The sequence below is a fragment of the Mycobacterium sp. MOTT36Y genome (assembly GCF_000262165.1).
In the GTDB taxonomy this organism is placed as follows: domain Bacteria; phylum Actinomycetota; class Actinomycetes; order Mycobacteriales; family Mycobacteriaceae; genus Mycobacterium; species Mycobacterium intracellulare.
Window position 1 is genome coordinate 963,014 of record NC_017904.1, and the last position, 461,373, is coordinate 1,424,386.

The 461,373-nt window shown below is 68.1% G+C and carries 413 protein-coding genes, 5 tRNA genes, 3 rRNA genes, 2 pseudogenes and 2 riboswitches (2 of these 425 only partly in view); of the genes and pseudogenes, 248 read left to right on the forward strand and 175 right to left on the reverse strand.

Annotation, left to right across the window (positions count from 1 at the left end):
* The 3 genes from W7S_RS04805 to W7S_RS04815 all read right to left on the reverse strand — a co-directional run.
* On the reverse strand, positions 1-85 hold the beginning of the coding sequence (locus W7S_RS04805; RefSeq protein ID WP_008254088.1) for an SAF domain-containing protein. Its footprint begins 596 nt before the window's first position; only the first 85 of its 681 coding nucleotides appear in the window; it begins with the start codon at positions 83-85; its stop codon lies off the left edge, out of view.
* A 64-nt stretch (positions 86-149) separates the two neighbouring features.
* Positions 150-488: an FmdB family zinc ribbon protein gene (locus W7S_RS25870; RefSeq protein WP_008254090.1), complete on the reverse strand. Its 339-nt coding sequence runs from the start codon at positions 486-488 to the stop codon at positions 150-152.
* Positions 489-576: 88 nt separating this feature from the next.
* Complete coding sequence (locus tag W7S_RS04815; protein WP_008254092.1) at positions 577-1,176, reverse strand: 5-formyltetrahydrofolate cyclo-ligase; 600 nt, start codon at positions 1,174-1,176, stop codon at positions 577-579.
* A 76-nt stretch (positions 1,177-1,252) separates the two neighbouring features.
* Between W7S_RS04815 and W7S_RS04820 the strand changes: the two genes are divergently transcribed.
* The 5 genes from W7S_RS04820 (at position 1,253) to W7S_RS04840 (ending at position 5,556) form a co-directional block, all read left to right on the forward strand.
* Positions 1,253-2,164 (forward strand): UTP--glucose-1-phosphate uridylyltransferase, encoded by a 912-nt coding sequence (locus tag W7S_RS04820; RefSeq protein WP_008254094.1) that lies wholly within the window; start codon positions 1,253-1,255, stop codon positions 2,162-2,164.
* A gap of 59 nt (positions 2,165-2,223) precedes the next feature.
* Positions 2,224-3,513: a gephyrin-like molybdotransferase Glp gene (glp, locus tag W7S_RS04825; protein ID WP_008254095.1), complete on the forward strand. Its 1,290-nt coding sequence runs from the start codon at positions 2,224-2,226 to the stop codon at positions 3,511-3,513.
* A 20-nt stretch (positions 3,514-3,533) separates the two neighbouring features.
* On the forward strand, positions 3,534-4,187 hold the full coding sequence (locus W7S_RS04830; protein WP_179300127.1) for a GNAT family N-acetyltransferase: 654 nt from the start codon (positions 3,534-3,536) through the stop codon (positions 4,185-4,187).
* A 202-nt stretch (positions 4,188-4,389) separates the two neighbouring features.
* Positions 4,390-5,433, forward strand: coding sequence for a gephyrin-like molybdotransferase receptor GlpR (gene glpR, locus W7S_RS04835; protein ID WP_050989408.1), 1,044 nt, complete (start codon positions 4,390-4,392; stop codon positions 5,431-5,433).
* Between the two features lie 50 nt (positions 5,434-5,483).
* A tRNA-Ala gene (locus tag W7S_RS04840) sits at positions 5,484-5,556 on the forward strand.
* Here the strand turns inward: W7S_RS04840 and W7S_RS27405 are convergent.
* Positions 5,548-6,123, reverse strand: a complete 576-nt coding sequence (locus W7S_RS27405; protein ID WP_014711037.1) for a tyrosine-type recombinase/integrase — start codon at positions 6,121-6,123, stop codon at positions 5,548-5,550. The two genes, W7S_RS04840 and W7S_RS27405, sit on opposite strands and share 9 nt — an antisense overlap.
* 793 nt (positions 6,124-6,916) lie before the next feature.
* Between W7S_RS27405 and W7S_RS25875 the strand changes: the two genes are divergently transcribed.
* From W7S_RS25875 to W7S_RS04885, 9 genes are all read left to right on the forward strand, one after another.
* Entirely contained in the window at positions 6,917-7,117 is a 201-nt protein-coding gene (locus tag W7S_RS25875; protein ID WP_232518780.1) for a helix-turn-helix domain-containing protein, read from the forward strand.
* A 156-nt stretch (positions 7,118-7,273) separates the two neighbouring features.
* A complete protein-coding gene (locus W7S_RS04850) occupies positions 7,274-7,705 on the forward strand; it encodes a hypothetical protein (protein ID WP_232518747.1) in 432 nt (143 codons plus the stop codon).
* Positions 7,706-7,839: 134 nt separating this feature from the next.
* Complete coding sequence (locus tag W7S_RS04855) at positions 7,840-8,118, forward strand: capsid cement protein (RefSeq protein ID WP_014711039.1); 279 nt, start codon at positions 7,840-7,842, stop codon at positions 8,116-8,118.
* 17 nt (positions 8,119-8,135) lie between these two features.
* On the forward strand, positions 8,136-9,032 hold the full coding sequence (locus W7S_RS04860; protein ID WP_014711040.1) for a major capsid protein: 897 nt from the start codon (positions 8,136-8,138) through the stop codon (positions 9,030-9,032).
* Positions 9,033-9,051: 19 nt separating this feature from the next.
* Entirely contained in the window at positions 9,052-9,534 is a 483-nt protein-coding gene (locus W7S_RS04865) for a hypothetical protein (RefSeq protein WP_014711041.1), read from the forward strand.
* A gap of 48 nt (positions 9,535-9,582) precedes the next feature.
* On the forward strand, positions 9,583-10,047 hold the full coding sequence (locus tag W7S_RS04870) for a hypothetical protein (protein WP_014711042.1): 465 nt from the start codon (positions 9,583-9,585) through the stop codon (positions 10,045-10,047).
* Between the two features lie 145 nt (positions 10,048-10,192).
* The gene (locus W7S_RS04875) at positions 10,193-11,425 is read left to right on the forward strand and encodes an IS256-like element ISMysp7 family transposase (protein WP_008258297.1); all 1,233 of its coding nucleotides are present in this window, start codon (positions 10,193-10,195) and stop codon (positions 11,423-11,425) included.
* 380 nt (positions 11,426-11,805) lie between these two features.
* Positions 11,806-13,356 carry an IS21 family transposase gene (istA, locus tag W7S_RS04880; RefSeq protein ID WP_008262926.1) on the forward strand — a complete coding sequence of 517 codons (1,551 nt, stop codon included), beginning with the start codon at positions 11,806-11,808 and terminating at the stop codon, positions 13,354-13,356.
* On the forward strand, positions 13,353-14,171 hold the full coding sequence (locus W7S_RS04885; protein WP_008256165.1) for an ATP-binding protein: 819 nt from the start codon (positions 13,353-13,355) through the stop codon (positions 14,169-14,171). Before istA ends, W7S_RS04885 begins: the two co-directional genes overlap by 4 nt.
* A 496-nt stretch (positions 14,172-14,667) precedes the next feature.
* Here W7S_RS04885 and W7S_RS26760 read toward each other — a convergent pair whose 3' ends face one another.
* From W7S_RS26760 to W7S_RS04905, 4 genes are all read right to left on the reverse strand, one after another.
* Positions 14,668-15,654 carry a hypothetical protein gene (locus W7S_RS26760; RefSeq protein ID WP_141244900.1) on the reverse strand — a complete coding sequence of 329 codons (987 nt, stop codon included), beginning with the start codon at positions 15,652-15,654 and terminating at the stop codon, positions 14,668-14,670.
* Entirely contained in the window at positions 15,641-16,177 is a 537-nt protein-coding gene (locus W7S_RS04895) for a hypothetical protein (RefSeq protein WP_232518748.1), read from the reverse strand. The genes W7S_RS26760 and W7S_RS04895 overlap by 14 nt, the downstream gene beginning before the upstream one ends.
* Positions 16,178-16,501: 324 nt before the next feature.
* Positions 16,502-17,101 carry a hypothetical protein gene (locus W7S_RS04900; protein WP_041297785.1) on the reverse strand — a complete coding sequence of 200 codons (600 nt, stop codon included), beginning with the start codon at positions 17,099-17,101 and terminating at the stop codon, positions 16,502-16,504.
* Between the two features lie 508 nt (positions 17,102-17,609).
* Positions 17,610-18,089 carry a MarR family winged helix-turn-helix transcriptional regulator gene (locus tag W7S_RS04905; protein WP_008254102.1) on the reverse strand — a complete coding sequence of 160 codons (480 nt, stop codon included), beginning with the start codon at positions 18,087-18,089 and terminating at the stop codon, positions 17,610-17,612.
* A gap of 102 nt (positions 18,090-18,191) precedes the next feature.
* On the opposite strand from W7S_RS04905, the gene W7S_RS04910 reads away from it, so the two are divergent.
* Positions 18,192-18,815: an NADPH-dependent F420 reductase gene (locus tag W7S_RS04910; RefSeq protein ID WP_008254104.1), complete on the forward strand. Its 624-nt coding sequence runs from the start codon at positions 18,192-18,194 to the stop codon at positions 18,813-18,815.
* A gap of 85 nt (positions 18,816-18,900) precedes the next feature.
* The gene (locus tag W7S_RS04915) at positions 18,901-19,830 is read left to right on the forward strand and encodes a TIGR03619 family F420-dependent LLM class oxidoreductase (RefSeq protein ID WP_008254108.1); all 930 of its coding nucleotides are present in this window, start codon (positions 18,901-18,903) and stop codon (positions 19,828-19,830) included.
* 197 nt (positions 19,831-20,027) lie between these two features.
* Here the strand turns inward: W7S_RS04915 and W7S_RS04920 are convergent, their stop codons facing one another.
* Together W7S_RS04920 and W7S_RS04925 are read right to left on the reverse strand one after the other, a co-directional pair.
* Positions 20,028-20,726 carry a sterol desaturase family protein gene (locus W7S_RS04920; RefSeq protein WP_008254110.1) on the reverse strand — a complete coding sequence of 233 codons (699 nt, stop codon included), beginning with the start codon at positions 20,724-20,726 and terminating at the stop codon, positions 20,028-20,030.
* Positions 20,723-21,457, reverse strand: coding sequence for a FadR/GntR family transcriptional regulator (locus W7S_RS04925; RefSeq protein ID WP_008254112.1), 735 nt, complete (start codon positions 21,455-21,457; stop codon positions 20,723-20,725). The genes W7S_RS04920 and W7S_RS04925 overlap by 4 nt, the downstream gene beginning before the upstream one ends.
* Positions 21,458-21,646: 189 nt before the next feature.
* Here W7S_RS04925 and W7S_RS04930 point away from each other — a divergent pair, with 189 nt between their 5' ends.
* The 10 genes from W7S_RS04930 to W7S_RS04975 all read left to right on the forward strand — a co-directional run bounded on the left by W7S_RS04930 (position 21,647) and on the right by W7S_RS04975 (position 31,995).
* Positions 21,647-22,945 carry a cytochrome P450 gene (locus W7S_RS04930; protein ID WP_081490068.1) on the forward strand — a complete coding sequence of 433 codons (1,299 nt, stop codon included), beginning with the start codon at positions 21,647-21,649 and terminating at the stop codon, positions 22,943-22,945.
* 159 nt (positions 22,946-23,104) lie between these two features.
* The gene (locus tag W7S_RS04935) at positions 23,105-23,569 is read left to right on the forward strand and encodes a hypothetical protein (RefSeq protein WP_009957794.1); all 465 of its coding nucleotides are present in this window, start codon (positions 23,105-23,107) and stop codon (positions 23,567-23,569) included.
* A gap of 475 nt (positions 23,570-24,044) precedes the next feature.
* Positions 24,045-25,838: a CocE/NonD family hydrolase gene (locus W7S_RS04940; RefSeq protein ID WP_008254117.1), complete on the forward strand. Its 1,794-nt coding sequence runs from the start codon at positions 24,045-24,047 to the stop codon at positions 25,836-25,838.
* An 89-nt stretch (positions 25,839-25,927) separates the two neighbouring features.
* Positions 25,928-27,061 carry a M42 family metallopeptidase gene (locus W7S_RS04945; RefSeq protein WP_008254118.1) on the forward strand — a complete coding sequence of 378 codons (1,134 nt, stop codon included), beginning with the start codon at positions 25,928-25,930 and terminating at the stop codon, positions 27,059-27,061.
* Positions 27,062-27,207: 146 nt separating this feature from the next.
* Positions 27,208-28,224, forward strand: a complete 1,017-nt coding sequence (locus W7S_RS04950) for a GHMP kinase (RefSeq protein ID WP_008254119.1) — start codon at positions 27,208-27,210, stop codon at positions 28,222-28,224.
* Positions 28,212-28,829: an SIS domain-containing protein gene (locus W7S_RS04955; protein WP_170320552.1), complete on the forward strand. Its 618-nt coding sequence runs from the start codon at positions 28,212-28,214 to the stop codon at positions 28,827-28,829. Before W7S_RS04950 ends, W7S_RS04955 begins: the two co-directional genes overlap by 13 nt.
* A gap of 8 nt (positions 28,830-28,837) precedes the next feature.
* On the forward strand, positions 28,838-29,392 hold the full coding sequence (locus tag W7S_RS04960) for an HAD-IIIA family hydrolase (protein ID WP_008254121.1): 555 nt from the start codon (positions 28,838-28,840) through the stop codon (positions 29,390-29,392).
* A gap of 228 nt (positions 29,393-29,620) precedes the next feature.
* Positions 29,621-30,571, forward strand: a complete 951-nt coding sequence (locus W7S_RS04965) for a GNAT family N-acetyltransferase (protein WP_085976476.1) — start codon at positions 29,621-29,623, stop codon at positions 30,569-30,571.
* 56 nt (positions 30,572-30,627) lie between these two features.
* Positions 30,628-31,317 carry a DUF5642 family protein gene (locus W7S_RS04970; RefSeq protein WP_014711046.1) on the forward strand — a complete coding sequence of 230 codons (690 nt, stop codon included), beginning with the start codon at positions 30,628-30,630 and terminating at the stop codon, positions 31,315-31,317.
* Positions 31,318-31,344: 27 nt separating this feature from the next.
* Positions 31,345-31,995, forward strand: a complete 651-nt coding sequence (locus W7S_RS04975; protein WP_008254124.1) for a DUF5642 family protein — start codon at positions 31,345-31,347, stop codon at positions 31,993-31,995.
* A gap of 4 nt (positions 31,996-31,999) precedes the next feature.
* Here W7S_RS04975 and W7S_RS04980 read toward each other — a convergent pair whose 3' ends face one another.
* A complete protein-coding gene (locus W7S_RS04980; RefSeq protein WP_009954975.1) occupies positions 32,000-32,596 on the reverse strand; it encodes an alpha-ketoglutarate-dependent dioxygenase AlkB in 597 nt (198 codons plus the stop codon).
* Between the two features lie 97 nt (positions 32,597-32,693).
* On the opposite strand from W7S_RS04980, the gene arcA reads away from it, so the two are divergent.
* Complete coding sequence (gene arcA, locus W7S_RS04985) at positions 32,694-33,905, forward strand: arginine deiminase (protein WP_008254126.1); 1,212 nt, start codon at positions 32,694-32,696, stop codon at positions 33,903-33,905.
* A gap of 75 nt (positions 33,906-33,980) precedes the next feature.
* On the opposite strand, the gene W7S_RS04990 is transcribed toward arcA, so the two are convergent.
* Positions 33,981-35,513, reverse strand: coding sequence for a dolichyl-phosphate-mannose--protein mannosyltransferase (locus W7S_RS04990; protein WP_008254127.1), 1,533 nt, complete (start codon positions 35,511-35,513; stop codon positions 33,981-33,983).
* A gap of 82 nt (positions 35,514-35,595) precedes the next feature.
* Between W7S_RS04990 and rsmI the strand changes: the two genes are divergently transcribed.
* Complete coding sequence (gene rsmI / locus W7S_RS04995) at positions 35,596-36,432, forward strand: 16S rRNA (cytidine(1402)-2'-O)-methyltransferase (RefSeq protein WP_008254128.1); 837 nt, start codon at positions 35,596-35,598, stop codon at positions 36,430-36,432.
* Between the two features lie 52 nt (positions 36,433-36,484).
* Here the strand turns inward: rsmI and W7S_RS05000 are convergent, their stop codons facing one another.
* The 3 genes from W7S_RS05000 to W7S_RS05010 are packed head-to-tail and all read right to left on the reverse strand — an operon-like array spanning position 36,485 to position 39,853.
* Positions 36,485-37,741, reverse strand: coding sequence for an aminodeoxychorismate synthase component I (locus W7S_RS05000; RefSeq protein ID WP_008254129.1), 1,257 nt, complete (start codon positions 37,739-37,741; stop codon positions 36,485-36,487).
* A gap of 16 nt (positions 37,742-37,757) precedes the next feature.
* Positions 37,758-38,669, reverse strand: a complete 912-nt coding sequence (locus tag W7S_RS05005; RefSeq protein WP_008254130.1) for an RNA polymerase sigma-70 factor — start codon at positions 38,667-38,669, stop codon at positions 37,758-37,760.
* Positions 38,666-39,853, reverse strand: coding sequence for an NAD(P)/FAD-dependent oxidoreductase (locus W7S_RS05010; RefSeq protein WP_008254131.1), 1,188 nt, complete (start codon positions 39,851-39,853; stop codon positions 38,666-38,668). Before W7S_RS05010 ends, W7S_RS05005 begins: the two co-directional genes overlap by 4 nt.
* 368 nt (positions 39,854-40,221) lie before the next feature.
* Between W7S_RS05010 and W7S_RS05015 the strand changes: the two genes are divergently transcribed.
* Together W7S_RS05015 and W7S_RS05020 are read left to right on the forward strand one after the other, a co-directional pair.
* Complete coding sequence (locus W7S_RS05015; protein WP_008254133.1) at positions 40,222-41,895, forward strand: hypothetical protein; 1,674 nt, start codon at positions 40,222-40,224, stop codon at positions 41,893-41,895.
* 139 nt (positions 41,896-42,034) lie between these two features.
* Entirely contained in the window at positions 42,035-43,900 is a 1,866-nt protein-coding gene (locus tag W7S_RS05020) for a bifunctional diguanylate cyclase/phosphodiesterase (RefSeq protein ID WP_008254134.1), read from the forward strand.
* 22 nt (positions 43,901-43,922) lie between these two features.
* Here W7S_RS05020 and W7S_RS05025 read toward each other — a convergent pair whose 3' ends face one another.
* On the reverse strand, positions 43,923-44,717 hold the full coding sequence (locus W7S_RS05025) for an FkbM family methyltransferase (RefSeq protein WP_008254136.1): 795 nt from the start codon (positions 44,715-44,717) through the stop codon (positions 43,923-43,925).
* A gap of 250 nt (positions 44,718-44,967) precedes the next feature.
* Here W7S_RS05025 and W7S_RS05030 point away from each other — a divergent pair, with 250 nt between their 5' ends.
* The 6 genes from W7S_RS05030 (at position 44,968) to W7S_RS05055 (ending at position 53,453) form a co-directional block, all read left to right on the forward strand.
* Positions 44,968-46,644, forward strand: a complete 1,677-nt coding sequence (locus W7S_RS05030) for a hypothetical protein (protein WP_050989367.1) — start codon at positions 44,968-44,970, stop codon at positions 46,642-46,644.
* Between the two features lie 177 nt (positions 46,645-46,821).
* On the forward strand, positions 46,822-48,288 hold the full coding sequence (locus tag W7S_RS05035; RefSeq protein WP_008254140.1) for a polysaccharide biosynthesis tyrosine autokinase: 1,467 nt from the start codon (positions 46,822-46,824) through the stop codon (positions 48,286-48,288).
* Entirely contained in the window at positions 48,285-49,787 is a 1,503-nt protein-coding gene (locus W7S_RS05040; protein WP_008254142.1) for an O-antigen ligase, read from the forward strand. The genes W7S_RS05035 and W7S_RS05040 overlap by 4 nt, the downstream gene beginning before the upstream one ends.
* Before the next feature lie 15 nt (positions 49,788-49,802).
* Positions 49,803-50,816 carry a glycosyltransferase family 4 protein gene (locus tag W7S_RS05045; RefSeq protein WP_008254144.1) on the forward strand — a complete coding sequence of 338 codons (1,014 nt, stop codon included), beginning with the start codon at positions 49,803-49,805 and terminating at the stop codon, positions 50,814-50,816.
* A gap of 16 nt (positions 50,817-50,832) precedes the next feature.
* Entirely contained in the window at positions 50,833-51,759 is a 927-nt protein-coding gene (locus W7S_RS05050) for an aldo/keto reductase (protein ID WP_008254146.1), read from the forward strand.
* Positions 51,760-51,767: 8 nt separating this feature from the next.
* Positions 51,768-53,453, forward strand: a complete 1,686-nt coding sequence (locus W7S_RS05055; protein ID WP_369751745.1) for a GMC oxidoreductase — start codon at positions 51,768-51,770, stop codon at positions 53,451-53,453.
* 14 nt (positions 53,454-53,467) lie between these two features.
* On the opposite strand, the gene W7S_RS05060 is transcribed toward W7S_RS05055, so the two are convergent.
* Together W7S_RS05060 and W7S_RS05065 are read right to left on the reverse strand one after the other, a co-directional pair.
* On the reverse strand, positions 53,468-54,343 hold the full coding sequence (locus W7S_RS05060) for a hypothetical protein (protein ID WP_008254150.1): 876 nt from the start codon (positions 54,341-54,343) through the stop codon (positions 53,468-53,470).
* Positions 54,340-55,458 (reverse strand): Gfo/Idh/MocA family protein, encoded by a 1,119-nt coding sequence (locus W7S_RS05065; protein ID WP_008254151.1) that lies wholly within the window; start codon positions 55,456-55,458, stop codon positions 54,340-54,342. The genes W7S_RS05060 and W7S_RS05065 overlap by 4 nt, the downstream gene beginning before the upstream one ends.
* Positions 55,459-55,671: 213 nt before the next feature.
* On the opposite strand from W7S_RS05065, the gene W7S_RS05070 reads away from it, so the two are divergent.
* Both W7S_RS05070 and W7S_RS05075 read left to right on the forward strand, forming a co-directional pair.
* A complete protein-coding gene (locus tag W7S_RS05070) occupies positions 55,672-56,127 on the forward strand; it encodes a polysaccharide biosynthesis protein (RefSeq protein ID WP_008254160.1) in 456 nt (151 codons plus the stop codon).
* Positions 56,124-56,609, forward strand: a complete 486-nt coding sequence (locus tag W7S_RS05075; protein ID WP_008254162.1) for a glycosyltransferase — start codon at positions 56,124-56,126, stop codon at positions 56,607-56,609. The genes W7S_RS05070 and W7S_RS05075 overlap by 4 nt, the downstream gene beginning before the upstream one ends.
* An 8-nt stretch (positions 56,610-56,617) precedes the next feature.
* Here the strand turns inward: W7S_RS05075 and W7S_RS05080 are convergent, their stop codons facing one another.
* The 6 genes from W7S_RS05080 to W7S_RS05105 are packed head-to-tail and all read right to left on the reverse strand — an operon-like array spanning position 56,618 to position 64,547.
* Positions 56,618-57,661 (reverse strand): glycosyltransferase family 4 protein, encoded by a 1,044-nt coding sequence (locus W7S_RS05080; RefSeq protein ID WP_014711048.1) that lies wholly within the window; start codon positions 57,659-57,661, stop codon positions 56,618-56,620.
* 11 nt (positions 57,662-57,672) lie between these two features.
* Positions 57,673-59,625: a glycosyltransferase gene (locus W7S_RS05085; protein WP_008254166.1), complete on the reverse strand. Its 1,953-nt coding sequence runs from the start codon at positions 59,623-59,625 to the stop codon at positions 57,673-57,675.
* The gene (locus tag W7S_RS05090; protein WP_008254168.1) at positions 59,622-61,097 is read right to left on the reverse strand and encodes a flippase; all 1,476 of its coding nucleotides are present in this window, start codon (positions 61,095-61,097) and stop codon (positions 59,622-59,624) included. Before W7S_RS05090 ends, W7S_RS05085 begins: the two co-directional genes overlap by 4 nt.
* 11 nt (positions 61,098-61,108) lie before the next feature.
* Positions 61,109-62,695 carry a sugar transferase gene (locus W7S_RS05095; protein ID WP_008254169.1) on the reverse strand — a complete coding sequence of 529 codons (1,587 nt, stop codon included), beginning with the start codon at positions 62,693-62,695 and terminating at the stop codon, positions 61,109-61,111.
* Positions 62,680-63,252, reverse strand: coding sequence for a dTDP-4-dehydrorhamnose 3,5-epimerase family protein (locus W7S_RS05100; RefSeq protein WP_008254170.1), 573 nt, complete (start codon positions 63,250-63,252; stop codon positions 62,680-62,682). Before W7S_RS05100 ends, W7S_RS05095 begins: the two co-directional genes overlap by 16 nt.
* Before the next feature lie 59 nt (positions 63,253-63,311).
* Positions 63,312-64,547: a PPE family protein gene (locus W7S_RS05105; protein ID WP_008254171.1), complete on the reverse strand. Its 1,236-nt coding sequence runs from the start codon at positions 64,545-64,547 to the stop codon at positions 63,312-63,314.
* 629 nt (positions 64,548-65,176) lie between these two features.
* On the opposite strand from W7S_RS05105, the gene W7S_RS05110 reads away from it, so the two are divergent.
* From W7S_RS05110 to W7S_RS05120, 3 genes are all read left to right on the forward strand, one after another.
* On the forward strand, positions 65,177-65,854 hold the full coding sequence (locus W7S_RS05110; protein ID WP_008254172.1) for a TetR/AcrR family transcriptional regulator: 678 nt from the start codon (positions 65,177-65,179) through the stop codon (positions 65,852-65,854).
* A 53-nt stretch (positions 65,855-65,907) separates the two neighbouring features.
* A complete protein-coding gene (locus W7S_RS05115; protein WP_008254173.1) occupies positions 65,908-66,618 on the forward strand; it encodes a TetR/AcrR family transcriptional regulator in 711 nt (236 codons plus the stop codon).
* 83 nt (positions 66,619-66,701) lie between these two features.
* Entirely contained in the window at positions 66,702-68,711 is a 2,010-nt protein-coding gene (locus tag W7S_RS05120; protein WP_036428558.1) for a hypothetical protein, read from the forward strand.
* Positions 68,712-68,770: 59 nt separating this feature from the next.
* On the opposite strand, the gene W7S_RS05125 is transcribed toward W7S_RS05120, so the two are convergent.
* Both W7S_RS05125 and W7S_RS05130 read right to left on the reverse strand, forming a co-directional pair.
* A complete protein-coding gene (locus W7S_RS05125; protein ID WP_008254177.1) occupies positions 68,771-69,133 on the reverse strand; it encodes a PAS domain S-box protein in 363 nt (120 codons plus the stop codon).
* Between the two features lie 152 nt (positions 69,134-69,285).
* A complete protein-coding gene (locus W7S_RS05130; RefSeq protein ID WP_008254179.1) occupies positions 69,286-69,876 on the reverse strand; it encodes a TetR/AcrR family transcriptional regulator in 591 nt (196 codons plus the stop codon).
* A gap of 90 nt (positions 69,877-69,966) precedes the next feature.
* On the opposite strand from W7S_RS05130, the gene W7S_RS05135 reads away from it, so the two are divergent.
* Complete coding sequence (locus W7S_RS05135; RefSeq protein ID WP_008254182.1) at positions 69,967-70,440, forward strand: DUF1772 domain-containing protein; 474 nt, start codon at positions 69,967-69,969, stop codon at positions 70,438-70,440.
* Between the two features lie 22 nt (positions 70,441-70,462).
* Positions 70,463-70,822, forward strand: a complete 360-nt coding sequence (locus W7S_RS05140; protein ID WP_036428561.1) for a nitroreductase/quinone reductase family protein — start codon at positions 70,463-70,465, stop codon at positions 70,820-70,822.
* Here W7S_RS05140 and metG read toward each other — a convergent pair.
* Positions 70,819-72,363 carry a methionine--tRNA ligase gene (gene metG / locus W7S_RS05145; protein ID WP_008254187.1) on the reverse strand — a complete coding sequence of 515 codons (1,545 nt, stop codon included), beginning with the start codon at positions 72,361-72,363 and terminating at the stop codon, positions 70,819-70,821. The two genes, W7S_RS05140 and metG, sit on opposite strands and share 4 nt — an antisense overlap.
* An 18-nt stretch (positions 72,364-72,381) precedes the next feature.
* Here metG and W7S_RS05150 point away from each other — a divergent pair, with 18 nt between their 5' ends.
* The 5 genes from W7S_RS05150 (at position 72,382) to W7S_RS05170 (ending at position 78,411) form a co-directional block, all read left to right on the forward strand.
* Positions 72,382-73,224: a TatD family hydrolase gene (locus W7S_RS05150; RefSeq protein ID WP_080587983.1), complete on the forward strand. Its 843-nt coding sequence runs from the start codon at positions 72,382-72,384 to the stop codon at positions 73,222-73,224.
* Between the two features lie 167 nt (positions 73,225-73,391).
* Positions 73,392-74,519: a resuscitation-promoting factor gene (locus W7S_RS05155; protein ID WP_008254190.1), complete on the forward strand. Its 1,128-nt coding sequence runs from the start codon at positions 73,392-73,394 to the stop codon at positions 74,517-74,519.
* Entirely contained in the window at positions 74,483-75,424 is a 942-nt protein-coding gene (rsmA, locus tag W7S_RS05160) for a 16S rRNA (adenine(1518)-N(6)/adenine(1519)-N(6))-dimethyltransferase RsmA (RefSeq protein WP_036428565.1), read from the forward strand. The genes W7S_RS05155 and rsmA overlap by 37 nt, the downstream gene beginning before the upstream one ends.
* A gap of 58 nt (positions 75,425-75,482) precedes the next feature.
* Positions 75,483-76,439, forward strand: a complete 957-nt coding sequence (locus W7S_RS05165; protein ID WP_044059200.1) for a 4-(cytidine 5'-diphospho)-2-C-methyl-D-erythritol kinase — start codon at positions 75,483-75,485, stop codon at positions 76,437-76,439.
* 337 nt (positions 76,440-76,776) lie between these two features.
* Positions 76,777-78,411 carry a fatty acyl-AMP ligase gene (locus W7S_RS05170; RefSeq protein ID WP_008254197.1) on the forward strand — a complete coding sequence of 545 codons (1,635 nt, stop codon included), beginning with the start codon at positions 76,777-76,779 and terminating at the stop codon, positions 78,409-78,411.
* 10 nt (positions 78,412-78,421) lie between these two features.
* On the opposite strand, the gene pth is transcribed toward W7S_RS05170, so the two are convergent.
* The 4 genes from pth to W7S_RS05190 form a co-directional block, all read right to left on the reverse strand.
* The gene (pth, locus tag W7S_RS05175; RefSeq protein ID WP_008254198.1) at positions 78,422-78,997 is read right to left on the reverse strand and encodes an aminoacyl-tRNA hydrolase; all 576 of its coding nucleotides are present in this window, start codon (positions 78,995-78,997) and stop codon (positions 78,422-78,424) included.
* A 12-nt stretch (positions 78,998-79,009) separates the two neighbouring features.
* The gene (locus W7S_RS05180) at positions 79,010-79,675 is read right to left on the reverse strand and encodes a 50S ribosomal protein L25/general stress protein Ctc (protein WP_008254200.1); all 666 of its coding nucleotides are present in this window, start codon (positions 79,673-79,675) and stop codon (positions 79,010-79,012) included.
* A gap of 409 nt (positions 79,676-80,084) precedes the next feature.
* Entirely contained in the window at positions 80,085-80,954 is an 870-nt protein-coding gene (locus tag W7S_RS05185) for an oxidoreductase (protein ID WP_008254202.1), read from the reverse strand.
* The gene (locus W7S_RS05190; protein ID WP_008254204.1) at positions 80,951-82,192 is read right to left on the reverse strand and encodes a cytochrome P450; all 1,242 of its coding nucleotides are present in this window, start codon (positions 82,190-82,192) and stop codon (positions 80,951-80,953) included. Before W7S_RS05190 ends, W7S_RS05185 begins: the two co-directional genes overlap by 4 nt.
* Positions 82,193-82,344: 152 nt before the next feature.
* On the opposite strand from W7S_RS05190, the gene W7S_RS05195 reads away from it, so the two are divergent.
* Positions 82,345-85,641 carry a LuxR C-terminal-related transcriptional regulator gene (locus W7S_RS05195; protein ID WP_081490149.1) on the forward strand — a complete coding sequence of 1,099 codons (3,297 nt, stop codon included), beginning with the start codon at positions 82,345-82,347 and terminating at the stop codon, positions 85,639-85,641.
* Positions 85,642-85,643: 2 nt separating this feature from the next.
* Here the strand turns inward: W7S_RS05195 and W7S_RS05200 are convergent, their stop codons facing one another.
* The 5 genes from W7S_RS05200 to W7S_RS05220 all read right to left on the reverse strand — a co-directional run bounded on the left by W7S_RS05200 (position 85,644) and on the right by W7S_RS05220 (position 89,399).
* Positions 85,644-86,300: an LpqN/LpqT family lipoprotein gene (locus W7S_RS05200; protein ID WP_008254207.1), complete on the reverse strand. Its 657-nt coding sequence runs from the start codon at positions 86,298-86,300 to the stop codon at positions 85,644-85,646.
* A complete protein-coding gene (gene arsC / locus W7S_RS05205) occupies positions 86,297-86,641 on the reverse strand; it encodes an arsenate reductase (glutaredoxin) (protein ID WP_008254208.1) in 345 nt (114 codons plus the stop codon). Before arsC ends, W7S_RS05200 begins: the two co-directional genes overlap by 4 nt.
* Positions 86,642-87,622 carry a ribose-phosphate diphosphokinase gene (locus W7S_RS05210; RefSeq protein WP_008254209.1) on the reverse strand — a complete coding sequence of 327 codons (981 nt, stop codon included), beginning with the start codon at positions 87,620-87,622 and terminating at the stop codon, positions 86,642-86,644.
* Positions 87,623-87,713: 91 nt separating this feature from the next.
* Positions 87,714-89,195 (reverse strand): bifunctional UDP-N-acetylglucosamine diphosphorylase/glucosamine-1-phosphate N-acetyltransferase GlmU, encoded by a 1,482-nt coding sequence (gene glmU, locus W7S_RS05215; protein WP_008254210.1) that lies wholly within the window; start codon positions 89,193-89,195, stop codon positions 87,714-87,716.
* A gap of 132 nt (positions 89,196-89,327) precedes the next feature.
* Positions 89,328-89,399, reverse strand: a tRNA-Gln gene (locus W7S_RS05220).
* Positions 89,400-89,556: 157 nt separating this feature from the next.
* Here W7S_RS05220 and W7S_RS05225 point away from each other — a divergent pair.
* Positions 89,557-90,150, forward strand: a complete 594-nt coding sequence (locus W7S_RS05225) for a TetR/AcrR family transcriptional regulator (protein ID WP_008254212.1) — start codon at positions 89,557-89,559, stop codon at positions 90,148-90,150.
* Between the two features lie 84 nt (positions 90,151-90,234).
* Here the strand turns inward: W7S_RS05225 and lysA (W7S_RS05230) are convergent, their stop codons facing one another.
* Positions 90,235-91,584 carry a diaminopimelate decarboxylase gene (lysA, locus tag W7S_RS05230; protein ID WP_008254214.1) on the reverse strand — a complete coding sequence of 450 codons (1,350 nt, stop codon included), beginning with the start codon at positions 91,582-91,584 and terminating at the stop codon, positions 90,235-90,237.
* 176 nt (positions 91,585-91,760) lie between these two features.
* Between lysA (W7S_RS05230) and mfd the strand changes: the two genes are divergently transcribed.
* The 8 genes from mfd (at position 91,761) to W7S_RS05270 (ending at position 101,343) form a co-directional block, all read left to right on the forward strand.
* On the forward strand, positions 91,761-95,432 hold the full coding sequence (gene mfd, locus W7S_RS05235) for a transcription-repair coupling factor (RefSeq protein ID WP_168160310.1): 3,672 nt from the start codon (positions 91,761-91,763) through the stop codon (positions 95,430-95,432).
* The gene (locus tag W7S_RS05240) at positions 95,432-96,412 is read left to right on the forward strand and encodes a nucleoside triphosphate pyrophosphohydrolase (protein ID WP_008254218.1); all 981 of its coding nucleotides are present in this window, start codon (positions 95,432-95,434) and stop codon (positions 96,410-96,412) included. Before mfd ends, W7S_RS05240 begins: the two co-directional genes overlap by 1 nt.
* Positions 96,413-96,729: 317 nt before the next feature.
* The gene (locus W7S_RS05245; RefSeq protein ID WP_008254220.1) at positions 96,730-97,458 is read left to right on the forward strand and encodes a lytic transglycosylase domain-containing protein; all 729 of its coding nucleotides are present in this window, start codon (positions 96,730-96,732) and stop codon (positions 97,456-97,458) included.
* Positions 97,459-97,505: 47 nt separating this feature from the next.
* Positions 97,506-98,798 (forward strand): phosphopyruvate hydratase, encoded by a 1,293-nt coding sequence (gene eno, locus W7S_RS05250; protein ID WP_008254221.1) that lies wholly within the window; start codon positions 97,506-97,508, stop codon positions 98,796-98,798.
* 1 nt (position 98,799) lies between these two features.
* Positions 98,800-99,501, forward strand: a complete 702-nt coding sequence (locus tag W7S_RS05255) for a septum formation initiator family protein (protein WP_008254224.1) — start codon at positions 98,800-98,802, stop codon at positions 99,499-99,501.
* Complete coding sequence (locus W7S_RS05260; protein WP_008254226.1) at positions 99,494-99,982, forward strand: DUF501 domain-containing protein; 489 nt, start codon at positions 99,494-99,496, stop codon at positions 99,980-99,982. Before W7S_RS05255 ends, W7S_RS05260 begins: the two co-directional genes overlap by 8 nt.
* Complete coding sequence (locus W7S_RS05265; RefSeq protein WP_008254229.1) at positions 99,976-100,926, forward strand: Ppx/GppA phosphatase family protein; 951 nt, start codon at positions 99,976-99,978, stop codon at positions 100,924-100,926. Before W7S_RS05260 ends, W7S_RS05265 begins: the two co-directional genes overlap by 7 nt.
* A 111-nt stretch (positions 100,927-101,037) precedes the next feature.
* On the forward strand, positions 101,038-101,343 hold the full coding sequence (locus tag W7S_RS05270) for a hypothetical protein (RefSeq protein WP_008254232.1): 306 nt from the start codon (positions 101,038-101,040) through the stop codon (positions 101,341-101,343).
* 59 nt (positions 101,344-101,402) lie between these two features.
* Here the strand turns inward: W7S_RS05270 and W7S_RS05275 are convergent, their stop codons facing one another.
* From W7S_RS05275 to W7S_RS05335, 13 genes are all read right to left on the reverse strand, one after another.
* Positions 101,403-102,083 (reverse strand): response regulator, encoded by a 681-nt coding sequence (locus W7S_RS05275; RefSeq protein ID WP_008254234.1) that lies wholly within the window; start codon positions 102,081-102,083, stop codon positions 101,403-101,405.
* A 49-nt stretch (positions 102,084-102,132) separates the two neighbouring features.
* On the reverse strand, positions 102,133-104,688 hold the full coding sequence (locus W7S_RS05280; RefSeq protein WP_036428573.1) for a sensor histidine kinase KdpD: 2,556 nt from the start codon (positions 104,686-104,688) through the stop codon (positions 102,133-102,135).
* A gap of 11 nt (positions 104,689-104,699) precedes the next feature.
* Entirely contained in the window at positions 104,700-105,569 is an 870-nt protein-coding gene (locus W7S_RS05285) for a potassium-transporting ATPase subunit C (protein ID WP_008254244.1), read from the reverse strand.
* Position 105,570: 1 nt separating this feature from the next.
* Positions 105,571-107,730, reverse strand: coding sequence for a potassium-transporting ATPase subunit KdpB (gene kdpB / locus W7S_RS05290; RefSeq protein WP_008254245.1), 2,160 nt, complete (start codon positions 107,728-107,730; stop codon positions 105,571-105,573).
* A complete protein-coding gene (kdpA, locus tag W7S_RS05295; RefSeq protein ID WP_008254246.1) occupies positions 107,730-109,400 on the reverse strand; it encodes a potassium-transporting ATPase subunit KdpA in 1,671 nt (556 codons plus the stop codon). The genes kdpB and kdpA overlap by 1 nt, the downstream gene beginning before the upstream one ends.
* A complete protein-coding gene (locus W7S_RS05300; protein ID WP_036428576.1) occupies positions 109,401-109,490 on the reverse strand; it encodes a potassium-transporting ATPase subunit F in 90 nt (29 codons plus the stop codon). It lies immediately after the preceding gene.
* Positions 109,487-109,570: a hypothetical protein gene (locus W7S_RS05305; protein WP_008254247.1), complete on the reverse strand. Its 84-nt coding sequence runs from the start codon at positions 109,568-109,570 to the stop codon at positions 109,487-109,489. Before W7S_RS05305 ends, W7S_RS05300 begins: the two co-directional genes overlap by 4 nt.
* 159 nt (positions 109,571-109,729) lie before the next feature.
* Positions 109,730-111,265: a cell wall metabolism sensor histidine kinase WalK gene (locus W7S_RS05310; RefSeq protein ID WP_014711052.1), complete on the reverse strand. Its 1,536-nt coding sequence runs from the start codon at positions 111,263-111,265 to the stop codon at positions 109,730-109,732.
* Complete coding sequence (locus W7S_RS05315; protein WP_008254249.1) at positions 111,262-112,035, reverse strand: response regulator transcription factor; 774 nt, start codon at positions 112,033-112,035, stop codon at positions 111,262-111,264. The genes W7S_RS05310 and W7S_RS05315 overlap by 4 nt, the downstream gene beginning before the upstream one ends.
* 227 nt (positions 112,036-112,262) lie before the next feature.
* On the reverse strand, positions 112,263-112,547 hold the full coding sequence (locus W7S_RS05320) for a WXG100 family type VII secretion target (protein WP_008254256.1): 285 nt from the start codon (positions 112,545-112,547) through the stop codon (positions 112,263-112,265).
* A 41-nt stretch (positions 112,548-112,588) separates the two neighbouring features.
* Positions 112,589-112,885: a WXG100 family type VII secretion target gene (locus W7S_RS05325; RefSeq protein WP_003874404.1), complete on the reverse strand. Its 297-nt coding sequence runs from the start codon at positions 112,883-112,885 to the stop codon at positions 112,589-112,591.
* 161 nt (positions 112,886-113,046) lie between these two features.
* Positions 113,047-114,201, reverse strand: coding sequence for a PPE family protein (locus W7S_RS05330; protein WP_008254257.1), 1,155 nt, complete (start codon positions 114,199-114,201; stop codon positions 113,047-113,049).
* 58 nt (positions 114,202-114,259) lie between these two features.
* Positions 114,260-115,144, reverse strand: a complete 885-nt coding sequence (locus tag W7S_RS05335; RefSeq protein WP_008254258.1) for a PE domain-containing protein — start codon at positions 115,142-115,144, stop codon at positions 114,260-114,262.
* Between the two features lie 350 nt (positions 115,145-115,494).
* Between W7S_RS05335 and W7S_RS05340 the strand changes: the two genes are divergently transcribed.
* The 10 genes from W7S_RS05340 to W7S_RS05385 all read left to right on the forward strand — a co-directional run bounded on the left by W7S_RS05340 (position 115,495) and on the right by W7S_RS05385 (position 124,853).
* Positions 115,495-115,568, forward strand: a tRNA-Leu gene (locus W7S_RS05340).
* Between the two features lie 96 nt (positions 115,569-115,664).
* Entirely contained in the window at positions 115,665-116,078 is a 414-nt protein-coding gene (locus W7S_RS05345) for a hypothetical protein (RefSeq protein ID WP_232525819.1), read from the forward strand.
* Between the two features lie 69 nt (positions 116,079-116,147).
* Positions 116,148-117,365 carry a bifunctional 2-polyprenyl-6-hydroxyphenol methylase/3-demethylubiquinol 3-O-methyltransferase UbiG gene (locus tag W7S_RS05350; protein WP_008254260.1) on the forward strand — a complete coding sequence of 406 codons (1,218 nt, stop codon included), beginning with the start codon at positions 116,148-116,150 and terminating at the stop codon, positions 117,363-117,365.
* Positions 117,366-117,450: 85 nt separating this feature from the next.
* Positions 117,451-118,242: a hypothetical protein gene (locus tag W7S_RS05355; protein ID WP_008254261.1), complete on the forward strand. Its 792-nt coding sequence runs from the start codon at positions 117,451-117,453 to the stop codon at positions 118,240-118,242.
* An 83-nt stretch (positions 118,243-118,325) separates the two neighbouring features.
* The gene (locus W7S_RS05360) at positions 118,326-119,087 is read left to right on the forward strand and encodes a DUF427 domain-containing protein (RefSeq protein WP_008254262.1); all 762 of its coding nucleotides are present in this window, start codon (positions 118,326-118,328) and stop codon (positions 119,085-119,087) included.
* Between the two features lie 397 nt (positions 119,088-119,484).
* Positions 119,485-120,576, forward strand: coding sequence for a YncE family protein (locus W7S_RS05365; protein ID WP_232525820.1), 1,092 nt, complete (start codon positions 119,485-119,487; stop codon positions 120,574-120,576).
* Between the two features lie 323 nt (positions 120,577-120,899).
* Complete coding sequence (locus W7S_RS05370; RefSeq protein WP_008254264.1) at positions 120,900-122,531, forward strand: fatty acid--CoA ligase; 1,632 nt, start codon at positions 120,900-120,902, stop codon at positions 122,529-122,531.
* A 35-nt stretch (positions 122,532-122,566) separates the two neighbouring features.
* The gene (locus tag W7S_RS05375; protein ID WP_008254265.1) at positions 122,567-123,040 is read left to right on the forward strand and encodes an SRPBCC family protein; all 474 of its coding nucleotides are present in this window, start codon (positions 122,567-122,569) and stop codon (positions 123,038-123,040) included.
* A 28-nt stretch (positions 123,041-123,068) separates the two neighbouring features.
* On the forward strand, positions 123,069-123,959 hold the full coding sequence (locus W7S_RS05380) for a class II glutamine amidotransferase (RefSeq protein ID WP_008254266.1): 891 nt from the start codon (positions 123,069-123,071) through the stop codon (positions 123,957-123,959).
* Between the two features lie 24 nt (positions 123,960-123,983).
* Entirely contained in the window at positions 123,984-124,853 is an 870-nt protein-coding gene (locus tag W7S_RS05385; RefSeq protein ID WP_008254267.1) for a patatin-like phospholipase family protein, read from the forward strand.
* Between the two features lie 25 nt (positions 124,854-124,878).
* Here the strand turns inward: W7S_RS05385 and W7S_RS05390 are convergent, their stop codons facing one another.
* Both W7S_RS05390 and W7S_RS05395 read right to left on the reverse strand, forming a co-directional pair.
* The gene (locus W7S_RS05390; RefSeq protein WP_170320553.1) at positions 124,879-125,949 is read right to left on the reverse strand and encodes a patatin-like phospholipase family protein; all 1,071 of its coding nucleotides are present in this window, start codon (positions 125,947-125,949) and stop codon (positions 124,879-124,881) included.
* Between the two features lie 100 nt (positions 125,950-126,049).
* The gene (locus tag W7S_RS05395; RefSeq protein ID WP_008254276.1) at positions 126,050-126,445 is read right to left on the reverse strand and encodes a lipoprotein LpqV; all 396 of its coding nucleotides are present in this window, start codon (positions 126,443-126,445) and stop codon (positions 126,050-126,052) included.
* 175 nt (positions 126,446-126,620) lie between these two features.
* Here W7S_RS05395 and W7S_RS05400 point away from each other — a divergent pair, with 175 nt between their 5' ends.
* Positions 126,621-127,235: a cysteine dioxygenase gene (locus W7S_RS05400; RefSeq protein WP_008254278.1), complete on the forward strand. Its 615-nt coding sequence runs from the start codon at positions 126,621-126,623 to the stop codon at positions 127,233-127,235.
* Positions 127,232-127,669, forward strand: coding sequence for a rhodanese-like domain-containing protein (locus W7S_RS05405; RefSeq protein WP_008254281.1), 438 nt, complete (start codon positions 127,232-127,234; stop codon positions 127,667-127,669). Before W7S_RS05400 ends, W7S_RS05405 begins: the two co-directional genes overlap by 4 nt.
* A 196-nt stretch (positions 127,670-127,865) precedes the next feature.
* On the opposite strand, the gene W7S_RS05410 is transcribed toward W7S_RS05405, so the two are convergent.
* From W7S_RS05410 to W7S_RS05425, 4 genes are read right to left on the reverse strand one after another with little or no spacing between them, the layout of a single operon-like run.
* Positions 127,866-128,519 (reverse strand): TetR family transcriptional regulator, encoded by a 654-nt coding sequence (locus W7S_RS05410; protein WP_008254283.1) that lies wholly within the window; start codon positions 128,517-128,519, stop codon positions 127,866-127,868.
* 4 nt (positions 128,520-128,523) lie between these two features.
* On the reverse strand, positions 128,524-130,296 hold the full coding sequence (locus W7S_RS05415; protein ID WP_008254285.1) for an alpha/beta-hydrolase family protein: 1,773 nt from the start codon (positions 130,294-130,296) through the stop codon (positions 128,524-128,526).
* An 8-nt stretch (positions 130,297-130,304) separates the two neighbouring features.
* A complete protein-coding gene (locus W7S_RS05420; protein ID WP_008254287.1) occupies positions 130,305-131,087 on the reverse strand; it encodes an enoyl-CoA hydratase in 783 nt (260 codons plus the stop codon).
* A 13-nt stretch (positions 131,088-131,100) separates the two neighbouring features.
* The gene (locus W7S_RS05425; RefSeq protein WP_008254290.1) at positions 131,101-132,138 is read right to left on the reverse strand and encodes an enoyl-CoA hydratase/isomerase family protein; all 1,038 of its coding nucleotides are present in this window, start codon (positions 132,136-132,138) and stop codon (positions 131,101-131,103) included.
* 226 nt (positions 132,139-132,364) lie between these two features.
* Between W7S_RS05425 and W7S_RS05430 the strand changes: the two genes are divergently transcribed.
* Entirely contained in the window at positions 132,365-133,216 is an 852-nt protein-coding gene (locus tag W7S_RS05430) for a Bax inhibitor-1/YccA family protein (RefSeq protein WP_026071427.1), read from the forward strand.
* A 197-nt stretch (positions 133,217-133,413) separates the two neighbouring features.
* Here the strand turns inward: W7S_RS05430 and W7S_RS05435 are convergent, their stop codons facing one another.
* Positions 133,414-134,631: an acetyl-CoA C-acetyltransferase gene (locus W7S_RS05435; RefSeq protein ID WP_008254309.1), complete on the reverse strand. Its 1,218-nt coding sequence runs from the start codon at positions 134,629-134,631 to the stop codon at positions 133,414-133,416.
* Between the two features lie 93 nt (positions 134,632-134,724).
* Entirely contained in the window at positions 134,725-135,687 is a 963-nt protein-coding gene (locus W7S_RS05440) for an SGNH/GDSL hydrolase family protein (protein ID WP_085976477.1), read from the reverse strand.
* Between the two features lie 245 nt (positions 135,688-135,932).
* Between W7S_RS05440 and W7S_RS05445 the strand changes: the two genes are divergently transcribed.
* From W7S_RS05445 to W7S_RS05460, 4 genes are all read left to right on the forward strand, one after another.
* Positions 135,933-137,000 carry an alpha/beta hydrolase gene (locus tag W7S_RS05445; RefSeq protein ID WP_008254313.1) on the forward strand — a complete coding sequence of 356 codons (1,068 nt, stop codon included), beginning with the start codon at positions 135,933-135,935 and terminating at the stop codon, positions 136,998-137,000.
* Positions 137,001-137,035: 35 nt separating this feature from the next.
* Complete coding sequence (locus tag W7S_RS05450) at positions 137,036-138,442, forward strand: cystathionine beta-synthase (RefSeq protein ID WP_008254315.1); 1,407 nt, start codon at positions 137,036-137,038, stop codon at positions 138,440-138,442.
* Between the two features lie 111 nt (positions 138,443-138,553).
* Positions 138,554-139,288 carry an RDD family protein gene (locus W7S_RS05455; RefSeq protein ID WP_008254318.1) on the forward strand — a complete coding sequence of 245 codons (735 nt, stop codon included), beginning with the start codon at positions 138,554-138,556 and terminating at the stop codon, positions 139,286-139,288.
* Between the two features lie 11 nt (positions 139,289-139,299).
* Positions 139,300-140,478, forward strand: a complete 1,179-nt coding sequence (locus W7S_RS05460) for a cystathionine gamma-synthase (RefSeq protein ID WP_008254321.1) — start codon at positions 139,300-139,302, stop codon at positions 140,476-140,478.
* An 86-nt stretch (positions 140,479-140,564) separates the two neighbouring features.
* Here W7S_RS05460 and greA read toward each other — a convergent pair whose 3' ends face one another.
* Together greA and W7S_RS05470 are read right to left on the reverse strand one after the other, a co-directional pair.
* Positions 140,565-141,059 carry a transcription elongation factor GreA gene (gene greA, locus W7S_RS05465; protein ID WP_007168983.1) on the reverse strand — a complete coding sequence of 165 codons (495 nt, stop codon included), beginning with the start codon at positions 141,057-141,059 and terminating at the stop codon, positions 140,565-140,567.
* A 219-nt stretch (positions 141,060-141,278) separates the two neighbouring features.
* Positions 141,279-141,713, reverse strand: coding sequence for a DUF4307 domain-containing protein (locus W7S_RS05470; RefSeq protein WP_008254327.1), 435 nt, complete (start codon positions 141,711-141,713; stop codon positions 141,279-141,281).
* A 112-nt stretch (positions 141,714-141,825) separates the two neighbouring features.
* On the opposite strand from W7S_RS05470, the gene mca reads away from it, so the two are divergent.
* The 4 genes from mca to W7S_RS05490 all read left to right on the forward strand — a co-directional run bounded on the left by mca (position 141,826) and on the right by W7S_RS05490 (position 145,876).
* Positions 141,826-142,698: a mycothiol conjugate amidase Mca gene (gene mca, locus W7S_RS05475; protein WP_008254328.1), complete on the forward strand. Its 873-nt coding sequence runs from the start codon at positions 141,826-141,828 to the stop codon at positions 142,696-142,698.
* The gene (locus W7S_RS05480; RefSeq protein WP_008254329.1) at positions 142,695-143,012 is read left to right on the forward strand and encodes a hypothetical protein; all 318 of its coding nucleotides are present in this window, start codon (positions 142,695-142,697) and stop codon (positions 143,010-143,012) included. Before mca ends, W7S_RS05480 begins: the two co-directional genes overlap by 4 nt.
* Positions 142,999-145,014, forward strand: a complete 2,016-nt coding sequence (locus W7S_RS05485) for a thioredoxin domain-containing protein (RefSeq protein WP_008254331.1) — start codon at positions 142,999-143,001, stop codon at positions 145,012-145,014. Before W7S_RS05480 ends, W7S_RS05485 begins: the two co-directional genes overlap by 14 nt.
* Before the next feature lie 478 nt (positions 145,015-145,492).
* The gene (locus tag W7S_RS05490) at positions 145,493-145,876 is read left to right on the forward strand and encodes a nuclear transport factor 2 family protein (protein WP_008254332.1); all 384 of its coding nucleotides are present in this window, start codon (positions 145,493-145,495) and stop codon (positions 145,874-145,876) included.
* Positions 145,877-145,884: 8 nt separating this feature from the next.
* Here the strand turns inward: W7S_RS05490 and W7S_RS05495 are convergent, their stop codons facing one another.
* Positions 145,885-146,658 (reverse strand): hemolysin III family protein, encoded by a 774-nt coding sequence (locus tag W7S_RS05495; protein WP_008254333.1) that lies wholly within the window; start codon positions 146,656-146,658, stop codon positions 145,885-145,887.
* A gap of 181 nt (positions 146,659-146,839) precedes the next feature.
* On the opposite strand from W7S_RS05495, the gene W7S_RS05500 reads away from it, so the two are divergent.
* Positions 146,840-147,628 (forward strand): (2Z,6E)-farnesyl diphosphate synthase, encoded by a 789-nt coding sequence (locus W7S_RS05500; RefSeq protein ID WP_008254334.1) that lies wholly within the window; start codon positions 146,840-146,842, stop codon positions 147,626-147,628.
* A 148-nt stretch (positions 147,629-147,776) separates the two neighbouring features.
* A complete protein-coding gene (locus tag W7S_RS05505; protein ID WP_008254335.1) occupies positions 147,777-148,202 on the forward strand; it encodes a hypothetical protein in 426 nt (141 codons plus the stop codon).
* A gap of 6 nt (positions 148,203-148,208) precedes the next feature.
* Here the strand turns inward: W7S_RS05505 and coaA are convergent, their stop codons facing one another.
* Entirely contained in the window at positions 148,209-149,147 is a 939-nt protein-coding gene (gene coaA / locus W7S_RS05510; protein ID WP_008254336.1) for a type I pantothenate kinase, read from the reverse strand.
* Positions 149,148-149,262: 115 nt separating this feature from the next.
* Here coaA and glyA point away from each other — a divergent pair, with 115 nt between their 5' ends.
* The 5 genes from glyA to W7S_RS05535 all read left to right on the forward strand — a co-directional run bounded on the left by glyA (position 149,263) and on the right by W7S_RS05535 (position 155,481).
* Positions 149,263-150,543, forward strand: a complete 1,281-nt coding sequence (glyA, locus tag W7S_RS05515) for a serine hydroxymethyltransferase (protein ID WP_008254337.1) — start codon at positions 149,263-149,265, stop codon at positions 150,541-150,543.
* Between the two features lie 96 nt (positions 150,544-150,639).
* A complete protein-coding gene (locus W7S_RS05520; protein ID WP_008254339.1) occupies positions 150,640-151,467 on the forward strand; it encodes an acyl-ACP desaturase in 828 nt (275 codons plus the stop codon).
* A 244-nt stretch (positions 151,468-151,711) separates the two neighbouring features.
* On the forward strand, positions 151,712-153,013 hold the full coding sequence (locus W7S_RS05525; protein ID WP_008254341.1) for a PhoH family protein: 1,302 nt from the start codon (positions 151,712-151,714) through the stop codon (positions 153,011-153,013).
* 88 nt (positions 153,014-153,101) lie between these two features.
* Positions 153,102-153,977 carry a polysaccharide deacetylase family protein gene (locus tag W7S_RS05530; protein ID WP_008254353.1) on the forward strand — a complete coding sequence of 292 codons (876 nt, stop codon included), beginning with the start codon at positions 153,102-153,104 and terminating at the stop codon, positions 153,975-153,977.
* Positions 153,978-154,026: 49 nt separating this feature from the next.
* Complete coding sequence (locus tag W7S_RS05535; RefSeq protein ID WP_008254355.1) at positions 154,027-155,481, forward strand: adenylate/guanylate cyclase domain-containing protein; 1,455 nt, start codon at positions 154,027-154,029, stop codon at positions 155,479-155,481.
* A 13-nt stretch (positions 155,482-155,494) separates the two neighbouring features.
* Here W7S_RS05535 and W7S_RS05540 read toward each other — a convergent pair whose 3' ends face one another.
* The 3 genes from W7S_RS05540 to glpX are packed head-to-tail and all read right to left on the reverse strand — an operon-like array spanning position 155,495 to position 159,053.
* Positions 155,495-156,481, reverse strand: a complete 987-nt coding sequence (locus tag W7S_RS05540) for a hypothetical protein (protein ID WP_014379382.1) — start codon at positions 156,479-156,481, stop codon at positions 155,495-155,497.
* Between the two features lie 51 nt (positions 156,482-156,532).
* Positions 156,533-157,939, reverse strand: a complete 1,407-nt coding sequence (locus W7S_RS05545) for a class II fumarate hydratase (RefSeq protein ID WP_008254358.1) — start codon at positions 157,937-157,939, stop codon at positions 156,533-156,535.
* 34 nt (positions 157,940-157,973) lie between these two features.
* Entirely contained in the window at positions 157,974-159,053 is a 1,080-nt protein-coding gene (gene glpX / locus W7S_RS05550) for a class II fructose-bisphosphatase (protein WP_026071430.1), read from the reverse strand.
* Between the two features lie 55 nt (positions 159,054-159,108).
* On the opposite strand from glpX, the gene W7S_RS05555 reads away from it, so the two are divergent.
* Positions 159,109-159,810, forward strand: coding sequence for a DUF4245 domain-containing protein (locus W7S_RS05555; RefSeq protein WP_008254364.1), 702 nt, complete (start codon positions 159,109-159,111; stop codon positions 159,808-159,810).
* A 12-nt stretch (positions 159,811-159,822) separates the two neighbouring features.
* Positions 159,823-160,620, forward strand: a complete 798-nt coding sequence (locus W7S_RS05560) for a dienelactone hydrolase family protein (RefSeq protein ID WP_008254365.1) — start codon at positions 159,823-159,825, stop codon at positions 160,618-160,620.
* Between the two features lie 7 nt (positions 160,621-160,627).
* Here the strand turns inward: W7S_RS05560 and W7S_RS05565 are convergent, their stop codons facing one another.
* Positions 160,628-161,899 (reverse strand): glycosyltransferase, encoded by a 1,272-nt coding sequence (locus tag W7S_RS05565; protein WP_014381969.1) that lies wholly within the window; start codon positions 161,897-161,899, stop codon positions 160,628-160,630.
* A 220-nt stretch (positions 161,900-162,119) separates the two neighbouring features.
* On the opposite strand from W7S_RS05565, the gene W7S_RS05570 reads away from it, so the two are divergent.
* Positions 162,120-165,341 (forward strand): amino acid adenylation domain-containing protein, encoded by a 3,222-nt coding sequence (locus W7S_RS05570; RefSeq protein ID WP_369751746.1) that lies wholly within the window; start codon positions 162,120-162,122, stop codon positions 165,339-165,341.
* A 58-nt stretch (positions 165,342-165,399) separates the two neighbouring features.
* Entirely contained in the window at positions 165,400-166,944 is a 1,545-nt protein-coding gene (locus W7S_RS05575; protein ID WP_008254370.1) for a carboxylesterase/lipase family protein, read from the forward strand.
* Here W7S_RS05575 and W7S_RS05580 read toward each other — a convergent pair.
* The 4 genes from W7S_RS05580 to W7S_RS05595 all read right to left on the reverse strand — a co-directional run bounded on the left by W7S_RS05580 (position 166,941) and on the right by W7S_RS05595 (position 170,205).
* Positions 166,941-168,041 carry an NAD-dependent epimerase/dehydratase family protein gene (locus W7S_RS05580; RefSeq protein ID WP_036428590.1) on the reverse strand — a complete coding sequence of 367 codons (1,101 nt, stop codon included), beginning with the start codon at positions 168,039-168,041 and terminating at the stop codon, positions 166,941-166,943. The two genes, W7S_RS05575 and W7S_RS05580, sit on opposite strands and share 4 nt — an antisense overlap.
* 61 nt (positions 168,042-168,102) lie before the next feature.
* The gene (locus W7S_RS05585; protein ID WP_008254374.1) at positions 168,103-168,372 is read right to left on the reverse strand and encodes an exodeoxyribonuclease VII small subunit; all 270 of its coding nucleotides are present in this window, start codon (positions 168,370-168,372) and stop codon (positions 168,103-168,105) included.
* On the reverse strand, positions 168,362-169,609 hold the full coding sequence (gene xseA, locus W7S_RS05590; RefSeq protein ID WP_009953445.1) for an exodeoxyribonuclease VII large subunit: 1,248 nt from the start codon (positions 169,607-169,609) through the stop codon (positions 168,362-168,364). Before xseA ends, W7S_RS05585 begins: the two co-directional genes overlap by 11 nt.
* A complete protein-coding gene (locus tag W7S_RS05595; RefSeq protein ID WP_008254377.1) occupies positions 169,606-170,205 on the reverse strand; it encodes a lipid droplet-associated protein in 600 nt (199 codons plus the stop codon). The genes xseA and W7S_RS05595 overlap by 4 nt, the downstream gene beginning before the upstream one ends.
* 89 nt (positions 170,206-170,294) lie before the next feature.
* Here W7S_RS05595 and W7S_RS05600 point away from each other — a divergent pair, with 89 nt between their 5' ends.
* Positions 170,295-171,293 carry a 4-hydroxy-3-methylbut-2-enyl diphosphate reductase gene (locus W7S_RS05600; RefSeq protein ID WP_008254378.1) on the forward strand — a complete coding sequence of 333 codons (999 nt, stop codon included), beginning with the start codon at positions 170,295-170,297 and terminating at the stop codon, positions 171,291-171,293.
* 46 nt (positions 171,294-171,339) lie between these two features.
* Here W7S_RS05600 and W7S_RS05605 read toward each other — a convergent pair whose 3' ends face one another.
* Positions 171,340-172,485, reverse strand: a complete 1,146-nt coding sequence (locus tag W7S_RS05605; RefSeq protein WP_193375016.1) for a DUF6542 domain-containing protein — start codon at positions 172,483-172,485, stop codon at positions 171,340-171,342.
* A 129-nt stretch (positions 172,486-172,614) separates the two neighbouring features.
* Here W7S_RS05605 and ychF point away from each other — a divergent pair, with 129 nt between their 5' ends.
* The 10 genes from ychF to W7S_RS05640 all read left to right on the forward strand — a co-directional run bounded on the left by ychF (position 172,615) and on the right by W7S_RS05640 (position 178,143).
* Positions 172,615-173,688, forward strand: a complete 1,074-nt coding sequence (gene ychF, locus W7S_RS05610) for a redox-regulated ATPase YchF (protein ID WP_008254380.1) — start codon at positions 172,615-172,617, stop codon at positions 173,686-173,688.
* Between the two features lie 147 nt (positions 173,689-173,835).
* Positions 173,836-174,117, forward strand: coding sequence for a type II toxin-antitoxin system Phd/YefM family antitoxin (locus W7S_RS05615; RefSeq protein ID WP_008254382.1), 282 nt, complete (start codon positions 173,836-173,838; stop codon positions 174,115-174,117).
* 101 nt (positions 174,118-174,218) lie between these two features.
* Positions 174,219-174,380 (forward strand): type II toxin-antitoxin system RelE/ParE family toxin, encoded by a 162-nt coding sequence (locus tag W7S_RS27415; protein ID WP_332479044.1) that lies wholly within the window; start codon positions 174,219-174,221, stop codon positions 174,378-174,380.
* Between the two features lie 162 nt (positions 174,381-174,542).
* Complete coding sequence (locus W7S_RS25900; protein ID WP_008254383.1) at positions 174,543-174,749, forward strand: type II toxin-antitoxin system VapB family antitoxin; 207 nt, start codon at positions 174,543-174,545, stop codon at positions 174,747-174,749.
* A gap of 60 nt (positions 174,750-174,809) precedes the next feature.
* Positions 174,810-175,361: a VOC family protein gene (locus W7S_RS05620; protein ID WP_008254384.1), complete on the forward strand. Its 552-nt coding sequence runs from the start codon at positions 174,810-174,812 to the stop codon at positions 175,359-175,361.
* A 78-nt stretch (positions 175,362-175,439) separates the two neighbouring features.
* Positions 175,440-175,838, forward strand: coding sequence for a VOC family protein (locus W7S_RS05625; protein ID WP_014711055.1), 399 nt, complete (start codon positions 175,440-175,442; stop codon positions 175,836-175,838).
* A 71-nt stretch (positions 175,839-175,909) separates the two neighbouring features.
* Positions 175,910-176,293 carry a hypothetical protein gene (locus tag W7S_RS25905; protein WP_170320554.1) on the forward strand — a complete coding sequence of 128 codons (384 nt, stop codon included), beginning with the start codon at positions 175,910-175,912 and terminating at the stop codon, positions 176,291-176,293.
* An 85-nt stretch (positions 176,294-176,378) separates the two neighbouring features.
* Positions 176,379-176,738, forward strand: a complete 360-nt coding sequence (locus tag W7S_RS27280) for a hypothetical protein (RefSeq protein WP_170320555.1) — start codon at positions 176,379-176,381, stop codon at positions 176,736-176,738.
* A gap of 184 nt (positions 176,739-176,922) precedes the next feature.
* Positions 176,923-177,456: a C40 family peptidase gene (locus W7S_RS05635; RefSeq protein WP_168160311.1), complete on the forward strand. Its 534-nt coding sequence runs from the start codon at positions 176,923-176,925 to the stop codon at positions 177,454-177,456.
* 363 nt (positions 177,457-177,819) lie between these two features.
* A complete protein-coding gene (locus tag W7S_RS05640) occupies positions 177,820-178,143 on the forward strand; it encodes a putative quinol monooxygenase (RefSeq protein WP_008254389.1) in 324 nt (107 codons plus the stop codon).
* A gap of 37 nt (positions 178,144-178,180) precedes the next feature.
* Here W7S_RS05640 and W7S_RS05645 read toward each other — a convergent pair whose 3' ends face one another.
* On the reverse strand, positions 178,181-179,014 hold the full coding sequence (locus tag W7S_RS05645) for an SAM-dependent methyltransferase (RefSeq protein ID WP_008254390.1): 834 nt from the start codon (positions 179,012-179,014) through the stop codon (positions 178,181-178,183).
* Positions 179,015-179,048: 34 nt separating this feature from the next.
* Complete coding sequence (locus W7S_RS05650; protein WP_036429152.1) at positions 179,049-179,732, reverse strand: hypothetical protein; 684 nt, start codon at positions 179,730-179,732, stop codon at positions 179,049-179,051.
* A gap of 146 nt (positions 179,733-179,878) precedes the next feature.
* Between W7S_RS05650 and W7S_RS25910 the strand changes: the two genes are divergently transcribed.
* The gene (locus W7S_RS25910; RefSeq protein WP_072501223.1) at positions 179,879-180,088 is read left to right on the forward strand and encodes a hypothetical protein; all 210 of its coding nucleotides are present in this window, start codon (positions 179,879-179,881) and stop codon (positions 180,086-180,088) included.
* Here the strand turns inward: W7S_RS25910 and W7S_RS05655 are convergent.
* The gene (locus W7S_RS05655; RefSeq protein WP_036428593.1) at positions 180,040-180,873 is read right to left on the reverse strand and encodes an adenylate/guanylate cyclase domain-containing protein; all 834 of its coding nucleotides are present in this window, start codon (positions 180,871-180,873) and stop codon (positions 180,040-180,042) included. The genes W7S_RS25910 and W7S_RS05655 overlap by 49 nt on opposite strands.
* A gap of 122 nt (positions 180,874-180,995) precedes the next feature.
* Here W7S_RS05655 and W7S_RS05660 point away from each other — a divergent pair, with 122 nt between their 5' ends.
* The gene (locus tag W7S_RS05660; RefSeq protein ID WP_008254396.1) at positions 180,996-182,405 is read left to right on the forward strand and encodes a glucose-6-phosphate dehydrogenase; all 1,410 of its coding nucleotides are present in this window, start codon (positions 180,996-180,998) and stop codon (positions 182,403-182,405) included.
* A complete protein-coding gene (gene gnd / locus W7S_RS05665) occupies positions 182,347-183,444 on the forward strand; it encodes a phosphogluconate dehydrogenase (NAD(+)-dependent, decarboxylating) (protein ID WP_332481264.1) in 1,098 nt (365 codons plus the stop codon). Before W7S_RS05660 ends, gnd begins: the two co-directional genes overlap by 59 nt.
* A gap of 9 nt (positions 183,445-183,453) precedes the next feature.
* Here the strand turns inward: gnd and W7S_RS05670 are convergent, their stop codons facing one another.
* Positions 183,454-184,317, reverse strand: a complete 864-nt coding sequence (locus W7S_RS05670; protein WP_008254400.1) for an alpha/beta fold hydrolase — start codon at positions 184,315-184,317, stop codon at positions 183,454-183,456.
* A 120-nt stretch (positions 184,318-184,437) separates the two neighbouring features.
* On the opposite strand from W7S_RS05670, the gene W7S_RS05675 reads away from it, so the two are divergent.
* From W7S_RS05675 to W7S_RS05685, 3 genes are all read left to right on the forward strand, one after another.
* Entirely contained in the window at positions 184,438-184,926 is a 489-nt protein-coding gene (locus W7S_RS05675) for a VOC family protein (RefSeq protein ID WP_036429154.1), read from the forward strand.
* A 143-nt stretch (positions 184,927-185,069) separates the two neighbouring features.
* The gene (locus tag W7S_RS05680; protein WP_008254405.1) at positions 185,070-185,972 is read left to right on the forward strand and encodes an alpha/beta fold hydrolase; all 903 of its coding nucleotides are present in this window, start codon (positions 185,070-185,072) and stop codon (positions 185,970-185,972) included.
* Positions 185,973-185,976: 4 nt separating this feature from the next.
* Entirely contained in the window at positions 185,977-187,218 is a 1,242-nt protein-coding gene (locus W7S_RS05685) for a WS/DGAT domain-containing protein (protein ID WP_008254407.1), read from the forward strand.
* On the opposite strand, the gene W7S_RS05690 is transcribed toward W7S_RS05685, so the two are convergent.
* Together W7S_RS05690 and W7S_RS05695 are read right to left on the reverse strand one after the other, a co-directional pair.
* Entirely contained in the window at positions 187,219-187,833 is a 615-nt protein-coding gene (locus W7S_RS05690; RefSeq protein WP_008254409.1) for a hypothetical protein, read from the reverse strand.
* Entirely contained in the window at positions 187,830-189,407 is a 1,578-nt protein-coding gene (locus W7S_RS05695; RefSeq protein ID WP_008254411.1) for a pyruvate, phosphate dikinase, read from the reverse strand. The genes W7S_RS05690 and W7S_RS05695 overlap by 4 nt, the downstream gene beginning before the upstream one ends.
* 213 nt (positions 189,408-189,620) lie before the next feature.
* Here W7S_RS05695 and W7S_RS05700 point away from each other — a divergent pair, with 213 nt between their 5' ends.
* On the forward strand, positions 189,621-190,142 hold the full coding sequence (locus W7S_RS05700; protein WP_008254413.1) for a DoxX family protein: 522 nt from the start codon (positions 189,621-189,623) through the stop codon (positions 190,140-190,142).
* Between the two features lie 61 nt (positions 190,143-190,203).
* Here W7S_RS05700 and W7S_RS05705 read toward each other — a convergent pair whose 3' ends face one another.
* Complete coding sequence (locus W7S_RS05705; protein WP_008254415.1) at positions 190,204-191,583, reverse strand: FAD-dependent oxidoreductase; 1,380 nt, start codon at positions 191,581-191,583, stop codon at positions 190,204-190,206.
* 1,102 nt (positions 191,584-192,685) lie between these two features.
* Positions 192,686-194,182 (reverse strand): potassium/proton antiporter, encoded by a 1,497-nt coding sequence (locus tag W7S_RS05710; RefSeq protein WP_008254417.1) that lies wholly within the window; start codon positions 194,180-194,182, stop codon positions 192,686-192,688.
* A 121-nt stretch (positions 194,183-194,303) separates the two neighbouring features.
* On the opposite strand from W7S_RS05710, the gene W7S_RS05715 reads away from it, so the two are divergent.
* Both W7S_RS05715 and W7S_RS05720 read left to right on the forward strand, forming a co-directional pair.
* Positions 194,304-195,026 carry a TrkA family potassium uptake protein gene (locus W7S_RS05715; RefSeq protein WP_008254418.1) on the forward strand — a complete coding sequence of 241 codons (723 nt, stop codon included), beginning with the start codon at positions 194,304-194,306 and terminating at the stop codon, positions 195,024-195,026.
* Positions 195,027-195,078: 52 nt separating this feature from the next.
* The gene (locus W7S_RS05720) at positions 195,079-196,803 is read left to right on the forward strand and encodes a DUF3556 domain-containing protein (RefSeq protein WP_008254420.1); all 1,725 of its coding nucleotides are present in this window, start codon (positions 195,079-195,081) and stop codon (positions 196,801-196,803) included.
* 62 nt (positions 196,804-196,865) lie between these two features.
* Here W7S_RS05720 and W7S_RS05725 read toward each other — a convergent pair whose 3' ends face one another.
* The 10 genes and pseudogenes from W7S_RS05725 to W7S_RS05770 form a co-directional block, all read right to left on the reverse strand.
* A complete protein-coding gene (locus tag W7S_RS05725; RefSeq protein WP_369751691.1) occupies positions 196,866-198,059 on the reverse strand; it encodes an IS30 family transposase in 1,194 nt (397 codons plus the stop codon).
* A gap of 78 nt (positions 198,060-198,137) precedes the next feature.
* The gene (metE, locus tag W7S_RS05730; protein WP_008254423.1) at positions 198,138-200,408 is read right to left on the reverse strand and encodes a 5-methyltetrahydropteroyltriglutamate--homocysteine S-methyltransferase; all 2,271 of its coding nucleotides are present in this window, start codon (positions 200,406-200,408) and stop codon (positions 198,138-198,140) included.
* A gap of 150 nt (positions 200,409-200,558) precedes the next feature.
* Positions 200,559-200,805: riboswitch (cobalamin riboswitch) on the reverse strand.
* A gap of 47 nt (positions 200,806-200,852) precedes the next feature.
* Positions 200,853-201,493: pseudogene (locus tag W7S_RS05735) on the reverse strand (SDR family oxidoreductase).
* 86 nt (positions 201,494-201,579) lie between these two features.
* On the reverse strand, positions 201,580-202,422 hold the full coding sequence (locus tag W7S_RS05740; protein ID WP_008254428.1) for an SDR family oxidoreductase: 843 nt from the start codon (positions 202,420-202,422) through the stop codon (positions 201,580-201,582).
* Between the two features lie 96 nt (positions 202,423-202,518).
* Complete coding sequence (locus W7S_RS05745; RefSeq protein ID WP_008254431.1) at positions 202,519-203,799, reverse strand: TetR/AcrR family transcriptional regulator; 1,281 nt, start codon at positions 203,797-203,799, stop codon at positions 202,519-202,521.
* A 137-nt stretch (positions 203,800-203,936) separates the two neighbouring features.
* On the reverse strand, positions 203,937-204,584 hold the full coding sequence (locus tag W7S_RS05750) for a nitroreductase family protein (RefSeq protein WP_008254433.1): 648 nt from the start codon (positions 204,582-204,584) through the stop codon (positions 203,937-203,939).
* Complete coding sequence (locus W7S_RS05755) at positions 204,584-205,696, reverse strand: acyl-CoA dehydrogenase family protein (RefSeq protein ID WP_008254435.1); 1,113 nt, start codon at positions 205,694-205,696, stop codon at positions 204,584-204,586. The genes W7S_RS05750 and W7S_RS05755 overlap by 1 nt, the downstream gene beginning before the upstream one ends.
* Positions 205,693-206,850 (reverse strand): acyl-CoA dehydrogenase family protein, encoded by a 1,158-nt coding sequence (locus W7S_RS05760; RefSeq protein WP_008254436.1) that lies wholly within the window; start codon positions 206,848-206,850, stop codon positions 205,693-205,695. Before W7S_RS05760 ends, W7S_RS05755 begins: the two co-directional genes overlap by 4 nt.
* A 50-nt stretch (positions 206,851-206,900) precedes the next feature.
* Positions 206,901-207,470 (reverse strand): nuclear transport factor 2 family protein, encoded by a 570-nt coding sequence (locus W7S_RS05765; protein ID WP_008254437.1) that lies wholly within the window; start codon positions 207,468-207,470, stop codon positions 206,901-206,903.
* Positions 207,471-207,472: 2 nt separating this feature from the next.
* Positions 207,473-208,462, reverse strand: coding sequence for an SDR family NAD(P)-dependent oxidoreductase (locus W7S_RS05770; RefSeq protein ID WP_008254438.1), 990 nt, complete (start codon positions 208,460-208,462; stop codon positions 207,473-207,475).
* 152 nt (positions 208,463-208,614) lie between these two features.
* On the opposite strand from W7S_RS05770, the gene W7S_RS05775 reads away from it, so the two are divergent.
* The 9 genes from W7S_RS05775 to W7S_RS05815 all read left to right on the forward strand — a co-directional run bounded on the left by W7S_RS05775 (position 208,615) and on the right by W7S_RS05815 (position 219,539).
* Positions 208,615-210,330: a nitric oxide reductase activation protein NorD gene (locus W7S_RS05775; protein ID WP_231504877.1), complete on the forward strand. Its 1,716-nt coding sequence runs from the start codon at positions 208,615-208,617 to the stop codon at positions 210,328-210,330.
* Between the two features lie 55 nt (positions 210,331-210,385).
* Positions 210,386-211,246: a CbbQ/NirQ/NorQ/GpvN family protein gene (locus W7S_RS05780; protein WP_008254440.1), complete on the forward strand. Its 861-nt coding sequence runs from the start codon at positions 210,386-210,388 to the stop codon at positions 211,244-211,246.
* A gap of 86 nt (positions 211,247-211,332) precedes the next feature.
* Positions 211,333-212,451, forward strand: coding sequence for an ABC transporter substrate-binding protein (locus W7S_RS05785; RefSeq protein ID WP_008254441.1), 1,119 nt, complete (start codon positions 211,333-211,335; stop codon positions 212,449-212,451).
* Between the two features lie 5 nt (positions 212,452-212,456).
* Positions 212,457-213,605 (forward strand): spirocyclase AveC family protein, encoded by a 1,149-nt coding sequence (locus tag W7S_RS05790; RefSeq protein ID WP_008254443.1) that lies wholly within the window; start codon positions 212,457-212,459, stop codon positions 213,603-213,605.
* Complete coding sequence (locus W7S_RS05795) at positions 213,598-214,587, forward strand: SDR family oxidoreductase (RefSeq protein WP_008254445.1); 990 nt, start codon at positions 213,598-213,600, stop codon at positions 214,585-214,587. The genes W7S_RS05790 and W7S_RS05795 overlap by 8 nt, the downstream gene beginning before the upstream one ends.
* A complete protein-coding gene (locus W7S_RS05800; protein ID WP_008254447.1) occupies positions 214,587-215,801 on the forward strand; it encodes a cytochrome P450 in 1,215 nt (404 codons plus the stop codon). Before W7S_RS05795 ends, W7S_RS05800 begins: the two co-directional genes overlap by 1 nt.
* A 91-nt stretch (positions 215,802-215,892) precedes the next feature.
* Positions 215,893-217,377: an aldehyde dehydrogenase family protein gene (locus W7S_RS05805; protein ID WP_008254448.1), complete on the forward strand. Its 1,485-nt coding sequence runs from the start codon at positions 215,893-215,895 to the stop codon at positions 217,375-217,377.
* A gap of 225 nt (positions 217,378-217,602) precedes the next feature.
* Complete coding sequence (locus W7S_RS05810; protein WP_008254449.1) at positions 217,603-218,751, forward strand: thiolase family protein; 1,149 nt, start codon at positions 217,603-217,605, stop codon at positions 218,749-218,751.
* Positions 218,748-219,539, forward strand: a complete 792-nt coding sequence (locus tag W7S_RS05815) for a crotonase/enoyl-CoA hydratase family protein (RefSeq protein WP_008254450.1) — start codon at positions 218,748-218,750, stop codon at positions 219,537-219,539. The genes W7S_RS05810 and W7S_RS05815 overlap by 4 nt, the downstream gene beginning before the upstream one ends.
* Before the next feature lie 109 nt (positions 219,540-219,648).
* On the opposite strand, the gene W7S_RS05820 is transcribed toward W7S_RS05815, so the two are convergent.
* From W7S_RS05820 to W7S_RS05830, 3 genes are read right to left on the reverse strand one after another with little or no spacing between them, the layout of a single operon-like run.
* Complete coding sequence (locus W7S_RS05820) at positions 219,649-220,665, reverse strand: NAD(P)/FAD-dependent oxidoreductase (protein WP_008254451.1); 1,017 nt, start codon at positions 220,663-220,665, stop codon at positions 219,649-219,651.
* Positions 220,662-221,162: an isoprenylcysteine carboxyl methyltransferase family protein gene (locus tag W7S_RS05825; RefSeq protein ID WP_008254452.1), complete on the reverse strand. Its 501-nt coding sequence runs from the start codon at positions 221,160-221,162 to the stop codon at positions 220,662-220,664. Before W7S_RS05825 ends, W7S_RS05820 begins: the two co-directional genes overlap by 4 nt.
* 20 nt (positions 221,163-221,182) lie before the next feature.
* Complete coding sequence (locus tag W7S_RS05830; RefSeq protein ID WP_050989409.1) at positions 221,183-222,265, reverse strand: type III polyketide synthase; 1,083 nt, start codon at positions 222,263-222,265, stop codon at positions 221,183-221,185.
* Between the two features lie 91 nt (positions 222,266-222,356).
* Here W7S_RS05830 and W7S_RS05835 point away from each other — a divergent pair, with 91 nt between their 5' ends.
* Together W7S_RS05835 and W7S_RS05840 are read left to right on the forward strand one after the other, a co-directional pair.
* On the forward strand, positions 222,357-223,505 hold the full coding sequence (locus tag W7S_RS05835) for an NAD(P)H-binding protein (RefSeq protein ID WP_008254454.1): 1,149 nt from the start codon (positions 222,357-222,359) through the stop codon (positions 223,503-223,505).
* Positions 223,502-224,224 carry a CPBP family intramembrane glutamic endopeptidase gene (locus W7S_RS05840; protein WP_008254455.1) on the forward strand — a complete coding sequence of 241 codons (723 nt, stop codon included), beginning with the start codon at positions 223,502-223,504 and terminating at the stop codon, positions 224,222-224,224. Before W7S_RS05835 ends, W7S_RS05840 begins: the two co-directional genes overlap by 4 nt.
* 1 nt (position 224,225) lies before the next feature.
* On the opposite strand, the gene W7S_RS05845 is transcribed toward W7S_RS05840, so the two are convergent.
* Together W7S_RS05845 and W7S_RS05850 are read right to left on the reverse strand one after the other, a co-directional pair.
* Positions 224,226-225,584: an NAD(P)H-binding protein gene (locus W7S_RS05845; protein WP_008254456.1), complete on the reverse strand. Its 1,359-nt coding sequence runs from the start codon at positions 225,582-225,584 to the stop codon at positions 224,226-224,228.
* Positions 225,585-225,677: 93 nt separating this feature from the next.
* Positions 225,678-226,490, reverse strand: coding sequence for an enoyl-CoA hydratase (locus W7S_RS05850; protein ID WP_008254457.1), 813 nt, complete (start codon positions 226,488-226,490; stop codon positions 225,678-225,680).
* Positions 226,491-226,610: 120 nt separating this feature from the next.
* Here W7S_RS05850 and W7S_RS05855 point away from each other — a divergent pair, with 120 nt between their 5' ends.
* Positions 226,611-227,693 (forward strand): CaiB/BaiF CoA-transferase family protein, encoded by a 1,083-nt coding sequence (locus W7S_RS05855; protein WP_008254458.1) that lies wholly within the window; start codon positions 226,611-226,613, stop codon positions 227,691-227,693.
* 49 nt (positions 227,694-227,742) lie between these two features.
* A complete protein-coding gene (locus W7S_RS05860; protein ID WP_008254459.1) occupies positions 227,743-228,507 on the forward strand; it encodes a 3-hydroxyacyl-CoA dehydrogenase in 765 nt (254 codons plus the stop codon).
* 138 nt (positions 228,508-228,645) lie between these two features.
* Here the strand turns inward: W7S_RS05860 and W7S_RS27680 are convergent, their stop codons facing one another.
* Positions 228,646-228,768 (reverse strand): hypothetical protein, encoded by a 123-nt coding sequence (locus W7S_RS27680; RefSeq protein WP_003878506.1) that lies wholly within the window; start codon positions 228,766-228,768, stop codon positions 228,646-228,648.
* Positions 228,769-229,080: 312 nt separating this feature from the next.
* Between W7S_RS27680 and W7S_RS05865 the strand changes: the two genes are divergently transcribed.
* Both W7S_RS05865 and W7S_RS05870 read left to right on the forward strand, forming a co-directional pair.
* Positions 229,081-231,396 carry an MMPL family transporter gene (locus W7S_RS05865; protein ID WP_008254461.1) on the forward strand — a complete coding sequence of 772 codons (2,316 nt, stop codon included), beginning with the start codon at positions 229,081-229,083 and terminating at the stop codon, positions 231,394-231,396.
* Positions 231,397-231,462: 66 nt separating this feature from the next.
* Positions 231,463-232,095, forward strand: coding sequence for a class I SAM-dependent methyltransferase (locus W7S_RS05870; protein WP_008254462.1), 633 nt, complete (start codon positions 231,463-231,465; stop codon positions 232,093-232,095).
* Here the strand turns inward: W7S_RS05870 and W7S_RS05875 are convergent.
* Positions 232,092-232,805: an NAD-dependent deacylase gene (locus W7S_RS05875; protein ID WP_008254463.1), complete on the reverse strand. Its 714-nt coding sequence runs from the start codon at positions 232,803-232,805 to the stop codon at positions 232,092-232,094. The genes W7S_RS05870 and W7S_RS05875 overlap by 4 nt on opposite strands.
* 37 nt (positions 232,806-232,842) lie before the next feature.
* Between W7S_RS05875 and W7S_RS05880 the strand changes: the two genes are divergently transcribed.
* Positions 232,843-233,208: a GntR family transcriptional regulator gene (locus W7S_RS05880; protein WP_008254464.1), complete on the forward strand. Its 366-nt coding sequence runs from the start codon at positions 232,843-232,845 to the stop codon at positions 233,206-233,208.
* A gap of 50 nt (positions 233,209-233,258) precedes the next feature.
* Here the strand turns inward: W7S_RS05880 and W7S_RS05885 are convergent, their stop codons facing one another.
* On the reverse strand, positions 233,259-233,780 hold the full coding sequence (locus tag W7S_RS05885; protein WP_008254465.1) for a DUF1697 domain-containing protein: 522 nt from the start codon (positions 233,778-233,780) through the stop codon (positions 233,259-233,261).
* 75 nt (positions 233,781-233,855) lie between these two features.
* Here W7S_RS05885 and W7S_RS05890 point away from each other — a divergent pair, with 75 nt between their 5' ends.
* Both W7S_RS05890 and W7S_RS05895 read left to right on the forward strand, forming a co-directional pair.
* Positions 233,856-234,299 (forward strand): PPOX class F420-dependent oxidoreductase, encoded by a 444-nt coding sequence (locus tag W7S_RS05890; RefSeq protein ID WP_008254475.1) that lies wholly within the window; start codon positions 233,856-233,858, stop codon positions 234,297-234,299.
* Between the two features lie 48 nt (positions 234,300-234,347).
* Positions 234,348-234,572: a DUF5302 domain-containing protein gene (locus W7S_RS05895; protein WP_008254477.1), complete on the forward strand. Its 225-nt coding sequence runs from the start codon at positions 234,348-234,350 to the stop codon at positions 234,570-234,572.
* A 34-nt stretch (positions 234,573-234,606) separates the two neighbouring features.
* Here the strand turns inward: W7S_RS05895 and W7S_RS05900 are convergent, their stop codons facing one another.
* Positions 234,607-235,140, reverse strand: a complete 534-nt coding sequence (locus W7S_RS05900; RefSeq protein WP_008254478.1) for a nuclear transport factor 2 family protein — start codon at positions 235,138-235,140, stop codon at positions 234,607-234,609.
* Positions 235,141-235,251: 111 nt separating this feature from the next.
* Here W7S_RS05900 and W7S_RS05905 point away from each other — a divergent pair, with 111 nt between their 5' ends.
* A complete protein-coding gene (locus W7S_RS05905; protein ID WP_008254480.1) occupies positions 235,252-235,824 on the forward strand; it encodes an HhH-GPD-type base excision DNA repair protein in 573 nt (190 codons plus the stop codon).
* Between the two features lie 28 nt (positions 235,825-235,852).
* Complete coding sequence (locus tag W7S_RS25920) at positions 235,853-235,999, forward strand: hypothetical protein (RefSeq protein WP_003875447.1); 147 nt, start codon at positions 235,853-235,855, stop codon at positions 235,997-235,999.
* 72 nt (positions 236,000-236,071) lie between these two features.
* Here W7S_RS25920 and W7S_RS05910 read toward each other — a convergent pair whose 3' ends face one another.
* The gene (locus W7S_RS05910; protein ID WP_014711058.1) at positions 236,072-237,133 is read right to left on the reverse strand and encodes a hypothetical protein; all 1,062 of its coding nucleotides are present in this window, start codon (positions 237,131-237,133) and stop codon (positions 236,072-236,074) included.
* 47 nt (positions 237,134-237,180) lie between these two features.
* A complete protein-coding gene (locus W7S_RS05915) occupies positions 237,181-237,936 on the reverse strand; it encodes a hypothetical protein (protein ID WP_008254489.1) in 756 nt (251 codons plus the stop codon).
* 159 nt (positions 237,937-238,095) lie between these two features.
* Between W7S_RS05915 and W7S_RS05920 the strand changes: the two genes are divergently transcribed.
* The gene (locus tag W7S_RS05920; RefSeq protein WP_036429156.1) at positions 238,096-239,394 is read left to right on the forward strand and encodes a mannosyltransferase; all 1,299 of its coding nucleotides are present in this window, start codon (positions 238,096-238,098) and stop codon (positions 239,392-239,394) included.
* On the opposite strand, the gene W7S_RS05925 is transcribed toward W7S_RS05920, so the two are convergent.
* Positions 239,391-239,675: a 4a-hydroxytetrahydrobiopterin dehydratase gene (locus W7S_RS05925; RefSeq protein ID WP_008254493.1), complete on the reverse strand. Its 285-nt coding sequence runs from the start codon at positions 239,673-239,675 to the stop codon at positions 239,391-239,393. The two genes, W7S_RS05920 and W7S_RS05925, sit on opposite strands and share 4 nt — an antisense overlap.
* A gap of 70 nt (positions 239,676-239,745) precedes the next feature.
* Complete coding sequence (locus W7S_RS05930; RefSeq protein WP_008254496.1) at positions 239,746-239,961, reverse strand: hypothetical protein; 216 nt, start codon at positions 239,959-239,961, stop codon at positions 239,746-239,748.
* 157 nt (positions 239,962-240,118) lie between these two features.
* Between W7S_RS05930 and W7S_RS05935 the strand changes: the two genes are divergently transcribed.
* The 7 genes from W7S_RS05935 (at position 240,119) to W7S_RS05965 (ending at position 251,731) form a co-directional block, all read left to right on the forward strand.
* Positions 240,119-240,511 (forward strand): (deoxy)nucleoside triphosphate pyrophosphohydrolase, encoded by a 393-nt coding sequence (locus W7S_RS05935; RefSeq protein WP_008254498.1) that lies wholly within the window; start codon positions 240,119-240,121, stop codon positions 240,509-240,511.
* Positions 240,512-240,967: 456 nt separating this feature from the next.
* Positions 240,968-244,666 carry a nitrate reductase subunit alpha gene (locus W7S_RS05940; RefSeq protein WP_014711059.1) on the forward strand — a complete coding sequence of 1,233 codons (3,699 nt, stop codon included), beginning with the start codon at positions 240,968-240,970 and terminating at the stop codon, positions 244,664-244,666.
* 25 nt (positions 244,667-244,691) lie between these two features.
* Positions 244,692-246,311, forward strand: a complete 1,620-nt coding sequence (gene narH / locus W7S_RS05945) for a nitrate reductase subunit beta (RefSeq protein WP_008254502.1) — start codon at positions 244,692-244,694, stop codon at positions 246,309-246,311.
* Positions 246,308-246,976 carry a nitrate reductase molybdenum cofactor assembly chaperone gene (gene narJ / locus W7S_RS05950; protein WP_008254504.1) on the forward strand — a complete coding sequence of 223 codons (669 nt, stop codon included), beginning with the start codon at positions 246,308-246,310 and terminating at the stop codon, positions 246,974-246,976. Before narH ends, narJ begins: the two co-directional genes overlap by 4 nt.
* A complete protein-coding gene (gene narI / locus W7S_RS05955; RefSeq protein WP_008254506.1) occupies positions 246,969-247,703 on the forward strand; it encodes a respiratory nitrate reductase subunit gamma in 735 nt (244 codons plus the stop codon). The genes narJ and narI overlap by 8 nt, the downstream gene beginning before the upstream one ends.
* A gap of 197 nt (positions 247,704-247,900) precedes the next feature.
* Entirely contained in the window at positions 247,901-249,790 is a 1,890-nt protein-coding gene (typA, locus tag W7S_RS05960; RefSeq protein WP_008254509.1) for a translational GTPase TypA, read from the forward strand.
* A gap of 45 nt (positions 249,791-249,835) precedes the next feature.
* Positions 249,836-251,731 carry an ABC transporter family substrate-binding protein gene (locus W7S_RS05965; protein ID WP_162143689.1) on the forward strand — a complete coding sequence of 632 codons (1,896 nt, stop codon included), beginning with the start codon at positions 249,836-249,838 and terminating at the stop codon, positions 251,729-251,731.
* Between the two features lie 6 nt (positions 251,732-251,737).
* Here W7S_RS05965 and W7S_RS05970 read toward each other — a convergent pair whose 3' ends face one another.
* A complete protein-coding gene (locus W7S_RS05970) occupies positions 251,738-252,352 on the reverse strand; it encodes a TetR/AcrR family transcriptional regulator (RefSeq protein ID WP_008254512.1) in 615 nt (204 codons plus the stop codon).
* 56 nt (positions 252,353-252,408) lie between these two features.
* Between W7S_RS05970 and mshB the strand changes: the two genes are divergently transcribed.
* The 4 genes from mshB (at position 252,409) to W7S_RS05990 (ending at position 257,440) form a co-directional block, all read left to right on the forward strand.
* Positions 252,409-253,323 carry an N-acetyl-1-D-myo-inositol-2-amino-2-deoxy-alpha-D-glucopyranoside deacetylase gene (mshB, locus tag W7S_RS05975; RefSeq protein WP_008254515.1) on the forward strand — a complete coding sequence of 305 codons (915 nt, stop codon included), beginning with the start codon at positions 252,409-252,411 and terminating at the stop codon, positions 253,321-253,323.
* A 92-nt stretch (positions 253,324-253,415) separates the two neighbouring features.
* Positions 253,416-253,877, forward strand: a complete 462-nt coding sequence (locus W7S_RS05980) for a hypothetical protein (protein WP_008254516.1) — start codon at positions 253,416-253,418, stop codon at positions 253,875-253,877.
* 117 nt (positions 253,878-253,994) lie between these two features.
* A complete protein-coding gene (locus tag W7S_RS05985; protein ID WP_014384042.1) occupies positions 253,995-256,637 on the forward strand; it encodes a bifunctional FO biosynthesis protein CofGH in 2,643 nt (880 codons plus the stop codon).
* Between the two features lie 38 nt (positions 256,638-256,675).
* Complete coding sequence (locus W7S_RS05990; RefSeq protein WP_014941440.1) at positions 256,676-257,440, forward strand: maleylpyruvate isomerase N-terminal domain-containing protein; 765 nt, start codon at positions 256,676-256,678, stop codon at positions 257,438-257,440.
* A gap of 24 nt (positions 257,441-257,464) precedes the next feature.
* Here the strand turns inward: W7S_RS05990 and W7S_RS05995 are convergent, their stop codons facing one another.
* Positions 257,465-257,797 (reverse strand): hemophore-related protein, encoded by a 333-nt coding sequence (locus W7S_RS05995; RefSeq protein WP_008254522.1) that lies wholly within the window; start codon positions 257,795-257,797, stop codon positions 257,465-257,467.
* 373 nt (positions 257,798-258,170) lie between these two features.
* Here W7S_RS05995 and fdxA point away from each other — a divergent pair, with 373 nt between their 5' ends.
* From fdxA to pks2, 4 genes are all read left to right on the forward strand, one after another.
* Positions 258,171-258,497: a ferredoxin gene (fdxA, locus tag W7S_RS06000; protein ID WP_007773662.1), complete on the forward strand. Its 327-nt coding sequence runs from the start codon at positions 258,171-258,173 to the stop codon at positions 258,495-258,497.
* Positions 258,498-258,538: 41 nt separating this feature from the next.
* Complete coding sequence (gene dapC / locus W7S_RS06005; protein WP_008254535.1) at positions 258,539-259,624, forward strand: succinyldiaminopimelate transaminase; 1,086 nt, start codon at positions 258,539-258,541, stop codon at positions 259,622-259,624.
* A gap of 95 nt (positions 259,625-259,719) precedes the next feature.
* Complete coding sequence (locus W7S_RS06010; RefSeq protein WP_008254538.1) at positions 259,720-262,083, forward strand: APC family permease; 2,364 nt, start codon at positions 259,720-259,722, stop codon at positions 262,081-262,083.
* Between the two features lie 225 nt (positions 262,084-262,308).
* On the forward strand, positions 262,309-268,695 hold the full coding sequence (pks2, locus tag W7S_RS06015; RefSeq protein ID WP_008254540.1) for a type I polyketide synthase: 6,387 nt from the start codon (positions 262,309-262,311) through the stop codon (positions 268,693-268,695).
* A 12-nt stretch (positions 268,696-268,707) separates the two neighbouring features.
* Here the strand turns inward: pks2 and W7S_RS06020 are convergent, their stop codons facing one another.
* Both W7S_RS06020 and W7S_RS06025 read right to left on the reverse strand, forming a co-directional pair.
* The gene (locus tag W7S_RS06020; protein WP_008254542.1) at positions 268,708-269,865 is read right to left on the reverse strand and encodes a PPE family protein; all 1,158 of its coding nucleotides are present in this window, start codon (positions 269,863-269,865) and stop codon (positions 268,708-268,710) included.
* A gap of 74 nt (positions 269,866-269,939) precedes the next feature.
* Positions 269,940-271,127 (reverse strand): PPE family protein, encoded by a 1,188-nt coding sequence (locus tag W7S_RS06025; protein ID WP_008254546.1) that lies wholly within the window; start codon positions 271,125-271,127, stop codon positions 269,940-269,942.
* Positions 271,128-271,889: 762 nt separating this feature from the next.
* Between W7S_RS06025 and cysC (W7S_RS06030) the strand changes: the two genes are divergently transcribed.
* The 3 genes from cysC (W7S_RS06030) to W7S_RS06040 are packed head-to-tail and all read left to right on the forward strand — an operon-like array spanning position 271,890 to position 274,155.
* The gene (cysC, locus tag W7S_RS06030; protein WP_008254549.1) at positions 271,890-272,585 is read left to right on the forward strand and encodes an adenylyl-sulfate kinase; all 696 of its coding nucleotides are present in this window, start codon (positions 271,890-271,892) and stop codon (positions 272,583-272,585) included.
* Positions 272,582-273,841: a sulfate adenylyltransferase gene (gene sat, locus W7S_RS06035; RefSeq protein WP_008254551.1), complete on the forward strand. Its 1,260-nt coding sequence runs from the start codon at positions 272,582-272,584 to the stop codon at positions 273,839-273,841. The genes cysC (W7S_RS06030) and sat overlap by 4 nt, the downstream gene beginning before the upstream one ends.
* On the forward strand, positions 273,838-274,155 hold the full coding sequence (locus W7S_RS06040) for a hypothetical protein (RefSeq protein ID WP_008254554.1): 318 nt from the start codon (positions 273,838-273,840) through the stop codon (positions 274,153-274,155). Before sat ends, W7S_RS06040 begins: the two co-directional genes overlap by 4 nt.
* Before the next feature lie 25 nt (positions 274,156-274,180).
* On the opposite strand, the gene W7S_RS06045 is transcribed toward W7S_RS06040, so the two are convergent.
* The 4 genes from W7S_RS06045 to W7S_RS06060 form a co-directional block, all read right to left on the reverse strand.
* Positions 274,181-274,867 carry a GAP family protein gene (locus tag W7S_RS06045; protein WP_008254555.1) on the reverse strand — a complete coding sequence of 229 codons (687 nt, stop codon included), beginning with the start codon at positions 274,865-274,867 and terminating at the stop codon, positions 274,181-274,183.
* Between the two features lie 17 nt (positions 274,868-274,884).
* Complete coding sequence (fadD21, locus tag W7S_RS06050) at positions 274,885-276,621, reverse strand: fatty-acid--AMP ligase FAAL21/FadD21 (protein WP_008254558.1); 1,737 nt, start codon at positions 276,619-276,621, stop codon at positions 274,885-274,887.
* A 94-nt stretch (positions 276,622-276,715) separates the two neighbouring features.
* Positions 276,716-278,392 (reverse strand): PPE family protein, encoded by a 1,677-nt coding sequence (locus W7S_RS06055; protein WP_008254559.1) that lies wholly within the window; start codon positions 278,390-278,392, stop codon positions 276,716-276,718.
* A 134-nt stretch (positions 278,393-278,526) separates the two neighbouring features.
* Positions 278,527-278,709, reverse strand: a riboswitch (cobalamin riboswitch).
* Between the two features lie 10 nt (positions 278,710-278,719).
* On the reverse strand, positions 278,720-280,360 hold the full coding sequence (locus W7S_RS06060) for a CdaR family transcriptional regulator (protein ID WP_008254561.1): 1,641 nt from the start codon (positions 280,358-280,360) through the stop codon (positions 278,720-278,722).
* 83 nt (positions 280,361-280,443) lie between these two features.
* On the opposite strand from W7S_RS06060, the gene pruA reads away from it, so the two are divergent.
* Both pruA and W7S_RS06070 read left to right on the forward strand, forming a co-directional pair.
* On the forward strand, positions 280,444-282,075 hold the full coding sequence (gene pruA, locus W7S_RS06065; protein ID WP_008254563.1) for an L-glutamate gamma-semialdehyde dehydrogenase: 1,632 nt from the start codon (positions 280,444-280,446) through the stop codon (positions 282,073-282,075).
* Positions 282,075-283,034, forward strand: coding sequence for a proline dehydrogenase family protein (locus W7S_RS06070; protein ID WP_008254565.1), 960 nt, complete (start codon positions 282,075-282,077; stop codon positions 283,032-283,034). The genes pruA and W7S_RS06070 overlap by 1 nt, the downstream gene beginning before the upstream one ends.
* A 116-nt stretch (positions 283,035-283,150) precedes the next feature.
* On the opposite strand, the gene W7S_RS06075 is transcribed toward W7S_RS06070, so the two are convergent.
* The 5 genes from W7S_RS06075 to W7S_RS06095 are packed head-to-tail and all read right to left on the reverse strand — an operon-like array spanning position 283,151 to position 286,366.
* Positions 283,151-283,762: a TetR/AcrR family transcriptional regulator gene (locus W7S_RS06075; RefSeq protein ID WP_008254567.1), complete on the reverse strand. Its 612-nt coding sequence runs from the start codon at positions 283,760-283,762 to the stop codon at positions 283,151-283,153.
* Between the two features lie 15 nt (positions 283,763-283,777).
* Positions 283,778-284,959, reverse strand: a complete 1,182-nt coding sequence (locus tag W7S_RS06080) for a lipid-transfer protein (protein WP_008254570.1) — start codon at positions 284,957-284,959, stop codon at positions 283,778-283,780.
* Positions 284,956-285,405 (reverse strand): MaoC family dehydratase, encoded by a 450-nt coding sequence (locus W7S_RS06085; RefSeq protein WP_008254573.1) that lies wholly within the window; start codon positions 285,403-285,405, stop codon positions 284,956-284,958. Before W7S_RS06085 ends, W7S_RS06080 begins: the two co-directional genes overlap by 4 nt.
* Positions 285,402-285,821: a Zn-ribbon domain-containing OB-fold protein gene (locus W7S_RS06090; RefSeq protein WP_008254575.1), complete on the reverse strand. Its 420-nt coding sequence runs from the start codon at positions 285,819-285,821 to the stop codon at positions 285,402-285,404. The genes W7S_RS06085 and W7S_RS06090 overlap by 4 nt, the downstream gene beginning before the upstream one ends.
* The gene (locus tag W7S_RS06095; protein WP_008254577.1) at positions 285,821-286,366 is read right to left on the reverse strand and encodes a MaoC family dehydratase N-terminal domain-containing protein; all 546 of its coding nucleotides are present in this window, start codon (positions 286,364-286,366) and stop codon (positions 285,821-285,823) included. Before W7S_RS06095 ends, W7S_RS06090 begins: the two co-directional genes overlap by 1 nt.
* A 198-nt stretch (positions 286,367-286,564) precedes the next feature.
* Between W7S_RS06095 and W7S_RS06100 the strand changes: the two genes are divergently transcribed.
* From W7S_RS06100 to W7S_RS06115, 4 genes are all read left to right on the forward strand, one after another.
* Positions 286,565-288,025, forward strand: coding sequence for an aldehyde dehydrogenase family protein (locus W7S_RS06100; RefSeq protein WP_008254580.1), 1,461 nt, complete (start codon positions 286,565-286,567; stop codon positions 288,023-288,025).
* A 132-nt stretch (positions 288,026-288,157) separates the two neighbouring features.
* Entirely contained in the window at positions 288,158-289,066 is a 909-nt protein-coding gene (locus W7S_RS06105; protein WP_008254583.1) for an alpha/beta fold hydrolase, read from the forward strand.
* 29 nt (positions 289,067-289,095) lie between these two features.
* Complete coding sequence (locus W7S_RS06110) at positions 289,096-290,511, forward strand: acyl-CoA synthetase (RefSeq protein WP_008254584.1); 1,416 nt, start codon at positions 289,096-289,098, stop codon at positions 290,509-290,511.
* A gap of 163 nt (positions 290,512-290,674) precedes the next feature.
* Positions 290,675-291,940: an MFS transporter gene (locus W7S_RS06115; protein WP_008254586.1), complete on the forward strand. Its 1,266-nt coding sequence runs from the start codon at positions 290,675-290,677 to the stop codon at positions 291,938-291,940.
* Here W7S_RS06115 and dapD read toward each other — a convergent pair.
* Positions 291,937-292,890, reverse strand: a complete 954-nt coding sequence (gene dapD, locus W7S_RS06120) for a 2,3,4,5-tetrahydropyridine-2,6-dicarboxylate N-succinyltransferase (RefSeq protein ID WP_085976480.1) — start codon at positions 292,888-292,890, stop codon at positions 291,937-291,939. The two genes, W7S_RS06115 and dapD, sit on opposite strands and share 4 nt — an antisense overlap.
* Before the next feature lie 307 nt (positions 292,891-293,197).
* On the opposite strand from dapD, the gene W7S_RS06125 reads away from it, so the two are divergent.
* The 3 genes from W7S_RS06125 (at position 293,198) to dapE (ending at position 296,434) form a co-directional block, all read left to right on the forward strand.
* Entirely contained in the window at positions 293,198-294,010 is an 813-nt protein-coding gene (locus W7S_RS06125; protein WP_008254590.1) for a PE domain-containing protein, read from the forward strand.
* 37 nt (positions 294,011-294,047) lie between these two features.
* Positions 294,048-295,208, forward strand: a complete 1,161-nt coding sequence (locus tag W7S_RS06130; RefSeq protein ID WP_008254594.1) for a PPE family protein — start codon at positions 294,048-294,050, stop codon at positions 295,206-295,208.
* Between the two features lie 161 nt (positions 295,209-295,369).
* Complete coding sequence (gene dapE / locus W7S_RS06135) at positions 295,370-296,434, forward strand: succinyl-diaminopimelate desuccinylase (protein WP_008254596.1); 1,065 nt, start codon at positions 295,370-295,372, stop codon at positions 296,432-296,434.
* Here dapE and W7S_RS06140 read toward each other — a convergent pair.
* Positions 296,431-298,548, reverse strand: coding sequence for an ATPase AAA (locus W7S_RS06140; protein ID WP_041297786.1), 2,118 nt, complete (start codon positions 298,546-298,548; stop codon positions 296,431-296,433). The genes dapE and W7S_RS06140 overlap by 4 nt on opposite strands.
* A gap of 87 nt (positions 298,549-298,635) precedes the next feature.
* Between W7S_RS06140 and W7S_RS06145 the strand changes: the two genes are divergently transcribed.
* The 7 genes from W7S_RS06145 (at position 298,636) to W7S_RS25925 (ending at position 304,397) form a co-directional block, all read left to right on the forward strand.
* Positions 298,636-299,199 carry a TIGR00730 family Rossman fold protein gene (locus W7S_RS06145; RefSeq protein WP_008254600.1) on the forward strand — a complete coding sequence of 188 codons (564 nt, stop codon included), beginning with the start codon at positions 298,636-298,638 and terminating at the stop codon, positions 299,197-299,199.
* Positions 299,200-299,274: 75 nt separating this feature from the next.
* Entirely contained in the window at positions 299,275-301,053 is a 1,779-nt protein-coding gene (fadD6, locus tag W7S_RS06150) for a long-chain-acyl-CoA synthetase FadD6 (protein ID WP_008254603.1), read from the forward strand.
* Between the two features lie 127 nt (positions 301,054-301,180).
* Positions 301,181-302,056, forward strand: coding sequence for a dihydropteroate synthase (gene folP, locus W7S_RS06155; protein ID WP_008254605.1), 876 nt, complete (start codon positions 301,181-301,183; stop codon positions 302,054-302,056).
* On the forward strand, positions 302,053-303,051 hold the full coding sequence (locus W7S_RS06160; protein ID WP_008254606.1) for a glucosyl-3-phosphoglycerate synthase: 999 nt from the start codon (positions 302,053-302,055) through the stop codon (positions 303,049-303,051). The genes folP and W7S_RS06160 overlap by 4 nt, the downstream gene beginning before the upstream one ends.
* 59 nt (positions 303,052-303,110) lie before the next feature.
* Complete coding sequence (locus W7S_RS06165) at positions 303,111-303,473, forward strand: DivIVA domain-containing protein (RefSeq protein ID WP_008254608.1); 363 nt, start codon at positions 303,111-303,113, stop codon at positions 303,471-303,473.
* A 2-nt stretch (positions 303,474-303,475) separates the two neighbouring features.
* The gene (locus W7S_RS06170) at positions 303,476-304,057 is read left to right on the forward strand and encodes a DNA-3-methyladenine glycosylase I (protein WP_008254610.1); all 582 of its coding nucleotides are present in this window, start codon (positions 303,476-303,478) and stop codon (positions 304,055-304,057) included.
* A 166-nt stretch (positions 304,058-304,223) separates the two neighbouring features.
* The gene (locus tag W7S_RS25925) at positions 304,224-304,397 is read left to right on the forward strand and encodes a DUF3117 domain-containing protein (RefSeq protein WP_003878471.1); all 174 of its coding nucleotides are present in this window, start codon (positions 304,224-304,226) and stop codon (positions 304,395-304,397) included.
* A 27-nt stretch (positions 304,398-304,424) separates the two neighbouring features.
* Here the strand turns inward: W7S_RS25925 and glgA are convergent, their stop codons facing one another.
* A complete protein-coding gene (gene glgA, locus W7S_RS06175) occupies positions 304,425-305,597 on the reverse strand; it encodes a glycogen synthase (RefSeq protein WP_014711062.1) in 1,173 nt (390 codons plus the stop codon).
* Positions 305,598-305,751: 154 nt separating this feature from the next.
* Between glgA and glgC the strand changes: the two genes are divergently transcribed.
* Entirely contained in the window at positions 305,752-306,966 is a 1,215-nt protein-coding gene (gene glgC, locus W7S_RS06180) for a glucose-1-phosphate adenylyltransferase (protein WP_008254617.1), read from the forward strand.
* A 117-nt stretch (positions 306,967-307,083) separates the two neighbouring features.
* On the opposite strand, the gene W7S_RS06185 is transcribed toward glgC, so the two are convergent.
* From W7S_RS06185 to W7S_RS06205, 5 genes are all read right to left on the reverse strand, one after another.
* On the reverse strand, positions 307,084-307,758 hold the full coding sequence (locus W7S_RS06185; protein WP_008254618.1) for an isoprenylcysteine carboxylmethyltransferase family protein: 675 nt from the start codon (positions 307,756-307,758) through the stop codon (positions 307,084-307,086).
* Between the two features lie 7 nt (positions 307,759-307,765).
* Positions 307,766-309,409, reverse strand: a complete 1,644-nt coding sequence (locus W7S_RS06190) for an ABC transporter permease (protein ID WP_085976430.1) — start codon at positions 309,407-309,409, stop codon at positions 307,766-307,768.
* Positions 309,406-310,371: an ABC transporter ATP-binding protein gene (locus W7S_RS06195; RefSeq protein ID WP_014711064.1), complete on the reverse strand. Its 966-nt coding sequence runs from the start codon at positions 310,369-310,371 to the stop codon at positions 309,406-309,408. The genes W7S_RS06190 and W7S_RS06195 overlap by 4 nt, the downstream gene beginning before the upstream one ends.
* On the reverse strand, positions 310,361-310,999 hold the full coding sequence (locus W7S_RS06200) for a TetR/AcrR family transcriptional regulator (RefSeq protein WP_008254623.1): 639 nt from the start codon (positions 310,997-310,999) through the stop codon (positions 310,361-310,363). The genes W7S_RS06195 and W7S_RS06200 overlap by 11 nt, the downstream gene beginning before the upstream one ends.
* Before the next feature lie 72 nt (positions 311,000-311,071).
* A complete protein-coding gene (locus W7S_RS06205; RefSeq protein WP_008254624.1) occupies positions 311,072-311,740 on the reverse strand; it encodes an O-methyltransferase in 669 nt (222 codons plus the stop codon).
* A 201-nt stretch (positions 311,741-311,941) separates the two neighbouring features.
* On the opposite strand from W7S_RS06205, the gene sigE reads away from it, so the two are divergent.
* From sigE to tatB, 4 genes are all read left to right on the forward strand, one after another.
* Positions 311,942-312,697, forward strand: a complete 756-nt coding sequence (gene sigE, locus W7S_RS06210; RefSeq protein ID WP_036428615.1) for an RNA polymerase sigma factor SigE — start codon at positions 311,942-311,944, stop codon at positions 312,695-312,697.
* A 142-nt stretch (positions 312,698-312,839) separates the two neighbouring features.
* Entirely contained in the window at positions 312,840-313,235 is a 396-nt protein-coding gene (gene rseA, locus W7S_RS06215; RefSeq protein ID WP_014711065.1) for an anti-sigma E factor RseA, read from the forward strand.
* Positions 313,236-313,389: 154 nt separating this feature from the next.
* Positions 313,390-314,904 (forward strand): S1C family serine protease, encoded by a 1,515-nt coding sequence (locus tag W7S_RS06220; protein WP_008254629.1) that lies wholly within the window; start codon positions 313,390-313,392, stop codon positions 314,902-314,904.
* The gene (tatB, locus tag W7S_RS06225) at positions 314,905-315,324 is read left to right on the forward strand and encodes a Sec-independent protein translocase protein TatB (protein WP_014711066.1); all 420 of its coding nucleotides are present in this window, start codon (positions 314,905-314,907) and stop codon (positions 315,322-315,324) included. It abuts the gene before it with no gap.
* Positions 315,325-315,331: 7 nt separating this feature from the next.
* On the opposite strand, the gene W7S_RS06230 is transcribed toward tatB, so the two are convergent.
* The 5 genes from W7S_RS06230 to W7S_RS06250 all read right to left on the reverse strand — a co-directional run bounded on the left by W7S_RS06230 (position 315,332) and on the right by W7S_RS06250 (position 320,532).
* Positions 315,332-316,486 carry an Mrp/NBP35 family ATP-binding protein gene (locus W7S_RS06230; protein WP_008254633.1) on the reverse strand — a complete coding sequence of 385 codons (1,155 nt, stop codon included), beginning with the start codon at positions 316,484-316,486 and terminating at the stop codon, positions 315,332-315,334.
* A 142-nt stretch (positions 316,487-316,628) separates the two neighbouring features.
* Positions 316,629-317,972, reverse strand: coding sequence for a lytic transglycosylase domain-containing protein (locus W7S_RS06235; RefSeq protein WP_176476788.1), 1,344 nt, complete (start codon positions 317,970-317,972; stop codon positions 316,629-316,631).
* Positions 317,973-318,076: 104 nt separating this feature from the next.
* Positions 318,077-318,619 carry a DUF1003 domain-containing protein gene (locus W7S_RS06240; RefSeq protein ID WP_008254638.1) on the reverse strand — a complete coding sequence of 181 codons (543 nt, stop codon included), beginning with the start codon at positions 318,617-318,619 and terminating at the stop codon, positions 318,077-318,079.
* Positions 318,616-319,923 (reverse strand): magnesium transporter MgtE N-terminal domain-containing protein, encoded by a 1,308-nt coding sequence (locus W7S_RS06245; RefSeq protein WP_014711068.1) that lies wholly within the window; start codon positions 319,921-319,923, stop codon positions 318,616-318,618. Before W7S_RS06245 ends, W7S_RS06240 begins: the two co-directional genes overlap by 4 nt.
* 60 nt (positions 319,924-319,983) lie before the next feature.
* On the reverse strand, positions 319,984-320,532 hold the full coding sequence (locus W7S_RS06250) for a DUF4190 domain-containing protein (RefSeq protein ID WP_014711069.1): 549 nt from the start codon (positions 320,530-320,532) through the stop codon (positions 319,984-319,986).
* Positions 320,533-320,715: 183 nt separating this feature from the next.
* On the opposite strand from W7S_RS06250, the gene W7S_RS06255 reads away from it, so the two are divergent.
* The 6 genes from W7S_RS06255 to W7S_RS06280 are packed head-to-tail and all read left to right on the forward strand — an operon-like array spanning position 320,716 to position 326,216.
* Positions 320,716-321,243, forward strand: a complete 528-nt coding sequence (locus W7S_RS06255) for a general stress protein (protein WP_008254647.1) — start codon at positions 320,716-320,718, stop codon at positions 321,241-321,243.
* Between the two features lie 23 nt (positions 321,244-321,266).
* Positions 321,267-322,679, forward strand: coding sequence for an extracellular solute-binding protein (locus W7S_RS06260; RefSeq protein ID WP_014711070.1), 1,413 nt, complete (start codon positions 321,267-321,269; stop codon positions 322,677-322,679).
* 50 nt (positions 322,680-322,729) lie between these two features.
* The gene (locus W7S_RS06265) at positions 322,730-323,614 is read left to right on the forward strand and encodes a carbohydrate ABC transporter permease (protein ID WP_041298172.1); all 885 of its coding nucleotides are present in this window, start codon (positions 322,730-322,732) and stop codon (positions 323,612-323,614) included.
* Positions 323,604-324,443: a carbohydrate ABC transporter permease gene (locus W7S_RS06270; RefSeq protein WP_014711072.1), complete on the forward strand. Its 840-nt coding sequence runs from the start codon at positions 323,604-323,606 to the stop codon at positions 324,441-324,443. The genes W7S_RS06265 and W7S_RS06270 overlap by 11 nt, the downstream gene beginning before the upstream one ends.
* A 4-nt stretch (positions 324,444-324,447) precedes the next feature.
* A complete protein-coding gene (locus tag W7S_RS06275; protein ID WP_014711073.1) occupies positions 324,448-325,626 on the forward strand; it encodes an ABC transporter ATP-binding protein in 1,179 nt (392 codons plus the stop codon).
* Positions 325,623-326,216 (forward strand): suppressor of fused domain protein, encoded by a 594-nt coding sequence (locus W7S_RS06280; RefSeq protein ID WP_014711074.1) that lies wholly within the window; start codon positions 325,623-325,625, stop codon positions 326,214-326,216. The genes W7S_RS06275 and W7S_RS06280 overlap by 4 nt, the downstream gene beginning before the upstream one ends.
* A gap of 82 nt (positions 326,217-326,298) precedes the next feature.
* Here W7S_RS06280 and W7S_RS06285 read toward each other — a convergent pair whose 3' ends face one another.
* Positions 326,299-327,192 (reverse strand): type IV toxin-antitoxin system AbiEi family antitoxin domain-containing protein, encoded by an 894-nt coding sequence (locus W7S_RS06285; protein ID WP_014711075.1) that lies wholly within the window; start codon positions 327,190-327,192, stop codon positions 326,299-326,301.
* Positions 327,193-327,328: 136 nt separating this feature from the next.
* Positions 327,329-328,423, reverse strand: coding sequence for a magnesium/cobalt transporter CorA (gene corA / locus W7S_RS06290; RefSeq protein WP_014711076.1), 1,095 nt, complete (start codon positions 328,421-328,423; stop codon positions 327,329-327,331).
* Between the two features lie 180 nt (positions 328,424-328,603).
* Here corA and W7S_RS06295 point away from each other — a divergent pair, with 180 nt between their 5' ends.
* From W7S_RS06295 to W7S_RS06305, 3 genes are all read left to right on the forward strand, one after another.
* Positions 328,604-329,593, forward strand: coding sequence for a malate dehydrogenase (locus tag W7S_RS06295; RefSeq protein WP_014711077.1), 990 nt, complete (start codon positions 328,604-328,606; stop codon positions 329,591-329,593).
* Between the two features lie 74 nt (positions 329,594-329,667).
* Entirely contained in the window at positions 329,668-330,867 is a 1,200-nt protein-coding gene (locus W7S_RS06300; protein ID WP_014711078.1) for an NADP-dependent malic enzyme, read from the forward strand.
* Complete coding sequence (locus W7S_RS06305) at positions 330,864-331,736, forward strand: glycine betaine ABC transporter substrate-binding protein (RefSeq protein ID WP_014711079.1); 873 nt, start codon at positions 330,864-330,866, stop codon at positions 331,734-331,736. Before W7S_RS06300 ends, W7S_RS06305 begins: the two co-directional genes overlap by 4 nt.
* A gap of 5 nt (positions 331,737-331,741) precedes the next feature.
* Here the strand turns inward: W7S_RS06305 and W7S_RS06310 are convergent, their stop codons facing one another.
* The 5 genes and pseudogenes from W7S_RS06310 to W7S_RS06325 form a co-directional block, all read right to left on the reverse strand.
* Positions 331,742-332,593, reverse strand: coding sequence for an SDR family oxidoreductase (locus tag W7S_RS06310; protein ID WP_014711080.1), 852 nt, complete (start codon positions 332,591-332,593; stop codon positions 331,742-331,744).
* Positions 332,594-332,704: 111 nt separating this feature from the next.
* Positions 332,705-333,532: an SDR family oxidoreductase gene (locus tag W7S_RS06315; protein ID WP_014711081.1), complete on the reverse strand. Its 828-nt coding sequence runs from the start codon at positions 333,530-333,532 to the stop codon at positions 332,705-332,707.
* An 81-nt stretch (positions 333,533-333,613) separates the two neighbouring features.
* A complete protein-coding gene (locus W7S_RS06320) occupies positions 333,614-337,267 on the reverse strand; it encodes a multifunctional oxoglutarate decarboxylase/oxoglutarate dehydrogenase thiamine pyrophosphate-binding subunit/dihydrolipoyllysine-residue succinyltransferase subunit (RefSeq protein ID WP_369751723.1) in 3,654 nt (1,217 codons plus the stop codon).
* Positions 337,203-337,337 (reverse strand): annotated as a pseudogene (locus W7S_RS27760) (hypothetical protein); the annotation flags it as partial. The pseudogene W7S_RS27760 and the gene W7S_RS06320, both read right to left, overlap by 65 nt.
* A 292-nt stretch (positions 337,338-337,629) precedes the next feature.
* Complete coding sequence (locus tag W7S_RS06325) at positions 337,630-338,409, reverse strand: hypothetical protein (protein ID WP_029385054.1); 780 nt, start codon at positions 338,407-338,409, stop codon at positions 337,630-337,632.
* Between the two features lie 273 nt (positions 338,410-338,682).
* Between W7S_RS06325 and W7S_RS06330 the strand changes: the two genes are divergently transcribed.
* A complete protein-coding gene (locus tag W7S_RS06330) occupies positions 338,683-340,695 on the forward strand; it encodes an MFS transporter (RefSeq protein ID WP_170320557.1) in 2,013 nt (670 codons plus the stop codon).
* 5 nt (positions 340,696-340,700) lie between these two features.
* On the opposite strand, the gene W7S_RS06335 is transcribed toward W7S_RS06330, so the two are convergent.
* Positions 340,701-344,123 (reverse strand): TM0106 family RecB-like putative nuclease, encoded by a 3,423-nt coding sequence (locus tag W7S_RS06335; RefSeq protein WP_008254681.1) that lies wholly within the window; start codon positions 344,121-344,123, stop codon positions 340,701-340,703.
* 60 nt (positions 344,124-344,183) lie between these two features.
* On the reverse strand, positions 344,184-344,786 hold the full coding sequence (locus W7S_RS06340; protein WP_036429163.1) for an LppP/LprE family lipoprotein: 603 nt from the start codon (positions 344,784-344,786) through the stop codon (positions 344,184-344,186).
* Between the two features lie 99 nt (positions 344,787-344,885).
* Here W7S_RS06340 and W7S_RS06345 point away from each other — a divergent pair, with 99 nt between their 5' ends.
* Positions 344,886-346,589, forward strand: coding sequence for a DEAD/DEAH box helicase (locus W7S_RS06345; protein WP_008254685.1), 1,704 nt, complete (start codon positions 344,886-344,888; stop codon positions 346,587-346,589).
* Positions 346,586-347,725: an acyltransferase gene (locus W7S_RS06350; protein ID WP_008254687.1), complete on the forward strand. Its 1,140-nt coding sequence runs from the start codon at positions 346,586-346,588 to the stop codon at positions 347,723-347,725. The genes W7S_RS06345 and W7S_RS06350 overlap by 4 nt, the downstream gene beginning before the upstream one ends.
* A 117-nt stretch (positions 347,726-347,842) precedes the next feature.
* Here W7S_RS06350 and W7S_RS06355 read toward each other — a convergent pair whose 3' ends face one another.
* From W7S_RS06355 to W7S_RS06365, 3 genes are all read right to left on the reverse strand, one after another.
* Positions 347,843-348,424 carry a TetR/AcrR family transcriptional regulator gene (locus tag W7S_RS06355; RefSeq protein ID WP_008254688.1) on the reverse strand — a complete coding sequence of 194 codons (582 nt, stop codon included), beginning with the start codon at positions 348,422-348,424 and terminating at the stop codon, positions 347,843-347,845.
* Positions 348,424-349,665 carry a cytochrome P450 gene (locus W7S_RS06360; RefSeq protein ID WP_014711083.1) on the reverse strand — a complete coding sequence of 414 codons (1,242 nt, stop codon included), beginning with the start codon at positions 349,663-349,665 and terminating at the stop codon, positions 348,424-348,426. The genes W7S_RS06355 and W7S_RS06360 overlap by 1 nt, the downstream gene beginning before the upstream one ends.
* Before the next feature lie 114 nt (positions 349,666-349,779).
* Positions 349,780-351,147, reverse strand: a complete 1,368-nt coding sequence (locus tag W7S_RS06365; RefSeq protein WP_008254690.1) for an FAD-binding oxidoreductase — start codon at positions 351,145-351,147, stop codon at positions 349,780-349,782.
* 65 nt (positions 351,148-351,212) lie between these two features.
* Here W7S_RS06365 and W7S_RS06370 point away from each other — a divergent pair, with 65 nt between their 5' ends.
* From W7S_RS06370 to W7S_RS06380, 3 genes are read left to right on the forward strand one after another with little or no spacing between them, the layout of a single operon-like run.
* Complete coding sequence (locus W7S_RS06370) at positions 351,213-352,049, forward strand: uracil-DNA glycosylase (protein WP_014379570.1); 837 nt, start codon at positions 351,213-351,215, stop codon at positions 352,047-352,049.
* On the forward strand, positions 352,046-353,176 hold the full coding sequence (locus W7S_RS06375) for an FAD-binding protein (RefSeq protein ID WP_008254693.1): 1,131 nt from the start codon (positions 352,046-352,048) through the stop codon (positions 353,174-353,176). Before W7S_RS06370 ends, W7S_RS06375 begins: the two co-directional genes overlap by 4 nt.
* Positions 353,177-353,223: 47 nt before the next feature.
* A complete protein-coding gene (locus tag W7S_RS06380) occupies positions 353,224-354,255 on the forward strand; it encodes an LLM class flavin-dependent oxidoreductase (RefSeq protein WP_008254695.1) in 1,032 nt (343 codons plus the stop codon).
* 7 nt (positions 354,256-354,262) lie between these two features.
* Here the strand turns inward: W7S_RS06380 and W7S_RS06385 are convergent, their stop codons facing one another.
* Positions 354,263-358,129: a bifunctional diguanylate cyclase/phosphodiesterase gene (locus tag W7S_RS06385; protein ID WP_036429165.1), complete on the reverse strand. Its 3,867-nt coding sequence runs from the start codon at positions 358,127-358,129 to the stop codon at positions 354,263-354,265.
* A 220-nt stretch (positions 358,130-358,349) separates the two neighbouring features.
* The gene (locus W7S_RS06390; RefSeq protein WP_008254699.1) at positions 358,350-358,784 is read right to left on the reverse strand and encodes an HIT family protein; all 435 of its coding nucleotides are present in this window, start codon (positions 358,782-358,784) and stop codon (positions 358,350-358,352) included.
* Between the two features lie 83 nt (positions 358,785-358,867).
* Between W7S_RS06390 and W7S_RS06395 the strand changes: the two genes are divergently transcribed.
* On the forward strand, positions 358,868-360,256 hold the full coding sequence (locus W7S_RS06395) for an amidase (RefSeq protein ID WP_008254701.1): 1,389 nt from the start codon (positions 358,868-358,870) through the stop codon (positions 360,254-360,256).
* Positions 360,257-360,334: 78 nt separating this feature from the next.
* Here W7S_RS06395 and W7S_RS06400 read toward each other — a convergent pair whose 3' ends face one another.
* A complete protein-coding gene (locus W7S_RS06400; RefSeq protein WP_008254704.1) occupies positions 360,335-360,859 on the reverse strand; it encodes a DNA-deoxyinosine glycosylase in 525 nt (174 codons plus the stop codon).
* Positions 360,860-360,899: 40 nt separating this feature from the next.
* On the opposite strand from W7S_RS06400, the gene W7S_RS06405 reads away from it, so the two are divergent.
* Both W7S_RS06405 and W7S_RS06410 read left to right on the forward strand, forming a co-directional pair.
* The gene (locus tag W7S_RS06405; protein ID WP_014382055.1) at positions 360,900-362,024 is read left to right on the forward strand and encodes an adenylate/guanylate cyclase domain-containing protein; all 1,125 of its coding nucleotides are present in this window, start codon (positions 360,900-360,902) and stop codon (positions 362,022-362,024) included.
* A 279-nt stretch (positions 362,025-362,303) separates the two neighbouring features.
* Positions 362,304-362,876 carry a hypothetical protein gene (locus tag W7S_RS06410; RefSeq protein ID WP_008254711.1) on the forward strand — a complete coding sequence of 191 codons (573 nt, stop codon included), beginning with the start codon at positions 362,304-362,306 and terminating at the stop codon, positions 362,874-362,876.
* Between the two features lie 43 nt (positions 362,877-362,919).
* Here W7S_RS06410 and W7S_RS06415 read toward each other — a convergent pair whose 3' ends face one another.
* The 3 genes from W7S_RS06415 to W7S_RS06425 form a co-directional block, all read right to left on the reverse strand.
* Positions 362,920-364,686: a serine/threonine-protein kinase PknH/PknJ gene (locus W7S_RS06415; RefSeq protein WP_014711084.1), complete on the reverse strand. Its 1,767-nt coding sequence runs from the start codon at positions 364,684-364,686 to the stop codon at positions 362,920-362,922.
* 178 nt (positions 364,687-364,864) lie between these two features.
* Positions 364,865-366,781 carry an ABC transporter ATP-binding protein gene (locus tag W7S_RS06420; protein ID WP_008254718.1) on the reverse strand — a complete coding sequence of 639 codons (1,917 nt, stop codon included), beginning with the start codon at positions 366,779-366,781 and terminating at the stop codon, positions 364,865-364,867.
* Positions 366,778-368,544 (reverse strand): ABC transporter ATP-binding protein, encoded by a 1,767-nt coding sequence (locus W7S_RS06425; protein WP_008254721.1) that lies wholly within the window; start codon positions 368,542-368,544, stop codon positions 366,778-366,780. The genes W7S_RS06420 and W7S_RS06425 overlap by 4 nt, the downstream gene beginning before the upstream one ends.
* Positions 368,545-368,725: 181 nt before the next feature.
* Between W7S_RS06425 and W7S_RS06430 the strand changes: the two genes are divergently transcribed.
* Positions 368,726-369,283 (forward strand): DUF3558 domain-containing protein, encoded by a 558-nt coding sequence (locus tag W7S_RS06430; RefSeq protein ID WP_008254722.1) that lies wholly within the window; start codon positions 368,726-368,728, stop codon positions 369,281-369,283.
* A gap of 8 nt (positions 369,284-369,291) precedes the next feature.
* Complete coding sequence (locus W7S_RS06435) at positions 369,292-369,822, forward strand: DUF3558 domain-containing protein (RefSeq protein WP_008254724.1); 531 nt, start codon at positions 369,292-369,294, stop codon at positions 369,820-369,822.
* 94 nt (positions 369,823-369,916) lie between these two features.
* Here W7S_RS06435 and W7S_RS06440 read toward each other — a convergent pair whose 3' ends face one another.
* Positions 369,917-370,420 (reverse strand): histidine phosphatase family protein, encoded by a 504-nt coding sequence (locus W7S_RS06440; RefSeq protein WP_036428625.1) that lies wholly within the window; start codon positions 370,418-370,420, stop codon positions 369,917-369,919.
* Positions 370,421-370,583: 163 nt separating this feature from the next.
* Here W7S_RS06440 and W7S_RS06445 point away from each other — a divergent pair, with 163 nt between their 5' ends.
* The 3 genes from W7S_RS06445 (at position 370,584) to W7S_RS06455 (ending at position 375,693) form a co-directional block, all read left to right on the forward strand.
* On the forward strand, positions 370,584-371,735 hold the full coding sequence (locus W7S_RS06445) for an exonuclease SbcCD subunit D (protein ID WP_008254730.1): 1,152 nt from the start codon (positions 370,584-370,586) through the stop codon (positions 371,733-371,735).
* Positions 371,732-374,353, forward strand: coding sequence for an ATP-binding protein (locus W7S_RS06450; protein WP_008254732.1), 2,622 nt, complete (start codon positions 371,732-371,734; stop codon positions 374,351-374,353). The genes W7S_RS06445 and W7S_RS06450 overlap by 4 nt, the downstream gene beginning before the upstream one ends.
* A 95-nt stretch (positions 374,354-374,448) precedes the next feature.
* Positions 374,449-375,693 carry an alpha/beta hydrolase gene (locus W7S_RS06455; protein ID WP_009955263.1) on the forward strand — a complete coding sequence of 415 codons (1,245 nt, stop codon included), beginning with the start codon at positions 374,449-374,451 and terminating at the stop codon, positions 375,691-375,693.
* Here the strand turns inward: W7S_RS06455 and W7S_RS06460 are convergent.
* The 4 genes from W7S_RS06460 to W7S_RS06475 all read right to left on the reverse strand — a co-directional run bounded on the left by W7S_RS06460 (position 375,680) and on the right by W7S_RS06475 (position 381,135).
* Positions 375,680-377,314 carry an ABC transporter family substrate-binding protein gene (locus W7S_RS06460; RefSeq protein ID WP_050989410.1) on the reverse strand — a complete coding sequence of 545 codons (1,635 nt, stop codon included), beginning with the start codon at positions 377,312-377,314 and terminating at the stop codon, positions 375,680-375,682. The genes W7S_RS06455 and W7S_RS06460 overlap by 14 nt on opposite strands.
* A 34-nt stretch (positions 377,315-377,348) precedes the next feature.
* Entirely contained in the window at positions 377,349-379,184 is a 1,836-nt protein-coding gene (locus tag W7S_RS06465; RefSeq protein ID WP_008254738.1) for an ABC transporter ATP-binding protein, read from the reverse strand.
* Positions 379,181-380,056, reverse strand: coding sequence for an ABC transporter permease (locus tag W7S_RS06470; protein WP_008254741.1), 876 nt, complete (start codon positions 380,054-380,056; stop codon positions 379,181-379,183). Before W7S_RS06470 ends, W7S_RS06465 begins: the two co-directional genes overlap by 4 nt.
* A gap of 101 nt (positions 380,057-380,157) precedes the next feature.
* Positions 380,158-381,135: an ABC transporter permease gene (locus W7S_RS06475; RefSeq protein WP_008254743.1), complete on the reverse strand. Its 978-nt coding sequence runs from the start codon at positions 381,133-381,135 to the stop codon at positions 380,158-380,160.
* A 212-nt stretch (positions 381,136-381,347) separates the two neighbouring features.
* Between W7S_RS06475 and W7S_RS06480 the strand changes: the two genes are divergently transcribed.
* Positions 381,348-381,839, forward strand: a complete 492-nt coding sequence (locus W7S_RS06480) for a carbonic anhydrase (protein ID WP_008254746.1) — start codon at positions 381,348-381,350, stop codon at positions 381,837-381,839.
* 74 nt (positions 381,840-381,913) lie between these two features.
* Here W7S_RS06480 and W7S_RS06485 read toward each other — a convergent pair whose 3' ends face one another.
* Positions 381,914-382,354, reverse strand: a complete 441-nt coding sequence (locus W7S_RS06485; protein ID WP_008254748.1) for a PaaI family thioesterase — start codon at positions 382,352-382,354, stop codon at positions 381,914-381,916.
* 112 nt (positions 382,355-382,466) lie between these two features.
* On the opposite strand from W7S_RS06485, the gene cysD reads away from it, so the two are divergent.
* The 3 genes from cysD to W7S_RS06500 are packed head-to-tail and all read left to right on the forward strand — an operon-like array spanning position 382,467 to position 385,781.
* Positions 382,467-383,396, forward strand: coding sequence for a sulfate adenylyltransferase subunit CysD (gene cysD, locus W7S_RS06490; RefSeq protein WP_008254750.1), 930 nt, complete (start codon positions 382,467-382,469; stop codon positions 383,394-383,396).
* Positions 383,396-385,237, forward strand: a complete 1,842-nt coding sequence (gene cysC, locus W7S_RS06495) for an adenylyl-sulfate kinase (protein ID WP_008254752.1) — start codon at positions 383,396-383,398, stop codon at positions 385,235-385,237. The genes cysD and cysC (W7S_RS06495) overlap by 1 nt, the downstream gene beginning before the upstream one ends.
* A gap of 58 nt (positions 385,238-385,295) precedes the next feature.
* The gene (locus W7S_RS06500) at positions 385,296-385,781 is read left to right on the forward strand and encodes an RrF2 family transcriptional regulator (RefSeq protein WP_008254753.1); all 486 of its coding nucleotides are present in this window, start codon (positions 385,296-385,298) and stop codon (positions 385,779-385,781) included.
* A gap of 17 nt (positions 385,782-385,798) precedes the next feature.
* Here the strand turns inward: W7S_RS06500 and W7S_RS06505 are convergent, their stop codons facing one another.
* Both W7S_RS06505 and W7S_RS06510 read right to left on the reverse strand, forming a co-directional pair.
* Complete coding sequence (locus W7S_RS06505) at positions 385,799-386,188, reverse strand: VOC family protein (protein ID WP_008254755.1); 390 nt, start codon at positions 386,186-386,188, stop codon at positions 385,799-385,801.
* 43 nt (positions 386,189-386,231) lie between these two features.
* On the reverse strand, positions 386,232-386,645 hold the full coding sequence (locus W7S_RS06510; RefSeq protein WP_008254757.1) for a VOC family protein: 414 nt from the start codon (positions 386,643-386,645) through the stop codon (positions 386,232-386,234).
* Positions 386,646-386,711: 66 nt separating this feature from the next.
* On the opposite strand from W7S_RS06510, the gene W7S_RS06515 reads away from it, so the two are divergent.
* Both W7S_RS06515 and W7S_RS06520 read left to right on the forward strand, forming a co-directional pair.
* Entirely contained in the window at positions 386,712-387,590 is an 879-nt protein-coding gene (locus W7S_RS06515; protein WP_008254760.1) for an LLM class flavin-dependent oxidoreductase, read from the forward strand.
* A 69-nt stretch (positions 387,591-387,659) separates the two neighbouring features.
* Positions 387,660-388,526: a tetratricopeptide repeat protein gene (locus tag W7S_RS06520; protein WP_008254762.1), complete on the forward strand. Its 867-nt coding sequence runs from the start codon at positions 387,660-387,662 to the stop codon at positions 388,524-388,526.
* A 16-nt stretch (positions 388,527-388,542) separates the two neighbouring features.
* Here W7S_RS06520 and W7S_RS06525 read toward each other — a convergent pair whose 3' ends face one another.
* Together W7S_RS06525 and W7S_RS06530 are read right to left on the reverse strand one after the other, a co-directional pair.
* Complete coding sequence (locus W7S_RS06525; protein ID WP_008254764.1) at positions 388,543-390,261, reverse strand: TrkA family potassium uptake protein; 1,719 nt, start codon at positions 390,259-390,261, stop codon at positions 388,543-388,545.
* Between the two features lie 196 nt (positions 390,262-390,457).
* Positions 390,458-390,829 carry a nuclear transport factor 2 family protein gene (locus tag W7S_RS06530; RefSeq protein ID WP_008254766.1) on the reverse strand — a complete coding sequence of 124 codons (372 nt, stop codon included), beginning with the start codon at positions 390,827-390,829 and terminating at the stop codon, positions 390,458-390,460.
* A 68-nt stretch (positions 390,830-390,897) separates the two neighbouring features.
* On the opposite strand from W7S_RS06530, the gene W7S_RS06535 reads away from it, so the two are divergent.
* Positions 390,898-391,428, forward strand: a complete 531-nt coding sequence (locus tag W7S_RS06535; RefSeq protein ID WP_008254768.1) for an NUDIX hydrolase — start codon at positions 390,898-390,900, stop codon at positions 391,426-391,428.
* A gap of 99 nt (positions 391,429-391,527) precedes the next feature.
* Positions 391,528-391,998 (forward strand): hypothetical protein, encoded by a 471-nt coding sequence (locus tag W7S_RS06540; RefSeq protein ID WP_008254770.1) that lies wholly within the window; start codon positions 391,528-391,530, stop codon positions 391,996-391,998.
* Between the two features lie 15 nt (positions 391,999-392,013).
* Here W7S_RS06540 and W7S_RS06545 read toward each other — a convergent pair whose 3' ends face one another.
* Positions 392,014-392,697 carry a hypothetical protein gene (locus tag W7S_RS06545; RefSeq protein ID WP_026071516.1) on the reverse strand — a complete coding sequence of 228 codons (684 nt, stop codon included), beginning with the start codon at positions 392,695-392,697 and terminating at the stop codon, positions 392,014-392,016.
* 175 nt (positions 392,698-392,872) lie between these two features.
* Between W7S_RS06545 and W7S_RS06550 the strand changes: the two genes are divergently transcribed.
* The gene (locus W7S_RS06550; protein WP_008254773.1) at positions 392,873-393,196 is read left to right on the forward strand and encodes a hypothetical protein; all 324 of its coding nucleotides are present in this window, start codon (positions 392,873-392,875) and stop codon (positions 393,194-393,196) included.
* A 35-nt stretch (positions 393,197-393,231) separates the two neighbouring features.
* Here W7S_RS06550 and W7S_RS06555 read toward each other — a convergent pair.
* Positions 393,232-393,304, reverse strand: a tRNA-Arg gene (locus tag W7S_RS06555).
* Positions 393,305-393,419: 115 nt separating this feature from the next.
* Between W7S_RS06555 and argS the strand changes: the two genes are divergently transcribed.
* From argS to W7S_RS06660, 21 genes are all read left to right on the forward strand, one after another.
* On the forward strand, positions 393,420-395,072 hold the full coding sequence (gene argS, locus W7S_RS06560; protein ID WP_008254775.1) for an arginine--tRNA ligase: 1,653 nt from the start codon (positions 393,420-393,422) through the stop codon (positions 395,070-395,072).
* Entirely contained in the window at positions 395,069-396,487 is a 1,419-nt protein-coding gene (gene lysA, locus W7S_RS06565; protein ID WP_008254777.1) for a diaminopimelate decarboxylase, read from the forward strand. The genes argS and lysA (W7S_RS06565) overlap by 4 nt, the downstream gene beginning before the upstream one ends.
* Before the next feature lie 4 nt (positions 396,488-396,491).
* Positions 396,492-397,817: a homoserine dehydrogenase gene (locus tag W7S_RS06570; protein ID WP_008254778.1), complete on the forward strand. Its 1,326-nt coding sequence runs from the start codon at positions 396,492-396,494 to the stop codon at positions 397,815-397,817.
* The gene (gene thrC, locus W7S_RS06575) at positions 397,814-398,896 is read left to right on the forward strand and encodes a threonine synthase (RefSeq protein ID WP_008254781.1); all 1,083 of its coding nucleotides are present in this window, start codon (positions 397,814-397,816) and stop codon (positions 398,894-398,896) included. The genes W7S_RS06570 and thrC overlap by 4 nt, the downstream gene beginning before the upstream one ends.
* Positions 398,897-398,972: 76 nt before the next feature.
* On the forward strand, positions 398,973-399,920 hold the full coding sequence (thrB, locus tag W7S_RS06580; protein ID WP_168160313.1) for a homoserine kinase: 948 nt from the start codon (positions 398,973-398,975) through the stop codon (positions 399,918-399,920).
* 267 nt (positions 399,921-400,187) lie between these two features.
* Positions 400,188-402,056 carry a transcription termination factor Rho gene (gene rho, locus W7S_RS06585; RefSeq protein ID WP_008254784.1) on the forward strand — a complete coding sequence of 623 codons (1,869 nt, stop codon included), beginning with the start codon at positions 400,188-400,190 and terminating at the stop codon, positions 402,054-402,056.
* Positions 402,057-402,221: 165 nt separating this feature from the next.
* A complete protein-coding gene (gene rpmE / locus W7S_RS06590; RefSeq protein WP_008254787.1) occupies positions 402,222-402,452 on the forward strand; it encodes a 50S ribosomal protein L31 in 231 nt (76 codons plus the stop codon).
* 99 nt (positions 402,453-402,551) lie between these two features.
* Positions 402,552-403,625: a peptide chain release factor 1 gene (gene prfA / locus W7S_RS06595; RefSeq protein ID WP_008254789.1), complete on the forward strand. Its 1,074-nt coding sequence runs from the start codon at positions 402,552-402,554 to the stop codon at positions 403,623-403,625.
* Positions 403,626-403,653: 28 nt separating this feature from the next.
* Entirely contained in the window at positions 403,654-404,580 is a 927-nt protein-coding gene (gene prmC / locus W7S_RS06600) for a peptide chain release factor N(5)-glutamine methyltransferase (protein ID WP_008254791.1), read from the forward strand.
* A 48-nt stretch (positions 404,581-404,628) separates the two neighbouring features.
* Positions 404,629-405,288: an L-threonylcarbamoyladenylate synthase gene (locus W7S_RS06605; protein ID WP_008254793.1), complete on the forward strand. Its 660-nt coding sequence runs from the start codon at positions 404,629-404,631 to the stop codon at positions 405,286-405,288.
* A gap of 61 nt (positions 405,289-405,349) precedes the next feature.
* Positions 405,350-406,528 (forward strand): UDP-N-acetylglucosamine--decaprenyl-phosphate N-acetylglucosaminephosphotransferase, encoded by a 1,179-nt coding sequence (gene rfe / locus W7S_RS06610; RefSeq protein ID WP_008254794.1) that lies wholly within the window; start codon positions 405,350-405,352, stop codon positions 406,526-406,528.
* A gap of 216 nt (positions 406,529-406,744) precedes the next feature.
* Entirely contained in the window at positions 406,745-407,239 is a 495-nt protein-coding gene (locus tag W7S_RS06615) for an ATP synthase subunit I (RefSeq protein WP_008254797.1), read from the forward strand.
* On the forward strand, positions 407,232-407,990 hold the full coding sequence (atpB, locus tag W7S_RS06620) for a F0F1 ATP synthase subunit A (protein WP_008254800.1): 759 nt from the start codon (positions 407,232-407,234) through the stop codon (positions 407,988-407,990). The genes W7S_RS06615 and atpB overlap by 8 nt, the downstream gene beginning before the upstream one ends.
* A gap of 84 nt (positions 407,991-408,074) precedes the next feature.
* The gene (locus W7S_RS06625) at positions 408,075-408,323 is read left to right on the forward strand and encodes a F0F1 ATP synthase subunit C (protein ID WP_024636915.1); all 249 of its coding nucleotides are present in this window, start codon (positions 408,075-408,077) and stop codon (positions 408,321-408,323) included.
* A gap of 9 nt (positions 408,324-408,332) precedes the next feature.
* On the forward strand, positions 408,333-408,866 hold the full coding sequence (locus W7S_RS06630; protein ID WP_008254811.1) for a F0F1 ATP synthase subunit B: 534 nt from the start codon (positions 408,333-408,335) through the stop codon (positions 408,864-408,866).
* A gap of 7 nt (positions 408,867-408,873) precedes the next feature.
* A complete protein-coding gene (locus W7S_RS06635) occupies positions 408,874-410,214 on the forward strand; it encodes a F0F1 ATP synthase subunit B/delta (protein WP_008254814.1) in 1,341 nt (446 codons plus the stop codon).
* Positions 410,215-410,284: 70 nt separating this feature from the next.
* Positions 410,285-411,940: a F0F1 ATP synthase subunit alpha gene (gene atpA, locus W7S_RS06640; protein WP_008254816.1), complete on the forward strand. Its 1,656-nt coding sequence runs from the start codon at positions 410,285-410,287 to the stop codon at positions 411,938-411,940.
* A gap of 6 nt (positions 411,941-411,946) precedes the next feature.
* On the forward strand, positions 411,947-412,861 hold the full coding sequence (locus W7S_RS06645; RefSeq protein WP_008254818.1) for a F0F1 ATP synthase subunit gamma: 915 nt from the start codon (positions 411,947-411,949) through the stop codon (positions 412,859-412,861).
* Positions 412,862-412,889: 28 nt separating this feature from the next.
* Positions 412,890-414,350, forward strand: coding sequence for a F0F1 ATP synthase subunit beta (gene atpD / locus W7S_RS06650; protein ID WP_008254823.1), 1,461 nt, complete (start codon positions 412,890-412,892; stop codon positions 414,348-414,350).
* 50 nt (positions 414,351-414,400) lie between these two features.
* Positions 414,401-414,766 carry a F0F1 ATP synthase subunit epsilon gene (locus W7S_RS06655; RefSeq protein ID WP_008254826.1) on the forward strand — a complete coding sequence of 122 codons (366 nt, stop codon included), beginning with the start codon at positions 414,401-414,403 and terminating at the stop codon, positions 414,764-414,766.
* 6 nt (positions 414,767-414,772) lie between these two features.
* Complete coding sequence (locus W7S_RS06660; RefSeq protein WP_009955321.1) at positions 414,773-415,216, forward strand: DUF2550 domain-containing protein; 444 nt, start codon at positions 414,773-414,775, stop codon at positions 415,214-415,216.
* A gap of 27 nt (positions 415,217-415,243) precedes the next feature.
* On the opposite strand, the gene W7S_RS06665 is transcribed toward W7S_RS06660, so the two are convergent.
* A complete protein-coding gene (locus tag W7S_RS06665; RefSeq protein ID WP_008254830.1) occupies positions 415,244-415,828 on the reverse strand; it encodes a cob(I)yrinic acid a,c-diamide adenosyltransferase in 585 nt (194 codons plus the stop codon).
* 94 nt (positions 415,829-415,922) lie between these two features.
* Here W7S_RS06665 and murA point away from each other — a divergent pair, with 94 nt between their 5' ends.
* From murA to rrf, 4 genes are all read left to right on the forward strand, one after another.
* The gene (gene murA, locus W7S_RS06670; RefSeq protein ID WP_008254832.1) at positions 415,923-417,176 is read left to right on the forward strand and encodes a UDP-N-acetylglucosamine 1-carboxyvinyltransferase; all 1,254 of its coding nucleotides are present in this window, start codon (positions 415,923-415,925) and stop codon (positions 417,174-417,176) included.
* A 360-nt stretch (positions 417,177-417,536) separates the two neighbouring features.
* A 16S ribosomal RNA gene (locus W7S_RS06675) occupies positions 417,537-419,067 on the forward strand.
* A gap of 282 nt (positions 419,068-419,349) precedes the next feature.
* Positions 419,350-422,458: ribosomal RNA gene (locus W7S_RS06680) — 23S ribosomal RNA — on the forward strand.
* A gap of 89 nt (positions 422,459-422,547) precedes the next feature.
* Positions 422,548-422,660: ribosomal RNA gene (rrf, locus tag W7S_RS06685) — 5S ribosomal RNA — on the forward strand.
* The 16S, 23S and 5S rRNA genes sit together here, the layout of an rRNA operon.
* Before the next feature lie 235 nt (positions 422,661-422,895).
* Here the strand turns inward: rrf and W7S_RS06690 are convergent.
* Positions 422,896-423,258: a PE/PPE C-terminal domain-containing protein gene (locus W7S_RS06690; RefSeq protein ID WP_014711086.1), complete on the reverse strand. Its 363-nt coding sequence runs from the start codon at positions 423,256-423,258 to the stop codon at positions 422,896-422,898.
* Positions 423,259-423,425: 167 nt separating this feature from the next.
* On the opposite strand from W7S_RS06690, the gene W7S_RS06695 reads away from it, so the two are divergent.
* Positions 423,426-424,895 carry an IS1634 family transposase gene (locus W7S_RS06695; RefSeq protein ID WP_014711087.1) on the forward strand — a complete coding sequence of 490 codons (1,470 nt, stop codon included), beginning with the start codon at positions 423,426-423,428 and terminating at the stop codon, positions 424,893-424,895.
* Here the strand turns inward: W7S_RS06695 and W7S_RS06700 are convergent.
* Both W7S_RS06700 and W7S_RS06705 read right to left on the reverse strand, forming a co-directional pair.
* On the reverse strand, positions 424,873-425,757 hold the full coding sequence (locus tag W7S_RS06700) for a PPE family protein (RefSeq protein ID WP_014711088.1): 885 nt from the start codon (positions 425,755-425,757) through the stop codon (positions 424,873-424,875). The two genes, W7S_RS06695 and W7S_RS06700, sit on opposite strands and share 23 nt — an antisense overlap.
* A gap of 12 nt (positions 425,758-425,769) precedes the next feature.
* Positions 425,770-426,069 carry a PE family protein gene (locus W7S_RS06705; protein WP_008254840.1) on the reverse strand — a complete coding sequence of 100 codons (300 nt, stop codon included), beginning with the start codon at positions 426,067-426,069 and terminating at the stop codon, positions 425,770-425,772.
* Positions 426,070-426,435: 366 nt separating this feature from the next.
* On the opposite strand from W7S_RS06705, the gene W7S_RS06710 reads away from it, so the two are divergent.
* A complete protein-coding gene (locus tag W7S_RS06710) occupies positions 426,436-427,590 on the forward strand; it encodes a PPE family protein (RefSeq protein ID WP_008254843.1) in 1,155 nt (384 codons plus the stop codon).
* Between the two features lie 30 nt (positions 427,591-427,620).
* On the opposite strand, the gene W7S_RS06715 is transcribed toward W7S_RS06710, so the two are convergent.
* From W7S_RS06715 to W7S_RS06730, 4 genes are all read right to left on the reverse strand, one after another.
* Positions 427,621-428,334 carry a hypothetical protein gene (locus W7S_RS06715; protein ID WP_008254846.1) on the reverse strand — a complete coding sequence of 238 codons (714 nt, stop codon included), beginning with the start codon at positions 428,332-428,334 and terminating at the stop codon, positions 427,621-427,623.
* Between the two features lie 22 nt (positions 428,335-428,356).
* A complete protein-coding gene (locus W7S_RS06720) occupies positions 428,357-428,665 on the reverse strand; it encodes a hypothetical protein (protein ID WP_008254847.1) in 309 nt (102 codons plus the stop codon).
* Positions 428,666-428,726: 61 nt separating this feature from the next.
* Positions 428,727-429,218 carry a methylated-DNA--[protein]-cysteine S-methyltransferase gene (locus W7S_RS06725; RefSeq protein WP_008254850.1) on the reverse strand — a complete coding sequence of 164 codons (492 nt, stop codon included), beginning with the start codon at positions 429,216-429,218 and terminating at the stop codon, positions 428,727-428,729.
* 49 nt (positions 429,219-429,267) lie between these two features.
* Entirely contained in the window at positions 429,268-430,755 is a 1,488-nt protein-coding gene (locus W7S_RS06730) for a DNA-3-methyladenine glycosylase 2 family protein (protein WP_008254852.1), read from the reverse strand.
* A gap of 202 nt (positions 430,756-430,957) precedes the next feature.
* Between W7S_RS06730 and W7S_RS06735 the strand changes: the two genes are divergently transcribed.
* A complete protein-coding gene (locus tag W7S_RS06735; protein ID WP_008254855.1) occupies positions 430,958-432,031 on the forward strand; it encodes a GGDEF domain-containing protein in 1,074 nt (357 codons plus the stop codon).
* A gap of 13 nt (positions 432,032-432,044) precedes the next feature.
* On the opposite strand, the gene W7S_RS06740 is transcribed toward W7S_RS06735, so the two are convergent.
* Positions 432,045-433,670: an adenylate/guanylate cyclase domain-containing protein gene (locus W7S_RS06740; RefSeq protein ID WP_036428635.1), complete on the reverse strand. Its 1,626-nt coding sequence runs from the start codon at positions 433,668-433,670 to the stop codon at positions 432,045-432,047.
* 45 nt (positions 433,671-433,715) lie between these two features.
* Here W7S_RS06740 and nucS point away from each other — a divergent pair, with 45 nt between their 5' ends.
* Together nucS and W7S_RS25945 are read left to right on the forward strand one after the other, a co-directional pair.
* Positions 433,716-434,384 carry an endonuclease NucS gene (gene nucS, locus W7S_RS06745; protein ID WP_008254859.1) on the forward strand — a complete coding sequence of 223 codons (669 nt, stop codon included), beginning with the start codon at positions 433,716-433,718 and terminating at the stop codon, positions 434,382-434,384.
* Between the two features lie 22 nt (positions 434,385-434,406).
* Complete coding sequence (locus W7S_RS25945) at positions 434,407-434,709, forward strand: hypothetical protein (RefSeq protein WP_080552542.1); 303 nt, start codon at positions 434,407-434,409, stop codon at positions 434,707-434,709.
* Positions 434,710-434,719: 10 nt separating this feature from the next.
* Here W7S_RS25945 and mce read toward each other — a convergent pair whose 3' ends face one another.
* Entirely contained in the window at positions 434,720-435,187 is a 468-nt protein-coding gene (gene mce, locus W7S_RS06750) for a methylmalonyl-CoA epimerase (protein WP_014379600.1), read from the reverse strand.
* Between the two features lie 89 nt (positions 435,188-435,276).
* Between mce and W7S_RS06755 the strand changes: the two genes are divergently transcribed.
* Entirely contained in the window at positions 435,277-436,470 is a 1,194-nt protein-coding gene (locus tag W7S_RS06755; protein ID WP_014711089.1) for an acetyl-CoA C-acetyltransferase, read from the forward strand.
* A gap of 181 nt (positions 436,471-436,651) precedes the next feature.
* Positions 436,652-437,566 carry a tetratricopeptide repeat protein gene (locus W7S_RS06760; RefSeq protein WP_014711090.1) on the forward strand — a complete coding sequence of 305 codons (915 nt, stop codon included), beginning with the start codon at positions 436,652-436,654 and terminating at the stop codon, positions 437,564-437,566.
* A gap of 91 nt (positions 437,567-437,657) precedes the next feature.
* Here the strand turns inward: W7S_RS06760 and glgB are convergent, their stop codons facing one another.
* On the reverse strand, positions 437,658-439,853 hold the full coding sequence (gene glgB / locus W7S_RS06765; RefSeq protein ID WP_014711091.1) for a 1,4-alpha-glucan branching protein GlgB: 2,196 nt from the start codon (positions 439,851-439,853) through the stop codon (positions 437,658-437,660).
* A gap of 35 nt (positions 439,854-439,888) precedes the next feature.
* Positions 439,889-441,982 (reverse strand): alpha-1,4-glucan--maltose-1-phosphate maltosyltransferase, encoded by a 2,094-nt coding sequence (locus W7S_RS06770; protein WP_201767264.1) that lies wholly within the window; start codon positions 441,980-441,982, stop codon positions 439,889-439,891.
* A 295-nt stretch (positions 441,983-442,277) separates the two neighbouring features.
* Here W7S_RS06770 and glgP point away from each other — a divergent pair, with 295 nt between their 5' ends.
* Positions 442,278-444,920 carry an alpha-glucan family phosphorylase gene (gene glgP / locus W7S_RS06775; protein ID WP_014711093.1) on the forward strand — a complete coding sequence of 881 codons (2,643 nt, stop codon included), beginning with the start codon at positions 442,278-442,280 and terminating at the stop codon, positions 444,918-444,920.
* 9 nt (positions 444,921-444,929) lie between these two features.
* Here glgP and W7S_RS06780 read toward each other — a convergent pair whose 3' ends face one another.
* Positions 444,930-446,957, reverse strand: coding sequence for an ATP-dependent DNA helicase (locus tag W7S_RS06780; protein WP_014711094.1), 2,028 nt, complete (start codon positions 446,955-446,957; stop codon positions 444,930-444,932).
* A gap of 8 nt (positions 446,958-446,965) precedes the next feature.
* The gene (locus tag W7S_RS06785) at positions 446,966-448,273 is read right to left on the reverse strand and encodes a nicotinate phosphoribosyltransferase (protein WP_014711095.1); all 1,308 of its coding nucleotides are present in this window, start codon (positions 448,271-448,273) and stop codon (positions 446,966-446,968) included.
* Positions 448,274-448,339: 66 nt separating this feature from the next.
* Between W7S_RS06785 and clpS the strand changes: the two genes are divergently transcribed.
* From clpS to rdgB, 8 genes are all read left to right on the forward strand, one after another.
* Positions 448,340-448,657: an ATP-dependent Clp protease adapter ClpS gene (gene clpS / locus W7S_RS06790; protein WP_036428642.1), complete on the forward strand. Its 318-nt coding sequence runs from the start codon at positions 448,340-448,342 to the stop codon at positions 448,655-448,657.
* A gap of 24 nt (positions 448,658-448,681) precedes the next feature.
* Entirely contained in the window at positions 448,682-449,263 is a 582-nt protein-coding gene (locus W7S_RS06795; protein ID WP_009952845.1) for a DUF2017 domain-containing protein, read from the forward strand.
* Positions 449,264-449,268: 5 nt separating this feature from the next.
* Positions 449,269-450,324: a P1 family peptidase gene (locus W7S_RS06800; protein WP_014711096.1), complete on the forward strand. Its 1,056-nt coding sequence runs from the start codon at positions 449,269-449,271 to the stop codon at positions 450,322-450,324.
* A 60-nt stretch (positions 450,325-450,384) separates the two neighbouring features.
* Entirely contained in the window at positions 450,385-451,056 is a 672-nt protein-coding gene (locus W7S_RS06805) for a rhomboid family intramembrane serine protease (protein ID WP_041297790.1), read from the forward strand.
* The gene (gene murI, locus W7S_RS06810; RefSeq protein WP_014711098.1) at positions 451,053-451,892 is read left to right on the forward strand and encodes a glutamate racemase; all 840 of its coding nucleotides are present in this window, start codon (positions 451,053-451,055) and stop codon (positions 451,890-451,892) included. The genes W7S_RS06805 and murI overlap by 4 nt, the downstream gene beginning before the upstream one ends.
* Before the next feature lie 72 nt (positions 451,893-451,964).
* Positions 451,965-452,747, forward strand: a complete 783-nt coding sequence (locus W7S_RS06815) for a cyclic nucleotide-degrading phosphodiesterase (RefSeq protein WP_008254889.1) — start codon at positions 451,965-451,967, stop codon at positions 452,745-452,747.
* Positions 452,748-452,769: 22 nt separating this feature from the next.
* On the forward strand, positions 452,770-453,549 hold the full coding sequence (gene rph, locus W7S_RS06820) for a ribonuclease PH (protein WP_008254891.1): 780 nt from the start codon (positions 452,770-452,772) through the stop codon (positions 453,547-453,549).
* Between the two features lie 2 nt (positions 453,550-453,551).
* A complete protein-coding gene (gene rdgB / locus W7S_RS06825; RefSeq protein ID WP_008254893.1) occupies positions 453,552-454,163 on the forward strand; it encodes an RdgB/HAM1 family non-canonical purine NTP pyrophosphatase in 612 nt (203 codons plus the stop codon).
* A 167-nt stretch (positions 454,164-454,330) separates the two neighbouring features.
* Here the strand turns inward: rdgB and W7S_RS06830 are convergent, their stop codons facing one another.
* Positions 454,331-454,681, reverse strand: a complete 351-nt coding sequence (locus W7S_RS06830) for a DUF3817 domain-containing protein (protein WP_008254894.1) — start codon at positions 454,679-454,681, stop codon at positions 454,331-454,333.
* Positions 454,678-455,058, reverse strand: coding sequence for a hypothetical protein (locus W7S_RS06835; RefSeq protein WP_014711099.1), 381 nt, complete (start codon positions 455,056-455,058; stop codon positions 454,678-454,680). The genes W7S_RS06830 and W7S_RS06835 overlap by 4 nt, the downstream gene beginning before the upstream one ends.
* Before the next feature lie 79 nt (positions 455,059-455,137).
* Here W7S_RS06835 and W7S_RS06840 point away from each other — a divergent pair.
* Together W7S_RS06840 and W7S_RS06845 are read left to right on the forward strand one after the other, a co-directional pair.
* Positions 455,138-455,221, forward strand: a tRNA-Leu gene (locus tag W7S_RS06840).
* A gap of 92 nt (positions 455,222-455,313) precedes the next feature.
* The gene (locus W7S_RS06845; protein ID WP_008254899.1) at positions 455,314-455,643 is read left to right on the forward strand and encodes a hypothetical protein; all 330 of its coding nucleotides are present in this window, start codon (positions 455,314-455,316) and stop codon (positions 455,641-455,643) included.
* Positions 455,644-455,650: 7 nt separating this feature from the next.
* Here W7S_RS06845 and W7S_RS06850 read toward each other — a convergent pair whose 3' ends face one another.
* Positions 455,651-456,076, reverse strand: a complete 426-nt coding sequence (locus W7S_RS06850; protein ID WP_014711100.1) for a thiol-disulfide oxidoreductase DCC family protein — start codon at positions 456,074-456,076, stop codon at positions 455,651-455,653.
* Positions 456,077-456,347: 271 nt separating this feature from the next.
* Between W7S_RS06850 and W7S_RS06855 the strand changes: the two genes are divergently transcribed.
* From W7S_RS06855 to W7S_RS06865, 3 genes are all read left to right on the forward strand, one after another.
* Complete coding sequence (locus W7S_RS06855) at positions 456,348-458,972, forward strand: ABC transporter ATP-binding protein/permease (RefSeq protein ID WP_014711101.1); 2,625 nt, start codon at positions 456,348-456,350, stop codon at positions 458,970-458,972.
* Positions 458,969-460,714, forward strand: a complete 1,746-nt coding sequence (locus W7S_RS06860; RefSeq protein ID WP_014711102.1) for an ABC transporter ATP-binding protein — start codon at positions 458,969-458,971, stop codon at positions 460,712-460,714. The genes W7S_RS06855 and W7S_RS06860 overlap by 4 nt, the downstream gene beginning before the upstream one ends.
* An 87-nt stretch (positions 460,715-460,801) precedes the next feature.
* Positions 460,802-461,373: the 5' portion of a phosphotransferase family protein gene (locus W7S_RS06865; protein WP_036428650.1), read on the forward strand. It continues 508 nt past the right edge of the window; only the first 572 of its 1,080 coding nucleotides appear in the window; its start codon is at positions 460,802-460,804; its stop codon lies off the right edge, out of view.

Sequence of the window (461,373 nt, forward strand, 5' to 3'; positions counted from 1 at the left end):
GCGCCAGCACGGTGCGGGTCCAGTCCGGTCGCAACCACAGCGACAGCCGGCTCAATACGCTTGGGTTCAGCGATGATTCGCCCACGGGGCAACGGTAGGCGCAACGCGGTGCCCGGGTCGCCGGTCAGCGACGCGCGTGTGGATAACGCTCAGTTGGTGGCCGCGGCGGCGGGGGAGGGTGTGGAGCTGCTGCTCGACTTCTCGCTCGAGGCGGACTTGTCATTGGAACCGGACTTCTCGCTGGAACCCGAGCTCGAACCCGAGTCGCTCGACGAGGAGCCGTTGGTGGAGGCGCTCGACTTCTTGCCGGACTCGCGGCTGTCGGTGCGGTAGAAGCCGCTGCCCTTGAACACCACTCCGACGGAGTTGAAGCGCTTGCGAAGCCGACCGGAGCAGCGTTTGCACGTGGTCAGCGCATCGTCGGTGAAGGCCTGCACGATGTCGAAGCGATCGTCGCACTCGGTGCATTGATAGCTGTAAGTCGGCACGAAAACCTCCGGATGATTGCAAACCTGGTTAGCACTCTAGCGTCTCAAGTGCTAGAACCGCCACGTGACATGTCTCATTCCCGACATGTCAGTGCGAATCGAGGGCGATCAGCCCTCGTTGCGGCGTGAGCGCGTGGGTCATCGGGACGTCGTGCGGACCGGCCGGGATCTCGTCCAGCAATTCCGCGTCGCGGACGAGCGCCACCAGCGGCGCGTGGGGGTCACGGCCGCCCAGCGAGCGGTCGTAGAACCCCCGCCCCCGGCCCAGCCGCACGCCGGCGCGGTCGACGGCCAGCGCCGGCACCAGCACCAGGGCGGCCTCCGCCAGGGCCGCCGCCGGCAGCCACGGCTGCGGGGGCTCGAGCAATCCCCACCGGCCGGTGGTCAGGGTGCCGGGCCGGTATTCGCCCCACGACAGCGGCAGCGGCGTGTTGTCGGCGGTGGTACGCGCAACCGGCAGCAGCACCCGGCCGGCGCGGCGCAGCAACATGTCCAGCAGCTCAATCGACCCCGGCTCGGTGCCCACCGGCACATAGGCGCAGACCGTGCTGTCGCTGGCCACAATGCTTTCCGGGGCTTCCAACTTTTCCCGCAGTAGGTCCGCCTCGGCGGCCCGAACGTCGTCGGCAACGCGGCGCCGGGCCGCGAGTAGCTGTTCGCGCAACGCGGCCTTGCCCGTGGTTGCCATGCGTCAACCATGACAGCCAGGACTTTGCCCGCGCCACATCGACTCGGCAAAGCGGATGCGGGTTATCGTGTGAACGATGTCATGCCCAAACGTGGTGGTGCCACGCACGGCTGTTGTGCCCGCCGCCGGTCTCGGTACCCGCTTCTTGCCGGCAACCAAAACGGTTCCCAAGGAACTGCTACCGGTGGTCGATACCCCGGGCATAGAGCTGGTGGCCGCCGAGGCGGCCGAAGCCGGTGCCGAGCGGCTGGTGATCATCACCTCCGAGGGCAAGGACGGCGTCGTCGCGCATTTCGTCGAAGACCTCGTACTGGAAAGCACGCTGGAGGAGCGCGGCAAAACCGCGATGCTCGACAAGGTCCGCCGCGCGCCGCGACTGATCAAGGTCGAGTCCGTGGTGCAGAGCGAACCGCTGGGGCTCGGCCACGCGATCGGGTGCGTGGAATCGCGGCTGTCCGACGACGAGGACGCGATCGCTGTGCTGCTGCCGGACGACCTGGTGTTGCCGACCGGCGTGCTGGGCACGATGTCGAAGGTGCGTGCCCACCACGGCGGCACCGTGTTGTGCGCGATCGAGGTCACCCCCGAAGAGATCAGCGCCTACGGCGTTTTCGACGTCGAGCCGGTGCCCGACGATGAGAACCCCGACGTGCTCCGGGTCAAGAGCATGGTCGAGAAGCCCAAGGCCGAGGACGCGCCGTCGCTGTTCGCCGCGGCGGGCCGATATGTGCTCGACCGCGCCATCTTTGACGCGTTGCGCCGCACCGAGCGCGGGGCCGGTGGCGAAGTGCAACTCACCGACGGCATCGCCCTGCTGATCGCGGAGGGCCACCCGGTGCATGTGGTCGTGCACCGCGGATCTCGACACGACTTGGGAAATCCTGGCGGCTACCTCAAGGCTGCGGTTGACTTTGCATTGGATCGTGACGACTACGGCCCGGATTTGCGGCAATGGTTGGTGGCGCGATTGGGCCTGGCCGAGCAGTAGCCCGGCGGTAACCCGGCCGGCGGGCCGCCCGTCAGGCAGCGAGGGCAGAGAGGCGCGCTGTGCGTTCGGTGGAAGAGCAGCAGGCTCGGATCACGGCTGCCGCGGTGGCCCCGCGGCCGATACGTGTGGCGATCGCCGAGGCGCAGGGATTGATGTGCGCCGAGGAGGTGGTGACCGAACGCCCGATGCCCGGTTTCGATCAGGCCGCGATCGACGGCTACGCGGTGCGCAGCGTCGACGTCCTCGGCGTCGGCGAGGTGGGCCACGACAGCCTGCCCGAGCCCGTCGACGACTCACCTGAGAGCGACGGGCGCGACGGGCTGGTGCTGCCGGTGATGGGCACGGTCGAGGCGGGTACGCGCACGCCCAGCCGCTTGCAGCCACGCCAGGCCGTCCGCGTGCAGACCGGGGCCCCGCTGCCCACCCTGGCCGACGCGGTCCTGCCGATGCGGTGGACCGACGGCGGGACGTCGCGCGTGCGGATCTACCGCGGGGCGCCGTCGGGCGCCTACGTGCGCCGCGCCGGCGACGACGTCCAGCCCGGTGACGTTGCGGTGCGCGCCGGAACGGTCATCGGCGCGGCCCAGGTCGGGCTGCTGGCCGCGGTCGGCCGCGAACGGGTGCTGGTTCATCCCCGGCCGCGGGTCACGATCATGGCGCTGGGTGGGGAACTGGTCGACATTTCCCGCACCCCGGGGAACGGCCAGGTTTACGACGTCAACTCCTACGCGCTTGCGGCCGCGGCCCGCGACGCCGGTGCCGAGGTCAACCGCGTCGGGATCGTCGGCGGCGGCGCCAAGGAGCTTCGCGACATCGTCGAGGGGCAGATCAATCGCGCCGAGGTCATCGTCATCGCCGGGGGCGTTGGCGGTGCGGCGGCCGAAGTGGTGCGTTCGGTGCTCTCCGAGCTCGGCGAGCTCGAGGTCGTCCGGGTCGCGATGCATCCCGGCTCCGTCCAGGGCTTTGGTCAGCTGGGCCGCGAGGGCGTCCCGACGTTCCTGTTGCCGGCCAATCCGGTGAGCGCGCTGGTGGTTTTCGAGGTGATGGTGCGCCCGCTGATCCGGCTGTCGCTGGGCAAGCGCCAGCCGATGCGCCGCATCGTGCAGGCTCGCACGCTGTCGCCCATCACGTCGGTGGCCGGGCGCAAGGGTTACCTGCGCGGCCAGCTGATGCGCGACCAGGAGAGTGGGGAGTATCTGGTGCAGGCGCTCGGCGGCGCCCCGGGCGCGTCGTCGCACCTGCTGGCCACCCTCGCCGAAGCCAACTGTCTGGTGGTGGTGCCCAGCGGCGCCGAGCAGATTCGGACCGGCGAGATCGTCGACGTCGCCTTCTTGGCTCAGCGCGGCTGAGCGGAACGACTGCGTCCACGGTGAACCTCTTGCGCTCCAATTCCCGTCATCCGGGTTGGCCCATGAGCGTTGGGCCGCTTCGGGTTCCGGCGGGCGTGGTCCGCCTGCGGGCGGTGCGGCTGCGCGATGGCGCGCAGTGGAGCCGGATCCGGCTGAGCGATCGCGCGCATCTGGAGCCGTGGGAGCCCAGCGCCGAGGGTGATTGGACGGCCCGGCATGCCGTGGCCGCGTGGCCGGCGCTGTGCTCCGGCCTGCGGGCGGAGGCGCGCCAGGGACGGATGCTGCCCTACGTCATCGAACTCGACGGGCAGTTCTGCGGCCAGCTGACCATCGGCAACGTCACCCACGGCGCGTTGCGGTCGGCGTGGATCGGCTACTGGGTGCCGCGGTCGGCCACCGGCGGCGGGGTGGCGACCGCGGCCCTGGCTCTGGGGCTCGATCACTGCTTCGGGCCGGTGATGCTGCACCGGGTGGAGGCCACCGTCCGCCCGGAAAACGCCGCGAGCCGGGCCGTGCTGGCAAAGGTGGGGTTCCGCCAGGAGGGCGTGTTGCAGCGCTACCTGGAAGTCGACAAGGCGTGGCGCGATCACCTGTTGATGGCCATCACCGTCGAAGAGGTCACCGGATCGGTGGCATCGGCGCTGGTCCGCGCCGGTAACGCCAGCTGGGTCTGACCGCCACCTATTAATTGGGACGGCCGGCGACGCTCCGACCGTGACCGGATTTTCGCCGATTTGGGACTGGCGCGACACGAGTGACTCGTGGTGCTTGTGGGAAGCAAATTACAGGTGTGTAATTGTCCTGGTCGTCATGACCCGGCCGCGGTGGCCACCGATGGGCTTCGCGGGGGATGAGAACCACAGAGAGCAGGTCATCATGCCAAGCATCCCGCAGTCATTGTTGTGGATATCGCTCGTGGTGCTGTGGCTGTTTGTCTTGGTGCCGATGCTCGTCAGCAAACGCGACGCGGTGCGCCGCACCAGCGACGTGGCGTTGGCGACGCGAGTCCTCAACGGCGGGGCCAACTCCCGGCTGATCAAGCGCAGCGGTCCGGCCGCCGGTCACCGCAGCGATCCCGACTGGCAACCGCCGGAAGACTCGGCCGACACCGACCTCGACGAGGAGCACGACCTTGCCGAGGACGACGACCACGACCGCGAAACGGACGACGACGCCGACACCGACGAGCTGAGCCGCCGGCGCCCGGTGGTCATGAAGATGGCCCTGGCCGAGCCCGCCGAGCCCGACTACCTCGACGTCGATGTCGTCGAGGATTCGGCCGCGCTTCCGGTGGGGGCCAGCGATTCTGCGGCCGAGGACCTCGGCGAGGAACCGGCCGAGGACGACGTCGACACCGAGGCCGTCGCCAAGCACGACGACGAGGACCGCTACGAGTACGTCGAGGACTCGTCCGGATTGGAGCCCCCCGCCGAAGACGCCGACGACGACGACGTTCCGGCCCCGACGCCGCGCAGCGCTGCCCGCCGGCGCCGGCTCGACGCCAAGACGGCCGCCGCGGTCAGCGCCCGCAAGTACGCGTTCCGCAAGAAGGTCTTGATGGTGCTGGCCCTCGTCCTGATCGGCTCGGCCACCGCGGCGTTCAAGATCTCGCCGAGCGCCTGGTGGGTGTGCGGCAGCGCGATCGGCATCACCCTGCTGTACCTGGGTTATCTGCGCCGCCAGACGCGCATCGAGGAGAAGGTGCGCCGCCGCCGGGCGCAGCGGATGGCGCGGGCGCGCCTCGGCGTCGAGAACGCCTACGACCGGGAGTACGACGTGGTCCCGTCGCGGCTGCGCCGCCCGGGCGCGGTGGTGCTGGAAATCGACGACGAGGACCCGGTCTTCGAGCACCTGGACTACGCGATGGCGATGCGGACCTACGGGTGGCCCCGGGACTTGCCGCGCGCCGTCGGCGAGTAGTGCTCGCGTTTCGGCGGTTGGTGCCGCGGCTGGTAGCCTGCTAGCGGTCAGGGGCTATGGCGCAGTTGGTAGCGCGACTCGTTCGCATCGAGTAGGTCAGGGGTTCGATTCCCCTTAGCTCCACACATTTACCAGGGGTTTTAATGCCCCAATGGATTGCGACACAGGCGCGTGCCGCAGGCGTGCCGCAGCAGATTCGATCGCCGCATCCAAATTTGCAGCCACAGCGTCGAGGTCTTCGTCGAATAGGTCGGCGTACACATCGAGCGTCATGCTGGCCTTCGCGTGCCCCAACATGCGCTGCACCGCCTTCACGTTCGCGCCGGCACTGACCGCCAGGCTTGCCGCAGTGTGCCGCAAATCGTGCGGCGTGATCGTCGGGAACTCCGGTGTGCTCGCCTCGCCGGCAGTCGCCACCTCCCGCGCCCGCTGTGCTGCTGCGGCCGCTTGCACCGCGCGCACCGCTGGCTCAAACACCCGGGACCGGTAGTTGGAGTTCCGCAGCACGGCGCCCCGCTGGTCGGTGAACGCCGTGTCCTCGCGGCCCTTGCCCACCATGAGCGCCGCCAGCCCGGGTGCCAGCGCGGCCGGGAATGGCACCGACCGCCGCTCCCATGTCTTGGGTGTCGACCACACCAGGCCGCCCGATTCGGTGACGGAGCGGCTGACGTTCACTCGCTGGCGCAGCATGTCGAAGTCGCACGCGCAGCGCCGCCATCTCCCCCCAACGCAATCCCGTGTAGGCCAGGAACCGGATCACTTCGGGGTGGCGGTTTACTGCGGCGGCCAGCGCGCCAACCTGAGCATGGCTTAGGTACCCACGGTCGGCGTGCTTGCGTTTGGGCAACTTGATGCCCTCGCACGGGTTGCGCGGTATGCGGCGGTCTTCCACTGCGGCACTTAGCACCTGGCGCAGCAGCCCGTAAGCGTTCTCGATGGTCGGCACGCCGACGCCATCGGTGACCATTGCTGCTACCCATGCCCGCACGGCGGCGGTCCGCACATCAACCACCGGGGCGTCACCCCACTGCGGCTCCACGCGGCTGCCCCACGTGCTGCGCCGGGACGCGGCCGTCTTGGCGCTAACGTGCCCCTGCGTAACCACCCACGATTGATAGACCTGCGCCACCGTCACCCGCCCCGCCGAGGGCGCTACATGTGTGCCCGTCGCCAGCGCCGGCACGATGTCATTGGCAAGCCACGTCTCCGCATCGGTCTTGCGGCCGAACAGCTTGGTGTACTCGCGGCCTGTGTCGTCGACATACCGGGCCCGCCAACGCTTTCCCTTGCCGTAGGCGGCGCTCGGGACCGTGCGCGCCGTTCCGTCGGCGTCGTAAACGGTTTTGTGCCAGCGGTCTGCGACGCCGGCGCGGCGGTTGCGTTTCATAGTCATTGCGGTAGTGCCCCTTTCGGATGGGTTGGCGGGTTGCTCCCATAATGCCAACGCTTGTCAACCGCTCAAATAAGTTCTGGCACAGAGCCGTTGATCTTTGGGTGGCTTCAACCCCGTTTTGCGCCACTCGCCGCAACAGAGGCAGCCCGCATCATTGGCTGCAGCACGGCGAATGTCCGCTACCTACGCGCCCGGGGCGTCTTGCCCGCGCACCGCGCCGGGTCGCGCTGGCTCTACCCGGCCGCCCCGGTCGTCGACTACGCCGAGCGCCGGGCCTCACGGATGGGGTGACCATGCCGCCTAACCTGCGGACCATCCGCAACATGGAGCTGATTCGCGTTGGCACGTGGTCGATTTCGTCTGGAGAGTGGACGGTGGCCGCCGACGATTTGACTGCGGCTGTTGCCGCGCACCGGGCCGGGGTGCTGCGCAAGCCGGTGCTCAAGATTGGGCACACCGACCCGCGCTTTGATGGCGGGCCTGCGCTGGGCCGCATCGACAACCTCGCGGCTCACCAACGGCGGGGCCACCCTGGTGGGCGATTTCGTGGACGTGCCGGCCGCCGTCGCAAGCCTCCTGCCGCACTCCTACCCCTCCCGCTCGGTCGAGGCGCTGATCGACTACACCGCGCCGGACGGGACCGTTTGGCCGCTGGTGCTGACGGCGGTGGCGCTGCTGGGCCAGACCGCGCCGGGCATCGAGACGCTGGCCGACCTCACCGATTTGTACGGCGTGGCAGCATCATCGGCCCGCCGCGTGGTGGTCGCAGCGACGCCCGCCCACCCCGAGCACGCCATGCGGGCCCGCGCCGTAGCGGTAGCACGCGCGAGGCGCACCCGCGCCCAACGACTTACAACCATCGCCGCCACACCGGCCTGACAAGGAAGAAGGGCAGACCCCCATGTCAACCACCCTCACAACGCCATTCGTCTATGCGCCGGGAGCAGACCTGCCCGGCCTGGCCACGGCGCCCGTCACCGGCCGCCAGTTCGTCGCGATCAGCGGAGACCGGAGTGCCGGCACCGGCAAACATCAGCGTGGCGCCGGCCGCCGCCGGTGGCCGCCCCATCGGCGTGGCCGCGTGGGATGCCGCGACCGGGCAGATTGTGCGGGTAGCCCGTGGCGGTGTGGTGAAAGTCCTTGCCGGCGGCGCCATCAACGCGGGCGACGCGATTCAGGTGGGTGCCGGTGGGACCGCTGTAACCGCAACGACCGGCATCGTCGTGGGCCAAGCCATCGCATCCGCCCCGAACGGCGGAATCGCGCAGGTCGCTTTCCCCGTAACCGCCTGAGAGGAACTGGGTACGCCATGACCAATCCTGTGACCAGCCCGCTGATTCCGTCGCTCACGGGGCGGACGCTGACCGTTGATGCCGCGCTGAACCAGCCGACGATCATCCGCAACCAAATCGCTAAGCTCGCCGACCCACAAATCCTGCTGCCCAAGTTCCTGCGCCAGTACGGCGCCAAGGTGCAAGGCGGCGGCATCCTGTACAGCAGCGTGCAGGCCAGCGATTTCTTCATGGCCGGCGGCCTTGAGCAGCGCATCCCGGGCGCCGAGTACGGCATCGTGGAGGGCGTCGATCCGGACCCGAAGCTGGCGGTGGTTGAGGACTGGGGCGGCAAGTTCCAGGTCCCCGAAGAGGCCATCCTGCGCAATAACATCAACTTCCTGGACCAGCAGACCACGCAGCTGGCCAACACCATCACACGCAAGCTCGACACCCGCACCGTTGACGCTTTGACGGCAGCCGACATCGGCAGCATCGCAGTCGGAACGACATGGGACAACTTGGTTTTCGTGGGCCCGCTGGACCAGATCACCGCTTCGGCCGACCGCCCGACCGCGCACTTCGCCGAGGCCCAGGAGTTGGCCGACCTCGAAGAGCGCGGCGTCACCCACGACCTGCTAGTAGTGCACCCCGAACAGGCCAAGCAGCTGCGTACCGCCTACGCCGACCGCCTCGACGACATGCTGGCCAGCGCCGGCTTCACCGAAGGCATGTTTGTCAACCCCCGCCTGCCCGCCGGCACCGTGTACGTGTGCCAGGCCGGCAACGTCGGCACCGTGGGCTTCGAGGTGCCGCTGACCGTGGAGACGTGGCGCGACCCCGGCACCCGCTCCTGGTGGGTCCAGGCATTCGCCGTGCCCGCGTTCGCCGTCGACCGGCCATTCGCAGCCAAGAAAATCATCGGTCTGTCATAACGAAAGGTGCTGACACACAATGGCTCTCACATTCGGCGACACGCAGGCGGCGGTCCTGCTCGCCCTCCTTGGCCTGCCGGAAGACACCGACGACCTCGGCCTGGTCATAGACACCGTCAAGGACGTCACCCGCGACCCGCTGCTGCCGGTGCCCGACGACGCCTCGGCCTCCCAGGTCGCCGCAGCCGCCAAGAAGCACGGCCTCGAACTGCTAGACGCCGACAGCCTCGCAGCGCTGAGGCGCGATGCGCAGGAGGGCCGGCGGATTGCCGCCGCAGCCGCCAAGGCGCAGGTCGAGGCTGCGGTGGATGATGCGGTGAACAGGGGCAAGATCACCGCCGCGCGCCGCAAGCACTGGGTCTCCCTTATCGAGGCCGACCCGGGGATGGCCGACGTACTCGCAGGTGTTCCCGACGAGACGGCCGTGCCCCTGTCCGAGCTGGGCCACAGCACCGACACCAGCCGCGACACCGCAGACGACAGCGCCGGCTGGTTCTACTGAGCGGCGTGCCGTCGTCCGAAGCACACCGCTGCGTCGTAGGTTCGCTTCATGGGTGGTTGGATTGCTCTCGTCACTGCGATCAGTCAGCTTCTTGCTGGGGTGGCGGGCAAGGTGTACCTGAGCTCTGACGCGCGGCTTTTGCGCAAGATTGAGCGCGACGCAAATCTCTTCGAGAAATTGCCCCCACGGGCGAAAGATCTGATGGAAGACCTGCTCACCTGGGAAGTTGGCCAGCACGGACTACGTCGCATGCGGCGGGCGTCGCGAAAAATCAGCGGGTCTACGGCGGCCGCGATCATAATTGTCGCCATCCTCACCGCGCTCATCGATTGGCCACTCGCCTACTGGGCCATGAAATATGCGTGGGGGTGGTGGATTCCGTTTGGCATCGTCACGCTGTTTGGTCTGCTACTAATCCTGGTCGGCATAGGTCAGCTATTCGTTTACCCCGATGAGATTGGTGAAGTGGGCGAGGGGCAACCAACCGATCAGGTTGACAACGCCGGGGGATGACCACCGGAGGGATGTGTTATCGGACGTTGGGGGCGTGTCTTATTGACTGTGTAAGGGGTTCGGCCTGAATGGTGGTGGCTGACCACCGGACAGGAGAGTTCCATTGCCGCAATCTGATTCGTCAAGAGATGATGCTGCCGCCCAGTTGGCCGAGTTGTTGCCGCCGGCGGCAGTCGATGCCTTGTTGGCCGACGCTGAAGCGTCTGGCACCCCGATTGATGGCCCCGAGGGGTTGCTCGCGCAGATGACCAAGGCGGTGCTCGAACGCGCTTTGGACGTCGAAATCGCCGATCACCTGGGCTATGAGCACGGCGATCCGGCAGGGCATGGCTCGGGCAATTCCCGTAACGGCCATGGCCGCAAAACCGTGTTGACCACGGCCGGGCCGGTCGAGCTGGAAGTGCCCCGTGACCGCAACGCCACGTTTAGCCCGGCGATCGTGCCCAAGCGCAAACGCCGCCTGGGCCAGGTTGAGGACATGATCTTGTCGCTGTATGCCCGGGGCATGTCGACGCGCGATATCACCGAGCACCTCGGCGAGGTCTATGGCGCCCGCGTGTCGGCGGCCACGATTTCGCGGGTCACCGACGTGGTCACCGAGGAGATCGCCGCCTGGCAATCCCGGCCGGTCGATCCGGTGTATCCGATCTTGTATATCGACGCGATCCGCATCAAGATCCGCGACGGCGGCGTGGTGGCCAACAAGGCCGCCCACGTGGTCATCGGCGTCGATGTCGAGGGAATCAAGCAGGTCCTGGGCATCTGGATCCAGCAGAGCGAGGGCGCCAAATTCTGGCACGGGGTGCTCACCGAACTGCGCAATCGCGGGTGCCGCGATGCGCTGTTCGTGTGTTGCGACGGGTTGGCCGGCCTGCCCGAATCGATCGCAGCGGTCTGGCCGGCCGCGGTGATCCAGACCTGCGTGGTGCATCTGCTGCGCTCCTCGATGCGTTATGCCTCCTACGCCGACCGCCGCAAGATGGCCACCGCGCTGCGTCCGATCTACACCGCACCCACCGAAGAGGCCGCCAAACTGGCCCTCGAGGAGTTCCGCGCCCAGTGGCGCACCAAATCCCCCGGAGCCATCGCTGTCTGGGATCGGGCCTGGGCTGAGTTCGTGCCTTTCCTGGCATTCCCGGTCGAGATCCGCAAGATCATCTACACCACCAACGCCATCGAATCGCTGAACTACCAGCTGCGCAAAGTCACCAAGGCCCGCGGCTCGTTCCCCTCAGACGCCGCAGCAATGAAGCTGCTGTATTTGGCCATCCGCAACATCAACCAGAAACGAGGATCAACACACGGACCAGGCACCTACCGCTGGACCGAAGCACTGAACACCTTCGCCATCCAATTCCCCGACCGACTCCCACTATGACCCAAAGATAAACGGCTGCAACACCTTACACAGTTATCTTGACAAGCCCGACGTTGGCCTGAACCACCCCACCTACGGCCGACCTCCGTGGCGCCACCACCTATCGCCCGTGGCCGACGGGTTGGCCGATTGAGCGGCCAGCCGCACCTAGCGGGCTGCATCGGCGCGGACGCAACCCGTCAACAGCCACCACCCCCAAAGCTGGCTATACCGCCGTGTCGGCTGCCAGGAGTAAGGGACCAGCTCGACGCCGGTTTTGCCATGAGCATGGGACCACCTGATTGCCAGTGATGGGACCGCCTGGGTAGGGGTTTTGCCAGTTATGGGACCACCCGGCGTGGCGTGGGGGTTTCCGGTTGCTCGGCCGCTGTATTGGCCAGATGAGCTACCGGGAGGTGTCGATGATCGAAGTCAGGGAGATGCTGCGGCTGTGGCTGGCGGGTCGGGGGTTGCGGGAGGTGGCTCGGCTGTCGGGCATGGACCGCAAAACGGTGCGCCGGTATGTGGATCGGGCCCGCGCGTGCGGGCTCGATCGTGACGGCGACGCCAGCCAGCTGACCGATGAGCTGTTGGGGGCGGTGATCGCCGAGGTGCGACCGAGTCGGCCCAATGGCAAGAGCCAGGCCTGGGAGACCATCGATGCCGAGGCCGAGCAGATCAAGGCGTGGCTGAAACAGGACTTGACTTTGACGAAGGTGCACACGTTGTTGGGGCGTCGGGGTGTGGTGGTGTCGTATCGAACCTTGCATCGTTATGCCACAACGGAATTGGGGTTCGGGCAGCGTCAGGCCACGGTGCCGGTGGCTGACTGTGAGCCCGGTGCTGAACTGCAGGTCGATTTCGGTCGCCTCGGGATGCTCACCGATGTCGAAGATGGTCGCCGGCGGGTGGTGCAGGGGTTGATCTTCACCGCGGTGTATTCGCGACATATGTTCGTCTATCCCACTTACCGCCAGACGCTTCACGAGGTGATCGCCGGGTTCGAGGCGGCGTGGGCATTCTTTGGTGGGGTGTTCGCGGTGGTGATTCCCGACAACATGAAGGCCATCGTCGACAAGGCTGATGCGATCGATTCGAAACTCAACGACGCATTCCGGGAATACGCGCAGGCGCGGGGCTTCGTGGTGGATCCGGCTCGCATCCGCAGCCCCCGGGATAAGCCGCGCGTCGAGCGTTGCGTGCCGTATGCGCGGTCGAATTTCTTTGCCGGAGAAGACTTTCGAAACCTGGGCGACTGCCGGGCGCGAGCCGAGCAATGGTGTGAGCAGGTGGCGGGGATGCGGATACATGGCACCACCCGGTGCCGCCCGGCCGAGGTGTTCGCCGCCGACGAGCTACCCCACCTCAAGCCAGTGCCCGACGAGGTGTTCGACATCCCGACCTGGTGCCGGCCCAAGGTGGCCCCGGATCGGCACGTGGCTGTCGCCAAGGGGCTCTACAGCGTTCCCGGTGAGCTGATCGGGCGCCGGCTGGATGCCCGGGTCGATGCGCGCACGGTGAAGCTGTATTGGCGCGGTGAGCTGATCAAGGTCCACCCGGTGGTGGCGCCGGGACGCCGGCGCACCGACCCCGCCGATCTCCCGGCCGAGGTGTCGGTCTATGCGATGCGCGACCTGAACACCTTGCAGCGCAAGGCAGCCGCCCACGGCACCCATGTCGGCGCGTATGCGGCGGCGGTGCTGGAACATCCGCTGCCGTGGACCAAGATGCGCCAGGTCTATCGCCTCCTCGGGTTGGTGCGCCGCCACGGCCCGGACGCGGTCGATGACGCCTGCCAGCGCGCGTTGGATGCCGAGGTCATCGACGTCGGACTGATCGAGCGCATGCTCACCCGCGGTGCCGGTGCCCAGTTGCCGCTAATCCCGACCCCGCCTGCCGCGTCGCGGTTCGTCCGCGCGGCCACCGACTTCTCAGTGCGGAGGCCGTCATGAGCCCCACCACCCGACGACCCGATGTCACCCCGGCGGTCAAGCCGATCGAGGTGTCCTCGGAGCTCAAGTCGTTGATGCGCCGCCTCAAGCTCGGCCAGCTACTCGACACCCTGCCCGAGCGGCTGGCCCTGGCACGATCCAACAGGCTGCCGCACCACGATTTCCTGGAGATGCTGCTGGCCGATGAGGTCACCCGCCGCGACCGCGAGTCCGCCGCCCGCCGCGCCAAGGCCGCGCATCTGGATCCGCAGATGCAGCTACCGGCCTGGGACGACACCGCCGCGGTCACCTTCGATCAGCAACTGTGGGCCGAGTTGACCTCGCTGCGGTTTCTGGCCGACGCCTACAACGTTCTCATCATGGGTCCGGTCGGGGTCGGAAAAACCTTCCTGGCCAACGCATTAGGACACATCGCCGTGCGCCGTCATCACAGCGTGCACACCGAACGCGCCGACAAACTCTTCAAACGCCTCCGTGGCGCACGGCTCGACGGAAGCTACGAAGACGAGATGCGCAAGCTGCACCGCGTCGAACTGCTCGTCATCGATGATCTCGCGTTGCACCGGCTCGAGGCCACCGAGACCAGCGACTTCTACGAGCTGATCGTCGAACGCCACCGCCAGACCTCCACGGTCATCACCAGCAACCGCGAACCCCCCGAGATCCTGACCATGATGGCCGACCCACTGCTGGCCCAATCGGCGATGGACCGCCTGCAATCGGCGGCCTACGAACTCGTCGTCGAAGGCGAGTCCTACAGGCAACGCCAGAAACCCCGTCCCGGAAAGCCGGTCAATTCGGACCAGCCGAATTGACCGGAAGGCCCGTCATCGGCCACCATCACCACACGGCCAACAACCGGAAACACCCGGTCCCATGCTCATGGCAAAACGGTGGTCCCATCACCCTGGCAAGCGACAGCCGCGACTGCGCCCGCACTGGCCGCCTACCACCCCAACGCGGAGCCAAGCGTGCGCGTTACAGCAGCCAGGGCATGGCGGACAAACGGACAACGAACACCACGGTCGCCGACACGCACGCGTAGCTAGGGCGCAGCGGCAGACGCAGGGACGCTGCGCGCGCCCTGCCACTGCTGGCCACCTGTGGCGCCACGACCCCTACGCCGATTTTCTTCGGGGGCCCCCGGCCTGGCTCCGCGCCAGAGGTAGTCAGGATTTTTTTAAGGCGCCCATTTTTGCCGTCCGAGTTGGGGCGGCACACCAACTGGTTGCCGTAGAAACAGTCTGGTTCGGGAGGAATGCGTATCAGTAACGAGCGCTGCGGTGTCGGTTGAGCGCTGTCGGTTTCGCTCTATTCTCCGTCGAGCCTCTCGACCGCCGTCGCTTCGTAGGTGACCTTGGTCACGCCCGCATTCGACACAGAGGTCTTCATTCGTGCACTAAGCCGAACGTGCGCGTCTGTGGCTATGCCCACTGTCTGGTCGTACGGAAGATCTGAGTGCTTAATCGACACCCGGGTGCCGTCGCTTTGCTCAATCAGCCATTCCTGGTTTTGTACAGTGCTGACGGTTAGGACACGGCCTTCGATCGTGACTGGGTCAACGTCGAGGCGTGCCAACTCAATCACCCCAGCAATTCGATCAGCCGACGCAGTTGCAAGATGGACGCGGTGGGTTGGCCGGCGTGGTTGTTTCCACTCCAAGTCGAGGTCGAAGCCGAAACGGTGTAGGCCTCTGGCGAAGTCGCGGATCGATGAAGCCACCCGTGGTCCTAGTTCGGCGATGCCATCGAGAAAGGCCGACCCATCCGGTATTGGGGGCAGGTCGATGCCAGCGCTTATGACGTCGATCGCACGGGTCATTGCTTTGTCGATCTGTTGGTCGTCGTCCTTTTCCTCTCGAAACATCGATACCGATCCTTCTGGGTCACGGACCTCGCTAGTTGCCGGCGTCTCGGGGGCCAAATTGAAGACAAGCGAGCCAGGAAGGGGGGATCCGGCAATAAGAAGTCGGGTTCGATTGGTGATGGCGGTACTCGCTTGCTTGCCAAGCTCCGTGTCACCCACTTCCGCGGCCGCGACCGCAGTTGCTACCCGCTGCAGGCCTTGAAGTACGCGCGTGACCTCAGACAATGGCGCGGCGTGAACGGTGACGCCAGGACCGCTGAGACGCAGCATCCCCAGAGATGGCAGAGTGCGTGCAATCTCGTCCTGAGTTACCAACGCCTCGAAACTGATACGGGCGACGTCGTCAGCAGTCTCCCAGGCAGGTTGGCGACCTGCATAAGCGCCCACAATGAGGTCTTCGATGCCTTTGATGTTGCGTTCACCGGAAGCCATCGAGAATCACCTCCAAGTAGCCACGTCGAGGAAGTGCATCCGCTCGAACTGCCTGCGCGCCCTTTGCGCCTGACCTCATTCTCTGCCAGAAGTCGTCCCAATGCCCACGGTTCTGGAAGTAGCTCGCGGTAGCGATGGTTGCCACCGCAGGATCAGGACTGCAGTGCCAGGGCACTATGAAAGTGTCTACCCGAAGACCGACAAGATTCCTCAAGGCGTCTTTTTGCGCAAATATGTCGATAACTGCGGCGCTCACACGGTTGAGCCGCGCGCGGCTGATCTCCGTGTCCTCCACCCAGTACACGCAGTCCACGTCGTCGGGCTCGTCTTTCTGCGTGAGGAAGCTTCCGCTCAGCCAAACGGCGCAGACGGGAACGTGGCTCCTTAGCAAAGCTGTGGCTTTATTCCAGTCGTCCCAGACTTCCTGCCGTCGCGCAGCCTTGTTATCAACGAATGTCTGGCGGATTTCGTCAACGGTGGCAGGGTATCTGCCCAGAGGTAACACGCCCGTTGGGTTGGTCAAGGGTGGTATCACTCGTCCACCGCATGTACCGATGCCGTTTCGACCGTACGCATGGGCCACCATTGTGGGGTGTTGCACCGGCCTCTGTCATCGATTTCCGTATCTCAAGTCGGACACGATCATCGAGGAAGGCGCGCTTGTCTGCCGGGCCGTCGCCCGGCAGACTTGACCTGCACAACGCGCAAGCCGACCGGATCGCGCATCCGGTACCCCCAACGGGGCTGCCAGGGTTGAGTCAGGCTGAATCTGGCTCAACCCCGGGTAGGGCCCACACCACCCGCGTCCGGGCAGATCAAGGGCTGGGCCCTGGTCTTTTCTTGGGCATCAGTCAACCTTCAGCTTGACTCTCTGTCGCCTGTGGGCGTCGACGACGCGAAACCCGCCGATGTAGACCTCGCCCCCGTTGGGGTATTCAACTCGGTTGATCATGTCCCGCTCGACGGCGCGCTGGAGTGCGCTGAGAAATGCCTTTTCCGGTCGCGTCCAGTATGGGGCGAGTTGCTCGTGCCCAAAGTAATCAAAGAACGCGCGCTGCAGTACATCACGGGTAACGGGTTCGGCAATCGCATCCACGACCGCCGCCACCATGTACGTCGACTGCAAGTTCTTGCCGGCTCCGCTGGACTTAATAAACGGTTCAAGGCGTCCAGGCCCGGGCGGAACTGCGGGTAGAGGCGGAACGTCGTATGGGTCGCCGCTATCCGCGACAATCTCGTCGTCAGCCGACTCGCCGCTCAGGTTTGCCTCTGCACCTACCCGCACTTCCTTGAGGGAAGCGATCGCGGCGTCTACTCGGCTCAGCTGCCCTGCGGCTTCATCGCGTTTGCGCTGGAAATCTTGGACCTGCGTTACCAAAGAGGAGCGCTCGGCCTGTAGTTGCTGAAGCGCGACGTCAACTGCTGCCCTAACTGGATCCTCGGCCATGCTGGAGATGCTATCCCGAACGAGATCCCAAAGACAACCGCAGTACATTCGTGGCGCTAGCCGCAATCAGGCTGCGGAATATGCGGCGACAGCCGCCGAGTGGCGTGTCGAAACGGGAAGCCCGTCGATTTTGAGATGTTTGGCGTGAGGCGACGCGAGTACCGAGCTCTTCTGCCTGGCGTAGCCGGCGTTTGCTAGCCCGGCCGCTGCGCTGGGGGTGTGCCGCAGGCGTGCCGCAGCAGAAGCAAAAAAGGTTGGCGTGGACCAACGCGAGTAACCTTGCGACCAGTGGCTATGTGAGACCGCCAACAGCAGCCAACGCCACAAACGGCCAAGTGGTTTAGTTCGCATCGAGTAGGTCAGGGGTTCGATTCCCCTTAGCTCCACAAAGTTTGAGCACGTAACAGCGCATTTCCCGGTTATTTGCGTTCACCGAACGGTGTCCGGCGCGCAGTGAGTACGCAGCGGATTCGATCGCGGCACCAAGTATGCGACGCCGCCGTCTCACCTACGAGGGCTCGTCGTCAGCTGGAGAGTCGTCTTTGGTCAGGTGGCGCAGGACTCGTTCGTTGAGGGCGGCGAGCATGTCGAGCTCAGCAGGGGTAAGCAGTTCGATGAAGTTCCGGCGGACGTCCTCCACGTGCCGGGGCGCCGCCTTCTCGATCGCGGCGCGGCCAGCCGGCAGCAGGCAGACCATGGTGCTCCGGGCGTCGTCGGGGTTGGGCTCACGACAGATCAGCCCGCCCTTCTCCATGCGTCGCACCTGGTGGGAGACACGGCTCTTTTCCCAGCCCAGTGTGTTGCACAGGTCGCGGGCGGGCATGCGGTCCCGGTCGTGCTCCGAGAGCACCGCCAAGATCTGGTAGTCGGCCCCCGACAGGCCCATTTCCTGCAGCCCCCGGTTCAGGTGCACGTCGAGCTGATGATGCGCGTGCTGGAACGCCCGCCAGGCGCGGTCTTCACGGGGGTTCAGCCAGTTCGCATCCATTAGCCACTCATGCTACCCCGATTTGGTTGACGCGTCATCAAACCTCCCTTAAGGTAGACACATCAACCTTTTCGTTCATCTATTCGAGACAGGACTCACCTCATGAGCAGCATCAGCATCATCGGCACCGGGAACATGGCCCGAGCCATCGGCGAGCTGGCGGTAGCCGGTGGCAACACCGTCGAGGTCATCGGCCGCGATCAGTCCAAGGCAGCTGACCTGGCCAAGACGCTCGGCCGCAACGCCACGACCGGCGAGTTCGGCGCCGTTCCGGCCGGGGACATCGTCATCGTCGCCCTCTTGTACGCCCATGTCGTTCCGGTCGTCGCCCAATACGGAGACGCCCTCGCTGGCAAGGTCATCGTCGACATCAGCAACCCCTTCAATGCCGCGGCCGACGGGCTGGCCATCCCCGATGGCACCTCGGTCGCGCAGCAAGTTGCCAAGGCCGCGCCGGCCAGCGCCAGCGTGGTGAAGGCGTTCAACACCATCTTCGGCGTTGTCCTGGGCCAGGGCCGGCCGCTCGACGTCTTCCTCGCCGGCGACGACGTGCGCGCCAAGGCGGACGTGGCGGCGTTCATCGAGAGCCTCGACCTGCGCCCGCTGGACGTCGGCGCGTTGCACATGGCGCACTGGCTGGAAGGAATGGGCCTGGTCGTGATGGGCCTCGCCCGCCACGGCGTGGGGAATTTCAACTTTGCCCTCGGCGCCACCGTTCCCGCCTGAGGCGCACCGCCCCGGTCCGAGCCGTGGACGGACCGGGGCGCCGGGAGCCCAAACAATGGTTGATGGATCACCGAAAGGAATCCCAATGAAACTTGGTTTCGCACTTCCCATCGTCGGGCCCGCTGTCAGCAGCGCCGTTGGCTTGAGCGCGTTCTGCCGCGGACTCGAGGACCTTGGCTACGACACGCTGTGGGTCGGCGATCGCCTGGTCACGCCGGTCGATATGCACAGCACCTACCCGGGCAAAGAGCAGCCGTACCCGCCCCAGATGACCCGGTACCTCGATCCGGTGCTGCTGTGGACCGTTGCCGCGACGGCGACCAGCCGGGTGCGGCTGAACTCCAGCACGCTCAGCACGTTCTACTACGAGCCGGTGCACCTGGCCCGACTGCTGACCACGCTCGACGTGCTCAGCGACGGCCGTCTTGACGTAGGCGTGGGGGTCGGGTGGATGAAGGACGAACACGACATCGCCCGCGGCGCGGACTGGCACCGGCGCGGGCGGATGCTCGATGATCTGCTGGCGTTTCTGCACCAATGGTGGACGACCACCCCGGTGTCCTGGGAAAGCGAGTTCTTCTCGCTTCCGCCGGTCCATGCCGAACTGCGCCCGGTCCAGGCCGGCGGTCCACCCATCTGGATCGGCGGTGCCAGCGAGGCCGCGATGCGCCGGGTCGGCCGCAGCGGCACCGGCTGGCTCGGGGTCGAGGGGCTGCAGGACGAGGTCACCGACCACCTGTGGTCGATCGCGCGCGGCGCGGCCCAGGACGCCGGCCGCGATCCTGACGCGCTGAAGACGGCCATGCGGATCAACCTCGAACCGGGCACGCCCGTTGACTTCGTTGCCGACAAGCTCGAGCGCCTCGCCGAGTCAGGCGCCGACGAGGCGATCGTGGATGCCTTCGCAATGTTCCCCACCCTTGAGGAGTTGCTTGACTTCGCCGGTCAGGTAATTGCACGCACCACGCGAAAACTTGACGACAAGGTAGCGGTATCACGCGTGATCAACCGGTAGCGCCCTTGCGCAGGTGAAGCCCACGAAAGACGATGCAGCACATTGAAATTCAGACTACGTCCGACCGGGGCAAAGTGGGCCCGGGTTCAATGCTGCCAGTCCGATTAAGACAGAACTAGGTCAGAGGGGCGCGTGCAGTCGTTTTGACCACCGTCCGGTACACAGTGGTTGATCAGTAGATTCAGCAATAGTTTTCGTTATCGAGGTACAAACCGTCCGGATGCCGCAGCGTTGGTCGAGCTCGCACTCACACCGTGCAGATTCTTGGCTGTCGGGGAGGTCGGTACCGTCGACTGGTCCGGGTACGTGCCGAGCAGCCGGTCGGCGGTTCCGGTGGTGGTGACGGTGAACCAGTAGTGTTCGTTTTTGAAGTGATGCCGTCGATGGTTACGCCAAACCGACCGATACACACTGCTTTTGGGCTTGTAGTCGGTGTGGATGAGGTAATGCGTCCACTCGTAGGCCAGCCCGACGGCGGTCAAGACGACCAGGTACGTCAGCCCGAGGCCGAGCCGAGGAAAGGCCACGAACGCTACGGCGACGGCCGTCGGGATCACCCAGGGCAACGTCTGCCACGGGATGAAGATGAGCTCGACTTTCCGCGGCTCGCAGTGATGTTCGCGATGTTTGCGCGCCAGCAAGGGGTCCACGACGAAGCGACCGACACTGCGCGGCCGCCAGTGCAGGATGGCGACGTGGATGATCCACTCGAAGACCGGGAAGGCCGCGATCATGAGCGCCGGCAGCACGACGTCGGTGAGCCGCCAGTCACCGACGACGATCCGGGCCGTCAGCGCCCCGGCGAACGTCAGTGCGAGGCCCCAGGGAGAAGGGTGGCGCCAAAACTCCCGGCCCGCCGCGGACAGGGTGAGGTTGCTGCGTACGGGTGTTCTCATTGCTCGTCATCCAGGCTGGATAGGGCGGTGAGCAGGCCGCGGGTGGCCGGCTCGAGGAGTTCGGTCGCGGCACGTTTGGCCCCGACCGGATCGCCGGCGGTGATCGCCTGTGCCACTTGGCGGTACAGCTCCGGGCGATTGACCTCGGCGGCCATCGCGGTGTCGAGCGCCGGGAGTGCGGGTTCGTAGGTGGCCCGCAGGGTGTTGAACATCAGCCGGAACACGATGGAGTCCGCGGCGTCGACGACGTGGTCCCAGAACGTCAGCGCCGCGCGTTGACGTTCCGTCGGATCCTCTTCGGCGGCGAGCGCGTCCACGGCGGCCTCGAGCACGCCGGCCGCCTGCGGGCCGCCCCGTTCGGCGGCCAGTTCGGCGACTTTGGGACCGTTGTGCAGCCGGGTCTCCAGAATGCTGCGCACGACCGCCACGTCCAGCTCGTCGCCACGATCCCCACCGCGAAGCAGCAACTGGGGCAACAGGTCCAGGCCCGCGTGACGCTTGTAGTCCCGCACGGTGGTGGCGTCACCCTGCCGAACCTCGACCAGGCCGGCAGCGGTGAGGCGCTTGAGCGCCTCGCGAACCACCGGCCGGGACACCCCCAGCACCTCCGCGAGTCTTCGCTCACTGGGCAGCAGCTCCCCGGGCGCGAGTTCGCCACTGAGCACGTCGGACATGATCTGCTCGAAGACGTGGTCGGGTATCGACTGTCGGGTCACGGGGCGCAGGGCCATGCCCCCACCATGCCGGAGCCATTGGCCAGACGTCAAGTGGTCAGACCAGTGCGATAGGCGTATTACGCGTTTCGAGGCGCCGCTCGCGCCGCAGAGGCATGCCGTCGGCGAGTCTCTGGTGGCCGGCAGCCTCAGCACATAAAGTTGCCCAAGCTACCTAGCACGCGCCGTCCCCGTCGGGGGTGATCGATGGCTGCCGACACGCTGCCACCCGGTCCTCGAGCACCGGTGGCAGTACAAACTGCTGAATGGATCGCTCGTCCATGGGAGTTCATGGACCGCGCCGCCGCCCGATACGGCGACACGTTCACCATGAAGCTGGTCGGCGAGGGACCGATCGTGATGGTCTCGCATCCCGATGCGGTGCGGCAGATCTTCACCTCGCCTCCCGAATTGGTGCTCGCCGGGGAAGCAAACCGCATCCTGCAGCCCGTGGTGGGCCAGAACTCGGTGCTACTGCTCGACCGCGACGCACACAGAGAACAGCGTCGACTCCTCATGCCCGCGTTTCGCGGCAATCAGTTGCAGAGCTACATGAGCACGATGAGCGCCATTGCCGAGGCCGAGATTGCCCGCTGGCCCCGCGGTGTGCCGGTGCGGCTGCATCCCCGGATGCAAGCGTTGACGCTCGAAGTCATCCTGCACCTTGTGTTCGGACTCGAGCGCGGGCAGAGCATGGACCGGTTGCGCCAGGCGCTACAGCGGACGCTCGTTCTCACAACCAACGGCGCGGCGCAATTTTTCCTCTTGCTCGTAGGGCCCCAGAAGATGAGGACTGCGCTCACTCACAAGTTGCTGGCCGACGTAGATCGCCTGCTTCATGAAGAGATCGCCACGCGCCGTCGGCAAGCCGACCTCGATACCCGCACCGACGTCCTCTCGATGCTGTTGAAGGCCAGGCACGAAGACGGTAATCCGATGAGCGATCAAGAGATTCGCGACGAACTCATCACGTTGCTATTGGCAGGCCACGAAACAACGGCATCGGGACTGGCGTGGGCGGTCGAGCGGATCATCCGTCACCCGGACGCGCATTCGCGCCTTATCGAAGAGGCGCACGCCGACGACGGCCAGAGGTACGTCGATGCCGTGGTGAAGGAGACACTCCGGATGCGGCCCGTGCTCGCCCTGGTGAGCAGACGACTCACCGAACCCATGGAGGTCGACGGGTTTTCACTGCCCGCCGGCGTCAAGGTCGCGCCCTCGATCTATCTCATGCACCGCCGTCCCGACATCTACCCCGACCCGAAACAGTTTCGTCCCGAGCGGTTTCTCGACAACCGCGCGGGAACGTACACGTGGATTCCATTCGGAGGAGGCGTGCGCCGTTGCCTTGGAGCGACTTTCGCCGAATGCGAGATGCGGATTGTGCTCGGCGCGATGTTCACCACCATGCGGGTGCGCCCCGTCGACGCTAAATCCGAGCCGATACACCGCCGGTCGATCACCCAGGTGCCGGGTCGCGGAACCACCGTAGTGCTCGAATAACTCAGTCAAACGCATGTCCACGAAACCGCCACTCGGCACGCTTCGGCGTGTCGCGGTTTCACCGCCAGCCGGGTCTGAGACCGTTGGACGTACTCGCGGTGGAAGCAAGGGGGCGGGGTGAGTCCGGCTCAGATTTTTTTCGTGTCAGCTCTCGTCGTCATGCTGGTAGTCGGGATCGTGACGATCAAGTTCTCCGGGAAGCTGTTCCGCCCTGAAGCGACCCTGGCGGTTGTGTTGACGGTGGTTACCGTGGCGGGCTGGATCTGGCGGATGCCACGGGGGTGGTTCACGATTTCGCAAATCGCTTGGCGCTACCGGCTGAAGACTTGTCAGGTCCGGGAGGTCGCGGACAAGCTTGGTATGAGGCCCTTCAACCGCGGTGCGCTGGTCCCTCCCGCACAGCGGAAGAAGATGCATCCCGAGCTGATGCGTTTGAAGAAGCGCAAGGCGGTGCGCGAGCCGAGCGTAGCGAAAGGCGCGGGATTGGTCTACGAATCCTCGGCCGCACAGTCTGCTTTCCTGGATGAGGCCGAGCGCATGCAGTTCTCCGGTGAGGAGCTGTTGCGACATCTGCATCCGAGCGTCACCCATTTCGTGTCCGACGCCCAGGACGAGGCGGTATGACGAAATCGGCTGGGGGCCCGTGGTTTTCAGCGGGCCCCGCCTCGGACGAAGTCAGAGGCCGCGGGACTGTTTATGGCAATGACAAGCTGGGGTCACGGGTGGAATCGGCGATCTGTCAGCGCGAGTCGCCGGTCGCCGCCTGCGAGCGCCTTGCGAAATCAGTGGCCGATCCGCATCGCGAGGCCGCCGAAACCGTTAGGCGTCGAAGGCAATCGGCGGGGTCGCTGGACCGCTGCGTCCGACGACCGGCGGAAGCGGCCGCGCCATCGTGACACCCCCTCAGTTCCGCTGAGGACGGTGCTCTAAATTCGCTGATGATTCGCGGCGATGGCGCCGCGGGGCCTCAGGGGGAGCTCTACCGATGGTGAGATCAAGGACGACTCTGCGATCCAGGCGCAAACCTGCGCGACGCGTCCGCAAGACCAGTCCATCGCCGTTCGCGCCGGAGTGGACGCCGCCCCCGGCGACCTACGGCGTGGGCGTGCGACACAACGTCGCCGTGCCGATGAGCGACGGCGTCGAACTGCGCGCCGACATCCACTACCCGACGGTGCCCGAGACGGGGCAGGCCGCCGAAGGCCCGTTTCCCGTCTTGCTGTCGATCACGCCCTACGGCAAGAAAGCCCCGCCGCCGGCCGCACAAATCGGCGGCGGCGCGGCGCCCTACCTCATCAAGCGCGGCTACATCGAGGTGATGGTCGACGTCCGCGGCACCGGTTCGTCGGGCGGTTCGTTCGAGATGTGCGGCGACCGGCAGACGCAGGACGGCGTGGAGTTGGTGCAGTGGGCGACCACGCTGCCCAACGCCGACGGCCGCGTCGGCATGGTGGGGCTGTCCTACCTGGCGATCAACCAACTCTTCACCGCGGCCGCCGTCGGCCCGGACTCGCCCCTGAAGGCGATCTTCCCGGTGATGGCGGCCCGCGATTTCTATCGCGACGCCGCCACCATGGGCGGCGTGCCGCACCTGCACGCGGTCCGCGGATACGGGTCGGTCTACACGCTGCTCAACGTGGTCAATCCGACGCTGGAGTGGCTCGCCCGCGGCGGTCACGAGCGGCCGCGCTCGGGCGGTCTCGCCGCGGTTCGCCAGCGCGGACGCGATCAGCGGCGCTACTTCCGGCCACTGATCGCCGAGGTTGTCGCCGGCGGCGAGACCGCCTATGACGGCCCGTTTTGGGACGCGATGAGTCCGGGGCTGGTCCTGTCCAAGATCGCCGCCAACGGCGTCGCGACCTTCCTCGTCGGCGGATGGCACGACGCGTTTCAGCGCGGGGCGCCCCTGAACTACGCCGCGCTGCAGAACGCGGCCGCCGGCCGGCCCGACGACGCACCGATGGAACCCGGCCAACCCGTCTCGGACCGGATCCGATTGATGATGGGCCCGTGGTATCACGTGTCGGACCACGGCGGGCTGCACCTTCAGGCGCTGCAGTTGCGCTGGTTCGAGCACTGGCTCAAAGACGATGCGCGCGCGGCGATTGCGGGGAAGCCGCTGACGTTCCAGGCGATCGGAAGCTCGAACTGGTATCGCGCCGACGACTATCCGCTCGCCGAGGCGACGCCCACTCGTTTCTACCTGTCCGACGCGGGCCGGCTGAGTTCGGATGCCTCGCCCCACACCACTGTTGCGCCGCTGACCTATGTCCCGCGCGGACCCCTGTCGGGCCGCAGCCTGGAGCAGTGGTCGCTGGGGCTGAGCAGCTTTCTGTTCTCCCAACGCGGCCGCACCATCCGCTACGACCAGGACAACCGGCGCCTGCAGCGCGGCGCGCTGTCCTACACCACCGAGCCATTCGGGCACGCGAAGCTGGTGGCCGGACCGATCGCGCTGACCATCCACGCGACGGCCACCACCACCGAGACGGTGTGGGTCGCCCACCTTGATGCCGTCGCCCCCGACGGTGCCAGCCGTCCGCTGACCCAGGGCGCGCTACTCGGTTCGCACCGGAAGCTGGATCCCGACCGCACCTGGTACCTGCCCGACGGCACCGTTCTGCGCCCGCAGCACCTCAGCACCCGAGCGGCCGCGCAGCCCGTCGTGCCCGGCGAGCTCACCCGCTACGACATCGAAATCTTTCCGACGGCCGCGCTGATCGCCGCGGGCCACCGGCTGCGCCTGACGATCACCACCTATGACTTTCCGCATCTGGTGCCCAGCAAGCCGGCTCGCCGAGCCTTGGCCGGCGGGCGCTACCAACTGCATCAGGGCGGGCCGACGCCGTCGCACCTCCTTGTTTCGTTGGCAGACCCGGACGCCGTGAGCTGAACCAGGCATCGGAACCCCTGACGGCGTTGGCGTAGCCGCAGGACATCGCGGGTACTGGTCCTCTGAACCCGATGACGGAAGAGGATCCCATGGCGCACCCCGACCGCGATGCCACCGACCACCTGCTGCAAGAACTCCTGTGGACCTATGGGCCGTGCGGGCAGGAGGACGAGGTCCGCGCCGTCATCGCCCGCGAACTGCAACCCCTCGTCGACGACATGTGGACCGACGACGCCGGAAACCTGATCGGCTACGTCGCCGCCAATGCGTCGGCCAATAACACCGGGGCGCCCGACCACCGCCAGCGCACACAGGCCATCCCCGGCACCGCGACCCGGGTGATGGCACACATGGACGAGCTGTCGATGATCGTCAAACGCGTGGAATCCGACGGCACGCTGCATTTGACGCAGCTGGGAACGATGTACCCGGGCAACTTCGGACTCGGCCCGGTCGCGGTGCTCGGCGACAACGAAACCCTCACCGCCGTACTGGCTCTCGGCTCCGAGCACACCACCCAGGAAAGCTCGCGGATCTGGGAGACCAAGCCCGACAAGGGCGACCGCGCACTGGACTGGCATCACGTGTACGTCTTCACCGGCCGCAGCACCGAGGAGCTGGCCGCGGCGGGCGTGCACGCCGGCACCCGGGTGTGCGTCGACCGCAGCAAGCGATCCGTGGTCGAGATCGGAGACTACGTCGGCGCCTACTTCCTCGACGACCGCGCCGCGGTGACCGCGCTGCTGAACGCCGCCCGCCTGTTGCGCGAGCGCGACCAACGCCCGGCCGACGACGTCTACCTGGTCTTCACCACCAACGAGGAGATCGGCGGGGTGGGGGGCACCTACGCCAGCGCGACGCTGCCCGGCCACCTCACGCTCGCCCTGGAAGTCGGCCCCACCGAAGTCGAATACAACACCACGGTCAGTGGCGGCCCGATCGTCGGCTACAGCGACGCGTTGTGCATTTACGACAAGGAGGTCGCCGACCGGCTGCTGAAAATCGCCACCGACCAGGGGTTGTCCCCACAGCCGGCCGCGCTGGGCGCATTCGAATCCGACGCGTCGCACGCCAAGGCCACCGGGCAGACTGCGCGCGCCGGCCTGCTGTGCCTGCCCACGCTGAGCACCCACGGCTATGAGGTCATCCCGCGCCGCGCCATCGACGATATGGCCGCCATCATCGTCGATTTCGTGCTGCAGCCAAGCCAGCAGATCGCCTGAGCCGGGCTTAGAGCAGTCGGGCGAAAACCCGACAATCGTGCTGGTCAGCCTGTTAGTCTGGCGGCGCTTCCGGACGCAGAACGATGGGGTTGGCACGTGGCACGCGTGGTCTCGCAGCTGGGCGATCCGCTCGACAGAGAATCCCCATGACGCGTCCACGAATCCGCGCGCGAGCGCCGTTGCGGATCTCGTTCGCCGGCGGCGGCACCGACGTGCCCCCGTTCCCGACGACCGAAGGCGGCTGCGTCCTGTCGGCGACCATCGACCGCTACGCCCAGGGATCCCTTACCCCGCGCACCGACCGCCGGGTCAGCATCGAGTCGGTGGACTTCAAGACCACGCACGAGATGACGCTCGACAGCGAGATTCTCTACGACGGCAGCCTCGATCTGATCAAGGCCGCGGTGCGCCGGTTCGGCCGCGACGGCACGGACGGCTATGACCTGGTACTGCGCTCCAGCGCCCCGCCGGGATCGGGGCTGGGCTCGTCGTCGACGATGATGGTCGCGCTCACCGGCCTGCTCGCCGAGCACTACCGGGTGCCCATGGGCGAATACGAGACGGCCCAACTGGCGTGTGCCATCGAACGCGACGACCTGGGCATCGCGGGCGGCATGCAGGACATGTACGCCGCGACGTTCGGCGGCTTCAACTTCATCGAGTTCACCGACCGCGTGATCGTCAATCCGCTGCGAATCCGCGACGAGACCGCCTTCGAGCTCGAGCTCAGCCTGCTGCTGTGCTACACGGGCATCACCCGCGACTCGGCGCGGGTGATCGAGGACCAAACCCGCCGCGCCACAACAGGTTCGGATGACACGCTGGAGGGCCTGCGGGCCCAGAAGGACTTGGCGGTCGCGATGAAAGCGGCGTTGCTGACAGGCAAGCTGAACGACTTCGGTGTGCTGCTGGGCGAGGCGTGGACCCAGAAGAAGCGCATGTCGCCCTACATCACCAACGAGCGTATCGACGACCTATACGAGCTGGCCCTGAAGAACGGGGCGCTGGGCGGCAAGCTCACCGGGGCCGGCGGTGGGGGATACATCCTGTTGTTCTGTGACTTCGCCAAGAAGCACCGGCTCATCGAAGCGCTCGAGGGCGCGGAGGCCAACGTCACCGAATTCGCGTTCGAGAGCAAGGGATTGACGACATGGCTGGCATGAGCGGCTCGGACGCGGTCTCGCCGAGCGTGCGGCTGGTTCAGCAGCGCTTGGCCGACACGATCGCGGTCAAGCAACAGATGCAGCAGGGCGATGTCGCCGCGCAGACCGTCGAGGTCGCGCGCGCGATCATCGACTCGCTGCGCGCCGGGGGGAAGGTGATCTTCTTCGGCAACGGGGGATCGGCGCAAGACGCTGGGCACCTGGCGGCAGAACTCATGGGGCGCTACGCCTTTGACCGTCCCGGTCTGGCGGCGATCAGCCTACCCGACGCGACGGCCGCGATCACGGCGATCTCCAACGACTACTCCTACGACGAGGTGTTCGCCCGCCAGGTTCTCGCCACCGGGCGCTCCGGGGACGTGGTGATCGGGCTGACCACGTCGGGCAACTCTCCCAACGTCGTTCGCGCGCTCGAGGTCGCCGGCCAGGCGGGAATGACGACCGTCACGCTCACGGGCGCACTCGGCGGCAAGGTGGCCGATGTGGCGAAAATCTGCATCCGGGTTCCCAGCGAGGACACGGCCCGGGTTCAGGAGGCATGCCTGCACCTGGGCCATTCCATTTGCGAAATGGTCGAGGCGGCACTGTTTCCCGGGCCGTCCTGACGTCGACGATGGCGGTAGCCGATCTGCGCAATGTGCGCACCGTCTTTCTGGACCGAGACGGCACCATCAATGTCAAGGCGGCCGAGGGTGAGTACATCCGGTCACCCGGGGACCTGGTGCTGCTGCCGGGCGCCGCCGCGGCGCTGGCCGCCCTGAACGCCGCGGGACTGCGGACCGTGCTGGTGACCAACCAGCGGTGGCTCTCCGAACCCGCTTCCGTTCCAACACATTTCACTGCCGTCCAGAACCGTCTGCAACAACTGCTCGCGGACGAAGGCGCCCGGATCGACGCCGCCTATCATTGCCCGCACGCGGCGAACAGTTGCGACTGCCGCAAACCCGGCACCGGCATGTTGTTGCGCGCCGCGGCCGAACACGGCATCGATCTGACCGCATCGGTGATGATCGGCGACAGCGACATCGACATGAGGGCGGGCCGGGCGGCGGGAGCGGCGACCATCCTGCTCCGCTCCGGCGGCGAGCCGTCCCCTGACGCCGACATCGTGGTGGACGACCTCGCCGCCGCGGTCGAGCTCATCCTGGCCGCCCGGGCCGCGCACTAGTTTCGGCTCATGAGACGCCGGCATCCTTGCCGCGGCCGCAACCTGCTCATAACCTGGGCAACATCCGACCGCGTCCAGGAGGCTCGGGCCTGGCGCACCAGACGACGGCAAGCAGGCGGGGCAGGTCATGGCACCATCGCGACGCGCACAGCGGTGTCGCGATGCTGCGGGCGGCGGTCGGTAGCGGTGGCCGGACTGACCGGCGCCCGGGTGGACGAGCTGGCGACGATGGACATCTTCAAGGGATGTCCCCCCGAAGACCTTGCGCCGTTGGCGGGCCGCCTGCAGCCCCTGCGCGCCACGGCCGGCGAGGTGCTGATGCGCCAGGGGGAGCAAGCCGTGTCGTTCCTGCTGATCTCCTCGGGTACCGCCGAGATCAAACACGTCGGTGACGACGGCGTGGTGATCGTCGAGCATGCGTCCCCCGGCATGATCGTCGGCGAGATCGCCCTGCTGCGCGACATTCCCCGGACCGCGACGGTCAGCGCCGCCGAACCGCTGACCGGATGGGTCGGTGACACCAGATCCTTCGCCAGCATGGTGCACATCCCGGGCATCACGCCGCGGCTGTTGCGCACCGCGCGCCAGCGGCTCGCCGCATTCATCACGCCGATCCCGATTCGCGTGCGCGACGGCACGCTCCTGTTGCTGCGCCCGGTGCTGCCCGGCGACAGCGAGCGCACCGTGCACGGACACATCTACTTCTCCGGTGACACGCTGTATCGGCGCTTCATGACCCCGCGTCTTCCCACGCCTGCGTTGATGCACTACCTGTCGGAGGTCGACTACGTCGACCACTTCGTGTGGGTGGTCACCGACGGCAGCGACCCGGTGGCCGACGCGCGGTTCGTCCGCGACGAAAACGACCCGACGGTCGCCGAGATCGCGTTCACCGTCGCCGACGCCTATCAGGGCCGGGGCATCGGCACCTATTTGATCAGCGCACTGTCCATCGCCGCCGACGTCGACGGTGTCGAAAGGTTTTCCGCGCGAATGCTTTCCGACAATGGGCCGATGCGCGCGATCATGGACCGCTACAGCGCCGTGTGGCAGCGTGAAGACATCGGTGTGATCACCACCGTGATCGACGTGCCGCACCCGCGTCACCTGCCGTTCGGCCCCGACGAGGCCGAGCAGATCAGGCGCGTGGCCCGGCAGGTGATCGAGGCGGTCGGCTGAGACCGGCGCTGGCGTGGGGGCGCCGCTACGGCGGCGTCCTGTGCTATCAACGCCTCATGCGGCCGTTCGGGATTGGCCCGGCGCTGACTACCGCGCTCACGCTGGCCGTCGCCGGGTGCGCTCATCAACCCGCGCCCAAACCGCCGGCGGTTCCGGCGAAATCGCCGCCGAGCAACACCGCCGCCGTCAACCCCGCCAACATCAAACGGATCATTCGCGACATGCCGCCCGGTTACGAGGTGAGCACCGGAATCCCCAGCGCCGCCTCGCCGAGGGTGATCTGGGGCCTGGGCGACGACCCACACTCCAAGCCCGCCAAATGCGGGACGCTCGCCGACCCAGGGAACGGGCGCGACCAATCGGCGCAGGGCGTGTCGGGCTCGGGGAGCGGCGGCATCGTCAACGCGGTGGTGGTGGCTTTGCCGGGACCGGTGGATTTCCCGGAGGACCTGCTCACCGCGTGTGCCCACTGGTCGGAGACCGCCGGGAACACCGGGGCACACGTCCACCTCACCGATGCGCCGCACGTCGATGGTGTCCAGACCATCGGCATGGTCGCCGACGTCAGGTCATCGGTCGAGTCGGGCACCGAAATAGATTCCCGCGTCTACACATTCACCGCGTATCTGGGCGACTTTTACGCGTTCACCACGCTGACCACCGATCCAGGTTCAGCGCTTCCGGTCCTGCCACCGCGATTCGCCGCGGATCTGCTCGCCAAAACGGTGTCCACGTTGCGCAGCTGAACTATCCGCTTGGGTAGATTGGCCACGATGTCCAAGATGTTGCTCGCGCTCGCGGCCGCCTGCGTCCTGGCCGGGTGCTCATCGGTCACTCCCGAGGCGAAGGTCGACATCAACAAGGTCGCCGACGTCAAGTCCAGCTTCGGACCCGATTTCAAGGTCAGCGACATCAGCGAACGGGGAATCGATCCCAAGCTGCTGGCCGGCCGAAAACTGCCCGACGGATTGACGTTCGACCCGGCGAACTGCGCGAAAGTGGCGGCCGGGCCGGACATGCCGGCGGACCTGCAGGGCAACATGTCCGCGGTCACCGCCGAGGGCCGCGGCAACCGGTTCGTGGTGATCGCGCTGGAGACCTCAAAAGCGTTGCCCCTCAACGATCCCGGGAAAGACTGCCAAAAGGTGACCTTCGCCGGCCCGCAGCTGCGCGGGGGCGTCCAGGTGGTCGAGGCACCGCAGATCGACAGCACCCGCACGCTGGGCGTGCATCGCGTCATGCAGGCGCTGACCCCGGGCGGGCCACGCACCGGCGAGTTGTTCGACTATTCGGCCTCATTCGGCGACTACCAGGTGATCGTCATCGCCAACCCGCTGGTGATTCCCGATCAGCCCGTCGCGCCGGTCGACACCCAACGCGCGCGCGACCTGCTCGTCAAAGCGGTGGCGTCGGTGCGTGCCTAAACCTTCAACGCACGCCGCGCGGCCGGAACTGGATGCTCACCCGAGGACCGACCGGTGCCGCCGTCTTGGGCACGGCGTGCTCCCACGTCCGCTGGCATGACCCGCCCATCACCAGCAGATCTCCGTGCGCCTGCGGCAGCCGCAGCGACGGGCCCCCGCCGCGGCGCCGCATCGCGAACGCGCGGGTGGCGCCCAGGCTGACGATCGCCACCATGGTGTCCTCGGAACTGCTCCGGCCGATCGTGTCGCCGTGCCAGGCCACGCTGTCGGAGCCGTCGCGGTAGCAGCACAGCCCCACCGTGGTGAACGGCTCACCGAGCTCGCCGGCGTAGATGTCGTTGAGCCGCCGCCGCAGCCGCGTCAGCATCGGGTGCGGCGGATCGTCGACCGTGAGGTCGTGGAAGCTGACCAGCCGAGGGACGTCGACCACCCGGTCGTACATCTGGCGGCGTTCCTCGCGCCACGGCACCGTCGACAACAAGGCGTCCAGCAGGTCGTCCGCGTCGGTCAGCCAGCCGGCGCGGATTTCGATGAACGCGCCGTCACCGAGCTGTCGGCGCTCGGTGTGCTGGAACAGGGAGCCTTGAACCGCAACCTCCACGCGACCCAGTTTATCGCACATCCGTTCGATGGCGGGTGGGCCGCGCGACGGGCGTGTGACGCGCCCGTCCGGCCCCCGCCGCCGCTACGGTTGAGTCGTGGGTGAGGTTGAGCTGGGCACCAAGTCCGAGGTCGGCGCGCTGCGCACGGTCATCGTGCACCGCCCGGGCGCCGAGTTGCTCCGCCTCAACCCGCGCAACGTCGACCAGCTGCTGTTCGACGGCCTCCCGTGGGTGGCCCGCGCGCAGGACGAGCACGACCAGTTCGCCGAGGTGCTGCGTTCCCGCGGGGTCGAAGTGCTGTTGCTGTCGGACCTGCTCACCGAAGCGCTGACGCACAGCGGGGCCGCGCGGATGCAGGGCGTGGCGGCCGCCGTGGACGCGCGGAGGCTCGGAGTGCCACTGGCGCAAGAGCTTTCGGCGTACCTGCGGGGACTGGAGCCCGCCCGACTGGCGCAGGTCCTGATGGCGGGCATGACGTTCAACGAGTTGCCCGCGGACACCCGCACCGACGTGTCGTTGGTGCTGCGCATGCACCACGGCGGCGATTTCGTCATCGAACCGCTGCCCAACCTGGTGTTCACCCGGGACTCGTCGATCTGGATCGGCCCGCGGGTGGTGATCCCGACGCTGGCGCTGCGGGCCCGGGTCCGCGAGGCGTCGTTGACCGATCTCATCTATGCCCATCACCCGCGGTTCACCGGGGTGCGACGCGCCTACGAGTCGCGTACCGCGCCCGTCGAGGGTGGTGACGTGCTGCTGCTCGCGCCCGGCGTGGTCGCGGTCGGCGTGGGGGAGCGCACCACCCCCGCCGGCGCGGAAGCGTTGGCCCGCAGCCTGTTTGACGACGATCTCGCGCACACGGTGCTCGCAGTGCCGATTGCGCAGCGGCGCGCGCAGATGCATCTGGACACGGTGTGCACGATGGTCGACACGGACACGGTGGTGATGTACGCCAACATCGTCGACACGCTGTCGGCGTTCACCATCCAGCGCACCCCCGACGGGGTCGCCATCAGCGACGAGGTTCCCTTCCTGGAGGGCGCGGCCAAGGCGATGGAGATCGACAAGCTGCGGGTCATCGACACCGGTCTGGATCCCGTCATCGCCGAACGCGAGCAATGGGATGACGGCAACAACACGCTGGCCCTGGCGCCCGGCGTCGTCGTCGCCTACGAACGCAACGCGCAGACCAACATTCGCCTGCAGGACGCCGGCATCGAAGTGCTGACCATCGCGGGATCCGAATTGGGCACCGGCCGCGGCGGGCCGCGCTGCATGTCGTGCCCCGTGAGCCGCGATGCGGTCTGAAGCGCAACACCGCGAGCAGACACAAAAGCACCCGACACGCCGGAATTTTAGGTGCTTTTGCGTCTGCTCGCGGTACTAACGCCAGCTGGGCAGCCAGATCTCCATGTTCCACGTCTGCTGCGAAATCGGCAGACCGGTGAGCACCGGGAACAGCCAGGCGAAGTTGGTCACCACCAACGCCACATAGGCGCAGACGGCGATCAACCCCAGCGTGCGTCGCTCCGAGTTCACCCCGGGCCCCCGGGCGGGCGCCCCCGGGGTGTAGAGGATGTCGCCGCAAATCAGCGCGATGGCCATCACCAAAAACGGCGCCATCGTCGCCGCGTAGAAGAAGTACATCTGCCGATCGATGTTGGCGAACCACGGCAGCCAGCCCGCGCAATAGCCCACCAGCACAGCGGCGTAACGCCAATCGCGGCGCACCAGCATGCGCCACAGCGCGAAAATCAACACCGGCACCGCCACCCACCACATGGCCGGCGTACCCACCAGCATCTCGGCCTTGACGCAGGACTGCGCGCCACAGCCCGGCACGTTCTGCTCGTCGATCGCATAGAGCACCGGCCGCAACGACATCGGCCAGCTCCACGGTTTCGATTCCCACGGGTGATAGTTGCCCGCCGCATTCGTCAGGCTCGCGTGGAATTGAAAAGCCTTGGCCGAGTAGTGCCACAGCGACCGGATCGCATCGGGTAGCGGGATCAACGAATGCGGGCCGATCGTCTGGCCCACCTCGTGCCGATCGATGGCCGTCTCGGAGGCGAACCACGGGGCGTAGCTGGCCAGGTACACCAGCACCGGAATCAGGCCCAGCGCATAGCCGGTGGGGATGAGGTCGCGTGGCAGCGTCCCCATCCAGGGCCGGTCGACCTGGTACTGGCGGCGCGCGGCCACGTCGAACGCGAGCGACATCACGCCGAAAAACACCACGAAGTACAGGCCCGACCACTTTGTGCCGCATGCCAATCCGAGCAGCACCCCGGCGCCGAAGCGCCACCACCGCACACCCAGGCGTGGGCCCCACACCGTGTCGGCATTGCGGCCCTGCAGCAGCGCGACGTGCATTCGTTGCCGCACCTCGTCGCGGTCGACGATCAACGCGCCGAACGCGGCGACCACGAAAAACGTCAGAATGCCGTCGAGCAGCGCGGTCCGCGAGGCGACGAAGCTGACGCCGTCGCAGATGACCAGCACCCCGGCGATCGCGCCGACCAGCGTCGACCGGCTGATCCGCCGGACGATCCGCATCACCAGCGCGACCATGACCACGCCGAGCAATGCGCCGGTGAACCGCCAGCCGACGCCGCTGTAGCCGAAGATCGCCTCGCCGATCGCGATGAGCTGCTTGCCCACCGGCGGGTGGACAACCAGACCGAACCCCGGATTGTCCTCCACCCCGTGGTTGTGCAGCGCCTGCCAAGCCTGCGGGGCGTAGTGCTTCTCGTCGAAGACCGGCGTGCCGGCATCGGTGGGCGAGCCCAGGTTCAGGAAGCGGGTCACCGCGGCCGCCACGGTGATCACGCCGGTCACCACCCAGCCGCGGACGTGATCGGTCGGACCGAAATCGGCCACCGGAACCCGCGGGCCCGGGCTGACGACCGGGACCACGCGCTCCTTTTCGACACCCTGGGCGTTCAAGGGGGATTCGCGGGGCGGGGCAGTCATCGGTGTCGATCGTAGGCTGTCGACCATGACCACCGGCCGCCTGTTGCTGGGCGCGACCCCCTTGGGTCAGCCCTCGGACGCCTCGCCCCGCCTCCTGGACGCGCTGGCCACGGCCGACGTGGTGGCCGCCGAGGACACCCGCAGGGTCCGGACGTTGGCCGCCGCCCTCGAGGTGAAGATCACCGGCCGGGTGATCAGCATGTTCGACCGGGTCGAGGCCACCCGGGTGGACCCGGTGCTCGAGGCGATCAGGGCGGGCGCGACCGTGCTGGTGGTCAGCGACGCCGGGATGCCGCTGATCAACGACCCCGGCTTCCGGCTGGTGACGGCGTGCGTGGAAGCCGGCCTGCCGGTGGGATGCCTGCCGGGACCCTCGGCGGTGACCACCGCGCTGGCCGTGTCCGGCCTGCCGGCGGACAAATTCTGCTTCGAGGGGTTCGCGCCGCGCAAGAAGGCGGCCCGACGCACCTGGCTGGATTCGCTGGCCGACGAGCGACGCACCTGTGTGTTCTTCGAGTCGCCGCGCCGGTTGTCCGCCTGTTTGCAGGACGCGGTCGAGCGGCTCGGCGGCGCGCGGCGGGCCGCGGTCTGCCGGGAACTGACCAAGGTGCACGAAGAGGTGGTGCGCGGATCGCTCGACGAGTTGGCGAAGTGGGCGGCCGACGGTGTGCTCGGCGAGATCACCGTGGTGCTGGCCGGCGCGACGCCGCGCGCCGATCTGCCGTCGCTGGTCGTCGAGGTCGAGGAGCTGGTCGCGGGCGGTGCTCGCGTCAAGGACGCCTGCGGCGAGGTGGCGGCCGCGTATCCCGAGGTGCGGTCCCGCCAGCTCTACGACGCGGTGCTGCGGGCTCGCCGGGTTTAGCGGCCGTGGCGGTCGCAAGCGCGGCGAAGCCGGGCGCAGCGGGTCGCCGCCATCAGGACAAGCCGGCGGGGCCGGCGGCCGCGATCGACGGCAGCCCTACGATGGGCGAGGCCTTGTGCAGGCATTCGGCCCACTCGGCGTCGGGGTCGGAATCGGCGGTGATCCCGCCACCCACACCCAGCACGGCCCCTCCCGCGGCGTCGAATTCGACGGTGCGGATCGCGACGTTGAGTTCGCAGCCGGCTACGGGGGAGGCCAATCCGATTGTTCCGCAATAGATTCCGCGGCGGTGCGGTTCCCATTGCGAAAGCAGTTGGCGGGCACGCTGTTTGGGTGTCCCGGTGACCGAGGCCGGCGGAAAGGTGGCGTCCAGCAGCGCCGACGTCGGCAATTCGACCGGAACCTGGGCGGCCACCGTGGACACCAGGTGCCACACGCCCGGCGCGCGCCGCACCACCAACAGCTCCGGGACCGTCACCGAGCCGACGACCGCCACGCGGCCGAGATCGTTGCGGACCAGGTCGACGATCATGATGTTTTCGGCCACCTCCTTGGCAGAGGCGCGCAGCGCCGACGGCCAGGCGTCCAGCGGCAAGGTGCCCTTGATCGGGCTGGACATGACGGCCGTCCCGCGCCGGCGTAGGAAGAGCTCCGGCGACAGCGACGCCACCGCGCCCCACGCACCCGCGACGTAGGCCGCCCGGGCCGGGGAGGTGCGGGCGACGCCATCGACGAAGAAGTCCAGCGGGAAACCGGCGACCGTGCCGGTGAATTGGGTGCACACGCACGCCTGGTAGACCTCGCCGGCGCGGATGGCTTCCAGGCAGGCGAGCACCCCGTCGCGGTGCGCGGACCGGTCGGCGATGCCCCAGTCGATCCGGCTCTCGCGCGGCGGTGGCGCAGGCGCGGCCAGCGCGGCGGCGAGCCAGCCCGGCATCGGCGCGCCGGAGAGGCTTTCGTACCACCAGCGCCCGTCGCGGTCGCGGCGCAGCACGCAGTCCGTCCAGCCGCCCGCGGCCTCGGGGATCCGGTTCGGATGCGCGTCGGCGCCGGGGTCGGGGTACGACAGGTACCCGATCCACCCGCCGCCCACCGCGTGCTGCTCGGGAGTCCGCGGGGCGTCGACGGCGAACACGCCGTCGACAGCCACCGGCCCCAGCGACACGCTCGGCGCGATCACCGCCAGGGCCCCGAACCACTCGCCGGTCAGCGCGGCCGGGGGCGGGAGACCCAATCGGGTCGTGGCGTCACCGAGGGCGCGCAGCACCTGGGGTGCGGCGCCGAGATCGCCGAGCCGGTCGATGCGCACCGACCCAGTGTGCCGCTCAGCCGCGGCTGATGTCGCGAGCGGTGGCCAGCGCCGCCAGTTTGCGCGGGTTGCGCATGACGTAGAAGTTCGTGATCTTGTCGTCGGCGATCTCCACCGTGATCACCCCTTCGAGCTGATCGCCCAGGTAGAGCAGCACCGCCGGCGCGCCGTTGCATGTCACCGTCTCCACCCGCAGCGCGGCCATCTCCGCGGCCCGACGCATCAGCCCGGCGATCGCCCGGGCCACCTTGTCGGCGCCGACCACCGGCCGTCGGGCGGCGCTCACCACGCCGCCGCTGTCGGCTGTCCAGGTGGCGTCCGGGGCCAGCATGGTCATCAGCGCTTCCACGTCGCCCCCCGCCGCCGCGGCCAGGAACTGGGCGGTGATCTCCGCGGTGCGCTCCGGGTCGGCCGCCTCGAACCGCTTGCGCCGGGCCCGCACGTGTTCACGGGCCCGGTGCGCCACCTGTCGCACCGTGGGCGCCGGCTTGCCCACCGCCTGGGCGATCTCGCCGTAGTCGAAGCCGAACACCTCGCGCAGCACGAACACGGCCCGCTCGTCGGGACTCAGCGTCTCCAACAGGACCAGCATCGCCATCGAAATCGACTCTGCGAGAACGACATCCGCGGACGGATCCTGGTCTTCGAGGAGCAGCGGCTCGGGCAGCCACGGGCCCACGTACTCCTCGCGCCGGCGGGCGTCGGCCCGCAGCGCGTTGAGCGCCTGCCGGGTGACCAGCTGGGCCAGGTAGGACTTGGTGTCGCGCACCGTCGCCAAGTCGACGGCCGACCACCGCAGATAACTGTCCTGCAGCACGTCGTCGGCCTCGGTCGCCGAGCCCAGCATCTCGTAGGCGATGGTGAACAGCAGCGGCCGCAGCAGGGTGAAGCGTTCGGCGTGCTCGCTGCCGGTCGGTGCGCGTGTCATCGCAGCGCGACCCGCTCGCCGGTCGGTGACTGCGCGGGCCGCTTGCCGCCCTTGAGCCAGAAATACGAGCCGGGTTTGGCGGCCTCGCGGCGGATCGCCCACAGCGTGGCCTTGCAGATCGTCTCCTTGAGCGAAGCCGCGGCCCGGCCACCGAGGTACAGGTTCACCGGGGTGTCGTCGGTGCGCGCCAGCTGGAAGGTGGCGTGCGCGCGACCGAGGCTGATGCACTGTCCGACGAACGCCTGGTTCAGCGCCGCGGGCGCGTCCCCGGCGATGCGGCTGAGCACGGTGTTGGCGGCCTGGGCGCCCATGGGTCCGGCGGCCTGGCAACTCATCCGCAACGGCTGACCGGACGGCGCGGCTGCGTCACCGGCGGCGACGATGCGGTCGTCGTCGATGCTGGTCAGCGTTTCGTCGGTGAGCAGCCGGCCCATCGGGTCGGTGCGCAGCCCGCTGCGCGCGGCCAGATCGGGCACGGTGAATCCGGCCGTCCACACGGTGGCCGCGCTGGGCAACACGGTGCCGTCGTTGAGCACCACCTCATCCCAGCGCACCTCGGCCACGGCGACGGATTCCAGCACGGTGACACCGAGGCGGCGCAGCCGCTTGGCCACCGAGCGCCGGCCCCGCTTGCTCAGCGACGGGCCGAGAACGGGGGCGCAGACCAGGGTGACCGGGCGTCGTCGCTCGGCGAGCTCGGAGGCCACCTCGATGCCCGTGAGCCCGCCGCCGACCACGGTGACGGGTGCGGGCAGCGGCAGGTCGGTGAGCGCGTAGTGCAGTCGCTGCGCGCTCTCCAGGTCGGCGACCGAGTGGGCGAACTCGGCGAAGCCCGGCACCGTCGAAGGCGTCGCGCCGGTGCTGCCGACGGCGTAGACCAGGTAGTCGTAGTCCAGCTCGAATCCCGAGCCCAGCAGCAGGCGCCGGCCCGGGGCGTCGATGCCGTCGACCGTGTCGACGATCAGCTCTATCCCGTCGCCCAGCAGCGTCGCGTAATCGGCGGTCGCGGCGCCGGTGTCGGCGACCAGCTGATGCAACCGGATGCGCTCCACGAAGACCGGCCGGGGGTTCACCAGCGTGATGTCGATGTCCGGGCGCTGCCGCAAATGGTTGGCCGCGAGCGTCCCGGCGTATCCGCCGCCGACGACGACGACATGAGTTCTCTGAGGCGCCACCTCGGTCATGGCTATCTCCTACCTGTTCGTGAGGACCTGTGCCCTTGAGACACCGCAGACCGGCCGAGCGTGACATCGACACCGCTATTGTGACCCGTCTCACTGCGCGCCGGCGGGCGGAAGGGCGCCGCCAACGGACCGCACCCCCGCTGAACTGCGGCGGAGCGTCGCCGGAACGCGCGTGATACGCTGCGCTACGCCAATTCGTGGCCCGCCCCGGTCGGATACACGCACCAGACAAACCGCGAAATATGGGGCCACTTGCACGCGCCATCGGTGTGTATTGGGAGAAGCAACCTTGACGACGACCATCTGCGCGAGCGGCCGCGGGCCCTCGCCGTCGGACGTGTCGTCGGGTGCGATCTGACGCGGTGACGATGTTGTACTCATGGAGGACGCGCGCGCTTGCCGCTGTCGTGTGCGCGGCGCTGGTGTTGAGCGCGTGCGGCGGTAAAAGCGACCCCGGGCCGCTGTCCGCGATGGTCAGCCCGGCCATCCCACCCAGCGCGCAGGAGATCCCGAACCCGCTGCGCGGCCAGTACGAGGAAATGCTGAATCCGCTTTTCCCGCAAGGCAATTCGGCGCAGCAGCGGTACTCCTCCTGGCCCGCGTCGTATGACGCCAGCCTGCGTGTCTCGTGGCGGCAGTTGCAGCCGGTCGATCCGCGCACACTGCCCCCCGACGCGCCCGACGACCGCAAGTTCGATTTCAGCGCGATCGACGACGCGCTGAACAAGCTCGGGGCCCGGAACATGCGCCTGGTCCTTGGCGTATTCGTCTACAAATCCTGTTGCAACGACACCTCTTCCGACAACACGAACATCGCGATCCCGGACTGGGTGCGGCCGTACGCCGCCAGTTATCCCGCGCCGGCGAAGAGTTCGGCCGCGGGGGTCACCCAGGTGGTGCCGAATTTCAACGACCCCGACTACCTCAACGGGATCAGTCAACTGCTGGCCGCCCTCGGCCGTCGCTATGACGGCGACGAGCGCCTGTCCGTGTTCGAATTCTCCGGTTACGGCGACTTCGGCGAGAACCACGTCGCGTATCTGCGCGATTCGCTGAGCGCGCCTGGGCCCGCGCCGGACGACAGCGTGGCAAAGCTGGGCTATTACAGCCAGTTCCGCGACCAGAGCATCACTAAGGCCTCCATCGCGCAGTTGGTCGCGGCGAACACGAATGCCTTCCCGCACACGCAATTGGTGGTGGCCCCCCAGAATCCGGAGATCGTCCGCGAATTGTTCGCCGACGACGTGACGAAGAAACTGGCCGCGCCCGTCGGCATCCGCGCGGACTGCCTGGGGGTGCAGGCGCCGTTGCCGGAATGGGCCGACGCCAGCGACTCGCACTACGTGCGCTCCAACGATGCCGTCGTCAACGCGATCAAGCAGCGGCTCACCTCGGCCCTGGTGATCAGCCAGTGGTGCCGGTTGCCCAGCGGCGCCGACCCCCGGTCGTACTACGAGAAGGGGCTGCACGACGTCATCAGGTACCACGTGTCGATGACCTCGAGTGCCGACTTCCCCGACCGGGATGCTGCCTCGGCGATGGATCCCAAGCTGTTTTTGCTGTGGGGCAAGGCCAATACCTCCGCGGGATACCGGTACTCGGTCGAGGCGCAGCCGGGATCGCAGTCGATCCAGGGCAAGGTGGCGACGATCTCGGTGGCCTGGACCAACTACGGTTCGGCGGCGGCCACCGAGCACTGGGAGCCCGGTTACAAGCTGGTCGACTTCTCGGGGGCGGTGGTTCGCAGCCTGCCGGCGACGGTGAACCTGGCGAAGCTGGTCCATGACGAGACCAGCCAATCGCGCGAGGAGCCGGTTCCCGAATCGTCGAGCGAGTCGGTCCACGTCGACGTGACGGGCCTGGCGCCCGGCCACTACACGCTGCGGGCGTCCGTCGAATGGCGGCAACACAAGCCGGGCGCCTCGCACGTCGTCAATTACGCACCCATGGCCCTGGCCCGGGACGGCCGCGACGGCTCGGGGCTGTACCCGATTGCCACGCTTGACATCCCGAGCGACTCGGCCTCGGCAAACGGCCAGTGACATCGTCCGGCCGCGGCGCTGCTTCGTTGGCTGCGAGCTTTTCGTAACCCCGGATGGGCGGGGCCGTGCGTGATACCGTTCTCGGACATATTTTGACTTCGGGACCCAGACGGGATAGTGCCCCGTATCGGAGGATTCCGTGCCGCGCAGCCTGAACCTGGTGGTCACCTCCGTCGCCACCGCGCTGATGGAGGCCACGGCGCCCACCGCGACCTCGGTCAGCGAAAAGGTACTCGCGCGGCTCGTCGAGCAGTTCGATGTGGACGCCAGCTTCCTGCGCCACCACGACAACGATGCCGCGGCGTCGACGTTGGTCGCCGAATGGCCGCGACGAACCGACAGCCCGGATCCGGATCTGGTGGCGGCGTTGCAGTTGGACGGCGTCGAGTCGGTGCTCGCTCAGTGTGAGCGCGACCGCAAGCCGGTGGTGACCCGTCCGGATCGGTCCGCCGGGTGGGTCCGCCGCGCGCTGAGGCCGGGCAAGGCGACGGCGTCGCCGTCGGTGGCGGCCGCGCCGCTGATGTCCAGCGACGCGTGCACCGGCGTGCTCGGCTTCGTGAAGTTCGGTGCCCGCAGGTGGAAGCAGGAGGAGATCAACACGCTCGAGGCGGTCGCCGCGCTGTTTGCCCAGCTTCAAGCGCGCATCGCCGCCGAAGAGCGGCTCCGCTACCTCGCCGAGCACGACGACCTGACCGGTGTGTACAACCGGCGGGCGCTGGTCGCGCACCTGTCCGGACGCCTCGCGCCCGGCAGCCCCGGACCCGTCGCGGTGTTCTACCTCGATCTCGACCGGCTCAAGCCGATCAACGACTACCTCGGCCACAGCGCGGGCGACTGGTTCATCCGCGTCTTCGCGCAGCGCATCGAGGAGTGCGCGGGAACGCCGAGCATGATCGCCCGGCTCGGCGGCGACGAGTTCGTCGTCATCCCGGACGAGCCGATGTCGCCGGAGGTCGCCGAGGCGTTCGCGCGTCGCCTGTCGACGATGCTGTGCGATCGCCTGACCATCGGTGGCCACGTGGTCAGCCGGACCGTCAGCATCGGGCTGGCGGTGGGCACGCCCGGGGCGGACAACTGCGCCGATCTGCTCCGCCGGGCGGACGAGGCGGTGCTGACGGCCAAGCGTGCCGGCGGCAATCAGACGGCGGTGTCCACCGACGACATGTCGCTCAAGCGGGCCTTCCGCAACGACATCGAGTTGCACCTGCAGGGCGACATCGACAGCGAAGGCCTGCTCCTGCATTACCTGCCCGAGGTCGACTTGTGGACCGGGGCCATCGTGGGCGCGGAGGCCCTGGTGCGCTGGCGGCACCCGGTCTGGGGTCTGCTGCTGCCCGACTCGTTCATCGGGGTGGCCGAATCCACCAACCTCGCCGCGGAGCTGGGCGGGTGGGTGATGCGCAGCGCCTGCGCCGAGTTCAGCCAGTGGCGCGCCAATGGGGTCGGGCACGGCGCCATGCTGCGCATCAACGTGTCGCCCATCCAGCTGATCAGTCGCGGCTTCGTCGAAAGCGTCGCCGACACGATCGGCGAGTTCGGAATCGATGCCGCATCGGTGTGCCTCGAGATCACCGAACGCGCCGTGGTGCACGACATCGACACCACGCGAAAAACCTTGTCGGAGCTCAAGGAAGTCGGCGTGCAGGTCGCCATCGACGACTTCGGCACCGGCTATGCCGTTCTGTCCCACCTGAAATCCCTGCCGGTCGACATGCTCAAGATCGACGCCGGGTTCGTGCGCGATGTCGGCACCGACGCCGGCGACCTGGCCATCGTCCGCGCCATCATCGGGCTCGCCGAGGCGTTCGGGCTGGAAGTGGTCGCCGAAGGCGTCGAAACCCCCGCTGCCGCACTGACTTTGATGCAACACGGCTGCCACCGCGCGCAAGGCTTCCTGCTGTCGCGTCCCCTGCCCGGCGACGCGATGGAAGCGCTGCTGTCCGCGCGCTGGATGCCGATGCCGTTTCTCGCCGACCGCGAGTCATCGTCGCTGGGCTCGACGTAGCGGCGACGATCGCGGAGGCCGCTCAGCCTTCGGTGGGCAAGAAGACGAAGTTGTTGACGTAGGTGCCGTGGGCGGCCCAGCCGTCCTCCCGCCTGCCGACGTTGGCCGGGTCCTGATGCTGTGCCGGATCGAACTCGGCGATGGGCCGACGAGCGCCACCGAGATCGAAGTGACCCGCGTAACCGAGACCGGCCAGCAACGCCGTGATCTCGGCGACGGCGTCGGCGTGATGGCGTTCCTCGGCTTCCACCACAATCGCCGGCCGATTGCGGGTGAGCGTCTGCGTGGCGCCCCGTAACACTGCGAGTTCGTGGCCCTCGACGTCGATCTTGATCAGGCCGATGTCGTCAAGATGCAGGTCGTCGAGCCGCTTGACCGGCACGTCGATGCGGCGAATGTCATCCCCATTGACGTCGGTGAGTTCGTTGTCGGTGTCGATTGTGCTTCGGCCCGGCTCGGATTCGACCACCCGCATGGCGATCGTGCCGGGCCGGTCGGACAGCGCCACCGCCTCCACCCGGACGGGGGCGCCGACGGCGGCGAACATCGCTGCCAGATCGCGGGCCTGCGCCGGCCGGGGCTCGAACGCGGTCACCGAGCGCGAGGACGCCGCCATCGCAATCGTGAATTCGCCGAGGTCCGCTCCGATGTCCAGGGAGATCCGGTTCGGATCGCACAATGACGCCACCAGCTGGATGTCCGCGCGGCTCTGCCCCAAGCGGTGCAGGATTCGAAACTTCCGCCGCCAGAACAGGCGCGGTGCGAGTTTTTTTGCCGCCGGCGCGAGCCAAGTTTTGGCCGAGCGTGCGACCGACATCTGCTGTGACTCCTGTCCGATTTGCGGAGCCCCAGCTTAGTCGACGCGGCGATTTGACAATGGCCAAAGCGCGCCGGGAGGCCCCGCCAAGCCGGCGGGCTTTTCACCGGGCGCCCCGATTTCAGCCATCTGTCACGGGCCCGGGCTGTACCCTGTTGTCACCCTTGATATCCCGCGCATGTGACTAGTCGCGACCGCCAGAGAGGTAGCAGTAGATGCATTTGTCGGACACGGTTTAGCGCGAGCAATCATGGTCCGGACAATTAGGAACATTCTCCTTGTCGTCACCGTGTGCGTGACGTTGGTGCTCGACGGATGTGACGGCCGCAGCGACCTTGATCCGCTCGCCCTGATCAGCAGTCCGGCCATACCGTTGTCCGTGCAGGACGTGCCGAACCCCCTGCGCGGCCAGTACGAAGATCTCCTGCAACCGCTGTTCCCGCAGGGCAATCCGGCGCAGCGGCGCTACCCGGCGTGGCCGGCGTCCTACGACGCCAGTTTGCGTGTCCCCTGGCGCCAGTTGCAGCCCACCGATCCGAGCACACTGCCGCCGGACGCTCCCGACGATCGCAAATTCGATTTCACCGTGATCGATGACGCCCTGACGAAATTGGCCGGTCGAAACATGCGCCTGACGCTTCGCGTGGTCGCCTACAACTCGTGTTGCGACACCGTCTATCCGAACAACACCAACATCGCGATGCCCGACTGGATGCGCGCCGCGGCCACCAACTACTCCGGTCCGCAACGATATTGGTGGATGCCCGGCGTCACGCAGGTCGTTCCGAACTGGAATGATCCGAACTACCTGAACGCGTTCGGCCAGCTGTTGGCCGCGTTGGGCCGCCGTTACGACGGCGACGAGCGGCTGAGCGTCTTCGAATTCTCCGGCTACGGCGATTTCAGCGAGAACCACATCTCGTATCTGCGTGACACACTCGGCGCGCCGGGCCCCGCACCCGACGAGAGCGTCGCGAAGCTGGGGTATTACAGCCAGTTTCGTGACCAGAACATCACCGCCGAGTCCATTCGGCAGCTGGTCGCGGCGACCGTAAACGCTTTTCCCCACACGCAATTGGTGACAACCGCACTGAACCCGGAGATCGTGCGCCAGTTGATCGCCGACGACGTGACGAAGAAACTGTCCGCGCCGGTGGGCATCCGCGCGGACTGCCTGGGCGTACAGGATCCGCTGCCCGCGTGGGCGGAAAGGGATGGTTCCCACTATGTGCAGTCCAAGGACCCGCTGGTCGGAGCGCTGAGGAACCGGCTGGCGTCGGCGCCGATGATCACCGAATGGTGCCAGCTGCCCGAGAAAACCGATCCGCGGACCTACTACGAAAAAGGCCTGCAGGACGTCGTCAAGTACCACGTGTCGATGACATCGAGTTTCAACTTCCCGGCTGTGGATTCGTCGACACCGATGGACCCGGCGCTGTACTTGCTGTGGGCGCGGGCAAACGTCGCCGCAGGCTACCGGTATTCGGTGGAGGCGCGGCAGGAATCGCAATCGGTGAAAGACGGCAAGGCGACCCTGGCTGTCGCGTGGACCAATTACGGCGCGGCCGCCGCGACCGAAAACTGGGTCCCGGGCTACCGGCTCGTCGATTTCTCGGGGGCCGTGGTCCGCACGCTTCCCGCGACCGTGGCGCTGAAAACCCTGGTCCAAAGCCCATCCGGGGACGGCTCCAGCAAGGAGCCGTTGCCGGCGTCGACGACGGAGTCCATTCACATCGACTTGGCGGGCTTGGCGCCAGGGCACTACACGTTGTGTGCCTCGGTCGATTGGCAACAGCACAAGCCGGGCGCGAACCACGTGGTGAACTATCCGCCCATGCGGCTCGCGCGCGACGGGCGCGACGGCACCGGATGCTATCCGATCGCGACGTTGAATCTGTCCCGCGACGCGTTGACTCACGCCGCGTGACGATGACGGCGGGCGCCGCGTCGCCAATTACGCGGTAAATCAACCGGGGCAGCGGGACCGCGATTCCGCCAATGCCCGCCTGATGATGCTGCATAATCTGCAGTGGTATGCGCGGCTGGTAGGACGAAACCGCAGAGTTTTCTTCCCGCCGAAGGCTTTTAGAAAGGTTAATAGCCGATGGATTTCCGTACCTTCGTCCGGATTCTCGGCGCGCACTGGAAACTCGCCTTGACCGCGCTGCTGGCGTGTACCGTCGGCGCCGCGTTCGTGACCGCATTGCAGACCAAGCACTACCAGTCGTCGGCCACGGTCCTCATCTCGTTTTCCGGTGCGACCGACCTCAACGAGGTGTACAGCGGCACGCAGGCCGCCCAGGAACGGCTGTCGTCGTACGCGCAAATCGCCGGTGGACACATCGTGGCCGAGCGCGCCATCCGTCAGCTCCAACTTCCCATGCGCGCCGATGATCTGCTGAGCCAAACCCAAGTGAAATACACCCCGAAATCGGTGCTGTTCACGATCAGCGTCAAAGACACCGACCCGGCGCGCGCCGCCGCGCTGGCGGGCGCCATGGCCGGTCAGTTCAGCGCGATGCTGCCGACGCTTGCCCCGAACCCGGCGTCGAACGGCGTGGCCACGCCGGTCACCGCGGGACCGCGACCCGAGGTGGTCGAGACGACGCCGCCGCCATCGGGTCAACCGTCCGACGTGCCGGCATCGGCGGGACCGACTGGCAAGCCGTGGCCCTTGGCGCGGGCGACGATGGTCGAGCCGCCCCGCGTTCCGAAGATTCCGGTGTCGCCGGTGCCGCTGCGAAACATGGCGATCGGCTTCATCGCCGGTGTGCTGTTGGCCATCGCGGTGGCACTGACCCGCGAGGCCGGCGACCGCACCGTGCGCACCCGCGCCAAGCTCGAGGAACTCTCGGGCCTGCCGACCTTGGCGGAACTGCCGGGAAAGCGCGGCGGGACTCCGCGGTTCGGCACCGACACCGCATTCGACGACGCGGTGCGCGGCATGCGCACCCGGCTGCTCAGGGCGATGGGACCCAACGCCCGTCAGGTGTTGGTGGCGGGCCCGTTCGGTGGCGAGGGAACGACGACGACGGCGATGAACCTGGCGCTCGCGCTCGCCGAGATGGGCGAAGACGCGTTGCTGGTCGAGGGCGACAGCCGCCGGCACGTGATCGCCGGTCTGCTCAGGGTCGAATCGGGGGAGGGGCTGGCCAACGCGCTCGCCGACCCCGCCGCGGCCGCCCAGGTGGTGAAGCCGACGCCGATTTCGAAGCTGCACATCCTCGCGTCGCGGTCCGCCCGGCGCGAGAGTCTGCCCCCCAGCGCGTACCTGCCGGAAGTGATCGACCGGGTGGTGCAGGAATTGTCCTCACGGTTTGACCGCATCGTCATCGACGGTCCGCCGGTGCTGGCGACCGCCGACACCGGCCTGCTGGCCGGTGCCGTCCCCGCCACCGTGCTGGTGGTTCGGGCGAAGCGCACGACCGCGGACGAACTCAAGGACGCGTTGACCGCCCTGCGCGCGGCCGGCGCACAGGTGGTCGGCACGGTGTTGACCGACGCCCGCCAGTCGCTGCACATCAGGGCCGCCGACCGCGCCTACCGGTCAAAGGTCAGCAGGCCGGCGTGATCCCGTACCTGCGGGCCCGTCACCGCCTGGCCGTGGATGGAGCCCTGCTGGCGATCTTCGTGTTCGGATGCTTCGCGTTCGGCGTGCTCTCGGTTCGCCGGACCACCGAGGGTGTGCTGCTGACCGCCGCGTTGTTCTGCGTGGTCGTGTACTGGGTGAAACCCGAAGGGATGGTGGGGGTTACGCTGTTCGGTGCGTTCGCGGCACTGCCCGAAGGCTTACACGTGGGGAAAGTCTTTGGCCCGCTGACGATTTACGCGTACCACCTGGCGGCCATCCTCGCGATCTGCTACCTGATCCCCACCGCGAAACCGCGGTCGTCCGACTTCGTGCTGCCCGGGATCCTGGTGGCGGCGGTGCTGTGGTCCACGGCCACCGGATTCGCCACGGGAAACCCCGACCTCACGGTGACCCGTGAAGCGACCACCATGATCGAGATGGCGATCGGCTTCGTCCTTGCGATGTTCGTCGTCTACAGCGGACACGTCCGATGGTCGATCCGGGTGATGATCGTGATCCTGTGGTTTTCGGCGGCGATGGCGATCATCAGCTCGCTGTACGCCATCCGGTTGGCCGGTCGGGCGGAAAGCCTGGAGGGGACGACGGGTGCCGGTCAGGCCGTGCGCATCATCCTGTCCACCCAGACGCCGGCCACCGCGGTGCTGAGCGCACTGGTCGCCGCCCCGATCGTCGGACGTGTCAGGCCCAGGGCGTATCTCGCGTTGGGCCTTCCGGCGCTGAGCATTTCGCTGCTGTCCTTCTCCCGCAACACGCTGATCTCCATGGGGGTGGCGGCCGCGGTCGCATTGCTGGGCAGCCTGAGTTGGGCGGCCGTGCGGCGGGCGGTCGTGGCCGCCACGGTCGGCCTGGCCGTCGTCGCGGTGGCCGTGCCCGGGTCGCTGTTCTTGCTGCAGCGTTCGAAGACCGGGGCGTGGCTGGCCGATCAGTACGTTGCGTTCAATCAGCGGGTGCTGGGCGGGGTTACGTCGAGCGCGCTCGCGGTCGACGATTCGGCGCTGGAACGACTGCGGGAAATCAACCTCCTCAAGGAGACCATCGCCCAGGCCCCGTTGTTCGGGCACGGCCTGGGCTACGTGTACCAGCCGCCGACCGGCGACGACGAATTCCATCGGTACCTCTATCCCGCCTACTCCCACAACTTCTACCTGTGGTGGCTGGCCAAGGCCGGGGCGGTGGGGATGGCCGCGTTCGTGCTGTTCGCGCTCACGCCGGTGATCCTCGCGCTGCGGTGCGCCCCGGCGCCCGCGAAAATCAGTGCGGCGGTCGCCGCGGGCCTGTTGGCGATATCCGCCGTGTGGCCGTTGCCGGAGATGCCGATGGACGCCTTGGGCCTGGGCATGGCGCTGGGGGCGGCGATGGGCTACGCCGGGTTGCGGCGCCGGGGCGCGGAGGGCAGCCGGACCGAGGACAATCCGGCGCCGGCCGCCACGCCCGACCCGCCCCTCGATGCCACTGTCGGCGCGGTTACTTTCCCGTAGACGAGCCAGGCCGACATGATCTCAGTGACACACGTGGGGCCCGACATGTACAGCATCGGCGGGACCCAGTCCGTGATCCGGGTGTTGCGCGACAACAAGATCGGCGCCGACGACATCCGGGTCCTGTCGACGTGGAACGGGGACCGCCATCTGAGGAACCTGTTTCTCACCGCACGCGCGGGGATTTCACTGGCCCGGTCCCCTCGTGGCACCATCGTGCACTTCCATATCTCCAACGGCGGGGCCTGGCTGCGCGAAGGACCGTTGATCCGCTTGGCCAGGGCCAAGGGTTTCCGGGTGATCGTCACCCTCCATGGCCCCGACTTTCCCGAGTTCGCCAGGTCGCGCCCCCGCTTCGTGGGTGCGACGTTGAAGCGGGCGGACCATGTGATCCTGTTGTCGGAGGAAGCGCGCGCCGCGGTCGCCGAGGTGGCGCCGACGGTGCGGACCGCCGTGGTGCCGAACCCGATCGTGGTCGACCGTGATGCGCCCGGGGCGGCCTCCACGCCGCCCGTGGCGCTGTTCGCGGGCACCGTTGGGCTTCGAAAAGGTGTCGACAGACTTGTGGCGGCCTGGCGGCTTCTTCTCGCCGAGGGCATCGAAGGCCGTTGTCGGATAATCGGTCCCATCGACGACTATGCCCCGCCGGAGACGGAGCGGCTGACCGTCGAAGGTTCGATGCACCCCGACGCGGTCCGTGGGCTGCTCCGCTCGGTCCGGGTGGTGGTGCTCCCGTCGTTTGCGGAGGGCATGCCGATGATCCTGACCGAGGCCCTGGCCGGCGCGCGGCCGTTCGTGGCGACGCCCGTCGGTGGGACGGCGGAGATCGCCCCCGACCCGGGCATGCTGGTCCCGGTCGGCGATGTGCCCGCGTTGGCCAACGCGATCGGCCGGTACCTGCGCGACCCCGAGCTGGCCGAGCGTGACGGGCTGCGGGGTCAAGCGCACGTCGCGGCGACACGGAGCCCCGACGTCATCGACGCCGAACTCCGCCGTATCTACCTGGGCTGCGACATTGCGACGGGTTGAACTTCAGGGACCGCGATTGGTGGTCAGCGCAATCGGTTTCGGATGCGGCGCACTGATGCAGTCGCCGTCGAAGAAGGAACGGATGGCCGTGCTCGCCGGCGCCGTGGACAGCGGCATCACCCACTTCGACACCGCGCGGATGTACGGGCTGGGAATGGCGGAGGCGGAGCTCGGGGCCTTTTTGCGCACGGTCGACCGCGACAGCGTGACCATCGCCACCAAGTTCGGCATCGATGTCGGGGGCGCGGCGCGGCGGCTCGGCCGATTCCAGGCCCCGACCCGGGCGCTGCTGAAAAAGGCTCCCGCGCTGCGCCGTATCGTCAAGCGGCAGCAGGCCCCGTCGGCGGGCGGCCGGGTGTACGACGCGGCCGTCGCGAGACGCAGCCTCGACGAGAGCCTGGCGGCGCTCGGCGTCGACCATGTCGACATCCTCTTCGTCCACGCGCCGAGGCCTCAGGACACCGTTGCGGGCGACGAACTTCGCGAATTCTTTGAGCGGGCGCGCCAACAGGGAAAGATTCGCGCCTGGGGCGTCTCGCAGGACGAGGGGCTCGAGCTGGACTTCGTCCGCGCATTCGGGCCGCGGGCAGTCAGCCAACTCCGCAGCGACGTGCTCGATCCTTCGCCGAGACCGGCCGATATCGCATTCGGCGTACTCGAGCGGCCGCACCGCAAGCTCTCGGGCGCCTTGCTTGCCGACCCCGGAATGGCAAGCCGCTGGCGCGAAGCCCTGCAGGCCGACCCGCTGGCCCCCGGAGTGCTGGCCCGGCTGATTCTCGCCTCGTCGATCACCGCAACGGGCTGCCGCGCAATCCTTTACAGCACCACCAGGCCGCAGCGGGTCACCGAAGCCGCCGACGCGGTCTCGTCGCCACCCGACGCAGAGACCGTGGCGCGGTTCCTCGCTCTCGTCAAGGAGTTCCGAGAGGGTGCGGCCGCGTGATTCGCGACATGGAGGACTTCGCCCACGGCATGACGATCGAAACGGATGTGGTGGTCGTCGGGGCCGGCCCGATCGGCATCGCGACCGCGCTGGAACTCGCCGGGGCGGGCGTGCAGGTGGTCCTCGTCGAAAGCGGCCTCGAACGCAACGACCGTGCGGCCCAAGCGCTGTCGAGGTTCGATTCCCGGCACGACGACTACTTCCATTCGCGTAGCGAGCTGACGGTCCGCCGGCAGGTCGGTGGAACCTCGGCGCTCTGGGGGGGACGCTGCCTCGAGTTCGACCCCATCGATTTCGAGGACCGGCCCATCACAGCGCAGGCGCCGTGGCCCATCGGATACGACGACGTCGAGCCCTACCTTCAACGCGCCTGCGACTGGGCGGTATGCGGCCGGGCGGCGTTCAATGCGCGCGAGATCCCCGAGATCGCGGAGCGCGACTTGGTCGCGGGGCTCCCCGACGGCGACGTGCGCACGACCGACCTCGAGCGCTGGGCGCTACCAACCCGTTTCGGGCGCCGCTACCGGGCGGCGTTGCGAGACTCGCCCCATCTCACGCTGTGGACCGGCCTCACCTGCACCGAGATCGTGACGACGGCGGCCGGCGACACCGTCGACCACCTGGTCGTCAAGTCCTTGAACGGCGGTGCGGGGCGAGTGGTCGCGACGGACTACGTCATCGCGACCGGCGGTTTGGAGGCCACCCGCCTGCTGCTGGCGTCGGATCGCCATCACCCCGGGGGGCTGGGGAACGCGGGCGGGCACCTGGGACGCTGGTACATGGCGCACGTCGAGGCCCGGGTCGCGCGCGTGCAATTCACCACCGATGAGGTCATCCACGGATACGAGCGGGACGGGGAGGGGGTGTATGTTCGCCGGCGCTTCACCTTCGACCCGCAGCTGCTGCACCAGAACGAAATGCCAAACGCCGCAATCTTCTTGGTGAATCCGCCGATCAGCGACCCGAGTCACGGAAGCGGGATCCTGTCCGGGGTGTACCTGACACTGATCTCGCCGATCGGACGATTCCTGCTCGCCGAGGCGATCCGTGAGGCCCACACCAAGACCGACGGTTCGCCACGAATCCTTGCGCATCTGGGCAACGTCGCGCGAGACCTGTTCGGTACCCTCCGGTTCGCCGTCGCCTTCTGCTACGCACGGTTCCTCCGCCGGGGCCGCAAGGCGCCCGGCTTCTTCGTGAAGAGCGCCGACAATCGCTACCTGCTGCAGTACCACGGCGAGCACCTTCCGCACTGGGAGAGCCGGGTCGAGCTGATTGACGAACGAGACGCCCTCGGCATGAGGAGGATTCGCACCAGCATGCACTTCTCCGACGCCGATTACGCAAGCGTGCGCAAGGCCGTCGCCGCCATCGATGACCACCTTCGCCGCCACGGCGTGGGATACGTGGAGTGGCTGACCGACGATGTCGAGGCCGCGGTCCGTGCGTACATGAAGAAGCGGACCGGCTACCACCAGGCGGGAACCACCCGGATGTCGACATCGCCGGAAGGCGGCGTCGTAGATCCACACCTGCAAGTCCATGGGGTTCGCGGACTCTACGTCGCGAGCACCTCGGTGTTGCCGACATCGAGCCAGGCTAACCCGACGCTTCTCGGGATCGCGCTGGGCGTGCGGCTCGCGGAGCGTCTGGCGAAAGCCCGAATCACCTGCTCTTCAACGGATTCGAGCTAACCGGGGTCCGGGGATCACGTCGGGACCTGCCACAGCTCGTCGATCAGCGACTTCGTCTGCCGAATGTTCGCACGGCTGGATGCGCCGAAGACGATCGAATGGATCTGCGGCTGGCCGCAGACGTAATCGATGGCCTCGCGGGGCGGGATCGCGCCCGAGGCGAGCACCGACATCGCGATCAGACGGCAGCGGCGCTCGCGGATTGTCCTCTCGTAGAGCTCGATTCCGCCACACATCCGGAAGCCGATCTTGTTGAAATTGGCGCACACGATGGGATTCTCGATTCCCTGGCCGTCGAGGGCGTCGAGGAGGCGCGGGAGATTCATGGTGATGAAGCCCGGCTCGGCGCCATACTTGAGCCTGACGTGGTCGGAGAAAAACCGGAACCCCTCGTCCATGCCCAGGCCGAGAAGCAAGTCGGTGACGACGTTTTGAATGAAGATGACGGGCGTGGACAGTTCGGCGAACATCTTCATCTCCGCGTCGACCAATAGCTGCATGATCGGCTCGATGTCCTTGCCCGCGAGGGCGACACCGCCCTTGAACATCGACTTGACGGCCCCATCGTCGGGCAGGAACCTGCGCAGCGCCTCCAGCATCCCGAACTCGGTCACGGCGTTGGCGTACTTGTGCGCGTACGGCATGCACGGGTAGAAGACGTAGTCGGGGTATCGGGTCCGGTTGGCGCGGAAATGATCGCAGATTTCGCCGACCCGGTCGTGCGTCGTGCACACGAACGTACGGATGCCTTCCTGGTACGCGGCGTCCAGCGTCGCCAGCACGGGCGGTAGGTGCTGAAAGCGTATCGCCTGGGCGCGCGCTTTCTCCTCGGACATGTGGTTGACGCCGAAGAACTGGTTGTCGCCGAACAGCACACGGTCCATGGTCATGATGCCCTCGGCGACGTGAGTTTTCTGATGCGCGCGACGATCTCGCGGCGCCGCGAGCCGCGCGGGGAGCCATTCGCGGCCGCCTGGGGCAGGGGGGCCGCGCCGGCTCCGGCGCCGGTGATCATGTCGACCACACGATCGACGTCGAGCGCCGAGCGAAAAGTGTTCTCGCCGTTCAACCGGTTGTTCTTGATGCTCTGCGCGAAATAGTCGATCTGCGCCGAATACTCTTCACCCCGAAGGTAATACCAGACCTCGTCGGTGAGATCGGTCGTGTACCGGATCGTCCATCCCGCCCCCAGGTCGGGGACCTCGGGGTGCGTCTCGCGGAGATAGATCTGGCATTCCTGCCGATCGGCGACGACGCGGCCGTTGGTTCCCCACACCGAAACCTTCGTCGACATCTTGCGAAAGCTCTCGTCGCTCCAGTTCACGCACAGTTGGCCGCTGGCGCCGTTGCCGTAGCGCATCGTGCAGTAGACCTCGTCGTCGACGTCGCGCGAGAAAACGCTGTGGCGGACGACTCCGTCGACCGCTAGGGGCACGCCGGCGATGAAGTTCATCAAATCGATGGCGTGGCAGGCGTAGTCGTAGAGGGCGCCACCGCCTTCGGCTTTGACGCCGCGCCACGTGCTTCCCTTCTGTCGAAGGACGACGGGGCCGTATGCCTCGGCACGCACGTGGTGTACCTGCCCGAGAGCCCCCGCCGCGACGATTCGTGCCGCCTCTTGGAAGGCGCCGATGAAGCGGCAGTGATAGCCGACCTGCGTGACGAGCCGATTGCTCTCGGCGAGCGCCACCAGGCGCTCGCCGTCGCGGACATCGAGGACGAACGGTTTCTCGCAGAAGACGTGTGTGCCTCGGGCAAGGGCCTTTTCGACCATCGGCGCGTGCAGCCGCGACGGAACGGCGACGACAACCGCGTCCGCCTTCGTCTGCGCCAGCATCCGATCGAAATCGTCGTAGCAGTCCAGACCGGTGTATTTGGCCAGGATGTCGCGTAGATAGCCGGCGGAGTCACACACGCCGACCACGTCGAGGTCCGGGTGCGTGCGAAGGATCGCGAGGTGCGAAAGACCCATCTTGCCCAGGCCGACTATGGCCGTTCGAATCATGGTCCGCGCCTCTACTCACTCCGAGTGCCGCATCGGCAACGTGTACGGCCCGCCAACAAGGTGGACGTTAGCACCCGGTCAACGCATCATCGCGAAATCCGCTCGATCTGTTTGCCGTCGCAACCCGGCCGCGGCCACGACGGGAGTTAGTCTTTGACATCGGGATCGCCGCGCCGCCGCCAGAAGATCGGTGCGCCTCAACCGAGGGGAGACATGGGTCGGCTGCTCCTCATCGCGTCCTCCGGTGGGCACATCTACGAGATGTTCTGCCTGCGCGAGTTCTGGCAGGACAAGGATCGGTTTTGGGTGAGTTTCGGGACCGCCGACGCCCGTTACCTGTTGCGCGACGAGCGCGAGGTGTACTGGGCCGCGCACCCGACGGTCCGTAACGTGCCCAACCTGCTGCGCAATCTGGTGCTGGCCCTACGCCTTTTGATCCGCCACCGCCCCGCCATGATCTTGACGACCGGATCGGGCGTGGCCGCACCCTTCCTGTGGCTGGCCTGGCTGCTGCGGATTCCCACCGTGTTCGTCGAATCCATCACCCGCATCACCGAACTCTCGCTCACCGCCCGCATGGTGAAGCCGTTCGCCTCCCGCTTTCTGGTGCAGTGGCCCGAGTTGGCCGACCGGATTCCCCGCACCGAGTATCACGGGAGGATCGTGTGATCTTCGTGATCATGGGGATGGAGGTCCATCCCTTCGACCGGCTGGCGCGCGCGGTGGACGAGCTGGCGAGCACCGACGCGGTGGGGGAGGACTTTTTCGTACAGCTCGGCACCTGCAAATTCGAGCCGCGCCACGCCGCGTTCGAGCGCTTCCTGTCCTTCGGGGACGTCTGCACGCACATCCGGCGGGCCTCTGTCGCCGTGACCCACGCGGGCGCCGGATCGACGCTGCTGTGCGTCGAGCAAGGGAAACATCCCGTGCTGGTGCCGCGTCGCTCGTCGCGCGGGGAGCACGTCGATGAGCACCAGTTGCCGTTCGCCGAGAAGATGGCGGGTGCCGGGCTGGCGACCGTGGTCCGGGAAACAGAGGAGCTCCCGGCGGCCATCGCGGCGACGCGGTCCCGATCGGCGCCACCCGATGCGCTGGGCCGGGCCCGCGAACTCACCGGGTGGCTGGAGACGTTCTGGCGGGGCCTGGCCTGAGCCTCACGTCACCGCCGGCGATCCAGCACCTGGGCGATGACGTCCAAAATGCGCACGGCGACAAGGTCAACCGCGCATCGGTGCGCGTAGTGGCGCGCCGCGTCGGCCCCCAGGCGGGCCGCGGTCACCGGATCGGCCAGGAGGTCGAAAGCGGCGGCGAGCCCGGCGACGTCGTCGACCCCGATCGGGGCCACACCCGGCGGCTGGTATTCGGGCAACGCGCCGGCGGTCGACACGATCGGCATGACGCCCAGCTGCATCGAGAGCGACTGCACGCCACTCTGTGAGGCGCGCCGATAGTGGGCGAGCGACCCTTTGGCGGCGGCCAGCGTGGGGATGACATCGGCGTAGCGGAAGCTGCCGTTGCGCCAGAGCGTGTGTTTGGGCAGCGCTTCGGCGTCCAGCGGCCCGTCGCCGACGAGCACCAGGTTGTCGCCTCGCCAGCCGCCGCCGACCACATGCCGCTGCCAGGCCGCCAGCACGACATCGACGTTCTTGTACGGGTTGAGCCGGCCGAACATGACGAAATCGCGGCGCCGTTCGGGCCCCACGAACGGCGGAACGCGGTCGAGATCGAGGTCGCTGGCCAGCGGCACGACATGCACCGGCGTACCGGCGACATCGCGGCGCGCGGACACCGCGGCCGCGACATAGTCGCTGTAGGTGATGGTGGCTGCCGAGCGCGCGGCCCAGCGGTCGAACACGGCGCGCTCGTAGGCCGGCGTCAGTTCGTCGGGGCCGTGCGGCCGATCGTCGTGTACCACCTGAATGCGCGGGGCTCGCCCGGCCAACGCGATCCAGCGCGGATCCCGCACCAGTTCGGCGATCACGATGTCGGGCCGGAAGCGGCGGACGCGGCGCCAGGCTTTCAGGGTCGGCAGCCAGGTCGCGGCCGTGCGAAAGCGCGGATCGAGCACCAACTCGTAATCGCGCGCGGCGTCCGACTCCGGATGCTGATCGGAGGTGACCAACAGCACGTCGGCACCGTGGCGCAGCAGCGCCTCGGCTTGCACCCGAACCGCCGGTCGCGTCCACGGCGAAAGCCACAGCACCCGAGGCGAATTCACAGCACAGCCCCGATCGCGCCCAGGTACGCGTCGGCCATCGCCTCCACCGTGTAATGCTTGCGCATGCGCTCATAGCCGCGTCGTCCGACCGACGGCAGCGCGTCGGGCTCCGCCATGATCCGGGCCAGGTGTTCTCGCCACCCCGACGCGGAGACGGGCTCGACCAGGAACCCCGCCCCTCCGAAATCCAACATTTCCGGGACAGCGCAAACCGCCGACGCCGCGACCGGCACCGCCCTGGCCATCGCCTCGAGGATCACCACCGGGAAGGCCTCGGAGCGGCTGGGAACACACAGCAGGTCCGCGTCGGCCAGCCCGGGGCCCGGCCCGGCCGACCATCCCCGCCACTCGACGCGATCGCCCAACCCGGCGGGTGTGCGTGCCTGCAGCCTCTCTCGATCGGGCCCGTCGCCGAAAATCGACAATCGCCAGGGCATCTCAGCGAGGCCGCTCAGCGCCTCGATCAGCAGATGCGGGTTCTTGTGCTCGACGATGCGCGAGAGCATGACCAGGTGTAGCGGTCGGCCGGCGCCGCGCTGCCGGGGGCTCGGCTCCCCGAGGTCGGCGACGCCGTTGGGCGCGACGAAGTACCGTCCCCGAAGCCGATGCTGTTTGGCCAGCATGTCCCAATGGCGTTGTGCCAAAACGATGAATCCGTCCGCGCGGCACATCGCCGCGGTCAGTGGCCGCGAGTAGATCGGCCGGTCCTCCTCGGGAGGGACGTGCGGTGCGACCAGCCATCGACGGCTCCGGCCGGCCGCGCGCCACAACGTGCCGAATCCCACCTCGGTATTGGTGTCGCCGGTGATCAGCACCGCCGGGCCCTCGGCCATGTCGACCATCGGCGCCCACCACGGCTGGCGGATCACCCGCACCGTGTCCGGAATTTCGGCGATCAGCGGGCCGAACCGCTGCACGCAGACGACAGTGACCGCGTAACCGCGGCGGTCCAATTCCGTTGCCAAGAGCGCCTTTTGCCGCTCGGCGCCCCCGTAGACCAGGCGGTTGGTGACGATGACTATCGACGGCAGGCCGGTTTGCCGGCGCGCGCGTTTGCCCCGCCGTAACCGCTGCAAGGCGGCTGTGCCGGCCAGGTATACGTCCGCGCGGTGAACGCTGTTGTGATGTTCGAGCAACAGCGCGGTGTTGGTTCGCGCCAGGTCCCGATCGCGGCGCTGTCGGGGGCCCTCGTCGACCTCGTCGCTCACCGGGTCGCGGCGCTCGACGCCGAGCTCGTCGGCGAGCAGGATGCGCCAGCCGGCGGCGCGGGCCCGGGCCTGCCAGTCGGCCGCCTCGCCGTAGCCGAAGTACTCCTCGTCGAAGGAGCCGACGGTGTTCCAGGCCGCTCTGCTGATCGCCAGGCAGACCGGAGCCAAATCGCCGTCGATGGTTCGCGATTCGGGAGGCTGGCAAGAGTACCGCCGTGCGGGCGTCGTGCGACGGTGCGGGCCGGGACGCCCGCCCGCCGCGCGCAGCTCGCGGCTGACGGTGTGGCGTCGGGCGGCGACGTCCCACGGCGCCCGGTCCGGCGCGGCGGCGTCGCGTGCGAGCGGCGAAACCGCCGCCACCCTGGGCCGACGAAGTAACTCCCGGGTCCGATTCAGCGGCCCCAGCAGGCGGGCATGGGGGTCCAGCAGCAGGAGGTCCGTATCGGCGGGCATGTGCTCCACCAGCGTGTTGCAGGCCGCGGCGAAACCGACGTTCGCCTGGCCCGAAAACCACCGGACCGCAGGGTATTTCGCGGCGAGTTCCGCATGCCCCGAGCCGCTGCGGTCGTAGACGTGAACCGGCAGCTCGGGTAAATGCTCGGCGACGCTGTCGAGGCAGACCTCGAGGGGCTGCCGGCCGGATTCGCTCACGATCAGCACGGCCAGCGAGCGCGTGGGCGGCAGGCCGGCGGTGTCGCCGACTGGGCGCTTCAGATATGCCCGGTCCGTTTCACGGGTCATGCCGTCGGCTGCTCCTCGCGCAGCGTGGCCCGTAGAGAGGTCAGGGTCGACCAGCTGATCGGGCCGAAGGTCGCGCTGGTGGCCAGGTAGGCGGCGGCTGCGGCGGTCAGTACCAGGATTACGTGGTGACCCGAAAGCAGCAGTGTCACAACCACGCTCGTCCCCGTCGGAATCAGCAAGCGCAGCACGAACGTCACGGGGGTGCGGTAGCCGCAGCGTCGGCGCAGCCACCAGCTGGAGATCGTCATGTTGAACAGTTCCGTGCACACCAGCGCCACGCCGGGTCCGACGGCGCCGAAGCGCCCCGCCAGGGCGAGGTTGAGCGCGACGTTGAGCGCGAGGGTCGCCACCGTCAGCCACAGCAGGACCTGTTGATGATGGGAAGCCACCAACCCCTGGCCCAGGGTGCCCCCGACGAACCGCAGGGCCGCGGCGACGAACAGCAACGCCAGTGTGGGCGTCCCGCGTTCGATGAACGCGCTCTTGCCGAACAACCCGATCAGCGGCCCGGCCAGCAGCACGCCCACAACGGCGATCGGAATCGCCACGAAGTACATCAATTCGACGCTGCGGCGCAGAAATCGGGCGAACGCCGCGACGTCGCGCGAGAACAGCTCGGTGGCCGTCGCCAGCGTCGACTTGTGGAAGATCAGCGAGACCACGATCGTGTTGAACGAGATCGTCAGGGCCAGCCCGTACACGCCCACCTCGGAGTGGGTGCTCAGCAGGGACAGGATCACGCCATCGGCGCGGCAGTACAGGAGCCCGACGATCATAAATCCGATCAGCGGCAAGCTTTCCCGTAACAGGTCGGCGGCTTCCCGCGGGGCGAACAGTGGCCGTACCGAGATGTGCCGCATCGCGGCGGCGCCCTGGATCAGTAGCTGCACCGCCGGTGGGATCAGCTGTGCGACCGCGAACCAGATGACGTCCGAGTGCGCCGCGACCAGCCCGGCGACCATGGCCAGCGTGCTCACCCGGGCGGCGACGTCGGAGATGGCCACCGCGGAGAACCGGACGGTGGCAAGGAATACCGGTTCGAACCGTGTCGTCATGGTCTGCAGCAGCAGCCCGCCCGCCAGCACGACGAGCATCACCCGCACCTGGGTGTCGTGATAGATGAGCAGCCCCGACCCGGCCGCCAGCACCGCGAGGGGACCGCAGTAGAGAAGGGCCAGGCCGCTGTTGATGCGCACCAGGCGTTCGAGTTCGCCGCGCCCGGAGGTCACCCGCCGCACGATGACGGTGGCGATGCCCAGATCGGCGAAGCTGGTCCACATCGCGACGAACGCCACCGCGATGGTGAGCTGGCCGTAGCGTCCGGGACCCAGATAGCGGGCGGTCATCGCCACCGAAACCACGGACGCGAGCATCCCCAGCGCCCGGCAGATCAGCTGGATCGAGAACGCGTGAGCCATCCGCGCGAGCGGCACCGTGGGCACCACCGCGGCGGGTGCCGTTGGCTCGGTCATGGCTCGCGAGCCTAGTAGGCTCCGTGGCTTGTCAGGACTGCTTTCACCGTCTTGGCGACGATCATCAGATCACCCGACATCGACCAGTTGTCGACGTAGGACAGATCCAGGCGCACCGACTCGTCCCAGGACAGGTCCGACCGGCCGCTCACCTGCCACAGCCCGCTGACGCCCGGCTTCACCAGCAAGCGCCTCTTGACCTCGCCGTCGTAGTTGTCGACTTCGCGGCGCAACGGGGGCCGGGGCCCGACGACGCTCATGTCCCCCCTGAGGACGTTGATGAATTGCGGGAGCTCATCGATGCTGTACCGGCGGAGAATTCTGCCAATGGGGGTGACCCGGGGGTCCTGGCGCATCTTGAACAGCATGCCGCCGGCGCCCTCGTTGACGGCCAGCAGGTGCTCGAGCTGAGTGTCCGCCCCGTCGACCATCGTGCGGAACTTCAGCATCGTAAAGGGCTTTCCGTCGGTGCCGATGCGTTCCGACGGGTAGAAGACGGGGCCCTTGCTGGTCAGTTTGATGGCGATGGCAGCGGCGACGAGCACCGGTGCTGTGGCGACCAGCGCCGCCAGCGAGAACACGAAGTCGAAGGCCTGCTTCTGAAAGCGGTGCGCCCCTTCGTATTGCGGCTTGTCGACATGCAGCAGCGGCAGCCCGCCGGTCAGGCGCAGGGTCAACCGAGCCTCGGTGACGTCCATGACGCCGGGCGACACCACCAGGTCGACGTCGCGGGTCTCCAGCTGCCACAGCAGTTCCCTGATCCCGTGCATCCCAAAGTGATCCGTTTGGGTCACCGCGACGGTGTCCGCGCCGCAGCTGTCGATCGCCGTCGCCACCTGGGTTTGGTCGCCCAGGATCGGGACCTGGCGGCCGCCGATCGTCAGGGTGTTGCCGCGCGCCGGCCCGTAACCGGGGATGCAGACGCCGACCACGACGCACCCGGCCACCGGGTTACGGTCCAGTTCGTGCGCGAGGTGCGTGACCGATTGCCGGTCTCCGATCGCCAAGACGCGGGTCTGGCACTCGCCCTGGACGCGCTTGTGGCAGATGTGCTTTCGCCACACGCTGCGGCTGGCCAGCAATCCCACGGTGCCGACGGGAAGCGCGATCGCCAGATAGCCGCGGGCCAGATCGACCTTGGCGAGCAACGTCACCATGGCGATGATCCCGAACGTCCAGAAGGACGCGGTGCCGATCCGGCGGTACTCCTCGATCCCCGCGCCGATGATTCGCGTTGAGCGCGTTTGGAATACCGCGAGGGCCGACAGCCACAGCGCCGCGAACAGGAAGGAGAACAGCGTCATGGTCGGGTCCGAGTAACCCGAGGTGTTCGCGATCTCCCCGAAGCGGACGTACTGGGCGAGCAGCACCGACGCGAAGACGATCACCGAGTCACTGATGCGCAGACCCTGCGAGTAGCGGTCCTGCCAGCGCTGTGCGGTATTCGCAGCAGCCGGAGCCGCGGCGGGGGCGATCACGGGCGGACCCGCGGCCTCGCCGAGGTGCGACGCCGTCGTGCCCGCCGGCCAGGCCTTGAGCTGCCGCCAGCTGGGCGCCACGACATCCACCGTGTTGGGAACGATCACCGACTGACGCATGATGCCACCTGTTCGACTGGTGCCAATCTGGATTTGCGCGAGGGCCAGCTCGCGTCTTGCTCGGAGATGACGGTGACCGGTATCGGCCACGAGATTCCGAATTCGGGGTCGTCCCAGCGGATCCCCTGCTCGTCGGCCATCGCGTACTGGCCGCTGACGTGAAAGGTGACCTCGGTGTCGTCGACCTGCGTCTGGAAGCCATAAGCGACATACGGGGGCAAGAACAGCGTGCGTTGGTCGTCGGCGCTCAACTGCACCATCACGTGGTCGCCGTAGGTCAGCGAGTCGGGGCGGACGTCGACCGCGACGGCGGCGATGGCACCGCGCGTGCAACGGACCAGTTTCGCCTCGGCGTGCGGCGGCACCCGGCGGTACAGGCCACGCACGGTGCCGCGGGTGTAGTTGAAGTAGATATTCGTCTGCGCGACTTCGAAATCCAGCCCATGGTTGGCGAAGTCGCGGGCGGAGAACGAACGTGAGGAGAACCCGCGATGGTCGTGGTTGAGTTCGAAGTCGATGATTGTCACCCCGGCGACCTTGGTGGGCGTGTACTTCACTTACCGCTCCTTCTCCTGCACCGGGCCTTTTAAAAAAACCTGTCCGCTCATGACATGGCCTACGCGTATCCGGCGGACAGCGGGCGGGTCATCACGGTCGGGATCACGCCGTATCGGGGCCCGAGGTTCTTGCCCGAGGCGGCCGCGAGGCGGGGCAGCGAGCCCATCACGCTGGGCGGCACGTTGGCGCCCGCGAGGTTGATCGCGGGCAGCGCCGACACGGCGCTGTGGGCGGCGGGAATCACGCTGGTCCAGCTCGCCGGCACCGCCAACGGACCCAGCATGGCCGCCTTGCCGAGGCTGCCGAAGATGCCGGATCCGAGCGATCCGATCGATCCGAGCGCTCCGGCACCCGAACTGGCCGCACTCGCCGCTCCCGAGGCAGCGGCCATGACGCCGTCGCCGGCGGCTTTTGCCAAGCCCTGCGCGGTCTGGGCGATGCCGAGGATGGAGGACATGCCGTACAGGGGGGTCGCCGCCGCCGAGAATGCGCTGGGGATGGCGCCGGGGATGCCCGACGCGAGGCCCGTCATGATCGACGAATTGGCCGCGTCGCCCGCGCCGGCCCCAGCGCCGGTAATGGCATCCCCGGCGCCAGAACTGGTATCGGTGGCGACGTCGCTGAGGAGGGTGGTCCCGGTTTTCATCGGCGAGGACAGCTGGTGCAGCGAGTTGGGCACCTTGGACACCACATTCGCCAGGTTCGCCTGCTCCGTCTCCGAGGTGGCCTTCCCGACCGCGGCGGCCTGCTGGGCCACCCCACTCTCGTTGGTCACGTTCGGCGCCGGGGTGAACGGTGTCACCTCGCACGCGGCCGCCGAACCCGCGGCGTACGCATACATCGCCGCGGCGTCCTGCGCCCACATCTCGCCGTATTCGGCCTCGGTGGCCGCGATGGCCGCGGTGTTCTGCCCGAAGAAGTTGGTCGCGACAAGCGTCGCGAGCTGCGCCCGGTTGGCCGCGACCGCGGGCGGCGGGACGGTCATCGCGAAGGCGGCCTCGAAAACCTCCACGGCGAGCCTGGCTTGACCGGCCGTCTCCGCGGCTCGCGCTCCGGCGCCGGCCATCCACGCCATGTATGGCGCGTACGCCGACGCCATGGTCAGCGACGACGGGCCCAGCCAGCGCCCGGTGGTCAACCCGGCGATCACCGAGCGGTAGCAACTCGCCGCGGCGTGCAGTTCGGCGGCCAAAGCGTCCCAGGCCACCGCCGCGGTCATCAGCGAGAAGGGGCCGGGACCGGCGTACATCCGCGCGGAGTTGACCTCCGGGGGAAGCGCTCCGAAATCGATCACTTGACGGCCCTCCCGTCAGCGGATCGCGTCGCGGATCCGGCGAAAGCGCTCACGTCGCATGCTCTGAGACCAATAAAGCCGCCAAGTACATACCTCAAGTATGGAAATAGGCCCGTTCGAGGGCTATGGGTCATTGGTCCCTCGCTAAAGGCCGTAAGTCCCCGGTCGCGCACGCTGTTGGGGCCCAGGGCCGACGAGGGCGTGGGCGCGGCGTCCATGCCCCCTCCCACCACGCGGCCCGAATAAGGCGTGGTGAGAGGGGGCATGTGCGTTCTCCTTCGTGCGATACGGACGGTCGAGACGGTCCGCGGGTCAAATCAGACTGACGTACGCACAATAGCGTATAAAACATACTATAGGTTTGACAACACGCTGTGACATAAACCTCAAGTATTTACAGGAGCGTCAACCGGGACAGCCGTATGACTGCTAACCTCAGAAGTGGGCTAGAAATCTTGAGCGACGCGGGCGCGTGTTGGCTCCCAATCTGTGAAGAACCGAGGTGTGTGTGCCCTGCTTGAGCAAGGCGTCGGTCGACGCAAGGGCGGGCGATGCCGCCCGCGGCGTCAGCCTCGGTGCCACGGCTTGCCGCGCGATCCTGGCCTCGAAGAACTGATTTCTCGATTGCGATGACGACACATTCGACTGACGGACGCGCCGACGCGACCCGGCAACAGATTCTGCGGGCCGCGTCGCACCAGTTCGCCCGTAGGCCCTACCACGACGTCGGGCTCGACGACATTCTCGCCGAGGCCGAACTGACCAAGGGCGCAATGTATTTCCACTTCAAGTCGAAGCACGCGTTGGCGGTCGCCATCATCGAAAGCCAGGTCGAGGACGGCGCGGCCGGCGTGCGTGACCTGCTGACGCGCGGGCTCTCGGGCCTCGAGACGCTCATCGACTTCTCGTATCTGATCGCCGTCCGCGACATCAAGATGGACCTCGTCAGGTCGGGACTGAACCTGATGGAGTCGGTCGGCCTGCCCGACGGGATGCAGGAAAAGCTGTTCGACCGCTGGATCAGAAACCTGGGCAAAGTCGCCGAACAGGCCATGGCCGAGGGCGACATCCATGAACATTGCGACCCGCAGGACATCGGCCGCATGATGGTGTCCCTGCACATGGGACTGCGAAAGACCAGCAACCTGGACGACCCGGAACGGTTCCTGGGCGACTTGGAAAAGTGCTGGTCCTTGCTGCTCACCGGGATACTTCAACCGGACCGAATCGATTACTTCCGCCAATTCCTCAGGCGGCGTGCGACGCTCGCCATCAACACCAGTTCCACCGATGACGACGCGCAGTAAAAACGACGGCGAGCGATCTGCGGATCCGGCGAGACTGCGGAGGTGCAGCGGCGATGCCGCGCCAGGTTCGGTCTGAAGCCACTCGGCAAAAAATCCTCGACGCCGCGATCGAAGTGTTCGGCGAGGTCGGGTATGCGGCCGCCGGATGGAGCACGATCATCGAGCGGACGGGCATGACCAAAGGCGCCCTCTATCACCACTTTGATTCGAAAGAATCGTTGGCGTCGAACATCATCGAGGAAGGGTCCGACGCGATCCTCAGCGCGTACCGAAATGTCTGCAAGTCGTCGTCGCCGGGGCTGGAAAACATTGTGCACGGCTCATTCACGATCGTCGACGTGTTGGGCTCCGACAAAATGGCCCGGGCGGCCGCGCAATTGGCCACGGCGTTAAGCGGATTCAACGGGGCCGCCTCGCGCTTCTACGCCAACTTGGTGCTGGAGACGGCCCAGGAGGCGCGCCGCGCGGCCAAGGAAGGCGACCTTCGGAGCGACATCGACCCCGACGTGCTCAGCGCGTCGATCGTGGGCGCCATATCCGGGACGCGGTTGATCGCGACCGCGATATCCAGCCACGGCAGGATCGGGGACGTCACCGGTGACCCCTTCGCGCGGTTGCATCAGCTCTGGGAACTCTTGCTGCCCGGCGTTGTCGCGGACGCGTCGCTGCCCTATTTCCAGCAATTTCTGCGTCGCGAAGTGATGCGCCATACCGCCGCCGGCGCTTCGGACGACGACGCCGCCGGGGCAACCGAAGCCGATTAGCTTTAGGCGAGAGCCGTTGCGGGACATGTTTTCGCGTTCGCCGAAACGGCGTTTCCGTTATTGGGGTTGAAGCGCTTTCAACAATGCATACTGTTCCGGTGATGTTCCGGAAAGCTCTCGGCCGTGCAATTGCACTCGCCGGTGTCGTCGGTTTCCTGGTGATAAATGCTCCGGCGGCGTCGTGGGGTACACCCGCCGATCCGGTCACCGCCACGGACTCGACGACGACGCTGACGCTGGCGGACCTTGGGTCTTCCTCCACCCTGGAGTTCTGGGGCCTGACCAACAACGTGCCGCTGACTCTGCCGGTGCTGCACGGGCTGACCCCGACAGCTCTGAACGCGACCGTCGAACTGCCGATCAATCTGCGGTCGGGGTTGATCACCGTGACGCAAGGCGATCGCACCATCGCTCGGGTGAACCTACCGACCACCGATCAAGCGCCGATCGTCATTCCGCTCACCGGAGCGGAGGTCATCGACAACTTTCTGAGCGTGACGGTGCGTACGTACCTGGTGCCGCTGGACGGATTTTGCTTGTACCCGGAGAGCCCGCTTCGGCTCGCCAACGGAACGGTCACCTACACCGGGGCCGAGCTGCCGCCCACCACCGTGGCTCATTTCTTGCCGCCGGTGCTGCGAAAGCTGACCATCTATCTGCCGCAATCGCCGTCAACTGCCGAGTCCGACACGGCAATCCGACTGGCCACCTCCACGGCGTCGCATTACGGCAAACAGGCTCCCGAGATCGTCGTGGTCCCGCTACAGGAAGGACAGGCGGCTCCGCCGACGCCGCCGGCGCCGCTGGAACGCCAGGTCGTCGTCAAAGAGGGCCCGGATAACGGCCTTTCGCTGCAGGGCGCGACCGGTGTGCCGTGGCTTCTCGTCTCCGGGCCGCTGGGCCAAACGGACGAATCGAACACGGCCGTGCTGTTCAGCGACCTATCGGAGCTGGCGTTTTCCTCCAGGGCCGCGGTGGAATCGCTGAAGCCCAAGGTGCAACTACCCGCGGACGCCGCCACGCTCCGCGAACTGGGGCGCCCCTTCATCAACGCGACTTCCCTGCAGCCGCGGGTGTCGATCGGAGTGGACCAGACCCGATTTGGCAGGTCGATCCGCGGGGTGCGCGTGCATCTGCTGGGTTCCTATACGCCGACGCCGAACAACATCGCCGGCCGGATTGCGGTCACGATCGGTCCCGAGACCATCGATCACTGGCCCACCGATGGGCAGGGCAGCATCGACCGCTGGATCGACGTGCCGGATCGGCTGTTGCAGCGCTACACCAACATCGAATTGGTGCTCGACGTCGCGAGCAACGTCGGGCATTGCGGCGACTTTTACACCGCCGGGCCGGGCAACCAGTTATTGACGTTGAACATCAACGGCGACAGCACCATTCAGAGCAGTGGCGCCGCGCCGCCGACCCCGGACGGCCTTCAGTCGGTGCCGCAGACACTGATGCCCCGCGTGCAGGTGGGCATCGCGGAGCACTCGTTGATCGACACGGTGCGCGCGCTCGACATCCTGGTGGGTCTGCAGCGAATAAGCGCGTTACCGATCGACACCACCGTCACCGGCGTCAAGCAAGCGGTGGATTCCTCGAATCCCGCCTTGCTGATTTCCGCCGACGGCTGGAATCAGTCCGACGTGACGCTCCCCGTGGCCGCCGGGCCCAGCGGGCCGATCACCGTCAACGCGGTCGGGTCCGGCGACAAGCCCACCAAGCTCACGCTGGACCCGATGCTGCGATTCGCCTCTCTCCAAACGGTTTTCAACCGCGGGCGCACACTGCTGATCGCGACGTCCAACGGGGCGCCCGGACAGCTTGACGAGCTGATCCGGTGGCTCAAGGGCGACGACAACAAGCACTGGCAGCGACTCAAAGGCGTTGCGGTGGTGTCGGTACCCGGACAAGACCCGGTGACCGTCGATCATCCGCCATTGCCCGCCGGCGCGGCCGCCGCGGGATCCGGAAGCCATTCGGATCTCGACTGGCTATGGTGGTTCGGCGCGGGTTGGGTCGCCGTGGCCATCGTCGGGGCAGGGGTGATCCTGTGGCGCGTCAGGCGCGAATCATGGCGGCGCCGATAGCGTTTGACTCTGCCGCGCCGATAGCGATTGACTCCGCTTCGCGCCGCTGAGGGCACCCGCTAGCGCGCTTCCTCCCAGAGCTGCTCGGTGAGGTCCTGGAACGCGGCGAGGGCGAACTGGTCATCCACCCGTCGCACCGCGGACTTGCTCATCATGGCGCGCACGACCGAGCCGTCCTTGTGTGCCAGCTCGACGACCATGTTCGCGAGAGCATGGACGGTCGCCAGCAGCGATTCCGACGCCGGGGCCTGATGGAAGATCTGTTCGAAACGCAGCGACAGCGTTTCCTCCGGCTCGTAACCCATCATGTCGGCAAACGCGGTGTTGGCGAACAAGATACTGCCGTCGTCGCCGATGGCCAGCACCGGAACCGGGATCCGCTCCAGCACCACCAGTGCGGGCAGCTCCTTCAAGGTCGTCATCGGCGATTGGCTCTGTTGCCGGTTCTGGCGTCGTTCCACAGCCCGATTATGGGCTATAGCAGAGGATATGTTGGGGGCTTTCCCCGAAAGGGATTCGGCGGCGTGGTTGAAGTCGCTTGATCCGCAACCGAATTGTTCGGCTCTTTGAACGCTCACGTCGCCGGGGAGGCGGCGTCGCAGAACCCGCTGATCAGGATCTCGAGTCGGGCGCCGTGGTGGTTCGGACGTAACCGGCCGCTGCGGTCGAGGGTGACCAGCCCGTGCAGGGCCGCCCACAGCACCTCCGTCAGCGTGTCGGCGTCCCGGGTGCCCGCGACCATGTCCACCGCGGTGCGCAGCTCGGCGAAGGCCGCCGTCAGCTCGGCGGGCGTTTCCGCGGCGGCGAACGGCAGCGTTGTCGCGCGGGTGAACATCGCATCGAAGAGCGCGGGGTTGTCACGAGCGAACGCGACGAAGGCCTGGGCGACCCGCGCCAGGGCGTCCCGGCCGTCGGTGGCGCCGCGGCGCGCGGTGCGCAGCGCGTCCGCGAGTTCGCCGAAACCCTCGACCGCCACCGATGCGGTGATGTCCTCCATGCCCGAGAAGTGTTTGTAGAGCACCGGCTGGCTGTATTCGATCTCGGCGGACAGCCGCCGGGTGGTGACGGCGTCCCAACCCTCTTCCTCGGCCAGCTTGCGCGCGGTGGCGGTGATCAGCCGGCGCCGGGCGGCGCGTTCGCGTGCCCGGCGGTCTTCGATGGCCATCCACTAATGCTAGCGCCGATATGGAAGTTAGCGCCGCTATTGACACGATCCCCTCATAGGGTTAGCATCGCTAACACCTGCAGACGAGGAGTGCGCATCATGATCGCCACGCTGTTCGCGGTCATCGCGGTGCTGGGTACCGCGGTGGTCTACGGCACCGACGTGTTCTGCGCGGTGGTGCAGCGGCCCGCGCTGGCCCGCGTCGACGACCGAGCCATGCTCGCGGTGATGGGCAACATCCATCGCTATGGAGACCGCCGGATGCCGGTGCCCGGGGTCCTCGGCCTGGTGGCCGCGGCGCTCAGTGCGGTATTCGCCGCGGTGTCCGGCCACTGGACGCAAGCCGGTGCCGCCGGCGCCTCCGTCGGCATGCTGCTGGTTTGGCTGTTGCTCTACCTACGAGTGAGCGCGCCGATCAACCACCAACTCATCGCCGCGGTCGATCGGCCCGAGCTGTCGACGAATGTTCGAGCGCTGCAACGTAACTGGGACAAGCTGATCACAATCAGGGCCACCCTGCAGGGCCTGGCGGTCGCCGGATTGTGCCTGGCGCTAGTGATCTGAACTCCGAAGGGATATCGAGACAATGACGATGGGCAAGAACATCGGACGGCTGTTGATGCGCGCGGCACCAGTGTTGAACAAACCGGTCGCGGCCATGGCGGCCTCGCCGCGCTTCGGCGCCGGCCTCAGGCGCAGCATCACGCTCGTCACCTACACGGGTCGACGTTCCGGGCGCACGTTTTCGATTCCGGTGGCCTACCGCCGCCGCGGCGACGATATCGAGATCGCCGCCAACATGCCCGAAGCCAAGACGTGGTGGCGCAACTTTGTCGGCGACGGCGCCCCGATGTCGCTGACGCTCGACGGCGCCGAACGGGCCGGACATGCGATCGCACACCGGGACGCCAAGGGGCGCGTCACCGTTCGCGTTCGCCTCGCCTAGTCGTTCTGGTAGCGGGGGAACACGCCCGTCGGGGGCGGCAGCGCCGTGCCGGGAGTCAGCCGCGCGTCGAGGGCGGCAAACGTTCGCTGGTCTGGCGCCTGCCCCAGCAGATCCAGCAGCGTGCCGGCCGATTCGGGCATGACGGGCTGAACCAGCAGCGCCGCGATGCGAACCGCCTCGCAGGTGACGTACAAGACCGTGCGGAACCGCTGCTGATCGGCCTCCGACTCGCTCTTGCGCAAGACCCACGGCTGCTGCGCCGAAAAGTATCTGTTGGCCTCGCCGAGCATCAGCCAGATCGCTTCCAGCGCCAGGTGCATCGCCTGTGATTCGAAGCTGGCCCGCAGCCGCTCCAACAGGCCGTCGGCCGTCGCCAGCAGTTCGGTGTCGGCGGCGGTGAACTCACCGGGTTCGGGCAGCACGCCGCCCAGGTTCTTGGCGATCATCGACAGCGACCGCTGGGCCAGGTTGCCCAGTTCGTTGGCCAGGTCGGTGTTGATCCGGGTGATGATGGCCTCTTCGCTGAAGCTGCCGTCCTGGCCGAACGGGACCTCCCGCAACAGGAAATAACGCACCTGGTCCACGCCGAACTCCTCGATCAGGGCGACCGGGTCGACGACGTTGCCCACCGACTTGCTCATCTTCTCGCCGCGGTTGAGCAGGAAGCCGTGCGCGAAAACCCTTCGCGGCAACTCGATTCCGGCCGACATCAGAAACGCCGGCCAGTACACGGTGTGAAACCGGATGATGTCCTTGCCGATCATGTGCAGGTCGGCCGGCCAGTAGCGGCGGAACATCTCCGAGTCGGTGTCCGGGTAGCCCACCCCGGTCAGGTAGTTGGTCAGCGCGTCGACCCAGACGTACATCACGTGGTCGGGATGCTCGGGCACCTGCACGCCCCAGTCGAACGAGGTGCGCGAGATGGACAGGTCGCGCAAGCCGCCCGCCACGAAACTGACGACCTCGTTGCGGCGCACCTCGGGCGCGATGAAGTCCGGGTTCGCCTCGTAGTGGGCCAGCAGCTTGTCGGCATACGCCGAGAGCCGGAAGAAGTAGGTCTGTTCCTCGGTCCAGGTCACCGGGGCGCCGGTTTCCACCGCCACCCGGGTCCCGTCGTCGAGGAGTCTGGTTTCCGATTCGACGAAAAACCGTTCGTCGCGCACCGAGTACCAGCCCGAGTAGGTGTCCAGGTAGATGTCGCCGGCGGCGGCCATCCGGCGCCAGATCTCTTTGGACGCCTCGTGGTGGTCGGGGTCAGTGGTCCGAATGAAGCGGTCGAAGGAGATGTTCAACCGCTCCTGCAGGCGCTGGAACATATCCGAATTGCGGCGGGCCAGCTCGGCCGTGCCGATGCCCTCGGCGGCCGCCGTCTCCACCATCTTGAGGCCGTGCTCGTCGGTGCCGGTCAGAAACCGCACGTCGAACCCGTCAAGCCGCTTGAACCGGGCGATCGCGTCGGTCGCGACGTATTCGTACGCGTGCCCGATGTGCGGATCGCCGTTCGGATAGGTGATTGCGGTGGTGACGTAATACGGCCTCATCGCAGTTCACCCTATTGTGTGCGCGTGAGTTCCAAACGCCAGCCGCCCCCGGCTCCCGAGCCCTTGAGCCCGCTCGTGGATGCGCACACCCACCTCGACGCGTGCGGCGCCACCGACGCCGAGGGAGTGCGGGCCATCGTCGACCGCGCGGCGGCGGTCGGGGTCGGTGCGGTCGTCACCATCGCCGACGACCTGGAGTCGGCGGGCTGGGTCACCCGCGCCGCCGAATGGGACCGGCGGGTTTATGCCGCAGCGGCCTTGCACCCGACCCGCGCCGACGCGCTCACCGAGGCCGCCCGCGCCGAGATCGAGCGCCTGGTGGCCCACCCCCGGGTGGTGGCGGTCGGCGAGACCGGCATGGACATGTATTGGCCCGGGCGGCTGGACGGCTGTGCCGAGCCCGCCGTGCAGCGGGAGGCCTTCGCCTGGCACATCGATCTGGCGAAGCGGTGCGGCAAACCGCTGATGATCCACAATCGGGAGGCCGACGCCGAGGTGCTCGACGTGCTCGCCGCCGAGGGCGCCCCGGACGTCGTGATCTTCCACTGCTTTTCCTCGGACGCCGCCATGGCGCGGCGCTGCGTGGACGCCGGATGGCTGCTGAGTCTGTCGGGCACCGCCAGCTTCCGCAACGCGCGCGCCCTGCGCGAGGCCGTCCCGTTGATTCCGCCGGAGCAGCTGCTGGTGGAAACCGATGCCCCTTTTTTGACACCGCATCCTTACCGAGGGGCGGCCAATGAGCCGTATTGCCTTCCTTATACTGTTCGGGCGATCGCCGAACTGGTGGATCGTCGCCCCGAGGAGCTGGCTCACGTCACGACGAGTAACGCTCGACGGGTGTACGGATTGGCCGCCGATTGAGGCGACTGACCTGGCGATTCCGTTGACACGCCGTGTCGCAGCCGCGCCAGAGTTGCCCAACATTGGCCAGTTCGTTACCGTCTTGTGATCGAACGGTATGGGCCTGCGGGCCCTTAATTTATGACCTGCTGCTAAATGAGTGGTTGCTGAGGGTTGGGTAGCGCGCGTTGAGTGTATTGACAAAACTTCATCAGAATCCTTCGCCGATGTTGCGTCTCGTGGTCGGAGGGCTGCTGGTAGTCCTGGCATTCGCGGGCGGATATGCGATCTCGGTGTGCAAGACGGTGACGTTGACCGTCGACGGTGTCGCCATGCAGGTGAAGACCATGAAGTCGCGGGTCATCGACGTCGTCGAGGAGAACGGCTTCGTCATCGACGACCGTGACGATTTGTACCCCGCCGCCGATGTCGCGGTTCACGACGCCGGCAAGATCGTGCTCCGGCGCAGCCGCCCGTTGCAGATCTCGCTGGACGGCCATGACACCAAGCAGGTGTGGACCACGGCGTCCACCGTCGACGAGGCGCTGGCCCAGTTGGCGATGACCGACACCGCCCCCGCCGCGGCCAACCGCGGTAGCCGCGTCCCGCTGGCCGGGATGGCGCTGCCTGTCGTCAGCGCGAAGACGGTCCGCATCAACGACGGCGGCGCCGTGCGCACGGTACATCTGGCGGCCCCGAACGTCGCCGGTCTGCTCAGCGCCGCCGGCGCGCCGCTGCTCGAGAGCGACCAGGTGGTGCCCGCCGCGACGACGCCGATCGTCGACGGAATGGAAGTCCAGGTGACCCGCAACCGGATCCAGCAGGTCACCGAGCGGATCCCGTTGCCGCCCAACGCGCGCCGGATCGAAGATCCGGAAATGAACATGAGCCGCCAGGTGGTCGAGGACCCGGGCAGCCCCGGCACTCAGGACGTCACCTTCTCGGTGGCCACCGTCAACGGGGTCGAGACCGGCCGCCTGCCGATCGCCAACACGGTGATCACGCCCGCCCGCGAATCGGTGGTGCGAGTCGGCACCAAGCCCGGCACCGAGGTGCCGCCGATCAGCGACGGCTCCATCTGGGATGCGATCGCCGGTTGTGAGGCCGGCGGAAACTGGGCGATCAACACCGGCAACGGGTATTACGGCGGTGTGCAGTTCGACCAGGGCACGTGGGAGCGCAACGGCGGGTTGCGGTTCGCCGCCCGCGCCGACCTCGCCACCCGCGAGGAGCAGATCACCGTCGCCGAGGTGACCCGAGAGCGCCAGGGTTGGGGTGCGTGGCCAGTGTGCAGCGGAAGAGCTGGTGCGCGCTGACCATCCGGCTACTCGGGCGCACGGAGATCAGGCGGCTGGCCAAAGAACTTGAGTTTCGGCCACGGAAATCGCTCGGCCAGAATTTCGTCCACGACGCCAACACGGTGCGCCGAGTGGTATCGACCTCCGGGATCGGTCGGTCCGACCACGTCCTGGAAGTGGGCCCCGGCCTCGGTTCGTTGACGCTCGCACTGCTGGACCGGGGCGCCCCCGTCACCGCCGTCGAAATCGATCCGGTGCTGGCCGAACGATTGCCGGACACCGTCGCCGAACACTCGCACAGCGAAATCCAGCGCCTGAGCGTGCTCAACCGCGATGTCTTGACCCTTCGCCGTGACGAACTGGACGTCCAGCCGACCGCCGTGGTCGCGAACCTGCCCTACAACGTCGCGGTCCCGGCGCTGTTGCACCTGCTCGCCGAGTTCCCGTCCATTCGGGTCGTAACGGTCATGGTGCAGGCCGAGGTCGCCGAACGCCTTGCCGCCGAACCCGGCGGCAAGGAGTACGGCGTGCCCAGCGTGAAGGTTCGCTTCTTCGGCACGGTTCGCCGTTGCGGCACGGTCTCGCCGACCGTGTTCTGGCCGATTCCCCGCGTCTACTCCGGACTGGTTCGCATCGACCGGTACGCGACCTCGCCGTGGCCCACCGCCGACGCGGTCCGGCGTCAGGTGTTCGAGCTGGTGGACATCGCCTTCGCTCAGCGCCGCAAGACCTGTCGCAACGCGTTCCTGGACTGGGCCGGCTCGGGCAACGAGTCGGCGGATCGGTTGCTGGCCGCCAGCATCGATCCCGCGCGCCGCGGCGAGACGCTCTCCATCGACGACTTCGTGCGGTTGTTGCAGCGCTCCGCCGATCGCTCCCACAGCGCCGCCGCGACGAGCCCCCACACCACCTCGGCCGGCTGAACGCCGAAAGTCCGGGCGCCGCTACGTGGTCGGCCGGTCGCAGCGATAGTCTGCTGCGGTGTCCGCGTCTGACGGCAATACCGCTGCGGCTTGGGTGCCCACCGGGTCGGTCACCGTTCGGGTGCCCGGAAAAGTCAACCTCTACCTGGCGGTCGGTGACCGCCGCGAGGACGGCTATCACGAGCTGACGACGATATTCCAGGCCGTCTCGCTGCTCGACGAGGTGACCGTGCGCAATGCCGATGTGCTCTCACTCCAGATCGTCGGCGAGGGCGCCGACAAACTACCCACCGATGAACGCAACCTCGCCTGGCAGGCGGCGGAACTGATGGCCGAACACGTCGGCCGGGCACCGGACGTGTCGATCATGATCGACAAGTCGATACCGGTGGCCGGCGGCATGGCCGGCGGCAGCGCCGACGCGGCGGCGGTGCTGGTCGCCATGAACTCCCTGTGGGAACTCAACGTGCCCCGCCGCGACCTGCGCATGCTCGCCGCGCGGCTGGGCAGCGACGTGCCGTTCGCGCTGCACGGCGGCACCGCGTTGGGCACCGGGCGGGGTGAGGAGCTGGCGACGGTGTTGTCGCGCAACACCTTCCACTGGGTTTTGGCGTTCGCCGACAGCGAGCTGCTCACGCCGGCGGTCTTCACCGAACTGGACCGGCTCCGGGAGGCGGGGGATCCGCCGCGGCTGCCCGCGCCCGGGCCGGTGCTGGCCGCCCTGGCCGCCGGCGATGCCGAGCAGCTCGCCCCGCTGCTGGGCAACGAGATGCAGGCGGCCGCGGTGAGCCTGAATCCCGGTCTGCGGCGCACGTTGCGGGCCGGCGTGGACGCCGGCGCGCTGGCGGGCATCGTCTCCGGCTCGGGCCCGACGTGTGCCTTCTTGTGCCCCTCGGCCGCCGCGGCGGTCGATGTCGGCACCGAGGTGTCCGGAGCGGGGGTGTGCCGCACGGTGCGGGTCGCCAGCGGGCCGGTGGTCGGGGCGCGGGTGGTCCCCGCGCCCACCGAGGTGTGAATATTTTCCCATTTTGCGCATTGGTTTTGCGCTTCCCTAAGAGGAGCTTAAGATAATGCGCGGTGACGGGAAGCGTTGAGCAAGATCACTTAATTCCATCGTCCGCCGGGCGCGCCGGCGGGCGATTAATGCATACGGCCCGACAAGGTTTGTCGGGCCTGTTTCACGCTTGCCGGGCGACCGCCCGTCGCCCTGGTGCGGCGGGCGGGGGCGCATCACCGATCCGAGACCTAACCGCCGCCCAACCGTGTTTGCGTGCTTGCGGCGAAGTGTTACCCAGCGGGCGGAATATGAGATTTCGGGCGTTGGGACGAGGGCTGGAACCGAGGAGGTTTTTGTGAGCAGGTTTACCGAGAAGATGTACCGCAATGCCCGGTCCGTGACGACGGGCATGGTTACCGGTGAACCTCACGAACCGGTCCGCCACACCTGGGGCGAGGTCCACGAGCGCGCGCGTCGTATCGCGGGCGGCCTGGCCGCCGCGGGCATCGGGCCCGGCGACGCGGTCGGCGTGCTCGCCGGCTTCCCGGTGGAGATCGCGCCGACGGCTCAGGGCCTGTGGATGCGCGGCGCCAGCCTGACCATGCTGCACCAGCCCACACCGCGCACCGACCTGGCCGTGTGGGCTGAGGACACCATGAACGTCATCGGCATGATCGAGGCGAAGGCCGTCGTCGTGTCGGAGCCGTTCCTGGTGGCCATCCCGGTGCTCGAGGAGAAGGGCATCAAGGTCGTCACGGTGGCCGACCTGCTCACCGCGGAGCCGATCGACCCCGTCGAGGTCGGCGAGGACGCGCTGGCGCTGATGCAGCTGACGTCCGGCTCGACCGGTTCCCCCAAGGCGGTGCAGATCACCCACCGCAACATCTACTCCAACGCCGAGGCGATGTTCATCGGCGCCCAGTACGACGTCGACAAGGACGTCATGGTGAGCTGGCTGCCCTGCTTCCACGACATGGGCATGGTCGGCTTCCTCACCATCCCGATGTACTTCGGCGCCGAGCTGGTCAAGGTCACCCCGATGGACTTCCTGCGCGACACGCTGCTGTGGGCCAAGCTCATCGACAAGTACAAGGGCACCATGACCGCGGCGCCCAACTTCGCCTACGCGCTGCTGGCCAAGCGGCTGCGCCGGCAGGCCAAGCCCGGCGATTTCGACCTGTCGACGCTGCGCTTCGCGCTGTCCGGCGCCGAGCCCGTCGAACCCGCCGACGTCGAGGACCTGCTCGATGCCGGCAAGCCGTTCGGCCTGAATGCGTCGGCGATCCTGCCGGCCTACGGCATGGCCGAAACCACGCTGGCCGTGTCGTTCTCGGAGTGCAACGCCGGTCTGGTCGTCGACGAGGTCGACGCCGACCTGCTGGCCGCCCTGCGTCGTGCCGTGCCCGCCACCAAGGGCAACACCCGCAGGCTGGCCACGCTCGGCCCGCTGCTGCAGGATCTCGAGGCGCGCATCATCGACGAGAACGGCGATGTGATGCCGCCCCGCGGGGTCGGCGTGATCGAGCTGCGCGGCGAGTCGCTGACGCCCGGCTACCTGACCATGGGCGGCTTCATCTCGGCCCAGGACGAGAACGGCTGGTATGACACCGGCGACCTCGGCTACCTGACCGAAGAGGGCCACGTGGTGGTGTGCGGCCGCGTCAAGGACGTCATCATCATGGCCGGCCGCAACATCTATCCGACCGACATCGAGCGCGCCGCCTGCCGCGTCGAGGGGGTGCGGCCCGGCTGCGCCGTCGCGGTGCGCCTGGACGCCGGCCACTCCCGCGAGACGTTCGCCGTGGCCGTGGAGTCCAACGCTTTTCAGGACCAGGCCGAGGTGCGTCGCATCGAGCACCAGGTCGCCCGCGAGGTGGTGGCGGAGGTCGACGTGCGGCCGCGCAACGTGGTGGTGCTCGGTCCCGGGACCATTCCGAAGACGCCGTCGGGCAAGTTGCGCCGATCCAACTCGGTCACCCTGGTCACCTAGGGTTTTGCCCTTACCAGGCGTGGACGCGGTTCTGCGCGGGCTCTAACCCCAGTTCGATCAGCAATTCGGTTGCGTCCGCGGCCTGTTCGCAGATCGTGGGGACTTCGGTGCGCTCGGCGGCATTGAAGTTTTCCAGCACGAACGCCGCCGGGTCTTTGCGTCCCGGCGGACGGCCGATGCCGATGCGGACCCGTTGAAAGTCTTTGCTGCCCAGGGCGTTAGCCAACGAACGCAGCCCGTTGTGGCCGCCTTCGCCGCCGCCGATCTTGAGCCGGATGCGGCCAAAGTCCAAGTCGAGATCGTCGTGGATGACGATGATGTCGCCCGGCGTCACCGAGTAGAACTTCGCCAGCGGGCCGACCTGGCGGCCGGATTCGTTCATGTAGCAGCGCGGCTTGGCCACGACCACCGAGTGCCCGACGAGGCGGCCGCTGACGATTTCGGCGCCGGAACGCTTGTGCGCCTTGAACTTCGAACCCATCCGCGCCGCGAGCAGGTCGGCAACCATGAACCCGACATTGTGTCGGGTGCGGGCGTAGTTGTCTCCGGGATTGCCCAGGCCGACGACCAGCAACGGCTCGGCCATGTTGCGATCCGCCTACTCGGACTCGGCTTCGGAGGCCTCTTCTTCGCCGGCCTCTTCGGCTTCGCCCTCGGCCGGCGCGGCCTCCTCGGTGACCTCGCCCGCGCCCTCTTCGGCCAGCTCCTCGGCCGTCGGCGCGTTAACCACGTTGACCACAAGCATTTCCGGGTCGGAGATCAGGTTGACACCCTTGGGCAGGGAGATCTGTCCGGCGGTGAACTGGGTGCCGGGCTCGGTGTCCTCGACCGACACCGTCAGCTGCTCGGGGATCGACATGGCGTCGGCCTCGACCTCGATGGTGCTGGTTTCCTGGGTCACCAGCGTGCCGGGCGCGGCGTCGCCCTCGATGACGACGCGGACCTCGACGACGACCTTCTCGCCGCGCCGCACGACCAACAGGTCGGCGTGCTGAATGGTGCGGCGGATGGGGTGAATGTCGAGCGACTTGGTCAGCGCCAGCTGCTCCTTGCCCTCGATGTCGAGGGTCAGCACCGCGTTCGTGCCGGCGTGCCGCAACACGGCCGCAAAGTCATGGCCGGGCAGTTCTAGGTGCTGAGGGTCGGCGCCGTGGCCGTAGAGGACGGCCGGGATCTTGCCGTCGCGGCGTGCTCGCCGGGACGCACCCTTGCCGGTCTCGGCGCGCACCGTGACCTTGAGCTGGTTGAGGGTTTTGGCAGCCATCGTGTCGCTCCTGTGTGTGCTCTGTGGTTCGGGGCACGGCCAGGGTCACGACAGATCGTCGGTCTCCGTCGATAACGGTGCTGGCCAGCCAGCCACCCTCGCCGTGACGCCCGGTCAGGTTAGCGCATGTGCACCTCAGAGGGGAAATTCGGCGCGGGCGTGGTCTCGGCGCCCGGCGCGGAGCGCGTGGTCGGGCCGCGGACGCCACGCTTGTCACTTCTGTCACTCCCGTCGCTCTTCCGGGAGATGTTGCAAGTGCCCACCTCCGAGCGACAAAGGGGCGCCGCGCGGAAGGCGAGGCGAGGTGCGGCGGGCGCCCGCGGTTGTCGCTCGGAGGTGGGCAAAAGGCCCACCCCCTCGGCCAGGACACCTGGGGCCAGCGTGGCCCATGTGACTGCAGGGGGGGACTTCAGAGGGGGAACTGCGTCTTCGTGAGCTGCTCGGACAGCGCCCACAGTTCGGCGGCGGTGGCCGCGTCCTTGGCCCGCCGGCTACGCCCCACCGGTTGGGTGCGGCCCAGATAGCCGAATCGCGGGCCGACGAAGGTGTCACCGGGCAAATCCTGTGACGCCGCGTACAGCGTTTGCCGCGCGCCAAAATCGGCGTCGGTGGCGACCACCCGGGTCGCGGCCGACATCAGCGCGTCACCCAACTTGCGGCCGGAGGCGCCCTGCAGGTTGGTGTGCGAGTAGCCGGGATGGACCGCGATCGCGCGCAGCGGGGATCCGGCCGCGGCCAGGCGTCGCTGCAACTCACTGGTGAACAGCAGGTTGGCGAGCTTGGACTGGCTGTAGGCCAGCCACGGCGAGTACCGGCGCGCCTGCCAGTTCAGGTCGTCGAGCCTGATGCGTCCCGGCCAGTGCGCCATCGACGACACGGTCACCACCCGGTCGCTCAGCTTGGGCAGCAGCAGGTTCGTGAGCGCGAAATGGCCCAGGTGGTTGGTGCCGATCTGGCTCTCGAAGCCGTCGACGGTCAAGGAGAACGGGGCCGCCATGATGCCGGCGTTGTTGATCAGCACGTCGGCCGTGCCCACCCCGTCGGCGAACCGGCGCACCGACGACAGGTCCTGCAGGTCGAGTTCACGCACCTCGACCCGGCCGGCCATGGTCCGGGCGGCGGTCTCGCCCTTGCGGATGTCGCGCACGGCCATGACGATCGTGGCCCCGCGGCGCGCCAGTTCGCGTGCGGTCACGGCGCCCAACCCGCTGTTGGCGCCGGTGATGATGACGGTTCGTTCGGCGAACGACGGAAGGTCTGCGGCGGTCCAGTTCGTCATGGCTGAACAGTACCGACATCGGAGGCCAGCGGCAGGGTCGTCGGTCCGGTGATGCCGCTGATGGCTTTCCACGGTGCGGGTCCGGTGCGGCGGGGGGTGGGCATGCGTCGGGTGATCACCCGCAGCGCCTCGGTCAATTCGAGGCGCGCGAGGTGGGCGCCGAGGCAAAAGTGCACGCCGCCACCGAAGGTGAGCATCGCCGGCGGGTCTTCACGCGTGATGTCGACGCGGTCGGGCCGGTCGTACACGCTCGCGTCGCGATTGGCCGCGGCGGTATTGGCGAGCACCAGGGTGCCGGCGGGAATGCACACCCCGGCCAGCTCGACGCCTTCGACGGTTTCCCGGATGGTGCCGAAAACGATTGGGTAGTAACGCATCAGCTCGTGAACCGCGTTGGCGGCCAGCTCGGGGTGCTGGGCGAGCAGCGCCCACTGGTCGGGCTGGTCGGCCAACACCTGCACCGCCGCGGCGAGCTGGTTGCGGGTGGTGTCGGTACCGGCGCCGAGCAGCGTCGCGCACAGCATGAGCAGTTCGTCGTGGGTGAGCCGGTCTCCATCATCTTCGGTCCGGATGAGCTCCGAGATCAGGTCGTCGGACAGCGACGCGCGCCGCCGCGCGATCAACTCCTCGAGGTAGGCGTCGAGTTGATCCCATGCGGCCAGGATCGCCGGACCGTCTTCGGCGACGTTCCAATCGAAGATCTTCTTGATGTCATCGGTCCAGTCGCTGAACAGGTGCCAATCCTCCGGCGGCGCACCCAGCAACGCGCAGATGACCGGCGTCGGGTAGCGGCGAGCGATGTCGGCGACGACGTCGCAGTGCCCCGCGTTGGTGAGCGGGTCGACCAGGCCGTCGATGATCTCGATGACGAGGGCGCGCAGCCGCTCCGCGCCCCGCGGTGCGAAGGCCTTCGACACCAGGCGGCGCAGCCGGTGATGCGCGGCGCCGTCGAGTCCGAGGATGTTGCTGATGGCCCTGTCCCACAGCGGGCCGGAGGTAACGCCTTGCAGGCCGAGCCCGAGGCCGTGCGCGGTGACGAATCGGCTGTCACGCAACACCGTCCGGACCAGCTCGTAACTCAACACCTCCGGTCCGTGGGGGCCGACCGCGATCGGGGAGAGCTCGCGGGCGTCGTCGATGACGCGGTGCGCCGCGTCGGGGTCGGTGAGGTGGTCGTAGGCGATGACGGGAAGGCCGGCGTCGAAAACGTTCGGGCATCCGCTGATGAGAGTGGTCATGGCAGTCGACTATCCGGCGCCGCGCGGCCGAGACCATCCGCCCTGGCGCGTAGATCTACGGCCCGAGGGTCGTAGATCCGCGCGCCGCGCGAAGGCGATCTGCGCGTATTGGCCGATGTTTTGCCTAGTCGGCGGAGGCGATGCTGACTAACATGAGCCAACATGCGGAAATACCGTCGCTAACCTGGGACGATTTGGGCGTGGTCGAGTTGCTGCCGACCGGAACGGTGACGTTGCTGCTGGCCGATGTCGAGGGCTCGACGCGGCTGTGGGAAACGCGGCCCGAGGAGATGACGGCCGCGCTGGTCCAGCTGAACAAGACGGTGAACGAGGCGATCGCCTCGCACGACGGGGTGCGCCCGCTCGAACAGGGTGAGGGCGACAGCTTTGTGGCCGCCTTCGCGCGGGCGTCCGACGCGGTGGCCTGTGCGGTGGAGTTGCAGCGGGCCCCGCTGGCCCCGATCCGGCTGCGCATCGGAATCCACACCGGCGAGATCCAGCTGCGCGACGACGCCAACTACGCCGGCCCGACGATCAATCGCACCGCGCGGCTACGCGACTTGGCGCATGGTGGTCAGACGGTGTTGTCGGGGGTGACCGAATCGCTGGTCGTCGACCGCCTTCCCGAGGACGTCTGGCTGGCCGATCTGGGCAGCCATCCCTTGCGAGACCTCCCGCGTCCCGAACGGGTCGTGCAGGTGTGTCATCCCGATCTGCGCAACGAGTTCCCGCCGCTGCGCGTCCGCACAGCTGTTGTGGCGCAGAACCTTCCCGCCCAGTTGACGAGCTTTGTCGGCCGCCAAGCGCAACTGGGCGAGTTGCGGGACATCGTCACCGCCAACCGGCTGGTGACGCTGACCGGAGCCGGCGGCGCGGGAAAGACCAGGCTGGCCGTCGAAAGCGGCGCACGAGTGGCCGCGGACTTCTCCGATGGGGTCTGGTACGTCGACCTCGCGCCGATCACCATCCCCGAAGTGGCGCCGGTGACCGTGGCCCGCACGCTCGGACTGCCCGATCAACCGGGCCGCTCCACCATGGATCTGCTCGTTCGGTTCTTCGGCGACAAGAAGGTATTGCTGTTGCTCGACAATTGTGAGCACCTGCTTGACGCGTGCGGCGCGATGGTCGTCGAATTGCTGGCGGCCTGCCCACGATTGACGATCCTGGCCACCAGCCGCGAGCCGCTGGGCTTGCCCGGGGAGTTGAGCTGGCGGGTTCCGTCGTTGTCCCTTGCCGACGAGGCCATCGAATTGTTCATCGACCGGGCGCGGCGTGCTCGCCCCGAATTCGTTGTGACAGAGGAAAACCGGGCACTGCTCGAGCAGATCTGCGAGCGTCTGGACGGCATGCCATTGGCGATCGAGCTCGCCGCCGCGCGGGTTCGGGCGCTGTCGTTGCATCAGATCGTGGACAGCCTGCATGACCGGTTCCGGTTGCTCACCGGGGGTGCGCGCACCGCGGTGCGCCGCCAGCAGACGCTGCGAGCCTCGGTGGATTGGTCGCACGCGCTACTGACGGAACCGGAGCAGGTGCTGTTTCGGCGGCTGGCCGCGTTCGCCGGCGGTTTCGACCTGGATGCTGCCCAAGCCGTCGGCGCCGACAGCGATGTCGAAAGCTACCAGCTGCTGGATCAATTGAGCTTGCTGGTCGACAAATCTCTCGTCGTCGCCGACGACACCGCCGACGGGATGCGCTACCGCTTGCTGGAGACGGTGCGCCAGTACGCCCAGGAAAAGCTTGGTGAGTCCGGTGAGGCCGACGAGGTTCGCACGCGCCACCGCGACTACTACACGGCCAGGGCCATTGACTTAGAGTCACATGGGTTGAGCGGCCTTGAGGCGCTGTTGAATTGGGCGCAAAGCGAAATCGACAACCTGCGAGCCGCCTACAGCTGGAGCCTGGAGAAATCCGAGCCGGAGATTGCGCTGGAGCTGGTGTCCGCGGTACAGCAGGTCTGGATCCGCTGCGGGCGGTTCCGGGAAGGACTGGCGGGGTTCGACGCGCTATTGACCGACGAAACGCGATCGCACGTCACGCCCGCGGCCTGGGTGCGCGGGGTCGCCTATCACGGTGTGCTGTGCGCGTGGGCGGGGGCCCGCGGGGATGTGGACCGTTCCCGCGAGGCGTTGGCGATCGCTCGTGAGCTCGACGTCCCGGCGTTGCTCGCCCTGGCCCTGGTGGGGCGGGGCGCGTTGGCACTCTACGAGGTCGACAAACTCGAATCCTACGTTGACGAGGCCATCGACCTGGTTCGTGCGATCGATGATCGGTGGAGTCTGTGTCAGACTCTTGCCTATCTGGCGGTGACGAATTGCTATGCAGGTGAACCTATTCCGATGCGGGCGGCGGCGGAAGAAGGACGTGACCTTGCTGACGCGCTCGGCGATCGGTTCTTCTCCCGGAACTGTCGGACGTGGTTGGGCCTGGCGCTGTGCATGCAGGGCAATCTCACCGAGGCGCAAGAGGTCCTGCATGCGTTGGCCGAGGAAGCAGAGGCTGCCCGCGATCTCCCGATGACGGTCTTCGGTCAAGTGGGCTATGGACAGGTGCTCGCCTTCCAGGGGCGGGCGGCCACCCTGCTAACGTCTGCGCAATCCGCACTCAATGCCGCCGAGGCCATGGGTGGACTCTACGGAGACACCATGTATGCGATGTTTGCGTATGCGGCCCTGATTACCGGCGATGCCGCGGGCGCACGGCAGGCCGCCGAAGAGGCGTGGCGGCATACGGTTCCGGCGCGCGAGCTCTACGCGAGGTGTTTCAATCCGATGGCTGAGGCCGCGCTGGCATGCGGTGACGTCGCCGCCGCCCGCCGTTGGGTCGATGACACCGTCGCGGTGGTCCCGGGTTGGCACCAAATGGGTGCGCGAACGGTGCGGGCGCACATCGCGTTAGCCCAGGGCGATCTCGACCAGGCCGAGCGCGACGCACACGAAGCCCTCGTGATCGCCGCCCGCACCCAGGGATATCTGCGGGTGGCCGACGCGTTGGAATGCCTCGTCCGATTGGCGGCCGACGTCGGCACCCATTCATACGGGGCCCGCCTGCTCGGCGCGTCCGCCGCGATCCGCGAGCGCATGGGTCATGCCCGCTTTGCGTTGTATCAGGAGGGCTACGACTCGGCGGTAGCGGCCATACGAGAAGGATTGGGGCAGAATGTCTTTGACGCCGCATGGGACGAGGGCGCCGCACTGTCCACCAAAGAGGCGATCGCCTACGCGCAACGCGGGCATGGCGAACGCAAACGCCCGAGTAGCGGCTGGGAATCGCTGACGCCCATGGAAAACGATGTTGTACGCCTGGTCCGTGAAGGACTGGGCAACAAGGACATCGGCGCGCGGCTTTTCATCTCGCCGCGCACCGTTCAGACGCACCTCACCCACGTCTACTCGAAGCTCGGCCTGACATCCCGGGTCCAGTTGGTGCAGGAAGCGGGCCGTCGCTCCTGAATCTATTTCGCCGCGACGACGAATCCGCGGATGATCGCGTCGATGTCCGTCGACTCCGCGGCGGCCTGGTTGGCCATGCTGGTGATGGTCAGCTGCACCAGGTAGCGCTTGCGGTCCGGCGGCGGCCCGGTGGGGATGACGATTCGGTTCCAGCTGTGTAGCCGCATACCGTCGAGGTCGTAGCTGCCCTGGATCATCGACGACGGGAAGCCGTTGTACGGCGCGCCCGAGGCGTCCAGCTGCTTGAAGTTCTCGAATAGGTGCGCATCGTCGTTGCCGTGCTTGATGACTTCGGCCGGGTCGAAATCCCCGTTCAGCTGGAAGACCACCAGCCGCGCCGTCGGAAATTTACCGCCCTTGGAGATGATCAAGGTTTGCGGTGTGATGTTGGGACTGGTGAACGGCGCCCAGCCCTGCGGCGTCGGGATCGAGATCGTCAGGCCGGGAACGGATCCCGGTGCCACGGGTTGGCCGGTAACCCCGATGCTTTGCAGATACTGCGACAGGGGGACCGGCTTTGCCGTCGGGGTGGTGGTAGAGGTCGTCGGCGTCTTCGACAAGATCGATTGATAGTCAGGAGCTTTCGGGGCGCACCCGGCGGCCGACACGGCCAGTGCAACTATCGCGGCACCGGCCGCGCAGCTGCCGAACCGATTCACAGAATCTCGCGGACCGCGTCGATCGGGCGGGCCAGCCGAGTGCCCTTCGTCGTGACGACGAAGGGCCGTTCGATCAGGATCGGGTGTTCGACCATGGCGTCGAGCAATTGTTCATCGGTCGCGTCGGCGAGATTGAGCTCCTCATACAGCGATTCACGCTTGCGCACCGCCGTACGCACGTCGATGCCGGCGTCGCGAATCATCTTCACCAGCTCGGCACGCGACGGTGGGTTCTTCAGGTACTCGACGACTTCGGGCTCAAGGCCGCTGTCGCGCAACAGGTCCAGTGTCTTGCGGGAGGTGCTGCAGCGGGGGTTGTGGTAGATGACGGTGTCGGCCATTTAGGCGTCCCCGTCGAACAGCCCTGTGACCGAGCCGTTTTCGAACACAGCACGGATGGTGCTGGCCAGCAGTGGCGCGATGGACAGGACCGTCAGCTGCGGGAAACGCTTCTCCTCACCGATCGGCAAGGTGTTCGTCACGATCACCTCCCGGGCGCCGCAGCCGGCCAGCCGCTCGGCCGCCGGGTCGGAGAGCACACCGTGCGTCGCGGCGATCACCACGTCGGCCGCGCCGTCGTCGTGCAGCAGCTTGACCGCGCCGGCGATGGTGCCACCCGTGTCGATCATGTCGTCGATCAAAACGCAGGTGCGTCCCGCCACCTCACCGACGACGCGGTTGGACACCACCTGGTTGGGCACCCGCGGGTCGCGGGTCTTGTGGATGAACGCCAGCGGGACACCGCCCAGGGCGTCGGCCCATTTTTCGGCGATGCGCACCCGGCCGGAGTCGGGGGAGACGACCACCATGTTGCCGTCGGGGTAGTTGTCCCGGATGTAGCCGGTGAGCAGGTTCTGCCCGCGCATGTGATCGACGGGCCCGTCGAAGAAGCCCTGGATCTGATCGGTGTGCAGGTCGACGGTCACGATCCGGTCGGCGCCGGCGGTCTTGAGCAGGTCGGCGACCAGGCGCGCCGAGATCGGTTCGCGGCCGCGGTGCTTCTTGTCTTGGCGGGCGTAGGGGTAGAACGGCATGACGGCGGTGATCCGCTTGGCGCTGCCCCGCTTGAGCGCGTCGATCATGATGAGCTGTTCCATCAGCCAGTTGTTCACCGGCGCCGGCGCCGACTGCAACACGAAGGCGTCGCACCCGCGGACCGATTCGTGGAACCGGACGAAGATCTCGCCGTTGGCGAACTCGCGCGCGGTCTGCGCGGTGACGTGGACGTCGAGCTCCTTGGCCACCTGCTCGGCCAGCTCGGGGTGCGCCCGACCGGAGAAGAGCATCAAATTTTTGCGGTTATCGGTCCAGTCGTGGCTCACCGTGCTGCCCTTGCCGTTCGGATCCCAATGGAAGTGCCCATCGTACGAAGCGAATCGTACGGAAATGTGGCCGGGTTGCCAGCTACCGACGTCACGATGTCTGTTCGGTTTCTGCGGCGGGCGGCTGGCCGGTGGCCTTTTCGGCGGCCTCGGCCGCTTGCGCGGCGGCGCTGCCGGGGCGCTTGCGGTGCACCCAGCCCTCGATGTTGCGTTGCGGACCTGCGGAGACCGCCAGCGTTCCCGGCGGGACGTCGTTGCGCACCACGGTGCCCGCGCCGGTGTAGGCGCCGTCGCCGACCGTCACCGGAGCCACGAACATGGTGTCCGACCCGGTGCGGACGTGCGAACCGATGGTGGTCCGCCGCTTGGATTCGCCGTCGTAGTTGACGAACACGCTGGACGCGCCGATGTTGCTGTGCTCGCCGATGTCGGCGTCCCCGACATAGGTCAGGTGCGGCACTTTGGAGCCGGTGCCGATGGTGGAGTTCTTGGTCTCGACGAACGCGCCCAGCTTGCCGTCGTCGCCCAGCACGGTGCCGGGCCGCAGGTAGGTGAACGGGCCGACGGTGGCCCCGGCGCCGATGGACGACGAGGTGCCGTGGGTCCGCACCACCGAGGCGCCGTCGCCGACGCTGACGTCGGTCAGGGTGGTGTCCGGGCCAACGACGCAGTGCCCGCCGACCTGGGTGCGGCCCAGCAGCTGAGTCCCGGGGTGGATCACGGTGTCGCGGCCGATCGTCACGTCGACGTCGATCCAGGTGGTGGCCGGGTCGACGATGGTGACGCCGGCCATCTGGTGGGCGGCGACGATGCGCCGGTTGAGCTCGGCGCCCAGCTGCGCGAGCTGGACCCGGTTGTTGACGCCGGCCACCAGCGCGCTGTCGTCGACGTGGCGGGCGTGGATCGCCAGGCCGTCGCCGCGCAGGATGGCGATGACGTCGGTCAGATACAGCTCCTGCTGGGCGTTGTTGGAGCTCAACCGGTTCAGCGCCGAGCGCAACGCCGCGATGTCGAAGGCGTAGACGCCGGCGTTGACCTCGCGGATCTCGCGCTGGGATTCGGTGGCGTCGGCGTGCTCCACGATCGCCGTGACCTGGTTGTCCTGGGTGCGCAGGATGCGGCCGTAGCCGCTGGGGTCGCTCAACGTCGTGGTCAGCACCGTGGCCGCGGCCGGCGCCGCGCTATGGGCGGCGATGAGGTCGGCGAGGGTGTCGGCGTCCAGCAGCGGGGTGTCGCCCGAGGTGACGACGACCACCCCGGCGTAGTCCTCGGGCAGCGCGGACAGGCCGCACAGGACGGCGTCGCCGGTGCCCCGCGGCCGGTCCTGCAGGGCCACGTCGATGGGGCGTCCGAGGGCGTCGGCCCAGTCGGCGACGAGCGGGGCGATGCGCTCGTGATCGTGGCCCAGCACCACGGCCAGGTGCTGCGGCGCCACCTTGGCGATCGCGTGCAGGAGGTGGGACAGCATGCTGCGCCCGCCGATGGTGTGCAGCACCTTCGGGGTGTCCGACCGCATCCGGGTGCCGGGCCCGGCCGCGAGCACCACGACCGCGGTATCACCAGGAGACGACATCAACCCTCCTTTTCGGGTTCGTCCCGCGCGGGCTGCGCGCGGAAGCGCCGACACGCCGTCAAGCGTGTCACCTCATCTGCGGTGAAGGCAAAAAATCGAGCCGCGGGAGACCCGCGCCCGATTCGGAGGAAGCTCCGTCGCCAGGACTCGAACCTGAACTATCTGAACCAAAATCAGAGGTGCTGCCGATTACACCACGACGGATCGCCAAGAAGACTTTAGTCGGCTTAGTCGGATGACGATGCGGGGCGCTTGCGGCCCACCGAACCGCCCACCGCCCGATACGCTGATTGACGTGGCCGTGCTGGACCCCCAAACGCAAAAAGGACCCGACAAAGAGGTGCGGGCGCCGCGCGCGCGGATGACCGGCACCGAACGCCGCCAACAACTCATCGGCATCGCGCGTTCGCTGTTCGCCGAGCGCGGGTATGAAGGCACCTCGATCGAGGAGATCGCGCTGCGGGCCAACGTGTCCAAGCCGGTCGTCTACGAGCATTTCGGGGGCAAAGAGGGCCTCTATGCCGTGGTCGTCGACCGGGAGATGTCGGCGCTGCTGGACGGCATCACCTCGTCGCTGACCAACAACCGCTCCCGGGTGCGGGTCGAGCGGGTCGCCCTTGCCCTGCTCACCTACGTCGAAGAGCGCACCGACGGCTTCCGGATCATGATCCGCGACTCGCCGGCCGCGATCAGCTCGGGCACCTACTCGAGCCTGCTCAACGACGCCGTCAACCAGGTCAGCTCCATCCTGGCCGGTGATTTCTCCCGTCGCGGCCTGGATCCGGGCCTGGCTCCTCTCTACGCCCAGGCGCTGGTGGGCTCGGTGTCCATGACCGCGCAGTGGTGGCTCGACACCCGCGAGCCCAAGAAGGAAGTGGTGGCCGCGCACCTGGTCAACCTCATGTGGAACGGGCTGATCGGGCTGGAGGCCGACCCCCGCCTGCAGGACGAGTAGACCGCTTCGCGCGCGTAACGGCACGGCGATAATCGGTCGGAATTTTCGCCGTGGCGTTACGCCCGACGAGTAGACCGCGACGGGCTACCCGCAGTCACGCGCCATCAGGTCGGCGACGGTCTCGCGGCGAACCAGTTCGCGGGCCCGGCCATCCTTGACGGCCACCAGCGACGGCCTGCCGACCATGTTGTAGTTGGACGCCATGCTGTGGTGGTAGGCGCCGGTGCACGCCACGGCCAGCAGGTCGCCGGGGCGCAGATCCGCCGGCAACTCGATGTCGCGGGCGATCTCGTCGCCCGATTCACAGTGCCGGCCGGCCACGGTGACGGTTTGCTTGAGCCCCAGCGGATGCCGGTTGGCCAGCGCGACGGCGTACTGCGCGCCGTACAGCGCCACCCGCGGGTTGTCGCTCATGCCGCCGTCGACGGCGACGAAGGTGCGACCGCCGCATTGCGTCTTCACCGAGCGCACCCGATACAGGGTCACGCCGGCGCGGCCGCTGATGGCCCGGCCCGGTTCCACCACGATCTGCGGGCGGGGGAACTGCTCGGCGGCGCAGGCCTCGTCGAGGGCGTCCTCGATCGCCGCGGCCAGCTCGTCGAGATCCAGCTCGCGGTCGCCGGGGACGTATGGGATCGCATGTCCGCCACCGATGTTCAGCTCGGTGAGGATGACGCCGTGCCGGGCCCGGATGTCGGCCATTGCGGCGATCATCCGCCGAATGGCCTCGCCGTACAGGGCGGCGTCGCTGACCTGCGAGCCGATGTGGCAGTGCAGGCCGACCAGGTCGAGCATGGGGTGCGCCAGCACGCGGGCCACGGCGTCGGCGGCGTGGTCGCCGGCGAGCGTGAAGCCGAACTTCTGGTCGCTGACGCCGGTGGTGACGGCGCGGTGCCCGTGGATGTCTATGTCGGGCGTCACCCGGATGAGCACCCGCTGGCGCCGCCGCGCCAGCCCGGCGAGGTAGGCGATCTCCATGCAGGAGTCCACCACGATGCGCCCCACCCCGGCGCCCACGGCGTCGCGCAGCTCGTCGGGCGATTTCGCGTTGCCGTGCATGACGATGCGGGCCGGGTCCACGCCGCCGGCCAGGGCCGTGGCCAGTTCACCGGCCGAGCAGACGTCGACGCCGAGGCCCTCGTCGCGGGCCCAGCGGGCCACCGCGGTGGTCAGCAGCGACTTGCCGGCGTAGACGACCACTGTGTTCCCAGCGCCGCCTAGCGTCTTGCGATAGCGGCGGGCGCGATGCCGGAAGTCGGCTTCGTCGATCACGTAGGCCGGGGTGTTGAATTCGTCGGCGATATCGGCCAGCGCCACACCGCCGACGCACAGCCTGCCCTCCTCGTCGGGATGGGCGGTCAGCGGCCAGATCGCCGGGTCGAAGCGCGGCGGAGCCGCGTGGCCGAGCGACGGCAGAATGTCCAGCAATGTCATGAATCCAACGTGCGCCCGCGGGCGCACGCGTAGAGCTTTCTTGACGATCCCTTGACGACGCCGAGCCCGATATTGACGCGGATCGGCGTGTCCGGCGGTCCCCCCGCCCGGCGACGGCGAGCGCCGCGTCGGCGGGAGGAAGGAGCCGGGCAAGCCGCCCTAGAATGGAATCCATCATGACCGCACCGGGGGCTGCTCGCCCAGAAACCCCGATCGCGGGGCTCGTTGAATTGGCGCTCACCGCGCCGACCTTCCAGCAGCTGATCGACAGCGCGGCCGCGTCGCCGGCCGAGCTGCACCTGGTGGGTCCAGCCAGCGCACGGTTGTTCGTGGCCAGCGCGCTGGCGCGGTTGGGTCCTTTGCTGGTAGTCACCGCGACCGGGCGCGAAGCCGACGACCTGACCGCTGAACTGCGCGGCGTCTTCGGCGATGCCGTCGCGGTCTTCCCGTCCTGGGAGACGCTGCCGCACGAGCGCCTCTCGCCGGGCGTCGACACCGTCGGCGCCCGGCTGACCGTGCTGCGCCGCCTGGCCCACCCCGACGACGCGCGGCTGGGCCCTCCCCTTCAGGTCGTGGTCACCGCGGCCCGCTCGCTGCTGCAGCCGATGACACCGCAGCTCGGCCTGATCGAGCCGGTCACGTTGAGCGTCGGTGCGGAAGTCGAATTCGAGGACGTGATCGCCCGGCTGGTCGAGCTGGCCTACACCCGGGTCGACATGGTGGGCCGGCGCGGCGAGTTCGCCGTGCGCGGCGGGATTCTCGACGTCTTCCCGCCGACGGCCGAGCACCCGGTGCGCATCGAGTTCTGGGGTGACGAGGTCAGCGAGATGCGGATGTTCTCCGTCGCCGATCAGCGTTCGATCCCGGAGATCGAGGTCGACACCCTGATCGCGGTGCCCTGCCGCGAGCTGCTGCTCACGGTGGAGGTGCGGCAACGGGCCGCCGAGCTGTCCGCGCGGCACCCGGCGACCGAGCCCGCGATCACCGGCAGCGTCACCGACATGCTGGCCAAGCTCGCCGAGGGCATCGCGGTCGACGGCATGGAGGCCCTGCTGCCCGTGCTGCGGCCCGGCGAGCACGTGCTGCTGACCGACCAACTGGCGCAGGGCACCCCGATCCTGTTGTGCGACCCCGAGAAGATCCGCACCCGCGCCGCCGACCTGATCAAGACCGGCAGCGAATTCCTCGAAGCCTCGTGGTCGGCGGCCGCCATGGGCACGGACGCCCCCGTCGACGTCGCGCAATTCGGCGGATCGGGATTCGCCGAGCTGGACGACGTGCGGGCCGCGGCCGCCAAGGGCGGGCATCCGTGGTGGACGTTGAGCCAGTTGTCCGACGAGTCGGCCGTCGAGCTGGACATCCGGGCGGCGCCCTCGGCGCGCGGCCATCAGCACGACATCGACGGCATCTTCGCGATGCTGCGCGCGCACGTCAGCACCGGCGGCTACGCCGTCGTCGTCGCCCCGGGCGCCGGCACCGCGCACCGCGTGGTGGAACGGCTGGCCGAATGCGACACGCCCGCCGCCATGCTGGAATCCGGGGCCGCAGGCCAAGTTCGGCCGAAAAAGGGGATAGTCGGCGTGCTCAAGGGCCCGCTGCACGACGGCGTCATCATCCCCGGCGCCACGCTGGTGGTGATCACCGAGACCGACCTCACCGGCAGCCGGGTCGCCGCCGTCGAGGGCAAGCGCCTGGCGGCCAAGCGGCGCAACACCGTTGACCCGTTGGCGCTGACCGCCGGTGATCTCGTCGTGCACGATCAGCACGGCATCGGCCGGTTCGTGGAGATGGTCGAGCGCACCGTCGGCGGCGCCCGGCGCGAGTATTTGGTGCTGGAGTACGCGTCCAGCAAGAACCGTGGTGGCGCGGCCAAAAATACAGACAAGCTTTATGTCCCAATGGATTCGCTGGATCAGCTGTCGCGGTACGTCGGCGGGCAGGCGCCGGCGCTGAGCAAGCTCGGGGGCAGCGACTGGGTCAACACCAAGACCAAGGCGCGCCGCGCGGTGCGCGAGATCGCCGGCGAGCTGGTGTCCCTGTACGCCAAGCGACAGGCCAGCCCCGGGCACGCGTTCGGCCCGGACACCCCGTGGCAGGCCGAGATGGAAGACGCGTTCGGGTACACCGAGACGGTCGACCAGCTGACCGCGATCACCGAGGTCAAGGGGGACATGGAAAAGCCGATCCCCATGGACCGGGTGATCTGTGGCGACGTGGGCTACGGCAAGACCGAGATCGCGGTGCGGGCGGCGTTCAAGGCGGTCCAGGACGGCAAGCAGGTGGCCGTGCTGGTGCCCACCACGCTGCTGGCAGACCAGCACCTGCAGACCTTCACCGACCGGATGACCGGGTTCCCGGTGACCGTCAAGGGCCTGTCCCGGTTCACCGACCCCGCCGAGTCCAAGGCCGTGATCGAGGGCCTGGCCGACGGGTCGGTGGACGTGGTGATCGGCACGCACCGGCTGTTGCAGACGGGGGTGCGCTGGAAGGACCTCGGCCTCGTGGTCGTCGACGAGGAGCAGCGGTTCGGCGTCGAGCACAAGGAGCACATCAAGTCGCTGCGCACCCACGTCGACGTGCTGACCATGAGCGCCACCCCGATCCCGCGCACGCTGGAGATGAGCCTGGCCGGGATCCGCGAGATGTCGACGATCCTGACCCCGCCCGAGGAGCGCTACCCGGTGCTGACCTACGTCGGCCCGCACGACGACAAGCAGGTCGCGGCCGCCTTGCGGCGCGAGCTGCTGCGCGACGGGCAGGTCTTCTACGTGCACAACCGGGTCAGCTCCATCGACCGGACGGCGGCGAAGATCCGGGAGCTGGTGCCCGAGGCGCGGGTGGTCGTCGCGCACGGGCAGATGCCCGAAGAACGGCTGGAACGCACGGTGCAGGGGTTCTGGAACCGCGAATACGACATCCTGGTGTGCACCACGATCGTGGAGACCGGGCTGGACATCTCCAACGCCAACACGCTGATTGTCGAGCGCGCCGACACCTTCGGCCTGTCGCAGCTGCACCAGCTGCGCGGCCGGGTCGGCCGCAGCCGGGAGCGCGGCTACGCCTACTTCCTGTATCCGCCGCATGCGCCGCTGACGGAGACCGCCTACGACCGGCTGGCCACCATCGCGCAGAACAACGAGCTCGGCGCTGGCATGGCGGTCGCGATGAAGGACCTCGAGATCCGCGGCGCCGGAAACGTGTTGGGCGTCGAGCAGTCCGGGCACGTCGCCGGCGTCGGCTTCGACCTGTACGTCCGCCTGGTGGGCGAGGCCGTGGAGGCCTACCGCGCGGCCGCCGACGGCCACACCGTCACGACGGCCGAGGAGCCGAAGGACGTGCGCATCGACCTGCCGGTCGATGCGCACCTGCCGCCGGACTACATCGCCAGCGACCGGCTGCGGCTCGAGGCGTACCGCCGGCTGGCCGCGGCGGCCTCCGACGGCGAGATCGACGCGGTCGTGGAGGAACTCGTCGACCGTTACGGAGCGCTGCCCGAGCCGGCCCTGCGGCTGGTGGCGGTGGCCCGGCTGCGGCTGCTGTGCCGCGCCGCGGGCATCACCGAGGTGTCGGCGCCGTCGGCGGCCACCGTGCGGCTCTCGCCGATGACGCTGCCGGATTCGGCGCAGGTGCGGCTCAAGCGGATGTATCCGGCGGCGAGTTACCGCGCCACGACCTCCACCGTGCAGGTCCCCATCCCGCGCGCCGGCGGGGTGGGCGCGCCGCGGCTGCGCGACGTCGAGCTGGTGCAGATGGTGGCAAACCTGGTGACCGCACTGCAGGGCAAAGCTCAGACGGATATTGGTATAACGAGTGAACTGCCTGCATCGATGACGAGTGAGGGGCGGTAATGATCGTCGTGTTGTTCGACCCCCGCCGCCCGTCGCTGGTCCCCATCGAAGCCATCGAGCATCTCGCCGGTGAGGTGCAGTACACCGAGGAGATGCCCGTCGCGGTGCCCTGGTCGTTGTCGGCGGCGCGTCCGGTGCACTCCGGTGCGGACGCGCCGGTGCTGCTGTCGTCCGACCCCGACCACCCGGCCGTGACCGCCCGCCTGGCGGCCGGGGCCCGGCTGATCTCGGCGCCCGAGACGCCGCGCGGCGAACGGCTGGTCGACGCCGTGGCCATGATGGACAAACTGCGCACCGCCGGGCCCTGGGAGAGTGAGCAAACCCACGATTCGCTGCGCAGGTTTTTGTTGGAGGAAACCTACGAGCTGCTGGACGCGGTGGGCAGCGGCAACGCCGATGCGCTGCGCGACGAGCTCGGCGACGTGCTGCTGCAAGTCCTCTTCCACGCCCGCATCGCCGAGGAGGCGCCGCAGTCCGCCTTCACCATCGATGACGTCGCCGGCGCCCTGATGCGCAAACTGGGCAATCGGGTCCCGGGAGTGCTTGCCGGGCAATCGATTTCGCTCGAAGAGCAGTTGGCCCAGTGGGAAGAGCGCAAGGCGTCCGAAAAGCCGCGCAAATCGGTGATGGACGATGTGCACACGGGGCAGCCCGCGCTGGCGCTCGCCCAGAAGGTGATTCAGCGCGCCGGCAAAGCCGGTGTGCCCGCCGACCTGATCCCCGACGAAATCACCTCGATCCGCGTGTCGGCCGATGTCGATGCCGAAAGCGCTCTGCGCACAGCGGTTCTGGACTTCGTCGACACGGTTCGTGGTGCGGAACGGGCGATCGCCACGGCGCGCCGCGGGGGAGACGTCCCCGACGAGTTCGACGTGGCCCCGCTCGGTGAAGTCTCCGAAAAGGAGTGGCGCGAGCACTGGCCGACGGGTGACTCGGCCCCCAAGGAGGCCGCCACCGACGCCGTTGCCGACGAGGCCTGAGCGCGCGACGACGCCTCGCGGGCGGGCGCGCCACGGATATTTCCCGCCCGCCGTCATCGGAGAGAGCGATCGCCGCGGTGTTTGCCGGATTTGTCCTCGGCCCGTCGGTAATATCGCGGATGAGGTTGCGAATCCCCGTGGTCGGCGTTGGTCTGACCGCGCTAGCCAAGGCGGCCAGCAGCTAATCGGTAATTAGCTGAACCCGGCACGACGCCGGTGCGCCGAGGCCCGACGCGACCGAGCAGTCCCCGAACGCATGGGACGATGGTGTGGCGGAAGTTGGTGCAGGCGAGTTTAGGGGAGCTCAGGAAAGCATGGTGTCGCCGAGGCGTTGGATGCGCGCGGCCGCCGTGATCGGCGCGACCGCGATCGTTCTGGCCTCCAGTTGCACGTGGCAACTCAGCCTGTTCATCCCCGACGGCGTGCCGCCCCCCGCGGGCGACCCGGTGCCGCCGGTGGACACGCACGCCAGCGGTCGGCCCGCGGAACAGTTGCGCGACTGGGCCCAACCACGGTCGGCGGCCTTGGAGATCCCGCTGATCGCGCTCGAGGCCTACGCGTACGCGGCCCGGGTCGCCGAAGTCGAGAACCCGAAGTGCCACATCGCCTGGACCACGCTGGCGGGCATCGGACAGGTCGAGAGCCACCACGGCACCTACCGCGGCGCCACGCTGGCCCCCAACGGGGACGTCAGCCCGCCGATCCGCGGTGTCCGGCTCGACGGCAGCGGCGGGACGCTGCGCATCGTCGACACCGACGAGGACCTCACCGACGGCGACGGCGTGACGCGTGCCATGGGGCCGATGCAGTTCATCCCCGAGACGTGGCGGCTCTATGGTGTCGACGCTCACAACGACGGCCGCGTCAGCCCCGACAACATCGACGACGCGGCGCTCGCCGCGGCGGGCTACCTGTGTTGGCGCGGAAAGGATCTCGCGACGCCGCGGGGCTGGATCACCGCGCTGCGGGCCTACAACAATTCCGGGGTCTACGCCCGGGCGGTCCGGGATTGGGCGACCGCTTACGCGAAAGGTCACCCGCTATAGCAGGATGTATCGCTGACCCAGGCCTTACGCGAACAAGGAGAACCCCAGTGCCGATTATCGAGCAGGTCGGGGCCCGCGAGATCCTCGATTCCCGCGGCAACCCGACAGTCGAGGTCGAGATTGCCCTGATCGACGGGACCTTTGCCCGCGCGGCGGTGCCGTCGGGCGCGTCGACGGGTGAGCACGAGGCCGTCGAGTTGCGCGACGGTGGCGAGCGCTACGCCGGCAAGGGTGTGCAGAAGGCCGTGCAGGCCGTGCTGGACGAGATCGGCCCGGCGGTGATCGGCCTCAACGCCGACGATCAGCGGCTGGTCGACCAGGCGCTGCTGGACCTGGACGGCACGCCCGACAAGTCGAGGCTGGGCGGCAACGCGATCCTGGGTGTGTCGCTGGCCGTGGCCAAGGCGGCCGCCGATTCCGCCGAGTTGCCGCTTTTCCGCTACCTCGGCGGCCCGAACGCGCACATCCTGCCGGTGCCGATGATGAACATTCTCAACGGCGGCGCGCACGCCGACACCGCCGTCGACATCCAGGAGTTCATGGTGGCGCCGATCGGCGCGCCCAGCTTCGCCGAGGCGCTGCGCTGGGGCGCCGAGGTGTATCACTCGCTGAAATCGGTGCTCAAGAAGGAGGGCTTGAGCACGGGCCTGGGCGACGAGGGCGGCTTCGCCCCCGACGTGGCGGGCACCACCGCGGCACTGGACCTGATCAGCCGGGCCATCGACTCGGCCGGCTTCAAACTCGGCGCCGACGTGGCGCTGGCCCTCGACGCGGCGGCCACCGAGTTCTTCACCGACGGGACGGGTTACAAATTCGAGGGCAGCACCCGCACCGCGGAGCAGATGACGGAGTTCTACGCCGGGCTGCTCGGGTCTTATCCGCTGGTGTCCATCGAAGACCCACTGTCGGAAGACGATTGGGATGGCTGGGCGACCCTGACCGCGGCCATCGGTGACCGGCTGCAGATCGTCGGCGACGACATCTTCGTCACCAATCCCGAACGCCTGGAAGAGGGTATCGACAAGGGTGTGGCAAACGCGTTGCTGGTCAAGGTGAATCAGATCGGCACGCTGACCGAGACGCTCGACGCCGTCGCGCTGGCCCATCACAGCGGCTACCGCACGATGATGAGCCATCGCAGCGGCGAGACCGAGGACACCACGATCGCCGACCTGGCGGTGGCCGTCGGCAGCGGGCAGATCAAGACCGGTGCGCCCGCCCGCAGCGAGCGCGTCGCCAAATACAACCAGCTGCTGCGGATCGAGGAGGCGCTCGGCGATGCCGCCCGCTACGCCGGCGATCTCGCCTTCCCGCGGTATACGCCGCCGGAGGCCAAATAGCTTGCCCAGCAAGCCGGATCCGAAGCGGCGTTCCCCGGCATCGCGTCCGGGGAAGGCCGGCGCTTCGGTTCGGCGCCCTCGGTCGGCCAAGCCGTCGTCGAAGCCGTCCGCGCGGACATCGCCCACGGCCAACCACGGCGGCCGCAACACCGCGCAGCAAGAGCATGTCGTCGAACCCATCGCCCGGCAGGCCGCCGAATCGGTTGAGCAGCGCTCCGAGCAACGGCTCGGTTTCACCGCGCGACGCGCGGCGGTGCTGGCCGCGGTGATCTGCGTGCTGACGCTGACGATCGCCGGACCGGTGCGCACCTATTTCGCGCAGCGCACCGAGATGAATCAGCTGGCCGCCAGCGAGGCGGCGCTGCGCCGTCAGATCGCGGATTTGGAGCAGCGAAAGACCAAACTCGGTGACCCGGCCTACATTGCGGCGCAGGCCCGCGAGCGGCTCGGCTTCGTAAAGCCCGGCGACATCCCGTTCCAGGTTCAGCTTCCCCCGTCGGCGGCCGAGCCGACCCAGCCGGGGTCCCCGTCGGCGAAACCGGTCAACAACGACCCGTGGTACACGTCGCTGTGGCACACCATCGCCGACGCCCCGCACCTGCCGCCGGCCGCGCCGCCTCCCGCGCCGCCGCCCGCCGAAGCCCCGGCCCCGCCGGCCGAACCGGGTCCGTCCGCGCCGAATTCCCCCGGTCCCGGTGGTTGATCGTGCCGACCTGGACGCGGTGGCCCGCCAGCTCGGGCGGGAGCCGCGCGGGGTGCTCGAAATCGCCTACCGGTGTCCCAACGGCGAACCCGGCGTGGTGAAGACCGCGCCGAAATTGCCTGACGGAACGCCGTTTCCGACGCTGTACTACCTGACACATCCGGCGCTGACGGCGGCGGCGAGCAGGCTCGAGACGACGGGATTGATGCGCGAGATGACCGAGCGGCTGGGCCGCGACGAGGACCTGGCGGCCGCGTACCGGCGCGCGCACGAGTCCTATCTGGCCGAGCGTGACGCGATCGAATCGTTGGGGACGACCTTCACCGGCGGCGGGATGCCCGACCGGGTCAAGTGTCTGCACGTGCTGATCGCGCATTCGCTGGCCAAGGGGCCGGGCGTGAATCCGTTCGGCGACGAGGCGCTGGCGATGCTGGCCGGCGAGCCCGCGATGGCGGGCATCTTGGTGGAGGGCCAATGGTGAACGGCAGGCTCGCGGGAATCGACTGCGGTACCAACTCAATTCGCTTGTTGATCGCCGATGTTGAAGGGTCGGGGCGGCTGCGTGACGTGCATCGGGAGACGCGGATCGTGCGGCTCGGCCAGGGTGTCGACGCGACCGGCGAGTTCGCGGCCGAGGCCATAGCCCGCACCCGGGCCGCGTTGGCGGACTACGCCGCGCTGCTGAAAACGCATGGGGTGGAGCGCGTGCGGATGGTGGCGACCTCGGCGGCCCGCGATGTCGCCAACCGCGACGACTTCTTCGCGATGACGGCCGACGTGTTGGGCGCGGTGCTGCCCGGTGCGGTGGCCGAGGTCATCAGCGGCGCCGAGGAGGCCGAGCTGTCGTTCCGCGGCGCGGTCGGCGAATTGGACGGTGGGGCCGGACCTTTCGTCGTCGTCGACCTCGGTGGGGGCTCCACCGAAATCGTCGGGGGGGGCGAGGCGGTGGTGGCCAGCTACTCGGCCGACATCGGCTGCGTCCGGCTGACCGAGCGTTGCCTGCATTCGGACCCGCCGACGCCCGCGGAAGTGGCGGCGGCCCGGCAGGTGGTGCGCGAGCGGCTCGAGGTCGCGCTGGGCGTGGTGCCCGTCGAGGGCGCGCGGACGTGGGTCGGATTGGCCGGGACGATGACCACCCTGTCCGCGCTGGCGCACGACTTGCCGGCGTATGACTCTGCGGCCATTCATCTTTCACGCGTCGCCGGTGCGGATCTGTTGGCGGTGTGTGAACGGCTGATCGGGATGACGCGCTCCGAGCGCGCTGCGCTGCCGCCGATGCACGAGGGGCGGGCCGACGTGATCGGCGGTGGTGCGATTGTGGTGGAGGAGTTGGCCCGCGAGTTGCGCGCCCGTGCGGGTATCGAGGAGTTGACGGTGAGCGAGCACGACATTTTGGACGGCATCGTGCTGTCGATCGCCGAATAGGCCGGGTTTAGTCACACCCGCCACATGCGCCCCTCCGGAGGAGGACATGTCAATTGCCCACCTCCGAGCGACAACTTCGGCGGTGTCGTACCCCTGTGCGACCGTCCCGGAATGAACCATGCACTCAAAGGCATCGAGCTGCGTTACGTGCTCACGATGCAGCTGGCCGTTCACGGGCCGGCAACCATCGACGAATTGATCGAAGCCTTGAACTGGCACCGCTTCTCGGTGCACGGCAGGCCGTCGAAGGCGATTTCGGACGCGCTGCGGTGGGAGATCGGTCGTGGGCGGGTACGGCGACTAGGGCGAGGAAGGTACGGCCCCGGCTACCTGCCGCGCAGCACCGAGCATCGAATTCATCAGCGCGTGCTGGCGTTGCGCGAGGCCGCGGGTTGTCGCTCGGAGGTGGGCAATTGACATGTCCTGCTCCGGAGGGACGCGTGTGGCGGATGGGACTATGTCGACGACCGCGGGCGTCATACCTCGAAGCGGTAGCCCATGCCCGACTCGGTCAGCAGGTGTTTGGGGTTCGACGGGTCGTCTTCGAGCTTGCGGCGCAGCTGCGCGAGATACACCCGTAGGTAATGGGTTTCGGTGGCATACGCCGGGCCCCACACCTCCTTGAGGAGCTCCTCGCGGCCGACCAACTTGCCGCGATTGCGCACGAGTACCTCGAGCATTCCCCACTCGGTGGGGGTGAGGTGGACCTCGCCGCCGTTCTTGCTGACCTTCTTGGCGGCCAAATCGACCGTGAACGACTCTGTTTCGATCACCGGCTGCTCGACTTCGGATGCTGCGGTGTTACGGCGGACCGCCGCGCGCAGCCGGGCCAGGAACTCGTCCATCCCAAAGGGTTTGGTGACATAGTCGTCGGCGCCGGCGTCGAGCGCCTCCACTTTGTCCGACGAGTCGGTGCGCGCGGACAACACGATCACCGGTGCGGTGAGCCACCCGCGCAGACCCGCCAGGACGTCGATCCCGGAGATGTCGGGCAGGCCGAGGTCGAGGATCACTACGTCGGGCTTGTGCTCGGCGGCGGCGCGCAGCGCGCCCGCGCCGCTCGACGCGGTGACCACCTCATAGCCCCGCACGGACAGGTTGATGCGCAGCGCGCGCAGGATATGCGGCTCGTCGTCGATCACCAATACGCGGGTCATATGCGCCGCTCCTCCTCATCGCTGCGCTCTGCATCGTCGCCGGCGCGCGTCACGGCGCAGCCATTTCCACGATCACGGTCAGCCCGCCTCCCGGAGTGTCGGTGGCCGTTATGGTCCCGCCCATCGCCTCGACGAAGCCCCGCGCCACCGACATCCCCAGACCGACGCCGGTGGTGTTGTCGTGATCGCCGAGCCGCTGAAACGCTTCGAAGATCTGTTCCTCGGCCCCGTGGGGGATTCCGGGGCCCTCGTCGATGACGTTGATCAGCACCCGATCGCCCACCCGCCCGGCGTTGACCCGGACCAGGCAGTGGGGCGCGTAGCGCAGCGCGTTGTCGATCAGGTTGGCCAGCACGCGCTCCAGCAGCCCGGCGTCGGCCATCACCATGGCGTCGCCCACGTCCACCTTGACGCGGTCGATGGCGGACCGGAAATAGCCGGTGGCGCCCTTGCCGATGCTGACCAGCGCGCGTTGCACGGTTTCCTCGAGGTACACCCGGCTCAGCTCGGGGTGGATCACCCCAGCGGCCAGCCGCGAGGAATCGAGCAGGTTGCCGACCAGCGCGGTGAGTTGGTCGATGGACTCCTCGATCGTCGCCAGCAACTCCGCGGTGTCGGTGGCGGAGAAGGCGACGTCCTCGGCGCGCAGGCTGGACACCGCGACCTTGGCCGCCGCCAGCGGCGTGCGCAGGTCATGGCTGACCGCGGACAGCAGCGAGCGCCGCAGTTCGTCGGCCCGCACGACCGCCTCGGTTCGGCTGGCCTCCTCGGCGAGTTCGCGCTGCCTGATCAAACCGGCCGCCTGCCTGGCCACCGCGGACAGCACCCGCCGGTCCCGCGCCGAGAGCTTTCGGCCCGCCAGCAGCATCCAGAATTCGTCGTCACCGACCTCGATCGCGGTGTCCGCGGAATCGACGGTGACGCAGGGATCCCTGCCCACACAGGCGACGACGTCGCTCGTGGTGCCGCCGCGCGCTTCCTCGCCGGCCCCGCGCAACATCGCGACCGCGCGCTGGGCGTACGTCTCACGCACCCGTTCGAGCAGCGTTTCGAGGTCGGCGCCGCGCAGCACCGAACCGGCGAACAGGGTCAGCAGCTCGGCCTCCTGCGACGCGCGGCGGGCTTCCCGGGTGCGTTTGGCCGCGAAATCGACCAGCACCGCCACCGCGACCGCGATCAGCAGCAGCACCAATTCGGTGATGGCGCTGTTGGGTTCGGCGATGGTGAAGCTGTGCCGCGGGGCAATCAAAAAGTAGTTGAGCAGCAGCCCGGACAGCATCGCCGAAAGCGCCGCGGGCGCAACGCCTCCGAACAACCCGACCAGCAGCACCCCCACAAAGAACAAGGCGCTCTCGCCGCCGGTGTCCAGGTAGGGATCCAGCGCCGTGACGGTGATCGCGCAGATGATCGACGGCACGATGAGCGCCGCCAGCCACGACGTCACCCTTCGTTCGCGCGGCGCGAGCGAGGCCGTGCGAAATCCGCGCTTGGCCTCCTCGTGGGTGACCAGATGCACGTCGATCTTGCCGGACAGCTCGACGATCCTCGGGCCGATGCCCTCCTCGAACAGGCGCGCCCAGCGCGACCGCCGCGAGGTGCCGATCACCAGCTGCGTGGCGTTCATCTCGCGCGCGAACTCGAGTAGGGCGGTGGGCACGTCGTCGCCGACGACGGTGTGCAGCGAAGCGTCCAGGCTGGTCGCCAACTCGCGGATCTTGGCCATCCGGGATTCCGACAGGCCGGCCAGGCCGTCGCCGCGGACGACGTGGACCACCATGAGCTCGGCGGTGGACTTCGACGCGATCCGGGACGCCCGTCGCACCAACGTCTCGGATTCGGGCCCACCGGTGACCGCGACGACAACCCGCTCGCGGGCCTCCCACATGTCGGTGATCTTGTTCTCGGCCCGGTATTTTGCCAGCGCCGTATCGACCTGGTCGGCGAGCCATAGCAGCGCCAGTTCCCTTAGCGCGGTGAGGTTTCCGCGACGAAAGTAGTTCGACAACGCCGCATCGATGCGATCGGGAGCGTAAACATTTCCATGAGACAACCTGCGCCGCAACGCCTCTGGCGTGATATCGATGAGTTCGACCTGTGCGGCCTGCCGCACGATCAGGTCCGGGACGGTCTCCTTCTGCTCGATCCCGGTGATCTGGGCGACGACGTCGTTGAGGCTTTCCAGGTGCTGCACGTTGACCGTGGAGATCACCGTGATCCCGGCGTCGAGCAACTCCTCGACGTCCTGCCATCGCTTGGGGTTCTTGCTGCCCGGCGCGTTGGTGTGCGCGAGTTCGTCGACGAGGACGACCTGCGGGCGGCGCGCCAGCACGGCCGGCACGTCAAGCTCGGGGAAGCGGCCGCCGCGATACTCGATATAGCGCGGCGGAATGATCTCGATGCCCTCAAGCAGCTCAGCGGTTTTCGCACGCCCATGGGTTTCCACCACGCCCGCCACCAGATCGGTGCCCCGCTCCAGCCGCCGATGCGCCTCGCCCAGCATCGAATACGTCTTACCCACGCCCGGAGCGGCACCGAGGTAGATGCGTAGCTCCCCCCGCCTGGGTTGGCGGCCGTGGAGGTTGACGTCACTCACGCCAACCATCATCCCCCTTGGCGCTAACTCGTGACGGGATACCGGTGGTCGAGTTGCAGGTTGAGTTGCAGCACATTGACGCACGGCTCACCGAAAAACCCCAGCGCGCGGCCGCTCCGGTTCTCCGCCACCACCGCACGGATCTGTTCCGGGCTGACACGGCGGGCGTGGGCGACCCGCGCCACTTGGATGTCGGCGTAGGCCGTCGAGATGTTCGGATCGAGGCCGCTGCCGCCGGCGGTGACCGCGTCGGCCGGCACGGCCGGGCTGGCGGGCGCGGCGCCGCGAACGGGCACGGTCTGTCCGATCGAGTAGTCCTCTCCGGTTTGGGCGCATTCGACGCGCACCTCCTGGTAGAGGGTCAGGAACGGCGCCGGCGTCGAGCCGCACGGCTCGTTGACGCTGACCACCCGGGTCGGGTGCATGACGTTTCCACGCGCGTCGCGCGGGCCGATCACCGACAGCACCGCACCCACACCGCCGCCGGTGCAGAACGGCCGCGACCCGTCGACACCCTCCAGCCTGCCCAGCGCGGCACTGCGCGCACACACCTGCGTCAGCAGGCTCGGCTTGCCGGGCGCGTCGACGATGCTTTCCGGCCCCAGGTTGCTGCCGCCCGACGAGGTCGGGTCGTAACCGGCGCCGGCCGCCGAGGGTCGGCTCTGGAAGTATTGCGGCAACGGGTTGCCGCCGGAGTCGGTGAAGGACTGGCCGATCAACCTGCTGCCCACCGGCTTACCGTCCGCGGTGAGGATGGACCCCTCGGCGTGCTCCCGCAATCCCGGAAGCTGCGCGACGGCCCAGACGAACAGGGGATAGGCCAGACCGGTGATCGCGGTCAGCACCAGCAGCGCACGCAGTGCCGCCCAGTGCAGGCGGACGAAATTCGTCATATCAGGACATCCCGGGGATGAATTGGACGATCAGGTCGATCGCCTTGATTCCGGCGAACGGGGCGACGATGCCGCCCAGACCGTAGACATACAGGTTGCGGCTCAACAGTTTTGACGCGCTGCTCGGCGTGTACCGCACACCGCGCAGCGAGAGCGGGATCAGCAACACGATGACGATCGCGTTGAAGACGACCGCGGACAGGATCGCCGATTGCGGGCTGTGCAGCCGCATCACGTTGATCAGGTCCAGGCCGGGGAACAGCGCGACGAACATCGCCGGGATGATCGCGAAGTACTTCGCGATGTCGTTGGCGATCGAAAAGGTCGTCAGCGCCCCGCGGGTGATCAGCAGCTGCTTGCCGATCTCCACGATCTCGATGAGCTTGGTGGGATCGGAGTCGAGGTCGACCATGTTGCCGGCCTCTTTGGCGGCCGACGTGCCGGTGTTCATCGCCACGCCCACGTCGGCCTGCGCCAAGGCGGGCGCGTCGTTGGTGCCGTCGCCGGTCATCGCCACCAGTTTGCCGCCGGCCTGCTCGCGCTTGATCAACGCGAGCTTGTCCTCCGGGGTGGCCTCGGCCAGGAAGTCGTCGACCCCGGCCTCGTCGGCAATCGCCTTGGCGGTCAACGGGTTATCGCCGGTGATCATCACCGTCCGGATGCCCATCCGGCGCATCTCGTCGAACCGATCCCGCATGCCCTGCTTGACGACGTCTTTGAGGTGGATGACACCGAGCACCCTCGCGTGCCCGTCGACGCATTCCCCGACGACCAACGGCGTGCCACCGCCGGCGGAGACGCCGTCGACGATCTCGCCGAGCTGCGCGGGGACGTCGCCCCCGTGGCCGCGCACCCATTCCGCGACCGAGCTGGCGGCGCCCTTGCGCAGCTGGGTGCCGTCGACCCCATCGAGATCGGCGCCCGACATCCGGGTGGTGGCGGAGAAGGCGACCCAGTGGGCCTGTGCCAGCTCGCCCGGTGTGCGGGCACGCAGTCCGAAGTGCTGCTTGGCGAACACGACAACCGAACGGCCCTCGGGTGTTTCGTCGGCGAGGCTGGACAATTGCGCGGCGTCGGCCAGTTGTTCGGGCGACACTCCGTCGAGGGGGATGAAGGCGGCGGCCTGCCGGTTGCCCAGCGTGATGGTGCCCGTCTTGTCCAGCAGCAGGGTGTTGACGTCGCCGGCGGCCTCCACCGCCCGCCCGGACATGGCGAGCACGTTGCGCTGCACCAGCCGGTCCATGCCGGCGATGCCGATGGCCGACAGCAGCGCGCCGATGGTGGTCGGGATCAGGCACACCAGCAGCGACACCATCACGATCCCGGTCACGCCGCCGGCGTCCAGCGCCTGGCTATCCGGGACGCCGGGGTTGTTCGCCTTGGAGTAGATGGCCAGCGGCTGCAAGGTCACGACGGCGAAGACGAAGATGATCGTCAACGCGGCCAGCAGGATGTTCAGCGCGATCTCGTTCGGGGTCTTCTGCCGGTTGGCGCCCTCGACGAGCGCGATCATCCGGTCGATGAAGCTCTCGCCGGGCTTCTGGGTGATCTTGACGACGATCCGGTCGCTCAGCACGGTGGTGCCGCCGGTGACCGCCGATCGGTCGCCGCCGGACTCCCGGATCACCGGCGCCGACTCGCCCGTGATGGCCGATTCGTCCACGGAGGCAATGCCTTCCACCACGTCACCGTCGCCGGGGATCGCCTGGCCGGCCTCGACCACGACGATGTCGCCCTGCCGCAGTTGCGCCGCGGCGACGGCTTCCTCGACCGCGGCGGCCCCCGGTACCCAGTCCTTGAGCCGCCGGGCGACGGTTTGCGTTTTGGCTCGGCGCAGCGTTTCGGCCTGGGCCTTGCCCCGCCCCTCGGCGACCGCTTCGGCGAGATTGGCGAACAGCACGGTCAGCCACAACCAGATCACGGCCAGCCACGCGAACCAGCTCGGCGCGGCGACCGCCAGGACGGTGCTCCAGGCGGCGCCGATTTCGACGATGAACATCACCGGGTTGCGCCACAGGGTGCGGGGGTTGAGTTTTCGCAGCGCGTCCGGGGTCGAGCGCCACAGCATCCTCGGGTCGAGCAGGCCGCCCTGCACCCGTTTTCTGCCGGTGGACGCCGCCGGTCGCGTCTGCTCGGCCGGCTGGATCGCGGTGGCGGTCATCAGTGAATCCCTTCGGCGAGGGGCCCGAGCGCGAGCATGGGCAAGAACGTCAGGGCAACGATGATCAACGTGACGCCCGCGACCATGCCCACGAACTGCGGCCGGTGCGTGGGCAAGGTGCCCGCCGAGACCGGTGTGCTGCCTTGCCGGGCCAGCGATCCGGCCAGCGCCAGCACGAGCACGATGGGCAGGAACCGGCCGAAGGCCATGGCCAGGCCGAGAGCGGTGTTGTACCAGTCGGTGTTGGCGCTCAGCCCGGCGAAGGCCGACCCGTTGTTGTTGGCCGCCGAGGTGAACGCGTAGAGGATTTCGGAGAGTCCGTGCGGTCCGCTATTGAGCATGCCGGCGCGTTGGCCGGGCAACGCCATCGCGATCGCGGTGCCGGTCAGGACAATCAGCGGAGTGACGAGGAAATAGCTTGCGGCAAGCTTGATCTCGCGCGGGGTGATCTTCTTGCCGAGGTATTCGGGGGTGCGTCCGACCATCAGGCCGGCGACGAACACCGTGATCACCGCCAGCACCAGAATGCCGTACAGGCCGGAGCCGGTGCCGCCGGGCGCGACCTCACCCAGCTGCATGTTGAACATCGTGATCATGCCGCCCAGGCTGGTCAGCGAGTCGTGCGCGGAATCGACTGCGCCGGTGGATGTGAGCGTTGTCGCAGCGGCGAACACCCCCGAGTCGGCGACGCCGAAGCGCTGCTCGACCCCCTCCGTCGCCGCGCCGACGGCCGTCGGCACCGTGCCGTGGTGCTGCGTCTGGAACCACAGCATGAAGGTGGTGCTGATCATGTACAGCGTCGCCATCACGGCCGCAATCGCGTAGCCCTGCTTGGTGTTACCGACCATGCGCCCGAACGTGCGGGGCAGTGAGAACCCGATCACCAGGATGAGGAAGATCTCCAGCCAGTTGGTCCAGCCGGTCGGGTTCTCAAACGGGTGCGCGGAATTCGCGTTGTAGAAGCCGCCACCGTTGGTGCCGAGTTCCTTGATGACCTCCTGGCTGGCCACCGGTCCGCCGGTGATGGTCTGCTGGGCGCCGCCGACGGTGGTGACCACCTGGTCGTGCAGGTGGAAGTTCTGGATCGCCCCACCGGCGATCAGCAGGATCGCGCTGACGATGGCGACGGGCAACAGGATCCGCAGCGTCCCGCGCACCAGGTCGACCCAGAAGTTGCCGAGCTCGCCGGTGCGGGTGCGGGCGAACCCGCGCACCAGCGCCACGGCGACCGCCATCCCGACGGCGGCGGACACGAAGTTCTGCACCGCCAGGCCGGCCATCTGCACGAGATGTCCCTGTGTCGTCTCGCCGGAGTAGGCCTGCCAGTTGGTGTTGGTGACGAAGCTGACCGCGGTGTTCCACGCCAGCGAGGGCGTCAGCTTGGTGGCCGGGTCATGCAGGTGCAGCGGCAACTTGCCCTGGACGAGTTGGAAGACGAACAAGAACAGAATGCTGATCGACGAGAACGCCAGTACGCTTCGGGCATAGGCCCCCCAGGTCTGTTCCGAGCGCGCGTCGACGCCGATCAGCCGATAGATCATCCGCTCGACAGACGAATCCTTCTCCGCGGCGTACACGCGAAACATGTAGTCCCCGAAGGGCACGTGGACAACCGCCACCGCCGCGACGAGGACAACGAGGAAAACGATCCCGGCCGTTGTCGTGCTCACTCAGAACCTCTCGGGGAACAGCAGGGCGCCCCCGACGTAGAGCGCAACGAGGACGGAAAGCACCAAGCCGACCGTGTTTTGGTAGTTCATAGCCGCTCGACCAGCTTCTGAGCCACGCCGAGTGCGGCGAACACCGCCACGGTCAGCACGACGTACACCGCCACGCCCATCTCGTCTCCGTTCCGCGCCAATCACGCGCATACGCAAGGGACCCCGAGTAGCCCCACCGTCGCGCGACAGCCGCGGGCCAACGTCCGATTGAAACTAACCGGGTGGCGTGCGGTGAGGGTGTGTGGTTGACGGTTTCCTAACGGGGCTACCGTGCACCTTTACGGTTTATTAACGCCCCGTGGCGGCCCGTCGATCAGGGGGAGCTTTACCCGGAAAACCGTCTCGTCCTCCGTGGATTCGACGGTGACCGAACCATGATGGGCCTTGACGATCGAACTGACGATCGGCAGGCCCAGTCCGTGACCCGAGCCGTCGGATCTCGATTTGTCTGCGCGGACGAACCGTTCGAACAGCCTGGGCAGCAGCTCTTCATCGATGCCGGGCCCGTCGTCGGTGACGGTCAATTCCACGAACGGCGGTTCGGGACCGTCACGGTGGCAGGTGATTCCGGTCGTCACCGTCACCCCGGGCGGTGTGTGCACCCGGGCGTTGCCCAGCAGGTTGCTGACCAACTGGTGCAGCCGGGCGTGGTCGCCCCGCACCCAGACCGGATGGTCGGGCAGGTCTTTGACCCAGTGGTGGGTCAGCGCTGCCACCGTCGCGTCGTTGACCGCGTTGTTGGCCACCGCGGCCAGGTCGACGTCCTCGGACTGCAGATCTTGCCCTTCACCCAGCCGGGAAAGCAGCAGCAACTCGTCGACGAGCAACGCCATCCGCCGGGCCTCGGATTCGATGCGGGCCAGCGCGTATTCGGTGGTCGGCGGCAGCTCCGAACTGTCCTGGCGGGTGAGTTCGGCGTAGCCCTGAATCGCCGCCAAAGGTGTGCGCAGCTCGTGGCTGGCGTCGCTGATGAATTGCCGCATCCGCAAATCGGATTCGACCCGATGCGCCAGCGCGCCGTCGACGTTGTCCAGCAAGCGGTTCAGCGTGTGGCCGACGATCCCGACCTCGTTTTGCGGGTCGGTGTCCTGCGGTTGGACCCGGATGCTGATGCGGTGGTCGTCGTCGGCGAGCGGCATGGCGGCGACGTTGGCCGCGATCGCGCCGAGCCGGCGCAGCGGGCGAAGCGTGTACCCGACGACCCACCCGGTCAGAGCCGCGGTAAGGGCCAGCGCCCCGGCGGTCAGCGCGATCGTGGTGATCTGCTTGCGCGCGATGATCCGGTCGGCGAGGTTCTGCGACATCCCGACCACGAGCACGTCGGAGCCGTCCACGGTGCTGTCGAGGCGATAAGACCCGAGCCTGCCCAGTATTTCGGTCCGGGGTGGGCCGCCGGACCACGTCTGCCCTTCCAGCGCGCTGATGACGTCGGCGGGCGCGGGTTTCGGTTCGCCTTCGGAGAAGACCGCCGACCCGATCACCACGCCGTTGCGCAGCACGGCGATCAGGTTGCCCGGCGTCTGTCCGGTGAATTCCAGCATCGCCTGTCCGATCGGCGGTGTGCCCGGATGCGTCGAAGTGTGTTCGCCGTTGCGGTATTTCGTGTACTGGTGGCTGAACGCGTCAAGGGACTCGGCGATGTCGGCGTCGCTCATGGCGTTGACATAGCCGCGCAGGCTGAGCACGGAAACGATGCCGACGGTCACCAGCACCACGCTGACCACGGCCAGCACGCCCAACAGCAGCTGGCGGCGCAGCGACGAGGGAAACCACCGGGGAAAGATCCCGGATGTCGCGGCCTTGTCTTCGGTCATTCCGCCGGCCGGAGCATGTACCCCACGCCGCGGACCGTGTGAATCATCGGCTCCCGGCCGGAGTCGATCTTTTTCCTCAGGTACGAGATGTAGAGATCCACGATGCTGGTGCGCCCCGCGAAGTCGTAGTTCCACACCCGGTCCAGGATCTCGGTGCGGCTCAGCGCGCGCCGCGGGTTGCGCATGAGGAAGCGCAGCAACTCGAACTCGGTGGAGGAAAGCGACACCGCGGTGTCACCGCGGGTGACTTCCCGGCTGGCGGTGTCGACCCGCAGGTCGCCGACGATGAGGGTTTCGGCCGTCGGCGTGGGCGGCTGGCCGGAGCGGCGGAGCAACCCGCGCAGCCGGGCGACCAATTCCTCCAGGCTGAACGGTTTGGTCATGTAGTCGTCGGCGCCCGCGGTCAGGCCGGTCACCCGGTCCATGACCGAGTCGCGCGCGGTCAGGAAAAGCGTCGGGGTGTAGACGTCGGATTGGCGCACCCGTTCGAGGATCCGCAACCCGTCGACGTCGGGAAGCATGATGTCGAGGACGAGCACGTCGGGGCTGACCCTCTCGAACTTGGCCATGGCCTCGCGCCCGTTGTGGGCGATATCGACCACCCAGCCCTCGTAGTGCAGGGCCATCTTCACCAGATTGGTCAGCGCCGGCTCGTCGTCGACCAGCAAAACCCTGATCGGTGAGCCATCGGCACGGTTGATCCGCGGCAGCTGCCCCAGGATGGCTTGGCGGGGCCGCTGCGAGCCTGAGTATCCGGCCGTTGCGGTCATATTCCTTCAATTCTGGCCGGTCACACACCGGATTGTCACGGAGTTCATAGAATTCTCAAATGTAGGCGCGCCTTACGACGCTTTCGAAAGGCGCTGTGCATTGCGGCGTTACGGGCGTTGGTCTTCCAAAACGACGGCGCCCGAGCGGGTTTCGTCGAGTGGACGGAAGACGCGAAACGGGGCCGCGCACCGGTCGGTGCGCGGCCCCGTTTTCAAGAGACGAGGCGTCAGGCCCAGCTGGACCCGACGGCGCTGTCGGTGCTGGCCATGTTGTTGCCCGCGGACTGAACCTTCTGTCCGTGGGAGTTGGCCTGCTCGTAGATCACCTGGAAGTTACGACCCAACTGGGTGATGAACTCCTGGCACGCGACCGAACCGGCACCGCCCCAAAAGTCGCCGGCAGCAAGCACATCGCGAATGATGGCCTGGTGCTCGGCCTCCAAGGACGCGGCCTGGGCGCGGATCAGGGCGCCGTGGGCGTCTACGTCGCCGAACTGGTAGTTAATGCTCATTACATGGCTCCTTAAAAGTGTTGGGCAGCAGCAGTTCTGGGCTAGCTGCTGAGGATCTGCTGCGAGGCCTGCTCTTGCTGCTCGTAGTTGTTCGCGTCGCGGATCAGCCCGTCGCGCACTCCGTGGAGCATGTTGACGATGTTGCGGAAGGCCTGGTTGACCTGGCCCATGGTGTCATACGACGTCGCCTGCGCCTGGCCGCTCCAGCCCGCGCCCGCGATGTTCATCGACGACGCCCACATCTTGCGAGCCTCGTCCTCGACGGTCTGGGCGTGGACCTCGAAACGGCCCGCCATCGCCCGCATCTCGTGCGGGTCGGTCATAAAACGTGTTGCCATCTCGGCTGTCTCCTATCTTGATAGCTTCAGTCGGCCGAAGTCTTAACAATGGAAATTGATGCGGCGGTGGCCGCGGTTCAACTAGATTACGGCCTGCCGGTTAATTGTTCGCCTCAAACGGGCGACATGTACCCCCTTGATTCCCGTATCAGCGTCCCTCCTCAGACGACAACCTGCTTGGGCATGACGATCGGCTTGAAGCCGTACCGGGGTCCGGTGCCGTAGGCGCCGGCGCCCTTGGCCGCCGCCGCCATGCCCGGCATGCCGGGCATCGCGGTGACGCCCTCCGCTTCGGCCGCGGCCGTCCAGCCCGAACCCTCGAGCGGAGCGGTGGCCGACGCCAACGACGACGCCGGGGCGGCCGCGTTCCAGCCGGCCGGCACCGAGAGGCGGCCCACGGTGGAGGCCTCGCCCAGCGCCGCCGATGCGCCCGCGCCCGACACCGAGCCCACCGTCGTGCCGGGCGTGATGGCGGCCGCCCCCGCCGCCGGCGCGACGGAGTCGGCCAGCGAGAACGGAATCGACGGCACCGATCCCAGCGTGTGCCCCAGCGACACCGCGTTCGGGATCGTGGCACACACCCACCAGGCCGCGGTGTTGACGGCGCCGTTGGTGGCGTTGAGGAAGGACGGGGTGCCCATCAAGTTGTCGATGGACTGCAGCAGGCCGCCACTGCTCGTTGGCGACGTGATGAGCGACGACAGGTCCAGGCCGGCCGTCTGCGACGTGCTGTTCGCCGCGTCGAAGGCGACCGCGCCGTTGTCCACGGCCGCGGCTCGCGCCGGGTCGGTGGTCGACGTCAGCGGCGTCACCGGGGTGAGGACCCCGGCTGCCGCCGAGGCGGCCTGATAGGTGGCCATCATGGTGGCGTCTTGCACCCACATCTCGGCGTACTGCGCTTCGGTCGCGGCGATCGCGGCCGAATTGACGCCCAGGAAGTTCGTCGCGACGAGTGTGGCCAGCAACGTCCGATTGGCCGCGATCACCGGCGGGGGCACCGTCGCGGCGAACGCCGCCTCGTAGGCAGCCGCCGACGCGGTGGCCTGCGCGCTCGCCTGCTCGAGGGTGGTCGCCGTCTCCGTCAGGTAGGACACGATGGGCTGGGCGGCGGCCGCCGCCGCGGCCGACCCACCGCCGGTCCACTGTTCGGTGGTCAAAAGCGAGATGATCGACTCCCACTGCGTGGCGGTGGCGCTCACCTCGGCGGCCAGGTTGGCGTACGCCGTCGCGGCGGCCATGAGCGGAGCCGAGCCCGCACCCGCGTACATGAGCGAGGAGGTGATCTCCGGGGGCATCGCTGAAAAGTCAAGAACCATCTGGGTTTCCCGCTCCTTGTCTGTTCGGATTCGATGTCTGACGAGTGGCCGTGATCGCCTAGACGGCCGCCGGTTTCGGCATGACGATCGGCTTGACGCCGTAGCGCGGCGCGCCGAAGCCGGCGCTGTTGCGCCCCATCGCACCCACTCCGGGCATGCCGGGCACCACCGTGCCGGCACCGGTCTGCGGCGCGGCGGCGGTCCAGCCGACGGTCTGCAGCGGCGCGGCGCTCGAGCCGGCCACCGGGGTGGAACCGGCCCAGCTCGGCGGCACCGAGAGCTTGTTGACCATGGTCGCCTGGCCCATCGCGGCGGCGGGCATCGCGCCCACGCCCGCCACGCCGCTCACCCCGGCGCCGGCCGGCGTGGTCGAGGTGGCCAGGTCCGCCGCGGCGGCCGCACCGGCGGCGTCGCCGGACGTGTCCAGCAGGCCGCCACCGGCGAGGCCGAGGAGGTTCGACGTGGCCGACGCCCAGTTTCCGAAGCCGATGTTTCCGATGTTGGCGCCGTTGCTCGACAGGCCGAACATGCCGCCGAGGCCGCCGCTGGACTGGCCGTTGAAGCCCAGGAGCCAGGCAAGGATGTCGATCGGGTTGGAACCCGTGGCAGCGCCGGTGCCGGAATCCGCGGCGTCCAAAGCCTGAACGGCGGCCTGGCTGGCGTTGACCGCCTCGGTGTCGCCGTAACTGTTGGAGCTGATGCCCAGGGTCTGCGAGTACTTTTCCAGCTGCGCCTGCGCCTCGGCGGCGATCGCCTGGTACTGGGTGCCGTACGCCGAGAAGATCGCCGCCTGCTGGGCCGACACCGGGTCGGCGGCGGCGGGAGCGATGACGGTCGTCGCCGACGCGGCGCCCGCGTTTTGCGCCGCCAGGTTGCTGTTGATTCCGGACAGCAACGTCTCCGCGGCTAGCATTTCCTCGGTCTGTGTTGTCAGAAACGACATCTGTTGCTCCTATGCTGAACGAGCCGACCCCCGGTGTGGATCGCTGTGTGTTCACGTAACGGCCGCTGTGCGTTGGCGTAACGCTAGCGAGCCACAACTCCACATTCCCCACCCAATGAGCTGGGGTTACAGTCGTTTACGGCTTCTTAACGACAAGGGCGGCAGTTTTAACAAGACCCTGTCGGACGACATCGGGACGTCATCTGATCGCGGGCGCGAAAAGGGAGAAATCGCGCGCGGCGCGCGGATCCTAATCGATGGACACGGCCCCCGCATGTTGGACGTCTGGCAAATACCGGCCGGGATGCGATGCCCCGTGTTCGGGTTTCACGCGCTAGATTCGCCGCCGGGCCCCCATAGCCCAATTGGCAGAGGCAGCGGACTTAAAATCCGTCAAGTGTCGGTTCGAGTCCGACTGGGGGCACCGCGAAACGCGTCCGAACACGCACGCGCGTGTGGACGCCACGCCCGCATTCACCGCCTCGCGGCGCCGGTGCGGGTTTACCGCTAGTGTCCAGGGATGGATGGACAGCCGGCGGTATTGCTCAGACCAACGATTCGTACGGCTTTCGATCCGGGCTCCCGGCAAGACGTTGACGCACTGCGCAGTGAGCTGGCCAGCGAAGGGCGCAACGTCACCCTCCGAATGCCCGATCCCGGCAAGTTCGCCGTTCACACGCCGGAGTCGGTCAGCATTTACATCCTCGCCGGCGTCACAACCCAATTCCTGTCGCTGTTGCTGGCCGATATCTCCGACAGCATCAAACGGTGGCTGGTCAGTCGCTTCAACAAGGACGACAAGGCCAGCGCGCAGGCCGTGACGATCTACGTGCACGGCAAGGCCGTCAAAAGCATTCTCGGCAGAAGCGCCGACGACATCGAGGACGTGTCCACGTACCTCGAGGGCTGGGACGCAACGGCGACCCGCCCCTGAACAGCCCACTCGCGGTAAGTTGCTCGAGACCGTTGTGCGAGCCGCCACCGCGAAGGAGCCAGCGCGAAGGTGTCCGAGGATCCGCGGGCTGACGGCGTCTCCCGCCAATACGATCGGTGGGAATATCCGCCCCCGGTAACCGATCTCGAGGCGTGGACCAAGAACCATTGGGATTGGTTCGATCCCTTCTATGCGCATCGCGTGTTGTGGCCGAACCGCGCATACAAGCCGGACCTCGACATCCTCATCGCGGGTTGCGGCACGTTCCAGGCGGCCGTTTTCGCCTTCATGAACCGCGCCGCCAGGGTCGTCGCGATCGACGTCAGCCGGGCCGCGTTGGATCACCAGCGGTACCTGAAGGACAAGCATCAGCTGACCAACCTGGAACTGCATTTGCTGGCCATCGAAGAGGTCTCGGCGCTGTCCCGCGACTTCGACCTCATCGTCTCCACCGGCGTCTTGCACCACCTGGCGGATCCGTTGGCCGGGCTCAGCGCGCTCGGTGGATGCCTGCGCAGAGACGGCGCCCTGGGGGTCATGCTCTACGCCAAATACGGCCGGTTCGGCGTGGAGCTGCTCGAATCGGCGTTTCGCGACCTCGGCCTGTCGCAGGACGACGCGTCGGTTCAGCTGGTCAAGGAGGCGGTTGCGGCGCTGCCGCCCGACCATCCCGTCCGTCCCTACCTGCACGGCGCGCGTGACCTGATGTCCGACGGCGCGCTGGTCGACACCTTCTTGCACGCCCGCCAACGCAGCTACACCGTCGAGGAATGCCTGGAGTTGGTCGGCGCCGCCGGGCTGACGTTCCAGGGTTGGCTGCGCAATTCGCCGTATTACCCCCACGACGGCCTCTCTGCGCAGACGGGTCCGTTTCAGTCGCTGTTGAACCGGTTGCCCGACGCCACGCTGTGGTCGGTGATGGAACGCCTGCAGCCGGCCAATGCCACCCACTTCTTCCTCGCCTGCCGCCCCGAACGTTCGACACGGGACTATGCGATCGACTTCTCGACGGCGTCGTCCCTCGATTACGTCCCCCTGCCGCGGACGGCATGCCTGCTGTCTGGCGACGAGATTCACCTACCCGGCGCGAAGCTGACACTCACCGCGGCCCAGTTGCCCTTTGTCCGGCACGTCGACGGGCGGCGCACCATACGGGAAATCGTCGATGCGGTGGCCCAGGGCAGCCGGGAGGACGGCACGCGGGTGCGCGAGTTCGGGCACCAGCTGTTCCAGTCGCTGTGGCGCCTCGATTTCCTGGCGATGGCGCTGCACACGTCGTCGGATTAGCACCCGGTCGACGTGGTTCAGCGTCGGACCAACGTTTTGGGCCTGCCCACGCCGGAGCGAACCGTCACTCATACACTGACCCAGCATGGGCATGCTGTTCGGTCTCGCGCCGTGGATCGTGTATTGGGTCCTTGTCGGAAACGTTCCCTTCGCCGCTGCGGTACTGGTCGCGCTGGCGGTCGCCGCCGCCGGCCTGGGCCTGGGCGGCGCGACGGGCAGGCGGTGGCAGTTCTTTGACTTCGCTTCTGTCGCAGCGCTTTTGATCCTCGCCGTGCTGACTTTCACGCTTAGTCAGTCGTTCCTCGAGCGGTGGCTACTGACGCTGAGCAACGCCGGGATCTTGGTGGTGACGCTGGTCGGGATGCTGGTCGGCAAGCCGTTCGTGGCCGAGTTCGCCGCCGCGGAGCACGCGCCCGACGTCGCCAAAACCGAGCTGTTCGGCCGCGTCGTCCAGGTCCTCGGCTGGGTCTGGGTCGCGACGTTCGCCGCCATGACGGTGTCCTCGGCGATCCCGTCGATCGTGCAACGACCCGCGACGAACGCCCTGATCCTGGACACCAAGACCCCGCTGTCCTTCCTCTGCTACTGGATCATCCCCTTCGGGCTGCTGGGCCTGGCCGCGGTGGCCTCGCGGCTGCTGCCCGACCGGATGCTGGTCGGGATCGACGATGTGGCGCGGGAAACCTCCTTCGTCGCCTACGACGAGGCCACGATCGACGAGCTGTACTTCCTCGCCCAGGAACACGCCAACCGAGAGGTGGGCCCGGGCAAGGAGGCCTACGCCGTCAAGGTCGGCGGGATGGGAACCCCGTTGACCGGAGACGAGTCCCGCAAGTCGTGGCCGTCGACGTACAAGGTGCGCGACAAGCGGCACTGAACCCCACAAGGAGTCGTGATGAACGCGCCCAGCCCGACGGAGGGCATCGTGTGGATTCACCACACGCCCGGATACGACCGACCATGACCGACTATCCGCAAATGGCCGCCGCCCGGGGCAGGATCGAGCCCGCACCCCGGCGGGTCCGTGGCTTTCTCGGCGACGCGCTGGTCTTCGACACCACCGCCGCCCGCTACGTGTGGGAGGTCCCCTATTACCCGCAGTACTACATTCCGCTGGCCGACGTCCGCACCGAGTTCCTGCGCGACGAGAACCACGCGCAGACAGTGCAATTCGGCCCATCGCGGCTGCACACCCTGGTGGCCGGCGGCCAGACGCATGCGTCCGCCGCGCGGGTATTCGACGCCGACAGCGACAGCCCGCTGGCGGGCACCGTGCGGTTCGAATGGAATCCATTGCGGTGGTTCGAAGAGGACGAGCCGATCTACGGTCACCCGCGCAACCCCTATTCGCGTGTCGACGCCCTGCGCTCGCACCGCCATGTCCGGGTGGAGCTCGACGGAATCACCTTGGCGGACACCAAATGTCCCGTGTTGCTGTTCGAAACAGGCTTGCCCACAAGGTATTACATCGACCCCACCGACGTCGTCTTCGAGCATCTGCAACCCAGCATCACGCAGACGTTGTGCCCGTACAAGGGAACGACGTCGGGATATTGGTCGGTGCGAGTGGGTGACATCGTGCACGAGGACCTGGCGTGGACCTACCACTATCCGCTGCCTGCGGTCGGTCAGATCGCCGGCCTGATCGCCTTCTACAACGAAAAGGTCGACATCGTCGTCGACGGGGCCCCATTGGCGCGGCCGCAGACGCAGTTCAGCTAGCGGCGGCGGCCGAATGGCGGCGATGTGATATTCGCCTCGCTGACGGCAAATCCTGAGAATTCCTTACTAAAGCCTCGGTCGAGCGGAAACGCGAATCGTTAGCGGTGTAGGCAAAATCCGCCGGAAGAGGGTTTGCATGCGTTTCGCTACGGGTAAGCGATTGCGATACAGCGTGATTGAAAGTCTGAGCAGAACCTGAGTGCGCGGAGTGACGTAGCTAACGTCGAGCATTTTGAACTGCTTTAAGGCGAATTTTGGTCAGTAGACTACCGAAAACCAGTCTCGTCAGCGCCTTTCGGTGCTGAAAGCCGGTGGATCCGGAGGCCAAATCGTCGCGTGTGTGCGGCGGCGCCACTTGGCCACCAGGGCCGACGAACACAGCAAAGGCGGTACCAGCGTGAGTGATGCATACGACCCAACGGCGGCCGGGTTCTCGGTCGACGACACCGCGGTGGTTCGAGTCCCGGTGCACCACGGCCCGATCAGCGACATGGACCTCAGCGGCGACGGTCGCCGGCTGCTCGTCACGAACTATGCCCGCGACGCGGTAACGGTCATCGACGCCCACACCCTTCGGGTCTCGAGCACCCTCGCCGGCCTCAGCGAACCGTCCGCCGTCGCCATGAGCAGCGCGGACGCGAACTACGCCTACGTCAGCACCGCCACCGCCGCCTACGACGCCATCGAAGTCATCGACGTCGTCACGAACTGGCGGATCGCGACGCACCCGATCGCGCACAGCGTGAGCGACCTGACGGTGAGCGCCGACGGAAAGCACCTGTACGCGAGCCGAAACGCCGTTCGCGGCGCCGACGTGACGGTCCTGGACACCACCACGGGCGAACTCGAGGTGATCGAACTGGCCACCGCACCCGGCACGACCACCGCATGCGTGCGGGCCAGCGCCGACGGCCGGCGCCTCTACGTCGGGGTCAACGGGCCGAACGGCGGCAGCCTTGCCGTCGTCGAAACCCGCACCCGATCCGATGGCGGCCGGGTGGGCGGCCGCTCGCGCGTGGTCGGCACGATCGAGCTCGGTCTGCCCGTCCGCGATGTGGCGCTGAGCAGCGACGGCGCCACGGCATACGTCGCCAGTTGCGGCCCGGTCGTGGGCTCGGTGCTCGACGTCATCGACACCCGCGCGAACAAACTCGTCAAGACGCACAAGATCAACGAGATCACCGGGCCGCTGGCGCGGATGACGCTTAGCCGCGACGGCGAGCGGGCCTACCTGGTCAGCGACGACCGCGTCACGGTGCTGGGCATGCGCGCGCTCGACGTCCTCGGCGAGGTCACGGTGACCAAGAACCCGTCCTGCGTGCTGGAAAGCCCCGACGGCAGCCACCTGTACGTCGCCGACTACTCCGGAGTGCTCACCGCGGCGCGCATCGACTCGGGCCAGACGCCACACAGCGGCGACGCGGATCACCCGGACGCGACCGCGGGCTGGCTGTTCGATGTGCCCCAGTGGGAGCCGGCGCTGGCCTAGCCGGCTGCATTGCGGGACGGCGCGGCGCCCGGAGTGTGTGAATCCTCGCCCTCGAGTGTGAATCCTGGGCCGGGGATCGTCGGCGTGTCGCCGCCCAGCGTTCACCCTCAAATCCCGGGACGCACACTCAATGGAGGCGGGCGTCGGAAACCGCCCAGGACGCGGAAGGAGCCACCCCAAAGCCGTACCGGCCGAACGGGATCCACGTCCCCGGCCACCGGCTCGGGTGATGTCTGCCACGATCGCCGAATTCGGGCTTAGGGTGGGAAGCGGTCGGCGGCTTGGCACGGACGGTGCCGCGCGGAGAGTGAGGCGGTACATCGATGGACGGCACGATGCAGGACTATCCGTTGACGATCACCGCGATCATGCGCCATGGCTGCCGCGTTCACGGGGATCGCACCGTCACCACCGCCACCGGGGACGGCTACCGCACGACGAGCTATCGGGAACTGGGCTGCCGGGCCGCCCAGCTGGCGAATGCGTTGCGCCGGCTCGGGGTGACCGGTGACCAACGGGTCGCGACGTTCATGTGGAACAACTCCGAGCACCTGACGGCGTACCTGGCGGTGCCCTCGATGGGCGCCGTACTGCACACCCTCAACATCCGCCTGTTCCCCGAACAGATCGCCTACGTCGCCAACGAAGCCGAAGACCAGGTGGTGCTGGTCGACGCCTCCCTGATCAACGTGCTCGCCCCGGTGCTGCCCCGCCTCGAGACCGTGCACACCGTGATCGCCGTCGGCGAGGGCGACACCGAACCGCTGCGGGAATCGGGCAAGACCGTGCTGGACTACGCCGACGCCATCGCCGCGGAGCCGACCGAATTCGACTGGCCGCACATCGACGAGAAATCCGCGGCGGCGATGTGCTACACCAGCGGGACCACCGGCAACCCGAAAGGCGTGGTGTACAGCCATCGTTCGAGTTACCTGCACACCATGGCGGCGTGCACCACGAACGGCATCGGCGTCGGGGCCGTCGACAGCGTGCTGGCGATCGTGCCGATGTTCCACGCCAACGCCTGGGGACTGCCGTACGCGGCGCTGATGGCCGGCGCCGACTTGGTGCTGCCGGATCGCCACCTCGACCCGGCATCGGTGGTCGGCATGGTAGAAGACCTGCGCCCCACCGTGACCGGCGCGGTGCCGACGATCTGGAACGCCGTCCTGCACCACCTCGAGGACGACCCCGACCACGACCTGTCGTCGCTGCGGCTGGTGGTCTGCGGCGGCTCGGCCGTCCCGGTCTCGCTGATGCGCACCTTCGAGGAAAAGCACGACGTGCAGATCCGGCAGCTGTGGGGCATGACGGAGACGTCGCCGCTGGCGACCATGGCCTGGCCACCGCCGGGCACCCCCGAGGACCAGCACTGGGCCTTCCGCGGAACCCAGGGCCAACCGGTCTGCGGGGTGGAGATGCGGATCGTCGACGACGACGGCCAGGTGCTGCCCAACGACGGCGTCGCCGTGGGGGAGGTGGAGGTCCGCGGCCCGTGGATCGCCGGCTCCTACTACCTGGGCCACGACGAGTCGAAGTTCGACTCCGGCTGGCTGCGCACCGGCGACGTGGGCCGCATCGACGGCCGCGGTTTCGTCACGCTGACCGACCGGGCCAAGGACGTCATCAAATCCGGCGGGGAATGGATCTCCTCGGTGGAGCTGGAGAACGTCCTCATCGGCCACCCCGAGGTGGTCGAGGCCGCGGTGGTCGGCGTCCCCGACGAACGCTGGGAGGAACGCCCACTCGCGGTGATCGTGGCCAAGGAGGGCGCGTCGGTCAGCCCGGGGCAGCTGCGAAACTTCCTCGCGGACAAGGTCGCTCGGTGGTGGCTGCCCGAACGGTGGACGTTCGTCGACGAGATCCCCCGCACCAGCGTCGGCAAGTACGACAAGAAAGCCATTCGCTCGCGCTACGCCGAAGACGGCTACCAGGTGGCCGAAGCCCGCGACTGATCGACGCCGCAACGAGACCGGAAAGGCTTGAGGCAGTGACACATTCACTCGTCGTCGACCAATCCGTCGTCACACCGGTCGCGGTGCACGACGCGTTCGGCCGGACGCTGCCGATGCCACTGCCCACGCTGTTCAACCGCTGGTACGGCCCGTTCCCGCCGATCCGCGACGTGCGCGAGCAGACCGGCGCCTGGGACGCGGCGGGGCAGACCCGCATCGTGCACCTGGCCGGCGGCGCCACCATGCGCGAGGAGCTGACCAGTGTCGACCCGCCGCGCTCGTTCGGCTATCGGCTCTGCGAGGTCACCGGCCCGATGGCGTTGCTGGTCGATCACGTTGTGGGCGAATGGATTTTCACACCGGCGGCCGCCGGAACCGAGATCACCTGGCGCTGGGACATCCACCCGAAGTCGCCGCGCACGGCCTGGGCGGTCCCGCTGCTGGGCAGGATGTGGAAGGGCTACGCGCGGCGCGCGCTGGCCAACCTGTCGGGCTTGCTGACGAAGTGAGAGCCGCGAACCGTTACGGTGTGAAGGCATGTGCCGACTCTTTGGCCTGCACGCCGGGACGCACGCGTGCACCGCGACCTTCTGGCTGCTGGACGCGCCGGACAGCCTGTCCGAACAGAGCCGGCGAAACCCGGACGGCACCGGCCTGGGCATCTTCGACGAGCACGCCGCGCCGCACCTCTACAAGGAGCCGATAGCGGCCTGGCAGGACGCCGCATTCGCGACCGAGGCGCACCGGTTGACCGGCACCACCGTCATCGCCCACGTCCGCTACGCCACCACCGGCTCGCTCGACATCCGCAACACCCACCCGTTTATGCAGGACGACCGGATCTTCGCGCACAACGGCGTCCTCGAAGGGCTGGACATCATCGACGAGCGGCTGCGCGAGATCGGTACCGCCGATTTGGTATTGGGCGACACCGACTCCGAGCGCGTGTTCGGCTTGATCACCGGCTCGATCCGGGCCCGCGGCGGCGACATCACCGCGGGGCTCGTCGACGCCATGCGATGGCTCGCCGAGCACGTTCCGATCTACGCGGTCAACGTGCTGCTGAGCACGGCCACCGACATGTGGGCGCTGCGTTACCCGCAAACCCACGAGCTCTACGTCTTGGATCGATCCGACGGTGTGGCGTCCCAAGACCCCGAATTCGACTTGCACACCATACGAATTCACGCGCGCTCCGAGCACCTGTGCACGCGGCCGTCGGTGGTGTTCGCCACCGAACGCATGGACGCCGACCCGCGCTGGCGCCTTCTCGAGCCCGGCGAGCTGATTCACGTCGACGCCGGGTTGCGCTTCACCCGCAGCCTGGTGCTGCCCGACCCGCCCAACCAGCTGTTGCGCCGCGAGGACCTGCGCACGCCGGTGGAGGACTCGCAACACGCCCTGCCGAGCACCCGGCGGCTGGTCTGAGGACGTTTGGCAGAGTTGGTGAGCGTGACGAACAAACGCGCCCTGGTGCTGGCGGGTGGCGGGATCGCGGGAATCGCCTGGGAGACAGGTGTTCTGCGGGGCATCGCCGACGAGTCGCCGGCCGCGGCCCGGCTGTTGATCGAATCGGACGTGCTGGTGGGGACGTCGGCGGGCTCGGCCGTCGCCGCGCAGCTCGGCAGCGGCCACACGCTGGACGAGCTGTTCGACCGGCAAGTCTCCGAGTCGTCGGCCGAAATCGACTCCGGCGTCGACGTCGACACCATCACCGAACTGTTCCTGACCGCCCTGGCCGCGCCGTACGAGGAGCCGCTGGACAAGACCCGCCAACAAATGCAGCGGATCGGGGCCGTGGCCCTGGCGACCGAAACCGTTCCCGCGCCGGTGCGCCGCCAGGTGATCGCGCAGCGCCTGCCGTCGCACGAGTGGCCCGAGCGCGCGGTGCGGCTCACCGCCATCGACGTCGCCACCGGAGAACTGACCGTCTTCGACCGCGAATCGGGCGTCGACCTCGTCGATGCCGTGGCGGCCAGCTGCGCGGTGCCCGGGGCGTGGCCGCCGGTGGCGATCGCGGACCGCCACTACATGGACGGCGGGGTGGCCAGCTCGGTCAACCTCGTGGTGGCCGCCGACTGTGACGTCGCGGTGGTGCTGGTGCCCTCGGGCATCGACGTGCCGTCGCCGTTCGGCGCCGGGCCCGCCGCCGAGGTCTCATCGTTTCCCGGCGCGGCGTTCGCGGTGTTCGCCGACGCCGATTCGCTGGCCGCCTTCGGGCCCAACGCCTTGGATCCGGGCTGCCGCATCCCCTCGGCCCTGGCCGGGCGCGAGCAGGGTCGCCGCGAAGCCGCGGCCCTCGCCCGGTTCCTGGGCTTGTGACGGATTTGGTTGCCGCACAAAACCTTTAGCGATCGATCGCGGGCGGGGCGGCGTCGTCGCGCCCGGCTTCCAGCGTGTCCAGGGCGTCATCCGCGAGCGCTCGGCCGGTGGCGATCACCTCCACCGCCCGGTGAAATTCCAGGGCCCGACACGTCGACCGCGGAACCTCGATGAGCAGGTCGGGCGGGTAGACCGCCAGCGTGTGACGCGCCAGGGCGGCCTGCGCGATGTCGATCGTCCGGTTCATCACCTCGAAGCTGCCCAACTTCGGCACGTCGGACACCGCGGCGGCCAGCTCGCCGGCGACAGCGTCGGCCGGTGACGGCTCTTCGTCGGGGTTGTCCGACCAGTCATCCGGCTCGCCGCCCGGCCCGCCCAGCCTGCTCAGTACCGCCCGGGCGGTCGGCCGGTCGAGCAACGAGCGGGCGGCGGCCGTGTCGAGCAGCGCGGAGGTGCTGCGCAGCATGCGGGTCAACCATTCGGCGGTGGCCCCCGGCTCCGCTTCCCGGGTGGTGATCGCCTCGCTGCCGGACAGGTTCACCGCGATGGTCAGGTCGGCGTTGACGGCCGACAGCGGGGCCATCGGCAGCGGGTCCAGGATGCCGCCGTCGGCCAACAGCCTCCCGTCGACCGCGTGCGGCGCGATCACCCCCGGGATGGCGATCGACGCCCGGATCGCCTCGTCGAGGGGGCCGCGCTGAAACCACACCGACTTTCCCGCCAGCAGGTCGGTCGCCACCGCGGTGTACGGGATCCGCAGGTCTTCGATGGCGACCGGGCCCAGGATGTCGCGCACCGCGTCCAGGATCTTTCCGGCTCGCATCACGCCGGCCGCGCTGATCGACGGGTCCAGCAGCCGCAGGATGGTGCGCTGGGTCAGGGACTTCGCCCACTCGGAGAACTCGTCGAGCCGCCCGGCCGCGTGCAGGCCGCCGACCAGCGCGCCCATCGACGAGCCGGAGACGCCGACGACGTCATAACCGCGTTCGCGCAGCGCCTCGATCACCCCGATGTGCGCGTAGCCGCGGGCGCCACCGCTGCCGAGCGCCAGTGCCACCCGAGTCGGTGCCGAGCGACGCGAAAGTTCGTCAGGCACCCCACCATTTTGCGCGGGGGGGGTCCTCAGCGGGCCGCGCGCGGACTTTTTTCAGCCGTGATCGTAATTACTCCGCGGGGGAGGGCGCCCGCGCGCGGCGCTACCCGCACTCGTCGTTGGCCGCCGCCCGCGCGGCGACGATCACGGCGGCCTGCCGGGCCGGGGTCAGCTTCGACCAGGGGGCGTTCCAGCTGCCCGCGGTGCCCGACGGCGACGCCTGCAGCATGGCCAGATAGGGCTCGAACAGCGACGCGCCGGTCCTGGGCTGGCCATCCATCCACACTTTTGCGGCGTGACAGGCCTGGTAGTACTCCTCCTCGGTCGAGTGTGCGGGGACGTCGACCCTGGTGGTCACGCCGCCGGGGGACACGCCGATGGCGCCCGCCGGCACCGAGCCCGGGCCGCCGGCGCTGTCCGATTGCGGCGCCGACGAGGGGGCCGGTGGGCCGTGCTGGCCGCCCTGCGAGCAGCCCGCGACCGCCAGCAGGACGCCCACTACAGGGGCCGCGGCAACCGCCGCGCCCCGCCGCCGGGGTCGACCACCGCGCCAGCGCACGGTCTCAATCTATGCAACACTGGCTGCCGTGATGGAGCGCTTCGGATTTTGCGAGTGTTGTCGGCCGTAACACGCCGCCGCCCGTTCGATCCTCTTTCGCTCTGGAGTTCCCCCCATGACTTTGTCCCTTGCCGGGGCAGCGCCCGTCACCGCCGCGGTCACGCGCCCACGAACCCTCTCGTCCCCGTCCGCGGGCCCGACCCCGCTGCGGGTGCCCGACCTGTTGCACGCGACCGACCAGGCCGCCGACGACGTGCTCAGCGGGCGCTGCGACCACCTGCTGCCCGAGGGCGGCATCCCGGAGTCGCAGCGCTGGTTCACCCGCATCCACGGCGACGAGGAACTCGACGTCTGGCTGATCAGCTGGGTGCCCGGCCATCCGACCGAGCTGCACGACCACGGCGGCTCGCTGGGTGCGTTGACCGTCGTTTCCGGCTCGCTCAATGAATACCGTTGGGACGGAAGGGCTTTGCGGCGCCGTCGGCTCGACGCCGGCGACCAGGCCGGGTTCCCGCTGGGCTGGGTGCACGACGTGGTCTGGGCGCCGCGGCCGGTCACCGTGCCGGTCACGGGGTTGCCGGGTGCGAGCGCCGGGCCGGCGCAGCCGACCCTGAGCGTGCACGCGTACTCGCCGCCCCTGACCGCCATGTCGTACTACGACATCACCGACCGCAACACGTTGCGCCGGCAACGCACCGAACTGACCGACCAGCCGGAAGGATCGCCGTGAGCCGCATCGACGTCGTCTTGAGGTCCGCCCGGCGCCGGTATCGCCGCCTGCCCGCCACCGAAGTGCCCGACGCGCTGCGGCGCGGCGCGGTGCTCGTCGACATCCGGCCCCAGGCCCAGCGGTTCCGCGAGGGGGAGGTGCCCGGGGCGCTGGTGATCGAACGCAACGTCCTGGAGTGGCGCTGCGACCCCACCAGCGACGCCAAACTGCCCGAAGCCGTCGGTGACGACGTCGAATGGGTGATCCTGTGCTCGGAGGGCTACACGTCCAGCCTGGCTGCGGCCGCGCTGCTGGACATCGGCCTGCACCGCGCCACCGACGTCATCGGCGGGTATCACGCGTTGGCCGGCGCGGGCGTGCTCACCCAGCTGGCCGGCGGTGCGTCCGACGCCCCGTTGGCCGACACGGCCGCCGGCGCCCGCCGCTGGATCTAGCCGCTAGTTAACTGCAACCCCGACGGGTGATTCGGCACTGGGAACGCACGCGGCCGCGGTGACGGCGGTGAGTGCGAGGACCGCCGCAACGACGAGTTTCGCGGCTAGACGTGACATGAGGACTCCGTTCGTCGGCCCCCCGGCGCAGAACTCTAGCGGGCCTACGAGCAAATTTCAATAACGATTGAATTAATCGCTAACCGTCGGCTGATTGCGACGTCGGGTCCAGCCCCAGCTCGTCGGCGGGTGCGGTCAAGAACCGATGCACCGCCGGCCCCACCAACCCGACCACCTCGTCGACCCCGAGCGACGACAGCGGAGGCACCCGCATGACGTAGCGCAGCATTCCGGTGCCGACGAGGTTGGTCGCGGCCAGCGTTGCGCGCAGCCGCGCCTCATCTCCACCGCCCAAAGCGCTGGACACCGCGGTGAGCAGGTAGTCGTGCAGGAATCCGCGAAACGCGTCGTTGGCGTCGCCGTTCGACGTCGCCGACCGCACCATCGACGCCATGCTCGAGGCCGTGTCGGGCTGCTCCCAGATACCCAGGTAGGCCCGCACTACGCGGCAGCCCAGATCGTCGTCGTTGCGTGCGATCTCGGTCGTCAGCAGGTCAGCGGGCAGCACCAGCTTCAGCGATTCGCGAAACAATGCCGCCTTCGAGCCGAAGAGATAGAGAACCATCGAAGGATCAACTCGCGCATCGTCGGCGATCGCGCGCAGCGTCGTCTTGTCGTAGCCATGGGCGGCGAACTGCCGCTTCGCCGCGCGAAGGACCGCGTCGCGCGATACCGGCTCGCCCTGGCGTCTACCGCGCCGCTTCTGAATCCCGGACACCGGTTCCCGGCCCACCCGGCTAGCCTTCGGCGTGCAGGAGCGGCCGCAGCCGGGCCGTCTTCTCCGGTGTCCACCCGGGCGGCGACATCACCGCCGCCCAGCCGTCGGCGACGTCGGCGACGTAACGGTGACCGTGCCCGTCGGGGACGTCCACCGCGACGGCCATGTCCGCCGACACCTGAAGGAAGGTGACGACCGGGATCCAGCGCGTCTGCGGCAACACGTCATAGCCGCGCCGCTCCCGCAACCAGTCGGGCTTGCTGAACACCAGGTCCGGGGTCCACCAGGCGATCGGGTCCGAGGCGTGCTGCAGATAGACCACCCGCGGGTGATCCCACGGATCCTTCGGGCGCGCCAGGTTGCCCGCGCGGGCCACGAAGCGGACGTAGCGGCCGTCGTCGTAGATCGGCAGCCATTCGGGGGACCCGGGGTCGCGTGTCGTGGTGAGGTCGGTCCAGATGGTGTTCTGGAACGTCGGCCCGCTGAACAGGGCGCCGTCGGTGCGGGCGAGCACGTTGTTCAGGCTCATGAACGACGCCTCGCCGCCGAACGAGCCGAGGCTCTCACCGAACACGACCAGCTTGGGGCGTTGGGCTTCCGGCATCTGGCGGATCAGCCGGTCGACGGCCTCGAACAGCGCCTGGCCGGCGTGCCGGGCGTTCTCCTTGTCCACCAAAAACGACAGCCAGCTCGGCAGGAACGAATACTGCATGCTGACGATCGCGGTGTTGCCGTTGTACATGTACTCGAGCGCGGTGGCCTCCGCCTCGTTGATCCAGCCGGTGCCGGTGGTGGTCGCGACCGCGACGACCGCGCGCCGCAGCCCGCCCGTGCGCTGCAGCTCGCGCGCGGCGAGTTCGGCGGTCGCGGTGATGCCGTCGGCGGAGTTCAGGCCCGCATACGCCCGGATCGGTTCGGTCGCCGGGGCGTCGTTGAACGCGGTCAGATCGCCGACCTTGGGACCGCCCTCGACGAAGACGCGCCCTTGGTGGCCAAGGGATTCCCACGACACCAGCGACTCCGGTCCGCCGGAGCGCAGCGCGGTCTTCGGCGGCGCGCTGTCGGGGTTCATCTCGTTGTTGGCCGAGGCGAAGGTGTCGTTCATGGTGCGCATGGCGAACTTGAGCACGACGCCGTTGAGCACGGTGACGGTCAGGACCGCCAGCGTGACGACCACGATGGTCGCCGAGAGCCGAAACGGCACGAACCGGTCGACCTGACCGACCAGGAAGCGGACCAACCAGCGGGTGAACTGGCCGATTTCGACCACCGTGAACAGCACCACCAGCGAGAGGACTCCCGACAGCGGGTAGTCGTACCACTCCAAATGTGGCACGCCCATCAGGTCGCGCACGTCGTCCTGCCACACGTGGAACCAGATCGCCATCAGTACCTGGCCGACCACACCGATCGGGATCAGCACCTTCCAGGCCCAGCGTGCCGGCGGCGGGCTGTGATCCTTTTCCCGCATGAACCGCACCAACCAGACCGAAAAGACGCCCAGCCCATAGCCGATGGCGCCGGAGAGCCCGCTGACGAGTCCCTGGAACAACGGGCCGCGCGGCAGCAGCGAGGGCGTCAGCGAAAGCCAGATGAAGACCAGGCCGACCGTGGTACCGGTGAATGTGTAATGCCGCACCCACCAAGGCTTTTCGGTCCACGGCAGGGTGGGGGCGGCGCGCCCGGCCCGCGGGGCGGGCGGGGCCTGTGAAACGGCGACCGCGGATTCCTCGACGTCGTCCGCCGGCTTGTCGCCGGTGTCGACGTTGGTCGCGGAGCCGGGTTCGCTCATGGTGCGTCCTAGCGGTGGGTGAAGTTCGGCGCGCGCTTCTCGACGAAGGCCGCCATCCCCTCGGATTGGTCCTCGGTCGCGAAAGTGGAGTGAAACAGTCGGCGTTCGTAGAGCAGCCCCTCGGCCAGCGTGGATTCGAACGCGCGGTTGACGGCCTCTTTGGCCATCCGCGACGCCGACCGCGACATCTGCGAAATGGTGGTCGCGACTTTCTTCGCCTCGGTCAGTAGGTCGTCGGCGGGCACCACGCGCGAAACCAGCCCGCTCCGTTCGGCCTCCGCGGCGTCGATGGTGCGCCCGGTCAGGATGAGGTCCATTGCCTTGGCCTTGCCGATGGCGCGGGTCAGGCGCTGCGAGCCGCCCATGCCGGGCAGCACACCGAGTTTGATCTCGGGCTGGCCGAATTTCGCTGTGTCGGCGGCGATCAGCACGTCGCACATCATGGCCAGCTCGCAGCCGCCACCGAGCGCGTGCCCGGCCACCGCGGCGATCGTCGGGGTGCGGACCTCGGCGAGTCTGCCCCAGGGGGCGAAGAAGTCGGCGCCGAAGGCGTCGGCGAACGTCAGCTCGGCCATCTCCTTGATGTCGGCGCCGGCGGCGAACGCTTTGGCCGAGCCGGTGATGATGATCGCGCCGATGCCGGGGTCGTCGTCGAAATCCGCTGCCGCACTGGTGACCTCGTTCATCACCTGGGTGTTCAGCGCGTTGAGGGCCTTCGGCCGGTTCAGCGTGATGATGCCGACGCGCTCCTCGCGCTCGACGAGGATGGTCTCGTACTGCGTGTCTGTCATCTGGGCCGCCTTTCTAGAAACTCAGGTCGTCGTCGACCGGGGTGAAATACGCCTCGACATCGGCCGCCGTGACGGCGGCCAGCTGCGCCGGCGACCACTTGGGATCGCGATCCTTGTCGATCAGCTGCGCGCGAATTCCCTCGACCAGGTCGTGTGAGCGCAGCGACGCCGAGGACACCCGATAGTCCTGAACGAGAACGTCTTTGAGCGTTTCCAGTTCGGCCGCGCGGCGTACCGCCTCCAGCGTCACCGATAACGCGATGGGGGAGCGGGTGGCGATCAGGTTGGCGGCGTCGTTCGCCGGGCCCGCGCCGTGGCCCGCGAGGGCCGCGACGATGTCCTCGACCGTGTCGCGCGCGAAGCAGTCGTCGATCCAATCGCGTTGTGCGGCAAGTTCACTCGGTGGCGGTTCGACGGTGTATTTGGCGAGCGCGTTCTCGACGCCGTCCCCGACGATCGCCCGACGGAACGCCTCGATGTCGGCGTGCGGCACGTAGTGGTCGGCGAAGCCCATGGCGATGGCGTCGGCTCCCGAGAACGGCGCCCCGGTCAGCGCGGCGTGCAGGCCCAGGCCGCCGGGCGCGCGCGACAGCAGGTAAACCCCGCCGACGTCGGGGATGAAGCCGATTCCGACCTCGGGCATGGCGATCTTGGAGGTGTCGGTCACCACCCGGGTGTTCGCGTGCGCGCTGACGCCCACACCGCCACCCATCACGATGCCGTCCATCACCGCGACGTATGGCTTGGCGAAGTCGGCGATCTGGGCGTTGAGCAGATATTCGTCGCGCCAGAAGCGTCGCGCCTCCGCCCCGTCCTTGCGCGCGCTGTGGTAGATCGAGACCACGTCGCCGCCCGCGCACAGTCCGCGTTCACCGGCGCCGGAGAGCACCACCGCGCGCACCGCCACGTCGCCGGCCCAGCGGGTGAGGATGGCGGTCAGATCGTCCACCATCCGTTGGTTCAGCGAGTTGATCGCCTTGGGCCGGTTGAGCGTGATCAAGCCGACGCTTCCGTCAACCTCGGTGAGAACCTCATCGGATCCGTCGGTCACGCCTTAGCCTCCCTCGCGCCGGTCCAGCCTCGAGGAAGAAATCTAGATCGTCACGACCGGCGCGGTATGCGCGGGTAAGGGTTATGTTTAACGCGACGACAACGGCTTAAGCCTTCCAAGGCTCGAGAACTCCGCAAAATGCCCAGCTCGGCTGGGAACCTGGGTGGACCGCTGATCGTTGAGATGGTGTTCGCACAGCTCGAAGCCAATAAGAGAGGATCCGACGGTGCGGGAGACAAGCAACCCGGTATTTCGTTCGCTGCCTAAGCAGAGGGGCGGATACGCGCAATTCGGCACTGGCGCGGCCCCGATGCAGGGCTACCAGGCCGACCCCTATGCGGCTCCCTACCAGGCCCCGTACCAGGAGGCCCGGCCTTCGCGCCCCCTGACCATCGACGACGTCGTCACCAAGACCGGCATCACGCTGGCCGTGCTGGCGGCCTCCGCCGTCGTCTCCTACTTCTTGGTGGTCTCGAACCTCGCGCTGGCGATGCCGCTGACCCTGATCGGCGCGCTCGGCGGCCTGGGCCTGGTGCTGGTCGCGACCTTCGGTCGCAAGCAGGACAGCCCGGCGATCGTGCTCAGCTACGCCGTACTCGAGGGTCTGTTCCTGGGAGCGCTTTCGTTCGTCTTCGCCCACTTCTCGGTGTCGAACGCCAACGCCGGCGTGTTGATCGGGGAGGCCGTCATGGGCACCTTCGGGGTGTTCTTCGGCATGCTGGTCGTCTACAAGACCGGCGCCATCCGGGTCACGCCCAAGTTCACCCGCATGGTGGTCGCCGCCCTGTTCGGCGTGCTGGCCCTGATGCTCGGCAACTTCGTGCTGGCCATGTTCGGTGTCGGCGGCGGCGCGGGCCTGGGCCTGCGCAGCGGCGGCCCACTCGCGATCATCTTCTCGCTGGTGTGCATCGGCATCGCGGCGTTCAGCTTCCTGATCGACTTCGACGCGGCCGACCAGATGGTCCGCGCCGGTGCGCCGGAGAAGGCGGCATGGGGCATCGCGCTGGGCCTGACCGTGACGCTGGTCTGGCTGTACATCGAGATCCTGCGCCTGCTCAGCTATCTACAAAACGATTAGCTCTGCCACACGAAAACCGGCACGCCGATGGGCGTGCCGGTTTTTTGTCTGCGGTCCTCGTGCACTGCCGTTGAGTGTGAAGCGCCGGCGTCGAGAGTGAACCAGCGGTGCGCTGGCTCGGCGTGTCGCCGCCCAGGCTTCACACTCAAAGCCCGGGTTTCACACGCAAAGCCGGGACGCACCCAACGACGAGCGGCTCAGCTGAGCCGCTCGATCACCATCGCCATGCCCTGCCCGCCGCCGACGCACATGGTCTCCAGGCCGAACGTCTTGTCGTGCGTCTGCAGGTTGTTGAGCAGCGTGGTGGCGATGCGGGCACCGGTCATGCCGAACGGGTGGCCCAGCGCGATCGCCCCGCCGGACACGTTCAGCTTGTCCTCGTCGATGCCCAGCTCGCGGGCCGAGCCCAGCACCTGGACGGCGAACGCCTCGTTGATCTCGAACAGGTCGATGTCGCTGACCGACAGCTTGGCCCGCGCCAGCGCCTTCTTGGTCGCCTCGATCGGGCCCAGGCCCATGATCTCCGGGGAGAGGCCGCTGACCCCGGTGGACACGATCCGCGCCAGCGGCGTCAGGCCGAGCTCCTTGGCCTTGGTGTCGCTGGTGATCACCACCGCGGCCGCGCCGTCGTTCAGCGGGCAGGCGTTGCCCGCGGTCACCGTGCCGTTGGGCCGGAACACCGGCTTGAGCTGGCTGATCTTCTCGTAGGTGGTGCCGGGGCGGGGGCCATCGTCGGTGCTCACCGTGGTGCCGTCGGGCAGGGTCACCGGGGTGATCTCCCGCTCGAAGAACCCGCTCTTGATCGCCTCCTCGGCGCGGTTCTGGCTGCGCACTCCCCAGTGGTCCTGGTCTTCGCGGCTGATGCCGGTCAGCAAGGCGACGTTCTCGGCGGTCTGCCCCATCGCGATGTACACGTCGGGCAGGTTGCCGTCGGCGCGGGGATCGTGCCACTCCTCGGCACCTTCGGCCGCGGCGGCCGAGCGCTCCTGGGCCTCGGCGAACAGCGAGTTCTTGGTGTCCGGCCACGAGTCGGCGCTGCCCTTGGCGAACCGCGACACGGTTTCCACACCCGCCGAGATGAACGCGTCGCCCTCACCGGCCTTGATCGCGTGGAACGCCATCCGGGAGGTCTGCAGCGACGACGAGCAGTACCGGTTGACGGTGGTGCCCGGCAGGAAGTCGAAGCCGAGCTCGACGGCGATGACTCGCGCCAGGTTGTATCCGGATTCACCGGCGGGCTGCCCGCAGCCCAGGATCAGGTCGTCGATCTGGTGCGGGTTCAGGGCGGGGACCTTGTCCAGCGCGGCCTTCACGATCTGGACGGTCAGGTCGTCGGGGCGCATGTTGACCAACGACCCCTTCATCGCGCGGCCGATCGGCGAGCGAGCAGTTGAGACAATGACGGCTTCAGGCATGGTGGTTCCCTTCAGATCCCTGCAGATCCCACAGATGGGGCTGGCTCGCTTCATCATCGGGCGGTGGGCCCACGCCGACGGGCGAAGACAAATCTAGTCGCTGCCGACCTCGGGGCACGAAGACGGGGCAGGTCCGGGTGCCGGGCGCCGCCACAGCCGCGACATCACGCTCGCCCGCGTGTGGCGCTGCCCCAGGACCGGCTCCGCCGGCGGCACCGGCGGACTCAGCGGCGGGCGCTCCACCTTCTCGCCGAGCGCGTCGCACAGGGCCAGCAGCAGCGCGTCGGCGGCCAGCGCATAGGCGGGCGCCGACGGGTGGTAGCCGTCGGCGGAGAACATCGCGTCGGGCGTGGCCCGGAACTGCGGCGCCATCAGCTGCGCCAGCGGCACCGGCACGCCGCTGGCCGAGCGGACCGCCGCGGTCTGGGCGCGGGCGAGTTGCAGGCAACGCTCGTGCGCGAGCGACCGCAGCGGCTGCGGAATCGCGCTGATGAAGCCCAGATCCGGGCAGGTGCCGACGATCACCACGGCGCCCCGGGCGCGCAGCTTGCGGACGACCAACCCCAGCCGTTGCGCCGACTGGCTCACCCCGTTGAGCGCGGTGACGTCGTTGGCGCCGACCATGATCACCGCCACGTCCGGCGGGGGGCCGGCCACGAACATGGCGTCGACTTGGCCGCACAAGCCCTTCGAGGTGGCGCCCACAATGGCCTTGGTGCTCAGCCGGATTCGCCTGCCGGTCTGCTCGGCCAGGCCGCGCGCGATCCGCACCCCCGGCACCTCGTCGGCACTCATGCATCCGTATCCGGCGGCGGTCGAATCGCCGAAGATCATCAGGTGCAGGTCGGCCGCCATCCCGCGGCGCCACCGCTCCACGGGCCCACCGCCGCGCGTGTACACGCCGTCGGCGCGGGGCGGGATGTCCCACGCCTTGGGGATGACGGTGCGCGCGTGGGACGCCTGGCCGACCAACAGACTGCGTGCCCCCAGGTAGGCGGTTCCTGTCGAGGCCAGCGCGCCCGCTGTGGCCAGGGCGATCGCCGACCGGCGTGGCACCCGAATGGTCACGCACTCAAGTTTAGGGCCGCTGCGGAGTTTGCGCGGCCGGTGCGAAAAAACGAACTGATCACGGTGCGAAGCAAAACTGGTATCAACTCAGAGATTTCATACGTTGCACTAAGCGATGGCTGTCAAGCTGAGAACAAGGGGATGGCTGAGCGCTTTGGCAAACGGTCGAACCAGACGCTCAACAGCCTCGTCACATGCTGTATCGCACTACAACGGCGTAGGAAGTGTTGAGCATGACCGCACCTAGCAAGGTATCGGGGTCGCCTCAGGCCACCGTTCGTGCCCATGATGTCCTCAAAGCCCGTCGCGCCCGGACGCGCAAGTTCGCGATCAGCGACGGCGCGCCCGTCGAGGTCCTCGAATCCGGCCCCAGCGTTGCTGCGCGATTGGCCAACCTGACGTCACGGCTGACGATCCGACCGATTCTGACCGTCGGCAGCCACGTCCCCAACCTGCCGTGGCCGTGGGGCCTCATCGACCTCACCGCCCGGGTGCTGATCCCGGCGTCGGCCACCGTCCGCGAGACGGTGAAGTTGCCGCACGCCTCGGCGCAACTGGTGCGCGCGCCCGGCGTGCTTCCCGCCGACGGCAGCCGCCGCGTGGTCGTCTACCTCCACGGCGGCGCGTTTTTGACCTGCGGGGCAAACTCGCACGGCCGGCTCGTCGAAGCCCTCTCCAAGTTCGCCGACGCGCCCATCTTGGTGGTCAATTACCGTCTGCTGCCCAAGAATTCGGTGGGCATGGCGATCGAGGATTGCCACGACGCCTACCGATGGCTGCGGCTGCGCGGCTACCAAGCCGACCAGATCGTGCTGGCGGGCGATTCCGCGGGCGGGTACCTGGCGCTCACGCTCGCACAACGCCTGCAGGAGGAAGGCGAGGAGCCCGCGGCGCTGGTGGCGATCTCGCCGCTGCTGCAGCTGGCGAAGGAACCCAAGCAGGCCCACCCCAACATCGACACCGACGCGATGTTCTCCGCCGGGGCCTTCGATGCCCTCGCCGAGCTCGTTGCCGCCGCGGCCGGAAAGAACAAGGTCGACGGCAAAGCCGAGGAGATCTACGAGCCGCTGGACCACATCAAGCCGGGCCTGCCGCGCACGCTGATTCACGTCTCGGGCTCCGAGGTGTTGCTGCACGACGCGCGGTTGGCGGCGAGCCGGCTGGCCGCCGTCGGCACCCCGGCCGAGGTGCGGGTGTGGCCCGGCCAGATCCACGACTTCCAGCTGGCCGCGCCGATGGTGCCGGAGGCCGTGCGCTCGCTGCGCCAGATCGGCGACTACATCCGCGAGGCCACCGAGTAGCGCGCCGCGCGAAACCGCCTGAGACGATGTGACGCATGCGGATCGCGCAGCACATCAGTGACCTCATCGGCGGCACGCCGCTGGTGCGCCTGAACTCCGTCGTTCCCGACGGTGCCGGCATCGTGGCGGCCAAGGTCGAATACCTCAACCCCGGCGGCAGCTCGAAGGACCGGATCGCGGTCAAGATGATCGACGCCGCCGAAGCCAGCGGAGCGCTGCGGCCCGGCGGCACGATCGTCGAACCCACGTCGGGCAACACCGGCGTCGGGCTGGCGTTGGTCGCCCAGCACCGCGGGTACAAGTGTGTGTTCGTCTGCCCGGACAAGGTCAGCGAGGACAAGCGCAACGTGCTGATCGCGTACGGCGCCGAGGTGGTCGTGTGCCCGACGGCCGTGCCCCCCGACCACCCGGACAGCTACTACAGCGTCTCCGACCGGCTGGTCACCGAAATCGAGGGCGCGTGGAAACCGGACCAGTACGCCAACCCGGAAGGCCCGGCCAGCCACTACGCCACCACCGGCCCGGAAATCTGGGCCGACACCGACGGCAAGGTCACCCACTTCGTCGCCGGCATCGGCACCGGCGGCACGATCACCGGCGCGGGCCGCTACCTCAAGCAGATATCGAACGGGGCCGTGCGCATCATCGGCGCCGACCCCGAGGGCTCGGTGTATTCGGGCGGCACCGGCCGGCCCTATCTGGTGGAGGGCGTCGGCGAGGACTTCTGGCCGCAGGCCTATGACCGCACGGTGCCCGACGAGATCATCGCGGTGTCCGACTCCGACTCGTTCGACATGACCCGGCGCCTGGCCCGCGAGGAGGCGATGCTGGTCGGCGGGTCGTGCGGGATGGCGGTGGTCGCCGCGCTGCGCGTCGCCGAGCAAGCCGGACCCGACGCGCTCGTCGTGGTCCTGCTGCCCGACGGGGGCCGGGGCTACATGTCGAAGATCTTCAACGACGCCTGGATGTCGTCGTACGGGTTCCTGCGCGGCCGGCTCGACGGGTCCACCGAGCAGTCCAGGGTCGGCGACGTGTTGCGCCGCAAGTCCGGTGCGCTGCCCGACCTGGTGCACACCCACCCGTCGGAGACGGTGCGCGACGCCATCGGCATCCTGCGCGAGTACGGGGTGTCCCAGATGCCGGTGGTCGGCGCCGAGCCGCCGGTGATGGCGGGGGAGGTCGCCGGCAGCGTCTCCGAACGCGAATTGCTGTCGGCGGTGTTCGAGGGCCGGGCGAAACTGGCCGACGCGGTCGCCCAGCACATGAGCCCGCCGCTGCCGATGATCGGCGCGGGCGAGCTGATCAGCGCGGCGGGCACGGCGTTGCGGGACTGGGACGCGTTGATGGTGGTCGAAGAGGGCAAACCGGTCGGCGTGATCACCCGTTATGACCTGCTGGGCTTCCTCTCCGAGGCGCCCCGTGGACTGAGCGGACGCCGGTAGTTCGCCGCGCTCGGCGGGTGATGCGCGTCTCGCCCGTCCGTGAAACGCTCAGGTACGGTAATTCGGCTAATCCAGCGAGATGTCCGGCTGTTCCGCAGTGGAAGGTTGCCCATGACCGATCAACCGCCGCCCGGCGGCGCCTACCCGCCGCCCCCCTCGTCGCCCGGCCCATCCGGTGGGCAACAGCCGCCGTCCGGCGGTCAGGAGTTCCCGCCGCCTCCGTCGGCGCCCGGCGGCGGTTCCTACCCCCCGCCGCCACCGCCGCCCGGCGGGTCCTACCCGCCACCGCCGCCGTCGTCCGGGGGCTACGCGCCGCCGCCGCCGGGACCGGCGATCCGGACCCTGCCGACGCAGGAGTACACGCCGTGGCTCACCCGCGCGCTGGCGTTCGTCATCGACATCCTCCCGTACGTCGTCGTGCACGGCATCGGCACCGCGATCCTGCTCGCCACGCAGCAGACGGCCTGCATCACCGACGTCACCCAGTACGCCGTCAACCAGTACTGCGCCACCCAGAATTCGACCCTGGGCATGGTGGCGCAGTGGTTGGCGTCGATCGTCGGGCTGTTCTACCTGATCTGGAATTACGGCTACCAGCAGGGCACGACCGGGTCGAGCGTCGGCAAATCGGTGATGAAATTCAAAGTGGTCAGCGAGGTCACCGGCCAACCCCTGGGCTTCGGCCTGTCCGTGGTGCGGGCGCTGGCGCACTTCGTCGACGCGATCATCTGCTTCATCGGTTTCCTTTTCCCGCTGTGGGATTCGAAGCGTCAGACGCTGGCGGACAAGATCATGACGACCGTGTGCCTGCCGATCGACGGGACCGAAAGGCCGCCGGTCACCTAGGCTGATCGTCGATGAGCGACGACGGCAACCCACACCCCGAGTTCACCGGGCTGGCCACCAAAGCGATTCACGCCGGCTACCGGCCGGACCCGGCGACCGGAGCGGTCAACGCCCCGATCTACGCCAGCAGCACCTTCGCCCAGGACGGCGTCGGCGCATTGCGGGGCGGATTCGAATACGCGCGCACCGGCAACCCGACCCGCGCCGCGCTGGAGGCCGCGCTGGCCGCCGTCGAGGAGGGCAGCTACGGGCGGGCCTTCGCCTCGGGAATGGCCGCCACCGACTGCGCCCTGCGCGCGGTGCTGCGGCCGGGTGATCACGTCGTGATCCCGAATGACGCCTACGGCGGCACGTTCCGGCTGATCGACAAGGTCTTCACCCAGTGGAACGTCGACTACACGCCCGTCGCGCTGCACGAGGTGGACGCCGTCGCCGCCGCGATCACGCCGCGCACCCGGATGATCTGGGTGGAAACCCCGACCAACCCGTTGCTGTCGGTCGCCGATATCGCCGCCATTGCCGAGCTAGCGGCCGGGCAGGCCGCAAAAAATCGAGCGAAAGTGTTGGTGGACAACACCTTTGCCTCACCCGCGCTTCAGCAGCCGCTGACGCTGGGGGCGGACATCGTGCTGCACTCCACCACCAAATACATCGGCGGCCATTCCGACGTGGTGGGCGGCGCGCTGGTCACCAACGACCAGGAACTCGACGACGCGTTCGGCTTCCTGCAGAACGGGGCCGGCGCGGTCCCCGGCCCGTTCGACGCCTACCTGACGATGCGCGGACTGAAGACCCTGGTTCTGCGCATGCAGCGGCACAGCGAAAACGCCATGGCCGTAGCGGAATTCCTCGCGGGCCATCGCGCGGTGAGCGCGGTGCTGTACCCCGGGCTGCCCAGCCACCCCGGGCACGAGGTCGCCGCGCGGCAGATGCGCGGGTTCGGCGGCATGGTCTCGGTGCGCATGAAAGGCGGACGGGACGCCGCCCGGGATCTGTGCGCCAACACCAAGGTGTTCATCCTGGCCGAATCGCTCGGCGGGGTCGAGTCGCTGATCGAGCACCCCAGCGCGATGACGCATGCGTCGACGGCCGGGTCGCAATTGGAAGTCCCCGACGATCTGGTGCGCCTGTCGGTCGGCATCGAGGACGTCGCCGACCTGCTGGCCGATCTGGAGCAGGCCCTGGGCTAGTGGCGATCGCGAGCGCGAATGCCCTGCTAGCCGGGCGCACGTGCTATCGCGCCCGGCTGGCCGGGCGCTCGCCTAAACGCGGCTGGCTAGGAGTGGTACGGCTCCGCGCTGACCAGGGTGACCTCGACGGTGTTGCCGTTGGGCACCACGTAGCTGCGGGTCTCGCCCACCTTGGCGTCGATCAGGGCGCCGCCCAGCGGTGAATTCGGCGAGTACACCTCGAGCTTGCCGTCGTTGACGCCCTCCTGGCGGGTGGCGATGAGGAACGTCTCGGTGTCGGACTTGTCGCCGTTGTAGTAGACCTTCACCACCGAACCGGGCAGCGCGACGCCGGACTGCTTGGGCGCTTCGCCGACCTTGGCGTTGTTGAGCAGATCCTGCAGCTGGCGAATCCGGGCCTCCTGCTGGCCCTGCTCTTCGCGGGCGGCGTGGTAGCCGCCGTTTTCGCGCAGGTCGCCCTCCTCGCGGCGGTCGTTGATCTCCGCGGCGATGACCGGACGATTCGCGATCAACTGGTCGAGCTCGGCCTTGAGTCGGTCATGCGACTCCTGGGTCAGCCAGGTCACCGAAGTGTCCGTCATCTCGTCGTGCTCCTCGTATGTTGTTCCGCGAGTTCGCGTAAGTCCTGTTAACTCCGCCGTCGAAAGCGTGCGGCTCCATCCCCGTGTGCTGCGGCGCCGATCTGCTGACGGCCGCTAATGCAGCAACACGGTCCCAATCGGAACCGTGCATTCACCCATGTTACCACCGCGCGAACAACTGATGACTCCATCTTCGCTGTTCGGCGTCGATGGCGACGGTCAGGACGGGCGCAGGTAGGCGGGCACGTCGGTGCCGCAGCCATAGATGTCGGCCACCGCCGGCGGCTGAGAGGATTTGACCGTCGTCGTCACCTGCACCGTGGCCGCGTCGGATGGCGGGACCAGCAGCTCACGTCGTCCCGTCTCGCTCCCGTCGGCGGAGCGGACCCGCACGATGCAGTCCACCGGGCGCGACGGATCCGATCGGGTCACGTTGATCGTTATCGACGCCGTCTGCTCGTCGATCACCCGGTACCCGGCCAGCGTCCCCTTGACGTCACTGGTGCCGAAGCGGTGGTAGCCGACGGCGGCCACGGCCAGGCCGGCCGCGACGACCAGCACACCCAGCGCGACGATCACCCATCGCCGGGGGATGCGCGACAGCCGGGAACGCCCGTAGCGGGCCTCAGGACGCGGAGTGGGGGTATCGGTCATGGCTGGTTATGCCTGGTTGTCGGCTGCCGGGCACCTGCCGACAGCATGCAACGATGTGGAACTGGAATTATAGGGTCAGACCGGGTGACCACCCGAGGTGACAAGGGAGCACGTGAGCGAATTGCGGTTGATGGCGGTGCACGCCCACCCCGACGACGAGTCCAGCAAGGGCGCGGCCACCCTGGCCCGCTACGCCGACGAGGGGCATCGGGTGCTGGTGGTGACGTTGACCGGCGGTGAGCGCGGCGACATCCTCAACCCCGCGATGGATCTGCCCGAGGTGCACGGGCACATCGCCGAAATCCGCCGCGACGAGATGGCCAAGGCCGCCGAGATCCTCGGGGTGGAGCACACCTGGCTCGGCTTCGTCGACTCCGGACTGCCCAAGGGCGACCCGCCGCCCCCGCTGCCCGAGGGGTGTTTCGCGCTGGTGCCGCTGGAGGAGTCGATCGAGGCGCTGGTGCGCGTCGTACGCGAGTTCCGCCCGCACGTGATGACGACGTACGACGAGAACGGCGGCTATCCCCATCCCGATCACATTCGCTGCCACCAGGTTTCGGTCGGCGCCTTCGAGGCGGCCGGGGATTATCGGCGCTTCCCGGACGCCGGCGAACCGTGGACGGTGTCCAAGCTGTACTACAACCACGGCTTCCTGCGGGCCCGGATGCAGTTGTTGCACGACGAGGCCCTCAAGCACGGTCACGAACCGCCGTTCAAGAAGTGGCTCGAGCACTGGGACGCCGCGCACGACCCGTTCGAATCCCGGGTGACGACGCGCGTCGAGTGCTCGGCCTATTTCAGCCAGCGCGACGACGCGCTGCGGGCGCACACCACGCAGATCGACCCCGACCACGACTTCTTCGCGGCCCCCATCGAATGGCAGCAACGGCTTTGGCCCACAGAGGAATTCGAGTTGGCCCGCTCGCGGGTCCCGGCCCGGCTGCCCGAGGACGACCTGTTCGCCGGGATCGAGACGGACGCGTGAATCACCTCGTCCTCCTCGCGAGCGCCCCCGGCTGGCAGGCCGACAACGCGCCGCAGCACACCGGGCCCGACTTCGGCAAGGCCAGCCCGGTCGGGCTGCTGATCGTCGTGTTGTTGTTGATCAGCACGCTGTTTTTGCTGCGCTCGATGAACCGGCAGCTGAAGAAGGTGCCGGAGTCGTTCGACCCCAAGCATCCCGAGCCGGACCAGGCCGCGGACGAGGGCACCGACGCGGTCGACCCGGGCGCCGGCCAGGCCCCGGATCAGGCGGACGGGTCGCCGCGACCCCCGGGATCCGGCGATGAGCCAGGCTGACTCGTCCGCCGCGAACACCCTGGGGCTGGCGACCAGCCCGTATCTGCGTCAGCACGCCGACAATCCGGTGCACTGGCAGCAGTGGACACCGGAGGCGCTGGCCGACGCCGCCGCCCGCGACGTGCCGATCCTGCTGTCGGTCGGCTACGCGGCCTGTCACTGGTGTCACGTCATGGCGCACGAGTCGTTCGAGGACGCCGACGTCGCCGCCGCGATGAACGCGGGATTCGTCTGCATCAAGGTCGACCGCGAGGAACGGCCCGACATCGACGCGGTGTACATGAACGCCACGGTGGCCCTCACCGGGCAGGGCGGCTGGCCGATGACCTGTTTCCTCACGCCGGACGGACGGCCCTTCTTCTGCGGCACCTACTATCCGAAAAATAGCTTCCTGCAACTTCTTTCGGCCGTCTCGGCCACATGGCGGGAGCGTCGCGGCGAGGTGGAGGAGGCGTCCGACCACATCGCCGGCGAGCTGCGCAAGATGGCTTCCGGTGTAGCGCGTGGCGGCCCCGCGGTGGCGGCCGACCTGTGTGACCACGCCGTCGCCGCGCTGCTCGCCGACGAGGACACCGTGCACGGCGGGTTCGGCGGTGCGCCCAAATTCCCGCCCTCGGCGCTGCTCGAGGCGCTGCTGCGCAACTACGAGCGCACGGGATCGCCGGCGGCGCTCGACGCGGTGTCGCGCGCGGGCAGCGCGATGGCCCGCGGCGGCATCTACGATCAGCTCGGCGGCGGCTTCGCCCGGTACAGCGTCGACAACGCTTGGGTGGTACCGCATTTCGAGAAGATGCTGTACGACAACGCGCTGCTGCTGCGCGCCTACGCGCACTGGGCCCGGCGTACCGGCGATCCGCTGGCGCGCCGAATCGCCGACCAGACCGCCCGGTTCCTGCTCGACGACCTCGCCGACGGTGCCATGTTCACCTCATCGCTGGACGCCGACGCCGACGGCCGCGAGGGATCGACCTATGTGTGGACGCCGGAACAGCTGAACGACGCGCTCGGGCCCGACGACGGTCCTTGGGCCGCACAGGTTTTCGCGGTCACCCCGGCCGGCACCTTCGAGCACGGCGCCTCGGTGCTGCAGCTCCCCGCCGATCCGGAGGATGCGCAGCGGGCCGAACGCGTGCGGGTCGCGTTGTTGAACGCCCGGCGCGCCCGGGTCCAGCCCGGCCGCGACGACAAGATCGTCACGTCCTGGAACGGGCTGGCGATCACCGCCTTGGCCGAGGCCGGCGTGGCGTTGGACGAGCCCGAGTTCGTCCACGCCGCAAGCCGCTGCGCGCGGGCGCTGCTCGACCTGCACGTGGTCGACGGCAGGCTGCGGCGCGCCAGTCTCGGCGGCGTGGTCGGTGACAGCGCCGCCATCCTCGAGGACCACGCGATGCTGTCCACCGGGCTGCTGGCGCTCTACCAGCTGACGGGCGAGGCGGCCTGGCTGACAAGGGCGACCGATCTGTTGGACACCGCGTTGGCGCACTTCGCCGATCGTGAGCAGCCCGGCCGCTGGTTCGACACCGCCGACGATGCCGAGCGGTTGATGCTGCGGCCCGCCGACCCGCTGGACGGGGCGACCCCGTCGGGAGCGTCGTCGATCACCGAGGCCCTGCTGACCGCGGCGCACGTGGTCGACGGGGAGCGCGCCGAGCGGTACCTGCGGGCGGCGGACGACGCGCTGCGCGCGCACTCGGTGCTGCTGGAGCGCGCGCCGCGCTCGGCCGGGCATTGGCTGGCCGTCGCGGAGGCCGCGGTCCGCGGGCCGCTGCAGATCGCGGTGGCCTGCGACCCGTCGTGGTCGCCGCTGCTGGCCGAGGCGCGACGGCTGGCGCCCGGCGGGGCGGTCGTCGTGGGCGGGGACGTGGATTCCTCTGCGCTGCTGGCGGGCCGCGACCGAGTGGCCGGCGCCGACGCCGCCTACGTGTGTCGCGGCCAAGTCTGCGACCTGCCGGTGACCACCGCGGCCGAACTGGCCGCCGCCCTGGCTGTTTCCAGCCGCTGAGCCTTCCAGCCGCTGGGTCGATGGTGGTGACCCGCTGCGCCCGGCTGCGCCGCGCTGGCGATCACCACTGAGCCGATGGTGGTGACCCGCTGCGCCCGGCTGCGCCGCGCTGGCGATCACCACTGAGCCGATGGTGGTGACCCGCTGCGCCCGGCTGCGCCGCGCTGGCGATCACCACTGAGCCGATGGTGGTGACCCGCTGCGCCCGGCTGCGCCGCGCTGGCGATCACCACTGAGCCAATGGTGGTGACCCGCTGCGCCCGGCTGCGCCGCGCTGGCGATCACCACTGAGCCGATGGTGGTGACCCGCTGCGCCCGGCTGCGCCGCGCTGGCGATCACCACTGAGCCGATGGTGGTGACCCGCTGCGCCCGGCTGCGCCGCGCTGGCGATCACCACTGAAGCCGATGGTGGTGACCCGCTGCGCCCGGCTGCGCCGCGCTGGCGATCACCACTGAAGCCGGGTTACCCTGCCTCCCATGCCGAATGCCGCCAAGACCGAAGCGATCAGAAGCACGGTCCACCGCTACATCGAGCTGGTCGCCAAGGGCAGCGCCGACGACTTGGTCGAGCTGTACGCCGACGACGCCACGGTCGAGGACCCCGTCGGCGGCGAGGTGCACATCGGGCGCCAAGCGATCCACGGCTTCTACTCCGCGGTCGACAACCTGCAGCGCGAATGCGAACTGAAGACGCTGCGCGTGGCCGGCAACGAGGCGGCCTTCCAGTTCCGGTTGACCGTGACCGCCGGCGAGCACCGGATGGTGATCGAGCCGATCGATGTCATGGTCTTCGACGGCAGCGGGAAGATCGCGGCGATGAAGGCGTACTGGTCACCCGACGACGACGTCGACCAGGGTTAGCCGGGCCATCAGGCTCCCAGCAGCCACGCGTGTTCTTCCGTGTAGAACACGGCGAACCACATGGCGATGTAATGCAGGATCGCCGCGATCGCGGTGAAGGCGTGGAAGAACTCGTGATAGCCGAACGTCCGCGGCCACAGGTCGGGCCAGCGTAGACCGTAGAAAATGCCACCGACGCTGTAGAACACACCGCCGACGGCCAGCAGCACCATCGCGGCCACCCCGGCCTGGTGCAGGATCGTCGGCGCGTACCAGATCGCTACCCAGCCCAACAGCAGATAGAGCGGTACGCCCAGCCAGCGCGGCGCCGTCGGCCAGCACACCTTCAGCGCGATGCCCGCGAGCGCGCCGCCCCACACGATGCACAGCACCACCACGCCGGTGTCCTGCGGCATGACCAGCCGCGCGAACGGCGTGTAGCTGCCGGCGATGAAGATGAAGATCATCGAATGATCGAGCCGCTTCATGCGAATCCGGGCCAGGTCCGACTTCCAGTGCACCCGGTGATAGGTCGCGCTGACCGCGAACAACGCCACCGTGCACGCGGCGTAGATCAGCGTCGAATGCCCGGCGCGGGGCGAGGACGCCGCCCACGACACCGACACCAGCGTGGCGCCGGCGATGATCGCCAGCCACGCCGAGTAGAAGTGGATCCAGCCGCGCATCCGGGGTTTGCCCAAAACATTGGCGGCCCCTTCGGCGAGTCGCTCGACGGTGTTGCCCGGGGCGATCGGCTCGGGTTCGCGCTCAGGATGCGGGACGGTGCTGGTCTGGCTGCTCATGTCTCCTGTGGAATGTCGCTGCAACGGGGGACGCCGGTGGCCACGGTGCCATGGGCGGGTGTAAGAGCCAGAGTAGCCAGAGATGGTTACGGCGCAGTGTCGACTTCTCGGCCGGCTGCTCGGATGACCGGCCGAAATCGCAACCCGGAATCCATTGCGCCTGGCAGTAGGGTGTGTGTTCGTGGAAATCATCCCGCGGCGACTCAAAGAGCCGCTGTATCGGATCTACGAGATGCGGCTGCGGCAGGGCCTGACCGCTTCCAAGTCGGAACTGCCCCGCCACATCGCGGTGCTGTGCGACGGGAACCGCCGGTGGGCGCGCGACGCGGGATACGACGACGTGAGCTACGGCTACCGGATGGGCGCGGCCAAGATCGCGGAGATGCTGCGCTGGTGTCAGGAAGCCGGCATCGAGATGACCACCGTGTACCTGCTTTCCACGGAGAACCTGCAGCGCGATCCCGACGAGCTGGCCGGGCTCATCGAGATCATCACCGACGTCGTCGAGGAGATCTGCGCGCCGGCCAACCGCTGGAGCGTGCGCACCGTCGGCGACCTCGAGCTGCTCGGCGAGCAACCGGCCCGCCGGCTGCGCGGGGCGGTGGAGTCCACCCCGGTCGTGGCGCCCTTCCACGTCAACGTCGCCGTCGGCTACGGCGGTCGCCGCGAGATCGTCGACGCGGTGCGTTCGCTGCTGAGCAAGGAACTCGCCAACGGCGCGACCGCCGAAGAGCTGATCGACACCGTCACCGTCGATGCGATCTCGGAAAATCTCTACACCTCCGGTCAGCCCGATCCCGACCTGGTGATCCGCACCTCGGGCGAGCAACGGCTCTCCGGCTTCCTGCTGTGGCAAAGCGCGTACTCGGAGATGTGGTTCACCGAGGCGCACTGGCCCGCCTTCCGCCGCGTCGACTTCCTGCGCGCGCTGCGCGACTACAGCCAGCGCCATCGCCGCTACGGGAAGTAAATCCGCTGCGCCTGTGACTCGTGGGGCGGCTGATCCCGCCCGACTGGCGCGTGTCAAATATTTACCCGATAACGGGAATAGCCGGGTGAACCTCCTCGTCGTTGTATCCGTGGCAATAGCCAACACCGCCATCGCGAGGAGTAATCACATGTTGCTTGTTTCTGGTGTATCCGGCCTCACCACGCGGCCGCTCTACGACGCGACCGACTCGCTGTTGCGCTTCGCCGTGCGCGCCGACGCCACCCTGACGGGACTCTTCGGCTTGGTCATCGCCTTCCTCGCCGACCCGCTCTCGTCGCTGACCGGCCTGACGTCCTTCGAGAATTACGCCATGGGGGCCTTCTTCGTGATCTACGGCCTCGTGGTGTTCAGCCTCGGGGCGATGCCGGACGTGCGCGGTGTCGGCATCGGCGTGATCGTGGCCAACATCTTTTTCACGCTGTCCTCGATCGTGGCAACCGAAGCATTGCCGCTGACCGTCACCGGGGCCGCGCTGACGCTGGCCAGCGGCGCCTACGCGGCCGCGTTCGCCGCGCTCCAATACCTGGGAGTGCGGCGCCTCGAGACGGCATAGTGGCGCCTAGAGCTTGCGCAGCCGCAGCCGATTGATCGAGTGGTCGGCGTCCTTGCGCAGCACCAGCGTGGCGCGCGGCCGGGTGGGCAGGATGTTCTCGACCAGGTTGGGCCGGTTGATGGAGCGCCAGATCTCGCGGGCGGCGGCGACGGCCTTGGTGTCGTTGAGCGCCGCGTAGTGGTGGAAGTGCGACTCGGGATCGGCGAAGGCCGTGCTGCGCATGGCCAAAAACCGCGAGATGTACCACTGCTCGATGTCCTCGATCCGCGCGTCCACATAGACGCCGAAGTCGAACAGGTCCGACACCATCAGGGTCGGACCGGTCTGCAAAACGTTGAGGCCCTCGAGGATCAGGATGTCGGGATGCCGCACCACGTGCTTGGCCCCGGGGATCACATCGTATTTCAAATGCGAATACACCGGCGCGCACGCGTAGTCCGAGCCCGACTTGACCGACGTAACGAACCGCATCAGCGCCCGACGGTTGTAGCTTTCCGGAAACCCCTTGCGATGCATCAGGTTTCGCCGGTCCAGCTCGGCATTGGGGTACAGGAATCCGTCGGTGGTCACCAGGTCCACCCGGGGATGATGGTCCCAGCGCGCCAAGAGCGCCTGCAGCACACGGGCGGTCGTCGACTTGCCGACCGCCACGCTGCCGGCGACCCCGATGATGAACGGCACCGGCCGGTCCGGGTTTTGCTGAGGTTCACCCAGGAACTCGGCGGTGGCGGCGAACAACCGCTGGCGCGCCGCGACCTGCAGGTGAATCAGCCGGGCCAGCGGCAGGTAAACCTCTTCGACTTCGAGCAAGTCGATCTGTTCACCCAGACCGCGCAGGCCGACCAGTTCCTCCTCGGTGAGGGCCAGCGGCGTCGACATACGAAGCGCACGCCATTGCTTTCGGTCGAACTCCACATAAGGGCTCGGCTCGCTAAGCCGCGGCATAGTGCAAGTGTTGCAGGAGCGCCGAAAAGCCCGACGGCTGGGCTGGCGAAAAGTCGGCGCTGGATAGACTGGCGCCGTGACTGCTGCACCTGACGCCCGCGCCACGACCTCCGTGATGTCCGCCCCGCTCGCCGAGGTCGATCCCGACATCGCCGGGCTGCTGGGCCAGGAGCTGGGCCGCCAGCGCGACATGCTGGAGATGATCGCGTCGGAGAACTTCGTCCCGCGCGCGGTGCTGCAGGCCCAGGGCAGCGTGCTGACCAACAAGTACGCCGAGGGCTTGCCGGGGCGCCGCTACTACGGCGGCTGCGAGTACGTCGACGTCGTGGAGAACATCGCCCGCGACCGGGCCAAGGCCCTCTTCGGCGCCGACTTCGCCAATGTGCAGCCGCATTCGGGCGCCCAGGCCAACGCCGCCGTCCTGCACGCGCTGATGACGCCGGGGGAGCGGCTGCTGGGTCTGGACCTGGCCAACGGCGGCCACCTGACGCACGGCATGAAGCTGAACTTCTCCGGCAAGCTCTACGAGAACGGTTTCTACGGTGTCGACCCGACGACGCATCTCGTCGACATGGACGCGGTGCGCGCCAAGGCGCTGGAATTTCGCCCCAAGGTCATCATCGCCGGTTGGTCGGCCTACCCGCGGATCCTCGACTTCGCGGCGTTCGCCTCGATCGCCGACGAGGTGGACGCCAAGCTCTGGGTGGACATGGCGCACTTCGCGGGCTTGGTCGCGGCCGGCCTGCACCCCTCGCCGGTGCCGCACGCCGACATCGTGTCGACGACCATTCACAAGACGCTCGGCGGCGGCCGCTCGGGCATGATCCTCGGCAAGCAGGAGTACGCCAAGGCGATCAACTCGGCGGTGTTCCCCGGCCAGCAGGGCGGACCGCTCATGCACGTCATCGCGGGCAAGGCCGTCGCGCTGAAGATCGCGAGCACCCCCGAATTCGTCGAGCGGCAGCAGCGCACCCTGTCGGGCGCGCGCATCCTCGCCGACCGGCTGTTGGCCGCCGACGTCGCCAAGGCCGGCGTATCGGTGGTCAGCGGCGGCACCGACGTGCACCTGGTGCTGGTGGATCTGCGCAACTCCCCGCTCGACGGCCAAGCCGCCGAGGACCTGCTGCACGAGGTCGGCATCACCGTCAACCGCAACGCCGTGCCCAACGACCCGCGGCCGCCGATGGTCACGTCGGGGCTGCGGATCGGCACGCCCGCCCTGGCCACCCGCGGCTTCGGCGACGCCGAGTTCAGCGAGGTCGCCGACGTCATCGCCACCGCCCTGGCCGCGGGCAGCTCGGCCGACGTGGCGGGGCTGCGCCAGCGCGTGACACGGCTGGCGCAGGAGTTCCCGCTGTACGACGGCCTCGAAGACTGGGCGCTGGTCGGCCGCTGACGCCCGTCTGGTCGGGCTCGAGGACCAAAATCACCACTTGCTCCGACACGACCCCGCCGATTTCATGAACCTGTGTACGCGGGTTACAGTTATCTCATGGCCGAAAGACCCGTCGCTAACGCGCTGACCCTGGAACTCGAGCCGGTCGTCGAAGCGAACGTCGACCGCCACCTGTCCACCGAAGAGCTCTGGTTCGCCCACGATTACGTGCCGTTCGATCGGGGCGAGAACTTCGCATTCCTCGGTGGGCGCGACTGGGACCCGTCGTCAATGACGTTGCCGAGACCGCTGACCGACGCCTGCGAGATCATGCTGCTGCTCAAGGACAACCTGGCCGCGCACCACCGCGAGCTGGTCGAGCACTTCATCCTCGAGGACTACTGGGGCCGCTGGCTGGGCCGGTGGACCGCCGAGGAGCACCTGCACGCCATCGCGTTGCGCGAGTACCTGGTGGTGACCCGTGAGGTCGACCCGACCGCCAACGAAGAGGCCCGCGTCCAGTACGTCATGAAGGGCTACCGCGCCGACACCTACTCGCAGGTGGAGACCCTGGTGCACATGGCGTTCGTCGAACGCACCCACGCCGTGTTCTGCGAGAACCTGGCCGCCAAGCTCGAGGAGCCCATCCTGGCCGGCCTGATCGACCGGATCGCCCGCGACGAGCGGCGGCACGAACTGTTCTTCTCCAACCTCGTCGAGCACTGCCTGGGATACACCCGCGACGAGACGATCGCGGCGATCGCCGCCCGTGCCGCCGACCTGGATGTGCCCGGCGCCGACATCGACGCGTACCGCGACAAGGTGCAGAACGTCGAAAAGGCAGGCATTTTCGGTCCGGAGCAGCTGCGTCAGGCGATCTCCGACCGCATCGCCGCATGGGGGCTCGCGGACGAGCCCGCGCTGCGGCAATTCATCGTCGGCTGAGCCGCGGCCCCCTCCGCGCCGATCCCTTTGGGGCGTCGTCGCGGCTCGTCATGTCGGCGCGCCTGCACAGCGGGCACGCGGCCACGGGAGTAGCGTCGTTCCCGATGGTCAGCGTCATGCTCTGCTGCCAGGGCGGCACCTCCCGTCATCACAACGGAAGGACCGGCCCCGGTCCTGGTGCTGCGGTTCCCGTCGACATGCCTGTGCGGGTCCGCGCGGGCTCATCCCGCTCGAGGAGCGCTACGTGACCGATATCCGGACCTACGTGATCGACACTTCCGTGCTGCTGTCCGACCCGTGGGCGTGCAGCCGGTTCGCCGAACACGAGGTGGTTGTTCCGTTGGTGGTGATCAGCGAGCTGGAGGCCAAACGCCACCATCACGAGCTGGGATGGTTCGCCCGCCAGGCGTTGCGCCTGTTCGACGATCTTCGGCTTGTGCACGGGCGCCTGGATCAACCCATTCCCGTTGGGACACAAGGCGGTACGCTCCACGTCGAACTCAACCACACCGACCCGGCGGTGCTGCCCGCCGGCTTCCGCAACGACAACAACGACTGCCGGATCCTGAGTTGCGCCGCCAACCTGGCCGCCGAAGGCAAACGAGTCACGTTGGTCAGCAAGGACATTCCGCTTCGGGTCAAGGCCGCCGCGGTAGGGCTGGCCGCCGACGAATACCACGCCCAAGACGTCGTGGCCTCCGGCTGGTCGGGCATGCGCGAGATCGAAACCGCCACCGAGGATATCGACGCCCTGTTCAGCGACGGCGAGATCGATCTGGCGGAAGCCCGAGACCTGCCCTGCCACACCGGCATTCGGCTGCTCGGTGGCAGCTCTCACGCGCTGGGCAGGGTCAACGCGGACAAGCGCGTTCAGCTGGTCCGCGGTGATCGCGAGGTGTTCGGATTGCGTGGGCGGTCCGCCGAACAGCGGGTCGCGCTGGACTTGCTGCTCGACGAGTCGGTCGGCATCGTGTCGCTGGGCGGCAAGGCCGGCACCGGCAAGTCGGCGCTGGCGCTGTGCGCCGGGCTGGAGGCCGTGCTGGAGCGGCGGACCCAGCGCAAGGTGGTGGTCTTCCGTCCGCTGTACGCCGTCGGCGGCCAGGAGCTGGGATACCTGCCCGGCAGCGAGAGCGAAAAGATGGGCCCGTGGGCGCAGGCAGTGTTCGACACCCTCGAGGGGCTGGCCAGCCCGGCGGTGCTCGAGGAAGTGCTGTCCCGCGGCATGCTCGAAGTGCTGCCGCTGACCCACATCCGGGGACGTTCGCTGCACGACTCGTTCGTCATCGTCGACGAGGCGCAGTCGCTGGAGCGCAACGTGTTGCTGACCGTGCTGTCCAGGCTGGGCACCGGGTCGCGGGTGGTCCTGACCCACGACATCGCCCAGCGCGACAACCTGCGGGTGGGCCGCCACGACGGGGTCGCGGCGGTGATCGAGAAGCTCAAGGGCCACCCGCTGTTCGCCCACATCACCCTGTTGCGCAGCGAGCGCTCGCCGATCGCCGCGCTGGTCACCGAGATGCTCGAGGAGATCGCCGGGCCGCACTGAGCGGTTTCGCCGCGAAGCTGTATTCCACGACAGCTCCACTCGCGATATGTGTCGCTGGTTGCAGTCTCGCGGTGAGTACGCTTTTACCGTGGCGAAACGACCCGACACCTTGGCCTGGCGCTACGGGCGCACGCTGGCCGGTGTCGTCGCCGCCGTCGCGGTGCTGGTGATCGGCGGGCTGACCGGTCACGTGACGCGCGCCGACGACCTGTCCTGCTCGGTCGTCAAATGCGTCGCGTTGACCTTCGATGACGGCCCCGGTCCCTTCGACGAGCGGCTGCTGCAGATCCTCAAGGGCAACGACGCGAAGGCCACCTTCTTTCTGATCGGCAACAAGGTGGCCGCCAACCCGGCGGGGGCCAAACGCATCGCCGACGCGGGGATGGAAATCGGCAGCCACACCTGGGAACACCCCAACATGACCACCATCCCGCGGGAGGACATCGCCGCGCAGTTCTCCAAGGCGAATGACGCGATCACCGCCGCGACCGGCCACACGCCGACGTTGTACCGGCCCGCGGGCGGCTTGTCCGACCCGGTGGTGCGCCAGACCGCCGGTCAATTCGGGCTGGCCGAAATCCTGTGGGACGTCATCCCTTTCGATTGGGCCAACGACTCGAACACGGCGGCGACGCGATCGATGCTGATGACCTACATCAAACCGGGCTCGGTGGTGCTGTTCCATAACACCTACTCGAGCACCGTCGATCTGGTCTATCAGTTCATCCCGGTGCTCAAGGCTAACGGCTACCGGATGGTGACGGTCAGCGAACTGCTGGGACCACGCGCGCCCGGCAGCAGTTATGGTGGCCGGGAGAACGGGCCACCCGTCAACGGTCTGCGCGACATTCCCGCCAGTGACATCCCCACGCTGCCCAACACGCCCTCACCCAAGCCGATGCCCAACTTCCCGATCACCGACATCCCCGGGCAGAATTCCGGCGGGCCGAACAACGGTGCCTAGCGCGACGAGCGGGCCCGCGACGAAAGGACGAAAGTCCGCTCGACGGTGGATGTTTCACTACGGCCTCGACTTGAGTCTGTCGTATGTGCTGGCGGTCGTCGAAGCGGCCGCCATCTTGATCCCGTTGCGCGGCCACACGTCCGTCGGGGCCAACGCCGACTTCGCGCGGCACAGCACGGGGCCGGTGGCGCTGCTCGTCGTGCTGGGCATCATCGGCGTCTCGGTGGCCGGCGCCTTGAGCCTGGCGCCCACACTGCGCTGGTTCGTGCCGGGCGACGAACCGACACCACAGCAACGCGAGGCCGTGATGAAGCTCGCCGGGCGCCAGTCGGCGATCCTGGTGACGGCCTGGGCGCTGAGCGGCGGGACCTTCATCCTGCTGAATCTTGGTGGCGGGGCCCGGCTTCTGCTACCCATCGTGCTCGGCGTGCTGCTCGGCGGGTCGGCCGCCGCCGGCACGGGGATGCTGCTCGCGCAACGCACCCTGCGCCCCATCATGCGTGCCGCCACACTGGGCGCCGAGCCACGGCTGGCCGTGCCGAGCGTGTACGCGCGACTGGTTCTGCTGTGGTTCCTCTGCAGCGCGTTTCCCATCGCGGTCATCGCGTCCCTGGTCGTTCTGCGCTCCTACGGGTGGCTGATCGAGAAGTCGGCATCGTTGGACGTGCCGATCCTGGTGGTGTCGTTGGCGGCGCTGGTGTTGGGACTGCCGACGATGATCCTGACCTCGCGGTCCATCTCGGACCCGATCGGGGAGGTCGTCGACGCCATGGCGGAGGTTGAACATGGCCGCATGGAAACCTACGTCGGCGCCTACGAACGTTCCCAGATCGGGCGGCTGCAAACGGGTTTCAACCGTATGGTGGCCGGGCTCGCCGAGCGCGACCGGCTGCGTGACCTGTTCGGTCGCCACGTCGGCGCCGACGTCGCGCAGCGCGCCGTCGAAGAGGGAGCCTCCCTGTCCGGCGACGTGGTCGAAGCGGCGGTGCTCTTCATCGACCTGGTGGGTTCCACGCAGCTCGCGGAAAGCCGCCCGCCGCAAGAAGTCGCCGAGGTGCTCAACGACTTCTTCCGGATCGTCGTCAACGCCGTCGACGAACACCACGGATTGATCAACAAATTCGCCGGAGACGCCGCGCTGGCCGTCTTCGGGGTGCCATTGCCGACCAGCGAGCCGGCGTCCGCAGCGCTGGCGACGGCCCGGGCGCTGGCCACTCAACTGCGCCGGCTGCCAGTCGATTTCGGCGTCGGCGTCTCCGCGGGGCGCGTGTTCGCCGGCAACGTCGGCGCCGAGAACCGGTACGAATACACCGTGATCGGCGACGCCGTCAACGAGGCCGCGCGGCTGGCCGACCTCGCCAAGACGTCCGATCGGCGAATCCTGTGTTCGGCGGCCGCCATCGATGCGGCCGGTGAGGCCGAACGCGGGCACTGGGCCGAATGCTATTCCACCGTATTGCGTGGGCGATCCGAGACGACCCACGTCTCGGCGCCGACCACCTAGGACCAGGGCCGCGTCAGGATTTCGCGACCTTCAGCGCGGCGATGATCTTGCCGACGAGGTCCGCCGACGCGGTGTCACCGATGGGTGTGCTGCCGATGAACACGGTGACCGGCTTGGTGTCGACCGCGATGATGCTGACCGAGTCGCCCTTGACGTTGCGGGTGGGATCGGCGATCGTGACGTCGGCGTCGGCCCGCACCGCCTTGGTCCCGTCCACGGTGATCGACGACGTCTTGACCGGTCCCAGCGTGGGTGTCGCGTTGGCATAGCCGGGCCCGTTGACCACGCACTGCATCAGTTTGGTGGCTTGCGCCGTGAGGTCCATGCTGGCAACGAAATTGGTGACGCCGACCTCGGCCGTCATCATCCACTGATTGGCCCCGGGCACGTCCTGGGCGACGCCGAGTCCGCCGATCAGGTTGGGGCCCTGGTCATCGGAGAACACCGTCCACCCGGACGGCGCCGCACTGGCCGGGAACGACAGCTTTCCGGCGGTGATCGAGTCGCCCCGGGGCATCTCACCGCCGGACACGTTCGGGGTGCAATCCGTGGCGTTCTGTGCCGAATTCTTCGGTTGCGAGACCGACGTGCTCGTCGACGGCGGCGCGGCGCTCGATCGCTTGTTGCCGTGGCCGCCCTTCATCACCACGAGGGTGGCCACCAGCGCGATCACGGCCAGCGCGACCAGGCCGGCGACGATCAGCCAGGGCAGCTTCGAGCCGCCTGGGGGAGGGCCGGGCGGGTAGGGCCCGCCGGGCGGAAATGGTTGTCCCGGCGGGGGATACTGCGGTGCCTGGTACGGATTGACGGCGGGACCACCCGGCGGCGGATACGGGTACTGACCGCCCGGCGGGTAGCCGTACGGACCCCCCTGCGGGTAAGGACCCTGCGGGTAAGCGCCGCCGGCCGGCGGCTGGCCACCCCAATTCGGTTCCTGCCCATAGGGGTTGCTTCCGTAAGGCCCAGGGCCGTAGGGGCCGCCGCCGGGAGGAGCCGTCATGGAAAAACCACCCTTACACTCATCGACACCGTCGCCGCGTGACGGTCGGGCCTAGTCTTCCGGCTTGACCTTCGCCATGGCCAGCACGTCGAGCCGGCGGTCGAGCTCCTCGATCGACAGCTTGTCGCCGATCAGGCCGCGGTCGATCACGGTCTGGCGAATCGTCTTGCGCTCCTTGAGGGCCTGCTTGGCGACCGCGGCGGCCTCCTCGTATCCGATCGCCGAGTTCAGCGGCGTCACGATGGACGGCGACGACTCGGCGAGCTCGCGCAGGTGCTCGACGTTGGCCGCCAGGCCGGTGATGCAGCGCTCCGCGAACAGCTTCGAGACGTTGGTCAGCAGCTTGAACGACTCGAGGATGTTGCGGGCCATCATCGGGATGTACACGTTGAGCTCGAACGCACCGTTGCCGCCGCCCCACGCGACCGCGGCGTCGTTGCCGATCACCTGCGCGGCCACCTGCGTAACTGCTTCGGGGAGAACGGGATTCACCTTGCCGGGCATGATCGAGCTACCCGGTTGCAGGTCGGGCAGCTGAATCTCGGCCAGGCCGGTCAGCGGGCCCGAGCCCATCCAGCGGACGTCGTTGGCGATCTTGGTCAGCGACACGGCGATGGTGCGCAGCGCACCGGACGCCTCGACGAGGCCGTCGCGCGCGGCCTGGGCCTCGAAGGAGTTTGCCGCCGTGCGCAATTCGCTCAGGCCGGTGGAGGCAACCAACGTTTCGACGACCTTGGCGCCGAAGCCGTCGGGAGCGTTGAGGCCGGTGCCCACCGCGGTGCCGCCGATCGCCAACTCACCGAGCCGCGGCAGCGTGGCGCGCACCCGCTCGATGCCGGCCTCGATCTGGCGGGCGTACCCGCTGAATTCCTGGCCGAGCGTCACGGGCACGGCGTCCATCAGGTGGGTGCGGCCCGACTTGACCACAGTGTGCCATTCGCGGGCCTTGCTCGCCAGCGCGTCATGCAGCACCTCGAGCGCCGGGATGAGGTGGCGCACGGCGGCTTCGGTGGCCGCGATGTGGGTCGCGGTGGGGAAGGTGTCATTCGACGACTGCGACATGTTGACGTCGTCGTTCGGGTGCACCGTGACGCCGTTGGCCGCGGCGATGCTGGCGATCACCTCGTTGGTGTTCATGTTGGAGCTGGTGCCCGAACCGGTCTGGAAGACGTCGATCGGAAACTGGTCGTCGTGGCGGCCGTCGGCGATTTCGGCGGCCGCGGCGATGATCGCGTCGGCCTTCTCCGGGGCCAGCAGCCCGAGGTCCTTGTTGACCTGCGCGCACGCGCCCTTCAGCAGGCCCAGGGCGCGGATCTGGGTGCGCTCCAGCCCGCGGCCCGAGATCGGAAAGTTCTCGACCGCGCGCTGGGTTTGCGCGCGCCACAACGCTTTTGCGGGGACGCGGACCTCGCCCATGGTGTCGTGCTCGATGCGGTACTCGGTGTCATCCGTGGCCATAGAGTGCTGGCTTCCTCGTTCTTCGATCTGGCGGTCAGGGCAGGGGATAGGCGGCAGAACTGTCGCCGGTGAAGTCGATGGCGGAGTATTCGTTGAGCTTCGAAAGCCGGTGGTAGGCCTCGATCATGCGGACGGTGCCCGATTTCGACCGCATGACGATCGACTGGGTGGTGCAGCCGCCGGGGTAGTACTGCACGCCCTTGAGCAGGTCGCCGTTGGTGACCCCGGTGGCGCAGAAGAAGACGTTCTCGCCGGACACGAGGTCCTCGGTGGTCAAGATCTGATCGAGGTCATAGCCGGCGTCGATGGCCTTTTGGCGTTCCTCGTCGTCGGTGGGGGCCAGCTGCGCCTGGATGGCGCCACCCATGCACCGGATCGCGGCGGCCGCGATGATGCCTTCCGGCGTACCGCCGATCCCGGCCAGCATGTCGGTGCCCGAGTGCGGCCGGCAGGCCGAGATCGCGCCCGCGACGTCGCCGTCGGTGATCAGCCGGATGCGGGCCCCGGTGGCCCGGACGTCCTCGATCAGCTGGGCGTGCCGCGGCCGGTCGAGAATGCATACGGTCATGTCGCGCACCGACAACGCCTTCACCTTCGCGACGGCCTTGATGTTCTCGGCGATCGGCGCGGTGATGTCGAGCACGTGCGCCGCCTCGGGGCCGACGGCGATCTTGTTCATGTAGAAGACCGCCGACGGGTCGAACATCGCGCCGCGGTCGGCCACCGCCAGCACGGAGATGGCGTTGGGCATGCCCTTACTCATCAGTGTGGTGCCGTCGATCGGATCGACGGCGAAGTCGCACTCCGCGCCGTCCCCGTTGCCGACCTCTTCGCCGTTGTAGAGCATCGGCGCGTGGTCCTTCTCACCCTCGCCGATCACGACCACGCCGCGCATCGACACCGAGTTGACCAGCTCGCGCATCGCGTCGACGGCCGCGCCGTCACCGCCCTCTTTGTCGCCGCGGCCTACCCAGCGTCCGGCCGCCATGGCGCCGGCCTCGGTGACCCGGACCAGTTCCAAGGCCAGGTTGCGGTCTGGAGCCTCACCGCGCGGCCGCGCTTGCGCTGGAGCTCGGCCATTGGCGGTGGACGAGCGGTCGCCCTCAACTGTCATGGTTGCTGATTGTCCCAGAAGCGGATCGGTCCGCTGGAACTGGGATACTCGGGGGATGACCGAGAAGCCGCCGCTGAATGCCAGCTCGGACGGCTCTGTGGCCGACGAGCCGGCCCCGGCCGCCGGGCCCGCGCCCAGGCCGGCGAAGCCTCGGCTGCTGCAGGACGGCCGGGACATGTTCTGGTCCCTGATTCCGCTGGTCATTGGCTGCGTGGTGCTGGCCGGGCTGCTGGGCATGTGTTCGTTTCAGCTCGACAGCCGCAGGGGCCCCATCCCGTCCTATGACGCCGCGGCGGCCCTGCGGGCGGACGCGGCGACGCTCGGCTTTCCCATCCGCCAACCGCAGTTGCCCGGCGGCTGGCAGGCCAACTCCGGGCACCGCGGCGGCATCCCCAACGGGCGATCCGACCCCGCGACGGGTCAACGCGTGAACGCGCCCATCTCGGTGGTCGGATACATCAGCCCGAGCGGCATGTATCTGAGCCTGACCCAGAGCAACGCCGACGAGGACAAGCTGATCAACTCGATCCATCCGTCGGCGTATCCCACCGGGGCGGTCGACGTCAGCGGGACCAACTGGGTCGTCTATCAGGGGTCCGGCGAAAGCGGCGCGGACGCCGAAGCCGTGTGGACGACCCGGCTAAGCGGCCCGGGCGGCGCGACGCAGATCGCGATAACCGGCGCCGGAAGCAGCGATCAGTTTCGTACGCTGGCCTCGGCGACGCAATCGCAGCCGCCGCTGCCGACGAGCCGATAGAAGGGGACTCGCATGGGTGCACCGGAGGCCGATCTGTCCGGGTGGTCGGCGGCGCCGTTCAGCGGTGGCGGCTACACTCACGACGTCTACCGCAAGGGCGCCGGCCCCGGTGTGGTGCTGATCCCTGAGCTGCCCGGAATACATCCCGGCGTGCTGGGCTTGGGTAATCACCTGGTGGACAACGGTTTCACCGTCGCCATCCCGTCGCTGTTCGGCGAGCCGGGCCGTGCCAAGACGGCCGGTTACCTCGTCGGCGCCATCGGGCGAGCCTGTGTGGCAAGGGAATTCGCGGCGTTGGCGCTGAACAAGCAGCGGCCGGTGTCGGCGTTCCTGCGCGCGCTGGCGCGCGACCTCAACGCTTCGACTCCCGGCAAGGGCGTCGGCGTGATCGGCCAATGTTTCACCGGGGGATTCGCATTGGCCGCCGCGGTCGACGACAGCGTGCTGGCCCCGGTACTGTCGCAGCCGTCGGTGCCGTTCCCGCTCGGCGCCGCTCGGCGCCGCGACCCCGGCCTGAGCGAGTCCGAGCTGACCACCGTGGCCGACCGCTGCGCCACCGACGGCTTGTGCGCCATGGGATTACGATTCAGCGAGGACAAACTGTCGCCGGGCGAGCGGTTCGCGACGCTCAAGGAGCGCCTCGGGGACGCGTTCGAGGTGATCGACATCGATTCGGGCCCGACCAACCAGCACGGCTTCGGCAAGGCGGCGCATTCGGTGCTGACCGATGAGGTCCGTGAAATCGACGGACACCCCGCCTACGAGGCCCGTAAACGCGTGGTCCAATTCCTCACCGAGCGGCTCACCTAGCGGTCCGCTAGGCCGACCGCCTCGAACTGGCGAAATTCTCGGCGAGATCTGCTGCCTTGGCGACGCTTTCGGCGGGTGTCGTCATCCGGGCGGCAAGGTCGCGAGCTCGGATTGCGTACTCCGGCGCCAAGATTCGGCGCAGGTCTGCGACGAGCGATTCCCGGGTGGTGGCGGATAGGCGGCGGTGGGTGCCCACCTTGAGGCGGCGTTTCACCTGGGCTCCCCAGATGATCTGATTGCCGTCCACGGACAGGACCAGGGTGGGAATTCCGGCACGCAGACTTGCGGCGGTGGTGCCCGATCCGCCGTGGTGCACGGCGGCCCGGCACAGGGGAAAGATGGACGCGTAATTCAGCGCGCCGACCACCTTGACGTGATCGGAATGCGGGACGTCGTCGAAGTCGCTCCAGCCGGCGCAAATCAACGCCCGCTCGCCCAACTGCGCGCACGCCCCGCTGATCATCTCGATCGTGTCGGACGGAGATTCCACCGGCATGCTGCCGAAGCCGAAGAAAATCGGCGGTGTTCCCGCGGCAATCCACGATGCGGCCTCGTCGTCGGCGCCCGTCGCCAACTCCATCGTCAGCGCGCCCACGAAGGGCCGTTGGCGCCGCCATTTCGCCCATTCGGCCGCCAATCCCGGGAAGGCAACCTCGTCGTATGCCTGAATTTCCAAGGCTCTCAATGCGGCAATTCGTCGCGGTGAGGAAGACGTTGTCTTCGGCAGGCCGAGTTCGCCGCGCTGCGCGTCCTCGAGCTTTTTGCTCAGGCGCCACGTCAGCCAGTCGAACGCCCGCACCGCGAAGCGAGAGGCCGGTGCCGGCAAGATCGCCACAACCTGGCCGTTGGGACGCATCGGAACATGGTGCAGGGTAACCAACGGAAGACCATGGTATTCAGCCACATTGGCGGCGATTTCCTGATAGGTCTGCCCGGCGAGTACCACGTCGGCCCCCTCCGCCAACGACTTCAATGTCTCGTTCATGTGCGCCCAAGACTGGTCGGTGACCTTCTTGATTTCGAGCCCAGACCGCGATATGTCCCGAACCCTCCAGAACCTGCTGAACAGCGTCGTGGTGAAGGTGCGAAACGCGTCCATCCAGGCGTTCGTCTCCGCCCCGTAGGGCACCGCGGACAGGCCGGCCGATTGCGCGAAGCCGACCAAATCGGGCGGGACTGCGATGCACACATCATGCCCTCTGCGCTGCAGTTCGCGGCCGATAACAACAGCAGGCTCGATATCGCCTCGAGTTCCATAGCTTGCCAGCGCAAATCTCATGACGGATCTCAAACTTTCAATCGAGTGAAACCGGGACGGGTCACGTTATCTCTGAGTACAATTCGGACCATTTCACGATGTCGTCCAGGGGGCTGAGGAAATCAGTGTGCCTAATATCGCTGCACTCTATGGCAGCTCTCTCGGCGTGTGAACGGTAAAAATGGAATCTGATGGCGGCGCGTTACCGGCGGCCGCGGCGGCCGAACCGGCCAAGAGGTTATTGTCGATCGACCTACTCGATGCCGATGAACACAGCCAGCTCGACGAATGGGGCAACCGAGCGGTGCTCGCACAGCCGGCCCGCACGCCGGTCTCGATTCCGCAATTGTTCGCGGCGCAGGTGGCCCGCGACGCGGAGGCGGTAGCGATCACGTGCGGGAGCCGCTCGATGACCTACGGCGAGCTGAACGCGGCATCTAATCGATTGGCGCACCTGCTCGTTGACCGCGGCGCCGCCTCCGGCGAGCGTGTGGCGATGCTGCTGCCGCGCTGCGCCGAGGCGATCGTGGCGGTCCTGGCCGTGATCAAGACCAGGGCGGCCTACGTGCCGATGGATCCGGCGCACCCCGACGCGCGCCTCGGGATGGTCCTCGGTGACGCTGCCCCGATCGCCGTGATCACCACCGCGGACCTGCGTCTGCGGGTGGACACCTCGGACGTGCCCGTCATCGACATCAACGACCCCGCGATCGACGCCGGAGTTGCTGCCGCGTTGCCGGCCCCCACCGCCGACAACCTCGCCTACATCGTCTACACCTCGGGCACCACCGGCATGCCCAAGGGCGTGGCCGTCACGCACCGCAATGTGACCCGGCTCCTCGAGTCACTCGACGCCGAACTGGCGCGGGGACAGGTGTGGACGCAATGCCATTCCCTGGCCTTCGACTACTCCGTCTGGGAAATCTGGGCTCCGCTTCTGTACGGCGCTCGGCTGCTGATCGTGCCCGACGGTGTCGTGCGTTCGTCGGAAGAATTCCACGCACTGCTCGTGCGCGAACAGGTCAGCGTCTTGAGCCAGACCCCGTCGGCGTTCCACGCGCTGCAGACCGCCGACGCGCTGCACTCCGAGATGGGGCAGCTGAACCTCCAGACGGTGGTCTTCGGCGGCGAAGCGCTTGAACCGCAACGCCTTGCGTCGTGGTTCCGTAATCATCCGGGGTCGCCACGGATGATCAACATGTACGGCATCACCGAGACGACGGTGCACGCCTCGTTCCGGGAGCTCGCCGTCCGCGACGTCGAGAACAGCGTCAGCCCGATCGGCGTGCCATTGGAGCATCTCGCCTTCTTCGTGCTCGATAAGTTCCTGCGTCGGGTGTCGGCGGGCGCCGTCGGTGAGCTGTATGTGGCCGGTGCGGGAGTGGCCTCCGGATACTGGGGCCGGTCCGGGTTGACGGCGTCGCGGTTCGTGGCGTGCCCGTTCGGCGATGCCCAGGCGCCCGGTCAACGTATGTATCGCACGGGCGATCTGGTGCGCTGGGACGCTGACGGTGAGCTGCAGTATGTGGGCCGCGCGGATGAGCAGGTGAAAATCCGCGGATATCGCATCGAGCTGGGCGAGGTCAGGGCGGCACTCGGCGCGCTGGACGGCGTCGAGCAGGCGGCCGTGATCGCCCGTGAGGACCGTCCCGGCGACAAGCGCCTGGTCGGCTACGTCACCGGGACCGCCGATCCGGTCAAGGTGCGCGCGCAACTGGCGGATCGATTGCCGGAATATATGGTGCCGGCCGCGGTCGTGGGGCTGCAGGCTCTGCCGCTGACGGTCAACGGCAAACTCGACACACGCGCCCTGCCGGCACCGGAGTACCGGGACGCCGACCGTTACCGCGCGCCGGGAGACGCGGTCGAGCAGGTCCTGGCCGACATCTATGCCCAGGTCCTCGGTGTCGATCGGGTCGGCGTGGACGACTCGTTCTTCGACCTGGGCGGGGACAGCGTGTTGTCGATGCAGGTGGTGGCCCGGGCGCGCGCGGCCGGTGTGGCGTGTCGACAGCGCGATGTCTTCGTCGAGCAGACGGTGGCCCGGCTTGCGCAGGTGGCCGTCTTGCTCGATGGCGAGGCGGCGGAGGTCGACGAGGGCGTCGGTGCGGTGGTGGCCACCCCAATCATGCGCTGGCTACACGATTTTGACGGTCCGGTCGATGAGTACAACCAGACGGTGGTGCTGCAAGCTCCCGCCGGAGTGACCGAGGCCGACGTCGTCGTCGTGCTGCAAGCCCTGCTGGACCGCCACGCCATGCTGCGGCTGCGCGCCGCGGACACCGGGAACGGGGATTGGTCGCTGTGGGTACCCGAGGTAGGGGCCGTGGACGCCCGCGCCTGCCTGCAGTCGGTGGATGCGCTGTCCGACGAGGCGCTCGTGGCCGCGCGGTCACGGTTGAATCCGGCGACCGGGGCGATGTTCACCGCGTTGTGGGTGCCGAACACGGGCCAGTTGGCGTTGATGATTCACCACCTGTCCGTGGATGTGCCGTCGTGGCGAATCCTGTTCGAAGACTTGAACATTGCATGGGCGCAACATCACCACGGGCAGCCGGTCGAATTGCCCACTGGTGGAACATCGTTCGCGCGGTGGGCGGCGATACTGAGTGAGCACGCGCGCAGCCCGGCGGTCGTGGATCTGGCCGACGCATGGCGCCAATTGCTGGCGACGCCCGCCGCGTTGCCCGCGGTGCGACCGGCGGTCGACACCTACGCCCGCGCTGGTCACCTGTTGGCGACGCTGGATATCGAGACCACTCACCAGTTGCTGGGCGAGGTGTCGGTCGCGTTTCACGCTGGGGTGCAAGACGTTCTGTTGATCGCGTTCGGGTTGGCCTGGAACGAATTCCTCGGCGCCGCCGGCGCACCGATCGGTATCAGCGTCAAAGGTCACGGCCGCGCCGAAGAACTGCGGCGCGACGTCGACCTGTCGCGCACCGTGGGATGGTTCACCAGTAAGTACCCGGTGGCGCTGACGGTGGGTGAATTGCCGTGGGCGCACGTAGCCGCCGGCGGGGCCGCGCTGGGGCCGTTGATCGCGGCCGCTTTGCAACGGCTTCGCGCCATGCCTGACGGTCTGACCTACGGTCTCCTGCGCTATTTGAATCCCGAAGTGGGACTGGCTGGTTCGGAGCCGACCATCGAATTCAACTACCTCGGGCGGTTTGACGCCGATGCGGCCGTTCTGTCCGAACATCTCTGGCGGGTCGACGAGGACGCCATGGCGACCATCCCCGCGGCGTCGGCGATACCCACGCCGCTCGGCCACACCGTGGAATTCAACGCCGCCCTCCTGGATACCGGTACCGGCCAGCGCCTGCACACGACATGGACGTGGGCACCCTCGGCACTGGACGAGGAACAGATCCAGCGGCTGAACCGGCTGTTGTTCGAGGCACTGACCGGCATCTGCGCGCATGTGCGGCACGGTGGCGGCGGTGAGCCGGCACCGTCGGCCTGATCGTCGACGATAATGGCGAACGACCCTGTTGAGCTCACTCGGGAGATTGTGCACGCGCATGGCGATCGACGACCTGGTGGTCGAAACCAGCAACGGCCCGGTCCGCGGCGTCGACGACGGCCGCGTCAAGGCGTGGAAGGGCATCCGCTACGCGGCGGCGCCGGTGGGCGACTTACGTTTTCGGGCGCCGCAACCGCCCGAGCGCTGGACCGAGATCGCCGACGCCACCGTGTTCGGGCCGGCCTGCCCGCAGCCGGTCTTTCCCAACATGCCGCTGGATCTGGGCGCACCGCAGGGCGAGGACTGCCTGCGGCTCAACGTCTGGGCATCCTCTGAGACCCGGCCCGGGGACGCCAAACCGGTCCTGGTGTGGCTGCACGGCGGCGCCTACGTCCTGGGATCGAGCAGCCAGACGCTCTATGACGGCAGCAGGTTGGTCAGCCACGGCGACGTCGTCGTGGTGACGGTCAACTATCGGCTCGGCGTGCTCGGCTTCCTCGACCTGACGTCGTTGGACACCGCGGGGCGACGGTTCGACTCGAACGTCGGGCTGCGCGACGCGCTCGCGGCGCTGGAGTGGGTGCGCGACAACGTCGCCGCCTTCGGCGGCGATCCGCACCGGGTCACGCTGTTCGGTGAATCCGCCGGGGCGGGCATCGTCACGACGCTGCTGGCCAGCCCGGCAGCCGACGGCCTGTTCGCCGGCGCGATCGCGCAAAGCTCGCCGGCCACCTCGGTGTACGACCGCGACCGCGCGCACCGGGTCACCCAAGCCTTCCTCGGCAAACTGGGCATCGCCCCGTCGGAGGTGCAGCGGTTGGTCGACATGCCGATGGCGGCGATCCTGGCCGCGTCGCAAGAGGTGTTCGACGAAGTGCCGGCGCGCAACCCGGGAACGCTGGCGTTCGTGCCGATCGTCGATGGCGACGTGCTGGGCGATTACCCGGTCAAGCTGGCGCAGGAGGGCCGCACCCACCCGGTCCCGCTGATCATCGGCACCAACAAACACGAGGCGGCACTCTTCCGGCTGATGCGCTCGCCGCTGATGCCGATCACCCCGAGCGCGATCACCTCGATGTTCAACCAGATCGCCGCCGAGCAACCCGATTTGCAGTTGCCCACCGAGGAGGAGATCGGCTCGGCGTATTCGCGATTGCGGCGCAAGGCGCGGAGTTTGAGCATCGCCACCGACGTCGGCTTCAGGATGCCCTCGGTGTGGCTGGCCGAGGGACACGCCCACGCGGCACCGGTCTACCTGTACCGGTTCGACTACTCCACCCCGTTGTTGAAGCTGCTGACGGTCAGGGCCGCGCACGCCACCGAATTGCCTTACGTCTGGGGGACTCTCGGTGCGCCCAAGGATCCCACGCTGAAGCTCGGCGGCACCAGAACCGCCAAGGCGGTCTCCAAGAGGGTGCGCACCCGATGGATCAACTTCGCCGCGCACGGCGCGCCCGCGGGAACCGCCGGTGAGCCGGAATGGCCGCGCTACCGGGCGACCGATCGTGCCTGCCTGCTCATCGGCAAGAAGGACACCCTCGCCCATGACGTCGACGCGAACATCCGCGCCGCCTGGGGCAGCGAGATGGTGAGCTTTCGCTAACCGGATGCCTTGGCCGTCAACGCGTCTCGCTTCATCTGCTCGAACATGCCCACGTAGTATGGCAGGCATTCCGACAGCGCCTGCTCCGTGGTGAACAGCGGTTGATAGCCGAGGTCGCGAGACGCTTTGGCGATCGAGAAGAAGTTGTCCAGGTACAGCCGCTCGACGGCCAGTGGCTCGAGCAGCGGCGCGGGTATCCCAAACCGGAAATGCAGCCGTTGCCAACCCGTCATCGCCGCGCGCACCACGAGGCCGTTCACCCGGACGCGGGGCCAATTCTCGCCGCAGGCCTCGATCACCGGCCGCGCGAACTCGAACATGTTGATCGGCTCGGCGTCGTTGATGAAGTACGCCTGACCGGGTGCGGTGCCGCCGGGTACCAGATGCTGGGCCGCCAGGATGAAACCGTGAATCAGGTTGTGCACGTAGGAGTTGTCCAACCGGGCCGATTTGCGGCCGATCAACACCTTGACGTGACCGGCGATCACGCTCTCGAACAGCTTGCGGAACATGGTCTGGTCGCCGCGGCCCCAGATGCCGCTGGGCCGAATCGCACACGTCAGGAGGCCGTCAACGTTGTTCTGGCCCAATACAAATCGCTCGGCGATCACTTTGGTCTCGGTGTACAGATCGTTGAACCGGTCGGTGTAGGGCAGCGTCTCGTCGCCGCCCGCGATGTTCTGGCCACCCATCACGACGCTGTTCGACGAGGTGTAGACGAAGCGCTGCACCCCGGCGGCCTGCCCGGCGCGGACCAGGTTCTCGGTGCCCCCGACGTTGACCCCGAAGCTGCGCTGGCGGTACTCCTCGGTCACCGACACGCCGCCCATCAGGTCGATGATCGCCGCGGTGTGAAACACCGTGTCGATGCCGTCGACCGCTCGGGCGCACACGGCCGTGTCGGTGATGTCTCCCTGCAGCACCTCCAACTGGGGATGCTCCGGTAGCGGCGAAGGGGCGCGGTCAAACGAGCGGACCTGATGCCCGCGGTCGAGCAGGGTGGTCACCAGGTTGGCGCCGACGAATCCGGACCCCCCGGTGACCAGGACGCGGCCGAGCTCGGCCGTCAGAGATGCATCACCCATGCGCGAAATCATAACTGAAACGTGTTCCAGTTCGGAAAAAATCTTTCAACGCAGCCCTCCGATGTTGCGGGTCTCAGGCGTCGTCGGCGTCGCCGGAGGCGAGCGCGTCCTCGATCCGCTTGCGGGCGCCAGCTAAATGTTCCTCGCAGCGTTTGGCCAGCTGTTCGCCTCGTTCCCATAGCTGCAGCGACGCATCGAGGTCCAGCCCGCCCTGCTCCAGCAGCCGCACGACCTCGATCAGTTCGTCCCGGCACGCTTCGTAGCCCAGCTGACTAATAGGTGTAATGGATTCGGTCCCCTCCGGCTCGGCGGGGCCCTCCCCGGCGTCATTCTTACGGGCCATCGGCCGGCCCCTCGCTGACGGCGGCCACGGCGCCGTCGGCCACCCGCACCCGCAAGCGGGTGCCCGCCGGCGCGTCGTCGACCGAACGCAGCACCCGGCTCTCGGCGGGACCGACCGATTGCACGACCGCATAGCCGCGCGCCAATGTGGCCGCCGGGCCCAGCGTCGCCAGCCGCGCGCTCAGATGGCCGATCCGTTCGGTTTCAGTGGCGGCCAGCCGGGTGATGTCGCGGCGAATCGCCGACCGGGCGCGGTGAATCTCCTCCGCGCGTGCCTTCAGCGCCGTCAGTGGCTCGGCGAGCACCGGGCGGCTGCGTATCTGGGCCAGGTCACGTTGCTCGCGAGATACCCAGTTGCGCAACGCCTGTGCGCTGCGCCGGCGCAGGTCGTCGATCAGCCGCTGTTCGGCCGCGGTGTCGGGAACCACCTTTTTGGCCGCGTCTGTCGGGGTGGCCGCACGCAGATCGGCGACCAGATCGCACAGCGGGTTGTCGGGTTCGTGGCCGACGGCGCTGATCACCGGGGTGCGGCACGCCGCGATCGCGCGGCACAGCGTCTCGTCGGAAAACGGCAACAGGTCCTCGACGCTGCCGCCGCCGCGGGCGAGGACGATGACGTCGACGTCGGCGTCGCGGTCGAGCTCACGTAGGGCGTCGACGATCTGCGCAACCGCGCTGGGCCCCTGGACCGCCGTGTTGCGCACCGCGAAACGCACCGCAGGCCAGCGGGCCGCCGCCACCGTTCTCACGTCGCGCTCGGCCGCGCTCGCCCGGCCGGTGATCAGGCCGATCATGTTGGGCAGGAAGGGGATTGGGCGCTTGAGCCGCGGATCGAAGAGCCCTTCGGCGTCCAACAGCCTGCGCAGCCGATCGATGCGTGCCAGCAGCTCTCCGACCCCCACCGCGCGAATCTCGCTGAGCCGCAACGAAAATGTGCCGCGACCGGTGTAGAACGAGGGCTTGCCGCACACCACCACCTGCGTACCCTCGGCCAATTTCACCGGCGCATTCAGCACCAGGTCGCGCGGGCACGTCACGCTCAGCGACATGTCGGCGGCGGGGTCACGCAGCACCATGAACACGGTCTTGGAATCGGGCCGCATCGAGACCTGGGCGAGCTGACCCTCCACCCAGACGGTGCCCAGCTTGTCGATCCAGCCGGCCACCCGGATCGCCACCGCGCGCACCGGAAAAGGGTTTTCCGCGGAATTCGGTTCGGACGTATTGGCTCGGGTCACTTCGCGTTCGCGCGGGTGATCCTGTTGGCGAGCAACGTCTGGAACGGGGCGCGGCCCTTGGTCGCCTGCTCGTAGGCCAGCAGGTCTTCGAGTTCATCCACGCTCAGCGATTGCAGACGGGCCCGCAGCTGGGCCAACGTCAGCGCCGAGTAGTCCAGCTCGGTGGCCACCGCCGGCTGCGAGACCGACGCGCCGGCCGCCGGCTTCTTCGATGGGCGGGCGGGTTTGGTCAGCGCGCTGGCATCTTCGTGCGCGTCGGCCACCGAGTACAGCGCGAACCGTCCCTCGGCCCGGCGTTCGCCCTCGCCGCCGTCGGTCACCGTGGCATAAGCCCCGTCGATCGCGTCGGCCACGTCCTCGTCGAACGTCGCCCATTCCGGCTTCTCGTCCTTGGGCGGGAAAATCGACTCGAGGGTGCTGTCCCCCTTGATCACCAGCTCGGCGAGGTTTTGCTGGAAGCGCATCACGATGTGCGCCGCCTGACTGGCCAGTGTCATCGGGTACATCAGGATGGTTTTCGGCAGCCTGATGGTCTCCTCAACGGCGACCGTCGCCGCGCCGACCAGCAGCCGAACCCCATACGGTGCAGTAGCCATGGGTCCAAGATTGCCTTAAGCGGCGGCTAACTCCAAGCCCGCCGCCGCGAGCTGGCAGCCCCGTGTCGGCAGAACGTACCCTGGGGGACATGCCCTCGACCGTCGACATGGGGATTCCCGGCGCAGCCAGCTCGGTCGCCGTCCCCCCGACCCGCAAGCGCGTGCTCCTGGCGGAGCCGCGCGGTTACTGCGCGGGCGTGGACAGGGCCGTCGAGACCGTGGAGCGTGCGCTGGAAAAGCACGGGCCGCCGGTCTATGTGCGTCACGAGATCGTGCACAACCGGCACGTGGTCAGCACGCTGGAAAAGGCCGGTGCGGTGTTCGTCGAGGAGACCGACGAGGTGCCCGAAGGCGCCATCGTGGTGTTCTCCGCGCACGGCGTCGCCCCCTCGGTGCACTCGGCGGCCGCCGAACGCAACCTGCACACCATCGACGCCACCTGCCCCCTGGTCACCAAGGTGCACAACGAGGCCCGGCGATTCGCCCGCAACGACTACGACATCCTGCTCATCGGCCACGAGGGCCACGAGGAGGTCGTCGGCACCGCCGGGGAGGCGCCCGACCATGTGCAGCTGGTCGACGGGGTCGCCGCCGTGGACAACGTGACGGTCCGCGACGAGGACAAGGTGGTGTGGCTCTCCCAGACCACGCTGTCGGTCGACGAGACCATGGAAATCGTCGAACGGCTGCGGCAACGATTCCCCAAGCTGCAGGACCCGCCGAGCGACGACATCTGCTATGCCACCCAAAACCGGCAGGTTGCGGTCAAGGCGATGGCGCCGGAGTGCGAGCTGGTGATCGTCGTCGGGTCGCGCAATTCGTCGAACTCGGTGCGCCTGGTGGAAGTGGCGTTGGGCGGCGGGGCCGCCGCGGCCCACCTGGTCGACTGGGCCGACGACATCGACCCGGCCTGGCTCGAGGGCGTCACCACCGTCGGCGTCACGTCCGGGGCGTCCGTTCCCGAGGTCTTGGTGCAAGGGGTGCTCGAGCGGCTCGCCGAGTGCGGCTTTGACCTGGTGCAACCGGTCACCACCGCGCAGGAGACCCTCGTGTTCGCGCTGCCGCGCGAGATCCGCTCAGCCCGCTGACGGGGCTTGGACCGCTGGCGGTGACCCGCTACGCCGGGCCGCGCCGTTAGACGTCGTACTCCCAGGATTCCGCCGCGGGCCGTCCGTGCGCGCGACCCGGTGTGCGTGAGCGACTCCGGCGCTCGGTGTGCGGCTCCCGCGGTTGGTCCTGGGTGCCGCCACGGTAGCGGACCTGCGAGATGGGGTGATGCGTGCCGCCGCTCCCGGTCGACGGCGGCCGCCGGCGCCGCGGCTCGTAGGGCTCGCGGCTCTCCTCGTACCTGTCGCCGTAGGGCTCAAAGCCGTCGAAACGGCTGCCGCGGGGCGCGGGCCGGTCGTAGGGGCGCTCGTAGGGATTGCGGCGGGTGCGCGGCTCGCGGCGCGGCTCCCGGGGGGCTTGGCCGCGCAAGTCCGGGTCGCCCTCCGGCCTGGGCCGGCGCCGTGACCGACGGGGCGGTTCGGCGTCGTAGTCGCGGGCCGACCGACGGGTGCTGCGCCTTGGGCGCTCGGGCCGCTCGACCGATTCGTCGTCGAGGGGCGGTCGCGCATGGCGGGAGCGGGCGCGCGTGGAACGCGTGGCGGAGCGACCGTCACGCGCCGTTCGGCGGGTCCTGGCCGACGAGCCCGACGTGCGGCCGCGGCGCGACTCGGTGGCCTCGTTGGTGTCGTCGGCATCGGGCTGCAGCGCCGACTGCAGTTTGGCGCCGATGCTGTTGAAGAAGGACTTGACGTCGACGCCGGTGGCGCCGGCGGAATCGGCCGCGGTGCTCGCCGCCTTCGCGCCCTGGGCGTTTCCGAAATACCAGCGGGCCAGCCCGATCGCCAGGACGGCGCCGGCGGTGCCCAGCATGAGCGGGAAGCGCTCGATGAGTGGATAGCCGCAATTGATCAGCAGGTCTTTGAGGCGGCCGACCTTGGCGTCGTGGAAAAGCCAGTAGGCACCGGGCACCGCGCAGAACAGGATCAGCGGCGGCTGGATGATGGTGGTGAAAATGCCGTCTTGGCGCACCGCGAGCACCGCCGCCACGCAACCCGCTATATAGAAGCCCGCGAAGACGTGGGTCAGTTCCTTGTGACCAGCGTCGATTCCGTAGCCGATAGCCGTCGCGGTCACGGCGATAAGCAGGGCCGCATACCAGGGAGCGCCTGGGATGTTGGGGTGGACCGAACGGTGAGCACTATCCACCGTCGCACTAGCCCGCTGTGCTGACACATGTAGACCGTACCGGGAATGGACCGAAAGGCTCGTAAATACCTCGTAGCGATCCTGTGGCGTGCCCCATTCTCGCGCACCATCGGCCGCGTGAGGCCCGCGCCGCCGTGCCCCTAGACTTGGCTCCCTGTGAGCCTGAGCCTGGGAATAGTCGGCCTGCCGAACGTCGGCAAGTCCACTTTGTTCAATGCGCTGACCCGGAACAACGTGGTGGCGGCCAACTACCCGTTCGCGACGATCGAACCCAACGAGGGCGTCGTTCCGTTGCCCGATCCGCGGCTGGACAAGCTGGCGGAGATGTTCGATTCCGAGAAAATCGTGCCGGCGCCGGTCACATTCGTCGACATCGCCGGGATTGTGAAGGGCGCGTCCGAGGGCGCCGGGCTGGGCAACAAGTTCCTGGCCAACATCCGCGAGTGTGACGCGATCTGTCAGGTGGTGCGGGTGTTCGCCGACGACGACGTCGTACACGTCGACGGCAAGGTCGATCCGCGCTCCGACATCGAGGTGATCGAGACCGAGCTGATCCTCGCCGACATGCAGACCCTGGAAAAGGCCGTGCCGCGGCTGGAAAAGGAAGCCCGCAACAACAAGGAGCGCAAGCCCGTGCACGAGGCGGCCGTCGCCGCGGAGGCGGTGCTGAACTCGGGCAAGACGCTGTTCGCGGCCGGCGTCGACGCGTCCCTGCTGCGCGAGCTGAACCTGATGACCACCAAGCCGTTTCTGTACGTGTTCAACGCCGACGAGTCGGTGCTGACCGACGATGCCCGCAAGGCCGAGCTGTCCGCGATGGTCGCCCCCGCCGACGCGGTGTTTCTGGACGCGAAGATCGAGGCCGAGCTGCAGGAGCTCGACGACGAGTCCGCCGCCGAGCTGCTCGAGTCCATCGGGCAAACCGAGCGGGGGCTGGATGCGTTGGCGCGGGCCGGTTTTCACACACTCAAGCTGCAGACCTACCTGACGGCGGGCCCAAAAGAGGCGCGCGCCTGGGTGATTCACCAGGGCGACACCGCTCCCAAGGCCGCCGGGGTGATCCATACCGACTTCGAAAAAGGCTTCATCAAGGCCGAGATCGTGTCCTACGACGACCTGATCGCCGCGGGTTCGATGGCGGCGGCCAAGGCGGCCGGCAAGGTCCGCATGGAGGGCAAGGACTACGTCATGGCCGACGGTGACGTGGTGGAGTTCCGGTTCAACGTGTAGCGGCAAGCGAACCAGTAGCCAAGGCGGCCGTCAGCCCTGTCTCAGCGCCCACGCGTCGATATGGGAAGGGAGCTTGGACTGATGTCAGCCGTTGTAGGACTCGCGATAGAACGGCAGTGATCATCTAGGAACGCTAGAATTCTGTACATGGAGACTCTTCCGTTGGCGGAAGTTCGAGCCAACCTCTCAAAGTTGGTCGACGAGGCCGTGCGCACGCATCAGCGGGTCGAAGTCACCCGGCAAGGACGTCGAGCGGCAGTTCTTCTGAGTGCCGACGACTACGACTCGATCATGGAGACGTTGGACATCCTCGGCGACGCGGCTGCCATGGCTGCACTGCGGGAGGCGGACGCCGACATCGCCGCTGGGCGGCTCTACCCCGCCGACCAGGTTGAGGCGGAACTCCGCGCGAAGGGGATCGTGAAATAGCGGCGTACCGGATCGAGCTGACTCGCCGCGCTCGCAGAAGCCTGTCTGAGGAACTGCCCGAAGAGGTAGCGGCTGCCTGTTGGGAATTCATCACGAACGTACTGGCGCACAATCCGTTACGGGTTGGAAAGGCGCTGCGGGCTGACCTCGCGGGCAGGTTCTCCGCCCGGCGCGGGGATTTCAGGGTGATCTACGAAATCCACGACGACAAGGTCGTGATTCGGATTGTCGACGTGCGTCACAGGCGAGACGTTTATCGGTGAGTCATTTGGTGGAGTTCCGGTTCAACGTCTAGGCGCAACCTAAAATGAGATCCCAGCCGGAGCGACTCCTTGTGTCACGGGTTATTAGCTCGATTGCGCCCCGAGGCGCGGTTGAATTGGGGCCGCATTGCACGCATCGAATGATGCGCAGGGAGGTGCTCGATGAGGACAACAGTGACCCTTGACGATGCCTTGCTAGCCCGGGCGGCCGAACTGACCGGCGTGACGGAGAGCGTGGCGCTCCTGCATCACGGATTGGAGACGCTGATTCGTGTCGAGAGCGCTCGGCGGCTGGCAGCGCTCGGCGGAACTGACTCGAAGGCATCGGCCGCCCCTCGTCCGTGGCATCCACGTCGCGCATCACCGTGACGTTTGTCGGTAAGGCGACTTCGTCGAGTTCCCCTTGAACGGCAACCACGAGGAGGCACTATGCGGTGGCGAGGCGTCTGTCACGTCGAGTTCGCGGTGTTGGACTATGACGATTCGATCGCGTTCTACGACGCGTTGTTCGGCTGGCTCGGCTACAGCAGCTTCTCGTCGCTCAACATGGAATACGAGTCGACGTATTACATGACGCGTAATGTCAACCCGCACAGCTACATCGGCATCCAGCCCGCCCGCACCGGTGGAAAGTTGACGCACTCCGACCAGGCGGTCGGCATCAACCACATCGCGTTGTGGGCGCGCAGTCGAGCAGAGGTCGACCGCTTCCATCGGGAATTTTTGGTCGAACGTGCCATCCCCGTCACCGACGAGCCGAAGGAGTACCCGCAGTACTGGCCCGGCTACTACGCGGTGTTCTTCGACGACCCGATCAATGGGATTCACTGGGAGTTGGCCTGGGTGCCGAAAGTTCCTACGCCGCGCCAACTCTGGTCGTTCTACTGGGCAATTCGTGCATTCTCAAAGAGTCGACCGGACCTGGCGAACACGGTGCCAGGCGTTTCATTGCAGGCGAGGAGAACCCTGCCGACCCGATGATCGCCGTCGTTGTCGGGGGCGGCGATTAGCATCCTTCGCGCACGACACCCACACGCTATGGGCCCGCAGGAGGACCGCATGAAGTTCGTATCGACCCGCATCATCACCGCCGACGTCAAGCGGCTGGTGGGTTTCTACGAGATGGTCACCCAGATCGCGGCCGTGTGGGGCAACGAGTTATTCGCGGAGATTCCGACCCCGGCCGGCACGCTGGCCATCGGTAGCGACAAGACGGTGCCGCTGTTCGGGGCGGGATCGGCCGAGCCGGCGGCGAACCGGAGCGCCATCGTGGAATTCCTCGTCGAGAACGTCGACGCCGAATACGAGCGGCTGCGCGAGCGAGTCACCGAGATCGTGACGGTCCCGACGACCATGCCCTGGGGCAACCGCGCACTGCTGTTCCGAGATCCCGACGGAAACCTCGTCAACTTGTTCACGCCGGTCACCGACCAGGCACGCGCCAAGTTCGGGGTTTGATCGAGTTCCAAGACTTCAGCCAATCCGACCAATCGCTTGCCCGGATCCCGGTCCAGGGAAATCCTGGGGAGATGACGACTGTCAAGCGAACGGGACCGTGGCCGCGGCGGGCTGCGCGCGTGCTGGTGAGCAGCGGGTTGGCATTGTCCGCGTTGGGGCTGGCCGGCGGCCCGGCCGCGCAGGCGGCACCGGCGCCCACCGACCACTGGTGCCCGGGCGAGCCATGGAACCCGGCCTGGGGCAACGTCTTGGACTGGGACTGGAATCGCTGCCACGAGTGGCAACATCCGGGCGGCCCGACCGCCCCGTCGGGCTGGGGCCCCTGGGGCCCCCCGCCGGCGTGGGCGCCGCCGCAGCCACCTCAACCCGCGTGGGCGCCGGGGGCTCAACTGATGTGGAACCCGACTGACGCCGATTGGGGCCTGTGGAACAACGGGATATGGACGCCCATCTGAGCAGGCACCGTCGCGGGCCAGGCCCGCTTTGATCAGGCGCGTTTGGCGGCGCCAACGGTCGGCACTCCCGGCGTTAGGGTGAACTGTGGCCGCAGACGACCGCGCCGATCCGCCCGAGGAGCCGGAATGCGGGGCCGACGCGCTCGAGGAGCGCGAAAGGGCCCTGGTCCGGCGGGAGGCTGAGCTCCGAAAGCGCGAATTTCTGGCCGGCAGAAGGGACCGGGTCGCCGATCAGCGCGACCAGATTGCCGACGAGCGCGAGCGGGTGGCGGACGAACGTGAGCAGCGCGCGGACGAACGCGAGGGCACGAGCGAAGAGCAGGAACGCGCGCGATTGCGGCGCGCCGATGAAGGGGTGCAGCGCGCACAGGCGCGCGCGAAGCGGGACCAGGCCGACGTTGACCGCGAGATTGCGCAAAGCGAACGGGGCCCCGACCCCGCCTGATGGGCGACGCGACCGCGGGTATCGCCCTGAACAGAATCGCCTTAATGCGGGCAATTTGCCGCCAAAAATATACCCGTGTGTAATAAATGTGCTTTAGCTGCGGCACAGGTCATTGTTGGTTTAGCGAATGACGTGCGCCACAAATTTTGGTTGGCAATATATGTTATTGCTAGCCTCGCTGCCCATGGTCGTTATTGCTACATTGATGTCGTTGATCAATCAGGTCTCCGGCACGCCGTATATCGCGGGCGGAGATTCTCCCGCCGGGACCGATTGTTCGGGACTCGCTTCGTGGATTGCGAATGCCGCAACCGATAGGCCAGTTTTTGGGGATCGATTTAATACCGGAAACGAAGAAGCCGCGTTGCTGGCGCGTGGGTTCCAATACGGGACCGCGCCCAACGCCTTGGTCATCGGATGGAACGGTGGCCACACCGCGGTGACGCTGCCCGACGGGACGTCGGTGGCCAGCGGTGAGCGCGGCGGCGTCCACGTGGGCGGGCCCGGCGCCTACCAGGCCGGATTCACGCACCACATGTTCCTTCCGATGGAGTTGGAGGACGCGTTGCCGCCGCCGGACGCCCCTCCGCCGGCGGACGCTTTGCCGCCTCCGCCCGACGCCCCTCCGCCGGCGGACGCGCCCGCGCCCCCGCCCGAACAGCCCGCCGTTTTGATCGACGCTCCGGCGCCGCCGATGGACGCCCCGCCGGCACTTTAATTGTATTTGTCCGACAGCGCGGTAATTGCGGATTCATAACAAATGAAATAGGTGCCGTCGGCCTTTTATCGGTTCTTTCCGACGATTGGCGGCGGCCATCCCGGCGGGCCGGCACAATAGTGAAATGACACGATCACCGAGTCGTGTGTGAGCTACGACACTGCCTTCGGAAAAGTGGCGGAAGTGCGCGCCGCGGCGAAAGTTTCTCATGGGTTGCCTGTGACTCGTGAGAACACTTTGCTGCCGCCTTCGCTGACCGGAAACGCGCCCGACACCCCGCCGCGGCAGTGCCCGCCGCCAGATATGCTGGCGCTGCCCGCGGTGCGGGCACACCGAAATCGGCGAACCGAGGCGGGGGCCGCAATGATCTTCATCGTCGTCAAGTTCGAAACCAAACCCGACTGGACCGACCGGTGGCCTGAACTCGTCGCCGCGTTCACGGCGGCGACTCGCGCCGAGGAAGGCAACCTGTGGTTCGAGTGGTCGCGCAGCCTGGACAACCCGGCGGAGTACGTCCTGGTGGAGGCGTTCCGCGACGATGAGGCGGGCGGTGTCCACGTCAACAGCGATCACTTCAAACGGGCCATGCACGAACTTCCGCAGGCGTTGAAGTCGACGCCGAAGATCATCAACCAGACGCTCGATGCCACCGGCTGGTCCGAGATGGGCGAGATGGCGATCGGCTAGCCGCCGGCCACGGACGTCGGCGGCCGGCCTTGGACCATCAACGTCGCCGCGCCGCGATAGTGCCGACCCGAGAATCAGCGACGGTGACGTCCCGGTCGAACGGCGCGACCTGATCGTTCCAGCTGCGGAACTCGGTGTCCCACCCGAGGCCGTTGAGCCAACGCTCGGTGTCGAACTCAGCTCCGCCGACCGGGTTGGTCGCCGTCGCGGGGACGGTTGCCTCCCCGGCAACGAGGGTTCGCAGATCCCGGTACCGGGCATCATCGGGGTCGCTGATAAAACGGCCGACACCGAAGAGACTGCCTCGCGCGGACAATCCCGTCAGAGTCCGCACAACGTGCTGGTTCCACTCTTGCGTCAGGAAACCGAGCGTGCCTTCGTCAACCCAATATGTCGGTTCGTCCTCACGAAAGCCGTTCTCGCACAGTGGCGTAATCCAGTCGCCGCGCAGATCGGCGGCTACGACATGTCGCTGGCAATCGGGCACCGCCCCGGCCTCCTGCAAAACCGGCTCTTTGAACGCAAACAGCTCGGCTAAGTCGATCTCGAAGACCGCGACTCGCCGGTGCCATCCCATCCGGAATGCCCGCGTGTCCAATCCCGCGCCCAACAACACGATTTGATTGATGCCTGCCTCCACCGCTTCGCGAAGGCGATCATCGACCAACCGCACCCCAACGGTGCGGCCGTCGAAGAACTGGTCCGCCAGCGATTCCAGTTGTGCCCAACGCTCTGCGGTGAAGCCCGGGCGCGCCGCACCGACGAAATGATGCGCGAGCGGGTCGTCATATAGCCGATCGGGCCGCCTGGACTCGCGAGCGCGAATGACGGCGACGCCGATGGCCGTCAGTGCGACACCGTCAACGGGCACACGTGGTACGTGGTCAGACACCCTTCCCCCCAAGCTAGCCGGCCACTACGATCTCGATTTCGTCGCCCAGCGCGTATCCCGGTGTGAGCGGCAGGCTGTCACCGCTCCAGAACGAGCCGGGGTCAAACCAGTTCGAGTACTTCTCCGTGGCCATCAAACCCATTTCCTCGTAGGTGATGGCCACCGTTTCCGCGCAGTAGGCGGCCTCCAGGCCGAGGCGCTGGCGCTCCTTGCGCCGCAGCGTCGACTCTCGAACCTTCCTGTCCACGAACGGGATTCCGCGCGCCCAGTCGTACGCGTTCGGCAGGCGGCCGCGCAACCACCGGCCGGTCAGGCGCATGGTGGTCGGAAACGCGGTGCCGTCCATGCGGGCGATGACGCGCAGCAGCTTGTTCTCTTGCTCGCGGTTGGCCGGCGGCGTCAGCTGGCGCAGCCAGCACCGCTGGTGGTAGCGCTGGGTCCACTGCAAGACGGACTGCTGCAGATCGTTGAGTTGCACGCCCCGGTGGTTCGTCCCGGTCCACAGGTCGGCGAGCTTGTCGCCCAGTTCGGCGTGCCAGATCAGCGGCGGCAAGTCGTCGATGGCCACCGTCATGCCTACGTGGTTCACCGGGGCGTTCGTCAAGGTCTGGATGGCACGGTCGGGTCCCGAACCGCCGCGAAACAGCCAAAGATCGCCCGTGCGGGTTTCCTCGAGCGCTTGGTTCAAGGTGAGCATGGTTGTGTAAGCCCGTTCGCCGCTGCGGCTTTCGCCGATCTCCTCGTCTCCTGAGCCCGCCTGCGCGTCGCGGTGCCGTGCCTCGCGGGCACACCAGTCAATCACAACCAGCGCGCGACGACGGGGACTACGCATAGCCTGGTCTCATGCGCAGTGTGTGGAAGTGGCTGGGACTGGCCGGTGCCGCCGGCGTCGTCGCCGGGGGCGTGCTGGTGGCTCGCGATCAGCGCAAGCGACGCGCCTACACCGCCGACGAGGTCCGCAATCGGCTGCATCAGCGGTTGGCCGACTACGAAGGGGGAGGCCTTCAGTCCGGGCCGGGATCGGAGGAGGGCTCAACGGCGAACAACCGATAGCTGCCCGAAAAACCCTTCAGCTCGACGTCGCGGCCGCCGTCGAAACGGATGCCCTCGGACTCCGAAAGCGCGTCCCGCACCGGCTGACTCACCAAGATCTCGCCACCGGCGGCTTGTGCCGCGACCCGCGCCGCCATGGCGACATTGCGGCCGAACAAGTCATCGCCGCGGCGCACCGACCGTCCCATATGGATGCCGATCCGAACGCGAATCTCCTCGTGCCGCTTGCGGTTTGCGTCCCTGCGCAACGCGCGTTGCAGGTCGATCCCGCAGCGCACCGCCTCTTCGGCGCGCGCGAAGGCGATCATGAATCCGTCGCCCTGACTCTTCACCACGTGCCCGGACCGCCGCTGCACCAGATCCGAGACCAGCTTGTCGTGCGAGCTGATCAGTTTGACCCACGCCCGGTCCCCGATGCGCTCGTTCAGCGCGGTGGACTCCTCGATGTCGGAGAACAGGATCACCACCCGGCCGTCCGGCGTGACCCGCGCGAGGTCGGGCCGTTCGACCTCGGCCCAGTCCGCGAGGTCTTCGATCGAGCTGCGCACTGCCGCCCCGAAGCCCTCCTTGCGCACCAGGTTGGCGGTGTTCCACACCGTCTTCACGGCTTCGCGGCCGCCCGACAGCAACCAGCTGCGGGCGTCGTTTCGCTGGCGCAGCTCGTCGAGCTCGCGCTGACTGCGCGCCAGCAGCTGCCACAGCACCACCAACCCGATGGCCTCGATCGCAGCAAACCCGGCCAGAATGTAGACCGAGACATGCAGCGCGTCACCCATGCCGGTCATCCTTGCAAGGCCGCGGTCCGGCTAGGTTGTCGGCCCTGTGAGCAGTGTCTAGGGTTGAGTCCGCCGGCCGCGGGTAGTGATCTCAGGGGCGTCCCATCAGGTGACTTTCGGGAGGAGCGGTTTTGGCCGACGGCGACGGTGATTCATCCGACCTGCTGGTGATCTTCGGAATCACCGGCGACCTGGCGCGCAAGATGACGTTTCGCGCCCTGTATCGCCTCGAGCGCCGCGACGAGCTGCACCACCCGATCATCGGCGTGGCCAGCGACGACATCACCACCGAGCAGCTGCTGGACCGCGCGCGCGACGCCATCGAGAAATCGGGCGAGAAGTTTGACGACGCGGTGTTCGACCGGCTGGCCGGCCGGATCTCCTACTTGCACGGCGACGTCACCGATGCCGATCTCTACAAGCAGCTCGCCAAGAAGATCGATTCGGACGCGCATCCGCTCTACTACCTCGAGATGCCGCCGGCGCTGTTCGCGCCCATCGTGGAGAACCTGGCGAAGGCCGACCTGCTGGAGCGGGCGCGGGTGGCGATCGAGAAGCCGTTCGGCCACGACCTGGAATCGGCGCGCGACCTCAACGCCCGGCTGCGCGCGGTGCTCGACGAAGACCAAATCCTGCGCGTGGACCACTTTTTGGGCAAACAACCCGTCGAAGAACTGCAGTACCTGCGCTTCGCCAACAACGGCCTGGCGAAGCTGTGGGACCGCGAGAGCATCTCCGAGATCCACATCACCATGGCCGAGGACTTCGGGATCGAGGACCGCGGCAAGTTCTACGACGCGGTGGGAGCGCTGCGCGACGTCGTGCAAAACCATCTGCTGCAGGTGCTCGCGCTGGTCGCCATGGAGCCTCCGGTGGGCGCCGGCGACGACGACCTCAACGACAAGAAGGCCGAGGTTTTCCGGGCCATGCCCGCGCTGGACCCGGAGCGCTGCGTGCGTGGGCAGTACCGCGGTTATACCGAAGTCGCCGGCGTGGCAAAGGATTCCACCACCGAGACCTACGTCGCGCTGCGCACCGAGATCGACAACTGGCGCTGGGCCGGCGTGCCGATCTTCCTGCGCGCCGGCAAGGCGCTGCCGGAAAAGGTCACCGAGGTCCGGATGTTCCTGCACCATGTTCCCGGGTTTTCGTTCCTGCCCAACCGTCGCCCACCCGATCCCAACCAGATCGTGCTGCGCATCGACCCCGACCCCGGGATGCGGCTGCAGCTGTCCGCTCAGGTCGGCGATTCGTGGCACGACGTTCACCTGGACTCGTCGTTCGCCGAGGATCTCGGCGAGCCGGTACGCCCCTACGAACGGCTGCTCTACGCCGCGTTCAACGGAGATCGCCAGCTGTTCGCCCGCGAGGACGCCATCGAAGAGACGTGGCGGATCGTGCAGCCGTTGCTGGACAAGCCGGGTCGAATCCACCACTACGACCAAGGCTCCTGGGGGCCGGAGGCCGCCGAAGCGCTGGTGCGTGGCCACCACGCCTGGCAGGAGCCGTGGCTGCCGCGCAGCACGGCCACGAAACAGTAAGGAGACCAGGGACAGCATGCAGCTTGGGATGATCGGCCTCGGCCGGATGGGCGCCAACATCGTCCGACGCGTGGTCGCGGGAGGACATGAATGCGTGGTGTACGACCACAACCCCGACGCGGTGGAGGCGATGGCGGGGGAGGACAAGACCACCGGGGTGTCCTCGCTGCAAGAGCTCGCCGAGAAGATGACCGCGCCGCGCGTCGTATGGGTGATGGTGCCGGCCGGGACGATCACCACCGGAGTGATCGACGAACTGGCCAAGACCCTCGAGTCCGGCGACATCGTCATCGACGGCGGGAACTCCTACTACCGCGACGACATCAGCCACGCAAAGACGCTGTCGGAGAAGGGCATTCACTTCCTGGACTGCGGCACCAGCGGCGGGGTGTGGGGCCGCGAACGTGGGTACTGCCTGATGGTCGGCGGCGACGACGAAGCGTTCGCGCGCGCCGAGCCGATCTTCGCCACCGTCGCGCCGGGCGTCGACGCGGCCCCGCGCACACCGGGCCGCGACGGCGAGGTCGCGACGTCGGAGCAGGGGTACTTGCATTGCGGGCCGGCCGGCGCCGGGCACTTCGTGAAGATGGTGCACAACGGCATCGAGTACGGCATGATGGCCTCGCTCGCCGAGGGGCTGAACATTTTGCGCAACGCCGACATCGGCAAGCACGTCCAGGAAGGTGACGCGGAAACGGCGCCGCTGTCGAACCCGGAGTTCTACCAGTACGACTTCGACATCCCCGAGGTCGCCGAGGTGTGGCGGCGCGGCAGCGTCATCGGGTCCTGGCTCTTGGACCTGACGGCGATCGCCCTGCACGAATCCCCGGAGCTGAAGGAATTCTCCGGGCGCGTCTCGGACTCCGGAGAGGGACGGTGGACGTCCATCGCCGCGATCGACGAGGGAGTCCCCTCGCCGGTGCTGACTACCGCGTTGCAGTCGCGCTTCGCGTCGCGTTCGCTCGACGACTTCGCCAACAAGGCGCTTTCGGCGATGCGTAAGCAATTCGGCGGGCACGCGGAGAAGCCGGCGAACTGACCGAACCGGTCAGTGGCGTTGGACGAATTTCACCACGGCGTCGCTGAACGCGTCGTTGTCGTCGCCGGCCGCGGTGTGCCCGGCGTTGGACAGCTCGACGAACTCCGCGCGCGGCACGGTGGCCAGGAAGTGCCGAACGCCCTCGGGGCTCACCACGTCGGAGAGCTTGCCACGGATCAGCAGGACGGGAATCCTCAGGTTCTTGGCGGCCTGTTCGAAGCTCTCGGTGCGCAGTTCGGGATCGTCGCCGGGCTTGGTCATGAACGCCGGGTCCCAGTGCCAGTACCAGCGGCCGTCGCGCAGGCGCAGGTTCTTCTTCAGCCCCTCGGGGCTGCGGGGCTTGCTGCGGTAGGGCAGGTAGGCGGCGACGGCGTCGGCCGCTTCCTCCAGCGACTCGAACCCCTCGAGGCCGCTGAACATGAAATCGCGGATGCGGGCGCTGCCGCCCTTCTCGAAGCGGGGTACGACGTCGACCAGCACCAGGCGGGTCACCTTCGCCGGGCCGGCCCGGTGCGCGGCGAGGATGCCGGTCAACCCGCCCATGCTCGCCCCGATGATGGTCACCGGCCGCCCGATCGCGTCCAGCACCCGCAGGACGTCGGTCGTCAACGTCTCGATCTCGTAGTCGGCATCGGGTGAGCGATCGCTGTCACCGTGCCCGCGGGAGTCCAGGGCCACCACATGCAAACCCTCGTCGGCCAGCCGCTGGCCGGTGTTCTTCCAGGAAAACCGGTTCTGGCCGCCCCCGTGCAGCATCAGAATGCTCGGCCGGCCGGCGGCATCGGTGCCCCGATTCCATTCGTCGGCGATCAGGGTGATGCCTTTGGCGCCGGCAAACTCAACCGTCTGGGGGCTGCTGCTGACGGTGCTCATGCGTCCTGACGTTACATAGGTCGCATAAGCACTCTTGCGCGGGTCGACGACGCGATGACTTTCCGTGTTCGCGGGGGTCTGTCTGTCGAACCCCCACGAGCGACCCAGGAGGCCATGCACATGCCATCGATCACCCCGTCGTTATGGTTCGACGACAACCTGGAGGAAGCCGCCGGCTTCTACACCTCGGTGTTCCCGAACTCCCACATCGAGGGGCTCAACCGGACCACCGACGCCGGACCGGGGCAGCCCGGCACCGTCCTGTCCGGCAGCTTCGTGCTCGACGGCGCCCGGTTCATCGGGATCAACGGCGGTCCGCACTTCCAGTACAGCGAGGCGGTCTCCTTCACGGTCGGATGCAAGGACCAGGACGAGGTCGACTACTACTGGGACCGGTTGACCGACGGCGGCGAGGAATCGCAATGCGGCTGGCTCAAGGACCGCTTCGGCCTGAGCTGGCAAATCGTCCCCGATCGGCTCTACGAATTGATCGGCGATCCCGATCGCGCCCGGGCGGCGGCCGCCACCCGGGCGATGTACGGCATGCGCAAGATCATCATCGCCGAGCTGGAACGGGCCGCGGAGGCGTCCGGCGACCCCGCGCGGTGATGACTCACTCTGACCGCGAAACCCCCTGAGGCGGGCCATATTTGACGAATATCCCGCGCCGGTCGGTGCATCGCGGAGTCCCACGGGTTAGGTTTGTCCGTGCGGACGCGCCGAACAGGAGTGGATATGGCGGACAACGCGAGATGACCGAGCCGCGGTGGATCGACGTGCCGGGGCCGCCCGGGGATCTCAAGGCGCTGACCTGGGGACCCGCCGACGGTCCGATCGCCCTATGCCTGCACGGCTTTCCCGACACGGCCTACGGCTGGCGCAAGATGGCCCCGCTCCTCGCGGCGGCGGGCTGGCGGGTCATCGCGCCGTTCATGCGCGGATACGCGCCCTCGTCGATTCCCGAGGACGGCAGCTATCACGTCGGGGCGATCATGGACGACGCCCTGCGCGTGCGGGCGGCCGCGGGAGGAACCGACCGCGACGTGGTGATCGGTCACGACTGGGGTGCGCTGGCGGCCACCGGCCTGGCCGCGATGCCCAACAGCCCGTTCACCAAAGCCGTGATCATGTCGGTGCCGGTCTCGGCCGCGTTCCGGGGGCAGGTGAGCGAGCGGGGCCGGCTGGCCCGTCAGCTGCCGCGCCAGTTGTTGCGCAGCTGGTACATGTTTTATTTCCAATTGCCTTTGCTGCCAGAGCGTTCCGCGCGCTGGATCTTGCCGCTGCTGTGGCGGCGATGGTCGCCGGGCTATCGCGGTGCCGACGAGGATCTGCGGCACGTCGACGCCGCGATCGGCACACCGGAAAGTTGGCGCGCGGCCCTGGGGACCTACCGGGCCACCCTGCGCAACACCAAGCCCCCGCAGCGGTACGCCGAGCTGAACGAGCGCTGGACCGAGGCGCCCATCCTGCCGAGCTTGTATCTGCACGGCCTCGACGACGGTTGCATGACTCCGGCTTTCGCGCACTGGACGGAAAAAGTGCTGCCACCCGGAAGCGACGTGGCCATCATCGATCACGCCGGGCATTTCCTGCAGCTCGAACAGCCCGAGAAGGTGGCCGAGCGGGTGCTTGCGTTCGTTGGCCCACCCGGCTGACGCGATGACTGCGCGCCGGATGGCGGCCGTCGATGCGCAGTTCTACTGGATGTCGGCGAAAATCCCCAGCGACGAGTTCCTGCTGTACGCCTTCGCCGGCGAGCCCGCCGACCTCGGCCGTGCCGTCGAACAGGTTCGCCGCCGGGCGAATGGTTGCCCCGCCCTGTCGGTGCGGGTCCACGACCGGTCCTTACTGAGGTATCCGCAGTGGGTTCCCGCTCGGGTGGTGTCGGAGCAGATCGTGCGCCACGAGCTCGTCGAGCGCGGCTGGGGTGCGTGCCTGGCGGCGGTCGCCGGCCTCGCCGACAGCCAGCTGGACGTTCGCCGGATGCCGTGGCGGGTGCACCTGTTCACGCCGGTGGACGGCATCCCGGGCGTCGACGGCCCGGGCGCGGTCGCGGTCGTGCAGCTCGCGCATGCGCTGGCAGACGGGGGTCGCGGTGCGGCGATGGCGGCCTGGCTGTTCGGCCGGGACGTTCCGGTGCCCGAGGTGCGACGGTTGCCGGCGGGGTTCCTGCCGTGGCGGGCCGTGCAGGCGGCCCGCGCCGACCGCCGCCGGGTCCGCGATATCCGCGCGGGCGTGCTGACGCCTGGTGCCGGGCCCCGCCCGCTGTTGCCGACGAATGCCCGCCCGAACGGCGCGCGCTCGGTGCGCACGCTGGTGCGTCCCCGCGCGCAGCTTCGCGGGCCCACGGTGACCGTCGGGGCTCTCGCCGCCGTGTCGACCGCGCTGTATCGACTGCTGGGACCGGGATCCGAGACGTTAGGGGCCGAAGTCCCGATGGCCAAACCCGGTGTGCCTCATGCCAATAACCACTTCGGGAACGTGGTCGTCGGGCTGTACCCACAGCTTGATCTGGATGCGCGGCTGCGGCGGATCGCGGCCGAGTTGGCCGATGGCCGGCGCCGGTTCGAGCATCCGGCCACGCGGACCGCCGACCGGGCCTTCGCCGCGGTGCCCGCACCGCTGTTGCGTTGGGGGATCAACCAGTTCGACCTCGACCAGCGTCCGACGCAGGTGGCCGGCAACACCGTGGTGTCCAGCGTTTACCGCGGCGCCGCCGACCTGAGTTTCGGCGGCGCCCCGGTGGTGCTGACGGCCGGATATCCGGCGCTGTCGCCGATGATGGGTCTGACGCACGGCGTGCACGGCATCGGCGACACCATCGCGATCAGCGTGCACGCGGCGGCCTCGGCCATTCCCGATATCGACGCCTACACGGCGCTGCTCGACGAGGCCCTTTAGCTATTGCGCGTCGCCGGATCTGGCCGCTTCCTCGCGGGTCAGGCCGACGGCGACGATGAGTTCTTCGTGCAGCTCGAACCACACCGTGTGGTAGGAGTCGACCAGCGGCCTGGCCAGCCAGGAGGTCTCCCCGGCCTTGATTTTGTCCAATGCCGCAGCAAGTTTCGTCGCGTAGGCATTGAGCCGGGGCAGTTGGGCCGCGGCGGCCTCGACGATCGGCACGGCGCGGGCGTGCACGTCGTCGAGGCGGGCGAGCACGGCGGCGTCGTACTCGGCGTCGTCGTGGGTGTTGGGAACGCCGCCGGGGCCTCCCCTGAGCTGCCAATCCGTCACGAGGCGCTTGAAGTCGGCGTTGACAGCGCGAAAGTCGTGGTACACGGCGGCCATCGCGCCCGCATCGATGCCCTCGCGCTCCTCGGCCAGCAGCGTCGCCAACCGGTCGCTGCCGGCGCGGGTGATCTGCACGGTTGCGCCCTCGGCCAGCAGGCCCGCCGCGGTCAGTTGCTCGACGATGGTAGTGATGTCGCCGGGATCGGCCCCCAATGTCGCGGCCAGATCGGTTCTGCTCACCCGGCCCTTGAGCCGGACCCCTTGCAGCACATCCAGTTCGGTCATGGCGCCGCCCCCGCGGCCAGCCGCAGCGCGGTCAGCATGACGATCAACGGGGTGGCCGAGACCACGTCGGTGTGTCCGCGGTCGATGGCGGCACGCACGGCGGCCTCGGAGTTGTCGTCCAGCCGCGGATGGTCTCCGGTGACGTGGGCGCGCAGCGGGCTGACGCGTCGCGCGATGTCGGCCAGCTCGCGCAGCTCCGGCGAATCGTCTTCCGACCACGCGGACAAGGCCAAAAGGCCTTCGCGCACTTCACCTTCGGCGCCATCGACGGTGATCTGTCTGCCTGCCAGCGACGCCGCCACGCCCTGGCCGCAGCCCACCACCGCCACCCGGCCCAATTCGCGGCTGACCACCGCCGCATGACTGGCGGCGCCACCCACCTCGGTGACGACGCCCTGCGCCGCCAGCATCCCCGACACGTCTTCGGGCCGGGTGTGATCGCGCACCAGGATCACTCGTTCGCCACGGTCGGCGGCACGCAGCGCCTCGTCGACGTCGGTGTATGCCGTGCCCGACGCCACGCCCGGGCAGGCCGGCAGCCCCTTGGCCAAAAGCGGCGCCGCCAAGCGTATTTCGGGCTGAAGCGCGGGAAGCAGTAGGGTCTGCACGTGGGCCGGGGTCACCCGCCGCAGTGTTTCCGCGTCGTCGATGAGTCCCTCGTGCCGCAGCTGCAGCGCCGTGCGCACCGCGGCCTGCGCCGACCGCTCCGCCGCCCGGGTCTGCAGCAACCACAGTTTGCCGCTTTCGACGGTGAACTCGATCTCTTGGACGTCGGCATCCAGCCGCTCGAGGGTGCCGGCGGCGGCGACCAGCTCGTCGTAGACGGCCGCCTGCTCGTCGCGCAGCGCGGTGATCGGTTGCACCTCAACCGATCCCGACACCACGTCGTCGCCCTGGCCGCCGGGGAGCCACTCGCCGAACGGCTCGTTGTCGCCGGTTATCGGATTGCGTGAAATGAATGCCCCGGCACCGGAATTGGGGCCGTAATTCCCGAACACCATGGCCTGGACGACCACGGCGGTGCCGTGCTGATCACCGAAACCGTAGTGGGTGCGGTAGGCGACCGCGCGGGGCGAGTTCCACGAGGCGAACACGGCCTCCACGCCGGCGCGCAATTGAGCGTACGGGTCGGACGGAACGTCGTGCTGCTCACCGCCGCCCACGATGCGGCGGTACATGTCGCAGAACCGCCGGCGGGTGTCGCGGGCGAACGTCGGGTCGCCCGCCGCCAACGCCTGCTCGACGTCGTCGTTGATGCCCAGGTCCAAGATGGTGTCCATCATGCCCGGCATGGACTGGGTGGCGCCCGAGCGCACGCTGACCAGCAGGGGATTCGGTCCCCGTCCGAACGTGCGCGAGGTCTGGGTCTCCAGCCAGCCCATCCGGTCGAGCACGTCGTCCCAGATGGCGTCCATCGTCGCCGCGGGGTCGGCGAGGTACCGCAGCCCCACCGCGGTGGTGATGCAGAAGGCGGGCGGCACCGGCAGCTGGTGGCGGCGCATCGTCTGGATGCCGTGGCCCTTGTTGCCCAGCAGTTCGCGCGGGTGGTTCGATGCGCCGTCCAGTAACACCACGGGATGCTCGGCACGCGTGGCCCCGCTCGACGCATGGCGGTGGGCGCCGCTACCTGATGCGGTGCGAGCCGTGGTGCACCCCCTTTGTGGACTTAGCTACCGATGCCGACGTCGGAACGCCCGCTATGTTCCCACACGTACCAGCGGATAAAGCGCCGTAGCTGCTCGGCGGCTCTTGTCTTGCCACCCGCCCCATGATCTAGGTTTACAGTTATGACTTCATATGACACGTTCCATGACGTCGGAGTACTGATCCTGCGGCTGGTGTTGGGCGTGACGTTGGCCGCGCATGGCTACAACAAGTTCTTCGGCGGCGGCCGCATCCCGGGCACCGCACGGTGGTTCGAGAGCATCGGCATGAAACCCGGAAAGTTTCACGCCACGGTGGCGGCGACCACGGAAATGGCCGCTGGCCTGGGCCTGGCGGCGGGTTTGCTCACCCCCATCCCGGCCGCGGGCTTCGTCTCGCTGATGCTGGTCGCGGCCTGGACCGTGCACCGCGCCAACGGCTTCTTCATCGTCAAGGAGGGCTGGGAATACAACCTGGTGCTCGCCGTCAGCGCGGTCGTCGTGGCCACGCTGGGCGCCGGGAAGTACAGCCTGGACTACCTGGTCTTCGGGAAGAACTGGATGGACGGCTGGCACGGCCTGCTGATCTCGGTGGTGCTCGGCCTGGCCGGTGCCATCGGCCAGCTGGTCATCTTCTATCGGCCGCCGGCCAAGCAAGCCGGCTAGCCACGGCGCCCCCCGCGCCGAACGTCGAGTTGTCGGGCCGACACGCCGGCGACGCGCGCAACTAGTCGACGCTCGAGGCCGCCACGGTCGCCGTGTCGGCCGCGGTCACCTCGGCCGCGGCGCGCTCCCCGGAGCGGATCGCGCCGTCGACCCACCCGCACATGACGGCCGAGCTCTCGGTGCCGGCCCAGTGGATGCGGCCGCAGGGTTCGCGCAGGGTGTAACCGAATTCGGTCAGCACGCCGGTGGGCGCGTGGCTGATCATGCCGCCGCCGGAATAGCGCTCCACCGTCCAGTTCTGTTCGTGGAATTCGCGGTAATCGTTCGCCTTGCTCCCGAAGCGGTCGACCAGCTCGCCGATGATGACCGCTTGGCGTTCCGCCGCGCCGAGCCTGCCGAGCCGTCGCGCCGCGGGCCCCTCGCTGATGACGCACATGACCCCCGGGTTGCCCGTGTCGGTGCAGGCGTCGATGGTCAGCGTCGCCGGGCATCCCGGCGCGGCCGACTGGCCGGACAGCCCGTCGGCCCGCCAGAAGGGCTCGTCGTAGACGACCGAGATCTTGACGACCGCGCCGCTCGGCATGCGCTGGTGCAGAAACGCCCGATCCACCGGCAGGGCCGGTTCGTAGGCGATCGACGTGGCGATCGCCAGCGGGATCGCCACGATCACCCGCCGCGCCCGCACCGTCATGCCCTCCGCGCTGACGGTGACGCCGTCGGCGTCCTGCGCGACCTGCCGGACCGGCCGCGACAGGTGCACCGCATCACCGAGCTCGGCGGCGATCCGTCGGTAGATGGCGCCCATGCCGCCGACCGGGCGGGCGTCCTGGGAGCCGCCCTTGCCGGAAATGGCGAACGTCGGGCCGCCGGCCGATCCCGTCTGCAGCAGCGCCCACAGCAACGACGTCTCGGATCCCGCCGAGGTGTACAGGCCGGACAGGGCCATGTCCAGCATTTCCCGGGCCGCCTTGGACAGCGTGTGCTTCTCGATCCACTCGCCCAGGCTGATCCGGTCCCACGCGACGGCTTGCGTTGCCTCCCAAGGGGCTTCGCGCGGGAGCGCTTTGCACATTCTCTCGAACGACATCAGGGCGAGGCCCAGGTTGGTGACGGCCCACGGGCTCATCGTCCAGGGGATGGTGCCGCCGTAGCGGTGCTTCTTGCCGCCGACGATCATCATCGCGTCGCCGTCGTTGTGCTGCTTGTACTCCGGCACGCCGAACTCGTTCATCAGCGCGTAGATCCGGTCCTGGCCCGGGCCGATCCACGCGCCGCCGCGGTCGATCCACGTCCCGTCCGGGCGGGTCTCGGTGAAGGTGCGCCCACCGACCCGGTCGCGCGCCTCCAGCAAGGCCACCGATCGGCCGGCCCGCTTGAGCCGCAAGGCGGCCGTCAGGCCCGCGAATCCCGCTCCGACCACGCAATAATCGACGTCGGACATGACCGGCTCCTCACCGTAGTCCCGCCCCAGCAGCAAACTACACCGACGGCGGCGTCCGCGACAGCGAGTTCACCCGGATTTCTGAGCCGACGGTGCGGTCGGCGGCTCACGGAACCACGGGCACATGGCGGTCGTCGGCGGGACCGTTGTTGCCGAACTCGCCCGGCGGCGGGGGCGGAGGTACCACCCGTGGCGACCGCTGCCGTCCACACTTGCCTTGACGAGGGAAGCAACCGCAGTTGAGGCCGATGATGCAGCCAGTGAATCCCGCACCGCCAGCGCGGCTTTCGGGCGAAGCCGGAAGCGGTTGCGCCGGCACCCCGCCGAACGAAGCCGCCGTCATGGTGATCGGCGGGCTCGCTGACCTCGCGACGACGCCGTCGTCGCATCCGACCGCCGAGACAAGCAGCGCGGCACCACCGAGAATTGTGAGGGTCTTCGCGACCAAGAATGTAGACAAAATTTCTCCCTGAAATAGAAGGTCCCGCGCGGACACCCGCCGATTGAGACAGGTGTGCGGTGGCGCGTGAGCAGCAGGAGTTAACGTCGATGCGCCTGAGCGGCCATCGGGCATGGCATGACGGCCGGTCCTGGCCGATCAGCGTCTGGAGACGCAGAGCCGGGTCAAAAGATCTTGGGCGCCAAGGGAAGTGCCGGGTGCACACGAGTTGACGGCGTCGGCTCGCCAACTCGACATGGATGAGGCCGGCGACGGTGACCACGGCGGCGCCGGCGTCCAGCGCGGCGAATTCGCCTGCCGGCCATGAGGTCCGGCCACGGTCGCGGGAGGCTTGTGGTACTCGGCGGACAAACCCTGGTCAGGAGCCGGGTGGTCGTCGTGGCCAATAGCGGCGACCACCGGATGCGGGGCCGCGGACGCGGGAGGCCCGGACCCCGCTGACTCCGAGCGCGACGGGCTGGATCCGACGACCGCGGCTAACAACACCACCATGGCGGCGATCGCAATGACCGGGCGCGACCGTCGCGGTCTGGTTCCGTCGTTGAACCACACAATGATTCAATTCTAGCGACGGCGCGCTGGGCGCTGGGCGAAACTCTGGCCGATCTCATATGTGCCGACCGTGGCCATACAGGCGGCAGATCAGTCCGGTTCGCCGTACTCGTCGAACCAGTACGCCAGTTTGCCGCGGCGACTCACCGCGCGGAGCCTGCGCTCGGTGGGGGCGCGCGTCTTGGGTGTCGTGACGATCAGCAGCTCATCGCCGGCCTGGATGCGGGTATGGGGCTGGGGGACGAAGGTGCGGCCCTTACGGATGATGAGCGTGATGACGGCCGGGTCCGGTAGCCGCAACTCGAGCACCGAGACGTTGTGCAGCCGCGACGGTGGCGACACCGTCATCGTCAACAGTTCGGCCTCCAACACGTCCAGCGGCGCCGCTTCCACCTGGATCTCCCTCGTGGCTTCACGCGAGATCAGCCCGATCCTGTGCGCCAGCAGGCTCAATCCGGGGCCCTGGATCAGGGTGAACACCACGACCAAAATGAACACGATGTTGAGCAGCCGGTAGCTGTCCCCGACCCCTTCGACGATGGGAAACGTCGCCAGCACAATGGGGACCGCGCCGCGCAACCCGGCCCACGAGAGGAACACCTGCTCGCGCCACGGCACCCGAAACGGGGCCAGGGAGATCAAGACCGAGAGCGGCCGACCGAGCAACAGCAACACCCCGCCCACGACGATCGCCGGGATCAGTTCGCTGCCCAATTGGCTCGGGCTCACCAACAGGCCGAGGAGCACGAACAGCCCGATCTGGGCCAGCCAGCCGAGCCCCTCCGCGAAGGACCGGGTGGCCGAGCGATGGGGCAACCCGGAGTTCGCCAATATCACCGCCGACAGATACGCGGCGATGAACCCGCTGGCGTGGGCGCTGGCGGCCGCGGCGAACGCCACCATGCCCAGCGCGAATGTCGCCAACGGATAGAGGCCGGAGGCCGGCAGCGCCGCCCGTCGCATCGCGAAGGCGCCCAGCACGCCGCTGAACAGGCCGACCGCGACGCCCACGACCAGCTCGTACACCACGCCAGTCGCGGCGGTTCCCGGCGCCAGCGTCAGGGGGCTCGTGCTGAACATGAGCACGAGAATCGCGGCGGGCGCGTCGTTGAATCCGGACTCGGCCTCAAGAAGACCGGCGAGGCGCCTGGGCAGCGGTAGGACGCGCAGGACCGAGAACACCGCGGCGGCATCGGTGGGCGAAACGATCGCCCCGAGCAACAACGAGAGCTGCCAGTTGATGCCGAGCAGCAGGTGCGCGCCCGCGGCGGTGATCACCATGCTGATGCCCACCCCGAGGGTGGCCAGCACACCCGCGGGTGCCAGCAGCTTGCGGATGTCGGCGAACCGCGTCGTCAATCCGCCTTCGACCAGAATGACGGCCAGCGCCGTCGTGCCGAGGTCGCTGGCGAGCTGGACGTCGTTGAATTCCAGCCCCAGCCCGTCGTTGCCGAGGGCGACACCGACCGCGAGGAACAGCAGTAGGCTGGGCAACCCCACTTTGGCGGCCGCCCGGGTGGCGACGATGCTGGCCAGCAGCACGAGGCCCCCGACCAGCAGCGTCACGTATAGCTGCTGCAAGGTCATGTTGTTCATCGCCGTTCGGTCGCGGCTCAGGCCAGCGAAGTCGGGTTGTGTGCAAGTGAATCACTAGTAACACTAATGACTAGCTGGGGTACACGCCGACCAGCCGTCAGGAGAGTGGATAGTGCGCATCGGGATCGCCGGCGCGGGCGCGGTCGGTCGTTCGGTCGCACTCGAGCTACTCGAGGCCGGTCACCGGGTCTTGCTGATCGAGCGCAACGTCGACCATTACGTACCGCAGACGGTGCCCGACGCGGAGTGGTTACTCGCCGACGCGTGCGAGCTGGCGTCGCTCCAAGAGTCGGGACTGCAGCTGTGCGATGTCGTCATCGCGGCAACCGGCGACGACAAGGTGAACCTCGCGGCGGCGTTGTTGGCCAAGGCCGAGTTCGGGGTCGCTCGAGTGGTGGCGCGCGTCAACGATTTGAGAAACGAGTGGCTGTTCACCGAGGCGTGGGGCATCGACGTGGCGGTCTCCACGCCCCGCGCCATGGTGGCCGGGGTCGAGGGGGCCATCGACGTCGGCCACCTCGTGCAGCTGATGGGGCTCGCGCGCGGTCAGGTCGGCCTGTCGAAACTGACACTGCCGGTGGACAACCCGCTTGTCGGCCGCCGGATTAGTGACCTGCCGCTGCCCGACAACGCCGCGTTGATCACCGTGCTGCGCGCCGGCAGCGTCATCTTGCCGCAGCCCGACGACGTGCTCGAGGCCGGCGACGAAATGTTGTTCGTCGCAGGCAGTGCCGCCGAGAATCAGGTCCGCGCCCTCATCGTCCAGGGCGCCCCGGCCCGGGCGGCGCGCCGGCGTGAAATACGGGCCGACCCGGTGAGAAACTTGCCCGCCTAGTTCGGGCCCAACGCGTGCCACCTACCTAGAACACGTTCTAGTCTGTGGAACCATGGGATTTCTGAAGCCCGAGCTACCGCAGCTCGACATGGCCGAATGGAACAAGGGCAGCCGCAGCGACAAGATCCGCCCGATGGCCAAGCACTGGGCCGAAGTCGGCTTCGGCACGCCGGTCGCGCTGCACCTGTTCTACGTCGTCAAAATCCTGCTCTACATCCTCGGCGCGTGGGTGTTCGCCTCGGCCACCCGCGGCCTCGGCGGGTTCACACAGGTCGCGTCGTGGTGGTCGGAGCCGATCGTGTTCGAGAAGGTCGTGCTCTACACGATGCTGTTCGAGGTGATCGGATTGGGCTGCGGCTTCGGCCCGCTGAACAACCGGTTCTTCCCGCCGATGGGTTCGGTCCTGTACTGGATGCGCTTCGGCACCATCCGGCTGCCACCCTGGCCGGACCGCGTGCCACTGACCAAGGGCACGAAGCGCAAACCGATCGACGTGGCCCTGTATGCGCTGTTCCTTCTGGTGACGTTCGCGGCGCTGTTCGCCGACGGCACCGGGCCGATCCCCGAACTGGGCACGACCATCGGGCTGCTGCCCGCATGGAAGGTCGTGCTGATCCTGCTGCTGCTCGCGGTGCTCGGCCTGCGCGACAAGGTGATCTTCCTGGCCGCGCGTGGCGAGGTCTACGCGACGATGGCGGTGACGTTCCTGTTCGCCGCGCCCGACATGATCATCGGCTCCAAGGTGGTGTTCCTGGTGATCTGGATGGGCGCCGCGACATCCAAACTCAACAAACACTTTCCGTTCGTGATCTCCACGATGATGTCGAACAATCCGCTGGTGCGGCCGCGCTGGCTGAAAAGGCGCTTCTTCGAGAAGTTCCCGGACGACCTGCGGCCGGGGTGGCTGTCGCGGTGGCTGGCGCACCTGAGCACCGCCATCGAGATGCTGGTGCCGCTGCCGCTGTTCTTCTGTCACGGCGGCTGGCCCGTCACGGTGGCCGCCGTCGTCATGGTGTGCTTCCACCTCGGCATCCTGGTCTCGATCCCGATGGGCGTGCCACTGGAGTGGAATGTCTTCATGATCTTCGGGGTGCTGTCGCTGTTCGTCGCCCACACCCAGCTCGGTCTCGCGGACCTCAAGCACCCGGTGGTGGTGGCGATCCTGTTTGTCGTGATCGCGGGAATCGTTCTGCTGGGCAACATGTTTCCGCGCAAGATCTCGTTTCTGCCCGGGATGCGGTACTACGCGGGCAACTGGGACACCACGCTGTGGTGCATCAAGCCGTCCGCCAACGACAAGATCGGCAGGGGCATCGTGGCGATCGCCAGCATGCCGCAGGCCCAGCTGGAACGGTTCTACGGCAGCCCGGAGGCGGCGCAGATCCCGCTCTACATGGGATATGCGTTCCGCGGCTTCAACACTCACGGCCGGGCGCTGTTCACGCTGGCGCACCGCGCCATGGCCGGCCAGAACGAGGACGACTACGTCCTCACCGACGGCGAGCGGATCTGCAGCACCGCGATCGGCTGGAACTTCGGCGACGGCCACATGCACAACGAGCAGCTGATCAGCGCGCTGCAGGAGCGCTGCCACTTCGAACCGGGTGAGGTCCGCGTGGTTCTGCTTGACGCGCAACCGATTCACAAGCAGACGCAGGCGTATCGGTTGGTCGACGCCGCGACCGGTGAGTTCGAGCGCGGCATCGTCCGGGTCGCCGACATGGTCACCCGCCAGCCCTGGGCCGACGACGTTCCCGTCGAGGTGGTGTCGGGGTAGGCGCGGTTGTAACGCCACGGCGACATTTCCCGCCTCAAAGTCAAGTGGCTAATGCATTTTTGTTAGGCGGCTTGGTCGAGGAGGGCGGCCAGGCGTTGGGCGGGGGTGTCGAGGTCAAGGGTTGGGCGCGGTCGTCGGTTGAGGGTGTCTTGGATGCGTTTGAGGTCTGCTGGGGTGTAACCGCTGAGGTCGCTGCCCTTTTCGAACCAGAAGCGCAGGAGGCGGTTGGTGTTTTCGTTGGTGCCGCGTTGCCAGGGCGAGTGCGGATTGCAGAAATAGACCGGGGTGTTGAGTTGCAGGTGAATGTCGCGCCAGCGGGCCATTTCGCTGCCACGGTCCCAGGTGATTGATCGACGAAGGTGTTCGGGTAACTGGCGCATCGCTTCGATCATCGCGCCGGCCACCGTCTCGGCGGTGTGATCGCCGGGCAAATGCAGCAGCATCGTAAAGCGGGTGGACCGCTCGACCAGGGTGCCGATGGCGCTGTTGGGGCCGACGATCAGATCACCTTCCCAGTGGCCGGGCACCGCGCGGTCGGCGGCCTCGGCGGGCCGGTCGCTGATGGTGAACACATCGTGGAATTTCCCCCGCCGTTCGGTGTGGTCCCGGGATTTGCGGGCCGCGCGTTTCGTCGACAAACGCTTACTCAGGTCGGCGCGCAGTTGACCACGAGTTTGGACGTAGAGGCACTGGTAGATGGTTTCGTGGCTCACCCGTGCCAGCCTGTCATCGGGGTGATCGCGCGCCAAGACATCGGCGATCAGTTTGGGACTCCATCCCTGATCCATCCAGTCCTCTATGGCCTCGCATAGCGCGCGGTCTTGGAGTTTGAATGCTTTGGGACGCTTGGCTTTCTTGGCGGCGCGGGCATGGGCAAGACCAGCGTGGTAATCCCCGTCGGGATTGCGATTGCGTTTGAGCTCACGGGAGATGACGCTGGCGTCGCGGTCGAGCTCGTCGGCGATCTCGACCTGGGTGAGGCCCTTGTCCAGACCCCGCATAATCACCAGGCGTTCATCGAAACTGAGCCGGTGTCCCCGCGCGCCCGGCCGGGTCAGATCACCTGGTTCGGCAAGGCCGGTATCAGAGCCCGTACCACTTCGTAATTGCATTGATCCAGCGTCATGCCACCAGCTCCATCCGGTCTGGATCGACACACCGACCTGACGGCCGGCTTCACGCAATGATTCCCCTGCACACACCCGATCAAAGAACTCTCGCCGCATCGAACGCGGATAAGCAACTGACACCTGCAACCTCCTCAAACGTGGAAATTGCATTGACCGTATGAATCTGCCCGCCGGAAACCGCCGTGGCGTTACGCCCGCGAGGCCTCAGACCCCCGCGCGCACTTCCTGCGCGGCGGCGACCATGTTCTTCAGCGACGCGGTCACCTCGTCGGAGTTGCGGGTCTTCAGTCCGCAGTCCGGGTTGACCCAAAGCCGTTCGGCCGGAACGGCTCGCAGCGCCGCGCGCAGCGACTCCGCCATCTCCTCGGTGCTCGGCACCCGGGGCGAGTGGATGTCGTAGACGCCCGGTCCGACGCTGTTGGAGAAGCCGATCGCGTTGAGGTCGTCGAGCACCTCCATGTGTGAGCGTGCCGCCTCGATCGACGTCACGTCGGCATCCAGATCGGCGATCGCGCCGATCACATCACCGAATTCCGAGTAGCACAGGTGGGTGTGGATCTGCGTGGAGTCCGCGACACCCGACGTGGCCAACCGGAAAGCCCCTACGGCCCAACGCAAGTAGTCGTCCTGGTCGACGCGACGCAGCGGCAGCAGCTCACGCAGCGCCGGCTCGTCGACCTGGATCACCGCGATACCGGCGGACTGCAGGTCCACGGTCTCGTCGCGAATCGCGAGCGCCACCTGGTTGGCGGTGTCGGCCAGCGGCTGGTCGTCGCGCACGAACGACCACGCCAGGATCGTGACCGGACCCGTCAGCATGCCCTTCACCGGCTTGTCTGTCAGCGACTGCGCGTACTTGGCCCACTCCACCGTCATCGGGTGCTGGCGGATCACGTCGCCGTAGAGGATCGGCGGGCGCACGCAGCGGCTGCCGTAGGACTGCACCCAGCCGTTCTTGGTGGCGAAAAAGCCCTCCAGCTGCTCGGCGAAGTACTGCACCATGTCGTTGCGCTCGGGCTCGCCGTGCACCAGCACGTCGATCCCGAGGTTCTCCTGCAGCTTGATGACGTCGGCGATCTCCTGCTTCATCCGCTTTTCGTACTCGGCCGCGTCGATCTCGCCGGCGACCAGCGCCGCGCGGGCCTTGCGGATCTGAGCGGTCTGCGGAAACGATCCGATCGTCGTCGTCGGCAGCGGCGGCAGCTGCAGCCGCTCGTCCTGGCTGGCCCGGCGCCTCGCCGCGTCACCGCGGTGTGTGCCGGAGGCCACGATCGAGTCGATGCGGGCACGGATGCGGTCGTTGTGCAGGCGCGGATCGCTCTTGCGGGAGGCCACCGCGGCGTTCGACGCCGCGATCTCGTCGGCGACCGCCTCGCGCCCCTCGCGCAGTGCGCGGGCGAGCGCCACCACCTCGCCGACCTTCTCCTGTCCGAAGGCCAGCCAGCTGCGCAGCGCCTCGTCGAGTCCGGTTTCCGGCTCCAACGAATACGGGACGTGCAGCGTCGAGCAGGACGTCGAGACGGCAACCGCGGCAGCCGAACCCAGCAGGCTCGCCAGTTTGTCCAGCGCCGCCTGCAGGTCGGTGCGCCAGATGTTGCGTCCGTCGACGACGCCGGCCACCAGTACCTTGTCGGCTAGTTCGGGTACCGCAGCGACGGCCGTGTCGGGACCGTAGACCAGATCGACGCCGATCGCCTCGACGGGCGTGCGGGCCAGACCGGCCAACGCCGCGCCGGGGTCGCCGAAGTAGGTGGCGACGTAGATCGACGGCCGGTTGCTCACCGCGCCGAGCTTGTTGTAGACGGCCTCGGCCAACGCGGGCGCGTCGGGGGAGGCGTCGGTCACCAGCGCCGGCTCGTCGAGCTGCACCCACTGCGCGCCGTTGTCGGCGAGCAGCGACAGCAGTTCGGAATAGATTCCCACCAGTTCCTCGAGTCGTTCGATGGGTGCGCCCGCGCCGTCGATGCCTTTGCTGAGCAGCAGGAAGGTGATCGGCCCGATGACGACCGGCCGCGCGGGAATGCCCTGTGCCAAAGCCTCTTTCAGCTCCGAGAGCACCTTGTCGGGGTTCAGCGCGAACTTCGTGGTGGGGGCGATCTCGGGAACGATGTAGTGGTAGTTGGTGTCGAACCACTTGGTCATTTCCAGCGGCGCGACGTCGGAATTGCCGCGCGCGGCGGCGAAGTAGCGGTCGAGGTCGTCGGAGACCTGCGTGGCCCGGGCCGGCAGCGCGTCGAGCATCACCGCGGTGTCCAGCATCTGGTCGTAGTAGGAGAAGGTGTTCACGGGCACCGAGTCCAGGCCCGCGGCCGCCAGGCTCGCCCAGGTGTCGCGGCGCAGTGTCGCGGCGACGGATTCCAGTTCCGATCTGCTGGTGCGGCCGGCCCAGTAGCCCTCGGTGGCGCGCTTGAGTTCGCGTTTCGGGCCGATGCGCGGCGAGCCGGTAACCGTGGCGGTGAATGGTTGAGTGGTCACGTTTTTCGTCCTTTTATCAACGGTCTGGTCACCGCCGGCGGACGCGAGGCCGAACCGTCTCGCGGTGCGTGCCCGATTTTCTTTCAGGCACTTACCACTAACGGTTACGGTCAAACGCCCATTCCACGAGGCGATGAGCCCGCCGGACGCGGCGCGTCCGGCACAGCTGGCAGGTCTTCGGACTCGCAGGCGCGCACCGGGGGGTGCTCACGCCCGGCCGCTGAGGAGCCGGGCAGTTCCTAATGGCCGTCGCTTCCCAGTCTTTTCGCCAGACCAGTGCTCGTGACGGCGGTCGTTCCTGCATACCGCTGCGGGACAGTCCCGGACTCCCACCGGGTTCCCTCTTGCGAAGCATGTCTAACATGTCTCGCTCGATGCCGACGCCGCGTTGTGCGGTGACGGCAGACCAGCTGCGTAGCGCAGCTTACTCCGCTGGTGACAGGGTCAGCGAGCCAGTGCCTGGGCGATCGGGACGTCGCCGTTGTTGAACTCGATGGTGCGACCGATCGTGGAGTCGTCCGCCAGCGCGGCGGCGGCCACCTGCGCGACGTCGGCGCGCGAAACCGAGCCCTTGCCCTTGTCCAGCGCGATGCGCCCGGTCGCCGGCTCGAGGGTGAGCCGGCCCGGCCCAGGACCGTCCAGTCCAAGTCGCTGGCGCGCAGGTGGGCGTCCGCGGCCGCCTTGGCCTCCGCGTAGGCGAAGAACGGGTCGTCTTGTGGCACACCATGATCCGGGCCGGCGCCGAAGTAGGACACCATCACGAACCGCGTGACGCCCGCCTGGGCCGCGGCGTCGATCACCCGGATGGCCGCGTCGCGGTCGACGGCATAGGTCCGTGCCGGGTTGCCGCCGCCGGCCCCGGCGGAGAACACCACCGCGTCATGCCCGGCCAGCAGGCCGGCCAGGGCGTCGGTGTCGAGCCGCTCGATGTCGGCCGTCACGGGTTTGGCGCCGGTGGCGGCGACATCGCTGGCGTGGTCCGGGTTGCGGAAGACCGAGCTCACATCGTCGCCGCGTTCGGTCAGGATCTGGGCCAGTTGCAGGGCGACCTTGCCGTGGCCGCCGATGAGGGCGATGCGAGCCATGCCCCCACGCTACTTCCCGCGAGTCTGGAACTCCCGACGCGAACGCCGGGTAGAGCGGTAGGCGGTTCGGTCTCGCGGGAGAAAGGTTAGAGCTTCACCTTGCCCATGATGATGTCGATGATCGGCTTGCCCGGCGCGTAGGCACCGGTCATCGAGGCCATGGTGTGGCCCGAGTCCACCAGCAGGGTGATCCCGCTGACGCCGCAGGCCGCCTCGCTGTTGAGGAAGGCCATCACGTCGCCCATCTGCTCGGGGGTGTGCACCTTGGAGCCGGTCTCGTCGCGGTAGTCCTGGGCGAAGGACAGCCACAGGTCGGCGTTGGCCTGGGCCAGCGGGGTGTCGGTCGGGCCGGGGCAGATCGCGTTGATGCGAATGCCCTTCTTCGCCAACGGGTAGCCCTGGGTCGCCACGTAGGTGTTGATCACCTTTTTGCTGGTGCCGTAGTGGTTGATCCCTTCGGCCTCGTGCGCCTGGCACCACGCCTCGGCCGCCGCGAAGTCCGGGGTGGCCAGGAATTCCAGCATCAGGTCCAGGTCGTTCTCCCAGCCCATGCCCGCGACCGAGGAGATGAAGCAGATGGCCGAGCCGTTGGGCAGTTGGTCCTTTTCCAGCAGGCGGTCGATCAGGTGGCGGTGGCCGATGAAGTTGATCTTCATCAGGTCGATCGTTCCGTCGGCGACGCCGGCGGCGGAGAACACCGCGTGGATGGGGCCGTCGACCTGCTCGAGGGCGGAATCGATGGACGCGGGGTCGCGCAGGTCCACCTGGACGGACTGGGCGACCTTGTAGTCCACCGGCGCGTAGTCCATCACGATCACTTCGGCGCCCAGTTCGGCCGCTGACTTGGCCGCGGCGGCGCCCATGCCAGTCGCGCCGCCGACCACCAGAGCGCGCTTGCCGTCGTAGCGCAACCGATCGACAATGGTCATGGAAATCCCCTTCTCGGATAATGCCAACGCGGTTCTAACTGCTCAACTGTATGGGTAACAGTTATTTGGTTCAATACCGGGTCGGGTTATTGCGGTTTACTTGCCGCGCACGGCGACGCCGCGCAGCACGGTGTCGCGGGCGTGCACCAGTCCCGCGCGTTTGCCGACGTCTCGGAGGATGTTCTCCGGTATCCACTGCAGGCCGACCACGCAGCGTGCCAACATCGCGGTGGACGGCGCGTCGACGCCGATCTCCCCGGACCGGATCCCCTCGGAAAGCAGCGTTTTCATTTGCCGCAGCCGCGTGGCGTACAGCCAGCCCGGGTTGGGCGTGTCCGGGGGTGATTGACGCATCCAGGCGAGTTGGATCCTGAACTCGTCGGAAAACCGGTCGAGCGCGTTGACGTTGACCCAACTCAGCGCGTCCAGCTTTTCGATCGGGGTGGCATCCGAGCGCAGGACGTTGACCCAGCCCGCCTCCACCTTCTTGCCGAAGGACTCCATGATCGAGGCGAGCAGCTCGTCCTTGGATCCGATCACCCGGTACACGGTCCCGGTGCCAAGCCCGGCGGCCGACGCGATGTCCCTGATGGTGGTGACCTCATAACCCCTGCGTCCGAATTCCGTTCGCGCCACCGCACGCACGAGTGCCGCCTTGTCGCTGGGGTCGGCGTCGCTGTCGTCGGACCAGGTGGCGATGACGTCGTCGGCGGCGGCGAAGGCCTTCGAGCGGTCCAGCGCGGCGTCGGCCGGGGAGCGAGTTGCCAACCCCTGCAGGATGATTCGGCACAGCAGGCCGGCCACCTGATCCCCGGGAGATTTGTGGCGCATGACGTCGAGGCCGACCTGCAGCATGGTTTGGCAGATGCGGTCGGCCAGCGTGGGCAGGTCGATGTCGGGTTTGATGTAGCCGCTCCAGCGGCCGGCGCGCAGCGTTTGCAGCATCGCCTCCTGAATCGCGACGGGCCGCTGCTGCGTCAGCTTGATCAGCTCAGGATCCGTGCTCGGCCCCTCGTAGAAGGACATTTGCAGGGCGGCGCGGTGTTCGACGGCGCAGTTGGCGATCGCCGCTCCGAGTTCGATGATCTGTTCGGCGACCGGACGGGAGTCCGGTTCGTCCAGCTTCGCCTGCGCGGACCGGCCGATCCGTTCCAGATCGTCTTGATAGCGCCGGATCAGCTCGACGAGGATCGCCTCTTTGGACTCGAAGTGGTGATACAGGCTGCCGGGAAGAATGCCTGCGGCATCGGCGATTTCCTGTAGCGAGGTCCGCAATCCGGAGGACGCGATCAGTGATGCCGCCGTGGCAAGGATCTCGGCGCGGCGCGTCGGGGAATCGGTGGTTCCGCCGGACCGCAGTGACTCGGCTTTCGCCATGATCAGCGGTGTGGGAGCCGGGACGAGTGCGGGGTGGCGAGCATGCGCATTCGTCCTCTCGTGCCGAACCAAATCTTTGTTAGAGGCTATCAGACGGGCCCCGATGAATGCGCTGCACAAGCGGCGAAAACCCCATTCTAGAGCGCCGGGCCATCCCAGCGGTCGCGCGCGACCACGTCCTCGACCGGGCGCCGCGGGGCCGGCCGGAAGGTGCGGCCCGCGCGCAGGCGGCCCACCGGCAGCAGGCAGCCCTGAACGTAGGTTTGCGGAATCCCGAGCAACTTTCGGACTTCCTCCTCGTGGTGCAGGTGCAGGGTCGTGATGCAGGTGCCGTATCCGCGGGTGTGCAGGGCCAGCTGAAAATTCCACACCGGCGGGAAGATCGAACCGTACAGCGTTGCCAGGTGGAACGATTCGTCACCATCGATGCGCGGCACGTAGGCCTCATAGCAGGGGATCACCAGCAGCGGCACGCGCGCCATGTTCTCCACGAGCCACTCCGTGGACGACATGACCCGGCTCTCGGGTGTTCCCGCCGGCATGAGATCGGCAAGCAGCTGCCCGCCGACCCGCCGCAGGTAGGCCTCGCGATACAGCTCGGCGATCTTGGCGCGCAGCGCCGGGTCGGCGATCACCAGCCAGCGCCATGACTGCGCGTTGGACCCGTTCGCGGCCTGAAGGCCGATCCGCAGGCACTCGCGGATGTCGCCGAGATCGACGTCGGCGTCCAGGTCGAGCGACTTTCGCGCCGACGGGGTTGCGGTGAGCAGATAGTCGATCTCCATCAGTGACGTCCTCTCTTCGCAAGGCGCGCACCGATTTCGGTGAGGTACCGGTCGGGCCCGCCAAGAAACGCGCTCCAGCCCAGCAAGCGCTTGAGATAGAGGTGAGCGTCGTGTTCCCAGGTGTAGCCGATCCCGCCGAACACCTGGATGGCGGTGTCGGCCACGGTCGCCAGCCGCCCGGCGAACGCCTTGGCCCGCAGCGCGGCAAGATGCCGCTCGCCGCCGTCGGCGCCGGGGTGCGTGTCGCTGGCCCACAGGGCGTGGATCACCCCGCTGCGGGCCAGCTCGACGGTCTCGTACATGTCGACGCACAGGTGCTGGATCGCCTGGAACGAGCCGATCGGTTGACCGAATTGCGTTCGGGCTTTTGCGTATCCGACGGCGAGGTCCATGACTGCGCGCGCGGCGCCGAGCGCGTCGGCGGCGGACGCGATCAGCACGTCGTCGATCACCGCGGCGATCTGGTGCGCAGACACCGGGGCCAGGCGCCGGGCGGGGGCGGCGTCGAACGAGACGCGAAACTGCTTGCGGGTCGGGTCGATGCCGGGCTGGGCCGCAATTGACACCCCGGGCGAGCCGTTTCGCACCGCGAAAAGCCCGGTGTCGCCGGCAGCGTCGGCGAGCACGAGCAGCTCGTCGGCGGCGGCGGCATCGGGTACGCCGGTGGCCTCGCCGCGGAGGGCCACACCGTCGTCGCGGCGGCTGGCGGTGACGGACGCGTTGCCGAGGTCCAGGAAGCAGACGGCGGTGATCGTGGTGCCGTCCGCGATACCGCGCAGCAGTTCTGCGGCGGTGTCGTTGGCGCCCAACAGGTTCAGCGCCCGTGGGGCGGCCACCGCGGTCGACAACCACGGTCCCGGATGCAGTGCGGCCCCCAGCTCTTCGGCGACGATGCCGGCCTCGACCATCGTCATGCCGGAGCCGCCGCAGTCCTCCGGCACCAGCAGACCGGTGACGCCGAGACCGGCCAGGCCGCGCCACACCGACTCATCGGTGCCGGTCGGGTCGTCGAGTAGCGGGCGCACGTGGTCGGAGACGGAGGCCTTTTCGGCGAGGAAGTGCCGCGTGGTGTCGCGCAGCGCTGCCTGCTCGTCGCTGAGTTCGAGGTTCATTTTCGCGGCAGCCCCAGTACCCGTTGGGCGGTGATGTTCTTGTTGATCTGGCTGGTGCCGCCCGCGATGGTCAGCGCGCGCGACGTCAGGCGGTAGTCCCCCCACGGGGCACCGGCGTCGCGGCCGCCCAGTGTGTCATAGGCCAGGGCGGCCAGGTCCTGTCCGATCTCGCCCCACACGGTCTTGGCGAGGCTGGCCGACCCCAATGCTGTTTTTTCCGAACCGCCGTGCATCGTGGCCGAGATCGATCGTTGACACAGGACTTCGAGATACTTGATGCGGACGGCGATTTCGCCGAGGCGCCGCAGTGTGACCGGGTCGTCCAGCGCGCCGGTGTCCGCCGCGGCGAGATCGTCCACCAGCTCTTCGAGCCGCACCTGCATTTCGGCGTACAACCGGGCGGCCCCGGCACGCTCGTGGCTGAGCGTGGTGGTGGCCACCTGCCAGCCCGCGTTGAGTGGCCCGAGCAAGGCGTCCGCCGGCACCCGCACGTCGTGAAAGAACACCTCGGCGAAGTCGGCGTCGCCGTTGAGCGTGACCAGCGGGCGTGCCTCGATGCCGGGCAGGGTCATGTCGACGATCAGGCAGGAGATCCCCTTGTGCTTGGGAGCGTCGGCATCGGTGCGCACGTAGAGCTGGCACCAGTCGGCCCGATGTCCCAGCGACGTCCAGATCTTCTGGCCGTTGACGATGAAGTCGTCGCCGTCACGCACGGCGCGGGTGCGCAACGCCGCGAGGTCCGAGCCCGCCTCGGGTTCCGACATGCCCTGACACCAGATGTCGTCGGCGCGCATCATGCGCGGGAGCAGGGTGCGCTTCTGGGACTCGGTGCCGTATTGCATGATCGCCGGCGCGATGTTGTTCAGCCCAATGACGTTGAGCGGCACGGGCGCTCGGGCGCGGGTGGTTTCCTCGGTGTAGACCAGTTGCTCGAGCACCGTCGCGCCGCGCCCGCCGTACTCACGCGGCCACGACACCGCGGCCCATCCCGCGTCGGCCATCGTCGCGTTCCACACGCGCAGCTTCTCGAACGCGGCGTCGTCGCGCCCGGTGGGCCGGCGCGCGGCCACCAGCTCGTCGGTCAGGTTTTCCGCCAGCCAGCCACGCAGCTCGAGGCGGAACCGTTCCACATCCGCCGGGTATGAAAAGTCCACGTTGCCTTTTTCTTTGGCCTCTTATGCGTCCCTTGCGACCAAGCCGGACTCTACGGTTGAGCCGATGCTTGGTCAATGACGACGTCCGGCGCGCGCGACGCGGCCAGCGGGCGATCGTAGGAGGCATCGCTCGCGTCGTGGCGGGGCGTGCGCGCACCCGGGACCATCGCGATGGCTGCGTCGGTGAGCAGCGACTGCGATTCGTCGATGAACTCCACCAGACAGACCCGATCGACGATGGCCCACCGCCCGTCGCGCCGCTGCAGCCGGTCGACATAACGACCGCCGGAGACCGTCATGTGGTTTGCCGGTTCGCGGTCGGTCCCGACGAACAGGTAGTAGGTCTCGGCGTGGGCTTCGTCGCCGTCGATGTCGGCGGTGTGGTTGAGCAGATAGTGCTGGTACCGCGTCTGGCTACCGTGATAGGCCAGCGCCCAGTCGATGAAATCGTCCACCTCGCCCACGAATCCGACGTGGTCGTCGACGGCGCCGTCGTGGTAGGCCGACCGCAGCAGCCCACGATCCTGCCGGTCGATCCCGCGGGCGTAGCGCTGCATGCAGTCGTAGATCGCCGCGCGGTCGGCCAGCCACCGGACCTGTTGGCGCAATTCGTCCTCCACGATCAGCTCCCGTGCTGTTGGGGTGCGGGGAATTCGATGTCGGTCCCGCCCGGCATCGGGCTGACGCCGCGCCGCTCGCACACTTCGAGCACCTCGTCGACGATCGAGGCGGGCACGCTGAACTTCTCCGTCGACGAGATCTGCGCGAGATGTTGCTCGATGTCCTCGGCGGTGGGGCGGCCGCCGGCGTCGGCGAGCCATCCCTCGGCAAGGCCGACGAACACCCGCGCGTAGCGGCCGGCGGAGGCCGAGTAGTTGCGGTGGGTGAAGGTGCAGGCGGTGCTGGCGAGAAACGTCACCAGGGGCACGACGAGTTCGGGCCTGATGGCCTGCATGAAGCCGGATTCGGCGAGGAATTTCTCGTCGCCGACGGTTTCGGTGACCATGCGCGAGAAGCCGGTCGGCAGCACGGAATTGGCGAGGATCCCGTGCGCCTCGCCTTCGATCGCGATGACGTTCGTCAACCCCACCAGCCCGGCCTTGGCCGCGGCGTAGTGCGCCTCCATCGGCTGCCCGAAGAGCCCGGCGGACGACGAGATGAACACGAAGCGGCCGCCCCTGTTCTTCTTCATCACGCGATACGCGGGCTGGGACAGATGAAAGCCGCCGTCGAGATGCACGCGCAGCATGCGCGTCCAGTCGTCGTGCGACAGATCCTCAAAGGGCACGCTGCCGAAGATGCCGGCGTTGCTGATCACCGCGTCCAGGCGCCCGAAGGCATCCACGGCCGCGTCGACGATCGCCTGGCCGCCGGCGGGGGTGTCCACGGAATCGTACGAGGCGATCGCCCGGCCCCCCGCTGTCGTGATCTCGTCGACCACCTCGTCGGCCACGCTCGAGTCTGCGGCTTCGTGTGCAAGGCCGCGCATTCCGCCGCCCAGGTCGTTGACCACCACCGCGGCGCCGCGGCGGGCCAGGTCGAGCGCGTACAGCCGACCGAGCCCGCGGCCGGCGCCGGTGACCACCGCTACCTGGCCGGTGAAGTCAATCATGATGTGCTCCCGACTAACTCGTGTCCGCGCGCGTGACGCGATTGACTGCGCCCACGGCGGACTTTACGGTGGAACAGATATTTGGTCAACGATCGGTTCGGAGGTCGGGCGTGGCGGACGACGGGCGTGGCGACCGGGTGCACGGGCTCGGCATGCTCGCCTCGGCGCTGGCGGGGCGGGCGGTGGCCGTCGCCGAATTGCAGCCGGGTGAATCGCCGTGGACGGACGGCCAGACGATCTACGTCGACCCGGTCGCGCCAGACCGCGCGCGGCTCGCATCGGTTGCGGTGCAGGCCTCGATGATCGCGGCCGGCAGTCTGGATCCCGACGTGGTGCGGCCCCTGGTACGCCACCCGCGACTGGCCAGACGCTATCTGGCGGTGGAGGGTCATCGCGCACTGATGAGTAACGCCGACGTGCTGCCGGGCGTCCTGGCGTCGGTAGGTGATCGCGGCGTCGCCGGCCGCAGTGACTCGCCCGCCGCGTCGCTGCGCATCGCCTCCGCGCGGGGAGCCATTCAGGACCCGGCACCGGAATTCGGCGTGATCCGTGCGGGGAAGGTGGTGGCGGCCTCAAGGGTGGCCACGCAACAGAATCAGGCTGAGCCCCAACACGTTCCGCGAAGTTCGCGCAGCCAGAAGCCGGAACTCGAGGAGCTCGACGACGGTGAGGTCGACGATTCCGACGACCCGGACTTGTTCACCAGCCCGGTGGGCGGGGGCGGCTTCATCGGCAAATGGCTGAAAAAGATGCTCTCCTCGGCGCGCAAGACCGGGAGCGGCGGGGGTCCGCCCGGCGCGGACAGCCCGACGCATCGCACCAACTCCACCAAGCGCGGCGCCTACGCCGTGGCGTCGCTGGCCTCGGCCCCCGGCGACGAGGGGAACGAGCAGGACCCCGTCGCGGACGGCGTGCGGTATCCGGAATGGGATGTGGCGCGCAAGAGCTACCGGCACGCGTGGTGCACCGTGCGTGAGGTCGAGCCGACGATCAAAGCGTCCGCGACACAGGCCATCGACGACGCAATCGGTGTGCGCCGGCCACTTTCGCGGCTCGGCATGGGGTTGCACCGCCGGCACCGGCAGTCGCAAGGCGACGACATCGACATCGATGCCGCCGTCGAAGCCCGGGTCGAAGTGCGGGCCGGCGCGGTGCCCGACGAGGCGGTGTACCTGGACAGCCTGCGGCGCCGGCGTGACCTGTCGGTGCTGCTGCTGCTCGACGTGTCGGGGTCGGCGGGCGAACCGGGAACGGTCGGGCGGACGGTCCACGAGCAACAGCGCGCCGCGGTCGCCAACCTCACCGTGGCCCTGCACGACCTGGGCGACCGCGTCTCGCTCTACGCCTACTACTCGCAGGGCCGGCGGGCGGTGAGCATGGTGCCCGTGAAGCGGTTCGACGACCAGCTGAACGCCCTGGTTCTCCGGCGGCTCAACGGCCTGGAACCCGGCGCGTACTCGCGGCTCGGCGCGGCGATCCGGCACGGTTCGGCGGTCCTGGAGGGTCGCGGGGGGACGTCGCGCCGGCTGCTGGTGGTGGTGTCCGACGGCCTCGCCTACGACCACGGATACGAGCGCGCCTACGGCGCCGCGGACGCGCGCCGTGCGCTGACCGAGGCGCGCCGGCGGGGGACCGGCTGCGTGTGCCTGACCGTCGGCGCGGGGACCGACGTGCCATCGCTGCGCCGGGTGTTCGGCAGCGCTGCGCACGCGACGATCGCGCGCCCCGATCAGCTGGCCGGTGTCGTCGGACCGTTGTTCCGGTCCGCGCTGCGCTCGGCCGAGGTGCGTCGCCGGGTGTCGGTGATGTCAAGTCCCAGAACACAGTTGGTGCGACAGCGCACCGGCGCCGCTAGCCACGACACTTGAAAACAAACATCTGTTCCGGTTAGGCTGCAATCGCCGGACGATCTGAAGGGAAGCTATGGCCAACGAGTCCGGGCTTGCGTACTTCAACCGCGGTCCGTCCGAGGGGGACGAAAAGGGAGAAGTGCGGCCCTATTACCAGGCGGTCGGCAGCGAAGAGGCCGTCTTCAAGGCGGCGTACCGCCAGGGCCTCTCGCTGGTCCTCAAGGGGCCGACGGGCTGCGGAAAGACGCGATTCGTCGAGGCGATGGCCTATGACCTGGGCCGGCCGCTGATCACCGTGGCCTGTCACGACGACCTGACGACCGCGGACCTGGTCGGCCGGTATCTGCTGCGCGGTGACGAGACCGTCTGGGTGGACGGCCCGCTGACCCGGGCCGTGCGTGAGGGTGCGATCTGCTACCTCGACGAGGTGGTGGAGGCCCGGCAGGACACCACCGTGGTGCTGCACCCGCTCGCCGACCATCGGCGACAGCTGCCCATCGAGCGACTCGGCGTCACACTGGACGCCGCCCCCGGATTCGGCCTGGTGGTGTCGTACAACCCCGGGTATCAGAGCGTACTCAAGGACCTCAAGGATTCGACACGCCAGCGCATGGTCGCGATCGAATTCGACTTCCCCGCAGCCGATGTCGAACAGGGGATCGTCGCGCACGAGGCCGGCGTGGACGCCGCCACCGCGGCCGAACTGGTCCGGTTCGGTCAGGCGATTCGCCGGCTGGAGACGGGCGGGCTGCGTGAGGTCGCGTCGACGCGCGTGCTGATCGCCGCGGGCCGGTTGGTGGCGGAGGGGCTGAGCATGAAAGAGGCGGCCCGGGCCGCCATCGCGGGGCCGCTCACCGACGACGTCGCGGTGGGCAAGGCCCTGGGCGAGATGATCGACATCTACCTCTGCGCGCCCGACGGACCCGATGATTGACGCTACCTACCGCCCCCGCTAGGGTCTGAACAAATATTAGGTTTTCGGTGTTGGGGCGCGCGCGAGTTCGTCACCCGGGAGGTCAGATGTCCTACGAAAGCAGCGCTGAGCCGATCAAGGTCGGCTACCTGATGGATTTCACGCTGCCACCGGGGTTTCCCGAGGATCTGTTCGCGTCGTTCACCCAGACCTTCGACCTCATCTTCGAGGAGGCCGTCGCCCAGGGCCTGATGGACCGTCCGGTGCAGATGATCTATCGCGAGGTCGAGGGCCTGCCCAAGGGTTCGGTCAAGGCGGTGATCGATGCCTACGGGGAACTGGTCGACGAGGGCTGCCTGGTGGTCTTCGGCCCCAACATCACCGACAACTGTGTGCCGTTGCGCGAAGCGATCGAGGAGCGGTTCAAGGTGCCCGCGATCAGCGTGACCGGCACCGACGACTGGCTAGGCGAGTGGACCTTCGCGTTCCCCCAGGGATCGATGACCGACGAACCCATCTTCCTGGCCGACCTGATCGCCAAACGCGGTCTCGCCGAGGTCGGCGTGCTGGTCGAGCAGAGCCTCATCGGGGAGAGCTACCTGAAGAACCTGCGAAGTGCCTGTCGGCGCAAGGGGATTCGGATCGTGGCGGAAGTCGCGATCGCCCAGACGGCCCAGGACATCAACGCTGCGGTGCAGACGCTGCACGAGGCGAAGGCCGAGGCGATCGTGCACCTGGGATTCGGATTCGGCATCGTCTTCATCAACCCGGCGCTCGAGGCCCTTAACTGGGACCCACCCCGTTTCACCACCACCGCGTGGCAGAACGCCTGGGTGAACCCGATCATGTGGAACGCGTTCATGGGCTGGATCGGTGTCGACCAATACGACGAGGCGAACCGGATCGGCCAGGAGTTCCTCGACAGCTACGCGAGGAAGTACAACGGCAGCCGCCCGGAGTTCTGCGTGACCGTGGTGAATCGCGACGTCGCCGCGACCCTGGTGCGCGCGTTCACCGACGCGCACCCGCTCAGCCCGCGCGGGGTCAAGGAGGCGCTGGAGCGGGTGAAGATGATGCCCGCCGCCTCCGGGGCGCCGGGAACCCGGGTCTCCTTCGGCAAGTGGACGCGGCGGGCGTGGATGGGCGCCGGGTATCTGGTGGCCCGGACGCTCGACGCCGACGGCGTCAACTCGCATCTGGTTGATCGCTTCGGCGAGGAAGGCTGACGACGATGTCGACCGAGCAGACCACACCGCCTGCCGCCCAGCAGGAACCGGCCTCCCCGCCGCGAACCGGCAAGCGCGGCTGGGGCGGGTGGATCTCCGGCGCCGCGCTGGCCGCCTTCGTGCTGGTGTTCATCGCGAACTGCCGCGTGGCGCTCGACCCGCGGGTCGCTAACCCCAACGTGCAGGGGCGGCCGCGCCCGGTGAAGTTCATCTTCGGGCTGGACTACATCGCGTTCCTGCAGATCTCCACCGTGATCATGCTGATCGTGCTGCTGGTGGTGTTCATCCGGGGGTGGCGCCGCAATCCGGGCAGCCCCGCGATGCTGATGTTCTTGTGCACCACGCTGATCGTCTGGCAGGACCCGATCATGAACTGGGCGCCGTTCGCGGTGTACAACCCCGACCTCATCCATTGGCCGGAGTCGTGGCCCCTGGTGTCGTTGTCGCCGACCGTCGAGCCGTTCGTCGTATTCGGTTACGTTACTTTCTATTTCGGCCCCTACTTCCCAGCGGTCTGGATCCTGCGCAAGCTGCAGGCCAAGTACGGTCCCCAGTCGTTCGTCTCCCGGCACCCGTTGGTCAGCCTGGGCGCGTTGACCTGTGTGATCGGCTTCATCTTCGACGCGTGGCTGGAGATCCAGCTGGTCCACACCGGCATGTACATCTACTCGCAGGTGATCCCGTGGGGATCGGTGTTCACCGGCACGACATTCCAGTTCCCGCTGATCTGGGAGTCGTTCTCGGTGACCTTCGTGATGGTGCCCGCGGCGATCCTCTGCTATCGCGACGACACCGGAAAATCGGTGGCGGAGAAGCTGTCCGCGAAGGCCAGGCTGTTTCCCACGCGCCCAGTGCTCGGCACCTTCCTGGTGATGTTCGTCATCATCAACATTTCCTACTTCGCCTACGGGGGGTGGTTCGCCGTCATCAAGGCCTCCAAGGCGGCCACCGCCGTCGCCTGCCCATGGCCGTATCCGGAAGCCAAAGTGTATGACCCGCAAGGCTTCTACGAGAAGGCGGGCGCGCGCGGACCGTACTCCGTCGGCATCTGGTCGACCTGGATGAGCGGTCAACCCCACGGCCGGCCCGATGTGCAGCCCCCGCCACCGGGCGAAGGCCCGTGCGCGACACCGGCGCCGAGCAACCATGGCTGAGCGGCGCACGGTCGTCATCACCGGCGCGTCGCGCGGGTTGGGGTTCGCCTCGGCGGTGCGGTTGTATCGGGAGGGGTGGCGCGTCGTCGCGGCCATGCGCACACCCGATGAGGGAATGCCGCTGCTGCGTCGTGTCACCGGCGCCACCGAGGACGAGCGGTTGATCGGTGTGCAGCTCGACCTGACGGACAACGCGTCGATCGCCGCGGCGGCCAAGGCCATCGAAGAGGCTGTGGGTGCACCGTATGCGCTGGTGCACAACGCGGGCATCTCCGCCGCCGGAATGGTGGAGGAGACCGACATGGCGTTGTGGCAGCGCATGTTCGCCACCAGCGTCCTGGGGCCCGTCGCGCTCACCCAGGCCCTGCTGCCGAAGATGCGAGCGGCCGGTACGGGTCGAATTGTGTTGATTTCCAGCGCCGCTGGAGTGCGCGGCCAGCCCGCCACCGCACCGTACTCGGCGGCCAAGGGGGCGCTGGAGCGGTGGGGGGAATCGATGGCGTGCGAGATCGCGCCCTTCGGACTCGGGGTCACCGTGGTGGTCGCCGGCACGTATGACACCGAGATCATCACCGACGCCGGCACCACCGACGATCGCAACTTCGAAGGCCCGTACGCCCGGCTGCACAACACCATGAACAGTCGCGGTCGCTTCGCGATGAAAATGGCCCGGCCACCGGAGCGCTTCACCGACGGCCTGCTCAAGGCGCTCGAGGACCGCGCGCCGTTTCGCCGCCGCGGCATCGGCCCGGACGCGTCGATCCTGCTGGCGGCCAACAGGATCCTGCCCGCCTCGGGCATGCACCACATGTCGCGGACCGTGCTGGGCATACCGAGACAGGGGTCGATGCGGGGCGGGGCGTGGCCGCTGACGTGGGCCCAAAAGGCGATGGTGCTCGCCGCACGCGTTCTTCCGCAGCCCGTGCTGCAGCGCCTCGCGGCGCTGGCGGGGCGGCGTCAACAGGGGAGTGAGGGGAACTGATGGAGCAACTTTTCGACGACCTGGAAGACTTCGGCGCGTTCGACGACGCGGTGTCGGGCGACGTGCGTGACCCGTACACCGAATTGGCCCGGCTGCGCCGCGAGGAACCCATTCAACGCCTCGACGCGTCGGGCATGCCGCATGAGGAATCCAAGCCCGTCTTCATCGTCTACCGCCACGAGGAAGCCCAGCAGATGCTGCGCGACAACGAGACGTTCTCCTCGTCGGCCGTCATCGCCGCGTTCGGCCCCGTGCTGGGGGAGCGGGTCATGCTCGGCATGGACGAGCCGGTGCACGGCCGGCTGCGATCGCTGGTGTCAAAGGCCTTCTCGCAGAAGGCCTTGGCGCGGTGGGAAGACGAACTGGTCGGGCGCGTGGGCAACAGCCTGATCGACAAGTTCGCGGCCAACGGCAAGGCCGACCTGGTCAAGGAATTCACCTTCGACTATCCCAGTCAGATCATCGCCGGCCTGCTGGGCCTGCCGCAGGAGGACTACCCGCAGTTTCAGCGCTGGTCCATCTCGCTGCTGAGCTGGATCCTGAATCCGGAACGCGGACTCGCCGCATCGGCGGCGCTGTGCGACTACTTCGCGCCGATCCTCGCGTCCCGCCGCGCCGAGCCCAAGGACGATCTGATCAGCGGGCTGGCCCAGGCGGAGATCGACGGCGAGAAACTCGAGGACGAGGAGATCTATTCGTTCCTGCGCCTGCTGCTGCCCGCTGGCGTCGAGACGACCTACCGGTCGCTCGGCAGCCTGCTGTTGGCGCTGCTGTCCGACCCCGCGCAGCTCGATGCCATCCGCGCCGACCGGTCGCTGCTGCCGCAGGCCATCGAGGAAGGCGTGCGGTGGGAACCGCCCCTGCTGACCATCACCCGGGTGGCCACCCGCGACACCGAACTCGGCGGGGTGCCGATACCGGCCGGCTCGACGGTGATGCCGATGCTGGGCGCGGCCAATCGGCAGGAAGACCGCTACCCCGAACCGGACACGTTCGACATCTTCCGCTCACCGAAGAGCCACCTGGGCTGGGGGCACGGCGTGCACGTCTGCCTCGGCATGCACCTGGCCCGGCTGGAGATGCGCACCGCCATCAACCTTTTGCTCGACCGGCTGCCGAACCTTCGGCTGGACCCCGACGCGGACGACCCCCATATCCGTGGACAGGTCTTCCGGTCGCCGACGTCGGTGCCGGTGCTGTTCGACCCGCAATAAGCGGCCCCGCGACCGGTTGCACCTTGCCAATCGGCTAGTTTCCGGTAAGGCTCTCCGTAGCCCCTCAACGACCCAGAAGAGAGTGACAGATATGACTGAGGCTGTAAAGGTCCGCTTCGAGCCGAAGATGATGATCGACGGCAAGCTCGTCGACGGGCAGGCCGGCACCTTCACCAACATCAACCCGGCGACCGAGGAGTCGCTCGGCGAGGTCGCGGACGCTTCCAAGGAGGACATGCACCGGGCGATCGACGCCGCCCGCCGCGCCTTCGACGAGACCGACTGGTCGACCAACCGCGAACTGCGCAAGCGCTGCCTGTTGCAGCTGCACGAGGCGATCGAATCGGAGAAGGAAGAACTGCGCGAGGAGCTCATCCTCGAGGTCGGCTCGCCCCGGGCCATCACGTTCGGCCCCCAGCTGGACGCCCCGCTGGAAGACGGGCTGAAGTATCCCGCCCGGTTGATCGACGAGTATGCGTGGGAGACCGACCTGGGCGACAAGGTCATCAGCCTCACCGGCACGCTGACCACCCGCAAGGTCTGGCGGGAGCCGGTGGGTGTGGTCGGTGCGATCGTGCCGTGGAACTTCCCGTTCGAAGTCACCCTCAACAAGCTCGGCCAGGCGCTGGGCACCGGCAACACGGTGGTGCTCAAGCCGGCGCCGAACACGCCGTTCAACGCCACCCGGCTCGGCCGGTTGATCGCCGAGAAGACCGACATCCCCGCCGGTGTGGTCAACGTCGTCACCGCGTCCGACCACTTCGTGGGCGAGGAACTCACGCTGTCACCGAAGGTCGACCTGATCTCCTTCACCGGTTCGACGGTCGTCGGCAAGCGGATCATGGAAAAGGGTGCCGCCACCATGAAGCGGCTGTTCCTCGAGCTCGGCGGCAAGTCGGCCACCATCGTGCTGGAGGACGCCGACTTCGGGACGGCCTGCATGGTCGGCATCGCGCCGTGCATGCACGCCGGTCAGGGTTGCGCCAACCCGACCCGGCTGCTGCTGCCGCGGTCCCGCTACGACGAGGGCGTGGAGATCCTCAAGAACATCTACGAGAACGTCACCTGCGGCGATCCGCAGGACCCCGGAACCCTTTGCGGGCCCGTGATCTCGCAGCGGCAGCTCGACCGGGTGACGGGCTACATCAAGAAGGGTGTGGAAGAAGGTGCCACCGCGCTGGTCGGCGGTCCCGACGCCCCGACCGGATTCGACAAGGGATATTTCGTCCGCCCAACGCTTTTCACCAACGTCGACAACTCCATGACGATCGCGCAGGAGGAGATCTTCGGCCCGGTGCTCTCCGTCATCCCGTTCGACGACGAGGAGGACGCGATCCGCATCGCCAACGACAGCGTGTACGGGTTGGCCGGCAACGTGTTTGCGGGCTCCCTCGAGCGTGCGCTGTCGGTGACCCGCCGCATCAAGGCCGGCTTCATGGGCGTCAACGGCGGCGCCCCGTACGGCGCCGACACCCCGTTCGGTGGCTACAAGGAAAGCGGCGTGGGACGCCAGAACGGTGTCGCCGGGTTCGACCAGTACACCGAGATCAAGTCGGTCGCCTACCCCGCCGGCTGAGGGCGGCGCGACTCGGTCGCGCCAACCAAAGCGGCTGTGACAGCGTCCATTACGTGACTGCCGAATGCGCCGGCACCCGTGCTGGCGCATTCGGCCACGCAATCGGTCACCTCGGCTCGATACGCGTGAGAAGCACCCCGGCCCTCGCCCTCCCAACCCCTTGGTTGACAATCGAGGCAAGACTCACTCGTTTTTCGAAGTCCACGTGTCAAAGGAGACAAGACCATGGCTGAAGCCGTCATCGTCGAGGCAGTGCGTTCACCGATCGGGAAGCGCAACGGCGGATTGTCCGGGGTGCACCCGGCGGATCTGTCCGCGCAGGTGCTCAACGGCCTGGTGGACAAGGCCGGCGTCGACCCCGGCATCGTCGACGACGTCATCTGGGGCTGCGTCATGCAGGCCGGGGAGCAGGCCCTCGACATCGGCCGCACCGCGCTGCTGACCGCCGGTTGGCCCGAGACCGTCCCCGGCGTGACCGTCGACCGTCAGTGCGGGTCGAGCCAGCAGTCGATCCACTTCGCGGCCGCCGGGGTGATCGCCGGACACTACGACGTCGTCGTCGCCGGCGGCGTCGAGTCGATGTCGCGCACCCCGATGGGGGCGTCGCTGGCCAACGGCGGGCGGCCGTACTCGCAGGCCTTCCTGGACCGCTACCAGGGCCAGATCCCCAACCAGGGCATCGGGGCGGAAATGATCGCCGAGAAGTGGGGCTTCGACCGCACGGCGCTCGACGAATTCTCGTTGGCCTCGCACGAAAAGGCCGCGGCCGCACAGGATTCCGGTGCCTTCGATGACCAGATCGTGGGCATCAAGGATCAGGACGGCAATGTGGTCCTCAAGGACGAGGGCATCCGCCGCGGCACGCCGATGGAGAAGATGGCCTCGCTGAAGCCGGCGTTCAAGGAAGACGGCGTGATCCACGCCGGCAACTCGTCGCAGATCTCCGACGGTTCGGCGGCGCTGCTGTTCATGTCCGCCGAGAAGGCCAAGGAGCTGGGGCTCAAGCCGATCGCCAAGGTGCACACCGCGTCGCTCGCCGGGGCCGACCCGGTGATCATGCTGACCGCCCCCATCCCGGCGACGCAGAAGGTGCTGAAGAAATCCGGCCTGTCCATCGACGACATCGGCGCCTACGAGGTCAACGAGGCGTTCGCGCCCGTCCCGCTGGCGTGGCTCAAGGACATCGGCGCCGACGAGAAGAAGCTCAACCCCAACGGCGGCGCCATCGCGCTGGGTCACCCGCTCGGCGGATCCGGCGCCCGGATCATGACCACCCTGCTGTATCACATGCGGGACAAGGGAATTCGCTACGGTCTGCAGACCATGTGCGAGGGTGGCGGCCAGGCCAACGCCACCATCGTGGAACTGTTGTGACCCAGGAGCCGGGCGCCCTGGCCGAACGCCGGGGCAACGTGATGGTGATAACCATCAACCGGCCGGAGGCCCGCAACGCGGTCAACGCCGCGGTCAGCATCGGCGTCGGGGACGCACTGGAAGCGGCGCAACACGATCCCGAGGTGCGGGCGGTGGTGCTCACCGGCGCGGGCGACAAGTCGTTCTGCGCCGGTGCCGACCTCAAGGCGATCGCCCGCCGCGAAAACCTCTATCACCCCGATCATCCCGAGTGGGGCTTCGCCGGCTACGTCCATCACTTCATCGACAAGCCCACCATCGCGGCGGTGAACGGGACCGCCCTGGGTGGCGGCACCGAACTGGCGTTGGCCAGTGACCTGGTGGTGGCCGACGAGCGGGCCCAGTTCGGGCTCCCGGAGGTCAAGCGTGGGCTGATCGCCGCCGCCGGTGGCGTGTTCCGCATCGCGCAGCAGCTGCCGCGCAAGGTGGCGATGCAGCTGCTGCTGACCGGCGAGCCGCTGAGCGCGGCCGCCGCCTGCGAGTGGGGGCTGATCAACGAGGTCGCCGCGGCGGGCTCGGTGCTGGACGCCGCGCTGGCGCTGGCCGCGCGGGTCACCGTCAACGCGCCGCTGTCGGTGCAGGCCAGCAAGCGCGTCGCCTACGGCGTCGACGACGGGGTCGTCGTCGGCGACGAGCCGGGTTGGGACCGCACCGTGCGCGAGATGCGGGTTTTGCTCAAGTCCGAGGACGCCAAGGAGGGGCCGCTGGCGTTCGCCGAGAAGCGGGAGCCGGTCTGGAAGGCGCGCTAACGACTGGCGAGCAGACGCAAAAGCACGCGAAAAGCACCCGAAATCAGCCATTTTGGGTGCTTTTGCGTCTGCTCGCGCTCATACGCGCGCCCACGCGCGTTAGTGCGCGTTAGTGCGCCAGGACGTTCACCCCGCGGCGAAATACCCCCGGTAGCAGCGTGCACGCCGGCACGACGGCGCGGCGCACCGCGGGCGGCGTGCTGGCCAGCACCAGCCCGCGGGTGAGCAGCCGGTAGTCGCGGGTGATCCGGTGCCAGGCCTTCTCGTAGGACGCTGGCGCTTCGGCGGCGATGGCCTCGACGGCCGCGGCGGCTTGCTTGAGGGCGAGACTGATGCCCTCGCCGGTCAGGGCGTCCTCGTAACCGGCGGCGTCGCCCACCAGCAGGACGCGGCCCGCGACGCGCCGCGAGACCACCTGGCGCAGCGGGCCGCAACCGCGCGGCTGCCCGCGGCTCGCGCCCTCCAACTGCCGGGCCAGCCGCGGAAACCAGGCCAGGTCGGGCCGCCCACGGGACAGGATCGCCACGCCGACCAGGTCGGGCTCGACCGGCGTCACGTACGCCTCGCCCCAGCGCGACCAGTGCACCTCGACGAAGTCGGTCCACGCCGGCACCCGGTAGTGCCAACGCACGCCGTAGCGTCGCGGCGTTCCCGCCGTCGCCGCGATGCCGACGTCGCGCCGGACCTGTGAATGCAGGCCGTCGGCCGCCACCAACCATTTCGCGCGCACCCCGGCGGCCGAGACGCCGTGCGCGTCCTGCCGGACACCGGTCACCCGCGCTCGGATCCAGTCGGTGTCTTGCTCTTTGGCGCGCGCGGCCAGCGCCGCGTGCAGCGTGGTGCGTCGCACGCCGCGCCCCGGCCCGCCGCGAAACCGCGCCTGGGCCCGCCGTCGTTCGCTCACGTAGGCGATGCCGTGGAACGGCATGCCGGCCGGGTCGACGCCCAGCGCGGTGAGCTCGGCCAGGCCGCCGGGCATCAGCCCCTCGCCGCACGCCTTGTCGATGGGGGTCTCGCGCGGCTCGGCCACGATCACCGAAAGTCCAAGGCGTCGAGCGTGTAACGCCGTGGCCAGGCCGCCGGGGCCGCCGCCGACGATCAGCAGGTCCGCGTCGTAATCGCTCATGTGTAACCCAGAGCCGAGTTCTCCACCCGCAGCCGCACCCCGAGCAGCCCGGCGTTGGCCAGCGTGAAGATGGCCGCGGTCAGCCACGCCGTGTGCACCAGCGGCAACGCCAACCCCTCAGCCACCACTGCAACATAGTTCGGATGGTGCAGCCAGCGGTAGGGACCCCGTCGCACCAGCGGGGCCTGCGGCAGCACGATCACCCGGGTGTTCCACCGCCGCCCCAGCGTCGTGATGCACCACCAGCGCAGCGCCTGGCTTCCCGCCACCACGGCCAGCATCGGCCAGCCCAGCCACGGAATGAACGGCCGGTGCAGCGCCCACGGTTCGACGAGGCAACCGACCAGCAGCCCGGTGTGGATGACCACCATCACCGGATAGTGCGATCGGCCAAACTCTTTGGCGCCCTGGGTAAACGACCATCGCGCGTTGCGGGTGGACACCACCAGCTCGGCGACGCGCTCGACCCCGACGGCCAGCACCAGCAGGTAATACATGGCTACAGTCTTTACCAGCGCTACCAGGCCAGCAGCACCAGTTCGGAGCAGAACGCCGGCCCCATCGCGATCATCAGGCCGATCGAGCCCGGCGCCGGTGGATCGGCCATGTTGGCCGCGAGCACGTCGAGCACCGAGACCGATGACAGATTGCCGTTCTCGCGCAACGACTTTCGGGTGCGGTCCAGGGCGTCCGCGGGCAGGTCCAACACGTGCTCGACGGCTTCGATCACCCGGGGGCCGCCCGGGTGGCAGACCCAGGTCGTCACGTCGCGGGGGCGCAAACCGTGGTCGGCGAGGAAATCGCGGACGTCGTCGCCCAGGTATTTCTCGGCGATGGTGGCGATGTCGGCGGACAGCACGATGCGGAATCCGTCGCCGCCGATCTTCCAGCCCATGACGTCTTCGGTGTCGGGATAGATCCGGCTGCGGGTGGCCAGCACCCGGGGGCCGGTGTGTTCGGCGCCGGTGCGTTGGGCGCCCTCGCTGATCACCACGGCCGCGCCGTCGCCGAAGAGGCTGGTGGCGACCAGGTTGGCGACGGACGTGTCGTCGCGCTGGATGGTCAGCGAGCACAGTTCGACCGCGAGCAGCGCGGCCGTGTGGTCGGGGAAGGCGCGCAGATAGTCGTGCATGCGCGCCACCCCCGCCGCGCCGGCCACGCAGCCCAGCCCGAACAGCGGGACGCGTTTGACGTCGGGCCGCAGCCCGACCCGCGTCGCCAAGCGCGCCTCCAGCGTCGGCACGGCGAGCCCGGTGACCGTCGTGGAAAACACGATGTCGAGCTCCGACGGCTTGACCTTGGCCTCGTCCAGGGCCGCCACCAGCGCCTGCTCGCCGAGGTCGAGCGCGACGTCGAGGTAGGCGTCGTTGGCCTCGGTGAAGCCGCTCAGCTCGCGGTAGTGCGGCAGCCGCAAAGCGGTGTTGCGGAACTCGACCCCGCTGCTGCCGCCGAAACGGCGGAAATCGGGGCCGGCGATGTCGGTCAGCGCGCGGATGGCCTCGTGTTGGGTGTAGCGATTGGGCGGGAATCTGACCGCCACGCCGGCGATGGACGGATATTTCACCGCGGTATCCGCGGCGCCCCCAGTGAACTTCTTCATGCCCCCGGTCACGGTGCCGGTGCCGCACCGGTTCAAATTCGTCTTTGCGTCGCGCGGGCCACGGGCCAGCTCGTCGGGCTAGGGTCGGGGTATGCGGGTTCTGGTCACCGGTGCCACCGGCTATGTGGGATCACGGCTGGTCACGGCGCTGCTGGAAAACCAGCACCAGGTGGTGGCCGCGTCGCGAAACCCGGTGCGGCTCAAGCGTTTCGGCTGGTTCGACGACATCGCCCCGGTCACCCTCGACGCCGCCGACCCGGAGTCGCTGCGAGCGGCCTTCGCCGGGTGCGACCCCATCGACGTGGTGTATTACCTGGTGCACGCCATCGGTCAGCCCGGATTTCGCGACGCGGACAAATCCGCGGCCGGCAACCTCGCGACCGCGGCCCGCGACGCGGGGGTGCGCCGCATCGTCTACCTGGGCGGCTTCGTGCCCGCCGACGAGGCGTTATCCGAGCACCTGACCAGCCGGGCCGAGGTGGCCGAGGCGCTCACCGTCGCGGGTGGCCCGGAGCTGGTGTGGCTGGGCGCGGCGATGATCATCGGCGCCGGATCGACGTCGTTCGAGATGATGCGCTACGTGGGGGACCGTTTTCCGGTCATCCCGATCCCGAGCTGGATGGACAACCCGATCGACCCGATCTCCATCCGCGACGTCCTGCACTATCTCGTCGCCGCGGCCGATCGTGACCGGGTGCCCGCGGGGGCCTACGACATCTCGGGGCCCGAGACCACCTCCTACCGGCGGCTGCTGAAGACCTACGCCCGCATCTCGGGGCGCTGGCACACCGGCTTGCCGGTCGGCAGGGTCGACACCGGGCTGGCCTCGCTGATCACCGGCGTCGCCCTGCCGGTGCCCCCGGGCCTGGCCGGGGACCTGGTCGAGTCGCTGGACCACCCGATGGTGGCGTCGGTCAGCGACCTGCGCGACCGGGTACCCGATCCGCCCGGCGGCCTGCTCGGGATCGACGACGCCATCGCGCTGGCGCTGCGCGGCCTCTCCAATCAGCGGCCGCGCCCGGTCAACGCCCTGGCCGACCCGCACGACCTCGCCAACACCGACGCCGCCTGGGCCGGTGGCGACGCGCGGCGCCTCCGCCAACTCGCCCAGCGCGTCACACCGTCCATCGCGCGGCCGACCCTGGGGCTGGTGAACAGGGTCCCCGGTCCGGTTGCCGGAGCGCTTCGCACCGGCCTCGACATTTTGATCGCCCTGACCCCGAAGGTGCGTCCCGCATGAGCCAGTCAACGGCCCCCTACCACAGCAGCGTCTTCGCCGAGTTGCGGCGCGCGATCACCAATGTTGCTGTGCCCCATCATGAATCGCCGTCCGTCGTGCGGCGGCGCCGCGTCGTCGTCGCGATCACGCTGGTGGTCGGCGCGGCGGTGCTGGGGTACTCGTTGCGGCGCCATCCGGGGGAGGCCAGCTTCTACTGGCTGACGCTGGCGCTCGCGGCGGTGTGGACCGCGGGCGCGTTGGTCTCCGGCCCGCTGCACCTGGGCGGCATCTGCTGGCGGGGCCGCAACCAGCGGCCGGTCATCACCGGGACGACCGTCGGCCTGCTCGTCGGTGGCGCGTTCGTGGTGGGTGGGCTGATCGCCCGAGAGATCCCCGCCGTCTCCGACCTGATCACCCGGGTGCTGCTCTTCGCCCATCAGGGGTCCTTCCTGCTGGTCGTGCTGATCACCGTCATCAACGGCGTCGCCGAGGAGCTGTTCTTCCGCGGCGCGCTCTACACCGCGCTGGGCCGCTATCACCCGGTGCTGATCTCCACGCTGCTCTACACCGCCGCCACCATGGCCAGCGGCAACCCCATGCTGGGATTCGCCGCGATCATCCTGGGCACGGTGTGCGCGCTGGAGCGCCGGGCCAGCGGCGGCGTGCTGGCGCCGGTGCTGACCCACGTCGGCTGGGGGCTGATCATGGTGCTGGTCCTGCCGCCGATGTTCGGGGTCTGAGTCACCCCGGCGTGACGACGTCGCGCGCCAGGCCCCGCAGCGCCGCGACGCGCAACGGCCACACCGTGAGCCGGTACATCCGGCCGAGGACGCCGCGCGGCACGAAGATCAGCCGTTGCGTGTACCGGCTGCCACGGTCGTCGTGCGGCCGCGTCGTGATCTCCAGCCAGGCCCGGCCCACTCGACTCGGCGTGGAGTGCAGCCGCAGGCCGACGCCGGGATCGCTTTCCTCGACCGTCCAGCCGTTAAGCGGTAGGCGTCGGTGCCACCGGGGGGCGGTTGCCGCGGCGCGGGCCGCCGACCATGCGTCGCCGGGGGCAGCGTCGGCGGTCGCGGTCCGCACGTCGGTGTAGACGATCTCGCCGGCCCAGTCGGGGTCGCTGGGCAACGGCTCGGCCGGCTCGGACCGCAGCGAGGACCAGCTGGCGTCGGGGAGGCCGCGGGCGGCCCGTCGCAGCGCCAACTCGACCGCGCGGCGGTATCCGGTGAGCCCGTCCGGTGGCGGGGCGATGATGTCGTCGATATCGGAATCACGGGTCACCGCATCGCATTCCAGCGACTCGACCAGCGGCCGGGCCAGGCCGGACGGGATCGGGGTCACCAGACCCACCCACAGGCTGGCGATCGCCGGGGTCAGAAACGGCAGCACGAACAGGTAGCGGTTGCCCAGCCCGGCGACCTCGGCGTAGACGCGCATCATGTCGCCGTACTCCAACACGTCGGGGCCACCGATGTCCCAGGTCCGCGACTTCGGGACCGGGGTGGTCGCCGCGGCGGCCAGGTAGTGCAGCACGTCGCGCACCGCGATCGGCTGGGTCCGGTTGTGCACCCACTTCGGTGTGGTCATCACCGGCAACCGGTCGGTGAGGTGCCGGATCATCTCGAACGACGCCGACCCCGACCCGATGACCACCCCGGCCTGCAGCACCACGGTCTCGACGCCGGAGTCGATGAGGGCCTCGCCGACGGCCTTGCGCGACGCGAGATGCGGTGAGAGATCAGCGTTTTCGGGATGCAAGCCACTGAGGTAGACGATCCGGCGCACCCCGGTGCGCCGCGCGGCCGTCACGACATTGCGGGCGGCGCGGGTCTCCTCGGCGGCGAAGTCCTTCGACGTTCCCATCGAGTGGACCAGGTAGTACACCACGTCGATCCCGTCGCAGGCGGCGATCAGCGAATCGACGTCACCGAGGTCGCCGCGCGCGACCTCCGCCCCTTGCCGCCACGGCACCTCGCTCAGCTTGTCCGGGTTGCGCGCCAAGGCCCGAACGTGATGTCCCCCGTCCAGCAGCCGGGGCACCAGGCGCCCGCCGATGTAGCCGGTCGCTCCGGTCACCAGGCACCGCACCTGTTCGGGCATCGATTCTCCGCTCGTCAGCCGTCGTTCTCCTGACGAGGGGGATTACCGCATCGGCGCGGGCTCAAGCGTCGCGCCGGGTGGGCGCGACGGCCGTCAGCGGTCGGTGAAGTTGGGCGTGCGGCGCTGTTGGAAGGCCGTGGCGCCCTCGACGAAGTCGGGGGACTTCAGCAGCACCGACTGCCCGTCGAACTCCCGCTGCAGCGCCGGATCCAGTTCGGTGAGCGTGGCCGCGTTGATCGCCAGCTTGGTCTTGGCGAAGGCGACGGCCGGCCCGCCCAACAACCGCGCGATCACCTTGTCCACCTCGGCCTCGAAGTCGTCGGCCGGATAGACCGCGCTGACCAGCCCCCAGGACAGCGCGTCGGCGGCGGTCAACCGTTCGGGCAGCAAGGCCATCTGCATGGCCCGGATCCGCCCGATCGCGGCCGCGATCAACGCCGACGCGCCGCCGTCGGGCATCAATCCGATCTTGGTGAAGGCGAGCATGAAAAACGCGCTCTCCGAAGCCAATACGACGTCACAGGCCAGGGCGATGGAAACGCCCACCCCGGCGGCGGGGCCCTGGACGACCGCGACCACCGGGTGGGGCAGCGCGGCGATCGCGCGCACCAGCCGGTTGATCTCGAGGATGATCTCGTCCGGCGGGACGCCGCCCCCGTCGGACACGTCGTCGGCGCTGATGCCCGCACCGGAGCTGAAGCCGCGTCCGGCGCCGCCGAGCCGCACCACCTTGACCTCGGGGTCGGTCGCCGCATACTCCATCGCGTCGGCGATCCCGGTGATCACCGGAATGGTCAGGGAATTCAGGCTGTCGGGCCGGTTGATGGTCACCGAGAACACGCCGCCGGACAGCGTGACGTCGAGGCCGGCGACGGGGGCGAGGGTGGCGATCGCGGATGAAGGCATGGGCTCACCATAAGTGACCGGGCTGCGCGGGCCACGGGCACGGCTGCGAAGATGTCGAACGACCGGTTGTTTGAGCACGAACGGTCGGAGTCGTCAGAGCGGACGAAAGGTCGGTGGATCATGGCTGGACCGTTGAAAGGGTTGCGAGTCGTCGAGTTGGCCGGCATCGGGCCGGGCCCACACGCCGCGATGATCCTGGGGGATCTGGGTGCCGACGTGGTGCGCATCGATCGTCCCTCCTCGGGCCCCGGGGGTGTCGCCAAGGACGCCATGATGCGCAACCGCCGCGTGGTGACCGCCGATCTGAAGTCCGACGAAGGCCGCGGTCACGTCCTCAAACTGATCGCCAAGGCCGACGTCCTGATCGAGGGCTACCGCCCGGGCGTCACCGAACGGCTCGGCCTGGGCCCCGAAGACTGCGCGAAGGTCAACGACCGCCTGGTCTACGCCCGGATGACCGGCTGGGGACAGACCGGCCCGCGTAGCCAGCAGGCCGGCCACGACATCAACTACATCTCGCTCAACGGCATCCTGCACTCCATCGGCCGGGTGAACGAACGGCCCGTCCCGCCGCTGAACCTCGTCGGTGACTTCGGCGGCGGCTCGATGTTCCTGCTGCTGGGCATCCTGTCGGCGCTGTGGGAGCGGCAGAGCTCCGGCAAGGGTCAGGTCGTCGACGCGGCGATGGTGGACGGCTCGAGCGTGCTGGTCCAGATGATGTGGCAGATGCGCTCGTCGGGCATGTGGACCGACGCGCGCGGCACCAACCTGCTCGACGGCGGCGCCCCCTACTACGACACCTACGAATGCGCCGACGGCCGCTACGTCGCGGTCGGCGCCATCGAGCCGCAGTTCTACGCCGCGATGCTCGCCGGGCTGGGGCTGGACGGCGCGGACCTGCCCGGGCAGAACGACGTCGGCCGCTGGCCGGAACTGCGGGCGGTGCTGACCGAGAAATTCGCCAGCCAGGACCGCGACCACTGGGCCAAGGTGTTCGCCGACTCCGACGCGTGCGTGACGCCGGTGCTGGCCTTCGGCGAGGTGCAGACCGAGCCGCACATCACCGAGCGGGACACCTTCTACGAGGTCGACGGCGGCCTGCAGCCGCGGCCGGCGCCAAGGTTCTCCCGCACGGCGCCCGAGACACCGCGCCCCGCGACGCCGGTGGCCGACGCCGAAGCGGTACTCAACGACTGGGTATAGTCCCAACCAACCAGTTGGCTGGAATCCAGGAAATCAGGGAAGGACTCGCATGGAGATCAAAGACGCCGTCGCCGTCGTCACCGGGGGCGCCTCAGGGCTGGGCCTGGCCACCACCAAGCGGCTGCTCGACCGCGGCGCCCAGGTGGTGGTGATCGACCTGCGTGGCGAGGACGCCGTCCGCGAGCTGGGCGAGCGCGCCCGCTTCGTCGAGGCCGACGTCACCGACGAGGCCGCCGTCGGCAAGGCCTTGGACGCCGCGGAGTCGATGGGCGCGCTGCGCATCAACGTCAACTGCGCCGGCATCGGCAACGCCATCAAGACGCTGTCCAAGGACGGCCCGTTCCCGCTGGACGGGTTCAAGAAGGTCATCGGCGTCAACCTGATCGGCACCTTCAACGTGCTGCGACTGGCCGCCGAGCGCATCGCCAAGACCGAACCCATTGGGCCCGAAACGAGCCCAGAGCGCGGCGTCATCATCAACACCGCCTCCGTCGCGGCGTTCGAGGGCCAGATCGGCCAGGCCGCCTACTCGGCATCCAAGGGCGGCGTGGTCGGCATGACGCTGCCGATCGCCCGCGACCTCTCGCGCGAGCTCATCCGCGTGGTGACCATCGCGCCCGGGCTCTTCAAGACCCCGCTTTTGGGTTCGCTGCCCGAGGAGGCGCAGAAATCGCTGGGCAAGCAGGTGCCGCACCCGGCCCGGCTGGGCGACCCCGACGAGTACGGCGCGCTGGCCGTGCACATCGTCGAGAACCCGATGCTCAACGGCGAGGTCATCCGCCTGGATGGCGCCATTCGCATGGCGCCCCGCTAGGGACGTAAGGACAAAACGAAAGCCCCCCGCGTCGGCGGGGGGCTTTCGTGATGACCACGATCGATGGTTACTTGCGGAACCACCGACTGACGGAGGGTTCGGCCATTAACAGCCGTGCGAGCATGCTCATGGTCTGCCTCAGCTCGCCGCTTGCAGTTCGTCGAACTGCTCCGAGGTCTCGCCTTCCACCAGCACGTCGCCGTGGTAGAGGGCCTCGAAGTCGACCTTGATGACGTCGGCACTTGTGTCGTCGATCCACATGACACTGAGCGTATGGGCCACCCTTAAGGAAACTTTGAGTCACGATTCGGAAAATGGTGGCAATTTACCCGCGGGTAGGGTGGCCGCCATTTCCGCAGGGATTTGCGCCCTGAGCTGCTTATTTGCGACACATTTTTCTGGCCGGACTCTTACCGTTCTACCGGTTTAAAAAATGCGGCATTGAACGGTCCACCCGCCCGCCTGCGTGCTTAAGGACAACACTGTTCGACGCGTGGACATTAGCGTTTGTTACGTTGTCGCGGACTAGCCAGCCGCCAGCGCAACGGGGCACCGGCAGCGGAAGGGCTCACAATGCTGCAGAAAATCGCCCGAGTCGCTATCGCGGCGCCGCGCCGGATCATCGCGATCGGGGTGCTGGTTTTCATCGCCGCGGCCGTCTTCGGCGTTCCCGTCGCCAAGAGCTTGTCTCCCGGCGGCTTCCAGGATCCGGACTCGGAGTCCGCCCGCGCCATCGCCGTGTTGACCGACAAGTTCGGGCAGAGCGGTCAGCAGATGCTGATCCTGGTGACGGCCCCCGGCGGCACCAACAGCGAACAGGCCCGCACGGTTGGCACCGACCTCGTCCACGAACTCCAAGGGTCCCCGCTGGTCTACAACGTGTCCTCGCCGTGGACCGGCGCGGCCCCAGCCGATCTCGTGAGCCGCGACGGCAAGTCGGGCCTCATCGTGGTCAACCTCAAAGGCGGCGAAAACTTCGTCCAGAACAACGCGCAGACCCTGTCGGACCAGTTCGTCCACGACCGCGACGGGGTGACCGTCCGCGCCGGCGGCGCGGCCATGCAGTACGCCCAGATCAACAAGCAGAACCAGGACGACCTGCTGGTGATGGAGATGATCGCGCTGCCGCTGAGCTTCGTGGTGCTGATCTGGGTGTTCGGTGGGCTGCTGGCCGCCGCGTTGCCGATGGCGTTGGGTGCGCTGGCCGTCGTCGGCTCGATGTCGGTGTTGCGCCTGATCACCTTCACCACCGAGGTGTCGATCTTCGCCCTCAACCTCAGCACCGCCCTGGGCCTGGCGCTGGCCATCGACTACACGCTGCTCATCGTCAGCCGCTACCGCGACGAACTGGCCGAGGGCCACGACCGCGACCAGGCGCTGATCCGAACGATGGCCACCTCCGGCCGCACGGTGCTGTTCTCCGCGGTCACCGTGGCGCTGTCGATGTCGGCGACGGTGGCCTTCCCGATGTACTTCCTCAAGTCGTTCGCCTACGCCGGGGTGGCCACGGTCGCCTTCGTCGCCACCGCCTCGATCGTGATCACCCCCGCCGCGATGGTGCTGTTGGGCGACCGGCTGGACGCGTTCAATGTGCGCCGGTTCTTGCGGCGGATGCTGCGGCGACCCGAGCCGGCGCCAAAGCCCGTCGAGCAACTGTTCTGGTATCGGTCGAGCAAGTTCGTGATGCGCCGCTGGGCGCCGGTCGGCCTGGCCGTCGTCGGCCTGCTCCTGCTGCTCGGGCTGCCGTTCTTCTCGGTGAAGTGGGGGTTCCCCGACGACCGGGTGCTGCCGCGCTCGGCGTCGGCGCACCAGGTCGGCGACCGGTTGCGCAACGACTTCGCCGACGATTCCGCGACGTCGGTGCCCGTCGTCGTCCCCGATGCCTCCGGCCTGAATCCCGGGGATTTCGACAGCTACGCCGCCGCGCTCTCGCGCGTGCCCGACGTGGCGGCCGTGTCCGCGCCCGGGGGCACCTTCACGGGCGGAAACCGGGTGGGGCCACCCGCCGGGGCGACCGGGCTGGCCCAGGGCAGCGCCTTCCTGACCGTCAGCAGCACGGCGCCGCTGTTCTCCGCGGCGAACGACGCCCAGCTCGCACGGTTGCACGACGTCCCCGGACCGGCCGGGCGGGCCGTCGAGATGGGCGGGGTGGCGCAGGTCAACCGCGACAGCGTCGACGCCGTGACCGAACGGCTTCCGCTCGTCCTCGGGCTGATGGCCGCGATCACATTCGTGCTGCTGTTCCTGCTCACCGGCAGCGTGCTGCTGCCGATCAAGGCGCTCGCGTGCAACTTCCTGTCGTTGACCGCGGCGTTCGGCGCGCTGGTGTGGATCTTCCAGGACGGCCATCTCGGTGCGCTCGGCACCACGCCGAGCGGGACGCTGGTCGCCAACATGCCGGTGCTGCTGTTCTGCATCGCCTTCGGGCTGTCGATGGATTACGAGGTCTTCCTGCTCTCCCGGATCCGCGAATACTGGCTGGCGTCCGGCGCCGCCCGGCCCGCCCGGCCCACCCCGAAGCAGGCCCACGCCGCCAACGACGAGAGCGTGGCCCTCGGCGTCGCCCGTACCGGTCGGGTCATCACCGCGGCCGCGTTGGTGATGTCGATGTCGTTCGCCGCGCTGATCGCCGCGCACGTCTCGTTCATGCGGATGTTCGGCCTGGGCCTGGTGCTGGCCGTCTTCGCCGACGCCACCCTGGTGCGGATGGTGGTCGTCCCGGCCTTCATGCACGTGATGGGCCGCTGGAACTGGTGGGCGCCCCGGCCCCTGGCGTGGCTGCACGATCGGTTCGGGATCAGCGAAGGCGTCGACCTCGCGCCCCGCCCGCCCACGCCCGAGCCCGTCGCCGGGGCGGCGCTCGCGGAGCCGGTGCCCAATATCGGTTAACGTCCGGCCTGTCCCGGCGCCGAACCCTATTCTGGGCGTCATCCGAGTCGGAAGGTTCACACACGTATGACAACGGCGGTCGACAATCCCTTCTTCGCGCGCGTCTGGCCTTTCGTCGCCAACCATGAAGCCGAGGCGATCCGGGTCCTGCGGCGGGAGAACCTGGCCGGGTTGTCCGGCCGGGTGTTGGAAGTCGGCGCGGGGATCGGGACGAACTTTCCGCACTATCCGGCGTCGGTCGACGAGGTCATCGCGGTGGAGCCCGAACCGCGGCTGGCGGCGCGGGCCCGCGCCGCCGCCGACGCGGCGCCCGCCCGGGTGATCGTTTCCGGCGAGACGGCCGAAAGCCTCAGCGCCGGTGAGCCGTTCGACGCGGTGGTGTGCTCGCTGGTGTTGTGCTCGGTGCGTGACCCGGGCGCCGTGCTGCGGCGCCTGTACTCGTTGCTGCGACCCGGTGGGGAACTGCGCTACCTCGAGCACATCGCCAGTGCCGGCGCGCGGGGCCGCTTTCAGCGTTTCGTCGATGCGACGTTGTGGCCCCGGCTGTTTGGCAACTGCCACACCCATCGCGACACCGAACGCTCGATCCTCGACGCGGGATTCGAAGTCGACACCTCGCGGCGGGAGTGGACCCTGCCGGCCTGGGCGCCGATGCCGGTGTCCGAACTCCTGCTGGGCCGCGCGCGCCGGCCCGCCTAGTTCAGCAGGGCGGGCAGCCGCTGCAGCAGTCCCGGCAACGCCTGGCTCGCCGACTCGCGGATGCTGAGGGTGGCGTTGGCCGACAGCGGCGTGACTTCGGGATTGACCTCGATGACGGCGGCGCCGCGCGCCAGCGCCAGCTCCGCGAGCCCGGCCGCCGGATAGACGATCGCCGACGTCCCGACCACCACCATCACGTCGGCGGACTCGGTCGCCTCGACGGCGCGCTGCCACGGCTCGTCGGGCAACTGTTCACCGAACCACACGATGTCGGGCCGGATCAGGCCGCCGCACTGACACACCGGGGGCTCCACCTCGAGCGCCGGTTCGGGCATGTGCGGGAGCGCGCCGCTGTATGGCTCAGCGCAACGCGCACAACGGAATTCGAACAGGCTCCCGTGCAGGTGGTGGACGGAACCGCTGCCGGCGCGCTCGTGCAGGTCGTCGACGTTCTGGGTGATGACGGTGACCCGGGCGTCGTCCTGCCAGGCGGCGATGGCGCGATGGCCCGCATTGGGTTGCACGTCGGCGACCAGGTAATGCCGCCACAGGTACCAGCCCCAGACGCGCTGGGGGTTGTCGCGCCACCCTTGCGTGCTGGACAGCTCGTAGGGATCGAAGCGGGCCCACAACCCGTTCTTGTCGTCGCGGAACGTCGGCACACCGCTTTCCGCGGAGATCCCCGCGCCGCTGAGCACCGCTACGCGCATCCCACCAAGATAGCCGGAGGTGGGGGATACTGAACGGGTGGAGCTGGGTGACTGGTTGCGGGTCGACGTGAAGGCGGGCAAGCCGTTGTTCGACCAGCTCAGGACGCAGGTGATCGACGGGGTCCGCGAGGGCGCGCTGCCGCCGGGCACGCGCCTGCCCACCGTGCGGGACCTGGCCGGCCAGCTCGGGGTCGCGGTCAACACCGTGGCTCGCGCCTACCGCGAGCTGGAGACCGCCGCCATCATCGAAACCCGCGGCCGCTTCGGCACATTCGTCGCCCGCTACGACCCGACCGACGCCGCTATGGCCGCCGCCGCACGCGAGTACGTCCGGGTAGCCCGCGGACTCGGGTTGGACAAAGCCGATGCCCTGCGCTACATCGAATCGGTGCCCGACGAGTAAGCGGTAAAGCTTCGAAAAGCGTTGGCGCGCAGCCCATGCGGTAGTACCGCTCAGCGCAGCACCTTGACGAGCGTGCGCAGGTTGCGCGTCGTGGTCGACGACTTGTAGCGCGCCTTGCCCATCGTCTTGCCGATGGTGCTGTCCAGGGTGCCGCCCTTGGGGACCTGCCAGTAGAGGACGCCGTCACCGCGGCTGATCCGCTCGGCCGGGCCGGCCTCCTGACCCAGCGCGGCGAGCTCGTCGAGCACCGCCTTATCGGCGACGAACGTGACGTAGGACTGGTAGCCGTCGGCGTCGCGCTCGAACGGATAGGCGTCGACCACCTCGCGCACGGTGCCGATGTCATAGGCGAGCACCCAGGCGTCGTAGCCGAACCGTTCGCGCAACGCCGCCTCGGCCTTCCTGCGCACCGCTGCCACGCCGGCCGACGACTCCAGCACGACGTTGCCGCTGGCCAACACGGTTCGCACCTCGGTGAAGCCCGCGTCGGTGAGCGCGGCCGCCACCTCGGCCATCTTCAGATTGACGCCCCCGACGTTCACGCCACGCAGAAACGCCGCGTACTTGGTCATGCCCCGATTCCACCAGCCCGGCCGGGGGACGACCATCCCGGGCCGCCCGGGCGGCGCGCGACGTAGGCTTTCGTCATGGGACGCCAAGTCTTCGACGACAAGCTGCTGGCCTTGATAAGCGGACATTCCCTCGGGGTGCTGGCCACCATCAAGCGCGACGGGCGACCGCAGCTGTCGAACGTGAGCTACCACTTCGACCCGCGCAGCATGGCGATCCAGGTGTCGATCACCGAGCCGCGCGCCAAAACGCGCAACCTGCGCCGGGACCCGCGGGCGTCGATCCTGGTCGACGCCGACGACGGCTGGTCGTACGCCGTCGCCGAGGGCACCGCCGAACTGACCCCCCCGGCGGCCGCGCCCGGCGACAGCACCGTGGAGGCGTTGATTGCCTTGTACCGCAACATCGCCGGCGAACATCCGGATTGGGACGAATACCGGCAGGCGATGGTCACCGATCGGCGGGTGCTGCTGACGTTGCCGATCTCGCACCTGTACGGCATGCCGCCCGGCATGCGGTAGCCGCGCCGCCTGCGCGCCCGCCCGTCAAACCGGGGCTAAGCTGCCCGTATGGCCGCATCGAATGCTCGGCAGGGTTCACAGTCGTCCAAGTCTTCGGGGGCTTCTGAATCGCCCGGGTCGGACGAGGACACCAAGCGCAAGTTCCGCGAAGCGCTCGACCGCAAGATGGCGAAATCCTCGACCGGATCCGACCACAAGGACGGCGCCGGCAAGCAGTCCCGGGCGCACGGCGCGGCGGGTAACCGGCGCGAGTTCCGCCGCAAGAGCGGCTGATCCCCGAGACTCGTTGGGAGACGGCCCGATTCGCCTAGCCGCTGGGCGGGCAGAACAGGCCGATCGAGGGGTCGTCTCGCCCCGGTTTGCCGCGCAGGCTTCCTCGGGTGCTGGGATGTCCGAAGTCCAGTCGGGACGGGTCGTTCTGGTAGGCCCAGTCCGCCACGATGGTGCGGCGGCTGAACTTCCAACGGCCGTCGTGCCTGGTGTACTCGTCCAGGTACCGGCCGCCGATGATGACGTCGACGTCGTGGTCGGGACCGGCGAAGGTGTGAAACACCAGGCAGTAGACCTCACCGTGGGCCTTTTCACCCGCGACCACGAAGTTCGTCGTGGTGATGTTGTGTTGGGAGACACGCACATACGGCTGCGCGGCCTGCAACTGCGCGATGAACTGTTCGACGCCCCCGGTCGAGAACTCCCCGTGCGAGTCGGTCGCGTCGGGGTGATACATCTCCCGCAGGCCTTCGTAGTCGGCGCGGTCGACGGCGCGGCAGTAGGACGTGACGAGCGCGTGCAGTTCGTCGCGGGCCAGCATCAGCTCCAATCGGGCCTCATCCACCACCACGTCACGATAACTCGACGGTTAGGGTGCTGATCGTAGGCGCGGTTTCGGTGGTTGCTGTCGCACCAACCGGTCTCGGTCGTAGGGTGTTCACCGAAAGGAAGGTCGTTGACGGTGAAACTTTGGCTGGCTCAAGATCCCGAGGCCGACGCGCTGCTGGACGAGGATCCGTTGGCCCTGCTCATCGGGATGGTCCTCGATCAGCAGGTGCCGTTCGAGACCGCCTTTTCGGGACCGAAGAAGATCGCGGACCGCATGGGCAGTTTCGGCGCTCACGAGATCGCCGAGTACGACCCGGACAAGTTCGCCGCGCTGTGCTCGGAACGACCTGCGATACACCGTTTTCCGGGATCGATGGCCAAACGTATCCAGACCCTGGCCCAGATCATCGTGGACCGCTACGACGGTGACGCCGCGGGCTTGTGGACCTCGGGTGACCCCGACGGCGAGGAGCTGCTGCGGCGCATCAAGGGGCTGCCCGGTTTCGGTGCGGCCAAGGCGCAGATCTTTCTGGCGCTGCTGGGCAAGCAGTACGGCGTGACGCCGAAGGGCTGGCGCGCGGCCGCCGGCGAGTTCGGCAAGGCGGGCACGCACATCTCCGTCGCCGATATCGTCGACGCCGAGTCGATGGGCGCGGTGCGTGCCTACAAGAAGCAGATGAAGGCGGCAGCCAAAGCGGCGAAGTAGTCGGTGCACAGAAGGGAAGGGCAGCAACGTGAAGACACACATAACGTGTCCGTGCGGCGAGGCCATTGTCGGCAAGGACGAGGACGAGCTGGTCGAACTGACCCAGGCTCATCTCGCCAGCGTTCATCCCGGCCTCGAGTACGACCGCGACGCGATCCTGTTCATGGCGTACTAAAGCGAACGCGCGTGACCCCGGTGCGGGGACACGCGCGTTCGCAGGTGGCGAAACGGTGACGGCGCTGGTGTGTTACGGCACCACCGTCGAGCCGATCGTCGGCATGAACTGGCACTGCTTTTCCTTGGTCGTGACCTGACCGAAGATCGTCGACATGATGCTGCCCGAGCCCGTGTCGGCGATCGCGCTCAGCGTCGTCGGCCCGTCCGGGTTGATGTCCGGTCGCGGCGTGAGGGCGACGGTGCCGGACTTGCCGGTGGTCAGGTTCACCCAGGTGACGTTCAACGGCAGCTTCTGCACCTCGGCGGGTCCGGGCGTGCCGACCGCGGTGAACACGTAGGCGGTCTGGCCGGGCCCCGGGCCGGGAAGCGGAATCTTGGCCGGTCCCGCGACCGACAGCGCGGTGGCGATGGCGCTGCTGCCATCGGCCAGGCAGTTGGTGCCGATCGACGGATACATGAAGTCCTGCGTGGGCGGCGTGTCGGCGCCGAATCCCGGGGCGGCCGCGGTCGGGGCGGCGTCCGGCGCGGGTGCAGGCGCCGGGGCGGCCTCCGGTGCCGGGGGCGCGGCGGCGGGCGCGGGTGGCGCCGGAATCGGCGCCGCGACGGGCACATTCGCGGGCTGAGCGGGCGCGGGCGCCGGCGCGGCGGCGGGTGCGGGCCCGGTCGCGTGCGCCGGGTCGACGCCGGCCGGCACGTGCGCCTCGGGTGCCGGCTGGGGCGCGGGACCCGCCGCGTGCACCGGGTTGATCCCCGCCGGCAGGTGCGCCTGCACACCGGGTTCCACCCCGGTCGCCGGAACGTGTTGCACCGGGGCGGTGGGCTCTTGGACGAACTGATTCACCGCCGCCGCCACGTTTTTGGACTCGCTGGGAGCGGTCGGGCTGTGGGCGAAGGCTTGCGCCGCGGCCATGAGCAGCTGTGTAGCCTGCTGCGGGTCGCCGGCCGCCTGCTGGATGAGCGGGCTGAGCTGCGACAGGGCAGGCAGCCCCGGCAGCTGTTGGGCCGCGCTGGATTGTGGTGTCGGCTGCGGCGCCGCCGGGTCGGCTGCCGCGCTCGGGCAAAGCCCGAGCGCGGCAACCGATGCCGTGACGACAGCGGCCAAACCTTTGGACAGATTCCAAGTGGTTGCCACGGTGTCCTCCGGTTCTCAGTGGTGGGTTAGGCCGATGACGACGCTGCTCAAGGCAGGGCGGCGAGCAGCGGCGCTGCCGGTCCGGCCGGGCTGGCGGCCGGCGCGGGTGCGGCCGGAGCGGCTGGTGCCGCCGGGGTCTGGCCCGAGGCCAGCGCCGGCAGATCCTGCGGAAGCCGCACCTGCGGGGGGACGTTGACCGGAAGGCCCGCGGGCATCGCCGGCATGTTGACCTGCGCCTGCGGGATTTGCGGTGCGGGCGGCGTGGCCGGCGCGCTCGGCGCCGACAGCCCCGGGATCGCGGGCAGGCCCGGGATCGACGAGGAGGCCGGCGCGGCCGGACTCGCGGCCGCCGGCTGCGCGCCGGTCAAGCCCTGAATCATCCCCGGAATGCCGCTCGCCGCAGAGGGCGACGCCGGCGCGGCGGGCGTCGCCGACTGCGCCAGCCCCGGAATGGACGGCACCGCCGCCGGAGATGACGCGGGAGCGGCGGGGGCCGCCGGCGTCAGGCCGGGGATCGACGGGATGCCCGCCGTGGTCGCCGATGCCGGCGAGGCGGCCGCGGGAACACCCGGGAAGCTGATGCCCGGTGTGGCGGGCGCCGCGGGCGGCGTGGCGCCGAGTGCGGTCGCGAGGTTCTGCAGGATTTGCGGTGCGTTGGCCGCCGAGCTGATCAGCTGCTGCGGAATGTTCGGCACCGCCGGAGCCGGCACGGGGTCGGCGTGGGCGATACCGCCCGTCAATAGTGCTGCGGACGAACCGGCCAGGACGGCGGCTGCACGCAAGTAAGTCCAGATGGTTGGCATGACTCTCCCTGATTGATCGATTACAGGTCCCGGCGCTGAAGCTACTTTGATGCAGATGGGACTCAAGTGACACGTGTGGCATTTATTTATTCGTTACGGATACGAGTGGGAGCGGTGACCGAACGCGCGAAATGGCGCGCACTGCATAGATGTGCATGGATCTCGGGGACCGAGGGGGCAGCGCCGCATGGTCCGATCGCTAGAGTCGGGCGGATAGACACCATCTCGGCCGCCCGGGCGGCGCCCATCACCCAGCGGTTGGCGAATCGCCTTGTCGTGGCCGCGCCGATCCTGCTCATCGCGAGCGTCGCGGCGCGGCTGGCCTGGACGTACCTGGCCCCCAACGGCGCGAACTTCGTCGACCTGCACGTCTACCTCGGCGGAGCCGCCGCGATCGACCATCCCGGCACCCTGTACGGCTACGTCTACGCCGACCAGACACCGGACTTCCCGCTGCCGTTCACCTACCCACCCTTCGCGGCCGTCGTCTTCTATCCGCTGCACCTGCTGCCGTTCGGGCTCGTCGCATTCCTGTGGCAGATCGCGACCATGGCCGCCCTGTACGGCGCGATCCGGATCAGCCAGCGCCTGACGGCCACGCCAGCCGGTCCCCGCGGCCACCGACTGGCGATGGCGTGGACGGCGATCACGATCTGGATTGAGCCGCTGCGCAGCACATTCGACTACGGCCAGGTCAATGTTCTGCTCATGACCGCGGTGCTGTGGGCGGTCTACACCACGCGATGGTGGCTGTCGGGATTGTTGGTCGGAGCGGCCGCCGGAATCAAGTTGACCCCCGCCATCTCCGGGGTCTATCTGGCCGGCGCCCGGCGGTGGGGCGCGGCGGTGTTCTCGGCGGTCGTTTTCGTTGCCACCGTTGGGATTTCGGTCGTGGTCGTCGGCGACCAGACCCGCTACTACTTCACCGAACTACTGGGCGACGCTCACCGGGTGGGTCCCATCGCCACCTCGTTCAATCAATCGTGGCGCGGCGCCATCTCACGGATCCTGGGCCACGACGTCGGATTCGGGCCGCCGCTGGTGGTCGCGCTCGTCGTCACCGCGGTGCTGGCCGTCCTGGCCTGGCGCGCGCTGGACGCCGCCGATCAGCTGGGCAGGCTGATCGTGGTCGAACTGTTCGGGCTGCTGCTGTCGCCGATCTCCTGGACCCACCACTGGGTGTGGCTGTTGCCGTTGATGATCTGGGCGATCCACGGCGCGGGGCGCACGCTGCGCGGGGCGCGAATCGCCGGCTGGGGGTGGTTGGCGCTCACCCTGATCGGCGTGCCGTGGTTGCTGAGCTTCGCTCAACCGACCATCTGGCAGATCGGCCGCCCGTGGTATCTGGCCTGGGCCGGGCTGATCTACACCGTGGCGGCGGTGGCGACGCTGATCTGGATCGCGGCCACCGGCAACCGCGGCCGAGACGCCGCGCCCGGGGTACGGCCCGCCGGCTAGCTGTCGACGATCCCGTTGATGTCGCGGGCCATGTCGACATCGTTTTGGGTGATGCCACCCTCGGAGTGGGTGACGAGAGCGAAAGTCACTGTCCGCCAGCGAATATCGATGTCCGGGTGGTGGTCCTTGCTTTCCGCGTGCTCGGCGACGCGGCGCACCGCATCGATGCCGGCCAGGAAGCTTCCGAATTTGATCGAGCGGCGCAGGGCGCCGTCGGCACGCTCCCATCCGTCCAGATCGGGCAATGCGGCGTCTACTTGCTCATCCGTTAACACAGCCATGACTCGTCACCGTTCTGTTGTCCAAAATCCTTGCTACCGAGAATGTTACGGAGATCCGGGACGTCAGGACCTAGACTCCCCGCCACTGGTCGGGCTTCTGTTTGTCGCTGAGATGGCGGACGCGGGCGACGAGGGGTGAATGGCCCTGCTGCTTCGCCCAGTCGATGGCCTCCTGCTGGGTTTGGCTCTGGTGGAGCTCGCTGTCGCCGTGGTCCTCGACGACGTAGTGCGTGATCGGGTCTCCGTCGCGGCCCTTTGGTCGCGGTTCGATGAACACGTTGGGCATGGCGCTTCTCCTCACTGAGTGCGATCGGCCGACCTAGTGCATACCCAGACAACGCCGGCCTTCACAGCGCGCCGGGAATGAGTGCGCCAACCTCGGTGCCCGCCGTGGTGGCCGCGCGATAACACAGCCAGGACGCGACGGTATACCGTCACTGGCCATGCCGACCCAGATCGTCGTCGCGGGCGCCCTCATCCGCGACGCGCGCGTCTTGGTGGCACAGCGGGTACGCCCGCCGGAGCTGGCCGGGCGCTGGGAGCTGCCCGGGGGCAAGGTCGCGCCCGGTGAGACCGAGCGCGACGCGCTGGCCCGCGAGCTGGCCGAGGAGCTCGGCTTGGCGGCGGGCGACGTCGCGGTGGGCGAGCGGCTCGGCGCGGACATCGCGGTGGACGGCGGGATCACACTGCGCGCCTACCGGGTGCATTTGCTCGGCGGCCGTCCGGACGCGCGTGAGCACCGGGCCCTGCGCTGGATCACCGCCGCTGAGCTGCACGATCTCGACTGGGTGCCGGCCGACCGGGGCTGGCTTCCGGCCCTGGCCGGCGCCCTGTGAACGGCCCTGGCAACAAGTCCACAGACTTCCCGCAGCTGATGTACAGCCGCGTTGCAGGTCGCCACAGTGAACTGAAGGCAACAAAATGACTTGTAATAACGCCACACGAATCTGCCCTGGATGTGCGTGCCGATAACTAGCCAGATGGCTGTCCAGACCTTTGCCGTCCCGGCTCGGTGCCCGACCGGGAGGCCTTCGCGTGCGCGAAAACCGATGCTCATGACCCTGTTTCTCGCAGACTCAGCGCGCGCGGCGAAGGTGATCGCCCCGCGCACATCGACCTATGCTGGTGCGGTATCGCCGCCCAGCCCGCGGGCCCGAAATGTCGATGGCTGAGCCGATCCGAGCTGGTGCGGACGGGCGGCTCACGGGGCTGATCGCCGAACACAACTCAACTGGGGCCACGCACAGGGCCGGGCTACGCGGCGCGACGCTACCGACGAGGAGGAGTACTTCTTGACTGCCACACCGCACATTGGTGGAGTGCTCGAAGAGCTCTTGGAGCGCAGCGGGCGGTTCTTCACGCCGGGCGAGATCTCGGCCGACCTGCGCACCGTGACGCGGCGGGGCGGCCGCGAGGCCGACGTGTTCTACCGCGACCGGTGGAGCCACGACAAGGTGGTTCGCTCCACGCACGGCGTGAACTGCACCGGGTCCTGCTCCTGGAAGATCTACGTCAAAGACGGGATCATCACCTGGGAAACCCAGCAGACCGACTATCCGTCGGTGGGTCCGGACCGCCCCGAGTACGAGCCGCGCGGTTGCCCCCGCGGTGCGTCGTTCTCCTGGTACAGCTACTCGCCCACCCGGGTGCGCTATCCCTACGCCCGCGGCGTGCTGGTCGAGATGTACCGGGAGGCCAAGGCGCGCCTGGGTGATCCCGTGCTGGCGTGGGCCGACATCCAGGCCGACCCCGAACGCCGCCGGCGCTATCAGCGGGCGCGCGGAAAGGGCGGACTGGTCCGCGTCACCTGGGCCGAGGCCACCGAGCTGATCGCCGCCGCCCACGTGCACACCATCAAGACCTACGGCCCGGATCGGGTCGCCGGATTTTCCCCGATCCCGGCGATGTCGATGGTGTCGTATGCCGCCGGCTCGCGATTCTTCGAGCTGATCGGCGCTCCCATGACGTCGTTCTACGACTGGTACGCCGACCTCCCGGTGGCCTCACCGCAGGTGTTCGGCGACCAGACCGACGTCCCCGAATCCGGAGATTGGTGGGACGCAGCGTATTTGATGATGTGGGGCTCCAACGTGCCGATCACCCGGACCCCCGACGCGCACTGGATGGCCGAGGCGCGTTACCGCGGCACCAAGGTCGTCACCGTCAGCCCCGACTACGCCGACAACACCAAGTTCGCCGACGAGTGGATGCCGTGCGCGGCCGGCACCGACGGGGCGCTGGCCATGGCGATGGGGCACGTCATTCTCTCGGAATGCTATGTGCAAAAGCAGGTTCCGTTCTTCGTCGACTATTCGCGTCGCTACACCGATCTGCCGTTCCTGATCAAGCTGGAAGAACGCGGCGACATGCTGGTGCCGGGCAAGAACCTGACGGCGGCGGACCTGGGCGAGGCGGTTGAGAACGCGGCACTCAAGCCCGCGGTGCTGGACGAAACGACCAATTCCGTTGTGGTGCCACACGGTTCGCTGGGATTTCGGTACGGCGAATCCGGTGTCGGCAAGTGGAACCTGGACCTCGGTGACCTGGTGCCGGCGCTCAGCGTGCGCGACGCGCACCGCTCCAACGGGGAGGGCAGCACCGCGCTGGTGCACATGCCCAGCTTCGACACCGTCGACGGCGAGGGCACCACCGTGGCGCGCGGCGTCCCGGTGCGCCGCATCGGCAAGCACATGGTGTGCACCGTCTTCGACCTGATGCTCGCGCAGTATGGCGTCGCCCGCGCGGGGTTGCCCGGCGAATGGCCCACCGGCTATGACGACGCGACGCAGCAGAACACCCCGGCATGGCAGGAAGCGATCACCGGTGTGTCGGCCGCCCAAGCCATCCGCGTCGCGCGGGAATTCGCCCACAGCGCCGAGGAATCCGGCGGCCGCTCCATGATCATCATGGGCGGGGGCATCTGCCACTGGTTCCACGCCGACGCGATCTACCGCGCGGTGCTGGCGCTGCTGATGCTGACCGGGTCGATGGGCCGCAACGGGGGCGGCTGGGCCCATTATGTGGGCCAGGAAAAAGTGCGCCCGCTCACCGGATTCCACACGATGGCGATGGCCACCGACTGGGTGCGCCCGCCGCGCCAGGTGCCCGGCGCCTCGTACTGGTACGCGCACACCGACCAATGGCGCTATGACGGTTACGGCGCGGACAAGCTGTCCAGCCCGGTGGGCCGGGGCCGCTTCGCGGGCAAGCACACCATGGACCTGCTGGCGTCGTCGGTGGCCATGGGATGGAGCCCGTACTACCCGCAGTTCGACCGGTCCAGTCTGGACGTCGCCGACGAGGCGCGCGCCGCGGGTCGCGACGTCGCCGACTACGTCGCCGAGCAGCTCGGCCAGCGCGAACTCAAACTCGCGGTGACCGATCCCGACAACCCCGTCAACTGGCCCCGGGTGCTCACCGTGTGGCGCGCCAACCTGATCGGGTCGTCGGGCAAGGGGGGCGAATACTTCCTGCGCCACCTGCTGGGAACCGACTCCAACGCATCGGCGCTGCCGCCCGAGGACGGGGCGCGGCCCGTCGACGTGACGTGCGAGGGGGACATCCCCGAGGGCAAGCTCGACCTGATGATGTCGATCGACTTCCGGATGACGTCGACGACCCTGGTTTCGGATGTCGTGCTGCCGGCGGCGACCTGGTACGAAAAGTCCGACATCTCCAGCACCGACATGCACCCCTACGTGCACGCGTTCAGCGCCGCGACCGACCCGCCCTGGGAAACACGTTCGGACTTCGACGCTTTCGGCGCCATCGCCCGCGCGTTCAGCGCCATGGCCAAGGAGCATCTGGGCACCCGCACCGACGTGGTGCTCAGCGCGCTGCAGCACGACACACCCGACGCGATGGCCTATCCCGATGGCACCGAATCCGACTGGCTGCACACCGGTGCGACGCCGGTGCCGGGCCGCACCATGGGCAAGCTCACCGTGGTGGAACGTGACTACGGTGCCATCTACGACAAGTGGCTGACGCTGGGTCCGCTGGTCGACAAGTTCGGGCTGACTACCAAGGGCATCACCGTGCACCCGTTCCGGGAGGTCGAGGAGCTCGCCGCCAAGTTCGGGGTGCTCAAATCCGGTGTGGCAGCGGGCCGTCCGGCCGTGACCACCGCCGCCCGGATGGCCGACGTGCTGCTGCTGCTGTCGGGGACGACCAACGGGCGCCTGGCGGTCGAGGGTTTCCACGAGCTGGAAAAGCGCACGGGACAGCGGCTGGTGCACCTGGCCGAGGGCAGCGAGGACAAGCGCATCAGTTACGCCGACACCCAGGCGCGGCCCGTGCCCGTGGTCACCAGCCCGGAATGGTCGGGCAGCGAAACGGGCGGTCGCCGCTACGCACCGTTCACCATCAACATCGAAAACCTCAAGCCGTTCCACACCCTGACCGGGCGGATGCATTTCTATCTCGCCCACGACTGGGTCGAGGAACTCGGCGAGCACCTGCCGGTCTTCCGCCCGCCGCTGGACATGGCGCGCTTGTTCGGCGCACCGACACTCGGGCCGACCGAGGACGGAATCGGGCTCACGGTGCGATACCTGACGCCGCACTCGAAGTGGTCCTTCCACTCCACCTACCAGGACAACCTCTACATGCTCTCGTTGTCCCGCGGCGGCCCGACAATGTGGATGAGCCCCGGCGACGCAGCGAAAATCCAAGTGCGCGATAACGATTGGGTCGAGGCGGTGAACGTCAACGGCATCTACGTGTGCCGGGCGATCGTCTCGCACCGGATGCCCGACGGGGTGGTGTACGTCTACCACGTCCAGGAGCGCACCGTCGACACCCCGCGCACCGAAACCAACAACAAGCGGGGCGGCAACCACAACGCGCTCACCCGGGTGCGGATCAAGCCCAGCCACCTGGCCGGCGGCTACGGCCAGCACGCCTTCGCGTTCAACTACCTGGGACCGACCGGCAACCAGCGCGACGAGGTGACCGTCGTGCGGCGCCGCAGCCAGGAGGTGGCGTATTGATAGCCCGAGCGAAGCGAGACATCTGATGAAGGTCATGGCGCAGTTGGCGATGGTGATGAACCTCGACAAGTGCATCGGTTGCCACACCTGCTCGGTGACCTGCAAGCAGGCGTGGACCAACCGGTCCGGCACCGAATACGTGTGGTTCAACAACGTCGAAACCCGTCCCGGCCAAGGCTATCCGCGCACCTACGAGGACCAGGAGCGCTGGCGGGGCGGCTGGATTCGCGACAAGAAGGGCCGGCTGCGGCTGCGCGACGGCGGCCGCATCCAGAAGCTGCTGCGCATCTTCGCCAACCCGAAGCTGCCCGTCATCGGCGACTACTACGAACCGTGGACCTACGACTACGAGAACCTGACCACGGCTCCCGCGGGTGACACGTTCCCGACCGCCGCGCCCCGAAGCGCGATCAGCGGTGAGCCGATGAAGGTTTCGTGGGGGCCGAACTGGGATGACAACCTGGCCGGCTCGTCGGAGATCCTGGCCGGGGACCCGATCCTGAAGAAGGTCAACGAGGAGATCAAGCTCAAGCTCGAAGAGACCTTCATGTTCTACCTGCCCCGGATCTGCGAGCACTGCCTCAACCCCTCCTGTGTGGCGTCGTGCCCGTCGGGCGCGATGTACAAGCGCAGCGAGGACGGCATCGTGCTGGTGGACCAGGACCGCTGCCGCGGCTGGCGGATGTGCGTGTCCGGATGTCCTTACAAGAAGGTCTATTTCAACCACAAGACGGGCAAAGCCGAGAAGTGCACGCTGTGCTATCCGCGCATGGAGGTCGGCCTGCCGACGATCTGCTCGGAGACCTGCGTGGGCCGGCTGCGCTACCTCGGGGTGGTGCTCTACGACGCCGACCGGGTGCTGGAAGCGGCGTCGGTGGAAAAAGACACCGATCTCTATCGGGCGCAGTGCGAGATCCTGCTGGACCCTAACGATCCGAACGTCATCGCCGGTGCCCGGGCCGAGGGCATCCCCGACGAGTGGATCGAGGCCGCGCAGCGTTCCCCGATCTACGCGCTGATCCACACCTACCAGGTGGCGTTGCCGCTGCACCCGGAATACCGCACCATGCCGATGGTTTGGTACATCCCGCCGCTGTCGCCGGTGGTCGACGCGGTCAGCCGTGACGGGCACGACGGGGAGGACATCGGCAACCTGTTCGGCGCGCTGGACGCGCTGCGCATCCCGATGCAATATCTCGCCGAACTGTTCACCGCCGGCGACACCGCCGTCGTGGAAGGGGTGCTGCGGCGGCTGGCGGCGATGCGCTCCTACATGCGCGACATCAACCTCGGCCGCGACACCCAGCCGCACATCCCGCATTCGGTCGGCATGACCGAAGAGCAGATCTACGAGATGTACCGGCTGCTCGCCATCGCGAAATACGAAGAGCGCTACGTGATTCCGACGGCGTTCGCCCCGCAGGCCCGCGAGCTCGAGGAGATGGGCTGTTCGTTGACGGGCGAGGGCGGCCCGGGCATGTACGAATCCGAACCGATACCGGTGTCGGTGGAAACCTTCCACGCGCTCCAGCGCGGCGGCTCCGCGGAAGCAGAACCCGCTCACGCCCGGCCGCGGGTGAACCTGCTCAATTGGGACGGCGGCCAGGTGCCCGCGGGAATGTTCCCCGAGGAGCAGAAGCGGTGAGGTTGCTGTCCGCGCTCCGGGAGCGTTCCACCGGCCGGGCGATGCAGGACCGCCTGGTGTGGCAGGCGGCGTCGCTGCTGCTGGCCTATCCGGACGACGGGTTCACCGAACGCCTGGACGCCGTCGACGAAATCCTCGGCCACATCAGCGGTCCCGCGGCGACGCTCCTCGGGCAGACGGTCGCGGCGCTGCGTGCCCGTGAGCCGATGGCCGCGGCGATGGACTACGTCGCGACGTTCGATATGCGCCGGCGCGCCACCATGTATCTGACGTACTGGACCGCGGGGGACACCCGCAACCGCGGACGGGAGATGCTGGCGTTCGCCACCGCCTACCGCGAGGCGGGTGCGCAGCCACCGAGCGGCGAGGCGCCCGATCATCTGGCCGTGGTGCTCGAATTCGCCGCCACCGTCGACCCGGAGGCCGGACGGCGGCTGCTGACCCAGCACCGCGTGCCGATCGACGTGCTGCGCGGCGCCCTGGCCGACGCCGAGTCACCGTACGAGCCGGTCGTGGCGGCGATCTGCGAGACCCTGCCGGCGGCCACCGATCAGGAGGTGCGCCGCGCCGAGCGACTGGCGCAGGCCGGCCCGCCCGCCGAAGCCGTTGGGCTGCAACCGTTTACCTTGACCGTGCCACCCCGCAAAGGAACGCCAGGTGTTTAGCAACGTCCTGTTCTGGGATATCGCCCCGTACGTCACGCTGTCGGTCCTGATCGTCGGGACCTGGTGGCGCTACCGCTACGACAAGTTCGGCTGGACCTCACGGTCCTCGCAGATCTACGAGTCGCGACTGCTCAGCATCGCCAGCCCCATCTTCCATTTCGGCATCCTGGCGGTCTTCGCCGGACACGTGGTGGGGCTGTTCATCCCGCCGAAGGTCACGCAGCTGATGAAGATGAGCGACCACGTCTACCACATGCAGGCGGTCATCGCCGGCTCGATCGCCGGCGTCGCGACGCTCGTCGGGATCGGGCTACTCGTCTACCGGCGGTTCACCCGCCCCGCCGTGTCCATGGCCACCACCCGCAGCGACAAGGTGATGTATCTGGTGCTGGTGCTGGCGATCGTGGTGGGCCTGTACTGCGACCTGATCGGCACCGGCCCGCACGGCGGCGAATTCCACTACCGCTACACGGTCGGTTTGTGGTTCCGCCGGATCTGGATACTGCAGCCGCACGGCGAGGTGATGATCAACGCGCCGCTGGACTACCAGCTGCACGCGTTGATCGGCATGGTGCTGTTCACGCTGTGGCCGTTCACCCGGCTGGTGCACGTGTTCAGTGCCCCGGTCGTCTACCTGTTCCGGCCCTACATCGTCTATCGCAGCCGCGAGGCGACCGGCAAGGGCCAACAACTGGTGGGCACGGCGCCGCGCCGCCGGGGCTGGTAGCCGACGGCCAAGGCGCGCGCAGGCCCCGCCTCGCCGTTCGGTGTGCAACGTCGGCGCTGGTTGTGAAGCCACGCCGGCGACACGCCGATCCGTCGCGCCGCAAGCGCACACTCAACGCCGCTGACGCACACTCAAACGCCGCCGGCCGGCGACCTGCCAGTTCGCTTTGAAAGGCCCCCGCTGCCACAATCTCCGACGTGTCATTTCGCAACGTCGCCATCGTCGCCCACGTCGACCACGGCAAGACCACCCTGGTTGACGCGATGCTGCGGCAGTCGGGCGCGCTGCACCACCGCGGTGACGACACCCAGGAACGCATCATGGACAGCGGTGACCTCGAGAAGGAAAAGGGCATCACCATCCTGGCCAAGAACACCGCGGTACACCGTCATCACCCGGACGGCAGCGTCACGGTGATCAACGTGATCGACACCCCCGGCCACGCCGATTTCGGCGGGGAAGTCGAGCGCGGGCTGTCTATGGTGGACGGGGTGTTGCTGCTCGTCGACGCGTCCGAGGGCCCGTTGCCGCAGACGCGGTTCGTGCTGCGCAAGGCGTTGGCCGCCCACCTGCCGGTGATCCTGGTCGTCAACAAGACCGACCGGCCCGACGCGCGCATCGCCGAGGTCGTCGACGCCAGCCACGACCTGCTGCTCGACGTCGCGTCGGACCTGGACGACGAGGCCGCCGCGGCGGCCGAGCACGCCCTGGGCCTGCCGACGCTGTACGCGTCGGGGCGCGCGGGCATCGCCAGCACCGAGCAGCCCGCCGACGGCGAGGTGCCCGCCGGCGAGAACCTCGACCCGCTCTTCGACGTGCTGATGGAACACATCCCGGCGCCGTCGGGCGACCCCGAGGCCCCGCTGCAGGCGCTGGTCACCAACCTCGACGCGTCGGCGTTCCTCGGCCGGCTCGCCCTGATCCGCATCTACAACGGCAAGCTGCGCAAGGGCCAGCAGGTCGCCTGGATGCGCGAGGTCGACGGGCTGCCCGTCATCACCAGCGCCAAGATCACCGAGCTGCTGGCGACCGAAGGCGTCGAGCGCAGCGCCACCGACGAGGCCGTCGCCGGCGACATCGTCGCGGTGGCCGGGATTCCCGAGATCATGATCGGCGACACCCTGGCCGATCCCGACCACGCCCACGCGCTGCCGCGCATCACCGTCGACGAGCCCGCGATCTCGGTGACGATCGGCACCAACACCTCGCCGCTGGCGGGCAAGGTCTCCGGCCACAAGCTGACCGCGCGCATGGTCCGCGGCCGGCTGGACGCCGAGCTGGTCGGCAACGTGTCGATCCGCGTCGTCGACATCGACCGGCCCGACGCCTGGGAGGTGCAGGGCCGCGGCGAGCTCGCCCTGGCCGTGCTGGTCGAGCAGATGCGCCGGGAGGGCTTCGAACTCACGGTCGGCAAGCCGCAGGTGGTGACGCGCACGATCGACGGCAAGCTGCACGAGCCCTTCGAGGCGATGACGATCGACTGCCCCGACGAGTTCGTCGGCGCCATCACCCAGCTGATGGCCGCCCGCAAGGGCCGCATGGAGGAGATGACCAACCACGCGGCGGGCTGGGTCCGGATGGACTTCATCGTGCCCAGCCGCGGGCTGATCGGCTTCCGCACCGACTTCCTCACGCTGACCCGCGGCACCGGCATCGCCAACGCCGTGTTCGACGGGTACCGCCCCTGGGCGGGGGAGATCCGGGCCCGCCACACCGGGTCGCTGGTGTCCGACCGCGCGGGCACCATCACGCCGTTCGCGATGATCCAGCTCGCCGACCGGGGCCAGTTCTTCGTCGAGCCCGGCCAGGACACCTACGAGGGCATGGTCGTCGGAATCAATCCGCGCGCAGAGGATCTCGACATCAACGTCACCCGCGAGAAGAAGCTGACCAACATGCGGTCGTCCACCGCCGATGTCATCGAGACGTTGGCCAAGCCGCTCGAGCTCGACCTCGAACAGGCCATGGAATTCTGCGCGCAAGACGAATGCGTCGAGGTGACCCCGGAGATCGTGCGGGTGCGCAAGGTCGAGCTGGACGCCACCGCCCGAGCGCGCAGCCGGTCGCGCGCCAAGGCCCGGAGCTGACCTTCGGTGGTCGGCCGGGCCGCCGCGCGGCTGCTCGCTACCCTGATCAGCGTGCCGAGACGCGTCCGCCGCTTGATCATGGTGCTCGGCGGCCTCGTCTCGTTGGTCGGGCTGGTGGTTTCGGCGTGCACGGTCAATCCGCCGCCGGCGCCGCAGAGCACCGACACGCCGCACAACTCGGTGCCGCCGCCGCCCCGGGTCAGCGAGATCATCATGGGCATCGACTCGATCGGCGCGGGCTTCAATCCGCACCTGCTGTCCGACCTGTCCCCGGTGAACGCGGCGATCAGCGCGTTGGTGTTGCCCAGCGCCTTTCGGCCGGTTCCGGACACCGCCGCGCCCACGGGCTCGCGCTGGGAGATGGACCCGACGCTGTTGGTGTCCGCCGACGTGACCAGCCAGAACCCGTTCACGGTGACCTACAAGATCCGGCCGGAGGCGCAGTGGACCGACAACGCCCCGATTGCCGCCGACGACTTCTGGTACCTGTGGCGCCAGATGGTCAGCCAGCCCGGGGTCGTCGACCCGGCCGGGTATGACCTCATCACCGGCGTGCAGTCGCTGGAGGGCGGCAAGCAGGCGGTGGTGACCTTCGCCCAGCCGTATCCGGCGTGGAAGGAGTTGTTCAGCAACATCCTTCCGGCGCACATCGTCAAGGACGTGCCCGGCGGATTCGCGGCCGGGCTGGCCCGGGCCCTTCCGGTCACGGGCGGGCAGTTCCGGGTGGAGAGCATCGACCCGCAGCGCGACGAGATCCTGGTCGCCCGCAACGACCGTTACTGGGGGCCGCCGGCCAAACCCGCGCTCATCCTCTTCCGGCGCGCGGGGGCGCCCGCCGCCCTGGCCGACTCCGTGCGCAACGGCGACACCCAGGTGGCCCAGGTCCATGGCGGCTCGGCGGCCTTCGCGCAGCTGTCCGCCATTCCCGACGTCCGCACGGCCCGGATCGTGACGCCGCGGGTCATGCAGCTCACGCTGCGGGCCAACGAGCCCAAACTGTCTGACACGCAAGTCCGTAAGGCGATCCTGGGGTTGCTCGACGTCGACCTGCTCGCCGCCGTCGGCGCGGGCAGCGACAACACGGTCACGCTGGATCAGGCCCAGATCCGCGCGCCGAGCGACCCCGGCTACGAGCCGACCGCGCCGCCGGCGATGACGACGGCGGCCGCGCTGAGCCTGCTGCAGGGGGCCGGATACCGGGTCGAACCCAACACGTCGGCTTCCCCCGCGCCGACCCCGGCGAACACCGGGCCGCCCGAGGTCATCCGCGGCCGGATCAGCAAGGACGGCCAACAGCTGTCGCTGGCGATCGGGGTGGCGGCCAACGACCCGACCTCGGTGGCGGTCGCCAACACCGCCGCCGACCAGTTGCGCAACGTCGGCATCGCCGCGACCGTGCTGGCGCTGGACCCCGTCACCCTCTACCGCGACGCGCTGAACGACGGCCGCGTGGACGCGATCGTCGGCTGGCATCAGGCCGGCGGCAACCTGGCCACCCGGCTCGCCTCCCGCTACGGCTGTCCCGCGCTGCAATCGACCCAGGTCCCGTCCACCGGCGAGACGACGCCGGTCTCGTCCGCTCCCGCCGGGCCCCCGCCGTCGACCGGGCCAGGCACCACGACCGCGACACCGACGTCGGCGCCCCCACCCAGCCGCCCCGCGGATCCCAACGCCCTGGTGCAGGCGCCGTCGAACCTCACCGGCATCTGCGATCGCAGCGTCCAGTCGAACATCGACGCCGCCCTCAACGGCACCAAGAGCATCAACGACGTCATCACCGCCGTCGAACCGCGGCTGTGGAACATGTCCACGGTGCTGCCGATCCTGCAGGACACCACGATCGTCGCGGCCGGACCGAGCGTGCAGAACGTCAGCCTGTCCGGAGCGGTTCCGGTCGGCATCGTCGGCGACGCCGGCCAGTGGATCAAGACCGGGCCGTAACCGCCCTCAGTCGGCGGGCGGGCGCGACGCCCGCGGCGGGATCACGGTGTCGACGATGAGGGCCAGCTCGCGCCGGTTCGGCGGCGACCCGTTCAGCAGGAAGTGCTGGTTGATCAGCGCCGAGCCGATCCGGGCGGTCAGCGGCGTGATGGCCGTCGGATCGAGGTCGCCGTCGTCCACGGCGGCCTGCAGGATCGATTCGACGATTTGCAGGCGCGGGCGCACCACGGCATCGGCGAAGATGGCCCGCATCTCGGGTTCGTGCAGGAGCTGATGGATGACGTCCAAACTGGGGAAGGCGGTCTTTCCGGCCAGCAGGTCACGCTGGGCGGTGAACATCGCCAGCAGGTTCTCCCGGGCCGAGCGGCCGGACCGCAGCTCGGGCACCGGTGGCAGCGCGAAAACCAAAGCGGCGTGCACCAGCTCGCACTTGGTGTCCCAGCGCCGGTAGAGCGCGGCCTTGCCGGTGTGGGCGCGCGCCGCGATCCCCTCCATGGTCAGGCTCCCGTACCCGACTTCGGTCAGTTCGGCCAGGGTGGCCTCGTAGAGGGCGCGTTCGAGGACCTCGCCTCGCCGGCGGCTCCGGCTGCCGGTCCGGTCTGCGTCCGTGAGCTGAGGCATTTCTTGATAGTAGCCGTGCGCGTTCCTATCTGCTGCTTGTCGGTAGGGTGCCGACCATGCCTGAGACGCCGCGGCTGCTGTTCGTCCACGCACATCCCGACGACGAAAGCCTCGGCACCGGCGCCACCATCGCCCACTACGCCGCCCGCGGCGCCGACGTCCGCGTGGTCACCTGCACGCTCGGCGAGGAGGGCGAGGTGATCGGCGATCGGTGGGCCGAACTCGCCGTCGATCGCGCCGACCAGCTCGGCGGCTACCGGATTGGCGAATTGACCGCCGCGTTGCGGGCGCTCGGGGTCGGTGGACCCCGCTATCTCGGCGGCGCGGGCCGGTGGCGCGATTCGGGCATGCGCGGCACCCCCACGCGGCACCGGCAACGATTCATCGACGCCGACGAGCGCGAGACCGTCGGCGCGCTGGTGGCCCTGATCCGCGAGCAGCGCCCCCACGTCGTCGTCACCTACGACCCGGCCGGCGGCTATGGCCATCCCGATCACGTGCACGCGCACACGGTGACGACGGCGGCCGTAGCGGCGGCCGGCTCGTCGGGCGGCGCTGCCACGTTTCCCGGCGAGCCGTGGGCCGTGCCGAAGTTCTACTGGTCGGTCTTTTCCACCCGGGCGTTCGAGGCCGGCCTGGCCGCGCTGACGCCCGAGGATCTGCGGCCGGAGTGGTCGCTCCCGTCCGAAGAGGAGTTCACGTTCGGATACGACGACGGCGACATCGACGCCGTCGTCGAGACCGATGAGGATGCGCTGGCCGCCAAGCGGGCGGCGCTCGCGGCGCACGCCACCCAAGTGGTGGTCGGGCCCACCGGTCGCGCCTGCGCCCTGTCCAACAACGTGGCCCTGCCGATCGTGGGGGAGGAGCACTACGTCCTGGCCGCCGGCGACGCGGGGGAGCGCGACGGGCGTGGCTGGGAGACGGATCTGCTCGCAGGGCTCGATCTGACCGCGACCCGTACGCGGTAGGCTGCCAAACAGGCAGCCACGGAAGGAATTCGCATGGACCCCGACCTGGACCCTAATCAGCAGCACTGGCAGGACCGGCTCGACAGCCTGCAGTGGGTTATCGGCTCGATACTCTCCAACATCGACAGCGTTCCGACCTGACCGACACCCAGCCTCGCGTCGCGTCCGTCGAGGACGGCGGCGCCACAGACCCCGCGATCCGTTTCGTTGTCCTGTCCCTCCTGGCGGTCGATGGGGTTCTGTCCGCACTAGCCGGGGCCCTGCTGCTGCCTTTCTATATCGGGACGGTTCCGTTTCCCCTCAGCGGATTGATTTCCGGGCTGGTCAACGCGGCCCTGGTGTGGGCCGCGGGGCGGTGGACCCGGTCACCCCGGTTGGCGGCGCTGCCGCTGTGGACGTGGTTGCTGACGGTGGCGGTGATCAGCATGGGCGGACCGGCCGACGACGTCATCCTGGGTGGTCGCGGCCTGATGGCCTACGGGGCCCTGCTGCTGTTGGTGCTCGGCGTCGTGCCGCCGGTCTGGGTGCTGTGGCGGCGCGGCCGCGGCGGTTGATCTCGGCCTGTGGCGAGTGGACATTTCGGCCGGGATGTCGCCCGCTTGCGCCTACGGGCGTGGGTCTACTGTTGACTGTTGCCCATACGGGACCCGCCATGGGTGTCACGAATTCACATGTTGGGACGCACGGATGAAAATCGATCGTGGGGAAGTTACACCAAGGTGCTGTTGACTCCGGGCGAGGAGCCTACCGCTTTGCCTGATCCACCGATTCCGGCGAAGGCCAGTGCGTCGAGGGCCGACGCGTCGGCGCTGCGACGGGTATTGCGGCGGGCCCGAGATGGCGTTGCACTCAACGTCGACGAGGCGGCGCTCGCGATGACCGCGCGCGGCGCGGATCTGGCCGACCTGTGCGCGAGTGCGGCGCGGGTGCGCGACGCGGGCCTGGAGTCGGCCGGACGGCGCGGCCCCGGCGGCGGGCTGCCGATCACGTACTCCCGCAAGGTCTTTATCCCGGTCACCCATCTGTGCCGCGACACCTGTCATTACTGCACCTTCGTCACCGTGCCCGGCAAGCTGCGCGCCCAGGGCGCCGGCATGTACCTCGAACCCGACGAGATCCTCGACATCGCCCGCCGCGGCGGCGAACTCGGTTGCAAGGAAGCGCTATTCACGCTGGGGGATCGGCCGGAGGATCGGTGGCCGGAGGCGCGTGAGTGGCTCGGTCAACGGGGCTACGATTCGACGCTGTCCTACGTGCGGGCGATGGCGATCCGGGTGCTCGAGGAAACCGGGTTGTTGCCGCACTTGAACCCCGGCGTGATGAGTTGGTCGGAAATGGCCCGCCTCAAGCCGGTGGCGCCGTCGATGGGCATGATGCTCGAGACGACCTCGCGGCGGCTGTTCGAGACGAAAGGGCTTGCGCACTACGGCAGCCCGGACAAAGATCCGGCGGTCCGGTTGCGCGCCTTGACCGATGCGGGCCGGCTGTCGATTCCGTTCACCACCGGCCTGCTGGTCGGCATCGGCGAGACACTCGCCGAACGCGCCGACACCTTGCACGCGATCCGCAAGTCGCACAAGGAGTTCGGCCATGTGCAAGAGGTGATCGTGCAGAACTTCCGGGCCAAGGAACACACCGCCATGGCCGCGGTCCCCGACGCCGGCATCGAGGATTACCTGGCGACGGTGGCGGTGGCGCGGCTGGTGCTCGGCCCGGGGATGCGTATCCAGGCGCCGCCGAACCTGGTCTCGCGCGAGGAGTGCCTGGCGCTGGTCGGCGCCGGAGTCGACGACTGGGGCGGTGTCTCGCCGCTGACGCCCGACCACGTCAACCCGGAGCGGCCGTGGCCGGCCCTGGACGAATTGGCCGCCGTCACCGCCGAAGCCGGTTACGAGCTGGTCCAGCGGCTGACCGCGCAACCCAAATACGTGCAGGGCGGCGCGGCCTGGATCGACCCGCGGGTGTCCGGACACGTGGCGGCGCTGGCCGACCCGGCGACCGGCCTGGCCCGTGACGTCAACCCGGTCGGGTTGCCGTGGCAGGAGCCCGACGACGTCGGTTCGGTGGGCCGGGTCGACCTCAACGCGGCGATCGACAGCGAGGGCCGCAACACCGAAACCCGCAGCGATATCGACAGCGCGTTCGGCGACTGGGAATCGATCCGGGCGCACGTCCACGAGCTGGCCGCGCAGGGCGCCACAGCGCCAGAACGCCTGGACACCGACGTGCTTGCCGCGCTGCGCTCCGCGGAACGCGACCCCGCCGGGTGCAGCGACAACGAATACCTGTCACTGGCCACCGCCGACGGTCCCGCGCTGGAAGCGGTTGCCGCACTGGCGGATTCGTTACGCCGCGACACCGTCGGTGACGACGTGACGTTCGTGGTCAACCGCAACATCAACTTCACCAACATCTGCTACACCGGCTGCCGGTTCTGCGCGTTCGCGCAGCGCAAGGGCGACGCCGACGCGTATTCGCTGTCCACCGACGAGGTCGCCGACCGCGCCTGGGAGGCGCACGTCGAGGGCGCCACCGAGGTGTGCATGCAGGGCGGCATCGACCCCGAGCTGCCGGTCACCGGCTACGCCGACCTGGTCCGGGCCGTCAAGGCGCGGGTGCCGTCGATGCACGTGCACGCGTTCTCTCCGATGGAGATCGCCAACGGTGTGACCAAGAGCGGGTTGAGCGTTCGCGACTGGCTGACCAGCCTGCGCGAGGCGGGCCTGGACACCATCCCGGGCACCGCCGCCGAAATCCTGGACGACGAGGTGCGCTGGGTGCTGACCAAGGGCAAGTTGCCGACGTCGATGTGGATCGAGATCGTCACCACCGCGCACGAGGTCGGGCTGCGGTCGTCATCGACGATGATGTACGGCCACGTCGACAGCCCGCGCCACTGGGTGGGCCATCTCAACGTGCTGCGCGACATCCAGGACCGCACCGGCGGTTTCACCGAGTTCGTGCCGCTACCGTTCGTGCACCAGAGTTCGCCGCTGTATCTGGCCGGCGCGGCCCGGCCCGGACCCACCCATCGCGACAACCGAGCCGTACACGCGCTGGCGCGAATCATGTTGCACGGCCGCATCTCCCAGATCCAGACCAGCTGGGTCAAGCTCGGTGTCGAGCGCACGCAGGTGATGCTCAACGGCGGCGCCAACGACCTGGGCGGCACGCTGATGGAGGAAACCATCTCGCGCATGGCCGGTTCGGAACACGGGTCGGCCAAGACGGTCGCCGAGCTGACCGCGATCGCCGAGGGCATCGGGCGACCGGCGCGCCAGCGCACCACCGACTACACACCGTTGGCCGCCTGACCGCTTGCCGGGCGGGCGCGACGGGTATACCCGACACCGTGACGCGACGAGTTGACGACGACCGGTTCCCGGAGTGGCGGCCATTCGCGGATGCCGTGCAACGGCACGGCCCGGACGCCGGAACCTGGTGTGAGGCCTGGACGGTGCGCGACATCGTCGTCCATCAGGCCGGAAACGCCGAGGAACTCGCCCGGGTGCTCGGCGGCCACCTCGCCGGCCAGCCGGTGGCCACCCGCGGGTTCGAGGAGCGCGAGGGCCCGTTGCGCGCCTTGAACGACGCGGACCTGTGGGACGCGCTGCTGGACCGGATGGCCGCCCTCGGTGACGTCGCGGAGGCGGCCGAAGGGGTGCCCGCCGACACCGACGTCGCCTGGACCGGCCGCACCATGAAGGTGCCGTGGTTCGCCGAGCACATGCGCGAAGAGCTCGTCCTGCACAGCTGGGACATCACCGGCGACGAGCCCGCGGCCCAGGCGAGGCTGGCCGAACCGTGGATGACGACGCACAGCGTGCTCGCCGTTGGCAAGCCGCTGCTGGCCAAAGGCGCCAGACAGCTGGAGGTCGGCGAGCGGATCGACGCCCGGCTGCGGGCCGAGGGCACCGACGACATCGTTCTGACGGCCGGCGCGGATCAGGTCACCATCGGGTTCGCCGAGCCGGACGGCCCGGCGACCCTGGATACCGATGCGGCCGCGCGGGTGCTGCTGCTGTGGGGGCGCAGGCCCGCCGACCCGTCACGCATTCGCAGCCGCGTCGGACCGGAAACATTGGGACGCGTGCGCCGCCTGCTCGGCGGCTACTGAACCGCTTCGTGCGAAGCGATCGGCTCAGTAGTTGTTACAGGTGACCGCGACCTGGTTGATCGTGTTGTAGTACTTCTGCGCCGCCGGCATGGCCTGGATCTGCTGGGCCATCTGCTCGCGCTTGGGCGGCGGCGCTGCCAGGAAGTTGCGGATGTAGGACTGCGCCACGGGCGACGAGTTCAACTGCTGGGCAGCTGCCGGGTCGGTCGCGTTGAGCGCCGCAATCACCTGTCCGTAGTTACAGGTGGTGTTGATGATCGCGTCCGTGGGGTCGGCGGAAGCGATCCCGGCCGCGGCGGTCAACGCCACTGCCGCGCTGCCAACCGCAACGCCCAATTTGCTCAACGACACCCTCATGTGTGGACACCTTCCCCAGTTAATGCACCGCTCTTACGGCGAGAAAATCTGCCCAGCGGTTGCCGTCCTTCCGATGAGATTACCAGGCCCCGCGAGCGTGCTTGCAACGCAACAGATACCGAAGCCTACCCCGGGGCCGAGACTCTGCGCAGGTCAGCGCGTTGGTCGTAGTGTTCGCCCTTGGCGAAACGGGGGCCGCGTGCGGGCCCCGAGACTGTCAGTCTTAAATCGGTATTCCGACAGGCGCGCCAAATGGTTGACCTGTATCTGCAACGTCTAGTATCAGTAACCGAAAGCTTCACCGGAAGAGGACGGACGCGCCGGTGCGAGCTGAACAGCAGCCCACATTGAGTAGTACATGGAGGAGACGTCTGTGACGTACACGATCGCCGAACCCTGTGTCGACATCAAGGACAAGGCCTGTATCGAGGAGTGCCCGGTCGACTGCATCTACGAAGGCGCCCGGATGCTCTACATCCACCCCGACGAATGCGTCGACTGCGGCGCGTGCGAGCCGGTCTGCCCCGTCGAAGCGATCTACTACGAAGACGACGTGCCGGACCAGTGGAGCCAGTACACGCAGATCAACGCCGACTTCTTCGCCGAGCTGGGATCGCCCGGCGGCGCCGCCAAGGTCGGCATGACCGAGAACGACCCGCAGGTGGTCAAGGACCTGCCACCGCAGGGCGAAGGCGACTGAGCGACCCGGTGCCACACCAGCTCAAAAAGCGGCGGCCCGCCGTGTCGGCGTCCCTGCCGGAATTCCCCTGGGACACGCTGGCCGACGCGAAAGCGCGGGCCAGCGCCCACCCCGACGGGATCGTCGACCTCTCCGTCGGCACCCCGGTCGACCCGGTCGCCCCGGTCATCCAGGAGGCGCTGGCCGGGGCCGGCGCGGCGTCGGGGTATCCGGCCACCGCGGGCACCGCCCGGCTGCGCGAAGCGGCGGTCGCAGCCCTGGCCCGGCGGTTCGGTGTGACCGGGCTGGCCGAGGCCGACGTGCTGCCCGTGATCGGCAGCAAGGAGCTCATCGCCTGGCTGCCGACCTTGTTGGGCCTGGGCTCCGCGGACATGATCGTGGTGCCCGAGCTGGCATACCCGACCTATGACGTCGGTGCGCGGCTGGCCGGGGCGCGGGTGCTGCGCGCGGATTCGCTCACCCAGCTGGGCCCGCAATCGCCGGCGCTGTACTACCTGAACTCGCCGAGCAACCCGACCGGGCGGGTCCTGGGCGTCGACCACCTGCGCAAAGTCGTCGGATGGGCCCGCGACCGGGGTTGCCTGGTGGCCTCCGACGAGTGCTACCTCGGCTTGGGCTGGGACGCCCAACCGCTGTCGATCCTGCATCCGTCGGTCTGCGACGGCGACCACACCGGGCTGCTGGCGATCCATTCCCTGTCGAAGAGCTCGTCGCTGGCCGGGTACCGCGCCGGCTTCGTCGCCGGTGATTCCGACCTCGTCGCCGAGCTGCTCACCGTGCGCAAGCACGCCGGGATGATGGTGCCGAGGCCGGTGCAGGCCGCCATGGTGGCCGCCCTGCAGGACGACGGGCACGAGCTGCAACAGCGGCAGCGCTACGAGCGGCGCCGGGCCGCCCTGTTGCCGGCCCTGCGCGCGGCCGGCTTCGCGGTCGACTATTCCGAAGCCGGCCTCTATCTCTGGGTCACCCGCGGCGAGTCCTGTCACGACAGCGTCGCCTGGCTGGCGCAGCGCGGCATCTTGGTGGCCCCCGGGGAGTTCTACGGCCCGCGCGGCGCACAGCATGTGCGCGTTGCGCTGACGGCCAGCGACGAGCGGATCGCTGCCGCGGTGCGCCGACTCGCCTGACCGTCCGCCGTGCGCGCGCCGCCGCGGGCGGTCCGAACGTGCACAATGCTTCGGAGGCGTTTCACGTTCTTGAACCTCGGGTAAGGACGGTGCTTGTGAGCAGTTCGACCGGCAAGCTGCGCATCCCGCTCTCGGTCGGGGACGTCGCCAGGCGTGTGTTCCTGGGAAAGCCACTGATCACCGAGGACATCGCGTCGGAGAAGTTGTCCAATGGCGTTGCGCTGGGGGCGCTTTCGCCCGACGCGGTGTCATCGGTCGCCTACGGTCCCGAGCAGATCCTGATCGAACTGTTGCCGCAAGCCGGGTTGGCGGCGTTCCTCCTGTTGCTTCCGATCACCGGCGTCATCCTGCTCATCCTCGTGCTGGTGGCCGCCTCGTACCGGCAGGTGGTGATGGCCTACACCCGGGCCGGCGGCTCCTACATCGTGGCGCGCGACAACTTCGGCCCCCGCGTCGCTCAGATCGCCGCGGCGGCCCTGCTGATCGACTACGTGGTGACCGTCGCGGTGCAATCGGCGGCGGGGACGGTCGCGGTGGTCTCGGCAATCCCCGCGTTGGGTCCCTACAGCCTGGCGATCACGGTCGGCGTGGTGCTCATCATCTGCTACGCGAACCTGCGTGGATTGCGGGAAGCGGGAATGCCGTTCGCGGTGGCGACCTACTCGTTCATCGCCATGGTCGCGCTGACCATCCTGGTCGGAGTCGTCCGCGTAATCGGCGGGGGTTTACCGGTCTACGACCCGGCGCACACGGCAGGGGCCGTGCCGGTTCATCAGGGCAACGGCTTGGTGCTGGGCGCGACGATTCTGGTGTTGTTGCGCGCATTCGCCAACGGGGGTTCGTCGCTGACCGGCGTCGAGGCCATCTCTAACACGGTCGACTACTTCCGAAAGCCCCAGGGCCGCAACGCCCGTCGGGTGCTCACCGCGATGGCCTGCATACTGGGCTTCCTGCTCGCCGGGGTCGCCTACCTGGCCCACGTCACCCACGCCACCCCGTATTTGACCGAATATCCGTCGGTGTTGTCGCAAATCGGTCGTGCCGTCTACGGCAACGGCATGGTCGGTGACGTGTTCTACGTCCTGGTCCAGGCCTCGACGGCGGCCATCTTGTTCACCGGCGCGAACACCAGCTTCAACGGCTTCCCGGCCCTGGCCAGCTTCGTCGCCGAAGACCGTTTCCTGCCACGGCAGCTGACGAAACGCGGTCACCGCCTGGTGTTTTCGAACGGGATCATCACGCTCACGACGCTGTCGGTGGCGCTGCTGGTGGTGACCGGCGGCTCGGTCAACGCGCTGGTGCCCTTCTACGCGATCGGCGTGTTCACCGGATTCTCGATGGCCGGCTACGGCATGACCAAACACCACATGACGCATCGCGAACCGGGATGGCGGCACCGGCTGGCGATCAACCTGTCCGCGGCGATCCTGTCGACGATCGTGGTGGGCATCTTCGCGGTGGCGAAGTTCACCGAGGGCGCCTGGCTGGTGGTCGTCGTGTTTCCGCTGCTGGTGTTCGTCCTGACGCGGCTGAACCGCGAATACCGCGCCGAGGCCGCCATTCTCGAGATGTTCCGCACCGATCGCCCGGAACTGGTGAAGTACGCGCGGCACAAGGTGCTGGTGTTCGTCGACTCGGTCGACCTGGCGGTGATCGAAGCGTTGCGCTACGGCCGGGGACTGCGGGCCGACGAACTGGTTGCCGTGCACTTCATGGTCGACCCCGCCCACGCCACGCAACTGCGAAACCGTTGGGACCACTTCGGTCTCGACACTCCACTGCGGATCGTGGACTGCCCCGACCGGCGGATCAGCAGGTCGGCGCAGCTGCTGGTCGCCAAGGCGCGCGACGAGCATCCGGACACCAACGTGACGGTCCTCCTGCCGCGCCGGACATTCGCGCCGCTGCTGGGGCGGCTGTTGCACGACCGGACCGCGGACAAGGTCGCCCAGGCCGTCAGCCTCATCCCCGACGCCGCGGCGACGATCGTGCCTTATGACGTGGAATCGCGGATCAGGGAGGCCTACCCGGACTCGTTCGAACAGCGTATCGCGCAGGAGATCGACAAGATCCAGGCCTGGGTCTCTCAGGACGAGGACGAGAAGGTCGACGCCTACGAACACCCCGAACGGCCGTCGTCGGTGATCATGGTGGCCGGCCTGATCTCCGGGCAGCGCGCCACCATCGAAGGACGCGTCAGCGAGGTCGAAGACGTCGCCGAACGCGGGCGAACCCGGCGAGAGATCGTCGTCGGGGACAGCAGCGGGGAGATCACCGTGACCTTCCGCCCCGGGCGCGGGGGCGCCGACATCCAGCCCGGTCAACTGTTGCGGATCAGCGGCAAGGCCCGGCAGGCCGGCCAGCGTTCCCTGTCGATGGTCGATCCGACCTATCAGGTCATCGAGGATCCGGCGAAGGAGGCCGAGTCCGGGGCCCCCGAACAAGCCGACCAGTCTTAGCGCCGGTGTGAAACGCACTGCACAGCAAGGTATTTCGAACGTTCTGTCCCGACGCTCCCGCCCGCTGCGGCGGCCCCCTGGCGCCGCGGACGAAATTGTTTAATCCCGCTAACTGACGTGGCTCCGGTGGGTAAACTGACGCCTGCACAATTACGCCCGACCGCGTGAGAAGCGATGGTGCGCCCGATGCTCACGGGTGGTCGGATGGGAAGAGGGGACTGCGCTTTGCGTGCCGCGAACGCCACACCGGTGGCCGTCATCGGGATGGCCTGCCGACTTCCCGGCGGGATCGATTCCCCGCAGGGCCTTTGGGAAGCGTTGCTGCGCGGTGACGATTTCGTCGGCGAGATCCCCGCCGACCGGTGGGACGCGGACCGCTACTACGACCCCGAGCCCGGTGTGCCCGGCCGCTCGGTGACCCGGTGGGGGGCGTTCCTCGACGACGTCGGGGGCTTCGACTGCGACTTCTTCGGGATGACCGAGCGTGAGGCCATCGCGGTCGACCCGCAACACCGCCTGCTGCTGGAAACGTCGTGGGATGCCGTCGAGCACGCCGGCCTCGCCCCGGGGTCCCTGGCCCAGACGCAGACCGGCGTGTTCGTCGGCCTGACACACGGCGACTACGAACTCCTGTCCGCCGATTGCGGCGCCGCCGAAGGACCATACGGGTTCACCGGCACCAGCAACAGCTTCGCGTCCGGACGGGTCGCCTACGCGCTGGGGTTGCACGGTCCGGCGGTCACGGTGGACACGGCGTGCTCGTCGGGGTTGATGGCCGTCCACCAGGCATGCGGCAGCCTGGCCGGCGGCGAAAGTGACCTCGCCCTGGCCGGTGGCGTGGTGGTGACCCTGGAACCACGCAAGTCCGTTTCGGGTTCGCTGCAAGGCATGCTCTCCCCGACCGGCCGTTGCCACGCCTTCGACGTGCGGGCCGACGGCTTCGTCTCCGGCGAGGGCTGCGTCATGCTGCTACTCAAGCCGCTCGACGACGCGCAACGCGACGGCGACCGCATCCTGGCGGTGCTGCGCGGCACGGCCGCCAACCAGGACGGCCGCACCGTGAACATCGCGGCGCCCTCGGAAACGGCCCAGATCGCCGTTTACCGAAAGGCGTTGGGCGTCGCGGACATCGACCCGAGGACAATCGGCTACGTCGAGGCGCACGGCACCGGCACCCCGGTCGGCGACCCGATCGAATTCTCCAGCCTGGCAGCCGTGTACGGAACCGACGGGCCCTGTGTGCTGGGGTCGGTGAAGACCAACTTCGGCCACATGCAGTCGACGTCCGGGCCACTGGGGTTGATGAAGGCGATTCTCGCGCTGCAGCACGGCGTGGTGCCGCGGAATCTGCACTTCACCCGGCTTCCCGATGAGATGGCCGGGATCGAGACGGACCTGTTTGTGCCGCAGTCGAATACGCCGTGGCCCACCGGCTCCGCTCACCCGCGCCGCGCCGCGGTGTCGTCCTATGGAATGTCGGGCACCAACGTGCACGCCATCGTGGAGCAGGCGCCAGCCGGCGCCCCGACAGGGGCACCCGATGATCCGGACACGCCCGGATCCGTTGGGCCACAGCTGTTTGCGCTGTCGTCCACGTCGGCCGAGCAGCTGCGCGTCACGGCCGCCCGGCTCGCGAGTTGGGTCGACGAGCAGCGCAGCGCCGGTCCCGACCGCGACAGCGGCGCCGCCCTGCGGGATCTGGGCTACACGCTGTCGCGCCGCCGCGCGCACCGGCCGGTACGGACGGTGGTGTGCGCGAACACCTTTGACGAGTTGAGCGCGAGGTTACGCGCGGTCGCCGGCAACGATTTTCCGTACGAACCGGCCGTGGGCCACGACGACCGCGGGCCGGTCTGGGTGTTCTCCGGGCAGGGCTCGCAATGGCCGCGGATGGGCGTCGAACTGCTGGCCACCGAACCGGTGTTCGCCGCCACGATCGCCGCCATCGAGCCGTTGATCGCCGGCGAATCGGGGTTTTCGGTCACCCAGGCCATGACGGCGCCGCAGGCGGTGACCGGCATCGACAGGGTCCAGCCGACGATCTTCGCCATGCAGGTCGCGCTCGCCGAGACGATGAAGTCCTACGGGGTGCGCCCCGGCGCCGTCATCGGCCATTCGCTCGGCGAAGCCGCGGCGGCCGTGGTCGCCGGCGGGTTATCGCTCGACGACGGCGTCAAGGTGATCTGCCGCCGCTCGCGGCTGATGGGGCGGGTCGCCGGCAGCGGCGCCATGGCATTGGTGGAACTGCCGGGCCAGCAAGTGCTTTCGGAACTGTCCATCCGCGGAATCTCCGACGTCGTGCTCTCGGTGGTCGCCTCGCCGACGTCGACCGTCGTCGGCGGCGAGGCCCAGGCCATCCGCGACCTGGTCGCGGCATGGCAGGAGCAGGATGTGCTGGCACGCGAGGTGGCGGTGGACGTCGCCTCGCATTCACCGCAGGTGGAGCCGATCCTCGACGAGCTGGTCGAGGCGCTCGCGGACCTGCGGCCGGCGGCCCCCGAGGTCGCGTACTACTCCGCCACCCTGTGGGACCCACGCGAACGGCCGTCCTTCAGCGCCGGCTACTGGGCCGAAAACCTGAGGCACACCGTGCGATTCGCGGCCGCCGTGCAAGCCGCCCTCAAAGACGGCTTCCGCGTCTTTGGTGAGCTGTCGCCGCATCCGCTGCTCACCCACGCTGTCGAGCAGAACGCCGCCAGCCTGGACATGCCCATCGCCGCGCTCGCGGCCATGCGCAGAAGCGAGCCGGAGGCACCACCCGCTTGCGGGGGACAGCTCCCAGTTGGCTTGCGCGGTTTGGTCGCCAACGTGCACAGCGCCGGCGCGCTGGTGGACTTCTCCGTCCAATACCCCAGTGGGCGTTTGGTGGACGCACCGCTGCCGACGTGGACGCATCGCCGGCTGTTGCTGAGCCGCGAGTCGGTGGAGCGGGCGCACGGAGCCTCGCTGCGGGCCGTCCACCCGCTGCTCGGTGCGCACGTGCATCTGCGCGAGGAGCCCGAGCGCCACGTGTGGCAAGGGGAGGTCGGCACCGACGCCCACCCGTGGCTCGCCGACCACCAAATCCACGGAGTGGCAGCGTTTCCCGGCGCTGCCTACTGCGAAATGGCGCTCGCGGCCGCCGCCGCGGCGCTCGGCGAACGCGCCGAGGTGCGCGACGTCACGTTCGAGCGGACGCTGTTGCTGGCCGACCACACGTGGGCTTCTTCAACCGCCACGATCTCCGCGCCCGGGGCCCTCGACTTCACGGTGGACACGCACGAAGAAGGCGAACGCCTCCGCCGCGCCACCGCCGTCCTGCGCGTCGCCGCCGACGATGCGGGACCCGAGCCGCCCCCACACGACCTGGACACGCTGATCGCCAATCACCCGACCCGCATGGAGGGCGCCGAGTTGCGGAAGGCCTTCGACGCCATCGGCATTCAGTACGGGCCCGCGTTCTCGGGTCTGTCCGCGGTGCTGGTCGGCGACGCGGACACCACGACGGTGCTCGCGGAAGTCGCGCTGCCGGGGGCGATCCGCTCGCAGCAGTCGGCCTACTGCTCGCACCCGGCGCTGCTCGACGCCTGCTTCCAGTCCGTGGTCGTCGCACCGGAGGTGCAACAGGCCGGCGACGGCGCTCTGCTGTTGCCGGTGGGGGTGCGCCGGCTGCGCAACCACCACTCGACGCGCAACGCGCAATACTGCCTCACCCGGGTCACCTCCTCGCGCCCCGGCGAGTGCGAGGCCGACATCGACGTGCTGGACCAATCCGGGACGGTGCTGCTGACCGTCGAGGGGCTACGGCTGGCCGGCGGCACGTCGGAACGCGAACACGCCCACCGGCTGCTCAACGAGCGGTTGTTGACCATCGAATGGGAGCCCCGCGAACTGCCCGAGCCGGCGCACAGCGAGCGCGGATCCTGGCTGCTGCTCAGCACGTCCGACGCCGCCGAAGGCCACGACCGCCTGGCCGCACAACTCGCCGAAGCCCTGAATACCGATGGGGCGCAATGCGCGACGGCACCCGTCGGATCGGTGGACACCGCACAGTTGCGTTCGCTGCTGACCGGTGGCGGCCGGACCGCCCCCGACGGCCACGGGCCCCTCAAGGGGCTGGCCGGCGTCGTCGTGGTGACCGCGGCCCCCGGCGACCACCCGGACGACCCCCAGGGCCGCCGGCGCGGCCGCGACTACGTGTCGCACCTGGTGACCATCGCCCGCGAACTCTCGGATCTTCCCGGGGAATCGCCGCGGTTGTTCGTGGTGACCCGTAACGCGGCGAGCGTCACAGCCGGCGACGCGCCGAACCTGGCGCAGGGCGGCCTGCGCGGACTGATGCGGGTGATCGATTCGGAGCACCCGCATCTGAGCGCCACCCAGATCGACGTCGACGACGCCACCGGCCCGGAAAAGCTTGTGCTGCAACTGAAGAGCGGCTCCGAAGAGGACGAGACCGCCTGGCGCGACGGTCACTGGTACACCGCCCGGCTGCGGCCCGGTCCGCTGCGTGCGGCCGAACGGCGCACCACCGTCGTCGACCACGAGCGTGACGGCATGCGGCTAGAGATCCGCACCCCCGGCGACCTGGAATCGCTGGAATTCACCGCGTTCGACCGGGTTCCGCCCGGACCCGGCGAGATCGAGGTGGCGGTCACCTCGTCGACCATCAACTTCGCCGACGTGCTCGTGGCGTTCGGGCGCTATCCGACGTTCGAGGGCTACCGGCAGCAATTAGGCGGCGACTTCGCCGGCGTGGTCACCGCCGTCGGGCCGGGCGTCACCGAGCACGAGGTCGGCGACCGCGTCGGCGGGGTGTCCCGGCACGGCTGCTGGGGCACCTTCGTCATCGCCGACGCGCGGCACGCGGTGACACTGCCCGCCGGGGTGCCGCTGGAAGACGCCGCCGCGGTGGCGACCGCGTCGGCGACCGCGTGGTACGGCCTGCACGACCTGGCCCGGATCGCCCCGACGGACAAGGTGCTGATCCACTCCGGCACCGGCGGCGTCGGGCAGGCGGCCATCGCGATCGCCCGGGCCGTCGGTTGTGAGATCTTCGCGACCGCGGGCAGCCCGCAGCGGCGAGAACTGTTGCGCACCATGGGCATCGAACACGTCTACGACTCGCGCAGCACGGAATTCGCCGACCAGATTCGCCGCGACACCGACGGATACGGGGTCGACGTGGTGCTCAATTCGCTGCCCGGCGCCGCGCAGCGGGCGGGCATCGAACTGCTGGCCTTGGGTGGCCGCTTCATCGAACTGGGCAAGCGCGACATCTACGGCGACAGCCGTCTGGGGCTGTTCCCGTTCCGCCGCAACCTCTCGCTGTTCGCCGTCGACCTGGCGCTGCTGACCGTCAGCCACCCGCACACCGTTCGGCGCCTGCTGACCACGGTGTACCAGCGCACCGCGGCCGGCGAATTGCCGTTGCCGCGCTGCACCCGCTATCCGATCCACGACACCGCCGCCGCGGTGCGCCTGGTCGCCTCCGCCGGGCACACCGGCAAGGTGGTGCTCGACGTGCCGCGCGCGGGCACCAGCGTGGCGACGGTGCCCCCGGAAAGGGTCCGGCCGTTCCGCACCGACGGCGCCTACATCATCACGGGCGGGATCGGTGGCCTGGGCCTGTTCCTGGCCGGGGAGATGGCTTCGCGCGGCGGCGCAGCGGGCTGCGGCCGGATCGTGCTCAACTCCCGCTCCCAACCCAACGAGCAAGCGCGCCAAGCCATCGAGCGCCTCCGCGCCGCCGGGGCGGATATCGCGGTGGAGTGCGGTGACATCGCCGAGCCGCGGACCGCCGAACGGCTGGTGGCGTGCGCGACGGCCACCGGGCTACCGGTGCGCGGGCTGCTGCACGCGGCGGCCGTCGTCGAGGACGCCACGCTGACGAACGTCACCGATGAGCTCATCGACCGGTGCTGGGCGCCAAAGGTGCACGGCGCGTGGAACCTTCATCAAGCGACCGCGGGCGAACCGCTGGATTGGTTCTGTTCCTTCTCGTCGGCCGCCGCGCTGGTGGGTTCGCCGGGGCAGGGCGCCTACGCCGCGGCCAACAGCTGGCTGGACGCGTTCGCCTATTGGCGCCGCGCTCAGGGCCTGCCGAGCACCGCGATCGCGTGGGGGGCATGGTCAGAGGTCGGCCGCGCGACGTCCCTCGCCGACGGCGCCGGGATGGCGATCAAGCCGGCCGAGGGCTTTCGCGCATTCGAGACGCTGCTGCGCTACGACCGCCCCTACTCGGGCTACGCGCCGATCATGGGCACGCCGTGGCTGACCTCCTTCGCGCAACGAAGCCGCTTCGCCGAGGCGTTCGGGTCGGTGGGGCAGGGCAATCCGGACACGGGCAAGTTCCTCGCCGAGCTGCAGGCGTTGCCGCGCGAGGAATGGCCGTCCGCGATCCGGCGGCTGGTATCCGGCCAAATCAGCCTCTTGCTGCGGCGCACAATCGATCCGGATCGCCCGCTATCCGACTACGGCCTGGATTCGCTGGGAAATCTCGAGCTGCGGACCCGCATCGAAACCGAGACGGGCGTGCGCATCAGCCCCACCAAGATCACCACCGTCCGCGGTTTGGCGGACCACCTGTGCGAGGAGCTGGCGGGTCTGGAAGCGGCGCCGTCGGCGTCCTGACTCGCGGTGTCGCTACCCGCCGTACGCCGGGCGCGGCATCTTGAAGATGCGACGTCCGTTGCGCAACACCGGGACACCGGCCTGCCCCGCGGTGCGTGTCGCGGGCAGGGGTCCCGGGACGTTGGAAGGGTTCGCCGCGGACGCCGACGCTGCTCGAAACATGGTGTCCGGCAACGGTTTGAGTCCGATACCGGCGGTGGGCGGGGGATTCACGACCGTCCAGGTCTGCGGGACGGATAGCTTGCCCACCAGTGCCGCCCGGCCCAGGCCACCCAGCACGGGACCGCGGACGCCCGCGATTTGCGGCACCGCGGGCGCGGGGATGTCCGGCACGATGGGCACCCCGCCCTCGGCGGCCTTGGCGGCCTGGATATCGGAAAGGTCTAGCCCGTAACCCAATTGCCCCCATCCCAGCAGTGTGCGGGCCCCGGCCAGAAACGTCTGTCCCGGTGTGGTGATGAGTGTGTTGAAGTCGTCGACCGAACCGATAAGGGACAGACCGGATCCGGCCGCGGGCGCCTCGCCAAGGCCGGCCGAGGAAGCGTTCGTGACCACGCCCGACGCCAGCGCCGCGCGGGCCTGACCCGCGGCCGTGCCCGCGGCTTCGTTGACCGCGGCGGCCTGGGCCGATTGGCCGTGCGCATTTGTGGTGCGGGGCGGCTCGGTGAACGGCGTGAAAGCGGTGGCTGCCGACGACGTTGCGGCGTAGCCGTACATGGCGGTGGCATCCTGCGCCCACATCTCGGCGTAGGCGGTCTCGGTGGCCGCGATCGCCGCGGCATTCTGTCCGAAGAAGTTGGTCGCGATCAGGGTGAGGAGCGCAAATCGGTTGGCGGCCACCACATGTGGCGGCACCGTTGCGGCGAAGGCCGCCTCATAGGCGGCGGCGGCTGCGCGTGCCTGCGCGGCGGTCTGGCCGGCCTGGGCCGCCGTGGTGGACGCCCACGCCACATACGGTTCGACCGCGGCGGCCATTGCCGTGGCAGCATCGCCGGACCACGCGCGTCCACGCAGTTCCGAAAGCGTGGCGGAGTAGCCGGCGGCGTGGGACTCCAGTTGCGCCGCCAGCGCGTCCCACGCCGAGGCGGCGGCCGACATCGGGGCCGAGCCCGGTCCGGCATACATTCTGGCCGAATTGATCTCGGGCGGCAGCGCCCCGAAATCAAGCATCGGCGATCCTTTCTGAACGAGCGCACACACGGTCGCTGCGGGTGGTGCCCGCACTGAAGGGTGGGAGTGGGTGGCTATCCGCCCGCGGAAGGACGCGGCATCTTGAATTGGCGTGGGGCCACCCGTAAGACGTTGTTGACCGAGGGCCGCGACAGCAGCGCCGAGGAGGCGCCCGCGCCCGCCGCCGGAGCCCCGCCCCACATGTTGGTCGCCGGCCCTTCGTGCCATGACGGCCCACCGTCGAGCTCGGCATCCGACAGCCAATGCGACTCGGCGACGGTGGCGATCGTCGGGTTCGTCGCCGCCCAGCTCTGCGGGACCGACAGCCGGCCCACCGCGCTCGCGCTGCCCGTGCTCGCGAGGGTCGGCCCGGCGACGCCCGCCGTGCCGGTCGAGACGCTCGCCGCCGCGGCGGGGGCGACGGCGGCTTTGGCGGCTTCGCTCGCCGCCTGCAGGTTGGCGCGGAAGGCCCCGGTGCCGAAGGTGCCCGCCGACGTGACGGTGCGGCTCATGGCGTCGCCGAGGTTCACCGGCGCCGTCAGCGTGTTGAAATCGTCGACGGCGTCGAGCGCGGAGCCGGTCGAAGTGCCGCCAGAAGGTGGCGTTTCGGAGAGGTTTTGCAACTTCTGCGGCACGGTCGACATCGTCCGGGACAACGCGGCATGAGATTGCGACGCGGCCGAGCCGTTCGTGGCCTGGGCGACCGCTGCGGCTTGCCCGGGCTGGCCGTCGGCGTTGGTGGTCCGCGGGGGCTCGTGGAACTGCGTCAGCGTCGTCGCGCCCGACGACGAGGCGGCGTAGCCGTACATGGCGGCGGCATCCTGGGCCCACATCTGTTCGTAGGCGCCCTCGGTCGCCCCGATCATCGCGGTGTTCTGTCCCAGGAGGTTGCTCGCGACCAGTTGCGCCAGGAGGGTGCGGTTGGCCGTGACCAGCGCGGGCGGCACCGTCGCGCCGAAGGCCGCCTCGTAGGCGGCCGCCGCGGCCCGCGCCTGGCTGGCCGCCTGTTCGGCCTGGGCCCCCGCGGCCGCCAGCCATGCCACGTACGGGGCCGCCGCGGTGGCCATCGCGGCCGCGGCGCTGCCGGTCCAGCTCTCACCTTCCAGCTGGGCGATCACCGCGGAGTACCCGCGCGACGCGGTCTCCAGCCCGTTGGCCAGCACGTCCCAGGCGGCCGCCGCGGCGACCATCGGCGCCGAGCCGGGGCCGGCATACATTCTGGTCGAGTTGATTTCTGGTGGCAGGGCCCCGAAATCGAGCATTGGTACTTCCTCTTCGTCGGTCGGCCCCGGGAGCATTCCGCCACCAGGCGGCAGAGCCGACTGGCGGTGAACCCGGGACCGTCGCTAGCTCTCGCGGGCGACGACGGCCTCGTGCGTTGCGGCCCAGGCGCGTCGACGAGCAGGCAATGGCAAGCGAGTCAAGGGACTTGATCATCGGAATGTTAAATGAAATTTACTTGGTGTTTACGGCCGCCTCGGCGTCGCCTCGTCTGCTGCAAATTTGCCGGCGACGTTGCGGCATGTTCGCCGGATTGTCGACGATCGAGGCTCACGCGCGGTTATGACGGGCTTGCGCGTCTGGCGTCCTGGCCCTTTGGCGCCCGGGGCGGCGTGAAAGCAAATTTTTCTCTGCTTGAGTAAAACCCAACGACCCGCATTCGACGGCCAGAAGCGGTTGACGCACAAGCGATCGACAGCCGGGGTCACCAGCGGGCCGAGTGTCGACGCGCTCGTCAGTTAATTGCGTCCCGGGCCGGCGTTGTAGCAAACACGGGTCACCTCCCGGCGTCACGGCGAAGACCGCGCCGGCCGGCGTCGCTCGAACCCTGGGGATTTCGTTTGCTGGCCGAACCCCGTGCGGGGACCGCGGGGGCGCGATCCCCGCCGCCAAAAACTCCGTAAGTTGACCATCTTTACTTGTAGGCTGGTTCTGATCGGGTTTGGTTGATAAGCAATATGGTGAAGGTGTGTGGCGGCGGCGCCGTAGCTGCGCATCGACTTCGTTGCGAACAGGATCGAGAAATGCCGAACAACATCACCTGGCACGAACACAAGATCAGCCGCGGCGAGCGCGAGGAACTCAACGGCCACCAGGGTTGCGTCATCTGGTTCACCGGGCTGAGCGGCAGCGGCAAGAGCACGGTCGCCAACATCGTCGAACAAAAGCTCTACGAGCGGGGCATCCGGAGCTATCTCCTGGACGGCGACAACGTCCGCTACGGGCTCAACGCCGGTCCGGAGCTGCTCGAGGAACGCCATGGGCCCGAGTTCGCCAAGCGGTTCGGGCTGGGATTTACCGCCGAGGACCGTGAGGAGAACATCCGCCGCATCGGCGCGGTCGCGAAGCTGTTCTGCGAGGCCGGCGTCATCGCTTTGACGGCCTTCATCAGCCCTTACGTGCGTGATCGGGACGCGATCCGGGCCACGCTGGGTGACGGCGATTTCCAGGAGATCTTCATCGACACCCCGATCGAGGTGTGCGAGCAGCGCGATCCCAAGGGTCTCTACAAGAAGGCCCGGGCCGGTGAAATCAAGGGATTCACCGGGATCGACGACCCCTACGAAGCCCCGGCGCGCCCGGAGCTGCGCCTCGAGGGCGGAACGAAGGACGCGGACACGCTGGCCGACGAGGTGATCGCCCACCTCGAGAGGGCGGGCATCATCCGGGCCTTGCACCGAGTTCACGACGACCTGGAGAGCAGCGAGGTCACGGCATGAGCTACACGGGTCACAACGGGAAGCCGATCGTGGAGCGGGTGGCCACGGACGACGCGAGCGGCCGGATCGAGGGGTTGGCGCGCGTGCCGATCTCGAAGGCCACCGCGCACGAAGTCATCAGCCTTTCCTACGGTTTCTTCACCCCACTGACCGGCTTCATGGGCCGCCAAGAGGTCGACGGGACCCTGGACAACTTCGCGCTGCCGGACGGAACGTTGTGGAGCATTCCGATCGTCTTCGACATGTCCGCCGACGACATCGCGGAATTCGATATCAAGGAAGGCGCCAGCGTCGTTCTCGACTATCTCGGGGCCCCCATGGCCGTCTTCGACGTCACCGAGATCTACGAATACGACCTCGAGCGCATGGCCGAAAAAACCTACGGCACAACCGATCCCCGACACCCCGGGGTGAAGAAGACCATGGGCTACGAAAACCGGTTCATCGGCGGGGATGTCACGCTGATCAACGAACCCGTTTTCAACGAGCCCTTCGCAGGCTTCTGGCTCACCCCCAAGCAGCACCAGGACGCGTTGGCCGAGCGGCATTGGCAGCGGGTGGTCGCCCACCAGACCAGGAACGTTCCGCACACCGGGCACGAGGCGTTGATGAAACAGGCGTGGCTGGCCGCGAACGAGGATCAGCCCGTCGACAATCTGAACACCGGCGTGCTGGTGAACGCGATCATCGGCCAGAAGCGGGTGGGCGATTACATCGACGAGGCAATACTGTTGGCGCAGAACGCCCTACGCACCAGCGGATATTTTCGCGAGAACGTGCACATGGTGTCCTTCACCCTCTGGGACATGCGGTATGCGGGGCCACGCGAGGCGATATTCCACGCGATCCTGCGGACGAACCTGGGCTGCACGCATCACATGTTCGGGCGAGACCACGCGGGTGTGGGCGATTTCTACCACCCGTACGATTCCCAGAACATCCTCAAGCAGTACCGCGACCAGCTGGGCATCAAGCCGGTGTTCCTGCGGGAGAACTGGTATTGCCCGGTGTGCCTGGAGGTCACCAACTCCGCCCTGTGCGGCCATGATTCACAAGCGCAAAGCTTCAGCGGCAGCCTGATCCGAAGCATCCTGACCGACGAAGTCAAGCCGACGCAGAAGGTGATGCGCCACGAGGTGTTCGAGGTCGTGATGGAGTGCGCCGCAAAGCACGGTCAGGGTTCGCCGTTCGTCACCGAGGAGTACTTGCGGGACAGGCTGCCGGTCTTCACGCTCAACCAATTGGAGGGTTCGTGAGCAGCGACGACAAACACTTCAAGGTCAACGTCTGGATCAACGAGGAGCGGCTGGAGGCGCTGGCGAACGCCGGGATGGCCGACCTGGCCAACGAGGCTTTCGCAGGCATGAAGCTGCTGGAGATATACACCACCGAAGAGCAGAAAAATATTGTCCTGCAACGCTATCCGGGATCCAAGTACGATTCCGCCACCACCCGCTCCATTGAGCTGCTGCCCAAGCAGGCCAAGGACAGGCTGTTGGAGCTGTCGATCGCGATGCATTCCACCGGTCCGGATGTGATGGGCCGCTTCCTCGAGGAAACGAAGCCCTGAGCCGACGGTAGTGCCGCCGCCGCTGTCAGAGATCGGCCAAGCCCGCCGCCAGCAGGACGAGCCCGACCGCGACGAGCAGCGCGGCGACCTCGATGCGACGCCGCGACCGTATCCAGTCCTGCAGCGCGGTCATCGCCGCGCGCGTCGCCGTCGGCGCCAACAGGTAAGCGACCAATGGAATCTCGACAAGTGAGAACGCGATGACGTTGAACATCAGCAGCGCACCCAATTGCGTCATGACCGGCGCTCCGGACGCCAGGATGACCGCCAGGGCGGCCAGGTAATCCACCGACGGCAGCGCGATGCCGAGGCCCGCGGCGGCGGCGACCCACAGGGAACGTCCGTCGAGCAGTCGTCGGAGCCGAGTCGTCAGCCAGGCGGGCCCGGCGCGGTCGCGGTCGGGAGGAACGCCCCGGGATCCCCGCCGCCGGTCCGCGACGATCTTCACCGCCAGTCCCGCGGCGGCCGCCAATGCCAGTGCGCCGATGAGGATCTGCACGCGGGGCAAGGTGAAGTATGTCGAGCGCAGCAGTACGCGCCGGAGGACGAACAAGACGGTCGCACCCACCGTCAACCCCATCGCGAACCCGCCGGCCACAAATGCGAGCAATTGCAGCAGCGGCTTGGGGCGATTGAGCATCAGCACCGTCATGCCGATCCGGAACGGCTCCAGGCTCACGGCAAGGGCCATCACACCGATGGTGAACAACATCGCAGATACCGGACCGGTCAGGCGTCCAGCCGGGTGAACTGTTGCCGTCGGTACCGCTCGACGCACGCGGCCCGCCGGATCTTGCCGCTCGTCGTGGTGGGAATCGATCCGGGCGCCACCAGCACCAGGTCGGCCACGTTGAGCCCGTGCGAGTCCGAAATCGCCGCGGTCACATCGTTCTTGAGGGCGTCGAGGCCGCGCTGCCCGCGCTCGCCGGACTCGCCGCGGTTCTTCAGTTCGATGATGGTCACCAATTTCTCGGTCTCGTCCACCGGCACCGCGATCGCCGCGACGCGGCCGCCGGTGATCGCCTGCACGGTCGACTCGATGTCCTCCGGATAGTGGTTGCGCCCGTAGACGATCAGCAAATCCTTCATCCTGCCCACGATGAACAACTCGCCGTCGCAGAGAAAGCCGAGATCACCGGTGCGCAGCCACGGGCCCTCGGGGGTGCCCGGCGACGGGTCGGCCAGGACGGCGCCGAAGGTGCGCTGCGTTTCCTCCGGCTTTTGCCAATAGCCGTCGGCCACGTTGTCGCCGTGGACCCAGATTTCGCCGACCGTTCCGTGCGGGCACAGCGTGCCGGTGTCGGGGTCCACGATTCGTACCGTCGGTGATTGTGGCACGCCGTAGCTCAGCAGCGGCGAGCCGGTCCGTGTGGAGGACGGCTGGGCGTTGCCCTGCGCCAGCTTCTCCGGGTCGAAGTGAACGACTTTCGGGGCGCCGGCCTGCGCACGGCTGGCCACGTAGACGGTCGCCTCCGCCAGGCCGTAGGAGGGTTGCATCATGTCTTCGCGAAAGTTGTACGGGGCGAACCGTTTACAGAACCGGTCGAGCGTGGCGGGATGAATTCGTTCGGCGCCGCTGACGATGCTGATGATGTTGCCCAGGTCGAGCCCGGCCAGGTCCGCGTCCGTCGACTTGCGCGCCGCGAGTTCGAAGGCGAAGTTCGGTGCGGCCGAGAAGACCGGAACGGCCTGGGCCATCGCCTGGATCCACCGTGCGGGCCGCTGCAGGAACGCGACCGGGCTCGTCAGCACACCGGGGTAACCGCCGAGGATCGGAGCGATGACGCCTTGCATCAGGCCCATGTCGTGGTAGAAGGGCAGCCACGACACGCACACGCTGTCGCGGGGGGCCACGCCGTTGAAATCCGGGAAGTAGGCGGCCATCAGCTGCTGGAAATTCACGTGCAGGTTCCGGTGCGAGACCATGACTCCGGCCGGAAGGCGGGTGGAGCCCGACGTGTACTGCAGGTACGCGATGCTCGGGGCGTCGCTGACGCGGATGCCCGGCGGATTCGGATCGTCGAGGCTCAGGGAGTCGACCTCGATGACGGCCGGGGTCGCACCGTGCGGCCGCTGCAGATATTCGTCCACGGCCGCGGCGGCCGTGGAGGTGGTGAGAACGACGGCCGGCCCGGTGTCGGCCAGGACGGCACTGACCCGCTCGTCGTGCGTGCCCGGCTGCGGAACCATCAGCGGTACCGCGATCAGCCCGGCCTGTATCGCGCCGAGGAACGCCACGATGTAGGGGAGGCCTTGGGGGGCAAGGATCACGGCCCGCTCCCCGCTGCTGGCGGTCCGCGTGACCTCGTGCGCAACGTGCAGGGTCCGCCGATACAGCTGCGCCCACGTCAGCGATTCGGTGACGCCCGCCCAGTCCTGCTCGTAATCGGTATAGAGAAAGGCTAACTCGTCGGGCTGCAGACCGGCGCGTTCCCGCAACAGGGAGACGACGGACGTATGTTGCATGCGGGCCAGGTTACCGCCTCGGCCCTTTCGCGTATGACGGTCGTGCGAGGCCCGGGCCGCGAGAAACCGTGGCGGGCCAAACGGCCTATGCGCCTTACGTTTTCGAACCCGTCGCGCCAGTGTCCCAGGTTCCCGGCATCATCGGCGTGCGGGGGCCGTCGTCGAACTCGTCGACGACGAGTGCGCTCAATCCCGCCGGCGCGGCGGCGGTCTTCGTGGGGACGGTTCCGGCGAACCCCATCGTCGGCGCGGGCCGGTCCGAGGCCGTCGTCGCCGGCTCGGGCTCGAGATCCATGTATTCGTAGCCCCGGCCGAGCTGGGAGACCTTGACCCGTTGCCGGCGCTTCTTCGTCGCGTCTTCCTCCGGCAGGGCCACGGCTTCGGCCTCGGCGGCGTCGGCCGCCGCCGCCCTTCGGGCGCGGGCGCTGGTGCTCGCGGCCCGGCGCGCGTCCGCGGCCAGGCCACCGACCATGTAGCCCAGGCCTTGCATCGCCGCGACCGGCGGTCCCGCCGGTGTGGGCGGCGGGGCGCCGGGCGCGGGCGACGCGGGAGCCGCGGCGGGTGTGGAGGCCGGCGTGGGCGCCGGAGATGGCGCCGGGGTCGGCGTGGGCGGCGGGGTGGGTGCCAGTGCCACGGGGACGAGTGCCGGGGCCGGGATGATCGGCACGATCGGGATGGCGTGCAGCCCGGCCAGGCCCGTCAGGCCCGCCAAGCCTCCGATCAGGGTGGGGACGACCAGCGGGACCACGGCGACGGTCAGCAGCGGCACGATGAGCGGAATCAGCACGATCATCTGCTCGAGCAACGTCTTGATCAGCGCGATGGTGTCGGTGATGACCGTGCCGATCACTTCGATGGTGGTGAACAGGATGGTCCACGCGATCGTCGCGGGGTTGCCCGAGGCGAATGCCGCCGCCAGGTCCGCCGCGACGAAGCTGAACATCTGCCCGAGATAGGCGAAGTACGAACCGAAGTCCATCGGGTAGCCCAGCGCGAACGCGATGTTGAACGGGTTCAAAAAGCTCAACGGGTTGCCCAGTGAAGGCAGCCACGGGTCGAAACCGGAGAACATGGACTGGAAGAACGGATTGTTCATCAGCTGGTCGATCAACGGCTGGATGAACCGGTTGTAGAAGTCGACGAACCCGGTCTTCTCCAGCCAGTCCATCCACTGGTCCTGCGTGTCGGGGGGATACGACGACGACTGCTCCGCCGTGGCGGCCGGCGCGGTGGCCTTCATGACCTCGGGAGCCGGCTCGGCCGGCGGCGCGGTGGCCACCGCGGCGGTCGCCACGCCCTCGTACGTGCTCATCACCGTGGCCGCCTGAACCCACATCCGCGCGTAGTCGGCTTCGTTCACCGCGATCGGAATCGTGTTGATGCCAAAGAAATTCGTCGCCGTCAAGACGGCGTGGGCGGCGTGATTGGCGGCCAGCTCGGGCATCGTCGGCATGGCCGCGAGGGCCACGGTGTAGGCGGTGGCGGCGAGGTCCTGCTGGGCGGCCATGGTCGCGCTGTCGGCGCTGGCCTGCGCCAGCCAGGCGAGATACGGCGCGTGCGCGGCCGCGTACTCCGCGGCGCTCGGACCGTCCCAGCTGCCGGCCTGCACGGCGTCCAGCAGCGCGGTCAGCTCGTTGGCCGTTTCGGCATATTCCACGCTCAGCGAGCTCCAGGTCGCCGCGGACGCCAGCAGCGGGCCCGGCCCCGGTCCGCTGCTGAGCAGCGTCGAATGCACCTCGGGAGGGGAGGCCATCCAGATCGGGGCGGTCATCGCTCGCCGCCGCGCGGATCGGTGTGACGGGAGTGGGCGCGGCGGCACCGCGCCGCTGTGACGGCGGCATTGAAGGCCACCCATGCCGGACGAAACATGGACGTTGACAGCTCTCTCGGGGTACACCCGCCCCGGGTCGCAGTACGCGATGACGCGAGTGTCCTGGCTCTCGGATCGCCGCTCGCCTCGCCTTCCAGCTTTTCAGCCGTGGCCGTTGAGGTTCGCTCCCCGATGACAGTGGCGGGACCGCGCCGGATTCGCACCGGCTTCCTGCGTCGTCATCACCTTACGGGGTGACATTCTTGCATCCCCTCCGAGCAAATGTCGTCAAATCGTCCCAAGGCGGTCGGCGCGGACCGGCGTGCCCGTGTGTCGGCGCCGTTCCAGGATCCGCAGTCCCAGCGAGAACAGCAGCCGGACCTCGGGGTCGGCCAGCGAGGTCGACAGCAGCTTCTCGATTCGCCGCACGCGGTAGCGAACCGTATTCGGATGCACCCGCAATGCCTGTGCGGCCGCGGCGATGTCGCCGAAGGCGTCCAGGTAGGTCCGCAGCGTTTCCGCGAGCACCGGATCGTCTTCGCCCAGCTGCACGATCCGCGGATCGATCAGGCGCTCGTCGCTGCCGACCAGGGTCACGATCTCGTCGACCAGGACGGTGGTGCGCGCTTCGGCCAGCGAAGTCACCTGCCCGAACGAAATGGGATGGCGCTCAGCGCTGTCCAGCACGCGATCCACCTCGACGCGCGCCGCGGCGGCCCCGGCCAGGCCCGCGACCGGAGCCGCGATGGCCGCCCGCAGCTGCACCCCGAGCTCGGCGCGCATGGCGCCGATGGTGCCCCGCACCCAGGAGATGACCGACCGATGCTGCGTCTGGGTCCGGGCCACGGGAAGCAGCACGTACGTTCGTGAACCGTTCGAGGCCACCTGGGCGTCGCGGCGGAATGCGCTGGCGCTCAGCGCAATTATGTCGGCGAGCCGCGCCTGGCCGGCCGAAGCGTCGGCGGCGTCCCACCCGATCAGGGCTGCGGTGGTGTCGGCGGCCAGTCCGAGTTCGCCGGCGATGATCGCGGCGTCGACGGGTTCGTCGGCCAGGCCCAGCAATTGCTGGACCCGCCGGGCGTGGGTGGAGGGCCGGGCCGCCAGCCGCCACATGATGCGGGCGGCCAGCACGGCGGCGCCGCGCAACATCTCCTCGGCGTCGTCGGCCAGCGGTTGTGAGCCCTGCTGCACCCAGATGGTTCCGGCGAATTCGCGCGGGCGCCGCGCGTCGGTCGCGGGCTGGTGGATCCCGAGGGCCAGCCGCGGGCGCAGGCCCAGCTCGGGCCGCTCGTCGACGCGCACCACCTCGGTGCCCGATCGCAGGGCATCGAAGATGCCCCATTGGCCGATCCACTCCAGATGTTCGGGCGGGCCGGCCCTGCCCAGGATGGAAAGGCGCCGCAACTCGTCGGCTTCGTCGTTGGACGCCGAGTAGGCCAAGACATGGGATTGCGCGTCCTCGATGCTGACCATGCCGTGGATGCGGTCGGCGAGCGACTGCGCCAGCCCGAACAAGTCGGTGCCCGAGTCGTCCATCGCGTCGGCGCGGTCGCCGTGATGCTCGAGGACGTGATTGACCAATTGGTAGAGGCGTTCCCACCGGGCGCGCGGCTCGACGGCCACCACCGCCGCGCCCGCCGCGACGGCCGTGCTCACCAGCGCGGGGGAGGGCTCTTTGACGAAGATGGCCACCGGCACGCGCGCGCGCGACTGCCTGCCCATCCATCGCATCGCCTCGTCGTCGGCGACCCCCAACAGGAAGAAGACGTCGGCGGCGCCCGCCGCGGCCGCGAGACCCAGGCGCACGTCGTCGGAGTCGATCAGCGCGGCCGAACCCACCGGCAGGTCCAGGCCACGGGGGGCATCGGCGAGGCTGACCAGGGTCGCGTCCAGCGCGAGCAACAGCTGACCCAGCCCCACACCGGCCATGTTGTCCGATTCTACTATGAATCCAGTCGTGTATTGTTCGATCAGCTAACTCCATGCGCGATCGCCGCGAGGATCCTGGCGTCATGGACGCCGTCACTCAGGTCCCGATGCCGGCCAACGAGCCGGTCCACGACTACGCGCCGCGTTCCCCGGAACGCACCCGACTGCGCGCCGAACTGACCGCGCTGGCCGAGCATCCGATCGACCTGCCGCACGTCATCGGCGGCGATCACCGGATGGGCGAGGGTGAGCGCATCGATGTCGTCCAGCCGCACCGGCACGCCGCGAAGCTGGGCACCCTGACCAACGCCGTGCACGCCGACGCGACGGCGGCGATCGACGCCGCGATGGCCGCCAAAAGCGGCTGGGCGGCAATGCCGTTCGACGAGCGGGCGGCGGTGTTCCTGCGCGCCGCCGACCTGCTGGCCGGGCCGTGGCGGGAGAAAATCGCCGCCGCGACGATGCTCGGCCAATCCAAGTCCGCCTATCAGGCCGAGATCGACTCGCCGTGCGAGCAGATCGACTTCTGGCGCTTCAACGTGGCGTTCGCGCAACAGATTCTGGCGCAGCAACCGATCAGCGGGCCGGGGGAGTGGAACCGCAGCGAGTACCGCCCGCTCGACGGCTTCGTGTACGCGATCACGCCGTTCAACTTCACCTCCATCGCGGGTAACCTGCCGACCGCCCCGGCGCTGATGGGTAACACCGTGATCTGGAAACCCTCGATCACCCAGACGTTGTCGGCCTATCTGACCATGCAGCTGCTCGAGGCCGCCGGCCTGCCGCCCGGGGTGATCAATCTGGTGGCCGGCGACGGCTTCGCGGTTTCCGATGTGGCGCTGGCCGATCGGCGGCTGGCCGGCATCCACTTCACCGGGTCGACGGCCACCTTCCAGCGGCTGTGGTATCAGGTCGGCACGAATATCGGCCACTACCACAGCTATCCGCGCCTGGTCGGCGAGACCGGCGGCAAGGACTTCGTGGTCGCGCACGCGTCCGCGCGCCCGGATGTGTTGTGCACGGCCCTGATTCGCGGGGCCTTCGACTACCAGGGGCAGAAATGCTCGGCGGCATCGCGGGCCTTCATCCCGCAGTCGGTGTGGCGCCGCATGGGTGACGACTTTTTGGGGGAGACGGCCGCGCTGCGCTACGGCGACGTCACCGATCTCGCCAACTTCGGCGGCGCGCTGATCGACCGGCGCGCCTTCATCAAGAACGTCGACGCCATCGAGCGGGCGAAGGGCGCGCCACACGTGACCATCGCCGTCGGCGGCGAATATGACGACCGCGAAGGCTATTTCGTACGCCCCACCGTCTTGCTGTCCGATGATCCGACCGATGAGTCGTTTTCCACCGAATACTTCGGGCCGCTGCTGTCGGTGCACGTCTATCCCGACGACGATTACGACAGGATCCTCGACGTCGTCGACCGCGGTTCCCGGTACGCGCTGACCGGCGCGGTGATCGCCGACGACCGGGACGCCGTGCTGACGGCCCAGCACCGGCTGCGGTTTGCCGCCGGCAACTTCTACATCAACGACAAGCCGACGGGCGCGGTCGTCGGGCGCCAGCCGTTCGGGGGCTCGCGCGGCTCGGGCACCAACGACAAGGCCGGATCGATGCTGAACCTGTTGCGCTGGACGTCGGCCCGCACCATCAAGGAGACGTTCGTCCCCGCCACCCGGCACACCTACCCGCACATGGGCGCCGAGTGATGCCCGGAGTCTTCGCGAGCACCCTGCGCCCGGCGATCCTGGCGGCGGCACGAGGCGACGTGGTGCGCCGCGCCGCCCAGCGGTTGCCGGTCACCCGTCGTGTGGTGCGCCGCTTCGTTCCCGGGGAGACGATCGGATCCGCGCTGAATGGCGTTGCGGCGCTGCGCTCGTCGGGCCGGCTCGTCAGCGTCGACTATCTGGGCGAGGACGTCCTGAGCACCGACGACGCCGACGCGGCGGTGCAGGTCTACCTGGAGCTGATCGACGGTCTGGGCGACCTCGATGCCGGGGGCGACGTGGTGCGGCCGCTGGAGGTCTCGATCAAGTTGTCCGCGCTGGGACAGACGCTGGGGCGCGACGGGCACAAGATCGCGCGGGAGAACGCGTGGTCGATCTGCGATGCGGCCCGGCGCGCGGGTGTGTGGGTGACGGTGGACGCGGAGAACCACACCACCACCGAGTCGACGCTGTCCATCGTGCGCGATCTGCGGGCCGAGTTCGCTTGGCTGGGCGTGGCTTTGCAGGCATATCTGCGGCGCACGCCGGGCGACTGCGAGGAGTTCGCGGCGTCCGGGGCCCGGGTCCGGCTGTGCAAGGGCGCCTACGACGAGCCCGCGTCGGTGGCGTATCGCGGGCGGGCCGAGGTGACGGAGGCGTACCTGGCCTGCCTGCGGGTGCTGATGACCGGGACTGGCTACCCGATGGTGGCCTCCCACGACCCGGCTGTGATCAACGCGGCCAGCGCCATTGCCCGCGAATCGGGCCGTGGCGCCGGCGAATTCGAATACCAGATGCTGTACGGCATCCGCGACGACGAGCAGCGCCGCCTCACCGGGGCCGGTAACCACGTGCGCGTGTATCTGCCGTTCGGCACGCAGTGGTACGGGTACTTCATGCGGCGACTGGCCGAGCGGCCCGCCAACCTGACGTTCTTCTTGCGGGCTTTGGTCGGGCGCTGAGCCGGTCGCGTTGAGTGTGCGCTCACGGCTTCGAGTGTGAGCCTACGGCGGCGACACGCCGATGATCCCAACCCAGGATTCACACGCAAAGCCGACGATTGACACGCAAAGCCGCTTCACTGAGCGCGGCGGGGCCGCGGCCGGTCGCTGGCGAAGCCGCGCACCACGTGGGCGCGCACGAACTCCGCGGCCACGTCGGGATCGTCCATGTCCAGGGTCGACGACGGAGTGCTGAAGAGCGAGAACAGGATCCGTGCGAACCACTCGCCGGCCGCCTCGACGTCGAGATCCTTGCGCACCTCGCCCGTGAGCCTGGCGGCCGACAGGTACGGGGCGAAGAACTCGACGCATTCGCGCAGCAGCACGCGGGCGTCCTTGGTCAGCAACAGGCTGATCGCATCCTCGTCAAAATACTTCTCGGAGGCAATGGTCCGCCGCGCCTGGGTGACGAATACCGCTGCGCGACTGAGCTTGTCCTCCAGCGTGCTGCCGCGGCTCATCGCCTTGGTCATCTCGCGGTAGAACTGCTGCGACGCGTGCTCGGCGCACGCCTCGACAATCGCGGCCTTGTCGCTGAAGTACTCATAGATGGTGCTGCGGGATACCCTCGCTTGCTTGGCGATGTCGACGATCGTCGCCTTGTCCAATCCCTGCTTGCCGAAACACGTGAACGCCGATTCGACGATGAGCTCGCGGGTGTCTGCGGCCTGGGCCGGTTGAGTCGTCACAAGACCAACGTCCCCTCAGCCCGCCGGCGCGAGGATCAGCCCACTGGTGGGCACGCCGGTTCCGGAGGTGACCAGAACGTGTTCGACGTTGTCGACCTGGTTGTGCGAGGTGCCGCGGACCTGGCGCACCCCTTCGGTGATGCCGTTCATCCCGTGGATGTACGCCTCACCCAACAGGCCGCCGTTGGTGTTGATCGGAAGATCGCCGCCTAACGACAGTCGCTCGACGGTGGCGAAGTCCTTGGCCTCGCCGCGCCCGCAGAAGCCCAGTTCCTCGAGCTGGGTGAACACGAACGGCGTGAAGTGGTCGTAGATGAAGGCGGTTTGGATGTCTTGCGGCTTGAGGCCCGAATCGCGCCACAGCTGGCGGGCCACCACCCCCATCTCGGGCAGACCGGTGATGTCGTCGCGGTAGTAGCTCGTCATCATCTCGCCGTTGTAGGCCGCGCCCTGCGCGGCCGCGGTGATGATGGCCGGGGGCTGCCGCAGGTCGCGGGCGCGTTCGGCGCTGGTGACGACGAGCGCGACACCGCCGTCGCTCTCCTGGCAGCAGTCCAGCAACCGCAGCACCGGTTCGACGATCCAGCGCGAATTCTGATGATCTTCCAACGTGATCGGGCGCTGGTAGAACCAGGCGTCGGGGTTTGTCGCCGCATGCTTTCGGTCGACGACGGCGATCCGGCCGAAGTCGGAGTTGGTGACGCCGTACGTCGACATGTACCGCTGGGCGTGCATCGCGACCCAGGCCGCGGGAGTGAGCAGCCCGAACGGCGCGTAATGCGCCATGAACAACGGGGTTTCGGCCATGCTGCGCCCACTGCCGCCGAACCGGAACCCGGAGCGTTCGTTGAAGGCACGCCAGCACACCACGACATCGGCCACGCCCGTGGCGACCGCCATCGCCGCGTGCACCACGGTGCCGGCGGCGGCGCCCCCGCCGTGGTGCACGCGGGAGAAGAAGCTCAGATCGCCGATGCCCACGTTGCGTGCGATGTCGATCTCGTCGCTGGAATCCATGGTGAACGTGACCATGCCGTCGACGTCGCCGGGGGTCAGGCCGGCGTCATCCAGCGCGGCGCTGACGGCCTCGCACGCCAATTGCAGTTCGCTGCGCCCGGATTCCTTGGAGAACTCCGTCTGACCGATCCCCACGATGGCGCAGCTTCCGGGAAGGCTGCCCGGACGCGTCCGGCTCATGCGCCCGGCCCGTCGAGCAGGCTGAGCACCGCGGTGCCGGAGACGTGGTCGCCCAGGCTGTTGGCCCCCGCGAAGGTCACCTCGACAAAGTTCTCGCCCCCCGAGCCTTCACGCTTTCCGGTGACGCTGCCGGTGAACCGCAGCGGATCGTCCGGAAAGCACGGCACGCCCAGGCGAATCGACAGGTTCTTGACCATCGCCTCGGGCCCCGCCCAATCGGTGAGGAAGCGTACGCAATAGCCGTTGGTGGTCAGGATGTTCATGAACAAGTTCGGCGAACCCCGCTGCTTGGCGTAGTCACGGTCGTGATGCACGGGCATGAAGTCACGGGTGGCGATCGCGCCGGCAACGATCATCGTGGTGGTGATCGGGATTTCCAGGGGCGTGACCTCGTCACCGACCGAAATGTCCCGCCACTGCAAAGTGCGGTTCGCGGTGGTCGTCATGCCTGTCCTTCCGAATCGATTGCGCGGCACCGGAATTGGTGCAACACGAGGCCGTCGTCGAACGTCTGGTAGTAGACTTCCACCGCCAAACCGGTTGTCACGTCGGACGGATCGATGCCGGTCAGGTTGGACACCAGCCGCACCCCTTCCTCGAGTTCCACCAGCGCGACGACGTAGGGATAGTCGAAGAACGGGAACTTGGGTTCGTGTGGCATCACGTAGCTGTACACCGTGCCGAGGCCGCAGGCCTCGATCGTGTCCCACTCGAGAGAACGGCAGTGCGGGCACATTGGCCTGGGCGGGTGGCGGAGCTGCCCGCAGCCGCCGCACCGCTGAATCAGGAGTTTGTTCTCCCGCAATCCATTCCAGAAGAATTCGGTGTCCGGGGTGATCGCCGGCGCCAGACGGGCCGCCATCAGTTCGCCGGCCTGAATCGCAGCACCCGGAATCGCTGCCGCCCCAACACTTCGCCGTTCTGGTCGGTGTAGGTGGTCAGCCACGTCAGAAAGAAACCGGTGCCCAGCGCCGTCTTCTTCTCGTCGGAGACCGATTCGTAGACCGTCGTCGCGCTGATCACATCGCCCAGCCGAGGGTAACGCTCGATCTCGAACTCCGAATTGGTCGCCACCGTGCTGGTGTAGCCGGCCTCGTCGAGGAATTCCGTTGGGTTGCTTTTGATCTCGATCGGTGCCCCGCCACGCTCGCCGATTCCCTCCAGTATCGGCGATGGCATCGTCCACGTCTGCAGCATCACCGGTGGCGACACGATGCCGCCGAACCGGGACGAGGCCGCGAACTCCGGGTCGAGGTACACCGGGTTCATGTCGGCCATCGCGTACGCCCAGTGCCGGATCATCGGCTGGTTCACCGGGTCCGGCGCCACCGACGGCTTCCCGGTGCCGCCGGTCGGCTGCCCGACGAGGGCCCGCACCCTGGCGCTGACGGATTCTGGGTCGGTCACGTAGCAAGCCCCTCTCGCAGAACACCTTGATCCGACAGATTGATGCGATCTGTCTCGCGAGATGTGTGTACTCTGCGCCGTCGCATGCTGTCAATACAACAGCAAAGTGCACGAGGAGCTCCGGAATTCGTGCAAGTGACGATTGACGGCGGCCGCTGGGACGGGTACACCAAGTGATCAGATGACCGGAGGAAGCACATGGCCGATTCGCCCGCCCTTGTTCAGTCCTATCCGCTCTACATCGATGGCGACTGGGTCGAGCCGCAGGACGGCCGCTATGACGACATCTCTCCGTCGACTGAGGACGTGATCGCCACCGCGCCCGACGCCAGCGTCGCCCAGGTCGGTGAGGCGATCGCCGCCGCGCGCCGCGCGTTCGACAGCGGACCCTGGCGCACCGTGAGCGCCGAGGAGCGCGCCGGGTGCCTCAACCAGTTGGGCGAGGCGCTGAGCAAACAGGCCGACGACTTCTTCGCGCTGTCCCAGGTGGAGTGGGGCTGCGTTGCCAACGAACGCATCATGCAGATCGACGGCGCCGGCTTCATGTCGATGCACGCCGCCCAGCTGGCCACCCAGTTGAAGGACGAAGAGGTCACCGGGATGGGCGCCGGCACCACGTTGCTGCGCCATGAACCCCTGGGTGTCGTGTCGGTGCTGACCCCGTGGAACTTCCCGCACTGCCTCAACGTGATGAAGCTGAATCATGCTCTGGCCGCAGGCAATACCGTCGTGCTCAAGCCCTCGCCGCTGACCCCGCTGGCCGGGCTGGCGCTCGCGCGGATCATCGACGAACACACCGACATCCCGCCGGGCGTGGTCAACGTCGTCACCCCCTCCGGGGTCGAGGCGGCCAGGTTGCTGACCAGCGATCCGCGGATCGACATGGTGAGCTTCACCGGCAGCTCGGTGGTCGGCCGCCAGGTCATGTCCGCCGCCGGCGACACGATGAAGCGGATCCTGCTCGAGCTCGGCGGCAAGTCCGCGAGCATCGTCCTGGACGACGCGCAGGTCACCGACGAGATGCTGCAGCAGATGCTGTTCGACTGCTGCTCGCTGCACGCCGGGCAGGCCTGCATCCTGCACAGCCGGCTGCTGCTGCCCGATTCGCTGCACGACGACGTCGTCGACCGGCTCGCCGCGCTGGCGCGTGAGGTCAAGGTGGGCGATCCCGCCGATCCCGACGTGCAGATGGGCCCCCTGATCAGCGCGGCGCAGCGGGACCGGGTCGAGGCCCACGTCGCCGGTGCTCTCGACGACGGGGCGAAGCTGGTGACCGGCGGCGGCCGTCCGGCCGGCTTGGACGTCGGGTTCTACTTCGAACCGACGATTCTGTCCGACGTCGAGCCGAATTCGACCATCGCGCAAGAGGAAGTGTTCGGTCCGGTGTTGACGGTGCTGCGCTACCGCGACGACGACGACGCCGTCGCCATCGCGAACAATTCGCAATACGGCCTCTCCGGGGCGGTATGGGGCGGCGACGTCGACCGCGCCGTCGGCGTCGCACGCCGCATCCGTACCGGACAGATCGCGGTCAACGGCTGCGGCCCGGGCGGCGCGCCATTCGGCGGCTTCAAACTCAGCGGGCTGGGCCGCGAGGGCGGCGGAATCGGCGGGCTACACCAGTACATGGAGCCGATGGCCATCGGCGTCCCCGCGTGACGGGCTCCGCTCCACGAAATGCCCTGCGCCAGAGGGGAATCCGACGCCGACCTGGCGCCTTAGCGCTGAGCCCGTCGGGCACCGGCCCGGTCCACCTTTGGTAAACCGTGCGTCCCATGCCAAGCTGCTGACATGGCCATCGAGATCGCCCGCCCCAAACTCGAAGGAAACGTCGCCGTCGGCGAAGACCGCCAGATCGGCTTCGCCGAATTCGGTGATCCGCAGGGCCGCGCGGTCTTCTGGCTGCACGGCACTCCCGGCGCGCGCCGCCAGATCCCCACCGAGGCCCGCCTGTACGCCGAGAACCACAAGATCCGGCTGATCGGCCTGGACCGCCCCGGGATCGGCTCGTCGACACCACATCGGTACGAGAACATCCGCGCGTTCGCCGAGGACCTGCGGACCATCGCGGACACGCTCGGCATCGACAAGATGGCCGTCATCGGCCTGTCCGGCGGCGGCCCGTACGCGCTCGCCTCGGGCGCGGTGCTGTCCGAGCGCGTCGTCGCCGCCGGCATCCTCGGCGGCGTCGCGCCCTTCCTCGGCGACGAGGGGATCACCAGCGGCCTGATGAACTTGGGCAAGCGGGTGGCGCCCCTGCTGCGGCTGGGCGGTGACCCGCTGAGGATCGGTGCGAGCCTGGTGGTCCGGGCGATCCGCCCGGTCGCGAACCCCGCGCTGTATTTGTATGCCGCGATATCGCCCGAGGGCGACCGGCGCCTGCTGACCCGGCCCGAGTTCGGGGCCATGTTCCTCGACGACCTGCTCAACGGCAGCCGCAAGCAGCTGGCGGCCCCCTTCAACGACATCATCCTGTTCACCGGGGACTGGGGATTTCGGCTCGACGAGGTCAAGGTCCCGGTGCGCTGGTGGCACGGCGACAGCGACCACATCGTGCCGTTCGCCCACGGCCAGCACGTCGTGGCCAGGCTGCCCGACTGCGAGCTGATCGTGCTCCCGGGCGAAAGCCACCTCGGCGGGCTGGGGCGCGGCGAGGAGATCCTGTCCACCCTGATGAAGATCTGGGACGAGCGGGGCTGACCTCGTCCGGCGCCGGGTAGCCTGCTGACGTGCTGCTGGCGTCCCTTGATCCCTCGGTCCTGACCGCCACCGATGTCGCCGACGCGGTGCGCATCGACGGCACCGTGCTCAGCCGCAGCGACCTCGCCGGAGCCGCGACGTCGGTGGCCGAACGGGTGGGCGGCGCGGGCCGCGTCGCCATCCTGGCCGCCCCGACCGCCGCGACGGTGCTGGCCGTCACCGGCTGCCTGATCGCGGGTGTGCCCTTCGTCCCGGTGCCCGCCGACGTCGGCGCCGCCGAACGCCGCCACATGCTCACGGACTCGGGAGCCCAAGCCTGGCTCGGGGCGGCGCCCGACGAGACCGGGGGACTGCCGCACATCCCGGTGCGGCTGCACGCCCGCTCCTGGCACCGCTATCCCGAGCCCTCGCCGGACGCCACCGCGATGATCATCTACACCTCGGGCACCACCGGGTTGCCCAAAGGGGTGGTGCTGAGCCGGCGCGCGATCGCTGCCGACCTCGACGCGCTGGCGCAAGCCTGGCAATGGACGGCCGACGACATCCTGGTGCACGGTTTGCCGCTCTTTCACGTGCACGGCCTGGTGCTGGGACTGCTCGGCTCGTTGCGGATCGGGAATCGCTTCATCCACACCGGGAAACCGACGCCGGAGGGCTACGCCGCGGCCCGCACCGACTTCGGCGGCACGCTGTTTTTCGGCGTGCCCACCGTGTGGTCGCGGGTCGGGGCCGACGAGGCGGCCGCCCGGGCGCTGGGCCCGGCGCGGCTGCTGGTCTCCGGAAGCGCACCGCTGCCGGTTCCGGTGTTCGACCGGTTGGCCGCCCGCACCGGACACCAGCCCGTCGAACGCTACGGCGCCTCGGAATCGCTGATCACCATTTCGACGCGGGCCGACGGCGAGCGGCGCCCGGGGTGGGTCGGCCTGCCGCTGGCCGGGGTGCAGACGCGGGTGCTCGACGACGACGGCGGCGCGGTGCCGCACGACGGCGAAACCGTGGGAAAGCTCCACGTTCGCGGTCCGATGATGTTCGACGGCTACCTGAACCGGCCGGACGCCACCGCCGAGGCGTTCGACGCCGACGGCTGGTATCGCACCGGTGACGTCGCCGTCATCGACGGCGGGGGGATGCACCGCATCGTGGGACGCGAGTCGGTCGACCTGATCAAGTCCGGCGGCTACCGCATCGGTGCGGGCGAGATCGAGACGGTGTTGCTCGGCCATCCGGGCGTGCAGGAGGCCGCGGTGGTCGGGATGCCCGACGCGGACCTGGGTCAGCGCATCATCGCCTACATCGTCGGATCCGCCAACGGCGACGAACTGATCGACTATGTCGCGCAACAACTTTCGGTACACAAGCGGCCACGCGAGGTGCGCGTCGTCGACGCACTGCCCCGCAACGCCATGGGCAAGGTCCTCAAAAAGGAGCTGCTGTCCGACGGCTGAGCGCCTTGCGCGCGAGCCTACCCACACCGCGAATTTCAGCGCGATTCTTCGCAGTCCCGTTACGCCCGCGGTCCGAGCGGCGGCAGGTACCGTCGTAACGGTGCAAGGACGGAACGTACCCCCCGCCGGCGCCGCCGCGACCGTCGTAACGGCGCCCACGCCGATGCGGCGGATCGCCATCGCCTGCCTCGTGGGCTCGGCGATCGAGTTCTACGACTTCATGATCTACGGGACCGCCGCGGCACTGGTGTTCCCGATGGTGTTCTTCCCGCACCTCAGCCCCTCCGGCGCCACGATCGCCTCGATGGGGACGTTCGCGACGGCTTTTTTGTCCCGGCCCCTCGGTGCGGCGGTGTTCGGATACTTCGGGGATCGGCTGGGGCGCAAGAAGACCCTGGTCGCCACGCTGCTGATCATGGGCGTGTCAACGGTGTGCGTGGGCCTGGTCCCCAGCTCCGGGGTGATCGGTGCCGCCGCGCCGCTGATCTTGGTCGCGCTTCGGCTGCTGCAAGGATTCGCCGTAGGCGGCGAATGGGCGGGGTCGGCGTTGCTGAGTGCCGAATACGCCCCGGCCGACCGGCGCGGCCGATACGGCGTGTTCACCTTGATGGGCGGCGGCATCGCGGCCGTGCTGAGCAGTGCGACCTTTCTCGCGGTCAACCTCACCATCGGCGAGGGCAGTGCGGCGTTCCTGCAGTGGGGATGGCGGGTGCCGTTTTTGCTCAGCGCGGTGTTGGTCGGGCTCGCGCTGTATGTGCGCCTGAACATCGAGGAGACCCCGGTGTTCGCGGAGGAAAAGGCGCGGCAGCTGATCCCCAAAACCCCGCTCGCGGAGCTGCTGCGCTTGCAGCGCCGTGAGATCGCGCTGGCCGCGGGCAGCATCCTCGGCGCGTTGGGGTTCATCTACATGGCCCACACCTATCTGGCCATGTACGCGCACTCCCACCTGGGGTATTCGCGCAACTTCATCTGGTTCGTCGGCGCGCTGTGCGGGGTCGCGAGCATGGCGTTCATGGCGCTCTCGGCCACTCTGTGCGACCGGCTCGGGCGCCGTCGCATCATGCTGGTGGGGTGGAGCTGTTGTCTGCTGTGGTCGTTTCTGGTGATGCCGCTGCTGAACACCGGCAAACCCCTGGGGTACGCGGTGGCGATCGTCGGCATGTGCACGGCCGCGGCGATCGGCTCCGGCCCGACGGCGGCGTTCATCCCCGAACTGTTCGCCACCCGCTACCGCTACAGCGGAACGGCGCTGGCGCAAAACCTCGCCGGCATCGTCGGTAGCGCGTCGCCGCCGCTGATCGCCGGGACCCTGCAGGCGACATACGGCAGCTGGGCGATCGGATTCATGCTGGCCGCCCTCACAGCGGTCAGCCTGGCGTGCACCTACCTGCTGCCCGAAACCAACGGCACGGCGCTCGGCGTCGGTTAGTTGGCGTGCAGGTCCTCGTTGAGGGCGATGCCCTGGCCGCCGCGGGCCACCACCTCCACGGCCCCGCTCAGCGAATTGCGCCGGAACAACAGGTTATTGCCGCCGGAGAACTCCCGCGCCTTCATCTGTTTGCCCTCGGGTGTGATGACCTTGGTGCCCGCCGTGACATAGAGGCCGGCTTCCACGACGCAGTCGTCGCCCAGTGAGATGCCCAGGCCGGCGTTGGCGCCGAGCAGGCACCGCTTGCCGATCGAAATGACCTCGGTGCCACCGCCGGACAGCGTGCCCATGATCGAGGCCCCACCGCCGACATCGGAGCCGTCGCCCACCACCACGCCGGCCGAGATGCGGCCCTCCACCATCGACGCTCCCAGCGTGCCGGCGTTGTAGTTGACGAAGCCTTCGTGCATCACCGTCGTCCCCGGGGCCAGGTGGGCGCCGAGGCGCACCCGGTCGGCGTCGGCGATGCGCACCCCGGTCGGCAACACGTAGTCGACCATCCGCGGGAACTTGTCGACGCCGTAGACCGTCACCGGTCCGTGGCGGCGCAAGCGGGCCCGCACGGCCTCGAACCCCTCGACGGCGCAGGGCCCGCGATTAGTCCAGACCACATTCGTCAATACCCCGAACAAGCCGCCGGCGTTCAGCCCGTGCGGCGCCACCAGCCGGTGCGACAGCAGATGCAGCCGCAGGTAGGCGTCGTAGGCGTCGGCGGCCGCCTCGTCGAGCGAGCCGATCACCGTGCGCACGGCGACGGTCTCGGTGCCGCGGTCGTCGTCCCGGCCGATCAATGCGGTCAGTTCGGGGGGAACGTCGGACAGCGCGAGTCGCGACGTGGCACCCGTGCCCGATCCGGTCAGTTCCGGTGCGGGAAACCATGTGTCGAGGATCGATCCGTCGGCGGCCAGCGTTGCCAGCCCGATACCTGCAGCTCCAGTCACGGCGGTCAGGTTACTTCCTGGGTGGTTGCGTAGGTCCGTCCACCCTGCACGGCAACGCGGAACCGGACGCCGCGAAATACACGGAGTGCACCGCCGCCTGTGAAACGCTGGCCCGCGCAACGTGATTCGGAGGCCCTGGCCGCGCGGCCGCTGCGCTGTGCGTGTCGAGGCCCACCGTCTTGCCAGGTCAACCGCGTGAACTCGGCCGTTTCGGGGTACCTCGGTCCCGGGGATCGGCTGGTCACGTCCTGAGCCTGGTGGGGAGCCACCGGCGCGGGTCCGCAAGGGGCCGGCTCGTTTAGAGAAGGAGAACACCATGTCCTTTGTCACCACACGGCCCGAGGCGCTGATGGCCGCGGCGAGCATGCTCGAAGCGCTCGGCTCCTCGATGGACGCCCAAAACGCCGCCGCCGCGGCGCCCACCACGAGCATCGCCCCGGCGGCGGCCGACGAAGTGTCCGCGCTGCAGGCCGCGCAGTTTTCCGCCTACGGCGCCTGGTATCAGCAGGTCAGCGCCCAGGCGAAGGCGATCCACCAGACGATGGTCAACAACCTGGACACCAGCGCCGGTTCCTATGGCGAGACCGAAACCGCGAATCGGGTGACGACCGCCGCCTCGTCGCTGTCGCCGTTTGCCGCCGGACCGACTGCGGCCGCCGACCCCCCGCCCCCGGGGAGCACCACCCTCGGGACCGGGATCGGGTGGGGCCAGAACGTCGGTGCCGCCGCGTCGGACTTCATCACCCTGGGGGAGGGGCAATTCGCTCCCGTCGTCGGCGCCTCGGGGATTCCCAACTTCACTCCCGGGCTCACCTCGGCGTCAGCGCCCGCGCCGGCGGCCCCCGCCGCCGTGGGTGCCGCGCCGGTGCTGGCGAGCATGGGCCGCGGGCCCGCGATCGGCGCGTTGTCGGTGCCGCCCAGTTGGGCGGCCGGCGGTGTCCCGTCGGTGAACGCCACCCCGACGCAATTGGTCGGTGCGGGCTTTACCAGCGCCGCGCCCCACGCCGCGCCGGTGACGACCGTGCCGGGCGGCCTGCCGTCGATGGCCACGAGCGGACGCGGCGGATATGGCCTCGGCGCGCCGCGCTACGGGGTCAAGCCGACCGTCATGCCCAAGCCAGCCATCTAGCACCCCACGAACCACAACCGAGAATAGGAGCGACGCAATGTCTTTCGACTTTGGAGCACTTCCCCCCGAGATCAACTCCCTCCGCATGTACACCGGGGCGGGGGCGGCGCCGATGATGGCCGCCGCGGCGGCCTTCAGCAGCCTCGCCGACGAATTGAGTACGACGGCCTCGGCCAGCCAGTCGGCGATCTCTAACCTGACCGGCGAGGAGTGGATCGGGCCCTCCTCGTCCGCAATGGCCACCGCGGTCGAGCCATACATCACGTGGATGCACACCACCGCCGCCCAGCTGCAACAGGCGGCCTCCCAGGCCATGGCGTCGGCCGCGGCCTACGAGGCGGCATTTGCGATGACGGTCCCGCCCCCGCTGATCGCGGCGAACAGGGCCCAACTCGCGGCCCTGATCGCAACGAACGTCTTGGGTCAGAACACCGCGGCCATCGCGGCCACCGAGGCGCAGTACGGCGAAATGTGGTCCCAGGATGCCGCCGCGATGTATGGCTACGCGGCGGCGTCGGCGGCCGCGGCCAAGTTGAGCCCCCTGACCTCGCCGGCGCCGACGAACAACCCGGGCGGACTTGGGGCGCAGGCCGCGGCCGTTTCCCAGGCCGCGGCCACGGGCGCGCAGACGAGCGGCCTCCAGCAGACCGTCACCAACGCGCCCAACGCGGTTCGGGCACTGGCGGCCCCGCTGGCCGACCCGCCGTCGGCACTGAGCGGGCTGGACAGCTTCTTGGGCAACCCGGTGGTGAACAACGTCGGCAACGCCGGTTTCGACGTGGTGGCCTGGAACGTGTTCAACACCATGGTGTCCAACATCCTTTACAACCACACCCTCGACGTGGCGGCGGCCACCGGCACGGCCAGCGATGTGGGGGGTGCAATCGGCGGCGGCATGTTGGTGGGCGCGGCGGCCCCGGCGAGCACCGCGGGCGTCGGCGCCGCGCCGGTGCTGGCGAGCATGGCGTCGGCCTCACCGGTCGGCGGCTTGTCGACGCCCGCCGCGTGGTCCGCGGCCACGCCTGCGCCTGCCGCCGCGACGGCCGTGGGTTCGGGGTGGACCGCGCCGGTCGAAGAGCCGCACACGACGTGGGCGACGGGCATGCCGGCGGTGGCCTCGGCCGGGCGCGGCGGCTACGGCATGGGCCCGCGTTACGGGGTCAAGCCGACGGTGATGCCCACGCGGTTGCTCGTGTAGCCGCTACGCCCGGCTCCGCCGCGCTTGCGATCGCCACTGGGTCAGATGGTGGCGACCCGCCGCGCCCGGCTCCGCCGCGCTTGCGATCGCCACTGGGTCAGATGGTGGCGACCCGCCGCGCCCGGCTCCGCCGCGCTTGCGATCGCCACTACCCTGAGACCGTGCTGGACTTACGCGGGGATCCGATCGCGCTGACCGCGGCGCTGGTCGACATCCCCAGCGAATCGAGGAACGAGGCGCGCCTGGCCGACGAGGTCGAGGCCGCGCTGCGCGCTCAGACCTCCGGCTTCGAGATCGTCCGCAACGGCAACGCCGTGTTGGCGCGAACCCGACACCAGCGGCCGTCGCGGGTGCTGCTGGCCGGCCACCTGGACACCGTCCCGGTGGCCGGAAACCTGCCCAGCCGTCACGAGGGCGGCGAGCTGCACGGCTGCGGCACCGCCGACATGAAATCCGGGGACGCCGTGTTCCTCCATCTCGCCGCCACCGTCGCCGAACCCGTGCACGATCTGACGCTGGTGATGTACGACTGCGAGGAAATCGATGCGGCGGCAAACGGTTTGGGCCGCATCGAACGCGAACTGCCGGACTGGCTGGCCGCGGACGTGGCCATCCTGGGCGAACCGACGGGCGGCTACATCGAAGCCGGTTGCCAGGGCACCCTGCGCGTGGTCGTCAGCGCCACCGGGACCCGCGCCCACTCGGCGCGATCCTGGTTGGGGGACAACGCCATTCACAAACTGGGTGCCGTGCTCGAACGGCTGGCCGCATACCAGGCGCGCAGCGTGGACATCGACGGCTGCACGTACCGCGAGGGCTTGTCGGCCGTGCGCATCGACGGCGGGGTGGCGGGCAACGTCATTCCCGATGCGGCCGCGGTGACGGTCAACTTCCGCTTTGCCCCGGACCGGTCGGCGCCCGACGCGCTGCAACACGTGCACGACGTGCTCGCCGGACTGGACGTGCACATCGAACAGACCGACGCCGCGGCCGGGGCGATGCCCGGGCTGTCCCAGCCCGCCGCCAAGGCGTTGGTCGAGGCGGCGGGCGGCAACGTGCGGGCCAAGTACGGCTGGACCGACGTCGCGCGGTTCGCCGCGCTGGGTATACCGGCGGTCAACTTCGGCCCCGGCGACCCGAATTTGGCGCACCGGCGCGACGAACGCGTGGCGGTCGCCAACATCACCGCGGCGGTGGACATGCTGCGCCGCTACCTGGCCGGCTAGCCGCCGCAGCGTCGAGCCTGCGCGGCAGCGTCGGCGGCGGCCGCGTGCATCCCGATCGAGGTCAGCTCGTCCGACACCGCCCGCAACGCCTCGGCATCGCCCGCAGTGAGCGCGCGGGCGTGGGCCAACGCGATTCTGCCCACGACACAATCGATCTCGTCGCAGAGCCGGGCCAACGGATCGCCGGCCCGGCTGTCGCCCAACCGCACGGCCTCGTGCCAGACGCGCACCGCCACGGCGCGCTGACCGCCGCGCTCGGCCGCGCGGGCGGCCTCGCGCGCGGCGGCCACCGCGCCGTGCGAGTCGCGCAGCAACGCCAGCCGCCACGCGCGCGCCACCCCGAGCTCGGGGGCGAACAATGCCGACTTGGTTCCGTGCCGGGATTCGGCCCTGCTCAACGCTTTTGCCGCGGCGGCGGTATCTCCGAGCTGGGACAGCGCGGTGGCCAGCAGCGTCAGCGACAGCGGCCCCCACGAATAGCCGGTGCGTTCCAGGGTGGCGGTCGCCGGGATCAAAATATCTGCCGCGGAAGCGAATTCGCCGCCGGCAAGCAGCACATGCGCCAGCAGCACCTCGCCGATCGCGCGGCCCGGCTGCTGCAGTTCGGCGAAATCGGTGAACTGCCGGGCCAATTGGCGGGCCTCGTCGAGCCTGCCCGCCATCAACAACGTGGTCGTCTGGCCCAGCCCGATGGTGAAGCGCAGCAGCCCGGGATGTTCGGCTCCCAGGGCGCGCTGCGCCAACGGCTCGACGTCACCGAACCGGCCCCGCCGCGCCGCGCACAACGCGGCCGCGCTGCCGGCCCAGGCCACCGCCTGGTCGTCGGCCGACGCCGAGGCCAGCACCTCCTCGGCGACCTTGACCGCGTGCCCGACGTTGCCCGCGTTCATCGCGAAGGTCGCGCTCAGCGCGTCCAGCGTGGTCCGCGGCCCGGCATCCGCGACGCGATTGCGAACGGTCCGCAAGAACGCCGTCGCACGCTCCGGCTCGCTCAGCATCCAGAACTGGTTCGCCGCCCGCAGCAACGCCCACTCCATCAGGGCGGCTTCGGTCAATCCGGCGGAGTCGACGTCGGCCAACAGCGCATCGGCCTCGCGGCCGCGGCCCTGCCATCCCAGCGCGTGCGCGAGCGCGAGCCGCGCCGCCAGCCCGCCGGAGCGCTCGAGCGCCGAGCGGGCCAGCCGCTCGCCCAGCGCCATGTCACCCAGCCTCAGCGACTGCTGCGCGGCGGCGACGACGTCGGCGGGCCGTCGGCGCGCGTCGCTGTCCAGCGCCAACGACATCACCCGCAGCCGGTCGCTGAGATGCTCGGATGGACGCTGCGACAGCAACGTGACCAGCTCGGTGCGTCGTTGTCGCGCGTCGTCGGGGTCGAGCGCGGCCAGCGTCCGCTCGGCGAACAGCGGGTGGGCCGTGTAGACGACGGGGTCCTCGGAGGCCCCGCCCCGCACCCGGGTCTCGGCGGCGCCCCACTTGACCGCCTCGGCCACCGCGCCGTCGCCGGCCAGCACGGTCAGGTCGGCGAGCGACAGCGGCTCGCACACGGCGAGATACTCCAGCACCGACCGGGCCGGCGCGGGCAGCTCGGCGAGGAAGGCGTCCACCTCCGCGGGCGGCGTCGTCCCGCCGGGCGGCTCGATATCGATCCGGTCGAGCAGGCCGTCGCTCCACAGCGCGGCGATCGCATCGGGGGAGGCGTCGGCGCGGGCGGTGACGATCAGCCGCACCGCCCCGGCCCGCGCCAGCTGGTAGACGAGCGTGGCCGACAGCACGTCCAGGTGGTGGGCATCGTCGACGACGAGCAGCAGGTCGTCGCCGCCCAGCGAGGCGCGCGCGGCCCGCAGCAGCGCGGCCGGCTTGCCGATGTCGGCGATCTGCACCAGGTGGCTGAAGGCCCCGAAGGGCACCGCGCGTTCGGTCGGGGTGCCGGTGACCCAGCGGACGAGCGTGTCGGGATGTTGACCGGCGAAGTGCTCGGCGGCCACGCGGGCCAAGGTGGATTTGCCGACGCCGTCGGGCCCCAACACCGCCGCTCCCCGGCCCCCCGCGGCCAACGCCGCATCCAGCCGCTCTGAGGCCGTCGCATGTTGGGGGACGTTCCATCGAATCGGCACTGCCGGATTTTATGGCGCGCGGGCCCGCCGGCACGGCGAAAGCCCCACATATGAGCGGTGATCGCAATTGGTCTACCTTTGGCGGATATGCCCGGGGAACGCGATTCAGCCCGCGAGTGGGCGGTGTGTGTGTACTGCGCGTCCGGTCCGCAGCATCCCGAATTGCTCGGTGTCGCTGCAGAACTCGGCGAGTCGATCGCGGAGCGCGGCTGGACGCTGGTGTGGGGCGGTGGCCGCGTTTCGGCGATGGGCGCGGTGGCGAGCGCGGCGCGGGCCCGCGGGGGCCGGACCGTCGGCGTCATCCCCCAGGTCTTGATGCGGCGCGAGATCGCCGACGCGGACGCCGACGAGCTGATCGTCAGCGACACCCTGCACGAGCGCAAGCAGATCATGGAAGACCGCGCCGACGCGTTCATCGCGCTGCCGGGCGGCATCGGCACCCTCGACGAGTTGCTCGACACCTGGACGACGGCCTACCTCGGTCTCCACGACAAACCCATCGTGCTGCTGGACCCCGTCGGCCACTACGAGGGGCTGTGGACGTGGTTGTGCGGCTTGCTCGACACCGGTTACGTCTCCCAGGTGGCGATGGACCGATTGGTGCTGGTCGACAAGGTGGGCGCGGCGCTGGACGCGTGCGCGCCCGGCTGAGCCCGCCGGCCGGTCCCAGCCCCTACTAGGCTTTCCGCCGAGCTTGACTTTTTCCAAACGAATCGAGGGGATCACGTGTCCGATCGTGACGGGGGAGCGCGCACGGCGGTCAAACTGACCGACATCGCATCTCGGGTGCCGGCCGTGCTGGCCGACCTGCCGGTGATCGCGCGCGGCGTGCTGACCGGGCTGGCGGCCCAGCCGGGGTCCAAGAAATCGATCGGCACGGTGTTCGCCGACCGGGCCGCCCGCTACGGCGACCGGATCTTCTTGCGCTTCGGCGACCAGCAACTGACCTACCGCGACGCCAACGCGGCCGCCAACCGGTACGCCGCGGTGCTGGCCGCCCGCGGCGTCGGCCACGGCGACGTCGTCGCCATCATGCTGCGCAACTCGCCCAACGCCGTGCTGGCCATGCTGGCCGCGGTCAAGTGCGGTGCGGTCGCCGGCATGCTCAACTACCACCAGCGCGGCGAGGTCCTCGCGCACAGCCTCGGCCTGCTGGAGGCCAAGGTGCTCATCGCCGAGACCGATCTGGTCAGCGCCGTGGCGGACTGCGGGGGCTCGGGCGGCACCCAGACGCTGACCGTCGAAGACCTCGAACGGTTCGCGGCGAGCGCCCCGGCCACCAACCCGGCGTCGGCGTCGGCCGTGCACGCCCGGGACACCGCGTTCTACATCTTCACCTCGGGCACAACCGGTTTCCCCAAGGCCAGCGTCATGACGCACCTGCGCTGGCTGAAGGCGCTCGCGGCGTTCGGCGGCATCGGGTTGCGGCTCAAGAGCTCGGACACCCTCTACTGCTGCCTGCCGCTGTACCACAACAACGCGCTGACGGTCGCGTTGTCGTCGGTGATCACGTCGGGAGCGACGCTGGCGCTCGGCAAGTCGTTCTCGGCGTCGAAGTTCTGGGACGAGGTCATCGCCAACGACGCGACGGCGTTCATCTACATCGGCGAGGTGTGCCGGTATCTGCTCAACCAACCGGCCAAGCCGACGGACCGAGCGCACAAGGTCAGGGTGATCGCCGGGAACGGCCTGCGCCCGGAGATCTGGGACGAGTTCACGAAACGGTTCGGCATCGCGCGCGTCTGCGAGTTCTACGCCTCCAGCGAGGGCAACGCCGCGTTCATCAACGTCTTCAACGTGCCCCGCTCCACCGGTGTCTTCCCGATGCCGTTGGCCTACGTCGAGTACGACCCCGACACCGGTGCCCCGCTGCGCGGCGACGACGGGCGCGTGCGCCGGGTGCCGGCCGGGGAGCCGGGCCTGTTGCTCAGCCCGGTCAACCGGCTGCAGCCGTTCGACGGCTACACCGATCCGGAGTCCAGCGAAAAAAAGTTGGTGCGCAACGCTTTTCGTGAGGGCGACTGTTGGTTCAACACGGGCGACGTGATGAGCCCGCAGGGCATGGGACACGCCGCGTTCGTCGACCGGCTGGGCGACACCTTCCGCTGGAAGGGCGAAAACGTGGCCACCACCCAGGTCGAGGCCGCACTGGCATCCGATGACTCCGTCGAGGACTGCACGGTCTTCGGGGTCGAGGTGCCGCGCACCGGCGGTCGCGCCGGGATGGCCGCGGTCAAGCTGCGCGACGGCGCCGAGTTCGACGGGCAGTCGTTGGCCCGCGCCGTCTACGAGCAGCTGCCCGGCTACGCGCTGCCGCTGTTCGTGCGCGTGGTCGAGTCGATCGAGCAGACCACGACCTTCAAAAGCCGCAAGGTGGAGTTGCGCGAGCAGGCCTACGGTCCCGACGTCGAGGACCCGCTCTACGTGCTGGCCGGACGCGACGAGGGCTACGTGCCGTTCTACGACGAGTACCCCGACGAGGTGGCCGAGGGTAAACGCCCGTAGGGCCGGCCGCGCCGATCGGTCGGTCGCGAGCGTAACCACACTGCGAGAGGGCGAGTCGGATTTCGCAGTGCCGTCACGCTCGCGACCTGGCACTGCACGCTGTTCAGCGACCAGGCACCATAGACGCGTGCAATCGTCGTTCTGCGGCCGTCCCGTGTCAGCCGATCGCGCGCTGATCATGGCGATCGTCAACCGCACCCCGGACTCGTTCTACGACAGGGGCGCGACCTTCAGCGACGAGGCCGCCCGGGCGGCCGTGCACCGGGCCGTGGCCGACGGCGCCGACGTCATCGACGTGGGTGGCGTCAAGGCCGGCCCGGGCCAAGAGGTCGACGCCGACACCGAGATCGCCCGGCTGGTGCCGTTCATCGAATGGTTGCGCGACGCCTATCCCGACCACGTGATCAGCGCCGATACCTGGCGCTCGGAGGTCGCCAAGGTGGCCTGCGCGGCCGGGGCGGACCTGATCAACGACACCTGGGCAGGCGTCGACCCCGCCCTACCGGAGGTGGCCGCGGAGTTCGGGGCGGGTCTGGTCTGTTCGCACACCGGCAACGCGCAGCCGCGCACGCGCCCGTTCCGGGTGAACTACGGAACCGCCACGCGCGGCGTCGTCGACGACGTGATCGCCCAGGTCACCGCCGCCGCCGAGCGGGCGGTCGCGTGCGGGGTGGCCCGCGACCGGGTGCTCATCGACCCGACGCACGACTTCGGCAAAAACACCTTCCACGGGCTGCTGCTGTTGCGGCACGTCGGCGATCTCGTCGATACCGGGTGGCCGGTGCTGATGGCTTTGAGTAACAAGGACTTCGTCGGGGAGACTCTGGGTGTGGAATTGACCGAGCGGCTCGAGGGAACGTTGGCGGCCACCGCGCTGGCCGCGGCCGCCGGTGCGCGGATGTTTCGCGTGCACGAGGTCGCCGCCACCCGCCGGGTGCTGGAAATGGTGGCCTCGATCCAGGGGACGCGCCGGCCGGCCCGCACGGTGAGGGGGCTCGCATGACGATGTCGGACCTGGTCGCGGGCGATCTGGCCAGCGACGGGTTGCTCGCCGCGAGGCCGGGGGACACCTGGCTGGCCGACCGCAGCTGGAACCGTCCGAGCTGGACCGTCGCCGAGCTGGAGGCGGCCAAGGCCGGGCGGACCATTTCGGTGGTGCTGCCGGCCCTCGACGAGGAAGACACCATCGAGTCGGTGATCGACAGCATCTCACCGCTGGTCGACGGGCTGGTCGACGAGCTGATCGTGTTGGACTCCGGCTCCACCGACGACACCGAGATCCGGGCGGTCGCCGCCGGCGCCCGCGTGGTCAGTCGCGAGCAGGCGCTGCCCGAGGTGCCGATACGGCCCGGCAAGGGCGAGGCGTTGTGGCGGTCGCTGGCGGCCACCCGCGGCGACATCGTGGTGTTCGTCGACTCCGACCTGATCAACCCGCACCCGATGTTCGTGCCGTGGCTGGTCGGCCCGCTGCTCACCTGCCCACCCTCCCGCGGCATTCACCTGGTCAAGAGCTTCTACCGGCGGCCCCTCAACGTCGCCGACGTGGGCGGCAGCGCGGGCGCGACCGGCGGCGGGCGGGTCACCGAGCTGGTGGCCCGGCCGTTGCTCGCGGCGCTGCGCCCCGAGCTGGGCGCTGTGCTGCAGCCGCTGGGTGGCGAATACGCGGCCACCCGCGAATTGCTGACGTCGGTGCCGTTCGCCCCGGGCTACGGCGTGGAGATCGGACTGCTGGTGGACACCTTCGACCGGCTGGGGCTGGACGCGATCGCCCAGGTCAACCTGGGCGTGCGGGAGCACCGCAACCGACCGCTGGCCGAGCTGGGCGCGATGAGCCGCCAGGTCATCGCGACCCTGCTGTCGCGCTGCGGGATCCCCGACTCCGGGGTCGGCCTGACCCAGTTCGTGGCCCACGGGCCCGACGGCGAGGGCTACACCCAGCACACCTCGCCGGTGTCGCTGGCGGACCGGCCGCCGATGCAGGCGATCAGGCCCCGATAGCCGCCGACGCCGTCACGCTGCGCATCGCCGTGTCGGCGGCATAGGGCAGTATCGATCCCGTGGCGTTGGTGTTGCTGTACCTGGTGGTCCTGGTGCTGGTGGCGATCGTCCTGTTCGGCGCGGCCAGCCTGTTGTTCGGTCGCGGCGAGCAGCTGCCGCCCCTGCCCCGGGGGACGACGGCGACCGTGCTGCCGGCCTACGGGGTGACCGGCTCCGACGTCGACGCCGTCAAGTTCACCCAGACGCTGCGCGGATACAAGACCAGCGAGGTGGACTGGGTGCTGGACCGCCTCGCCCGCGAGCTGGAGGCCCTGCGCGGCCAGCTGGCCTCGGTCGTGGAGGCGCACGCCGCGCCCGCCGCCGACCAGGACACCGAGGACGATTCGGCGGAACCCGGCGAGGGCGAGGATCGTCAGGACTGAATGTGAGTGAAGACGAGCTGGTTCGGTGCAGCTGGGCGGCCATTCGGCCCGGGCCGGACTTCGAGATGTACCGCGATTACCACGACCAGGAATGGGGCCGCCCGCTGCACGACGGGGTGGCCCTGTTCGAACGGATGAGCCTGGAGGCCTTTCAGAGCGGCCTGTCGTGGCTGATCATCCTGCGCAAGCGGGAGAATTTCCGGCGCGCGTTCTCCGGGTTCGACATCACGACGGTCGCCGAGTACGGCGACGGCGACGTGCAGCGGCTGATGGCCGATCAGGGAATCGTGCGCAACCGCGCCAAGATTGACGCGACGATCGCCAACGCGCGCGCGGCCGCGGAGCTGGGTACTCCGGCGGACCTGGCGGAGCTGCTGTGGTCGTTTGCGCCGTCGCCGCGGTCACGCCCGGCCGACGCATCCGAAATTCCCTCGGCCACTGACGAATCGAAGGCCATGGCCCGTGAACTCAAGAGGCGCGGGTTCCGCTTCGTCGGTCCGACCACCGCCTACGCGTTGATGCAGGCAACCGGCATGGTCGACGACCATATCCGGGGTTGCTGGGTGCCCGCGACCGCCCGCTGAGCACACAGTTGTGGGTCTTTGTACGAGCGGTGACCTGGATAGGGAACAATGGAGGGGTGATAAGTCAGTTCGTGGCCGGGCATGGCTTGAAGTTCGCTGGCCGGGCGTGCTCGGTGCCGACCAGGTCCGCGCGGGCGGGCCAGCTCGAACCTGGAGGGAGCACTCGATGGCGGCGATGAAGCCCCGGACCGGAGACGGTCCTCTTGAAGCAACGAAGGAGGGGCGCGGCATCGTGATGCGGGTACCACTTGAAGGTGGAGGTCGACTGGTCGTCGAGCTGACGCCCGACGAAGCCGCTGCCCTCGGTGACGAACTCAAGGGCGTCACAAGCTCCAGCTAGGGCTTGCCGCCGAACGATTCGGCGGTGCTACGCACACACCTTCCGATAGATCTCCAGGGTCTGCTCGGCGACGTGGGCCCACGAGAACTCCTCGACGCAGCGTTGGCGTCCTGCCTTGCCGTAGCGCTGCGCTTTTCCGCGGTCGGCGACGAGCTCGTTGACCGCCTCGGCCAGTCCGGCCCGATAGCCCGCCACATCGCCGGGGTCGTAATGCACCAAAGTCCCGGTGACCCCGTCGGCGACCACCTCCGGGATCCCGCCCACATCCGAGGCCACCACCGCGGCCCCGCAGGCCATCGCCTCCAGATTCACGATGCCCAACGGCTCATACACCGACGGGCACACGAAAACCGCTGCGGCCGATAAGATTTCGCGCAACTCGCCGATGGGAAGCATTTCCCGGATCCAGAAGACGCCGGTGCGTGCGCGGGCCAGGCCGGCGACCGCATCCCGAATCTCCTCGGCGATCTCCGGGGTGTCGGGCGCCCCGGCGCACAGCAGCACCTGCGCCTCCGGGCTGAACCGGTGGGCGGCCGCCACCAGGTGCGCGACGCCCTTCTGCCGGGTGATGCGGCCCACGAACACCACCAGGGGACGGTCCGGATCGACACCCAGTGCGGCCAGCATCGACTCGCCCTGCGATGGGGCCGCCGGGCACCACACGTCGGTGTCGACGCCGTTGCGGATGACGTGCACGGCTCCGGGATCCAGCGCGGGGTAGACGCGCAGGATGTCCTCGCGCATCGCGGAGCTCACCGCGATGACCGCGTCGGCGGCCAGCGCCGCGGTGTGTTCGACCCAGGTCGAGATCCGGTAGCCCCCGCCGAGTTGTTCGGCCTTCCACGGGCGCAGCGGCTCGAGCGAATGCGCGGTCAACACGTGCGGGACGTCATAGAGCAGCGCGGCCAGGTGCCCGGCCATGCCGGTGTACCAGGTGTGTGAATGCACCACGGTGGCCGCCGACGCCGCGTTGGCCATCAGCAGGTCGGCGGACAGCGTCGTCATCGCCGCGTTGGCGCCCTGCAACCGCGGGTCGGGCTGGTGCACCTGCACGCCCTGGGCGCCCGGCCGGGGTGCCCCCATGCAATGCACGTCCACCGCGCACAGCCGGCGCAATTGGCTGACGAGTTCGGTGACGTGTACGCCCGCCCCTCCGTAGACCTCTGGGGGGTATTCCCGAGTCATCATCGCCACCCGCATACCCGCACGGTAGTTCCGCGACGGGGAGGGCCGCGAGCCGGGCGGCACCCTCGGTGCGCCCGCAGCCAAATACCTTGACGGACAGCCCCACAGAACGCGGGCAATAGCCCCTTCCCCCTGGCAGCGTTTCGCGGCGGCCGATAGGTTTGACACCATGAGGGAAGCACCACACGTGCTGGGCATCGTCCTGGCCGGCGGTGAGGGCAAGCGGCTGTATCCGCTGACCGCGGATCGCGCCAAGCCCGCGGTTCCCTTCGGGGGCGCCTATCGGCTGATCGACTTCGTGCTGTCCAACCTCGTCAACGCCCGCTATTTGCGGATCTGCGTTCTGACGCAGTACAAGTCGCATTCACTGGACCGTCACATTTCACAGAACTGGCGGTTGTCCGGCTTGGCCGGTGAGTACATCACCCCGGTGCCCGCGCAGCAGCGGCTCGGTCCGCGCTGGTACACCGGTTCGGCCGACGCGATCTACCAGTCGCTCAATCTGATCTACGACGAAGACCCCGACTACATAGTGGTTTTCGGCGCCGACCACGTGTACCGGATGGATCCCGAGCAGATGGTCCGGTTCCACATCGACAGCGGGGCGGGCGCGACCGTCGCCGGCATCCGGGTGCCGCGCAGCGAGGCCACCGCGTTCGGGTGTATCGACTCCGACGAGTCCGGGCGCATCCGCCAATTCGTGGAGAAGCCGCTGGATCCGCCCGGCACCCCGGACGACCCCGAGACGACGTTCGTGTCGATGGGCAATTACATCTTCACCACCAAGGTGCTCATCGACGCGATCCGCGCGGACGCCGACGACGACCATTCCGATCACGACATGGGTGGTGACATCATCCCGCGACTGGTCGACGACGGGATGGCCGCGGTGTACGACTTCAGCGACAACGAGGTGCCCGGCGCGACCGACCGTGACCGGGCCTACTGGCGTGACGTCGGAACTCTCGACGCGTTCTACGACGCACACATGGACCTGGTGTCGGTGCATCCGGTGTTCAACCTCTACAACAAGCGCTGGCCGATCCGCGGCGAGTCGGAGAACCTGGCGCCGGCCAAGTTCGTCAACGGCGGTTCCGCGCAGGAGTCGGTGGTGGGCGCCGGCAGCATCATCTCGGCGGCCTCGGTGCGCAACTCGGTGCTTTCGTCCAACGTTGTGGTCGACGACGGCGCGATCGTGGAGGGCAGCGTGATCATGCCCGGCGCTCGCGTCGGCCGTGGCGCGGTGGTGCGCCACGCGATCCTGGACAAGAACGTGGTCGTGGGGCCGGGCGAGATGGTCGGGGTGGACCTGGAGAAGGACCGCGAGCGCTTCGCGATCAGCGCCGGCGGTGTGGTCGCGGTGGGCAAGGGCGTCTGGATCTAGCTCGGTCAAACACCGCGAACCGTGCCTCGGCGCCGACGCGACGAAAGTCGTTGATCCGCAACACCGTTCGTCGCGCCTGGTGGCGGCGACGCCGGGCCAATACCGTCGGTGCGCCGGCTACCAGAGGTAGGGAACCAACCGGTAGCGCACGCGCTCGGCGTATTCGCGGTACCCGGGCAACTCGTCGAAGAGGAGCTTCTCTTCGTCGAAGATGCGCAGCGCGAGCACGATGGTGCCGGGGATGACGAAGAGCAGCCCCCAATACGAGTCGAGCGCCAGGGGGATACCGATCATCATGATCACGTTTCCGACGTACATCGGATGGCGCACGAATCGATACAGGCCGCCGGACACCAAGGTCTGGTCCGCTTCCACCGTGACCGTGGCGCCGGCATAACTGTTCTGGACGATCACCAGCATGGCGATGCCGAGCCCGGTCGCCACCAGCAGATCGCCGAGCAGCGACAGCCAGACCGGTACCGACGACCAGCCGAACCGATGATCGAGCGCGCTGAACACCATCGTCGCGAAGAGACCCAGGAACGAGGCGGTGATGATGAACTTCTGCGAGGTTCGGGGTTCGGCCCGCGGGCCGGCACGCATGCGCCGCTGCAGGGCCGCGGGGTTGGCCCTGCTCAGGTAGACCGTGGGCACGATCGTCGCCACCGTGAACACGGCGATGAAAACCCACGCCTGCCAGTAGTGCAGCGTGCCCGCCGGCAAGAGCAGGATCAACACCCACGAGAGAATGCCTCCGAGGGATGTCGTCGTCACGCGGATCCCGGTTTTCATCTCGCTCCTAGCAGCGTAGATCGCGGCGCCGAAAAGCCAGGGCGCCCAGAATTACCAACCCTACGTCGATGGCCAGTAGCCATAGCAAGGGCACGGCGTTGAAATCGGCGCCAATTCTCGGGATGTGCCCGAACGGTTCGAGGTCGAGCAACCACTGCGGGAACCGGGCCAACGATCCGATCAGGTACAAAGCGATGAAACCGATCAGCACGCCCCAGGCCACCGGTGTGAACCGCGGCGCGACGCCGAATACACAGAGCGTCACGGCCGACAACAGCCAGACGGCCGGGAGTTGGACCGCCGCGCTTGCGACGACCATCGCGAGTTTGCCGCCCACATCGCCGGCCGCGATGCCGTAGACCACTCCGGCGGTTACCCCGCAGGCCAGCATCGCGAGCGCGGATCCACCCAGCGCGGTCACCAAATGGCTCGCGAGCCAACGAGTTCGCGACACCGCGCCGGCCAGCACCGTTTCGGCTCGCTGGCTGGATTCTTCCTGGTGCAACCGCAACGTGAGCGAAACGGCGAACGCGGCGGCCACCATGCCCATCATGGCGAAAGCCACGGCGATGAAGGCCTGCTCGAGGGCGCTGGTGCCGCCCATCCGCGCGACGATGTCGCGGGCCGGACCGCTGTCGCCCAGCTCGTCACCGATGCCGTGCACCACGCTGCCCACCAGCAATCCGTACAGGCACAGTCCGACCGTCCACAACAGCAGCGCGGCCCGGTCGAGACGCCACGTCAGCCCGAACGTGTTGCTCAGCGCCGGCGCGGCGGTCGCGGGACCGGGCCGCTCCGCGATGAGCCCCGCGCCGACGTCGCGGCCGGCGAGCAGCCAATACGCCACCATGGTCAACGCGGACGCGGTGACCAGGTGCAGCATCAGCACCCACCAGCGATCACCCGCATACGGTTTGACCAGTAGCGACCACCCCAGCGGAGACAGCCACGACAGTGTGCCCGACCCGGCGTCGCCGACGGCGCGCAGCGTGAACGCGGTTCCCAGGACGGCGAACGCGGCACCGCGGGCGAACCTGGCGCTGGGCGACAACTGCGCGGTCACCGCGGCGACCGCGGTGAACACCAGGCCGGAGCAGGCCAGCGCCGCACCGAACGCCAGCGACCCGGCCGCCGGGACGTCGGTGCTCAGCAGCCCGGCCGCGCCGATCGCGCCCGTGCCGAGCGAGGCCCCGAAAGACAGCAGCAGCGCCGCGCTCAGGCTGGCGTAGCGGCCGATCGCGGTCGAGTCCACCAACTCGGTCCGTCCGTTCTCCTCGTCGGCGCGGGTGTGCCGGATCATGGTGAGGATGACGGCCACCGCGATCAGCACGTGGAACATTCCGGCCTTCCAAATCCCCACGGCGCCAAGGCTGTCGCTGTAGACCTGGCCATACAGCGCACGCTGGGCCGGGCTGGCCATGATGGAGGCGGCGAACCCGGCACGGGCGGCCTCGGTGGGGTAGATCTTTTCGATGCTGCCGACGTACACCGTCGCCAGCGGCACCGACAGCAGAAACACCCACAGCGGCAACGAGAGCCGATCCCGGCGCAGGTAGAGCCGCAACATCGCAAGCGTTCCGGAGAAGTTCGAACTGCGCTGGGGCGCAGGCGATGCCGACGCGTAAGGCCGGTCCAGTGTGGTCGCGCTCATGACAACGACACCTTTTGCGCATCGCGCCCGTGCCGGCCGTCGCCGCCGGACGCGTCTCCGGACGTGTCATAGTGGCGCAAGAAGAGCTCTTCGAGCGTCGGCGGCTGGCTGACGAGACTGCTCACGCCGGCGTCACCGAGGACGCGGATGAGCTCACCCAGGCTTTCGCTATCGACCTGGGCGCGCAGCGTATTACCCTCGACGCTGATGTCCTCGACGCCCTTGATCCGCCTGAGATCGCCCGGATCGCCGGTCATTTCGGCCCTGATCGCGGTGCGGCTCAGATGCCGCATGGAGCTCAGCGAACCACTTTCGATGGTCTTGCCCGCCCGGATGATCGTCACGCGTTCGCACAACGCTTCCGTTTCGGCCAGGATGTGGCTGGACAACAACACCGTCGTGCCCCGGTCGCGGGCCTGCGCCACGCACTGTTGAAACACGTTCTCCATCAGCGGGTCCAGTCCACTGCTGGGCTCGTCCAGGAGCAGCAGCCTGGCATGGGACGAGAACGCCGAGATGAGGGAGACCTTCTGGCGGTTGCCCTTCGAATACGTGCGGGCCTTCTTGTGCGGGTCCAAATCGAAGCGCTCGATCAGCTCCGCGCGGCGCCGCTTGTCGATGCCGCCGCGCATGCGGGCCAGCAGGTCGATGGTCTCTCCACCTGTCAGCGACGGCCACAGCGTCACATCACCAGGAACGTAAGCGATTTGACGATGCAGCGCAACGGATTGGGTCCAGGGATCACCGCCCAGCAACCGCACGCTACCGCTGTCGGCCTTCACCAGGCCCAGCAGGATGCGGATGGTGGTGGACTTCCCGGCGCCGTTGGGGCCGAGGAATCCGTGGACCTCCCCCTCCCGCACAGTGAGATCGAGGCCATCCAGCGCCCGCACCGCGCCGAATTTCTTGGTGAGACCCCGGATTTCGATTGGGGCGGAGCCGACTGAATTTTCAGGTGCCATGGGATTCTCCTTGATCTTCGGCAGCCAGGAACGCGTCGTACATGGTTCGGTCGGTCAGCAGCCCTTCGGTATAGACCTCGAGGGCGGGCAGGATCATGTCGCGCGAGTAGTCGCGCAGCACCGCGCGCAGATCCGTTGGTGTTTCGTGCATTTGGATGTAGAGCAGGAATCCGCCGCCTCCGGTGATCGCCAGATACCTGGCCCGGGCCTGGGGATCGCGGCTGGGTTTGATCGTCCCGGCGCGCACGCCCTCTTCCATGTACCCTTCCGTGTTGTCAATCATCCTGCGCCACATCATGTTCGCCAGATCGCCGCCGGTCTGCATGCTGCGCACCAGGTATGCCATCAGTGGTGCGTAGTCCTCGATCTCTGCCAACTGGGCGAACCAGGTGGCCGGGTCGTTGGACTGGATAGCCTCGGACTTGGTGTTGCGGATCTTTTCGGCGATGTAGTCCTCGCAGGCCTTGCGCAGGCCCTCCTTGGAGCCGAAGTGGTGGATCACCAGCGCGGCACTCACGCCCGCCGCTTCGGCGATGGCGCGAAGCCCGACACCGAACCCGTGCTCGCCGAACTGCTCGATGGCCGCATCGCGGATCCGGGCGGCGGCCGTCAGGTCGGCTGAACGCATGTTCAGTACACTAAACACGCGTTCAGCCCGCGGTCAAGGACGACCCGCGTCAAGAATTCGTAAAAGTGCGAATCAGTCGCGAACGGCGGCCAGGATGCCGTCGCCGAGCGGCACCAGCGCCGGGGTGAGCCGCTCGTCCTCGGCGATGAGGCGGGCCGCCTCGCGCACCGCCACCACCTCGGCGTCGCGGGCGGCCGGATCGCCGGCCCGCCCGCCCAGCGCGGCCCGGTGCACCACGATCACGCCGCCCGGGCGCAGCAACCGGACGCCCTCGACGACGTAGTCCGGCTGATCGATCGGGTCGGCGTCGATGAACACCAGGTCATAGGACTCGTCGGCGAGCCGGGTGAGCACCTCTTGGGCGCGGCCGCCGATCAGCCGGCTGCGCGACGGTCCGATGCCCGCCTCGGTGAACGCCTGCTTGGCCAGCCGCAGGTATTCGGGCTCGATGTCGATCGTGGTCAAGACGCCGTCGTCGCTCATGCCCGACAGCAACCACAAGCCGCTGACACCCGCGCCGGTGCCCACCTCGGCGACGGCCTTGCCACCGCTCAGCTTCGTCAGCATGCTCAACAACGCCCCGACGGCCGGCGTCACCGCGCCCGCCCCGATGTCGACGGCCCGCTCCCGGGCGGCGGCCAGCAGCGCGTCCTCCGATATCGATCCCTCGGCGTGGGCAAACAGCGATTCGGCCCGGCTGGGCGCCGTGTGGCCAGGGGCTTCTGCGTCGGTGCCGTCCATGCCCGCAGCGTATTCCAATTCATCGCACGAACGGACAGGCGCGCCTGAACCGCACGCTGGCGACACGCCCAAGAGGCCAGGCGCGTTTAAGGTCACCGCGCGGTGGATATCTCCTGCACAACGCAGGGCACGAAACGGTTTCTCAGGCGCAGCTCAGATTGTTCATATACCGCACATACGCCGATACGCGACGGTGTCCGTATGGATCGCGGAGCGCGTTGGACTGGGAATACCGAATGGCAGCTGCCTGTTGCCGTCAATGACGAAGTGCCACTGGGTGGCGCACCCGATTCGGAGGAATTGATCATCACCACTCTTCTCAGTCCGTCCAGCATGTCGCACGCGCAAGAGCGCCCCACCGACGAGTGGGTGGAGCCCTCGGATGCCCCGCAGGGGACCGCGGTTTTCGACGCGACCGGGGACAAGGCGGCCATGCCGTCGTGGGACGAGCTGGTACGCCAGCACGCCGACCGGGTGTACCGGCTGGCCTACCGGCTTTCCGGCAATCAGCACGACGCCGAGGACCTCACGCAGGAGACCTTCATCCGGGTCTTCCGGTCCGTGCAGAACTATCAGCCGGGAACGTTCGAAGGGTGGCTGCACCGCATCACCACCAACCTCTTCCTCGACATGGTGCGCCGACGCGCGCGCATCCGGATGGAGGCGCTGCCCGAGGATTACGAGCGGGTGCCCGCCGACGAGCCCAACCCCGAGCAGATCTATCACGATTCACGGCTGGGGCCCGATTTGCAGGCCGCGCTCGATTCGCTGCCGCCGGAATTTCGCGCGGCCGTCGTCCTGTGCGACATCGAAGGCCTGTCCTACGAGGAGATCGGTGCCACCCTGGGCGTGAAGCTCGGGACCGTCCGCAGCCGCATCCACCGCGGACGCCAAGCCTTGCGGGACTACCTGGCCGCCCACTCCGGTCGGCAGGAACTGCGCGCCCAGTCGGCGTAGGCAGCGTCGCCCCGCCTGTCTCGGCAGCGGAGCGATCAGGTAGATATTCAGCGGCTTTGCGCCCGTAGCTGCGGTATTGCGCACCGGCTCGCGCTACATTCGAGAGGAGGCGGCAATGAGAATGAGTGGCAAGGAGCTGGTAATGCCCGATCGAGGACATGTGTTCCGCCGCGCGTTCTCCTGGCTTCCCGCCCAGTTCGCCTCCCAGAGCGACGCGCCCGTGGGCGCACCCCGCCAGTTCGGTTCCACCGAGCACCTGTCCGTCGAGGCAATCGCCGCGTTCGTCGACGGCGAGTTGCGGATGAACGCTCACCTGCGGGCCGCGCATCACCTGTCGATGTGCCCCCAGTGCGCGGCCGAGGTCGACGATCAGAGTCGGACGCGCGCGGCGCTGCGCGACTCCCACCCCATCCGCATCCCCAGCACGCTGCTCGGCATGCTGGCCGACATTCCCTACGACTCGCGCGACGACTCGACCGCGCCGGCCTCCGACCCCTTCGCCGACCGCGAGGCCCGCGAGCGGCGCCGGCGCCGATAGTCGGACCCGCTGCGTACTGGCCCCACACGCTCGTTCATGTCGCCCTACGGCGCGCCGTGGATACTAGGGTGGACACGGACAACGCCGGCGCCGCGTATATAGGCCGGTAAAGGCCCGTCTCGAGCGCTCAAGTAGAGGATCCAAAAGGGATAACGTGACGTCCGACCAAGGCTTCGACCGAAGCAATGACAGCGGCAATCGCCTGGCGCCGCGCCCCGTCTCGCGTCCGCCGGTCGACCCCGCATCGCGTCGGGAGTTCAGTCGTCCCGACGGGTTGCGCGGGTCGTTCGTGGCCGAGCGCGTCCGCCCGCAGAAGTACCGGGACCAGGCCGAATTCCGGCCGAGCGATCGTCCGGCCGACCCCGTCCTCGAGGAGGCGTTCCACCGGCCGGAGGGTAGCCCCGATTCGCTGCAACGCCACCCCGTGGACGTCGGCGCGCTGGCCGCCGAGAAAAACGGCGGGGAGCCCGACGAGTTGGACGACCCCTGGCGCGACCCGGGGGCCGCGGCGGCCCTGGGAACGCCGGCGGTCGCGCCATCGACGTCGCGCTCCGCCCTGGGCTACGGCGGCAAACTGGGCGTGCGCGACGTGCTGTTCGGCGGCCGGGTGTCCTACCTCGCGCTGCTCGTGTTGGCGCTCATCGCGTTGGTCATCGGCCTCGTTGGCGGGGTGGTGGGCCGCAAGACGGCCGAGGTCGCCGAGGCGTTCACCACCTCCAAGGTGACGCTGTCGACCAACGGCAACGGGGAAGGCCCGGCCGGGCGCTTCGCCAAGGTGGCATCCGCGACCGCGAACTCCGTGGTGACCATCGAGTCCAAGAGTGACCAGGAGGGCATGCAGGGCTCCGGCGTCGTCATCGACGGGCGCGGCTACATCGTCACCAACAACCACGTCATCTCCGAGGCGGCGAACAACCCCAGCCAGTTCAAGACCACCGTGGTGTTCAACGACGGCAAGGAAGTACCGGCCAACCTCGTCGGGCGCGACCCCAAGACCGACCTGGCGGTGATCAAGGTCGACAACGTCGACAACCTGAGCGTGGCGCGCCTGGGCGATTCCGACAAGGTGCGGGTGGGTGACGAGGTCCTCGCCGCGGGTGCGCCGCTGGGGCTGCGCAGCACCGTGACGCACGGCATCATCAGCGCGCTGCACCGGCCGGTTCCGCTGTCCGGGGAGGGCTCGGACACCGACACGGTGATCGACGCCCTGCAGACCGACGCGTCGATCAACCACGGCAACTCGGGTGGCCCGCTGATCGACATGGATTCCCAGGTGATCGGCATCGACACCGCGGGTAAGTCGTTGTCGGACAGCGCAAGTGGGCTCGGCTTCGCGATCCCGATCAACGAGGCCAAGGAAGTCGCCCAGACCTTGATCCGGGACGGAAAGATCGTGCACCCGACGCTGGGCGTCAGCACCCGCTCGGTGAGCAATGCGATTGCGTCCGGCGCCCAGGTCGCCAACGTGAAGGCGGGAAGCCCGGCGCAGAAGGGCGGCGTCCTGGAAAACGACGTCGTCGTCAAGGTGGGTAACCGCAAGGTGGCCGACGCCGACGAGTTCGTGGTCGCGGTGCGGCAGCTGACCATCGGCCAGGATTCCCCGATCGAGGTGGTCCGCGATGGCCGCCACGTCACCCTGACGGTGAAACCGGACCCGGATAGCGGCTAGATGTTCGCCAACGTCGGCTGGGGAGAGATGCTCGTCCTCGTCGTGGTCGGGTTGGTGGTCCTCGGCCCCGAACGGCTCCCCGGCGCCATCCGATGGTCGGCCAACGCACTGCGTCAGGCGCGCGATTACCTCAGCGGTGTGACCAGTCAGCTGCGCGAGGACCTCGGGCCCGAGTTCGACGACCTGCGGGGTCCGCTCAGCGAATTGCAGAAGCTGCGCGGCATGACCCCCCGCGCCGCGCTGACCAAGCACCTGCTGGACGGCGACGACTCGTTCCTGACCGGAAACTTCGACAGGCCGGTGAACGGCGCCCCGCCGGAGACGCCGCCACCCGCGCCTCCCACGCCGGCGAACGGGCAGACGCTTGGGGCGGAACAACAGACGGGCGGCCGCACTCCGTTCGACACGGACGCGACCTGAACCGGTTTCAGCGGCCTTTGGGATCGAGCCCCAGCGATACGCCGGCCAGCCCACGCCGACGCGAGGACAAACTGTCGGCCACCCCGCGCAGCGCCTTGCCCACCGGCGAATCGGGCGCGCTCAGCACCAGCGGAACGCCGGAATCGCCCGCGGCCACCAGCTCGGGATCCAGCGGGATCTGGCCCAGCAGCGGCACATCGGCGCCGACCGCGCGCGACAACCGCTCGGCCACCTGCTCGCCGCCGCCCTCACCGAACACCTTGAGCGTGGAGCCGTCCGGCAGCGTGAGCCCGGACATGTTCTCCACGACGCCGGCGAGGCGTTGGCGCGTCTGCAGCGCGATGCTGCCAGCCCGCTCGGCGACCTCGGCCGCCGCCAGCTGTGGCGTCGTCACCACCAGAATCTCCGCGTTGGGGATCAGCTGAGCCACCGAGATGGCGATGTCGCCGGTCCCCGGCGGCAGATCGAGCAGCAGCACGTCCAGGTCGCCCCAGTAGACGTCGGCCAGGAACTGCTGTAGCGCGCGGTGCAGCATCGGCCCGCGCCACACCACCGGAGTGTTGCCCTCGGTGAACTGAGCGATCGAGATGACCCGCACCTCGTGCGCGATGGGCGGCAGGATCATCGACTCGACCTGGGTGGGCCGGTCGGTGGTGCCCATCATCCGGGGGATGGAATGGCCGTGGATGTCGGCGTCCAGCAGCCCGACGGACAGGCCGCGGGCCGCCATCGCCGCGGCCAGGTTGACCGTGACGGTGGACTTGCCGACCCCGCCCTTCCCGGACGCGACCGCATAGACTCGCGTCAGCGAATTCGGTTGTGCGAACGGGATAATCGGCTCGCGGGCGTCACCGCGCAGCTGCTTGCGCAGCTCGGTGCGCTGTTCGTCGCTCATCACGTCCAGGGTGACCTTCACCGCGCCGGTGCCCGGGACGTCTGAGACCGCCTGGCTGACCCGGTCGCTGATCTCGTTCTTCTTCGGACAGCTGGCGGTGGTCAGATAGATCGCGACGTGAACCGAGCCGTCGGGTTCGGTGTCGATGCTTTTGACCATCCCGAGATCGGTGATGGGGCGCCGCAGTTCGGGGTCGATCACCTTCCCCAGTGCGGTGCGGATCGCCGCGCTCAGGTCGGCTGCGTCAGAAGAGTCGTGGCTGGACATCACCGCCGAGTGTAGGCGTGTGCGACGGAGCGGTTTATTGGCGACCCGCTGCGCCCGGCTTTGCCGTGCTTGCGATCGCCGCGGGGTCAGTTGGCGGCGACCCGCTGCGCCCGGCGTTGCCGCGCTTGCGATCGCCGTGGGGTCAGTTGGCCGGGCCCGGCGCGGGCTTATGCGGCGCTGACGCATTCGGCGCCGCCGGGGGAGCGGCCGGCTTGGGCGACGGTGCGGCTTGCGGCGCAACCGGGGGTGCCGGCGGCGCGATTGGTGCCGGGGGCGCGACGACATCCGGAGGCGGCGGAGCGAACGGCGGCGGCGGAGCGAACGGCGGCGGCGGCGCGAAGGGCGCAGGCGGCGCGAACGGCGGCGGAGCCCCCGCTGGCGCCGCGCTTTGGGTGCCGATGCAGATCACGGTGCACCCGGGAAGTTGGGTCGGCGCCTGCTGAGGCGTGGGAGACATCCAGGGGAACATCGGCGGCGGACTGACCATCGCCGGGCTGCTCAGGTCGATCAGCGGCACGCGCGCCAGCGGGTCGTCCATCGGCAGGCCGTTGATGTTCATCGGCAGGTTGGGCCCGAGCCCCTCGGGATGCTCGAGGTGCGCGTCGCCCAGCGGCGGCGGCGGTCCGGTCATCGGCGGCAGGTCGACCGGGACGACGCCCGTGGCGTAGGCCGCCGCCCAGCCCAGCACGTTCTGCGCGTAGGGCATCGAGTTGTTGTAGCGCAGAATCGCGGCCAGCACCTGCGACTGATCACGCAGGTTCAGCCCGCCGCTGCACAAGTACCGGGCGGCCGCGAGCGTCGAGTCGAACAGGTTCTGCGGGTCGGCGACGCCGTCGCCCTTGCCGTCGGAGGCGTAGCGCGCCCAGGTCCCCGGCAAGAACTGCATCGGTCCCATCGCGCGGGCGTAGGTGACGCGATTGCCGGCGCTGCTCTGGATGATGACCTCGTTGCCGGGCAGCGTGCCGTCCAGCGACGGGCCGTAGATCGGGTTGATCGCGGTTCCGCGTGCATCCACCGCACCGCCGCCCGCGTGGCCCGATTCGATGCGCCCGATGCCGGCCAGCAAATTCCAGCTGACGCCGCAACCCGGGGCGGCGACGGCCATCTTCTGCTCCGCATTGCGGTAGGCGGCCAATGCGATGCTCGGAATGCCCAGTGCGCCACGCGCATTGACGATCATCGCCGGCGGCGGCGCGGACAGCGCGGGCTCGGCGACGTGAAAGGCGGTGGGGCTGCGGTCGATTGGGACGATGGCGGGCCCGGAGAGGTCCGGGAAGGAGGGCGAGACCGCGGCCACCGGAGTGACGGCGGCGTGGACCGGCGGCATGTGCGCCGGAAGTTCAGGAGCCGCCCCGCTGACGGCACCCGCGAAGACCAATGGAGTAATCATGGCGACGCCGAATATCGGCTTGCGCGTGTTCCGAAGTGCTCGCTGCCGCACAGTCGCGGCGGCCGGGCTCGCACCCCGGCTTCCCCCTATGCGCACTCGACCGTCCTAGTGTGAGCTGGGCGTACTTTCTGTTAGCTCGGTGAACCAGATCACCATACATAACTCTTGTGACACGAGTGGCGCAATGGTTGAAGAGGTTCTCACCTGGATTTCTTAGCCGCGCGCTCCAAGTTGTCGCCCTGCCGCGGAGGCCCCGAGTCCGGGGTCCCGGGCTGCAGATTGGCCAGCCTTTCGCGCAGGTCATCCAGCTCGTGGCGCAGGTATTCACGCGTCACCACCTCGCCGACGGCCAGGCGTAACGCGGCCAATTCGCGGGCCAGGTACTCGGTGTCGGCCTTGGTCTGGGCGGCGCGACGGCGGTCCTCTTCGAGCGTGACGCGGTCGCGGTTCTCCTGCCGGTTCTGCGCCAGCAGGATCAGCGGGGCCGCGTAGGCGGCCTGGGTCGAGAACGCCAGGTTCAGCAGGATGAACGGGTAGGGGTCCCAGCGCACCGTCACCGCGAACAGGTTCAATGCGATCCACACGAACACCACGACCGTCTGCAGCAAAAGGTAGCGGCCGGTGCCGAAGAACCGCGCGATGGACTCGGTGAATTGCCCGACGGTCTCGGGGTCCAGCCGCGGCGAGTATCTGCGCGATGTCCGCGGGGTGTACAGCCCTCGCGGAGCCGTGGATTTGCTCACGAGGATCCTCCCAGTCCTTCGAACCGGCCGGCGGTGTCGAGTTCTTGCATGTCCACGCGCCAGTCGTGCGGCAGCAGGTGATCCAGCAGGTCGTCCACCGTGACCGCGCCCAACAGGTGGTTCTGGTCGTCGACGACGGGACCGCACACGAGGTTGTACGCGGCGAGGTAGCGGGTCACGGCGACCAGCGGAGTCTCCGGTGTCAGCGTGAGCAACTCGCTGTCGACGATCCCGCCGACCAGCTCGGCCGGCGCCTCGCGCAGCAGCCGCTGCAAGTGCACGCAGCCCAGGTAGCGGCCCGTCGGCGTCGCCGTCGGCGGCCGCGCGACAAAAACCATCGACGACAGGGCGGTGCTCAGGTCCGGATCGCGGACCCGTGCCAGCGCCTCCGCGACCGACGTGTCGGGGGTGAGCACCACCGGATTGGAGGTCATCAGGCCGCCCGCGGTGTCCGGCGAATGCGTCAGCAGCCGGCGCACGGGGGCGGACTCGTCGGGGTCCATCCGGGTCAGCAGCATCTCGGCGTCGGTGGGGTTCAGCATGCCGAGCAGGTCGGCGGCGTCGTCGGGATCCATCTCCTCGAGCACGTCGGCCGATCGCTCGGTGCCCAGCTGCGAGAGGACCTCGGCCTGATCCTGCTCCGGCAACTCCTGCAGGATGTCGGCCAGCCGGTCGTCGTTGAGCGCCCTGAGCACCTCGTAGCGGCGCTTGGCCGGCAGTCCGCGGATCGCGTCGGCCACATCGACCGGCTTGCGCCCTTCGAACTGGCCCAGCAGCTGCGCCACGCCCTGCCCCGGCAAGGCCAGGGCCGACGGGGTCAAACCCTGCACGCTCTGCCAGGCCACGACGTGCACGGGACCGCGCCGTCCGAGCCGCCGATGGGTGCGCACGGCGACCCGGCTCACCATCCAGTCGCGCGTCCGGTTCTGTTCGATGCCCAGGTCGGTGACCACCACGTCGAGGCCGGCCAGCTCCGGCAGTTCGGGGTCGTTGACCTTGACCTGAGTGTCCAGCACCTGGCCGATCGCCAGCACCTCCCCGGGTCGCTGCACGAAGTGGCGTAGGGACACGTTGCCGGTGCTCAGCGTCACGGCGTTGGGCTCGATGGACGCGACCCGCAGGATCGGGATGAAGATGCTGCGCCGGGTCGCGAGGTCGACGACCAGTCCCAGGACCCGCGGCTGCTGGCGGACGATGCTGATGCTGATCACCACGTCGCGGATCCGACCGACGGATTCCCCGAGTGGACCCAACACCAACATTCGCGCGAGCCGCGCGATGTACACCCTGTTGACCGATCCCATGGAAATAGAGCCTAGGCAGCCGCCGGCCCGATGGCAGACCGGCCGGGGGCGGTCAGGCCGTTAATGCGTGCGGAGCGCGAAGAGCACGATCACCAAAGTCACCACCAGCGTGGCGATCCCGATGACGATGCCGGCGACCGCGAGACCGAAACCCTCCTGCCGGGTCCGCTTGATCTGATCCAGGGCGATCGCGCCCAGCACAATGGCCACGATTGAGCCGATGCAGCACAACAGGCCGGTGAACGACGCGATGAGCGAGGCGATCGCCAGCGCGTTGGTGCCGGGCACAGCGGTTTGAGTGGGATAGCCACCCTGGTAGTCCGGCGGCGGGTAATAGCCCGGATATCCGTGCGCCCCGTAGGGCGGCGGCGCCATCGGGTATGGCGGTCCGCCGTAGCCGGGCGCTTGTTCGTACCCCGGTGGCGGGGGGTACGACGGCGGGTACCCGGCCGGGTGGTCGGTGGGACCCGGCGGCGGGTACGCCGGGGGCGCCGAATCGGCGGCGGGGGACTCCCAGGGGGCGGGCTCGGAGGCTTCGCCGCCGGTGGGGGGCGAGTCGGTGTTGTCGTCGTGGCCACCCTCGCCGAAGCCGCCGCCGGGAGCTGTCATGGTGTTCAACCTAACCCATGCGCCGCCGGTGGCCGTGGGTGCGAAACGTCAGCGCGCCACGGGCGCCCGGGAGGGTTCCCGCCACCCCGTGCGCCGTGTTTTCGCAGGTGGAGGAAGGCCGGTGGTTAGGCTGGGGAGGGCCTGAGATGAAACCATCCCCAAGGCGGAGGACAATGAACGGCGATGACTAATCCTTACCAGCCTGGGCAGGTTCCCGGCGCGACACCAGGAAACGCGACGGGGCGTGGACGAGGCGCGCCCGGACTGCCGACACCGCCCAGGGGCTGGCCGGTCGGGTCCTATCCCACCTACGCCGAGGCGCAGCGCGCCGTCGACTATCTGTCCGAGCAGCAGTTCCCGGTCCAGCAGGTGACGATCGTCGGGGTCGACCTGATGCAGGTGGAGCGGGTCACCGGCCGGTTGACGTGGCCCAAGGTGCTCGGTGGAGGCGTGCTGAGCGGGGCGTGGCTGGGCCTGTTCATCGGCTTGGTGCTGGGTTTCTTCAGTCCCAATCCCTGGGGTGCGCTGATCACGGGCCTGGTCGCGGGTGTCTTCTTTGGGCTGATCACTTCGGCCGTTCCGTACTCAATGGCCCGTGGCACAAGGGATTTCAGTTCGACCATGCAGTTGGTGGCCGGCCGTTACGACGTGCTGTGTGACCCGCAAAACGCAGAGAAGGCGCGGGACCTGTTGGCGCGCTTGGCGATCTGAGGCGCCCGCGAGAGGTGTGATCGGTGGTGAGTCGTCGTGGGCGCGTACGCCGGGCAGGCGCGATCGCGCTGGCGACGCTCACCATCGCCGCGGCGGCACCCGCGTGCGCTTCGGGAACCCGCGGGCTGGTAATCAGCTTCTACACCACGGCCGCCGACGGCGCGACGTTCACCGCGGTCGCTCAGGATTGCACGAAGCAGTTCGATGGCCGCTTCGCCATTCAACAGATCAGTCTGCCCAGAGCCCCCGGCGAGCAGCGTTTGCAGCTGGCGCGGCGGCTGACCGGTCGCGACCGCACGCTGGACGTGATGTCGCTCGATGTGGTGTGGACGGCCGAGTTCGCCGAGGCGGGCTGGGCGCTACCGCTGTCCGACGATCCCGCGGGGCGCGCCGAACCCGACGCGACCGCCGACGTCCTGCCGGGCCCGCTGTCGACGGCGCGCTGGGAAGGCAAGTTGTTCGCGGCCCCCATCACAACGAACACCCAATTGCTTTGGTATCGGCCCGATTTGGTGCGTCAGCCGCCGCGAACCTGGGATGGGATGGTGCGCGAGGCCACCAGATTGCACGCCGCGGGGCAGCCCAGCTGGATCGCCGTGCAGGCCAATGAGGGCGAAGGCCTGGTGGTCTGGTTCAACACGCTGCTGGCCAGTGGGGGCGGCCAGGTGCTCTCGGAGGACGGCCGCCGCGTCACGTTGACCGACACGCCGGCGCACCGGGCCGCCACCGTCGATGCGCTGCGGACCCTCAAATCCGTGGCGACCGCGCCCGGGGCCGATCCGTCGATCACCCGCACCGACGAGGGCACCGCGCGGTTGGCGGTCGAACAGGGCAGGGCCGCACTCGCGGTCAACTGGCCGTATGCGCTGGCATCCATGCTGGAGAACGCGGTGAAAGGCGGTGTGCCCGTTCTGCCGCTCAACCACGATCCGCGGCTGGCCGGCAGCATCAACGACGTCGGGACGTTCGTGCCCAGCGACGAGCAATTCCGCATCGCCTATCAGGCCAGCCAGAAAGTCTTCGGCTTCGCGCCGTATCCCGGTGTGGCGCCGGGCCATCCGGCCAAGGTGACCATCGGCGGGGCGAACCTGGCGGTGGCCAGCACCACCCGCCACCGCGCCGAGGCGTTCGAGGCCATCCGCTGCCTGCGCAGCCTGCAACATCAGAAGTACGTGTCGATCGCAGGCGGCCTACCCCCGGTGCGCACGTCGCTGTATTCCGATCCGCAGTTCCAGGCCAAGTACCCGATGTACACGATCATCCGCCGGCAACTCACCGACGCCGCGGTGCGCCCGGCCACGCCGGTCTACCAGGCGGTGGCCATCCGATTGGCCGCGACGCTGAGCCCGATCACCGAGATCGACCCGGAGCGGACCGCCGACGAACTCAGCACCGAGGTGCAGAAGGCGATCGACGGGAAGGGGCTGTTGCCGTGACAGCCACCGCCCCCGCAACGCGCGCCCGGCCGTCTTCCGTCGCACCGCGTTTGCGGACCCGAAGCCGGCTCTCCGAACAGCGCTTGGCCTTGTTGCTCGTCGCCCCGGCGGCGCTTCTGATGCTGACGGTGACGGCCTATCCGATCGGTTACGCCGTGTGGTTGAGCCTGCAGCGCAACAACCTTGCCGTCCCCGACGACACCGCGTTCATCGGCCTGGGCAATTACGTGACGATCCTGACCGATCGGTATTGGTGGACCGCGCTGGCGGTCACGCTGGGCATCACCGTCGTGTCGGTGTCCCTCGAATTCGTCCTGGGCCTGACACTGGCGCTGGTGATGCACCGCACCCTCGTCGGAAAAGGCTTGGTACGCACCGCGATCCTGATCCCGTACGGCATCGTCACCGTGGTCGCGTCGTACAGCTGGTACTACGCATGGACGCCCGGGACGGGCTACCTGGCCAACCTGCTGCCGCATGGCAGCGCTCCGCTGACTTCGCAGATCCCGTCGCTGGCGATCGTCGTGGTCGCCGAGGTCTGGAAGACGACGCCGTTCATGTCGCTGCTGCTGTTGGCCGGGCTGGCACTGGTGCCAGAGGAGCTGCTGAAGGCCGCCCAGGTCGACGGCGCCGGCCCCTGGCGCCGGCTGACCGGCGTCATCCTGCCGATCATCAAGCCGGCCGTGGTGGTCGCCCTGCTGTTCCGAACCCTGGACGCGTTCCGCATCTTCGACAACATCTACGTCTTGACCAACGGCGCCAACAACACCGATTCGGTGTCGATCCTGGGCTACGACAACCTGTTCAAGGGGTTCAACGTCGGGCTCGGCTCGGCGATCAGCGTGCTGATCTTCGTGTGCGTGGGCCTTATCGCCCTACTGTTCATCAAGGTCTTCGGCGCGGCGACGCCCGGTGGTGACGTCGATGGCCGCTGACCGGCAGGACGCGCGGCGCACCGCGATCTGGGCCGTCATCGACACGGTGGTCGTGGTGTACGCGCTGCTGCCGGTGTTGTGGATCTTCAGCCTCTCGCTGAAGCCGACGTCAACGGTCAAGGACGGCAAGCTGATTCCGTCGTCGGTATCCCTGGACAACTATCGCGGCATCTTTCGCGGCGACATCTTCAGCTCGGCGCTGATCAACTCCGTCGGGATCGGGTTGATCACCACCGCGATCGCGGTGACCCTCGGGGCGATGGCCGGCTACGCGATCGCGCGCCTGAATTTTCCGGGCAAGCGGGCGCTGGTCGGCGCCACCCTGCTGATCACGATGTTTCCCGCGATCTCGTTGGTCACACCGTTGTTCAACATCGAACGCTTCGTCGGCCTGTTCGACACCTGGCCGGGCCTGATCCTGCCCTACATCACCTTCGCGCTGCCGCTCGCGATCTACACGTTGTCGGCGTTTTTCCGCGAGATCCCCTGGGATTTGGAGAAGGCGGCAAAAATGGATGGCGCTTCCCCGGCGCAGGCGTTCCGCAAGGTGATCGTCCCCCTGGCGGCGCCGGGCGTGGTGACCGCCGCGATCCTGGTGTTCATCTTCGCCTGGAACGATCTGCTGCTGGCGCTGACCCTGACCGCTACCAAGGCGGCGATCACCGCGCCGGTGGCGATCGTGAACTTCAGTGGCAGTTCACAGTTCGAGGAGCCGACCGGATCGATCGCGGCCGGCGCCGTGGTGATCACCGTTCCCATCATCGCTTTTGTTCTAATCTTCCAACGACGAATCGTCGCCGGGTTGACCTCCGGCGCCGTGAAGGGATGACGCGATGGCCGAGATTGTGCTGGACCATGTCAGCAAGAGTTATCCCGACGGCGCCGTGGCGGTGCAGGACCTGAACATCACCATCGCCGACGGCGAATTTTTGATCCTGGTCGGCCCGTCGGGCTGCGGTAAGACCACGACGCTGAACATGATTGCCGGCCTTGAAGATATCTCCTCGGGTGAGCTGCGCATCGGCGGCGAACGGGTGAACGAGAAGGCGCCCAAAGACCGCGACATCGCGATGGTGTTCCAGTCCTATGCGCTGTACCCGCACATGACGGTGCGGCAAAACATCGCGTTCCCGTTGACGCTGGCGAAGATGCCGAAGCCCGAGATCGCGCAAAAGGTCGCCGAGACCGCCAAAACCCTTGACCTGACCGACTTTCTGGACCGCAAGCCCTCCCAGCTGTCCGGGGGACAGCGGCAGCGGGTGGCGATGGGCCGCGCGATCGTGCGCCATCCCAAGGCGTTTCTGATGGACGAGCCCTTGTCCAACCTGGATGCCAAACTGCGCGTCCAGATGCGTGGCGAGATCGCCAGGCTGCAAAAGCGGCTGGGCACGACGACCGTTTACGTCACCCACGATCAGACCGAGGCCATGACGCTGGGCGACCGGGTGGTGGTGATGCATTCGGGCGTCGCACAGCAAATCGGCACCCCCGATGAGCTTTACGAGCACCCGGCCAACCTGTTCGTCGCGGGCTTCATCGGCTCGCCGGCGATGAATTTCTTCCCCGCCACGTTGACGCCGATCGGGCTGACGCTGCCCTTCGGGGAGGTGATGCTCACACCGGACGTCCAAGAGGTGATCGCCCAGCACCCCACGCCGGGCAACGTCATCGTGGGCGTGCGGCCCGAGCATCTGTCCGACGCCGCGTTGATCGACGGTTACCAGCGCATCAGGGCGTTGACCTTCGAGGTGAAGGTCGACCTGGTCGAATCGCTGGGCGCCGACAAGTACGTGTACTTCTCCACCGCGGCATGGGCCGCGCACTCGGCGCAACTGGACGATCTTGCCGCCGAGGGAGACGCGCACGAAAACCAGTTCGTGGCACGGGTTCCCGCCGAATCCAAGGCGGTCATCGGGCAGTCGATCGAGTTGGCGTTCGACACGACACGGCTCGTGGTCTTCGACGTCGACTCCGGGGCCAACCTGACCATCGCGCCGTCGGACGCGCGGTGACGCAGCCGTTGGACCAGGTCCGTGCGCATGTACGCGCCCACTTCGGCAACCTCGAACCCGATTCGGCGAGCGTGACATTCCTGGGCACCGAAACCATCCAAGTGCTGCGATTCCGCGAGACAAGCGGGCTGGTGCACTACGTCTCGCTGGGCTGCTCGCGCCACCCCATGACCGAACCGACCCTCGATATCGCCGACCCGGTGCGCGGCCCGCGGGCCGAAATCGTCCTGCAGTTGCGCGATCCCGGCCCGATCACCGGCATCGCCCGCAGCATCGCGATACTGGCGGCAACTCCCGCCGTCGAGGGCGCCGTGCTGAGTGCCGATGCGCTGATCGACCTCGGCTCGCCGCTATGGGCGTCGCCGTCGCGGAAGGTGCCGTTCACCGCGGTGTTGCTGGGCCGCAGCGAGATCGCGGATCTGCCGCTGGAACCGCCCCGCGACCCGGTGCGCTTCCTGTCGGCGACCCCCATCACCGCGACCGAGGCGGCGTGGGTGCGGTTGAAAGGCGCCGAGGCGATGCGGCAAGCGTGGGATAACGACGGCGTCGATGTGCTGAACACGAATCGCCCCGCCGCACAACCCAACTGATTCTTGCCGAGCAGACGCAAAAGCACCCGACACGCCGAATAGTTGGGTGTTTTTGTGTCTGCTCGCGAGGGTTTGCGTGGGCTCAGCCCGCCATGCGGGGCGTCGTCAGATGACTGTTGATCCGCGCAATCAGGCCGACCGGATCTCGTCGGATGTCGTCAACTGTCATCGGAATACATGTCCAGCCGCACTCCTGTAGTCGCGCCGTTTTCAGTCGATCGTGCAATAGGGCGTCGCGACCTACGTGCCATTCCACGCTGTCGTATTCGACGACGACCATGGCGTCTGGCCAGGCAAAGTCGGCGCGCCATAGTTTGCCGTGGCGGTCCAGGATGTTGTATTGCAGCTCTGGCGCGGGCAATCCGCTGTCGATGAAAAGGAGCCGCGCTTCACTTTCCATGGGCGATTCGGCGCGGCCGTCGGCGTAGTCGACTAACTTGCGAACCTTCACGATCCCACGACGGCCCCGCTGCTCGCGGCATGCCGCGGTCAATTCCACTGCGGTGCAAGCGCCTGTGTGCAGGGCGGCATCAAGCGTCGCCAAAGCGCGCGACGGCCGTAGCGCTCGCGCTATTTCGATTGCCGTCCATGCGGGTGCCGTCGCAAGGCGACCGTTGACGTGTCGCAGCGGCGCACCGATTCGCTGATGCACCATGACCCCCGGCGACGGACGCATCCTTACACCCGGATCGAGGACATGGAGCCGATAGGTGCTTTCGGTGTCGAAGCCGTACAGCCCGGCGGCGGTACCCAGACAGGCCACGACCGGCTGCCCAACCGCCAGGTCAAGCGCGGACAGCATGCCAGCTGTATCGGGCTCATGGCCGGAATAGACGCCGTGACATACCCGAATAAGCTTGCCGGACTTGATAAGTCCGGCCAAGCGTGTGCGAGACACCACAGTCAAAAGCTGGGCGGTCGTCGCCAGCCCGCCACCGTCGAAGAGCACGCGTTCGATGTCCACAGCTGTAAACATGCGACAAAGCGCGCCATCGAAGTAGTCAGGCGCCCACGAGATGTAGACAGCTCTGCGACTGTGGATACGACCACCAGACGCAAAAGCACCCAACACGCCCAAGAACTAGGTGCTTTTGTGTCTGGTCGGCGAACCGTCAGAGCCAGTTGCGGTTGCGGAACTGGAAATACAGGACCAGGCAGACGACGACCATCACCGCCATCACCCCGGGGTAGCCCCACGTCCAAGTCAGCTCGGGCATGAAACGGAAGTTCATCCCGTAGATGGCGGCGACCATGGTGGGCACCGCCAGGATGCCGGCCCAGGCCGCCATCTTGCGCATGTCGTTGTTCTGCTGCATCCCGACGCGAGCCAACGCGGCCTGGATCAACGAGTTGAGGGTGTCGTCGTAGCTGGCGATCTGGTCGGCGGCCTCGGAGTGGTGGTCGGCGACGTCGCGCAGATAGCGCCGCAACTCCTTGGAGATCACGTCCTTGTTCTCCACCTGGATCCGGTGGAACGCGGCCGACAACGGGTTGACGCACCGGCGGAGCTCGACGACCTCGCGTTTGAGCAGATAGATCGGCTCGACGTCGATCTTGCTGCCCGGCGCAAAGGCCAAACCCTCGATGCTGTCGATGTCGGACAACATCAAACTGCTCACCTCGAGGTAGTGGTCCACCACGTGGTCGGCGATCGCGTGCATCACCGCGAAGGGGCCCAGCCGCATCTGCTCGGGGTCGCCGTCCATCCGCTTGCGCACCTCGGACAGTCCGCCGTGTTCACCGTGGCGGACCGTGACCACGAAGTCGCGGCCGACGAAGACCATGATCTCGCCGGTCTCGACGATCTCGCGGGCCAGCACCACCGATTCGTGCCGGACGTAATTGACGGTCTTGAGGACGAGGAACAGGGTGTCGTCGTACCGCTCCACCTTGGGCCGCTGATGGGCGCACACCGCGTCTTCCACGGCCAGCGGATGCAGGCCGAAAACGTCGGCCACCTCCTGCATCTGGGCCTGGCTGGGTTCGCGCAGGCCCACCCAGACGAAGCCTTCGTGCCCCTGCGCTTCGATCTCGCGCACCTTGTCCAGGGAGGCGGCGTAACCGATCTTGCCGGGCAGCCGGTGGCCGTCGGCGTAGACGGCGCAGTCGACGAGCGTCTCCTTGGCCGATCGCGCGCTCGGCTGCGGTTCGGGTTCCTGCGCGAGGGGCCGAAGCGCTTCGGGCAGTGCGTCGAATCCTTGGAACACATCCACCTCCCTAGCAGCGCAGGTACCGACCAGGCGGTGCTCCATGCTACGCGTCCCGGCTGTTCAAAGCCTGACGATCAGCCCTGGTAGCGGACCGGAGAATGCGATCGAAAAAGGGTGCGCTAGTTTCGAGCCGAAACCTCAAATCCGCACGACCTTCTCCACAAGGAGTACATCGACGTGAGCGCAAGTCCTCTCAAGGTCGCCGTCACCGGTGCCGCCGGCCAGATCGGCTACAGCCTGTTGTTTCGCCTGGCCAGTGGATCGCTGCTGGGCCCCGACCGCCCGATCGAGCTGCGTCTCCTGGAGATCGAGCCCGCGCTCAAGGCGCTCGAGGGTGTCGTGATGGAGCTCGACGACTGCGCCTTCCCGCTGCTGTCCGGCGTCGAGATCGGCGCGGACGCGAACAAGATCTTCGACGGCGTCAACCTGGCCCTGCTGGTCGGGGCGCGGCCGCGCGGCCCGGGCATGGAGCGCAGCGACCTGCTGGAGGCCAACGGAGCGATCTTCACCGCCCAGGGCAAGGCGCTCAACGAGGTTGCCGCCGACGACGTCCGCATCGGCGTGACCGGCAACCCGGCGAACACCAACGCGCTGATCGCGCTGAGCAACGCCCCCGACATCCCCAAGGAGCGGTTCTCGGCGCTCACCCGGCTGGACCACAACCGGGCTATCTCGCAGCTGGCCCAAAAGACCGGCGCCAAGGTCACCGACATCAAGAAGATGACGATCTGGGGCAACCACTCCGCGACCCAGTACCCCGACATCTTCCACGCCGAGATCGGCGGCAAGAACGCCGCCGAGGTGGTCAACGACCAGGCCTGGATCGAGAACGACTTCATCCCGACCGTCGCCAAGCGCGGAGCGGCCATCATCGACGCCCGCGGCGCGTCCTCGGCCGCGTCGGCCGCCTCGGCCACCGTCGATGCCGCCCGCTCCTGGCTGCTCGGCAGCCCGGAGGGTGACTGGGTGTCGATGGCCGTCTACTCCGACGGCTCCTACGGCGTGCCCGAGGGCATCGTGTCGTCGTTCCCGGTGACCACCAAGGACGGCAACTGGTCGATCGTGCAGGGCCTGGAGATCGACGAGTTCTCCCAGGGGCGCATCGACAAGACCACCGCCGAGTTGGTCGAGGAGCGCACCGCGGTCACCGAGCTCAAGCTGATCTGAGCCTGGGCGCGAGGCCGGGTATGACCCAGCTCACCAATTAGGGCTACTAACGGGTAGTCAGTACCCTGAACCCCGTGTCCGAATTGCTTGAATCGATACAGACGCAGGCCGAGGATGGCGCCATCACCGACGCCGAGATCTTCGACGCACACGTAGGCGGCAAGCTTTCGGTCAGCCTGACGTCCCCGCTGGACACCCAGCGCGCGCTGTCGATCGCCTATACCCCCGGCGTGGCGCAGGTCAGCCGTGCGATCGCCGCCGACCACGCTCAAGCGGCCCGCTACACCTGGGCGAACCGGCTGGTGGCGGTGGTCAGCGACGGCAGCGCGGTGCTCGGCCTGGGTGACATCGGGCCCGCGGCGTCGTTGCCCGTCATGGAGGGCAAGTGCGCCCTGTTTCAGGCGTACGGCGGGCTGAACGCCATCCCGATCGTGCTCGACACCAAGGATCCCGACGAGATCGTCGAAACCCTGGTGCGCCTGCGCCCGACGTTCGGCGCCGTCAACCTCGAGGACATCTCCGCGCCGCGCTGCTTCGAGATCGAACGCCGGGCCATCGAGGCGCTGGACTGCCCGGTGATGCACGACGACCAGCACGGCACGGCCATCGTGGTGCTGGCCGCGCTCATGGGCGCCAGCAAGCTGCTCGGCCGGGACATGAACTCGCTGAAGGTGGTGGTGTCCGGGGCCGGCGCCGCCGGTGTCGCGTGCACCAATCTCCTTATGGTGATGGGTGTTTCGGACATCACCGTCCTCGACTCGCGCGGAATCCTGCACACCGCTCGGGACGACATGAACGACGTCAAGGCGGCCCTGGCGCGGCGCACCAATCCCGACGGCCTGACCGGCAGCGCGGCGGAAGCCCTCCGCGGCGCGGACGTGTTCCTCGGCCTGTCGGGCGGCGTGGTCCCCGAAGAGATGATCGCCACGATGGCACCCAACGGGATCGTGTTCGCACTGTCCAACCCCGATCCGGAGATCCACCCCCAGATCGCGGCCAAGTACGCCTCGGTGGTGGCCACCGGCCGCAGCGACTTCCCGAACCAGATCAACAACGTGCTGGCATTCCCCGGGGTGTTCCGCGGCGCGCTGGAGGCGGGTGCCCGCCGGATCACCGAGAAGATGATGGTCGCCGCGGCCGAGGCGATCTTCTCCGTCGTCAGCGACGACCTTGCCCCCGACCGGATCGTCCCCAGCCCGCTGGACCTGCGCGTCGGGGAGGCGGTTGCCGCGGCCGTGGCGATCGCCGCCGACACTTCCGTCTCCGGGGGGTGAAAATCGGCAGGCTGGCGGCACCGCTGCTCGCCGCCATACTCGCCGTTTCCGGTTGCGCGACCGACACCGGCGGCGATCCTCGCGCCCGCGCGGAGGTCGTGATCGGGTCCCGGTCTGATGCCGAGTCGGCGCTGCTGGCCGGCATCTACGTGGCCGCCTTGCGGTCCTACGGATTCGGCGCGCGGTTCCAGCCGACCACCGACCCGAAGGCCGAATTGGATTCGGGCGCAATCACCGTCGTTCCCGCCTTCACCGGCCGGGTGTTGCAACGCCTGCAGCCAAGCGCCACGGCGATGTCCGACAAAGACGTCTACCGAGCGATGATCGCCGCCCTACCCGAGGGCATCGTGGCGGGCGACTACACGACCGCCGCCGAGGACAAACCCGTGCTGCTGGTGAGCCGGGCCACCGCCAAGGCATGGGGCGGCAGCGACGTCAGCGCGGATTTGAGCACGCTGCCGCGGCACTGCGCCGATCTCGTCCTCGGGACCGTCGCCGGCCACCGGGCGCCGTCGGCCATCGGCCCCTGCCGCCTTCCGGATCCGCGTGAATTCCCGGATGGCGCAACGATGTTCGCGGCGGTCGCGTCCGGACGGCTGACCGCGGCATGGACGACCACCGCCGACCCCGGCGTCCCCGCCGACCTGGTCGCGCTGGCCGACACCAAGCCCACGCTGATCCGGGCCGAGAACGTAGTGCCGCTGTATCGGCGCAACGCGCTCAGCGAACGGCAAGTGCTGGCGATCAACGAGGTGGCCGGCGTGCTCGACACCGCGGCCCTGGTTGACATGCGCCGGCAGGTGGGTGCCGGCGCCGACCCGCAGGCGGTGGCGGCGGGCTGGTTAGCCGAGCACCCGCTGGGCCGCTGAACAAATCAGCGCTTGGGCAGCAGCCGGTGCACGACCTGCTGAAGCCGGCTCATCACCGGCCCGCCCAGCAGCAGCTCCGGCCGCGAACCCGTCAGCCGCACGACGAGGTCCATCGCCTTGACGTCCGGCCCCACCAGCACCCGGGCCTTGTTCTTGCGCACCCCTTCGAGGATGAGCTGAGCAGCCCGCTGCGGCGTGGTCTTGGCCTGCTGCTCCTCGAACAGGCTGGCCAGCTCGGCGTGGTCGAGCCCCTCGACGCCGGTGGCGTTGCGGGCGAACGCGGTTTTGATGCCGCCCGGATGCACGGTCGTCACCCGCACCGGGTGACCGGCGCGCGCCATCTCCTGGTGCAGCGCCTCGGTGAACCCGCGGACGGCGAACTTGGCCGAGACGTACGCCGCCTGGCCGGGCGCGGAAAACAGGCCGAGCGCGCTCGAGATGTTGATGACGTGTCCGTCCCCGGAGGCGATCAGGTGCGGGAGGAACGCCTTGGTGCCGTTGACCACGCCCCAGTAGTCGACGTCGATGACGCGTTCGATGTCCTTGAAACGGCTGTCCTCGATAGAACCGATGAACGTGATGCCGGCGTTGTTGTAGATCTGGTTGACCGCGCCGAAGTGCTCGTTGACCGCGTCGGCGTAGGCGAGGAAGGCGCTGCGCTCGGTCACGTCGAGCTGGTCGGATTTGACCGGCGCGCCGATCGCCGCCAGTTGGTCTGCGGTCTGCGCCAGCCCTGCGGTGTCCACGTCGCTGATCGCGACCTTGGCGCCGGCGCGACCGAGCTCGACCGCCAGCGCCTGGCCGATGCCCGAGCCCGCGCCCGTGACCACGGCGACCTTGCCGGCGAACCCATCCATGCAACACTCCCTCGACCAGGCTTGACCGCGTTGAGGCTAATCGTTACCAGCGATGGTGGCTAGCGCAGGGCGAAACGGTGAACGCGCGCGCCCGTCACACTGAGAGATCGATCACTGCTTCGGCAGCAGCCGGCCCATGACGGGCCCGAACAGCTGCTGATACCCCGAACCCGTCAGGCGCACCAAGATGTCCAACACCTTGGCGTCCACGCCGACGAGCACCCGCGCCTTCTTCTTGCGCACCGCGTCGAGGATGATCTGGGCCGCGCGCTGCGGGGTGGTCTTGGCCAGCCGCTTGTCGAACAACTTGGCCAGCTCGGCCTGGTCGAGGCCCTCGGCGGTGGTGGCGTTGCGGGCGATCGCGGTCTTGATGCCGCCCGGGTGCACCGTGGTCACCGCGACCGGGTGGCCGGCGGCCACCATCTCCTGGCGCAGCGCCTCGGTGAAGCCGCGGACGGCGAACTTCGCCGAGTTGTAGGCCGCCTGCCCCGGCACCGAGAAGAGCCCGAACACGCTGGAGACGTTGATGACGTGCCCGTCGCCGGACGCGATCAGGTGCGGGAGGAACGCCTTGGTGCCGTTGACCACGCCCCAGAAGTCGACGTCCATCACGCGTTCGATGTCCTTGAACTGGCTGACTTCGACGTCGCCGGTGAAGGCGATCCCGGCGTTGTTGTAGATCTGGTTGACCGTGCCGAAGTGCTCTTTGACCGCGTCGGCGTAGGCCAGGAACGCTTCGCGTTCGGTCACGTCGAGGCGATCCGCCTTGACCTGGGCGCCGATCGCCTTCAGCTGCTCCTCGGTCTGGGCCAGGCCCTCGAGGTCGACGTCGCTAATGGCCACCTTGGCCCCCGAGCGCCCCAACTCGACGGCCAGCGCCTGCCCGATACCCGAACCCGCGCCCGTCACCACCGCGACCTTGCCGGCGAATCCTTGCATGAGCACCCTTCCTAGTCGGCCCGTTTGCGTCGAGGCTAGCCGGTACCGGCGGTCCCACTCTCTTCGGGTGTGAACGGCGAATCAGCCGAAGGCCGTGTCGATGATCTCCTGCTGCTCGACGGCGTGCACCTTCGACGAGCCCGACGACGGGGCCGACATCGCCCGGCGGGAAATCCGCTTGAGCCCGGTCAGCTTGTCGGGCAGCAGCTCGGGCAATTCCAGGCCGAAGCGCGGCCACGCGCCCTGGTTGGCCGGCTCTTCCTGGACCCAGAAGTACTCCTGGACGCTCGGGTAGCGGTCCAGCGTTTCGCCCAGCCGGCGCTTCGGCAGCGGGGCGAGCTGCTCGATCCGCACGATCGCCACGTCGTCCCGGTTGTCCTTGGCCTTGCGGGCCACCAACTCGTAGTAGAGCTTGCCGCTGGTCAGCAGGACCCTGCTGACCTTGCCGCGATCGCCGATGCCGTCCTCGTAGGTCGGCTCCTCGAGCACCGAGCGGAACTTGATCTCGGTGAAGTCCTTGACGTCGCTGACCACCGCCTTGTTGCGCAGCATCGACTTGGGCGTGAACACGATCAGCGGGCGCTGCACGCCGTCGAGGGCGTGCCGGCGCAACAAGTGGAAATAGTTGGACGGTGTGGACGGCATCGCGATCGTCATCGAACCCTCCGCCCACAGCTGCAGGAAGCGCTCGATGCGGCCGGAGGTGTGGTCGGGACCCTGCCCTTCGTGGCCGTGCGGCAGCAGCAGCACCACGTTGGACAGCTGGCCCCACTTGGCCTCGCCGGAGCTGATGAACTCGTCGATGATCGACTGCGCGCCGTTGACGAAGTCCCCGAACTGGGCTTCCCACAGGACGAGCGCGTCCGGGTTGCCCACGGTGTAGCCGTACTCGAAGCCGACGGCCGCGTATTCCGACAGCGGGGAGTCGTAGACCAGGAACTTGCCGCCGGTGGGGGTGCCGTCGGGGTTGGTCGCCAGCAGCTGCAGCGGCGTGAACTCCGCGCCGGTGTTGCGGTCGATGATCACCGAGTGGCGCTGCGAGAAGGTGCCGCGCCGGGTGTCTTGCCCCGATAGGCGCACCAGCTTGCCCTCGGCCACCAGCGAGCCGAGCGCCAGCAGTTCGGCGAAGGCCCAGTCGATCTTGCCCTCGTACGCCATCTCCCGGCGCTTCTCCAGGACCGGCTGCACCCGCGGGTGCGCCGTGAAGCCCTCGGGTAGCGCCAGGAACGCGTCACCGATGCGGGCCAGCAGCGCCTTGTCCACCGCGGTGGACAGGCCCGCGGGCAGCATCTGGTCGGCCTCCACCGATTCGCTGGGCAGCGCGCCGTGCTTCTCCAGCTCGCGGACCTCGTTGAACACCCGCTCGAGCTGGCCCTGGTAGTCGCGCAGGGCGTCCTCGGCTTCCTTCATCGAGATGTCGCCGCGGCCGATCAGGGCTTCGGTGTAGCTCTTGCGGACCCCGCGCTTGATGTCGACGACGTCGTACATGGCGGGGTTGGTCATCGACGGGTCATCGCCTTCGTTGTGCCCGCGCTTGCGGTAGCACAGCATGTCGATGACGACGTCCTTCTTGAACTCCTGCCGGAAGTCGACGGCCAGCTTGGCCACCCACGCGCACGCCTCCGGGTCGTCGCCGTTGACGTGGAAGATCGGCGCCCCGATCATCTTCGCGACGTCGGTGCAGTACTCGCTGGACCGTGAGTACTCCGGCGCGGTGGTGAAGCCGATCTGGTTGTTGGCGATGATGTGGATGGTGCCGCCGACGCGGTAACCGGGCAGGTGGGTCAGGTTGAGGGTCTCGGCGACCACGCCCTGACCGGCGAACGCCGCGTCGCCGTGCAGCATCATCGGCACCACCGAGAAGGCCTTGTCGTCCCCCTGGTCCTCGGCGCGCCTGTCCAGCAGGTCCTGCTTGGCGCGCACCAGGCCCTCCAGCACCGGGTCGACGGCTTCCAGGTGCGACGGGTTGGCGGTCAGCGACACCTGAATGTCGTTGTCGCCGAACATCTGTAGGTACACGCCGGTGGCACCCAGGTGGTACTTGACGTCGCCGGAGCCGTGCGCCTGCGCCGGGTTGAGGTTGCCCTCGAACTCCGAAAAGATCTGTGAGTACGGCTTGCCGACGATGTTGGCCAGCACGTTGAGCCGGCCACGGTGCGGCATCCCGATGACGACCTCGTCGAGCCCGTGCTCGGCGCACTGGTCGATCGCCGCGTCCATCATCGGGATGATGCTTTCCGCGCCCTCAAGTGAAAACCGTTTCTGCCCAACGTATTTGGTCTGCAGGAAGGTCTCGAAGGCCTCGGCCGCGTTCAGTTTGCTCAGGATGAACTTCTGCTCGGCCACCGTCGGTTTGACGTGCTTGGTCTCGACGCGCTGCTGCAGCCACTCCTGCTGCTCGGGATCGAGGATGTGGGTGTACTCCACGCCGATGTGGCGGCAGTAGGCGTCGCGCAGCAGGCCCAGCACATCGCGCAGCTTCTTGTACTCGGACCCGGCGAAGCCGTTGACTTTGAACACCCGATCGAGATCCCACAGCGTCAGGCCGTGGTTGAGGATCTCGAGGTCGGGGTGGCTGCGGAACCGGCTGCCGTCCAAGCGCAGCGGGTCGATGTCGGCCATCAGGTGGCCGCGATTGCGGTATGCCGCAATCAATTCCATCACCCGGGCGGTCTTGTCGACGATCGAGTCCGGATTGTCGGTGCTCCAGCGCACCGGCAGATACGGGTTGCCCAGCTCGCGGAAGATCTCGTCCCAGAACGCATCCGAGAGCAGCATCTCGTGGATCGTGCGCAAGAAGTCGCCGGATTCCGCGCCCTGGATGATGCGGTGGTCATAGGTCGAGGTCAGCGTGATCAGCTTGCCGATCCCCAGCTCGGCGATGCGTTCCTCGCTGGCGCCCTGGAACTCGGCGGGATACTCCATGGCGCCGACGCCGATGATGGCGCCCTGGCCGTTCATCAGCCGCGGCACCGAGTGCACGGTGCCGATGGTGCCCGGGTTGGTCAGCGAAATCGTCACGCCGGCAAAGTCTTCGGCGGTCAGCTTGCCGTCGCGGGCCCGCCGCACGATGTCTTCGTAGGCGGTGACGAACTGCGCGAACCGCATGGTCTCGCAGCCCTTGATGCCGGCCACCACCAAGGAACGCTTGCCGTCCTTGCCCTGCAGGTCGATCGCCAGCCCCAGGTTGGTGTGCGCCGGGGTGACGGCGGTGGGTTTCCCGTCGACCTCGGCGTAGTGCCGATTCATGTTCGGGAACTTCTTGATCGCCTGCACCAGCGCGTACCCGAGCAGGTGGGTGAACGAGATCTTGCCGCCGCGCGTGCGCTTGAGTTGGTTGTTGATGACGATCCGGTTGTCGATCAGCAGCTTGGCGGGAACGGCGCGCACGCTGGTCGCCGTCGGCACCTCCAGCGACGCCGACATGTTCTTGACGACGGCCGCCGCGGCGCCGCGCAGCGTCTGCAACTCGTCGCCTTCGGCCGGCGGGGGGGGCGGCGGCCTTCGCGGGGCGCGCCGGGACCCCGTTGCCGGCGGCCGTGCTGACGGGGGGCGCCGTGCTGGCGGGGGGCGCGGGCTTGGGGCTTTCGGGGGCCGCCGGGGCCGGCTTGGCGGGGGCCGCGGCCGGCCGGCCATCGCCGCTGGTCGGGGTGGCCGTCGCCGCCTCGCCCGTCGGCTCGGGGTTGTAGTCGACGAGGAACTCGTGCCAGCTCGGATCCACCGACGAGGGGTCATCGCGGAACTTGCGGTACATCTCCTCGACCAGCCATTCGTTTTGACCGAATGGTGAACTTATGTTGCTCACGACCGCAGTTCGCCTCAATCCCTTTGTCCTACAGGGCCACCGCAGCTATCGCGCGGTGCCTGCACCCTCGTCTGCCCGGCGCGCCGAGCACCTCATATCCATGGCGGTACCCATTGCTGCCGCCCTATAAAGGCTAACCTCTCGCCACCAATCCGCCAGGGCGACCGGGGGCCTCGGGGCGGGGGCTAGCCCGACGGCGGCGACCCGCCGCGCCCGGCTGGGACTATGCGGCGACCCGCTGCGCCCGGCTACGCCGCGCTGGCGATCGCCCCGGCCGCGCTTGCGATCGCCGCTAGCCGGCTTCGTGGATCGGGGGCACCAGATGCAGCGCGCGGGGCCAGCGCCCGGGTGGGGGGCCGAACGCCCGGTTGGCGTTGCGGACCATCTTCTTGCCGGCGAGGTAATTGCCGACCGCTCCCACCACGACCCCGATCCCGACCGGCAGCAGTTTGCCGAACAACAGGGCGCCCCTCCGCACCGTGTACTTCCTGACCCACGACTTGAGCAGCCGCGAGTTCAGTCCCGACATCGACGACAGCGGAAGCGCGGCCAGGCTCTCGGAGATCCAGCCGCCGTTGGTGCGCCGCGGACCGATCAACTGCGTGACGGCTTGCTCGCTGTTGTCACCGACGAGCACCGCCAGCACCAGGGCGCGGCGCCGTTCCCGGTGATCGGCCGGAATGTCGTGGACCACCGCGACCGCCAACACGAAGAACGCGGTGGCCTCGAGGAACGTCACCGTTTCCGCCGCCGCCGCGGACAGGGCACTCAACGTGCCGATTCCGGGGACGGTCGCCGCGGCTCCCACCGCAACACCGCCGGCCGTCACCATGGCCACGTAGCGCTTCTGCAGCTTGGCCAGGATCTCGGCCGGGCTGGCATCGGGATCGGCGTTGCGCAGCCGGGTCACATAGGCCTCGGCGGCGGGGCCCTGTATCCGCGAGCTGCGCTCGATGACCTGCGCCAACGCCCGCGCGGACATCTTGGGCCGACCGTTCTTGCCGGTCGGCGCCTCTCCCGCGTTGGCCATGGTGAATAACCGCTTCGGCGACCTGTTCCGTCGGGCCCGCATAGTGTCTCTCCTGCAAATGGGGTTCTTTCAGGCTAACGTGCCCGCGGCAAATCCTGACGCCGTTATCGACGCCCACCGGATCCGTGGCTGCCGGCCCTCTTGCGCCGCCGGGAATAATGCAGGCTGGATGTCTGCGACGGCCGTGCCGCCGGCCGGTCGTCGTGGTGAACGGTTCGCCGCGCGCGCGGTCGATGACCTGGGAGTTCAGGCCGATCGACCGGACGGGCCGATGCGGCGTAACGGCATCGTCGGGAGCGAAACGAGGTGGGGTGGATGACCACGGCTGCGCCCCGCATGCCCGGGGGTGAGCGGCGTGCGGGTTCCGGGCCGACGCGGGCCGCCCATCGTTGGGATTTCATCACCCGCAGCTCGCCGCACTCGCAGAATCCCTGGAACCCGCTTTGGGCGATGATGATCGGCTTCTTCATGATCATGGTCGACTCGACCATCGTCGCGATCGCAAACCCGACCATCATGGCCAACCTGCACATCGGCTACGACACCGTGGTCTGGGTGACCAGCGCCTACCTGCTGGGTTACGCCGTCGTGCTGCTCGTGGCGGGCCGCCTCGGCGACCGGTTCGGCCCCAAGAACCTGTACCTGATCGGCCTGGTGGTCTTCACCGTCTCCTCGGTGTGGTGCGGGCTGTCGGGCAGCGCCGCCATGCTGATCGCGGCCCGCGTCGCGCAAGGTGTCGGAGCCGGCGTGCTCACCCCGCAAACCCTGTCGACGATCACCCGGATCTTCCCGCCGCAGCGGCGCGGCATCGCGGTGAGCCTGTGGGGGGCCACCGCGGGAGCCGCCAGCCTGGTGGGCCCGCTGGCCGGCGGTGTGCTGGTCGACGGGCTGGGCTGGCAGTGGATCTTCTTCGTCAACGTCCCGGTCGGCGTGATCGGGCTGGCGTTGGCGTACTGGCTGATCCCGGTGCTGCCCACCCAGTCACACCGGTTCGATCTGATCGGGGTCGGGCTGTCCGGGGTGGGCATGTTCTTGATCGTGTTCGGGCTGCAACAGGGGCAGGCCGCGCATTGGGAGCCGTGGATCTGGGCGTTGATCGTCGCGGGCTTCGGGTTCATGACGGTGTTCGTGTTCTGGCAGTCGGTGAACCCCCACGAGCCGCTGATCCCGTTGGTGATCTTCGGTGACCGCGACTTCAGCCTGTGCAACGTCGGGGTGGCCATCGTCTCGTTCGCCGCGACGGCCATGATGCTGCCGCTGACGTTCTACGCCCAAGCCGTCTGCGGGCTGTCGCCGACGCGCTCGGCCTTGCTGATCGCGCCGATGGCGATCGCCAACGGGGTGTTCGCGCCGTTCGTCGGCAAGATCGTCGACAACTACCATCCCCGGCCGGTGCTCGGCTTCGGCTTTTCGGTGCTGGCGATCGCGCTGACCTGGCTGACCTTCGACATGTCGCCGACGACCCCGATCTGGCGGCTGGTCTTGCCGTTCTTCGCGATGGGCGTCGGCATGGCGTTCGTGTGGTCGCCGCTGACGGCGACCGCGACGCGCAACCTGCCGGCGCACCTGGCCGGTGCGGGCTCTGCGGTGTACAACTCCGTGCGCCAGCTCGGCGCGGTGCTCGGCAGCGCCGGCATGGCCGCGTTCATGACCTGGCGGATCACCGCCGAGATGCCGCGGCGGCCCGCCGGTGGGGGCATCGACGAGGACGCCGTCACGTTGCAGCTGCCGCGGTTTCTGCGCGAACCGTTCGCCGCCGCGATGTCGCAGTCGGTGCTGCTGCCGGCGTTCATCGCGTTGTTCGGGATCATTGCCGCCCTGTTCTTGGTGGGCTTCGCGCCCTGGTCCCGCACCGGCCGGGGCGGCGACCCCTTCGGGCCCGACGAGGATGACATCGTCGACGACGACTACGACGACGACGAATACGTCGAGTTCGTCCTCGTGCGCGAACCCGATGTCGGGCGCGGCAACCGGCCGTCAGGGGAGCGTGCTCATGCGGCGGCCCCGCCACCCGCCGCGGTGCGGCATCGGGGCCCGGACGATTCGTGGCACCGTGTGTTCGACGAGCCGGTTGCGCGGGCACAGCCAATTGGATTTGCCCACAACGGGTCTCATCTGGACAGCGGAAAGCGCCTCCGTCAGGTGCCGGTGCGGCGCTCGGTCAAGCCCAGCCCGCCGGTCGACCGGCTCACCCGACCGCCGCGCCGCCCCCACCGGGGTCCGTCGGGCCACCACTTCACCGACGGCGACCCGCTGCGGGGCCAGCACCACCGCCCCGATCCCGACGACGATCCCACCGGTCACGGCCGGCACTCGTCGGGCAATTAGGCGCCTCAGCGCAGATCGGGTTGGGTGAGCGCCAAGAACGCGCCCAGATCGATCAGCCCCGCGGGTGTGGCGGGCAGGTACTCCGTCAACGACGGCGACCGCGCGATCACCGCTGCATATTGGGCCCGGCTGACCGCCACGTTGAGTCGATTCCTGTTGAGCAGGAAGGAGATTCCGCGCGGTACCACGTCCATGGAGGACACCGTCATCGAGATGAACACCATGGGCGCCTGTCCGCCCTGGAACTTGTCGACGGTCCCCACCCGCACCCCGCCGAGCCCGGCGGAGCTCAACCGGCGACGCAGCAGTGCCACCTGGGCGTTGTAGGGCGCCAGCACCAGCACATCGGCGGCCGTCAACGCCCGGCGGCCGTGCTCATCGGTCCACGACGCGCCGAGCAGTCGCCCGATCTCGGCGGCGATCGCGTCGGCCTCCTCGGGACTTTCGGTCGAATTGCCCTGGTGCTCAACCGAAAGCAGCTGCACGCCCGGCCGATGCCCGTCCAGGCGGCGGGCGGCGGTGCATTCGTGGGAGCGCAGCCTGCCCTCGTAGGACAGCGCCGAGACCGCGGCGCAGACGGCCGGGTGCATCCGGTAGGAGAGGTCCAGGAAGTAGCCACGTTCGTCGGGCAGGGTGCGCCGTCCGTCGACCAGCCAGTCCAGCGCCGAGGTGTCCACCGGCTCGGGATGGGTGCCCTGGCTGACTTGCGGCAACTGCTGAGGGTCTCCGAGCAGCAGCAGGTTCGCGGCGGCCGGGGCCACGGCGATGGTATTGGCCAGACAGAATTGGCCGGCCTCGTCGATCACCAGAAGATCCAAACTCCCCGGCGGTATCCGGTTGGCGTTGGCGAAATCCCATGCGGTGCCGCCGATCACACAGCCCGGCGTATCGGCGAGGAAGGCCGCGTACGCGCCGCCGTCGATCTCCTGCCAGCGCGGAGCCTGGTGGTCGTAACGCTTCTTCGCGACGCGGTGCGGATCCAGGCCGGCATCGATCACGCAGTCCAACAGGTTTTCCACCGTGGCGTGCGATTGCGCGACGACACCGACGCGCCAGCGGTGCTGGGTGACCAGGTGCTGGATCACCCGCGCGGCCGTATGCGTCTTGCCGGTGCCGGGCGGCCCGTGCACCGCCAGGTACGACGAATCCAGATCGAGCAGCGCGGCGGTGATGTCGGCTGTGATGTTCGAGGTGCCGCCGCCGCGCGGCAGCGCAGCGCCGCTGCGCGTGCGGGGCGCGCGGCGCAGCAGGACGTCGACGATGGCGCTGTCGGGCAGGCGCGGCAACCCGGCGCCGACCGCGGCCGCGGTCGCCTGGATCGACTCCCGCAGGGCCGTGGTCGGAATGGGCGGGCCCGGCGTCAGCGCGAAGGGCAGCTGGTGAAATGGCTTGCCGTCGCCGCCGACTCGTTCGAGGACGACCACCGTGGTGGGCACCGCCGGGTCGTCGGCCTCGACGACCGTGGCCCGTCCGGCCGCCCGCCGGTCCGGGCTGTCGGTCATGCCGGGCGGCGCCGGCGGTTTGTACAGCGCAAAGACGTCGCTCTTGAGATCGCCGCGCGCCAACTCGCCGCGCAGCTCGAGCCGTCGCTGAGGTTTGCGCGCGCGGGGCGGCGTGTGCCAGTCGACGCTGACGGACGCCTCGTGGGCGACGAAAACGTCGGTGTTGTCCGCCCATTCGTCGACCGGGAAGTTCAACCGGTCGAAATGCGCCCACCAGAAGGGCTTGTCCTCGCGACGGTGATAGCCGTGCGCGGCGGCCACCAGCGCCACCGCCGTCTGCTCCGGGGTGCGCTCGTCGATGCCGGCGGCCCCGGTGAACGCCGCCAGGGTCACCGCCAGTTCGTCGCGGTCCTCGACGGTGTTGCCGTCGCCGACGGGCTGGGCGCCGATCGGTACGACACCGGATTCATAGGCGCGCAACATCAGCCAGTTACGCAGTTCCTGTGTCGACCGGCAGTCGTAGTGGTTGTAGTCCTCGATCTCCTTGAGCACGGAGGCGGCCTCGTCGCCGCGGCCCTCCGCGCGCAGTTCGCAATAGCGCGCGTAGGAGGTGATCGAACCGGTCGCCGTGGTCACGTCGCCCGCGCGCAGTCGGGACCCCATGTAGAGCGGTTCGAGCGCCTTGAGGCTGAATGACTCCGCGCCCACGCGAATGCTCCTGCGCACCAACGGATAAAGGTCGACCAGCGTGCCGCTGCGCAGCAGTTCGTCGACCTCGTCCTCGCCGACGCCGTAGCGCCCGGCGAGCCGCAGCAACGCGGTCTTCTCGTAGGGCGCGTAGTGGTAGATGTGCATGTTGGGGCGGCGCCTGCGGCGCTTGGCCACCATCGTCAAGAAATCGGTCAGCGCCTTGCGTTCGTCTGCCCGGTTGTGCGCCCACAGCGGGCGAAACCGGCCCGTAGGCCCGGCCTCCAAGACGCCGAACAGATATTCCAGGCCCCACTCGCGGCCGTCGGCGGTCCACAGCGGGTCGCCTTCGAAGTCGAAGAACAAATCACCGGGGTCCGGCTCGGGGAGCAGCGCCAGCGGCTGCGTGTCGATGACCTGGACCTGCGGAACGCCCGTATCGCGTTGGCGCACTTGCAGTTTCGCCTGGGTGGTCAAGGCGGTGACGACACCCGCGGCCAGCTCGGGAACCGGCCCGCTGTGGGCGGCAAGTTCGGTGACGGTGGTGATGCCGGCCTTGAACAGCTTGTCCCGCTGGCTTACCCGCAGGCCGGCGACCAACAGCACGTCGTCGGCGGCGCGCAGCTGCTCGATGCACGACGGGCAATGAAAACAGGCGGCCACGCTTTCGTCGTCCCACCGCACCGCGGCGCCGCTCGCATGGTGGTCGTCGAGCAGCCGCTGCAGCCGCACCCGCTGCAATCGGTAGACCGGGACCAGGTCGCTGACGCGGTGCCGCACGGCCGTCCCGTCGCCGAGCCGCAGTTCGGCCTCGGGCGCGACGGGCACACCCGAGGCCGCCAGCACGTCGGCGTAGGCGGCCAGTTGCAACAGCGCGGTCACCTTTTCGGAGTGGGCCAGCTTGGTGTCGACAACCCGATACTGCTCGCCGTCGCGGACCAGAAAGTCGGCGAATCCGAGGAAGCGGCCGTCGAACATCGCGGCCTGATACACCGCGGGGGCGTGGTCGGCGACGGCGCGCAGCGTCGCGTCGGTGGCCGCCGCCAGCCCGGCGGGTGTGTAGGCCGGGCGGCCGATGACCGCGACGGCATCGCCGAATCGCTCGCGCAATCGGGCGAGCTCGCGCCGCTCATGCTCGTCGCCGAGGGTGGCTGTCCGCGTGAGCAGTTCGTCCTCGATCGCGGTCGCCGGCCCGCGGCCGAGTTTGGCGTCGAAGTCCCGCAGCAGCGCGAATTCGCAGCGGGCGGCGGCGGCAAGGTCCGACGCGCTGTAAACGATGCTGTCGCCGGTCACGAACACTGGAGCCACTGTAGGACAGGGCTCCGACACGATGGTCGCGCCGGGCGGGCGTGCCCGGGATCAATGCGCGGGCGTATTGCCGATCAGTTCGACGGCGTTGCCGTTCCAATGAAACTTCACGTGGGTGTTGAGGCCCTGGATCCCGCCCGGATAGGTCAGCGCCACCGTGTCGCCCGTGGTTTGCGCCGGGTCGATGCCGCTGAAGCCGTAGGTGTCGGGGACGCCCTGCGGGATGAATTGGCCGAGGTGGAACAGCACCGCGCGGGTGGTGGGGCTGACCGCATTGGTGTTGGCCTTGATGATCACCGCCGACAGCTGCGCGCACTGGTTGTAGTTGCCGGCCAGCGGCTCGGGATTCCACGGCTGCTGGCTGCGCGGGTCGCGTGGCAGTTCGGACACCACCTTCGCGATGGTGGGCGAGGCGAGGTTGACCGCGCATGGATCGGCCGGTGGCGCGTTGCCGGGCTGGGCGGCCGGCAATGGCGTGGCCGGGGCCGTGATCGACGGGGTCTCAGAAGTCCTTGCCTGCGGTGTCTTTGCGACTGTGGAATCTCCTGAACCGCAGCCGGTCAACGTGGCGGCGATCAATGCAACAGCGGCCGAGCAGGTCAGTGGCTCGGTACGACACGGTAGCGACCACACATCGACGCACCGTACCGTCATCGGCGCCGCGGGTGTGGCAGGCGTGGCCGAGGCCCGCTCGGCTGTGCTGATGATCACGCGGACCGCCGGACAGCCGGTCACCACTAGACTTCTTGGGCGATGACCCTCTCAGACAGCTCGACCGGGGCTGCCTCTACGACGTTTGCCGACCTGCAGATCCACCCCTCGGTGCTGCGGGCGGTTGCCGACGTCGGCTACGAATCACCCACCGGCATCCAGGCCGCGACGATCCCGGCGCTGATGGCGGGCTCCGACGTGGTCGGGCTGGCGCAGACCGGCACCGGCAAGACCGCCGCGTTCGCCATCCCCATCCTTTCCAAGATCGACGTCACCAGCACCGCCACCCAAGCCCTGGTGCTCGCCCCGACCCGGGAACTGGCCCTGCAGGTCGCCGAGGCGTTCAGCCGGTACGGTGCCCACCTGCCCAAGATCAACGTGCTGCCGATCTACGGCGGCTCGTCCTACAGCGTGCAGTTGGCCGGGCTGCGGCGCGGGGCGCACGTGGTGGTCGGCACGCCCGGCCGGGTGATCGACCACCTCGAACGGGGGACGCTGGACCTGTCCCACGTCGACTACCTGGTGCTCGACGAGGCCGACGAGATGCTCACCATGGGCTTCGCCGAAGAGGTCGATCGCATCCTGTCGGAGACCCCGGAATACAAGCAGGTGGCACTGTTCTCCGCGACGATGCCGCCCGCGATCCGCAAGCTCACCACCAAGTACCTGCACGACCCGCTCGAGGTCAGTACCAAGGCGAAAACCGCGACCGCCGAGAACATTTCGCAGCGCTACATCCAGGTCGCCGGTCCCCGCAAGATGGACGCGCTGACCCGGGTCCTCGAGGTCGAGCCGTTCGAGGCGATGATCGTCTTCGTCAGAACCAAACAGGCCACCGAGGAAGTCGCCGAAAAGCTAAGGGCGCGAGGTTTCTCCGCCGCAGCCATCAACGGGGACATCCCGCAGGGCCAGCGCGAGCGGACCGTCGCCGCCTTGAAGGACGGCAGCATCGACATCCTGGTCGCCACCGACGTGGCCGCGCGCGGACTCGACGTGGAGCGGATCTCGCACGTGCTCAACTACGACATCCCGCACGACACCGAGTCGTACGTGCACCGGATCGGGCGCACCGGCAGGGCCGGACGTTCGGGCACCGCGCTGCTCTTCGTGTCGCCGCGAGAGCGCCACCTGCTCAAGGCGATCGAAAAGGCCACGCGGCAAACGCTCACCGAAACCGCCTTGCCCACCGTCGAGGACGTCAACGCGCAACGGGTGGCCAAGTTCGCCGATTCAATCACCACCGCGCTCGGGGCCCCCGGCATCGACCTGTTCCGCAAGCTGGTCCAGGACTACGAACGCGAGCACGACACCCCGATGGCCGATATCGCCGCCGCGCTGGCCCTGCAATCCCGCGACGGCGAGGAATTCCTGATGGCGCCCGAACCTCCGCCCGAGCGTCGCGAGCGGCGCACCGAACGCCGCGATCGCCCCGAAAAGCCAAGGTCTACACGGCCGTTCGCCACCTATCGCATCGCGGTGGGCAAGCGCCACAAGATCGGTCCGGGCGCCATCGTGGGCGCCATCGCCAACGAGGGAGGGCTGCATCGCAGCGACTTCGGCCACATCGCGATCGGCCCGGACTTCTCGTTGGTGGAACTGCCGGCCAAGTTGCCCAAGTCGACGTTCAAAAGGCTTGAGCAGACCCGCATCTCGGGGGTGTTGATCAACCTTCAGCCGGACAGGTCCTCAGCCAAGGCCCGCGGCGGCCGGGACGGCGGGAAACCGCGCAGGAAACACGGCGAATGACGCTGTCCGAAGAACAGGACGCCCAGGGCGGGCTCGAGCAGACCTCGCGCGTCGACCGCGTCGCCTCGCTGACGGGCGTCCGCGCCGTCGCCGCGCTGCTCGTCGTCGGCACCCACGCGGCCTACACCACCGGCAAATACACCCACGGCTATTGGGGCCTGGTCGGTTCCCGGATGGAGATCGGGGTGCCGATCTTCTTCGTGCTCTCCGGTTACCTGCTGTTCCGTCCGTGGGTGAAGTCCGCCGCAACCGGCGGCCCGCCGCCGTCGCTGAGTCGCTATGCGTGGCACCGGGTTCGGCGCATCATGCCCGCGTACGTCGTCACGGTGTTGTTCGCCTACGTGCTGTACCACTTCCGCGAGGCGGGGCCCAACCCCGGGCACTCGTGGCTGGGGTTGGCGCGCAACCTGACGCTGACCCAGATCTACTGCAACGGCTACCTGGGCAAGTATCTGCACCAGGGGCTGACCCAGATGTGGAGCCTGGCCGTGGAGGCCTCGTTCTACGTCATCCTCCCGCTGCTGGCCTACCTGCTGCTGGTGTTGATATGCCGGCGGCAATGGCAGCCGAAGCTGGTGCTGGGCGCCCTGGCGGGGATGGCGTTGATCAGCCCGGCGTGGTTGGTTCTCGTGCACACCGATCACTGGTTTCCCGACGGCGCCCGGCTGTGGCTGCCCACCTACCTGGCCTGGTTCCTCGCCGGCATGATGCTCACGGTGTTGCAGGAGATGGGTGTGCGCGCGTACGGGTTTGTGGCCATCCCGCTGGCGATCATCAGCTATTTCATCGCGTCCACGCCCATCGCCGGCGCGCCCACCACCTCCCCGGCGACGCTGAGCGAGGCGTTGTTCAAGACCTGTTTTTACGCGGTGATCGCCGCACTGGCGGTGGCGCCATTGGCGCTGGGTGATCACGGATGGTATTCGCGGCTGTTGGCCAGCCGCCCCATGGTATGGCTGGGGGAGATCTCCTACGAGATCTTCCTGATCCACCTGATCACCATGGAATTCGCGATGGACTACGTGGTGGGCGCGCGCGTGTACACCGGTCCGATGCTGTATCTGTTCGTCGCGACGCTGGCGCTGACGATCCCGTTGGCGTGGCTGCTGCACCGATTCACGCGCGTGCGCGACTAGCGCCTTTGCCCGCCTCCCAGCGACAAGCGCATTGCTCAGCGCGCCGAGCCGACGTTGCTTGGAGGCGGGCGCTGAGGACATTGCTTCCGGCCCGGGAGCGCGACGAATCCGGCGGCCCTAGCCGCGGGCGGACACCGGCGCCACGATCGGCACGACGAATTCCTCGATCATCGCCCGCTCGTCGGCTTCGTCGTGGCCCGGGAACAGCAGCATCGACACGATCACCCGGACCACCCAGCGCGCCCGGCGCTCCACCACCGCGGGATCATCGGCTCCCAACGAGTTCAGGAACGCCGCCGCCAGGGCCGCGATCACGTCGGACTGGCCCGCCAACTCGCCGCCGACTGGCGGGCGCGTCGTGGCGAACCACGACGCCAGCGCGGGACTCTCGCGCACCATTTGCAAGGTGACCAGGATGCTCGCGACCAGTCTTTCGTGCGGGTCCTCGATGCCGCCGGTGCGCGCGAGGATGGCGCGGCCGAGCCGGTGGGTCTCGCGGTGCACGTACGCGGTGCGCAATGCCTCGCGATTCTCGAAATACCGGTACAGCGTCGCTCGGGAACACCCTGCGGCCCTGGCGATTTCGTTCATGCCGATCGAATCCGAGTCGCGCTGGGTATAGAGTTCCTCGGCCGCGTCGAGTATCCGGTCGGCGGCCGCTTCGCTGCGCCGCGCGGAAAGCCAGTCGTTTCCCGGCATCAGGACCCCACTCGAATCGGCACCGACAGCGGCCGCCGCACGTAATTGCCCCCGGCCCAGGCGATCCCTGATTCGTCGACCTCGAAGTCGGGGCATCGGGCCAGCAGCTCGGTGAGCGCCACCCGGGACTGCATCCGGGCCGCGGCGGCGCCCAGGCAGTGGTGCGCGCCGTGGCTGAACGTCAAAATGTTGCGCGGGCACCGGGTCACGTCGAGTTCGGCCGCGTCGGGCCCGTATTGGCGTTCGTCGCGGTTGGCCGACCCGTACAGCAGCAGCGCCCTGCGCCCGGCGGGAATGGTGGTGTCGCCGATCGTCACCTCGCGGGTGGTCGTGCGCGCCAACCCCCGGACCGGTGAGGTCATCCGCAGCAGCTCCTCGACAGCGTCGGTGATCAATTCGGGGTTGTCCACCAACAACTTTCGCTGATCGGGACGCTCGTGCAGCAGCGGCATCGAGCCGCCGAGCATGCCGGTGACGGTGTCGTTGCCGCCGGTCACCATCGTGAATGTGAACGCCAGGATCGACAGCGTGCCGGCGACGTCACCGTCGGCGCCCACCCCCGCGGTCACCAGGTGGGAGATCGTGTCGTCCTCGGGGTCGGTGCGACGACGTTCGATCAGGCCGGTGAAGTAGGCCATCATCGACCCGACCGCGTCGCCGACGGTCTCCAGTGCCCCCGCGACGCCGCCCTCGGCGGTGTTGGCCGCGACGATCGCCTGGGTCCAGCCGTCGAACTGCACCCAGTCCTCTTCGGGCACACCGAGATAATGCGCGACCACCATCGACGGCAGCGGTTTGAACAGCTCGGTGACGATGTCACCGCCGCCGGCCGCGCGCAACCCCTCGATGCGCTCGACGACGAATTCCCGCACCTTGGGTTCCACCGCCTCGACCTGCCGCGGCGTGAACCCGCGCGACACCAGCTTGCGGAACTGGGTGTGCACCGGTGGATCCTGCATCACGAACGGTGGATTGTCTTGCAGGCCAATCAGTTCCAGATCGTCATAGTTGACGGTCAGGCCCTTTGCCGAGGAGAAGGTTTCGTGGTCGCGGGCCGCCGCCCACACGTCGGCGTGCCGCGACAACACGTAGTAGTCATGCTCGGGAGAATTCGCCGGAACGACGTGGTGCACGGGGTCGTGGTCGCGCAGCGCGCGGTACATCGGCCACGGGTTCGACCAGGTGGCGGCGGTCGCGAGCTGGAAGGCGACCGGTGCGTTCTGAGACATAACAGCAGCCATGTCTTATTCGTACGACAGCAGCCGAGATATGTCAACCGCCCGGCGACGCCAGTGCTCGGCCAGCCGGGCAGTCGACATCGATTTCCCGGCCAGCCGGGCGCTCAGCAGCCAGAACTAAATGCCCGACCCGGGGTTGAGGATGCCCTTCGGATCCAACGCCTGCTTGATGCGCCGGTTGAGGTCCATCACCTCGGGCCCGAGATAGCCAGCCAGCCAGGGCCGCTTCAACCGGCCCACCCCGTGCTCGCCGGTGATCGTGCCGCCGAGACCGACGGCCAGGTCCATGATCTCGCCGAATGCCAGGTGGGCGCGTTCGGTCATGTCGGCATCGGCGGGGTCGTAGACGATCAACGGGTGGGTGTTGCCGTCGCCGGCGTGGGCGATCACCGAGATCATCAGGTCGCGTTCGGCGGCGATGCCGGCGATCCCGGTGACCAGCCGGCCCAGCGCCGGAAGCGGCACGCCGACGTCCTCGAGCAACAGCGATCCCTTGGCTTCGACGGCCGGGATGCAAAACCGCCGCGCGACGACGAATGCTTCGCCCTCGTCGGGATCGTCGGTCGAAAATACTTCCGTCGCAGCGTTTTCCGCCAAGACCTTGGCCATGATCTCGGCGTCCTCGCTACCGGCGCGGCCGCGCTCGTCGGACCCGGCCACCAGCATGGCCGCCGCCCCGCGGTCCAGGTCCATGCGCAGGGTGTCCTCGACGGCGTTGATCGCCACCGAGTCCATGAACTCCAGCATCGAGGGGCGAAGCCGGGCGGTGACCCCGAGCACCGCGTCGACCGCGTCCTGCACCGAGGCGAAGGTGGCGACGACGACGCTGGACGCGTTCTGCTTGGGTACCAGCCGCAGCGTCACCTCCGTGACGACGCCCAGCGTGCCTTCGCTGCCGACGAAGAGTTTGGTCAGCGACAGGCCCGCGACGTCCTTGAGCCGCGGCCCGCCCAGCCGGACCGCGGTCCCGTCGGCCAGCACCACCTGCATGCCCAGCACATAGTCGGTGGTGACGCCGTACTTCACGCAGCACAGCCCCCCGGCGTTGGTGGCGATGTTGCCGCCGATGCTGCAGATCTCGAACGAGGACGGATCCGGCGGATACCACAGGCCGTGTTCGGCTGCGGCCTTTTTCACCTCGGCGTTGAACAGCCCGGGCTGGCATACGGCGGTCCGCGTCACCGGGTCGACCGAGATGTCTCGCATCTTCTCGGTCGAGAGCACGATGCAGTTGTCCAGGGCGGTCGCCCCGCCGGACAGGCCGCTCCCGGCGCCCCGGGGCACGACGGGCACCCGATTAGCGGTGGCCCAGCGCAGCACGGTCTGCACCTCTTCGGTGCGCCGCGGTCGCACCACGGCCAGCGGTTTGCCGGCCGACGGGTCGAACGCGCGGTCTTGGCGATAGCCCTCGGTCACGGTGGGATCGGTGACGACCATCCCGTCGGGCAGGTCGGCGATCAGGCTGGCCAGGGCGTCAGAGCTCACGGCCCGATAGTAAGCCCGTGTCGCGGCCCCGGACGGTGCCCGGGTCTGCACGACGTGGCCACTGAATGCAGGATGTTCATGTGCTCGACCACCCGCGTACCGGCCAGCCGTTCGACTCTCCGGTTGGCGCGGGCACCGGATGGCCGGGTGACCCGGCCACGCCGCAGACCCCGGTGGCGGCCGATGCCGCTCGGGTCGTCGCCCTCGCGGAACAGGCCACCTCGATCCCCGAGCTCGACGCCCTGGTCAGCGTGTGCCGGGCCTGTCCGCGGCTGGTCGACTGGCGCGAGGAGGTGGCGAGGGTCAAACGGCGGGCCTTCGCCGACCAACCGTATTGGGGCCGGCCCGTACCCAGCTGGGGAGCGGCGCGGCCGCGGCTGCTCATCGTCGGGCTGGCGCCCGCCGCCCACGGCGCCAACCGCACCGGCCGGATGTTCACCGGCGACCGCTCGGGCGACCAGTTGTACGCGGCGCTGTACCGGGCCGGCCTGGTGAACCAACCGACCAGCGTCGACGCCGCGGATGGGTTGCGGACCAACCAGATTCGCATCGTCGCGCCGGTGCGGTGTGCGCCTCCGGCCAACGCCCCGACCCCCGCCGAGCGGGACACCTGCTGGCCCTGGCTGCAGGCCGAATGGCAGCTGGTGGCCGACCACGTCCGCGTGGTCGTGGCCCTCGGCGGATTCGGCTGGCAGATCGCGCTGCGACTGCCGGGCACCTCCGGTAGAGCCGCGAGACCCAAGCCCCGGTTCGGCCACGGCGCCGTTGCCGACCTCGCCCCCGGGGTGCGGTTGCTCGGCTGCTACCACCCGAGCCAGCAAAACATGTTCACCGGTAGGTTGACACCGGCAATGCTCGACGACATCTTCCGCGACGCGAAAGAACTGGCAGGGATCAAGTGAGCGAGATTCTCGTTTCCGGCGCCAGCGTGGCGGGCACGGCGGCCGCGTTTTGGCTTGGGCGGCACGGCCATTCGGTGACCGTGGTGGAGCGCCATACCGGGCCGCGGCCGGGCGGCCAGGCGATCGACGTTCGCGGCCCGGCGCTGACCGTGCTCGACCGCATGGGGCTGCTGGCCGCCGCCGAGAAGCGCAAGACGCAAATCCGCGGCTCCTCCGTGGTCGACCGTGACGGCAATGAACTGTCGCGCGACACCGAATCGACACCCACCGGCGGGCGCATCGACAGCCCCGACATCGAACTGCTGCGCGACGACTTGGTCGAATTGCTTTACGGCGCAAGCCAATGGACGACCGATTACCTATTCGACGACACCATCACCGCGTTGGAGGCCGATGGTGCGGCCGTTCGCGTCACCTTCGAGCGTGCCGCACCACGGGAATTCGACCTCGTCGTCGGCGCCGACGGATTGCATTCCAACGTGCGGCGATTGGTGTTCGGGCCGGAGGAGGATTTCATCGAACGGCTGGGCACGCACGCGGCGATCTTCACCGTGCCCAATTTCTTGGACCTGGACCACTGGCAGATGTGGCACTACGGCGACTCCACCATGGCGGGGATCTACAGCGCGCGTCACAACGCCGAGGCCCGGGCCATGTTGGGTTTCATGGACCCGGAGCTGCGGATCGACTACCGCGACACCGAAGCCCAGTTCGCCGAGCTGGAGCGGCGGATGGCCGGGGAAGGATGGGTTCGCCCCCAACTGCTGGAGTACATGCGGACCGCACCGGACTTCTACTTCGACGAGATGTCGCAGATCAAGATGGACCGCTGGTCGCACGGCCGCGTGGTACTGGTCGGGGACGCCGGGTACTGCTGCTCGCCGCTGTCAGGACAGGGCACCAGCGTCGCGCTGCTGGGCGCCTACATCCTCGCCGGCGAGCTTAAGTCCGCCACCTCGGACGGGACCGCCGACCACGAGCGCGGATTCGCCAACTACCACCGCGAATTCGCCGACTACGTGCAGCGCAATCAATGGCTGGTCGTGGACAACATTCCCGGCGGCGCACCGATACCGCAGGAGGTGTTCGACCGCATCGTCTCCTCGATCACCCTCAAGGACTACTAGGGCCGGGGTTCGGGAACGTTTGCCGGCCCGCGCACGTTGACGCCATCGTGCGTCTTTCCGTCCTTGATCTCATCCCGGTGCGCACCGACCAGACGACCGGCGACGCCCTGGCGGCCACCGTGCAGCTGGCGCAGGCCGCGGATCGGTTGGGTTTTACCCGCTACTGGGTCGCCGAGCACCACAACATGCCTTCCGTCGGTGCCACCAGCCCGCCGGTGGTCCTCGCCTATCTGGCACCACAGACCTCGCAGCTACGGCTCGGCTCGGGTGGGGTGATGCTGCCCAACCACGCGCCGCTCGCGGTGGCCGAACAGTTCGCGCTGCTGGAAGCGGCCGCCCCCGGACGCATCGACCTCGGCATCGGCCGGGCGCCGGGATCCGACCCCGTGACCTCCTACGCGCTGCGGGGCGGGCAGGACGGCCGGGACATCGAGAACTTCCCCGAATACCTCGACGACGTGGCGGCGCTGATGAGCGCGCGCGGCGTGCGGGTTCCGCTGCGCTCGGGCGACTACACGCTCAAAGCCACCCCGGCCGCCGCGACCGAACCGCGGCTGTGGCTGCTGGGTTCGTCGATGTATTCGGCGCATTTGGCCGCCGCCAAGGGGCTGCCGTACGTGTTCGCACATCACTTCTCCGGCAAGGGAACCGAAGAGGCGCTCGAGGTGTACCGCGCCCGATTCACGCCCAGCGCGTTTGCCGCTGAGCCGCGGACGTTTCTGACGGTCAACGCCGCGGTGGCCGAAACCCAGCAGGAGGCAACGGCGTTGATGCTGCCCAACCTGCAGATGATGGCCAGGCTGCGGACCGGGCAGCCGCTCGGGCCGGTGCCGCTGGTGGAGGATGCGGCGGTGGCCGCGTTGACCGGACAGCAGCAGGCGATCGTCGACAGTGGTCTGCGACGCGCCGTCCTGGGGACGCCGGCGGAGGCCGCCGAGCAGATCCGCGCGCTCGCCGAACACTTCGGCGTCGACGAGGTGATGGTGAACCCGGTGGCCTCGGCCCGCCGCGGCACCGACCCCGCCGCCGCACCGGCGCGCGTCGCGACGCTGGAGTTGTTGGCCAAAGAGCTGTTCTGAGTCCCGCTCACGCCCGCCGGTGGGACTGGCTGGTGTGGGGTTCGGGTGTGTGGTTGGCGATCCAATTCCGCAACTCGTCCGGCGGCAACGGCGCGGTGTGCACGTAACCCTGGGTGATCATGCAGCCGTACCGGTGCAGCGCGTCCAGGGTGGCCTCGTTCTCGACACCCTCGGCGACGAGGTCGGCGCCCAGGTTGTGGGCGAGCGCCACCGTGGACCGCACGATCGCGACCGATCGTGCGTCGTGATCCAGGCGGGTTACGAAAATCCGGTCGAGTTTGAGCTCGTCGACCGAAACCTCTTGCAGCCGGGCCAATGACGACCAGCCGGTGCCGTAGTCGTCGAGCGATATGCGAATTCCCAAGCGTTGCAAGGCCGCGACGGTGTTGCGGGATCGCGCGGAATCCACCAGCGCGCTCTCGGTGATCTCGAGGATGAGCGCGTCCGCGGGCAGGTCATGATTCGCGAGCAGCCGCTCGACGGTGCCGACGAGCTCGATGTCGAGCAGGTTGGTCGTCGACAGGTTCACCGCGACGGTGAGCGTGATGCCCTGTTCACGCCAGCACCGGACCTGTTTCAGCGCCATGCTCAGGGTGCGGTTGGAGATCTTGCGCATCAGTCCGGCGCGCTCGGCGACGGGCAAGACCTCTTCCGGCAGCAGCGTTCCGCGGGTGGGGTGCTGCCAGCGCAGCACCGCCTCGACGCTGTGAACGCTGCCGTCGCGCCCGTCGATCTTGGGTTGGTAGTGCAATTTCAGTTCGTCGGTGTCGAACAGTGCGGTACGCAGGTCCTCGATGAGGTTGGGGTCGTTGTTCCGATAAACCTCGAAAGACGAGTCGTAGACCGCGATCTTGCTGCGGGCGGATTCGGCGTGCGCCATCGCGGTTTCGGCGCGGCCCAGCAGCTCTTGCGGGTGGTCGCAGTGGTCGGGACACAGCGCGATGGCGATGCGGCCTTCGACCTGAACGGTGATCGGATCCAACGCGATCGGCTCACTCAACGCTTCCAGCAGCCGGCCCGCCTGGGCGCTGGCGGCGGTCAGGTTGGCCCCGTCCGCGAGCAGCACGGCGAATTGGTCATCACCGACCCGCGCCAGCATGTCGTCGCGACGGACGCTGCCGGACAAGCGGTTTGCGATGTGGCACAGCAACTCATCGCCGAAGTGGCGACCGATCGAGTCGGTGATCTCGTGAAAATCGCTCAGGCTCAACAGCAACAGCGCCCGCCGCGCGCGCGCTCTGCCCGGAATCGACGTCGGCCCCGGCGCCGTAGCGGGCAACGCGGTCAGGGCGCTGGCCAGCGAGTGCCGGTTGGGCAGCGCGGTCAACTCGTCGGTCATGGCGTGCTTGGCGTTCGTGTGCAACAGGCTCACGTCCCGGAAGGTGAGCGAGAATCGCGCGGTCGCCACGACCAGGCTCAACGCCGCCAGGGTCGCCGCCGGCCGCGAATGATGCGCCAGGACGATGACTCCCAGCGCGACAACCGATGTCGTCACCGGGGTGACATACGGGCTGAATCGGTGTCTGGGCACTGGCGCCGTCGGCGACGAGGGGGACCAGCTGGCCATCGCGATGAGCAACGACGACGCCGGCCAGCAGGCATCCAGCAAGGTGCCGACCCGATAGGAGCCCGCGGTCGTCTGGAACAGGTACGCCACGTCCGCCACCGCAAACACGACCAGTCCGGTCATCAGCAGCACCCAGCGAAAGTCGTTGCGCCAGCCGAGTATTGGCAGCATGCCAGCGGCCAGGGCCAGGAGCACCAGGTCAATCCAGGGGTAGACCAATCCCATCCACACCGTCGCGGGCGTGCGTAACGTCGCCGCCCGCATGGGGCCCTCCGTCACGGCCGCCGCCACCGCCGCCAGCGTCAGGGCGCACACCAGCGAGTCGAGCTGAATCGGGATCGGCAACCGCTTGAACCGTGCCCGCATGAGCAGCAGCAGCCCGGCGTACACCAGCGGGTAGTACGCCAGGTACACCGGGTCGGCCACCGACGGGGAGCGACCGTTGGGCACGAACAACGCGTAGACGATGTCGCCCGCGGCCGAGAACGCCATCCCGGCGGCGATCAGTGACCACGCCAACCGGTCCGCCGAGACGCGGTACGCGCGAAGGACAACCAGACCGGCGGCCAACACGGTCAGCGCCGAATACAGCGTCGTGGCGGAGAACACGCCGTGTCCCGCGTCCGGATGCGCGACGCTGGACGCGGCGAAGGCGATCACACCGATTGCCAGCACCGCGAAGCCCACCCGGATACCCCTCGGTGGCCGAGGGGCATCGTCGGCGACATCGCCGGAGGGCGAGTTCGTGGTCGGTGTCGCGACGCCGGAAACGGGCGGTGACGCCTGCGGCGTCGCGGCGGCGCCGCCGCCATCGACCGGTGACGCCACGGCGGATTCCCCCGAATCGGGAGACGCCGGGAACGCGTACGGCAACGGCAGGTCGGGCATGAAGCTGCGGATGCATTGCCCGCCTTCGCGTTTGGCGGCGTACATGGCGAGGTCGGCGTGCCTCAGCAGCTGGTCGACCGTGCAGGCCGATGCGCCGGTGCACACCGTGAATCCGATGCTGGGCCGGACCATGATCGGGATGCCGTCGATCAGAATCGCCCCGGTGAACGCGTCGAGGATCCGGTGCGCGGCCGCCTGCGATTCTTGGACGGAAGCCTCGATGACCGCCGCGAATTCGTCGCCGCCGAGCCGGGCGATGGTCCCGCTTTCCCCCAACGCCGCGGTGAGCCGCCCGGCCACCCTGACCAAAAGCTCGTCGCCGGCCGGATGGCCCAGGGCGTCGTTGACCGACTTGAAGTTGTCGAGGTCCAGGCACAGCACCGCGATGGGCATGCCGTTGGGATGCCGGCGCGCGACGGCCTGTTCCAGGCGCTGCAGGAACAGGGCGCGATTGGCCAGACCGGTCAGATTGTCGCGAAACGCCTCGCGCGCGACCTCCGACAACAGATTCTGGTTGTCGACCAGGACGACGAATTGCCGGGCCAGGACGGCGGCCACCAGGATGCCGAGCGCGGCGAGCATGGGGTCGTGTATCGAATGGCCCGCCGCGTGCGCCCAGCCCGCCGCGGCGGCGAGGATCAGCGGCAAGTAGGGCAGCCACAGCCGGGCCCGGAACTCGGTCTCATCCGGCGGCGCGGGTGCGGGACGCTCGTGCGCGGCGGCCAGGGCCGCGAGCGCCAGTAACGCCAGGCCCGCCACTCGGACCAGGTCGCCGACTCCGCCCGTGTGATAGCTGGCGATGCCGGTATAGAAGACCAGCGCCATGTCGGCGATGCAGATGGTCGCGACGCCGGCGGCGAGCAGGCTGCGGCTCGGCCGGTCGCCGGGACGAGCCCGGGACAGCATCAGGATCGCCGTCGTCACCTGGACGATGTCGGCGAAGACCTCCGCCGAGGTCACCAGCCGCGCGCCGGAATGCTCCTGCAGCTGCGCTTCGACCACGAACACCCAGGCGATGACGAACAGCGACGTCGCCACGATGAGACCGTCGAGCAGCAGACGCCGGGGGCTCTTGCGAGACAACTGGGACAGCAGCACCAACGACGTCATCGCGCCGACCGGCCACAGCAGGAGGACGAACTCGGTTGCCGCAGGGTGGGTGGCGTGATCGAATTCCGGGCGGACGTCGTAGAACGCCCAGATGACCTCGCCGGCCGCCCAGCCGAGCAGGGCCGTCACCAGCGCCAGCCATCCGTATCGTTGCCGCGGGGGCTTGAAGCGGGCCGCGCGCCCGGCGTATGCCGCCGCGATGGCAAGGCACATCGCGATGACGAACCCGTTGATGGGGTGGGTCCCGTACGGGCCGCGCCATCCCCAGAACGACGACAGCACGATCAGCACGCCGGCTACGCCGTACACGGAGACGAGGACCCACCCGGCGGGCGCGGGCACCCCCGACCGCCGCCACGGATTCACCGCCCGCCGTTTCGTCACCGCTTGAGCTCCCCTGTTGTGTGGTGAAGAAACAACAGCATCACCACGAGTTACAGGGCATTAAACCGCTGCAGACGCGCGCTAAGTGTGGCTTTTGCCAGGTTGGTGCCGTTTCTGGTGCCGCCACAGGACGGCCGCCACGGGCCTAATCCGGTTGACTTGCGTCGATACGGGCCAGTGCGTCGCGCAGAATCTGGCCGGTGGCGTCGCGGTCGGGGTCGCGGCGCAGCAGCATTCCTTTGGCCACCGACAGCTTGTCGCCGTTGCGGCGCGGCAAGACGTGCAGGTGGATGTGGAACACCGTCTGGAAGGCGGCGCTGCCGTCGTTGATGGCGATGTTGGTCGCGTCGGCCAATTCCGTCGTGCGCGCGGCCCGGGCGATGCGTTGGCCCAGGGTGACCATTCCGGCCAGCGTCTCCGGCGTGGTGTCGGTGAGGTCGACGCTGTGCCGCTTGGGCAGCACCAGCGTGTGGCCACGAGTGAACGGCCGGATGTCGAGGATCGCCAGGTAGTCGTCGTCTTCGTAGATCCGGATGGCCGGAGCTTCCCCGGCGACGACCGCACAGAACACGCAGGACATGTCGCCCACGGTACTTGTTGCCGCCCCGCGGCCCCGCCGACTCCAGCCAGGGCCCGGCCCAATTACGGGGTTACGCTGCCGCAGTGAACGACGATCTCGCCTTCGCCGGCGCGGCGGCGCAAGCGCGCATGCTGGCCGACGGTGAACTGACCGCGCCGGAGTTGCTCGAGGTCTACCTGGAGCGGATCGCGCAGCTCGACAGCCAGCTGCGGTGCTACCGCGTGGTGCTCGCCGACAAAGCTCGCTACGAGGCCGCCGTGGCGCAGGACCGCCTGGACGCGGGCGAACGGCTGTCGCTGCTCGGCGTGCCGGTCGCGATCAAGGACGACGTCGATGTCGCCGGGGAGGTGACGACCTTCGGCAGCGGCGGGCACCGGCCCGCGGTGAGCTCCGACGCGGAGGTGGTGCGCCGGTTGCGCGCCGCGGGCGCCGTCATCGTCGGCAAGACCAATGTGCCCGAGCTGATGATGCTGCCGTACACCGAGTCGCTGACCTTCGGAGCTACCCGCAATCCCTGGGATCCCAGGCGCACGCCGGGCGGCAGCAGCGGCGGCAGCGCCGCCGCGGTCGCGGCCGGGCTGGCCCCGCTGGCGTTGGGCTCCGACGGGGGCGGGTCGATCCGCATCCCGGCGACCTGGTGCGGCGTGTTCGGCCTGAAGCCGCAGCGCGATCGGGTATCGCTGGAACCCCACGACGACGCCTGGTACGGGTTGAGCGTCAACGGCCCGATCACCCGCACGGTGATCGACGCGGCCGTGTTCCTGGACGCGACCTCGACGGTGCCCGGGCCCGAGGGGGAGTTCGTGACCGCGGCGACCCGCAGCCCCGGCCGGCTACGAATTGCGTTGAGCACCAAGGTCCCAACCCCGCTGCCGGTTCGGGTCGGCAAGCGGGAGTTGGCCGCGGTCGACCAGGCCGGCGCGTTGCTTCGCGACCTCGGGCATGACGTCATCACGGCCGACCCGGAATATCCGGCCTCGGCGATCCTCACCAACTACCTGCCCCGCTACCTGCGCGGCATCTGCGACGACGCCGACGCCCTGGCCCATCCGGAACGCCTGGAACCGCGCACCCGCAACATGGCCCGCTTGGGTTCTTTCTTCTCGGACCGCCGGATGGAGTCCCTGCGGGCGGCCGAGGGGGCCGTGGTGTCGCGGATCCAGGCGATCTTCGACGATGTCGACGTCGTCGTCACGCCCGGAACGGCAACGGGCCCATCCCGTATCGGCGCCTACCAACGGCGCGGCGCCGTGTCGACCCTGCTGAGGGTGGGGCAATACGTTCCGTACCAACAGGTCTGGAACCTGACCGGGCAGCCCGCCGCGGTGGTTCCCTGGGACCTCGACGCAGACGGGATGCCGATGTCGGTCCAACTCGTCGGCCGGCCTTATGACGAAGCGACGTTGTTGTCGCTGTCGGCGCAGATCGAAGCCGCTCGACCGTGGGCCCTTCGCCGGCCGCCGGTGTCATGAGAGCGGACGGGCCTCCGCAACCACTGCCCAAGCCGCGAGCTTGGCGCCCGGCGGCGCCGCGCTCGCGATCGGCTTGATCTACGCGCGCCGACCCGCTTCGCCCGGCGGCGCCGCGCTCGCGATCGGCGCCCACGCCGCGAGCTTGGCGCCCGGCCGCATCACGTGGGCCGGGCTGGTCGACGGCAGCCGGTGGCACTGGATCTCGTCGGGCGACACCACCCGCCGGCGGTAGAGCTCGGCGGCCTTGGCGCCGTTGAAGTACACCGCCGTGATGGCGGGGTAGTCGGCGAAGAACGCGCCAAAATCGTTGACCGTCAGGCTGGTTGGATCGATGGCCGAGTCGGAACTGCCGCGGCGGCGGCACGTGTGAAGAACATCCCAAAGCGCAATTCCGTGGGATTGCAGTCCCGCCAGGCGCCTGTCGTAGGGCGCGGCGGCGTCGAAGCCGAAAAGCTCACCGGTGATCGACCAGAACGCGTTGCGTGGATTGGCGTAGTACTGGTCCGCCACCAGTGATTGCGCACTGGGAAACGACCCCAGAATCAGCGTCCTGGCGCGCTCGTCGACGACCGGCGGGAATCCCCGCAGCAACGGTGTGCTCATCACCTCACATCATGCCGCGCCCGCGTTGTACGTTGGCGACGTGCACGACGGGGACGACCACACCATCGACGACCTGCTCGAAGGGCTCGAGGGAACCGCGCGCACGGAACGGGCCGAACTGGTGCGGTGGCTCTTCGAGCAGGGCATCACCGCCGAGGAGATCCGGGCGACCAACCCGCCTCTGTTGCTGGCCACCCGCCACATCATCGGCGACGACGGCACGTACGTGTCGACGCGGGAGATCAGCGAGACCCACGGCATCGACCTGGGACTGCTGCAGCGTGTGCAACGCGCCATCGGTCTGGTCCGCGTCGACGACCCCGACGCGGCCGTTCACATGCGCGCCGACGGCGAGGCCGCCGCCTTCACCCAGCGGTTCGTCGAGCTGGGCCTGGACCCCGAGCACGTGATTCTCGTGGTCCGGGTGCTCGCCGAAGGTCTGTCGCGGACCGCCGAGGTCATGCGGTACTCGGCGCTTTCGGCGATCATGCGCCCGGGCGCCAGCGAGCTCGAAATCGCCCAAGCCTCAAAGGCTTTGGTGACCAAAATCGCGCCCATGCTGGGCCCGATGATCCAGCACATGCTGTTCATGCAGCTGCGCCACATGATGGAGACCGAAGCGGTCAACGCCGCCGAGCGCGCCGCTGGCAAGCCGCTGCCGGGCGCGCGCCAAATCAGCGTCGCCTTCGCCGACCTGGTCGGCTTCACCCGGATCGGTGAGGCGGTCACGCCCGAAGAGCTGGGGCATCTGGCCAACCGGCTGGCCATCCTCGCCCGCGACATGACCGTTCCTCCGGTGCGTTTCATCAAGACCATCGGCGACGCGGTGATGTTCGTCTGCCCCGAGCCGCAACCGTTGCTCGACGTCGTCCTGAAACTGGTCGAAGCCGTCGACTCTGACAACGACTTCCCTCGGCTGCGGGCGGGCGTGGCCTCCGGCATGGCGGTGAGCCGTGCCGGCGATTGGTTCGGCAGTCCGGTCAACGTGGCGAGCCGTGTCACGAGCGTGGCGCGCCCGGGCACGGTCCTGGCGGCGGATTCGGTGTGGGAGGTCATCGGGGAGCGCGGTGAGTTTTCGGCATCGTTCGCGGGCTCCCGCCACCTCAAGGGCATCAAGGGCGAGGTCAAACTGTTCCGCATCCGGCGCGGCGATGCCGAGGACTGACGGCCGCCGGCCGCGGTGACATCAATATGGGCAGGCCCGGTGCGACTCCAGGGGGCGTCTGACTCCGTCTTACGCGTGTCCTACGCGGCCGGATTCCTACCCCGTGTTCCGGCGCTTCGAATTGGTCGCTTCCCGGGCCTGCTTCGCTACCCAAAATACGCCGCACAACAGCCCGGATCAATGGGTTTTCAGGCGTGGAGATGTGTTCGGCGACCGGCCCGTCTTTCGCCCCCGGCGAACGCTGTTCCGTTATACGTGCAACGGTGTAATCATGTAATCATGAAAGCGCATCACACCCATGGGCGGCGGTACGGTCGCCCCGGAGGCTGGCAGCAAGCCCAGCAACCCGACGCCGGCGACGCCGCGGAATGGTTCGCCGGACGCCTTCCCGAGAAGTGGTTCGACGGCGACCCCACGGTGATCGTCGACCGCGAAGAGATCACCGTCATGGGACGGCTCCCGGACACGGCGAGCGCCGAGAGCGGGGAGAGTGAGGCCCGCGCGGCGGGACGGGCGTCGCGATTCCGCGAGGAGACGCGATCCGAGAGAATGCACATCGCCGACGAAGCCCAGGATCGCTACGGACGCAAGGTTTCCTGGGGGGTCGAGGTCGGCTCGGAGCGAATCCTGTTCACCCACATCGCAGTACCTGTGATGACCCGGCTGAAGCAGCCCGAACGCCAGGTGCTCGACACGTTGGTGGATGCCGGCGTCGCGCGGTCGCGCGCCGACGCCCTGGCGTGGTCGGTGAAGCTGGTCGGCGAACATGCCGAGGAATGGCTGGCCAAATTGCGCGACGCGATGACGGCGGTCGACGACCTGCGTGCGCAGGGTCCCGATCTGCAGTCGTAGCAATGCCGTGACGCCCTAACGGCGTTGGCGCGTAACCGTCCGGCTACTCGTCGGCGATTCTGGCGGCGATCTTGTCCGCGATCTGGGCGCCCTGGTCGCTGATGTGATACCCGCACGCGTTGATGTCGACGATCACGTTGTTGGCCACGGTCAGTGCGCGCTGGCACTCCCAACCGTCGGCGCCTTCCTGGGTGTCCATCAGCGTGATCTTCGGCGGGCTCCCTTGAACCTGAGCGAACGTCCACCGATAGGTCTTGCTCTTGTTCGTGACCGTGACCGTCTTGCCGGCGCAGCCCTTCCACTTCTCCGCAGAGTTCTCCAGGAAGCTCTTGGCCTTGTCGGCGGACGGAAACAGCACCACCGCTTGGTTCACCCAGTGGTCGTAGTTGTCGCCCGGCTCCGAGGACACCAGTCCACTCACCGAGGTGTAACCGGTGCCCGCATATACCGGGTCTTGGGTCGTGTAGAGCGCGCCCTGGCAGTCGGGCGTCGACACCGTCACCGCCGAATGGTCCGTCGACGTAATGGGTTTGCCCGGCTGCATCGTCGACGAGCCCATCACGGTGTTGATATCGGACGGGCCGAGCAGCAGGGCGCTGAGACGGTCGGCCTCCAGCGGCGCGGGGGGTGGCGGTTCGGGATCGGGCCGCGTGACCAGCCAGATGCCCAACCCGCTCCCGAGGAGAACGAACACCACGGCGACGGCCGCGACGATGAGCCAGACGTTGCGGCGGGGCCTGGGCGGGGGCTGACCCCACGGCGTCGCATTGGCGAACTGCGGCGGCGGGCCGCCCCAATTGGCGCTGGCGCCTTGGTAATACGGCGCCGCGGACGGCGACGGCGGCGGGGTGTTGAACGCGGGCTGGTACGGCCGGGGAGGCGGCGCGGTGCTCAGCCGGGGATCTGGGTTGACGGCCGTGGGCAGTGCGGCTTCCTGGCTGCGGCGCAAGATGGTGGCGGCGCGGTCTTGGTCGGGGTGGCTCAGCGCCTGCTTGGCGGCCAGCGCGAGGTCGCCCGCGCTCGCGTAGCGGTCCTCGGGCCTTTTGGCCATGCCGCGGGCGATCACCGCATCGAAGGCCTTGGGGATGTCCGGGCGCCGCTGACTGGGCGCGGGTATGGGGTCCATCATATGGGCGGAGACCAGCATGCCGGCGCTGTCGGCCCGGTAGGGCGGCGCCCCGGTCAGGCACTCGAACAACACGCACGCCAACGCGTAGATGTCGGCGCGGTAGGTGACCTCGGCGTCGGAAAACCGTTCGGGCGCCATGTATTTCCAGGTGCCGACCGCGGTGCCCAGTTGGGTGAGTTTCTCGTCGGTGGTGGCGCTGGCGATGCCGAAGTCGACGAGGTAGGCGAAGTCGTCGGCGGTGACCAGGATGTTTTGCGGTTTGACGTCGCGGTGCATGACGCCGGCGGCGTGGGCGGCATCGAGCGCGGAGGCGATCTGGGTGATGACGGCGACCGCGCGTGGCGGGGTCAGCGGCCCGAAGCGTTTCAGCACGCTGTCCAGGTCGGTGCCCTCGACCAAGCGCATCTCCAAAAAGATCTGGCCGTCGATTTCGCCGTAGTCGTGCACGGGCACCACCTGGGGTTCCTGCAAACGTCCGGCGGTGCGGGCCTCGCGTTTCATCCGCTCGCGGAAGACGGGGTCTCTGCTGAAGCTTTCGGAGAGAAGTTTGACCGCCACGGTCCACTCTTTGACGGTGTGTTCGGCCTCGTAGACCTCACCCATCCCACCGCGGCCCAGCAGCCGTTTCAGGTGGTAGGGGCCGAACATCGACCCCGCCCGTGAGGCCTGTTCGTCGCTCATTGCTCATCCTTCCAACCCGACCCCCGGCCCGCCGTCCCGTGGCAACGTTGCGGACGCACGCCCGATCGTCGACCCGTGACCGAGCAATCATGACGGTAAGCGCCCACCCGTCGCGCCGCATGATAACGCCGACAATCGGCGGGCCAGCCTTTCGTGGCCGCGGCGCCGGCTGCGGTTGTCATGCGCGGGTCATGGCGTAGTAGGCGCCGCGCCGGGCCAGCAGTTCCGCGTGGTTGCCTTGTTCGACGATCCGGCCCCCCTCGATCACCAGGATCCGATCGGCGTCGCGGATCGTCGAAAGACGATGCGCGATAATGAAACTCGTCCGATCCCGGCGCAGATCGCACATGGCGCGCTGGATGAGGGCCTCGGTGCGGGTATCGACCGAGCTGGTCGCCTCATCCAGGATCAGCAGCTGCGGGCGGGCAAGGAACGCGCGCGCGATGGTGATGAGTTGCTTTTCGCCGGCGCTGATGTTGGCGCCGTCGCCGCTGACCCGGGTTTGGTAGCCGGCCGGCAGCGACCGCACGAACGGGTCGACGTGCGCTGCCTCGGCGGCCGCCACCACCTCGTCGTCGCCGGCCTCGGGGCGCCCGTAGGCGATGTTCTCCGCGATCGTCCCGTCAAAGAGCCAGGTGTCCTGCAGCACCATGCCGATCCGCGACCGCAGCGAATGCCGGTCCAGCGTGGTGATGTCCACCCCGTCGAGGAGGATCTGGCCGGAATCGACCTCATAGAACCGCATCAACAGGTTCACCAGCGTGGTCTTGCCCGCCCCGGTCGGTCCGACGATCGCCACCGTGCTACCCGGTTCGGCCACCAGCGACAGGTCGTCGATCACCGGGACGCCCGGCCGGTAGGCGAAGCTGACATGCGCGAATTCCACGCGGCCGCTCGAGCGTGGGGCGCCATCGGCGGGCGGGGGCGACGCGGGCTGGGGATCCGGCGATTCTTCGGGCTCGTCGAGCAGGGCGAAGACGCGTTCGGCGCTGGCCACCCCCGACTGCAGGGTGTTGTACATCCCGGCCAGTTGGCTCAGGGGCGAATTGAATTGCCGCACATACTGAATGAACGCCTGGATGTTGCCCAGGGTGATGTGCCCGGTGGCCACCCGCAGGCCACCCACCACGGCGACGGCCACGTAGCCGACGTTGCCGATGAACGTGGTCGCGGGTGCCACCAGCCCGGAGAAGAACTGGGCGCCGAAACTGGACCGGTAGACGTCGCCGTTGAGGGCCCGAAACTGCTCGCGGGCCGCGGCCTGGTGGCCGAACGTCTTGACCACCGTGAATCCGCTGTAGGTCTCCTCGATGTGGGCGTTGAGGCGCCCGATGCTCGCCCATTGGGCGAGGAACAGCCGCTGGGAACGCCGTGCGATCGCCCGTGTCGCCAGCAGCGACAGCGGCACCGTCAGCACGGTGATCCCCACCAGCAGCGGCGAAATGGACAGCATCATCGCCAACACCGCCACCACCGTCAGGACCGAAGTCAGCAGCTGGCTGATCGTCATCGACAGGGACGACTGGACGTTGTCGATGTCGTTGGTCACCCGGCTGAGCAGCTCGCCGCGCTGGCGCCCGTCGAAGTACGACAACGGCAACCGGTGGATCTTGTCCTCGACGTCGGAACGCAACGCCACCATGGTGCGCTGCACGGTGAGGTTGAGCAGCCGGGCCTGCGCCCAAATCAGCACCGAGGAAACGAGATAGAGGGCCAGCGCCAGCGTCAGCGTCCGCGTGACCGCCCCGAAGTCCACGCCGTGGCCCGGCACCACGTTCATTCCGGACAGCAAGTCCGCGAAGGTGTTCTCGCCCCGGCCGCGAGCGGCCGAGACGGCCTGTGCCTTGCTGATGCCGGCGGGAAGCTGCCGCCCGATGACGCCGTTGAACAGCAAATCGGTGGCATGGCCGAGGATCCGCGGGACGATCACGCCGATCACCGTGCCCGCGAGGCCCAGTGTGATCACCGCGATGCTCAGTCCGCGTTGCGGCGCAAGTCGTTTCACCAAACGGGCGGCCGAACCCCAGAAATCGCGGGATCGCCCGGCCGGCGGCGGGGCCACGGCGCGGGCCGCGGTGCTGGTCGACGAGGTCATTGCGCGCCCCCGACGTGCCCTGACGGCAAGGCGCCCACGGCTTGTGAGTCGGCGAATTCCGCGTAGGTGGCGCTGTCGGCGAGCAGCGACTCATGCGTGCCGGCGCCGACCAGTCTTCCGCCGTCGACGACGATCACCTGGTCGGCCTGGGCGGCAGTCGAAACCCGTTGGGTGACAACGATGACGGTGGCTTCCTTCGATATCGGCTTGAGGGCGGCGCGCACCCGCGCGTCGGTGTGCACGTCGAGGGCGCCGAAGGAGTCGTCGAACAGATAGACGGCGGGGCGGCGGATGACCGCCCGGGCGATGGCGAGTCGTTGCCGCTGCCCGCCGGAAAAGTTGATGCCGCCCTGGGCCACCCGCATCTGCAGCCCGTCTGGGTGCGCGCGCACGAACCCGTCGGCGTCGGCCACCCGCAACGCTTCCCACATCTCGTCGCCGGTGATGTCGTGCCCCGGGGCGGCGCCGTAACGCAGGTTGTCGGTGATCGTTCCGGAAAAGAGGTAGCCGCGCTGGGGGACCAGACCGATCGCCGACCACAGCCGCTCGGTGTGGTAATCGCGGACGTCGATGTCGTCGACCAGGACGGTTCCGCCGGTCACGTCGTAGAGCCGGCAGATCAAGGAGATCAGTGTCGACTTTCCCGATCCCGTGCTGCCGACGATCGCGGTGGTGGTCCCGGGCCGGGCGATGAATGAAATATCTTGTAGCACTGGGCGATCGGCACCGGGATAGGTGAATGTTGCGCCGTCCAGGCGGACCACACCGGTGATTTTGCCCGGGGGAGACGCCGGGCCGGGCGGGTCGGTGACGGCGGGACGGGTGGTGAGCACCTCGGTGATCCGTTCGGCGCACACCGACGCCCGCGGCAACACCACCAGCGTCATCGTCGCCATCAGCACGGCCATCAGGATCTGCGTGAAGTACGCCAGGAAGGCGGTCAACGAGCCGACCTGCATCTGGCCGCGATCGATGCGCAGCCCCCCGAACCAGATCAGCGCGACGCTGGACACGTTGATGGTCAGCGTGGTCACCGGCAGCATCAACGCCTGCCAGTTGCCCGCGGTCAATGCGGTGTTCGACAGCGCGGCGTTGGCGCGCGCGAAGCGGTCGCGCTCGAAACCTTCCCGGGCGAACGCGCGGACCACCCGCACGCCGGCCAGCTGGTCGCGCATCACGCGGTTGATGCCGTCGATCAGGCCCTGCATCCTGCGGAACAGCGGCAGCATGTGCGACATCACCCAGTAGTTGGTCACCGCCATGACCGGCACGCTGACCAGCAACAGCCACGTCAGCGCCGCCTCCTGGCGCAGGGCCATGACGATTCCGCCGAGGCACATGATCGGGGCCGTCACCAGCACAGTGGCCGTGATCTGCACCAGGTACTGGATTTGCCGCACGTCGTTGGTGCTGCGCGTCAGCAAGGTCGGCGCGCCGAATCGGGCGCTCTCGCGCTCGGAAAAGGTGAGGACGTGTTCGAACACCGCCGCGCGCAGGTCGCGGCCGAAGCCCATGCCGGTCCGGGAGCCGAAATAGACCGCGCCGACCGAGCACAACACCTGCAAGCCGGTGGCCCCGAGCATCACGATGCCCAGCCGGACGATCGCGGCGGTGTCGCCCTTGGCGACGCCCTCGTCGATGATGGCCGCGTTGACGGTCGGCAGGTACAGCGACGCGAGGTTGCTGATCAGCTGCAGCACCATCAGCACCGCGACCAGCCGGCGGTACGGCTGGATGTACTGGCGCAGCAGGGCCAGGAGCATGGGGTAACTGTCGCACACCGGCGGCCCGGGCGTCCCCGCCAACCGGCGACGGTCAACGCGCGCAGGGCACTCGTCGGCGACATTGAAATACCTGCTCAGGCGCGTCGGTGGTTGACCCGCTGGGCTGCCGCTACAGTGCATCGTGTGGACGAGCAGCGGGCGGAACGGAAGCAGGGTAGCGGTGCGGCGTAGCGCGAGGGCGCTGGCTCTTGTGGCGTCAGCATTGACGATCCTGATTCCCGCCGTTGCCGCCTGCTCCGATTCCGGCGGCAACAAACCCGGGGCGACGGCGTCGTCGACGCCGCAGAAGGGGCAAGGCAACCACGGGCCGATGTTCCCGCAGTGCGGCGGCATCAGCGACCAGACGGTGGCCGAGCTGACCCGGGTGACCGGGTTGATCAACACCGCCCGCAACTCCGTCGGCTGTCAATGGCTCGCCGGGGGCGGCATCCTCGGGCCGCACTTCTCCTTCTCCTGGTATCGCGGCAGCCCGATCGGACGCGAACGCAAGACCGAGGAGCTCTCACGTGCCAGCGTCGACGACATCAACATCAACGGCCACGGCGGTTTCATCGCCGTCGGCAACGAGCCCAACCTGGGTGACTCGCTGTGCGAAGTAGGCATTCAGTTCCAGGACGACTTCATCGAGTGGTCGATCAGTTTCAGTCAGAAGCCGTTCCCGCCGCCGTGCGATATCGCGAAAGAGCTGGCTCGTCAGTCGATTGCGAACTCGAAATGAGGGCCTCGATGCGCGCCGCCGCAGTGCTTTTGCTGGCCGCGCTGCTGGTGCTGACGGGCTGCTCCAGGTCGATCGGCGGCAACGCGGTCAAGGCGGGCGGCAACGTGCCCCGCAACAACAACTCCCAGCAGCAGTACCCGAACCTGCTCAAGGAATGTGAGGTGTTGACCAGCGACATCCTGGCCAAGACCGTGGGGGCCGACCCGCTCGACATTCAGAGCACGTTCGTCGGCGCGATCTGCCGGTGGCAGGCGGCCAACCCGGCCGGCCTGATCGACATCACCCGGTTCTGGTTCGAGCAGGGCAGCCTGAGCAACGAGCGCAAGGTCGCGGAGTTCTTGAAGTACAAGATCGAGTCGCGGCCCATCGCCGGGATCGACTCGATCGTGATGCGTCCCGACGACCCCAACGGCGCGTGCGGCGTGGCCAGCGACGCGGCCGGGGTGGTCGGTTGGTGGGTCAACCCGCAGGCGCCGGGAATCGATGCGTGCGGGCAGGCCATCAAGCTGATGGAACTGACGCTGGCCACCAACTCCTAGCCGGAGGTTGCGCCACCACGCCGAACGTCGACTTGTTGTCGTCGATTTCGCGTTTTGAGCCCAACAAGTCGACGTTCGCCGCAGCGTTGTGGGCTCAGCGCGGAACGACGAAGTCGATCAGCGACGCACCCCCGAGTTCCAGTTCCTTCCACGCGCACGGCACCGCGAGGACCGCGATCGCCGACGTCGGGAACTTGGCCGAAATGCGTTCGCCCGCAGCGGCGTCGGTGCCGCCGGCGCGGCCCAGCCCCAGCGCAAGCGCCGACATCGTCGGCTCGTGTCCGATGACGAGCAGCGTGCCGATGCCGTCGTCCACCGTGTTGATCTCGTCGATCAGCGTGCCCGGGGTGCTGGCGTAGAGACGTTCGCTGTATCGCACCGGCGCAGCGATGCGGGTGTTCCGCAGTGTCTCGCGGGTCCTGGTCGCCGTGGAACACAGCACCCCGTCGACGGGGGGCACGTGGGCGCGCAGCCAGTCGCCGGCGAGCCCGGCTTGCCTGACGCCGCGGGGCGCCAACGGCCGATCGTGGTCGGCGACCCCGGCCGGGTAGTCGGACTTCGCATGCCGCATCAACAGCAGGGTGCGCTCGGCAGTCACGAAGGATCAGATTAATCAGTGTGGCGCCCCGCCGGCCACGCCCGCTGCGCCGGAATTTGCGCAGTGCCAAGACCTGCCGATCGAGGTCCCGCGTCTTGTCGGTGCGCAGACCTAAACTCGCGATGCCCGGAGTAAACACGCAGTTCGAAAGGGGGTCGCCCACATGCGATTCCTGCACACCGCCGACTGGCAACTGGGCATGACCCGGCACTTCCTCGCCGGCGACGCCCAGCCACGCTACTCGGCGGCCCGCCGCGACGCGGTTGCCGGTCTGGGGGCGCTCGCCGCGGAGGTGGGCGCCGAGTTCGTCGTCGTGTCGGGCGACGTCTTCGAGCACAACCAGCTCCCGCCGACGGTCATCGGACAGTCCCTGGAAGCCATGCGCGCCATCGGAATTCCGGTGTATCTGCTTCCGGGCAACCACGACCCCCTGGACGCCTCATCGGTGTACACCAGCGCGCTGTTCGCCGCCGAGCGTCCCGACAACGTCGTGGTGCTCGACCGTGCCGGCGTGCATCAGGTGCGCCCCGGCCTGGAGATCGTCGCCGCGCCGTGGCGGTCGAAGGTGCCGACCACCGACCTGGTCGCCGACGTCCTCGACGGCCTGCCCGCGGCCGCGGGCACCCGAATCCTCGTCGCGCACGGCGGGGTCGACGTCCTGGACCCCGACAAGGACAAGCCCTCGCTGATCCGGCTCGCCACCCTCGACGACGCGCTGTCCCGCGGCGCGGTGCACTATGTGGCGCTGGGGGACAAGCACTCTCTGACCCAGGTCGGCGACAGCGGCCGGGTCTGGTATTCCGGATCGCCGGAAGTCACCAACTTCGATGACGTGGAATCCGACCCGGGCCACGTCCTGGTCGTGGACGTCGACGAAACCGACCCGCGGGGCGCGGTCTCGGTGACCGCACGAGACGTCGGACGCTGGCGCTTCGTCACGCTGCACCGTCAGGTCGACACGAGCCGCGACATCGCCGACCTCGACGTGAACCTGGACCTGATGACCGACAAGGACCGAACCGTGGTGCGCCTGGCGCTCACCGGGTCGTTGACGGTCACCGACCGCGCCGCCCTGGACGCCTGCCTGGACAAATACGCGCGGTTGTTCGCCTGGCTGGGCCTGTGGGAACGGCGCACCGACCTGGCGGTGATCCCCGCCGACGGCGAGTTCAGCGATCTCGGGATCGGGGGATTCGCCGCCGCGGCGGTCGAGGAGCTGATGGCGACGGCGCGCGAGGAGGATTCCGCCACCGCCGGCGACGCCCAGGCGGCGCTGGCGCTGCTGCTGCGCCTCGCTGATCGGGGCGCGGCGTGAAGCTGCACCGGTTGATCCTGACGAACTACCGCGGCATCTCGCACCGGGAGATCGAATTCCCCGACCACGGCGTCGTGGTGGTGTGCGGCGCCAACGAGATCGGCAAGTCGTCGATGATCGAGGCGCTGGACCTGCTCCTGGAGTCCCGGGATCGGTCGACGAAGAAGGAAGTCAAGCAGGTCAAACCCACCCACAGCGACGTGGGCTCCGAGGTCTCCGCCGAAATCAGTTGCGGCCCCTACCGTTTCGTCTATCGCAAGCGGTTTCACAAGAAGTGCGAGACGGAGCTGACGATCATCACGCCGTGCCGCGAACAGCTGACCGGCGACGAAGCCCACGAACGGGTGCGGGCGATGCTGGCCGAGACGGTGGACAGCGACCTCTGGCATGCCCAGCGTGTGCTGCAGTCGGCGTCGACCGCCGCGGTGGACTTGTCCGGGTGCGACGCGCTGTCACGCGCGCTCGATGTGGCCGCCGGCGACAGCGGCGGGCTCTGTGGCACCGAGCCGTTGCTGATCGAGCGGATCGACACCGAATACGCGCGGTACTTCACCCCGACCGGGCGTCCGACGGGGCCGTGGGCCGCCGCGATCGCCCGGCTCGCCGACGCCGAGGCCGCGGTCGCCGAGTGCGCGGCCGCCGTCGCCGAGGTCGACGACCGGGTCGCTCGCCACGCCGTTTTGACCGAGCAGGTGGCCGACTTCTCCCAGCGGCGCATCGCCGCCGGCCCGCGCGTGGCGGCCGCCCGGGAAGCCGCCGACCGGATCGCCGAGCTCACCGCGCAGCAGCGCGAAGCCCAGTTGGTCGCCGAGGCCGCGGACGCCACCAGCGCCGCGGCGACCGCCGCCCACACCAGCCGTTTGCAGCTGCTCGCCGAAATCGACGCCCGCGCCGCCGCTGTCGCCGAAACGGAAGCCCAGGCGGACCAAGCCGCGTCCGCGCACGCGTCGGCGCGCGCCGAGGCCGAGGCGTGCGACGCCACGCTCCAGCGGGCCACGCAGGTCCTGGCCGACCTGCAGTGCCGGGTCGACGCCGCGCGCCGCGGCGTCGACCGGCTCGCCGACCTCGAGGAGGCCGACCGGTTGAGCACCCGGCTGGCCAAGGTCGACGCCATCGAGCGGGATCGTGAGCGAATCTGCGCCGAGCTCAGCACGATCGCCGTCACCGAGGAACTGCTGCGACGAATCGAGGACGCCTGCGCCGCGGTCGATCGCATCGGGGACCAGTTGGCGTCGACGTCGGCGGCGATCGAATTCACCGCCGCCGCGGACATTCACCTGGTGGTCGGCGGTGAGCGAATCTCGTTGTCGGCGGGGCAGAGCTGGTCGATCACCGCCGCCGGGTCCACCGTGGTCGAGGTGTCCGACGTCCTGACCGCCCGGGTCACCCCCGGCGCGACCACGCTGGATATCCACACGAAACATGCTGCGGCACAACAAGAAATGGCGGCGGCGCTGGCCGCCGCCGAGGTGGCCGATCTCGCCGCCGCGCGCTCGGCCGACCAGCGGCGCCGCGAGCTGGTGAGCGCCCGCGATCAGCTCGGCGCCACGCTGGCCGGTCTGTGCGGCGACGAGCAGATCGACGAGATGCGCTCCCGCCTGGCGCAGCTGCGGGCCCAGCACCCGGCCGAGCCGGCGCCCGGTGCCACGGACATCGGCGCCGCCCGCGCCGAACTCGACGCGGCCCAGCAGGGTCACGCGGCGGCGTCGACCGACTGCGAGGCTCACCGCCAGGCCGCCACCACCGCCGCCGCGGCGCTGGCCGAGTTATCCACCCGGGCAACCGTTCTGCAGAACACGTTGGAAGCCCAGCGGGCCGAGCTGCAGGCGACCGCGGGCCGGCTGGCCGCCGAGCGCGCCTCGGTCAGCGACGAGGAACTCGCGGCGTCGGCGGACTCGGCGTTGCGGGCCGCGCAGGCCGCGGACCAACGAGTCGGCGAGCTCGCCGCCGCCTTGGCCGCCGCGTCCCCCGATGCCGTTGCCGCCGAATTGGCCGAGGCCACAAAGGAAGCCGAGTCGCTGCGGGAGCGCTACGAAGAAGCCGCCCGCGCGTTGCGTGAGATCACCATCGAACTCTCGGTGTTCGGCAGTGAGGGGCGCCAGGGCAAGCTGGACGCCGCGGAAACGGAGCGCGAGCACGCCGCCACGGAGCACAGTCAGATCGGCGCGCGGGCCCGGGCCGCGAAACTGCTGCGCTCGGTCATGACGCGTCACCGCGACACCACGCGCAGACGCTACGTCGAGCCTTATCGCGCGGAGCTGCAGCGGCTCGGACGTCCCGTGTTCGGGCCGAGTTTCGAGGTCGACATCGACAGCGACCTGTGCATCCGTAGCCGCACGCTCAACGGCATCACGGTGCCCTATGAATCCTTGTCGGGCGGCGCCAAGGAGCAACTGGGCATCCTGGCCCGGCTCGCCGGTGCCGCCCTGGTCGCCAAGGAGGACGCCGTGCCGGTGGTCGTCGACGACGCACTGGGTTTCACCGACCCCGACCGGCTGGCCAAAATGGGTCAGTTGTTCGACAGCGTCGGCACTCACGGGCAGGTGATCGTGCTCACCTGCAGTCCCGACCGTTACGACGGTGTCCGGGGCGCGCATCGCATCGACCTCACCGCCTGAGGGCCGCTGACCTCAGCCGATACCGCCGGGTGTGACGACTCGGCGCGTGCCGGGATGCGCTGCCTGCAGAATGGGACCATGGCGGTCCGACACGAATGACGATGAACGCGAAGCGGAGCCGGGTGCAGCAGAAGCTGGCGGAATTGCCCGGTGTGCGCGCCGTGCGCCGGCCGATCTCGCCGCACAGCGCCGACGAGTTCGATCTGTACTACGTGCGCACGGGCCGCAAGTCCCGCCACCCGCTGGTCATCATCCCCGGCGGGCCGGGCGTGGCGTCGGTGCAGATGTACAAGGGACTGCGCAGGCGCGCGGCGGCGGCCGGTCTCGACGTCATCATGATCGAACACCGCGGGGTGGGGATGTCGCGCCACGACGATTCGGGTGCCGACCTGCCGCCGCAGTCCATGACCGTGAATCAGGTCGTCGACGACGTGGCGGCGGTGCTCGACGACGCCCACGCCGACTCGGCCGACATCTATGGCGCGTCCTACGGCACCTATATCGCGGCCGGAGTGGGTGTGCGCCATCCCGACCGCGTGCACGCGATGGTGCTCGATTCGCCGCTGCTGTCGCGGCACGACATCGTCATCGTGCGCCGGGCGATTCGCCGGCTGCTGCTTCGGGGCGACAGCCCCGAAACCGCCGCCTTGGCACCGAAAATGCGCAAACTGGTCGACGCCGGCGTCATGACCCCGGCGGCGACACACGTCGTCGCGACCATTTACGGCTACGGCGGCGCCGACCTGCTCGAGCGTCAACTCGATCTGTTACTGCAGCGCCGGAAACTCTTGTGGTGGACGCTATCCCGGTTCACCACCCTGAGCAATCTGCCGTTCCGCTACGAGGAAGATCTGGTGAGCCGCATCGCGTTTCGCGAGCTGGACTACGCCGCCGAACCCGACGGCCTGCCGCTGGACCCCGCAGTGGCCGAAAGCGAAGCGCGCACGCAGCGAGTGACTTTCGAGGACGAGCCCTATGACCTGCCCACGGAAATGCCGAACTTCAACTGGCCCACCGCGGTGATTTCCGGCGGCCGTGACCTCATCACCCCGCCGGCGGTGGCCGAGCGCGTCGCGTCGCTGCTGCCCGATGCGGTGCTCTTGAGCCTGCCGAGCATGGCGCACAGCGCGCTGGATTTCCGCGAGCCCGTCGCGCTCGCCGCCGCCGAGGCGGTGGGGCGCGGCGACCTGAAAGGGCTTGCCGCCCAAGCGTCGGCGCTGGACGCGCTGCCGCCGCGCCCCGAGGTGCGGCTGCTGTGGAAGTTGATCGAAACGGCGGCCGCCGCCGAAGGCGCGCTGCCGGTCCCCACGCGGCTGTTGCGCCGGCTCAGCTGCGCGTGAATCCGATTGCGGTGTAGTCCAGGTCGCCGAGGCCGGCCGCGCCGAAGTTGGCCAGCGTGCTGTGCACCGCGACGTCCCCGGGCGACTGGGTGAGCGGCAGGCTGAACCCCTCCGCCCAGATCAGCCGGTCGAGGTCGTTGGCCAGCGCCCGCGCCCTGTCGGGGTCGAGTTCTTCCAGGGTCCGCTCGATGGCGGCGTCGATCTGCGGGCTGCCGATCTTGCCGAAGTTGCTTTCCCCGTCGGACTTATAGATCTGGGTCAACGATGAGAGCGGGAAAGCGTCCCCGAGCCAACCGAATTGGGCGAGGTCGAAGTCTCCGACGTTGATGTAGTTGGTGAAAAAGCCGCTGCCCGCGCGGGCGACAAGCTCGAGCTTGACGCCGATTTGGGCGAGGCTGTGCTGGGTGATCTGGGCGAACTGTCGGCTGCCCTGGGCGTCGTAGAACAGGTCACGAATGACCAGCGGGCGACCGTCCTTCTCCCGGAACTGGCCGACCTGCTTCCAGCCCAGGGCGTCGAGCTCGCGCTTGGCCGCGGCCGGGTCGTAGGGAACCACGGCGCTGTTGTCCTGGTAGCCCTTCTGGCCCGCGACGTAGATGTGATTGCCCAGCGCCACCGGGTCGCTGGTGAGGCCGTACTGGACGACCTTGGCGATGGTCTGGCGGTCGATGCCCTTGGACACCGCGACCCGCAACGCCTTGTCGGCCAGGATCGACCCCGGGGCGCCGTTGAAGGTGATGTGCGACCAGGCCGGGGCGGGGGCGCGCCGGATGGTGATTCCCTTGGTGCGCTGCGCGATGGTCAGTTGATCGATGGTGCCGACCCCGGTGGCGTCGATCGTGTTGTTCTGCAGGGCCGGCAGCCGCGCGGCGTCGTCGAGCACCAAGTAGGTGATGTTGTCCAGGCGCGGTCGCGGGCCCCACCATTTCGGGTTGCGGCTCAACACGATCCGCTGGGTCGTCCGATCCAACGAGGTGGCGATGAATGGGCCGGCCGACGGGCCCGGCCCGTCCAGCTGGCCCTTGTTGAACGCCTCGGGGGTAGCCGTCATGCTCTTGGGCAGCAGCATCCCGTTGCCGGCGAACATGCCGCGCCACTCGGCGTACGGCTTGGCGAAGGTCATGACGGCCTGCCGGTCGTCGACGCCGCGGGTCACCGAGGCGACGCGCTCGGCGCCGCTGGGCCCGGCGATCTCGAAATTCTTGTCGGCGCCACTCAGCGCGTGGACCTGGCTGGCGATGTCCTCCCAGGTGATCGGGGTGCCGTCCGACCACACCGCCTTGGGGTTGATCGTGTAGGTCACCACTTGCGGTGCGGTTCCGGTCAGTTCGATGCTGGTGAAGTAGTTGGTGTCGACCGTCGTCGAGCCGTCCGGCCCGATGACGAAGGCTCGCGGCAAGGTGGCCTTCATCATCGCGGCGACCTCGGCGGAATTGCCGTCGATGTGCAAAATGTTGAAGTTCGGCGGGAAGGCGGTGAGCGCGAGTCGCAGGTCACCGCCGTCTCGCAGGGTGGCCGGATCGCGCGGGTTGATGTCGCTGGACGTCCCGATCCGCGCGTTTTGCCCCGTTTCCGGAATCAGGTTGATGGCCGGCGAGCAGCCCGACAGCGCCAGCGCCATCGCGAAAAGCGCCGCCGCCAACCGGATGCCGACGCTAGCCACCTGCGCCCGGATCGGGTCGCGGCACCGCGTCCAGCAGCTGCCGGGTGTATTCGTGTTGCGGGTTGTCGAAGACCTGCCGGCTGTCGCCCCGCTCGACGACCGTTCCGGAACGCATCACGACCACCTCGTGGGCGAGGTGCTTGATCACCGAAAGATCGTGGGAGACGAACAGATAGGACAAGCCGAAGAGCGCTTGCAGGTCGAGCAGCAGGTTGATGATCCCGGCCTGGATGGAGACGTCGAGCGCGGAGACGGGTTCGTCGAGCGCCAGGATCTTCGGTTGCAGAGCCAGCGCACGGGCGATGCCGATGCGCTGCTTCTGCCCGCCGGAGAACTCGGCGGGGTAGCGGACCGCGTCGGCGCGGCGCAGGCCCACGATCTCGAGCAGCTCGGCGACGCGCGCGTTGGTGCCGCCCTTGTCGACCCCGTTGGCGCGCAGCGGTTCGGCGAGAAGCTCGAACACCGGCAGTCGCGGGTCCAGCGAGGCGACCGGGTCTTGGAACACGACCTGAATGTCGCGTCGCAGCGACCGCCTGCTCGCCGGGCTCAGCGTCGTGACATCGGTGCCCAGCACTTCGATCGATCCCGATTGGGGCCCGGTGAGTTCCAGGATCTCGTGCAACGTGGTCGATTTCCCCGAACCGGACTCGCCGACGATGCCGAGGGTACGGCCCTGCCGCAGCTCGAAACTGACGCCGTCGACCGCGCGCACCTCGCCGGCGCGGCGGCGCAGCACGCCCTTGGTCAGCCGGTAGGTCTTGGTCAGGTCACGCACCCGGACGACGACCGACGAGTCATCGGGTCTCACCGACTGTGCCGTGGTGCTGACGCCGTAGATGTCCGCGGCGCTGCGGCCGCCCACCTGATCGGTGCGGATGCAGGCCGCCCGATGGTCGGCACCGACGGGAAGCAGTTCCGGCTCCTCGAGCCGACATTCGTCGATGGCCAGCGGGCAGCGCGGGGCGAACGGACAGCCGGGATCCAGACCGGCCAACGACGGCGGTGCGCCGGGGATCGGCACCAACCGGGTGCCCTGTGCGGCGTCCAGCCGCGGAACCGAGCCCAACAGCCCGACGGTGTAGGGCATTCGGCGGTCCCGGTAAAGGTCGTGCACCTCGGCGGATTCGACGACCCGCCCCGCGTACATCACCAGCGCCCGGTCGGCGAACTCGGCGACCACACCGAGGTCGTGCGTGATGATCAGCACCCCGGCCCCGGTGACGTCGCGGGCGGTTTTGAGGACCTCGAGGATCTGCGCCTGCACGGTGACATCGAGTGCGGTGGTGGGCTCGTCGCAGATCAACAAGTCGGGGTCGTTGGCGATCGCGATCGCGATGACGACCCGTTGCCGTTCACCGCCGGAGAGCTCGTGCGGAAACGCGCGGGCGCGTCGCTCCGGCTGGGCGATGCCCACCAATTCGAGCAGTTCGACCGCGCGATGACGGGCCGCCCGCCGTCCCACCCGCGGCTGGTGGATCTCGATCGCCTCGGCGATCTGGTCGCCGACGGTGTACACCGGTGTCAGCGCCGACATCGGATCCTGGAACACCATGCCGACCGTCTTGCCGCGGAACCGCGACATCGCGTCGTCGTCCAGGCCCAGCAGCTCGGTGTCGTGCAGCCGGACCGAGCCGCGCACCCGCGCGTACTCGGGCAACAGGCCCACGACCGCCATCGCCGAAACGGACTTGCCCGAACCGGATTCGCCGACCATGGCGACGACTTCGCCCGGTTCGACGCGGTAGCTGACGCCGCGGACCGCGGTCACCGGATCGCCGCCGGTCGCGAAGGTCACGGCCAGGTCGGTCACCTCGAGCAGGGGGCTCATCGCGCACCGCCCCGCACCGGGGTGCTGCCCGGGTCGAGCGCGTCCCGCAGGCCGTCGCCGGTCAGGTTGGCGCACACCAGGATCAGCACCAGCACCCCGGCGGGAAAGAGGAACACCCACGGGAACGTGGTCGCCGACTGGGTGCCATTGGCGATCAAGGTGCCCAGCGACACATCCGGTGGCTGGATGCCGAAACCCAGGAAGCTCAAGCCGGTTTCGGCCAGAATGGCCGAGGCGACGTTGAGCGCTGCGTCGATGATCAGGATGGACGCCACGTTGGGCACCACATGCCCGACAATGATGCGGCGGCTGGATACGCCCATATACCGTGCGGCACGGATGAATTCGCGCTCGCGCAAACTCATGGTCATGCCCCGCACCATGCGGGAACTGACCATCCAGCCGAATCCCGCCAGCAGCAGAACGAGCATCACGATGTTCGCCGAGTCCTTGGTGCGCGGCGTCACGATGGCGATGAGGATGAAGCTGGGCACCACCAACAGCAGGTCGACCAGCCACATCAGCACACGGTCGCGCCAACCGCCGAAATAGCCCGAGACCGAACCGACGGTGGCGGCGATGCCGGTGGAGATGACCGCCACGCACACACCGATCAGCATCGACTTCTGCATCCCCCGCAGGATCTGCGCCAGCAGATCTTGTCCCAGCGCGTTGGTGCCCAGCCAGTGGCGCGCGCTGGGCGGCTGCAGCAGCGCGGTGAAATCGAGGTCCTCGTAGGAATAGGGAAGCACCGCGGGCAGGGTGTAACAGCCCACGAACAGCAGCACCAACAAGATCAGCGACGCCACCGCGAACCGATTGCGCGCAAACCTGCGTAGCACCAGCGTGCGGCGCGAGGTGAAGTCCGCCACGTCGTGACTCGAAAACCCGTGGGCGCCATCGATATCCGCCGCGGAGGTCCATGAACGCCCCGCCGCCTCATCGCTTCGCTCTGCATCGTCGGCGGCGCGGGTCATGACACCCTGACCCTCGGGTCGAGAGCCGCGTAAAACACGTCGGAGAGCAGGCCGGCCAGCAACACCACCGCGCCGGAGAACACGGTGATGGCCGCGACGATGTTGGTGTCTTGCGTCGCGATGCCCTGCACCAGCCATTCGCCCATGCCGTGCCAGCCGAAGATCTTCTCCACGAACACCGCTCCGGTGACCAGCCCGGCCACCCCGTAGGCGAACAGGGTGGCCAACGGGATCAGCGCGGTGCGCAACCCGTGCTTGACCAACGCGCGCCGGCGGGTCAGCCCCTTGGCCCGCGCGGTGCGGATGAAGTCCTGGCCCAGGACGTCGAGCATCGCGTTGCGCTGATAGCGGCTGTATCCCGCCGCGGCCGCCAGCGCCAGGGTCAACGACGGCAACACCAAATGCCGCAACCGGTCGAAGAAGTGCGCGCCGGCCCCGCCGGACACCCCCGGCGATGTCTCCCCGGTGTAGTCGAAAATCTGCAGACCCACGGCCCAGTTCACCCGCAGCGCGGCCAGGATCAGCAGGTTGGCGATGACGAACGTCGGGGTGCTCAACACGAGCAGGGCCATCATGGTGACGACGCGATCGCTGAGCCGATACTGCCGAATCGCGCCCCACGCCCCGGCCGCGATGCCCGCGACGGTGCCCACCAGCGACCCGATGACCAGCAGGCGCAGCGTCACTCCGACTCGGCGCCACAGTGACTCCCCGACGGACTGCCCGGTGACGGTCTTGCCGAAGTCACCGCGGACGGCGTGTGAAGCCCAGTGCGCGTAGCGGATCGGGATCGCCTCGTCGAGACCGAGCGCGTGGGCCTTGGCGTCGATGACGGCTTGTGGTGGTCGCGGGTTGCGCTGCAACAGGCTGTCCAGCGGTTTGAAGGCCACCGACGTCAGGCAGAACGTCAGAAACGATGCCAGCGCCAGCAGCACGACGTAGTTGAGCAAGCGGCGGGCGAGAAACCGGGTCATACCCGTCCGCACAGCACGCGTCGCATTGGGACAGGTTATCGAGCCGGCGGCACGGCGTCGCGCGTGCAGCGCCGGGCGCGTTCGGTGAGCTTCAGATCTGCTTGATTCTCATGCGTGAATCGCGTGTGATCGGTTGTTAACATGCACCGCGGTACCGAGCCGTGCGGCGATTGCGGCACGCCTCAGACCGCGACACTGTCGAGGAGGCTTGCGTGACGGTTACCGATGACTTGCTGGGCAACAACGCCGAATATGCGAAGACCTTCAACGGGCCGCTGCCGATGCCGCCGGGCAAGCATGTGGCGGTCGTCGCGTGCATGGATGCGCGGCTCGACGTGTACCGCCTCCTCGGCCTCAACGAGGGGGAGGCCCACGTCATCCGCAACGCCGGAGGGGTCGTCACCGACGACGTCATCCGCTCGCTGGCCATCAGCCAACGACTACTGGGGACGCGAGAGATCATCCTGATTCACCACACCGATTGCGGGATGCTCACGTTCACCGACGACGACTTCAAGCGCACCATCCAGGAGGAGACCGGGGTCAAACCGCCGTGGGCGGCCGAGGCGTTCCCGGATGTCGCCGAGGACGTCCGGCAGTCGCTGCGGCGCATCGAGGGCAGTCCGTTCGTCACCAAGCACGTCTCCGCGCGTGGCTTCTTCTTCGACGTCGCCACCGGCAAGCTCAACGAGGTCACGCTCTAGAAGCGCGCGCCGAGCGTGTAGCCACGGCGAAAAATCGGCCCGATCCCCGCCATCAGTGCACGTTCGGTGGCCCTTCAGCCGACCTTGTAGGTCGCCAAGGCCTTGGCCACCAGCGTGCCCCCCGAGTCGACGATCTCGGCCTCGCAATTGACCAGCGATCGGCCGCGTCGCAGCACCCGGCCGATGCCGATCACGTCGGTGGCCCGAGCCGGGGCCATGTAGTCCAGCGCCATCGACACCGTCACGCCGCGTAGTTCCGGCGGGGCTGGGACGCCGCACCACGCCGCCGCCATGACGGTGAGGTCGGCGAGGGTGGCGATGGCCCCACCGTGAACCATGTCGCCGAGCGTCACGTTGGACGGGTCCCAGGGCAGCCGCAGCCGCACCTCGTCCTCCTCGAGCCGGTCGGCGACGATGCCCAGCTTGACGACGAACGGGGACTGGGGGATGAACTGCGCGATGACGTCGCGGCCGCTGGGCGCGGGCGGGCGAGAAGGTCCGGGGTGAGAAGTCATTCGTCCATGTTTTCGCACCCCAGGTTGACAGGTCCAGCGCCAGCTGGTCTCATATATCGCTAAGATGCCAAATATGGTCAGTTCTGCCAGGTTTTAGCGAGTGAAGGAAGCTATGACCAGTGATCTGAAGGCGGCCCCCGCCGTCGGACAGTACGAATTGAGCCACCTGCGCTCGCTGGAGGCAGAGGCGATCCACATCATTCGGGAGGTGGCCGCCGAGTTCGAGCGGCCGGTGCTGCTGTTCTCGGGCGGCAAGGACTCCATCGTCATGCTGCATCTGGCGCTGCGGGCGTTCCGTCCGGGCCGGTTGCCGTTCCCGGTGATGCACGTCGACACCGGACACAACTTCGACGAGGTGATCGCGACCCGCGACGAGCTGGTCAACGAGCACGGAGTGCGCTTGGTCGTCGCCTCGGTCCAGGAAGACATCGACGCCGGGCGGGTGGTCGAGCCACGTCAGGGGCGCAACCCCATCCAGACCGTGACCCTGCTTCGCGCCATCCGGGAGAACAAGTTCGACGCGGCGTTCGGCGGGGCGCGCCGCGACGAGGAGAAGGCCCGCGCCAAGGAGCGTGTGTTCAGCTTCCGCGACGAGTTCGGTCAATGGGATCCGAAGGCGCAGCGGCCCGAGCTGTGGAACCTGTACAACGGCCGGCATCACAAGGGTGAGCACATCCGGGTCTTCCCGCTGTCCAACTGGACCGAGTTCGACATCTGGTCCTACATCGGCGCCGAGAACATCGCCCTTCCGTCGATCTATTACGCGCACCGGCGCAAGGTCTTTCGCCGTGACGGCATGTTGTTGGCGGTCGATAAGAACATGCAGCCCAACGCCGACGAGCCGGTGTTCGAGGCGACGGTGCGCTTCCGCACCGTCGGGGACGTCACGTGCACCGGATGCGTGGAATCGCAAGCCGCCACCGTCGACGAGGTCATCGCCGAGACCGCGGTGTCCCGGCTCACCGAACGCGGGGCGACCAGGGCCGACGACCGGATCTCGGAGGCCGGCATGGAAGACCGCAAACGACAGGGATACTTCTGATGGCCACCTTGCTGAGGCTCGCAACCGCGGGTTCCGTCGACGACGGCAAGTCCACCCTGATCGGCCGCCTGCTGTATGACTCCAAGGCCGTCATGGAGGACCAGTGGGCCGCGGTGGAGCAGACGTCCAAGGACCGCGGCCACGACTACACCGACCTGGCGCTGGTGACCGACGGCTTGCGGGCCGAACGCGAGCAGGGCATCACGATCGACGTCGCCTACCGCTACTTCGCCACTCCCAAGCGGAAATTCATCATCGCCGACACCCCCGGCCACATCCAGTACACCCGCAACATGGTGACCGGGGCCTCGACCGCCCAGCTCGTGATCGTGCTCGTCGACGCGCGGCACGGCCTGTTGGAGCAGTCACGCCGGCACGCTTTCCTGGCGTCCCTGCTGGGCATCCAGCACATCGTGCTCGCGGTCAACAAGATGGACCTGATCGGTTGGGACAAAGAGAAATTCGAGGCGATCCGCGACGAGTTCCACGCCTTCGCCGCTCGGTTGGACGTGCACGACGTGGCCACCATCCCGATCTCCGCGCTGCACGGCGACAACGTGGTGACGAAGTCGGACCAGACGCCGTGGTATGAAGGGCCGGCCTTGTTGTCGCACCTCGAAGAGGTGTACATCGCCGGCGATCGCAATATGGTTGACGTGCGGTTCCCGGTGCAGTACGTCATCCGGCCGCACACCCGCGAACATCAGGACCACCGCAGCTACGCCGGCACCGTCGCCAGCGGCGTCATGCGCGCCGGGGACGAGGTCGTGGTGCTGCCCGTCGGCAAGCACACCCGCATCACCGCGATCGAGGGCCCGAATGGTCCGGTGGAAGAAGCGTTCCCGCCGATGGCCGTGTCCGTCACCCTCGCCGACGAGATCGACATCTCGCGGGGAGATCTGATCGCCCGCACCCACAACCAGCCCCGGGTCGCGCAGGAGTTCGACGCGACGGTGTGCTGGATGGCCGACGGCGCGGCGCTCGAGCCCGGCCGCGATTACGTCATCAAGCACACCACCCGCACCACGCACGCCAAGGTGACCGCGCTCGACTACCGCCTCGACGTCAACACGCTGCACCGCGACAAGTCCGCGACGGCGTTGAAGCTCAACGAGCTTGGCCGCATTTCGCTGCGCACCCAGGTTCCGCTGCTCCTCGACGAGTACACCCGGAACCCGAGCACCGGGTCGTTCATCCTCATCGACCCGCACACCAACGGCACCGTGGCCGCCGGCATGGTGTTGCGCGACGCGTCGGCGCAGGCGGCGAGCCCAAACACGGTGCGGCACAAGCCTTCGGCGATCGCGCAGGCCCGGCCCCGCGGCAAGACGGTGTGGTTCACCGGTCTGTCCGGCTCCGGCAAGTCGTCGGTGGCCATGCTGGTCGAGCAAAAGCTGCTCGAAAAGGGGTCTCTGGCTTACGTTCTCGATGGGGACAACCTGCGGCACGGTTTGAACGCCGACCTGGGCTTTTCCATGGCCGACCGCGCCGAGAACCTGCGCCGGCTCGCGCATGTGGCGGCGCTGCTCGCCGACTGCGGCAACGTCGTGCTGGTGCCGGCGATCAGCCCGCTGGCCGAACAACGCGAATTGGCCCGCAAGGTGCACGCCGACGCCGGGTTCGAGTTCATCGAGGTCTTCTGCGACACCCCCATCGACGAATGCGAAAAGCGTGACCCCAAGGGGCTGTACGCGAAGGCGCGCGCCGGTGAGATCACCCAGTTCACCGGGATCGACAGTCCGTATCAGCCGCCGGCGAATCCCGATCTGCGGCTCACCCCGGACGGCACCATCGAGGAGCAGGCGCAGCGGGTCCTCGACCTGCTCGAATCGCGCGGGTAGCACGCCGGTGCCGCCCGGCTGCGCCGAAATGCCCGCACCGGATGGCACAATCCTGAGAGTGCGCATGTCAGCGAAGGCGGAGTACGCCGTGCGGGCGATGATCCAGCTCGCCACGGTGTCCGACGGGACGCTGGTGAAGACCGACGACTTGGCCCAGGCCCAGGGCATCCCGCCGCAATTTCTCGTCGACATCCTGACCAACCTGCGCACCGACCGGCTCGTGCGCAGCCATCGTGGCCGTGAGGGCGGCTACGAATTGGCCCGCTCCGGCAGCGACATCAGCATCGCCGACGTCCTGCGCTGCATCGATGGGCCACTGGCCAGCGTCCGCGACATCGGACTCGGGGACCTGCCGTATTCGGGACCGACCGCCGCGCTCACCGACGTCTGGCGGGCGCTGCGCGCCAGCATGCGGTCCGTGCTGGAACAAACCACCCTGGCCGACGTCGCGACCGGCGGCCTGCCCAAGCATGTGGCGCAACTGGCCGACGACTATCGGAAACAGGAGAGCCAGCGGCACGGCTCGGCGCGCACCGGCGACTAGGCAACGTGCACAACGGCTCAGCCGCCCGACCCGTAGGGGCGGGTGAGGATCTCCATGGCATGACCGGAGGGGTCGGTGAAATACACCCCGCGTCCGCCGTCATTGTGGTTGATCTCGCCGGGACGCGTGGCGCCCGGATCGGCCCAGTGCTGCATGCCACGAGCCCGGATCTTGTCGTAGATCGTGTCGAACTCCTGCTCGGACACCAAGAAGGCGTAGTGCTGACGCGGGATGTCCGCGCCGTCGGGGGCATCCGCGTAGTCCAGGGTGGCACCGTGCTCTAGTTCGACAACCATGAAGTGGCCGAACGGCTTTGGGCTGGGCAGCCCGAACAGCTCGGTGAGAAACTCGGCGGATTCTCGTTTGTCGCGCGACGCGACGATGGTGTGGTTGAAACTGATGCTCATAGTTCTGTCCAGTCAACCACCGCACGCCCCGCGCGACAACGCGCTACTTCGGCGCGGTCAGCTCCAGGGCGATGTTGTCGGGGTCGCGGAACTCCAGTATGTAAGACGGCCCGATGTCCTTGATCGGCTCGTGAGTGACGCCAAGGTCATCGAGATGCGCTGCCGCCGAATCCAATTCGTCCCTAGTGGTGAGCCGGAACGCGATGTGGTCCAGCCCGACGCGATTCTCGTCGAAGCGGCCCGCGGCGACGGGCCGCAGGCCGAGCAGCGTGCCGCCGAGGTCGTAGATGACACCGCCGAACAAAAAGCTCAACTGATTGCGGGTGGCTTCGTCGGCGTTGTCGGGGACCTCCAGCAACACCGGCCAGCCGAACACGCTCTCGTAGAACTGCCGGGATCGCTCGATATCGGTCACGGTCAGTCGGACATGCGCGATGGAAGTGCTGGTGAAGTCCATTCGGTCCATGGTTCCACTGATGGGTCGCATGTTAAACATGCCAGAATCGCCGTCGTGCAGATAGCGATGACGATGCCGGTGATGGAACCGGATCTGGATGCGACGGTGCTCGAGACCTGGGCGCGCACCATTGACGAGGGGCCGTTCTCGTCACTGTGCTGGGGTGAGCGCATCGCGTTCGACAATCCGGACAACCTGACGCTGCTGGGCGCGCTGGCCGCCTGGACCGATCGGGTGCGGCTGCTGACGACGGTGATCGTGCCGCAACTGCACGACCCGGTCATGCTCGCCAAGGGTCTGGCGACCGGCGACATGCTCAGCGGCGGCCGGTTGACCGTCGGCATCGGGGTGGGCGGCCGGCACGAGGATTACCACGCCGTCGGCGCCGACCCCGCCACACAGACCATGCGCGGCATGGCCGAACGGGTGGCGGTGATGAAGCGCGTCTGGGCGGGGGAGAAGACCACCGACTCGGTGCGGCCCGTCGGTCCGGCGCCGGTGCAGCCCGGCGGTCCACCGCTGTTCGTCGGCAGTATCGGTCCGAAGACCATCCGCAGCGCCGCGGCGTGGGCCGACGGGCTGGCGGGCACCACCCTGGACCTCGACGTCGCCAAGCAGAACGAGCTGTTCGACGTCACGCGAGACGCCTGGGCGCGGGCCGGCAAGCCCAAACCCCACCTCATCACCTCGTTTTGGTTCGCTTTCGGGTCCCCCGAGGAGTCCCGCGCCCAGGTGCACCGCCATCTACGTCGCTACATGAACTGGATACCGGCCGAATACGTCGACGCCATGGCGCCGATGACCGGGTGGGCCGGCAGCGAAGACGAGCTGCTGGACGTGCTGCGCCGGTTCGAGGAGATCGGCACCGACGAGGTTCAGCTCATCCCGACGAGCTCGGATGTCGATCAGCTGCGCCGCGCCGCGGAGGTCGCCGGGCGGCTGTAGTCCAGCTCGGGCCGAGCGGCGGCACAGGGTGAATTGCCGCATCGGCGCCGCGGGGTTTTCATTAGCGACATGACGCAGCAGGAGTTGCCCGCCCCGCTGGCCGAAATGACCGGGCTGATGGCGCAGTGCGCGAACAACGGCGATTTCGCCGGGGCCGCGCTGCAGGCGAACGAGCTGGTGACCCTGTGCCGGGCAACGCTGGGGGAGCGCGATCCCAACGTCCTCGAGCTCAAGGTGGCGCTGGCCACCGTGCAGCTGCGGGCGGGCGAGGACGCCGCCGTCTACGCCGACCTAAAGGAGTTGATACCCGATCTCGTCGAGGTGCTCGGTCGCGATCACCTGAGCACCTTGACCGCGCGCCACCTGCTGGCCGGTCGCCAACAAGCGCCGGTGTCGTCGCTGTCCGAATGGTCGCAGCTCGTCGCCGACGAACAGCGGATTCTGGGGCCCGACCACGAGAGCACGCTGATGGCCCGCGAGAGGGTCGCCGAGAAGCGTTGGGAGACCGGTGATTTCGCCGGAGCTATGACCGAGGGCCAACATGTGCTCGCCGCGCGGCGGCGGGTGCTCGGCGACGACCACGCCGACACCCTCGGGACGCGGTTGATGCTGGCGATCTGGCGAGGGCGGGCCGGTGACATCCCCGCGGCGATCACCGAACTCGAGTGGCTGATCGGCGAGCTGCGCGACAAGCTGGGCAGCGACCACGTTCATCTGCTCATGGCGCGGCACATGTTCACGCTGTGGGCCCCGAACCGGGCCGGCGTGACGGACGGGGTCACCGCATGGGAGGCGCTGGTCGAGGAGGAATCCCGCGTCCTCGGCGACGAGCATCCGGTGACAATCGCGGCCCGCCAGGAATTGGCCGGCTGGTGTGCCCGGCACCGCGCCCGCGCGGGCGAACCCGACACCCCGGTGGACTGGTCCGCCTCCTGACCTGGATGTGCGGGCGTCAGGTCGCCGCTTTGTCCGCCGGGCGCTCGTCGTCGACGGCAGGCTCCTGCGGTGGCTGCCCCTTGCGCAGCGTCTCCAGCAGCTCCCGGTACGGCCCGACCAGGTAGACGGTGTCGCCGCCGCGAAGCCAGGCGTCGCGGCGCGGGTGTAGCTCGACCGGGGCGTCCCGACGGGTGATGGCGATGACCCGGGTCTGGGTGGACATTTCGAACATCCGCAGCCCGTCGAGTTCGCTGCCGGCCGCCACGTGCATGGCGCCGACCATGAAGGATCGCTGCCCGACCGAGAACGTGCCCAGCACCTGCAAACCCATCGCGGCACCGATGAACCACGGGGCGGCCAGGTCGACCGTCGACCGGACGTTCTCGAACCCGAACCGCTTGGCCACCGCGTCGCCCAGCGTGCGGTCGTAGATGCGCAGCACGATCGGCACGTCGGGCCGGTTGACCTCGGGCATCACCCGGGGACCCAGCATCTCGCGCAGCACGATGCCGATCTCGATGTTGACCATGTCGTCCTGAGTCAGCACGGCCACGGCGCGGGCGCGGTCGACGCGGGCCGACTCCAGCGTCTGGCGCAGCGTGGCGTCCCCGAAGATCACCGGCACGTCGAGTTCGGCCGCGGTCGACAGGAACCGGTTGTTCTCGTCGCGTTCGATCACCGCGACGTCGTATCCGGCCGCGGTCAGATCGCCGACGACGCGGCTGCCGAAGGACCCCAGCCCCACCACGATGATGTGGTCGCGCAGGTGGCGCGCCCGCCGGACGCCGGCCGATTGCAGGACGCGGCGCGACAACAGCAAGTCCGCCACGAAGGCGACGAGCAGCGCGGTGGTGGTCACGCCGGCGAACATCAGGCCGACGGCGAAGATGCGTAGCCACGCGGATTGTTGGGCGAAGGTGAATTCGCCGTATCCCACAGTGGTGATGGTCTCCGCGGTGAAATACATTGCGTCAAGCCAGGACAGGCGCGGCTTCGTGTAGGAGAAGTGCACGACGATCGTCGACGCGAGCAGCAGGGTGAGCGCGAGCAGCATGGCGGGGAAGAGCAGGGGGTTGACGTCGTCGCGCATTGCGCGTGCGGCGTCCGAGGCCCGCCGCACCCACGAGCGGCGCGAGCGCGTCGCGGTCGGCCGGGGCGTCTTGATGCCGCGGGCGGCCAGTTCGTCGGCGCTGCCGATCATGGCGGTCCAATCACCGGCGCGCACCCGATGGTCGCGGCCCGGACAGGGCACCACCTCGCCGGGGGTGGCGGCGTCCTGGCCGTGGATCACGGCCACCGGTGCCAGGTCGCCGTAGATCTCTCGAAGGGTCGCGTCGCGTGGCGCCTCGGCGCCCGACACGACGAAGTTGATGCCGGCCGCCTCGACCGGGTGGGTGTTGCTCGCCAGGCACGCCTCGACGACCGACGGCGCCGCGAGGTCGGCGACATCGAGGATGGCCCCGGGGCCGTTGTCGGCGGCCACCGCTCCCCGCAGCACGTCGTTGCCCAACCGGGCGACCACGCGCAGATTCGGATTCGTTTTCCTTGCCAATAAAGCGTTTTCGAGATTCTTGGCGTCGTCACGCCCGGCGCAGACGATGGCGCTTGCTTGGGTGAGGTCCGCGCCGGTGAGGTCCTCGCTCGGCAGCTTGACGACTGTGGCGCCCGCGCGGTTCAGTTCCGTGGCGATCGTGGTCGCGAGCACGTCGTCGCCGCTGACGATGATGCCACCCATAAACCCCACCTCTGATGACATTGGCGCTCACGTGTTGCTATGACTATCGGGCACCGTGCCGGTTGACGCCAGTGCGACATGTGCTCAAGCGCGAATTGATTGGGCGGGCGGGCGGGCGGTGGGCCGCGGCCAAAGGCACTGCGATCGTGGGTGCGAATCCGAGTTAAGCCATATGCCAACGGGATTGGCGACCGGGCTACAACACCTGGACGTCAGCCGGTGACCAGAAGGCGCGCATCGACGTGATTTTGGCGTCCGCGTCGAACGACATCGTCGAGATGGGGGAGATTCGGGTGCGGCTGTCACCGGCGTCGAGCGTGAGGTGCCAGAAGAAGGCGGCTTCGCTGCCGGAGACCCGCAATTCGGCGAGTTCGGTGTCCTTCTTGGCGTCTTGGAATCCCGCATAGAACGCGCGGATGGCGTCATGCCCGCGGCGAATGTCGGCGCCGATCGGATCCTCGATGGTGGCATCGGCGGCGTAGAGGGTCACGATGTCGTCGGCGGTGCCCGTGGCGACGAGCGCGAGGTAGCGATTGACGGTCTCGGTGATGGCTTGCGGGGACGGCATGGATTCGGACGCTACTCCCTCGCCATCGCCACCGCTTCGGGTGCGGTGTGCACGGCAATACTGGCGGCGTGACGTTCATCGAATGCCTCGCGAGCCGCGAGATCTACCGGAATCCGTGGATGGTGCTGCGCGAGGATGACATCCGCCGCCCGGACGGCAGCACCGGCCTCTACGGCGTCGTCGACAAGCCGGGCTACGCGCTCGTGATGCCCTATGACGGGCGACGCTTCCGGTTGGTCGAGCAGTTTCGCTACCCCATCGGGGAGCGGCGTTGGGAGTTTCCCCAAGGCACCGCCCCGGACCTGGCCGACGCCGACCCGGCCGAGTTGGCCTCGCGTGAGCTGCGCGAGGAAACCGGATTGCGCGCAACGACGTTCGAGGCGCTCGGCGAGCTCGACGCGGCCCCGGGGATGACCAGTCAGCGCGGCTGGGTGTTTCTGGCCACGGGCATCATCGAGGGCGAAGCCGACCGCGAACACGAGGAACAGGACATGCGCAGCGCGTGGTTCGCCCGCGACGAGGTGGAGCGGATGATCCGCGAGGGCGTCATCGCCGACGCGCAGTCGATCGCCGCCTACGGACTGTTCCTGTTGCGCTGAAAACCGTGATCGTGTCCTCGCCGAGATCACACCGCGTCATCGGACGCTCACCATTGACCGATGCGACCGAGGCTTCGGGTAGTTGCGGTCCTCGCAGCCGTGACTGCCTCGGTCGCCGGCGCCCCCGCCGTCTGCGCCCATGCGGTGTCGCCGTCGTGGAACGGCAAATACTCACTGGTGCGGTATGCGGCCGGCAAAACCGGCACCAGCGTCGCCGCGACGCAGGCCGAAGCCACGTTCAGCGCCGACTACGTCTTCACCACCGCATGCTCGTCGGGCCGGTGTGTGGCCACCGCCACCGACGGGCCCACGCCCAAGAATCCGACCCTGCCCCAGCCGTCGCGCTACACCTGGGACGGGGCGAAATGGGTGGAGCGCTTCGACTTTCAGTGGGATTGCTATATGGGCGAGGGCGCGCCGAAGGTGTGGGCGCCCGCGCGGTCGTGGGCCTTCTACACGCCGCAGGCGGACGGATCGTTGCGCGGTGTCTGGCACACCGACATCAACGGCGGCCCGTGCCGCGGAACGGTCGAAATGCCGGTGGCGGCGTTTGCCGCCGGGACGGCCTGACGAAGGCGACGCCGATCAATCCGGCGCGCTGGTCATGGAGGCGATGTAATACACCTCGTGACCGGTCGGATAGCCGCCACCGTCGGTGGCGATGTGGACGTGGTCGTAATGGTTGGCGGTCTCCGAGCCCAGGTCGGCCGTCCAGTTGCCCCCGCCGACGCCCGGGTAGATCTTCTGGCGCCAGATCACGTGATTGATGCCCCAGCGCTTGGCGTTCGCCAGCGCATACCCGGCGATCTGGTTGCCGAGGTCGATGCCCTCGGGGGTGTGGAAGTTCGGGATCATCACGTCGATCGCCAACCCCTTGGGATGCCACGGCAGCGGGTCCTCCCGATACCCGTAGATCGTCTTGATCTGCGGAAAGAGCACTCCGATCGCGCGGGCCGCCCAGATGGTCTTGACCTGTAGCCGATCCTCGGACGCGACGCCGCGGGGCAACGCGAGCTGGAACTGCTGGCCGGCGGAGGGGGCGGGTGGTGCCAGGGCGGTGAGCGCCTCCACCTCCGCGGGACTGGCGGTGTGCGGTGGGCTGGGTGGCGGGGCCGCCGCCGCGGTGGCGCTGGTGGGGGCCGCCGCCGGCGTCTCGGCGCAACACCGCGGCTTGGTGCCCTGGGCGTGGATCATGGCGGCCGAGACGACGAGCGACGCCGCGACCGCCAGCCATCGGCCAGCGCCCTTGGCGAACACTCTCACGCCCACGGCCAGCAGCTTAATGTCGCCTGTGACCTGTGTGGCGGTGTTTTCAGAAGACGGGCGTGCGACGCGTCGTTCGAGCGAATGTGACCGTCTGGCCTACAGCAGAAGTGGGTAAACAACGCACTAGCGCGCGGCGCAGAAGTTCGAGAGCGAGTCACCGGTCGAAAGGCGGCAGCACATGGTTCGTCACGAGGGGGGCCGATGGGACGTCGGAATCAAGGCCGCCGCGGTCTACGTCGAGCGCATCTCGGACAGCGACGAGCGCCTTTTCGAGGATTCGTTGGCCGCCGAGGAGGCGCGCGACCTGGCGGGGCTGCTGACGAAGTATGCGGACAAGCTCGACGAGGCGACGTATTCCGATAAGGCCAAGGAGTCCGGCGAGGGCGAGGAGTCTGCCAAGGCCGAGGAGTCCGACGAGTCCGACGAGTCCGAAAAGGCGGAGAAGTCAGAGGACTCCGACGGGCCAGAGGACTCCGATGAGTCGGACAAGTCGTCGGATTAAGCGCAAAAGTACCATCTGACCTGCGGTAACACCGGTGCCCCCGGCAGGATTCGAACCTGCGGCCTTCTGCTCCGGAGGCAGACGCTCTATCCCCTGAGCTACGGGGGCGCTACAACTTTGTTGTTGCACCATTGGGCTCCGACAGACTAGCGCATCCAGGCGGCCGCCCCGCCACCGCAACGGATTCGGGGCGCGGGCATGCGAGCCAATAGGATGGACGCTCGTGACCCCCGCTGACCTCGCTGAGCTGCTCAAAAACACCGCCGCCGCGGTGCTGGCCGAGCGCGGGCTGGACGCTGCCATGCTGCCGGCGACGGTGACCGTCGAGCGGCCCCGCAATCCCGAGCACGGCGATTACGCCAGCAACCTGGCGATGCAGCTGGGCAAAAAGGTCGGTGCCAACCCCCGCGAGCTCGCCGGATGGCTCGCCGAGGCACTCGCGCAGGCCGACGGCGTCGCTTCCGCGGAGGTGGCCGGACCGGGCTTCATCAACCTGCGCCTCGAGGCGTCGGCGCAGGCGGTCGTGGTCAACAACGTCATCGACGGCGGCGCTCGCTACGGCCATTCCGACGCGCTGGCCGGTCACCACATCAACCTGGAGTTCGTCTCGGCCAACCCGACCGGGCCGATCCACATCGGCGGAACCCGCTGGGCCGCGGTCGGCGACGCGCTGGGCCGGCTGCTGTCCACCCAGGGCGCCGACGTGGTGCGCGAATACTATTTCAACGACCACGGCGCCCAGATCGACCGCTTCGCCAGCTCGCTGATCGCCGCGGCCAAGGGCGAACCCACCCCGGAAGACGGCTACGCGGGCGCCTACATCAACGACATCGCCGCCCAGATCGTGCAGAAGGCCCCCGACGCGCTGAGCCTGCCCGCCCCCGAGATGCACGAGACCTTCCGCGCCATCGGCGTCGACCTGATGTTCACCCACATCAAGGAGTCGTTGCACGAATTCGGCACCGACTTCGACGTCTACACCCACGAAGACGCGATGCACACCAGCGGACGGGTCGACGAGGCCCTCGCCAAGCTGCGCGAGACCGGCAACATCTACGAGAAGGACGGCGCAACATGGTTGCGCGCCAGTGCCTTTGGTGATGACAAGGATCGCGTCGTGATCAAGAGCGACGGGAAGCCCGCCTACATCGCCGGGGACATCGCCTACTACCTGGACAAGCGGCAACGCGGCTTCGACCTGTGCATCTACATGCTCGGCGCCGACCACCACGGGTACATCGCCCGCCTCAAGGCGGTCGCCGCCGCCCTCGGCGAGGACCCGGCCACCGTCGAGGTGCTCATCGGCCAGATGGTCAACTTGGTCCGCGACGGCCAGCCGGTCCGGATGAGCAAGCGCGCCGGAACCGTGCTCACCCTCGACGATCTCGTCGAGGCGATCGGCGTCGACGCCGCCCGCTACAGCCTGATCCGGTCCTCGGTGGACACCCCGATCGACATCGACCTCGCGCTGTGGTCGTCGGCGTCCAACGAAAACCCGGTCTATTACGTGCAATACGCGCACGCCCGGCTCTCGGCGCTGGCCCGCAACGCCGCCGAACTCGGTCTCATCCCCGACACCGGGAACCTCGGGCTGCTCGACCACGACAAGGAGGGGACGCTGTTGCGCACCCTCGGCGAATTCCCGCGGGTGCTCACGACGGCGTCGTCGCTGCGCGAACCGCACCGGATCTGCCGCTACCTGGAAGACCTCGCCGGCGACTACCACCGGTTCTACGACTCCTGCCGGGTGCTGCCGCAGGGCGACGAGCAGCCCACCGATCTGCACACCGCGCGCCTGGCGCTGTGCCAGGCGACCCGCCAGGTGATCGCCAACGGCTTGGCGATACTCGGCGTCACTGCCCCGGAGCGAATGTGAACGTTCATCCCGCCGGTCCTCGGCACGCCGAAGAGACCCGCCACGCCGACAGCCCGCCGCGGCCGCAATCCGCCGAGGAGCTGCTGCTGTTGGCGCCAAACGTGTGGCCCCGCAACACGACTCGCGATGAAGGCGGAGTCGCCAGCATCGCGGGGGTAGCGGTGACCGACCTCGCCCAGGAGTACGGCACCCCGCTGTTCGTCGTCGACGAGGACGATTTCCGGTCCCGCTGCCGCGAGATCGCGTCGGCGTTCGGTGGGGGCAAGAACGTGCACTATGCCGCGAAAGCCTTTCTGTGCAGCGAGATCGCGCGCTGGATCGACGAGGAAGGCCTGTCGCTCGACGTGTGCACCGGCGGCGAGCTGGCCGTTGCGCTGCACGCCAACTTCCCGCCGGAGCGGATCACCTTCCACGGCAACAACAAGTCAGTCGCGGAATTGACCGCGGCGGTCAAAGCCGGTGTCGGCCACGTCGTTTTGGACTCGATGACCGAGATCGAGCGTCTGAATACCATTGCGGGCGAGGCGGGTATCGTCCAGGACGTCTTCGTCCGTCTCACGGTCGGTGTCGAAGCACACACCCATGAGTTCATCTCGACCGCACACGAGGACCAGAAGTTCGGACTGTCCGTGGCCAGCGGCGCGGCGTTGGCCGCCGTCGGCCGGGTATTCGAAGCCGAACACCTGCGGGTGGTCGGTCTGCACAGCCACATCGGTTCGCAGATCTTCGACGTCGCCGGCTTCGAACTCGCCGCGCGCCGTGTCCTCGGCCTGCTGCACGAGGCCGTCGAGCAGTTCGGCGTCGACAAGACCGCGCAGATCTCGACCGTGGATCTCGGTGGCGGACTTGGTATCTCGTATCTGGCCGCGGACGACCCGCCGCCGATGGGCGAACTGGCCGCCAAGTTGAGCGCGATCGTGAAGAACGAGTCGGAGGCTGTCGGGCTGCCGACACCGCGGCTGGTCGTCGAGCCCGGACGAGCCATCGCCGGACCGGGCACCATCACCCTCTACGAGGTGGGCACCGTCAAGGACGTGGACGTCAGTGCCACGGCACACCGGCGCTATGTCAGCGTCGACGGCGGCATGAGCGACAACATCCGCACCGCCCTGTATGACGCCCAATACGACGCCAGGCTGGTCTCCCGGCTCAGCGATGCGCCCGCGGAGCTGGCGCGTGTTGTCGGAAAGCATTGCGAGAGCGGCGATATCGTCGTGCGCGACACGTGGGTGCCCGGCGACCTGCATCCCGGCGACCTGATCGGGGTGGCCGCCACCGGCGCCTACTGCTATTCGTTGTCGAGTCGGTACAACATGGTCTGCCGTCCCGCCGTCGTCGCGGTGCGTGACGGGCGCGCGCGCCTGCTCCTGCGCCGCGAGACGGTCGACGATCTGCTGAGTCTGGAAGTGAGGTGAACTGGTGCCGCGTGAGGAAAAGCCGGTCGGTGTAGCGGTACTCGGGTTGGGCAACGTCGGCAGCGAAGTCGTCCGAATCATCGAGGAAAGCGCCGATGACCTCGCGGCCCGCGTCGGCGCGCCCCTGGTGCTGCGCGGCGTCGGAGTGCGCCGCGTCGCCGACGACCGTGGCGTTCCCGCCGAGCTGCTCACCGACGACATCGAAGGGCTCGCCGCGCGCGATGACGTCGACATCGTCGTGGAGCTCATGGGACCGGTCGAGCCGTCCCGCAAGGCCATCCTGTGCGCCCTCGAACACGGCAAATCGGTCGTCACGGCGAACAAGGCGCTGCTGTCCATCTCCACCGGCGAGCTGGCGCAGGCGGCCGAAAGCGCGCATGTCGACCTGTATTTCGAGGCGGCGGTGGCGGGCGCGATTCCCGTCATCCGGCCGCTCACCCAGTCGCTTGCGGGCGACACGGTGTTGCGGGTCGCGGGCATCGTCAACGGCACCACGAACTACATCCTGTCCGCGATGGACAGCACCGGCGCCGACTACGACACCGCGCTGGCCGAGGCCAGCGCGCTCGGCTACGCCGAGGCCGACCCCACCGCCGACGTCGAGGGATACGACGCCGCCGCCAAGGCCGCGATCCTGGCGTCCATCGCGTTCCACACGCGGGTGATCGCCGACGACGTCTATCGCGAGGGCATCACCAAGGTCACGCCGGCCGACTTCGAGTCCGCCCGTGCGCTGGGCTGCACCATCAAGCTGCTGTCCATCTGCGAGCGCATCACGGACGGCGATGGCCAGGAGCGGGTCTCGGCCCGCGTCTATCCGGCTTTGGTGCCGCTGTCGCATCCTCTGGCCACGGTCAACGGGGCGTTCAACGCGGTCGTGGTCGAGGCCAAGGCCTCCGGAAGGCTGATGTTCTACGGCCAGGGCGCCGGCGGCGCGCCGACCGCGTCCGCCGTGGCCGGGGACCTGGTGATGGCCGCGCGCAACCGCGTGCTGGGCAGCCGCGGGCCGCGGGAATCCAAGTACGCCCAACTCCCCGTAGCCCCAATGGGTTTGATCTCCACGCGCTACTACGTCAGCATGAACGTGGCGGACAAGCCCGGCGTGTTGTCCTCGGTGGCAGCCGAATTCGCCAAACGCGAGGTCAGCATCGCCGAGGTGCGGCAGGAGGGCGTCGCGGACGAGGGCGGACGACGGGTGGGGGCACGGATCGTCGTGGTCACCCACCGCGCCACGGACGCCGCGCTGTCCGAAACCGTCGACGCGCTCGCCGACCTCGATGCCGTGCAGAGCGTGACGAGCGTGCTGCGACTGGAAGGGACCACCCTATGAGCGCGCCGCGCACCGCCGTCCACCAGCCCTGGCCCGGGCTCATCGAGGCCTACCGGGACCGGTTGCCGGTGGGCGACGACTGGACCCCGGTCACCCTGCTCGAGGGCGGCACCCCGCTGATCGCGGCGACCCGCCTGTCGGAAAAGACCGGCTGCACAGTCCATCTCAAGGTCGAGGGCCTCAATCCCACCGGCTCCTTCAAAGACCGGGGGATGACGATGGCGGTCACCGATGCGGTGGCGCGCGGCCAACAGGCCGTGTTGTGCGCCTCGACCGGCAACACCTCGGCGTCGGCGGCGGCCTATGCCGCCCGCGCCGGGATCACCTGCGCGGTGCTGATCCCGCAGGGCAAGATCGCGATGGGCAAGCTGGCGCAGGCGGTGATGCACGGCGCCAAGATCATCCAGATCGACGGCAACTTCGACGACTGCCTGGAACTGGCCCGAAAGATGGCCGCCGACTTCCCGACGATCTCCTTGGTCAATTCGGTCAACCCGGTGCGCATCGAGGGCCAGAAGACGGCCGCGTTCGAGATCGTCGACGCGCTCGGCGCAGCGCCGGACGTGCACGCCCTTCCGGTCGGCAACGCGGGCAACATCACCGCGTACTGGAAGGGATACACCGAGTATCACCACGAGGGCCTGATCGAAAAGCTGCCGCGGATGCTGGGCACCCAGGCGGCCGGCGCGGCCCCCCTGGTGAACGGTGCGCCGGTCAAGAACCCGGAAACGATTGCGACCGCGATCCGCATCGGCGCGCCCGCGTCGTGGACGGCCGCGGTCGACGCGCAGCGCCAATCCAACGGCCGCTTCCTGGCGGCCACCGACGAGGAGATCCTGGCCGCCTACCACCTGGTGGCCGAGTCCGAAGGTGTCTTCGTCGAACCCGCCTCGGCGGCCAGCATCGCGGGTCTGCTCAAGGCCGTCGACGACGGCTGGGTGGCCCGCGGGTCGACGGTCGTGTGCACGGTGACGGGCAACGGGCTCAAGGATCCCGACACGGCACTACGGGATATGCCCACCGTGACCGCGCTGCCGGTTGATCCGGTCCTGGTCGTCGAAAAACTGGGGCTGGCGTAGTGCGGTCACCGAGCGTGGGGCCTATGGACGAATTCCAGGCAGGCCACGTACATAGCGCCCACACTCGGCGGTCACGTTGGTGACCTCGATGCTGCCCGCCGGGCTGGTAGCCACCGCCGTGGTTTCGGCCTCCAGCGCAAACCTCGGGCCGGGCTTCGACAGCATCGGTCTGGCGTTGAGTCTGTGCGACGAAATCACCGTGGAGACAACTTCTTCCGGCTTGGTCGTCACGGTAGAGGGGGAAGGTGCCGGCCAACTGCCGGTGGACGCCGACCATCTGGTGGTGCGCGCCCTCGAGCGCGGCCTGCAAGCTGTCGGGGTCCGCGCCCCCGGGCTGGTGGTGCGGTGCCGCAACGCCATCCCCCATTCCCGCGGCCTGGGCTCGTCAGCGGCGGCGGTGGTGGGCGGGCTTGCGGCCGCGAACGGCCTTGTCGCGCAGACGGATTGGCAGACGCTCGACGACACCCAGCTGATTCAATTGTCCTCGGACTTCGAGGGTCATCCCGACAACGCGGCGGCGGCCGTGCTGGGCGGTGCGGTCGTGTCGTGGGTCGACCGCAGCGGTGATCACCCGCGGTACGCGGCGGTGCCGCTGCGGCTTCACCCCGACATCCACCTGTACTGCGCCGTTCCCGAGGAACGCTCCCTGACGGCCGAGACCCGCGTGCTGCTGCCGGCGCAGGTCAGCCATGACGACGCACGCTTCAACGTCAGCCGCACCGCGTTGCTGGTGGTCGCGCTGACCGAACGCCCGGACCTGCTCATGGCGGCCACCGAAGATGTGCTCCACCAGCCGCAGCGCGCACCGGCCATGCCCGCCTCGGCGGAATATTTGCGGCTGCTGCGGCGTCATAACGTGGCAGCGACGCTGTCCGGGGCCGGTCCATCGGTGATCGCGATGACCACGGCGGCGGGGTTGCCCCCGGAGGCGGTGGAGTACGCCGCCACAAGCGGATTTGCCCTCATCAAGATGGCCACCGGCGAACGAGTTCGCTGGAGTCCGGGAGTCACCGTCGCGGGTTGATCAACAGCGTGGCCGGAGGGTTTGCTTGCTTCCAGCAGGGATGGGGGCTATCCTCGGAGCCGTCCAGCAATCGCAGCATCTGCATCTGCATCCATACTGCCTTGCCGCTAGGACAACACCAATTCTTCTTGTGGACGAGGTTCGCCGTTTACTCCGCCGATCCAGGCGATCACCGTTGCAGAGTCGATGATTGGGCGCACTCGGCAATTTGGCTGAATGCAACGAACCCCCCGTATGACGTGATCATTGGGGGAAGAAAGGAACTCCGTGACTGATACGGACCTGTTCACGGCTGGCGAAAACACTGACGCCAATCAACTGTCTAATGCCGTGACCACCGACACTCCCGACGCGAAGACGAACGCTTCGGCCGGCGCCCTGTCCACCATGGTGCTGCCCGAGCTACGCGCGCTGGCTAACCAGGTCGGCGTCAAAGGGACGTCGGGAATGCGTAAGAACGAACTGATCGCCGCGATCAAAGAAGTCAGGGGACAGGCCAACGGCGTGCCCGCCAACGGCACGAAGTCCACTGAGGACAGCGGCAAGCCGGACACCAAAGACGACGACACCAAAGACACCAAGGACGACAACGGCGCTGACGCACCGGCGGCCAAGGAAGGCCAGAACGGCGCGGCCCCCACCGAGGCGCCCCGCCGCGAACGACGCGGCGCTTCCCGCGACGCGGGATCGACCGACCGCGCCAACGAGGATGCCGATCGCGAGCGCGCCGGCGGCCGAGATGGCGGCGCCACCGGCGAGACCGACGGCCGCGAAGGCAAGCAGGACAAAGACAACCAGAACGAGAACCGCGGCCAGGGTGGCGGGAGCGAGGATCAACAGGGCTCCGGCGGCCAGCAGGGCCGTGGCGGGTCGAACCAGCAGGACGACGACGGCGAAGGACGCGGCGGCCGGCGGGGACGCCGCTTCCGCGACCGCCGGCGCCGGGGCGAGCGCTCCGGAGAGGGCGGCGACGCCGAACTGCGCGAGGACGACGTCGTCCAGCCGGTAGCCGGCATTCTTGACGTCCTCGACAATTACGCGTTCGTGCGCACCTCCGGCTACCTGGCCGGGCCCCATGACGTTTACGTGTCGATGAACATGGTGCGCAAGAACGGCCTGCGCCGCGGTGACGCCGTCACCGGCGCGGTGCGCGTGCCGAAGGAAGGCGAGCAGCCCAACCAGCGGCAGAAGTTCAACCCGCTGGTACGCCTGGACAGCGTCAACGGCGGCTCGGTCGAGGACGCCAAGAAGCGCCCCGATTTCTCCAAGCTGACGCCGCTGTATCCCAACCAGCGTCTTCGCCTGGAAACCACGCCCGACCGGCTGACCACGCGGGTCATCGACCTGATCATGCCGATCGGGAAGGGCCAGCGTGCGCTGATCGTGTCGCCGCCCAAGGCGGGTAAGACGACGATCCTGCAGGACATCGCCAACGCGATCACCAAGAACAACCCGGAATGCCACCTCATGGTCGTGCTCGTCGACGAGCGGCCCGAGGAGGTCACCGACATGCAGCGTTCGGTCAAGGGTGAGGTCATCTCCTCGACCTTCGACCGGCCGCCGTCCGATCACACCCAGGCCGCCGAGCTGGCCATCGAGCGGGCCAAGCGGCTCGTCGAGCAGGGCAAGGACGTCGTCGTGCTGCTGGACTCGATCACACGCCTCGGGCGCGCCTACAACAACGCCTCGCCGGCGTCGGGCCGCATCCTGTCCGGTGGTGTCGACTCCACCGCGCTGTACCCGCCCAAGCGCTTCCTGGGCGCCGCGCGCAACATCGAGGAGGGCGGCTCGCTGACCATCATCGCCACCGCGATGGTCGAGACGGGGTCCACCGGTGACACGGTCATCTTCGAGGAGTTCAAGGGCACCGGTAACGCCGAGCTCAAGCTGGACCGCAAGATCTCCGAACGCCGGGTCTTCCCGGCGGTCGACGTGAACCCCTCCGGCACCCGTAAGGACGAACTGCTGCTGTCGCCGGACGAGTTCGGCATCGTGCACAAGCTGCGCCGCGTGCTGTCGGGCCTGGATTCCCACCAGGCCATCGACCTGCTGATGTCGCAGCTGCGCAAGACGAAGACCAACTACGAGTTCCTGGTCCAGGTGTCCAAGACGACGCCCGGGATGGACAACGACTAGGGGGACCGTCGCTCCCGCTAAACCACGCACAAGACACGCCGGGCGCCAGCGCCGTGATTTAAGTTCGCGGCGACCGCCCCGGGAATGGCGAAGCCCATCCCGCTGTTTTGGGGCATGACGGTTGACCCGGCATAATCGGACGCTGAAACGATCGAAGAGGACACCATGAAAGCTGACATTCACCCCGCCTACGCGGAGACCACCGTGCTCTGCGGATGCGGCAACACCTTCCAGACGCGCAGCACCAAAGAGGGTGGCCACATCACCGTCGAGGTCTGCTCGCAGTGCCACCCCTTCTACACCGGCAAGCAGAAGATCCTGGACAGCGGTGGCCGGGTCGCCCGCTTCGAGAAGCGCTACGGCAAGCGCAAGGCCGGAGCCGCTGCCGACAAATAGCTCGGTTACCGACGCCCGAACTGTGCGTGCAGTCGCACAGGCCGGGCGTCGGTTTGCGTTTGCGGCAGTGACGGGCGACAACGGGGCAGGAGGTGTGGCATGACGAAGCCGGTACAGACCATTGACGTGCTGCTGGCCGAGCACGCCGACCTCGAGCGACGGCTGGCCGACCCCGAACTGCACAGCAACCCCGACGAGGCCCGCAAGGCCGGACGGCGCTTCGCGCGGCTGGCCCCGATCGTCGGCACCTACCGCAAGCTGATGGCCGCCCGTGACGACCTCGAGGCCGCGCGCGAACTGGCCGCCGACGACGATTCCTTCGCCGCCGAGGCGAGCGATCTGGAATCCCGGGTGGCCGAGTTGGACACCCAGCTCACCGACATGCTGGCCCCGCGCGACCCGCACGACGCCGACGACATCGTGCTCGAGGTCAAATCCGGTGAGGGCGGGGAAGAGTCGGCGCTGTTCGCCGCCGACCTGGCCCGGATGTACATTCGCTACGCCGAGCGGCACGGCTGGACCGTCACCGTGCTGGACGAAACCACCTCGGACCTCGGCGGTTACAAGGACGCGACGCTGTCCATCGCCAGCAAGGGCGATTCGGCCGACGGGGTCTGGTCGCGGATGAAGTTCGAGGGCGGGGTGCACCGGGTTCAACGCGTCCCGGTGACGGAATCCCAAGGCCGCGTTCACACTTCGGCGGCGGGTGTGCTCGTGTATCCCGAACCCGAAGAAATCGGCGAGGTGCAGATCGACGAGTCGGACCTGCGCATCGACGTCTACCGTTCGTCGGGCAAGGGCGGCCAGGGTGTCAACACCACCGACTCCGCGGTGCGGATCACGCACTTGCCCACCGGAATCGTGGTCACCTGTCAAAACGAGCGCTCGCAGCTACAGAACAAGGCGCGGGCGCTGCAGGTTCTGGCGGCGCGCCTGCAGTCCTTGGCCGAAGAACAGGCGCTGGCGGACGCGTCGGCGGACCGGGCCAGCCAGATCCGCACGGTGGACCGCAGCGAGCGCATCCGCACCTACAACTTCCCGGAGAACCGGATCGCCGACCACCGCATCAACTTCAAGTCGCACAATCTCGATCAAGTGCTCGACGGCGACCTGGATGCGTTGTTCGATGCCCTGGCCGCGGCCGACAAGCAAAGCCGGCTGCAACAAGCATGACGTCCCAGCGGCGACGCGGAGCGAAGCGATGAGGAGCGGGACACGCCAGCTCAGCCTGCGGCGCGCGATCGACGATGCGACGGCCACCCTCGCCGAAGCGGGAATCGACTCCGCGCGTTGGGATGCCGAGCAGCTGGCCGCGCACCTGGCGGGCATCGACCGCGGTCGCCTGGCGTTGCTCGAATCGCCCGGCGAGGACTTTCTCGGACGGTACCGCGACGCGGTGGCCGTCCGTTCGCGACGCGTGCCGCTGCAGCATCTGCTGGGGACGGCGGCATTCGGTCCGGTGCAGCTGCGCGTCGGCCCCGGCGTGTTCATACCCCGCCCCGAAACCGAGGCCCTGCTGGAATGGGCCCGCGCGCAACGACTTGCGCCCCGGCCGGTCATCGTCGACCTGTGCACCGGGTCCGGCGCTTTGGCGGTGGCGCTGGCCCACCACCGGGCCGAATTGGGGCAGGAGGCACGAATCGTCGCTCTCGACAACTCCGACGCCGCCCTCGAGTACGCGCGCGGTAACGCTGAGGGCACGGCGGTCGAGATCGTGCGGGCCGACGTCACCGAACCCGGTCTGCTTCCGCAACTGGACGGAAGGGTCGACCTGATCGTGGCCAACCCGCCCTATGTTCCCGAAGGCGCCGTGCTGGACCCTGAAGTCGCCCAACATGATCCCTACCAGGCGGTGTTCGGCGGGCCGGACGGTCTGGCGGTGATTGCTCCGATAGTGCGCCTCGCCGGCCGTTGGCTGCGTCCCGGGGGGCTGATCGGCATCGAGCATGACGACACCACCTCGCGCGAGACCATGGAATTGTTCGTTCGCACCGGGCTTTTCGAGGACGTCCAGGCGCGTCAGGACTTGACCGGCCGGCCGCGGTTCGTGACGGCGAGGAGGAGTGGCGCCAATGACGCGCGTCGCGACGATGCAGAGCGCAGCGATGAGGAGGAGTGGCGCCGATGACGCGCGTCGCGACGATGCAGAGCGCAGCGATGAGGAGGAGTGGCGTCAATGACCGACGTCTTTGACTGCGCCGATCCCGAGCAGCGCGCGCTCGGAATCGCCGCGGCGGCAGGAGCTCTCAAGGGCGGGCGGCTCGTGGTCATGCCGACCGACACGGTGTACGGCATCGGTGCCGACGCGTTCAACAGCGCCGCGGTCTCGGCGCTGCTCTCGGCGAAGGGGCGTGGGCGCGACATGCCGGTGGGCGTGCTGGTCGGCTCCTGGCACACCATCGAGGGGCTCGTCTACACCATGCCGGACGGCGCCCGCGACCTGATCCGCGCGTTCTGGCCGGGCGCGCTCAGCCTGGTGGTCACACAGGCGCCGTCGTTGCAGTGGGACCTCGGCGATGCCCGCGGCACCGTGATGCTGCGGATGCCGCTGCACCCGGTCGCCATCGAACTCCTGCGTGAAGTGGGACCGCTGGCGGTCTCGAGCGCCAACATCTCCGGCCGTACGGCCGCCGTGGACGCCGGTGAGGCGCGAGATCAACTCGGCGATCTCGTCGACGTCTACCTGGAAGCGGGTCCGTCCGAGCAGGGCGCCGCCTCCACGATCGTGGACCTGACCGGACCCACGCCACGCATCCTGCGGCCGGGCCCGGTCAGCGCGGAGCGCATCGCCGAAGTCCTCGGTGTCGATCCTGAGGGCCTGACCGCCGAGGCCTGACTGGAGCGGTTGTCGCGAGCTCCCAGGTTTGTGCACTACGGTCTCGTTGGTGTCCAGCGACATGACCAACCTTGCCGGTGGTTTGCTCGCCCTTTCTGACCGCGGCGCCGGTGTTCCGCTACGCGAGCTGGCGCTGGTGGGACTCACCGCGGCGATCATCACCTATTTCGCCACCGGACCGGTCCGCGTGCTGGCGACCCGGCTGGGCGCCGTCGCCTACCCTCGGGAGCGCGACGTACATGTCACACCCACCCCGCGCATGGGCGGGCTGGCGATGTTTCTCGGCGTCGTCACCGCGGTGTTCCTGGCCTCCCAGCTTCCCGCGCTCACCCGCGGGTTCGTCTACTCCACGGGCATGCCAGCGGTCCTGGTGGCCGGCGCGGTCATCATGGGGATCGGGCTGATCGACGACCGGTGGGGCCTGGACGCCCTGACCAAGTTCGCCGGCCAGATCACCGCGGCCAGCGTGCTGGTCACCATGGGTGTGGCCTGGAGCGTCCTGTACATCCCCATGGGCGGGGTCGGCACCATCGTGCTCGACCAGGCGTCGTCGATCCTGCTGACGCTGGCGCTCACCGTATCGGTGGTCAACGCGATGAACTTCGTCGACGGGCTCGACGGTCTGGCCGCCGGGCTGGGCCTGATCACCGCGTTGGCGATCTGCATGTTCTCGGTCGGGCTGCTCCGCGACCACGGCGGCGACGTCCTCTTCTATCCGCCGGCGGTGATCTCGGTGGTGCTCGCGGGGGCGTGTCTGGGCTTTCTGCCGCACAACTTTCATCGCGCCAAGATCTTCATGGGCGACTCCGGCTCGATGCTGATCGGCTTGATGCTGGCCGCCGCCTCCACGACGGCGGCCGGCCCCGTTTCGCAAAACGCCTACGGCGCCCGCGACGTGTTCGCCCTGCTGTCACCGTTCCTGCTGGTCGCGGCCGTCATCTTCGTGCCGATGCTCGATTTGCTGCTGGCGATCGTGCGCCGCACCCGCGCGGGCCGCAGCGCGTTCAGCCCCGACAAGATGCATCTGCATCACCGGTTGCTGCAGATCGGCCATTCCCACCGCCGCGTGGTGTTGCTGATTTATCTGTGGGTCGGCATCGTCGCGTTCGGCGCGGCGAGCACGATCTTTTTCCGCCCCCGCGACACCGCCGCGGTGATGCTGGGCGCCATCGTGGTCGCCGGCGTCGCGACGGCGATCCCGCTCTTGCGCCGGGGTGACGACTACTACGACGAGGGGTAGTAGTAGGGGCGTGTTGTGTGGTACGGTCCAGGTAGAACCCCAAAAAGCCGCACAGGCGACCGGCCCCTCGGAGGCTCATCCGATCGGGCTGGTTCAAGACCGGCCTCGGGAGATACCCCTTGGGTGATTCAACTGTGACGTGCGATACGCTCGGCGGACCACCGATCAGTCGGTCGAGGGGTTCCCGTTTCACCAACCTGGGATTGAGGTGCTGCAGTGACGACACCAGCGCAGGACGCGCCGTTGGTGTTTCCCTCTGTTGCTTTCCGTCCGGTTCGGCTCTTCGCGATCAGCATTGCCATCACGGCGGTGGCGGTGCTCGCAGCCGGGCTGTCCGGTCACCTGATGGTTGGCGTCTTCTTCGGGATCGGGCTGCTGCTGGGTTTGCTCAATGCGGTACTGGTGCGTCGCTCCGTTGAGTCGATCACCGCGAAGGATCACCCGCTGAAAAGGTCGATGGCCGTCAACTCGGCGTCTCGGCTGGCCATCATCACCGTCATCGGGCTGATCATCGCCTACGTCTTCCGGCCCGCCGGCCTGGGCGTGGTGTTCGGATTGGCGCTTTTCCAGATCCTCTTGGTGGCATCGACGGCGCTGCCGGTGTGGAAGAAGCTGCGCGCCGGCGACTGGGTGGAATCCGCGGACGGTGCCGGAGGCGGCGTCAACGCAGGATCGGAAGGTACGGAAGGAAGGAACACCACCGATGCCTGAGACGACGTTCCTGGCCGAAGGTGCGATCGAGGTCGGCGAACACAACCACGCCACCTGGCTCGGCATGACCGTCAACACCGACACCATCATGTCGACGGGGATCGCCGCGCTGATCGTGCTCGCGCTGGCCTTCTTCCTGCGGGCGAAGATCACCTCGACCGGTGTCCCCAGCGGTGTTCAGTTGTTCTGGGAAGCCATCACGGTCCAGATGCGCGACCAGATCGAGAGCGCGGTCGGCATGCGGATCGCGCCGTTCGTGTTGCCGCTGGCCGTCACCATCTTTGTGTTCATCCTGATCTCCAACTGGCTGTCGGTGCTCCCGCTGCAGTACACCGACGCCTCCGGGCACACCACCGAGCTGCTGAAGTCGGCGGCGGCGGACATCAATTACGTTCTGGCGCTGGCCCTTTTCGTCTTTGTCTGCTACCACGTGGCCGGCATCTGGCGCCGCGGCGTCGTCGGACACCCCCTCGCCGTGCTCAAGGGCCACGTGGCGTTCCTGGCGCCGATCAACGTCGTCGAGGAGCTGGCCAAGCCAATCTCGTTGTCGCTGCGACTTTTCGGCAACATCTTCGCCGGCGGCATCCTGGTCGCGCTGATCGCGCTGTTCCCGCCGTACATCATGTGGGCGCCCAACGCGATCTGGAAGGCCTTCGACCTGTTCGTCGGGGCGATCCAGGCCTTCATCTTCTCGATTCTGACCATCTTGTACTTCAGTCAAGCCATGGAGATCGAGGATCACCATGACTAAAGCCACCATGAATTGTTTTGTCCCACGCACCATTACAGAGGCCTGGTAGACCCCTACCAGATATCAAGGAGGATAAGAATGGCTCTGGACCCCCAAGTCGCTGCCGCTGCACTCATCGGCGGTGGACTCATCATGGGCGGCGGCGCGATCGGTGCCGGTATCGGTGACGGTATCGCCGGTAACGCGCTGGTTTCCGGGATCGCCCGGCAGCCCGAGGCGCAAGGTCGGCTGTTCACGCCGTTCTTCATCACCGTCGGTCTGGTTGAGGCGGCCTACTTCATCAACCTGGCCTTCATGGCGCTGTTCGTCTTCGCAACACCCGTCGGCACCTAGTTCGCTGTGATGGGTGACGCGAGCCTGAGCGTTCTGGCGTCCGGCCAGGTGGTGGCAGAGGGAGGCAACAACTTCCTCGTTCCCAACGGCACCTTCTTCTTCGTGCTGGCCATCTTCCTGATCGTGCTGGCCGTCATCGGCACGTTCGTCGTGCCGCCGGTCATGAAGGTGTTGCGCGAACGCGACGCCATGGTTGCCAAGACGGCCGCCGACACCAAGAAGGCGGCCGAGCAGTTCGAGGCCGCCCAGGCCGATTACGAAGAAGCCATGACCGAAGCCCGAGTGCAGGCGTCGTCGTTACGCGACAACGCGCGCGCCGAGGGCCGTAAGGTCGTGGAAGAGGCGCGGGCCCGGGCCGAGCAAGAGGTGTCCTCGACGTTGCAGCTGGCCGCCCAGCAACTGAAGCGGGAAAGGGACGCCGTGGAACTGGATCTGCGTGCCAACGTGGCGTCCATGGCGGCGACGTTGGCCAGTCGCATCCTCGGCGTCGACGTCGCCCCCGCTGCAGCGACCACATCCGCAACCAAGACATCCGGACGGTAATCGAAGTATGTCGACTTTCATCGGCCAGTTGGTGGGCTTTGCGGCCATCGTGTTCCTGGTGGTGCGTTATGTCGTGCCGCCGGTGCGTCGGTTGATGGCCGCGCGGCAGGCCACGGTGCGCCAGCAATTGAAGGACGCGGCCGCGGCGAGCGATCGGTTGACCGAGTCGACCACCGCCCACAGCAAGGCCGTGGAGGACGCCAAGGCAGAGTCGAAACGCGTTGTCGAAGAGGCGGAGTCGGACTCCAAGCGCATCACCGAGCAGTTGTCGGCCCAGGCCGGTGTCGAGGCGGAACGCATCAAGTCGCAGGGCGGCCGCCAGGTCGACCTGCTGCGTACCCAGCTGAGTCGTCAGCTGCGCCTGGAACTCGGTCACGAAGCGGTGCGCCAGGCCGGCGAGCTGGTGCGTAACTTCGTCGCCGACTCCGCACAGCAATCGGCCACCGTGGATCGATTCCTCGACGACCTCGACGCGATGGCGCCCGCCTCGGCGGATGTCCAGTATCCGCTGATGACCAAGATGCGCTCGTCGAGCCGTGTCGCGCTGACCAACCTCTCGGAGTGGTTCAGCACCATCACCAAAGACCTTGACAACAAGGGACTTTCCACCCTGTCCGGCGAACTCGTCTCCGTGGCGCAGATGCTGGACCGCGAAATCGTTGTCACCCGGTACCTCACCGTGCCCGCCGAGGACGCGGAACCCAGGACCCGGTTGATCGAGCGGTTGCTCGCCGGCCAGGTCGGCGACGCTACCCTCGACGTTCTGCGCTCGGCCGTATCGGAGCGCTGGTCGGCCAGTTCCGACCTCATCGACGCCCTCGAGCATGTCTCGCGGCAGGCGCTGCTCGAAGTCGCCGAACGTGAGGACAAGGTCGACGAGATCGAGGAACAACTGTTCCGGTTCTCGCGCATCCTGGACGCGCAACCACGACTGGCGATCTTGTTGGGCGACTACGCCGTTCCGGTGGAAGGCCGAGTTGCGTTGCTGCGCAAGGTGCTCGACAGCGCGAGCACCAAGGTTCATCCGATCGCGGCCGCGCTGCTGACCCAGACGGTCGAGTTGCTCAGGGGCCAGCCGGCCGAGGAGGCCATCCAGTTCCTCGCAGAGGTCGCGGTGGCGCGCCGCGGCGAAGTCGTCGCGCAGGTCAGCGCCGCGGCCGACCTGAGCGACGCCCAGCGCACCCGCCTGACCGAGGTGCTCAGCCGCATCTATGGTCACCCGGTGGCGGTGCAGCTGCAGATCGACAGCGAACTGCTGGGCGGGCTGCTCATCTCGGTGGCCGACGAAGTGATCGACGGAACGCTCGCGTCCCGGCTGACCGCGGCCGAGGCGCAGTTGCCCGACTGACCACCCCAGACCAACCACAAATCCATCCCGACGCACGCGTTACGAAGATCAAGTAGGAAGACGAAAAGCCATGGCCGAGTTGACAATCTCCGCTGGTGACATTCAGAGCGCCATCGAGGAGTACGTAGGCTCTTTCACCTCCGACACCGCCCGCGAAGAGGTCGGTACCGTCGTCGACGCCGGTGACGGCATCGCCCACGTCGAAGGCCTGCCGTCCGTGATGACCCAGGAACTTCTCGAGTTCCCCGGCGGCGTGCTCGGCGTCGCGCTCAACCTCGACGAGCACAACGTCGGCGCGGTGATCCTGGGTGACTTCGAGAAGATCGAAGAGGGCCAGCAGGTCAAGCGCACCGGCGAGGTCCTCTCGGTCCCCGTCGGCGACGCGTTCCTGGGCCGCGTGGTCAACCCGCTGGGCCAGCCGATCGACGGTCAGGGCGACATCGAAACCGACGTCCGGCGCGCCCTGGAGATCCAGGCGCCCTCGGTGGTTCAGCGGCAAAGCGTGAAAGAGCCCCTGCAGACCGGGATCAAGGCCATCGACGCGATGACGCCGATCGGCCGCGGCCAGCGCCAGCTGATCATCGGCGACCGCAAGACCGGCAAGACCGCCGTCTGCGTCGACACCATCCTCAACCAACGGCAGAACTGGGAGTCCGGCGACGAGCGCAAGCAGGTGCGCTGCGTCTACGTGGCCATCGGCCAGAAGGGCACCACGATCGCCTCGGTCCGGCGCGCGCTCGAAGAGGGTGGTGCGATGGACTACACCACCATCGTCGCGGCGCCGGCGTCCGACTCGGCCGGGTTCAAATGGCTTGCGCCCTACACCGGTTCGGCGATCGCCCAGCACTGGATGTACGACGGCAAGCACGTGCTGATCGTCTTCGACGACCTGAGCAAGCAGGCCGAGGCATACCGCGCGATCTCGCTGCTGCTGCGCCGCCCGCCCGGCCGCGAGGCCTACCCGGGTGACGTGTTCTACCTGCACTCAAGGCTTTTGGAGCGTTGCGCCAAGCTTTCCGACGAACTCGGTGGCGGCTCGCTGACCGGTCTGCCGATCATCGAGACCAAGGCCAACGACATTTCGGCCTACATCCCCACCAACGTCATCTCGATCACCGACGGGCAGTGCTTCCTCGAGTCCGACCTGTTCAACCAGGGTGTGCGGCCGGCCATCAACGTCGGTGTCTCGGTGTCCCGCGTGGGCGGCGCCGCCCAGATCAAGGCGATGAAGGAAGTGGCGGGCTCGCTGCGTTTGGACCTCTCGCAATTCCGCGAATTGGAATCGTTCGCGGCCTTCGCCTCCGACCTCGACGCGACGTCGAAGGCCCAGCTGGACCGTGGCGCGCGGCTGGTGGAGCTGCTCAAGCAGCCCCAGTACCAGCCCATGCCCGTCGAGGAGCAGGTGATCTCGATCTTCCTCGGCACCGGTGGCCACCTGGACTCGGTGCCCGTTGAGGACGTCCGGCGCTTCGAAACCGAATTGCTGGACCACATCCGGGCCTCCGAAGAGAAACTCCTGTCGGGGATCCGCGACACCCAGAAGCTCTCCGACGAGGCGGCCGAAGAACTCGAGAAGGTCATCAACAACTTCAAGAAGGGCTTCGCCGCCACCGGTGGTGGATCGGTGGTGCCCGACGAGCACGTCGAGGCGCTCGATGAGGGCGAGCTCGAAAAGGAATCGGTGAAGGTCACCAAGCCCGCACCCAAGAAGAAGGCAAAGAAGTAGCAACCTATGGCTGCCACACTTCGTGAATTGCGCGGACGCATCCGCTCGGCCGGGTCGATCAAAAAGATCACCAAGGCCCAGGAGCTGATCGCGACGTCGCGGATCGGTCGCGCTCAGGCGCGGCTGGACGCCGCCAGACCGTACGCCTTCCAGATCACCGCGATGCTCACCACGCTGGCCGCCGAGGCCGCCCTCGACCACCCGTTGCTCGTCGAGCGGCCCGAACCGAAGCGGGCGGGCGTGCTGGTGGTGACGTCGGACCGAGGTCTGTGCGGTGCCTACAACGCGAGCATCTTCCGCCGCGCCGAGGAGCTCTTCTCCTTGCTGCGGGAACAAGGCAAGACGCCGGTGCTGTACGCCGTCGGCCGTAAAGCGCTGAATTACTACAAGTTCCGCAACTGGGACATCAGCGGCTCCTGGACCGGCTTCTCCGAGCAGCCGCAGTACGAGAACGCCGCCGAGATCGGCGAGACGCTGGTCAACGCGTTCATGCTGGGCACCGGCGACGAGGACGAAGGCCAGTCCGACGTCGAGGGCGTCGACGAGTTGCACATCGTCTACAGCGAGTTCAAGTCGATGTTGTCGCAGGCGGCGGTCGCACACCGGATCGCCCCCATGGTGGTCGAATATGTCGAGGAACCGCCCGAAGTGCGAACGTTGTATTCGTTCGAGCCGGATGCGACAACGCTTTTCGAGTCGCTGTTGCCGCGGTACCTGACCACCCGTGTTTACGAGGCGCTGCTCGAATCGGCGGCATCGGAGCTGGCCTCGCGCCAACGCGCGATGAAGTCGGCCACCGACAACGCAGACGACCTCATCAAGGCCCTGACGCTGATGGCGAACCGCGAGCGGCAGGCCCAGATCACCCAGGAGATTAGCGAAATCGTCGGTGGCGCAAACGCGCTCGCCGACGCCCGCTAGGTAGCACCACTAGGAAGCGAAAGAAATTATGCCTGCTACGACAGCAACCGACGAGAAGTCCACGAAGTCGGCCAAGAGCGACACCAGCGGCCGGGTGGTACGGGTCACCGGGCCCGTCGTCGACGTCGAGTTCCCCCGCGGTTCCGTGCCGGAACTGTTCAACGCGCTCAACGCGGAGATCACGTTCGAGGAACTGGCGAAGACCCTCACGCTCGAGGTCGCCCAGCACCTCGGGGACAACCTGGTGCGCACCATCTCGCTGCAGCCCACCGACGGCCTGGTGCGTGGGGTCGAGGTGACCGACACGGGTCGTTCCATCTCGGTGCCCGTCGGCCAGGAGGTCAAGGGCCACGTCTTCAACGCCCTGGGGCACTGCCTCGACAAGCCGGGCTACGGAGAAGACCTCGAGCACTGGTCGATTCACCGCAAGCCGCCGCCGTTCGAAGAGCTCGAGCCTCGCACCGAGATGCTCGAAACCGGCCTCAAGGTCGTCGACCTGCTCACCCCGTACGTGCGTGGTGGCAAGATCGCGCTGTTCGGTGGTGCGGGTGTCGGCAAGACGGTGCTCATCCAGGAGATGATCAACCGCATCGCCCGTAACTTCGGTGGTACGTCGGTGTTCGCCGGGGTGGGGGAGCGCACCCGCGAGGGCAACGACCTCTGGGTCGAACTGCAAGAGGCCGACGTGCTCAAGGACACCGCGCTGGTGTTCGGTCAGATGGACGAGCCGCCCGGTACCCGTATGCGAGTGGCGCTTTCCGCGCTGACCATGGCCGAGTGGTTCCGTGACGAGGCCGGCCAGGACGTGTTGTTGTTCATCGACAACATCTTCCGGTTCACCCAGGCCGGTTCGGAGGTGTCGACGCTGCTCGGTCGTATGCCCTCGGCGGTCGGCTACCAGCCCACGCTGGCCGACGAGATGGGCGAACTGCAGGAGCGCATCACCTCGACGCGAGGCAAGTCGATTACGTCCATGCAGGCGGTCTACGTGCCCGCCGACGACTACACCGACCCGGCGCCGGCGACGACCTTCGCGCACCTGGATGCCACCACCGAGCTGTCGCGTTCGGTGTTCTCCAAGGGCATCTTCCCCGCGGTGGACCCGCTGGCCTCTAGCTCGACCATCCTCGACCCGAGCGTCGTCGGTGACGAGCACTACCGCGTGGCCCAGGAAGTCATCCGAATCCTGCAGCGGTACAAGGACCTTCAGGACATCATCGCGATCCTCGGTATCGACGAGCTGTCCGAAGAGGACAAGCAGCTGGTGCAGCGGGCGCGGCGCATCGAGAGGTTCCTGTCGCAGAACATGATGGCGGCCGAGCAGTTCACCGGTCAGCCGGGTTCGACGGTTCCGCTGAAGGAGACCATCGAGGCGTTCGACCGCGTGACCAAGGGCGAGTTCGACCACGTGCCCGAGCAGGCCTTCTTCTTGATCGGCGGTCTGGACGACCTGGCCAAGAAGGCAGAGAGCCTTGGCGCCAAGCTCTAACTTGCACCCGGGCCGAAACGGGCTCGCACGCTATCGAAGGGGTCTGTGGCATGGCCGAATTGAACGTTGAGATCGTCGCCGTCGACCGAAAGATCTGGTCGGGTGCGGCAACGTTTCTGTTCACCCGCACCACCGTCGGTGAGATCGGCATCATGCCGCGGCACATCCCGTTGGTCGCGCAATTGGTCGACGACGCAATGGTGCGCGTCGAACGAGAGGGCGACGACGATCTCCGGGTCGCGGTGGATGGCGGATTCTTGTCGGTCACCGAGGAGACGGTGACCATCCTGGCCGAATCCGCCGAGTTCGAGTCGGAGATCGACGAGAGCGCCGCGAGAGAGGCTTCTGAGTCGGACGATCCGCGTATCGCCGCCAGGGGGCGCGCCAGATTGCGCGCCGTCGGCGCGATCGACTAAGCGCCGATGAGCGCGCCCATGACCGCCATGGTCGTGCTCGTCGTCGTGCTGGCGGCCGCCGTCGTTGCGTTGAGTTATCGGCTGTGGAAGCTGCGCCAGGGCGGCACGGCGGGGATCATGCGCGACGTTCCCGCGGTGGGCGGTCACGGCTGGCGGCATGGTGTAATCCGTTACCGCGGCGGCGAAGCCGCGTTCTACCGGCTCTCCAGCCTGCGACTGTGGCCGGACCGGCGGCTGAGCCGGCGAGGCGTTGAGATCGTGGCCCGGCGCGCGCCGCGTGGCGACGAATTCGACATCATGACCGACGAGATCGTCGTCATCGAACTGCGCGACACGACCCAGGACCGCAGGTCTGGCTACGAGATCGCCTTCGACAAGGGTGCGCTGACCGCGTTCCTGTCGTGGCTGGAGTCGCGCCCGTCGCCGCGTTCCCGCCGGCGCAGCATCTAGGCCACACCAAACACCTTGCCGCTTCGGCTAACTCGTGACGGCTTCCCCACCGCCCGGCTTCCAGAGCACATCGCCATCGGGATTGGCCACGCGCGACAGGATGAACAGTAGGTCCGAAAGGCGGTTCAGGTACCGCGCGGGCAGGACGTTGACCTGCTGCGGCGCGGCGTTGATCGCGGTCCAGGCCGAACGTTCCGCGCGGCGCACCACGGTGCGGGCGACGTGCAACTGCGCCGACAGTGGCGAACCACCCGGCAATATAAAGGAATTCAGCTTCGGCAACGACTCGTTGTATGTGTCGCACCATTTTTCGAGCCGATCGATGTAGGGCTGGGTGACCCGCAAGGGCGGGTACTCGGGGTTTTCCACCACCGGGGTGGACAGGTCCGCGCCGGCGTCGAAGAGGTCATTTTGGATCTGGCGTAACACGGCCTTGAGCTCGTCGTCGGGCTGACCGACGGCGACGGCGACGCCGATCGCCGAGTTGGCCTCATCGCAGTCGGCGTAGGCCACCAGGCGGGGGTCGGTTTTCGGGACCCGGGAGAAGTCACTCAATCCCGTGGTGCCGTCGTCGCCGGTCCGCGTGTAGATGCGGGTCAGGTGCACTGCCATGAGCAAAACGGTACTGCGGCGCGTGTAGGGGCCGGGACTTGGCTCGATCGCCGGCCGACTGACAAGCCGATACCGCTTCACTAGACTGACCCGGGTGGCTGAGCGATTCGTGGTGACCGGCGGCAACCGGTTGTCCGGCGAAGTCGCGGTGGGAGGCGCAAAGAACAGCGTGCTCAAGCTGATGGCCGCGGCGTTGTTGGCCGAGGGCACCAGCACCATCACCAATTGCCCCGACATCCTCGACGTGCCGCTGATGGCCGAGGTGCTGCGCGGCCTCGGGGCAACCGTCGAACTCGACGGTGACGTCGCCCGGATCACCTCGCCCGACGAGCCGAAATACGATGCCGACTTCGCGGCGGTGCGCCAGTTCCGGGCTTCGGTGTGCGTACTGGGCCCCCTGGTCGGTCGGTGTAAGCGGGCCCGCGTCGCCCTTCCCGGCGGAGACGCGATCGGCTCGCGGCCGCTGGACATGCACCAGGCCGGCCTGCGCCAGCTGGGCGCGCAATGCAACATCGAACACGGATGCGTCGTGGCGCAGGCTGATACGTTGCGCGGCGCGGAGATTCAGTTGGAGTTTCCGTCGGTGGGGGCCACCGAGAACATCCTGATGGCGGCGGTCGTGGCCGAAGGTGTGACCACGATCCACAACGCCGCGCGCGAACCCGACGTCGTCGACCTCTGCACGATGTTGAACCAGATGGGCGCGCAGGTCGAAGGCGCCGGTTCGCCGACGATGACCATCACCGGCGTCCCGCGGCTGCACCCGACCGAACACCGCGTCATCGGGGATCGCATCGTCGCCGCCACGTGGGGCATCGCCGCCGCGATGACCCGCGGAGACATCTCGGTCACCGGTGTCGACCCGGCGCACCTGCAGGTGGTGCTGCACAAGCTGCACGACGCCGGCGCCACCGTCACCCAAACGGAAAGCAGCTTCCGGGTGGCCCAGTACGAGCGCCCGAAGGCCGTCAATGTCGCGACCCTGCCGTTTCCCGGGTTTCCCACCGACCTGCAGCCCATGGCGATCGCGCTGGCGTCGATCGCCGATGGCACGTCGATGATCACCGAGAACGTATTCGAGGCGCGCTTTCGTTTCGTCGAGGAAATGATCCGGCTGGGCGCCGACGCCCGCACCGACGGGCACCATGCCGTCGTGCGTGGGCTGCCGCAATTGTCGAGCGCGCCGGTGTGGTGTTCGGACATCCGGGCCGGCGCCGGCCTGGTGTTGGCGGGGCTCGTCGCCGACGGCGACACCGAGGTTCACGACGTCTTCCACATCGATCGCGGCTACCCGTTGTTCGTGGAAAACCTGGCGATTTTGGGAGCGGAGATCGAGCGGGTAGAGTAACCAAAGTCAGTGCCCCACAAGCGCGATCACCGACGCGAAGGTGGACGAGAGCGGGGCCTTGACTCCCTCGCTGGATTGGTACTAGCCTGGCACGGCTGCTCCCGACTCGGTCTCTGGAAGACCAAAACTGGGAGTTGACTCCACTGCCGGACTTGTATTAAGCTGGCAGGGTTGCCCCAAAACGGGCGAAACAAGTGTTGTTTGAGAACTCAATAGTGTGTTTGGTCTTTTTATTTGTTGTTGTTTTTTGGCCATACCTAGCACTCCCCGTGTGTGGGTATGGCAATTTTTGATGCCAGTTATTTGGTGTCTTGTCAGGTATCTCTGATTTGAAATTCACCTCGTTCATCGAGGAGTTTTTGTTTGGAGAGTTTGATCCTGGCTCAGGACGAACGCTGGCGGCGTGCTTAACACATGCAAGTCGAACGGAAAGGCCCCTTCGGGGGTACTCGAGTGGCGAACGGGTGAGTAACACGTGGGCAATCTGCCCTGCACTTCGGGATAAGCCTGGGAAACTGGGTCTAATACCGGATAGGACCTTTAGGCGCATGTCTTTAGGTGGAAAGCTTTTGCGGTGTGGGATGGGCCCGCGGCCTATCAGCTTGTTGGTGGGGTGATGGCCTACCAAGGCGACGACGGGTAGCCGGCCTGAGAGGGTGTCCGGCCACACTGGGACTGAGATACGGCCCAGACTCCTACGGGAGGCAGCAGTGGGGAATATTGCACAATGGGCGCAAGCCTGATGCAGCGACGCCGCGTGGGGGATGACGGCCTTCGGGTTGTAAACCTCTTTCACCATCGACGAAGGTCCGGGTTTTCTCGGATTGACGGTAGGTGGAGAAGAAGCACCGGCCAACTACGTGCCAGCAGCCGCGGTAATACGTAGGGTGCGAGCGTTGTCCGGAATTACTGGGCGTAAAGAGCTCGTAGGTGGTTTGTCGCGTTGTTCGTGAAATCTCACGGCTTAACTGTGAGCGTGCGGGCGATACGGGCAGACTAGAGTACTGCAGGGGAGACTGGAATTCCTGGTGTAGCGGTGGAATGCGCAGATATCAGGAGGAACACCGGTGGCGAAGGCGGGTCTCTGGGCAGTAACTGACGCTGAGGAGCGAAAGCGTGGGGAGCGAACAGGATTAGATACCCTGGTAGTCCACGCCGTAAACGGTGGGTACTAGGTGTGGGTTTCCTTCCTTGGGATCCGTGCCGTAGCTAACGCATTAAGTACCCCGCCTGGGGAGTACGGCCGCAAGGCTAAAACTCAAAGGAATTGACGGGGGCCCGCACAAGCGGCGGAGCATGTGGATTAATTCGATGCAACGCGAAGAACCTTACCTGGGTTTGACATGCACAGGACGCGTCTAGAGATAGGCGTTCCCTTGTGGCCTGTGTGCAGGTGGTGCATGGCTGTCGTCAGCTCGTGTCGTGAGATGTTGGGTTAAGTCCCGCAACGAGCGCAACCCTTGTCTCATGTTGCCAGCGGGTAATGCCGGGGACTCGTGAGAGACTGCCGGGGTCAACTCGGAGGAAGGTGGGGATGACGTCAAGTCATCATGCCCCTTATGTCCAGGGCTTCACACATGCTACAATGGCCGGTACAAAGGGCTGCGATGCCGCAAGGTTAAGCGAATCCTTTTAAAGCCGGTCTCAGTTCGGATTGGGGTCTGCAACTCGACCCCATGAAGTCGGAGTCGCTAGTAATCGCAGATCAGCAACGCTGCGGTGAATACGTTCCCGGGCCTTGTACACACCGCCCGTCACGTCATGAAAGTCGGTAACACCCGAAGCCAGTGGCCTAACCCTTGGGAGGGAGCTGTCGAAGGTGGGATCGGCGATTGGGACGAAGTCGTAACAAGGTAGCCGTACCGGAAGGTGCGGCTGGATCACCTCCTTTCTAAGGAGCACCACGAAAAGCACTCCAATTGGTGGGGTGCGAGCCGTGAGGGGTTCCCGTCTGTAGTGGACGGGGGCCGGGTGCACAACAGCAAATGATTGCCAGACACACTATTGGGCCCTGAGACAACACTCGGTCGATCCGTGTGGAGTCCCTCCATCTTGGTGGTGGGGTGTGGTGTTTGAGTATTGGATAGTGGTTGCGAGCATCTAGATGAGCGCATAGTCCTTAGGGCTGATGCGTTCGTCGAAATGTGTAATTTCTTCTTTGGTTTTTGTGTGTAAGTAAGTGTTTAAGGGCGCATGGTGGATGCCTTGGCATCGAGAGCCGATGAAGGACGTGGGAGGCTGCGATATGCCTCGGGGAGCTGTCAACCGAGCATTGATCCGAGGATTTCCGAATGGGGAAACCCAGCACGAGTGATGTCGTGTTACCCGCATCTGAATATATAGGGTGCGGGAGGGAACGCGGGGAAGTGAAACATCTCAGTACCCGTAGGAGAAGAAAACAATTGTGATTCCGTAAGTAGTGGCGAGCGAACGCGGAACAGGCTAAACCGCACGCATGTGATACCGGGTAGGGGTTGTGTGTGCGGGGTTGTGGGAGGATACATCTCAGCTCTACCTGGCTGAGGGGTAGTCAGAAAGTGTCGTGGTTAGCGGAAGTGGCCTGGGATGGTCTGCCGTAGACGGTGAGAGCCCGGTACGCGAAAACCCGTCACCTACCTTGTATCAATTCCCGAGTAGCAGCGGGCCCGTGGAATCTGCTGTGAATCTGCCGGGACCACCCGGTAAGCCTAAATACTTCTCGATGACCGATAGCGGATTAGTACCGTGAGGGAATGGTGAAAAGTACCCCGGGAGGGGAGTGAAATAGTACCTGAAACCGTGTGCCTACAATCCGTCAGAGCCTCCTTGTGGGGTGATGGCGTGCCTTTTGAAGAATGAGCCTGCGAGTCAGGGACACGTCGCGAGGTTAACCCGTGCGGGGTAGCCGCAGCGAAAGCGAGTCTGAATAGGGCGCATCCCCTTTGGGGTGTAGTGGCGTGTTCTGGACCCGAAGCGGAGTGATCTACCCATGGCCAGGGTGAAGCGCGGGTAAGACCGCGTGGAGGCCCGAACCCACTTAGGTTGAAGACTGAGGGGATGAGCTGTGGGTAGGGGTGAAAGGCCAATCAAACTCCGTGATAGCTGGTTCTCCCCGAAATGCATTTAGGTGCAGCGTTGCGTGGTTCACCACGGAGGTAGAGCTACTGGATGGCCGATGGGCCCTACTAGGTTACTGACGTCAGCCAAACTCCGAATGCCGTGGTGTAAAGCGTGGCAGTGAGACGGCGGGGGATAAGCTCCGTACGTCGAAAGGGAAACAGCCCAGATCGCCGGCTAAGGCCCCTAAGCGTGTGCTAAGTGGAAAAGGATGTGTAGTCGCAGAGACAACCAGGAGGTTGGCTTAGAAGCAGCCACCCTTGAAAGAGTGCGTAATAGCTCACTGGTCAAGTGATTATGCGCCGATAATGTAGCGGGGCTCAAGCACACCGCCGAAGCCGCGGCACATTCACGTTTACGTGGATGTGGGTAGGGGAGCGTCCCTCATTCAGCGAAGCCTCCGGGTGACCGGTGGTGGAGGGTGGGGGAGTGAGAATGCAGGCATGAGTAGCGATAAGGCAAGTGAGAACCTTGCCCGCCGTAAGACCAAGGGTTCCTGGGCCAGGCCAGTCCGCCCAGGGTGAGTCGGGACCTAAGGCGAGGCCGACAGGCGTAGTCGATGGACAACGGGTTGATATTCCCGTACCCGTGTATGGGCGTCCCTGATGAATCAGCGGTACTAACCACCCAAAACCGGATCGACCATTCCCCTTCGGGGGCATGGAGTTTCGGGGCTGCGTGGGACCTTCGCTGGTAGTAGTCAAGCGATGGGGTGACGCAGGAAGGTAGCCGTACCAGTCAGTGGTAATACTGGGGCAAGCCTGTAGGGAGAGCGATAGGCAAATCCGTCGCTCATTAATCCTGAGAGGTGATGCATAGCCGATTGAGGTGAATTCGGTGATCCTCTGCTGCCAAGAAAAGCCTCTAGCGAGCACATACACGGCCCGTACCCCAAACCAACACAGGTGGTCAGGTAGAGAATACCAAGGCGTACGAGATAACTATGGTTAAGGAACTCGGCAAAATGCCCCCGTAACTTCGGGAGAAGGGGGGCCGGAATACCGTGAACACCCTTGCGGTGGGAGCGGGATCCGGCCGCAGAAACCAGTGGGTAGCGACTGTTTACTAAAAACACAGGTCCGTGCGAAGTCGCAAGACGATGTATACGGACTGACGCCTGCCCGGTGCTGGAAGGTTAAGAGGACCCGTTAACCGTAAGGTGAAGCGGAGAATTTAAGCCCCAGTAAACGGCGGTGGTAACTATAACCATCCTAAGGTAGCGAAATTCCTTGTCGGGTAAGTTCCGACCTGCACGAATGGCGTAACGACTTCCCAACTGTCTCAACCATAGACTCGGCGAAATTGCACTACGAGTAAAGATGCTCGTTACGCGCGGCAGGACGAAAAGACCCCGGGACCTTCACTACAACTTGGTATTGGTGTTCGGTACGGTTTGTGTAGGATAGGTGGGAGACTGTGAAATACAGACGCCAGTTTGTATGGAGTCGTTGTTGAAATACCACTCTGATCGTATTGGACACCTAACGTCGAACCCTTACCGGGTTCACGGACAGTGCCTGGCGGGTAGTTTAACTGGGGCGGTTGCCTCCTAAAATGTAACGGAGGCGCCCAAAGGTTCCCTCAACCTGGACGGCAATCAGGTGACGAGTGTAAGTGCACAAGGGAGCTTGACTGCGAGACTTACAAGTCAAGCAGGGACGAAAGTCGGGACTAGTGATCCGGCACCCCCGAGTGGAAGGGGTGTCGCTCAACGGATAAAAGGTACCCCGGGGATAACAGGCTGATCTTCCCCAAGAGTCCATATCGACGGGATGGTTTGGCACCTCGATGTCGGCTCGTCGCATCCTGGGGCTGGAGCAGGTCCCAAGGGTTGGGCTGTTCGCCCATTAAAGCGGCACGCGAGCTGGGTTTAGAACGTCGTGAGACAGTTCGGTCTCTATCCGCCGCGCGCGTCAGAAACTTGAGGAAACCTGTCCCTAGTACGAGAGGACCGGGACGGACGAACCTCTGGTATACCAGTTGTTCCACCAGGAGCACGGCTGGATAGCCACGTTCGGACAGGATAACCGCTGAAAGCATCTAAGCGGGAAACCTTCTCCAAGATCAGGTTTCTCACCCTTTTAGAGGGATAAGGCCCCCCGCAGACCACGGGTTCGATAGGCCAGACCTGGAAGCTCAGCAATGAGTGCAGGGAACTGGCACTAACCGGCCGAAAACTTACCAACACACAATCGCAACCACAGTCCATTTCGGCGGCATTTTGCCGCTGGAAGCTTGAACACCGCACCCCCCACCAAACAAATTTAAATAGAGTTACGGCGGCCACAGCGACAGGGAAACGCCCGGTCCCATTCCGAACCCGGAAGCTAAGCCTGTCAGCGCCGATGATACTGCCCATACGGGTGGAAAAGTAGGACACCGCCGAACATACACAAAAACACCCCCGGCAACGGGGGTGTTTTTGCATTCGTAGCCAAAACCACTGGCGCACAGGGATTTACACCGGCATGCGGGATCGCCGCGTCCCGTGTCCGTAAGCCGGCGACGCGGTACGCGCGGTCGACGGGCCACGGTGGAGCCGGGGGTGCAGCGCCCTCCGCGATGCCAACGGCGGTGCGCTGAGCCGGATCTCGACCCGATTGCTCGGGACGTTGTTGCTCGGCTAGCCGGCAAACGGCGGGCGGGCCATCACCGTCGGGCGGATCCCGTAGCGCGGGCCGGCGCCGGTCGAACCCCCGCCGACACCAGCCAGCGGCATACCGCCCAATAGGTTTCCGGGTCCCGATGTCTCGGGAGTGGTGATGAAGCGGCTGACCGGAATCGACGAGGCTCCGGAGGCGACCGCCGGGCCCGCCGCGGAGGTCCAGGCGGGGGGCACGGAGAGGCCGCCGACCGGCGCCGCAGAAGCCAAAGTCGCCGATATGGCGCCGCCGCCACCGGCCAGCCCGCGCAGCGATGCGCCCACGGCGGGCAGGCTCGCGGCGGCCTTCGCTCCCTCACTGGCGGCCTTGGCTGCGGGAGCCAAACCCTTTGACCCGACTTAGGACATTTTCTGGCGTTGCCCAGTCCTTCAGGGATTTGACCTGCGGATTCGCTGGGCATCGGGTCGAAATCTGCACACTAAATCCTGGGCTCTAGGGTCCTGTGGTGGCCTATGTGCGCACCGTAAAGACCGCCTCGGGCGCGACTGCGGTGCAGATCGTGTGGTCGACCCGGCGTGGGTCGCGCAAGATCGAGCATTTGGGCTCGGCGCACGACGACGGCGAGGTCGAAGCACTCAAGGCCGCGGCCCGCCAGCGCCTGGCCGAGGGCCAAACCACCCTTGACCTCGGGCTGGCCACCGTCGGTATTGATGGTGATCCGTTGGAGATCGTCTCGACGAAGTCGACCCCGCTGTGGGAATCGTTGTGCGCGGCCTACCAGGTGCTCGGTTTCGACGCGGCAACCGGCGGCGATGAGGTGTTCCGCGATCTGGTGTTGGCCCGCATCATCGAACCGACCAGCAAGGCCGACTCGCTACGGGTGCTCGCCGAGACCGGCCTCGAACCCGTCGACTACCGCACGGTCACGCGTCGACTGCCGAATTTCGCTAAACCTGCTGTGCGCCAAGCACTGTCAGCGGCGTGCGCGGCTCGCGCCGGACTGGGCCCCACGTCGCTGGTGCTCTACGACGTCTCGACGTTGTACTTCGAAACCGATACCGGTGACGGGTTCCGCGAACCGGGATTCTCCAAGGAACGCCGCCTCGAGCCTCAAATCACCATCGGGCTGCTCACCGACGCGTCAGGGTTCCCGTTGGCCGTCGAGGCGTTCGAGGGCAACAAGGCCGAGACTGCGACCATGCTGCCAGTGATCAACGCGTTCAAGGCCGCCCACAACCTCACCGATGTCATCGTCGTCGCCGATGCCGGCATGATCTCTGAAGCCAACCAGATCGCGCTGAAAGCCTCGGGGTTGTCGTTCATCCTGGGCATCAAGATCCCGTTCGTGCCCGATGTCGTGCGCGAATGGCGCGACAAACATCCCGACCGGGACATCGACGATGGGCAGATCTTCACCCAACCCTGGCCCGCGACCAGCAGCGAGAAGACCCGCGGCATCCCCGACCGAGTCGTCTACTACCAATACCGCAACGACCGCGCCCGCCGCACGTTGCGCGGCATCACCGAGCAGGTCACCAAAGCCGAGAAGGCCGTTGACGGGCGAGCCCCGGTCAAACGCAACCGATTCATCAAGCTCACGGGCGCCACCAAGAGCGTCAACCGAGAGTTGGAGACCAAGGCCCGCAGCCTGGCTGGGCTGAAGGGCTACACCACCAACCTCGTCGAACACACACCGGAGTTCGTCATCGGGGCCTACCACCAACTCTGGCGCATCGAGAAGAGCTTCCGGATGTCCAAGCACGACCTGCAGGCCAGGCCCATCTACCACCACAAGCGCGAATCCATCGACGCTCACCTGACCATCGTGTTCGCCGCCCTGGCCGTCAGCCACTACATCGAGACCCAAACCGGCTGGAGCATCAAGAAATTCGTCCGCACCGCACGCCGCTACCGAACCGTACAGATCAAAGCAGGCAAGCAAGTCCTGACCGCTGTCGACCCGCTACCCGACAACCTCCGCGACGCCATCGCCAAGATCAACGGCAGCCATGCACACTAAATTGTCCTAAGTCGGGTCCCTCACTGGCGGCCTTGGCTGCGGGAGCCAAACCCTTTGAGAGCGATAGGAAGTGGGTCGACATCCCGGTAACGCGATACATCATCGCGAGGGTGTTCTGGGCAGGGCTGGCGTATTCGGCCCACATGTCGAACACGGGGTTCTGTTCCAGCACGTCGGTGATCGGCGGCAGTTCCGTGTTCGCCGCCGCGGGCGACGACAGTGCCTGCAGTGTGGGCGGTACCGAGGACAGCAACTGTGACTGTGCCGACTCCGCCCCGGCCGAGGTGCCGGCCGCCTGAGCGACGGAGGCTGCCTGCATGGCCTCGCCGGCCGGATTGGTGGTCTCCGCCGGCCGGGTGAACGGTGTCACCTGGGTGACCGGCGCGGCCTGACCCGCGTAGCCGTACATCGCCGTAGCGTCTTGCGCCCACATTTCGGCGTATTGCGTCTCGAGCTGGACGATCAGCGGCGTGTTTTGGCCCAGGACATTGGTCGACACCGCCTGGACGAGTTGGGCGCGGTTGGCTTCGATCAGCGGTGGGGGAACCGTGGCGGCAAACGCCGCTTCGTAGGCGCCCGCCGCGGCCCTGGCCGAAACGGCGGCCTGTTCGGCCTGTACGGAGGTGGTGCGCATCCACGCCACATAGGGTTTGGCGGCCTCGGCCATCTGGGCCGAGGCCGGGCCCATCCACTCTTCGCTCACCAGTTGCGTGATGATCCTGTCGTAGTCGTTGGCCGCGGAATCCAACTCCGCGGCCAGCAGATTCCAGGCCCACGCCGCGGCCATCATCGAGGCCGAGCCCGGGCCGGAATACATGCGCTCCGAATGGATCTCCGGGGGTAACGCTCCGAAATCCAGCACGTCGCACCCGCCTCAGCTGGACGCGGCGGCGTTGATGGCTTCGGTTGCCGCATATGAGCCGGCGCCGAAGTGCAGCATTCTCACGAAGCTGTCGTGAATCACCGTGGCCTGGGCGCAGACGGTCTGATACATCTGGGCGTGCGTGGCGAACTGCGCGGCAACCAGCACGGAGACCTCGTCGGTTGCCGCGGGTACCACTCCCATCGTCGGCGCCGATGCCGCTGCATTCTGTGCGGCCAGCGCCGAGCCGATGGCAGCCAAGTTCTGGGCTGCGGCGGTTAACGCTTCGGGCTGGGTGGTCACGAACGACACGGTGATTCTCTCCTCGCTGGTTCCGATTCAACGGTGCTGAACGGCCGCTGAAAGCCGCTCCACCGCGAGGTTAAGGGCTGCGCGCCCAATAGTGTATTGCTAAAGACAAGTGTTCATCTTCAGCTAGATTCAGTTCATATCTGTGAACTCATATGTACATATATGTTCTTACGATCACATATGTGTACAAACGTCCACTCATAAGAGATGACCGCCGTGCCCGAGGATCGGCATCGCGTTCGTGATTCGACGGCCGACGCCGGCGGCTGCGCTGGACGGTACCCGCGCACAAGTATCTGACCACAGTTTCGGGGGGCGTCGGCGCGCGTGCGACAGCCGTCGCCGACAAGACGAGGGGACCACTTAGTGGATTACGGGGCGCTTCCGCCGGAGGTCAACTCCGGGCGGATGTACGTCGGTGCGGGTTCGGGGCCGATGCTGGCGGCCGCCGCGGCCTGGGACGGGTTGGCCATCGAGCTGTACACCACCGCAGCCTCCTACGGTTCGTTGATCGCCGAACTCACCGGCGCGTGGCTGGGCCCGGCGTCGGCGACGATGGCCGCCGCCTCGGCCCCCTACGTGGCGTGGCTCACCGCGACCGCCGCACAGGCCGAACAGACGGCGGTCCAGGCGAAGGCCGCCGCGGGGGCCTACGAGGCGGCGTTCGCGATGACGGTTCCGCCACCGGTGATCGCGGCCAACCGCGCCCAATTGATGATGCTGATCGCGACGAACTTCTTCGGCCAGAACCTGCCCGCGATCGCGGCCACCGAGGCCCACTACGCCGAGATGTGGGCCCAGGACGCGGCCGCGATGTATGGCTATGCCGCGGCGTCGGCCGGCGCCTCGGCGTTGCCCCCGTTCGACCAGCCGCCCTCCACCACCAACCCGGCGGGGGAGGGCGGTCAAGCGGCCGCGGTCGCCCATGCCGCCGACACGGCGGCCGAAACAAGCACGCAACCCGGTGCCTCCACCTCGGGGTTAGCAAACCCAACGTTGGTCTCCAGCGCAGTGGTGGAAGGCTCGTCAGGGGCATCCGAATCGTCGGCATCGGAGTCCTGGAAAAAGTTGACCTCGTTGTATACCAACCACCTTGGTATGGCCTACAACCACGCGGGCGACTGGGAGCACATGATGAAGATCTGGGAAGGCGTGATGCCGGCCGCCGGTGACGGCAAAGGCGCGACGGCCGCGGCAAGCTTGCGCGGTGTGGGTGGAACGCTCGGCGGTGGCCCGGTGTCCTCGGGTGCGTCCTCGCCCGTGTCGGCGGGTCTGGGCAGGGCGGCCACGGTGGGTCACTTGTCGGTGCCGCAGAGTTGGGCCGCCGCGGCTCCGGCGGCAAGCGCGGACACAGCCGCGCCGGCGGTGAGCACCGTCGGCGCCGGCGCCGAAGCCAAGGGAAGCGGGTTGCTCCGCGGCATCCCGCTGTCGGGCACGGGCCGGGGGGCCGGGGGCAAGATCGTCGGGCAGCGGTACGGGTTCCGCCCGATGGTGGTAGCGCGGCACGTGGTGGGCGGATAAACGCTCAGGTCGCCGAAGGCGCGGGATGGCCTACTTGCCGGACGTGAACCAGGCCACCTTGGCCTGCCACGATCGCGCGGATCCGTAGGCGAAGCCGATGGCGCTCAGGCAGGCGCACAACCAGACGGGCAAGGCGATGTCCGTGCCCGCCCAGGCGGTGCCGATTTGAATCACGCTCGCCGCCACCCCGAATCCCGCCGAGATCAGGTAGAGGTCGACGGTCGTCGTTGAGCGGGGATCCGTCCGCAGGATCAGCAGCACTCGCCCGGCGTAGGAGAGCAGGTAGATCATCAGGGCGCCCAGGACCAGCCAGTAAGCCAGCAGCCAGAAGTCGGCGGGGGCCGCGAAGAAGTCGAGGTGATGGCCCTCGTCGGCGATGACGAACAGAACCACCAGCAGCGGAACCGCGATGCGTAGCGGGCGCGTGACGTGCTTGCGCAACAGCTCGCTCTCGTGGGCTTCGTCGACCAGGCGGATGAGCCCATGGCGGATGATCGCCGTCACCGCGAAGATCCAGCAGATGTGTCCGAGCAGGTGTTGCACGTTCCACAGCCCGAAGACGCGGTGTAGCGGGGGTCCGAGCGCGGCCGCGGCCCAGTGCGACATCAGCAGCACCGCGCAGCCATGCAGTGCGATGTTGCGGGTGGCGCCGGCCTCCCATCGGGAGCGCCAGGTGTAACGCCGGATCCACAGGCTGCACAGAAGGGCGGCCAAGGTGACGACGATGAGTGCGGTTTTGATCATCCAAACGGTCCGGCAGTGCCGCTCAGACGGGCGGACTGTTGGGATCGGGGCGAAGGTCGCGCAGCCTGGGCGGGCCGGTCTGGGACTCCAGGTACTCGGTGACCGAGTCGGGGTCGATCAGACCGTAGCGGACCTGCAGGTCGACCGGGTTCAACCCCAAATACTTGGCCGCCCTGATCAGGTTGTCGGCGGTGATCAGCCTGCCCTCGCGAGCCGCCTTGTAGTACGCGGACTTGCGGTAGCCGAACGCTTCGTAGACCTCGGTGGCCGCCAGGGGTCTACCGACCAGATACGGCAGCACCACCGCCGGATCCTTCGCACTGTCGTCCACAAATATGGACGATAGCGTCGTACGACGGACCTCGCAAAAGAAACGCGACCACCGCCGGCGGTCAGTCGAACAGCGTTGCGCAACTGTGGGTCTTTTCCAGATCCAGCAGGGCGCGCTTGCGCTGCAGGCCGCCGCCGTAGCCGGTGAGGCTGCCGTTCGAGCCGATCACCCGGTGGCAGGGCACCACGATCGCGATCGGATTGTGCCCGTTGGCCAATCCCACGGCGCGCGCGGACCCCGGAGCGCCGATCTGCTCGGCGATCCATCCGTATGACCTCGTCTCCCCATAGGGAATCGTCAGCAACGCCTTCCACACGCGCCGCTGGAACTCGGAGCCGTGCAGGTCGAACTCGAAATCGAAGTCGGTGCGCTCGCCGGCGAAATAGGCGGCCAGCTGCTCGACGGCGGCGCCGAACGCCCGCGGGTTCGGCGACCAGCCGGCGCGGCTCGGCTCATAGGTCTGGTCGACCATCCGTAGGTTCGTCAATACGGAGCCGCGACCGGCCAGGGTGAGCAATCCGATGGGGCTGTCGATGGTGCGGTACTCGATCATGTGCGCCACTCCTCCTCATCGCTTCGCTCTGCATCGTCGCCGGCGCGGATCATGCGACCTCCTGTGGCGGCCAATGGTTTACGGGATGCTCGAGAGTGGTCCAAAGATATTGGGTGGCATAGGAACGCCAGGGGCGCCAACGGGCGCCGCGTTCCACGAGGGAGCGTTCGTCGGACGGCAATCCCAGCTGTTTGGCGGCCAGGCGCAGCCCGAGGTCGCTGGCGGGGAAGGCGTCGGGGTCGCCAAGGCCGCGCATCGCGATCACTTCCGCGGTCCAGGGGCCCACCCCGGGCAGCGCGAGCAACTGTCTGCGGGCACTGTCCCAGTCGCATCCGGTGTCCAGCACGATGCTGCCGTCGGCGAGGCCGGCAACCAATGCGCTCAGCGTGCGGCGGCGGGCCTTGGGCACCGCCAGATGGACGGGATCGATCTCGGCGAGCTCCTCGACCGAGGGGAAGGTGTGGGTCAACGTTCCCTCGGCGTCGTTGACCGGCCGTCCGTACGCGGCGACCAGCCGGCCGGCATGGGTGCTCGCGGCCCTGGTCGACACCTGCTGCCCGAGCACTGCGCGCACCGCGAGTTCGGCTTCGTCGACGGTGCGCGGAATGCGCTGCCCGGGCGCCTTGGCCACGACGGGTCGCAGACCGGCGTCCGCGCCCAGCGCTTCGTCGACCGCCTCCGGGTCCGCGTCGAGGTCCAGCAGCCGCCGGCAGCGGGCGATCGCCGTGGTCAGATCGCGGAAATCGTCGAGCACGAGGACGCAACGGACATGGTCGACGGCGGGCGTCAGGGTCACGATGGCGTTGCCGAACGGAAGGCGCAAGCTGCGTCGGTACCCGCCATCGCGGACCTCCTCGCAACCGGGAACGGCGCCGGCCGCGAGATGGCCGAAGACGCCCTCGTAGGCGAAGGGTGTGCGCACCGGGAGCCGAAGGCACACGGTGCCAGGCGAATTGGCCTCGGACGCGGTACGGGCGGCCGCGCGCCGGCGCAGGGCGCTCGGTGTGCCTTCGAACACCGATCGCACGGTGTCGTTGAACTGACGGATGCTGGAAAAGCCCGCGGCGAATGCGACGTCGCCGAACGGCAGGTCCGTCGTCTCGATCAACACGCGGGCGGTCTGGGCGCGCTGCGCCCGGGCCAGTGCCAGCGGGCCGGCGCCGACCTCGGCCTGCAGGAGCCGTTCGAGCTGGCGAGTGGTGTAACCGAGGTGGGCGGCCAGACCACCCACACCGTCGCGGTCCACGGTGCCGTCGGCGATCAGCCGCATCGTGCGCGCCACCACGTCACCGCGCACGTTCCATTCGGGGGAACCCGGAGAGGCATCGGGACGGCACCGTTTGCAGGCCCGAAAGCCGGCCCGCTGGGCGGCCGCCGCGGTGGGGTAGAACCGCACGTTGCGGGCGAACGGCGGCCGCACGGGGCAGCTGGGCCGGCAGTAGATCCGGGTGGTCAGCACCGCGGTGACGAACCAGCCGTCGAACCGGGCGTCCTTGGACTGGACGGCGCGGTAGCAGCGGTCGAAATCGTCGTGCACGCTTCCAGACTTACACCCGGGCACCGACAAAACTAGCGGGAAAGCGACATCGTGGTGGGCGGTGTCGGTTGGCCTCACGTCGGAGCGGCTTTCTTGTCGATTCGAGGTACTTCCCGCACGCGATGGTATTTACTGTGACCCAACTCGCCGGCTCTGACGGCGTGACCCGACGGGGTGAGTGAGTTCGGGGAAAGGCGAACCGATGAAGCGGCTGGCGACGTGGTGGGGGCAGGACGACCACTTCGATTGGCTGACAGGTTATTTGCAAGCGCACGGGCTGAGCACCAACACCCGCAGGGTGTTGGCTGTCGTGGCGTCCTCGTTGGTGCTGGTGCCCGTCAATGTGTACTGGGGTCCCGAGCCGTTGTATCCCCATGTGGCGCTGACGGTTTCGGTCGTGTCCGCCGTGATCGGACTGGGCATGGCGGTGCTGTGGTTGAGCGGATGGCCCACCCGGCGCCAGTCGATCTTCTACATCATGACCGGCTGCGTATCCATTGGCGGCGGCTGTCTGTGGCAGCCCCAGCCGCTCGTCGGGCTGATGTCCTGCTCGGCGCTCTCGGTGACCGGCGGCTACATCGCGTTCTTCCACACCACCAGGCTCATGGCGCTGAACCTCGGCGTGGCCAGCGCGATCGGGGCCTGGCAGGCGGTGCGTCTGGCCGCCGAGGGGCAAGCAGTGTTGGCCTTCACCGGCTACTTCCTGGTTCTGGAACTCAACGTGGTCGTTCCGCTCGCCATCCAGGTCGTGGTGCGCGCCCTGTGGGTTGATCTCTCGCGTGCCAACCGCGATCCGCTGACCGGCCTGCTGAACCGGCGAGCCTGCGACAGGGAGATAGTCGGCCGGATGCTCGCGGGCGCGCATCACATGTTCTTGGCGGTGGCCATGGTCGATCTGGACCGCTTCAAAGAGCTCAACGACACCCGCGGGCACGCCGCCGGCGATGAGGCGCTCATCGAGGTGGCCGGCACCCTGACGACCGCCTGCGGAGAGACCGCGATCGTCGGCCGCGTCGGCGGGGAGGAGTTCCTGGTCGCCGACATTGTCACCGCGGACCAGCTGCCGGAGTGGGGCCGACAGCTCTGTGACGCGATAGCCGCGATGAACGCATCGGTGACCGCCAGCGTCGGAATCGCCACCCTCGCGTTGCGCAGCGTCGTCTCGGACTATGCCGAGCACGCGTTCCACCAATTGGTCGCCCAGGCCGACACCGCGATGTATGAAGCCAAACGGTGCGGCGGCAACCAGAGTCGCCACCGCCAGGTGGCGGTCTGAGCCCGCCGAAGCCCTACTGAGCGGATGAAGGGGCGTCGACGAGCGACGCCAACCGGGTGGGGCGCTCGTGCCCGCGCAGGGTGACCGTTTCGCCCAATGACCAACGGGCCCGCTCGTTTTCGCTTGCGCCCTCGATGGCGTCGGCCGTCGCGAGCAGACGGTTGGTGTGTGACTTGGCGAGCTCGCACAGCCGCGCCGCCTCGTTGACCGGCTCCCCGATGACGGTGTATTCGAATCGTTCTTTGGCGCCGACATTTCCGGCGACGACCTGGCCCGCGGCCACGCCGATCCCGGCCTCGAGGTCGGACATCTCGTCCGCCAGGCGCTCGGCGATACACCGCGCGGCGGCCAGCGCCGCATCTTCGGGACTGTCCAGGCGGTTGGGCGCGCCGAAGATGGCCAGCGTCGCGTCGCCTTCGAATTTGTTGACCAGCCCGCAGTAGCGGTCGACCTCCTCGACGACGATCGCGAAGAAACGGTTCAGCACCGCAACGACTTCGGCCGGCGGCTGGCTCGTCACCAGCTGCGTCGACCCGACGATGTCGATGAAGACGACCGCGACGTGGCGTTCTTCGCCGCCCAGCTTCGGCCGTTCGCGTTCCGCGGCCAGCGCCACCTCACGCCCGACGTGGCGGCCGAAGAGGTCGCGGACGCGTTCCCGCTCCCGCAGGCCGTCGACCATCGTGTTGAAGCCGCGTTGCAGCTCACCGAGTTCGGTACCGTCGAACACCACGAGGTCCCCCCGCAGATCGCCGCGCTCGACGCGCGCCAGGGCCGCACGGACCACCCGCACCGGTGTCGCGGTGAGCCAGGCCAGGATCCACATCAGGACGCACCCGAAGATCAACGGGGCCATCGACACGATGAACACGGCCACCGCGAACTGCGTCTGGGTCAGATTGCGCAGCACGAGCTCGAACAGAGCGAGCATCATGATCCCGATGACGGGCACGGCCGAACCGAGGAACCAGACGACCATCGTGCGGCCCATGATGCCCGCCGCGAACCGTCGTGGCGGTGGCCCGGCCTCGAGCGCCTGGGCGGCGACGGGCCGCAGCGCGAACTCCGCGAGCAGGTAACTAGCGGTGGCGACCACCACCCCGCCAAAGCTCACGACGAGCAGGAATCGCGGAATGAAGAGCGTGTTGACCATGCCGTACAGCGTCGTCAGCAGTATCGTCCCGACGCCCCACAAGACGAGGTCGACGAGGGCGATGCGCCACGGCGCGACAAAGGTGTTGCGCTCGTCCTCTGGAGTCGGCTCGCGCTCTTCAATCGCCCAGCGCAGGGCGATCACGGTCCGGCGGGTGATCCAGTACGTGCCCCACGCCGAGGCCGCCACGATGTAGGCCGGGGAGGCACCGAACGTGATCCACGCCGGCGCGTCGTCGAACACGCTCGGCACCGGGATGGCGACCGTCACCAAAAACAGCGCGACGGCGATGCCGATCAGGTTCGCGCCCAGCACCAGCACCGTCATGATGATCTGGATGCGCACCCGGCGGCGGCCCTGGCTTTCCGACACCCGACCGAGCAGCAGGGAGCCGTACGCCGGCGTCTCTGGCAGACGGCCGCTCTGACGGGTGACGCGCTCGAGCACCCGGCCTATTCGTTGTGCCAAGGACGTGTTGGCCGACATGGTGGCGTCAGCCTAATTTGTCGGCCACGCTCTAAGGTGAGTCGGGTGCGTCTAGTGATCGCTCAATGCACCGTGGACTACGTCGGCCGGCTCACCGCGCACCTGCCCTCCGCGCGCAGGCTGTTGCTGTTCAAGGCCGACGGATCGGTCAGTGTGCACGCCGACGACCGCGCCTACAAACCGCTGAATTGGATGAGCCCGCCGTGCTGGCTGAGCGAGCAGGCCGGTGACCCCCCGGTGTGGGTTGTCGAAAACAAGGCGGGCGAACAACTGCGCATCACCGTCGAGGAGATCGAACACGACTCCAGCCACGATCTCGGCGTGGACCCGGGGCTGGTCAAGGACGGCGTCGAAGCGCACCTGCAGGCGCTGCTCGCCGAGCACGTCCAGCTGCTCGGCGAGGGGTACACGCTGGTGCGTCGCGAGTACATGACCGCCATCGGCCCCGTCGATCTGCTGTGCCGCGACGAACGCGGCGGCTCGGTGGCGGTGGAGATCAAGCGGCGCGGCGAGATCGACGGCGTCGAGCAGCTCACCCGCTACCTCGAGCTGCTCAACCGGGACAGCCTGCTGGCGCCGGTGCAAGGGGTCTTCGCGGCGCAGCAGATCAAGCCGCAGGCGCGCACCCTGGCCGTCGATCGCGGGATCCGTTGTGTGACATTGGATTACGACAAGATGCGGGGCATGGACAACGACGAGTACCGGCTGTTCTGAAGCCCGTCACTAGACTGATCGCATGCCTCGGCGCCGCCCACCGCCACGCAGGCAGCGGCCGTCGGCGCCGCTGTTGCGCCGGGTGGAGGTCGGGCCCGACGGACACGAGTACGAGGTCCGTCCCGTTGCAGCGGCCCGAGCGGTCAAGACCTATCGCTGCCCGGGCTGTGATCACGAAATCCGCTCCGGCTCAGCTCATTTGGTGGTGTGGCCGATCGATTCGGTGTCCGGGACAGGCGCGGGTCACGTCGAGGACCGCCGGCATTGGCACACGCCGTGCTGGGCGCACCGCGCCACCCGCGGTCCCACCAGGAAGTGGTCTTGACTACCGGCTTTCAGGCGGCCGGTTCGACGAGCTCGATCAGCACTCCGCCGCCGTCCTTGGGGTGGATGAAGTTGATCCGGGAGTTTGCCGTGCCGCGCCGGGGCGCGTCGTAGATCAACCGCACGCCTTGCTCGCGGAGCCGCTCGACCATGGCGTCGAGGTCGCTGACCCGAACGGCCATCTGCTGAATGCCCGGCCCGCGCTTGTCGAGGAACTTCGCGATCGTCGAGGACTCGTCGATCGGGGCCATCAACTGGATCTGCGCGGTGCCCGCCGGGGCGCCCCGCACCGCCAGCATGGCTTCGCGGATTCCCTGCTCCTCGTTGACTTCCTCGTGCACCAGGATCATGCCGAGGTGGTCGTGGTACCAGTCGATGGCGGCGTCCAGGTCGGCGACTGCGATGCCGACGTGATCGATCGCCGTCACCAGTGAGGTGGCCAGGATCTGACGGGCGTCAACTTGATCGGTCGTCATCACATAACGGTAACCTGGCGGCAAAGATTGCGCTTCTCCGGGAGTCCGAATCGGCCGTCGGGGGAGCGCCCAGCAGGCCTTAGGAGAGAGTCATGACGACGTCGGTGATCGTTGCTGGAGCGCGCACACCCATCGGCAAGCTGATGGGTTCGCTGAAGGATTTCTCGGGCAGCGATCTGGGCGCCATCGCGATCGCCGGCGCGCTGGAGAAGGCCTTCCCAAATGTTCAAGAGCCGGGTTCGCTGGTCGACTACGTGATCATGGGCCAGGTGTTGACGGCCGGGGCGGGCCAGATGCCCGCACGCCAGGCGGCCGTGGCCGCCGGCATCGGCTGGGACGTGCCGGCGCTGACCATCAACAAGATGTGCCTGTCCGGAATCGACTCCATCGCGCTGGCCGACCAGCTCATTCGCGCCGGGGAGTTCGACGTGGTGGTCGCCGGCGGCCAGGAGTCCATGTCCAAGGCGCCGCACCTGCTGATGGACAGCCGCTCGGGCTACAAGTACGGCGACGTCACGGTCCTCGACCACATGGCCTACGACGGCCTGCACGACGTGTTCACCGACCAGCCCATGGGCGCGCTCACCGAACAGCGCAACGACGTCGACAAGTTCACCCGCCAGGAGCAGGACGAGTTCGCTGCGCGGTCGCATCAGAAGGCGGCCGCGGCGTGGAAGGACGGCGTCTTCACCGACGAGGTGGTGCCGGTCAACATCCCGCAACGCAAGGGTGATCCGCTGCAGTTCGCCGAGGACGAAGGCATCCGCGCCAACACCACGGCCGAGTCGCTGGCCGGCCTCAAGCCGGCGTTTCGCCGCGATGGCACCATCACCGCCGGTTCGGCCTCCCAGATCTCCGATGGCGCCGCCGCGGTGGTGGTGATGAGCAAGGCCAAAGCGCAGGAGCTGGGGCTGAGCTGGCTGGCCGAGATCGGCGCGCACGGGGTGGTGGCCGGTCCGGATTCCACCCTGCAGTCGCAGCCGGCCAACGCGATCAAGAAGGCCATCGGCCGCGAGGGCATCTCCGTCGACCAGCTCGATGTCGTGGAGATCAACGAGGCGTTTGCCGCGGTCGCGCTGGCCTCGACCCGCGAACTCGGCGTGAATCCCGACATCGTCAACGTCAACGGCGGCGCGATCGCGGTCGGGCATCCCATCGGCATGTCGGGAGCGCGCATCACGCTGCATGCGGCGCTGGAATTGGCGCGGCGGGGGTCCGGATACGCCGTCGCGGCGCTCTGCGGGGCCGGAGGGCAGGGCGACGCCCTGGTTCTGCGGGCGGGTTAGCCAGGGATCGACGCTCCCCGCGACGTTGCTGGCGCCGTGCGGCGGCAAGAATTTTGTGATCTTCGTCATACGGGCCGATCACGCCCCTTTTTGAGGGGATTTTCGGCCCCGTCCCGGCCGTGCCCGAGCGGCGCCGCCACCGGGTGGATCGGTAGCCCGCGCGCATGACAAACTTGACGGCGTGACGCGTCCGCGACCTTCCATCGGCCCCGCACTGACCGGTGCTGTCGATCTGTCCGGTCTCAAGCAGCGCGCCCAGTCGCCCGGCGCCGCTCCGGGAGGGCCCACGCCCCCGACCCCCGAGGGGGGCGGCATCACCGCGGTCACCGAGGCCAACTTCGAGGCCGAGGTTCTGCTGCGGTCCGAGGAAGTGCCGGTCGTCGTGCTGCTGTGGTCGCCGCGCAGCGACGCGTGCGTCCAGCTCCTCGACACGCTGTCGGGCCTGTCCGGCCAGGACAACGGCAAGTGGTCGCTGACCTCCGTCAATGTCGATGTCGCGCCCAGGGTCGCCCAGATCTTCGGCGTCGACGCCGTCCCCACCGTGGTGGCCTTGGCGGCCGGACAGCCGATCTCGAGTTTCCAAGGCGTGCAGCCGGCCGAGCAACTGCGCGGCTGGCTGGACCAGATCCTCTCCGCGACCGCCGGGAAGCTTAGGGGCGCAACGGGTTCCGCGGAACCCGACGTCGTCGACCCCGAGTTGGCCGCGGCGCGCCAGCAGCTGGAGGACGGTGACTTCGAGGCCGCCAAGGCGTCCTATCAGTCGATCCTGGATGCCAACCCGGCCAGCGCGGAGGCCAAGGGCGCGATCCGCCAGATCGAGTTCCTGACGCGCGCGACCGCCCAGCGCCCGGACGCCGTCGCGGTCGCCGACGCGGCGCCGACCGACATCGAAGCCGCCCTCGCGGCCGCCGACGTGCAGATCCTCAACCAAGAGGTCGCCGCCGCGTTCGAGCGACTGATCGCCTTGGTGCGCAGCACATCCGGCGATGATCGCGCGTTGGTGCGCACCCGCCTGGTGGAGCTGTTCGAACTGTTCGACCCGGCCGATCCCGAGGTCGTCGTCGGGCGACGCAACCTCGCCAACGCGCTGTACTGACGCGAAATCGGCTCACGAACGTCGAGTTGTTGGCGCCAACAGCGCCGAAATCGCGCAACTAGTCCACGTTCGGCGATGGGGTTAAGGGGCCCTACTCCGGTTCCAGCCACAGCGCCGACGTGGGCGGCAACACCAGCACCGCCGAGGCCGGACGCCCGTGCCACGGATCCTCGGTGGCATCGACACCGCCCATGTTCCCGACCCCCGAACCGTTGTAGACGGTGGCGTCGGTGTTGAGCACCTCGCGCCACCGCCCCGCCGACGGCAGGCCCAGCCGGTAGCCGCCGTGCTCGGCACCGGCGAAATTGAACACGCACGCCATCACCGAGCCGTCCTTGCCGTAACGCAGGAAGCTCAAGACGTTGTTGCCCGAGTCGTTGGCGTCGATCCAGGAGTAGCCGTCGGGCACGGTGTCTTGGCTCCACAGCGCCGGGCGGCTGCGGTAGATGTCGTTGATGTCGCGCACCATGCGCAGGACGCCGTTGGAGAATCCCTGCTCGTCGAGCTGCCACCAATCCAGACCGCGCTCTTCGGACCACTCGGCGCGCTGGCCGAATTCCTGGCCCATGAACAGCAATTGCTTGCCCGGGTGCGCCCACTGGTAGGCGAGCAGGCTGCGCAGCCCGGCGGCCTTGACGTGATTGTTGCCCGGCATGCGTCCCCACAGCGTTCCCTTGCCGTGGACCACCTCGTCATGGCTGATCGGCAGCACGTAATTCTCGCTGAACGCATAAAGCATCGAGAACGTCATCTCGTGGTGGTGATAGCTCCGATAGATCGGATCGCGGCTGATGTAGTCGAGCGTGTCATGCATCCAGCCCATGTTCCACTTCATTGAAAAGCCCAGGCCGCCAAGGTTTGTCGGCCGGGTGACCCCGGGCCAGGAGGTCGACTCCTCGGCGATGGTGACGATGCCCGGGGCGCTCTTGTGCGCCGTGGCGTTCATCTCCTGCAGGAACTGGACCGCCTCCAAGTTCTCCCGCCCGCCGTAGATGTTCGGCGTCCAGCCACCTTCGGGGCGCGAGTAATCCAGGTACAGCATCGACGCGACCGCGTCGACCCGCAATCCGTCGATGTGGAATTCCTCGAGCCAATACAGCGCGTTGGCCACCAGGAAGTTGCGCACTTCCCGCCGGCCGAAGTCGAATACGTAAGTGCCCCAGTCGAGTTGCTCGCCACGCTTCGGGTCGGAATGTTCGTAAAGCGGGGTGCCGTCGAAGCGTCCCAGCGCCCACGCGTCCTTCGGGAAGTGTGCCGGCACCCAGTCCACCAGCACGCCGATACCGGCCTGGTGCAGGGCGTCGACCAGGGCCCGGAATTCGTCCGGGGTGCCGAACCGGGACGTCGGGGCGTAGTACGACGTCACCTGGTATCCCCAGGATCCGGCGAAGGGATGTTCGGCGACCGGGAGCAGCTCGACGTGGGTGAATCCGTGCTCCACAACGTAATCCGTCAGCTCGCGGGCCAACTGGCGGTAGTTGAGCCCGGGTCGCCATGAACCCAGGTGAACCTCGTAGGTGCTCATCGGCTCGAACACCGGGTTGCGCCCGGCGCGCTGCGTCATCCAGTCCGCGTCTTCCCAGGTGTACTTGCTGCGCGTCACCCGGGAGGCCGTGTGCGGCGGCACCTCGGTGGCGAAGGCCATGGGGTCGGCGCGTTCGGTGACCACTCCGTCGGCGCCATGAACGCGAAACTTGTACAGCCCCTCGAGCTGGAAGCCGGGCCAGAACAGCTCCCACACGCCCGAGGAGCCCAACACCCGCATCGGGGCGTCGTTGCCGGTCCAGCCGTTGAACTCGCCGATCAGGCTGACGCCCTTGGCGTTGGGCGCCCACACCGCGAACGACACCCCGTTGACCACGCCGTCGGCCGTGGTGAACGAGCGAGGATGCGCGCCAAGGACTTCCCAGAGGCGCTCGTGGCGCCCTTCGGCGAAAAGATGAAGGTCGACCTCGCCGAGGGTGGGCAGGAAACGATAGGCGTCGGCGACGACGTAGGGGTCGGCGCCCTCGTAGGTGATCTGAAGCCGATAGTCGATCAGGTTGGTGAACGGCAGCGCCACGGCGAACAGCCCGGACTCGACGTGCTGCATCGGGAATCGGTCGTCGCCGACGATCGCGACGACCTCGACCGCGTGCGGCCGGTACGCCCGAATGACGGTGTGGTCGCCGTATTCGTGGGCACCCAGCACGCCGTGCGGGTTGTGGTGCGTGCCGGCGACCAGGCGCGACAGGTCGGCGGGGTCGGGCGCCAGGTGCGTCCGAGCGAGTTGGTCGGCTTGGCTCATGTCCCTTTCGCCTCCGGTCCGTTTCATGTCTGGTGTCAATGCCTGCGCAGCAGCGTCATTCGAGCGTCATGCGGTACGCGCGGCATGTTGATGATGTGCGCGACCGCCTGCCCGGGATCGATGCGAACGTAATTGGCTTGTCCCCATTGGAATTCCTGGCCGGTGATCTCGTCGCGCACCCAAAAGCGCTCGTAGGGCTCCATACCCAGTGCGGCCATATCCAAAAACAGGGTCGCTTCCTCGGGGCCGAAGGCGTTGAGCGTCACCACCACCAACACGCAGTCGCCGGTGGCCGGGTCGAACTTGCTGTAGGCGAGCAGCGCGTCGTTGTCCACGCTGTGGAAATGGATGGTGCGCAGCTGCTCGAGGGCGGGGTGGAGTCGGCGAATCGCGTTGAGCTGCGTGATGAATGGTTCAAGCGAGCGTCCCTCGGCGAGCGCACCCGCGAAATCGCGAGGCCGCAACTCGTATTTCTCGGAGTCCAGGTACTCCTCGCTGCCTTCCCGCACCGCGCGATGCTCGAACAGCTCGTATCCCGAATACACGCCCCAGGCCGGTCCCATCGTCGCGGCCAGCGCCGCACGGATGGCGAACATCCCGGGCCCGTTGTGCTGCAAGATGGCGTGCAGGATGTCGGGGGTGTTGACGAACAGGTTGGGCCGGCGGAAGTCGGCCAAAGCGGCGATCTCGTTACCGAATTCGGTCAGCTCCCACTTCGCCGTGCGCCAGGTGAAGTAGCTGTACGACTGCGTGAAGCCCAGTTTGGCCAGCCCGTACTGGCGGGCCGGCGGCGTGAAGGCCTCGGAGAGAAACAGCACGTCGGGGTCGATGGCCTTGACCGCGGCGATCAACCACGCCCAGAAGTCCGGCGGCTTGGTGTGCGGGTTGTCGACGCGAAAAACCTTGACGCCGTGGTCCATCCAGTGCCGGACCACGCGCAGCACCTCGTCGTAGAGGCCGGCCGGGTCGTTGTCGAAGTTGATCGGATAGATGTCCTGGTACTTCTTGGGCGGGTTCTCCGCGTAGGCGATGGTGCCGTCGGGCAATTCGGTGAACCAGTTGCGGTGGTTACGCGCCCAGGGATGGTCCGGCGCGCATTGCAGCGCCAGGTCCAGCGCCACCTCCATGCCCAATTCGCGTGTCGCGGCGACGAACGCGTCGAAGTCCTCGATGGTGCCCAAATCCGGGTGGACGGCGTCGTGGCCGCCCTCGTCGCTGCCGATCGCCCAGGGAGAACCCACATCTGTCGGAGCGGCGGTGGGGGAGTTGTTGCGCCCCTTGCGATGTACCTTGCCGATCGGATGGATCGGCGGCAGGTAGACGACGTCGAACCCCATCGCCGCGATGCGCCCGAGCGCGGCGGTTGCGGTGGCGAATGTGCCGTGCACGGGGTTGCCGTCGGCGTCCCATCCGCCGGTCGAGCGGGGAAACATCTCATACCAGGAGCCGAACCTGGCCAACGGCCGGTCCACCCAGACGCTGTACTGCTCGCCGCGCGTGACGAAGTCGCGCAGCGGGTGGTCCGCCAGGATTTCCTCGATCTCCGGCCCCAGCGCCAGCGCCGTTCGGGTGACCGGGTCGCCGGGGGTGCGCAGCGCCGCGGCGGCGGCCAGCAGCGGTTCGCGCCGGGCGCGCGGCACCTCGCTCGCGGCGCGTTCGAACAACCCGGCGCCTACCAGAAGATCATTGGACAGTTCCTTCTCGCCCTGACCGGCGTCCAGTTTGGCGACCAGCCCGTGCCGCCAGGTGTGGATCGGATCGCCCCACCCCTCGACGCGGAAGGTCCACAGCCCCACCTGGTCGGGGGTGAACTGGCCGTGGAACACATAGGGTTCCAGACCCATCGTCATCGGCAGCGCCAGCGGCTTGACCTTTTGCTGGTCGACCTTGCCGTCGCGATCGGTCACCGGCTTTGCCGGAGCCTGAACCGCTTTGACCCGCCGGGTCTCGGTGACTTGCGGATAGCCCGGCCCGAGGTAGCGCACGACCAGGGTTGCGGCCACCGCTTCGTGGCCTTCCCGCCACACCGCGGCGCTGACCGGCACGACCTCGCCGACCACGGCTTTCGCGGGAAACGCGCCACAGGAAACGACCGGCTGGACGTTATCGATCTCGACACGACCGGGCACCACCACTCCGTTCCGATTTTCCCGCTTCCTCCGCGCCCCGCGCCGCGGGCCGCATCGTCACCGGGAGCGATCCAGATTGTGTGCGGCCAGTCCGGGGTGTGCTCCGCGCGGAACGCCGCTCGTCGGGAAACTTCCTGTCGTGGGGAACTTTCTATGCGGGGAAGCATCGTTGCGACCCCGATAACTAACCGATACCCACCCTAGTCTTCGGTCACACCCCGCCACGGAAAGCGAACGAAAAGCGGTCTTTCGCGCCGCCGTGCGCGGGCCGGAATCCTCAGTAAGGTAGGGACGCGTGAAAGCCCTCCGCCGGTTTACCGTCCGTGCTCACCTTCCCGAGCGTTTGACCGCGCTGGACCAGCTCTCGACCAACTTGCGATGGTCATGGGACACGCCGACCCAGGACCTTTTCGCGAGCATCGACCCGGACCTGTGGCAGCGATGCGGCTGCGATCCGGTGGCGTTGCTGGGGGCGGTCAAGCCGGCGCGACTCGACGAATTGGCGATCGACGAGACCTTCCTTCGCCGGCTCGACGAGCTGACCGCCGAATTGAACGATTACCTCAACCGCCCGCTGTGGTACCAGCAACAGCAGGACCACGGCGCCGAGATGCCGGCCGCCATCGCCTACTTCTCGATGGAGTTCGGCATCGCCGAGGTGCTGCCCAACTACTCCGGCGGCTTGGGCATCCTCGCCGGTGACCACCTGAAGTCCGCATCCGATCTGGGCGTGCCGTTGGTCGCGGTGGGGCTCTACTACCGGTCCGGCTACTTCCGGCAGTCGCTGACCGCCGACGGGTGGCAGCACGAGAACTACCCGTCGCTGGACCCGCAGGGGCTGCCGTTGCGGTTGCTGACCGATGCCACCGGCGACCCCGCCCTGGTTGAGCTGATGCTGCCGGACTCCGCGCAGCTGCACGCCCGGATCTGGGTCGCGCAGGTGGGCAGGGTCCCGCTGCTCCTGCTCGATTCCGACGTCCCCGAGAACGAGCACGATCTGCGGGGTGTCACCGACCGCCTGTACGGCGGCGATCAGGAACACCGGATGAGGCAGGAGATCCTGGCCGGCATCGGCGGCGTGCGGGCGATCCGCGCCTACACCGCCATCCACGGCCTGCCCGCGCCGGAGGTGTTCCACATGAACGAGGGGCACGCCGGGTTCCTGGGCGCGGAGCGCATTCGCGAGCTGATGACGGGCGCGGCGTTGGACTTCGACACCGCGCTGGCGGTCGTGCGCTCGAGCACCGTGTTCACCACCCACACCCCGGTGCCCGCGGGCATCGACCGTTTCCCCATCGACATGGTGCGGCTGTACTTCGACGACCATCTTGCCGACGAATCGGCATCCGGCGGCGACGGCACGGCGGCCGACGCGACGAGCGCGCCCGTGTTGCTGCCGGGGGTGCCGACGGCGCGCATCCTGGCGCTCGGCGCCGAGGACGACCCGACGAAATTCAACATGGCGCACATGGGTCTGCGCCTGGCCCAGCGGGCCAACGGGGTCTCGTCGCTGCACGGCCGGGTGAGCCGGGCGATGTTCAACGAGCTGTGGCCCGGATTCGACCCCGGGGAGGTGCCGATCGGGTCGATCACCAATGGGGTGCACGCGCGCACCTGGGCGGCGCCGCAGTGGCTGCAGCTGGGCTACGAGCTGGCCGGGTCGGATTCGTTCAGCGATCCGGGCGTGTGGTTGCGCCTGCAGCAGGTCGATGCGGGTCACCTGTGGTGGATTCGTTCGCAATTGAGGTCCCTGCTGGTCGACGACGTGCGGCGCCGGCTGCGGCGCTCGTGGTTGGAACGCGGCGCCTCGGACGCCGAATTGGGTTGGATAGCAACAGCTTTCGATCCGGAAGTGCTGACCATCGGGTTCGCCCGGCGGGTGCCGACGTACAAGCGGTTGACGCTGATGCTGCACGATCCGGATCGGCTGGAGCAGCTGCTGCTGGACAGCGAACGGCCGATCCAGCTGATCGTCGCCGGTAAGTCGCACCCGGCGGACGACGGCGGCAAGGCCTTGATCCAGCAGGTGGTGCGATTTGCCGACCGGCCGCAGGTGCGCCACCGCATCGCGTTCTTGCCCGACTACGACATGTCCATGGCCAGGCTGCTCTATTGGGGCTGCGACGTCTGGTTGAACAACCCGCTGCGCCCGTTGGAGGCCTGCGGCACCTCGGGAATGAAGAGCGCACTCAACGGCGGGCTGAACCTGTCCATCCGCGATGGCTGGTGGGATGAATGGTACGACGGCGAAAACGGTTGGGAGATACCGTCTGCCGACGGCGTGGCCGACGCGGAGCGCCGCGACGACCTGGAATCCAGCGCGCTGTATCGGCTGCTGGAAGAAGCCGTGGCACCGAAGTTCTACGAGCGTGACCAGCACGGGGTACCGCCGCGCTGGATCGAAATGGTGCGCCACACCCTGCAGACGCTCGGCCCGAAGGTCCTGGCTTCCCGCATGGTGCGCGACTACGTCGAGCAGTACTACACGCCCGCGGCGCAATCGCTGCGCAAGACGCTCGCGCCCGCCGACGGCGGCGGCGAGTTCGGCGCCGCCCGCGAGCTGGCCGCCTATCGCCGGCGCGCCTACGAGGCCTGGCCGAAGATCGTGATCACCGACGTCGACAGCACCGGCCTGCCGGACAGCCCGGTGCTCGGCTCGAAGCTGACCCTGACCGCCACCGTGCAGCTGGCCGGGCTGGCGCCCGAGGAGGTCACGGTCCAGGCGGTGGTCGGCCGCGTCGACGCCGGCGATGCGCTGCTGGAGCCGATCACCGTCGAGATGTCGTACACCGGCACCGCCGAGGGCGGCAACCAGGTGTTCTCGACGACCACCCCGCTGCCGCTGGCGGGATCGGTGGGATACACCGTGCGCGTGCTGCCCCGCCATCCGATGCTGGCCGCCAGCAACGAGCTCGGTCTGGTCACCCTGGCCCGCTAGCCGGAACCCTCAGGCGGACAGGCCTTCTTGCGAGTCCTCCGCTGTCCGCAGCCGCTGCAGCGCCTCGCGCACCTGCGCCCCGTTGGTGGTCTGCCAGAACGGCGGCAGCGAGGCCCGCAGGTAGCCGCCGTAGCCGGCGGTGACCATGCGCGAGTCGAGCACCGCGACCACCCCGCGATCGGTCACGCGGCGCAACAGCCGGCCGGAGCCCTGCGCCAGCAGCAGCGCCGCGTGGCTGGCCGCGACGGCCATGAAGCCGTTGCCGCCGCGCGCCGCGACCGCCCGCTGGCGCGCCCCCAGCAGGGGGTCGTCGGGGCGGGGGAACGGGATGCGGTCGATCAGCACCAGCGACAGCGACGGCCCGGGCACGTCGACGCCCTGCCACAGCGACAGGGTGCCGAACAGCGAGGTTTGCGGGTCGGCGCTGAACCGCTCGACCAGCGCCGACGTGCTGTCGTCGCCCTGGCACAACACCGGTGTCGACAGCCGTTCGCGCATGGCCTCGGCGGCCGCGCGGGCCGCCCGCATCGACGAGAACAGGCCCAGGGTGCGCCCGTCGGCGGCGGTGATGAGCTCGGCGATCTCGGTCAGCTGCTCGGCCGAGCCGACACCGTCGCGCCCGGGCGGCGGCAGGTGCGCGGCCACGTACAGGATGCCGGCCTTGGCGTGCTGAAACGGCGAGCCGACGTCGAGGCCGCGCCATCGTGCGTCGCCGCCGTCGTCGCTCGTGGGAGCGGTCAGGCCCCACGCCGCGGCCATGGCGTCGAAGGAGCCGCCGATCGTCAGCGTCGCCGACGTCAACACCACGGTCGAACGCGAGAACACGCGTTGGCGCAGTAGCCCGGCGACCGAGAGCGGGGCCACCCGCAACACCGGGCGCGGTGCACCCCGGTTCTCCTCGTGTTCCAGCCACACCACGTCGGTGCGGTCGGGGATGGCCGGCCCGAACGAGGCGAGCACTCGCGACGCCGTCTCCGAAATCTCGCTGAGCGCGGCGACCGCTTCGGCGCGGGCCGCCGCCGCCTTGGCGTCGTTCGTGGTGTCGATCGCCGAGCGCGCCGCGGTGGCGACGTCGCGCAGCGCGGTCAGGTACGTCGCCAGGTCCTCGTCGAGGCGGTCGATGCGCCCCGGCGTGCCGTCGTGGATCGCCGCCGCGAAGTTGGCGGTGGTCGCGTCGAGGCGCTGGACCAGTTCCGGGCTCACCAACCGGCTGATCCGCCGCGAGGCGACCCCGAGCGCGGCCGACGTCAACTCCGCGGTGGCCACGGACGTCACCCGGTCCACCAACTCGTGCGCCTCGTCGACCACCAGCAGCGCGTGCTCGGGCAGCACCGCGGATTCGGCGACCGCGTCGATGGCCAGCAGCGCGTGGTTGGTGACCACGACGTCGGCACGGCCGGCCAGGCCCCTGGCCCGCTCGGAGAAGCACTCGGTGCCGAACGGGCAGCGGGCCACCCCGAGGCATTCCCGCGCGGAAACGCTGACCTGAGACCAGGACCGGTCGGGCACGCCCGGCTTCAAATCGTCGCGGTCACCGGATTCGGTGGTCGACGCCCACTCGGTGAGCCGTTGCACGTCGCGGCCCAGGGCGCTGACCGCCATGGGGTTGAAGAGTTCCTCTTGCGGCCGCCCGTCGACGTCGTCACCGTCGGCCGCCCCGCCGTTGTGAATCTTGTTGAGACACAGATAGTTTCGTCGGCCTTTGAGCAGCGCGAACTGCGGGCGGCGCGGCAGCGCGTCGGCCAGCGCATCGATGAGCCGGGGCAGATCGCGATCGACGAGCTGGCGTTGCAGCGCGATGGTGGCCGTCGACACGACGACGGGGGAGTCGTCGTCCAGGGCGTGCACGATCGCGGGCACCAGATAGGCGAGCGACTTGCCGGTGCCGGTGCCGGCCTGTACGACGAGGTGTTCGTCGGTGGCGAAGGCCCGCGCCACCGCGTCGGCCATCTCCTGTTGGCCGCTGCGTTCACTGCCGCCGAGCGCGGCCACGGCGGTGGCCAGCAGCTCGTGCACGGACACGTCGGACGTGGTCACTCCCTTGCTCAGGCGCGGATCTGCGTCGTCGTGACCGCGGGTTCGCCGTGCGACAGGTTCAGCCCCTCCCACGGCAGACTGCGCAGCCCGGAAGCTACCAGCTCGCGCGCCGCGGCGAGGTTCGGTTTGGACACCAGCTCCCCGCCGCGGACCAGCGGGACGGTCAACACCCGGGCCGGTTCATCGACGTCGGGCTGACGGCCGGCCGGGTACAGGATCTCCTCGGTGATGGTGCCGGAGCTGCGCGCGGTGCGCAGTGCCTCTTTGTGTCCGCCGTGGGATTCCTTGTGGCTGCTGCGCTTCTGCACCGGCAGGCCGTCCACTTCGACGAGCTTGTACACCATGTTCGCGGTGGGTGCGCCCGAGCCGGTCACCAGCGACGTGCCGACGCCGTAACTGTCCACCGGCTCGGCTGCCAATGCGGCGATGGAGAACTCGTCGAGGTCACCGGAGACCACGATGCGGGTCCGCGTGGCGCCCAGGTCATCGAGCTGCTGGCGCACCTGGCGGGCCAGCACGCCCAGCTCACCGGAGTCGATGCGCACGGCACCGAGCCCGGTGCCGGCGGCGGCCACCGCGTTGGCCACGCCGGCCGTCACGTCGTAGGTGTCCACCAGCAGGGTGGTGTCGACGCCGAGCGCCTCGACCTGCGCCCGAAAGGCCGCCAATTCGGTCGACTCTGCGGGGGTGTCGGCGCGCGCGTGCAGCATGGTGAACGCGTGCGCGGAGGTGCCCTCGGCTGGTATTCCGTAGCAGCGCTGAGCCTCCAGATTGGAGGACGCGGCGAAGCCGGCGATGTAGGCGGCGCGGGCCGCGGCGACCGCCGCCTGTTCGTGGGTTCGCCGTGACCCCATCTCGATCAGCGGTCGTCCCCTGGCCGCACTCACCATCCGCGCGGCGGCCGACGCGACCGCGGTGTCGTGATTGAAAATCGACAGCGCCAGCGTTTCGAGCACCACGCACTCGGCGAACGTCCCGCTCACCGAGAGCACCGGGGATCCGGGGAAGTACAGCTCGCCCTCGGCGTAGCCGTCGATATCGCCGCCGAACCGAAAATCGCGCAAGTACCGCAACGTATCTGGATCGAGGAATTGCCCGAGCGACCGGCAGGCCTCGTCATCGAAGGTGAACTGCGGCAGCGCCTCGAGCAGCCGGCCGGTTCCGGCGACCACGCCGTAACGGCGTCCCTCGGGAAGACGGCGCGCAAAAAGCTCGAAGGTGGTGCGGCGATTGGCGCTGCCGTCCCGCAGCGCCGCCGCCAACATCGTCAACTCGTACTTGTCGGTCAGCAGCCCGGTGACGACCGAGTCGTTCATTCCATAACGGTATCGGCTGCCCCGCGGGCTCGGAAACGTCGTGCATCCCTCGGTATCGTGTAGGCCATGGTTGTTATGTCAGCGCCCACTGAGCCGAAATCGAGGCCGGGCACTACAGGACAACGCGAGTCCGCGCCGGTCGAGGTCACGGCGAGTCCCTGGGTCACGATCGTCTGGGATGACCCGGTCAACTTGATGACGTACGTGACATACGTGTTCCAGAAGTTGTTCGGCTACAGCGAGCCGCATGCCACCAAACTGATGCTGCAGGTGCACAACGAAGGAAAGGCCGTGGTGTCCGCCGGTAGCCGGGAGTCCATGGAAGCCGATGTGTCCAAGCTGCACGCCGCCGGTTTGTGGGCGACGCTGCAGCAGGACCGCTGACGATCGAGGCGCTGGCGATTCCCTGTGCGCAAATGGAAGCGCGTCGAGACCGCGGACGGTCCCCGTTTCCGGTCGGCCCTGGCGTCCCATGAGGCGGCACTGCTGAAGAACCTGGCCACCGCGATGATCGGTTTACTCGACGAGCGTGAATCCTCTTCGCCGGCAGACGAACTCGAAGAAATCACCGGCATCAAGACCGGCAACGCCGAACCACCCAAAGACCCCACCCTGCGCCGGCTGCTGCCGGACTTCTACCGAAACGACGACCAGGACACCGCGCCTGCAGATTCCGCGGACAGCCTGAACGCCGCGCTGCGCAGCCTGCACGAGCCGGGCATCGTCGACGCCAAACGCGTTGCGGCACAGCGGTTGCTGAGCACGGTCCCCGAGGACGGCGGCCGGTTCGAGCTGAGCGAGGAAGACGCGAACTGTTGGATCGGGGCGGTCAACGACATCCGGCTGACGTTGGGAGTCATGCTCGAGGTCGGACCCGAGGGCCCCGAGCGGCTGCCGGCCGATCATCCGCTGGCCGTGCACTTCGACGTCTACCAGTGGCTGACGGTCCTGCAGGAGTACCTGGTGTTGGTGCTGATGGGGTCCCGGTGAGCGCGATGGGCGCGATCACCGACGTCGCTGGGATCCGCGTCGGCCACTACCACCGATTGGACCCCGACGCCTCGTTGGGCGCGGGCTGGGCCTGCGGCGTCACCGTGGTGCTCCCGCCCCCGGGGACCGTCGGCGCGGTCGATTGCCGCGGCGGGGCCCCCGGGACGCGCGAGACCGATCTGCTCGACCCCGCCAACACGGTGCGGTTCGTGGACGCGGTGCTGCTCGCCGGGGGCAGCGCCTACGGCCTGGCGGCCGCCGACGGCGTCATGCGCTGGCTGGAAGAACAGGAACGCGGCGTGGCGATGGGTGGGGGCGTGGTGCCCATCGTGCCGGCAGCGGTGATCTTCGATCTGCCGGTCGGCGGCTGGCAGTGCCGCCCGACGGACGAGTTCGGCTACCTGGCCTGCGCCGCCGCCGTGCAAGAAGGTGCGGCGATGGGCGTGGGCAACGTCGGCGCCGGGGTGGGGGCCCGGGCCGGGGCGCTCAAGGGCGGTGTTGGGACCGCCTCGGCGGCGCTGCCGAGCGGTGTGACCGTCGGCGCGCTGGCCGTGGTGAACGCCGCGGGCGAGGTCGCCGACCGGGCGACCGGGTTGCCGTGGATGGCCGACTTGGCCCACCAGTTCGGACTCTCTCCGCCGCCGCCCGAGCAGATCGACGCCTTCGCCCGGCTGCCGTCCCCATCGGACCCGATGGAGGAGCCCCTCAACACCGTCATCGCGGTGGTGGCCACCGACGCCGCCCTGAGCCCGGCGGCGTGCCGTCGGGTGGCCATCTCGGCCCACGACGGCCTGGCCCGCAGCATCCGGCCGGCCCACACGCCGGTCGACGGGGACGCGGTGTTCGTCCTGGCCACCGGGGCGGTCGAGGTCGACCCCCCGTCGCCCAGTTCAAAACCGGTGCCGGCCGCGTTCTCCCCCGAGACGCGCCTGGTCACCGAGGTCGGCATCGCGGCGGCCGATTGCCTGGCGCGAGCGGTGCTGGGCGGGGTGCTGGCCGCCGAAACGATCGCCGGGATACCGAGCTACCGCGACGTGCTGCCCGGCGCACTCGGCCGATGAGGAATCCGCCCGCCGCGCCGGTAGCCTGGACGATGCCGGAAACGCGCTGGAAGGGCAGCTATGGGTAAGACCGCTCCGAGGGCACCCGCCGCCCAGGAGAAGAAGCGGTCCACGCCGATGGTGGGCGCCGCCACGATCCTCACCTTCGTCGTGTTGCTCTACTTCGTCGAGCTGATCGACCAGATGACCCGGCACTCGCTGGACGCCAACGGCATCCGGCCGCTGGAGCTCGACGGCCTGTGGGGCATCGTCTTCTCCCCGCTCTTGCACGCGAGCTGGGAGCACCTGAGGGCCAACACGGTGCCGCTGCTCGTGCTGGGTTTCCTCATGACGCTGGCGGGGCTGTCCCGGTTCGTGTGGGCGACCGCAATCGTGTGGATCCTCGGTGGTTTGGGCACCTGGCTCGTCGGCGACGTCGGCAGCAGCTGCGGCCCCACCGACCACATCGGGGCTTCCGGCCTGATTTTCGGCTGGCTGGCCTTCTTGCTGGTGTTCGGGATCTTCGTGCGCCGGGTGTCCAACATCGTCATCGGGCTGGTCGTGATGTTCGCCTACGGCGGCGTCCTGCTCGGCGCCATGCCGGTGCTCGGACTCTGCGGGGGCGTGTCCTGGCAAGCGCATCTGTGCGGGGCGATCGCCGGCGTCGTGGCCGCCTATTGGCTGTCCGCCCCGGAACGCAAGGCCCGGACGAAAAGGACGGCCGGCACCGCGTCGCCGCGCCGGAAGACATGAGCGGACCATCCCCAGCCTGTCGGCGGGGACCCCGAGCGCCCGTCGGGGTCTTCGACTCCGGCGTCGGGGGGCTCACCGTCGCGCGGGCGATCATCGATCAGCTGCCCGACGAGGACATCATCTACGTCGGTGACACCGGCCACGGGCCCTACGGCCCGCTGACGATCCCCGACGTTCGGGCGCACGCGTTGGCCATCGCCGACGACCTCGTGGGCCGCGGCGTCAAGGCGTTGGTCATCGCCTGCAACACGGCATCCGCGGCCTGCCTGCGCGACGCCCGCGAACGCTACGACGTGCCCGTCGTCGAGGTGATCCTGCCCGCGGTGCGCCGCGCGGTCGCGACCACCCGCAACGGACGCATCGGCGTCATCGGCACCCAGGCGACCATCAACTCGCACGCCTACCAGGACGCGTTCGCGGCCGCCCGCGACACCGAGATCACCGCGGTGGCCTGCCCGCGGTTCGTCGACTTCGTCGAGCGCGGCGTGACCAGCGGGCGTCAGGTGCTCGGGCTGGCCGAGGGCTACCTGGAGCCGCTGCAGCGCGCGCAGGTGGACACGCTGGTGCTCGGATGCACGCACTACCCGTTGTTGTCGGGACTCATTCAACTGGCCATGGGTGAGCACGTGACGCTGGTGTCCAGCGCGGAGGAGACCGCCAAAGAGGTGCTCCGGGTGCTCACCGAGGCAGACCTGCTTCGCCCGCATGATGCGCCGCCCGCGACTCGCGTCTTCGAAGCCACCGGCGACCCCGACGCATTCACCAGATTGGCGGCGCGATTCCTCGGTCCCGCCGTGTCCGGAGTTCAGCCCGTTCATCAGGTGCGCGTTGATTGACGACCGGGCGAGATTCTCGTCACACCAAAGCGGCCATGTTTTCGTCATGGCCCTGTCGGGCATGGCACAGTAGTGTCCGTGCGAATAACCGTGCTCGGCTGCTCGGGCAGCGTGGTGGGTCCGGATTCGCCTGCATCGGGTTATCTGCTCCGGGCACCGGACACTCCGCCATTGGTCATCGACTTCGGCGGGGGTGTTCTCGGCGCACTGCAGCGCTATGCCGACCCCGGTTCCGTGCACGTGCTGTTGTCGCACTTACACGCCGACCACTGTCTGGATTTGCCCGGACTGTTCGTATGGCGGCGCTATCACCCGACGCGCCCGCTCGGTAAGGCGTTGCTGTACGGCCCCGGCGACACCTGGTCGCGGCTGGGCGCGGCGTCCTCACCCTACGGCGGCGAGATCGACGACTGCTCGGACATCTTCGACGTTCGTCACTGGGTCGACGGCGAGCCGGTGACGATCGGCGAGCTGACGGTGACGCCGCGGGTGGTGGCCCACCCGACCGAGTCCTACGGCTTGCGGATCACCGATTCCTCCGGCGCGTCGTTTGTCTACAGCGGTGACACCGGAGTCTGCGATCAGCTCGTCGAGCTGGCCCGCGGCGCCGACGTTTTTCTCTGCGAGGCGTCCTGGACGCATTCGGCGGACCGGCCGCCCGCGCTGCATCTGTCGGGGACCGAGGCCGGCCGGGCCGCGGCCGAGGCCGGCGTTCACGAATTGCTGCTGACGCACATCCCGCCGTGGACCTCACGGGAGGACGTGATCAGTGAGGCCAAGGCCGAGTTCGATGGTCCCGTGCATGCGGTGGTGTGCGGTGAGACGTTCGATATCCGCCGCTCCGAGAGGGTCTGACACTCCACGTTAGGGTTGCGTCGTGACGAGACGAGAAGACGGCCGCCTTGACGACGAGCTCCGGCCCGTCGTCATCACCCGCGGTTTCACTGACCACCCCGCCGGTTCGGTGCTGATCGAATTCGGCCACACCAAGGTCATGTGCACCGCCAGCGTGACCGAGGGTGTGCCGCGCTGGCGCAAGGGTTCGGGTCTGGGGTGGCTGACGGCGGAGTACGCGATGTTGCCGTCGGCGACCCACACGCGCTCCGACCGCGAATCGGTGAAGGGGCGGCTGTCGGGGCGCACCCAGGAGATCAGCCGGCTGATCGGACGCTCGCTGCGGGCGTGCATCGACCTGGCGGCGTTGGGGGAGAACACAATTGCCGTCGATTGTGACGTTTTGCAGGCCGATGGGGGAACCCGCACCGCGGCCATCACGGGCGCATTCGTGGCGCTCGCCGATGCGGTGACGTATCTCGGGGCGGCGGGCAAGCTGTCGGATCCGCGCCCGTTGTCGTGCGCCATCGCGGCGGTCAGCGTCGGAGTGGTCGACGGCAGGGTCCGGGTGGACCTGCCCTATGAGGAGGACGCCCGCGCCGAGGTAGACATGAACGTCGTCGCCACCGACACCGGCACCCTCGTCGAGGTTCAGGGAACCGGTGAGGGCGCGACCTTCCCGCGTTCGACGCTGGACAAGCTGCTCGACGTGGCGCTGGCCGCCTGCGACAAGTTGTTCGCCGCCCAGCGCGAGGCATTGGCGCAGCCATACCCCGGTGAGCTCCCCGAGGGGGCTCCGGCGCCGAAGGCGTTCGGCAGCTGACCGTGCGCCGGCTGCTGGTCGCCAGCCGCAACCCCAAGAAGCTGGCCGAGCTGCGCCGAGTGCTCGACGCCGCCGGTCTGACGGGCTTGACGTTGGTGTCGCTCGACGACGTCGCCCCGTTCGAGGAAGCGCCGGAGACTGGCGCGATCTTCGAGGAGAACGCGTTGGCCAAGGCGCGCGACGCGTTCACCGCGAGCGGGTTGCCAAGCGTGGCAGACGATTCCGGACTGGAGGTGGCCGCGCTCAACGGCATGCCGGGGGTGCTGTCGGCGCGCTGGTCGGGCAACCACGGCGACGACGCCGGCAACACCGCCCTGCTGCTGGCGCAAATGCGCGACGTGCCCGACGAACGGCGCGGCGCGGCGTTCGTGTCCGCCTGCGCGCTGGTGTCGGGCGCGGGCGAGGTCGTCGTCCGGGGCGAATGGCCCGGCAACATCGCCCGGGAACCGCGCGGCGATGGTGGATTCGGGTATGACCCCGTGTTCGTGCCCGACGGGTGCGAGCGCACGGCGGCCGAGCTCAGCCCGAGCGAGAAAGACGCGGTCTCGCATCGCGGTCGCGCGCTGCAACTGCTGTTGCCGTCGCTTGAAACGCTGGCCCGGTCCGGGGGGTGAAGCCCCGGCGTGTGGGGCATTGGCAACAGGGGTCACATCCGTCGCGGCGCGGGGTGACAGGTGAAATGCCCACCTCCTAGCGACAACCCGTCGTGCGCGCGCGTTGTCGCTAGGAGGTGGGCATTGCGGGTCCCTTCCCCGGCAGGGACGGGTGTGGCCTATGTGACCTACAAGCTGAATCGGGCTTTGACGTCCCGGGTTTGGAAGTGCTCGACGATGATCCCCAACAGCGGGATCGTCCCGGACAACAGCACACCGACCGTCTTGCCGATCGGCCAGCGCACCTTGATCGCCAGGTTGAACGCGGTCAACACGTAGACGAAATACACCCAGCCGTGGACCACTTCGATCCACCGGATCTCGTGGTCGAACGCCAGGTGCGAGACGATCTCGTAGCACAGCGCGATGAGCCACAGACCCGTCGTCCAGGCCATGATCCGGTAGCCGAGCAAGGCGGTGCGGATCTTGTCGACGGGCACGGCGGGCACTGCCCCGCCCGGGGTCTCCGGTGTGGTCATGTGGTTGTCCTCTTTTGTTTTTCGGCGTCCTGCGCGGCCAGCTCGGCCAAGTATTTGTTGTACTCCCGCAGCGCCGGGTCATCGGGTGCCTGCGGCGGGGGCGTGGGCCGGTCGGGCAGCAGACCGGCGGGGATCTCGGTCACGGCCTCGGTGCTGCGCGGCGGGGGTGGTTCCTCTTCGTAGCGCACGAATTTGCGGTAGGCGTACACGCAGAACCACGCGAACAGCGGCCACTGCAACGCATAGCCGAGGTTCTGAAACGAGCCGGAGACCGATTGGAACCTGGTCCACTGCCACCAGCCCAGGGCCAGGCAGCCGCACGCCGCGATGATCACCAAAGCGATCAGCGCGGGTCTGCGACGGTGTGTAGTGGACACCCCTTGACCGTACCGCGCGTCAATGCGCGCCCGTCGCGGACAAGTTGGACATATCGCAGGCGATACGATTGCCGGGCGCGCGGGCGTGGCGAAATTGGCAGACGCGATGGTTTTAGGTGCCATTGCTCGAAAGAGCTTGAGGGTTCGAGTCCCTCCGCCCGCACTGGTCAACATTCGAAATGAAATCTTCAGCGGGCTAAGCGTCAAACCCGTCCTGCGGGGTACATCGAACTCACAGGACACAAGGGAGACGCCATGCCCACCGGACGCGAGCCGGCACCACCCGGCGAAAACGCTTTCACCGCACAAGATGTCGAACTCGCCGAACGCAGAGTGGCCATGGCGCGCGAGCGCGCGGCTCGCGCGGGGCTGTCCGCGGCACGAAGCTTCGAGGAATCCGCGATCCAGCATGAGCGAGTCGCCAAAAGCCAAGACTGGGTCGTCCGACAAGGGGTGCCGCACCGCGACGTGCACCGCGAATCCGCGCTCAAGCACCGCGAAGCCGCGGCCGAGGACCGCAAGCTGGCCGAGCTCAAGCGCAGGGAATCCGAGGCGGACCTGGCGGCCGGCGCCGCCACGGACTGACGCGTTCTCAGTCCTCTACGAAGCGGGCGCGAACCTCCGGAGGCGGCAGCGGACAGCTGTCGTACTTGCCGAAGACCCGATAGCGGATGGCGGCGAACCTGTCGTCGAGCCAGTCGCGCACGGGGGTCGGAACGAGACGGGCGACCGCGAGCGCTTTCCACGGCCCGCCGAGATAATCCGCGACGCGCAACGCGGCGGCTGAGCGGACGGCCACGCGTTCCGAGGGCTGTCCGGGGTCGTCGACGAACACCACCGAGTCGACGTTGCCGATCTCGGGGTGCCGCTCGATGATCGCTTTGGCGAAGACGCTCTGCAGGGCCGCAAAGCGCAGCGGACCTGCGGGGTCGAAGCGAAGGATCGTGCGCACCGCCCGATTGCACACCCCGCAGACACCGTCGTACAGCAGGACCGGGGCTGCCGACTCACCGCTCATGTCTCCCAGGTTACTGACGCCGCGGAAGGTGGGCGGGCCCCAAGGTTGACCTATGGTAAGGCAACCCTTAGTTTGTGGGGGTAACGTACCAAGTCGTGACCGGGTGGCCGGTGATCCGCGGCGGGGTGCCGCCCGCGCGGGATCGTGGCAGGTGTCGAATTCACAGTTTGTGCGGCCCTCGCCGGCCGCACCGATCCGTGGCCTCGTGGCGGTGATCCCGCCGGATCGTCAGCTCCGCGCCGGCGCGGAGCGCCGCGAGAAAGGACCGCTAATGGCACGCGGATTCCAAGGTGTGATGTTGCGCAGCTTCGGCGCGCGCGATCACACCGCGACGGTCGTCGAAACCGTCCGGATCGCACCGCACTTCGTGCGCGTGCGCATGACGTCGCCCACGCTGTTCGAAGACGTGGACGCCGAACCGGCCGCATGGCTGCGGTTCTGGTTCCCCGATCCGGACGGATCGAAGACCGAGTTTCAGCGCGCCTACACGATTTCGGAAGCCGACGTCGCGGCCGGACGCTTCGCGGTCGACATCGTGCTGCACGAGCCGGCCGGTCCGGCGTCGCAGTGGGCGCGCACCGTGCAGCCCGGCGCCACGATCGCTGTCATGGCGCTGATGGGTTCGTCGCGGTTCGATATGCCCGGCGAGCAGCCGGCCGGGTATCTGCTCATCGGCGATTCGGCGTCCATTCCGGGGATGAACGGGATCATCGGCGTCGTCCCGGACGACGTCCCGATCGAGATGTACCTCGAACAGCACGACGACAACGACACGCTGATCCCGATCGCACAGCATCCGCGGCTGCGGCTGCACTGGGTCGCCCGCCGCGACGAGAAATCGCTTGCGGCGGCGATCGAGAGCCGAGATTGGTCCGACTGGTATGCGTGGGCGACGCCGGAGGCCACGACGCTCAAGCAGGTGCGGACCCGGCTGCGCGACGAGTTCGGCTTTCCGAAATCCGAGGTGCACGCCCAGGCGTACTGGAGCGCCGGGCGCGCGATGGGCACCCGCCGCGGTGACGAGCCCGAGGGCTCCGAAAGCGTGGCGCCCACCGTCGCCCCGGAAGAGGTTGCGGCGCAACTGGAGTCGGCTCGGCAGGTTCCCGAGACGGCGCCCGCCCCGGTGTCGCGCGGAAACTGGCGCGCCCAGGCCGCGGGCCGATTGCTCGCGCCGCTGCGCTGGGCGCTGATCCTGTCGGGCCTGTTGCAGGCGGTCATCACGCTGGTGCAGCTGGCGCCGTTCGTGCTGCTGGTCGAACTCGCCCGCCTCCTGGTGTCCGGGGCGCCCGCGTCCCGGCTGTGGAACGTCGGCATCGCCGCGGTGTCGTTGCTGGGCCTGGCGGCGTTGCTGGGCGCGGCCCTCACCCTCTGGCTCCACGTCGTCGACGCGCGATTCGCCCGCGATTTGCGTACGGGATTGTTGCGCAAGCTGTCTCGGCTGCCGCTGGGCTGGTTCACCGCGCGCGGATCGGGTTCCATCAAGCAACTGCTCCAGGACGACACGCTGTCCCTGCACTACCTGGTCACCCATGCCATCCCGGACGCGGTGGCCGCGGCCGTCGCGCCGGTGGCGGTGCTCGTCTATCTGTTCGTGGTCGACTGGCGGGTGGCGCTGGTGTTGTTCGCGCCCGTCCTGGTCTACCTGGTGCTGACCTCGTCCCTGACGATTCAATCGGGCCCGCGCATCCCGCAGTCGCAGCGCTGGGCGGAGACGATGAGCGGCGAGGCCGGCGCCTACCTGGAGGGTCAGCCGGTGATCCGCGTCTTCGGTGGTGCCGCCGCATCGAGTTTCCGGCGCCGCCTGGACGAATACGTCGGCTTCCTGGTCGCCTGGCAGCGCCCACTGGCCGGCAAGAAGACCTTCATGGATCTGGTCACCCGGCCGTCGACCTTCCTGTGGCTCATCGCGACCACCGGCACCCTGCTGGTGGTCGGGGGCCGGATGGATCCGGTCAACCTGTTGCCATTCTTGTTGCTGGGAACCACCTTCGGCGCACGCCTGCTCGGGATCGCCTACGGCCTCGGCGGCATCCGCGCCGGCATGTTGGCCGCCCGGCGCCTGCAGAACACGCTCGACGAAGCCGAACTCGCCGTGCGCGATCACGGCCAAGTCCAGGGGGAGCCGACGAAGGCGGTGGTGTTCGACGACGTCAGTTTCGGCTACCGTCCGGGCGTTCCCGTGATCCACGACGTGTCGCTGACCCTGTGCCCCGGCACGGTCACCGCGCTGGTGGGGCCGTCGGGATCCGGCAAGTCGACGCTGGCCGCGTTGCTGGCACGGTTCCACGATGTCGATCAGGGCTCGATACGCGTTGGGGGACAAGATATCCGGTCGATGACCGCCGACGAGCTGTACGCCCAGGTCGGATTCGTGCTGCAGGAGACGCAGTTGGTGCACGGCACCGTGGCGGAAAACATCGCGCTGGCCGCTCCCGATGCCATCCCGGCGCAGATCGAACGGGCGGCGCGCGAGGCGCAGATCCACGACCGGATCATGCGGCTGCCGGACGGCTACGACACCATGCTGGGCGCCGGGAGCGGCCTGTCCGGCGGGGAGCGCCAGCGCCTCACCATCGCCCGCGCGATCCTGGCCGGCACCGGCGTTCTCATCCTCGACGAGGCCACCGCGTTCGCCGATCCGGAGTCGGAATACCTTGTGCAGCAAGCGCTCAATCGTTTGACACAGGACCGCACCGTGCTCGTGATCGCGCACCGGCTGCACACCATCACCCGGGCCCACCAGATCGTCGTGCTCGACCACGGCCGCGTCGTCGAGCGCGGCACCCACGACGAGTTGCTGGCCGCCGATGGCCGGTATCGGCGCCTGTGGGAGGGCGGCCATCGGAGCCACAGTGATCAGGTGGCCGCCGGCGCGGCCGGGGAGGGTGCCCGATGATCCGTACGTGGTTGAGCCTGGTGCCGGCGGATCGGCGCACCCGGGTCGTCGCCTACACGGTGCTGGCGTTGATCTCCGTGGTGGTGCGGGCGGTGGCCACCGTGCTGCTGGTTCCCCTGGTGGGCGCGTTGTTCAGTGAGGCCCCACACCGCGCGATGGTGTGGCTGGGGTGGCTGACCGCCGCCACCGCGCTCGGCTGGGTGATCGACACCGCGACGGCGCGCATCGGCTTCAACTTGGGCTTCGCGGTGCTGGACCACAGCCAGCATGACGTGGCCGACCGACTGCCCGGTGTGCGGCTGGATTGGTTCACCGCCGAGCACACCGCGACGGCGCGGCAGGCGATCGCGGCGACGGGCCCCGAACTCGTCGGCCTCGTCGTCAACCTGCTCACGCCGTTGATCTCGGCCGTGCTGCTGCCGGCCGCCATCGCGGTCGTCCTGCTGCCGGTCTCCTGGCAACTCGGTCTGGCCGCGCTGGGCGGGCTGCCGCTGATGCTGGGCGCGCTGTGGGCGTCGGCGCGCCTGGCGCGTCGCGCCGATTCCACTGCGGCCGAGGCCAACAGCGCGCTCACCGAGCGGATCATCGAGTTCGCCCGGACCCAGCAGGCATTGCGCGCCGCGCGGCGCGTCGAACCGGCCCGGAGCATGGTCGGCGACGCGCTGGCCGCCCAACACGGCGCGACCATGCGGCTGCTCTCCATGCAGGTGCCGGGTCAGCTGCTGTTCAGCCTCGCCAGCCAGCTGGCCCTGATCCTGCTGGCCGGGGCGACCACCGCGCTGACGGTGAACGGAACGCTGTCGGTGGCCGAGGCCATCGCACTGATCGTCGTCATCGTGCGCTACCTCGAGCCGTTCACCACGATCAGCGAGCTGGCGCCGGCGCTGGAGAGCACCCGCGCCACGCTCGACAACATTCGCTCGGTGCTCACCGCGCCGCTGATGAACGCGGGCGCCGCGACGCTGCCGGGCGCCACGGCCCCGCGTATCGAGTTCGACGACGTGACGTTCGGGTACCCAGCTGTCGGTGGCGCCACCGACCTGGTGCTCGACGGGGTGAGCTTCTCGTTGGAGCCGGGAAGCACGACGGCGATCGTCGGACCGTCCGGGTCGGGCAAGAGCACCATCCTGGCGCTGATCGCGGGGTTGCACGAGCCCACGCGCGGCCGGGTGCTGATCGATGGTGTCGACGCGGCGACGCTGGACGCGGAAGACCGGCGGGCGGCGAGCAGCGTCGTGTTCCAGCATCCCTACCTGTTCCACGGGTCCATCCGCGACAACGTTTTCGCCGGGGACCCCGGCGCCGACGACGACCGGTTCGCGCGCGCGGTGGCGCTCGCCCGCGTCGACGAGCTCGTCGCACGGCTGCCCGACGGCGCCGACAGCGTCGTCGGCGAGGCCGGTTCGGCGCTCTCGGGCGGTGAACGCCAGCGGGTCAGCATCGCCCGCGCGTTGCTCAAACCCGCGCCGATACTGCTGGTAGACGAGGCGACCAGCGCTCTGGACACCGAGAACGAGGCCGCCGTGGTCGACGCGCTGACCGCCGACCCGCAATCGCGCACCCAGGTGATCGTCGCGCACCGGTTGGCGAGCATCAGCCACGCCGACCGCGTCCTGTTTCTCGACAGCGGCCAGGTGGTCGAGGATGGCACGGTCGACGAATTACTCGCTGCCGGGGGTCGTTTCGACGAATTCTGGCGCCAGCAGCACGAGGCCGCCGAATGGCGCATTCTGGCCGATTAGATCACCGCTGTTGACCGCAACTCTTGCGGTATGCCTTACAGTTGGTCAGTCGGATCGAGCTGTCCGCGGGCAGGAGGCGTGCTGGGAATGAGTGCTGTGCTGTCGTCGATACCGCGTTACCCCGGCGACGTGACCCCGGCATGGCTGTCGGCCGCGCTCAGTGGCCGCGGCGCGCCCGTCGAGGTCGCCGAGGTGGACGTGGTCGCGATCGGCACGGGACAGACCGGGGCGACCTACCGGGTGAGCGCCCGCTACGCGACGGATCCCGGTGACCTTCCGCAGACCTTCGTGATCAAGCTGCCCGCCCAGGACGACACCGTGCGCGACCGGGTGGTGATCGGCTACCGCAGCGAATGCGCGTTCTACTCCTCGGTGGTGGACCGGGTGCAGGTGCCGACCCCGCGGTGCTTCTACTCCGAGATCACCGATGACGCAATGGATTTCGCCCTCCTGCTCGCGGATCAGGCGCCGGCGGTGCAGGGCGATCAGCTCATCGGTTGCGGTGAAGCCGAAGCGCGCCTGGCGGTTAACGCCCTGGCCGGCCTGCACGCGCCCACTTGGTGCGACCCCGCCTGGCTCGATTTCCCCGGCATCGCGTTCGGGCGCCCGGATGAGGCCGGCGCGGCCGGCATGGGCGAAGTGGCGAAGATGAGCGCCGA

What these genes read in the sequence shown, in the direction of transcription:
- W7S_RS05485 (WP_008254331.1), top strand. Translation starts at nt 142,999, where the DNA reads ATGAGCCAGGCTGACTCGTCCGCCGCGAACACCCTGGGGCTGGCGACC.
- W7S_RS05740 (WP_008254428.1), bottom strand. Translation starts at nt 202,422, where the DNA reads ATGACCATTGTCGATCGGTTGCGCTACGACGGCAAGCGCGCTCTGGTG.
- rsmI (WP_008254128.1), top strand. Translation starts at nt 35,596, where the DNA reads ATGACCACCGGCCGCCTGTTGCTGGGCGCGACCCCCTTGGGTCAGCCC.
- W7S_RS06460 (WP_050989410.1), bottom strand. Translation starts at nt 377,314, where the DNA reads ATGGCGCTGGCGCTGTCGGGCTGCTCGCCGGCCATCAACCTGATTCCG.
- glgA (WP_014711062.1), bottom strand. Translation starts at nt 305,597, where the DNA reads ATGCGGGTGGCGATGATGACTCGGGAATACCCCCCAGAGGTCTACGGA.
- fadD21 (WP_008254558.1), bottom strand. Translation starts at nt 276,621, where the DNA reads ATGCAACATACGTCCGTCGTCTCCCTGTTGCGGGAACGCGCCGGTCTG.
- W7S_RS05650 (WP_036429152.1), bottom strand. Translation starts at nt 179,732, where the DNA reads ATGCTCACCTTGAACCAAGCGCTCGAGGAAACCCGCACGGGCGATCTT.
- W7S_RS05305 (WP_008254247.1), bottom strand. Translation starts at nt 109,570, where the DNA reads ATGGGCGTGGCGGTGTACGTCGTGCTGACCGTGGCGGTGTTCGCCGCA.
- W7S_RS05560 (WP_008254365.1), top strand. Translation starts at nt 159,823, where the DNA reads ATGGGTGCACCGGAGGCCGATCTGTCCGGGTGGTCGGCGGCGCCGTTC.
- W7S_RS06420 (WP_008254718.1), bottom strand. Translation starts at nt 366,781, where the DNA reads ATGACCTCGTCGACCAGCACCGCGGCCCGCGCCGTGGCCCCGCCGCCG.
- W7S_RS06755 (WP_014711089.1), top strand. Translation starts at nt 435,277, where the DNA reads ATGACGACGTCGGTGATCGTTGCTGGAGCGCGCACACCCATCGGCAAG.
- W7S_RS06475 (WP_008254743.1), bottom strand. Translation starts at nt 381,135, where the DNA reads ATGACCCGGTTTCTCGCCCGCCGCTTGCTCAACTACGTCGTGCTGCTG.
- W7S_RS05270 (WP_008254232.1), top strand. Translation starts at nt 101,038, where the DNA reads ATGAACCATGCACTCAAAGGCATCGAGCTGCGTTACGTGCTCACGATG.
- W7S_RS05085 (WP_008254166.1), bottom strand. Translation starts at nt 59,625, where the DNA reads ATGACCCGTGAAACGGACCGGGCATATCTGAAGCGCCCAGTCGGCGAC.
- W7S_RS05065 (WP_008254151.1), bottom strand. Translation starts at nt 55,458, where the DNA reads ATGATTCGAACGGCCATAGTCGGCCTGGGCAAGATGGGTCTTTCGCAC.
- W7S_RS05850 (WP_008254457.1), bottom strand. Translation starts at nt 226,490, where the DNA reads ATGCCTTCATCCGCGATCGCCACCCTCGCCCCCGTCGCCGGCCTCGAC.
- clpS (WP_036428642.1), top strand. Translation starts at nt 448,340, where the DNA reads ATGGTTGTTATGTCAGCGCCCACTGAGCCGAAATCGAGGCCGGGCACT.
- thrC (WP_008254781.1), top strand. Translation starts at nt 397,814, where the DNA reads ATGAGCGCGCCGCGCACCGCCGTCCACCAGCCCTGGCCCGGGCTCATC.
- W7S_RS06130 (WP_008254594.1), top strand. Translation starts at nt 294,048, where the DNA reads ATGTCTTTCGACTTTGGAGCACTTCCCCCCGAGATCAACTCCCTCCGC.
- W7S_RS06855 (WP_014711101.1), top strand. Translation starts at nt 456,348, where the DNA reads ATGGCACGCGGATTCCAAGGTGTGATGTTGCGCAGCTTCGGCGCGCGC.
- W7S_RS04970 (WP_014711046.1), top strand. Translation starts at nt 30,628, where the DNA reads ATGCGGCCGTTCGGGATTGGCCCGGCGCTGACTACCGCGCTCACGCTG.
- W7S_RS04860 (WP_014711040.1), top strand. Translation starts at nt 8,136, where the DNA reads ATGACCAATCCTGTGACCAGCCCGCTGATTCCGTCGCTCACGGGGCGG.
- W7S_RS05070 (WP_008254160.1), top strand. Translation starts at nt 55,672, where the DNA reads ATGGGTCGGCTGCTCCTCATCGCGTCCTCCGGTGGGCACATCTACGAG.
- W7S_RS05935 (WP_008254498.1), top strand. Translation starts at nt 240,119, where the DNA reads ATGCCGACCCAGATCGTCGTCGCGGGCGCCCTCATCCGCGACGCGCGC.
- prmC (WP_008254791.1), top strand. Translation starts at nt 403,654, where the DNA reads ATGAGGAGCGGGACACGCCAGCTCAGCCTGCGGCGCGCGATCGACGAT.
- W7S_RS06200 (WP_008254623.1), bottom strand. Translation starts at nt 310,999, where the DNA reads ATGCGTTCAGCCGACCTGACGGCCGCCGCCCGGATCCGCGATGCGGCC.
- W7S_RS06800 (WP_014711096.1), top strand. Translation starts at nt 449,269, where the DNA reads ATGGGCGCGATCACCGACGTCGCTGGGATCCGCGTCGGCCACTACCAC.
- W7S_RS05435 (WP_008254309.1), bottom strand. Translation starts at nt 134,631, where the DNA reads ATGCCTGAAGCCGTCATTGTCTCAACTGCTCGCTCGCCGATCGGCCGC.
- W7S_RS06510 (WP_008254757.1), bottom strand. Translation starts at nt 386,645, where the DNA reads ATGGACTTCACCAGCACTTCCATCGCGCATGTCCGACTGACCGTGACC.
- W7S_RS04930 (WP_081490068.1), top strand. Translation starts at nt 21,647, where the DNA reads ATGGCTGCCGACACGCTGCCACCCGGTCCTCGAGCACCGGTGGCAGTA.
- W7S_RS05495 (WP_008254333.1), bottom strand. Translation starts at nt 146,658, where the DNA reads ATGAGCAGCCAGACCAGCACCGTCCCGCATCCTGAGCGCGAACCCGAG.
- W7S_RS06715 (WP_008254846.1), bottom strand. Translation starts at nt 428,334, where the DNA reads ATGATCAAAACCGCACTCATCGTCGTCACCTTGGCCGCCCTTCTGTGC.
- W7S_RS25905 (WP_170320554.1), top strand. Translation starts at nt 175,910, where the DNA reads ATGACGACTGTCAAGCGAACGGGACCGTGGCCGCGGCGGGCTGCGCGC.
- W7S_RS06090 (WP_008254575.1), bottom strand. Translation starts at nt 285,821, where the DNA reads ATGGCGGCCCGTCTGGCGCCGGCGATCACCCCGGACACCGAATTCTTC.
- W7S_RS05685 (WP_008254407.1), top strand. Translation starts at nt 185,977, where the DNA reads ATGACTGCGCGCCGGATGGCGGCCGTCGATGCGCAGTTCTACTGGATG.
- W7S_RS06465 (WP_008254738.1), bottom strand. Translation starts at nt 379,184, where the DNA reads ATGAGCCCCCTGCTCGAGGTGACCGACCTGGCCGTGACCTTCGCGACC.
- W7S_RS05045 (WP_008254144.1), top strand. Translation starts at nt 49,803, where the DNA reads ATGATCTCAGTGACACACGTGGGGCCCGACATGTACAGCATCGGCGGG.
- W7S_RS06850 (WP_014711100.1), bottom strand. Translation starts at nt 456,076, where the DNA reads ATGAGCGGTGAGTCGGCAGCCCCGGTCCTGCTGTACGACGGTGTCTGC.
- W7S_RS06505 (WP_008254755.1), bottom strand. Translation starts at nt 386,188, where the DNA reads ATGAGCATCAGTTTCAACCACACCATCGTCGCGTCGCGCGACAAACGA.
- W7S_RS05890 (WP_008254475.1), top strand. Translation starts at nt 233,856, where the DNA reads ATGGGACGCCAAGTCTTCGACGACAAGCTGCTGGCCTTGATAAGCGGA.
- W7S_RS05625 (WP_014711055.1), top strand. Translation starts at nt 175,440, where the DNA reads ATGAAGTTCGTATCGACCCGCATCATCACCGCCGACGTCAAGCGGCTG.
- W7S_RS06250 (WP_014711069.1), bottom strand. Translation starts at nt 320,532, where the DNA reads ATGACAGCTCCCGGCGGCGGCTTCGGCGAGGGTGGCCACGACGACAAC.
- W7S_RS05370 (WP_008254264.1), top strand. Translation starts at nt 120,900, where the DNA reads ATGGACGGCACGATGCAGGACTATCCGTTGACGATCACCGCGATCATG.
- W7S_RS05345 (WP_232525819.1), top strand. Translation starts at nt 115,665, where the DNA reads ATGGATGGACAGCCGGCGGTATTGCTCAGACCAACGATTCGTACGGCT.
- W7S_RS05690 (WP_008254409.1), bottom strand. Translation starts at nt 187,833, where the DNA reads ATGACCGAACTGGATGTGCTGCAAGGGGTCCGGCTCAAGGGCCGGGTG.
- glgC (WP_008254617.1), top strand. Translation starts at nt 305,752, where the DNA reads ATGAGGGAAGCACCACACGTGCTGGGCATCGTCCTGGCCGGCGGTGAG.
- W7S_RS05400 (WP_008254278.1), top strand. Translation starts at nt 126,621, where the DNA reads ATGACTTTGTCCCTTGCCGGGGCAGCGCCCGTCACCGCCGCGGTCACG.
- W7S_RS06205 (WP_008254624.1), bottom strand. Translation starts at nt 311,740, where the DNA reads ATGGACGGCACCGACGCAGAAGCCCCTGGCCACACGGCGCCCAGCCGG.
- prfA (WP_008254789.1), top strand. Translation starts at nt 402,552, where the DNA reads ATGACGAAGCCGGTACAGACCATTGACGTGCTGCTGGCCGAGCACGCC.
- W7S_RS06115 (WP_008254586.1), top strand. Translation starts at nt 290,675, where the DNA reads ATGCGGCGGATCGCCATCGCCTGCCTCGTGGGCTCGGCGATCGAGTTC.
- W7S_RS06830 (WP_008254894.1), bottom strand. Translation starts at nt 454,681, where the DNA reads ATGACCACACCGGAGACCCCGGGCGGGGCAGTGCCCGCCGTGCCCGTC.
- glgB (WP_014711091.1), bottom strand. Translation starts at nt 439,853, where the DNA reads ATGAGCCAAGCCGACCAACTCGCTCGGACGCACCTGGCGCCCGACCCC.
- sigE (WP_036428615.1), top strand. Translation starts at nt 311,942, where the DNA reads ATGGATCGCGGAGCGCGTTGGACTGGGAATACCGAATGGCAGCTGCCT.
- W7S_RS05470 (WP_008254327.1), bottom strand. Translation starts at nt 141,713, where the DNA reads ATGACCGATACCCCCACTCCGCGTCCTGAGGCCCGCTACGGGCGTTCC.
- W7S_RS06245 (WP_014711068.1), bottom strand. Translation starts at nt 319,923, where the DNA reads ATGGGATCGGTCAACAGGGTGTACATCGCGCGGCTCGCGCGAATGTTG.
- W7S_RS05885 (WP_008254465.1), bottom strand. Translation starts at nt 233,780, where the DNA reads ATGACCAAGTACGCGGCGTTTCTGCGTGGCGTGAACGTCGGGGGCGTC.
- greA (WP_007168983.1), bottom strand. Translation starts at nt 141,059, where the DNA reads ATGACGGACACTTCGGTGACCTGGCTGACCCAGGAGTCGCATGACCGA.
- W7S_RS05110 (WP_008254172.1), top strand. Translation starts at nt 65,177, where the DNA reads ATGACGACACATTCGACTGACGGACGCGCCGACGCGACCCGGCAACAG.
- W7S_RS06345 (WP_008254685.1), top strand. Translation starts at nt 344,886, where the DNA reads ATGACCCTCTCAGACAGCTCGACCGGGGCTGCCTCTACGACGTTTGCC.
- W7S_RS05335 (WP_008254258.1), bottom strand. Translation starts at nt 115,144, where the DNA reads ATGTCGTTTCTGACAACACAGACCGAGGAAATGCTAGCCGCGGAGACG.
- W7S_RS05190 (WP_008254204.1), bottom strand. Translation starts at nt 82,192, where the DNA reads ATGACCACTCTCATCAGCGGATGCCCGAACGTTTTCGACGCCGGCCTT.
- W7S_RS06605 (WP_008254793.1), top strand. Translation starts at nt 404,629, where the DNA reads ATGACCGACGTCTTTGACTGCGCCGATCCCGAGCAGCGCGCGCTCGGA.
- W7S_RS05615 (WP_008254382.1), top strand. Translation starts at nt 173,836, where the DNA reads ATGGAGACTCTTCCGTTGGCGGAAGTTCGAGCCAACCTCTCAAAGTTG.
- W7S_RS05925 (WP_008254493.1), bottom strand. Translation starts at nt 239,675, where the DNA reads ATGGCTGTGTTAACGGATGAGCAAGTAGACGCCGCATTGCCCGATCTG.
- W7S_RS06845 (WP_008254899.1), top strand. Translation starts at nt 455,314, where the DNA reads ATGCCCACCGGACGCGAGCCGGCACCACCCGGCGAAAACGCTTTCACC.
- W7S_RS05055 (WP_369751745.1), top strand. Translation starts at nt 51,768, where the DNA reads ATGGAGGACTTCGCCCACGGCATGACGATCGAAACGGATGTGGTGGTC.
- W7S_RS05540 (WP_014379382.1), bottom strand. Translation starts at nt 156,481, where the DNA reads ATGACGGCTCCTCCCGGCGGCGGCCCCTACGGCCCTGGGCCTTACGGA.
- W7S_RS06270 (WP_014711072.1), top strand. Translation starts at nt 323,604, where the DNA reads ATGGCCGCTGACCGGCAGGACGCGCGGCGCACCGCGATCTGGGCCGTC.
- W7S_RS05770 (WP_008254438.1), bottom strand. Translation starts at nt 208,462, where the DNA reads ATGATTGACTTCACCGGCCAGGTAGCGGTGGTCACCGGCGCCGGCCGC.
- W7S_RS05795 (WP_008254445.1), top strand. Translation starts at nt 213,598, where the DNA reads ATGGCTGAGCGGCGCACGGTCGTCATCACCGGCGCGTCGCGCGGGTTG.
- rpmE (WP_008254787.1), top strand. Translation starts at nt 402,222, where the DNA reads ATGAAAGCTGACATTCACCCCGCCTACGCGGAGACCACCGTGCTCTGC.
- W7S_RS05195 (WP_081490149.1), top strand. Translation starts at nt 82,345, where the DNA reads ATGAGCCAACATGCGGAAATACCGTCGCTAACCTGGGACGATTTGGGC.
- pth (WP_008254198.1), bottom strand. Translation starts at nt 78,997, where the DNA reads ATGGCCGAGCCGTTGCTGGTCGTCGGCCTGGGCAATCCCGGAGACAAC.
- W7S_RS06330 (WP_170320557.1), top strand. Translation starts at nt 338,683, where the DNA reads ATGACCACGGCTGCGCCCCGCATGCCCGGGGGTGAGCGGCGTGCGGGT.
- glmU (WP_008254210.1), bottom strand. Translation starts at nt 89,195, where the DNA reads ATGTCGTCTCCTGGTGATACCGCGGTCGTGGTGCTCGCGGCCGGGCCC.
- mfd (WP_168160310.1), top strand. Translation starts at nt 91,761, where the DNA reads ATGACCGCACCGGGGGCTGCTCGCCCAGAAACCCCGATCGCGGGGCTC.
- W7S_RS05130 (WP_008254179.1), bottom strand. Translation starts at nt 69,876, where the DNA reads ATGGCCATCGAAGACCGCCGGGCACGCGAACGCGCCGCCCGGCGCCGG.
- W7S_RS04960 (WP_008254121.1), top strand. Translation starts at nt 28,838, where the DNA reads ATGGCGGTAGCCGATCTGCGCAATGTGCGCACCGTCTTTCTGGACCGA.
- W7S_RS06425 (WP_008254721.1), bottom strand. Translation starts at nt 368,544, where the DNA reads ATGCTCCTGGCCCTGCTGCGCCAGTACATCCAGCCGTACCGCCGGCTG.
- murI (WP_014711098.1), top strand. Translation starts at nt 451,053, where the DNA reads ATGAGCGGACCATCCCCAGCCTGTCGGCGGGGACCCCGAGCGCCCGTC.
- W7S_RS05505 (WP_008254335.1), top strand. Translation starts at nt 147,777, where the DNA reads ATGTTGCTTGTTTCTGGTGTATCCGGCCTCACCACGCGGCCGCTCTAC.
- istA (WP_008262926.1), top strand. Translation starts at nt 11,806, where the DNA reads ATGAGCTACCGGGAGGTGTCGATGATCGAAGTCAGGGAGATGCTGCGG.
- W7S_RS05035 (WP_008254140.1), top strand. Translation starts at nt 46,822, where the DNA reads ATGGATTTCCGTACCTTCGTCCGGATTCTCGGCGCGCACTGGAAACTC.
- W7S_RS06070 (WP_008254565.1), top strand. Translation starts at nt 282,075, where the DNA reads ATGCCCGGAGTCTTCGCGAGCACCCTGCGCCCGGCGATCCTGGCGGCG.
- W7S_RS06320 (WP_369751723.1), bottom strand. Translation starts at nt 337,267, where the DNA reads ATGACCCCTCGTCGGTGGATCCGAGCTGGCACGAGTTCCTCGTCGACT.
- W7S_RS06445 (WP_008254730.1), top strand. Translation starts at nt 370,584, where the DNA reads ATGCGATTCCTGCACACCGCCGACTGGCAACTGGGCATGACCCGGCAC.
- W7S_RS05580 (WP_036428590.1), bottom strand. Translation starts at nt 168,041, where the DNA reads ATGATTTCGCGCATGGGTGATGCATCTCTGACGGCCGAGCTCGGCCGC.
- arsC (WP_008254208.1), bottom strand. Translation starts at nt 86,641, where the DNA reads ATGGCCGACACCGTCATCTACCACAACCCCCGCTGCAGCACCTCCCGC.
- W7S_RS06310 (WP_014711080.1), bottom strand. Translation starts at nt 332,593, where the DNA reads ATGGATGGGTTCGCCGGCAAGGTCGCCGTGGTCACGGGCGCGGGCTCG.
- W7S_RS05985 (WP_014384042.1), top strand. Translation starts at nt 253,995, where the DNA reads ATGTTGGGACGCACGGATGAAAATCGATCGTGGGGAAGTTACACCAAG.
- W7S_RS05225 (WP_008254212.1), top strand. Translation starts at nt 89,557, where the DNA reads ATGACCGGCACCGAACGCCGCCAACAACTCATCGGCATCGCGCGTTCG.
- W7S_RS05635 (WP_168160311.1), top strand. Translation starts at nt 176,923, where the DNA reads ATGGTCGTTATTGCTACATTGATGTCGTTGATCAATCAGGTCTCCGGC.
- W7S_RS05240 (WP_008254218.1), top strand. Translation starts at nt 95,432, where the DNA reads ATGATCGTCGTGTTGTTCGACCCCCGCCGCCCGTCGCTGGTCCCCATC.
- W7S_RS05005 (WP_008254130.1), bottom strand. Translation starts at nt 38,669, where the DNA reads ATGACACGCGCACCGACCGGCAGCGAGCACGCCGAACGCTTCACCCTG.
- W7S_RS05460 (WP_008254321.1), top strand. Translation starts at nt 139,300, where the DNA reads ATGAGCGACGACGGCAACCCACACCCCGAGTTCACCGGGCTGGCCACC.
- W7S_RS05450 (WP_008254315.1), top strand. Translation starts at nt 137,036, where the DNA reads ATGCGGATCGCGCAGCACATCAGTGACCTCATCGGCGGCACGCCGCTG.
- W7S_RS05030 (WP_050989367.1), top strand. Translation starts at nt 44,968, where the DNA reads ATGGTCCGGACAATTAGGAACATTCTCCTTGTCGTCACCGTGTGCGTG.
- W7S_RS06230 (WP_008254633.1), bottom strand. Translation starts at nt 316,486, where the DNA reads ATGTCCAGCCACGACTCTTCTGACGCAGCCGACCTGAGCGCGGCGATC.
- W7S_RS05810 (WP_008254449.1), top strand. Translation starts at nt 217,603, where the DNA reads ATGGCTGAAGCCGTCATCGTCGAGGCAGTGCGTTCACCGATCGGGAAG.
- atpB (WP_008254800.1), top strand. Translation starts at nt 407,232, where the DNA reads ATGCCTGAGACGACGTTCCTGGCCGAAGGTGCGATCGAGGTCGGCGAA.
- W7S_RS06415 (WP_014711084.1), bottom strand. Translation starts at nt 364,686, where the DNA reads ATGAGCGACGAACAGGCCTCACGGGCGGGGTCGATGTTCGGCCCCTAC.
- kdpB (WP_008254245.1), bottom strand. Translation starts at nt 107,730, where the DNA reads ATGACCGCCACCGCGATCCAGCCGGCCGAGCAGACGCGACCGGCGGCG.
- W7S_RS05860 (WP_008254459.1), top strand. Translation starts at nt 227,743, where the DNA reads ATGGAGATCAAAGACGCCGTCGCCGTCGTCACCGGGGGCGCCTCAGGG.
- W7S_RS05380 (WP_008254266.1), top strand. Translation starts at nt 123,069, where the DNA reads ATGTGCCGACTCTTTGGCCTGCACGCCGGGACGCACGCGTGCACCGCG.
- W7S_RS04975 (WP_008254124.1), top strand. Translation starts at nt 31,345, where the DNA reads ATGTCCAAGATGTTGCTCGCGCTCGCGGCCGCCTGCGTCCTGGCCGGG.
- W7S_RS05745 (WP_008254431.1), bottom strand. Translation starts at nt 203,799, where the DNA reads ATGGCGAAAGCCGAGTCACTGCGGTCCGGCGGAACCACCGATTCCCCG.
- metG (WP_008254187.1), bottom strand. Translation starts at nt 72,363, where the DNA reads ATGAGGCCGTATTACGTCACCACCGCAATCACCTATCCGAACGGCGAT.
- W7S_RS06325 (WP_029385054.1), bottom strand. Translation starts at nt 338,409, where the DNA reads ATGCGGGCCCGACGGAACAGGTCGCCGAAGCGGTTATTCACCATGGCC.
- W7S_RS06185 (WP_008254618.1), bottom strand. Translation starts at nt 307,758, where the DNA reads ATGAAAACCGGGATCCGCGTGACGACGACATCCCTCGGAGGCATTCTC.
- W7S_RS06085 (WP_008254573.1), bottom strand. Translation starts at nt 285,405, where the DNA reads ATGACGACCACCGCGAACCGCACTTTGCAGTGGCGGGACATTTCGGTC.
- W7S_RS05750 (WP_008254433.1), bottom strand. Translation starts at nt 204,584, where the DNA reads ATGGAGATCGACTATCTGCTCACCGCAACCCCGTCGGCGCGAAAGTCG.
- W7S_RS06025 (WP_008254546.1), bottom strand. Translation starts at nt 271,127, where the DNA reads ATGCTCGATTTCGGGGCCCTGCCACCAGAAATCAACTCGACCAGAATG.
- W7S_RS05780 (WP_008254440.1), top strand. Translation starts at nt 210,386, where the DNA reads ATGGCCAACGAGTCCGGGCTTGCGTACTTCAACCGCGGTCCGTCCGAG.
- W7S_RS05585 (WP_008254374.1), bottom strand. Translation starts at nt 168,372, where the DNA reads ATGGCCCGTAAGAATGACGCCGGGGAGGGCCCCGCCGAGCCGGAGGGG.
- cysC (WP_008254549.1), top strand. Translation starts at nt 271,890, where the DNA reads ATGCCGAACAACATCACCTGGCACGAACACAAGATCAGCCGCGGCGAG.
- W7S_RS05680 (WP_008254405.1), top strand. Translation starts at nt 185,070, where the DNA reads ATGACCGAGCCGCGGTGGATCGACGTGCCGGGGCCGCCCGGGGATCTC.
- W7S_RS05015 (WP_008254133.1), top strand. Translation starts at nt 40,222, where the DNA reads ATGTTGTACTCATGGAGGACGCGCGCGCTTGCCGCTGTCGTGTGCGCG.
- W7S_RS05535 (WP_008254355.1), top strand. Translation starts at nt 154,027, where the DNA reads ATGTTTCACTACGGCCTCGACTTGAGTCTGTCGTATGTGCTGGCGGTC.
- W7S_RS04905 (WP_008254102.1), bottom strand. Translation starts at nt 18,089, where the DNA reads ATGGATGCGAACTGGCTGAACCCCCGTGAAGACCGCGCCTGGCGGGCG.
- W7S_RS05600 (WP_008254378.1), top strand. Translation starts at nt 170,295, where the DNA reads ATGCCCTCGACCGTCGACATGGGGATTCCCGGCGCAGCCAGCTCGGTC.
- W7S_RS05705 (WP_008254415.1), bottom strand. Translation starts at nt 191,583, where the DNA reads ATGTCCGACGTCGATTATTGCGTGGTCGGAGCGGGATTCGCGGGCCTG.
- W7S_RS05970 (WP_008254512.1), bottom strand. Translation starts at nt 252,352, where the DNA reads ATGCCTCAGCTCACGGACGCAGACCGGACCGGCAGCCGGAGCCGCCGG.
- W7S_RS25925 (WP_003878471.1), top strand. Translation starts at nt 304,224, where the DNA reads ATGGCGGCGATGAAGCCCCGGACCGGAGACGGTCCTCTTGAAGCAACG.
- W7S_RS06530 (WP_008254766.1), bottom strand. Translation starts at nt 390,829, where the DNA reads ATGCCGTCCCCGCAAGCCATCACCGAGACCGTCAATCGCTACCTCGCG.
- W7S_RS05325 (WP_003874404.1), bottom strand. Translation starts at nt 112,885, where the DNA reads ATGGCAACACGTTTTATGACCGACCCGCACGAGATGCGGGCGATGGCG.
- W7S_RS05640 (WP_008254389.1), top strand. Translation starts at nt 177,820, where the DNA reads ATGATCTTCATCGTCGTCAAGTTCGAAACCAAACCCGACTGGACCGAC.
- rfe (WP_008254794.1), top strand. Translation starts at nt 405,350, where the DNA reads ATGACCAACCTTGCCGGTGGTTTGCTCGCCCTTTCTGACCGCGGCGCC.
- W7S_RS06370 (WP_014379570.1), top strand. Translation starts at nt 351,213, where the DNA reads ATGCAGGATGTTCATGTGCTCGACCACCCGCGTACCGGCCAGCCGTTC.
- W7S_RS05285 (WP_008254244.1), bottom strand. Translation starts at nt 105,569, where the DNA reads ATGACGAATTTCGTCCGCCTGCACTGGGCGGCACTGCGTGCGCTGCTG.
- W7S_RS05125 (WP_008254177.1), bottom strand. Translation starts at nt 69,133, where the DNA reads ATGACGACCTTGAAGGAGCTGCCCGCACTGGTGGTGCTGGAGCGGATC.
- W7S_RS05785 (WP_008254441.1), top strand. Translation starts at nt 211,333, where the DNA reads ATGTCCTACGAAAGCAGCGCTGAGCCGATCAAGGTCGGCTACCTGATG.
- coaA (WP_008254336.1), bottom strand. Translation starts at nt 149,147, where the DNA reads ATGCCGCGGCTTAGCGAGCCGAGCCCTTATGTGGAGTTCGACCGAAAG.
- W7S_RS06275 (WP_014711073.1), top strand. Translation starts at nt 324,448, where the DNA reads ATGGCCGAGATTGTGCTGGACCATGTCAGCAAGAGTTATCCCGACGGC.
- W7S_RS05790 (WP_008254443.1), top strand. Translation starts at nt 212,457, where the DNA reads ATGTCGACCGAGCAGACCACACCGCCTGCCGCCCAGCAGGAACCGGCC.
- W7S_RS06145 (WP_008254600.1), top strand. Translation starts at nt 298,636, where the DNA reads ATGCCCGGGGAACGCGATTCAGCCCGCGAGTGGGCGGTGTGTGTGTAC.
- W7S_RS05835 (WP_008254454.1), top strand. Translation starts at nt 222,357, where the DNA reads ATGCGGGTTCTGGTCACCGGTGCCACCGGCTATGTGGGATCACGGCTG.
- W7S_RS05670 (WP_008254400.1), bottom strand. Translation starts at nt 184,317, where the DNA reads ATGAGCACCGTCAGCAGCAGCCCCCAGACGGTTGAGTTTGCCGGCGCC.
- W7S_RS06520 (WP_008254762.1), top strand. Translation starts at nt 387,660, where the DNA reads ATGACGCAGCAGGAGTTGCCCGCCCCGCTGGCCGAAATGACCGGGCTG.
- W7S_RS26760 (WP_141244900.1), bottom strand. Translation starts at nt 15,654, where the DNA reads ATGGCTTCCGGTGAACGCAACATCAAAGGCATCGAAGACCTCATTGTG.
- W7S_RS05870 (WP_008254462.1), top strand. Translation starts at nt 231,463, where the DNA reads ATGACAACGGCGGTCGACAATCCCTTCTTCGCGCGCGTCTGGCCTTTC.
- W7S_RS06340 (WP_036429163.1), bottom strand. Translation starts at nt 344,786, where the DNA reads ATGACGGTACGGTGCGTCGATGTGTGGTCGCTACCGTGTCGTACCGAG.
- W7S_RS25945 (WP_080552542.1), top strand. Translation starts at nt 434,407, where the DNA reads ATGCCTCGGCGCCGCCCACCGCCACGCAGGCAGCGGCCGTCGGCGCCG.
- W7S_RS05025 (WP_008254136.1), bottom strand. Translation starts at nt 44,717, where the DNA reads ATGTCGGTCGCACGCTCGGCCAAAACTTGGCTCGCGCCGGCGGCAAAA.
- W7S_RS04955 (WP_170320552.1), top strand. Translation starts at nt 28,212, where the DNA reads ATGGCTGGCATGAGCGGCTCGGACGCGGTCTCGCCGAGCGTGCGGCTG.
- W7S_RS04965 (WP_085976476.1), top strand. Translation starts at nt 29,621, where the DNA reads ATGGACATCTTCAAGGGATGTCCCCCCGAAGACCTTGCGCCGTTGGCG.
- W7S_RS05265 (WP_008254229.1), top strand. Translation starts at nt 99,976, where the DNA reads ATGGTGAACGGCAGGCTCGCGGGAATCGACTGCGGTACCAACTCAATT.
- W7S_RS04950 (WP_008254119.1), top strand. Translation starts at nt 27,208, where the DNA reads ATGACGCGTCCACGAATCCGCGCGCGAGCGCCGTTGCGGATCTCGTTC.
- W7S_RS06655 (WP_008254826.1), top strand. Translation starts at nt 414,401, where the DNA reads ATGGCCGAATTGAACGTTGAGATCGTCGCCGTCGACCGAAAGATCTGG.
- W7S_RS06400 (WP_008254704.1), bottom strand. Translation starts at nt 360,859, where the DNA reads ATGAGCACACCGTTGCTGCGGGGATTCCCGCCGGTCGTCGACGAGCGC.
- W7S_RS04885 (WP_008256165.1), top strand. Translation starts at nt 13,353, where the DNA reads ATGAGCCCCACCACCCGACGACCCGATGTCACCCCGGCGGTCAAGCCG.
- W7S_RS06805 (WP_041297790.1), top strand. Translation starts at nt 450,385, where the DNA reads ATGGGTAAGACCGCTCCGAGGGCACCCGCCGCCCAGGAGAAGAAGCGG.
- W7S_RS06160 (WP_008254606.1), top strand. Translation starts at nt 302,053, where the DNA reads ATGACGATGTCGGACCTGGTCGCGGGCGATCTGGCCAGCGACGGGTTG.
- W7S_RS06635 (WP_008254814.1), top strand. Translation starts at nt 408,874, where the DNA reads ATGTCGACTTTCATCGGCCAGTTGGTGGGCTTTGCGGCCATCGTGTTC.
- W7S_RS04900 (WP_041297785.1), bottom strand. Translation starts at nt 17,101, where the DNA reads ATGGCCGAGGATCCAGTTAGGGCAGCAGTTGACGTCGCGCTTCAGCAA.
- W7S_RS06125 (WP_008254590.1), top strand. Translation starts at nt 293,198, where the DNA reads ATGTCCTTTGTCACCACACGGCCCGAGGCGCTGATGGCCGCGGCGAGC.
- W7S_RS05720 (WP_008254420.1), top strand. Translation starts at nt 195,079, where the DNA reads ATGGGATTTCTGAAGCCCGAGCTACCGCAGCTCGACATGGCCGAATGG.
- glpX (WP_026071430.1), bottom strand. Translation starts at nt 159,053, where the DNA reads ATGACAGTTGAGGGCGACCGCTCGTCCACCGCCAATGGCCGAGCTCCA.
- W7S_RS05915 (WP_008254489.1), bottom strand. Translation starts at nt 237,936, where the DNA reads ATGCCAACCATCTGGACTTACTTGCGTGCAGCCGCCGTCCTGGCCGGT.
- W7S_RS05420 (WP_008254287.1), bottom strand. Translation starts at nt 131,087, where the DNA reads ATGACAGACACGCAGTACGAGACCATCCTCGTCGAGCGCGAGGAGCGC.
- W7S_RS05300 (WP_036428576.1), bottom strand. Translation starts at nt 109,490, where the DNA reads ATGAACTACCAAAACACGGTCGGCTTGGTGCTTTCCGTCCTCGTTGCG.
- W7S_RS04910 (WP_008254104.1), top strand. Translation starts at nt 18,192, where the DNA reads ATGAGCAGCATCAGCATCATCGGCACCGGGAACATGGCCCGAGCCATC.
- W7S_RS06740 (WP_036428635.1), bottom strand. Translation starts at nt 433,670, where the DNA reads ATGTCGGCCAACACGTCCTTGGCACAACGAATAGGCCGGGTGCTCGAG.
- W7S_RS05355 (WP_008254261.1), top strand. Translation starts at nt 117,451, where the DNA reads ATGGGCATGCTGTTCGGTCTCGCGCCGTGGATCGTGTATTGGGTCCTT.
- W7S_RS05315 (WP_008254249.1), bottom strand. Translation starts at nt 112,035, where the DNA reads ATGACCGCAACGGCCGGATACTCAGGCTCGCAGCGGCCCCGCCAAGCC.
- W7S_RS05800 (WP_008254447.1), top strand. Translation starts at nt 214,587, where the DNA reads ATGGAGCAACTTTTCGACGACCTGGAAGACTTCGGCGCGTTCGACGAC.
- W7S_RS05095 (WP_008254169.1), bottom strand. Translation starts at nt 62,695, where the DNA reads ATGCGTCAGTCGGTGATCGTTCCCAACACGGTGGATGTCGTGGCGCCC.
- W7S_RS05120 (WP_036428558.1), top strand. Translation starts at nt 66,702, where the DNA reads ATGCATACTGTTCCGGTGATGTTCCGGAAAGCTCTCGGCCGTGCAATT.
- W7S_RS05865 (WP_008254461.1), top strand. Translation starts at nt 229,081, where the DNA reads ATGCTGCAGAAAATCGCCCGAGTCGCTATCGCGGCGCCGCGCCGGATC.
- W7S_RS06550 (WP_008254773.1), top strand. Translation starts at nt 392,873, where the DNA reads ATGGTTCGTCACGAGGGGGGCCGATGGGACGTCGGAATCAAGGCCGCC.
- pruA (WP_008254563.1), top strand. Translation starts at nt 280,444, where the DNA reads ATGGACGCCGTCACTCAGGTCCCGATGCCGGCCAACGAGCCGGTCCAC.
- narH (WP_008254502.1), top strand. Translation starts at nt 244,692, where the DNA reads ATGAAGGTCATGGCGCAGTTGGCGATGGTGATGAACCTCGACAAGTGC.
- W7S_RS27405 (WP_014711037.1), bottom strand. Translation starts at nt 6,123, where the DNA reads ATGCTGCGCCAGCGAGTGAACGTCAGCCGCTCCGTCACCGAATCGGGC.
- glpR (WP_050989408.1), top strand. Translation starts at nt 4,390, where the DNA reads ATGCCAAGCATCCCGCAGTCATTGTTGTGGATATCGCTCGTGGTGCTG.
- W7S_RS06045 (WP_008254555.1), bottom strand. Translation starts at nt 274,867, where the DNA reads ATGTTGTTCACCATCGGTGTGATGGCCCTTGCCGTGAGCCTGGAGCCG.
- W7S_RS05275 (WP_008254234.1), bottom strand. Translation starts at nt 102,083, where the DNA reads ATGACCCGCGTATTGGTGATCGACGACGAGCCGCATATCCTGCGCGCG.
- W7S_RS06060 (WP_008254561.1), bottom strand. Translation starts at nt 280,360, where the DNA reads ATGGCCGGTGTGGGGCTGGGTCAGCTGTTGCTCGCGCTGGACGCGACC.
- W7S_RS05825 (WP_008254452.1), bottom strand. Translation starts at nt 221,162, where the DNA reads ATGTATTACCTGCTGGTGCTGGCCGTCGGGGTCGAGCGCGTCGCCGAG.
- W7S_RS06860 (WP_014711102.1), top strand. Translation starts at nt 458,969, where the DNA reads ATGATCCGTACGTGGTTGAGCCTGGTGCCGGCGGATCGGCGCACCCGG.
- W7S_RS05995 (WP_008254522.1), bottom strand. Translation starts at nt 257,797, where the DNA reads ATGAGGGTGTCGTTGAGCAAATTGGGCGTTGCGGTTGGCAGCGCGGCA.
- W7S_RS06285 (WP_014711075.1), bottom strand. Translation starts at nt 327,192, where the DNA reads ATGTTTACAGCTGTGGACATCGAACGCGTGCTCTTCGACGGTGGCGGG.
- W7S_RS06105 (WP_008254583.1), top strand. Translation starts at nt 288,158, where the DNA reads ATGGCCATCGAGATCGCCCGCCCCAAACTCGAAGGAAACGTCGCCGTC.
- W7S_RS05845 (WP_008254456.1), bottom strand. Translation starts at nt 225,584, where the DNA reads ATGCCCGAACAGGTGCGGTGCCTGGTGACCGGAGCGACCGGCTACATC.
- W7S_RS05545 (WP_008254358.1), bottom strand. Translation starts at nt 157,939, where the DNA reads ATGGCCACGGATGACACCGAGTACCGCATCGAGCACGACACCATGGGC.
- W7S_RS05565 (WP_014381969.1), bottom strand. Translation starts at nt 161,899, where the DNA reads ATGAGATTTGCGCTGGCAAGCTATGGAACTCGAGGCGATATCGAGCCT.
- W7S_RS05280 (WP_036428573.1), bottom strand. Translation starts at nt 104,688, where the DNA reads ATGATGGTTGGCGTGAGTGACGTCAACCTCCACGGCCGCCAACCCAGG.
- W7S_RS06515 (WP_008254760.1), top strand. Translation starts at nt 386,712, where the DNA reads ATGACGATGCCGGTGATGGAACCGGATCTGGATGCGACGGTGCTCGAG.
- W7S_RS06355 (WP_008254688.1), bottom strand. Translation starts at nt 348,424, where the DNA reads ATGCCGGGAAACGACTGGCTTTCCGCGCGGCGCAGCGAAGCGGCCGCC.
- W7S_RS06455 (WP_009955263.1), top strand. Translation starts at nt 374,449, where the DNA reads ATGACGATGAACGCGAAGCGGAGCCGGGTGCAGCAGAAGCTGGCGGAA.
- W7S_RS04920 (WP_008254110.1), bottom strand. Translation starts at nt 20,726, where the DNA reads ATGAGAACACCCGTACGCAGCAACCTCACCCTGTCCGCGGCGGGCCGG.
- W7S_RS06485 (WP_008254748.1), bottom strand. Translation starts at nt 382,354, where the DNA reads ATGACTTCTCACCCCGGACCTTCTCGCCCGCCCGCGCCCAGCGGCCGC.
- W7S_RS04935 (WP_009957794.1), top strand. Translation starts at nt 23,105, where the DNA reads ATGCTGGTAGTCGGGATCGTGACGATCAAGTTCTCCGGGAAGCTGTTC.
- W7S_RS05520 (WP_008254339.1), top strand. Translation starts at nt 150,640, where the DNA reads ATGGCCGAAAGACCCGTCGCTAACGCGCTGACCCTGGAACTCGAGCCG.
- W7S_RS05575 (WP_008254370.1), top strand. Translation starts at nt 165,400, where the DNA reads ATGGCGATCGACGACCTGGTGGTCGAAACCAGCAACGGCCCGGTCCGC.
- glyA (WP_008254337.1), top strand. Translation starts at nt 149,263, where the DNA reads ATGTCCGCCCCGCTCGCCGAGGTCGATCCCGACATCGCCGGGCTGCTG.
- W7S_RS06350 (WP_008254687.1), top strand. Translation starts at nt 346,586, where the DNA reads ATGACGCTGTCCGAAGAACAGGACGCCCAGGGCGGGCTCGAGCAGACC.
- W7S_RS05310 (WP_014711052.1), bottom strand. Translation starts at nt 111,265, where the DNA reads ATGACCGAAGACAAGGCCGCGACATCCGGGATCTTTCCCCGGTGGTTT.
- W7S_RS06630 (WP_008254811.1), top strand. Translation starts at nt 408,333, where the DNA reads ATGGGTGACGCGAGCCTGAGCGTTCTGGCGTCCGGCCAGGTGGTGGCA.
- W7S_RS27680 (WP_003878506.1), bottom strand. Translation starts at nt 228,768, where the DNA reads ATGTGGATCGACGACACAAGTGCCGACGTCATCAAGGTCGACTTCGAG.
- W7S_RS05185 (WP_008254202.1), bottom strand. Translation starts at nt 80,954, where the DNA reads ATGACGAACTGGACCGCCGCAGACCTTCCGTCGTTCGCCGAACGAACC.
- W7S_RS05830 (WP_050989409.1), bottom strand. Translation starts at nt 222,265, where the DNA reads ATGAAGAAGTTCACTGGGGGCGCCGCGGATACCGCGGTGAAATATCCG.
- mshB (WP_008254515.1), top strand. Translation starts at nt 252,409, where the DNA reads ATGCCTGAGACGCCGCGGCTGCTGTTCGTCCACGCACATCCCGACGAC.
- cysD (WP_008254750.1), top strand. Translation starts at nt 382,467, where the DNA reads ATGACCAGTGATCTGAAGGCGGCCCCCGCCGTCGGACAGTACGAATTG.
- W7S_RS05655 (WP_036428593.1), bottom strand. Translation starts at nt 180,873, where the DNA reads ATGACCGGCATGGGTGACGCGCTGCATGTCTCGGTCTACATTCTGGCC.
- W7S_RS06660 (WP_009955321.1), top strand. Translation starts at nt 414,773, where the DNA reads ATGAGCGCGCCCATGACCGCCATGGTCGTGCTCGTCGTCGTGCTGGCG.
- W7S_RS05755 (WP_008254435.1), bottom strand. Translation starts at nt 205,696, where the DNA reads ATGAACCTCGAACTCAGCGACGAGCAGGCAGCGCTGCGCGACACCACG.
- W7S_RS06665 (WP_008254830.1), bottom strand. Translation starts at nt 415,828, where the DNA reads ATGGCAGTGCACCTGACCCGCATCTACACGCGGACCGGCGACGACGGC.
- W7S_RS06190 (WP_085976430.1), bottom strand. Translation starts at nt 309,409, where the DNA reads ATGAGCGCGACCACACTGGACCGGCCTTACGCGTCGGCATCGCCTGCG.
- W7S_RS06410 (WP_008254711.1), top strand. Translation starts at nt 362,304, where the DNA reads ATGAAAGCGCATCACACCCATGGGCGGCGGTACGGTCGCCCCGGAGGC.
- rseA (WP_014711065.1), top strand. Translation starts at nt 312,840, where the DNA reads ATGCCCGATCGAGGACATGTGTTCCGCCGCGCGTTCTCCTGGCTTCCC.
- W7S_RS04870 (WP_014711042.1), top strand. Translation starts at nt 9,583, where the DNA reads ATGGGTGGTTGGATTGCTCTCGTCACTGCGATCAGTCAGCTTCTTGCT.
- W7S_RS05330 (WP_008254257.1), bottom strand. Translation starts at nt 114,201, where the DNA reads ATGGTTCTTGACTTTTCAGCGATGCCCCCGGAGATCACCTCCTCGCTC.
- atpA (WP_008254816.1), top strand. Translation starts at nt 410,285, where the DNA reads ATGGCCGAGTTGACAATCTCCGCTGGTGACATTCAGAGCGCCATCGAG.
- W7S_RS04820 (WP_008254094.1), top strand. Translation starts at nt 1,253, where the DNA reads ATGTCATGCCCAAACGTGGTGGTGCCACGCACGGCTGTTGTGCCCGCC.
- W7S_RS06255 (WP_008254647.1), top strand. Translation starts at nt 320,716, where the DNA reads ATGACTAATCCTTACCAGCCTGGGCAGGTTCCCGGCGCGACACCAGGA.
- W7S_RS06195 (WP_014711064.1), bottom strand. Translation starts at nt 310,371, where the DNA reads ATGGCACCTGAAAATTCAGTCGGCTCCGCCCCAATCGAAATCCGGGGT.
- W7S_RS05700 (WP_008254413.1), top strand. Translation starts at nt 189,621, where the DNA reads ATGACTTCATATGACACGTTCCATGACGTCGGAGTACTGATCCTGCGG.
- W7S_RS05320 (WP_008254256.1), bottom strand. Translation starts at nt 112,547, where the DNA reads ATGAGCATTAACTACCAGTTCGGCGACGTAGACGCCCACGGCGCCCTG.
- W7S_RS06785 (WP_014711095.1), bottom strand. Translation starts at nt 448,273, where the DNA reads ATGAACGACTCGGTCGTCACCGGGCTGCTGACCGACAAGTACGAGTTG.
- W7S_RS05060 (WP_008254150.1), bottom strand. Translation starts at nt 54,343, where the DNA reads ATGACCATGGACCGTGTGCTGTTCGGCGACAACCAGTTCTTCGGCGTC.
- W7S_RS06315 (WP_014711081.1), bottom strand. Translation starts at nt 333,532, where the DNA reads ATGCAAGGATTCGCCGGCAAGGTCGCGGTGGTGACGGGCGCGGGTTCG.
- W7S_RS06525 (WP_008254764.1), bottom strand. Translation starts at nt 390,261, where the DNA reads ATGGGTGGCATCATCGTCAGCGGCGACGACGTGCTCGCGACCACGATC.
- W7S_RS05930 (WP_008254496.1), bottom strand. Translation starts at nt 239,961, where the DNA reads ATGCCCAACGTGTTCATCGAACCGCGACCAAAGGGCCGCGACGGAGAC.
- W7S_RS06735 (WP_008254855.1), top strand. Translation starts at nt 430,958, where the DNA reads ATGAAGCGGCTGGCGACGTGGTGGGGGCAGGACGACCACTTCGATTGG.
- W7S_RS05490 (WP_008254332.1), top strand. Translation starts at nt 145,493, where the DNA reads ATGCCGAATGCCGCCAAGACCGAAGCGATCAGAAGCACGGTCCACCGC.
- W7S_RS05555 (WP_008254364.1), top strand. Translation starts at nt 159,109, where the DNA reads ATGACCGAGAAGCCGCCGCTGAATGCCAGCTCGGACGGCTCTGTGGCC.
- W7S_RS05675 (WP_036429154.1), top strand. Translation starts at nt 184,438, where the DNA reads ATGCCATCGATCACCCCGTCGTTATGGTTCGACGACAACCTGGAGGAA.
- W7S_RS05775 (WP_231504877.1), top strand. Translation starts at nt 208,615, where the DNA reads ATGCTCGCCTCGGCGCTGGCGGGGCGGGCGGTGGCCGTCGCCGAATTG.
- W7S_RS04815 (WP_008254092.1), bottom strand. Translation starts at nt 1,176, where the DNA reads ATGGCAACCACGGGCAAGGCCGCGTTGCGCGAACAGCTACTCGCGGCC.
- W7S_RS05115 (WP_008254173.1), top strand. Translation starts at nt 65,908, where the DNA reads ATGCCGCGCCAGGTTCGGTCTGAAGCCACTCGGCAAAAAATCCTCGAC.
- W7S_RS05140 (WP_036428561.1), top strand. Translation starts at nt 70,463, where the DNA reads ATGACGATGGGCAAGAACATCGGACGGCTGTTGATGCGCGCGGCACCA.
- W7S_RS04915 (WP_008254108.1), top strand. Translation starts at nt 18,901, where the DNA reads ATGAAACTTGGTTTCGCACTTCCCATCGTCGGGCCCGCTGTCAGCAGC.
- W7S_RS06020 (WP_008254542.1), bottom strand. Translation starts at nt 269,865, where the DNA reads ATGCTTGATTTCGGGGCGCTGCCGCCCGAGATCAATTCGGCCAGAATG.
- W7S_RS06360 (WP_014711083.1), bottom strand. Translation starts at nt 349,665, where the DNA reads ATGGCTGCTGTTATGTCTCAGAACGCACCGGTCGCCTTCCAGCTCGCG.
- W7S_RS06725 (WP_008254850.1), bottom strand. Translation starts at nt 429,218, where the DNA reads ATGATCGAGTACCGCACCATCGACAGCCCCATCGGATTGCTCACCCTG.
- W7S_RS05620 (WP_008254384.1), top strand. Translation starts at nt 174,810, where the DNA reads ATGCGGTGGCGAGGCGTCTGTCACGTCGAGTTCGCGGTGTTGGACTAT.
- W7S_RS06435 (WP_008254724.1), top strand. Translation starts at nt 369,292, where the DNA reads ATGCGCGCCGCCGCAGTGCTTTTGCTGGCCGCGCTGCTGGTGCTGACG.
- W7S_RS05595 (WP_008254377.1), bottom strand. Translation starts at nt 170,205, where the DNA reads ATGGCTACTGCACCGTATGGGGTTCGGCTGCTGGTCGGCGCGGCGACG.
- W7S_RS05710 (WP_008254417.1), bottom strand. Translation starts at nt 194,182, where the DNA reads ATGACCTTGCAGCAGCTATACGTGACGCTGCTGGTCGGGGGCCTCGTG.
- W7S_RS05805 (WP_008254448.1), top strand. Translation starts at nt 215,893, where the DNA reads ATGACTGAGGCTGTAAAGGTCCGCTTCGAGCCGAAGATGATGATCGAC.
- W7S_RS05360 (WP_008254262.1), top strand. Translation starts at nt 118,326, where the DNA reads ATGACCGACTATCCGCAAATGGCCGCCGCCCGGGGCAGGATCGAGCCC.
- W7S_RS25900 (WP_008254383.1), top strand. Translation starts at nt 174,543, where the DNA reads ATGAGGACAACAGTGACCCTTGACGATGCCTTGCTAGCCCGGGCGGCC.
- atpD (WP_008254823.1), top strand. Translation starts at nt 412,890, where the DNA reads ATGCCTGCTACGACAGCAACCGACGAGAAGTCCACGAAGTCGGCCAAG.
- W7S_RS05415 (WP_008254285.1), bottom strand. Translation starts at nt 130,296, where the DNA reads ATGAGCGAACCCGGCTCCGCGACCAACGTCGACACCGGCGACAAGCCG.
- W7S_RS25910 (WP_072501223.1), top strand. Translation starts at nt 179,879, where the DNA reads ATGCGCAGTGTGTGGAAGTGGCTGGGACTGGCCGGTGCCGCCGGCGTC.
- lysA (WP_008254214.1), bottom strand. Translation starts at nt 91,584, where the DNA reads ATGACATTGCTGGACATTCTGCCGTCGCTCGGCCACGCGGCTCCGCCG.
- W7S_RS05090 (WP_008254168.1), bottom strand. Translation starts at nt 61,097, where the DNA reads ATGACCGAGCCAACGGCACCCGCCGCGGTGGTGCCCACGGTGCCGCTC.
- W7S_RS05820 (WP_008254451.1), bottom strand. Translation starts at nt 220,665, where the DNA reads ATGAGCGATTACGACGCGGACCTGCTGATCGTCGGCGGCGGCCCCGGC.
- tatB (WP_014711066.1), top strand. Translation starts at nt 314,905, where the DNA reads ATGTTCGCCAACGTCGGCTGGGGAGAGATGCTCGTCCTCGTCGTGGTC.
- W7S_RS05010 (WP_008254131.1), bottom strand. Translation starts at nt 39,853, where the DNA reads ATGACCGAGGTGGCGCCTCAGAGAACTCATGTCGTCGTCGTCGGCGGC.
- cysC (WP_008254752.1), top strand. Translation starts at nt 383,396, where the DNA reads ATGGCCACCTTGCTGAGGCTCGCAACCGCGGGTTCCGTCGACGACGGC.
- W7S_RS04925 (WP_008254112.1), bottom strand. Translation starts at nt 21,457, where the DNA reads ATGGCCCTGCGCCCCGTGACCCGACAGTCGATACCCGACCACGTCTTC.
- W7S_RS06100 (WP_008254580.1), top strand. Translation starts at nt 286,565, where the DNA reads ATGGCCGATTCGCCCGCCCTTGTTCAGTCCTATCCGCTCTACATCGAT.
- W7S_RS06080 (WP_008254570.1), bottom strand. Translation starts at nt 284,959, where the DNA reads ATGAGCCGGACGCGTCCGGGCAGCCTTCCCGGAAGCTGCGCCATCGTG.
- W7S_RS05455 (WP_008254318.1), top strand. Translation starts at nt 138,554, where the DNA reads ATGACCGATCAACCGCCGCCCGGCGGCGCCTACCCGCCGCCCCCCTCG.
- W7S_RS06645 (WP_008254818.1), top strand. Translation starts at nt 411,947, where the DNA reads ATGGCTGCCACACTTCGTGAATTGCGCGGACGCATCCGCTCGGCCGGG.
- sat (WP_008254551.1), top strand. Translation starts at nt 272,582, where the DNA reads ATGAGCTACACGGGTCACAACGGGAAGCCGATCGTGGAGCGGGTGGCC.
- W7S_RS04865 (WP_014711041.1), top strand. Translation starts at nt 9,052, where the DNA reads ATGGCTCTCACATTCGGCGACACGCAGGCGGCGGTCCTGCTCGCCCTC.
- W7S_RS05855 (WP_008254458.1), top strand. Translation starts at nt 226,611, where the DNA reads ATGGCTGGACCGTTGAAAGGGTTGCGAGTCGTCGAGTTGGCCGGCATC.
- W7S_RS06390 (WP_008254699.1), bottom strand. Translation starts at nt 358,784, where the DNA reads ATGTCCTGCGTGTTCTGTGCGGTCGTCGCCGGGGAAGCTCCGGCCATC.
- W7S_RS04945 (WP_008254118.1), top strand. Translation starts at nt 25,928, where the DNA reads ATGGCGCACCCCGACCGCGATGCCACCGACCACCTGCTGCAAGAACTC.
- W7S_RS05180 (WP_008254200.1), bottom strand. Translation starts at nt 79,675, where the DNA reads ATGGCTGCCAAAACCCTCAACCAGCTCAAGGTCACGGTGCGCGCCGAG.
- W7S_RS05895 (WP_008254477.1), top strand. Translation starts at nt 234,348, where the DNA reads ATGGCCGCATCGAATGCTCGGCAGGGTTCACAGTCGTCCAAGTCTTCG.
- W7S_RS05875 (WP_008254463.1), bottom strand. Translation starts at nt 232,805, where the DNA reads ATGCGCGTAGCGGTGCTCAGCGGCGCGGGGATCTCCGCGGAAAGCGGT.
- W7S_RS05445 (WP_008254313.1), top strand. Translation starts at nt 135,933, where the DNA reads ATGACCGCACCTAGCAAGGTATCGGGGTCGCCTCAGGCCACCGTTCGT.
- W7S_RS05840 (WP_008254455.1), top strand. Translation starts at nt 223,502, where the DNA reads ATGAGCCAGTCAACGGCCCCCTACCACAGCAGCGTCTTCGCCGAGTTG.
- W7S_RS06055 (WP_008254559.1), bottom strand. Translation starts at nt 278,392, where the DNA reads ATGACCGCCCCGATCTGGATGGCCTCCCCTCCCGAGGTGCATTCGACG.